The organism is Burkholderia ambifaria AMMD, from assembly GCF_000203915.1.
GTDB classification, from domain to species: Bacteria; Pseudomonadota; Gammaproteobacteria; order Burkholderiales; family Burkholderiaceae; genus Burkholderia; species Burkholderia ambifaria.
The window spans coordinates 343219-804591 of sequence record NC_008392.1; the positions used below are offsets into that span (position 1 = coordinate 343219).

The 461373-nt window shown below is 67.2% G+C and carries 356 protein-coding genes, 2 tRNA genes, 3 rRNA genes and 14 pseudogenes (2 of these 375 cut by a window edge); 180 read left to right on the forward strand and 195 right to left on the reverse strand.

All coding sequences use genetic code 11. The features are described 5' to 3' along the window. From BAMB_RS29235 to sctC, 4 genes are all read right to left on the reverse strand, one after another. A protein-coding gene (locus BAMB_RS29235) for a secretin N-terminal domain-containing protein (protein WP_011660760.1) crosses the window boundary here: on the reverse strand, positions 1-1340 show its 5' portion. 88 nt of this gene lie to the left of the window's left edge; only the first 1340 of its 1428 coding nucleotides appear in the window; the start codon lies at positions 1338-1340; its stop codon lies beyond the left edge, outside the window. Then, positions 1337-2122, reverse strand: a complete 786-nt coding sequence (locus tag BAMB_RS29240) for a response regulator transcription factor (RefSeq protein WP_011660761.1) — start codon at positions 2120-2122, stop codon at positions 1337-1339. Before BAMB_RS29240 ends, BAMB_RS29235 begins: the two co-directional genes overlap by 4 nt. Positions 2123-2210: 88 nt before the next feature. After that, complete coding sequence (locus tag BAMB_RS29245) at positions 2211-3419, reverse strand: sensor histidine kinase (RefSeq protein WP_041491766.1); 1209 nt, start codon at positions 3417-3419, stop codon at positions 2211-2213. Between the two features lie 40 nt (positions 3420-3459). After that, the gene (gene sctC, locus BAMB_RS29250) at positions 3460-5232 is read right to left on the reverse strand and encodes a type III secretion system outer membrane ring subunit SctC (RefSeq protein WP_041491767.1); all 1773 of its coding nucleotides are present in this window, start codon (positions 5230-5232) and stop codon (positions 3460-3462) included. Between the two features lie 109 nt (positions 5233-5341). Here sctC and BAMB_RS29255 point away from each other — a divergent pair, with 109 nt between their 5' ends. Beyond that, positions 5342-6442 carry a type IV pilus twitching motility protein PilT gene (locus BAMB_RS29255; RefSeq protein WP_006750710.1) on the forward strand — a complete coding sequence of 367 codons (1101 nt, stop codon included), beginning with the start codon at positions 5342-5344 and terminating at the stop codon, positions 6440-6442. Positions 6443-6548: 106 nt separating this feature from the next. On the opposite strand, the gene pilV is transcribed toward BAMB_RS29255, so the two are convergent. The 9 genes from pilV to BAMB_RS29300 all read right to left on the reverse strand — a co-directional run bounded on the left by pilV (position 6549) and on the right by BAMB_RS29300 (position 17194). After that, the gene (gene pilV, locus BAMB_RS29260) at positions 6549-8246 is read right to left on the reverse strand and encodes a shufflon system plasmid conjugative transfer pilus tip adhesin PilV (protein WP_011660764.1); all 1698 of its coding nucleotides are present in this window, start codon (positions 8244-8246) and stop codon (positions 6549-6551) included. Continuing rightward, a complete protein-coding gene (gene pilM, locus BAMB_RS29265) occupies positions 8239-8718 on the reverse strand; it encodes a type IV pilus biogenesis protein PilM (RefSeq protein ID WP_011660765.1) in 480 nt (159 codons plus the stop codon). The genes pilV and pilM overlap by 8 nt, the downstream gene beginning before the upstream one ends. 52 nt (positions 8719-8770) lie before the next feature. Beyond that, a complete protein-coding gene (locus BAMB_RS29270) occupies positions 8771-9325 on the reverse strand; it encodes a type 4 pilus major pilin (RefSeq protein ID WP_041491768.1) in 555 nt (184 codons plus the stop codon). A 114-nt stretch (positions 9326-9439) separates the two neighbouring features. Further along, positions 9440-10516, reverse strand: coding sequence for a type II secretion system F family protein (locus BAMB_RS29275; RefSeq protein WP_011660767.1), 1077 nt, complete (start codon positions 10514-10516; stop codon positions 9440-9442). After that, positions 10506-12299 carry a GspE/PulE family protein gene (locus BAMB_RS29280; RefSeq protein ID WP_041491769.1) on the reverse strand — a complete coding sequence of 598 codons (1794 nt, stop codon included), beginning with the start codon at positions 12297-12299 and terminating at the stop codon, positions 10506-10508. The genes BAMB_RS29275 and BAMB_RS29280 overlap by 11 nt, the downstream gene beginning before the upstream one ends. A 4-nt stretch (positions 12300-12303) precedes the next feature. Beyond that, positions 12304-12867 (reverse strand): type IV pilus biogenesis protein PilP, encoded by a 564-nt coding sequence (gene pilP / locus BAMB_RS29285; protein ID WP_227739271.1) that lies wholly within the window; start codon positions 12865-12867, stop codon positions 12304-12306. Between the two features lie 13 nt (positions 12868-12880). Beyond that, complete coding sequence (gene pilO2, locus BAMB_RS29290) at positions 12881-14197, reverse strand: type 4b pilus protein PilO2 (protein WP_011660770.1); 1317 nt, start codon at positions 14195-14197, stop codon at positions 12881-12883. 25 nt (positions 14198-14222) lie between these two features. Beyond that, on the reverse strand, positions 14223-15956 hold the full coding sequence (gene pilN / locus BAMB_RS29295) for a PilN family type IVB pilus formation outer membrane protein (protein ID WP_011660771.1): 1734 nt from the start codon (positions 15954-15956) through the stop codon (positions 14223-14225). After that, positions 15956-17194 carry a toxin co-regulated pilus biosynthesis Q family protein gene (locus BAMB_RS29300; RefSeq protein WP_011660772.1) on the reverse strand — a complete coding sequence of 413 codons (1239 nt, stop codon included), beginning with the start codon at positions 17192-17194 and terminating at the stop codon, positions 15956-15958. The genes pilN and BAMB_RS29300 overlap by 1 nt, the downstream gene beginning before the upstream one ends. 60 nt (positions 17195-17254) lie before the next feature. On the opposite strand from BAMB_RS29300, the gene BAMB_RS35655 reads away from it, so the two are divergent. The 3 genes from BAMB_RS35655 to BAMB_RS29310 all read left to right on the forward strand — a co-directional run bounded on the left by BAMB_RS35655 (position 17255) and on the right by BAMB_RS29310 (position 20067). Next, complete coding sequence (locus tag BAMB_RS35655; RefSeq protein ID WP_127456156.1) at positions 17255-17962, forward strand: hypothetical protein; 708 nt, start codon at positions 17255-17257, stop codon at positions 17960-17962. A gap of 29 nt (positions 17963-17991) precedes the next feature. Continuing rightward, a complete protein-coding gene (locus BAMB_RS29305; protein ID WP_011660773.1) occupies positions 17992-19425 on the forward strand; it encodes a helix-turn-helix transcriptional regulator in 1434 nt (477 codons plus the stop codon). A gap of 174 nt (positions 19426-19599) precedes the next feature. After that, on the forward strand, positions 19600-20067 hold the full coding sequence (locus BAMB_RS29310) for a lytic transglycosylase domain-containing protein (RefSeq protein ID WP_011660774.1): 468 nt from the start codon (positions 19600-19602) through the stop codon (positions 20065-20067). A gap of 208 nt (positions 20068-20275) precedes the next feature. On the opposite strand, the gene BAMB_RS29315 is transcribed toward BAMB_RS29310, so the two are convergent. Continuing rightward, on the reverse strand, positions 20276-20830 hold the full coding sequence (locus tag BAMB_RS29315) for a hypothetical protein (protein ID WP_227739270.1): 555 nt from the start codon (positions 20828-20830) through the stop codon (positions 20276-20278). Positions 20831-21272: 442 nt separating this feature from the next. On the opposite strand from BAMB_RS29315, the gene BAMB_RS29320 reads away from it, so the two are divergent. The 3 genes and pseudogenes from BAMB_RS29320 to BAMB_RS34625 form a co-directional block, all read left to right on the forward strand. Then, positions 21273-23585, forward strand: a complete 2313-nt coding sequence (locus BAMB_RS29320) for a hypothetical protein (RefSeq protein WP_011660776.1) — start codon at positions 21273-21275, stop codon at positions 23583-23585. 255 nt (positions 23586-23840) lie between these two features. Then, positions 23841-24659 carry a phage tail tip lysozyme gene (locus tag BAMB_RS29325; protein ID WP_011660777.1) on the forward strand — a complete coding sequence of 273 codons (819 nt, stop codon included), beginning with the start codon at positions 23841-23843 and terminating at the stop codon, positions 24657-24659. A 134-nt stretch (positions 24660-24793) separates the two neighbouring features. Next, positions 24794-25006 (forward strand): annotated as a pseudogene (locus BAMB_RS34625) (integrase core domain-containing protein); the annotation flags it as partial. Between the two features lie 77 nt (positions 25007-25083). Here the strand turns inward: BAMB_RS34625 and BAMB_RS29330 are convergent. Both BAMB_RS29330 and BAMB_RS29335 read right to left on the reverse strand, forming a co-directional pair. Next, entirely contained in the window at positions 25084-25443 is a 360-nt protein-coding gene (locus BAMB_RS29330) for an HrpB1 family type III secretion system apparatus protein (protein ID WP_011660779.1), read from the reverse strand. Between the two features lie 19 nt (positions 25444-25462). Further along, positions 25463-25768, reverse strand: coding sequence for a hypothetical protein (locus tag BAMB_RS29335; RefSeq protein ID WP_006750728.1), 306 nt, complete (start codon positions 25766-25768; stop codon positions 25463-25465). Between the two features lie 233 nt (positions 25769-26001). On the opposite strand from BAMB_RS29335, the gene BAMB_RS29340 reads away from it, so the two are divergent. Both BAMB_RS29340 and BAMB_RS29345 read left to right on the forward strand, forming a co-directional pair. Then, a complete protein-coding gene (locus tag BAMB_RS29340; protein WP_011660780.1) occupies positions 26002-27771 on the forward strand; it encodes a hypothetical protein in 1770 nt (589 codons plus the stop codon). A 168-nt stretch (positions 27772-27939) separates the two neighbouring features. After that, entirely contained in the window at positions 27940-28794 is an 855-nt protein-coding gene (locus BAMB_RS29345; RefSeq protein ID WP_011660781.1) for a methionyl-tRNA formyltransferase, read from the forward strand. Positions 28795-28960: 166 nt separating this feature from the next. On the opposite strand, the gene BAMB_RS29350 is transcribed toward BAMB_RS29345, so the two are convergent. Together BAMB_RS29350 and BAMB_RS29355 are read right to left on the reverse strand one after the other, a co-directional pair. Further along, positions 28961-30103, reverse strand: a complete 1143-nt coding sequence (locus BAMB_RS29350; RefSeq protein WP_011660782.1) for a hypothetical protein — start codon at positions 30101-30103, stop codon at positions 28961-28963. A gap of 152 nt (positions 30104-30255) precedes the next feature. Continuing rightward, complete coding sequence (locus BAMB_RS29355) at positions 30256-30744, reverse strand: HrpB1 family type III secretion system apparatus protein (RefSeq protein ID WP_041491770.1); 489 nt, start codon at positions 30742-30744, stop codon at positions 30256-30258. Positions 30745-30974: 230 nt separating this feature from the next. On the opposite strand from BAMB_RS29355, the pseudogene BAMB_RS34630 reads away from it, so the two are divergent. After that, positions 30975-31177, forward strand: a pseudogene (locus BAMB_RS34630) (DDE-type integrase/transposase/recombinase); the annotation flags it as partial. Positions 31178-31248: 71 nt separating this feature from the next. Next, positions 31249-31902: pseudogene (locus tag BAMB_RS34635) on the forward strand (IS5 family transposase); the annotation flags it as partial. Positions 31903-31939: 37 nt separating this feature from the next. Here BAMB_RS34635 and BAMB_RS29360 read toward each other — a convergent pair. Next, positions 31940-32974, reverse strand: a complete 1035-nt coding sequence (locus BAMB_RS29360) for a LysR family transcriptional regulator (protein WP_227739268.1) — start codon at positions 32972-32974, stop codon at positions 31940-31942. Here BAMB_RS29360 and BAMB_RS29365 point away from each other — a divergent pair. From BAMB_RS29365 to BAMB_RS36315, 4 genes and pseudogenes are all read left to right on the forward strand, one after another. Next, entirely contained in the window at positions 32973-34160 is a 1188-nt protein-coding gene (locus BAMB_RS29365) for a M20 aminoacylase family protein (protein ID WP_011660785.1), read from the forward strand. The two genes, BAMB_RS29360 and BAMB_RS29365, sit on opposite strands and share 2 nt — an antisense overlap. Before the next feature lie 60 nt (positions 34161-34220). After that, positions 34221-35393, forward strand: a complete 1173-nt coding sequence (locus BAMB_RS29370) for a porin (protein WP_011660786.1) — start codon at positions 34221-34223, stop codon at positions 35391-35393. 14 nt (positions 35394-35407) lie between these two features. Further along, complete coding sequence (locus tag BAMB_RS29375) at positions 35408-36709, forward strand: MFS transporter (protein ID WP_011660787.1); 1302 nt, start codon at positions 35408-35410, stop codon at positions 36707-36709. A gap of 302 nt (positions 36710-37011) precedes the next feature. After that, positions 37012-37086: pseudogene (locus BAMB_RS36315) on the forward strand (integrase core domain-containing protein); the annotation flags it as partial. A 167-nt stretch (positions 37087-37253) separates the two neighbouring features. On the opposite strand, the gene BAMB_RS29380 reads toward BAMB_RS36315, so the two are convergent. From BAMB_RS29380 to BAMB_RS29390, 3 genes are read right to left on the reverse strand one after another with little or no spacing between them, the layout of a single operon-like run. After that, positions 37254-38225, reverse strand: coding sequence for a PDR/VanB family oxidoreductase (locus tag BAMB_RS29380; protein WP_011660788.1), 972 nt, complete (start codon positions 38223-38225; stop codon positions 37254-37256). A gap of 22 nt (positions 38226-38247) precedes the next feature. Continuing rightward, positions 38248-39645: an SLC13 family permease gene (locus tag BAMB_RS29385; protein WP_011660789.1), complete on the reverse strand. Its 1398-nt coding sequence runs from the start codon at positions 39643-39645 to the stop codon at positions 38248-38250. Then, the gene (locus BAMB_RS29390; protein ID WP_011660790.1) at positions 39642-40868 is read right to left on the reverse strand and encodes an aromatic ring-hydroxylating dioxygenase subunit alpha; all 1227 of its coding nucleotides are present in this window, start codon (positions 40866-40868) and stop codon (positions 39642-39644) included. The genes BAMB_RS29385 and BAMB_RS29390 overlap by 4 nt, the downstream gene beginning before the upstream one ends. A gap of 274 nt (positions 40869-41142) precedes the next feature. Here BAMB_RS29390 and BAMB_RS29395 point away from each other — a divergent pair, with 274 nt between their 5' ends. Continuing rightward, positions 41143-41703 (forward strand): SLOG cluster 4 domain-containing protein, encoded by a 561-nt coding sequence (locus tag BAMB_RS29395; RefSeq protein ID WP_006754644.1) that lies wholly within the window; start codon positions 41143-41145, stop codon positions 41701-41703. 57 nt (positions 41704-41760) lie between these two features. Here the strand turns inward: BAMB_RS29395 and BAMB_RS29400 are convergent, their stop codons facing one another. From BAMB_RS29400 to BAMB_RS29425, 6 genes are all read right to left on the reverse strand, one after another. Beyond that, complete coding sequence (locus BAMB_RS29400) at positions 41761-43077, reverse strand: Zn-dependent hydrolase (RefSeq protein WP_011660791.1); 1317 nt, start codon at positions 43075-43077, stop codon at positions 41761-41763. Then, positions 43077-44054, reverse strand: coding sequence for a dihydroorotate dehydrogenase (locus tag BAMB_RS29405; protein WP_011660792.1), 978 nt, complete (start codon positions 44052-44054; stop codon positions 43077-43079). The genes BAMB_RS29400 and BAMB_RS29405 overlap by 1 nt, the downstream gene beginning before the upstream one ends. Then, positions 44047-44913 carry a dihydroorotate dehydrogenase electron transfer subunit gene (locus tag BAMB_RS29410; RefSeq protein ID WP_011660793.1) on the reverse strand — a complete coding sequence of 289 codons (867 nt, stop codon included), beginning with the start codon at positions 44911-44913 and terminating at the stop codon, positions 44047-44049. The genes BAMB_RS29405 and BAMB_RS29410 overlap by 8 nt, the downstream gene beginning before the upstream one ends. Before the next feature lie 39 nt (positions 44914-44952). Beyond that, positions 44953-46200, reverse strand: a complete 1248-nt coding sequence (locus BAMB_RS29415) for an MFS transporter (protein ID WP_011660794.1) — start codon at positions 46198-46200, stop codon at positions 44953-44955. Positions 46201-46350: 150 nt separating this feature from the next. Beyond that, the gene (locus tag BAMB_RS29420) at positions 46351-46674 is read right to left on the reverse strand and encodes a hypothetical protein (protein ID WP_011660795.1); all 324 of its coding nucleotides are present in this window, start codon (positions 46672-46674) and stop codon (positions 46351-46353) included. Positions 46675-46778: 104 nt separating this feature from the next. Beyond that, positions 46779-47852, reverse strand: a complete 1074-nt coding sequence (locus BAMB_RS29425) for a porin (protein WP_011660796.1) — start codon at positions 47850-47852, stop codon at positions 46779-46781. Positions 47853-48184: 332 nt separating this feature from the next. On the opposite strand from BAMB_RS29425, the gene BAMB_RS29430 reads away from it, so the two are divergent. Beyond that, on the forward strand, positions 48185-49099 hold the full coding sequence (locus BAMB_RS29430) for a helix-turn-helix domain-containing protein (protein ID WP_012372060.1): 915 nt from the start codon (positions 48185-48187) through the stop codon (positions 49097-49099). Between the two features lie 45 nt (positions 49100-49144). Next, positions 49145-49489, forward strand: a pseudogene (locus BAMB_RS29435) (DNA polymerase Y family protein); the annotation flags it as partial. A 157-nt stretch (positions 49490-49646) separates the two neighbouring features. On the opposite strand, the gene BAMB_RS35665 reads toward BAMB_RS29435, so the two are convergent. Further along, a complete protein-coding gene (locus BAMB_RS35665) occupies positions 49647-50006 on the reverse strand; it encodes a hypothetical protein (protein ID WP_127456152.1) in 360 nt (119 codons plus the stop codon). A 347-nt stretch (positions 50007-50353) separates the two neighbouring features. Here BAMB_RS35665 and BAMB_RS29440 point away from each other — a divergent pair, with 347 nt between their 5' ends. The 4 genes from BAMB_RS29440 (at position 50354) to BAMB_RS29455 (ending at position 53320) form a co-directional block, all read left to right on the forward strand. Then, entirely contained in the window at positions 50354-51055 is a 702-nt protein-coding gene (locus BAMB_RS29440) for an autoinducer binding domain-containing protein (RefSeq protein WP_085963182.1), read from the forward strand. Positions 51056-51091: 36 nt separating this feature from the next. After that, entirely contained in the window at positions 51092-51439 is a 348-nt protein-coding gene (locus BAMB_RS29445) for a GIY-YIG nuclease family protein (RefSeq protein ID WP_011660799.1), read from the forward strand. Between the two features lie 142 nt (positions 51440-51581). Further along, positions 51582-52409 carry a sugar phosphate isomerase/epimerase family protein gene (locus tag BAMB_RS29450; RefSeq protein ID WP_011660800.1) on the forward strand — a complete coding sequence of 276 codons (828 nt, stop codon included), beginning with the start codon at positions 51582-51584 and terminating at the stop codon, positions 52407-52409. Beyond that, positions 52406-53320, forward strand: coding sequence for a shikimate dehydrogenase (locus tag BAMB_RS29455; protein WP_011660801.1), 915 nt, complete (start codon positions 52406-52408; stop codon positions 53318-53320). The genes BAMB_RS29450 and BAMB_RS29455 overlap by 4 nt, the downstream gene beginning before the upstream one ends. Positions 53321-53367: 47 nt before the next feature. Here the strand turns inward: BAMB_RS29455 and BAMB_RS29460 are convergent, their stop codons facing one another. The 15 genes from BAMB_RS29460 to BAMB_RS29535 form a co-directional block, all read right to left on the reverse strand. Then, a complete protein-coding gene (locus BAMB_RS29460; protein ID WP_011660802.1) occupies positions 53368-54381 on the reverse strand; it encodes an NADPH:quinone oxidoreductase family protein in 1014 nt (337 codons plus the stop codon). Continuing rightward, positions 54378-55916: a condensation domain-containing protein gene (locus BAMB_RS29465; RefSeq protein ID WP_011660803.1), complete on the reverse strand. Its 1539-nt coding sequence runs from the start codon at positions 55914-55916 to the stop codon at positions 54378-54380. The genes BAMB_RS29460 and BAMB_RS29465 overlap by 4 nt, the downstream gene beginning before the upstream one ends. Before the next feature lie 14 nt (positions 55917-55930). Beyond that, on the reverse strand, positions 55931-57172 hold the full coding sequence (locus tag BAMB_RS29470; RefSeq protein WP_011660804.1) for a CaiB/BaiF CoA transferase family protein: 1242 nt from the start codon (positions 57170-57172) through the stop codon (positions 55931-55933). A 92-nt stretch (positions 57173-57264) separates the two neighbouring features. Continuing rightward, positions 57265-58143 carry a phosphopantetheine-binding protein gene (locus tag BAMB_RS29475; RefSeq protein ID WP_041491773.1) on the reverse strand — a complete coding sequence of 293 codons (879 nt, stop codon included), beginning with the start codon at positions 58141-58143 and terminating at the stop codon, positions 57265-57267. A gap of 62 nt (positions 58144-58205) precedes the next feature. Next, on the reverse strand, positions 58206-59264 hold the full coding sequence (locus BAMB_RS29480) for an NADH:flavin oxidoreductase/NADH oxidase (protein ID WP_011660806.1): 1059 nt from the start codon (positions 59262-59264) through the stop codon (positions 58206-58208). Between the two features lie 55 nt (positions 59265-59319). Next, on the reverse strand, positions 59320-66711 hold the full coding sequence (locus BAMB_RS33100; RefSeq protein ID WP_011660807.1) for a type I polyketide synthase: 7392 nt from the start codon (positions 66709-66711) through the stop codon (positions 59320-59322). Positions 66712-66736: 25 nt separating this feature from the next. Continuing rightward, a complete protein-coding gene (locus tag BAMB_RS29495; RefSeq protein ID WP_011660808.1) occupies positions 66737-75664 on the reverse strand; it encodes an SDR family NAD(P)-dependent oxidoreductase in 8928 nt (2975 codons plus the stop codon). Positions 75665-75674: 10 nt separating this feature from the next. Continuing rightward, positions 75675-84632 (reverse strand): type I polyketide synthase, encoded by an 8958-nt coding sequence (locus tag BAMB_RS33105; RefSeq protein WP_011660809.1) that lies wholly within the window; start codon positions 84630-84632, stop codon positions 75675-75677. Next, positions 84632-90697, reverse strand: coding sequence for a type I polyketide synthase (locus BAMB_RS33110; RefSeq protein ID WP_011660810.1), 6066 nt, complete (start codon positions 90695-90697; stop codon positions 84632-84634). The genes BAMB_RS33105 and BAMB_RS33110 overlap by 1 nt, the downstream gene beginning before the upstream one ends. Further along, positions 90697-95922: an SDR family NAD(P)-dependent oxidoreductase gene (locus tag BAMB_RS33115; RefSeq protein WP_050812323.1), complete on the reverse strand. Its 5226-nt coding sequence runs from the start codon at positions 95920-95922 to the stop codon at positions 90697-90699. Before BAMB_RS33115 ends, BAMB_RS33110 begins: the two co-directional genes overlap by 1 nt. 60 nt (positions 95923-95982) lie before the next feature. Further along, positions 95983-102588: an SDR family NAD(P)-dependent oxidoreductase gene (locus BAMB_RS33120; protein ID WP_011660812.1), complete on the reverse strand. Its 6606-nt coding sequence runs from the start codon at positions 102586-102588 to the stop codon at positions 95983-95985. Continuing rightward, on the reverse strand, positions 102581-110557 hold the full coding sequence (locus BAMB_RS29520) for a type I polyketide synthase (RefSeq protein ID WP_041491775.1): 7977 nt from the start codon (positions 110555-110557) through the stop codon (positions 102581-102583). Before BAMB_RS29520 ends, BAMB_RS33120 begins: the two co-directional genes overlap by 8 nt. Before the next feature lies 1 nt (position 110558). Beyond that, positions 110559-111359, reverse strand: a complete 801-nt coding sequence (locus BAMB_RS29525) for a thioesterase II family protein (protein WP_011660814.1) — start codon at positions 111357-111359, stop codon at positions 110559-110561. A gap of 95 nt (positions 111360-111454) precedes the next feature. Then, on the reverse strand, positions 111455-112390 hold the full coding sequence (locus BAMB_RS29530; protein ID WP_011660815.1) for an aspartyl/asparaginyl beta-hydroxylase domain-containing protein: 936 nt from the start codon (positions 112388-112390) through the stop codon (positions 111455-111457). Between the two features lie 11 nt (positions 112391-112401). Then, positions 112402-113949, reverse strand: a complete 1548-nt coding sequence (locus tag BAMB_RS29535; protein WP_011660816.1) for an NAD(P)/FAD-dependent oxidoreductase — start codon at positions 113947-113949, stop codon at positions 112402-112404. A 581-nt stretch (positions 113950-114530) separates the two neighbouring features. Between BAMB_RS29535 and BAMB_RS33125 the strand changes: the two genes are divergently transcribed. Then, on the forward strand, positions 114531-115124 hold the full coding sequence (locus tag BAMB_RS33125; RefSeq protein WP_050812324.1) for a hypothetical protein: 594 nt from the start codon (positions 114531-114533) through the stop codon (positions 115122-115124). Between the two features lie 53 nt (positions 115125-115177). Here BAMB_RS33125 and BAMB_RS29545 read toward each other — a convergent pair whose 3' ends face one another. The 4 genes from BAMB_RS29545 to BAMB_RS29560 all read right to left on the reverse strand — a co-directional run bounded on the left by BAMB_RS29545 (position 115178) and on the right by BAMB_RS29560 (position 121698). Then, positions 115178-116962 carry a carbamoyltransferase family protein gene (locus BAMB_RS29545; protein ID WP_011660818.1) on the reverse strand — a complete coding sequence of 595 codons (1785 nt, stop codon included), beginning with the start codon at positions 116960-116962 and terminating at the stop codon, positions 115178-115180. A 67-nt stretch (positions 116963-117029) separates the two neighbouring features. Next, a complete protein-coding gene (locus BAMB_RS29550; RefSeq protein WP_041491776.1) occupies positions 117030-118271 on the reverse strand; it encodes a cupin-like domain-containing protein in 1242 nt (413 codons plus the stop codon). Between the two features lie 22 nt (positions 118272-118293). Continuing rightward, positions 118294-120309: a pyrroloquinoline quinone-dependent dehydrogenase gene (locus BAMB_RS29555; RefSeq protein WP_011660820.1), complete on the reverse strand. Its 2016-nt coding sequence runs from the start codon at positions 120307-120309 to the stop codon at positions 118294-118296. Between the two features lie 75 nt (positions 120310-120384). Then, on the reverse strand, positions 120385-121698 hold the full coding sequence (locus BAMB_RS29560) for an MATE family efflux transporter (RefSeq protein ID WP_227739267.1): 1314 nt from the start codon (positions 121696-121698) through the stop codon (positions 120385-120387). A 493-nt stretch (positions 121699-122191) separates the two neighbouring features. On the opposite strand from BAMB_RS29560, the gene BAMB_RS29565 reads away from it, so the two are divergent. Further along, on the forward strand, positions 122192-122776 hold the full coding sequence (locus tag BAMB_RS29565; RefSeq protein WP_011660822.1) for a LysE family translocator: 585 nt from the start codon (positions 122192-122194) through the stop codon (positions 122774-122776). Positions 122777-122914: 138 nt separating this feature from the next. Then, positions 122915-123532 (forward strand): DUF2239 family protein, encoded by a 618-nt coding sequence (locus BAMB_RS29570; protein WP_011660823.1) that lies wholly within the window; start codon positions 122915-122917, stop codon positions 123530-123532. Positions 123533-123821: 289 nt separating this feature from the next. Here BAMB_RS29570 and BAMB_RS29575 read toward each other — a convergent pair whose 3' ends face one another. After that, positions 123822-124772: a serine hydrolase domain-containing protein gene (locus BAMB_RS29575; RefSeq protein ID WP_338084257.1), complete on the reverse strand. Its 951-nt coding sequence runs from the start codon at positions 124770-124772 to the stop codon at positions 123822-123824. On the opposite strand from BAMB_RS29575, the gene BAMB_RS36215 reads away from it, so the two are divergent. The 3 genes from BAMB_RS36215 (at position 124710) to BAMB_RS29585 (ending at position 126901) form a co-directional block, all read left to right on the forward strand. Next, positions 124710-125171 (forward strand): hypothetical protein, encoded by a 462-nt coding sequence (locus BAMB_RS36215; protein ID WP_338084369.1) that lies wholly within the window; start codon positions 124710-124712, stop codon positions 125169-125171. The genes BAMB_RS29575 and BAMB_RS36215 overlap by 63 nt on opposite strands. Before the next feature lie 249 nt (positions 125172-125420). After that, positions 125421-126482 (forward strand): porin, encoded by a 1062-nt coding sequence (locus BAMB_RS29580; RefSeq protein WP_011660825.1) that lies wholly within the window; start codon positions 125421-125423, stop codon positions 126480-126482. A 44-nt stretch (positions 126483-126526) separates the two neighbouring features. Beyond that, positions 126527-126901 carry a BON domain-containing protein gene (locus BAMB_RS29585; RefSeq protein ID WP_011660826.1) on the forward strand — a complete coding sequence of 125 codons (375 nt, stop codon included), beginning with the start codon at positions 126527-126529 and terminating at the stop codon, positions 126899-126901. Positions 126902-126941: 40 nt separating this feature from the next. Here the strand turns inward: BAMB_RS29585 and BAMB_RS29590 are convergent, their stop codons facing one another. The 4 genes from BAMB_RS29590 to BAMB_RS29605 form a co-directional block, all read right to left on the reverse strand. Further along, positions 126942-128873 carry an alkyl/aryl-sulfatase gene (locus tag BAMB_RS29590; protein ID WP_082089711.1) on the reverse strand — a complete coding sequence of 644 codons (1932 nt, stop codon included), beginning with the start codon at positions 128871-128873 and terminating at the stop codon, positions 126942-126944. A 73-nt stretch (positions 128874-128946) separates the two neighbouring features. Beyond that, positions 128947-130365, reverse strand: coding sequence for an MFS transporter (locus BAMB_RS29595; protein WP_227739291.1), 1419 nt, complete (start codon positions 130363-130365; stop codon positions 128947-128949). Next, positions 130331-131512 carry an acyl-CoA dehydrogenase family protein gene (locus BAMB_RS29600; protein WP_041491875.1) on the reverse strand — a complete coding sequence of 394 codons (1182 nt, stop codon included), beginning with the start codon at positions 131510-131512 and terminating at the stop codon, positions 130331-130333. The genes BAMB_RS29595 and BAMB_RS29600 overlap by 35 nt, the downstream gene beginning before the upstream one ends. A gap of 12 nt (positions 131513-131524) precedes the next feature. After that, positions 131525-133075, reverse strand: a complete 1551-nt coding sequence (locus BAMB_RS29605) for an AMP-binding protein (protein ID WP_011660830.1) — start codon at positions 133073-133075, stop codon at positions 131525-131527. A 93-nt stretch (positions 133076-133168) separates the two neighbouring features. Between BAMB_RS29605 and BAMB_RS29610 the strand changes: the two genes are divergently transcribed. Beyond that, positions 133169-134086, forward strand: coding sequence for a LysR family transcriptional regulator (locus BAMB_RS29610; RefSeq protein ID WP_011660831.1), 918 nt, complete (start codon positions 133169-133171; stop codon positions 134084-134086). A 296-nt stretch (positions 134087-134382) separates the two neighbouring features. On the opposite strand, the gene BAMB_RS29615 is transcribed toward BAMB_RS29610, so the two are convergent. Both BAMB_RS29615 and BAMB_RS34645 read right to left on the reverse strand, forming a co-directional pair. Then, complete coding sequence (locus tag BAMB_RS29615; protein ID WP_227739265.1) at positions 134383-136557, reverse strand: EAL domain-containing protein; 2175 nt, start codon at positions 136555-136557, stop codon at positions 134383-134385. Between the two features lie 29 nt (positions 136558-136586). Beyond that, positions 136587-136847: a LysR family transcriptional regulator gene (locus tag BAMB_RS34645; protein ID WP_082089721.1), complete on the reverse strand. Its 261-nt coding sequence runs from the start codon at positions 136845-136847 to the stop codon at positions 136587-136589. A gap of 152 nt (positions 136848-136999) precedes the next feature. Here BAMB_RS34645 and BAMB_RS29620 point away from each other — a divergent pair, with 152 nt between their 5' ends. The 4 genes from BAMB_RS29620 to BAMB_RS29635 all read left to right on the forward strand — a co-directional run bounded on the left by BAMB_RS29620 (position 137000) and on the right by BAMB_RS29635 (position 139294). Further along, positions 137000-137659, forward strand: coding sequence for a carbonic anhydrase (locus BAMB_RS29620; RefSeq protein WP_012372075.1), 660 nt, complete (start codon positions 137000-137002; stop codon positions 137657-137659). Between the two features lie 61 nt (positions 137660-137720). Beyond that, on the forward strand, positions 137721-138191 hold the full coding sequence (cynS, locus tag BAMB_RS29625; RefSeq protein ID WP_011660834.1) for a cyanase: 471 nt from the start codon (positions 137721-137723) through the stop codon (positions 138189-138191). A gap of 145 nt (positions 138192-138336) precedes the next feature. Beyond that, positions 138337-138816 carry a nuclear transport factor 2 family protein gene (locus BAMB_RS29630; RefSeq protein WP_010808884.1) on the forward strand — a complete coding sequence of 160 codons (480 nt, stop codon included), beginning with the start codon at positions 138337-138339 and terminating at the stop codon, positions 138814-138816. 220 nt (positions 138817-139036) lie between these two features. Further along, positions 139037-139294 (forward strand): DUF4148 domain-containing protein, encoded by a 258-nt coding sequence (locus tag BAMB_RS29635; RefSeq protein ID WP_011660836.1) that lies wholly within the window; start codon positions 139037-139039, stop codon positions 139292-139294. A gap of 232 nt (positions 139295-139526) precedes the next feature. Here the strand turns inward: BAMB_RS29635 and cynR are convergent, their stop codons facing one another. After that, positions 139527-140414: a transcriptional regulator CynR gene (gene cynR, locus BAMB_RS29640; RefSeq protein WP_011660837.1), complete on the reverse strand. Its 888-nt coding sequence runs from the start codon at positions 140412-140414 to the stop codon at positions 139527-139529. 17 nt (positions 140415-140431) lie between these two features. On the opposite strand from cynR, the gene BAMB_RS35670 reads away from it, so the two are divergent. Then, positions 140432-141109: a hypothetical protein gene (locus tag BAMB_RS35670; protein ID WP_127456148.1), complete on the forward strand. Its 678-nt coding sequence runs from the start codon at positions 140432-140434 to the stop codon at positions 141107-141109. A gap of 217 nt (positions 141110-141326) precedes the next feature. On the opposite strand, the gene BAMB_RS29645 is transcribed toward BAMB_RS35670, so the two are convergent. Together BAMB_RS29645 and BAMB_RS29650 are read right to left on the reverse strand one after the other, a co-directional pair. Continuing rightward, a complete protein-coding gene (locus BAMB_RS29645; RefSeq protein WP_011660839.1) occupies positions 141327-141806 on the reverse strand; it encodes a nuclear transport factor 2 family protein in 480 nt (159 codons plus the stop codon). Positions 141807-141932: 126 nt separating this feature from the next. Next, the gene (locus BAMB_RS29650) at positions 141933-142181 is read right to left on the reverse strand and encodes a hypothetical protein (protein WP_011660840.1); all 249 of its coding nucleotides are present in this window, start codon (positions 142179-142181) and stop codon (positions 141933-141935) included. Between the two features lie 164 nt (positions 142182-142345). Here BAMB_RS29650 and BAMB_RS29655 point away from each other — a divergent pair, with 164 nt between their 5' ends. After that, positions 142346-142933: a TetR/AcrR family transcriptional regulator gene (locus BAMB_RS29655; protein WP_011660841.1), complete on the forward strand. Its 588-nt coding sequence runs from the start codon at positions 142346-142348 to the stop codon at positions 142931-142933. 555 nt (positions 142934-143488) lie between these two features. Here the strand turns inward: BAMB_RS29655 and BAMB_RS29665 are convergent. From BAMB_RS29665 to BAMB_RS29685, 6 genes and pseudogenes are all read right to left on the reverse strand, one after another. Then, a complete protein-coding gene (locus BAMB_RS29665; protein ID WP_011660842.1) occupies positions 143489-144523 on the reverse strand; it encodes an alpha/beta hydrolase in 1035 nt (344 codons plus the stop codon). Positions 144524-144590: 67 nt separating this feature from the next. Further along, complete coding sequence (locus BAMB_RS29670; RefSeq protein WP_011660843.1) at positions 144591-145016, reverse strand: organic hydroperoxide resistance protein; 426 nt, start codon at positions 145014-145016, stop codon at positions 144591-144593. A gap of 225 nt (positions 145017-145241) precedes the next feature. After that, complete coding sequence (locus tag BAMB_RS29675; RefSeq protein WP_011660844.1) at positions 145242-145808, reverse strand: TetR/AcrR family transcriptional regulator; 567 nt, start codon at positions 145806-145808, stop codon at positions 145242-145244. Between the two features lie 419 nt (positions 145809-146227). Next, on the reverse strand, positions 146228-148276 hold the full coding sequence (locus BAMB_RS29680; protein ID WP_011660845.1) for a hypothetical protein: 2049 nt from the start codon (positions 148274-148276) through the stop codon (positions 146228-146230). Between the two features lie 252 nt (positions 148277-148528). Then, a pseudogene (locus BAMB_RS35070) lies at positions 148529-148675 on the reverse strand (IS3 family transposase); the annotation flags it as partial. After that, positions 148663-149339, reverse strand: a pseudogene (locus tag BAMB_RS29685) (PDDEXK nuclease domain-containing protein); the annotation flags it as partial. The pseudogenes BAMB_RS29685 and BAMB_RS35070, both read right to left, overlap by 13 nt. Positions 149340-149648: 309 nt before the next feature. On the opposite strand from BAMB_RS29685, the gene msrB reads away from it, so the two are divergent. The 4 genes from msrB to BAMB_RS29705 all read left to right on the forward strand — a co-directional run bounded on the left by msrB (position 149649) and on the right by BAMB_RS29705 (position 154210). Continuing rightward, the gene (gene msrB, locus BAMB_RS29690) at positions 149649-150164 is read left to right on the forward strand and encodes a peptide-methionine (R)-S-oxide reductase MsrB (protein ID WP_011660846.1); all 516 of its coding nucleotides are present in this window, start codon (positions 149649-149651) and stop codon (positions 150162-150164) included. A gap of 35 nt (positions 150165-150199) precedes the next feature. Next, the gene (locus tag BAMB_RS29695; RefSeq protein ID WP_011660847.1) at positions 150200-152077 is read left to right on the forward strand and encodes a cytochrome c biogenesis protein DipZ; all 1878 of its coding nucleotides are present in this window, start codon (positions 150200-150202) and stop codon (positions 152075-152077) included. Positions 152078-152129: 52 nt separating this feature from the next. Continuing rightward, positions 152130-152870, forward strand: a complete 741-nt coding sequence (gene msrA / locus BAMB_RS29700) for a peptide-methionine (S)-S-oxide reductase MsrA (RefSeq protein ID WP_011660848.1) — start codon at positions 152130-152132, stop codon at positions 152868-152870. A 218-nt stretch (positions 152871-153088) separates the two neighbouring features. Then, complete coding sequence (locus tag BAMB_RS29705) at positions 153089-154210, forward strand: aromatic ring-hydroxylating oxygenase subunit alpha (RefSeq protein WP_006753678.1); 1122 nt, start codon at positions 153089-153091, stop codon at positions 154208-154210. A 61-nt stretch (positions 154211-154271) separates the two neighbouring features. Here the strand turns inward: BAMB_RS29705 and hydA are convergent, their stop codons facing one another. The 5 genes from hydA to BAMB_RS29730 form a co-directional block, all read right to left on the reverse strand. Then, entirely contained in the window at positions 154272-155729 is a 1458-nt protein-coding gene (gene hydA, locus BAMB_RS29710; RefSeq protein ID WP_011660849.1) for a dihydropyrimidinase, read from the reverse strand. Between the two features lie 46 nt (positions 155730-155775). After that, the gene (locus BAMB_RS29715) at positions 155776-157284 is read right to left on the reverse strand and encodes an NCS1 family nucleobase:cation symporter-1 (protein WP_011660850.1); all 1509 of its coding nucleotides are present in this window, start codon (positions 157282-157284) and stop codon (positions 155776-155778) included. 99 nt (positions 157285-157383) lie between these two features. Then, the gene (gene preA / locus BAMB_RS29720) at positions 157384-158691 is read right to left on the reverse strand and encodes an NAD-dependent dihydropyrimidine dehydrogenase subunit PreA (RefSeq protein ID WP_011660851.1); all 1308 of its coding nucleotides are present in this window, start codon (positions 158689-158691) and stop codon (positions 157384-157386) included. Between the two features lie 72 nt (positions 158692-158763). Continuing rightward, on the reverse strand, positions 158764-160101 hold the full coding sequence (locus BAMB_RS29725; RefSeq protein ID WP_011660852.1) for an NAD(P)-dependent oxidoreductase: 1338 nt from the start codon (positions 160099-160101) through the stop codon (positions 158764-158766). Positions 160102-160230: 129 nt separating this feature from the next. Further along, positions 160231-161511 carry a Zn-dependent hydrolase gene (locus BAMB_RS29730; protein WP_011660853.1) on the reverse strand — a complete coding sequence of 427 codons (1281 nt, stop codon included), beginning with the start codon at positions 161509-161511 and terminating at the stop codon, positions 160231-160233. Positions 161512-161874: 363 nt separating this feature from the next. Between BAMB_RS29730 and BAMB_RS29735 the strand changes: the two genes are divergently transcribed. Then, positions 161875-162567 carry a TetR/AcrR family transcriptional regulator gene (locus tag BAMB_RS29735; protein ID WP_011660854.1) on the forward strand — a complete coding sequence of 231 codons (693 nt, stop codon included), beginning with the start codon at positions 161875-161877 and terminating at the stop codon, positions 162565-162567. Between the two features lie 115 nt (positions 162568-162682). Here the strand turns inward: BAMB_RS29735 and BAMB_RS29740 are convergent, their stop codons facing one another. The 3 genes from BAMB_RS29740 to BAMB_RS29750 are packed head-to-tail and all read right to left on the reverse strand — an operon-like array spanning position 162683 to position 166371. Then, the gene (locus tag BAMB_RS29740) at positions 162683-163873 is read right to left on the reverse strand and encodes an acetyl-CoA C-acetyltransferase (protein ID WP_011660855.1); all 1191 of its coding nucleotides are present in this window, start codon (positions 163871-163873) and stop codon (positions 162683-162685) included. A 36-nt stretch (positions 163874-163909) separates the two neighbouring features. After that, a complete protein-coding gene (locus BAMB_RS29745) occupies positions 163910-164677 on the reverse strand; it encodes a 3-hydroxyacyl-CoA dehydrogenase (protein WP_011660856.1) in 768 nt (255 codons plus the stop codon). Positions 164678-164697: 20 nt separating this feature from the next. Beyond that, positions 164698-166371 carry an acyl-CoA synthetase gene (locus BAMB_RS29750; RefSeq protein ID WP_011660857.1) on the reverse strand — a complete coding sequence of 558 codons (1674 nt, stop codon included), beginning with the start codon at positions 166369-166371 and terminating at the stop codon, positions 164698-164700. Between the two features lie 137 nt (positions 166372-166508). Here BAMB_RS29750 and BAMB_RS29755 point away from each other — a divergent pair, with 137 nt between their 5' ends. The 3 genes and pseudogenes from BAMB_RS29755 (at position 166509) to BAMB_RS29760 (ending at position 168366) form a co-directional block, all read left to right on the forward strand. Continuing rightward, positions 166509-167513, forward strand: a complete 1005-nt coding sequence (locus tag BAMB_RS29755; protein ID WP_011660858.1) for an AraC family transcriptional regulator — start codon at positions 166509-166511, stop codon at positions 167511-167513. 59 nt (positions 167514-167572) lie between these two features. Beyond that, a pseudogene (locus BAMB_RS36220) lies at positions 167573-167893 on the forward strand (hypothetical protein); the annotation flags it as partial. Positions 167894-167994: 101 nt separating this feature from the next. Beyond that, positions 167995-168366, forward strand: a complete 372-nt coding sequence (locus BAMB_RS29760; protein ID WP_011660860.1) for a nuclear transport factor 2 family protein — start codon at positions 167995-167997, stop codon at positions 168364-168366. A gap of 213 nt (positions 168367-168579) precedes the next feature. Here the strand turns inward: BAMB_RS29760 and rrf are convergent. The 5 genes from rrf to BAMB_RS29785 form a co-directional block, all read right to left on the reverse strand. Further along, positions 168580-168692 (reverse strand): 5S ribosomal RNA (gene rrf / locus BAMB_RS29765). 227 nt (positions 168693-168919) lie between these two features. After that, positions 168920-171801, reverse strand: a 23S ribosomal RNA gene (locus tag BAMB_RS29770). 289 nt (positions 171802-172090) lie between these two features. Continuing rightward, positions 172091-172166 (reverse strand) — tRNA-Ala (locus BAMB_RS29775). An 85-nt stretch (positions 172167-172251) separates the two neighbouring features. Then, positions 172252-172328 (reverse strand) — tRNA-Ile (locus BAMB_RS29780). Between the two features lie 62 nt (positions 172329-172390). Beyond that, positions 172391-173923 (reverse strand): 16S ribosomal RNA (locus BAMB_RS29785). The 16S, 23S and 5S rRNA genes sit together here with 2 tRNA genes alongside, the layout of an rRNA operon. A 630-nt stretch (positions 173924-174553) precedes the next feature. On the opposite strand from BAMB_RS29785, the gene BAMB_RS29790 reads away from it, so the two are divergent. Further along, entirely contained in the window at positions 174554-174991 is a 438-nt protein-coding gene (locus BAMB_RS29790) for a hypothetical protein (RefSeq protein WP_011660861.1), read from the forward strand. A gap of 166 nt (positions 174992-175157) precedes the next feature. On the opposite strand, the gene BAMB_RS29795 is transcribed toward BAMB_RS29790, so the two are convergent. The 9 genes from BAMB_RS29795 to BAMB_RS29835 all read right to left on the reverse strand — a co-directional run bounded on the left by BAMB_RS29795 (position 175158) and on the right by BAMB_RS29835 (position 185920). Then, a complete protein-coding gene (locus BAMB_RS29795) occupies positions 175158-175841 on the reverse strand; it encodes a DUF429 domain-containing protein (protein ID WP_011660862.1) in 684 nt (227 codons plus the stop codon). A gap of 9 nt (positions 175842-175850) precedes the next feature. Beyond that, positions 175851-176375 carry an HD domain-containing protein gene (locus BAMB_RS29800; RefSeq protein ID WP_011660863.1) on the reverse strand — a complete coding sequence of 175 codons (525 nt, stop codon included), beginning with the start codon at positions 176373-176375 and terminating at the stop codon, positions 175851-175853. Positions 176376-176496: 121 nt separating this feature from the next. Beyond that, positions 176497-179967: a YhaN family protein gene (locus tag BAMB_RS29805; protein ID WP_011660864.1), complete on the reverse strand. Its 3471-nt coding sequence runs from the start codon at positions 179965-179967 to the stop codon at positions 176497-176499. A gap of 3 nt (positions 179968-179970) precedes the next feature. Then, entirely contained in the window at positions 179971-181221 is a 1251-nt protein-coding gene (locus tag BAMB_RS29810; protein WP_011660865.1) for a metallophosphoesterase family protein, read from the reverse strand. 522 nt (positions 181222-181743) lie between these two features. After that, positions 181744-182301, reverse strand: coding sequence for a hypothetical protein (locus tag BAMB_RS29815; RefSeq protein WP_011660866.1), 558 nt, complete (start codon positions 182299-182301; stop codon positions 181744-181746). A 246-nt stretch (positions 182302-182547) separates the two neighbouring features. Continuing rightward, complete coding sequence (locus tag BAMB_RS29820) at positions 182548-182970, reverse strand: hypothetical protein (protein WP_011660867.1); 423 nt, start codon at positions 182968-182970, stop codon at positions 182548-182550. Between the two features lie 94 nt (positions 182971-183064). After that, on the reverse strand, positions 183065-185053 hold the full coding sequence (locus BAMB_RS29825) for a gamma-glutamyltransferase family protein (RefSeq protein WP_011660868.1): 1989 nt from the start codon (positions 185051-185053) through the stop codon (positions 183065-183067). A gap of 316 nt (positions 185054-185369) precedes the next feature. Further along, positions 185370-185642, reverse strand: a complete 273-nt coding sequence (locus BAMB_RS29830; protein WP_041491778.1) for a hypothetical protein — start codon at positions 185640-185642, stop codon at positions 185370-185372. Further along, positions 185639-185920, reverse strand: a complete 282-nt coding sequence (locus BAMB_RS29835) for a DUF4148 domain-containing protein (RefSeq protein ID WP_011660869.1) — start codon at positions 185918-185920, stop codon at positions 185639-185641. The genes BAMB_RS29830 and BAMB_RS29835 overlap by 4 nt, the downstream gene beginning before the upstream one ends. Before the next feature lie 268 nt (positions 185921-186188). Here BAMB_RS29835 and BAMB_RS29840 point away from each other — a divergent pair, with 268 nt between their 5' ends. The 3 genes from BAMB_RS29840 to BAMB_RS29850 are packed head-to-tail and all read left to right on the forward strand — an operon-like array spanning position 186189 to position 192360. Next, on the forward strand, positions 186189-189419 hold the full coding sequence (locus BAMB_RS29840) for an efflux RND transporter permease subunit (protein WP_011660870.1): 3231 nt from the start codon (positions 186189-186191) through the stop codon (positions 189417-189419). Between the two features lie 49 nt (positions 189420-189468). After that, positions 189469-190836 (forward strand): efflux RND transporter periplasmic adaptor subunit, encoded by a 1368-nt coding sequence (locus BAMB_RS29845; protein ID WP_011660871.1) that lies wholly within the window; start codon positions 189469-189471, stop codon positions 190834-190836. 30 nt (positions 190837-190866) lie between these two features. After that, the gene (locus BAMB_RS29850) at positions 190867-192360 is read left to right on the forward strand and encodes an efflux transporter outer membrane subunit (protein WP_011660872.1); all 1494 of its coding nucleotides are present in this window, start codon (positions 190867-190869) and stop codon (positions 192358-192360) included. Here the strand turns inward: BAMB_RS29850 and BAMB_RS29855 are convergent. Then, entirely contained in the window at positions 192341-193822 is a 1482-nt protein-coding gene (locus tag BAMB_RS29855; RefSeq protein ID WP_011660873.1) for a heavy metal sensor histidine kinase, read from the reverse strand. The two genes, BAMB_RS29850 and BAMB_RS29855, sit on opposite strands and share 20 nt — an antisense overlap. Next, the gene (locus tag BAMB_RS29860) at positions 193819-194496 is read right to left on the reverse strand and encodes a heavy metal response regulator transcription factor (protein ID WP_011660874.1); all 678 of its coding nucleotides are present in this window, start codon (positions 194494-194496) and stop codon (positions 193819-193821) included. The genes BAMB_RS29855 and BAMB_RS29860 overlap by 4 nt, the downstream gene beginning before the upstream one ends. A 240-nt stretch (positions 194497-194736) precedes the next feature. Between BAMB_RS29860 and BAMB_RS36045 the strand changes: the two are divergent. Beyond that, positions 194737-194844 (forward strand): annotated as a pseudogene (locus BAMB_RS36045) (tyrosine-type recombinase/integrase); the annotation flags it as partial. On the opposite strand, the gene BAMB_RS29865 reads toward BAMB_RS36045, so the two are convergent. The 3 genes from BAMB_RS29865 to BAMB_RS29875 form a co-directional block, all read right to left on the reverse strand. Next, positions 194842-195321: an RES family NAD+ phosphorylase gene (locus tag BAMB_RS29865; protein WP_011660875.1), complete on the reverse strand. Its 480-nt coding sequence runs from the start codon at positions 195319-195321 to the stop codon at positions 194842-194844. The pseudogene BAMB_RS36045 and the gene BAMB_RS29865 overlap by 3 nt on opposite strands. Next, positions 195318-195773, reverse strand: coding sequence for a type II RES/Xre toxin-antitoxin system antitoxin (gene parS, locus BAMB_RS29870; RefSeq protein WP_011660876.1), 456 nt, complete (start codon positions 195771-195773; stop codon positions 195318-195320). Before parS ends, BAMB_RS29865 begins: the two co-directional genes overlap by 4 nt. 305 nt (positions 195774-196078) lie before the next feature. Next, on the reverse strand, positions 196079-196720 hold the full coding sequence (locus tag BAMB_RS29875) for an HD domain-containing protein (RefSeq protein ID WP_011660877.1): 642 nt from the start codon (positions 196718-196720) through the stop codon (positions 196079-196081). 224 nt (positions 196721-196944) lie between these two features. On the opposite strand from BAMB_RS29875, the gene BAMB_RS29880 reads away from it, so the two are divergent. The 3 genes from BAMB_RS29880 to BAMB_RS29890 all read left to right on the forward strand — a co-directional run bounded on the left by BAMB_RS29880 (position 196945) and on the right by BAMB_RS29890 (position 199705). Then, positions 196945-197910: a GlxA family transcriptional regulator gene (locus tag BAMB_RS29880; RefSeq protein WP_041491779.1), complete on the forward strand. Its 966-nt coding sequence runs from the start codon at positions 196945-196947 to the stop codon at positions 197908-197910. A 458-nt stretch (positions 197911-198368) separates the two neighbouring features. Further along, complete coding sequence (locus BAMB_RS29885; RefSeq protein ID WP_011660879.1) at positions 198369-198680, forward strand: DUF4148 domain-containing protein; 312 nt, start codon at positions 198369-198371, stop codon at positions 198678-198680. Positions 198681-198991: 311 nt separating this feature from the next. Continuing rightward, positions 198992-199705, forward strand: a complete 714-nt coding sequence (locus tag BAMB_RS29890; RefSeq protein WP_011660880.1) for a dienelactone hydrolase family protein — start codon at positions 198992-198994, stop codon at positions 199703-199705. Between the two features lie 106 nt (positions 199706-199811). Here the strand turns inward: BAMB_RS29890 and BAMB_RS29895 are convergent, their stop codons facing one another. From BAMB_RS29895 to BAMB_RS29905, 3 genes are all read right to left on the reverse strand, one after another. Further along, complete coding sequence (locus BAMB_RS29895; protein WP_011660881.1) at positions 199812-200783, reverse strand: sulfonate ABC transporter substrate-binding protein; 972 nt, start codon at positions 200781-200783, stop codon at positions 199812-199814. Between the two features lie 272 nt (positions 200784-201055). After that, a complete protein-coding gene (locus BAMB_RS29900; protein ID WP_011660882.1) occupies positions 201056-201997 on the reverse strand; it encodes a LysR family transcriptional regulator in 942 nt (313 codons plus the stop codon). A 236-nt stretch (positions 201998-202233) separates the two neighbouring features. Further along, positions 202234-203523, reverse strand: a complete 1290-nt coding sequence (locus BAMB_RS29905) for an adenylosuccinate synthase (protein ID WP_011660883.1) — start codon at positions 203521-203523, stop codon at positions 202234-202236. Positions 203524-203664: 141 nt separating this feature from the next. On the opposite strand from BAMB_RS29905, the gene gcvA reads away from it, so the two are divergent. After that, positions 203665-204567, forward strand: coding sequence for a transcriptional regulator GcvA (gene gcvA / locus BAMB_RS29910; RefSeq protein ID WP_011660884.1), 903 nt, complete (start codon positions 203665-203667; stop codon positions 204565-204567). Positions 204568-204783: 216 nt separating this feature from the next. Here gcvA and BAMB_RS29915 read toward each other — a convergent pair whose 3' ends face one another. After that, positions 204784-205110 (reverse strand): hypothetical protein, encoded by a 327-nt coding sequence (locus BAMB_RS29915; protein ID WP_011660885.1) that lies wholly within the window; start codon positions 205108-205110, stop codon positions 204784-204786. A 2468-nt stretch (positions 205111-207578) separates the two neighbouring features. Between BAMB_RS29915 and BAMB_RS29920 the strand changes: the two genes are divergently transcribed. Further along, entirely contained in the window at positions 207579-208895 is a 1317-nt protein-coding gene (locus BAMB_RS29920; RefSeq protein ID WP_006759641.1) for a replication initiation protein, read from the forward strand. Between the two features lie 92 nt (positions 208896-208987). Here the strand turns inward: BAMB_RS29920 and BAMB_RS29925 are convergent, their stop codons facing one another. From BAMB_RS29925 to BAMB_RS29940, 4 genes are all read right to left on the reverse strand, one after another. Beyond that, complete coding sequence (locus tag BAMB_RS29925) at positions 208988-210019, reverse strand: ParB/RepB/Spo0J family partition protein (protein ID WP_011660886.1); 1032 nt, start codon at positions 210017-210019, stop codon at positions 208988-208990. Further along, a complete protein-coding gene (locus BAMB_RS29930; RefSeq protein ID WP_006759638.1) occupies positions 210012-210707 on the reverse strand; it encodes a ParA family protein in 696 nt (231 codons plus the stop codon). Before BAMB_RS29930 ends, BAMB_RS29925 begins: the two co-directional genes overlap by 8 nt. A 389-nt stretch (positions 210708-211096) precedes the next feature. Beyond that, entirely contained in the window at positions 211097-211333 is a 237-nt protein-coding gene (locus BAMB_RS35680) for a hypothetical protein (protein WP_041491780.1), read from the reverse strand. Positions 211334-212601: 1268 nt separating this feature from the next. Continuing rightward, positions 212602-213726, reverse strand: coding sequence for an MBL fold metallo-hydrolase (locus BAMB_RS29940; protein ID WP_011660888.1), 1125 nt, complete (start codon positions 213724-213726; stop codon positions 212602-212604). Positions 213727-213810: 84 nt separating this feature from the next. Between BAMB_RS29940 and BAMB_RS29945 the strand changes: the two genes are divergently transcribed. After that, positions 213811-214464, forward strand: coding sequence for a TetR/AcrR family transcriptional regulator (locus BAMB_RS29945; protein ID WP_041491781.1), 654 nt, complete (start codon positions 213811-213813; stop codon positions 214462-214464). A gap of 301 nt (positions 214465-214765) precedes the next feature. Continuing rightward, on the forward strand, positions 214766-215257 hold the full coding sequence (locus BAMB_RS29950; RefSeq protein WP_011660890.1) for a flavodoxin family protein: 492 nt from the start codon (positions 214766-214768) through the stop codon (positions 215255-215257). 177 nt (positions 215258-215434) lie between these two features. Here BAMB_RS29950 and BAMB_RS29955 read toward each other — a convergent pair whose 3' ends face one another. Continuing rightward, positions 215435-216019, reverse strand: a complete 585-nt coding sequence (locus tag BAMB_RS29955) for a DUF2889 domain-containing protein (RefSeq protein ID WP_011660891.1) — start codon at positions 216017-216019, stop codon at positions 215435-215437. A gap of 654 nt (positions 216020-216673) precedes the next feature. Between BAMB_RS29955 and BAMB_RS29960 the strand changes: the two are divergent. Continuing rightward, a pseudogene (locus BAMB_RS29960) lies at positions 216674-217315 on the forward strand (ProQ/FinO family protein); the annotation flags it as partial. 900 nt (positions 217316-218215) lie between these two features. Continuing rightward, on the forward strand, positions 218216-219277 hold the full coding sequence (locus tag BAMB_RS29965; protein WP_041491782.1) for a DMT family transporter: 1062 nt from the start codon (positions 218216-218218) through the stop codon (positions 219275-219277). 99 nt (positions 219278-219376) lie between these two features. Here BAMB_RS29965 and BAMB_RS29970 read toward each other — a convergent pair whose 3' ends face one another. From BAMB_RS29970 to BAMB_RS30000, 7 genes are all read right to left on the reverse strand, one after another. Beyond that, positions 219377-219742 (reverse strand): bleomycin resistance protein, encoded by a 366-nt coding sequence (locus tag BAMB_RS29970; protein ID WP_041491878.1) that lies wholly within the window; start codon positions 219740-219742, stop codon positions 219377-219379. Positions 219743-219887: 145 nt separating this feature from the next. Continuing rightward, entirely contained in the window at positions 219888-220313 is a 426-nt protein-coding gene (locus tag BAMB_RS29975; RefSeq protein ID WP_011660895.1) for a TOBE domain-containing protein, read from the reverse strand. A gap of 182 nt (positions 220314-220495) precedes the next feature. Beyond that, positions 220496-221995: an efflux transporter outer membrane subunit gene (locus BAMB_RS29980; RefSeq protein WP_011660896.1), complete on the reverse strand. Its 1500-nt coding sequence runs from the start codon at positions 221993-221995 to the stop codon at positions 220496-220498. Then, positions 221992-222987, reverse strand: a complete 996-nt coding sequence (locus BAMB_RS29985) for an efflux RND transporter periplasmic adaptor subunit (RefSeq protein ID WP_011660897.1) — start codon at positions 222985-222987, stop codon at positions 221992-221994. The genes BAMB_RS29980 and BAMB_RS29985 overlap by 4 nt, the downstream gene beginning before the upstream one ends. Positions 222988-222989: 2 nt before the next feature. Next, positions 222990-223202, reverse strand: a complete 213-nt coding sequence (locus BAMB_RS29990; RefSeq protein ID WP_006755496.1) for a DUF1656 domain-containing protein — start codon at positions 223200-223202, stop codon at positions 222990-222992. A gap of 34 nt (positions 223203-223236) precedes the next feature. Next, positions 223237-225378, reverse strand: coding sequence for an FUSC family protein (locus BAMB_RS29995; protein WP_011660898.1), 2142 nt, complete (start codon positions 225376-225378; stop codon positions 223237-223239). Continuing rightward, positions 225375-225854 carry a MarR family winged helix-turn-helix transcriptional regulator gene (locus BAMB_RS30000; protein WP_006755464.1) on the reverse strand — a complete coding sequence of 160 codons (480 nt, stop codon included), beginning with the start codon at positions 225852-225854 and terminating at the stop codon, positions 225375-225377. Before BAMB_RS30000 ends, BAMB_RS29995 begins: the two co-directional genes overlap by 4 nt. Before the next feature lie 409 nt (positions 225855-226263). On the opposite strand from BAMB_RS30000, the gene ehuR reads away from it, so the two are divergent. The 8 genes from ehuR (at position 226264) to BAMB_RS30040 (ending at position 235509) form a co-directional block, all read left to right on the forward strand. Next, positions 226264-227676, forward strand: a complete 1413-nt coding sequence (gene ehuR / locus BAMB_RS30005; RefSeq protein WP_011660899.1) for a MocR-like ectoine utilization transcription factor EhuR — start codon at positions 226264-226266, stop codon at positions 227674-227676. 105 nt (positions 227677-227781) lie between these two features. Beyond that, complete coding sequence (eutB, locus tag BAMB_RS30010; RefSeq protein ID WP_011660900.1) at positions 227782-228753, forward strand: hydroxyectoine utilization dehydratase EutB; 972 nt, start codon at positions 227782-227784, stop codon at positions 228751-228753. A gap of 1 nt (position 228754) precedes the next feature. After that, complete coding sequence (locus BAMB_RS30015; RefSeq protein ID WP_011660901.1) at positions 228755-229759, forward strand: cyclodeaminase; 1005 nt, start codon at positions 228755-228757, stop codon at positions 229757-229759. Positions 229760-229769: 10 nt separating this feature from the next. Beyond that, positions 229770-230978, forward strand: coding sequence for an ectoine hydrolase DoeA (gene doeA, locus BAMB_RS30020; RefSeq protein ID WP_011660902.1), 1209 nt, complete (start codon positions 229770-229772; stop codon positions 230976-230978). A gap of 4 nt (positions 230979-230982) precedes the next feature. Further along, positions 230983-232008: a N(2)-acetyl-L-2,4-diaminobutanoate deacetylase DoeB gene (doeB, locus tag BAMB_RS30025; protein WP_011660903.1), complete on the forward strand. Its 1026-nt coding sequence runs from the start codon at positions 230983-230985 to the stop codon at positions 232006-232008. A gap of 13 nt (positions 232009-232021) precedes the next feature. Beyond that, the gene (locus BAMB_RS30030) at positions 232022-232492 is read left to right on the forward strand and encodes an Lrp/AsnC family transcriptional regulator (RefSeq protein WP_041491879.1); all 471 of its coding nucleotides are present in this window, start codon (positions 232022-232024) and stop codon (positions 232490-232492) included. A gap of 123 nt (positions 232493-232615) precedes the next feature. After that, on the forward strand, positions 232616-234094 hold the full coding sequence (locus tag BAMB_RS30035; RefSeq protein WP_041491783.1) for an NAD-dependent succinate-semialdehyde dehydrogenase: 1479 nt from the start codon (positions 232616-232618) through the stop codon (positions 234092-234094). Positions 234095-234114: 20 nt separating this feature from the next. Continuing rightward, the gene (locus BAMB_RS30040) at positions 234115-235509 is read left to right on the forward strand and encodes an aspartate aminotransferase family protein (RefSeq protein WP_011660906.1); all 1395 of its coding nucleotides are present in this window, start codon (positions 234115-234117) and stop codon (positions 235507-235509) included. Positions 235510-235624: 115 nt separating this feature from the next. Here BAMB_RS30040 and BAMB_RS30045 read toward each other — a convergent pair whose 3' ends face one another. The 5 genes from BAMB_RS30045 to BAMB_RS30065 all read right to left on the reverse strand — a co-directional run bounded on the left by BAMB_RS30045 (position 235625) and on the right by BAMB_RS30065 (position 242520). Further along, positions 235625-236557 (reverse strand): MBL fold metallo-hydrolase, encoded by a 933-nt coding sequence (locus BAMB_RS30045; protein ID WP_011660907.1) that lies wholly within the window; start codon positions 236555-236557, stop codon positions 235625-235627. A 223-nt stretch (positions 236558-236780) separates the two neighbouring features. Continuing rightward, entirely contained in the window at positions 236781-238433 is a 1653-nt protein-coding gene (locus BAMB_RS30050) for an AMP-binding protein (protein WP_011660908.1), read from the reverse strand. A gap of 14 nt (positions 238434-238447) precedes the next feature. Then, entirely contained in the window at positions 238448-239212 is a 765-nt protein-coding gene (locus BAMB_RS30055; RefSeq protein ID WP_011660909.1) for a nitroreductase, read from the reverse strand. 79 nt (positions 239213-239291) lie between these two features. Continuing rightward, on the reverse strand, positions 239292-240650 hold the full coding sequence (locus BAMB_RS30060) for an MFS transporter (protein WP_011660910.1): 1359 nt from the start codon (positions 240648-240650) through the stop codon (positions 239292-239294). 388 nt (positions 240651-241038) lie between these two features. Further along, the gene (locus tag BAMB_RS30065; RefSeq protein WP_227739263.1) at positions 241039-242520 is read right to left on the reverse strand and encodes a tannase/feruloyl esterase family alpha/beta hydrolase; all 1482 of its coding nucleotides are present in this window, start codon (positions 242518-242520) and stop codon (positions 241039-241041) included. Positions 242521-242533: 13 nt separating this feature from the next. On the opposite strand from BAMB_RS30065, the gene BAMB_RS36050 reads away from it, so the two are divergent. Then, on the forward strand, positions 242534-242815 hold the full coding sequence (locus BAMB_RS36050) for a hypothetical protein (RefSeq protein WP_227739261.1): 282 nt from the start codon (positions 242534-242536) through the stop codon (positions 242813-242815). 389 nt (positions 242816-243204) lie between these two features. Here BAMB_RS36050 and BAMB_RS30070 read toward each other — a convergent pair whose 3' ends face one another. The 4 genes from BAMB_RS30070 to BAMB_RS30085 form a co-directional block, all read right to left on the reverse strand. Continuing rightward, positions 243205-244221, reverse strand: coding sequence for an AraC family transcriptional regulator (locus BAMB_RS30070; RefSeq protein WP_041491880.1), 1017 nt, complete (start codon positions 244219-244221; stop codon positions 243205-243207). A 274-nt stretch (positions 244222-244495) separates the two neighbouring features. Continuing rightward, entirely contained in the window at positions 244496-245881 is a 1386-nt protein-coding gene (locus BAMB_RS30075; RefSeq protein ID WP_011660913.1) for an MFS transporter, read from the reverse strand. Between the two features lie 181 nt (positions 245882-246062). Beyond that, positions 246063-247781: a dihydroxyacetone kinase family protein gene (locus BAMB_RS30080; protein WP_011660914.1), complete on the reverse strand. Its 1719-nt coding sequence runs from the start codon at positions 247779-247781 to the stop codon at positions 246063-246065. A gap of 423 nt (positions 247782-248204) precedes the next feature. Continuing rightward, a complete protein-coding gene (locus BAMB_RS30085) occupies positions 248205-249335 on the reverse strand; it encodes a sigma-54 interaction domain-containing protein (RefSeq protein ID WP_011660915.1) in 1131 nt (376 codons plus the stop codon). Between the two features lie 494 nt (positions 249336-249829). On the opposite strand from BAMB_RS30085, the gene msuE reads away from it, so the two are divergent. Both msuE and sfnG read left to right on the forward strand, forming a co-directional pair. Next, complete coding sequence (gene msuE / locus BAMB_RS30090; protein ID WP_011660916.1) at positions 249830-250390, forward strand: FMN reductase; 561 nt, start codon at positions 249830-249832, stop codon at positions 250388-250390. A gap of 29 nt (positions 250391-250419) precedes the next feature. Beyond that, the gene (gene sfnG / locus BAMB_RS30095) at positions 250420-251523 is read left to right on the forward strand and encodes a dimethylsulfone monooxygenase SfnG (RefSeq protein WP_011660917.1); all 1104 of its coding nucleotides are present in this window, start codon (positions 250420-250422) and stop codon (positions 251521-251523) included. 162 nt (positions 251524-251685) lie between these two features. On the opposite strand, the gene BAMB_RS30100 is transcribed toward sfnG, so the two are convergent. Further along, positions 251686-252333, reverse strand: coding sequence for a LysE family translocator (locus BAMB_RS30100; protein WP_041491882.1), 648 nt, complete (start codon positions 252331-252333; stop codon positions 251686-251688). A gap of 111 nt (positions 252334-252444) precedes the next feature. Between BAMB_RS30100 and BAMB_RS30105 the strand changes: the two genes are divergently transcribed. Next, the gene (locus BAMB_RS30105; RefSeq protein ID WP_011660919.1) at positions 252445-253296 is read left to right on the forward strand and encodes a LysR substrate-binding domain-containing protein; all 852 of its coding nucleotides are present in this window, start codon (positions 252445-252447) and stop codon (positions 253294-253296) included. 5 nt (positions 253297-253301) lie between these two features. Here the strand turns inward: BAMB_RS30105 and BAMB_RS30110 are convergent, their stop codons facing one another. Then, positions 253302-254192 (reverse strand): LysR substrate-binding domain-containing protein, encoded by an 891-nt coding sequence (locus tag BAMB_RS30110; protein ID WP_041491784.1) that lies wholly within the window; start codon positions 254190-254192, stop codon positions 253302-253304. Positions 254193-254345: 153 nt separating this feature from the next. Here BAMB_RS30110 and ydiJ point away from each other — a divergent pair, with 153 nt between their 5' ends. Further along, a complete protein-coding gene (ydiJ, locus tag BAMB_RS30115) occupies positions 254346-257399 on the forward strand; it encodes a D-2-hydroxyglutarate dehydrogenase YdiJ (RefSeq protein WP_011660921.1) in 3054 nt (1017 codons plus the stop codon). A gap of 193 nt (positions 257400-257592) precedes the next feature. On the opposite strand, the gene BAMB_RS30120 is transcribed toward ydiJ, so the two are convergent. Together BAMB_RS30120 and BAMB_RS30125 are read right to left on the reverse strand one after the other, a co-directional pair. Beyond that, entirely contained in the window at positions 257593-258279 is a 687-nt protein-coding gene (locus tag BAMB_RS30120; protein WP_011660922.1) for an autoinducer binding domain-containing protein, read from the reverse strand. A 591-nt stretch (positions 258280-258870) separates the two neighbouring features. Beyond that, entirely contained in the window at positions 258871-259470 is a 600-nt protein-coding gene (locus BAMB_RS30125; RefSeq protein WP_011660923.1) for a LysE family translocator, read from the reverse strand. A gap of 155 nt (positions 259471-259625) precedes the next feature. Here BAMB_RS30125 and BAMB_RS30130 point away from each other — a divergent pair, with 155 nt between their 5' ends. Beyond that, the gene (locus tag BAMB_RS30130) at positions 259626-260534 is read left to right on the forward strand and encodes a LysR family transcriptional regulator (RefSeq protein WP_011660924.1); all 909 of its coding nucleotides are present in this window, start codon (positions 259626-259628) and stop codon (positions 260532-260534) included. Between the two features lie 217 nt (positions 260535-260751). Beyond that, a complete protein-coding gene (locus tag BAMB_RS30135; protein ID WP_011660925.1) occupies positions 260752-261996 on the forward strand; it encodes a cation:proton antiporter in 1245 nt (414 codons plus the stop codon). 64 nt (positions 261997-262060) lie between these two features. On the opposite strand, the gene BAMB_RS30140 is transcribed toward BAMB_RS30135, so the two are convergent. From BAMB_RS30140 to BAMB_RS30190, 11 genes are all read right to left on the reverse strand, one after another. Beyond that, complete coding sequence (locus BAMB_RS30140; RefSeq protein ID WP_011660926.1) at positions 262061-263263, reverse strand: aminotransferase-like domain-containing protein; 1203 nt, start codon at positions 263261-263263, stop codon at positions 262061-262063. A gap of 131 nt (positions 263264-263394) precedes the next feature. Next, positions 263395-264216, reverse strand: a complete 822-nt coding sequence (locus BAMB_RS30145; protein WP_011660927.1) for a hypothetical protein — start codon at positions 264214-264216, stop codon at positions 263395-263397. A gap of 24 nt (positions 264217-264240) precedes the next feature. Then, positions 264241-265290 (reverse strand): succinylglutamate desuccinylase/aspartoacylase domain-containing protein, encoded by a 1050-nt coding sequence (locus tag BAMB_RS30150; protein ID WP_011660928.1) that lies wholly within the window; start codon positions 265288-265290, stop codon positions 264241-264243. Beyond that, entirely contained in the window at positions 265290-266111 is an 822-nt protein-coding gene (locus BAMB_RS30155) for a hypothetical protein (RefSeq protein WP_011660929.1), read from the reverse strand. The genes BAMB_RS30150 and BAMB_RS30155 overlap by 1 nt, the downstream gene beginning before the upstream one ends. Positions 266112-266158: 47 nt before the next feature. Further along, complete coding sequence (locus BAMB_RS30160; protein ID WP_006749752.1) at positions 266159-266425, reverse strand: phosphopantetheine-binding protein; 267 nt, start codon at positions 266423-266425, stop codon at positions 266159-266161. 72 nt (positions 266426-266497) lie between these two features. Further along, positions 266498-267424 (reverse strand): chlorinating enzyme, encoded by a 927-nt coding sequence (locus BAMB_RS30165; RefSeq protein WP_006749751.1) that lies wholly within the window; start codon positions 267422-267424, stop codon positions 266498-266500. Between the two features lie 78 nt (positions 267425-267502). Continuing rightward, the gene (locus BAMB_RS30170) at positions 267503-267751 is read right to left on the reverse strand and encodes an acyl carrier protein (RefSeq protein ID WP_011660930.1); all 249 of its coding nucleotides are present in this window, start codon (positions 267749-267751) and stop codon (positions 267503-267505) included. A 16-nt stretch (positions 267752-267767) separates the two neighbouring features. Next, on the reverse strand, positions 267768-269270 hold the full coding sequence (locus BAMB_RS30175) for an amino acid adenylation domain-containing protein (protein ID WP_011660931.1): 1503 nt from the start codon (positions 269268-269270) through the stop codon (positions 267768-267770). After that, positions 269267-270127: an alpha/beta fold hydrolase gene (locus BAMB_RS30180; protein ID WP_011660932.1), complete on the reverse strand. Its 861-nt coding sequence runs from the start codon at positions 270125-270127 to the stop codon at positions 269267-269269. Before BAMB_RS30180 ends, BAMB_RS30175 begins: the two co-directional genes overlap by 4 nt. A gap of 79 nt (positions 270128-270206) precedes the next feature. Further along, positions 270207-270812, reverse strand: coding sequence for an acyl-homoserine-lactone synthase (locus BAMB_RS30185; RefSeq protein ID WP_011660933.1), 606 nt, complete (start codon positions 270810-270812; stop codon positions 270207-270209). Positions 270813-270876: 64 nt separating this feature from the next. Then, the gene (locus BAMB_RS30190; protein WP_041491786.1) at positions 270877-271299 is read right to left on the reverse strand and encodes a DUF4902 domain-containing protein; all 423 of its coding nucleotides are present in this window, start codon (positions 271297-271299) and stop codon (positions 270877-270879) included. A 507-nt stretch (positions 271300-271806) separates the two neighbouring features. Between BAMB_RS30190 and BAMB_RS30195 the strand changes: the two genes are divergently transcribed. Together BAMB_RS30195 and BAMB_RS30200 are read left to right on the forward strand one after the other, a co-directional pair. Continuing rightward, positions 271807-272433, forward strand: a complete 627-nt coding sequence (locus tag BAMB_RS30195; protein WP_041491787.1) for a hypothetical protein — start codon at positions 271807-271809, stop codon at positions 272431-272433. Between the two features lie 16 nt (positions 272434-272449). Beyond that, positions 272450-273304, forward strand: coding sequence for a thioesterase II family protein (locus tag BAMB_RS30200; RefSeq protein WP_011660936.1), 855 nt, complete (start codon positions 272450-272452; stop codon positions 273302-273304). 88 nt (positions 273305-273392) lie between these two features. Here the strand turns inward: BAMB_RS30200 and BAMB_RS30205 are convergent, their stop codons facing one another. The 3 genes from BAMB_RS30205 to BAMB_RS30215 all read right to left on the reverse strand — a co-directional run bounded on the left by BAMB_RS30205 (position 273393) and on the right by BAMB_RS30215 (position 276433). Continuing rightward, positions 273393-273695, reverse strand: coding sequence for a hypothetical protein (locus BAMB_RS30205; protein ID WP_041491789.1), 303 nt, complete (start codon positions 273693-273695; stop codon positions 273393-273395). Positions 273696-273782: 87 nt separating this feature from the next. Then, positions 273783-274937, reverse strand: a complete 1155-nt coding sequence (locus BAMB_RS30210; protein WP_006756574.1) for a branched-chain amino acid ABC transporter substrate-binding protein — start codon at positions 274935-274937, stop codon at positions 273783-273785. 599 nt (positions 274938-275536) lie between these two features. Continuing rightward, positions 275537-276433 carry a DMT family transporter gene (locus tag BAMB_RS30215; protein WP_011660937.1) on the reverse strand — a complete coding sequence of 299 codons (897 nt, stop codon included), beginning with the start codon at positions 276431-276433 and terminating at the stop codon, positions 275537-275539. A gap of 57 nt (positions 276434-276490) precedes the next feature. Here BAMB_RS30215 and BAMB_RS30220 point away from each other — a divergent pair, with 57 nt between their 5' ends. The 4 genes from BAMB_RS30220 to BAMB_RS30235 all read left to right on the forward strand — a co-directional run bounded on the left by BAMB_RS30220 (position 276491) and on the right by BAMB_RS30235 (position 279433). Continuing rightward, a complete protein-coding gene (locus BAMB_RS30220; protein WP_011660938.1) occupies positions 276491-277510 on the forward strand; it encodes a LysR substrate-binding domain-containing protein in 1020 nt (339 codons plus the stop codon). A gap of 127 nt (positions 277511-277637) precedes the next feature. Then, complete coding sequence (locus tag BAMB_RS30225) at positions 277638-278297, forward strand: hypothetical protein (protein WP_006749736.1); 660 nt, start codon at positions 277638-277640, stop codon at positions 278295-278297. Positions 278298-278334: 37 nt separating this feature from the next. Beyond that, positions 278335-278802: a hypothetical protein gene (locus BAMB_RS30230; RefSeq protein WP_011660939.1), complete on the forward strand. Its 468-nt coding sequence runs from the start codon at positions 278335-278337 to the stop codon at positions 278800-278802. Between the two features lie 154 nt (positions 278803-278956). Beyond that, complete coding sequence (locus BAMB_RS30235; RefSeq protein ID WP_011660940.1) at positions 278957-279433, forward strand: hypothetical protein; 477 nt, start codon at positions 278957-278959, stop codon at positions 279431-279433. 76 nt (positions 279434-279509) lie between these two features. Here BAMB_RS30235 and BAMB_RS30240 read toward each other — a convergent pair whose 3' ends face one another. After that, positions 279510-280682: a porin gene (locus tag BAMB_RS30240; protein ID WP_011660941.1), complete on the reverse strand. Its 1173-nt coding sequence runs from the start codon at positions 280680-280682 to the stop codon at positions 279510-279512. A 161-nt stretch (positions 280683-280843) separates the two neighbouring features. After that, the gene (locus BAMB_RS30245; protein WP_011660942.1) at positions 280844-281677 is read right to left on the reverse strand and encodes a helix-turn-helix transcriptional regulator; all 834 of its coding nucleotides are present in this window, start codon (positions 281675-281677) and stop codon (positions 280844-280846) included. Between the two features lie 241 nt (positions 281678-281918). Between BAMB_RS30245 and BAMB_RS30250 the strand changes: the two genes are divergently transcribed. From BAMB_RS30250 to BAMB_RS30305, 12 genes are all read left to right on the forward strand, one after another. After that, positions 281919-283040 carry a polyamine ABC transporter substrate-binding protein gene (locus BAMB_RS30250; RefSeq protein WP_011660943.1) on the forward strand — a complete coding sequence of 374 codons (1122 nt, stop codon included), beginning with the start codon at positions 281919-281921 and terminating at the stop codon, positions 283038-283040. Positions 283041-283051: 11 nt separating this feature from the next. Further along, positions 283052-284197 carry an ABC transporter ATP-binding protein gene (locus tag BAMB_RS30255; protein WP_011660944.1) on the forward strand — a complete coding sequence of 382 codons (1146 nt, stop codon included), beginning with the start codon at positions 283052-283054 and terminating at the stop codon, positions 284195-284197. Positions 284198-284207: 10 nt separating this feature from the next. After that, entirely contained in the window at positions 284208-285176 is a 969-nt protein-coding gene (locus BAMB_RS30260; RefSeq protein ID WP_082089723.1) for an ABC transporter permease subunit, read from the forward strand. Next, complete coding sequence (locus tag BAMB_RS30265) at positions 285173-286105, forward strand: ABC transporter permease subunit (protein WP_011660946.1); 933 nt, start codon at positions 285173-285175, stop codon at positions 286103-286105. The genes BAMB_RS30260 and BAMB_RS30265 overlap by 4 nt, the downstream gene beginning before the upstream one ends. Positions 286106-286126: 21 nt before the next feature. After that, on the forward strand, positions 286127-287695 hold the full coding sequence (locus BAMB_RS30270; RefSeq protein ID WP_011660947.1) for a DUF3138 family protein: 1569 nt from the start codon (positions 286127-286129) through the stop codon (positions 287693-287695). A 26-nt stretch (positions 287696-287721) separates the two neighbouring features. Beyond that, a complete protein-coding gene (locus BAMB_RS30275) occupies positions 287722-289014 on the forward strand; it encodes an NAD(P)/FAD-dependent oxidoreductase (RefSeq protein ID WP_011660948.1) in 1293 nt (430 codons plus the stop codon). Positions 289015-289089: 75 nt separating this feature from the next. Beyond that, positions 289090-289470, forward strand: coding sequence for a cupin domain-containing protein (locus BAMB_RS30280; protein WP_011660949.1), 381 nt, complete (start codon positions 289090-289092; stop codon positions 289468-289470). Positions 289471-289516: 46 nt separating this feature from the next. Then, a complete protein-coding gene (locus BAMB_RS30285) occupies positions 289517-290932 on the forward strand; it encodes an amidase family protein (protein ID WP_011660950.1) in 1416 nt (471 codons plus the stop codon). Positions 290933-290962: 30 nt separating this feature from the next. After that, a complete protein-coding gene (locus BAMB_RS30290) occupies positions 290963-292453 on the forward strand; it encodes an aldehyde dehydrogenase (RefSeq protein WP_011660951.1) in 1491 nt (496 codons plus the stop codon). A gap of 287 nt (positions 292454-292740) precedes the next feature. Beyond that, the gene (locus BAMB_RS30295) at positions 292741-293112 is read left to right on the forward strand and encodes a CidA/LrgA family protein (protein ID WP_011660952.1); all 372 of its coding nucleotides are present in this window, start codon (positions 292741-292743) and stop codon (positions 293110-293112) included. Beyond that, positions 293109-293843, forward strand: coding sequence for an LrgB family protein (locus tag BAMB_RS30300; protein ID WP_011660953.1), 735 nt, complete (start codon positions 293109-293111; stop codon positions 293841-293843). The genes BAMB_RS30295 and BAMB_RS30300 overlap by 4 nt, the downstream gene beginning before the upstream one ends. Positions 293844-294076: 233 nt before the next feature. Then, on the forward strand, positions 294077-294400 hold the full coding sequence (locus BAMB_RS30305; RefSeq protein WP_011660954.1) for a hypothetical protein: 324 nt from the start codon (positions 294077-294079) through the stop codon (positions 294398-294400). Between the two features lie 133 nt (positions 294401-294533). On the opposite strand, the gene wrbA is transcribed toward BAMB_RS30305, so the two are convergent. Both wrbA and BAMB_RS30315 read right to left on the reverse strand, forming a co-directional pair. Continuing rightward, on the reverse strand, positions 294534-295136 hold the full coding sequence (wrbA, locus tag BAMB_RS30310) for an NAD(P)H:quinone oxidoreductase (RefSeq protein ID WP_011660955.1): 603 nt from the start codon (positions 295134-295136) through the stop codon (positions 294534-294536). Positions 295137-295202: 66 nt separating this feature from the next. Continuing rightward, the gene (locus BAMB_RS30315; protein WP_006750591.1) at positions 295203-295928 is read right to left on the reverse strand and encodes a pirin family protein; all 726 of its coding nucleotides are present in this window, start codon (positions 295926-295928) and stop codon (positions 295203-295205) included. 127 nt (positions 295929-296055) lie between these two features. Between BAMB_RS30315 and BAMB_RS30320 the strand changes: the two genes are divergently transcribed. The 13 genes and pseudogenes from BAMB_RS30320 to BAMB_RS30385 all read left to right on the forward strand — a co-directional run bounded on the left by BAMB_RS30320 (position 296056) and on the right by BAMB_RS30385 (position 307161). Further along, complete coding sequence (locus BAMB_RS30320) at positions 296056-296940, forward strand: LysR family transcriptional regulator (protein ID WP_011660956.1); 885 nt, start codon at positions 296056-296058, stop codon at positions 296938-296940. 202 nt (positions 296941-297142) lie between these two features. Next, the gene (locus tag BAMB_RS30325) at positions 297143-298168 is read left to right on the forward strand and encodes a lysozyme inhibitor LprI family protein (RefSeq protein ID WP_011660957.1); all 1026 of its coding nucleotides are present in this window, start codon (positions 297143-297145) and stop codon (positions 298166-298168) included. A gap of 241 nt (positions 298169-298409) precedes the next feature. Beyond that, on the forward strand, positions 298410-298868 hold the full coding sequence (locus BAMB_RS30330) for an MEKHLA domain-containing protein (protein ID WP_011660958.1): 459 nt from the start codon (positions 298410-298412) through the stop codon (positions 298866-298868). 268 nt (positions 298869-299136) lie between these two features. Continuing rightward, positions 299137-299619: a hypothetical protein gene (locus BAMB_RS30335; protein WP_011660959.1), complete on the forward strand. Its 483-nt coding sequence runs from the start codon at positions 299137-299139 to the stop codon at positions 299617-299619. A 319-nt stretch (positions 299620-299938) separates the two neighbouring features. Further along, a complete protein-coding gene (locus tag BAMB_RS30340; protein WP_011660960.1) occupies positions 299939-300184 on the forward strand; it encodes a type II toxin-antitoxin system ParD family antitoxin in 246 nt (81 codons plus the stop codon). Further along, positions 300174-300473: a type II toxin-antitoxin system RelE/ParE family toxin gene (locus BAMB_RS30345; RefSeq protein WP_011660961.1), complete on the forward strand. Its 300-nt coding sequence runs from the start codon at positions 300174-300176 to the stop codon at positions 300471-300473. Before BAMB_RS30340 ends, BAMB_RS30345 begins: the two co-directional genes overlap by 11 nt. 510 nt (positions 300474-300983) lie before the next feature. Continuing rightward, positions 300984-301397: a DoxX family protein gene (locus BAMB_RS30355; RefSeq protein WP_011660963.1), complete on the forward strand. Its 414-nt coding sequence runs from the start codon at positions 300984-300986 to the stop codon at positions 301395-301397. 161 nt (positions 301398-301558) lie between these two features. Beyond that, the gene (locus BAMB_RS30360; protein WP_041491790.1) at positions 301559-302503 is read left to right on the forward strand and encodes a dTDP-4-dehydrorhamnose reductase family protein; all 945 of its coding nucleotides are present in this window, start codon (positions 301559-301561) and stop codon (positions 302501-302503) included. A 440-nt stretch (positions 302504-302943) separates the two neighbouring features. After that, positions 302944-304293, forward strand: a complete 1350-nt coding sequence (locus tag BAMB_RS30365) for a reverse transcriptase family protein (protein ID WP_041491791.1) — start codon at positions 302944-302946, stop codon at positions 304291-304293. A 368-nt stretch (positions 304294-304661) separates the two neighbouring features. After that, positions 304662-304991, forward strand: a complete 330-nt coding sequence (locus BAMB_RS30370; protein WP_006750598.1) for an H-NS histone family protein — start codon at positions 304662-304664, stop codon at positions 304989-304991. Between the two features lie 192 nt (positions 304992-305183). Continuing rightward, positions 305184-305438 (forward strand): annotated as a pseudogene (locus tag BAMB_RS30375) (MFS transporter); the annotation flags it as partial. 114 nt (positions 305439-305552) lie between these two features. Beyond that, positions 305553-305876 (forward strand): annotated as a pseudogene (locus tag BAMB_RS30380) (acetoacetate decarboxylase); the annotation flags it as partial. A gap of 25 nt (positions 305877-305901) precedes the next feature. Continuing rightward, positions 305902-307161, forward strand: a complete 1260-nt coding sequence (locus BAMB_RS30385; RefSeq protein ID WP_011660968.1) for a saccharopine dehydrogenase family protein — start codon at positions 305902-305904, stop codon at positions 307159-307161. Between the two features lie 177 nt (positions 307162-307338). Here the strand turns inward: BAMB_RS30385 and BAMB_RS30390 are convergent, their stop codons facing one another. Continuing rightward, positions 307339-308508, reverse strand: coding sequence for an AraC family transcriptional regulator (locus tag BAMB_RS30390; RefSeq protein WP_041491792.1), 1170 nt, complete (start codon positions 308506-308508; stop codon positions 307339-307341). 41 nt (positions 308509-308549) lie between these two features. Between BAMB_RS30390 and BAMB_RS35685 the strand changes: the two genes are divergently transcribed. The 6 genes from BAMB_RS35685 to BAMB_RS30415 all read left to right on the forward strand — a co-directional run bounded on the left by BAMB_RS35685 (position 308550) and on the right by BAMB_RS30415 (position 315923). Continuing rightward, positions 308550-308762, forward strand: coding sequence for a hypothetical protein (locus BAMB_RS35685; RefSeq protein ID WP_127456144.1), 213 nt, complete (start codon positions 308550-308552; stop codon positions 308760-308762). Continuing rightward, positions 308759-310150, forward strand: coding sequence for an APC family permease (locus BAMB_RS30395; RefSeq protein WP_011660970.1), 1392 nt, complete (start codon positions 308759-308761; stop codon positions 310148-310150). Before BAMB_RS35685 ends, BAMB_RS30395 begins: the two co-directional genes overlap by 4 nt. A 58-nt stretch (positions 310151-310208) precedes the next feature. Continuing rightward, positions 310209-311606: an aspartate aminotransferase family protein gene (locus tag BAMB_RS30400; protein WP_011660971.1), complete on the forward strand. Its 1398-nt coding sequence runs from the start codon at positions 310209-310211 to the stop codon at positions 311604-311606. Between the two features lie 30 nt (positions 311607-311636). Then, positions 311637-313061 (forward strand): aldehyde dehydrogenase family protein, encoded by a 1425-nt coding sequence (locus BAMB_RS30405; protein ID WP_011660972.1) that lies wholly within the window; start codon positions 311637-311639, stop codon positions 313059-313061. A 53-nt stretch (positions 313062-313114) separates the two neighbouring features. Continuing rightward, the gene (locus tag BAMB_RS30410; RefSeq protein ID WP_011660973.1) at positions 313115-314617 is read left to right on the forward strand and encodes a M81 family metallopeptidase; all 1503 of its coding nucleotides are present in this window, start codon (positions 313115-313117) and stop codon (positions 314615-314617) included. A 118-nt stretch (positions 314618-314735) separates the two neighbouring features. Beyond that, complete coding sequence (locus BAMB_RS30415) at positions 314736-315923, forward strand: YncE family protein (protein WP_011660974.1); 1188 nt, start codon at positions 314736-314738, stop codon at positions 315921-315923. A 104-nt stretch (positions 315924-316027) separates the two neighbouring features. On the opposite strand, the gene BAMB_RS36140 is transcribed toward BAMB_RS30415, so the two are convergent. Further along, positions 316028-316162 (reverse strand): hypothetical protein, encoded by a 135-nt coding sequence (locus BAMB_RS36140; protein ID WP_006750603.1) that lies wholly within the window; start codon positions 316160-316162, stop codon positions 316028-316030. A 413-nt stretch (positions 316163-316575) separates the two neighbouring features. Between BAMB_RS36140 and BAMB_RS30425 the strand changes: the two genes are divergently transcribed. The 3 genes from BAMB_RS30425 to ampC all read left to right on the forward strand — a co-directional run bounded on the left by BAMB_RS30425 (position 316576) and on the right by ampC (position 319287). Further along, positions 316576-317031, forward strand: a complete 456-nt coding sequence (locus BAMB_RS30425) for a hypothetical protein (RefSeq protein ID WP_011660976.1) — start codon at positions 316576-316578, stop codon at positions 317029-317031. Between the two features lie 88 nt (positions 317032-317119). Continuing rightward, the gene (locus BAMB_RS30430) at positions 317120-317932 is read left to right on the forward strand and encodes an alpha/beta fold hydrolase (RefSeq protein ID WP_011660977.1); all 813 of its coding nucleotides are present in this window, start codon (positions 317120-317122) and stop codon (positions 317930-317932) included. Positions 317933-318117: 185 nt separating this feature from the next. Continuing rightward, entirely contained in the window at positions 318118-319287 is a 1170-nt protein-coding gene (gene ampC, locus BAMB_RS30435) for a class C beta-lactamase (RefSeq protein WP_011660978.1), read from the forward strand. Between the two features lie 36 nt (positions 319288-319323). On the opposite strand, the gene shc is transcribed toward ampC, so the two are convergent. Beyond that, a complete protein-coding gene (shc, locus tag BAMB_RS30440) occupies positions 319324-321372 on the reverse strand; it encodes a squalene--hopene cyclase (protein ID WP_011660979.1) in 2049 nt (682 codons plus the stop codon). A gap of 52 nt (positions 321373-321424) precedes the next feature. Here shc and BAMB_RS30445 point away from each other — a divergent pair, with 52 nt between their 5' ends. From BAMB_RS30445 to BAMB_RS35690, 3 genes are all read left to right on the forward strand, one after another. Then, a complete protein-coding gene (locus BAMB_RS30445; protein ID WP_041491793.1) occupies positions 321425-322135 on the forward strand; it encodes a TetR/AcrR family transcriptional regulator in 711 nt (236 codons plus the stop codon). A gap of 157 nt (positions 322136-322292) precedes the next feature. After that, positions 322293-322643 carry a hypothetical protein gene (locus BAMB_RS30450; RefSeq protein ID WP_227739259.1) on the forward strand — a complete coding sequence of 117 codons (351 nt, stop codon included), beginning with the start codon at positions 322293-322295 and terminating at the stop codon, positions 322641-322643. Positions 322644-322668: 25 nt separating this feature from the next. Continuing rightward, on the forward strand, positions 322669-322821 hold the full coding sequence (locus BAMB_RS35690; RefSeq protein ID WP_158380561.1) for a hypothetical protein: 153 nt from the start codon (positions 322669-322671) through the stop codon (positions 322819-322821). Positions 322822-322931: 110 nt separating this feature from the next. On the opposite strand, the gene BAMB_RS30455 is transcribed toward BAMB_RS35690, so the two are convergent. Continuing rightward, positions 322932-323873, reverse strand: a complete 942-nt coding sequence (locus BAMB_RS30455; protein WP_011660982.1) for a dihydrodipicolinate synthase family protein — start codon at positions 323871-323873, stop codon at positions 322932-322934. A gap of 591 nt (positions 323874-324464) precedes the next feature. Here BAMB_RS30455 and abaF point away from each other — a divergent pair. Further along, entirely contained in the window at positions 324465-325844 is a 1380-nt protein-coding gene (abaF, locus tag BAMB_RS30460) for a fosfomycin efflux MFS transporter AbaF (protein ID WP_011660983.1), read from the forward strand. 350 nt (positions 325845-326194) lie between these two features. On the opposite strand, the gene BAMB_RS30465 is transcribed toward abaF, so the two are convergent. Next, a complete protein-coding gene (locus BAMB_RS30465; RefSeq protein ID WP_227739257.1) occupies positions 326195-326776 on the reverse strand; it encodes a TetR/AcrR family transcriptional regulator in 582 nt (193 codons plus the stop codon). Between the two features lie 419 nt (positions 326777-327195). Here BAMB_RS30465 and BAMB_RS30470 point away from each other — a divergent pair, with 419 nt between their 5' ends. Beyond that, positions 327196-328326 carry an alpha/beta fold hydrolase gene (locus tag BAMB_RS30470; RefSeq protein WP_011660985.1) on the forward strand — a complete coding sequence of 377 codons (1131 nt, stop codon included), beginning with the start codon at positions 327196-327198 and terminating at the stop codon, positions 328324-328326. 563 nt (positions 328327-328889) lie between these two features. Here the strand turns inward: BAMB_RS30470 and BAMB_RS30475 are convergent. Beyond that, positions 328890-329822, reverse strand: coding sequence for a LysR family transcriptional regulator (locus tag BAMB_RS30475; RefSeq protein WP_011660986.1), 933 nt, complete (start codon positions 329820-329822; stop codon positions 328890-328892). Between the two features lie 224 nt (positions 329823-330046). On the opposite strand from BAMB_RS30475, the gene BAMB_RS30480 reads away from it, so the two are divergent. The 5 genes and pseudogenes from BAMB_RS30480 to BAMB_RS30495 all read left to right on the forward strand — a co-directional run bounded on the left by BAMB_RS30480 (position 330047) and on the right by BAMB_RS30495 (position 335193). Continuing rightward, complete coding sequence (locus tag BAMB_RS30480) at positions 330047-330913, forward strand: NmrA family NAD(P)-binding protein (protein ID WP_011660987.1); 867 nt, start codon at positions 330047-330049, stop codon at positions 330911-330913. A gap of 93 nt (positions 330914-331006) precedes the next feature. Beyond that, positions 331007-331810, forward strand: a complete 804-nt coding sequence (locus BAMB_RS30485; protein WP_011660988.1) for a hypothetical protein — start codon at positions 331007-331009, stop codon at positions 331808-331810. A 128-nt stretch (positions 331811-331938) separates the two neighbouring features. Further along, positions 331939-332538, forward strand: a complete 600-nt coding sequence (locus BAMB_RS35695; protein WP_127456142.1) for a hypothetical protein — start codon at positions 331939-331941, stop codon at positions 332536-332538. A 367-nt stretch (positions 332539-332905) separates the two neighbouring features. After that, positions 332906-333277: pseudogene (locus tag BAMB_RS30490) on the forward strand (glycoside hydrolase family 32 C-terminal domain-containing protein); the annotation flags it as partial. A 320-nt stretch (positions 333278-333597) separates the two neighbouring features. After that, the gene (locus BAMB_RS30495) at positions 333598-335193 is read left to right on the forward strand and encodes a glycoside hydrolase family 68 protein (RefSeq protein ID WP_011660991.1); all 1596 of its coding nucleotides are present in this window, start codon (positions 333598-333600) and stop codon (positions 335191-335193) included. Positions 335194-335574: 381 nt separating this feature from the next. On the opposite strand, the gene BAMB_RS34695 is transcribed toward BAMB_RS30495, so the two are convergent. Together BAMB_RS34695 and BAMB_RS30500 are read right to left on the reverse strand one after the other, a co-directional pair. After that, positions 335575-335901, reverse strand: a complete 327-nt coding sequence (locus tag BAMB_RS34695) for a hypothetical protein (protein ID WP_082089716.1) — start codon at positions 335899-335901, stop codon at positions 335575-335577. Between the two features lie 607 nt (positions 335902-336508). Further along, a complete protein-coding gene (locus BAMB_RS30500) occupies positions 336509-337336 on the reverse strand; it encodes an SDR family NAD(P)-dependent oxidoreductase (RefSeq protein ID WP_011660993.1) in 828 nt (275 codons plus the stop codon). A 99-nt stretch (positions 337337-337435) separates the two neighbouring features. Between BAMB_RS30500 and BAMB_RS30505 the strand changes: the two genes are divergently transcribed. Beyond that, positions 337436-337813 (forward strand): heavy metal-responsive transcriptional regulator, encoded by a 378-nt coding sequence (locus tag BAMB_RS30505; protein ID WP_011660994.1) that lies wholly within the window; start codon positions 337436-337438, stop codon positions 337811-337813. Positions 337814-338069: 256 nt separating this feature from the next. After that, positions 338070-338750 carry a GntR family transcriptional regulator gene (locus tag BAMB_RS30510; RefSeq protein WP_011660995.1) on the forward strand — a complete coding sequence of 227 codons (681 nt, stop codon included), beginning with the start codon at positions 338070-338072 and terminating at the stop codon, positions 338748-338750. A gap of 122 nt (positions 338751-338872) precedes the next feature. On the opposite strand, the gene BAMB_RS30515 is transcribed toward BAMB_RS30510, so the two are convergent. Further along, positions 338873-339067 carry a hypothetical protein gene (locus tag BAMB_RS30515; protein WP_006750620.1) on the reverse strand — a complete coding sequence of 65 codons (195 nt, stop codon included), beginning with the start codon at positions 339065-339067 and terminating at the stop codon, positions 338873-338875. A gap of 171 nt (positions 339068-339238) precedes the next feature. Next, a pseudogene (locus BAMB_RS30520) lies at positions 339239-339469 on the reverse strand (endopolygalacturonase); the annotation flags it as partial. Between the two features lie 519 nt (positions 339470-339988). On the opposite strand from BAMB_RS30520, the gene BAMB_RS30525 reads away from it, so the two are divergent. The 5 genes from BAMB_RS30525 (at position 339989) to BAMB_RS30545 (ending at position 345727) form a co-directional block, all read left to right on the forward strand. Next, the gene (locus tag BAMB_RS30525; RefSeq protein ID WP_011660998.1) at positions 339989-340975 is read left to right on the forward strand and encodes a TRAP transporter substrate-binding protein; all 987 of its coding nucleotides are present in this window, start codon (positions 339989-339991) and stop codon (positions 340973-340975) included. Continuing rightward, positions 340972-341550 carry a TRAP transporter small permease gene (locus tag BAMB_RS30530; protein WP_011660999.1) on the forward strand — a complete coding sequence of 193 codons (579 nt, stop codon included), beginning with the start codon at positions 340972-340974 and terminating at the stop codon, positions 341548-341550. The genes BAMB_RS30525 and BAMB_RS30530 overlap by 4 nt, the downstream gene beginning before the upstream one ends. Before the next feature lie 4 nt (positions 341551-341554). Then, on the forward strand, positions 341555-342907 hold the full coding sequence (locus BAMB_RS30535; RefSeq protein ID WP_011661000.1) for a TRAP transporter large permease: 1353 nt from the start codon (positions 341555-341557) through the stop codon (positions 342905-342907). Between the two features lie 84 nt (positions 342908-342991). Continuing rightward, positions 342992-344083: a lactonase family protein gene (locus tag BAMB_RS30540; RefSeq protein WP_011661001.1), complete on the forward strand. Its 1092-nt coding sequence runs from the start codon at positions 342992-342994 to the stop codon at positions 344081-344083. An 84-nt stretch (positions 344084-344167) separates the two neighbouring features. After that, positions 344168-345727 (forward strand): methyl-accepting chemotaxis protein, encoded by a 1560-nt coding sequence (locus tag BAMB_RS30545; protein ID WP_011661002.1) that lies wholly within the window; start codon positions 344168-344170, stop codon positions 345725-345727. Between the two features lie 126 nt (positions 345728-345853). Here the strand turns inward: BAMB_RS30545 and BAMB_RS30550 are convergent, their stop codons facing one another. Genes BAMB_RS30550 through BAMB_RS30660 form a run of 23 tightly spaced genes read right to left on the reverse strand, consistent with a single transcriptional unit; the run spans position 345854 to position 369654 of the window. After that, the gene (locus BAMB_RS30550) at positions 345854-346108 is read right to left on the reverse strand and encodes a hypothetical protein (RefSeq protein ID WP_011661003.1); all 255 of its coding nucleotides are present in this window, start codon (positions 346106-346108) and stop codon (positions 345854-345856) included. A 31-nt stretch (positions 346109-346139) separates the two neighbouring features. Next, positions 346140-347549 (reverse strand): FAD-binding oxidoreductase, encoded by a 1410-nt coding sequence (locus tag BAMB_RS30555; protein WP_011661004.1) that lies wholly within the window; start codon positions 347547-347549, stop codon positions 346140-346142. Positions 347550-347551: 2 nt separating this feature from the next. Beyond that, a complete protein-coding gene (locus tag BAMB_RS30560; protein ID WP_011661005.1) occupies positions 347552-348094 on the reverse strand; it encodes a hypothetical protein in 543 nt (180 codons plus the stop codon). Between the two features lie 54 nt (positions 348095-348148). Further along, positions 348149-349225: an ABC transporter permease gene (locus tag BAMB_RS30565; RefSeq protein WP_011661006.1), complete on the reverse strand. Its 1077-nt coding sequence runs from the start codon at positions 349223-349225 to the stop codon at positions 348149-348151. Then, the gene (locus tag BAMB_RS30570; protein WP_011661007.1) at positions 349218-350231 is read right to left on the reverse strand and encodes an ATP-binding cassette domain-containing protein; all 1014 of its coding nucleotides are present in this window, start codon (positions 350229-350231) and stop codon (positions 349218-349220) included. The genes BAMB_RS30565 and BAMB_RS30570 overlap by 8 nt, the downstream gene beginning before the upstream one ends. 13 nt (positions 350232-350244) lie before the next feature. Then, positions 350245-351318, reverse strand: coding sequence for a TauD/TfdA family dioxygenase (locus BAMB_RS30575; protein WP_011661008.1), 1074 nt, complete (start codon positions 351316-351318; stop codon positions 350245-350247). 3 nt (positions 351319-351321) lie between these two features. After that, a complete protein-coding gene (locus BAMB_RS30580) occupies positions 351322-351984 on the reverse strand; it encodes a class I SAM-dependent methyltransferase (RefSeq protein WP_011661009.1) in 663 nt (220 codons plus the stop codon). Positions 351985-352021: 37 nt separating this feature from the next. Further along, positions 352022-353272 (reverse strand): citrate/2-methylcitrate synthase, encoded by a 1251-nt coding sequence (locus BAMB_RS30585; RefSeq protein WP_011661010.1) that lies wholly within the window; start codon positions 353270-353272, stop codon positions 352022-352024. Between the two features lies 1 nt (position 353273). Then, entirely contained in the window at positions 353274-355121 is a 1848-nt protein-coding gene (locus BAMB_RS30590; RefSeq protein ID WP_011661011.1) for an acyl-CoA dehydrogenase, read from the reverse strand. Next, entirely contained in the window at positions 355121-356212 is a 1092-nt protein-coding gene (locus tag BAMB_RS30595; RefSeq protein ID WP_011661012.1) for a hypothetical protein, read from the reverse strand. Before BAMB_RS30595 ends, BAMB_RS30590 begins: the two co-directional genes overlap by 1 nt. After that, positions 356209-357783 carry an acyl-CoA ligase (AMP-forming), exosortase A system-associated gene (locus BAMB_RS30600; protein WP_011661013.1) on the reverse strand — a complete coding sequence of 525 codons (1575 nt, stop codon included), beginning with the start codon at positions 357781-357783 and terminating at the stop codon, positions 356209-356211. Before BAMB_RS30600 ends, BAMB_RS30595 begins: the two co-directional genes overlap by 4 nt. Before the next feature lie 19 nt (positions 357784-357802). After that, a complete protein-coding gene (locus BAMB_RS30605) occupies positions 357803-358978 on the reverse strand; it encodes a PLP-dependent decarboxylase (RefSeq protein ID WP_011661014.1) in 1176 nt (391 codons plus the stop codon). Then, on the reverse strand, positions 358968-359957 hold the full coding sequence (locus BAMB_RS30610) for a beta-ketoacyl-[acyl-carrier-protein] synthase family protein (protein WP_011661015.1): 990 nt from the start codon (positions 359955-359957) through the stop codon (positions 358968-358970). The genes BAMB_RS30605 and BAMB_RS30610 overlap by 11 nt, the downstream gene beginning before the upstream one ends. Before the next feature lies 1 nt (position 359958). Then, complete coding sequence (locus tag BAMB_RS30615) at positions 359959-360942, reverse strand: ferritin-like domain-containing protein (protein WP_011661016.1); 984 nt, start codon at positions 360940-360942, stop codon at positions 359959-359961. 1 nt (position 360943) lies between these two features. Next, a complete protein-coding gene (locus tag BAMB_RS30620) occupies positions 360944-361570 on the reverse strand; it encodes a hypothetical protein (RefSeq protein ID WP_011661017.1) in 627 nt (208 codons plus the stop codon). 1 nt (position 361571) lies between these two features. Further along, positions 361572-362450, reverse strand: a complete 879-nt coding sequence (locus BAMB_RS30625) for a hypothetical protein (RefSeq protein ID WP_011661018.1) — start codon at positions 362448-362450, stop codon at positions 361572-361574. Between the two features lie 7 nt (positions 362451-362457). After that, positions 362458-362712, reverse strand: coding sequence for an acyl carrier protein (locus tag BAMB_RS30630; RefSeq protein WP_011661019.1), 255 nt, complete (start codon positions 362710-362712; stop codon positions 362458-362460). 59 nt (positions 362713-362771) lie between these two features. Further along, entirely contained in the window at positions 362772-363866 is a 1095-nt protein-coding gene (locus tag BAMB_RS30635) for a hypothetical protein (RefSeq protein ID WP_011661020.1), read from the reverse strand. Positions 363867-363879: 13 nt separating this feature from the next. Continuing rightward, entirely contained in the window at positions 363880-365217 is a 1338-nt protein-coding gene (locus BAMB_RS30640; protein ID WP_011661021.1) for a hypothetical protein, read from the reverse strand. Continuing rightward, positions 365207-365968: an outer membrane lipoprotein-sorting protein gene (locus BAMB_RS30645; protein ID WP_011661022.1), complete on the reverse strand. Its 762-nt coding sequence runs from the start codon at positions 365966-365968 to the stop codon at positions 365207-365209. Before BAMB_RS30645 ends, BAMB_RS30640 begins: the two co-directional genes overlap by 11 nt. Next, positions 365965-367119, reverse strand: coding sequence for an ABC transporter permease (locus BAMB_RS30650; RefSeq protein ID WP_227739255.1), 1155 nt, complete (start codon positions 367117-367119; stop codon positions 365965-365967). The genes BAMB_RS30645 and BAMB_RS30650 overlap by 4 nt, the downstream gene beginning before the upstream one ends. A 34-nt stretch (positions 367120-367153) precedes the next feature. Further along, complete coding sequence (locus tag BAMB_RS30655; protein WP_011661024.1) at positions 367154-367873, reverse strand: ABC transporter ATP-binding protein; 720 nt, start codon at positions 367871-367873, stop codon at positions 367154-367156. Further along, a complete protein-coding gene (locus BAMB_RS30660; RefSeq protein WP_011661025.1) occupies positions 367870-369654 on the reverse strand; it encodes an AMP-binding protein in 1785 nt (594 codons plus the stop codon). The genes BAMB_RS30655 and BAMB_RS30660 overlap by 4 nt, the downstream gene beginning before the upstream one ends. 380 nt (positions 369655-370034) lie before the next feature. On the opposite strand from BAMB_RS30660, the gene BAMB_RS30665 reads away from it, so the two are divergent. The 4 genes from BAMB_RS30665 to BAMB_RS30680 all read left to right on the forward strand — a co-directional run bounded on the left by BAMB_RS30665 (position 370035) and on the right by BAMB_RS30680 (position 374543). Further along, complete coding sequence (locus BAMB_RS30665; protein WP_011661026.1) at positions 370035-370982, forward strand: fatty acid desaturase family protein; 948 nt, start codon at positions 370035-370037, stop codon at positions 370980-370982. Between the two features lie 60 nt (positions 370983-371042). Beyond that, positions 371043-371894, forward strand: a complete 852-nt coding sequence (locus tag BAMB_RS30670) for a ferritin family protein (protein ID WP_011661027.1) — start codon at positions 371043-371045, stop codon at positions 371892-371894. Between the two features lie 618 nt (positions 371895-372512). Then, a complete protein-coding gene (locus BAMB_RS30675) occupies positions 372513-373505 on the forward strand; it encodes a LysR substrate-binding domain-containing protein (protein ID WP_011661028.1) in 993 nt (330 codons plus the stop codon). Between the two features lie 213 nt (positions 373506-373718). Then, the gene (locus BAMB_RS30680) at positions 373719-374543 is read left to right on the forward strand and encodes an alpha/beta fold hydrolase (RefSeq protein WP_011661029.1); all 825 of its coding nucleotides are present in this window, start codon (positions 373719-373721) and stop codon (positions 374541-374543) included. Between the two features lie 93 nt (positions 374544-374636). Here the strand turns inward: BAMB_RS30680 and proP are convergent, their stop codons facing one another. Further along, on the reverse strand, positions 374637-376106 hold the full coding sequence (gene proP / locus BAMB_RS30685; protein ID WP_041491798.1) for a glycine betaine/L-proline transporter ProP: 1470 nt from the start codon (positions 376104-376106) through the stop codon (positions 374637-374639). Between the two features lie 375 nt (positions 376107-376481). On the opposite strand from proP, the gene BAMB_RS35700 reads away from it, so the two are divergent. Further along, on the forward strand, positions 376482-376973 hold the full coding sequence (locus BAMB_RS35700) for a hypothetical protein (RefSeq protein ID WP_050812327.1): 492 nt from the start codon (positions 376482-376484) through the stop codon (positions 376971-376973). Here BAMB_RS35700 and BAMB_RS30695 read toward each other — a convergent pair. From BAMB_RS30695 to BAMB_RS30725, 7 genes are all read right to left on the reverse strand, one after another. After that, positions 376916-377983 (reverse strand): porin, encoded by a 1068-nt coding sequence (locus tag BAMB_RS30695; protein WP_011661032.1) that lies wholly within the window; start codon positions 377981-377983, stop codon positions 376916-376918. The two genes, BAMB_RS35700 and BAMB_RS30695, sit on opposite strands and share 58 nt — an antisense overlap. Positions 377984-378210: 227 nt before the next feature. Further along, positions 378211-380205 carry an acetate--CoA ligase gene (gene acs / locus BAMB_RS30700; protein WP_011661033.1) on the reverse strand — a complete coding sequence of 665 codons (1995 nt, stop codon included), beginning with the start codon at positions 380203-380205 and terminating at the stop codon, positions 378211-378213. Between the two features lie 252 nt (positions 380206-380457). Further along, positions 380458-382311 (reverse strand): sigma-70 family RNA polymerase sigma factor, encoded by a 1854-nt coding sequence (locus BAMB_RS30705; protein WP_011661034.1) that lies wholly within the window; start codon positions 382309-382311, stop codon positions 380458-380460. Between the two features lie 16 nt (positions 382312-382327). After that, positions 382328-382645 carry a high-potential iron-sulfur protein gene (locus BAMB_RS30710; protein ID WP_011661035.1) on the reverse strand — a complete coding sequence of 106 codons (318 nt, stop codon included), beginning with the start codon at positions 382643-382645 and terminating at the stop codon, positions 382328-382330. A 75-nt stretch (positions 382646-382720) separates the two neighbouring features. Further along, positions 382721-383995: a c-type cytochrome gene (locus BAMB_RS30715; protein WP_011661036.1), complete on the reverse strand. Its 1275-nt coding sequence runs from the start codon at positions 383993-383995 to the stop codon at positions 382721-382723. A gap of 75 nt (positions 383996-384070) precedes the next feature. Next, positions 384071-385798 (reverse strand): methanol/ethanol family PQQ-dependent dehydrogenase, encoded by a 1728-nt coding sequence (locus BAMB_RS30720; RefSeq protein WP_011661037.1) that lies wholly within the window; start codon positions 385796-385798, stop codon positions 384071-384073. Positions 385799-386570: 772 nt separating this feature from the next. After that, positions 386571-387575, reverse strand: coding sequence for an alpha/beta fold hydrolase (locus BAMB_RS30725; protein WP_011661038.1), 1005 nt, complete (start codon positions 387573-387575; stop codon positions 386571-386573). Between the two features lie 447 nt (positions 387576-388022). On the opposite strand from BAMB_RS30725, the gene BAMB_RS30730 reads away from it, so the two are divergent. The 16 genes from BAMB_RS30730 to BAMB_RS30800 all read left to right on the forward strand — a co-directional run bounded on the left by BAMB_RS30730 (position 388023) and on the right by BAMB_RS30800 (position 406839). Continuing rightward, positions 388023-390023, forward strand: coding sequence for a sigma-54-dependent Fis family transcriptional regulator (locus tag BAMB_RS30730; protein WP_011661039.1), 2001 nt, complete (start codon positions 388023-388025; stop codon positions 390021-390023). 292 nt (positions 390024-390315) lie between these two features. Beyond that, complete coding sequence (gene pqqA, locus BAMB_RS34710) at positions 390316-390390, forward strand: pyrroloquinoline quinone precursor peptide PqqA (protein ID WP_006410019.1); 75 nt, start codon at positions 390316-390318, stop codon at positions 390388-390390. Positions 390391-390454: 64 nt separating this feature from the next. Further along, entirely contained in the window at positions 390455-391378 is a 924-nt protein-coding gene (gene pqqB, locus BAMB_RS30735) for a pyrroloquinoline quinone biosynthesis protein PqqB (RefSeq protein WP_011661040.1), read from the forward strand. 2 nt (positions 391379-391380) lie between these two features. Continuing rightward, positions 391381-392100: a pyrroloquinoline-quinone synthase PqqC gene (pqqC, locus tag BAMB_RS30740; RefSeq protein ID WP_011661041.1), complete on the forward strand. Its 720-nt coding sequence runs from the start codon at positions 391381-391383 to the stop codon at positions 392098-392100. Continuing rightward, positions 392097-392378: a pyrroloquinoline quinone biosynthesis peptide chaperone PqqD gene (gene pqqD, locus BAMB_RS30745; protein WP_012372245.1), complete on the forward strand. Its 282-nt coding sequence runs from the start codon at positions 392097-392099 to the stop codon at positions 392376-392378. The genes pqqC and pqqD overlap by 4 nt, the downstream gene beginning before the upstream one ends. Before the next feature lies 1 nt (position 392379). Further along, a complete protein-coding gene (gene pqqE / locus BAMB_RS30750) occupies positions 392380-393504 on the forward strand; it encodes a pyrroloquinoline quinone biosynthesis protein PqqE (protein WP_011661043.1) in 1125 nt (374 codons plus the stop codon). A 1077-nt stretch (positions 393505-394581) separates the two neighbouring features. Continuing rightward, positions 394582-395652 (forward strand): helix-turn-helix domain-containing protein, encoded by a 1071-nt coding sequence (locus tag BAMB_RS30755; RefSeq protein ID WP_011661045.1) that lies wholly within the window; start codon positions 394582-394584, stop codon positions 395650-395652. Positions 395653-396493: 841 nt separating this feature from the next. Further along, on the forward strand, positions 396494-397570 hold the full coding sequence (locus BAMB_RS30760) for a sugar transferase (RefSeq protein ID WP_011661047.1): 1077 nt from the start codon (positions 396494-396496) through the stop codon (positions 397568-397570). A gap of 187 nt (positions 397571-397757) precedes the next feature. Next, entirely contained in the window at positions 397758-398933 is a 1176-nt protein-coding gene (locus tag BAMB_RS30765) for a polysaccharide biosynthesis/export family protein (RefSeq protein ID WP_011661048.1), read from the forward strand. Then, positions 398930-399364 carry a low molecular weight protein-tyrosine-phosphatase gene (locus BAMB_RS30770; RefSeq protein ID WP_011661049.1) on the forward strand — a complete coding sequence of 145 codons (435 nt, stop codon included), beginning with the start codon at positions 398930-398932 and terminating at the stop codon, positions 399362-399364. The genes BAMB_RS30765 and BAMB_RS30770 overlap by 4 nt, the downstream gene beginning before the upstream one ends. A gap of 52 nt (positions 399365-399416) precedes the next feature. Further along, a complete protein-coding gene (locus BAMB_RS30775) occupies positions 399417-401654 on the forward strand; it encodes a polysaccharide biosynthesis tyrosine autokinase (protein ID WP_011661050.1) in 2238 nt (745 codons plus the stop codon). 66 nt (positions 401655-401720) lie between these two features. Further along, on the forward strand, positions 401721-402953 hold the full coding sequence (locus BAMB_RS30780; protein WP_011661051.1) for a lipopolysaccharide biosynthesis protein: 1233 nt from the start codon (positions 401721-401723) through the stop codon (positions 402951-402953). Between the two features lie 28 nt (positions 402954-402981). Beyond that, the gene (locus tag BAMB_RS30785; protein WP_011661052.1) at positions 402982-404181 is read left to right on the forward strand and encodes a capsular polysaccharide export protein, LipB/KpsS family; all 1200 of its coding nucleotides are present in this window, start codon (positions 402982-402984) and stop codon (positions 404179-404181) included. 1 nt (position 404182) lies between these two features. Further along, on the forward strand, positions 404183-404713 hold the full coding sequence (locus BAMB_RS30790) for a serine O-acetyltransferase (protein WP_011661053.1): 531 nt from the start codon (positions 404183-404185) through the stop codon (positions 404711-404713). Beyond that, positions 404710-405702: a glycosyltransferase gene (locus tag BAMB_RS30795; protein WP_011661054.1), complete on the forward strand. Its 993-nt coding sequence runs from the start codon at positions 404710-404712 to the stop codon at positions 405700-405702. Before BAMB_RS30790 ends, BAMB_RS30795 begins: the two co-directional genes overlap by 4 nt. Positions 405703-405756: 54 nt before the next feature. Beyond that, positions 405757-406839 (forward strand): glycosyltransferase, encoded by a 1083-nt coding sequence (locus BAMB_RS30800; RefSeq protein WP_011661055.1) that lies wholly within the window; start codon positions 405757-405759, stop codon positions 406837-406839. Positions 406840-406949: 110 nt separating this feature from the next. Here BAMB_RS30800 and BAMB_RS30805 read toward each other — a convergent pair whose 3' ends face one another. Next, positions 406950-408002, reverse strand: a complete 1053-nt coding sequence (locus BAMB_RS30805; protein ID WP_011661056.1) for an RNA-guided endonuclease InsQ/TnpB family protein — start codon at positions 408000-408002, stop codon at positions 406950-406952. Positions 408003-408121: 119 nt separating this feature from the next. On the opposite strand from BAMB_RS30805, the gene kdsA reads away from it, so the two are divergent. The 4 genes from kdsA to BAMB_RS30825 are packed head-to-tail and all read left to right on the forward strand — an operon-like array spanning position 408122 to position 411224. Then, positions 408122-408967: a 3-deoxy-8-phosphooctulonate synthase gene (kdsA, locus tag BAMB_RS30810; protein ID WP_011661057.1), complete on the forward strand. Its 846-nt coding sequence runs from the start codon at positions 408122-408124 to the stop codon at positions 408965-408967. 5 nt (positions 408968-408972) lie between these two features. Then, positions 408973-409524, forward strand: coding sequence for a KdsC family phosphatase (locus BAMB_RS30815; protein WP_041491889.1), 552 nt, complete (start codon positions 408973-408975; stop codon positions 409522-409524). After that, complete coding sequence (gene kdsB, locus BAMB_RS30820; RefSeq protein ID WP_011661059.1) at positions 409508-410311, forward strand: 3-deoxy-manno-octulosonate cytidylyltransferase; 804 nt, start codon at positions 409508-409510, stop codon at positions 410309-410311. Before BAMB_RS30815 ends, kdsB begins: the two co-directional genes overlap by 17 nt. Then, the gene (locus BAMB_RS30825) at positions 410292-411224 is read left to right on the forward strand and encodes a KpsF/GutQ family sugar-phosphate isomerase (RefSeq protein ID WP_012372261.1); all 933 of its coding nucleotides are present in this window, start codon (positions 410292-410294) and stop codon (positions 411222-411224) included. The genes kdsB and BAMB_RS30825 overlap by 20 nt, the downstream gene beginning before the upstream one ends. A 62-nt stretch (positions 411225-411286) precedes the next feature. Here the strand turns inward: BAMB_RS30825 and BAMB_RS30830 are convergent, their stop codons facing one another. From BAMB_RS30830 to galU, 4 genes are all read right to left on the reverse strand, one after another. Further along, on the reverse strand, positions 411287-412489 hold the full coding sequence (locus BAMB_RS30830; RefSeq protein WP_011661061.1) for a sialidase family protein: 1203 nt from the start codon (positions 412487-412489) through the stop codon (positions 411287-411289). Continuing rightward, the gene (locus BAMB_RS30835; RefSeq protein ID WP_045555000.1) at positions 412486-413679 is read right to left on the reverse strand and encodes a hypothetical protein; all 1194 of its coding nucleotides are present in this window, start codon (positions 413677-413679) and stop codon (positions 412486-412488) included. Before BAMB_RS30835 ends, BAMB_RS30830 begins: the two co-directional genes overlap by 4 nt. A gap of 255 nt (positions 413680-413934) precedes the next feature. Continuing rightward, the gene (locus tag BAMB_RS30840) at positions 413935-414522 is read right to left on the reverse strand and encodes a phosphatase PAP2 family protein (protein ID WP_011661063.1); all 588 of its coding nucleotides are present in this window, start codon (positions 414520-414522) and stop codon (positions 413935-413937) included. A 25-nt stretch (positions 414523-414547) separates the two neighbouring features. After that, entirely contained in the window at positions 414548-415432 is an 885-nt protein-coding gene (gene galU, locus BAMB_RS30845) for a UTP--glucose-1-phosphate uridylyltransferase GalU (protein WP_011661064.1), read from the reverse strand. A 358-nt stretch (positions 415433-415790) separates the two neighbouring features. Here galU and BAMB_RS30850 point away from each other — a divergent pair, with 358 nt between their 5' ends. Beyond that, complete coding sequence (locus BAMB_RS30850) at positions 415791-416024, forward strand: flagellar transcriptional regulator FlhD (RefSeq protein ID WP_011661065.1); 234 nt, start codon at positions 415791-415793, stop codon at positions 416022-416024. A 118-nt stretch (positions 416025-416142) separates the two neighbouring features. After that, on the forward strand, positions 416143-416451 hold the full coding sequence (locus tag BAMB_RS30855; protein ID WP_011661066.1) for an H-NS histone family protein: 309 nt from the start codon (positions 416143-416145) through the stop codon (positions 416449-416451). A gap of 21 nt (positions 416452-416472) precedes the next feature. Here BAMB_RS30855 and BAMB_RS30860 read toward each other — a convergent pair whose 3' ends face one another. Further along, positions 416473-417549: a DNA topoisomerase IB gene (locus BAMB_RS30860; RefSeq protein WP_011661067.1), complete on the reverse strand. Its 1077-nt coding sequence runs from the start codon at positions 417547-417549 to the stop codon at positions 416473-416475. Between the two features lie 488 nt (positions 417550-418037). Between BAMB_RS30860 and BAMB_RS30865 the strand changes: the two genes are divergently transcribed. The 4 genes from BAMB_RS30865 (at position 418038) to yjfF (ending at position 422705) form a co-directional block, all read left to right on the forward strand. Next, positions 418038-419000 (forward strand): ABC transporter substrate-binding protein, encoded by a 963-nt coding sequence (locus tag BAMB_RS30865; RefSeq protein WP_011661068.1) that lies wholly within the window; start codon positions 418038-418040, stop codon positions 418998-419000. Between the two features lie 68 nt (positions 419001-419068). Beyond that, positions 419069-420583, forward strand: coding sequence for a sugar ABC transporter ATP-binding protein (locus BAMB_RS30870; RefSeq protein WP_011661069.1), 1515 nt, complete (start codon positions 419069-419071; stop codon positions 420581-420583). Next, positions 420580-421620, forward strand: a complete 1041-nt coding sequence (locus BAMB_RS30875; RefSeq protein WP_011661070.1) for an ABC transporter permease — start codon at positions 420580-420582, stop codon at positions 421618-421620. Before BAMB_RS30870 ends, BAMB_RS30875 begins: the two co-directional genes overlap by 4 nt. After that, complete coding sequence (gene yjfF, locus BAMB_RS30880) at positions 421617-422705, forward strand: galactofuranose ABC transporter, permease protein YjfF (protein WP_011661071.1); 1089 nt, start codon at positions 421617-421619, stop codon at positions 422703-422705. Before BAMB_RS30875 ends, yjfF begins: the two co-directional genes overlap by 4 nt. A gap of 87 nt (positions 422706-422792) precedes the next feature. Here yjfF and BAMB_RS30885 read toward each other — a convergent pair whose 3' ends face one another. Together BAMB_RS30885 and BAMB_RS30890 are read right to left on the reverse strand one after the other, a co-directional pair. Next, positions 422793-425126 (reverse strand): sensor histidine kinase, encoded by a 2334-nt coding sequence (locus BAMB_RS30885; protein ID WP_041491890.1) that lies wholly within the window; start codon positions 425124-425126, stop codon positions 422793-422795. Beyond that, a complete protein-coding gene (locus BAMB_RS30890; RefSeq protein WP_011661073.1) occupies positions 425119-425952 on the reverse strand; it encodes a response regulator transcription factor in 834 nt (277 codons plus the stop codon). Before BAMB_RS30890 ends, BAMB_RS30885 begins: the two co-directional genes overlap by 8 nt. Positions 425953-427416: 1464 nt before the next feature. Between BAMB_RS30890 and BAMB_RS30900 the strand changes: the two genes are divergently transcribed. Together BAMB_RS30900 and BAMB_RS30905 are read left to right on the forward strand one after the other, a co-directional pair. Next, positions 427417-431478, forward strand: a complete 4062-nt coding sequence (locus tag BAMB_RS30900) for a YadA-like family protein (RefSeq protein WP_011661076.1) — start codon at positions 427417-427419, stop codon at positions 431476-431478. 124 nt (positions 431479-431602) lie between these two features. Further along, positions 431603-432265 carry an OmpA family protein gene (locus BAMB_RS30905; protein WP_041491891.1) on the forward strand — a complete coding sequence of 221 codons (663 nt, stop codon included), beginning with the start codon at positions 431603-431605 and terminating at the stop codon, positions 432263-432265. Positions 432266-432481: 216 nt separating this feature from the next. Here BAMB_RS30905 and BAMB_RS30910 read toward each other — a convergent pair whose 3' ends face one another. Next, positions 432482-432670 carry a hypothetical protein gene (locus BAMB_RS30910; protein WP_012372277.1) on the reverse strand — a complete coding sequence of 63 codons (189 nt, stop codon included), beginning with the start codon at positions 432668-432670 and terminating at the stop codon, positions 432482-432484. Between the two features lie 63 nt (positions 432671-432733). Between BAMB_RS30910 and BAMB_RS34715 the strand changes: the two genes are divergently transcribed. Continuing rightward, positions 432734-432976, forward strand: a complete 243-nt coding sequence (locus BAMB_RS34715) for a DUF3820 family protein (RefSeq protein ID WP_011661079.1) — start codon at positions 432734-432736, stop codon at positions 432974-432976. Positions 432977-433058: 82 nt separating this feature from the next. Here BAMB_RS34715 and BAMB_RS34975 read toward each other — a convergent pair. After that, positions 433059-434419 (reverse strand): IS3 family transposase gene (locus tag BAMB_RS34975; RefSeq protein WP_085963142.1). Its coding sequence is split into 2 segments (ribosomal slippage): positions 433059-433957 and positions 433957-434419, totalling 1362 coding nucleotides; the frame shifts between segments, so codons are not numbered across the junction. Between the two features lie 53 nt (positions 434420-434472). Here BAMB_RS34975 and BAMB_RS30925 point away from each other — a divergent pair. The 11 genes from BAMB_RS30925 (at position 434473) to cuyB (ending at position 444996) form a co-directional block, all read left to right on the forward strand. Then, the gene (locus tag BAMB_RS30925) at positions 434473-434982 is read left to right on the forward strand and encodes a hypothetical protein (RefSeq protein WP_011661081.1); all 510 of its coding nucleotides are present in this window, start codon (positions 434473-434475) and stop codon (positions 434980-434982) included. 266 nt (positions 434983-435248) lie between these two features. Further along, positions 435249-435764: a hypothetical protein gene (locus BAMB_RS30930; protein WP_011661082.1), complete on the forward strand. Its 516-nt coding sequence runs from the start codon at positions 435249-435251 to the stop codon at positions 435762-435764. Positions 435765-436100: 336 nt separating this feature from the next. Beyond that, the gene (locus BAMB_RS30935; RefSeq protein ID WP_011661083.1) at positions 436101-437249 is read left to right on the forward strand and encodes a cytochrome c oxidase subunit II; all 1149 of its coding nucleotides are present in this window, start codon (positions 436101-436103) and stop codon (positions 437247-437249) included. 13 nt (positions 437250-437262) lie between these two features. Further along, complete coding sequence (ctaD, locus tag BAMB_RS30940) at positions 437263-439023, forward strand: cytochrome c oxidase subunit I (RefSeq protein WP_011661084.1); 1761 nt, start codon at positions 437263-437265, stop codon at positions 439021-439023. Continuing rightward, a complete protein-coding gene (locus tag BAMB_RS30945; RefSeq protein ID WP_011661085.1) occupies positions 439020-439631 on the forward strand; it encodes a cytochrome c oxidase subunit 3 in 612 nt (203 codons plus the stop codon). Before ctaD ends, BAMB_RS30945 begins: the two co-directional genes overlap by 4 nt. Further along, positions 439628-440350 (forward strand): heme-copper oxidase subunit III family protein, encoded by a 723-nt coding sequence (locus tag BAMB_RS30950; protein ID WP_011661086.1) that lies wholly within the window; start codon positions 439628-439630, stop codon positions 440348-440350. The genes BAMB_RS30945 and BAMB_RS30950 overlap by 4 nt, the downstream gene beginning before the upstream one ends. Before the next feature lie 8 nt (positions 440351-440358). Beyond that, entirely contained in the window at positions 440359-440700 is a 342-nt protein-coding gene (locus BAMB_RS30955; protein ID WP_006756511.1) for a cytochrome C oxidase subunit IV family protein, read from the forward strand. A gap of 30 nt (positions 440701-440730) precedes the next feature. Next, positions 440731-441045: a high-potential iron-sulfur protein gene (locus tag BAMB_RS30960; protein WP_011661087.1), complete on the forward strand. Its 315-nt coding sequence runs from the start codon at positions 440731-440733 to the stop codon at positions 441043-441045. Positions 441046-441169: 124 nt separating this feature from the next. Next, a complete protein-coding gene (locus BAMB_RS30965) occupies positions 441170-442084 on the forward strand; it encodes a LysR substrate-binding domain-containing protein (RefSeq protein ID WP_041491892.1) in 915 nt (304 codons plus the stop codon). Between the two features lie 183 nt (positions 442085-442267). Further along, the gene (locus BAMB_RS30970) at positions 442268-443542 is read left to right on the forward strand and encodes a dicarboxylate/amino acid:cation symporter (RefSeq protein ID WP_011661089.1); all 1275 of its coding nucleotides are present in this window, start codon (positions 442268-442270) and stop codon (positions 443540-443542) included. Further along, positions 443542-444996: a cysteate racemase gene (cuyB, locus tag BAMB_RS30975; RefSeq protein ID WP_011661090.1), complete on the forward strand. Its 1455-nt coding sequence runs from the start codon at positions 443542-443544 to the stop codon at positions 444994-444996. Before BAMB_RS30970 ends, cuyB begins: the two co-directional genes overlap by 1 nt. 185 nt (positions 444997-445181) lie before the next feature. Here cuyB and BAMB_RS30980 read toward each other — a convergent pair whose 3' ends face one another. Together BAMB_RS30980 and BAMB_RS30985 are read right to left on the reverse strand one after the other, a co-directional pair. Continuing rightward, entirely contained in the window at positions 445182-445652 is a 471-nt protein-coding gene (locus BAMB_RS30980; RefSeq protein ID WP_041491801.1) for a MaoC family dehydratase, read from the reverse strand. 59 nt (positions 445653-445711) lie between these two features. After that, positions 445712-446767 carry a carboxymuconolactone decarboxylase family protein gene (locus tag BAMB_RS30985; RefSeq protein ID WP_127456140.1) on the reverse strand — a complete coding sequence of 352 codons (1056 nt, stop codon included), beginning with the start codon at positions 446765-446767 and terminating at the stop codon, positions 445712-445714. A gap of 252 nt (positions 446768-447019) precedes the next feature. On the opposite strand from BAMB_RS30985, the gene BAMB_RS30990 reads away from it, so the two are divergent. The 5 genes from BAMB_RS30990 to BAMB_RS31010 all read left to right on the forward strand — a co-directional run bounded on the left by BAMB_RS30990 (position 447020) and on the right by BAMB_RS31010 (position 454525). After that, on the forward strand, positions 447020-447778 hold the full coding sequence (locus BAMB_RS30990) for an SDR family NAD(P)-dependent oxidoreductase (RefSeq protein WP_011661093.1): 759 nt from the start codon (positions 447020-447022) through the stop codon (positions 447776-447778). 74 nt (positions 447779-447852) lie between these two features. Then, a complete protein-coding gene (gene ccrA / locus BAMB_RS30995; RefSeq protein WP_011661094.1) occupies positions 447853-449130 on the forward strand; it encodes a crotonyl-CoA carboxylase/reductase in 1278 nt (425 codons plus the stop codon). 32 nt (positions 449131-449162) lie between these two features. Further along, complete coding sequence (locus BAMB_RS31000) at positions 449163-453047, forward strand: type I polyketide synthase (protein ID WP_041491802.1); 3885 nt, start codon at positions 449163-449165, stop codon at positions 453045-453047. 86 nt (positions 453048-453133) lie between these two features. After that, positions 453134-453463, forward strand: a complete 330-nt coding sequence (locus BAMB_RS31005) for an acyl carrier protein (protein WP_011661096.1) — start codon at positions 453134-453136, stop codon at positions 453461-453463. Positions 453464-453532: 69 nt separating this feature from the next. Next, the gene (locus BAMB_RS31010) at positions 453533-454525 is read left to right on the forward strand and encodes a beta-ketoacyl-ACP synthase III (RefSeq protein WP_011661097.1); all 993 of its coding nucleotides are present in this window, start codon (positions 453533-453535) and stop codon (positions 454523-454525) included. 117 nt (positions 454526-454642) lie between these two features. On the opposite strand, the gene BAMB_RS31015 is transcribed toward BAMB_RS31010, so the two are convergent. From BAMB_RS31015 to BAMB_RS31030, 4 genes are all read right to left on the reverse strand, one after another. Then, a complete protein-coding gene (locus BAMB_RS31015) occupies positions 454643-455401 on the reverse strand; it encodes an SDR family NAD(P)-dependent oxidoreductase (protein ID WP_011661098.1) in 759 nt (252 codons plus the stop codon). A gap of 85 nt (positions 455402-455486) precedes the next feature. Further along, on the reverse strand, positions 455487-457259 hold the full coding sequence (locus BAMB_RS31020) for a pyruvate, phosphate dikinase (protein ID WP_011661099.1): 1773 nt from the start codon (positions 457257-457259) through the stop codon (positions 455487-455489). 9 nt (positions 457260-457268) lie between these two features. Then, positions 457269-459449: a hypothetical protein gene (locus tag BAMB_RS31025; protein WP_011661100.1), complete on the reverse strand. Its 2181-nt coding sequence runs from the start codon at positions 459447-459449 to the stop codon at positions 457269-457271. Then, positions 459446-460207: a PEP-utilizing enzyme gene (locus BAMB_RS31030; RefSeq protein WP_227739250.1), complete on the reverse strand. Its 762-nt coding sequence runs from the start codon at positions 460205-460207 to the stop codon at positions 459446-459448. The genes BAMB_RS31025 and BAMB_RS31030 overlap by 4 nt, the downstream gene beginning before the upstream one ends. Positions 460208-460551: 344 nt before the next feature. On the opposite strand from BAMB_RS31030, the gene BAMB_RS31035 reads away from it, so the two are divergent. Continuing rightward, on the forward strand, positions 460552-461373 hold the 5' portion of the coding sequence (locus BAMB_RS31035; RefSeq protein WP_011661103.1) for a DUF7065 domain-containing protein. Its footprint extends 141 nt past the window's final position; 822 of the gene's 963 nt are visible here — the first part of the coding sequence; the start codon lies at positions 460552-460554; the stop codon falls past the right edge of the window.

The following is a 461373-nucleotide window of genomic DNA, read 5'->3' on the forward strand; positions in this document are numbered from 1 at the left end:
CGCTCGACATCGCCCCTGTGCCGCGCCGGTCCCTCGATGACGAGGCACTCGCCCGGCGCCAGGCTTTCGTCGACGGCCCGATAGCCGCGCGCATCGCGGCGGCGCCCCAGTTCCACGCGCAAGCCGATACGCGGCATCGACGCGGCGCCTTCGACCGTCGGTGCAATCGAGAGCCAGAGATCGCGGGCGCCGTCATCGGGCCGGTCATCCTCATCGCGGCGTGCGAGACGTGCCTCGTGGCGGTCGATGACGGCCGGCGAGCGGTCGTGCGTCAGCGCCGTTTGCGACACCTGGATTTCGGCGCGGCCGCTCCTGGCCAATGCCTTGAGCTGCGCGAGCAGCGCGCGGCCGCCGTCGGGCGCGATACCTGCATCGCGGTGCTCGCGCGCGTCCGCCGTCGCCTGCGCCGCGCCTGCCCCGTCGGCCAGGGCCGGCGGCAGCGCGGGCCGCAACGCGTCGAGCGCGTCGCCGTCGACATCCACCACCCACGTTTGGACCGATACGAGCTGCGCACGCACGTCCAGGCTGGCGACGAGCGCGCCGTCGGCGTCGATGCGCTCGGCCCGATCGCGTATCAGGATGGAATTCGTGGTCGCATCCGCTTCGATCGCCGGCAACGCCGCATCGAACTCGACGATCCGCGGTGCATCGGAAACGGCGGTCCCGCTCGCCACGGCCGGGTGCTCGAAACGGCGCCGCAAGAGCGTGGCCACACCGGGCACGACGAGCGTGCGGCCATCGACCACGCGCGTTTCGTCGGCGGCATTCGCGGCACTCAGGCGAAACACCCGCACGGACAAACGCACGCGCTTTTGCGCGTCGCGCTCGAAGCGCTCGGCCGCGGCACGAATACGCTCCACGTAGGTCGCTGGCCCGCGCACGTCCACCGTTTGCGCGGCGGCATCCACCGCCAACGGGAAGTGCGTATCGGCAAGACCTGCCTGCTCGAGCGACGCACGCAGCCCTTTCGCAGAAAGAAAGTGAGGCCGGATGGCGACATGCGCCTGCTCGTTCGCGGGCGACACATGCAGGACCGCACCGTCGTAGTACCAGACGAATCCGTACGAACGGCTCATGACATCGAGAAAGCGCTGCGGCGGCATGGCGAAGCGGCCGCTCACGACACCCTCCACTTGACCGTCGATGCGCAGGGCAACGTGCTGCCCCGCTGCGAAGGCATTCAGGACCTCCGCGAGGCCCGCGCCGTTCGTCACGTAGACGAAGCGGGCGCCGGGGCCGCCGGCCCACTCCATGCTCGCCGCCTGCGCATGCACAGCGGCCGCGCAGGCGAAGGCAGCGACGGCGCCGCGCGCGAGCGCTCGCATGCGTGCCGCGCTCATGCGGCGCTTTCCGGCGACGCATCGGCGCCCGACGCACCGGCGCCCGACGCACCGGCGCCCGACTGATCCACATCCGGCTTGAGGGTCAGGCGGTAACCCGTCGCATAGACCGATTGCACGGTCCAGCCGACGCCGGCCGCCTTCAGGCTCGCACGCAGGCGGCTCACGTACATGTCGACGGAGCGGCTTTGCACGGCCGCATCCCAGCCCCAGACCACGCTCATCAGATCCTGCCTCAGCACGACGGCGCCCGTGTGCCGGGCGAGATGCCAGAGAATGTCGAACTCCTTGGTGCCGAGCTTGTGCGCGACGCCCGCCACCACGAGCGAGCGCGCCTGCTGATCGAGCGCGCATTCGTCGTCGACGAACATCTTGCGGCCCTGCACGTTCATCGGCGCGAAGCGCCGCAGCAGCGCGCGCATGCGCGCGAGCAGCACCTGCCTGTCGTAGGGCTTCACGAGATAGTCGTCGGCACCCGCATCGAGTATGCGCACGATGTCGGACTCCGCCGAGTGCACGGTCTGAAAAATCACGGGCATGATCGATTGCGAGCGGCTGCGGATCTTTTGCAGCAGCTTGTCGCCGGAAACGCCCGGGAGGTCCCAGTCGAGAATCGCGAGATCGGCCCACTGCTCCGAGAGAAATTGCTGCGCGTCGAGCCCGCTGTGAAAAGCGTCGATGTGGTAGCCCTCGCTCTTGAGCCAGGAATGGATGAGCGCGTGATGCGCGACGTCGTCCTCGACGAACAGAATGCGTACGGGTTTGCCTGCAAGCGATTTCATTGTGAACCTTTGGTTCTGACGGCCGCGCGGAGCCGGCGCCCGCTCCGCGCAACGCGTGCCAAACGAATACGGGCCGCGCTCTGACGCCTCACTCGCGACCCGCCGCGCGCAACGCGCGGTCGGCATCGACGAGCGATGTCGCGTGCGGCTTGGCGGCGACCGGATTCAGGCACGGCAGACGCAGCACGAACATGGTACCGCCTTGTCCGTTGAGCTCGGCGTAAAGTGCGCCGCCGTGCATGCCGACGATCTGCACGGCGAGCTTGAGCCCGAGACCGAAGCCCGCTGCCGTCCGCTTGCCGAGCTTCTCGAAGTCGGTCAGCCGATCGCCCTCGACGAGACCCGGCAGCCCGCCCGCGCGATCGTGGACGACCACCTCGGCGAAACCGTCGGCCTGCCGGACCGACACCGTCACCGCCTCGCCGCGCGGCGACGCGCGAACGGCATTGTCGATGACGTTCTGGACGGCGCGCGCCACGAAGTTGCGCATGCCGCTCACCCAGAGCGGCGCGCTGTCGGGCAGCCACAAGTGTAGCGCGACGCCGCAATAGACGGCGGTGACCTCCAGCTGCGAGATGATCTGGCGCAGCGTCGCGCGCAGATCGAACCGTTTGAAGTCGCGGGCCTGCAGATGCTCGGTCACCGACGAGAAGATGAACTGCTCGCCGAGCGACAGCACGTACTGCGCGAGCGAGGTGATCTGCTGCATGCCACCGCAGCGCTCGAACGCGTCGGGGTCGCTCGCATCGAGCTGCGTGAGCGCGCTGATCGAATTGAGCGGGGAGCGCAGATCGTGCAGCAAAAAGCGCAGCGACATGGCCCGCTCGTCGAGCGAGCGCGCGAACGGCGTCACGTCCGTCACGGCGATGACGGATTCGCCCGCCCCCGCACCGGCGCACGCACCGGCGGGGCCCGCCTGAATCCAGAAGGTCGAATCGTCCACGCGTACCTCGCGGCCCGCTTCGAGATCGCGCAGCCGCGGCACGTCCGTCATCTCGAAGCGCTCGCTCAGCGCCACGCTGAAATCGACGCCCGCGGGCAGCGTCATCGCCAGCATCTCGAGCGCGCGTTCGTTCGCGTGAACGACCGCGCCCGCGCGATCGAGCACGATCACCCCGCACGGCAGCCCGTGCAGCGTGCCGCGCAGGCGGCGCGCGTCGTCGTCGGACAGGCCGCGATCGGCGGCGCCCTCGCCGCATGCGTCGGCGGGCAAGCCCGATTGACTGGGCCGCGGCTCGGACTGCTGCCCGGGCTGCGCGCCGGGCAGCGAATGCGGCTGAGCATCGAATTCGTTCACATGGCCTCCTGCATTCCCCGGCGCGGGCGGTTGCGGTGAATCACGGCGAGATGACGCGCGGCGACAGCAGGAAGAGCCGCTCCATGTGGCTCTTCTGGCGGCTGTCGGTCCTGAAGAGCGCGCCGATCAACGGAATCTTCGAGAGCCCGGGCACCCCAGTCACGCCCATCGTCGCGCTGTCCGCGCGATAGCCGGCGATGAGCAGCGCCTGCCCCTCCTCGATGAACGCCTGCGTGTTGATCGTACTGTTCTGGATCACCGGCAGGTTGCTGACCGTCCGATCGGTGAGCTGGCCGTCCTGAATCGCCACGTCGAGCTTGATACGCGTGCGCCCATCCTCCTCCACGACCATCGGCAGCACACGCAGCGAGATGCCCGTCGACACGCTGTAGAGATCGCCCGACGTGTATCCCGACACCGGCACGAAAAACTGCGTCTGGTTGTCCATCACGGCCTCGATGTTGTTGAGCGTGACGACCTTCGGGCTCGCGTCGATCTTGGCGGCCTTCGTCTCCTGCAGCGCCGAGATGCGTGCCATCAGATAGCGGCCGGCGTCGCCGAGCACCGCGGCCACCGATGCGCCCACGGGCGTTGCCGCCGCGAGCACGTTGCCCGCCAGCGCGGTCTGGCCGAAGTTCTGCGAGAGCGTGCCGTTGTAGGTGTTCTGTCCGAGCGTGCCGGTACCGGTCTGCACGTCGATGTGGCTGTTGTGCGCGGTCCAGTCGACGCCGAGCTGACGCAGCGCGTCGTCGTCGATCTCGATGATGTGCGCCTCGATCTCGATCAGTTGCGGTTTGACGTCGAGGCGATCGATCAGTTTGCCGTACTGATCCATCCGGTCGGCCGTATCGCGAATCACGACGGAGTTCGTGCGCTGGTCCGCGACGATGACGGGCAGTTGATCGTCGCTCGCCGGCGCCGTGCTCGTGTTCTGCGGCGGCGGCGGCTCGCCCACCGCCGCCGCCACGGCCGGCGACGGCTGCCCGGTGAGCCCGGCGAACATGCCCTTGCCGGCCGCGCCCGACGGCACCGGCGGCGGAATGTACGGGCCGTTGTAGGCATTGCCGTTCACGTCGTTGATCGGCGTGTTGCGCTTCACGCCGCCCGCCGGGCGGCCGCCCTCGCCCTCGCCGCCGCGCTTGTCGGCGGCCTTGGCCATGTGCGGGTGGTAGATGCCGTTGAGTACGGCCACCACGCCCTGCAGCGTGACCTGCCGGCCGTCGATGGGCACCGTGCGGTCGTGTGCCCACGCGTGAAAGAGCGGAAAGACGCGTACCTGCGTGCCGCTTCGATGCGCCGCGTTGTTGTCGAGCCGCGAGGCCACGTTCGTCACCATCTGCACGTAGCGAGGCGGCCCGCTCACGAGCGCCGTGCCCTGCGCGCTGTCGTAGACGATCGGAAAGCGCTCGTCCGAGATGCGCAGGCGGTCGAGCGCATCGCGCAGCGCGCCCGTATCGGCCGAATCGAGCTTCACGAGCGTGCTCTGCAGTTCGGCGGCCGTCGTGATGTCGAGCACTTCGCCGTCGTAGTACCACACGAAGCCGAACGACGACGCGAGCGTATCGAGAAAGCGCCGCGGCGGCAGATGGAACTTGCCGCTCACGGTGCCGCTCACATCGGCGGCGATGCGCGTGGGGATGCCCTGGCTCGCGCCGAAGTCGCGCAGCACATCCTTGATGTCCTTGCCCTGCGCTTCGTAATCGACGATCGACGCCTTCCAGCGCACGGCCGCCGCCTCGGCGACGGGGGCCGTCGCCCCGAATGCGAGCGCGGCGGCGAGGGCCACGGTGCCCAGTCGGCGAGCCCAGTTCATGACGCGCCGCCTGCGATGAAACGTACGCGGCGCCGCCCGGTGCTTCTCCGACACATAGACAAAGTTTTCATGTAAGTTCCGACTATCTTTCATAGGAAGGGCATTGACGATGAACGTTCCGAGTCACGAACGTCGCGACCTGACGCGCGAGATTCTCGAATTGATCGACCTGCGGCAGACTTTCACCGACATCCATATCGAGCAGGACCGGCCGATCATGATCAAGGCGCCGCGCGGCTGGCTCGCCGTCGGCGAGGAGCCCGTGCTCCACGACGAAATGCTGCCCACGCTGGCCTCGATCGAACCGGACTGGGAGGCGCTGCTTCAGCACGGCGCGATCGATCGCCCGTTCGTGCTCACGCGCTGCCGCCTTCGCTGCAACATCTACCGCACCAATGGCGGCCGCAAGCTCGTCATCTCGATCCGGCGCCTGCCGCTGCAGCCGCTCGCGCTCGACAAGCTCGGCCTGCCCGCCTACGTGCGCTCGATGATCGACAGCGCCAAGGGGCTGATCCTCGTGACGGGCCCGACCGGCTCGGGAAAGACGACGACGATCGCGTCGCTGCTCGAGCACATCAACCGCACGCGCAACAGCCACATCGTCACGATCGAAGAGCCGATCGAATACGAACTCGAGGGCCGCACGTCGATCGTCTCGCAGCGGCAAGTGCCCACCGACACGCCGAGCTTCTCGGCCGGCCTGCGCGAGGCGCTGCGGCAAAAACCCGACGTCATCATGGTGGGCGAGGTGCGCGACCCCGAGACGGCGGAGACGGCGCTGCAGGCCGGCGAATCGGGCCACCTCGTGCTCGCGACGATGCACACGGGCAGCGCGATCGGCACGCTCACGCGGCTGCTGTCGTTTTTTCCGGCCGAGCAGCGCGAGCGCTATGCGGCCGCGCTCGCGAACTGCCTCATCGGCGTGATCTGCCAATGCCTCGTGCCGACGGAGGATGGCGAGAACTTCGTGCTCGCGAGCGAACTGCTCTTCAACAACAATCAGCAGATCAGCGGCCTGCTGACCGATCCGGGCAAGCTGCCGTACCTTGCCGAGTTCATGAAGCGCAAGGAAGACAACATGTCGCGCATGCTCAACGATCACCTCTTCAGCCTCGTATCGAAGCAGCAATGCCTGCCGCGCGACGTGCTGCGCGCGACCTACAACCGGCTCGAACTGCACGAAATGCTGCAGACGCTCGCGCCGCACTGAGCCCGCGCGAAGGCGGTGCCGGCGCAATGGCGTCGCTTGCGCCGGTCGCGCCGTGCGTGGCGGTGCTGCGAAGATGTGCGGTGTCGATGGGCTCACGGTCGGGCGCTCAGTAGTAGGAGTTGATCGTCCAGCCCGCCGCGACGGGCGTGTTCCAGACCGTCTGGCCGGACTCCCCGCAAAAGCTGCTGACCCACGGCGTCGTGATACCGGCGTACGTCGCCCAGTTCGTCGTCACGACGATCGTATAGGTGCCAGGCGTGCCCGCCTGGGACAGCGCGTTGTTGATCCCGCCCGAATCGTCCTGAAGCGTCGGCGTCTGGCTCTCCGTATGCCCGAGGTTGTGGTTGCCGCTGTCGGTGATGTCGATGCTCTGCGAGAGTTGCGCCCGGTTGCCGGTGGGGCCGTTGCACATGCCGTCGTTCAGGTGCGCCCAGGTGGACGCGACGATGATCCCCGGCTTGGTGAGGTTGACGGTCGTCCTGAACGTATACGAGTACGTACCGTTGCTGCCGTTGTACGAATAGGCGCCCGATTGGAAGTTCGTCGCCGGCTGGCCCGTGCAGGCCGAGTAATCGCCCGCGCCGTTCGGGTTGGCCATCACGAGCTGACAGCCTGTGAGCGAGGACGCCGGCTCGATTTCGCTTTGCGTTTGCCACTTGCCGCCGCGGCACGACAGCACGCGCCCGTTCGCATCGGTGGAGACGAGCGTCGTGCTCGCCGACGCGGGGGCGATGGCCGAATTCTGCGGCGCGGGCGGGCATGGGTCGCCGACGTTGTGCGCGTTGCCGAGCGCGAGATTGCCCGCTTCGTCCACCGCCAGCGCCTGCCATGTGGCGCCGTTGTACGCATAGGCCCGATTCGTCGCGGTGGTGAGCCGCACGTCGCCCTGATGCGCGGCAACGCCCCCGAGCGCCGCTTCGTCGGCCACCGGTTCGCGCCAGTGATAGGCCGCCTGCGGCACCCAGAGGTTCTGCGTTCCATCGCAATTCAGGACGTTGCCCGAAGAGTCGGCCGCGATGGCGCCGGGCTGCGTGCAGGCGGCATAGTCGATCTGCCGCGCGAGCACGATCGGCACTTGCATCGTGTTCGCCTGCGGATTGCCCGGCACGGCCACGCGGTACAGATAGTCGACGTTCTGCGCCTGCGTGCCGTCGTAGAAAATCAGGCTCGCCAGATGTCCCGTGCCCGTTTTCGTGCTTGTGCAGGATGTATTCGCCGGGTTGGGCGTATCGATCTTCCAGGTGCCGAAGGCGCCGATGGCCGCGCCGATCGCATTGTTCGCCGCCTGGATCGAACCGCCGCCCGGGCCGGCGTTCGCCGCGATGTAGCCGAGTTCGGGATCGGCAATGGTCCGGCCGCCCTCCGTGACGAGCAGCGCCTGCAACGCCACCGGGTTGGCGCCGCCCGGGGCCGCGTAGACGAGCAGGCACGGCACCTGACCATAGGGGTTCGTGCCGCTCAACGCATTCGACAGGTAAGTCGACAGCTGATACGTCGAGCCGGTCATTTTCGCGATCACCGGCGAGGTAGTCGTGGCCTGGGCCGCGAGCGCCGTGTAGTTCTGTTGAATGAGCCGCGTGGCAGCCGCCGTCAGCTGCGACTGATAAAGCGCGGCCTGCTGCGCGCGCGTATCGTCGAGCGACGAGTTCGTGAGCGTGACGACGCCCGCCATCATCAATGCGGCGAGCGCAAGCACGGCCAGCATCTCCACCATCGTGAAGCCGGACATGCGGCGAGCCGGCCGCACGCGGGGGCCGGGGCGCCGCATGCCGTTGCGGGCAAGGGTACGGGTGCGCTCAGTCATACGCTTGCGCCATCCATACCGGCATGCCGTTCGGGATCGTGTTCGCCAATGCGGCCGGCAGCGGCACGGCCGGGTTGCCGGGGGACACGAGATTGGCGCCGAGCGCCACGCCGGCCAGCGCCGAGCCCTGCGCAATCTGCTCGATGCCGTCGACCGCGGCCGCGGCCGACGCCGACGCCGCATAGACCACGACCAGGCTGCCCGCATAGCCGGTATTGGGCTGGACGTAGTTCCGCCACATCGGATTGGGAACGGTCGCCCCGAGGTAGGGCGCGAGGCTCGCCGCCTGCACGCTGCCGGCGAACGACGGGTTGGCGCGCGCGAAGGCCACCACGGCCTGCCGGTAGGCGCTCATGTTCGCCGCGAGCGCCATCGCCGACGGCGCGAGCGGCCCCGGCGCCGCCTCGGCGCCGAGCAGCGCGTAGGCACCGGTAAGCATCGCGAAGGCGGCGACGATCCAGATCAGGAACATGGCGGGCGGCTCGTGGCGTCAATCGGAGCGAAGGCCGATACTCGGGCCTCGATCAGGCGGAGGTCCAGATGATGTTCTTCGCACCGCCGGCACAAGCCGCCTGAGCGGCGGCGGGCGTTACCGGCACGGTTTGCACCGAACCGCCGATCGAGACGGCTGTCCAGGTTCCGCCGGCAGATGCCGCGTTGATGCATACGTCCGTCGGCACGGAATCGAATTCGATCGTGAATGTACCGGTGCCAGCGCCCGTAACGGTTACTGCGCCGCCCCACGCATCGGTGACGGTATTTGCCGCGGTGTCGATGACGAGCGTAGTCGGGATGATGCCGGCGCCAATGGCGACGGTGGTCGTCAACCCGGTGTAGCCGTTGGTCTGCCCCATATACAGCTTCTTGACGCCGGTCTGGATGGCCGTCACCTGCTCGGCCGTCTGATTCGACGAAGCACTGCCGAATGCGCCGCGCAGCAGCGCAATGGCACCGATGACGACGATTGCGGCGATCCCGAGATAGGCGATCGCCTCGAGCAGGGTGGCGCCACGCTGCATGCGCCGCGACCCACGGCTGCCCACCCTGGCGCGAATCGATGCGACGGTCTTGACATTCATGTTGCTCTCCTTGGTTTCCTCAATCGACACTCAAGAAAGACGTGCCATCTGCTTTCAACACCCGTTCGTCCGCACTGCGTCCGCACTGCGCTTGCACGTCATTACACGGCACGCTCAATGCAGACTCCGAGCCAAAGCCGCAATTTCCTGCTGAATTCCGAAGAAGCCGCTGATGAGCCACGACAGCACGAGCGCGAGCACGACGATCGCCGCGCCGTTGACCACGCGCATCTGCGCCTCGATCGTCTCCACGCCGTCGGTCATCCATTCGCTGGCGATCGCGTGCAGCGCCTCGGCGAAGCCCTTGTATTCGGCATACACACACAGATCGTCGACGATCTCCTCCGAAGGAAACCGGTAGCCGGCGTTCTTCATCGCCTCGCCGACGTTGAGCCCCGACTTCACGCCGAAGAGCATGTCGTCGATGCGCTGCCTGAGCCACGGCTTCGCATCGGTGGCCAGCCGCGCGAGCGAGCGTTCGACCGTGAAGCCCGCCGCCTGCAGCGACGAAAACGCGACGAGAAAACCGCAGCCCGTAATGAGCCGATAGATCGAGTAAGGCGGGTAGCGGTCGAGCCACACCCGCACGTTGCCGGACCAGCGCGGCATCGAGTAAAAGAGCGCCGCGACTAGGATGGCGAGCACCACGAGGCAGTAGATCATGCCGCCCTGCACGAACCGGGACAGCTCGTACAGCGACTTCGCCACGCCGTGCCAGCGCTCGGGGCTCACGATCGACGCGAAGCGCGGAATCACGAGCTTGCCGAAGAGGTACACGTAGCCGATCGTCATCGCCACTATCACGCACGGGTAGGTCAACCCGCCGACGATGGCCGTGCGGATCCGGCGGCTGTACTGCACGACGGTGCACACGTTCAGCAGCGCGGCCTCGAGGCGTCCCGACTGCTCGCCGGCCATGACGATCATCTGCTCGGTATGCGGCACCCACCACGCCATCGCCTCGGCCAGCATGCCGCCGTTTTGCACGACGCTGCGCCAGTCCGCGAGCGTCAATGCCAGCGGCTCGTTCGGCTTGCGGCCCTCGTGCGACGCACGCAACTCGAGCTCCTCGAGAATCTTGAGCAACGGCAAACCGTTCGCGAGCATTTTCGCGATCTTGCGATAGAGCCGCAGGCGCGCCTGCGTCGTGAATTGCAGGCGCGCCCAGCGTCGGTTGAGCTCAAGTGCCATAGCCGCTTCCGAGCGGCTGCGGCCGCCCCCCGCTGCCTTGCATGAACGGGCCGACCACGCGCTCCGCCATGCGCGGATCGATGAGGCCCGCCGCCACTTTTTCGAGCGCGTGCTGCGCGACCGTCTGCCCCGCGAGCTCGCTGAGCCAGTACGCCTGTGCATCGGGCTTGCGCCCGGCGCGCAGCAATTCGCAAAACGTCGCGTCGGTACGCACGACCTCGGCCACAACCGTCCGGCCGACCGTGCCGTTCTTGCAATGCGGGCAACCGGGCCCGGCCACGCGCACCGCGTCGAACCGCGCGCCGACGGCCCGCTTCACGCGCGCGACGAGCCCCATGTCGAGCTGCGCCATCGCCTCGGCCAGCGGGCGCGAGCAGTGCGGACACAGCAGCTTGGCGAGCCGCTGGCTGATGAGCCCCGTGACGAGCGATTCGTCCGTCACCATCGCGATCGGCAAGCCGAGATCGACGAGACGGTCCACGATCGCGAGCGCGCCGTTCGCATGCACCGTCGTCCAGACCTGATGGCCCGTCATCGCGGCGCGCAACGCGCTTTGCGCCGATGCGCGGTCGCGCACCTCGCCGATCATGATCGTATCGGGATCGAGCCGCATCGCATTCGCGATCGCGGCGGCGAACGCGAGCGAGCGCGCCTCTTCCGTCGGCGCGTTGACGACGGGCGTCTGCACGGCGCCCTCGATCGGGTACTCCACCGGGTCTTCCACGGTGATGACGTGGATCGAGCCGGCCATCTCGCGCAGTTGCTTCGTCAGCACGCGCTGCAACGTCGTGGATTTGCCCGAGCCGGTCGGGCCGCTGATGATGTTCATGCCGTGCGGCTGCTGCGCGAGCAGCTCGAACGCGTTCGCCTGCGCCACCGTGAAGCCGAGCTCGGTCAGGGCCGTCGCCTCGCCCGCATCGTTGTAGAGCAGCCGCAGCACCATGACGCTGCCGACGCTCGTGGGCGCCGTCGCGATCCGCACGCCGAACAGCCGGTCCGGCAGCTTGTCGCGATCGCCGATGGCCGCGTCCTGGCGTTCGTTCGGCTTGTAGGTGTTGTCCGATACGCTCGACATCGCCGCATACAGCGTGGCGAGCAGCCGCTCGCCGTACTCGCGCGTCTGCTCCGAAATGCGCACGAGTTCGTTGTGGATGCGAAAAAGAATCTCCGTGCTGAAGCGGTTCACACGGATATGGATATCCGACGCACGCTCGTCGCACGCCCGCGCGATCAGGTTCTTCGCGAGGACCTGCATCCGCGTGTGATCGATGCGCTCGGCACTGCCGTCGCGACGCGGGCCCTGATAGCTGCGTCTGATCGCATCGAGTGTCACGAGCCGCGTCGTGTAGTGGCAATTGAGCCGTTCGAGCCTCGCGCAATACGACAGCACGAACGGATTCATTTCGTGCCCTTCGGCAACGAGCAGCGTGCCGTCGTCGAGCAGACAGAGAAACTTGCGCTCCTCCTCGCTCGCGGCGAACTCGCCGCTGTCGGAAAGCGGGCGCGCCACTGCGGCGAGCGGCAGCGCCTGCCCCGGCGGCTGGCTTTGCGACGCTGTTTGCGCGGGCTGCACCGAAGCGGCCGCGGCAGCGGCCACGGCGCTCAGCACCGGCTCGCGTGGCCGCGCAACGGGCGCGAGAGCCGGCCCGGCCGGGGCCGCCGGCTGACCCTGCGTAACAGACGGATCAGACGGATCGGTTTCGACCGGCTTCACGGCGCGCGAGAGAATCAGCGGCGTCACGCTTGTGGGCGTCTTGCCCGGAGGTGTCGGAGACGAACTCATGGCGTCACCTCGCAGGCATCGGCAAGGCAGGCAGCGTCGGCACCGGCGGCACGCCGGGCGAGCCTGTCGACGCCACGTTGCGCGCGGGCTGCTGCCGCGCGCTCGCGGAGACGGTCAGCGTCGTGCGCCGTCCGTCTTGCGATGCGAGGACGATCGCACCCGGGCGAACGGCCGCCACGCGCATGCCGTTGGGCAGCGTATCGCCGGGCCCGACGTCGAACTCCGCGCCGTCGCTCGTCGCCACCGTAGCGCTGAGCTTCTTGCCGAGCCCTTGTGTCGCCACGAGCGACACGTCCGAATACGAGGAGACGGTACTGCCCATCCGGTGCAGCGCTTCTTGCCGCTCCGCCACCTGCGCCTGCGCATCGAGCTTTTTCAGCTGTGCCTTGAGGATCATCGTTTCCTCCTCTAGCCGCATCAGTTCGTTGGCTGCCTGCACGGCGGCCGGTGTCGGAACGACGTTCATGCGCGGCGCCGCTTCAGCGGGCGCGGCGGCCGTGGCAGCCGCGGCGCTGGCCGCGCCGGACGCGGCCAACGGCCACGCGCAGCAGCAGGCGAGCACCAGCACAGTCAATGCATCGTCATTTCTCATAGAGCACTCCGTCGAGCGTCCACTGCCCGGATTTGTATGAAAGCGTCTCGACGCGCACGCCCGGCTCGTCGAGATACCTGATGAGGCTGTCGGGCCGCACGCCGCCCAGTTGCGCCGACATGCGCCAGGTCTGCCAGCTCGGCGCCGGCGGCGGGCCGCCGCCCGGATGCAGCCGGTCCAGCGTTTGCGAAGCGACGCTGCGCTGCGGCGCGCTTGCCGGCTGCAGCGTGAACGTCAGGCCGATGCCCAGCAACTGGAAGGCGGAAAGCATGCGCAAGCGCACGCCGCGCACGCCATCGATCACTTCGTCTCCCCCCGCGGGCAATGCCAGCGGCTCCACGTAGCTCGCATGCTCGCCGTTGCCGTCGATCGTCGCGCGCGGCTCCGCCGCCATCAGCATCGCCACGTTCGATCCGTCCCGCGACCAGCTGTAGCTGACGTTCGACGCGCGGCAAACGTAGTCGTCGAGTTCCCAGCCGCCCGGCGCGATGTGCGTGAAGTGATCGACGCACGCGCGAACGAACGCATCGGGCCGCGGCTCGCCGGCCCACGGGTGCACGGCTTCGGGCGGTGCCGCGGGCTTGGGCGGATGCAGCGCGAGCTCCGCGCGCATCCGCTCGAACGCCTGCTGCCGCTCGACTTCCATACGGTGGCGCCGGTACGCGACGATGCCGGCCACAACCGCGGCCGCCACCACGATCGCGACGGCGGCCAGCAGCACCTCGCGCCGCGGTGCGCGCCGCGAGACACGCGACAGATTCAGCCAGCGCGGCAAATGCGGCTTGCCGCCCCGGCGCGGGATCATGTCCTCGATGCGCCGCGCGTAGAAGTTGTGGAACCCCTGCACTTCCAGCTGCGGATCGCCGATGACGACGTTCCAGCCGCCGAGGCTGTAATCGCTGTGCAGCCGCTCGAACACTTCTTCGCTGGAACCGATCCGATCGCCGTTCGGCAGGAATGCGCCGTCGCGCACGGCGAAGTAGGCCCAGCGCCCGTCGGGCAGATGGAACGCACCGAGCCAGTTGGGCGCCGGCTGCTGGCGTCCGTCGTAGAACGCGCCTTCGACCGCGATCGTCTTCGACACGAGCGCGCCGAGCGACGGCAAGCCCAGTTGCGCGCCCTCGCGCGTGCTCGCGAAACCCGCGCCCGCGAAGGTGCGGTCGATACGCAGCACCATCGCATCGAAATTCAGGCGCGCGGCGAGTTCCACGGCCTCCGCGCGCAGCGCGTGCCGGCGCGACAGCGATTGCCAGAAAAGGCCGCATATGAACCGCTGCCGGCCGATCTGGATGACTTGCGTCGCCATGACGGATCCTGTGCCCGAGCGCGCTTCAAGCGCCGTTGATCGCGATCGGCGAGAGCAGGATCACGATCACCTCGCGCGTGCCGGACGCGTTGAACCCGCCCATCGCGTAGTTCGACGGATGGCCGACGCCTTGCCGGTTATCCTGATCGGTGATGCCCTCGTAGCCGCTGATGACGAGCGTCTGCCCCGACTTCACGGCGATGCGCTGCAGGAAGTTGCGCGTATCGACGGTCGGCAGCTGGATCTGCTGGTTCGCCGGGCCGAACGGCACAAGGTTCACGAGCGACGAAATGTTGCTGTAGAACTGCATCATGATCGTGCCGTCGTCGAGGATGTGCGGCAGCACCGTGAGGTTGAAGCCGGTCGTGATCGTGCCCGGCGTGAGCGACGTCTGGCTGCCGATGTTGACGGTGTTGGTCGTCGAGATCTGCGCGAGATAGCCTTGCTGCTCGGCCACCTGCACGGGAACGGGCTGATCGTTGAGCGTCGTGATCGAGGCCGAGGTCTTGCGGTGCACCGTGCCCTGCGTCGAAAGCGCATCGATGACGGCCGTCGTGCTCGACGCGCGGCTCGACGGTGTGATGACTGAGGCCGAGAGCTCGCTCGGGTTCTGGATCATGCTCGTGAACGCGGTGGTGATGCCGAACTGCGTGCCGAGCGCCTGATAGACCGCGTGCCAGTTGATGCCGTAGCTGTCCGCCGCGGAAAGCGTGACCGAGAGCACCGTCACGTTGATGAGCACCTGCCGCGCGAGCACGCGGTTTTGCTGCTCCATGAACTCGCCCACGCGCTCGAGCACATCGGGCGTATCGGTGACCGCGATCGAGCCCGTGGCTGGCGACGTGATGACCGAGCCTGCCGGAGAGAGCATCGCCTTGATCGCCGTCTGCAAGCCGTTGTACACCGAGAGCTGCGCGTTCATCGTGATGTTCGCGGTGTTGTCCGACGACACGGAGGGCGAACCGGACGTCCCGCCGCCTCCGCCGCCGATGCCCGCGCCGCCGGCGCCCGATCCGCCCGCGGCCCCCGTGCCGTTGCTCGAGGCGCCGCCGCTGTTGCTCGCACCGCTCACGACGTTCGTATCCAGCTTCGAGTCGCCCGGAATGGCGACGACCTGATAGACGCGCGTGCCCGTGTAGAAGAAGACGATCGCGCCGTCCTCGTACTTCCAATAGACGCCGAAGCGAGCCGACGCCGTGTCGAGCAGCCCGCGCAGCGTGCCGCGCGAATACGCGATGCGCACGGGCGAGGATACGCTCGGCACGCGCGCGGCCACCGTCGCGGCGCTCGTGCTCGGCGCGGGCCCCTGCAGCAGGCCGGGGGGCAGCGGCGGCACGCCGGGATAGGCTCCGGCGCCTCCCGTATCGACCGCGGTCTGCGTCGCGCGCGCGGCCGCTTCGCTCGTGCCCGGCGCAACCTTGGCCGGCAGGTGCGCGAGGCGCGAAATGCGATCGGCGAACATGCGCAGCGAATCGACCGTGCCGTCGAAGCTCGCCGGCTCGTCGAAGAGCTTCGGCAGCGTCGATTTCGTCGCGATCTTGATCGTCTTGCCCGAAAGCCAGAGTTCGTCCTTGACGACGACGTCGTCACTGCCCGGCACCGCGCGGTTGTCGCCGTTCGAGAGCTTGCCGAGCAATTGCCCCGCACGCGCGGTATCGGATTGCGAGTTGCGCTCGATCTTGTCCAGGAGACCGGTGCACCCCGCGAGCAGCGACAGGCACGCGGCAAGGACGACGAAAGGACGACGGAGGACGCTCATCAACTTGCTCCTTTGGGAACGACGCGCATGACGTGGTTGCGCTGGTACAAGACCACCTGAATCGGCACCTGCGAGCCGGCGAGCGCATTGGTCACCTGACGCAGCGCTTCGGCGAGCGTGCCGTGTATCGTGGCCGTCGCGTCGACCTGAAAATCGGTCGGCACGTCCCAGATGAATTGCCAGCCGGCTTCGCTCGCCCAGCGCGCGAGCGCATTGCGCACGGAGCCGTCCGACAGGCGCATCTGCCACTCCGTGCGCTCGGGCGCCGCCGCGGGTACGAACGCCGGAGTCGCGGCTGGCGCCGACGATGGCGCCGGGGAGTCCGGGCCGGACGCCGGTTGCGTGGCGGCGAGCAACGGGGGCTCTATGGCGTCGCGCTTTGCGGGCGCGGGTACCTGCGCTCGCGGCGGTGCTGAAACAAGCGCCGGTACCGATGCCGGCTTGGCCGGCCCGGCTGCCGGTGCGGGCGACATCGCCGGAGCGGGCGCGGGTGCGGGCGACATCGCCAGAGCGGGCGCGGGCGCGGGCGCGGGTGCTGGTGCTGGTGCTGGTGCTGGTGCTGGTGCTGGTGCGGGTGCGGGTGCCGGCATGGCCGGCCCGGCCGCCGGTGCGGACGACATCACCGGAGCGGGCGCGGGCGCGGGTGCCGATGCCGGCACGGGCGGGACCGCCAGTGCTGCCGCCGGTGTGCGAGCCGATGCCGGTGTTGCGGGTATCCACGTCGAAACGCGCGCCTGCACCAGGGTCTGCGCCGGTGCAATGGCAGGTCCCGCCGCGGGAGCCATCGCCGCCGCGCCCGTGGGCAAGGTGGAAGACGCATTCGTGGCGGCACTGTTCATGCGCGACGACGCGCCGGCTGCCGGCGAGGAAGGCTGCGGCGCGTCAACGTTTGCGCGCCGCGCATGCGCGGTCACCGTGAGCAAACGCATATCCGTATCGACGCGCGCCTGCAGCGCAGGATCGACCGACAGCACCTCGCCGAGCGCGTGCACGACCGACGAGCCGGCGCGCCAGCTCACGGACGCGTCGGCCCATGCGCCCGCGTTCGGCACATTGATGCTGTAACTCGTCGGCATGATCTGCTCGAGCGCGCGCAGCAACGGAACGTCGTGGCCGCCCGTGCGCACGACGCCGCCCAGGCGCTGCCCGCCGTCGACGATTACTTGCTGATCGGAAGCGTGCGCGACCGTGAAGGCGAACCAGACGCCGCACAGCAGCGCCCGAATGGCCGGCGGCATCGCCGCTATCCGAACATTCGCCCGCGGCCCGCTCCGCCTGTTGTCGCTCACGCACCTCGGATGGACCGGGAGTTCTATTTTTTTTGTTGCCACGTTCTTTTCACTCTGCTTGAACCATTACACCTGCCGGAACAAACCGAGCAACGGCAAGCCGACCCCTCGCTTTGTTCCGGAAACGCCAATAATTGCCCTAAAAGAAGCAGTACCGAATGGCGTTCGGAATTCGAAAGCAAGTATGCAAGAAAACAATACCGACCTGTAAGGATAGCTACAGCCCAATGGGTAATTACGGCAAAGTACACCGCACCTTTAAGTAAAAAAATACCCCTGGAAAATCATCCTTTCTCGGCCAGCATGGATGATACAGGCACCGGCGCAAGAATGTCGCCTTCGCGTCACAAGCCCCGCCCAGCATGGCGCTGTGGCAGCCGCCACGTTTGTTTGGACGTTTCGGCGCGAATCGCGGAATGGTTGCCCGCAGAAATATGCCAGATACAAACATGTGCTATGGCGCCGTTCGCGAGCGAGCCGCCCATTGGATGCCGTGCACCGCGCCAAACAGCGCACGGCGGCGAAAAACGTAACAAAAAATCATCAAAAAAAGCGACGCAGGCCTCCCGCTCGTGCGTGAAAGTCCACCGCAGCGCCCCCTCTCCGGCAAATGCCGATGCCAAACCGAAGGTAACAAACCATCACAAACACGAGCCTAAATCGGCCCGCGATGAAAACATGCGCTCACTGCTTCACGAATCGTTTCACGCCGCTTAACGCATCGCTCATTGAATCAGGAGCACGACATGTTCTCGACGATCTACTTCGCCGCGGCCTCGGCCCTCGCTTTCGACGACACCCCTGCGGACGTCGCCTCGAAAATGCTCCAAGGCCAGTTTCTCGACGCTGTCCGCCACGCCGCACGCCATGCCGATACCGACACGGCGCAAGCTCAGCCCGGCTACGCACAACTGCAGGTCTGCGCCGACCTCGAGCTGATGCTCGGCCGCCATGAAGAAGCGGAGGAAACGTATCGCCGCGCGCAAAAAGCCATTCGCGCCCAACGCGACGGTCTGCGTATCGCGTCGTGCCGCAATACCGGCTGGCAAGCCTTCTTCCGCAATCAGTTCAACGTCGCGCTCAGTTGCTTCAAGCGCGCCGGCGAGGAAAAGGCGGCCACGCCGCACCAACGTCTCGACAGCCTCGTCGGTGCGACACTCGTTTCGTTTCATCTGGGCTTGATCCAGGCGGCGTGCCATCGCCTCGGCGAGCTGGCCGCGCTGGCGGCAACGCATGGCGATCGCCGCTGGAGCTACCTCGTGGAGGCGCTGCGGCGGGACCTCTTCGCGCAGCACGAACTGCACGGTGCCGAGCGACTCGCCGACCACATCTACTGGCGCTCGGCGATCGGGGAGTTCGAGCCGAGCGAGGCACCGGTACCGGGCTCGCAGCCCGCCGGGACCGTGCTGCCGCTGCTGGCCGAACGACTCTCGCACCTGAACCGGCTCGTTTCGCTGGCCGACGGCCGGACGAGCGCGGGCGAAACGCTCAAGCAATACGTGAGCTGGAGCCGCCAGGCCGGCCTCAACGATTATCACCGCAGCCTGTGCCTCGAAATCACGTTGGCCGCGATCGCGGGCCACGCGACGCCGTTGGCCGAAGCGATGCTCGATGCGTCCGGCGCGGCGAATTCGCAAGGCAGCCAGCATGCGCGCTGGTACCTCGACTACCTCTACTGCCGCGCGAAGATCATGCAGCAGCAGATGCGCACGCAGGAATTCGCACAGTTCTACGGCCGCTACGCGCTCGCGTCGATTCAGCACGTGCGCGCGGACATGTCGATGCCCGCCGCCGCGGCCGATCACATGCAGGCATCGCGCACGGCGCAGCGCTCCGACGATGTGAGCGCCCGCCTGCCGGCGAAATACCGCCGCGCCTATCGCTACCTGATGGACAACCTCGACCAAAAGGATCTTTCGGTGCGCGAAGTGGCATCGCATGTGGGCGTGACCGAGCGCGCGATGCAGGCAGCGTTCAAGAACCACCTCGGGCTGTCGCCGAGCGAGCTGATCCGGCGCCAGCGGATGGAGCGCATTCGCGACGACCTGCTCGACGACGGCGCACCGGCCACGCGCGTGCTCGACGTCGCGAACAAGTGGGGAGTGCGCCATCGTTCGACGCTGATCAACGGCTACCGGCGCGTGTTCCAGGAAGCGCCGTCGGAGACGATGGGCCGCTGAGGGCAGCGGTGTGCTGCGCCAAAGCGCCTGCACCACCGATCGGTAACACGGCCGGTCCGCGGCTTTTTTCCGCCAACGCCGTCCGACGAAACGCAAACGCGTGGGTCGGACGGCGTTTTCATTCACACGTCGGTGCGAAGCGATTCCCGCACCGCTTCTCTTACCGGATGATCCATGATGCGACTATTCACGCCCAAGCCGGCGCTCGCGCTGGCGCTTGCCGTTCTGTCCGTGCGGCCCGCCGAAGTGCGCGCGCAGACCGCCGACTGCTTTGCGGCGGCCGCCGCCTATCAACATGTGAGCCCCGTCGTGCTGCGCGCGATCGCGTGGCAAGAATCGCATGGCAACGCGAACGCGCTCCATCGCAACCGGAACGGTTCGACCGATTACGGCATGATGCAGATCAACTCGATTCACCTTCCGCTGCTGTCGCGCTATGGCGTCTCGGCCGACGACCTCATGAACCCATGCTTGAGCGTGTACGTGGCTGCGTGGCACCTGCACAAGATGATGGTCAAGTACGGGAATAACTGGGCGGCGATCGGTGCCTACCATTCGGAGACACCTGCCGAGCGCGACCGCTACGCGCGTTCGGTGCAAAGCATCGTCGAGCGCATGAAGCTCGCGGATGACGGGCAGTAGGACGAGCAGGGGCAGCCGGGGAGACCCGGCTGGCCGCGAACGTCATCAAGAGAGAAAGCGACGTTGCATGAGGAAGTCGTCCCGTATGGCGAGCGCCAAGGCAAGCGCGAAGCGGGGACGAAGCGGGAACAATGCAGGCAGGAAGCGTAGGCGATCAGACAGGGGCATTCGCGAGCCGCGGGCGAAACGCCGCGGCCCGCCGTAGCCGTTACTGCCCCTTGGCGGCGTTCGAAATGTTGCTGGCACCCTTGTTACCCACCGACGCCAGCGCCGATGTGAGCTCCTGCGACTGCTGGTTGACAGCGGCCGCCAACGTGTTCGCGTTGTTGAGCCGCGTCATCTCGCTTTGCTGCTGCATGAAGTCGTTTTGCATCGCAGCCATTTGCGTCACGGGATTCCCTGCACCGAGGGCCGATGGACGCATCATGTCACCCGCCGCATGCATTGCGGTGGACGCGACGCCGGGCGGCAGAAAGTGACTTCCGGCATGAAGCGCCGAACTCAGAAACTGTGCACCGACGTTCCCCGCGCGCCCCGGCAGGCTGGCAAAGTTGCGGGGCGCCGGAGGCGGAGGTGGCGGCGCGCCGTCGGCCCCCTTGAAGCTGGATAGCCCGTCCAGTTGGCCTTTGCTGCGCGTGGGCGCTTGCTTTTGTGCGCCGTCGGTCGCACCGTTCTTCGTCCCTTTCTCGAACTCCGCGATACGGGACTGGACGAGCCCCGGTCGAATTCCTATGTTGTTCATGGCGAACTCCTTGAGTGACATGACGATTTCCGTCGCCGGCAACATCGCTCGATGTCGGTGCGGCACGGTCCCCGCATCCCACTCACGCGGAGCGATATCGAGGAATGCAAGCACAAGCTTATGCGCCACGGCATTGCGCAACGCAAGCGACGCGACGCGGCGAGCGAAATTGCGAAGCGCGCATGCGGCAAGTGCGATGAAGTGCGCAAATGGATTCGCAGTCGCAGCACCGGCGCCGGCATCGACGTGCGTTTTTTTGCACGCGACTTCGGAATCGGCAGGCTGTCACCGTTATGTCGTTTTACCTTTCCAACACGAGAACCCACGTTCGCAAAGCGCGAAGACGGAATCGACGGGCGAACGCACGTCGACCGCCTGGACGCGATGAGGCAGCGCGTCAGTCCATCAAGGCCTTTGTCGCGAGGCGACGTCGAACGATCGAAATCAACCGAAAGGAAACGTCATGCCGATCAGCAACAGCACGCAAGTACGGTCATCATCGCTCGACCTCCCGCGCAACGACACGCAGCCCGCGCCGGCCCCGCGCCAACGAAGCGCATCGATGACCGGCCCGCGCCCCTCCGGCGGCGCATTGCTCGGCGCGCTGAGCAATGCACCCGCCTTTCCGGCGCACACCGGCACCCATGCACCGGCGCAGGCGGGCCCGCTTTCGACAACATCGCAACCGGCCGGGACGGCGCAGCCCCCATCGTCGCCGCTGCCGGCGCCAGTCAGGCGCAGCTCGCTGCCTGCGCGCGCGTCGTCGCCGTCAGGCTCCGCGATCGGCCGCCCAGGTGGAGGCTCACGGTCGTTGCCCGGTTCGGGCAAGCTGGGCGCTCAACGTGCAGCCCTGGATGACGAGGCGGTGCCGGTGCTCGACTTGTCGGGGGGCGGGCAGTCGAGCGAAGACTTGCCCGTACACGAGGAACCGCAGCCACACACGCCTGCCTCGCAGCACGAGAGTGCGGCGTCCGTTGGACATCAGGAGCCGGTGGAAACGAGAGCTGCCGGCAAGCAACCGGCCACGTCGCGTTCGGGCAGCCCGCTGCCGCACGAGAAGGAAGCCTCGGGGCTGACAGCCGCGACGACGAGCGAGGCCGAAACGGAACCCGAAACGTCCCGTTCGGCCGGCACGCTGCCGCACGCGAAAGAAACGCCCGTGCGCCCGGAAGCGGAAACGGCGAAAGCGACCGGAGAAAAACCCGAAACGTCCCGCGCGGCCAGCCCTGTGCCGCTCCCGAAAGAGTCGCCCGCGCCCGTGGAAGAGGCAAGGACGAGCGCTGCCGGCAAAATGCCCGAGACGTCCCGTTCGAGCAGCCCACTGCCGCTCGATAAGGAAACCCCTAAACCCGCGAAAACCGCCAAGAGCGACGTCGAGCAGAAAACCGTGATGACGCGCCCTCACCTCGTCGCGCACGACATCGATAGTCAGGAGCCCGAAAGCCCGCCCGAAGCAACCGTTTCGAGCTCGTCGTCCCGGGTAGCGCCGGAAACCCGCACGCTGGCCCCCGCCAGGACATCGGTGGTCGCGGAGACCGGGGACACACGTCCGGCATCGGCCGCGGCGGGCACATCGGCGGTCGCGGTAACCGAAGACATACGTCCGGCGTCGGCCGCCGCGATCAGCACCAACCTGTCGGCCGCGCTGTCCCGGCCGGGGCAGATCCGGTCGTTCATCTCGAACGTCGGCGACATGCTGACTCAGAACCCCTACGGCGCCGCGCAACCGCTCAAAGGGTGGACGGCCAACCTCGTCAACGCGTTCAGTCATGAATTCGTCGCAACCGGCGGCGCCACGCTCTTCCGGGAGTTGTGCTCGATGGCGACCGAAGCAGTCCTGGACAAGACCGGCGCCGGGCCCGAAACACGCGGCGCAATTACGGCCTCGCTGTTCACAGCGGCGGCGATGGGCAACCTGGCCGCGATGTTGCACAAGTATCACACCGGCGCCGCGGACAACAAGACCTACGCGGGCCACGGTGCGCAGATCATCGCGCTGATAGCGACGGTGGCCACCGCAGCCTATACCGGCAAGAACGACGCGGGCAATGGGCATCTTGGGCAGCTCGCCGGCATACTGCCTAGCGCGATCAAATCGTACGCATACCTGGCGCGCGACGTGATCAACGTGTTCCGCCCGCTCGAAGGCAATCACGACGCAGGCTACGAGCGCCCCGTCAGAGGCCAGATGCTCAACGACGTTCCGTATTTCGGAAACCAGCTCGCCGTGAACACCGCGCAGGGCAGCTCGCAATGGTCGGCCACGTCCTACGTCGACAGCCTCATTCACCATACGAAGACCAACGCAGCGATCAAAGGCCTGTTCGGCTATTCGGCAGCGAATGCCGCCGGCGAGGGGCTGGATGCGATCGGGGGACGCGTGGCCTCGGAAATCTCGACGCACGGCTTCACGGGCAAGGCGCTCGATGAACTGAAGACGCTGCGCGTGAGCTGGGGCAAGCTCGACACCTCCGAAACCAGCACCGCCAAGCAGCTCGGCAACAAGGCGGCCGGCGCGGGAATCGCGCGTCTCAGCCTGTTCCTCTCCCTTTATGCCGCCACCGCGGTGGTCAATCACGCCGTGGAGGGTAGAGGCGATTGGTCCGCCGGCACCAAGAGCTTCACGGAGAACGCGTTGGGCGCACTGCTCATCATCGCGGGATGCCTGCCGTTTGCCGCGAGCACGTCGAGCCCGTCGAACCGGTCGAACGAGGGGCGAACGATCGGCGCCGACAACGCGGCGGAACTGAGCGTGATGCGTCGCTCGACCCCCTGAGCACGCGGGCCGCGCCGAGCACGCGAAACGACGAAGGTTCGCGCAGGTGGCCGCATCGGCGGCGGCTCGCCTGCCGCAAGCCGCTTGCATCGGCATCGCGGCCGCCACCCGGTTCGGCAGTTCGGCAATCCGACAACGACTTCGCATCCGTCAACGCGCTGTAAGCGCCGGGCAATAAATTAGGTTTCGCAGGCGGCCGTTATCGGCCCTCCCCCAGCAACTGATGAATACCGTCATTCTCACGCGGAGAAAATCATGTCCACCACAGCAGTGCAAGGCTATAACGCCGGCTATCTGAACGGCATCGACGATGTCGGCGGCATCGGCGGCACGAACGAATCGCAGCTCGCACAACTGCTCGAGTTGCTCATCGAAGAAATCAAGCAGATTCTCGATCCCTCCAGCCAGAATTCAGGCGATGCCGGTGGTGTGGGCGGCATCGGCGGCGGTACGCCTTCGTACTCCGCGCCGCCCGCCTATGCCGGCGGTGGCGGCGCCGCACCCGCTGGCGTGAGTGGCGGCGGTGGCGGCCAGGGCGGTGGCGGCGCGTCGCCGGGAATAGGCGGCGGTGGAAGCGGTGGCGGTGGCGGTGGCGGCGGCAACACGCTGCCCAACGTATCGGGCGGCGACGCCGCGCACGCCATCGCACAGGACCTCAAATCGCGCTACGGCCTGACCGACGCGCAGGTAGCCGGCGTGCTCGGTAACCTGCAGCAGGAAAGCGGGCTGAAAGGCAACGTCAATCAAGGCGGAGCGACAGGCGCGCCCTCCGGCAACTTCGCGGACGACAACGCCAACGGTTGGGGGCTTGCGCAATGGGGCGGCACACGCAAACAAGGCGAAATCAACTATGCGAAGGAGCACGGGCTCGACCCGGGCAGCCTCGAAGCCAACATCGGCTTCATGAATCAGGAACTCGACACGACGTACAGCAAGACGATCACGGACATCAAGCAGACGACGACGGCGGAACAAGCGGCACTGGTCTGGGATAAGGACTACGAACAGGCCACCGATCCGCAAATGGAAAACCGCAACAAGTACGCCGAGCAATTCCTCGCGCAAGGTCTCTGAACGCGAACGCATCCGCCCCCCGGGCGTTTGAAGCTCGCACGATCCCGTCCGATGTCCGGGCGGGATTTTTTTGCCCGGCATTTTCCGCCGCGCGAAAACAGCGCTCGTCGGCAATACACGGACTACCCGGATGCATGAGCCGGCGCGGAAACTGTTGGGACAATGCAGTGGTCGAGCGCTTCTTCCGAAGCCTCAAAGGTGAATGGATCGGCGAGCCGTTGTACTTCGATCACCGCCATGCAGAGCAAGACATCACCGACTATTGAGTCGATTTCTACAACCATCGTCGCCTTCGCTCAGCTGCGAAGGGACTGCCGCCAGCGCGTGTCGAAGCGCTCGCAGCCTGACCCGGCGCTGTGTCCAAAGTGACTTGACCACTTCAGAAGGACTCGCCGCTCGGGGCCGAAGGCCCCGGGAGCGGCCATCAGTCTCTTTCGAGCAGGCGCCGCATGGCAAGGCGCACGTAGGGATCGGTACTGTCCTCGTGTGCCGTCGCATAGCCATGCCACGACGGATCGTCGAGGACTTTCAGGCAGATTGCCTTCAGTTCGGGCGCGCGATCGTCGGGCAATCCGTTCACGATCTGCCACGCTTCGTGCGGACGCCCGCGCACCAATGCGATCGTCACGGCAAACACGTGCACCTCGCGCGTTTCGGGGTAGACATCGTGCAGGCGCGCCAGCAGCGCCTCGGCCTCGTCCAGCTCGTTGGCCTCGATATGCTCGATGATCGCCTGCGCCATGGCCGGCGCATCGGCCGGCAGTTCGGTAAGAAGCTCCATCATGCTCGTCACCGTCCGTGCATCAGGCTGCGCCAGTGCCTGAGGTCAGCGTTCGCACCGCCTCCTTGCCGCCCGCCAATGCGAGCGCGGTAGCGGCGCCCTCCGGCGTCAGGTTTTCCGCGAGCGCCGTGCCGCCCTCGAGCGCCTCGAGCCCACCCGTCGCAATGGCCCCCGCCCCCGCAAGGGCTTCCTTCGGGTTGCCGCTCAGCAGCCCCTTGCCGAACGTCGCCGCGCCGTGCAGCGCGTTGCCGACACCATTGAGGACACCCCCGGCAGCCTTGGTGACATCCCCGACTACGCTTTTCACAATATTGCCGATGAAGCTCATTCGTTTTCTCCTTGATCGTGAACGAAGCGCGCGTTCGATGAAACGCGCGAAACCGAACCGCGTGAAGCCGGCCCTCGTTCCAATCTAATGAATGCGGATGCGAAAGCGTTCGCGCGCGCGAAGCCGCACCGCGAAAACCGAATGCGCGACACCCGCGAGACGGCTCGGCGGTATGCCGCCGCGAACCTGCTTCGCCAATCCGAACGAGGCTTCGCGCGGTTCACGGGAGTGTCATGACCGGCCCGCACAGTGCAGTCCATCTTGTCTCCCCGTCCGAGAACATCATGGCGCCCCCACCCAAGATCGAGTTCCGGTCGCATGCGATCGAATCCGCCTCTCTCACCCGCACGACGAGCGACCCCGGCCCCTCCACGGGCGCGAAACCCGCGCCGGTGCCGACGCGGCGCGCGAGTGCCGGTGCGCTCATCGAGGAACTCGGCAGCCTCGGCAAGCGCCCGTGCGCGGAAAGTCTGCCCGCCGCGGCCGCCGCGCCCGCTGCTCCCAGGCCCGCAGCGGCTATCGCGCCGCAGAAGCCCGGTGTGGACGACATCGGCGCATTCGTGCCGGGTGCCGGCGGCAAAGGCCGACGCTTCGCCGATTTCGCGCACGCGATGGGCGTCAACCGCAAAGGCATGACGTTGACGGCCTTCGCCGCCAAGCGGCCCGCGAAAGACGGCCTGAACGGCGTATCGACGGCGACGCACGGACAGTTCGGCTACGACGCGGCGCCCGCCACCGACCTCGTGAACGCGCTGGCCTCGGGCTCGAACGCCGCCGCCGCGCATTCGATCCATAGCCGCTACGAAAACAAGGTCAAGGCGATGCTCGCCGCCGACGTCGAACGCTTCGAGCACCCCGAAAAACGCCCTCCGGGCGCGCCGATGCCCAACCAGGTCGAGAATCTGCTGCTGACGAAAAACAGCAACGGAGAATGGCAATACGACAAAGGCAAGCTCTCGCGCATCGCGCGAGACGACGCGCATCCGCTCACGCAACATGCCCGCGATGTATTGACCGCCATGAGCATCGCGGAGAACAAGGGCAAGCAACGTAACGGCGCGCTCTACCAGTCGGTCACGTCCGCCATCGGTCTGACGGCAAGCGGGCTGCTCATAGGCGGCTCGCACGGCGCGCTGGCACCGCTCGCGGCATCCGGGCACGTGACCAACGCGGTCAAGGAAGCGCTCGATTTGAAGAAGCCGTTTGTGGAAGGACGGCAAAACCTGCGCAATGCGAAGGCCGCCACGATCCAACGCTACGTCGACACGGTATTGGCCCCGCACGACTACACCGGCCAGACGCAGGACGAGCGCCTGCGCGCGGCGCTGCAAACGAGCCGCGCGAAGATCGACGATCTGCGCGCCATGGAGGCGCGGCCAGGGGACGAAGGCCTGCCTGCGGACTTGCGCAGCCCGCACGCGCAGGCGGGTATCTATGCGTCGCTCTATGACGATGCACGCCGCTACGCCAACAGCACGACGTCGTTCGGCAAGCGCTTGATCTCGGGCATGCACGCTGAAGACAAGGCGAAGGTACACAAGGATGCCGAGCGCGACATCGTGGTCAAGCACATTCTGTCGATGGTGACCAAGAGCATCGGGCGCCTCGATCCGGCGTCGCTTGCGGCGCTCGCGGGTGCCGACATGGCAGTCGACGCATCAGGCTCGCAGCGCGCGAAGCAGGCGCTCGCGATCGTGGGCAACCATCCGCGCGCGAGCCGCAATCGGGATCTGATCGCCGCGCACACGCTACTGACAGACAGCGGCATTCCGAAGGGCGAAGCGGCACTGCTGCTTTCGCAGCTTGCACGCGCGCGGCGCGAAAAACCGCAAGAGGCGCCGGCGCCGCGCGATACATCGGCTTCCAGCCGGAGCGCCGCACCGCTGACCGAAAGCGAGCGGCTCAAACAGATCGCCAACATCATCGGGCAGCCCGGCCTCACGGCAACCGCCGCCAAGACGGCGGAGGACGCCATCAAGAAAAACCTCGGGCTGAGGTCCTGACGCGCGGCGCGCAGTCGGCGGTTTATTTGCCGGTTCGCGGCACTCGACGAAACTTCGGAATGCGCAGGCTGTCCTCTACCGTGCGCGCTTACCGTGAAGCGGGGTGGCCGTCGGCCGTCATCGCCGTCCATGCCGCCATGACCTTCATTGCGAAAGGGAGAACCGATCATGCGATTCGCGTTCGCCGGCTTCGATCGCTGGCGTGTCGTCTTCGACGCGTTCGTTGCCGCCGGCTGGGAGCCTGTGGCGCTCTACTCGATTCCGGTCGACAACCGGCTCGACTTCAATAGCGAACTCGTCGAGCGCGCGGACAAGCTGCGCATTCCGGTGCAGCTGTCACGCATCGACGAAGACGATCTGCGCTGGCTCGCCGAACGGCAATGCGACGCACTGATCGTGGCCGGCTACAACCGGAAGATTCCGGCGTGGCAGCCCTATCTGCGCCATGCGGCGAACTTCCATCCGTCACCGCTACCCGACGGGCGCGGCCCGTACCCGGCCATGCGCGCCATCCTCGAGGGGCGGCGCGAGTGGGGCGTCAGTTGCCATCAAATCGATGCCGATTTCGATACCGGGGAGATCGTCGATTCCGAATGCTTTCCGCTCGATACCGACGAATGGCACGAGACGCTGCAGCTGAAGCTGCAGATGGCCGCCCATCGCCTGGCCACGCGCGTGGCCCGCGACTTCGATCGGCTTTGGAACGAACGGCGTCCGCAAGGTGCGGGCAGCTACTGGCCGCGCCTAGCCGATGCCGAGCGCACGATCGATTTCGCGCAGCCCGTGGCCGAGGTGATGCGCGTCGTGCGGGCCTGCGGGAACGTCGAATCGATCGCGCCGCTGTTCGGCACGACCGTCCACGTGCGGCGTGCCACCGCCTGGCAGGAAGCACACACGTACGAGCCCGGGCAGATCGTGCATCAGTACCGGCGCTGGGTCGTGGTCGCCGCGCAGGACGGCTTCGTCGCGTTGCTCGAATGGAGCCCGCTGAACGCGTCCCTTCGTCAGCAGATGGAGGGCTGAATCGGGACATCGGTTGCGCCGGTAAACAACGAAGCGGCCGCGCTGCGGTGTTTCGCAGCGCGGCCGCCGATTGTCGCCGATTGTCGCCGCTTGTCGCTTCCTGCAGCCCCCGATCGGCGGCCGCTCGGGTCGCCGATCGGGATGATCGCCGGAACTGCCGACGACGTTACTTCGTGCTGACGCCGGCGATCGTACCCGTGTGAATGCCGGTGATGTTCTCGAAGGCAACCGCGGCACGCGTCTTGCCCGGCGTCAGCACGTTCGCACCGCCCAACGCATCCGAAAGCGCCTTGCTCGCGTCGTGGCTGATCTTGCCACCGCCATGCGCGTTCGCCGTCTGCTGGAGTTGTGCGCCGATCGCCGCCGCATCCGACTGGCTCAGCTTGCCCGACTTCACTGCGTTGGCGAGCGTCTTCGCCGCGGCATTGCCGTCGCCGTGCGACAACGCGCTTTCCATGGCCTGGAAGTCGGCACCATCCTGCGCGTTGAAGTTGGCCAGCGCCTTGCCTTCGTCGGCCATCTGCAGCGGCTTGCCGTCCTTCAGGAGGTCGCCCGTGCCGGGGGTGAAGCCTGCCGTCGCGCCCGTTGTCGGTAAGCCACCCGTCGTCGGCAGCGTACTGGTGTTCGCCGGAAAACCGCCCGTGCCCGGCAAGCCGCCGGTCGTCCCCGACTGCCCCGCCACGCCGCCCGCGCCACCCGTTGCGTTGCCCGCCGCGCCGAGTCCGCCTTGAGCCGCCCATTGGAAATTGCTGACCGCGGACTTGCCGTCGGTGCCCGCCACGTCGTGCGTCTCGATCTGCTGGTAGGCACCCGGGTTCGCGAGCATTGTCTGCGCCGCTTGCTGCACCGTGGGTGGCGTGGCGCCGTCGGCGTTCGTCGAGAGTTTGTACATCGTGTTCGGGTCCGACGCGCTGAGGCCATGCTGCCCCATGTACGAGGCCAGCACGCCCGCCGCGTTTTGCACCGTCATCCCCCCGGTGCCGCCCGGCATGGCGCCCGCGCCCCCCATGCCGCCGGGCGTCGCCCCCACACCGCCGGGCATTGCGCCCGCGCCGCCACCGGACATGCCACCGGGCGTGCCGCCGGGCATGCCACCGGGCATGCCGCCAGCACCGCCGGCGCCGCCCGGCATGCCGCCGGCCTGCCCGTTCTGCCCGGCCTGCATCTGCTTGAGCAACTGGCTGATGAGGCCGATGAGATCCTTGAGCACGTCCTGCGTCGAGCCTGTCGAGGCACCGTTGGTCAGCCGTTGCAGGTAGCTCGCCGGATCGGTGGGGTAGGTGTTCATACTCGGAACGTTCAGATTCATGATGTTTCCTTCCTGTCGGGTAAGTGGTTGCGTGACCGTGGGTACTACGAGGCAAAGTCAGTCTAGGTTGCTGTCGCTGCTACAAGCGCACCGATGCGAAGGCTGCGATTGAAATGCGAATCGCCCGGCGCGCGGAAAGTGAAAACGGATGCTCATGCGCGGACCCACGTCATCGACGCGGAGAATCCGCTGTGGTCGGCCGGCACGCCGTGCGTGCTCGCCGGTGCGTCGGTGGACGCAGGCGCTTGCACGCTGGCGTCGAGCTTTGCGGCACGCTCGAGCAGACGCGCGCCGATCGTCGCGCCCTCGATGCTTTCGCGCTGCTCGGCCGCGCTGAGCGCATAGCTGTGCCACAGCGGGTCTTCGAGGCCGAACAGACACACCGCCATCAGTGCGGCATGAAGCCCCGAGCGCTTCGCTTCGGTGTCGTCGTCTTCGAGCACGCGGCGCGCGTCGCCCCATGCCTGGCGCCGGACGTAGCGCCACGCGGCGACCGTCCCCGCGCCGGGCCACTTGGGCCGAAGCACGCGGATCGCTTCGAGGAGATCCTCGAAATCGGCTTCGTCGTCGAGCTGCGAAGCCGTCCACAGCACCTTGGTTAGGCCGCCGGCAATCTCATCCCTGCATCCTGTGTAAGTCACGATGTCCTCGTCTGCTGGAGTGCTGCAATCAAAAAGCGCACGGCGGCGCCGCGCACAGCCGTGCCGCGCTTGCTGCCGGCTCGTGCGTCGTGGGCGTCCCCTGGCGGTTAGTCTCTTGTATCGGGTCGGCTTTCGCCGACGCGATGCGAACGGAACGATCGGGATGCGAAGAGAGAACGGAGAAGAAAATCGACCGCGGCGATGGGATCGATCGGTGCGGGAGGCCGGATCGGGCATTGGACCGTGCAGCTCGCTTCCGTGGCTATACCAAGGCGGTGCGAACAGACCAGGGGCCCGAATTGACGAGCCGCGCGCTTGACCAGTGGGCGTATGCGAACGGCGTCACGCTGAAGTTGGTTCAGGCGGGCAAGCCGACGCAGCATGCGTACAGCGAATCGTTCAACGGCAAGTTCGCGACGAATGCCTTAGAGACGGTTTCAAAATGGCCCCTTGGGGCTGTTAACTTTCGCGGCGAGCTGTTAACCTCAGGCATCGGAACAACCGAATCTGCCCGCCGAGATAGGTTGCGGCTCGGGCGTGACATGTTGGCGACGGCTACGCGACTGGCAGGCTGCGGGCGTGTGGGACCGCTTGCACGAGTTGCTGCTCGCGAAGCTGCGAGCAGCAGACCAGATCGACTTCTCGCGAGCCGCTGTCGATTCATCATCGATTCGCGCCGTTGGGGGGGCCAAAAACTGGGCCAAACCCTACCGATCGTGCGCGCCCCGGTTCCAAGCACCACATCATCACCGACGCCAACGGCACGCCGCTTGCCGCGATCCTGACCGGCGCGAACGTCAACGACGTCACGCAATTGCTGCCGCTGATCGACGCGATCCCGCCGATTCGCGGATTGCGCGGCCACCCGCTGCACAGACCGCGTGTGGTCTACGCCGATCGCGGATACGACTCCAAGCGACATCGAAGAGCGTTGCGCAATCGCGGTATCGAGCGGTGATCGCCAAGCGCCGTACCGAACATGGCAGCGGCCTTGGCAAATATCGCTGGGTCGTGGAACGCACGCATGCCTGGCTGCATCACTTCCGTCGTCTCCGTATTGGTTTCGAGCGCCGTGCTGACCTTCACGGCACGTTCCTCAAACTCGGTTGCTGCCTGATCTGCTGGAATACCCTCCGGCGCGCCGAGCAGCCTTTATGAAACCGTCTCTTATGAATTGCTTCAATGCAGTTCGGCATTAGCGCTGCACGTCGCCGGTCAACTGGTTCGATGCAAACGCCGTTTCCACGTGTGCAAGAAAGTCGGACGCGGGCCGTGTCAGTTGCAGCCCGGGCGGCGTGAGCCGGTACAACTGAAGCGGTGGCGGCGACATCGGCAACGGAAGCGGCGTCAGCTTCTGGCCGAACACGGTTTCCGCGAGCGAGAGCCGGGTCCACGAGAAAATCGCGTCGTTGGTCATGAGCAGGCTGTAGAACAGCGCATACGACGTGCAGCGCGTGATGCAGCGCGGCGGGGGCAGGCCCGCATGGGCATGCAGGTCGCGGATATAGGTCGGGAAGCTGTCGCTCGCATCGGCGTGGATCCATTCCGCGTCGCGCAGCGCGTCGAGCGATGTCGCGCCCGCAAAGCGCCCGTTCTCGCGGGTGACGAACGCGGTGTCGAACGTGCGGATCGCCTTGATGTCGACGGACTCGGAAAGGGGGCCCGTGACGGCGACGAAGGCGAGATCGAGCGTGCGATTGCGTAACTGTTCCGTGAGCAGGTTGAACGTCAGTTCACGCAGTTCGCACTCGACGTTTGGCCAGTGGCGGCGGAAAGCGGCGTAGGCCTCCGCAAAACCCGTCACCGCGACGATCGGCGTGAAGCCGATCACGAGCCGCCCGTCTCGCAGCCCCTTCATGTGCGCCATGTCCTCGTTCGCCCGTTCGAGCTCGCGCACGACTGCCTGGGCGCGCCCAAGCAACGCGTCGCCCTCCGGCGTCGGCACGACTCCCCACGGCTTGCGCTCGAGGAGCGGCACGCCGAACTCGTTCTCGAGTTCCTGGATCGCCTTGCTGATAGCCGGCTGCGTGACGTGCATGGTTCTGGCAGCGGCCTTGATGCTGCCGGCCGTCGTGACCGCGACGAGTGCGCGCAATTGATGGATTTTCATGATGCGGAAGATATTACCAAAAGTTATCTGCATCAAAATTCGTGAGTTTTTTGACCCGAAGCGCGTCTCTATGCTTGGCCGAGACGGTCGCGAGGCGGCCGATTCCACGGAGCCATCCATGATGCAGAACCTTGCTCACGTACTCGCGGCGATTCGCGAGTCGGAGCCCCGATTCGTTGCGATCCGCCGCGACATCCACGCCCATCCCGAACTCGGTTTCGCCGAGACCCGCACCGCACAACTCGTCGCCGAGCAACTGGCCGCATGGGGTTACGACGTGACGACGGGCGTTGGCGGCACGGGCGTCGTCGGTCAATTGCGGCGCGGCGCGTCGGTGCGCACGCTCGGCCTGCGCGCCGACATGGACGCGCTGCCGATCGAGGAGGCGACGGGGCTGTCGTATGCGAGCACGGTTGCGCGCACGATGCACGCGTGCGGACACGACGGTCATACGGCGATCTTGCTGGCCGCCGCCCACTATCTCGCTGAACAGGGCCGTTTCGACGGCACGCTCAACGTGATCTTCCAGCCGGCCGAGGAAGGGCTCGGCGGAGCAAAGCGAATGATTGACGACGGCCTGTTCGAACGTTTCCCGTGCGAACGCGTGTATGCGCTGCACAACGCGCCGGGCGTGCCGGTCGGCCATTTCGCGTTGCGCTACGGGCCGATGATGGCATCGTCCGATTCGGTGACGATCACCGTGACGGGCAAAGGCGGGCACGGTGCGATGCCGCAACTCGCGAGCGACCCGATCGTCACGGGTGCGCATATCGTGACCGCGCTGCAATCGATCGTCTCCCGCAACGTCGATCCGCTGAAGCCGGCCGTCGTGACCGTCGGAACGTTCCATGCGGGCACCGCCCCTAACGTGATCCCGGAAACCGCGACGCTGCAGTTGTCCGTGCGCGCGCTCGACGCGGCCACGCGCGACGAAATCGAGGCGCGGATCCGCAGGATCGTCGACGCGCAGGCGCAGGCGTACGGAATGACCGCGCAGATCGAATACCAATCGATCTCGCGTGTCGTGGACAACGACCGTGCGGCCTCGGATCTCGCGGTCGAGACGATCGAGGCGCTGGCCGGCGAAGGTGCGCTCACGCTGTTGCCCGACGGCGTGATGGGCAGCGAGGATTTCTCGTGGATGACCGAATGCGTACCGGGATGCTACGTGCTGATCGGTAACGGCGTCGATTCCCGGGGCGGGTGTTCGGTGCACAACCCGCATTACGACTTCAATGACACTGCGCTGAGCTGGGGGGCGGCCTACTTCACCGGTATCGTCGAACGCTTCCTGAAGGCGGGCTGACGAAGGCGCAAAGGAGACGTGCCGACCTGACACGGATTTAATTTACGATAAGGATTGCGAATGAAGAAGCGATTTGCACTAGGCGCGGCCTGTCTCGCGCTCGGCGCCGGCAACGCGCGTGCCGTGCCCTATCAGGACGTGTTGCTTGCGGCGGTGCCCGAGTACAACGGTCGCCTGACCGAGGGGGTCGCGCTATACGGCTCGCTCGACATGGGGATCAACTACCAGACGGTCGGCGGCCATTCGCTGTGGCAGACGCAGAGCGGCGGCGAGTGGACCTCCAAATTCGGCTTCTTCGGCCGCGAGAACCTCGGTGGCGGCTGGCGCGCCGAGTTCAACCTCGAAAGCGGTTTTCTCGCGAACAACGGCGCGCAGCAGGACAAGCAGTCGACTTACAACCGGCAGTCGTGGGTCGGCCTGTCGTCGGACAGCTACGGGCGTCTGCGTCTCGGTAAGCAGATCGGCACGGCGCTGCCGTTGTTCGTCGACGTGTTCGGCACGGTGGGCACGAACTCGGTCTATACGTGGCTGGGCGCGGCGGTCGTGCAGACGAGCCGCGGCGTCAGCTACAACTCGGACCTCGGGCCAGGGGCGACGCAATTGCCTGCGCGCGTCGACAACGCCGTCACGTACCGTACACCGATCGTCGCGGGCACCACGTCGCTGATGCTAATGTATGCGCCGAGCAACGTTGCCGGGCGCGCGCCCGCGGCGTCCGCGCAAGGCGCGCTGCTGCAGTGGTACAACGGCACGACCTATCTGGCCGCGAGCTACAACCAGGTGTGGGGCGTCAACGGGGCGAGCACCGTGCGCAACGACCTGTACGGGCTCGGCGCCGTCTATGACACGGGGCGGATCGTGCTGTCCGCATCGTTTAACCAGTACGCGCCGAAGCTGGCCGGCGACGGCATCGCGCGTGTCTACACGGTCGGCGCGATCGTGCCGTTCGGCGTCAATGCGATTCGCGCGTCGGTCGTCTATCGCGATACGTCGGGCGTACGTGACGCGGCCGGCCAGCCGGCCAAGGACTCTGCGCTCGGTGCGATGCTCGGCTATGACTACCTGCTGTCGAAACGCACGGGCCTCTATGCGCGCGCGGGGTTCATCCGCAACTACGGCATCTCGACCGTGTTGCTGAACGGCAACCCGCTGCCGACCGAACCGGGCGGAACCGCACCGCGCACCGGGACGACACCCGTGACCGTGTCGCTCGGCATGTATCACAACTTCTGAACAGGAATTTTCCGATGCATACCCTGAATCGCACGGCCGCAGCGCCAGTCGATGCCGAGCCGCGCGTGACGCGCCGCACGGTCGTTGCGGCCGCACTCGGCAACGGACTCGAGTTCTTCGACTTCACCGTCTACAGTTTCTTCGCCGCCCTCATCGGCAAGCTGTTCTTTCCCGCGTCAAGCGACGTAGGCGCGCTGATGCTGTCGCTCGCGACGTTCGGTGTCGGGTTCGTCGCGCGGCCGCTCGGCAGCGTCGCGATCGGCGCCTATGCGGACCGTGCGGGACGCAAGCCCGCGCTCGTGCTGACTGTCGCATTGATGGCGCTCGGCACCGGCATCATCGGTTTCGCGCCGACCTATGCGCAGATCGGCATCGCCGCGCCGCTGCTGATCGTTATCGGGCGTCTGTTGCAGGGCTTTTCGGCCGGCGGCGAAGTCGGCGCCGCGACGACACTGCTGATGGAGTCGGGCGACGCCGGCAGGCGCGGCGAGCGGGTGAGCTGGCAGATGGCCAGCCAGGGCGGCGCGACGCTGGTCGGCGCGTTCGTCGCGCTGACGCTGTCGCGCGCGCTGCCGCCCGAAGCACTGCACGCGTGGGGGTGGCGCGTACCGTTCGTGCTCGGTCTGCTGATCGGCCCGGTCGGCTTTTACCTGCGGCGTCACCTCGACGATACGCTGCCGCACCCGGCGGCCGGCGCACCGCGCGAGCGTGCGCGCATTCCATGGCGGCAGGTCGCAGCCGGCACGCTGCTCGTGATCGGCGGCACGTCGACCACCTATACCATCGTGTTTTTCCTGCCATCGTTCCTGACGCTGACCGTCGGCATGCCGGCATCAGTGTCGCTGCTGTCGGGCTGCGCGGCCGGCGCCGTGCTGCTGATCGGTTCGCCTTTCGCGGGACGGCTCGCGGATCGCGTGCGTCATCGCAAGCGGCTGGTGAGCATGACGTGCGTCGCGTCGGCCGTGCTCGTGCTGCCGGCGTTTTACGCAATGAACAAGTGGCCGTCGGTTGTCACCGCGGTCGCAGTCGTGATCGTGCTGATCGGCTTGATGACGCTGTCGAGTCCCGCCGGCTTCGTGATGATCCTTGATGCGCTCCGGCCCGAAGTGCGTGCGATGTCGCTCGGGACGATCTATGCGCTCGGTGTGACGATTTTCGGCGGGTTCGCGCAATTGATCGTCGGCGCGATGTGGCGCGCGACCGGCAGTTTCTATGCGCCTGCCTGGTATGTGCTGGCATGCAGTGCAGCGAGTCTCGTCGGTTTGATCTTGTTTCGGGAGAGCAGGGGCGTGGATACCATGCCGCCGGCAAATTGACATGGCGGCCGGTCAACTCGCGCAGCTCGTCATCAAGCATCTGCTTGCGCGAGGTGTGGCTACCAGTCACATCGTGGCAGGTACCCGAAGCCCTGAGAAGCTGGCAGGCCTTGACGCGGCAGGCATCGAGGTGCGGCCTTGTTTAGAATGCCGCGCTCCTCGGTCACCCGCTTGAGTTCGGCCTCCGCCCGCGTTATTTCTTGCCGAGCGCGCAGTGGTTGCCATGACCTTGCCCGGTCGGCTTTCGAGAACGGCGCAGGGGGCTGACCCAGCATCGGGTGGTCTTCGGCGTCCGGAGGACACCGCTTCTTAACGAGCACTGGTTCACGACACTCGCGCACGCTCGGGCTGTCAGCGTGGCATGGCGTCAGGACTTCCGATACCCCAACACCTTCAGTCAACGCCAGTTTGACTGCTTCGTCGCGAAGCTCCTTCGTATAGACCGATCGTGGAATTCGATTCATCCATGCCTCCGTTTCTCGATTTTACGAAACGTCGGCTTCCATTTTTTCCGACCGGCCTCACACCGCCCCCCCGTGACGGCTCAGAGATCCAGCACCAGCCGTTCGCCACGGCATCGCGACACGCACGGCATCATGCAATCGTTGCGGGCCTTTTCCGCCGCACTCAGGAACGCGTCCCGATGATCGGGCGTGCCCTCGAGCACGGTCGTCCGGCATGCGCCGCACACGCCCGCCTCGCACGACGTGGCGACCGCGATGCCGTGCTCGTACAGCACATCGGTGATCGACTGCCCCGGCGGCACGAGCAGCGCGCGCTGCGAGCGCGCGAGCTCGATCCGGAACGCGTCGGCCTCGCCGTCGGCAGGCTGCGCGGCTGGCGCGGAAAAATACTCGTGATGAAGCCGCGCATCGCCGAGCGCCGGGCGCGCGATCGCGTCGACGGCCGCCATGAACGGCGCCGGTCCGCAGAAATACAGATGCGAGCGCGAATCCATCGCGCCGACGATCGTCGTGATCGCGTCGCGGGTCGCGTCGGGCGTCAGCCCCGTGTGCACCGTCGCGACGTCCGCGAGCCGCGACGCGAGCGTCGCCCCGTACGCGGCCGCGTCGGCCGAACGCACGAAGTAGTGGAACGCGAGCGACCGCCCCGCGTGCACCAGGCTATGCGCCATCGCGAGCAACGGCGTCACGCCGATCCCGGCGGCGAGCAGCACGGCCGGGCTGTCGTCCGGCGCGAGCGGGAAGTAATTCAGCGGCGCGCCGATCCGCAGCACGTCGCCTACCCGGATCGCATCGTGCACGTGCGCGGAGCCGCCGCTCGACGCCGGCTCGCGCTTGATCGCGATCTCGTACACGCCGCGCTCGACCGGATCGTTGCACAGCGAATACTTGCGCGTGAGCCCGTCGCGCAGATGCAGGTCGATATGCGCGCCGGCTTCGAACGCCGGCAGCGCGAGACCCGGCGCGTCGCTGACGAGCCGCAGCGAAATCACGTCGCACGCGACGCGCTCGCGCGCAATCACGCGCGCGGCAAGCAGATCGTTTTCGATCATAGGATTCACCGTTCAGGAAAACTCACAGCAGCCCGATCAGCCGCCACCACAACGCATTGACCGGGATCACGAACACCACGCCCAGCAGCGCCGTCGCGATGCAGTACCGGAGCACCGCACCCCGGTCCAGCTGCGCGAGCGCGTTGCCGAACACGATCGGCGGCGACTGGTACGGCAGGACCGTGGTCGCATAGCCCATCACCTGCGCGAGCAGGCCGGCCTTCAGGTGCAGCCCCTGCGCGAGCAGGCGCGACACGATCGGCACGTACAGCGCCGGTTCCGCATTCGACGTGACCGCGAAGCAGACGACGATCGACAGCGCGGTCAGCGCGAAGTACATGAGCATCGGGCTGTCGCGCAGCGCGTCGAGCGCGAGCGTGTCCGGCACGCGCACGTCGAGATGGTTGACGAGCGCGGTCAGCCCGATGATCGCCGCGATGAACCACAGCAGGTCCATCTTCAGCGTCGCGGTGAAGCGCTCGAGCTGCGCGGGCGGCGACGTGCCGAAGTAGACGAGCGCGAAGCCGAGCCCGACCCAGCCGGGCGCGATGCGATGCACGGCGTCGGTGAACCAGAACGCGAGCGTGATCGCCAGCAGCACGATCGCGTGCCATTCGCGGCGGCCGAGCGCGACGCGCGCCGCCGGTATCTCGACTTCGCCGACCGTATCCGCGAACAGCCACCAGGACGCGAGCACCAGCACCGCGCCCCGCACGATCACGCCGGCCGGAAAGAACAGCAGCAGATATTCGGAGAAGCGCAGATGCATCCCGTGCGACTGCTCGAGAATCCCCGCCATGATCACGTTCGGCAGGTTCGCGGGCAGCACCGCGGCAGCCAGCTCGTACGAGCCGACGATCACGAGCAGCAGGATGCCGCGCCGCCCGTTCGCGTGCGCGCCGAGCTTCACGACGTCGCAGTAGCCGATCGCGATCGGAACCAGGATCGCGATCCGCCCGAACGTCGACGGCATCACGAGCGACAGCAGGAAGCTCAGGATCGCGAATGCGAGCAGCGCCTTCAGATACGAGCCGCCGATCCGGCGCGCGAGCGCGATGCCGATCCGTTCGCTCAGGCCGCTCTCCTTCAGCGCGAAGCCGATCGCCGCGCCGCTGAACACGAGCCAGAACGCGCTCGACCCGAAGCCGGAGAAGATCTCGGCGGTGGGCACCGCCGTGCAGGTCGCCGCGAGGAAGAAAAACAGCAGCGACACCCACAGGCTCGCGACGGCGCCAGTCGCCCACAGCACGATGCAGGTGAACACAATCGCGACGATGCGTGCGTCGCCGGCCGACAGCGTGCCGCGCGCGCCGAGCGCGGCGACGCTCGCGAGCCCCGCCACGAGCAGCGCGGCCGTGACGCGGCCGCCCGTCAGCATGCCGGTGCCGCGGCCCGGCCCGCCGAGCGCACCGCCGCTCAAGCGCGCATCACCGGCGAGTTCGCCGGGATCTCGTATTCGACGTGCGACTCGTCGAAGATGTCGCCGAATTCGCGCTGCTGGCGGAACGTCGGGTCCGGCGCGCAGCTCATCGGCAGATAGCCGCCCATCCATGCGCGCAGGTCGGTCACGTCCGGCGCGCCGCCGTACACGTTCGCGACCGGCCGCTCGCCGCGCGCGACCGCGTCGATCTGCTCCTGCAGCATCTGGCGGAACATCACGATCCCGCGATCGGACGCGCCGAGGTTCTCGCGCGAACGATCGAAGATCGGGCCCTGCGTCTCGACCGCCATCGCATCCTGGCTCATGAACGTGTCCATCAGGTAGCGGCCCGCCGCGTCGGTGCGCGCCGGCTGCCGGACGATCTTCGGCGCCTCGTCCGCGGGCGGCTGCGCGCCGTCCGCGTTCGGCGTGAACGACACCCAGACGATCCGCGTCGTCGTATCGTCGACCGGCACGCGCCAGTGCATCTCGGTCATGATCCGCAGCATGTTCGGGAACACCATCAGGTTGCCCCAGCCACGGCCCTCGCCTTCGTATTCCCAGCTCTTCACGATGCCCCAGTCGAAGCGCTGGAAGCCGAACCGCTTGAACGGCTTGCCGAACCCGGACGCGTCGCGCATGCCGAGGTGCTCGAAGTATTTCGAGTGCGTATAGAAGGTGTGCGTGACGTCGACGGCGTTTTCCTGCACCTGGAACCAGTTGCACGCGAGATCGTCCTGCACCTCGAAATGGCGGACGCCGTCGTTGCGCACGAGGATGTCCCAGTTCGGAAACGCGGGCTTCTGCTCCGCCGGCCCCATGTATGCGAAGATCAGCCCGCCGCATTCGTGCGTCGCATAGCTGTCGATCAGCTTCTTGCAGACGCGGCTCGCCTTCGCCGATTCGAACGGCCGCTCCACGCATTCGCCGGCCGCGTTGTACTGCCAGCCGTGATACGCGCAGCGGATCGTGGCTTCCTCGACGAAGCCGTACAGCAGCGATGCACCGCGATGCGGGCAACGCTCCTGCACGAGCAGCACGCCGCCGTTGCCGGTGCGCGCGAGCACCAGATCCTCGCCGAGAATCCGCACGCGTTTCGTCTGGCCGGCTTCGGCCAGCTCCGACGAATAACCGACCGGATGCCAGTAGCGACGCAGCAACTCGCCGCACGGCGTGCCGGGCCCCACGCGGGTCAGCAATTCGTTGGTGGCGTGGTCAAGCATGAATACACCTCTCTCTCAGGTTATAGCGGGCTGTATCGCCCCGGAGACGTCTGCGTACCGGCGAACCCTCGAGTCGCGATACGTCCGTCGATAAATCTATTTTTTTAGACTAAATAAAGTGAAGGGAAAATGCAAGACGGGAAAGTCCACAATTTTCAGCCCATCATCGCCGTCGCATCGCCAGAAATCGGCCGATGTGTATAATTAAAAAGACGACCGGCACGCGCGATCGCTGAGATCGACGCGCCGCGCGTCGGCCAACCAGGAGGACAAGATGGCGATCATTGGCGTGATGGGCTCGGGCAAGAACGAATGGCCGGAGTTGGCGACGCCGCTCGGAACGTGGATCGCCGCGCAAGGATTCGACCTGCTGACCGGCGCCGGCCGCGGCGTGATGCTGTCGATCGCGCGCGCGTACGCGACGACGCCGGGGCGCCGCGGCCGCTCGATCGGCATCGTGCCGAGCGAAGCGCACCCGCTGTTCGGCTTCGTGCCGATCGCCGGCTATCCGAATCCGTTCATCGACCTGCCTATCGTCACGCCACTGCCGCGCAAGGAAGCGGACGCGCCGGACGACGCATTGAGCCGCAACTACGTGAACGTGCTGACGAGCGACGTCGTCGTCGCGCTGCCGGGGAGCAAGGGCACGCTCGACGAGATCCGCCTCGCGACGCGCTTCGCGAAGCCGTTGATCTGCACCGGCCCCGCGAGCGCGTTCGATGGCGTCGCGGCCGGCACGCGCATCGTGTCGGCGCTCGATGACGTCTATGCATTCGTGCTCGCGCACGTGAACCGCGCGGAAGGCGGCGCGGGCGCACACGTTCCGTCGGCGTGAACCGCACGCCTTCCGGATCCACGGCGCGTCGGCCGCCATCGCTTCCCGTGTCGCCGGTCACAGCCGCGCAATCGTGTCGGCGAGCACGCGCACGCCCAGCATGAAATCATCGATCGACATCGCCTCGCGCGGGTTGTGCGACCCGTGATCGTTGCGCACGAACAGCATCCCGCTTGGCACGCCCGCGTTCGCGAACAGCGCCGCGTCGTGGCCCGCGCCGCTCGGCAGCGTCGCATACGGCACGTCGAGCCGCGTGCACGCGTCGGCAAGCGCGGCGCGCAGGGTGGCATCCATCCGCGCCGGCGCGCTCGCCAACCGCCGGTCGAAATCGAATCGCACGCCACGCTCGCGCGCGATCGAATTGCATTCGGCGATCAGCAGCTCATGGAAGACGTCGAGCGTCTCCGTGCTCTCGCTGCGCGCCTCGAAGCTGAAATGCACCTGGCCGGGAATCCGCGAAATCGAATGCTCGTCCTGGTCGGTCGACACGATGCCGGTCGTCACGACGAGATCGATGTTGCGTTCGAGCAGCCGGCGCCAGTGCTCGTCGAGCCGCGTGATCAGCTCGGCGACCGCGAAGATCGCGTCGTGCCGCAGGTCGCGCGGCACCGCGCCGGAGTGGCCGGCCTCGCCGATGCAGCTGATGGAGTTGTGCCGCACGTTGCCGCGAATGCCGGACACGACCGCGACCGGCAGCCCGCGCGCGACCATCACGGGCCCCTGCTCGATGTGGAGCTCCAGATACGCATGCGCGCGCCGCACGTCGAACAGCGGCTTGCGCGCCCGCACCGCGTCGATGTCGACGCCCGCCGCCGCCATGCAGTCGGCCAGCGGGCGGCCGGTGCTGCGATGCTTCATCGCGAGATCGTCCGGCGTCAGCCGGCCGAACAGCGCGCTCGATCCCATGTAGGCCTTGCCGAACCAGGCGCTCTCTTCGCCGCGCAGCGCGATCACGTTCAACGGGTGCGGCGACGCGAGGCCGCTACGCCGTTGCGCGACGAGGCATAGCAGCCCCGCGACGATGCCCGCGAGCCCGTCGTAGTTGCCGCCATGCGGCACCGAGTCGAGATGCGAGCCGACCCAGATCGCACGCGCATGCGGGTCCGCGTCGGGCAGGCTGAAGATCAAGTTGGCCGCGCGGTCGGCGCGCACCGCGATGCCATCGCGTTCGGCGTGCGCCGCCAGCCGCTGCGCGGCCGCCGTTTCGCTGTCGCCGTAGCTCTCGCGCGTGACGCCCACGCCGTCGGCCGACAGCACGCGGATCTCGTCAAACCACTGCTCGGCGAGGGCCGTCAGTTCGGCAAGCGGCAGCGTCGCCGCGTCGTGCACGTCGATATCCGCCGGCGCGTCCGGCCTGTCGGTATGCGCGTTCATCACGCCCCCGCCGTCGTGCCGCCCGCGCGCGCCGGCGCCGCGCAAAAGCGCTGCCAGCGCTCGCTCAGCTCCGCGTCGAGCCTGACCTGCCCGGTCAGCGACGCGATCGCGCCGATGCCCTCGTCCGCGCAAAACTGCTCGAGCCCGTCGATGATCGTGCGCATCACGCCCGGATCGCGGAACGACGCAGTGCCCACCTGCACCGCGCTCGCGCCGGCGAGCAGGAACTCGATGGCGTCGGCGGCGCTCCGGATGCCGCCGCAGCCGATCACCGGAATCGACACGGCGCGGTAGCACTGGTGGACGAGCCGCAGCGCGATCGGCTTGATCGACGGCCCGGACAGGCCGCCCATCACGTTGCCGAGCGACGGCCGGCGCGTGCGCACGTCGATCGACATGCCGAGCACCGTGTTGCCCATCACGATCGCGTCGGCGCCCGCGTCCTGCGCCGCTTGCGCGATCTTCGCGATGTTGCCCGCGTTCGGCGTCAGCTTCACCCACAGCGGATGCCCGGTGCGCGTGCGGATCGCGTCGACGACCTGCCGGGTCATGCCCGCGTCCATCCCGAACGCCATGCCGTCCGCCTCGAGATTCGGGCACGAGATGTTCGCCTCGATCGCCGCGACGTCCGGCCGCGACAGCGCCTCGCACGCGCGCGCGAACGCGTCCGCCGTATCGGCGGACACCGACGCGACGACCGGCGTGCCGTGGCCCGTGTACGCGGGCAGCACGTGTTCGAGATAGTCGTCGATGCCGCGGCTCGGAATGCCGATCGAATTCAGCATGCCGTCACCCGCGTCGGCGACACGCGGCGTCGGGTTGCCCGGGCGGCTGACGGGCGACACGCTCTTGATCACGAGCGCGCCGAGCCCGGTCAGGTCGAGCGCATCGCGATACTCGATCGCGAAACAGCCGGATGCCGGCATCACGGGATTGCGCAGGCGCAGTTCGCCCACGCGTACGCTCAGGTCAGCCAACTTCCACCTCCACCTCCGTCACCACGTCGCGAATTGCGAACACCGGGCCCTCGCGGCACACGCGCCGGAATGCGCGGGTCGCGCCGTCGTCGAACATCCGCACGCACGACAGGCAGACGCCCATCCCGCATGCCATCCGCTGCTCGAGCGCGACCTCGCCGCGCATCGACGGATGGTCGGCGAGCACGCGCTGCAGCAGCGCGAGCAACCGTTGCGAGCCGCACGTGTAGACCGCGTCCGGCCGATCGCGCGCGATCGCGGCGCGCAGCAGCGCGTCCACGTTCGCGACCGCCGACGAGCCGTCGCTGTCGAACACCGCATGCACGTCGGCCGGCGCGCCGCGCACGAATTCCGCGGTCATCAGGTCGTCCGGCGTGCGCGCCGACATCACGACCGTCAGCGCGATGCCCGCCCCCGCCGCGCGCTGCACGAGCGGCGCCATCGTCGCGAGACCGACGCCGCGCGCGACGAGCAGCAGCCGTCGCGCACCGGCGTCGAGCGTGAAGGGGCGACCGAGCGGCCCGACGATCGACAGCCGCGCGCCGACGCCGAGTTGCGCGAGCGCACGCGTGCCTTCGCCGGTCACGTTGTACAGGAACTCGATTTCGCCGGCGCCGGGGCCGACGCCGTACACGCTCATCGGGCGCGGCAGGAATGGCCGGTGCAGATCGCTGACGGGGCAGACGAGCTGATAGAACTGGCCGGCCTGCGTGACGCTCGCGAGCGGCGCGTCGGCGCGCACCCGCAGATAGCGATAGCGCCGGTTCACCGCGCGATGCGCGACCACGTCGCACGCGTGCGTGGCGACCGTGGCCGCCCACGGCTGCGCGCAGGCGCGCGCCCCGTCGATCACGTCCATCGTTCTCTCCTCGTTACGGTTGGGCGGGAGGCACGCGCGTCAGTCGAGCGCGCGGTCCTTCAGTTCCGGAATCAGCGTGACCGTGACGATCATGTCGAGCACGTACAGCGCGGCCAGCATCGCGATCGCGATCTGAAACGAATAGCGCGCGGCGAGCGCGCCGACGACGAGCGGCCCGAGGCCGCCGATCGCACGGCCGACGTTCCACAGCACGTTCTGCGCGGTCGCCCGCACCGCGGTCGGGTACGCTTCGGACATCAGCGTGCCGTAGCCGCCGACCATGCCGTTCACGAACATGCCCATCAGCGCGCCGGCCCACAGCATCGTGGCCGGGTCCGTCAGCCGCGAATACGCGAATACCATCGCCACCGCGCCGAGCTGGTACAGCAGGAACGTCGGCTTGCGGCCGATCCGGTCGGCCAGGTGTCCGAACAGCCAGACGCCGGCCATCATCCCGAGCACCGTCACGGCGGTCCACAATCCGGATTTCGTCAGCGAGAAGCCGAGCTGCTTCGACAGGAACGTCGGCATCCAGATCATGATTCCGTAGTAGCCGAAGTTCTGCACCGCGCACAGCACGACGATGCCGATGCTCGTGCGGGTCGTGCGCGCATCGGCGAACAGCAGCCGGAAACGCGCGCCCGTGCGCGCCGGCTGCGGGCTCCGGACGAACACTTCCGGCTCGTGCAGCTTGTTGCGCAGCACCCAGGCGACGATCGCGGGCAGCACGCCGATCGCGAACATGCCGCGCCAGCCGACGCTCTGCAGCAGCAGCGGCGTCAGCAGCGACGCCGCGAGCACGCCGCTCTGCCAGCCGAGCGCCACGTACGACGACACGCGGGCGCGCTTGGCTGCAGGCCACGCTTCGGCCGCGAGCGCCATGCCGATGCCGAATTCGCCGCCGAGGCCGATGCCGGCGATGGTCCGGTACGCGAGCAGATCCCAGAAGCCCTGTGCGAACGCGCACAGCCCGGTGAACACCGCGAAAAGCAGGATCGTCCAGGTCAGCACGCGCACGCGGCCGTAGCGATCGCTGAGCGCGCCGAAAATCACGCCGCCCGCGACCGCGCCGATCAGCGTCCACGTGACGAGCGCCCCCGCCTGCTGCGCGCCGAGGTGCAGCGACGCCGCAATTGCCGGCAGCATGAAGCCGAGGATCAGCAGGTCGAAGCCGTCCATCGCATAGCCGATGGCCGAGCCGGCCAGCACTTTCCACGCGTAGCGCGACACCCGTTCGGGCGGTGCGTCGGCGGGCGCGGCAGCGGAGGATCGAAGGTTCGCTTCCATGATTGTCCGTATCGTGAGGAGGGATATCGATGCCGGCCGTCCGCCTCGCGGCCGTTTGTCGTTTTTTTTAGACAGACGGACCACAACCCGATCGTCGGCATCGCACAGCTTAAGGGCGTGGCCCGGGCGGATTCGCGCCGGCGTCGCGCATCAGACGACCAGTTCCTTCGACACCTGCGCGGCGAAGCCGTTGAGCGCCGCGAGCAGCGCGTCGTCCGAGCGCCCGCTTGCATCGCTCAGCCGCCGCGCGTGCTCGCGCAGTTCGGCGAGAAACGCCTGCACCGTCTCCGTGCAGACCGCCACGCCCTCCTGCCGTTCGGCGAACGTCGCGGCCGCCTGTGCGAGCAGCACCAGCGCCGCCGATTCCCGCCCGTGCGGCGCCGCCGCGTCCCGGCAGCGCGTCGCGAACCGGTGAATGTCGGAAAAGCCGACGACGTCCTGTGCCAGCCACTGCGTAGCGTCCATAAGGTTCATGCTTTCCTCCTCGTCTAAATATTTAGACTACCCGCATCAAAAACGGAATGCAAGCGTCCGATGTATCGGGGTAAACCGGGAAGCCTCGCATCGCGATGCCTGCGTCAGAAACGCGTGCGCAGGCCCGCGCCGTACGTGATGCCGGTCGACAGCCCGCCGACGTGATCGACCTTGATCGCCGAATAGAGGTCGGTGCGCTTCGACAGCAGATAGTCGTAGCCGAGCGCGCCGGTGCTGCGATGCGCGCCGTCGGCGAGCGCCCCGCTCGAATGCGTATACGCGTAGCTCGCCAGCAGCGAACCCACGCCTATTGGCACGCTGACGCCGGCCTGCACCGTATCGCCGTGGAAGTTGCCGCGCTGCGCGCGGTTCGCGACGTTCATGTACTGCGCGAACAGCTTCACGACACGCCAGTCGTACAACGCACTGACCTGCACCGTGCGCTGGCTCGACAGGCCCGGCGCCGCGGCGAGCGCGCCGTCGAGATCGCCAGGCGTCGCGCTGAAATTCACGTACTGGAAGACCACGGCGGCCGCGAACGCGCCGCGCGCGTAGTTCGCGTTGACGCTCCATTTCTTCGCGCCGTTCCGGCCGGCCGTATTGCCGAGTGCATACAGCAGCCCCGCATTGAATCCGCCGAACGTCGGGCTCGTATAGGCGAGCGCGTTGTTCCACGCCGAATCGCCGACCACGCCCTCGGCGCCCACGCCCTTGAACGTATGGAAGATCATCGGCGAGAACGTGTACGAATTGAACAGCGGGTTGAACTGGATCGTCGCGAGATACAGCGGCGTCGTGATCCGGCCAAGACGAAGCTGGCCGAACCGCGACTGCAATCCCGCGTACGCATTGCGCGAAAACAGGCTGTCCCCGGCGTAGCGGCCGTACGCGCCGCTTTGTGGTTGAAAGTAGCTTTCGAGCACGAAGAACGCCTTGTTGCCGTTGCCGAGATCCTCGCTGCCGCCGAGCCCCCAGAACGACGTCGTCATCCCGCCGCCCGACTGCACGAGCGCCGTGCGCCCGCCGGGTTGCTTCACCGAACCGACGAAAGCGTCGGCGACGCCGTACAGCGTCACGCTCGACTGCGCGTGCGCGAGCGGCGCGACGCCAATGGCGCCTGCCGCGCCGGCCATCAGGAATCCTGCCCGAAATCGGGCGCGCGGGGTACGCAACGTCATGCTTTTCTCCTCCCGGCGCAATGGGCCGGCACGTGTGAATGTCTGGAAGGGGTGATGCCTCTATCGCCGACAGCGTCTGCGCGCTCGCCGTTCGTCTAAATATTTAGACGATGTGCACGCGCACGGACACGGTCCGGGCGCAGGCCGTTACCGTGCACCAGACGAGCGCAAGCCGCGGATGTGCGAGCATCCGTTGTCGGCTACGTTAAAATACCCGATACAAAAAAATAGACAAACATCGATCTTCGCGATGCCCCCGGCAGGATGCCGGCGCGGCGCGGTCGCGCAACCCGGTGTCTGTCGATTTTTCACCCGCCACTCAGAGGTACTTCATGTCCACCGCCGGTTCCCGAAAAACGCGTCTGCGCGGCGCGCGCTTCGACTTCGACAGCATTGGCGAGCGCTTGCGCGCGTACCGGATGGCTGCCGAGTTGCGCAGCGAGGATGTCGCCGAGCGCCTGAACATCTCGCGCGCGGCGGTCTACAAGCTCGAACGTGGCGAGATTGTAAAGATCGATACGCTCGAGCGGCTCGCCGCGCTGTTCGGCGTGTCGCTCGCGAACCTGATGGGCGTCGAGGTCGAGTATCACGATTCGGCGATCAGCTATTTCGAGCGCATGCGGCAGATCGAGAGCCGCTCGCAGCGGATCTTCGCGCATTTCGATCCGTTCTCGTTCCTGCTGACCTCCGACGATTACGACGGCTGGCTGCGCCAGATGCTCGAGGAAAGCATCCCGCCGTCGCTGACCGATGCCGCGTGGCGGCAGACGCTGTCGAAAGTGATGGCGATCCTCGCGGACCGGAAAGCCGCGTTCCGGCGCGCACCGCTGAACGTGACGAGCCTGATCGGGCTGCGCCAGATCGAGCAGTTCCTGCACCACGGCCTGGTCGGCCGCCTCGGGCTGCCGCCGGGCGTGCAGCTCGAGCGCAAGCTCGCCGCGCGGCGGGAAGTGATGCGGATTGTCGGGATGCTCGAGGACGATGCGAAAGGCGTGCGTATCGGCATCGTCAGCGACAACCTGCCGAACGAGACCTTCCAGATCTTCGAGGACGACGACAGCGCGCATATCGCGGTATCGCCGTTCCGGCTCGGCGAGCTGCCGAACATTCGTACCGGCATCGCGACGATCACCACGTCGGCGGATGCCGTCGCGATGTACCGGAAGATGATCGACCGGCTGTGGACCGATTCCACGAAGGGGGCCGACGGGGCCAGGCTGCTCGTCGACCTGCTCGACCGGGCGTAGTGGGGCGGCGTGTCGATCATGCGCGATTCCGGTTGATGCGCATCGCGCGAGCTCGTGCTCGGCGTTGCCTATGCGCTCCTGCAGTTCACGCCGAGCGTCGTCGACGCCGAGGAAGCCGTGGTGGTGCTCGACGTGACGGCGAGCCTGCGCCTGTTCCACGGCATCCGCGCGCTGCGCCAACGCGTGCGCGACGTCGTCGCATCGTTGCTCGACTGGCTCGACCAAGCCGCCGGCGTCGCGCCGGCCGCCTACGACTGGCTAGAAATGCCGCCGTCGTTCGATACGCGCGTCGAACTGATGGACCGCGTCGAGCACGCCGAGGCGCTGCTATTCGTCGCGCGCCGGCTGATCCTGCGGCTGACCGGCTGGCTCACCGCGAAGCAGCTGGACGCTTGAGCCGATCGTTCTCCGATTCCAGTTATTCGCATCGCACAACCTCTCAGTTCCAATTCGTCGCCCGTCATCTCAATGACTTGATTTTGCAACGCAAGATTTAAATTACATCGATTTGAACACCACTCGCCGGTGGTCTTCGTGTCAACGTTCGTCAGAAATTATTCACTGGATTTAGCTTATTCAGCCGATTATTTACCAAGGCAGTGTCGCCGATGCCATGTGGAAACGAATGCAATGAAGGCAGTAAATACCGATCAGCCGAAGCACAAATTCGTATTGAACGAAGATTGACAATCTTTTTGATCCGGGTGAAAATCCGCCCATGCTGTTTTGAGTCAACGCTGACCGGTGTGATTTCTATTTGTAAAATCGGCCAGAACTCCGTGGCATCCGGATTTTCCATGTTTTTTTTGCAAACCGGATTGGCAAGGCATTGCCACTCTTTACGGATATTGTCCGAAATTCCCGTTTCATCTTGATGGCGTTTCCCCGGGCATCGCTGAACCGCCATTGAACGCTTATCGGCCCGAGCCACCCTGTTTCACGCGTGATTCGGAGTCGCATCGATGCATGCGGATGCTGTTCCGAGATGCACGAAGTATGTCACATTGATTTCACCGATCAACGGCATGTCCCGTCTTTCCGAAATTTGCAGATCGCATTACAAACCGGCGACGCGCGCTTACGGAAACCTTGACTTACCGGACGCCCCGCCTCATTCAATCCCGAGCAAGCACAATTTTCCGTAACAATATGAGCGAAGACACCGATCATTGGATTTATTTTCCAGTCGAATCGCCTCGCGCAAGCGATGGGCCTTCCGTTGAAAGGGAATCGGGCACAAATTTGGCGAACTGGATGGAACAAATCCTGTACGAAATCGAAGCGACTCATTCTGAGCACGAGGCTTTCGGAAAAATCGCGAGCGCCGTCAAGGAAATCGGATTCGAATACAGCGCCTATTGCCTCCAGACGCCCTGGCCCTTGTCGCGTCGCAAGGTGCTGGTCTTCAGCAATTTTCCGGAACCCTGGCAGCGCCGCTACCACGACGCGCGCTACATCGACGTCGATCCGCTGCTGCGGCGCGGGCGCCAGTCCTACGCGCCGGTCATCTGGAGCGATGCCGTCTTCGAGGGGACGCCCCAGCTCTGGGAAGAGGCGCAGGCACACGGCCTGCGATACGGCTACTCGCTGGCGGCGGTATCGAACTGCGGCGTGTCGGGCATGATGTCGATGGCCCGCAGCCACACGCCCCTCACCGTGCGCGAGCTGCAGCAGCAGGAACTCAAGATGCGCTGGCTGGTGAACGCGGCGCACCTGGCGATCACCCGCGCGGTGCTTCCCAAACTCTCGCCGGAAGGCGACATCGAGCTGACCGATCGCGAGGTCGAGGTGCTGAAGTGGGTCGCCGACGGCAAGACCGCTGCCGAGATCTCGATGATCATGCTGATCTCCGTCTACACCGTGAATTTCCACGTGAAAAACGCGGTCACCAAGCTCAATACCTCGAACGCGACCGCAGCGGTCGCGCGTGCCGCGATGCTCGGCCTGCTCATCTGAGCCGCCTCCGCCCTTCCAACCGCTCATCTGGACAACATGGACCGCAAGAGAGAACTGAAACAGCAGTACAAGGACACGCCGCGCCTGATGGGCGTCTACCGCGTCGTCAACAAGACCACCGGGCGCTCGCTGGTGGAGGTCGGCCGCGATGTCAATGCCCGCCTGAACCGGCACCTGACCGAACTGCGCTTCGGCAAGCACCCGAACCGGCAGTTGCAGGCCGACTGGAACCTGCTCGGCGCCGAGGCCTTCGACTTCGAGCTGATCGAGGCCCTCAAGCCGCTCGACAAGCCCGACTACGACCCAGAGGAGGACCTCGAACTGCTGCTCGCGATGACGCTCGAGCGCAGCGAGTTCGACAAGGAGCGTCTCTACAACCGCTGACCAGCGCTGGTCAGCGCCAACGCCCGCCGGCACTCGCCGTCCTACCCGGGATGCCGGGCCCGGACCACCGCGCCGGCTCGTTCCGCCGAAGGCCAGAGCCACAAGGCAGGACCTTCGCGCGCGCCAACCTACCAGGATGCCCATGGACTTCTTCCAGCCGGTTCCCCTCGCGCTCGCCCACCTGACGGCACTCGATCTGCCGCCGCCCGAGCTCGTCACCGCGGCGGCGGCGGCCGGTTACGCGGCGGTCGGCCTGCGGCTGTACCCGGCCTTCGCCGGTTCGCGCTTCTACTCGCTGCCGGCCGGCTCGGCTGCGATCGCCGAGGTACGGCATCGCCTCGACGCCACCGGCCTCACGGTCAACGACATCGAGTTCATCGGCATCGGCGCCGACTTCGACGCCGCCGCGCTCGACCCGCTGCTGGAGACGGCGGCCGAGCTCGGCGCGCGCTGCCTCAGCGTGTGCGGGGACGATCCCGAGCGCGCCCGGCTGAGCGCGAACTTCGCCCGCCTTTGCGAGCGGGCGGCCCCGTTCGGCCTGCGCGTCGAACTCGAATTCATGGCCTGGCGCGCGGTCGCCCGCTTCGGCGATGCCGCCGAGGTGGTGACGGCGGCGCGCCAGCCCAATGGCGGCATGCTGATCGACGCGCTGCATGTGTGGCGCACCGGCGGCTCCGAGCGCGACCTCGGCAGCGTGCCGGCCGCGATGATCCGCACCGCGCAGCTCTGCGACGCGCCGGCCGCGCCGCCGCCCACGTCCGAGGCGCTGCTCGAGGAGGCCCGCGCCGGTCGGCTCGCGCCGGGCCGGGGCGGGCTGCCCGTGGCCGCCCTGCTGGCCGCGCTGCCCGACGACACCGCGCTGTCGCTCGAAGTGCCCGGCGGCGGGCAGGTCCCGCTCGAACGCCATGTGCGCGAGGTGTTCGAGGCGACGCGGAACCTGATCGCCTCGCTCGCGACGGTGCGCTCATGACGCCCGCCTCGTTCGTTACGCCGCTCGCCCCCCCCGAACTCCCCGCGCACGACCCGGCTGATACCGCGCCGCTCCGGCTCGGCCTGATCGGTGCCGGCATCGCCCAGTCGCGCTCGCCGGCGCTGCACGAGGGCGAGGCCGCCGCGCGCGGCCTGCCCTGCCGCTATGCGCTGCTCGATCTCGACCGGCTCGGGATCGGCGTCGACGGGCTCGACGGCCTACTGCGCCGCCTCGAGGACGAAGGCTGGGTCGGCGTGAACATCACGCTGCCGTGCAAGCAGGCGGTGATCCCGCTGCTCGACGAAGTCGCGCCCGAGGCCGCCGCGATCGGCGCCGTCAACACGGTGCGCTTCGCGGCCGGCCGGCGCATCGGCTACAACACTGACGCCCATGGCTTCGGCCAGGGCTTTCGCAGCGGCCTGCCCGGGGCGCGGCGCGAGCGCGTGGTGCAGTTCGGCGCGGGCGGCGCCGGCGCGGCCACCGCCTTCGCGCTACTCGAACTCGGGGCAACGCGGCTGACGCTCGTCGACGAGGTGCCGGCGCGCGCCGCCGCGCTCGCCGCGCAGCTCGGCCGGCATTTTCCGGCCTGCCGCATCGACGCACCCGAGCACGCCGAGGCCGCGCTCGGCACGGCCGACGGCGTGGTCAACGCCACGCCGGTCGGCACCGCGCGCCATCCCGGCTCGGCCGTGCCGCTCGATGCGCTGCATGCGGGCCTGTGGGTCGCCGATGTGATCTACGCGCCCGCCGAAACGCTGCTGCTGCGCAGCGCGCGCGCCCTGGGCTGCCAGACGCTCGACGGCACGCACATGCTGGTGGTGCAGGCCGCGCGCGCCTTCGAGCTGTTCACCGGCTGCCGCGCCGATGTGGCGCGCATGCTCGAGCGCTTCCGCGCGGCATCCGCGCCCTGAATTGCGGCGCAGCCGGGAGCCGGGCACGCCCGGCCTCCCGCCCCACCTCAGACCAGCGCCTCGTCGCAGCGCACCACCACCTTGCCGAGCGCGCGGCGCTCGGCAAGTACGGCCAGCGCCTCGGGCGCCTGCGCCAGCGGAAACCGCGCCGAGATGAACGGCCGGATCAGCCCGCGCTCGTAGAACGCCACCAGCTCCTCCACGTTGCGCCGGTTCGCCTGCGCCTCGCCGCTCGCGAACGCGCCCCACAGCACGCCGATCATGCGGGCCGCCTTGAGCAGCACCAGGTTGAGCGGGATCCGCGGAATCCCGGCCGTGAAGCCGATCACCAGGTAGCGGCCCTGGAACGCCAGCGAACGCAGCGCGGCTTCCGCGTAATCGCCGCCCACCGGATCGCAGACCACGTCGGCGCCGCGCGGCCCGCAGGCCGCGCGCAGAGCGTCCTTGAAGGCCTTGGCGGCCTCCAGGTCGAGCGGCCCGGCCGGGCAGACCACACCGGCATCGGCGCCGCGGCTCAGCGCCAGGTCGACCTTCTCGCGCGACGAGGCCACCGCCACCACGCGCGCACCCATCGCCTTGCCCAGTTCCACGCTCGCCACGCCGATGCCGCCCGCCGCGCCGAGCACCAGTAGCGTCTCGCCCGCCGCGAGCCGCGCGGCGTCCTTGAGCGCGTGCATCATGGTCGCGTAGGTCAGCAGCAGGGCCGAGGCATCGTCGAACGACATCGCCGCCGGCAGCGCGAAGCAGCCGTCGGCGGGCAGCGTGATCTTCTCGGCCAGGCCGCCGCGATTACCGGTCGCGCCGAACACGCGATCGCCAACGCGGATCCCCGCCACGCCGTCGCCCACCGCATCCACCACGCCGGCCACTTCCGAGCCCGGCGCGAACGGCCGCTCGGGCCGGTCCTGGTAGCGGTCCTGGATCACCAGCAGGTCGGGATAGTTGAGCGCGCAGGCGGCGATGCGCACGCGCACCTGGCCGGCGCCCGGCATCGGCTCGGGCACCTCGTGCAGCGCGAGCGTCTCGGGGCCGCCCGCGACGGTGCTGAGTATGGCTTTCATAAAACCTCCGTGGTGAGGGGCGCCGCCGCCGGCGCGGCCTGCAGCAGGAAGCGGTCGAGCGCATCGAACAGCGCCTCGATCAGCGCGGCCTGCTCGGCGGCCGTCAGCAGCGTGTCGTTGAGTTCCAGCGAACCTTCCAGCGCGTGGCCGTAATCGATCAGCCGCAGGTAGATCGACGGCAAGGGAATCGGCCAGGGCTCGCCGGCCGAGCGCGTCAGCTGCGGCGGCCAGGGCGGATCGGCGCGCTCGTCGAGCGGCGCGCCGGCGCCGGGGATGCGCACCGAGAACATGTTGATGGTGGCCGCGATGCCGCGCGGATCCTCGATGCCGCTGCCGCCCCGGTGCAGCGGATGGCGCATCAGGGTCGGCACGCGCAGCATCATCGCGCTGTGCGATTCGATCTCGCTGGCCTTCAGGATCGACACGAAATCGGCCTTGGCCGGCGCGTGGATCTCGATCACGTCGCTGCAGACCAGGTAACCGACGAGGTTCGCCAGCTCGGGCGAGGTGCGCAGGTCGCCGACGCAGCGCACCGGCACCCGCTCGCTGCCGGACCAGCGCGCCAGCGCCACGCCGAAGGCGCTCAGCAGCGCGCTGAAGAGCGAGGTCTGCAGGCGCGTGGCGGCGGCCTGCATGCGGCGCAGCTGCGCGGCCGGAATCACGAAGCGATGGTCGACCTTGCTGCCCGGCTGCCAGGCCAGCGAGCGACCCGTGAGCGGGCCGACCAGCTCGGGCAGCGCGCGAAAGCGCCGCGCCCAGTAGTCGATCAACGGCTGACGCGCGGGATCGGCCATCCAGGCCCGCTCCCAGGCCGCGTAGTCGAGGAACTGCGCGGCGGCTGGCAGCGCGCGCGGCGGATCGGCCAGCCGCGCGTCGAGCTCGGCGAGGATCAGCAGCAGCGAGGCCGCGTCGACGATGATGTGATGGAACACGCACAGCAGCAGGCTCTGGTCGGGCGCCAGCGAGACGACGCGCGCGCGCAGCAGCCACTGCCCGTCGAGCGGCAGCTGGCGCGCGGCATACTCGGCCGCCTGCGCTTTCAGCGCGGGCTCCAGCTCCTCGCGCGGCAGCGTGCCGTCGGCCTCGACGAACTCGATCGGCAGCGCCGCGGCTTCGTTGAGCGTGACGGTCAGCCGGCCGTCCTCTTCATGGAACGAGGAGCGCAGCGTGTGGTGGCGGGCCACGATGGCGCGCAGCGCCTCGGCCACGCGCCCGGCCGTCACGCCCGGGAACAGCTTGACGAGCGGCAGGCGCTCCTGGTTCAGCTGGCGCGGCGGCAGGCCGTACCAGTGCCACCAGAGTTCCTGGAGCAGCGAGGGACGCAGCTCGGCCGAGGGCGTGATCGTCACCGGATCGGTGCGGCGCGCGGCCTTGGCGGCCAGGTAGGCAACGATCGCTTCGCGCCTCGCCGACAGCGTCGCGCGATCGGCCGGCGTCAACGCGCCCTTGGGCGCGCGGAACGACAGCTCGCCATCGGCCAGGGACAGCGTGATGCCGCGCGCCTGCAGCTCGGACAGCAAGGCGGGAATCGTCATGTCGGGCCGCGCGCTCACAGGCTTGCCGCTTCGGGCACGCGCGCCGGCGCGAACAGCACGCCGTCGCCCTCCATCCGGTCGATCTCGTGCTCCGCGTAACCGAGCTCGGCGGCGATCTCGCGATTGTGCTGGCCCAGCATGGGCGCCACGCGCATCTCGGGCGGCTCGAAGCCGGAGAAGCGGAACGGCACGTTCGGCAGCCGGATCGTGCCGAGCACCGGATGCTGCTGCTCGATCAGCATGCCGCGCGCCGCGACGTGCGGGTCTCCCAGCACCTGATCGATGCGCTGCACCGGCGCGGCCGGCACGCCGGCCGCCTCGAGCGCGGCCAGGCAGTCCTCGGCGCTGCGCGCGCGGCTCCAGGCCTGCACCAGCTCGACGGCCTCGCGCCCGTGCGCGTTGCGGCTGGCCGCATCGAGGAAGCGCGGATCCTCGGCCAGGTCCGCGCCGCCGATCAGGCGCGCCAGCCGCCGCCAGGCGTCGTCGACCTGCGCGGCGATCACCACGCTGCCGTCCTGGGTCGCGAACACGCCGTAGACGGTCGATTGCGGCAGGTAGTGACCGCTGCGCGTCATGCGCTCCTCGCCGCCGCTCAGCGTGTGGCACTGCACCGCGTAGTCGTGCATCGACACCATGCAGTCGTAGAGCGCGAGATCGATGTGCTGGCCGCGCCCCGAGGCCGCCCGGCCCAGCAGCGCCGCGCAGACCGCCGCCACACCGTGGCTGCCCGCGTACATGTCGGCCACCGGCATGCGGAACAGCGGCGGCGTCTCGTCGGGATTGCCGATCAGGTCCATCGCCCCGCTCATCGCCTCGGCGATCAGGCCGAAGCCGGCCTGCTGCGAGCGCGGCCCGGTCTGGCCATAGGCCGACACCGAGCAGTAGACCAGCCCCGGGTTCGTCTCGGCGCAGGCCTCGTAGCCGAGCCCGAGTTTGGCGAGCGCGCCGGGCCGGTAGTTCTCGACCAGTACGTCGGCCTCGCCGATCAGCCTCTTCATCAGCGCGAGCCCGCGCGGATCCTTCACGTCGACGCACAGGCCCTTCTTGCCCATGTTCTGCTGCAGGAAATAGCCGCTCTCGCCCTGGATGAAGTAGGGATGCGCGCGGCCCGCGTCGCCGCCGGCGGGCCGCTCCACCTTGATCACGTCGGCGCCGAGCGCGGCGAGACAACGCGAGACATAGGGGCCCGCCAGGAAGTGCGTGTAGTCGACCACGCGGATGCCCTTCAGGGGTTGCAACTGTGCTTGGCTTGACATGTCGATCTCCATCGTTGTCAGGATGTCGGCGGCACGCGGGATGCCGCCGTCGATTCAGTGGGGAAACCGTGGACGGAACCGCCGGGGCGGCCTCAGCGGATCACGCCTTCTTCGTACTCCGATGCATCGTCCTGGTCGCCCGAAGGCGCCGGCGCCGCGAGCCGCACGATCGTCTCGGCCAGGCGGGCGACGGTGGGCGCCTCGTAGAGGCAACGCAGCGGCAGGTCGACGCCGTGGCGCTCACGCAGCTGGGCCAGCATGCGCAGGCCCAGCTGCGAATCGCCGCCGAGCGCGAAGAAATCCTGGTGGCGGCCAACCGCCGGCAGGGCGAACAGCGCCTGCCAGATCGCCGTCAGGTCAGGCTCGATGCCGGCCGCCGAGACGCCCGCGGCGGCGCCCTCGAAGGCTTCCGGCGCCGGCCGCGCGCCGGCCTCGAGCGGCGCCTGGTCGGGCCAAGCGAGGCGCCGCGGCGGCGGTCCCTCGCGCAGCGCGTCCCAGTCGAGCTGGCCGCCGCGCACCCAGATCAGCGCGAGGTTCTCGAGGTCGCGCGCGGCCCACAGCGCGCGCGCCATGGTCGCGGCCGCCGCGCCCGTGAGCAGGCGCGCCGTGCCCGAATCGGCGGCCAGGTCGCCGCGCAGGATGGTCACCAGTTCGCCGTGGCGGCCGGGCGTCACGCTGCGCGGCACGCTCGCCTCGGCCTGCGCATGCGCGCGCAGGTAGTGCTCGAGGCCGGCCGCGAGGTCATCGAGCTGCCGCGTCACGAAGGCGACGCGGCAGCCGCCGGCCTCGGGGCGCGACTTCAGCGTGTAGGCGAGGTCAGCCAGCGTGAACGGCTCGGCCGCGGCGTCGCTCGCGAGCGCGCGCAGCTGGCCCAGCAGCTGCCAGACGGCGCCGCGCAGCGCGTCGACGCCGGGCGCCGACAGCACGATGATGTCCGCCGTCTCGGCGGCTTGCAGGGTAGCGAGGGTCATGGCGTCGTCAGCCTGGTTGGAAACGGTCGGGGAAGCAGGGAGCACAGCCTGGCGCGGTGCGCTCACCATGCGCGCAGGTACTGCTCGGGCACCGCGATCGGCACGCCGAGCTCGGCGGCCGCGCGGCGCGGGAAGTAGGGGTCGCGCAGCGCCTCGCGCGCGACCAGCACGAGGTCGGCATCGCCGCGCTCGATGATCTCGGCGCCGCGCCGGCCCGAGGTGATCATCCCGACGGCGCCCGTCGCGATGCCGGCCTCGCGGCGGATGCGCGCGGCGAACGGCACCTGGTAGCCCTGGCCCACCGGGATCTTCGCGCTCGCGACATTGCCGCCCGACGAGGTGTCGATCAGGTCGACGCCGTCCTCGCGCAGCCAGCGGCACAACGCGACGCATTCCTCGATGTCCCAGCCGCCCGGCATCCAGTCCGTCGCCGACAGGCGCACCACCAGCGGCCTCCGGCGCGGCCACTGCTCGCGCACCGCGGCCACCACCTGGCGCAGCAGGCGGGCGCGGTTCTCGAGCGCGCCGCCGTAACGATCGCCGCGCCGGTTCGAGAGCGGCGAGAGGAATTCGTGGAACAGGTAGCCGTGCGCGGCGTGGATCTCGATCACGTCGAAGCCGGCCTCGCGCGCGCGGCGCGCGGCCGCCGCGTAGTCGGCGATTACCTTGTCGATGCCGGCCGCATCGATCTCGGTCGGCACGCTGTAGCCGGCATCGAAGGCCAGCGGGCTGGGCCCGAGCGGCTGCCAGCCGAGCGTGCCGGCCGGCAGCGGCTTGCCGCCGAGCCAGGGCAAATCCATGCTGGCCTTGCGCCCCGCATGCGCGAGCTGGATGCCCACGGCGGCGCCGCGGGCCCGCACGAAGCCGGTGATGCGCGCCCAGGCATCGCGCTGCGTGTCGTTCCACATGCCCGTGCAGCCGAAGGTGATGCGCCCTTCGGGCGATACCGCGGTGGCCTCGGTGAACACCAGCCCCGCGCCGCCGATCGCGCGGCTGCCCAGGTGCACGAGGTGCCAGTCGTCGGGCACGCCCTCGCTGGCCGAGTAGACGCAGATCGGCGAGATCGCGATGCGATTGCGCAGGCTCACATTGCCGAGTTGGTACGGGGAGAACAGTGACATGATCGTGGTGCGATCGGCTCGCTGGAGGAAGTGAAGGTCAGGTGCGTCCATCGGATCAGGCCCGCCCATCGACGACACTGGGTTCGCTGGCCGCCTCGGCCGGCTCGGCAGGGACCTGCGGCTCGCCCGCGCCGCGGCCCGCGGCGTCGCTCGCGCCGGACAGCCAGTAGCGCTCGCGCTCGAACGGATAGGTCGGCAGCACCAGGCGGCGCGCCGGCCGGCCCTCGCGCAGGGCGGCCCAGGGCACGTTGCCGCCCTGGACCCAGTGCAGCATCAGCCCCTCCAGGTTGCGTTCGGCCACCAGGGTCTGCGCCATCGCGTCGCCGGCGGCGCCCGCCAGCAGGTTGCGCATCTCGAGCTGGTCCTGCACGTTGCCGTGGTAGATCGCGGGCTCGGCCGCGCCGGCCGATTCGCCGAGGAAACGCCGCAGGCCATCGCCAAGCGTGTCGAGGCTGTCGGCCAGCAGCGCGAGCCGGCAGTCCATCGCCTCGCGCCCGATCTGCAGCGTGTGCGCGAGATTCGCGAGCGAGCAGGCGCGGCCGCGCTCGGCCAGCGGCACCGCCGATTCCGCCCTGCCCGCCGCCTGCCGCGTGGCGAGCCAGGCCAGCAGGCGCCGCGCCACCTCGCGCAACTGAGCCGGCGTGCGCGCCGACAGCACCACGATCTCGGCCGGCGGCGCCGCTTGCGCGACGGCTGGCGCGGGCTCCGCCTCGACCGTCTCGAAGGCCTCGACGATCAGGTGCGCGTTCGCGCCGCTCGCGCCGAACGAGCTGACCGTGGCGCGCCGCGGCCGCGCCGGATCGGACGGCCAGGCCGCCTGCCGCGAGAGCAGGCGGAACGGCGTGTGGGCCAGGTCGAGGTTGGGGTTGACGGGCTCGGTCTTGATCGAGGGCACCAGCGTCTCGTGCTGCATCTGCAGGATCACCTTGGTCAGTTGCGCGATGCCCGAGGCCGCCTCGGGATGGCCGATGTTCGACTTCACAGTGCCGATCGGCACGCGCCGGCCGTCGCGCGCGGTGCCGTCGAACACGCGCGCCAGCGCGCGCAGCTCGACCGCGTCGCCGAGGCTGGTGCCGTTGGCGGCGGCCTCGATGTAGTCGATCGACTCGGGCGACACGCCGGCCTTGCGGAAGCTGGCCTCCATCAGGTCGACCTGGGCGTTCGCGTTCGGCGCGTAGTAGCCGGTCGCGCGGCCGCCGTGGTTGACCGAGGAGGCTTTGATCACCGCCAGGATCCGGTCGTCGTCGGCCAGCGCGCGGGCCAGCGGCTTGAGCAGCACGGCGCCCACGCCCTCGGCCGGCAGGTAGCCGTCGCCGTCGCTGAAGCTGCGGCTGTCGGCATGGCTGCCGACGATCTGCGCCTGGCTCAGCCCGACGTACTTGCGCGGATGCAGCGACAGGTTCACGCCGCCCGCGATGGCCAGCGCGCAGTCGCCGTCGAGCAGGCTGCGGCAGGCGTAGTGGACCGCCGTCAGCGACGACGAGCACATTGTGTCGAGCGCGATGCTCGGCCCGCGCAGGTTGAAGAAGTACGAGGTGCGATGCGCGATCGCGTTGTAGGAGGACAGCGCGGTGGCCACGCGCTCGCCCTCGTCGGCCGCGCAGGCGCCATAGAGCTGGTACATCGCGCCGACGAACACGCCCACCTGCGCGCCATAGGCCTGCTGCATGCGCTCGCGCGTCTCGCCCGCCTCCTCCAGCAGGTTCCAGACCGTCTCGAGGAACAGCCGCTCCTTCGGATCGAGGTAGGCCGACATCCGCGGCGAGATGCTGAAGAAGGCCGGGTCGAAGGCGTCGACGTCCTCGATGAAGCCGCCCCAGGCGCTGTAGCTCTTGCCGGGCACGTTGCGCTGCCGGTCGAAGTAGGCGTCGTGGTTCCAGCGCTCGGGCGGGATCGGGGTGATCGCGTCGTGGCCGTCGCGCAGGTTGTCCCAGAACGCGCCGAGGTCGGCCGCGCCGGGGTAGCGGCCCGATACGCCGATGATGGCGATGTCGTCGGGGCCGGCGCCGGGCGGCAGCGCCGCGCCGCCGGCACGACGCGGCTCGGCCGCGAACGTGGCGCGCGACGGGGCGCCGGCTGCCGCTGCAGCGGATGCAGCGGATGCAGCGGCCGACGCGGCCCCGGCCGGCACGGGCGAGGCCGACGATACGGCATGCGCAGCCGCGGCCCCAGTGGCGCCGGCAGGCGCGCCGGTGCCTGCACCGGCACCGCCCGCGGCCCCTGCGCGAACCGTCCCCGCCGGCGGCGCACCCACGCGTTCGGCCAGGAAGCCCGCCAGCGCCTCGATGGTCGGATGGTCGTGCAGCACCGTGGTCGAGAGGCTGCAGGCCAGGTCCTTCTCGAGCTGCATGCGCAGGTCGATACTGAGCAGCGAATCGAGACCGAGATCGAACATGCTGGCGCGATCGTCGAGCGTATCGGCGCGGTTGAGCAGCTTGCGGATCGCGGCCTCGAGATGGCGCTTCAGGCGCGCCGCGCGCGCCGCCGCATCGAGGCTCGCGAGGCCCGCCAGCAGTGCCGCGCCGGCCGTGCCGCCGGCGCGGCGCTCGACGCGCGGTGCTCCGCTCGCGCCCGTCGCGCCTGCCTCGGCCTCGACCAGCTCGGCCAGCAGCGCACGCAGCCAGGGCATGCGGTCCTGGCCGGCCAGCGCGGCGAGCCGCATCGGGATCAAGGCGAAATCGCCGTCGCGATGCGCGAACTGGCGGGCGATTACCTCGGCACCCTGCTCCGGCGGGATCAGGCCGATCGTGGCCTCGGCGCGCGCCTCGCCCCGGCCGGCGGCCATCCCCCCGCCCGCCCAGCCGGCCCAGCCGATCGCCAGCCCTGCCAGCCCGAGGCCGCGGCGATAGGCGGCGAAGCTGTCGAGGAAGGCATTGGCGGCCGCGTAGTTGGTCTGCCCCGGGTTGCCGAGCAGCGCGGCCGCCGACGAATAGAGCACGAAGAAATCGAGCGCATGCTTGCGCAGCGCGTGATGGAGATTGAGCGTGCCGGCCACCTTGGCGGCGAACACCGCGAGGTAGCGCCCCCAGTCCTGGTCGTCGAGCACGCCGTCGTCCAGGCTGCCCGCCGAATGGACCACGCCCTTGAGCGGCGGCAGCGTGCGCAGGCATTCGGCCAGGCGCGGCAGGAAGCTGGCGCGCTCGCCCACGTCGGCCGCCAGCGGCGTCAGTCGCACGCCCATCTCGCGCAGGCCGGCCAGCGCCGGGTCGCCCTCGGCGCGGGACGGATCGCGGCCCACCAGCACCAGGTGGCGCGCGCCCTGCCGCGCCAGCGCGGTGGCCGTCTCGATGCCGAGCTGGCCGTAACCGCCGGTGATCAGGTAGCTGGCCTCGGGATCGATCACCGGCGCTGGCGCCGCGAGCGGCGCGGCGCGCCGCAGCCGCGCCACCAGCAGGCGCGCCCCGCGCACCGCGTACTGCGTCTCCTCGCCGTCCGCGTGAAGCGCCTGCACCAGCAGCGCGGCATCCGCGCGGCCGTCGCGGCTGTCGGGGTCGAGATCGACCAGGCGCGCCGGGCGGCGCTGTTCGTTGACGAAGCTGCCCACCAGCCCCCAGGCCAGCGCGGCCAGCGGCGCCCGCACGCGCGAGCCGCCGGCCGGCTGGCTGCCGCGCGTGAGGAAATGCAGCGCCAGTTCGCGCCGGCCCGGCGCGAGCGCGGCCTGGCATAGCCACAGCGGCCCCTGCGCGCAGCGCGCCAGCGCCTCGTCCGACACGGCCTCGTGCCCCGGCCCGTGCGCCTCGGGATCGAAGCCGTCGAGCGACCAGCCGTGGATCACGCCGTCGAGGCCGCCATCGGCCGCCGCGCCATCGATCAACGCGCCGAAGCCGTCCGCGTCGGCCGGCGCGGCCTCGCGGCCGAGCACCGAGACGCGATCGCCGCGCGCGGCCAGCACCGTCGCGAGCGCCGCGCAGGCCGTGCCGCCGTCGCTGAGCAGCAGCCAGTGGCGCGCGGCACGCTCGGCCGACGACGACGAAGCCGCGCACGGCGCGGCCGGCACCCAGTGCCGGTCGTAGAGCCAGTGGGTCCAGTTCTCGGCAGCGGGCGCGACGGCGCCCGTGTAACGCGTGGTCTCGAAGCGGTCGATGCGCATCACCGGCTCGCCCTGCATGTCGACGATCGTCAGCTTGGCGTGCTGGGTGCCGCGCCCGCCGTCGTCGGCGAGGACCTCGACGCGGCACCAGATCAGTTCGGGCAGCGGCCTGAACAGGTGGATGCCGCGCATCGCGGCCGGGATCAGCAGCTCGCCGCCGGCATCGGGCGGCGAGGCTGCGGAAATCGCCTGCAGGCAGGCGTCGAGCAGGATCGGGTGGGTGCTGTAGCCGTCCAGCGACTGGTCGACGCCGGGCGGCAGCGCGATCTTGGCGAGCGCGCAGCCGGTGCCGCGCGACAGTTCGAAGATGCCCTGGAAGTCGGCCTCGTATTCGAGCCCGACCTGCGCGATCGCGTGATAGTGGCGGCGCACCGGCACCGGTTCGGCGCAGGCGGCGCGCCAGGCGGCCGGATCGACGGTGGCCGGCGCGTTGGCCGCGTGGGCCTCGTCCGGCGCGATGCGCGCCCGCGCGTGGAGCGTCCAGCCCGGCGCGCCGCGCGGCCGCCCATGCAGCTCGACGCGCCCGTCGGCGGGCCGCAGGTGGCAGTAGACTTCGAGCGGCTCGTCGCCGAGCACGCAGCGGTTCGGCAGCTGCAGCTCGTCGATCAGCAGCGGCTGGCCCGGCCAGCATGCGCGGCCCGCGGTGGCGATCAGGTCGAACTGCGCGCTGGCCGGCAGTACGATCTCGCCGAGGATGCGGTGCGCGGCCAGGTAGGGCAGCGCCGTGAGCGAAAGCTCGCCCGAGAAATTGCGTGCGCCCGACGGGCACGCGAACAGGCTGCGCAGCACCGGGTGATCGAGCGGCTCCGCGGCCAGCCCGGTGGCGAGCGCCGGCAGGCGCGGCGCCACGCCGCCGCCGGCGCGGCCGACGGTGGACGGCAGCGTCGCGTCGAACGAATACCCCCAGTCGGTCCACACGCGCTCGCGCTGGAACGGATAACCGGGCTGGCTCTGGCGGCGCGGCGCCTGCGCCTCGAACAGCGGCGCCCAGCGCACCGGCAGGCCCGCCATGTAGGCCTGCGCGAGGAAGGCCTCGAGCGGCCGGGCCGGGTCGCGATTGGTGCGGCCGTGGGTCCAGCGGAACAGGCGCTCGTCGGCCGCATCGCCGAGCCGCAGCGCGAGGCCCGCGCCCAGCTCGACCACGATGCCCTGCGCGTGCTCGGGCCAAGCCTCGTCGCCGAGCGGAGCCGCGTCGGCCGCCGCCGGGCCGCCGTCGCGCTGCCACGACTCGGGCAGCTCGCCCGTGCCGAAGCGGCTGGTGAATTCGCAGCGCGCGCGGCCCGCCTTGAAGCCGGCCGGCAGTGCCTCGCCGGCCGCGAGGCCGAGCGCCGTGTCCCAGTCGACCAGGCCCGCGACGGCCGCCGCCACATACTCGCCGGCGCCATGGCCGCTCACGCGGGCCGGCTGCAGGCCGAGGTGGACTAGCAGCTGCGCGAGCGCCCAGCGGTGCACCGTGTGCGGTAGCGTCGCGTCGGCCGGCAAGCCGGCATCGCCGCCCGCGCAGAGCCGCGCGAACGCGGCGGCGCCATCCGGCACGCGCGACGCGAGGCGCGCCCAGGCCTGCTGGACCCGCTCGCGATAGAAGCCGGGCTGCGCATGCAGCGCCCCGGCCACGCGCCAGTCGACATCGGCCGCGCCGCCGATCACCCACTCGGCCGCGCAGGATTTCGGCACCGGCTCGCTCGGGTCGCCGCCGGCCACGTCGAGGTATTCGCGCAGGCAGGCGCGCAGGTCATCGAGCGTCTCGAAGCTCAGCGCGATCCGGCAGCCGGCCTCGCCGCGGCCCACCGCGGCCGTGTAGCAGAGCGCGGCCGGATCGAGCCGGGCTTGCCGCGCGTGCGCGTCGTCGAGCCAGTCGAGGTAGCGGCGCGCGTAGTCGGCCAGCGCGGCGCCCGAATGCGCGGCAAGCCGGAATAGCTGCAGCGGTGCAGCCTCCGCGTTGGCGGCGTCTTCATGTGCCGAGCCGTCCACGCCCACTCGATCGTCCCGCGGCGCATAGGCCTCGACGATCACGTGCGCATTGGTGCCGCTGAAGCCGAACGAGCTGACGCCCGCCAGCGCGCGTTCCCGTTCCGGCATCGCCACCGCCTCGGCGGCGATGCGCAGCCGCTCGAGGTCGACGCGAATCTGCGGATTGAGGGTCTCGAAATGCAGGTTCCTCGGCACCCTGCGATGGCGCACCACCTGGATGGCCTTGTGCAGGCCACCGATACCGGCCGCCGATTCCATGTGGCCGAGATTGGACTTCAGCGCGCCGACCACCAGCGGCGCGCGCTCGCCCGCTTCGAGCACGTAGCTGGCCTCCAGCGCGCGCAGCTCGATCGGATCGCCCAGCGCGGTGCCGGTGCCGTGGCATTCGACGAAGCCGACCTCGGCGGCCGCCACGCCCGCGTCGGCCAGCGCCGCCGCGATCACGCGCCGCTGCGCCTGGCCGCTCGGCGCGGTCAGGCCCTGCGTGCGGCCGTCGTGGTTGACGGCCGAGCCGCGGACCAGCGCGAGGATCCGGTCGCCGTCGCGTTCGGCATCGGACAAGCGCTTGAGCAGCACCAGCCCGCAGCCCTCGGCGCGCACGTAGCCGTCTGCGCTGGCGTCGAAGGTGCGGCAGCGCCCGCTCGGCGAGAGCATCTGCGAGCGGCAGGCCACCACCGTGCCCTGCGGCGAAAGGATCAGGTTCACGCCACCGGCCAGCGCCGCGTCGCATTCGCCGCGCCGCAGCGCCTGCACGGCCAGGTGCACGCCCACCAGCGACGAGGAGCAGGCGGTGTCGAGCGCCAGCGTCGGCCCCTCCAGCCCGAAGGTGTAGGCCAGCCGCCCCGCCGCGCAGCTCTTGGCGATGCCCGAGCCGATGTAGAGGCTGGCCGCCTCCAGCGGCCCCTGCAGCTGGCCGTAGTCGTCGTTCATGATCCCGACGTAGACGCCGGTGCGGCTGCCCGAGAACGCGTCCACCGCGTAGCCGGCATCCTCGAAGGCCTCCCAGGCCACTTCCATCAGCAGCCGATGCTGCGGGTCGATGTGGATCGCCTCGTCGTGGCGCAGGCCGAAATGCGCGGCATCGAAACCGTCGATCGCCTCGAGCAGGCCCATCGCATCGCTGTAGATGCCGCCGGGCCGGTGGGGATCGTCGGTGAGGAAGCGCTGCATCGGCCAGCGCTCGCCGACCATCGTGCGGATGCCGTCGCGGCCCGCCTCGAGCGCGGTCCAGAGCTGGTCGAGCGAGCCGATCCCGCCCGGGTAGCGGCAGGCCGCGCCGACAATCGCGATCGGCTCGCGGCGGGCCTGCTCGAGCGCCTGGTTGGCCGCCTTCAGGCGCTTGATTTCGGTCAGGCTCTTCGCGAGGAGCTGCTGAATGTCTTGCATGTTCCGGATTTCCTGGAAGGTGCGGTTAGTCGTCGCCCATCTCTTGCCTGAGCAGCGCGGACAGTTCGTCGATCGGCAAGGCGGCATCGGCCGGCGCGGCCTGCCCGGCCGGGCCCGGCGGCGCCTGCCGCGCCTGTGCCGCCGCCAGCCGTTCGAGCAGGTAGGCGCTCAGGCTCGCGACGCTCGGGTAGTCGAAGATCGTGTCGACATGCAGGTCGAGCGCGAAGCAGGCGCCGAGCTCGTCGCTGAATTCGAGGGCCGACACCGAATCCATGCCGAGCTCGAAGAACGGCCGCTCGTCGGACACGGCGCCCGCGTCGATCTTCAGGAAGCGCACCAGCAGCTCGCGCACCAGCCGCGCGACCAGGTCCTGCTTCGCGTCGGGCATCAGCTGGGCGAACTCGTCGGGCAAGGCGATCGCCGGCTCGGCCGCCGCCGGCGCAGCCCGGGCGGCCTCGTCCTGCCCCGCCGCGGGCACGGCCTCGTCCTCGACTGCCAGCAGCGCGGCGCGGCGGAAACGCGCGTGCTCGATCAGCGCGAACACCCGCTCCTGCTCGTCGATCAGCGCGAGGTCGTAGACCAGTTCGCCGGCCGCGCCCGCCTCGGGCAGATGGCGCACCAGGCAGCGCATGCGCCGGCCAGCGGGCCAGCCGGCCAGCCAGACGCGCCGCAGCGCATAAGGCAGGTAGCTCGCGCCCGCCGGCTCGTCCGAGCCGGTGTCGATCGCGTTGACGGCCTGCAGGCAGGCGTCGAGCACGCGCGGATCGACCAGGAAGTCCGAATGGACGGTGGCGATCTCGGCCAGCGCGAGGCCGCCGTCGCAGACCAGCGCCTCGATGCGCCGGTAGCCCGCGCCGAGCCACAGCTGCGGCGGCAGGCGATCGCGATAGAAGGCCTCGCCGTCCTGACGCGCCGGCGCCTGCTCGCGCAGGGCACGCAGCGCGGCGAGCCAGGGTTCGGCCTGCGCCGGCGTCGGGCCGCCGCCCAGGCTCAGCTTCGCGACGGTCGCGAAAGCCCGCGCCGCCCGATCGGCAAGCGAGGCGGCCCGCTCATGCAGCGAGGCCTGGCCGTCGGCGCCGATCTCCAGCTGCACGTCGAGCCGCGCGCCGAAGCGCAGCGGCCGCAGGAAGCGCACCTCGTCGAGCGTGACGCCGCCCGCCAGCGCCTCGCGGCCCAGCGCATGCAGCACGAAGGCGAGCGAGCCGGCCGCGGGCAGCACGTTGTCGCGGCCGAGGCGATGTTCGTCGAGGAAGGGATGACGCTCGCGATCGAGTGCGAACTCGACATAGCGGCTGCCGTCGCGCGCGGAGGTCAGGTCGGCGACGACCAGGCCGCCCGCCGGGGTCGTCGAGGGCGCCGTCTGCGGCACCCAGTAGCGGCGCGCCGGGAAGTGGCTGGCCGGCAGCGCGATGCGGCGTGCCCGCGAGGGCTCGAAATAGGCATGCCAGTCGATGCGCTGGCCGCGCGCCGGCAGCGCGGCGACCAGCGCGGCCAGGCCGCCCAGCGGGCGCGCGTCGAGCGAAGCGGCCGGCAGGTCGATCACGGCCGGCATGCGCGTCGTCTTGCGCGCCGGCGCATGCGTGCGGCAGGCCAGCGCGGCCGCCTCGTTCAGCTCGACCTGCCAGGACGGCTGCGGCTCGAAGGCGAGCGAGACCTCGCTCTCGCGCTGGCCCAGCTGCGCCAGCGCGGCGCGCACGGCACGCGCATCCTCGGCCACGAGGCCGTCGAGCATGGTGTCGAGATCGAGCGCGCCGCCGAGCGCGGCGGCCACAAAGCAGAGCGGGCCGCGCGCGCGGATCCGCTCGGGCTGCACGCCCAGACGCTGCAGCAGCCGCCCGAAGGCATAGACCAGGATCGCCGCCTCGAACGCGGCGGCATCACCCTGGCACAGCGCGCGGCCCGTGACGGGGGCGCGGCCGCGGACGCGCAGCCCCTCGACGCAGGCGTCCACGGCATCGCGGAAGGCCGGGTAGAGATCGTAGAAATGCACCGCCTGCGCGGCCCAGACCGGTCGCGCGCCGTCGCCGAGCCGCCATTCGAGCGGCACGCTCGCGGCGGGCCGCTCGAAGCCCGAGACGGTGCCGGCCGCCAGCGCCAGCAGCGCGTCGCGCAGCTGCGCGACCGAGCCGGCCGGCAGCACCGCCTGCAACGCGTGGCCGGCGCGCGAGACGCTCAGCGTGTAGGCGAGATCGGCCAGCTCGGCGCCGTTGGCCAGCGCCGCCGCGTAACGCTCGGCGTCGGCGGCCAGCTGCGCGCGATCGACCTGCGAGAGCATCGCCAGCGGCACGAAGCCGGCCGGCATGTCGGGCAGCGTCACCGGCGCGACATACTGCTCGACCAGCAGATGCGCATTCGTGCCGCTCAGGCCGAACGAGCTGACGCCCGCCACCAGCGGCGCGGCCGCATGCCAGCCGCGGCGCTGGCCCACCACCTCGAGCGCGCCGCGCGTCCAGTCGAAATTGGGATTGGCGCGCCGGTAATGCAGGTGCGGCGGCAGGGTCTCGTGCCGCATCGCCAGCAGCACCTTGATCAGCCCGGCGATGCCGGCTGCCGCCTCGGCGTGGCCGATGTTGGTCTTGACTGAACCGAGCAGCAGCGGCGTGTCGCGCGGCGTGCGGCCATACACGGCCTGCAGCGCGTTCAGCTCGATCGGGTCGCCCAGATGGGTGCCGGTGCCGTGCGCCTCGACATAGGACACGCGCTCGCGCGCGATGCCCGCGTCGGCCAGCGCCTTCTCCAGCACGCGCTGCTGCGCCAGGCCGTTGGGCACCGTCAGGCCGCCGGCGCGGCCGTCGTGCGCGACCGCGCCGCCGCGGATCACGCCTACCACCGGATCGCCGGCCGCCACCGCGTCGGCCAGGCGCTTGAGTACCACCACGCCGCAACCCTCGCCGCGCACGAAGCCGTCGGCATCGGCGTCGAAGGTGCGGCAGCGCCCGGTCGGCGAGAGCATCCCGCCCGCGCATTCGAGCACCAGCGGCTCGGGCGTGAGCTGCAGGCTCACGCCGCCGGCCACCGCCATATCGCAGGCGCCCGAACGCAGCTGCTCGCAGGCCAGTTGCACGGTCACCAGCGAGGACGAGCAGGCGGTGTCGATGGTCATCGCCGGCCCCATCAGGCCGAAGGTGTGCGCGATACGGCCCGAGACGATGCTGTTGGCAGTGCCGGTGCCGACGTAGAAGGCGTGGTCGCGCACATGCTGGGTCAGCTGCAGGTAGTCCTGCGTCATCACGCCCATGAAGACGCCGGTCTCCGAGCCGCCGAGCGAGGCCGGATCCAGCCCCGCGCGCTCGAAGGCCTCGTAGCAGACGTCGAGCAGCATGCGCTGCTGCGGGTCCATCAGCTCGGCCTCGATGCCGGCGATGCCGAAGCGCTCGGGATAGAAGCGGTCCACCGAGTCGACGAAGCAGCCTTCCTTGACATAGGCCTTGCCCGGCTTGCCCTTCTCGCTGTCGTAGTAGCGCGAGTGGTCCCAGCGCTCGGGCGGGATCGGGCCGGCCGTGTCGACGCCGTTGGCCAGCAGCTCCCAGAACGCCTCGGGCGAATTCGCGCCGCCCGGGAAACGGCAGGCCATCGAGATCACCGCGATCGCGCCTTCGGCGAATGCGGGCTCGGCCGCGTCCGCCGCGTCGGCCTCGACAACGCGCGCCGGCGCCGCATGTGCCGTGGAGGAAGCAGGTGCCGCCGCGGCGCGCGGCACCTGCTCCGCCAGCGCGCCGAGCAGGAATTCCGTCAGCGCCGCCACGCTCGGATGATCGAACAGCAGCGTCGATTCGAAGCGCTGCTCGAAGCGTCGTTCGAGCGTGCCGCGCAGGTCGATCGCGAGCAGCGAGTCGAGCCCCTGGTCGAACAGGCTGGCCTGCCCGTCGATCGCGCCGGGCCGCCTGAGCAGGCTTCCCGCCGTCTGTTCGAGATACTCGCCGAGCTCGCGGCGGCGCTCGCGCGTGCTCACGCGCAGCAGGCGGTCGAGCCAGGCATCCCCGGCCTCGGCATCGGCCGCCGCGCCGCCGGTCACACCGCCCGCGCCGGTCGCCTGCGTCGCCCCGCCGGCCGGTGCCTCGGCCAGCAATTCGGCCAGCAGGCGCCGCACCTGCGGCTGGCGGCTCGCGTCGATTGGCTGGTTCAGCTTCAGGGGCAGCACCGCTAGCTGCGTATTGGCGCAGCCGAACTGGCGCGCCATCACGGCCGCGCCCTGCTCGGGCGCGATCACGCCGGCGATCGAGCCCTCGGCGCCGAGCCGCGCGCCCACGTCGCGCGCGGCGGCCGCGCCGATCTCGGACCAGGCGCCCCAGTCGAGCGCGACGGCCGGCACGCCCCGGCCGCGCAGATACCAGGCGAAGGCGTCGAGGAAGGCGCTCGCGGCGGCGTGATTGGCCTGGCCGGGATTGCCCATCAGCCCGGCCGCCGACGAATAGAGCACGAAGAAATCGAGCGGGCGCGGCGCGAGCAGCCGATGCAGCAGCAGCGCGCCGCCCAGCTTCGGATGCAGCACGCGCTGGTAGCGCGCCCAGCTCTGCTGGCCGATCACGCCGTCGTCGAGCACGCCGACCGAATGCACCACGCCGCGCAGCGGCGGCAGCTCGGCCGGCACGCCGGCCAGTGCCGCGCGCAGCGACGCCTCGTCGCCGACATCGGCCAGCAGCGTGTGCACGGCGACGCCCTGCTCGCGCAGGCCGGCGAGCGCGACTTCGGCCGACGGCGGCAGGCGGCGGCCGAGCAGCAGCAGATGCCGGGCGCCTTGCGCGGCCAGCGCGCGGGCGGTCTCGATGCCCAGCGCGCCGAAGCCGCCGGTGACCAGGTAGCTGGCCTCGGCCGACACCACCGGCGCGCCGGCCTCGACGAGGGCGGCGCGGCGCAGCCGCGGCACGAAGCCGGCCTCGCCGCGCACCGCGATCTGGCAATCCTCGCGCTGCGCGAGCGCGCCGAGCAGGGCCGCGCCGGCCGGCTCGTCGCGATCGACGTCGATGATCCGCGCGAAGCGCGCGTTCTCGTTGACGAAGGCGGGCAGGTGGCCCCACAGCAGGGCCTGCAGCGGCTCGGACACGCGACCCGCGACGGCCTGCGCGCCGGCCGTCAGGAAGCTGGCCTCGAGCTGGCGCCAGCGCGGCAGCAAGAGCGCCTGGCACAGCGCGAGCGGCTCGCGCAGATAGGGCTCCGCGGCGGTCTCGGGATCGACCGTATCGAGCGCGGCCGGACGTGCCGACCAGGCATAGACCAGTTCGTCGACGCCACCGTGCTCGGCCTCCAGCGCTTCCAGGCGCGCGGCGAAATCGTCGCGCTCGAGCGGCGCGCGTTCGGCACCCGCTTCGGCCTCCACCACCGACACGCGCCGCCCGCTGTCGCGCAGCGCCGCCACCAGCCCGGCCGACCAGGCATCCCGGTCGGCGAACACCACGCAGTGCCCGGCCGCGCTCGCGGCAGTCCTGCGCGCCACGATCACGCTCTCGGTGCGGCCCGCCTCGGCGGTGGCCAGCGCCGGCTCGAAACCCTGTTCGCGCAACACCTGCTCCCATTGCGCCGCGTCGAGCAGCGGGCCGTGCTCGCGCAGCGGCGCATCGGCGAAACCCCACCAGCCCGGCGTGAGCCCGAAGCTCAGGTCGAGCCAGGCCTGCGGCTCGGTCACCTCGCGCAGCACCAGCATCCCGCCCTCGGTCAGGCAGCTCGACAGATGCGCGAGCGAACGCGCGATATCGGCCGTGGCATGCACCACGTTGACGGCGATCACCACGTCGAATTCGCCGGCCTCGAAGCCCTGCTCGCCCGGCGGGCGCTCCAGGTCGAGCGTGCGATAGCTGAGGAAGGCATCGCCGGCGAACTTGTCCTGGGCGCGATGCAGGAAGTGCGCGGAGATGTCGGTGAACACGTACTCGGCCGCGCGGCCGCGCAGCACCGGCAGCAGGCGGCTGGTGGTGGCGCCGGTGCCGGCGCCGACTTCCAGCACGCGCAGCGGCCGCCCCTCGGGCCGCGACGTCGCGAGCCGCTCCAGCAGCGCCGCGATCCGGTCGTTGAGCGCGCGGCTGCCAGCGCTGTCCTGGTAGACCGCCTCCACGTCGGCCGTACGGGCCGGCTCGAACAGCAGCGTCAGCGCGCCGACCCGGCCGCGCAGCACGTCGGCGAGCACCTCGCCGCAGCGCACCAGCAGGTCCAGCTCGCGCGTCTCGCCGCCCAGGGCGCGGCGCAGCTCGGCCTCGATCTCGGGCGTGCTGCGCGACGGCGCGGGCAGCGTCTCGCGCAGCGCCAGCAGCCGGCGCACCAGCCGGTGATGCTCGGGCGCGATCCGGTATTGCGACTCGAGCTGCTGCGCCGACGGCACCCCCTCGCGCAGCCGGGCCGGCGTCAGCTCGAGCGCGTCGAGCGCGCGCGCGACGTAGCCGGCGGCGATCTCGTCGAAGCCGCGGCGCAGCGCGTCGCTCACCACGTAGGAAGCCGCGTTGGCATCGGCGCCGAGGTCGGCGACCAGCGCCGCCGCCGTCAGCGCGAAGCCCGTCGCGCGCGGCGCGCCGGCCGGCAGCCAGTGCCGCTCCAGCAGCCAGTCGCGCCATGCCTCGGCGGCTGCCCGCGGGCGATAGCGCGCCGCCTCGAAGCGCTCGATCGACAGCAGTTCGCGGCCCTGCTCGTCGCACACGCGCAGCTGCACCGAGAAGTTGTCGCGACCGCGCAGGTAGTCGTGCAGCGAGGCATCGTCGGCCCAGGGCGCGCCGGGCCCGTCGATGCGCGCGACACACCAGAGCGTGGCCGCGCGCGGGCCACCGTCCTGCACGCCGTCGCGCACGCCGTGCAGCGCGGCCGGCACGAACAGGCCGCGCGGGCCGTCCGCGCCGCCCTCGCCGGCCGCCGCCGCGCCGATCACCTGGAAGCAGGCGTCGAGCATCACCGGGTGCAGGCCCGGGCCGTTCCAGCCGGCGCCCAGCGCGGCCGGCCGTACGATGCGGCCCAGCGCGACGCCGGGCCCGCGCCACAGGCCCTCGATCGCGCGGAATGCCGGCCCGTAGGCCACCCCGGCCTCGCGCGCCTCGCGCCGCAGCGCCTCGGGCGAAACCGGCTCGGGGCAGGCGGCGCGATCGGCAGCCAGGTCGTGCTGCCGCGCGGCCGCGGCCGGCACCGCGCGCACGCTCGCGCGCACATGGTGCTGCCAGTCCTCGCGGCCGGCGCGGCGCGTCAGGATGTCGACGGCCAGCGTGTCGCCGCCGCGCGGGCCGACGCGGCAATAGAGGCCCAGCGGCGTCTCGCCGAGCACGCAGGGCTGCAAGAGGCTCATCTGTTCGATGCGCGCGGGCGCGCCGAGCGCGGCCGCGCAGGCATGCACCACCATATCGACGAAGCAGCTGGCCGGCAGCACCACCTCGCCGGCCACCACGTGGTCGCGCAGGAAGGGCTGACGCGCCAGCGACAGTTCGCCGGCCAGCAGGGAGCCGCCGTCGGGCTCGTTCATGCTGGTCGCGAAGAACGGATGGCGTACCGGCTCGAACAGCGCCGGCAGCGCGCCCGCGCGCGCCGTCATGTGGTCGGGCAGCCAGTAGCGGCGGCGCTCGAAGCGATGCGCGGGACGGGCCGCTTCGGCATCGGCGTCGAGCGCGTCGCCGGGCGAGAGCAGCAGGTGCGCATTGGTGCCGGTATAGCCGAACGAGCTTAGCGCGGCCACCGACGGGCGCCCTTGCGGCCACGCGGCGGCGGCGCCCTTCGGGAATAGCAGCTGGTCGCTGAGACCGTCGAAATGCGGATTCAGCGCATCGAGATGCGCGACCGGCGGCAGGCTGTCGTGCCGCAGCAGCTGCACCAGCTTGATCAGCCCGGCGATGCCGGCGGCCGATTCACCGTGGCCCATGTTGGCCTTCACGGCGCCCAGCGCGAGCGGCGAGCGGCGTCCCTCGGCGCGACCGTAGACGGTGTCGATCGCCTGCACCTCGACCGGATCGCCGAGCGGGGTGCCGGTGCCGTGCGTCTCCAGGTAGCCGACCTCGGCCGGGTCGAGCCGCGCGCGCGCCAGCGCATCGCGCATCACCTGCACCTGGGCCGGGCCGTTCGGGGCGCTCAGGCCGTGGCTGCGGCCGTCCTGGTTCACCGCCGAGCCGCGGATGACGGCCAGCACGGTGTCGCCGTCGGCGCGCGCGCGCGACAGCGTCTTGAGCAGCACCAGGCCGCAGCCCTCGGCGCGCACGTAGCCGTCCGCCTCGCCGCCGAAGGTATTGCAGCGCCCGCGCGCCGACAGCATGCGCGCGACGCAGGCGCCCACCGCCGTCTCGGGACTCAGCAGCAGGTTCACGCCGCCAGCCAGCGCCATCCCGCACTCGCCCAGGCGCAGGCTCTGGCTGGCCAAGTGCACGGCCACCAGCGAGGACGAGCAGGCCGTGTCGATCGTGATGCTCGGCCCCTTCAGGCCGAACACGTAGGACAGGCGGCCGGCCGCCGCGCTCGGCGCACTGCCGGCGCCCACGTAGGGATTGAGGTCCTCGGCGCGGCGGATCAGCCGCGCGTAGTCGTTGTTCATCTGGCCGACGAACACGCCGATGTCGCTGCCCTTCACCGTCTTCGCGTCGAGGCCCGCGTGCTCCAGGCAGAACCAGGCCTGTTCGAGCAGCAGCCGGTGCTGCGGATCGATGTAGGGCGCCTCCTCCTCGGAGATGCCGAAGGCGCCCGGCTCGAAGCCGTCGATGTCCTCCAGCAGGCCGAAGCGGCGCGTGTAGATGCGGCCGGCCTCGGCGGCCTCGGCCGAGGCCGCGTCGGTATGCCAGGCCTCCATTTCCCAGCGCTGGCCGGTCATGGTCGTCACCGTGTCGGCGCCGGCCTCGATCGCGCGCCAGAACGCTTCGGCGTCGGGTGCGCCGGGAAACCGGCACGACATGCCGATGATCGCCACCGGCTCGTCGACGCCGGACTCGAGTTCGCGGATGCGCCGATCCTGTTCCTGGATCTTGCGGATCGAGCTCTTGAGCAATGCCTTGTAGTCGTTCAACTCGGGCTCCTCACAGCAATTTGTCGAGAACGTCGGCCAGTTCGCCTTCGTCCAGTTGATCGAGCGCGTCGGCAGGCGCGGCACGCGGCGTCGGCGCTGAAGCCGAGGCCGGGGCCCGAGCCGCCTGCGCGGGCCCCGCCAGCCAGTGCGCGAGGCTGTCGATATCGGGGTAGTCGAACATCACGGTGGCAGGCACGCGGGCCGCGAAACCCTCCTGCAGCGCGCGCTTGAGCTCGATCGCCATCAGCGAATCGAGACCCAGCTCGTGGAAGGACTTGTTCTGAGCGAGCGGCCGGGCCGCGTCGAGCGCCATGATCCGGCGCACGATGCCCACCAGGTGACGCCGCGCGATCTCGAGTCGGGCGTCCACGTCCACCGCCGCGGCAAGCTCGCGGGCGGCCTCGGCGGGCACTGCGCCGGCGGCGGCAAGCGCCTGCCGCGGCGCCGCCTGCGGATGCGCGGCGAACCAGTCCTCCACCAGGGCCGGCACGGCCGCGGCCGACGCGCGCCAGTCGCGGCCGAACACCGACCAGTCGACATCGGCGATCCCCACCTGGGCCTGCCCGCCCGCCAGCGCCCGGCCCAGTTCGCCGAGGGCCCGCTCCGGCGCCAGCCGGCGCAGGCCGCTGCCGGGCTCGCCGCGGGCGTTACGCGCGGCCATTCCCACGCCGCCCCAGCCCGGCCAGTTCAGCGACAGCGCAGGCAGGCCGAGCGCGCGGCGCGAGCGCGCCAGTTGATCCATGAAGCCGTTGGCGGCCGCGTAGTTGGCCTGCCCGGCCGAGCCCAGCAAGGAGGCCAGCGACGAATACAGCACGAAGGCGTCGAGATCGAGCCCGCGCGAGAGCTGGTGCAGGTTCCAGCTGCCGAGCACCTTGGCGCGCGCCACGCGCTCGAAGGCGCCGTCGTCGAGCGTGGCGAAGGCGCCGTCGGCGAGCACGCCCGCGCAGTGGAAGATGCCGCGCAGCGGACCGTCCCGCGCGGCATCCGCGAACAGGGCCGCGAGCGCGTCGCGATCGGCGATGTCGCAGGCGCGGTAGTCGACGCGCAGGCCGGTCGCCTCGCGCAGCGCGTCGAGCTGGCGCTCGATCGCCGCGTCGGCTTCGCGACGGCCGGTCAGCCAGACATGACGCACGCCCTCGTCGGCGAGCCAGTGGCAGGTCTCGGCCGCCAGGTCGCCGAGGCCGCCCGTCAGCAAGTAGGGGCCGTCGGCGCGGGGCTGCCACGACGCGAGCGGCGGCGCGGCGAGTTCGGTAACGCGGCGCACATGGCGGCGGCCGCCGCGCCAGGCGATGCACTCGCCGCGCGGCGAGCGCCATTCGGCCGCGAGCGCGGCGGCATCCGCCGGCGAGCCCTCCCCATCCACGTCGAGCAGCGTGACGGCGCGTCCCGGCCATTCGAGGCTCAGCGACTTGGCGAGGCCGAGCGCGAAGCCATGGAGCGGCGAGCCGCCCTGCCCGTCGAGATCGGCCTGGGCCTCCGACAGCAGGCCGAAGCGCACCGTGGCACCCGCCGCCTCGAGCGCGTCGCCGAGCCTGTCGGCGCGGCGCACGGCGCCCACCAGGCCCAGGAGCGGCATGCGCCAGGATTCAGCCGCGAGGTCCTGGTCCGCCGCCGGAGCCGCCGGCAGGCCAGCCAGCAGCACCGCCGGCTCGCTGCCCAGGGCCGCGAGCACGGCGGCGTCGTCAAGCCCGCTCGCATCGATGACCTCGCCCGAGGCGGCCAGCCAGGATCGCGCGGTCGTGCGCGCCGCCTCGTCGAGCAGCACCAGGCGCGGCGCGATGGACGGCGCCGTTTCATGCTCGACCCGGCGTTCGACCCAGTGCTCGACCAGTTGCGGCAAGGGCTCGGCCGCGCGGCGCAATTGCGCCGCGGCGGCGCGTCGCGTCAGCAGGCCCTCGACACGCAGGAACGGCGGCCGGCCCGCCTCGGCCACCTCCAGGTCGTGCACGAAGCTCGCGCCGTCGGCGCTCTCGCTGACGAGCCGCGTATTGGCGATCACCGGCGCCGGCGTGGATGCCGCGCGCGGCAGCACCACCAGTCGATCGATCGCGAACGGAATGGTCGCGCCGTTCATGTGGCTGTGGCCCGGCTGGTCGGCCAGCGTGGCCAGCGCGATGGTCTGGAACAGCGAGTCGAGCACGCCCGGCACCAGCGGCTGCCCCGCAGCCGGCCAGGCCAGTTCCGCGCGCGCCTGGCCGACGTGCTGCTCGATCGACAGCACGCCGCGGAACGCGCCGGCCAGGCCGATCTCGGTCCCATAGAGGCGGTCGTAGAAGGTCGCGCCGTCGAAGCGGGCCAGCGCCGCGCCGGCCGGCGCAACCGCGACCACGGCGGCGCTCGGCTCAAGCGCTTGCGCCTCGCGCGGCAGCGCGCGGGCCTCGGCGCGCAGGTGGCAGCGCGTGCGGCCCTCGCCGTCGGACAGCACCGCGACGCGATAGGCCGCGCCGCCGTCGCCGGCATCGGGCTCGGCATCGAACACGTAGCGCACCGCCTCGCTGTCGGCGCCGACGACCAGCGCCGTCTCGCAGACCACGTCGGCGAGCGTCCAGCCGCGCTCGCCGCGCAGCTCGCCCAACATCCCGACGATCAGCGCCAGATGCGCGGCGGCCGGCACCACGCGCTCGCCATGCACGAGGTGCTCGTCGAGCCGGAACGGCGGCCGGCTCGCGTAGTCGAGCGCGTAGATCACCTGGCGCGCGTCCCTGGCCGTCAGGCGCAGGCCAAGCTGCGCTGCGGGCCCGGGCGCCTCCACCTGCGCCTCCACCTGCGCCTCGGCCGCGCGCGGCGCGAGCCAGAAGCGCTGCCGGTCGAACGGATAGACCGGCACCTCGGGGCCACCATCGCGCGGCAGATCGGCGCCGACGCGCGGGCCGGTTTCGCCGCACGCCCCGGCGCCGGCTTCGGGGCTCATCTCGGCGAGCGCGGCCTCGATCGCGGCCAGCGCCTCGGCCGCGTTCGCGGCGGCGAAGCTGCGCGTGCAGGCGAGCCGCGCCCGGCGCGCGGCACCCGCGAGCAGCGCGCCGTAGCGCTGCGGCGGCAGCGTGGCAAGACGGTGGCGATAGGCCAGCAGATAAGCGCGCAGCGCCGCCGGGCTGGCCGCCGAGATGCGCAGCTCCGCGCCCGGTACCGGTACCTGTTCCTGCCCCTGCTGCTCCCGTGCCTCGACGCCGGCCGCAGCGGGCGCCGCCTCCAGCACCACATGCACGTTGGTGCCGCTGAACCCGAACGAGCTGACCGCCGCGTAACGCCCGGCACCGCGCCAGGCGGCCGTCGCGCCCGGGATCCGCATTGCGGCTTCATCGAGTTCGATCTCGGGATTGAGCCGCGTGAAATGCAGGTGCGGGACGATCATCTCGTGGCGCAGGCACAGCACCGCCTTGATGAAGCCGGCGATGCCGGCGGCCGCCTCGGCATGGCCGAGATTGGTCTTGACCGAGCCGATCCAGAGCGGCGCCTCGCGCCCGGGCGCCTCGCCGTACACGGCACGCGCCGCGGCGAACTCGATCGGGTCGCCTAGCGGCGTGCCGGTGCCGTGCGCCTCCAGCAGCCCGACCCGCGCGGGATCGAGCGCCGCATCGGCCAGCGCGTTGCGCAGCACGCGCTGCTGCGCCTGCCCGTTCGGCGCGGTCAGCCCCTGGCTGTGGCCGTCCTGGTTGGCGGCCGAGCCGCGCACCACGGCCAGCACCTCGTCGCCGGCAGCCAGCGCGTCGCCCAGGCGCTTGAGCACCACCATCGCACAGCCCTCGCTGCGCACATAGCCGTCGGCGGCCGCGTCGAAGGTCTTGCAGCGGCCGTCGGGCGCGAGCATCCCGCCCTTCGACAGCAGCACCGAGGTTTCCGCCGAGAGCAGCAGGTTCACGCCGCCCGCCAGCGCGATCGAGCACTCGCCGCGACGCAGCGCCTGTACCGCCAGGTGCAGGGCCATCAGCGACGAGGAACAGGCGGTGTCGACCGCCAGCGCCGGCCCCTGCCAGTCGAGCACGAAGGCGAGCCGGCCGGCCGTCACGCTGAGTGCGTTGCCGGTACTGTGGTGATGCGAAAGCGCCTTGGCGTCGGTCGCGAAACGGCGCGCATAGTCGTTCGGGCCGGGGCCGATGAACACGCCGCCGGCGGTGCCGCCCGCGCCGAAATCGTAGCCGGCGCGCTCGAGCGCCTCCCAGCTGGTCTCCAGCAGCAGGCGCTGCTGCGGGTCCATGCACTGCGCCTCGCGCGGCGTGATGCCGAACAGCTCGCAATCGAAGCGCTCGACGCCGTCGAGCACGCCGGCGCGCGTGGTGGTCAGCGCCCCGGCGCGCTGCAGCGCGGGCGCGTCCCAGCGCAGCGCGTCGATCTCGCCGATCAGGTCGCGGCTCTCCCTGAGCGCGGCCCAGAACGTCTCCGGCGAATCGATGCCGCCGGGGAAGCGGCAGCCGATGCCGATCACGGCGATGTCCTCGCGGCCGGCCGCGGCGGCGGCGCCATGCGCGGCCGGAGCCGGCTGCGCGCGCGGCGCCTCGGGCTGGCCGAGCGCCAGGTAGCGGGCCAACTGGCCGACCTGCGGGAAATCGAACAGCAGCCGCGAGGGCAGCTCGCGGCCGAGCCGCCGCACCAGCTGGTCGCGCAACTCGACCAGCGTGATCGAGTCCATGCCGAGCGCATGCAGGGTGTCGTGGGCGCCGATCGCGCCCGGGTCGGGCAGGTCGAGCACCTCGGCGATCGATTCGCGAAGCAAGGCGCCGGTCTCGGCCGGCGTTGGCGCGCGAGCCTCGGCGACGACGCGTGCCGGCGCGGCCGCCGGCTTGGCCGCAGTAACCGCAGCCGCCGCGGGGAACGTCGCCACGAAGGCCTGCAGCAAGGGCCGCGCGGCGGATCGCGGATTGGCAGCCACGCGCGCCCAGTCGAAGGCCGCCACGATCGCTTGCGGTCCCGGCTGCGCGAACCAGCGCGCGGCGCTCGCGAGTAGCCGCGCCGGCTCGATCGCGCCCACGCCGGCACGCTGCAGGTGGCGCGCCGCGCGTGGGTCGGCCGCCATGCCCTCGCCGGCCACCGCGCCCAGGCACAGGCTCAGCGCGGGCCGCCCCTCGGCGTGGCGCCGGCGCGCGAGCGCGTCGAGCGCGGCGTTGGCGGCCGCGTAGTTGGCCTGCCCCGGCGCGCCGAGCACGCCCGAGATCGAGGACAGCATCAGGAAGAAATCGAGTTCGAGCTCGCGACAGGCCGCGTCGAGCCGCCACGCGCCCTCGACCTTGGCCTCGAACACGCGGCGGAACGCATCGGCATCGAGCCGCGCATGGGCCGCGTCGGCCACCTGGCCCGCCGCATGGACCAGGCCCGCCAGCGGTGCATGCTCGCGCGCCAGTTGCGCGAACAACCGTTCGACCGAGGCGGCATCGGCCAGGTCGGCGGCGATCACGCTCAGGCGCGCGCCATGCGCCTCGGCCAGCGCACGCAGGCCCGGCGGCTCGGCATCGGGGCCGCGGCGCGAACTGAGCACGACGTCGCGCGCGCCCGCCTCGATCAGCGCACGCGAGAACAGCGCACCGAGCGCGCCGGTGCCGCCCGTGACCAGATAGCTGCGATCGGCGCGCAGGCTCGGCGCGGCCACATTCGCCAGTGGCGTGGCGGCGACGAGCCGCGGCAGCCGCGTGCCCGCGGCGCTGACCCAGCGCTCGGACTCGACGCCGCGCGCGGCGGCCAGTTCGCCGGCCAGCGCGGCGGCACGGGCCTCGGCATCGAGCGCGGCATCGACGCCGATCATGCCCAGGCGCAGCTCGGGCGCCTCCTCGTGCAGCGAGCGGCACAGCGCCGCCAGCGCTGCGGCCAGCGGCCGATAAGCGCCGGCCTCCATCTCGCCGACGCAATGCAGCGCCGGGCGCCGCGCGGCGGGCATCGCCTCGATGGCCGCGACCAGCGCCAGCAGCGCGACCAGCGGCGCGGGCTCGGGCGCCTGCGTCGATGCCGGCTCGCCAGGCCATACCAGCACCGCGTCGAAACTCGACAGATCGCCGCCCAGCGCGGCGATGCCGACCGGCGTCAGCGACCGGCCGACCGTCACCGCCGCGCCGCCGCGAGTCAGGCAGGCATTGAGCGCATCGGCTTGCGCTACCTCGCCGGCGAACAAAAGCCAGCGGCCGGTCGGCGGCCCGGCCGGCGCCGCCACCGGCGCGTCGATCCAGTCGAGCGCGTAATCGAGCGCCGGTTCCCGATCCTCAGGGCTGCCAACCATGCCGGCAGCGCGCGCGGCACGCGGCGCGGCATCGGGCAGCCAGTAACGCTGCCTCTGGAACGGGTAACCCGGCAGGGCCGGGCGCGCATCGTCGCGCGCCATGCCGCGCGGCCAGCGCAGCGGCAGGCCGGCCAGGTAGACGGCGCGCAGGGTCTCGGCGAACGAACCCTGGTCGTCGCGCGGGCGCAGCAGGCCGCGCCACTGCGCGCCATCGGCGCCGGCCATCTGCCGCGCCATGCCGATCAGTTGCTCGTTGGGGCCGATCTCGATCGCCAGCCGCGCCGGCGCCTCACGCCAGCCCGGGTCGGCGCCCAGCGCGGCCACCGCGGCGTCGAAGCGCACCGCCTCGCGCACATGGGCGACCCAGTAGTCGGGATCGGTCAGCTCGCCGGCGGCGAGCCGGCCCAGCGCCGTCGAGACGAAGGCGATACGCGGCGGCGAGAAACGCGTCTGCCGCACCACCTCGGCGAACTCGGCGAGCATCGGCTCCATCATCGGCGAATGGAAGGCATGCGAGACCGCCAGCGGCACGCAGCGCACCTCCGCCTCGCGCGCGGCGTTCGCGAGGCGCTCGATGGCCTCGGCCGGCCCCGCGTAGACCAGGCTGGCCGGGCCGTTCGCCACCGCCAGCGTGGCGCCTCCGCCAGCGGCACGCGCCAGCGTGGCGGCGCGCGCCGGATCGGCCAGCAGCACCAGCATGCCGCCCGGTGCGCAGCGCTGCTCCATCAGTCGGCCGCGCTGGACGATCATGCGCGCGGCGTCGTCGAGTTTGAACACACCGGCCAGCACCGCCGCCGCGTACTCGCCGATGCTGTGGCCGAGCACGTAGCGCGGCGTCAGGCCGAAACCCAGCAGCGTGTGCGAGAGCGCGTACTGCAGCGCGAAGATCGCCGGCTGCGTGTAGCGCGTGCTGTTGAGCGCGCCGGCCTCGCCGCGGATCACCGGCAGCACCGATTCGCCGAGATGCGGCGCGAGCGCGCGATCGGCCGCGTCGAGGCAGGCGCGGAAGGCCGGCAGCGTGTCGTACAACAGGATGCCCATGCCGGCATATTGCGAGCCCTGCCCCGTGAACAGCCAGGCCATCGCGGCCGCGTCGGGCGCCGGCGCATCGGCCTCGAGCGCCGCCTCGGCGGCCGCCGCCGCGAGCTGCTCGAGCAGCGTCTCGCGATCGCGCGCGACGAAGCCGGCGCGATGCGCGTAATGCGCGCGCCCGGCATTGAGCGCCTCGCAGGCGGCGGCCCAGTCGGGCACCTCGCGGAAATAGGCGTGGCAGCGCGCCAGCAACTCGCGCAGCGCCGCCGGATCCTTCGCCGACAAGCCGACGAAACGCGCCACCGCCTGCGTTGCCGCGGCGCCCGCGGCTTCGGCCCGGGCCGGCACCGCGCTGACCGGGTCCTGCAGGATCAGGTGCGCATTGGTGCCGCTGAAGCCGAAGCTGCTGACACCGGCGTAGAACGGCGCGTCGGGGCCGTAGGCGATCGGCGTGGACTCGCTCACCACCGCGACGCCACCCGAGGACCAGTCGACATGCGGCGTCGGCGTGCCCAGGTTGATCTGCGCGGGCAGCAGCCGATGGCGCAGCGCGAGCACGGTCTTGATCACGCCGGCCACGCCGCTGGCGGCCTCGAGATGGCCGATATGGGCCTTCAGCGCGCCGATCAGCACCGGCCGCCCGGCCTCGCGGCCGGCGCCGAGCGCCTGCTGCAGCGCCTTGATCTCGATCGGGTCGCCGAGCGCGGTGCCGGTGCCGTGCGCCTCGACATAGCCGATCGCGCCGGGCGCGAGCCTGGCGCGCTTGAGCGCGGTGGCGATCAGTGCCTGCTGCGCATAGCCGTTCGGCACCGTTAGCCCGCTGCTCGCGCCATCCTGGTTCACGTGGCTGCCGCGGATCACGGCGAGGATCCGGCAGCCCTGCGCGAGCGCGTCGTCGAGCCGCTTGAGCACCAGCATTCCGCAGCCCTCGCCGCGCACCAGCCCGTCGGCCTCGGCGCTGAACGGGCTGCAGCGCCCGCTGGCGCTGAGCACCTTGTTCTGCGCCAGCGCGATCGAGGGCTCGGGCGTCAGCAGGCAGTTCACGCCGCCGGCCAGCGCGGTGTGGCATTCCTCGTTGAGCAGGCTGCGCACGGCCTGGTGGATCGCCACCAGCGAGGACGAGCAGGCCGTGTCGATCGCCAGTGCCGGCCCGTTGAAGCCGTAGTGATAGGCCAGCCGGCCGGCGGCCGAATTCATCGAGGTGCCTGTGATCGACCAGGCATCCTGGCTGTCGCTGCGCGCCTTGTCGAAGGTCATCACCGCGTATTCGCCCGAGCTGATGCCGACGAACACGCCCACCGGCTGCTCGCGCAGCGCCGTGACCGGCAGCTCGGCATCCTCCAGCGCGCGATGGCTGACCTCGAGCAGCAGCCGCTGCTGCGGATCCATGCGCTGCGCCTCGCGCGGCGAGATGCCGAAGAAGCGCGCGTCGAAGTGGTCGACCTCGTCGAGGTAGCCTGCGCGGCGCGCATAGGTCTTGTAGGGCGTGCCCGGCGTCGCGTCGTAATACGCGTCGAGATCCCAGCGCCCGGGCGGCACCTCGGCGAGCGCCTCGCGCCCATCGCGCAGCAGCTCCCAGAGCGCCTCGGGGGAATCGGCACCGGGCACGCGGCAGCCGATCCCGACGATCGCCACGGGCTGGTCCAGCCGCGCCGACAACGCCTGGATCTTCTGGATGCCCTGGCGGATGGCATCACGCTGCCTGGCCAGCAGCTCGCGGTCTTTCGAGTCCATCAACGGTCCTCCAGCAGCGCCTGCATCGTCTGCAGCTCGCGTTCGATTTCATCGGTCACGGCATCGCCGGCGGCGTCGCTCGCGGTGGGGGAGACAGTGGCGGCCAGCGGGCCGGCGGGCGGCGGCGCGTCGGTCGCGTCCGGATGCGTGGCATCGGCGGCACTGAAGGCGCTGGTGGCACCAGTAGCCCCAGCGTTACCGGTGCTGCCGGCAGCGGCCGGCGCGGCCGCGTAGAGCGCCTTCAGGCGCGCCGCGAGCCAGCCGCGCAAGCGCGCCGGATTCGCGTTGTCAAACACGTCGACCGAGGACACCGGCAAGCCGACGCGCGCGCCGAGCTTCTCGGCGAACGACAGGGTCAGCAGCGAATCCATGCCGAGATCGTGGAAGCCCGTGCCGGCGTAGGCCGCGAAGTTGCCCGACAGGCCCAGCACCTCGCGCAGCAGCGCGTGCAGCAGTTCGTCGAGCATCGACTCGCGGTAGCCGGCCGCCGCGTAGGCACGCCGGAACGCGGCCGCGCCATCGGCGGCCTTGGCACCGGCCGCACCGCCGTCGGCGGGCGTGCCGAGTTCGGCGAACAGCGCGTCGAGCCAGCCGTGGCGGTAGATCGGCCGGAAGCGGGCCCAGTCGATGTCGAGTAGCGCGATGCCGGCGCGCGGCAGCGGCGCGGCGAGCCAGCCGGCCAGCTCGCGCAGCGTGAAGCTGCGCACCCCGACGCGCGCCGCGGCGGCCTTGCCGGCCGCGTCGAGCATGCCGCCGTCGATCGGGCCCAGGTGCACGATCGAGGCCGGCAGCCCGCGCGCGCGGCGCCATTCGACGACGCGCTCGGCGAAGTGATTGGCCAGCGTGTAGTGGGCCTTCTCGCGCGCGCCCCACAGTGCGAGCATGGTCGAGAGCACGGTGAAGGACTTCAGCGACGGGCCGGCATGCCGGTGCAGATGCCAGGTGCCGGCCAGCTTCGCGTCGACCACCTCGCGCAGTTCCCCGCGCCCGCTCGCGGCCAGCGCCAGGCTGCCGCCCACCCCGGCCGCGTGGATCAGGTGCGAGACCGCCACGCCCTCGGCGACCAGCCGCGCGAACAGCGCCGCGACCTGCGCCTCGTCAGCGAGATCGGCGGCCAGCGCGATCACGCGCGCGCCGCGTTCGCGCAGCGCGGCGAGCTGCGCCTCGCGCTCGGGACCGCCGACCTGGCGCCCGACCAGCACCAGCGTCTCGACGCGCGCGGCCAGCGTGTCCGCCAGCGCCAGGCCGATGCCGCCGAAACCGCCCGTGATCAGCACCGTGCCGTCGAAGGCAGCGCCGCCGGCCAACGACGAAGCACCGAGCGCGCCGGCATCGAGCGGCCGCAGGCGCGGCACATGGGGCCGGCCGCCGCGCAGCGCGAAGCAGCGCAGCTCGCCCGGCTCGCGCCAATGCGCGATGAGCGAGGCGAAATCGGCCGGCTCGGCCTCCAGATCGACCAGGCCGGCGACGCGGCCCGGGAATTCCAGCGCGGCGCACTTGAGCACGCCGGCCGCCACCGACTGGCCGAGCCCGTCGACGCGGTCGGCATCGACGGCGCGCTCGGCCTGGCGCGTCACGCACCAGAGGCGCGCGCCGGGCGCGGCCTCGGGGCCGAGCCAGCGCCGGCACAGCGCGATCATGGCCTCGTACTGCGCGGTGGCCGCCGCGACGGGATCGGCGTTGTCGCGCTCGCCGGCATCGGCGAAGCAGACGATGTGCTGGTAGCTTTCGCGCGCCGGATCGGCCTCCAGCGCCTCGGCCCAGGACAGCTCGCGGCACGCGATCCGCTCGTGCGCGAGCTGCGCGACGCAGCCGACGCCCTGCCCGTCGTGCACCACCAGCCAGTGCTCCGCGCGATCGACGGCCGAGGCCTGCGCGACGATCAGCGCCTCGGCGCTGGCCTCGCTCGGCGGCAGGCCGAGCGTATGCTCGAAGCCGGCCAGGGCCAGTTGCCGCTCCCATTGCGCGACCGACAGCACCGGGTAGTCGGCGCGCAGCGCGTGGTCCTCGAAGCGCCACCAGCCCTCGGTCATCCCGAAGCTTAGGTCGGCGCTGAGGCGCTGCGCCGTGCACTCGCGCAGCAGCAGGTAGCCGCCCGGCGCCAGCAGCTCGCGCACCTGGCGCAGCGTGTCGGCGATCGAGCGCGTCGCATGCAGCACGTTGGCGGCGATCACCAGGTCGAACTCGCCGGCCGTGAAACCCTGGTCGGCGATCGGCTGCTCGATGTCGAGCAGGCGGTAGTCGATGAAGCCCTCCTCGCCGAAGCGCGGCCGCGCGCGTTCGAGGAACAGCGGCGAGACGTCGGTGTAGCAGTAGCGCGCCACCGGCAGGCCGCGCAGCGCGTCGAGCACGGTGCGCGAGGTGCCGCCCGTGCCGGCGCCGATCTCGACGATGCGCAGCGGCCGTTGCGCGGCGAGCCGCGCGGCCCATTGCGCGAGCTGGCCGTTCAGCACGCGCGCGATCGGCGAATCGACGTAGACGGCCTCGCTGCCGTCGAACGCGGAACCGCCGAACAGCACCTCGAGCGGATTGCGCCGGCCGCGCAGCACCTCGGGCAAGGCGGCGGCGCAGCGGCGCAGGAATTCGGTCTCGCCGTGGAACTGTGGGAACGCCGCGGCGACGCCGTCGAGCCGCGCGGCGCCCGCCGCGAGTGCAACGGCGTCGCCGCGCGCGCGCACCGCGAGCAGGTGCGCGAACAGCCGCTGCTGGGCCGGCGCGACGTCGGCGGCTTCCATGTCGGCGCCCTCGTGCCCGAGATCGGCTAGCGTGTCGGCCACGATGCCGGCGCAGGCCTGCTCGATCTGCCCGCGATAGGCGTCGTAGCTGTCGAGCCCGAAGCGCGCGGCCCAGGTGGCCGAAGCCTCGAGCCCATCCAGCGCGTCCGGGGCCGGCAGCGCCGCATGCATGGGCGCGGCGGCGCGCGCCGGCCACTCGACGGCTTCCCAGCCGGTCTCGTGGAACGGCGCGGCGCGCTGTGCCCCCTGCACGCGCCGGAACAGCACCTCGCGCAACCGGCCGACCGGCGCACCTTCGGCATCGGCCAGCATGATCGTGAAGCGATAGCCCTCGTCGCAAGCCTCGCGCACCAGCCGCACGCGCAGGCGCTCGGGCAAGGCCACGGCGGGCGGCAGCACCACCTCGCCCACCCCGGCCAGCAGGAACAGGCCGTCGTCGACCTCGCGCGTGGCGGCGCTGGCCTGCAGGCAGGCATCGATCAGCAGGGCGGCACGCTGCGTCGCGTCGTGGCTGGCGCCCCGCGGCGGGCCGACCTCGGCCTCGCTGCGCGCGCCCCGCACGCGCAAGGCGGCGAGGCAGCGGAAATCCTCGCCGAGCACGATGTCGCCGGCCTGGTGGCGCGCATAGAGTGCACCGACATCGAGTTCGTGCCAGCCCTCGGCGGGCCAGTCGCGGCCTTCGGCCTCGACCTCGGCCGGCGGCGCGTCCTGCGCATCCGTCGTCTCGGCGAGGCGGCAGGCGGCGCTCGCATGCTCGACCCAGGGCGCCGCCGCATCGTCGGCCGGCCGGCCCCACAGAGCGACGCGCGCGCCCTCGCCCGGCGCATCGACCTGGACCAGGTAATCGCAGGCGGCCGCGTCGAGATCGAAGGGGCGCCGGAAGCGCGCGTCGCTGAGCGTCACCGCCGCGCCGCGCGCATCGGCCGCCGCCGTGCGCATCAGTTCGAGCAGCAGCGAGGCCGGCAGCAGACGATGCCCCTGCACACGGTGGCCGTCGATGAAATCGAGCCAGGCCGTGGCCGTGCGCAGGCGGCAGCTCACGCGGCCGTCGGGCTGCGCCAGGCGATCGCGCACCAGCGGATGGATCGCGCTTTCGCTCTCGCGCGGCGCGTCGGCGCCGGCCAGTGCCGCGTCGATGCGAGGCGAGCGGAAGCTTCGGCGTGCGAAGGGCCGGCGCGGAAAGTCGCGGACCACGCGATGGCGTCGCGCATCGAGCGGCGTCCAGTCGATCTCGATGCCGGCCGTGAAGAGCGCGGCAAGCGTCGTGCGCAGTGCGGCCTCGTCGTCGAGGCGCAACCAGCGGGTCGACGACGAGGCCGGCAAGGCAAACGGCGGCGCGCCGAGCGCGAGCACCTCCGCGTCCTCGAACAGCTCGGCCGCTGCCGCCTCTGCGGCAATGACCTCGCCGGCGGCCGTCTCGCTGGTGGAAAAGCCGCGCAGCGCGTCGCCGGCCGTCTCGTCCAGGTAGGCGAGCCCGGTGGGCTCGGCATGCTGCCAGAGCCAGGCGCGCACGAAGGCGGGCGCGATGCCGCGCAGCACCACCCGATCGGGGAACAGGCCGAAGCCGGCGCAGCGCGCCAGCCAGCCGCGATGCAAGGCGGCCAGCGCGGCCGGGTCGGCCGTGCCGGCCGGCAGGTCGGCGCTCGACAGGTAGAGCACGATGCGGCCCGGCGCGCGCCGCGGCGCGCGCTCGGCCAGCGCGCGCCTTAGCCGCGCGGCCAGCTCGGCGCCGTCGCGCCCGGTCACGGCGATCCGCTCGCCGAGCGCGACGCGCCGGCAGGTCGAGGTTTGCGCGATCGCGGCCAGCTCGGCTGCGGGCTTGCCGGCCAGGTAGGCGGCCACTTCCTCGACATGACGACCCAGCGCCTCGGGCGTCTTCGCGCTCAGCGCGAGCACGTGCAGGCCGCCCGGCGGCTCGGCCGCCGGCTCGCCCTCCTCGGCCGCCAAGGGCGCCGCCGCGACGATCGCGTGCGCGTTGGTGCCGCTGAAGCCGAAGCTGCTGACGCCGGCCAGCCAGGGCCGCCCGTCGGCGGGCCGCAGCGGCGTGGGCTGCCGCACCACCTTGAACTTCGCGGTATCCCAGCCGATCGCGGGATTCAGCGTCTCGAAGCCGGGCTGCGGCGGCGCCTCGCCGTGGCGCACCACCAGCATCGCCTTGATCAACCCGGCCAGACCCGCCGCGGCCTCGAGATGGCCGAGGTTCGCCTTCACCGCGCCGATCACGAGCGGGCGGCCCGCCTCGCGCGCCTCGCCGTAGACGTCGGCGATCGCATGCGCCTCGATCGGATCGCCAAGCCGCGTGCCGGTGCCATGGGCCTCGGCGTAGTCGACCTCGGCGGGCGCCACGCCGGCGCGCCGCAGCGCCGCGCGGATCACCGCGCGCTGGGCCGAACCGTTGGGCACGGTCAGGCCGCTGCTGTGGCCGTCGTGGTTGATCGCCACGCCGCGGATCACGGCGTGGATGCGGTCGCCGTCAGCCTGCGCGTCGGCCAGGCGCTTGAGCACCAGCACCGCGCAGCCCTCGCCGCGCACGTACCCCTTGGCGCGCGCGTCGAAGGTATGGCAGTCGCGCTCGGTGCTCAGCATCCGTGCGCGCGAGAAGTTGATGCCCGCGTGCGGCGTCAGCATCGCGTTGACGCCGGCCGCCAGCGCCAGGCCGCATTCGCCCAGCTGCAGGCGCCGGCAGGCCTCGTGCACGGCCACCAGCGAGGACGAGCAGGCGGTGTCGATCGACAGCGAGGGGCCGCTGAAGTCGAAGAAGTAGGACAGCCGCCCGGCCGCCATGCTCAACGAGTTGCCGGAGGCCACGTAGGGATTCGCGTGGGCGGGATCGGCCAGCAGCGCCATGCCGTAATCCTGGCTGCCGATCCCCACCACCACGCCGGTATCGCTGCCGCGCAGCCGGCCGATGTCGTAGCCGGCATCCTCGAGCGCGAGCCAGCTCTGTTCGAGCAGCAGCCGCTGCTGCGGATCGAGGTTCTCGGCCTCGAGCGCGGACAGGCCGAAGAATTCGGCGTCGAAATCGTAGATGTGCTCCAGCAGTCCCGCATACGGCGTCACCAGCTTGCCGGCGGCGGCATAGTCGGGATCGACGAACTGGCGGTTGCTCCAGCGTTCGGGCTCGACCTCGATCACCCCGCTGCGGCCTTCTCGCAGCAGCGCCCAGTAGCTGTCGAGATCGGTCACGCCTCCGGGAAAGCGCAGCGACACGCCGACCACCGCCACCGCCACCGCCTCGTGATGGCCTTGCTCGGCCTGCGCGAGCCGCGTCTTCAGTTCGCGGATCGTCTGGATCGATTGCAGCAGCAGGTCCTTGTCCATGTCCGTCATCAAAGTGCTCCGCGTGATTCGAGACCGCCGAGCTCGTGCGCGAGGATCCGGGCGAGTTCGGCGGCACTGTGGTCCCCCAGCGATGCGTCGGCCGCGGCGTTCGCCAGCTGCGCCGGCGCGGCCACGATGGCCGGCGCGAACAGCTCGGCCAGCGCACCGCGCGCGAGGCAGTCGGCGACGGCGGCCACCGTGGGGTGATCGAAGGCGATGGTGGCCGGCAGCGCGGCGCCGAATTCGCGTTCGAGCTGCCGGTGCAGCACCGTGGCGTGCAGCGAATCGATGCCGATCTCGGCAAAGCCGTCGGTATCGGTGATCGCGGCGGCGTCGCGCCCGATGCAGGCGGCGACGATCTCGCGCAGCCGCGCGCGCAGGGCACGCCGGCGCCGCTCGGGCGGCACCTCGGCGAGCCGCTCGGCGAACGAGGGCGGCTCGGCCGGCGCGCCGCCATCGCCCAGCAGCCCGGCCCACAGCGGCGCCGGCGCGTAGGTGGCCGCATGGCGCCGCCAGTCGAGATCGAACACGCCGACGCAGGCTTCCTGGCCCGCGCCGGACGCGAGCCGCGCCGACAGCACGCGCAGATAGTCGTCGGCGCCGCGCGCGGCCAGGCCGATCGCGCGGTACTGGGCGGCCAGCGCCTCGCCGCCGCGCGCCGCCATGCCGACGCCGGCCCACGGCCCCCATTGGATCGCCAGCGCGGGCAGGCCGAGTGCGCGGCGCCGTTCGACCACGGCCTCGGCCAGCGCATTGGCCAGCGCGTAGGCGGCTTGCCCCGGCTGGCCGAGCAGCGCCGACAGCGAGGAGAACACCACGAAGTGATCGAGCGGCTGGCCCAGCGTGGCGCGGTGCAGATGCCAGGCGCCGGCGCCCTTGGGCCGCAGCACCTCCCGCGCCGCGTCCCAGGCCTGCGCCGCGAACGGCTGGTCGTCGAGCACGGCGGCGCAATGGAACACGCCGGCCAACGGCGTGCCGCCGAGCGTGGCCCGCAGCGCCTCGCGCAAGGCCTCGGGATCGTCGAGGCCGAGGTCCAGCGTGTCGATGCGCGCGGCGTGGCGTCGAGCCAGGCGCTCGAGCGCGGCTGCTTCGGCGGCATCGGGCGCGCGGCGGTTCAGGCTGACGACATGACGCGCGCCTTGTTCGAGCAGCCAGCCGAGCACGCGCGCGCCGACCCCGCCGAGCCCGCCGCTGACGAGATAGGCATGCGCGTCGCGCGCGCGGAACGCGGCGGCAGGCAGCGGCGCGGCGGCGGCCAGGCGCGGCACCACGAGGCCCGCGCGCGTGAGCCGGCAAGCCGGTTCGCGGATCGCGAGCAGCGCATCGAGATGGGCGTCGAGCAGGCTGTCGAGCCCGGCCTCGCCAAGGCCCGGTTCGCAGTCGAGCCAGGTGAGGGCCGGCCCCGCGCGCTCCTTGTCGACGCAGGCCAGCACCGCCGGCCAGCGCGGTTGCGCGGCGCCGCTCACGAGCACCGGCGGGGCCTCGGCCGGCAGGCTCGCGAGCGCGGACCAGCCGTGGCCGAGGCGCTCCAGCCAGGCCGTGTCGAGCGCCGCGTCGGGCCAGGCGGCGCCGTCGCCGAGACGCAGCACGATGCGCTCGAAGCGACCGTGCGCGGCTGTCTGCGCGGCCAGCACCGCCGCCAGGCCGAGGCCCGGGGCCGGCTCGCCGTCGGCCTCGATCACGCGGATGCCGCGCGCGCGCATCGCCTCGATCAGGCCGCGATCCAGCGCGTCGTACAGGGGATCACCGGCCGCGACCGGCATGCGCAGCACCAGCACCTGCCGCATCGCGACGGCGGCCGGGGCCGCGAACGGCGCCCAGCGCGTCACGTAGCTGGCCGGCGCGAGGCTCGCCGGCGCGGCACCGAAGGCCTGCGCGAGCCCGCTGCTGGCCGACAGCGGGCGCGCCGAGTACCAGCAGCGCACCCGCGCGAACGGCGCGCCGGGCAGGCGCCGCGAGGGCCGCTCCTCGCCGCGCTCGACGATCACGTGCGCATTGGTGCCGTTGAAGCCGAAAGCGCTGACGGCGCCCAGCACGCGCCCGTCACCGCCGAGCGCGCGCGCGCCACGCGGGATCTCGATCCGCTCGCTGGTCTCGATGAACGGGTTCGGCGTGACGTAGTGCCGCTGCGCGGGCGCGATGCGCGCACGCAGGCTCAGCACCAGCTTGAGCAGGCCGGCCAGCCCCGAGGCGGCCTCGGTATGGCCGATGAAAGACTTCAGCGCGCCGAGCACCAGCGGTGTGGCGCGCGGCGCATCGTCGGCGTAGACGGCGCGCAGCGCGTGGTATTCGATCGGGTCGCCGAGCGCGGTGCCGGTGCCGTGCGCCTCGACCAGCGCCACCTCGTGCGCGGCCACGCCGGCGTCGCGCAGCGCGGCGCGCATCACGCGCTCCTGGGCCGCGCCGCTCGGCGCGGTCAGTCCGCTGCTGCGGCCGTCGTGGTTGACCGCGCTGCCGCGGATCACGGCATGGATCGCGTCGCCGTCGGCGCGCGCGTCGGCCAGCCGCTTGAGCACCATCACCACGCAGCCCTCGGCGCGCACGTAGCCGTCGGCGCGTGCGTCGAACGCGGCGCAGCGGCCCTGCCGCGACAGCGCGCGCGCCTTACCGAGCAGCACGAAGGTGTCGGGCGAGACCAGCGCGTTGACGCCGCCGACCACGGCCAGCCGGTTGCGGCCGCCCCGCAGGTGCTGCACCGCTGCGTCGAGCGCGACCAGCGAGGACGAGCAGGCGGTGTCGTGGCAGATCGCCGGGCCGTCCAGACCGAACAGGTGGGCGACGCGCCCGGCGATGATGTTCATCGACTGGCCGGTCGACATCAGCCCGGCATCCTCGCCGTCGGCCACCGAGCGGCACAGCGGGCCGTATTCGTTCTGGCCGATGCCGAAGAACACGGCCGCGTCGAGCGCGTCGGCGGCGCTGCCGTCGAGCCGCGCAGCGGGATCGATGCCGACGTCCTCGAAGGCGCGCCAGGTGGTCTCCAGCGCGAGCCGCTGCTGCGGGTCCATGAAGCAGGCCTCGCGATGCGAAAGACGAAAGCGCGCGTGGTCGAACTGCTCCAAGTCGTCGAGGAAGCCGCCCGCGAGGCTGTAGGCCTTGCCCGGCGCATCCTCGTCGGACAGGTAGCGCGCGAGGTCAAAGCGCGCGGCGGGCCTCGACTCGACCGGGTCGAGCGCGACGGCCTCGGCCTGCATCAGTTGGGCCCACAGCGCGTCAGGGGAATCGGCGCCGGGCAGCCGGCAGGCCATGCCGACGATCGCGATCGCACCCTCGTCGGCATCGGCGGCACGGGCGCTGGCGGCGCCCACCCGCGCGAGCGCCACCGCCGGGCGCGGATTGGCGTGCGCCCAGGCCTGCGCCAGCGACTCGGCCAGCGCGCGCAGGTTGGCATGATCGAACACCACGGTCGGGCGGCAAGGCACGCCTAGGCGCTGGCGCAGCTTCTGGCTCAGCTCGATGCTCAGCAGCGAGGTCAGTCCGAGTTCCTGCATCGGCCGCGCCTCGCCGCGCTCGGGCAGCGCCGCGCCGGTCAGCTCGGCCACCAGTTCGCGCAGCAGGGCCAGCGTTGCCCCGGCCTGACCGAAATCCTCGGCGGCGGAAGGCACGGCGTCGAGCGGCGGCGCGGCACCGGATGCCGTCGCGCAAGCCGCCGACGCAGCGGCGCTCAGGGCAGCGAACGGACGCAGATGCTTGGCCACCGCGACCTGCTCGGCATAACACGGCCAATCGACATCCACGATCTGCCGCGTGGCGCCGGCGATGCCGGGCTGGCCGAGCGCCTGCGCCAGCGCGGCGAGCCCGAGCCCCGGCGCGAGCGCGCGCAGCCCGAGCGCGCCGAAGCCTTGCTGCCGCTGCCGGACCATCATGCCGACCTCGGCCCACGGCCCCCAGGCCAGGCTGCGCGTGCGGCGTCCCTCGGCCTCGCGGCGCTCGGCCAGCGCGTCGAGAAAGCGGTTCGCCATCGCGTAGGGTGCCATCTGCGCGGTGCCCCAGCGGCCGGCGACCGACGAAAAGTAGACCTGGAAATCGAGCGCGTCCTCGCGCGTCAGCTGATCGAGATGCAGCGCGCCGAAGGCCTTGGCGCCGACGATGCGCGCGATGTCGTCGCGCGTGAGGCGCGCCAGCGCGATCCGTTCGTTGCTGCCGGCCGCGTGGAAGATGCCGCGCAGCGGCGGGCCGCTGCGGCGGATATCGTCGAGCGCCGCGCCGAGCGCGGCCCGGTCGGCGGGATCGGCCGCGACCAGAATGACGCGTTCGTCCCGGCCGGCGGCGCGCCGTCGCGCGGCCAGCCATGCCGCCGCCTCGGGCGCGGCGGGGGCGCGCCGCCCGAGCACCACCACGCGCCCCGCGCCGCGCGCGAGCAGGTCGTCGACCAGCACGGTGCCGATGCCGCCCGTGCCGCCGGTAACCAGGTAGCTGGCCTCGGACGAGGGCACGAAGGGCGCGCGCGGCGCCTCGGACACGCGTTCGAGCACGGGCAGGTAGCGCTGGCCGGCGCGATAGGCGACTTCGTCGTCGCTGCCGCCCGGGTCGCGGGCGATCTCGTCGAAGGCACGTTCGAGCGAGGAGGGCGCCTCGTCGAGATCGAGGCAGCCGCCCCAGGCGGCCGGCAGTTCGAGCGAGAGCGTGCGGCCCAGCGCGGCCAGCGGCGCCAGCGCCGGGTCGGCCGGCAGGCGATCGTCGGGCAGGCACTGGGCGCCGCGCGTGACGAACCACAGGCGCGCCGGCGCCACTTGGCCGGCCACCGCGGCGGCCAGCGCCAACGCGGTGCCCCAGTGCGCGGCCAGCGTCACTGCATCCGGCTCGCCGCGGGCCGCCGCGCCATGGGCATCGCCGCCGACGGCAAGCACGATCGCGTCGAACGGCCCCGAGGCCTGCGCGAGCCGCATCAGTTGCGCGGCGAGTGCCTCGGGCGCCCAACCGGTGTCGGGATCGAGCGTCGCCCTCGCCGTCACGCAGGAGGCGATCGCGGCGCAGCCGGCCGGCGGCCAGGCGGCGTCGCGCCAATTCAGCAGCAGCACGCGCGGCGCGCCGGCTCGGCCCGGGTTCATCGCGGCGAGGGCCGGCGGCGCGATCTGCCAGCGCGTCTCGTAGGCCAGCCCTGAAATGTCTGCCGGCGCGGCATCCGCCCGCTCGTCGGGCCGCAGTTGCAGGATCTCGTCGCGCATCGCACGCGCGAGCGCCTGCAACTGCGGCTTCGACAGTTGTTCGATCCGATCGAGAAAATGTGCCACGGTCCTCCCCATGCCGGCTGCCTGCGTCAATGGCCGGGCGCGACGCGCCCGGTTGCCCGGTTATTCGGCCTGCAAATCCTCCAGCAGCAGCTCGAGCGAGCGCTCGCCGGCCGGCAGCCGCGCGGGCCGCGAACAGTCGCGGTGCTCGAACGGATAGGCCGGCAGCGCCACGCGCCGGTAGGCGGAGCCGGCGAAGCCGGCCAGCCAGTCCACCCGGCGCCCTCCTTCCCAGAGCGCGCCGAAGGCGCGTCGCCAGGCCTCGTCGTCGAGGCCGGCGGCGGCATCGAGATGGCGCGTCGCGCGGCCGCTCGCGTCGCGCAGCATGAGGAAGCCGCCCTCGCCTTCGTCGCCTTCGCACTGGTCGGCCGGCCGCAGCGCGATGCCGCCGAGCCGCTTGGGCGCGGGCGCGGGATCGGCGGCCAGGAAGCGGCGCGCGGCCTCGTCGAGCGAACCGGCCTGATGGATCGGCGCGGCCGCCAGCCAGAGCCGGCCGCGATAGTCGATCCGGTCCGGCTCGACACCGAACGCGGCCATGCAGTGGCTCAGCGCATGCAGCACGCAGAACCAGGCGGCGTCGAGCGAGGCCGGAGCGCCCTCGCCTGCCGGCTCGCCCGCCTGTGCCGCCGACAGCGCGTCGCGCGCCGCCGCGAGTGCGGCGGCGAAACGCGGCTCGTCGTGCCAGCCGGCCAGCGTCGCGGCGGGCAGCGCGGCACCGGCGACCAGGCGCAGCGCCAGTGTGTCGATCGCGGCGGGCGCGGCCGGTGCCGGTGCCTGCCGCAGCCGCGCCGCGCTCGCGCGCAGTTGCGCGATCAGCTCGGCATGGCTGTCCGGATAGAGGCAGAGGACGTGCTCGAAGCGGCGCCGGCCCAGCAGCGTGCTCGCACAGAGATCGGCGAGCGGCTCGGCCGTGCCGGCGCGCGCCAGATGCACGGCATGGCGCTCGCAGAGGCGCGCCAGCGCGGGCAGACTGCGCGCCGACACCGCGAACAGGCCGCGCCCACTCCGCGCGAGCGGCCGCGCCGGCTTGCCCGGCGGCGCGGCGACGATCAGGTGCGCATTGGTGCCGCTGAAGCCGAACGAGCTGACCGCGCAGCTCAGCGTGCCGTCCTCGCGCGCGAGCAACGGCTGCGGGGCGGTCGGGATGCGGATCGTGCGCGGGTCGATCTCGAGGTGGGGATTGAGCGTGTTCAGGTGCAGCGTGGGCGGGATCATCCGGTGCCGCATCATCAGCAGCACCTTGATCAACCCGGCCACGCCGGCTGCGCTCTCGGTATGCCCGATCGCCGACTTGACGGCGCCCACGTAGAGCGGATCGGCCGCGTCGCGATGCGCGCCGTAGGTGGCTTTCAATGCGGCCATCTCGATCGGATCCCCGAGCGGCGTGCCGGTGCCGTGCGCCTCGACGTAGCGGATCTCGGACGGCAGCGTGCCGGCGCGCGCCAGCGCCGCCTCGATCAGGCGCGCCTGCTGGCGGCTGCTCGGCGCGGTGAGCCCCTGGCCCCGGCCGTTGTGGTTGACGGCGCTGCCGCGGATCACGCCGAGGATCGCGTCGCCGTCGGCGAGCGCGTCGTCGAGGCGCTTGAGCAGCACCATCCCGCAGCCGTCGGAGCGCACGTAGCCGTCGGCCCCGACATCGAAGGTGCGGCAGCGGCCGGCCGGCGACAGCATGCCGGCCTTCGACAGCACGATGTTGTTGGCCGGCGAGAGGATCACGTTGACGCCGCCGGCCAGCGCGACGCGGCACTCGCGCTCGCGCAGGTGCTGGGCAGCCACGTGCACTGCCACCAGCGAGGACGAGCAGGCGGTGTCGATCGCCATGCAGGGCCCCTGCCAGTCGAACAGGTGCGCGATGCGTCCCGGTATCGCGCTGACGTGGTGGCCGGGGCCCATCAGCCCGACCAGCGCCCCGGCATGGCGCTGCGACAGGTCGGCGAAATCGGACGGGCCCGGGCCGATGAACACGCCGGCCCCGTCGGCCAGTTGCTCGGGCGTGTAGGCGGCCGATTCGAGGGTCTCCCAGGCCACCTCGAGCGCGATGCGCTGCTGCGGGTCCATGTACTCGGCTTCGCGATCGCCGATGCCGAAGAAGCGGTTGTCGAAGCCGTGCACGTCGGCGATCTGACCGCCGTCGTTGGCGACCATCTTGCCGTCCTCGGTCGAGCCAGGCGTGTAGAAGCGCGGTACATCCCAGCGCGTGCCGTCGAACGGTCGGACCATGTCGGTACCCGAGATCAGTTGATCCCAGAACGCGCCGACATCGTTCGCGCCGGCCGGCATCCGGCAGGCCATGCCGATCACGGCGATATCGCAGCGCGCCTCGTCGCGTCGCGGCGCGCCCGCTGCCATTTCGATTGCGGCGGCGCGCGGGGCGGCCGTGCCCTCTTTCGAGCGCAGCTCGTCGAGCAGGCGCCGCGACACGGCGGCCACGCTCGGGCAGTCGAACATCAGCGAGACCGGCAGCGACAGGCCCCATTGCGCGGCGAAGCGATTGCGCAGCTCAACCGACAGCAGCGAATCCATGCCGAGTTCGAGCAGCGAGCGCGCCGGGTCGATCGCATCGCCAGCGTCGATCGCCAGCACCTTGCGCACGATGGCCTCGGCGTGGGCCTGCATCTGCCGCGCCGCGGCCGCCTCGCCCTGCTGCAGCAGCTCGCGCACTGCATCGGCCAGCGCCTCGCCGCGCATCTCGACGCTCGCCCCCGCGGGCCGCGCCGGCGCGGTCGAGACCTGATCGAACAGCGGGCGCGCGCCGCGATCGGCCAGGTAATCGGCGATACGCGCCCAGTCGAAGCGCGCGATCACGGCCTCGGCCTCGTCGCGCGCGAGCACGGCCTGCAGCGCATCGAGCGCGGCCTCGGGCTCGATCAGCACGAAGCCGGCGCGCTCGATCTTCTGCCGCACCCGCTCCGGGCCGGCCATGCCTGCCTCGGCCCAGGGGCCCCAGTGGATCACCGTCGCGCCGAGGCCTTCGGCGCGACGCGCGCGGCCAAGCGCGGCCAGGAAGCCGTTCGCGCTCGCGTAGTTGGCCTGCCCCGCCGAGCCGACGACCGCGGCCACCGAGGAGAACAGCACGAAGCGCTCGACGCCGGCCTCCCGGGCGATGCGGTCAAGGTTCAGCGCGCCGGCCACCTTGGCATGCATCACGCGCGCGAAATGCGCGTCGGTCAGGTTCTGCAGTGGCGCGTCGTCGAGCACGCCGGCCGCATGGTAGATCCCGCCGAGCGGCAGGCGCACGGCGGCGAGACCGGCGCGCAGCGCCTCGGAGTCGCCGACGTCGGCGCGCACCCAGGTCAGCGGCACGCCGGCCGCGGCCAGCATGTCGTGCGCGGCGCGGGCCTCGGCATCCTCGGGGCCGCGCCGCGATACCAGCACCAGCTCGCCGGCGCCGTCGCGGGCCAGGCGGCGCGCGAGGGCCAGCCCGATGCCGCCCAGGCCACCGGTGATCAGGTAGGCGCGGTCGCCGCGCGCGGGTGCCTCGCGGGCGGCCTCGGTGGCGTTGTTGGATGCCTCGGCGGCGTTGGCTGCGTCGATAGCGTCGACGGTGTGGGTGTCGTCAGCGGCATCGGCCGTCGCGGCAGCCAGCCTTCGGACATGGCGTTGCCGGTCACGAATCGCGACATCGTTCTCGTCGTCGGCCGCATCGAGCGCCAGCACGATCTGCGCGGCGCCGTCAGCGCGCGCATCGAGATCGACGACCCAGGGACGCCATTGCGGCTGCTCGAAGCCGAGCGTCTTGACGAAGCCGGCAACCACGCCATCGCCGACGTTCGGGGCCTGCCGCGCATCGGCCTCGACTACCTGCTCGACGCCCTCGGTGGCGAAACCGATCCGCATTCCCGCCGACTCGCCGAGCGCGAGCAGCGCCTGGCCGATCACGCACAGGCCGCGCGTGGTGTCGGCGGCGCGGCGCGCGGCATCGTCGCGTTCGACGCGCGACGGCGACAGCCAGAACAGCAGGTCGAGCGCAGCGCCTGCGGCGCCAGGTTCGAGCGAGGCGAGCAGGCCGGCCAGCACCTGCGCGTCGCGCCAGCCCTCGGGCAGCGGCAGCCACTGCAGACCCGCTGGCAGCTCGGCCGCATCCGACCAGGCGCCGGGTTCAGCCAGCACGATGCGACGCCGCGCGGGAGCCGCGCCAGAAGCCGATATGTCGACCGGCGCGGCGGCGGGCTGCCAGACCAGCCGGAATTCGGCGCTCGCCTGGCGCGCAGGCGCCCGCAGCTGCTCGACCTTGGCGTTGCGCGGCCAGTAGCGCCGCCGCTGGAACGCGTAGGTCGGCAACACCAGCCGCGGCGGACGCGTCGTGCCGTACAGCGCCGACCAGTCGAGCGACAGGCCCGAGCGATAGAGCATGGCCCAGGCGGGGTCCCAGGAGCGCGAGGCGAACTCGCGCGGGAACAGGAACGGCGCGGCGGCCGGGCTCTTGCCCGCCGCCGCATTCAGGTCGCCGATCGCCAGCCAGCGGATCGCCTCGTCCCCGCCTTGGTGCGCCGCCGGCACGGGCTCGACCGGCTGCGCGAGCCAGGCGCGGCGGCGCGCGGCATCGCGCCAGGTATCGAGACGGCTCTCGCCGCTGCCGGCATCGACCAGCGCGATTTCCGGCGGCAGCGCCGGCCAATCGGCCAGTGCGACGTCGCGCGCGGCGGCATCGAGTGGCAACCAGGCGAGCACGGTATCGACGCTCACCAGGCCGGCAGCAGTTGCCGCCACCAGCCTGCCGAGCGGATCGGCACCGGCCAGCGCGTCGGCATGCAGGCCCGCGTCGTGCAGGGTCTCGACGATCGCGCAGCCGGTCAGGTAGGCGAGCACATCGTCGCGAGCCGCCAGCTCCGGCGCCGCGCGCGCCACCAGCGCGTCGAACCGCCGTGCAAAGGCGCCGCTGCTCCGCCGCAGTTGCGCGACCAACTCCGAGGGCGTCATGTCGAAGACGCCGAATACCCAGCCCGCGCGGGCGGTCGGCGGCCACTCGTCATGCGCCGTCGCGGCGGCCGCGGCACGGGCCGCGATGGCCGCATCGAGCGCCGCGCGCAGCCCGGCGATGTCGTCGGCCGTCAGCGCCACGCGTTCGCGGAAATGGTTGCGACCCACCTGGCTGGTATAGGCCAGCGCATCCCAGTCCGGCTCGGGCCGGCCCGGCGCCAGGTAATCGCGGTAGCGCAGCAGCAGCGCGTCGAGCGCGGCGGCGTTGGTGGCCGACACGGCCAGCACGCCCGGCCCGCGCAGCGAGGGCGCCACCGGCGCGGCGGGCGGCAGGTCGCGCACGATCAGGTGCGCGTTGGTGCCGCTGAACCCGAAGGAATTGACGGCGCCGTAGCGCGCGCCGGCCTCGCCGCCGAACGGCTCGTCGCGCAGCGCGAGCCGCACGCCATCGCGCAGCGTGATATGCGGGTTGAGCCGCTCGAAATTGCGCTGCGGCACCACGCGATCGTGCGCGACGCACAGCGCGAGCTTGATCAGGCCGGCCACGCCCGCGCAGGCCTCGGTGTGACCGATCTGGGTCTTGACCGAGCCGATCACGAGCGGTGACGCCTCGTCGCGCGCCTCGCCGTAGACGGCCTGGATCGAGTTCATCTCGATCGGGTCGCCCAGCGGCGTGCCGGTGCCGTGCGCCTCCACGTAGCGGATGCGCGCGGCATCGAGTTTCGCGCCGCGGAGGGCCTCGCGCATCAGCGCCATCTGCGCGGCCGTGTTCGGCGCGGTCAGCCCCTGGCTGCGGCCGTCGTGGTTGACGGCCGAGCCGGCGATCACGGCCAGCACCGGGTCGCCGTCGGCGAGCGCGCGCGACAGGCGCTTGAGCACCACCACGGCGCAGCCCTCGCCGCGCACGTACCCGTCGGCGCGATGATCGAAGCTCCAGCACTGCCCGGTGGGCGACAGCATCCGCGCGTTCGAGCTGACGATCGAGGCTTCCGGCGAGAGGATCAGCGAGGTGCCGCCGGCCAGCGCCAGCTCGCATTCGTCCTCGAGCAGGCTGCGGCAGGCGAGATGCACGGCCACCAGCGAGGACGAGCAGGCGGTGTCGATCGTCATGCAGGGCCCGTGCACGCCGAGGATGTAGGCCAGGCGTCCGGCCGCGATGCTGAAGGCCTCGCCGGAGGCGTAATAGGGCGAATGCCGTGCCGCCTCGCCGGTGATGTCCGGCGCGTTCAGGTGCAGGTAGTCCTTGTTCATCATGCCGACGAACACGCCCACCTGGCGCCCGTCGAGCGAGGCGCAGGCGTGGCCACTGCGCTCGATCGCCTCCCAGGCCACCTCCAGCAGCAGGCGCTGCTGCGGGTCCATCGACTCGGCCTCGCGCGGCGAGATCGAGAAGAAGTCGGCGTCGAAGCGGTCGACCTCGTCGACCAGGCCCAGCGAACGCGTATGAATGCGCCCGCCCGCCTCGGGATCGGCATCGAAGTAGGCGGCCATGTTCCAGCGCTGGTCCTGCATCTCGACGATGCCACTGCCGGCCGAGCGCAGCAGCGCCCAGTAGTCGTCCGGGCCGGCCACGCCGCCGGGCAGCCGGCAGCCGACGCCGACGATCGCGATCGGCTCGGCCGCGGGCCCCTGCTCGAGTTGCTGCTGCTTGAGCTTGAGCGCGAGCGCCATCAGCTGGTTCTTCGACAGCCGCGACAGCCGGCTCAGGTAGTCGTCCTTCCAGCCGTCGGACGAGGTGGGCTTATTCACGGATGAACTCCTTGCCGAGCAGCGCGGCCAGATCGTCGTCCTGCAATCCCTCGATTTCGCTGAGCTCGGTATCGAGCGGGGCCGCGGCGGGTTCCGTGGCTTCGACCGCCGGCGCAACGGACGCGGCCTCCGCCACGGCGGACCCGGCGGGCGCATTGGCCGCCAGCACGTGCAGGGCCAGCGCGTCGAGCGTCGGGTGGTCGAACAGCAGCGTGGCCGAGGCGGCGATGCCAAGGCAGTGGGCCAGCGCGTCGCTGAGCGCGACGCTCATCAGCGAATCCATGCCGAGTATGCTGAGCGGCGCGGCCGGCTCGATCGTCGCGGCGGCGATGCCGGTGACCAGCGCGATCTGCTCGGCCACCAGGCGCCGCGCCAGCGCGGCGCGTTCGGCTGGCAGCGCATCGGCGAGCCGCTGCCGGTAGGACGCGGGACCGGCCTGCCCGGCCGTGGCCGGTGTCGCCACCGATGTCGCGGCCGTCACCAGGTCGCGCAGCAGCGCGGGCAGGCCCGGCACGCGCGCCAGCGCATCGAGGCGCCAGTGCACCACGCAGAGCTGCGCGCCGTCGGTGGCGAGCAGCGCATCGAACCAGCGCGCCGCCTCGGCGGGCTCGAGCGGATCGGCATGCAGCCGCGCATAGGTGGCCTCGGGCCGCGCCACGCGCGCCAGCATCCCGGTATCGCGCCACGGCCCCCAGTTGATCGCGGTGGCCGGCACGCCGCGTGCGCGCAGCGTGTGGGCGTAGCCGTCGAGCGCGGCATTGGCGGCCGCGTAGTTGGCCTGGCCCGCGCCGCCGTGCAGCGCGGTGATCGACGAGAACAGCCAGACGAAATCGAGCGACGCGGCCAGCGATGCGCCAGCCAGCGCGTCCAGCAGATGGCGCGCGCCGTCGAGCTTGGGCGCCGCCACGCGCCGCAGGCGCGCCGCATCCTGGTCGATCAGGCGCGCATCGTCGAGCACCCCGGCCGCATGCACGATGCCGCGCAGCGGCAGCTCGCGCCCCAGCGTGCCCGGCACGCTCGCGACCCGCGCGGCATCGCTTAGATCGCAGGCCACCAGTTCGACAACGGCACGTTCCGCCTGCAACGCCGCGAGCCAGGCCGGCGGCTCGGCCGGCAGCGTGCGCCCGAGCACGACGATGCGGCCCGCGCCGCGTGCATGCAGGAATTCGACGACGCGACGGCCGAGGCCGCCCAGGCCGCCCGTCACCAGGTAGCTGCCGTCGCCGGAAATCGTCAGCGGACCGCGCGCGGTGGCCGGCGCGAGCACGCGCTGGTGCCAGCGGCCCGCGCGCAGCGCGAGATGATCGGGCCACGCGGGGGCGCGCGCGGCGCCGGCGTCGATGGCATCGGCGGCGTTGAGCACGGTCTCGATCCCGACCAGCGCGTCGAGGCCCGCCTCCAGATCGACCAGCGTGACCGCCTGCTGCGGCGCCTCGGCCTGCAGCGTGGCGCCGAGCCCCCAGAGCACGGTCGCCGACAGATCGGGCAACTCGCCCGCCACGGCCTGCGCGCCCTGCGTGACCAGCAGCGCGCGATGCAGGCAGCCGGCGGGCAGGCCGGCGAGGAAACGGACCACGGCGAGATCGACGGCGGCGTCCGCGTGCAGATGGATCAGGCCGAACGGCTCGGCCCGCGCCGCGGCGTAGTCGGCCAGGCTGCGCGCGAAGGCGGCCAGGCCGGCCGCGTCATGCGCGTCGCGCGGATCGAGCCGCTCGACGCGGGCACCGCGCGCGCCGAGCGCGGCGGCGAAGGCACCGCCCGACGCGCCGGCGGCGCTAACGACCAGCCAGGACCGGCCGGCCTCGTCGGCGGCGACGGAAGGCGGGTCGACGCGCCGCCAGCGCAGCGCGTGCAGCGGCGAGGCGGATCGCGACGGTGCGGACGCGGGCGACACCACCGAGGCAGCGCCGCCCGCGCCGGCCAGCCCGCGACGATCGACGCGCGCAAAGCGCAGGCCCTCCATCTCGCAACACGGCTTGCCCTGGGCGTCGGTGATACGCAGTTCGGCCTCGACGCCATCGTGATGCGCGCGCACGCGGCAGACCACGCGCGGCGCGGCCGGCAGCGGGCCGTGCCAGACCAGGCGCTCGACGCCGGTCGGCAGCAGTAGGTGCGCGCCATCGGCTTCCAGCGCCTCGAGCCTCGCGGCCAGCACGGTCTGCAGGCAATGGTCGAGGCGCCAGGGCGCGGCCGCGTAGCCGTCCGGCTCGGGCGTGCCGGCGGCCGATAGGTCGGCGCCGATGCTGTCGCCGGCGCGGCGCAGCCAGGTAATGCCGCGGAACGGCGCGGCATAGTCGTAGCCGAGCGCGGCCACGCGCCGGTAGAACGAGGCGCCGTCCATCGCGACCGCCTGCGTATCGGCGGGCGCCGCGAGCACGGACGCGGCGGTGCCGGCCGCCAGCGGCTCGGCCGTGGCGCGCGCATGCGTGGTCCAGGCCGCGCCGGTGCCGCCCGCGCTGCGCACCAGGATCGCCGCGCGGGCGGGATCGCCGCCCTCGCCCGGATCGCCCGGCCGGGCCGTCGCTTCGAGCCGGTAGGCGCCGTCCTCGGCCAGCCGCAGCATCTGCTCGACACGCAGCCCGCGCAGCACCACGCCGGCCGGGCGGTCGAGCCAGCGCAGCGCGGCCTCGATCGCCAAGCCGAGGTAGCCGCCAGCGGGGAACACGCTGTGCCGGCCGATCACGTGCGCCCACGGCGCGCGGTCCAGCGCCGGATCGATGCGCACCTCGGTACGCGCGGCCGCATCGACATTCGGCTCGACGCGCGAGCCGGCCTGCGACGGCGAATCCGGCAAGGCAGCGCCGGCTTCGCGCGCCGCGCCCGGTGCCGCGCCGCGCGCGCCGAGAGCCGGCAGCCAGTACGACTCGCGCTGGAAGCGATACAGCGGCAAATCGTCGAGCCGCGCGGTACTCTCGTGCGGATAGACGCGCCAGTTCACCGCCAGCCCCGCCTCGCTGGCCTTCGCGAAGATCGCGGCGAGGCCATGGCGCTCGGCATCGACCAGCGCCGGCAGCCACTGCAGTGTCGGCGCGGGCGCGACGGCCTGCGCCATGCGGGTGAGGACCGGCTTCGGGCCGATCTCGATCACCAGGTCGACCTCCTGCGCGAGCAGCGTGCGCACCGAGTGCTCGAAGCGCACCGGCTGGCGAATGTGATCGGTCCAGTAGCCGGCGTCGGGCGCGCCGCGGCAGACCTCGCCCGTCAGGTTCGAGATCAGCGTCGCGCGCGGCGCGGCATAGGCGAAGCGCTCGGCCAGCTCGCGGAAGCCCGGCAGGATCGGCGCCATCAGCGGCGAGTGGAAGGCGCGCTCGACCGGCAGCGGGAAGGCCGGGATCTGCCGTTCGCCGGCCAGCCGCACCAGCGCCTCGAGCTGCTGCGAATCGCCGGCCACCACCTGGTTGCGCGGGCCGTTGAGCGCGGCCACGGCCAGCCGGTCGAAGCCGCGCAGCAGCGCCTCGACCTCGGCGAGCGGCGCGAGCAGCGCGACCATCGCGCCGCGCGCGGTGCCCTCGTGCATCAGCTCGCCGCGACGGCTCAGCAGGCGGATCGTGGCGGCTTCTTCCATCACGCCGGCGTAGCAGGCCGCGCCGTATTCGCCGACGCTGTGGCCCAGCACCACGCTCGCCTCGATGCCGGCCTCGCGCAGCAGCAGCGCGAGGCTGTGCTCGACGCAGAACAGCGCGACCTGCGTGTAGCGCGTCTCGTCGATGCGCGCGCGCGGCTCGCCCCACATCAGGTCGAACAGGTCGAAACCGGCATGCTCACGCACCAGCGCCGCGCAGCGCTCCAGGTGCGCACGAAACACCGGGCTGGTGCCGGCCAGCCGCTGCGCCATGCCGTGATACTGAGCACCCTGCCCGGTGTACATGAAGGCGATGCGCAGGCCGGCGCGCGGTGCCGCGTCGTGATCGACGGCGGCCTGGGCCTGCGCGAGACGCTCGCGCAGCGCCTCCTTCGAATCGAAGCTGAAGGCCACGCGACGCGCGTGCTGGGCGCGCCCGGCCGTCAGCGCGCGAGAGAGCGCCGCCAGGTCGAGCGGCGCCGGGCTCGCTTCGAGATACTCGGCCAGCGCCGCGAGATTGGCGCGCAGCGCGGCCGGCGTCGCGGCCGAAACCACCGCAGGCAGCGGCGCCGCGACAGGCGCCGCGGGCATGGCTTCGGGCGCCACGAATTCCTCGACGATCAGGTGGGTGTTGCTGCCGCTGAAGCCGAACGAGCTGATGCCGGCGCGGCGCGGGCGGCCCGGCGTGGCCTGCCAGTCGCGAGCCTGCCGCGCGATCTCGATGTTGCGTTCGTCGAGCCGGAGCAGCGGGCTGGGCTGGTTCAGGTGCAGATGCGCGGGCACCCTGCGGTGCTGCATCGAGAGCACCACCTTGACCAGTCCGGCCATCCCCGAGACCGCCTCGGTATGACCGAGATTGGTCTTGACCGAGCCGACCGACAGCGGCGCGGCACGCTCGACGCCGGCGCAATAGGCCTCGTGCAGCGCCTGGATCTCGACCGGATCGCCGAGCCGCGTGCCGGTGCCGTGCGCCTCGACATAGTCGATGTCGGCCGGGTCGCAGCCGGCCTGGGCCAGCGCGCGGCGGATCACGTCCACCTGGGCCTGCCCGTTCGGCGCGGTCAGGCCGTTGGTGCGGCCGTCCTGCATCAGCGCGGCCGACTTGATCACGGCGTGGACGCGGTCGCCGTCGGCCAGCGCGTCGTCGAGGCGCTTGAGCAGCAGCACCACGCCACCCTCGCCGCGCACGTAGCCGTCCGCGCCGGCATCGAAGGTCTTGCAGAGGCCGTCGGGCGAGAGCATGCTCGCGCGGCCGTAGGCCACGCTCAGCGACGGCCCGATCATCAGGTTCACCGAGGCAGCCACCGCCAGCGAGGCGCTGCCATCGAGCAGGCTGCGGCAAGCCGAGAAGATCGCGCTGCTGGAGGATGAGCAGGCGGTGTCGATCGTCATCGTGGGGCCGCGGAAATCGAAGCAATAGGCAAGCCGCCCGGCCGCCGTGGACAGCGCGGTGCCCGAGCCGAACCAGGCGTCGATCTCGCCGAGCGCGCGCTCGCGCAGCGTCAGCGCCTCGTAGTCGTGCGTATAGGCGCCGAGGAACACGCCCACCTCGCGCCCGGCCTGCGTGTCGGCGTCGATGCCGGCCTGCTCGAAGGCCTCGTGGACCAGTTCGAGCAGCAGCCGCTGCTGCGGATCGAGCGCCTGCGCCTCGCGCGGCGTGATGCGGAAGAACGCGGCGTCGAAGCGGTCGACCTCGGCCAGGAAACCGCCGCGATGGATCTGCGGCAAGGCCGGCGCCAGCGCGGCCAGCTCCTCGCGATATTCGCGCCAGCGCGTGTCGGGGCGCTCGCCGATCACGCAGCGGCCCTCGTCGAGCATGCGCCAGTAGGCTTGCGGCGTGTCGATGCCGCCCGGGAAACGCAGCGCGATGCCGACGATCGCCACCTCGGTCTCGCGCGTGCCGGCGGCAGCGCCCGGGTTCGTCGAATCGGCCGAGGCATCCGCCCGCCGCGACGCGTCCGGCCGGGCCGGGAACGAGGCACGGCCCACCGAGGCCGAGGCGGCGGCATCGGCCGGCCGGCGCTGCGCGTCGATATGGCCGGCGATCGCGCGCGCGGTCGGATAGCTGAAGAACGCGGCCGGATCGAACTCGATCGAGAACGCGGCGCCGAGCAGCAGGCGCAGCTCCATCAGCCCCATCGAATCGAGGCCCAGCTCGCGCAGCGGGCAATCGGCCGCGAAGCTGTCGGGCACGCGCATGATGCGCCGGACCGATTCGGACACGACTTCGAGCGTGTCGCGCTCGCGACACTCATCGCCGGCCGCCGGCAGGGCCGCCGCACCCGCCGCGCGGAAGCGCGCCGAAAGCTCGTAGCGGATCAGCACGCCGTCGCCGCCGTTGTCGAGGTCCTCGGGGCGCGCGCCCGGTACCACGCGCTCGATGCTGGCGCCATGCAGGTGATGGAAGCGCAGCAGCGGATCGACGGGGTGACCGTGCGCGTCGCGCAGGCCGATATAGGCCTCCATCGTTTCGGATTGCGAAATAAAAGAGAGACAACGCGTGATGCCGTAGACCGTTTCGACGCCGGCCGTCAGCGCGGCCAGGTCGAGCGCGTGTTCGAGCAGCTGGTCGCCGAGCGCCAGCGACGGGAAATCGGGATGCGCGCTGATCGAGATCAGTTGCCAGTAGCGGCCGTTGGCGACGTGCGCTTCGGCGTAGTCGGCATGACGGCGCCCCAGCACGGCATCGAGATCGTCGATGCGCTGCGTGTAGAGAACGCCGACCACGCGCCCTTGGTATTCGACGACGAACTGCCCCTCGGGGAAACGGCGATGGCGCTGCTCGATCGCCTCGCGCGACAACCGCAGCGGCTCGGGCCAGCAGCGCGCGTCGATCTCGAGCAGGGCCGGGATGTCGTCCGACTGCAAGGTACGGATCGTGAACGGCTTGGGATGCACGCGCTGCAGCACGATCCGCGAGAACGGCGTGACGCTCGGGTAGCGGCGCAGCGATTCGCGATCCGGATAGAGCCCGGCGCTGGCCAGCGCCTGGTGGAAGGTGCCGGCGTCGACCAGCGCCTGGCGCGACAGCGCGTGATAGAAATCGAAGCTGAAGCTTTCGGTCTGGCTGAAATACTCGCGCGTGAGCCGCACCGGCAGCGCGAACACCTCGAGCACGATCAGGCCATGGCGGCCTATGATGCCGGCCCAGCGCGAAAGATGCTCGCGCAGGTCGCGCGCGACGCGCGCCGAGGACAGCCAGTTGCCGCGCGCGTCCACGTAGACGTGATCGTCGGCGGCAGGCTGCGCCGCATCGGCCGGCTCGGCCGTCAGGTCCAGCGGCCGGTCGTGGTCGAGGAACGAGCGCACGTGCAGGATCGCGTCGGGATCGTCGATGCCGTGCTCGCGCAGCGCGTCGAGCAGCGCCTGCGGCTTGCCGATGTCGGCATGCACCAGAAGGTGCGGCAGGCCCTCGAGCGTGCGGCCGGCGGCGTCGAGCGAGCGCTGGTTGTAGTCGGCGCCGATCAACAGCAGCGGGTACCCATCGAGGCAGCGGCCGCGCGCCGAGCGCGTCGCGATCGCCTTGTACAGATGGCGCAGCAGGGCGCCGTCGCCGCAACCCATGTCGACGATGTAGCGCGGCTGCGCGTCGAGCGGCTCGCGGTCGAACAGCTCGACCACCAGGTCGGCCATGTCGTTGAAATACTTGCCGTGCTGGAAGCCGCTGCCGATCACGTTGAGGGTGCGGTCCACATAGGTCTCGTGGCCGTCGGCGTCGCGCGTCAGCACCCGGCGCGGATCGCCGCCGATCAGCTCGGGCAGCGCCATCAGCATCGGCCGGTACGAGGCGGTCACGCCCATCGTCAACGCGCGCTCGCACAGGTGCCGGCCGCGCTCGTTGAGCCTGAGCCCGTCCGCCGGCGCGAGCCATTGGCGCGCCGCGAGCCAGTCGCGCAGCATCGCGTGCAGCGCCGGATGCACACGCGTGTCCAGTCGCGCGTCGTCATCTCCGTTGCCGCGCCCCACTCCGCGCCTGGCCAGCGCAAGCAGCAGCGGAACCGTCAATGCGCCGTCGAGCAGTTGCGCCCATTCGGTATCCTCGCTATCCCAGCCGCGCGCCGACAGCGCGAACCAGGGTTCCAGCCGCGTCGCCTGCGTGCCTTCGCCCAGGCAGGCGTCGAAGTCGATCCGGTACAGCGTGTCGATGCCTTCGGGCAGAGCGGCGCAGGCACGAAAGCGCGCGGTCGCCCCATAGGTCTCGTGATCGTCCGAGGCCACGCAGTCGAGCGCGTGCAGCGCGCGAAATGCCAGGCGCAGATAGCCGGGGTTCGCGCGCAGGTCCGCGCCGAGCCGCGTCAGGCCGACCGGGCCCGCTTGCAGCGCGGCGAGAATTCCGAGCTCGCGGCAGGCCGACAGCAACGGCACGGCGGCATAGCCGTGCAGGTAGGTGTTGATCAGTTCCAGCATGTCAGGCGCCTCTCGGCAGGGCCGCGTCGGACGGCACCACGCCATCCTCGGCGGCATCGACGATCAGCCTCACCAGCGCGGCGCGGCTCTCGTTGATGAAGAAGTGACCGCCCGGCAGCCATTCGCACGCGGCCTGGCGCGAGGTCTGGGTCGCCCACGCGCGGGCCGCGTCGCGGCCGACCAGGTGGTCCGAGGCGCCGTTCACGCACAGCAGGTCGCAGTCGAGCGGTGCGCCGGCGCGGTAGCGATAGCCGTCCATTGCCACGAAATCGGCACGGATCTGCGGCAGCAGCAGCGCGAGCAGGTCGGGGTTGTCGAGGATCACCGAGGGCATGCCGCCGTAGCCTTGCAGCAGTTGCACGAAGCGCGCGTCGTCGAGCGCTTCCACCGGCACCGGGCGTGGCACGCGCGGCAGCTGCGGCGCCTTGCAGCCCGACACCACCAGGCAGCGCGGGCCGGCCTCGGCGCCGAGCCGGCGCGCCACCTCGAAACCCACCAGGGCGCCCATGCTGTGCCCCCAGAACACCATCGGCAGGCCGCCCGCGGCCTCGGGCAGCGCCTCTGCCAGGTGCGCGGCGATATCGTCGAGATCGGTTAGCGGCGGGATCTGCCGGCTCGCCTCGCGGCCCGGCAGCCGCGCCACCAGCGGCCGCAGCTGCGGCGGCAGCGCGCGGCAGAAGGCGTGATAGGCCGAGGGGCCGCCGCCCGCGTAGGGGAAGCAGACCAGCGCGGCGCGCGGCCTCGCCTCGGGCGCCGCGTCGAGCGGCGCATGAAACCACGCATGGACATCCTGAACAGCCATCAGACGATCCTCCTGCGAGCCGCCGCGACGTGCGCGACGGCGGGCCCATCGAACCGTTCCGCGCGGTGCCGTGACGGCGCTGCGCGGGCCACGCCTCACGAGAACACCGGCACCGTGTTCCAGGTGCCCCAGTCGGTAATGCGCGGCGCCGTGATGGCGGCCCCGGCATCCCAGTAGCGCGCCAGCAGCGGATCGCGATCCTCCTCGGCGAAGCGCTGCGCGAGGAACGGCCGCATCGGCTCGGACATGCGGAATTCGCAGAGGATGTCGCGCACCTCGCGCTTGCGGAACATGGCCTGCAGCGCCTCTCGCTCGATCAGGGAGAGATCCGGGTGCCAGGCGTCGATGATGAACACCAGGCGGCTCTTCGGGCCGTTCCAGGCCTCGTGCTCGAAGCAGTCCTCGAACACGATCGATTCGCCGACCTGCCATTGCTTGCGGATCTCGCCAACGCGCAGCGTGCAGTCGGCATCGACGATGATCCCGACGCTGTAGCGCAGTCGCAGCGAGTCAACGCTGCAGTGCGCGCCCAGGTGCGTGTTCGGCTCCTGCCACGACAGCAGCGCCTCAGAGAACGGATGCGCGACGCCGCAGTGCGGCAGCTCGGCGGCGATGCGCTTGAGCTCGGGGCAGTGCATGGTCATGAACGGCAGCTGCGTGCCCATGTACCAGAGCGGGTAGATCAGCCAGGCGCCGTCGGTCACCACGCCTCCGGTGAAGGACAGCACGCGGTTGCGCAGGCGCAGCGCCTCGTTGCGGATCGCGGGCGTGGCCGCGCGCAAGTAGTCGGCCACCGGGTCGCCCTCGGGGCTGCGGATCGGCCGGTTGTCGAGGCCGGGGAAGATCGGCAGGAAGGTCGGGTGCTGCTTGGGCAGGCGCTCGCCGTGCTCGGGGCGCGCCATGCGCAGCAGGAATTCCTTCACGCGATCCAGTTCGGGGCCGCCGTCCATGATCCGCCGGTAGCACCCGCCCTGCTCCATCACGTCCAGCACGGCCCTGCGCAGGGCCAGGTTTTTCTCGAACGGCGACATGTCGGTTCCTCTCAGGCCGGTTCCGCCGCGCGCAGCGGCTGGAGGTTGCGCGAGATGTCGACGTTGTTGTGGATGCTCACGGCCAGCTCCTCGAGCAATCCGATGTTCTCGCGCAGCTTGGCGATCAGCGCATCGTCGTCGGGATGCTCGATCAGCAGCTCCTGGTTCAGGTTGCGGCCGAACAGGAAGGTCTTGGTCAGGTCGACGTACTCGCCGGCCAGCGACGCGTCGTGCAGGATCGGCTGGCGCTTGAAGTGGTCGGCCACCGAGCGCAGCAGGTCGTTGTAGCGCGCCAGCTCGTTGTCGATGCGGCCCAGGAAGGCCAGGTCGTGCCACTTGTGGTGGAAGTACAGCAGGCAGGTCACGCCGAGATAGATCACGCTGTCCCAGAGGATCTTCTGCGTCATCACGAAGCCGTTGCCGAACTTCGGATAGAGCCCCTCGTAGAGCATGAACACCACCTCCGCGAGCTGCAGGAACACGCGGTCGTAGGCGCGCGCGAGCGGCGCGATGTCCTCGCCGCGCAGGTCGCGCAGGATCAGGTCGCCGACGAACTCGTTGCTGTAGGCGATGAAGTCGCTGCCCGGCGAATAGAACGGGTCGATGAACACGCCGGCCTCGCCCGTGATGCACCAGCGATCGGCCGAATAGACCTGCTTGCAGCTGTAGGAATAGTCCTGGTAGCAGAGGAAGTCCTGCAGCGTGTCGCGATAGCGCTCGACCATGTCCGCGCATTGCGGCTCGTTCCTGCGCAGCCATTCCATCGACTTCTCGAACGAGTTCATCTCCTTCACGTTGTGCATGGTGTTGTCGAACACGATGCCCACGCTGGTCGAGCCCGAGCCGAGCGGAATGAACCAGACCCAGTAGCCGGGGCCCATGAAGTGATTGGTGCTGAAGCGCCGCGACGGGCCGGTGCGCGCGAGCCAGTCGGGATCGTCGCTCATCTCGGAGATGTCGACTTCGGCGCCGAGCCGGAACCATACCGCGCCGTTGCGCAGATTGCCGTCCTTCTCGAGGTCGAGCTTGCGCTTGAGGATCTTGCTGCGGCCGGCCGCGTCGACCACCCAGCGGCACGTGACGGTCTTGACCTCGTCGCCGTGCACGAAGCCGATCTCGTGCAACTCGCCGGGACGCAACTCGACACGCTGCACGCGGGCGCGGTCGAACACGGTCACGCCGTCGGCCAGCACCTGATCGTGGAGGAAGTTCTCGAAGCGGCCGCGGTCGAGCTGGTAGCTCGGCACGGTCGGGTAGTCGCTCGGCCCGATCTCGAGCCGCTGCGTGACGTCGCTGTTGTCGCCGTGCGGGAAGAAGAAGCGCAGGCCGAGCTTGGGCAACTGCGCCTCGTCGATGTGGGCCTTGAGCTTCAAGCGCTCGCCGTAATAATGCGCGGCCACCTCCACACTTGACTCGCCCACCTTGTAGCTGGCCTCCTGCGCCGGGCGCTTGCCGCGCTCGAGCACCACGATGCGGATGTCCGGCTTCTCGAGCCGCAACTGACGCGCCAGCGACAAGCCAGCCAACCCACCCCCCAAGATTGCGACATCAGCTTCCATCCACGCCTCCATCCTTGAATGATCGAAATCGATGATGAAAATGGCCCGTGGGGACCGGCCGCTCGCAAGCGCCGGGCCGCAGGCAGGTTGCCGGGGAAGGCAGTCATGCCTCGATCCGGATGCGATCGGGGCGCACGACCCTGAGACGCGGGCATGCACGCTGACGACATGACCCGCCGGAAGAATCGCGTTCGCGACGCGACGTGCGGTGACGATGACGAAAGCGGCTTCGTCATCGACGCCTGCTCGATTGATTCGCCTCGAACCCATCTTAACCAGCGAAGCGCGGATCGGAACACCTACTAAATTTCCGAGTGGCAGGCGGCCCGCGCAAATGGTTTCATCCGCAATCGCCCCGATCGGCGCGTGGGGATTGCGCACGCGCGACGCCCGGTTATCGATACCGGCGTATCCCGGCCGCGACGGGCGTGTCGCCAGCCGCGGTCCGCCGCGCGCGTCGAATTCCACGCGCGGCCTGGCCGAACATTTCGCGCGGCTGCCCGTCCAAGCGGAGATGGCCGCACCACCCGCATGTCCGCCCGCGGGCATCGCCGATGCAACCCGTTCTATCGGAAACCACCATGAAGACCATCAGCCCCATCGACAAATACCGGCTGCAGGCGGCACGCCTGCAGAAAACGGTCCGGCAGGCGCTCGACGACGAAGCCGGCGCACTCGCGCAGCATCCCGTGGTGCAGCGCCTGCGCGAGCGTCTCGGCCTGAGCGCCGACAGCGACGCGGTGCTGCGCAAGCGGCTGCAGGCGCTGCCGGTCGGCAAGTACCTGGACCTGCTGGCGCGCGAGTCGGGACATGAGGACTGGCCGGCCCTGAACCGGCACCTGCGTGCGCAGCAGGAAGGCTCGGACGATATCGCCGAGACCGAGCTCTACAAGTTCAACGCGAGCGAGTTCAACCTGAACGTCTGGTTCCCGAGCTACGAGGAGGCGCGCGAGTATCTCGACACACATCGCGGCTTCTACCTGCTGCAGTTCAAGGGCCACTGCTTCCTGGCGCAGGCGCCGCACATCATCGATATCGGCCTGGACCCGAAGGATCCGGACTGGGAGCGGATCGGCTGGGACTGGGTCAAGCCGAAGGACCCGGAAGCCAAGCAGCGCCTGCGCGACAGGCTGCGGCTCGCGCGCGAGCGGGATAATCAGCCGGCCGGCGCCTGAGGCGCGACGAGACGCGAGCGGCGGCCCCGCGGGCTCCGGATGCCGATTCCTGCCTAGTCGTCGAGCACCAGCGACGTATCCGCCCCGTGCGCCTCGTACTGCCGCGCGGCCGGCGTCTCGCGCCGCGCGCCGCCCTTGTGGACGATTACGTCGTCGAGCACCAGCACGTCGATGCCGCTGGTCGCGAAGATCGCGATCGCATCCTCGACCGAGTGCGCGATCGGCTTGCCCATCACGTTGAAGCTGGTATTGAGCAGGATCGGCACGCCGGTGATCGCGTGGAAGGCCTCGATCAGCGCGTGGTAGCGCGGGTTCAGCTCGCGCTTGACGGTCTGCAGGCGCCCGGTGCCGTCCACGTGCACCACGCCCGGCACGCGCGGGGCCATCTCGGGGCGGAAGCGCAGCGCGCGCTCCATGTAGGGCGTCTCGCAGGCATGCTCGAAATAGGCCCGCGCATGCTCGGCCAAGATCGACGGAGCAAACGGCCGGAATTCCTCGCGGAACTTCACCCTCGCATTGATCCGCTCCTTCACGTCGGCATCGCGCGGGTCGGCGAGGATCGAGCGGTTGCCGAGCGCACGCGGGCCGAACTCGGCGCGGCCCTGCACCCAGGCGACGATCTTGCCCTCGCTCAGCGAGGTCGCGACGCGCCGACACAGCTCGCCGGTGTCGGCGACACGCTCTGCGTCGAAGCCGCCGTATTCCAGCAGCTTGCCAAGCGCGTCGCTCGACAGGTGGCTGCCGACATAGGGCGACTGCACCTCGGCGCGCGGCTGCCAGACACCCGGGTGATCCTCGTGATAGGCCAGCCACGCGGCACCGACCGAATTGCCGTTGTCGGCCGGCGCGCAGAACACATGGCTGCGGCTGAACGGGCCGCGGCCCGCGAGGCTGCCGACATAGGCCGAATTCAGCGCGCAGCCGCCCGACAGCACCAGGTTGTCGGACAGGCCGCGCCGATGCGCGTTGGCCAGCAGCTCGTCGACGAATTCGCCGAACACGAGCTGCCCGGTATAGGCGAGGTCGGCGAACTCGATCGCCGGCTGGTCGCGCGTGCGGCGCAGCTTGACCAGCTCGCCGATCGCGGCCGCCGCGCCGCGCCCCTCGCGGATGCGCAGGTCGTCCACTTCCAGCAGGCCGCGCAGCAGGCCGTAGTAGCGCTCGTTGCGGCTGCCGTAGGGTGCCAGGCCCATCACCTTCCACTCCTCGCCGCCGATCGGGTCGAAGCCGCACAGCTCGCAGAGCAGACTGTAGTACTGGCCGAAGCTGCCCTGCGAGGGCTTGGTCGACAGCTCGCGATGCGCGCCGCGGTCGAAGTGGAACACCTTGCACGAGGTCGATTCACCAAGGCCGTCGATCACGATGCTGATCGCGTCGGAGAAGATGCTGCCGAAGCAGGCCGCCGCCGAGTGGGTCAGGTGATGCTCGTATTCGCGGTGGATCACGGGACGCCGGCCGAACACGCGCTGCAGGTGCGCCTCGGTGTTGATGCCGTGGCGCACGTTCGCGTAGCTGGCGATACAGCGCAGCATGTCGAAATTGTCGGCGCCGATCTTGCGCCGGATCATGCCCCTGAGCGGCCCGAAGGCGAAGAACTGCAAGCGCTTGAAGAACTTCCGGCGCCAGCTGCCGACGATCACGAATTCCGCGTCGGGCTCGCAGTACTGGCCGAGCAGCTTGCCGATGCGGATGAAATCGTCGGGCGGAGCATTCCAGGCGCGCTTGTTCTGCAGATAGCGTTCCGCGTCCTCGGCGAACACCAGCTGGCCCTGCGAATCGACGATCGCGAGCGACGGATCGTGCGGACTCGTGCCGAGTCCGATGTAGTTGCGCTTCATCGTGACACCCTCGTGAAAATTCGATGGCCGGCGGCCGGGCTCGGCCGCCAGCGGAGTCGGGGCCGCGTCAGTCGTGGCTGAACACGCCGCGGCTCAGGTCCGGCGGCTGCAGCCCGAAAGCGGCGGCGTTATAGGCGGAATCGAAGGCGCGGTAGCGGCGCCCATGCGAGACGCGCTCGTACCACGGGATCTTGCGCTTGGTGACGCTCTGCTGGATCTGCATCCACTGCACGTAGCTGTCGAGATCGACGCTTTGCGGGCACAGCGTGGAGGCGAAGTCGTAGAGCGGCGCGGGGCTCAGGAAGTCCTTGCCGGGCACGCCGAACCAGCGGTCGGCCACGGCCACGGTGCGCTTGGTCTGGTTCTTGACCGAGTGGAACCAGTAATACGGATTCCATAGCACGTCGCCGGGCTGCAGCACGGCCTCGTAGCGCGGGCAGAAGCGGAACAGCGGACAGCGCTCGTGATCCGATTCGTCCTGCCAGTGCAGGGCCGTGACGGCATCCCCGGGCAGCAGCAGCGGATACACCAGGTAGAGGAAGGCCGGATCGACCAGGCTCCAGACCTTCACGCCCTCGAGCTGGTAGAAGGTGTTCGCGATCTTGCCGAAATGCGAGGGGCTGCCCGCGCCGCCGTTCGAGATGAACAGCTGCGAGGAGATCCGCGTCATCTTCGTGTACGGCGCGAACGAGGACGAATACAGGTTCTCCTCGAGCTCGGAATGGTCGATGAACAGCCGGTCGCTGTTGGCCAGGTAGGACTTGCCCTCCAGCAGCTCGGCGAGCGGCCCTTCGTAGTTCTCGCCGGTGTCGATGCGCATCATCGGCACGACATCCTTGCCGTAGCGCTCGACCAGCGCGTCGAGGTGATAGGACGAGGCATCATGGCCGACGTTCTCGATTACCACCGGATGCGGGCGGCGCACGTAGTTCTCGTGGAACGCCTCCGGCGTGATGGTGCGGAAATCGACGCGGGGCAGCGGCACGGCCGAGGCGACCGGGTTCTCGGATGCGACGGCCGCGTAGATCTCCTCGCAGTCGGCGGCCATCGCCTCGCGCTCGTAGTGATGGTCCTGCAGGATGGTGCGCGCCAGCAGCCGCTGCTGGTAGCGATGCCGCGCGGCCTCGCACTTCTCGAGGCCGTGCACCACTTGGCGCGGCTCGTATTCGGACAGGTGCGGCTGGGCCAGGATCTGATTCATCCGCGCCGGATCGATGGCCTGGCGCGCCTGGGTCAGGCGCGAGCCCAGCGAGCGCAGCAGCAGCGACAGTTCGGGGCGAACGTGGGTACGTGTTGGAGCGGTCAGCACGAGCTTCTCCTTCGTAACGGGTTCAGGGCAAACCGTAGGCGACCAGCCGCGCGGGATTGCCGCCGCCGCCGACCGGCACCACGATGTACTGCCGGTTGTCGGTGACGTAGGTCATCGGCGAGCCCGAGGCGTTGCCGTACCGCATTGGCAGTTCGAGCAGCGTGCGGCCGGTGCGCGGATCGAGCGCCCACAGGTAGGCGTCGTCGTTCTTGATCAGGTTCAGCGTGGTGGTCTGACTCAGCTGCGTCGGGTTCGCGGTCACGATCCCCTCCTGCGTGCCGAACAGCAGGCCGTTGGTGGCGATGAAGAAGCTGCGGCGGTCCCAGCCCAGCGGGCCGAGCTTGAGCCCCGCCAGCGCCGGGTGATCGACCGGCCCGCGCCCCACCGGGCGCATCCAGGCGTGGTCGCCGGTGCGCATGTCGATCGCCGTCAGGCGCCCGTAGGGCGGCTTCGAGATCGGCAGGCCGTCGGGCATGGTCAGCATCTTCGGCACGCCCGCGTACGTCTCGGTCGAGAACGGGAACAGGCCGATCACCGACGGCTTGGTTACCGAGGGGACGTACAGGTACCCCGTCTCGGGGCTGTAGGCGGCGCCGGTCCAGCTGCTGCCGCCGACATTGCCGGGCATCATCAGCGTGCCCTGCGTGCCGCCCGTGGCGGTCTGGTCGAGCGAGGGCGGCGTGTAGAGCGGCCCGTGCACGTATTTCGCGGCGGTGGCGCGCGCCTCGGCGCGCAGCGCCGGCGTGAAGTCGATCAGGTCGTCGTCGGCCAGGCCCTGGCGATCGAACGGCAGCGGCTTGGTCGGGGTCGGCTGGGTGGGCGAGACCACCTCGCTGGGCAGCGTCGAGGGCGGCGCGGGCCGCTCCACGATCGGCCAGACCGGCTTGCCGTTGGTGCGGTCGAACACGTAGACGAAACCCTGCTTGGAGACCTGCGCGACCGCCTTCACGAGCCGGCCGTCGTGCCAGACGTCGAACAGCGTCGGCGCTGCGGGCGGATCGTAGTCCCACAGCCCGTGGTGGATCAGCTGGTAGTTCCAGACCAGCTTGCCGGTGCGCCCGCGCAGCGCCAGCAGGTTGTCGCCGAACCAGCCGTCGCCGACGCGCCGGCCGCCGTAGTAGTCGTTCGCGGGCGTGCTGACCGGCAGATAGGCGATGCCCGATTCGCTGTCGCAGCTCATCGGCGCCCAGACATTGGCGCCGCCGGTATTCACGTTGGCGTTGCCGACCCAGGTGGAGGCGCCCGTCTCGCCGTTCTCGGGCACGGTGTGGAAGGTCCACAGCAGCTGGCCGGTGCGCGGGTCGAAGCCGCGCACGTCTCCCGGCGCCATCGGCTGCGCGAGCGGGAAATCGAGGATGTTCGAGCCGATGATCACCGCGCCGCCGCACACGATCGGCGGCGAGCTCATGCCGTACAGCGTCTGCGATACGCTGCGGCGCAGGTCCTGCTTCAGGTCGATCACGCCGCCGCTGCCGAAGCCGCTGTCGGGCTTGCCGGTGCGCGCATCGAGCGAGATCAGCAGCGCGCTGCCGGTGGCGAAGAAGATCCGCTCCACGCCGTCATGCTTCCAGTACGACACGCCGCGCTGCACGAAGCCGATGTTCGGCGGATAGGCGAAGCTGGTGCCGTCCGCGGCCACGTAGCTCTTCGGATTGAAGACCCACAGCGTCTTGCCGGTGGCCGCGTCGATCGCCGCGATCTCGCTGAGCGAGGTGATCACGTAGAGGCGCCCGCCCGCCATCAGCGGGGTGGCCTCGTTCGCGTTCGGCCAGAGCTTCATGCCGCCGGCATTGGCCTGCGCCACGATCGCGTTGTCGGGCGAGTCCCACACCCACTTCTGGACCAGGTGACGGACATTGCCGGGATTGATCCGGTCGACCGGCAGGTATTTCGACGAGGCCTGGTCGGCCGCGTACTGCGGCCACTCGACCTCGCCGCCGCCGTAGCCAGGCGCGGCCTGCAGCGAGCCGCCAGCGAGGGCGACGCCGAACAGGGCAAGCCGTATCGCGACGCTCGCGAGCGTCGATGTCGTTGCCATTGCTGTCTCCTGTTGCGAGCCCCCCGGCCCGAACACGTCCCGGCGCCCGGCCGCGCAGGCGCGCGGCGCAGGCGATCAGGCCTGGCGAGGGAAACGGTTTCTCCAGCGCTGCCAGAGGATCAGCGCACCGACCGCCATGACGAGGTCGTGCGCGACGGTGATGCCGACGAGGCCCCAGCCAAGCGTGAATCCCATCACGTAGGCGAGCGGCACGCCCACCGGCCAGATCAGGATCATGCTGACCTTCATCGGGAACTTGGTGTCCTGCAGGCCGCGCAGCGCGCCCGTCAGGGTGTTGCGCGCCGCGTCGAAGATCTGCCCGACGGCGATCAGCACCAGGATGATCGACAGCGTGTGGTAGATGCCGGCGTTCTCCGGCGTGTCGGCCACAAATACACGCACGAACAGGCTCGGCACCAGCGCGAAGGCGGCCAGCACGATCAGCGAATAGATCACGCCCATGCGCGTGTAGGCGTCGCCGACCTCTTTCACGGCGCCGAGCCGGCCGCCGCCGAAGTGCCGGCTCGCCACCACGGTGGCCGCCTGCGACAGGCCGACGATCGGGATCACCAGCAACAGCAGGTAGCGCGTGGCGACCTGCTGCACGTTCAGCGCGGCGATGCCGAGCCAGCCCACCATCACCGTGGTCACGAAGAACGACAGGATCTCGTTGCCCATCTGCACCGAGATCGGCAGGCCGACCTTGACGATGCGCGTCACGCCCTGCTTGACTGCTTGTCCGTGCATCGCGAGCAGCCCGTAGGGACGGTGGCTGCCGTGGCTCAGCACGAAGCCGCCGAGCACCAGCGCCGCCGCCCAGGCCGTGATCGACTGCGCCCAGGCCAGGCCCTCGAGGCCGAGCATCGGGAAGCCGAACTTGCCGAAGATCAGCAGGTAGCCGAGCAGCGTCGTCAGCAACAGGCTGCAGAGGCTGTAGAGCAGCACCAGGGCCTGCTTCAGGATGCCCAACAGCAGCTGCACGCAGACCGAGATGATGCCGACGGCCGGCAGCGAATAAACATAGATGCGGAAGAAGCCGGTACAGGCGCCGACCAGCTCGGGCGGCTGGTGCAGGGCCGTGAGGATCGGGCCGATGAACAGCAGCACGACGATGGTCGGCACGCACAACAGCATCGCCACTGCCAGCGCCGCCGAGAACAGATGCCCGATCCGCTCGGGCTCGCGGCCCTCGCCCTTCACGTGGCCGATCAGCGGGCTCAGGGCGAACAACATGCCGAACACCACCGTCATCAGCAGCATTTGCACCGCGTTGATCAGCAGGCCGGCGGCGAAGGTGGTGGCGTCGACGCGCGACAGCAGCAAGTTGCTGACGAAGCCACCGATCATCACGACGAACTGCGAGATCATGATCGGCAGCGAGATCTTCAATGCCTCGCGTGTCGACGACGGTGGCAATGTGGCGGTTTTTTCCACAAACCCATTCATTATTTAGTTCCTCTACTCATATAAGCTGCGACAGGGAACGCCGGGATATTGAATGCCGCGCGCCGCGGACGCCGCCATGGCCATTACGCGCTTTCGGCCAGCGGTGCATGACGTCCGAGTGCAGCGATCCTAACTGAACGGGTAGGGCTTGTGTCGGACTTCCTACCTACTAAATTTCGCAGTTTGATCGCGCTCCGTGCTTCGCCCACACTAGGCCGTGCCCGGTCTCCCATGCCTGCACGCCCGCGCTGCCAGACGGCGGCGAGACTACGCCGCGGTACGCGGCATTCGAGCACCTTCTCGCGAAATCCAAGCCTCACATCTCCACGCGGCCGACCCCATATGCAGCGGCGCACGGGAGAACGTCCCCCGTGTCCGGGACACGGCGGTTCCGAATCCGACATGCCGAGGGAGCATCGTGCCTACGATAGATGCAATGCTGAAGATGTCGTTCTATGTCTCGCTGGTGCTGATCGTGCCGGGACCGACCAATACGCTGCTGCTCTCGGCCGGCCTGAAGGCCGGCATCCGGGACACGTGGCGGCTGGTGGGCGCCGAGGCGGCGGGCTACGTCGTCGCAATCTCGATATGGGGCTTCTTCCTGCTGAGCCTGGTTGCCGGCAACAGCTGGATGCTCAGCGCGATCAAGGTGCTCAGCGCCGGATTCATCTTCTTTCTCGCGCTGAAGATGTGGACCCAGGGCCCGAAGCTGCGCGAGCTCAGCTCCGGCCCGGTCAGCACGCGCGACCTGTTCCTGGCCACGCTGACCAATCCCAAGGCGCTGCTGTTCGCGAGTACGCTGTTCCCGCTCACCGCCTTCGGCTCCGCGAGCCAGTTCGCCTGCACCATCGGCGTGTTTCTCCTGGTCCTGCTGCCGATCGGCATCGGCTGGGCCTGCCTCGGCGGCCTGCTGACCTCGAATCGCGCCTGGGCGGATCGCGCCTCGACCCTGCTGCGCTGCGCCTCGCTGGTGCTGTTGATGTTCTCGGCAACCCTCTTTTATTCCGCCTTCAGGCGGTGAGCTCGCGCATCGCGTCGCCGTCGTCCCTGCCGGGACGGCGACGCCGCGTCCTCAATCCCGCCGCCGCGAACGCAGCCTCCCCACCCCGCATGATCAAGGACTGCGCTTGCACAACGGCCATCACACCATACAAACGGTTTGAAAGTTCGCCGATACCCGAAGTACACCGGCTTTCACGGCTCTCAGTGCTTCGCGTCCGGCTCGCTTCCGGTCGTCGTGACAGCCGCGCGTCACCTCATGGAATACGGGACGGCGGGAGCGCTCCTGGTCATCGACAACACGACCGGCTGCGCCATCGACATCGATATCTACCTGCCGACTGCCGACACCGGCCAGCCCACCCGTGCCGCCGACACGCCGGAAGCCGATGACGAGGCGCGCCCGCGCGGGCTGCACGGCCGCGGCCGGCCCCGGCTCGGGGTGGTGTCGCGCGAAGTGACGCTGCTGCCGCATCAATGGGCGTGGCTGGCCGCGCAATCCGGCAACCTGTCCGCCGCCCTGCGCAAGCTCATCGAGATGCAGATCCAGCGCCACCCGGCAAACGACCCCGGCTACGAAGCGCGGAAGCGGGCCTGTCGTTTCGTGTCGACCATGGCGGGCGAATTGGACGATACCGATCGCGCCGTCCAGGCGCTGCTGTCGGACGACCATGCGAGCCTGCTGAGCGCCGTCGAACACTGGCCGCCCGATGTGCGCGATCACGCGCTGCTGCTCGCGACGGAGGGCAGCGACTGGCGATCGGCCGGCGAATCCTAGGTGCCGGCCCCTCGGGACCTCGTCGCATGCACGCGCCAACGCTGCCACGCAGCCAGCCGCAACGACAAGCGCGAGAAGCATGGGCAGTGTTCAGCCGCGAGTGCCGCCCCTCCAACCTCTCTGGTTCGGTGACGCTGGTTTCCGCTCTGACGGCGGAAATGGCCGCTGCTAGGACGACTTTGTAGAAAGCATCGAATGCCCTCAAAATAACTCGATAGCCACCTACGCCCTTCTGACGAGTCGAGTGCGGATGCGCCAGTTGCGTGCGCAAATCGGGCTCCTATCGCACTCAGCGTCGCGCCGCCTTCGCGATGGCAATGACTGCACGATGCAAGGCGTCGGCCGTATCGAGCGGCGCGTGCTCGATCGCTCCGCCCGTTGCGCTCGTCGGGCGCGCTGCCTGATCGGGCGACGATGAGAACTTGACGACCGTGAGACGCGCACGCGGATCGACGACTATCGCCTGACCGAAGCGGCCGCTCGCCGCGAATGAACCATCGCCATCGTTCAATTGATACCAGTAGTCCCGATAACTGTAGCCAGGCCGGCCAGGCGCGAGATTGCCCTTTGCGAAAGCCGCGGCGTTCGAGGCCGGTTGCAGGGCGAGGCGTGTTGAGCTCGAGGGAAAGCGCGCGTTGTCGCCGGTCGCGCTCGTGCGCACGAGTTCGCCAAAGCGCGCCGCATCGCGCAACGTGGTGTTGAGGCCCGCACTTGCCATTTCCGTGCCGGTGTGATCTACGACGATATCGGCGTCGTCGTCGGCGAGCTTGCTCCAGATCTCGCGCGATGCGAGCGCACTCCACGACTCGCCCGTCACGCGCCGGATCGCCCATGCCACCGCTTCCGGCGAGCCGTTTTGGTAATACCAGAGTCCACCCGCGCGTGCATCGGGCGAAGGCAGCGCGGCTTTCAGGAAGCGATGGATGCTGTCGGGCGCGCCACTCCCGCGCGGTACGAAGCCGACTGCCGCAAAGAGCCCGAGGTCCGGTGGCAATGCCGCCGGATAGCGCACGGGCACTTCCATGTCGAGATTCTGCTGGAGTGTCGCGTCGCCAAACGGCGTGCCGGCGAGTTCAGGCACATACGTCGAGAGCGGCGCGTCGGGCGCGAGCTTGCCGGCGGTGATCAGTTGCGCGGCGAGCAGGCCCGTCACCGATTTCGTCATCGACGCCCACATATGCGTCTGATGCGGGCCGAAGCCGTCGAAATAGCGCTCGAGCACGACGTGCCCGTCGCGCACGACGATGAAACCATCGGTCTGCGTGCGGCGCAGGTAGTCGCTAAGTGTGAGCGTCGTGCCATCCACCGTGAAGGCAATCGAATCCGGATCGAGTTGCGGGCCGTCGGGCAGCGGGAGGGGCGTACGTGCGCGCTCGACGTTCGCGGTGGGGATGAACATGCGCGTGTTGCGCAGCTTCCAGCGCAGCGTGGTTTCCGGTCGCGCGCCGGTAGCGGCGGTGTTGTCGGCTTTCGCGACAGGTTCACGTGGGACGTCCGCACGCGTAGCAGGTGCGAAGACGCATGCCGCGCCCAACAAAAAGGCGAGCAGCGCGGGATTCGAACGATGGACGAGGCGATTCATGTCGATGCAGGCTCCAATGTGATGATGTTTTTACCGTCGCCCGAGAATGAAAGATGAGGAAATCGGCGTCAAGGCCGCATCAGGCATAGGGGGATAACCGTCAGACATGCCATTGGCACGTCCGCGCCGCCACTTCGCGTTACCACGGACATCTCCAGGAGGAATGGTTCTATTCCCGACGCTTGATGGCCGAGGGCGTTCTCCTGCTCCACACTATCCGAAGGTGGCGACGAATCTGTCGAGGCGAATCTGCCATCGCCCATCATTTCGCAGGTCTTATCGAATAACAATGAACGAAGGAGACAAATGAAAAAGATCGTCTTATCCGCGCTAATTGCCGGTCTGTCACCCTGTCTGTCTCATGCGCAATCCAGCGTCACGCTGTATGGCGACATCGGTGGGGGCGTGCGCTGGGTCAATGGTCAGAAGGGCGGTAGCGCAGTCATGTTCAACAACAACATCCTCACCGTGAATCGTTTCGGCCTTTACGGCAGGGAAGACCTCGGCAATGGCTTCGCTGCCATTTTCAAGCTCGAAAATGCCTTCAACAGCGGAACCGGCGCATTGAAGAGCGCCGGGGTACTCTTCTCGCAGGCAGCGTTCGTCGGTCTTTCAGGCAGCTTCGGGCGGCTCACCTTCGGCCGCCAGGTCAGCGCGAGCGAGTATTTCGCCACGCTCGTCGATCCCACCGGCGGTCAGGCACAGTCGCTCGCCATCCAGCCCAACGCGCTCTACTTCTTCAACTACTTCACCAACGAAACCCGTTTTAACAACACGATCAGCTACATCGGTCGTGCGGGCGGTTTCCGCTTTGGCGCCAGCTATTCGCCGGGCGGCGTCGCCGGCAATCTGCGCTCGGGCACCAATGTCTCCGGTACCGCCATGTACCAATGGGGCCCGGCGCTCGGCGGCTTCGGCTATCAGAAGACTTGGAACGCGACCGCGACGCAATGGGCCCAGACCTTTCACGCAGGCGGCTCGCTGCAACTCGGTCCCGCGCGCCTCTACATGAGCTACGCCGATTTCAGCGTGAGCGCGGCCACTGAACGCCAACCCACCCGGCGCGATCATATTCCGAGCATCGGCGTCATGGTCGTGGCCACCCCCGGGCTGCAATTCACGGCCGCCGCGTACTACGACAGCGCCCGTCATCTCGCCAATGCCAAAGACGGCAGCGGGCACAAGGTCACGACCTATGCCATCGCCGAGTACTACCTTTCGAAGCGCACCGAGCTTTACGCCGAAGTCGACTACAACGGCTTCTCCGGCGCCTATCGAACCGACGCCATGAACATCGCGGGGCTCGGCATGCGCAACGGCGCAAGCTCGACGACCGGCGTCACGCTCGGCCTCATGACGCGGTTCTAGGCAGTTTTGCCGCGTTCTTCCTCACTCAGCATTCACACGTCAACATGAAGATATCCACTCGCATCCCATGCATCGCCGTCGTGGTGATGCTCGCCGCGCTCAGCGACTGCGCGAGCGCCCAACCGGTTGCCGCAGAAGCGGCGCCCTCGTCCGCGACCGGTACGAAGGCAGCCGCAAGCGACGTCAAAGCCGCCAGGGCCGCGAACCGCAAGCTCGCGCACCGCGTGGAAAACGCACTGGCGCGCACGCGCGGCCTGAACTCCGCGCGCATCATCGTGACGGTACGCGGCGGACACGTCACGCTCTCCGGCGCCGTGAACTACAACAAGCAGATCACATTCGCGGTCGAGGCCGCGCGCAAGGTCGAAGGCGTCATCGACGTCGATAACCGCATTCGCGTATCGGGCGCATCGCTCTGACGTTCGCATCCGGCTGCGCGCCGGATGCGCCTGCACGACATCACGGCTCGACGACGTTAAAACGCCCGTCGGGCTTTTCCAGCGTCTTGAGGAACGCGCCGAACAGCGCCTTGGTACCTTCGAGCACGATCTCGCCTTCCGCCAGCGCGGCGCCGAACTGCGTCTCGCCGAGCAGGATGCGATTGAGCGTGGCACGCTTCATGGTGATATCCAGGTCGTGGCCTTCGCGATGCGGCGTAGCCGACCAGGTCAGCGCGCCATGCTTCAGATACAGCGCATAGCATGCATCGCGGTCGGTAAAGCGCCACGTCATGCGAATGTTGAGCGTCTGCGCCTTGGGGCCGTCGACCATCACGGCCAGGTAGTCGAAAAACGCGCCGTCGCTCAGCACGCGCACGAGGTCCTGGCTACGCATGGTCTGTCCGGCCCCCGCTCCCGCGCCTTCGCGCAGTTCACGCGCACCAAGCAGGTAGGCGTTGCGCCACGTCGCGGATTCCGCCTGAAAGCCCATTTGCTCAAGCGCCGCCGCGCCCAGTTCACGCGCCTCGCGCAGCGTCGGCTGTGCAAACACGAGGCGGTTCATCACCTCGGCGACCCAGCGATACTCGCCGCGCTCGAAATCGCGGCGCGCGCGTTCGAGCATCGCCTCGGCGCCTCCCATGTACTCCACGTAGCGCGGCGCGGAAAGCTCGTCCGGCAAGGCGTGCAGATGCGCCGGATTGCCGTCGTACCAGCTCAGGTAGCGCTGATAGATCGCCTTCACATTGTGCGACACAGTGCCATAATAGCCGCGCGTATGCCATTGCGCGGCAAGCGTATCGGGCAGCGTCATCCGTTCGGCGATTTCGGCGGCGGTTCCGCCACGATTCATCATGCGCAGCGTCTGGTCGTGCAGGTACTTGTAGAGATCGCGCTGCTGTTCGAGAAAACAAGTGAGGCGCGCGGTGCCCCACGTAGGCCAGTGATGCTGCGCGAACACGACGTCCGCGCCGCCCGCGTAGCGTTCGAGCGCCTGATGCAGATAGCGCGACCAGGCCTTCGCGTTGCGCACCTGCGCGCCACGCAGCGGACACAGGTTGTGCAGCGTGCGCGTGCCGTTCTCCGCCACGTTCAGCGCCCGCAATTGCGGAAAGAAGAAGTGCATTTCGGCGGGCGCTTCGCTATCGGGCGTCAACTGAAACACGATGTCGATGCCGTCGATCGTATGTGTTTCGCTTTCCTGATGAATCAGCTGGGTCGGCTCGATGAGCGTAACGGTGCCGTTCGGCATCGTCTTGCCGAGCCCCGCGTCGATCTGGCAGCAGGCATTGCGCGCGAGCGTCTGGCCGAACTGGAATTGCGAGCGCCGCTCCATGGCCGTGCCTGCCATCACGTTTTCCGCGACGGCCTCTTCCATGAAACCCGCGGGCGCGATCACGGCGACCTCGCCCGCGCGCACGCGTGCCTCGTCGACCACACCCTTCACGCCGCCGAAGTGATCGGTATGGCTATGGCTGTAGATCACGGCCAGAACAGGCCGGTGCGGCCGGTGCGCGTAGAAGAGTTCGAGCGCCGCCTGCGCCGTTTCGCGGCACGTGAGCGGATCGATGATGATGAGACCCGTATCGCCTTCGATCAGCGTCATGTTCGCGAGATCGAAGCCGCGTACCTGATAAATCCGCGGCATGACCTCGAACAGCCCATGCAGGCAATTGAGCCGCGCCTGACGCCATAGCGCGGGATGCGCCGTGGGCGGCGCGGTTTCTTCGTCGAGGAACGCATAGTCGGCCATGCTCCAGACAAGCCGACCATAGGCATCGCGAATCTCGGCGTCGGCAAGCGTGCCGATAAAGCCGCGTTGCGCTTCCTCCATGTCGAGATCGTCGTTCGCGGGCAGTGCCTGCAACGCGTGGTGGTTAGCTTGCCGAGTCGCCTCGGTCGCGCGCTGCACGGGCAGATCGGCAAGCGCCGATGAAATCGGAGTGTTTTGCATGGCGTGATGAAATGAGAGACGCGCAAGGTTCGCGGCCCTGCGCAGGGGAAGAGCGGCGAAAGCGCGGCCGCGCTCAGGACAAAACGGCTTCGGCATCGCGCACGGTTTGAATGGCGGCGCGCGAGCGCTGGGGGTCGAGCCAGCGCGCGCACAGCACGCCGCAGCCTATCAGCACGAAGCCGCACAGTACGCACGATTGTTCGAAGCCCTGTGCCGTGGCCGTCATGCCGTGCGCGTGCTGGATCAGCACGCCCGTGAGCACGGGCGCGGCGAGTCCGGCCAGCGAGCCAATCGCGTTGCTCAACGCGAGGACCGCGCCGCGCTGACCGTCCGGCGCAACTTCGCTGAGCATGGCGGGGCCGACCGAATACATCACGAGCGTGAGCCCGCTGCTCAGCGTAAGCATCAGCACCTTCACGAGCGGCCCGAGCGCGGGCAGATACACCGCGAAGCGCAAGACCCCGGCTGCCACGAGCGCAATGGCGATGAAGACACCACGCGACTTGCGCGACGGCATCCCCGCGCCCAGCAGGTGCTGCGAGAGCCACGCGAGCCCGAGGCCCATCGGCGTGGTGATCGCGACGAACAACGCGAAGAGCCGCCCGGAATTCTCCGCGCCGAAGCCCAGTCCGGCCTGGAGATAGTGCGGCATCCACGTGAGGCTGGTGGCGAGCACCCAGTTGGCCGCGAAATGCCCGCAGAAATTGCCGACGATGGTGCGGTCGGCCAGCAGCGTGCTCCAGGGTACGCGCCGTTCGTCGCGCAGGGCACGCGGCCGTTCCAGCGGACCCTCGGCGCCGAAGAAAAACCAGCACACGCACCACACGAAGCCGAGCGCGGCCAGCACAGCGAAGTTGGTGCGCCAGCCCCACCGCGCGGTGATGACCGGTATCGCGAGACCGGCGACGAACAAGCCGAGCGCGCTGCCCTGATAGAGCACGGCGGCGGGCAGGCCGCGCTTCTGGTCCGGAAACCACTTGTAGAGCGCGTGCAGCGAAACGGGCGATGCCGGACCTTCGCCGGCGCCGAGCAGCACGCGCGTGACGAGCGCGACCGTCATCGAACCCGCGAAGAGCATCGGCAATTGCAGCAGCGACCACGAAAGCGCCATCAGCAGCAGGATGGCGCGCGTGGCAACGCGGTCCGCCAGCACGCCGCCCACCACGGCCGCGATTGCGAAGAGCCAGTTGAGGCTGCCGCCGATCAGGCCGAACTGCGTGGGCGTAAGGCCGAGGTCGCGCATCATCGGCACGGAGATCATGCCGAACACCACCTTGTCGAGAAAGTTCACCGTCATCAGCAACGCGAGCATGATGGCGATCGACCACGCGCGCGCGGGCCGATAGTTAGGGTTGTCTCTGCCGTATGCGGACATCCTTGTCTCCAGTCTTTTTCTCTTGCTCGCCGCTAGGCGGCGGCGCGAACCCGACGGGTTCGCCCAACCTGCTCCGGACCGCTTACGAGGCCTGCGCGCCGGTATCGAGAATCGCACGCGCAATCGTGTTGCGCTGAATCTCGCTCGTCCCCGTGAAAATGCGGAACATCCGCAGCTTGCGGAACGCCTGCTCCACCGGATGATGGCGCGTCACGCCCACGTTGCCGTGAATCTGCACCGCCTTGTCGGCAATCTCGAAGCAGCGTTCGGAAACGAACACCTTGCACGCGGCCGCTTTCATGCGCAGGTCGCCGCCGGCATCCGCGAGCATGGCCGTCTGCGCAATCATGCTTTCGCAGGCCCACAACGCGGCCGCCATGTCGGCCAGCATGTGCTGGATCGCCTGAAACCTCGCAATCGGACCGCCGAACTGCCGCCGGCTGCGCGCGTAATCGAGCGATGCTTCGTACACCGAGGTCGCGAGCCCGAGCATGGTCGGGCAATGTAGCAGACGGTTCACGTTGATGCGCGACATGCCGAGCTTGAAGCCGTTGCCCGCGCCGCCGAACAGGTTGGTGCGCGGCACGCGCACGTTCTCGAAGCGGATGTCCGCGTCGATATGCTGGCCCGACATCGGCACGTACGCCTGCTCGACCGTCACGCCCGGCAGATCGAGATCGATGAGTACCGCGCTGATGGCGGGCGGCGTGGTTGTGGTGTCGGTCACGCACATCACGATCGCGAAGTCCGCGAACGGTGCCCCGCTGATGTAGTGCTTGTGGCCGTTCACGATCAGATCGTCGCCGTCCGCCACGGCGCTCGTCGCGATGCTCTGCACGTCCGAGCCCGAATGCGGCTCGGTCAACGCGAAGCAGGTCGACTTCTCGCCGCGGATCACCGGCATGAAGTAGCGCTGCAACTGATCCGCCGTCGCGTACTTGAGCATGTTGCCCACGCGCGGCGGCCCGCCCAGATCGCCGAGCACGTGCATGGCGAGCGAGCAGCCGCTCGCTGCGAGATCGGCTTTCAGCGCGCACTGCTGCAGAATCGAAAAGCCCTTGCCGCCCAGTTGCACCGGCAGGCACGCCGAGTAATAACCGAGTTCGGCGGAACGCCGCCACACGCGCCGCAACACGTCCTTCGGCCAGACGCTCTCCGAATCGAGACCGAGTTCGCGCTCCATCGGCTTGAGTTCATCGGCCACGAAACGGCGAATGCCCTCGCGCGTGGCGTCGAATACCGCATCGCCTACCTGTTCGAACATCATGGAGAATCCTCAGTTGATGCGCCGCTCCGCGCCTTGCCAGTACTGTTCGCGCACCATCTTGCGCGCGATCTTGCCGCTCGCGTTGCGCGGCAGTTCCGCGACGAAACTGATCGAGCGCGGCAGCTTGTAGTCGGCGAGCAGGCTGCGGCAATGCGCGACCAGCGCGTCCTGATTCGCCGTGCGTTGCGGCTTGAGCACCACCGCCGCTTTCACGCCCTCGCCCCAGCGCTCGTCGGGCACGCTGAACACACAGGCTTCGAGCACGTCGGGATGCTGATAGAGCACGGCCTCGACCTCGGTCGGATAGACGTTGAAGCCGCCCGAGACGATCATGTCCTTCTTGCGGTCGACCAGATACAGGTAGCCGTCTTCATCGGTGCGCGCGAGATCGCCCGTCATCAGCCAGCCGTTCACGAGCACTTCGGCCGTGAGTTCGGGCGCGCCCCAGTAGCCCTTGAAAACGTCCTCGCCGCGCACGGCAATTTCGCCGACTTCACCCGCCGCCAGCGGCCGCCCGTCTTCGCCGAGCACGCACACTTCGGTCTCGCCCATCGGCCGCCCGCACGAAGCGAGACGTTCCGGGCACTGCGCGATCGCATACGCGTGGTCCGCAATCGTGAGACGCGTGACGCCCGAGGTCGATTCGCTCGCGCCATAGCCTTGCGAGAGAATCGGCCCGAAGCGCGCCCACGCCTCCTGAATGCGCGCGGGGGCCATCGGCGCGGCGCCATACGAGAGCGACTTCAGCGCGCTCAGGTCGGTGTGCGCGAGCGCAGGCTCGTTGAGCAGCATGTTGATCATCGCGGGCACCATGAAGACGTGCGTGACGCGCAGGCGTTCGAGATCGGCGAGAAATTGCGCGGTCTCGAATGCGTCGAACAGCACGAGCGTGGCGCCGCAATAGAGAAACGGCTGCATGAGCATGCCCGACGCATGCGTAATCGGCCCGACGAGCGCGAGCCGGTCGCCGGGGCGCGGCTGCGTGTCCATGCCGATCAGCAGCTTGCGCAGCGACGCCATGCGGTTGCCGTAGCTTTGCATCGCGGCCTTGATCTTGCCGGTCGAGCCTGACGAGAAATGCAGCACGGCGAGATCGTCCGCGTGGCTGGCAAAATCCGGCGCGTGCGAAGCGGCCCGCCCCAGCAGCGCTTCGTAATCCACATAGCCTTCGGCGCCGCCGATGGCGATGAACGTCTCGACGCTCGCAAAACCCGGCGTGGCGCGCGTATAGCCCGTATAGCCGCGGCCCGCGATCAGCACGCGCGGCGTGCAGTTTTCCACCACGTCCGACGCTTCCGCCGTCGTAAAGCGTGGGTTGAGCGCCGCTTTCACGAGACCCGTCTTGTACAGCGCGCATTCGATCTCGACCAGTTCCGTGCAGTTGCGCGACTGCACCGCCACGCGGTCGCCGCGCCGCAGACCGAGGGCGATAAGCGCGTGCGCAAGCTGGTTCGAACGCGCCTCGAGTTGCCGGTAAGTGAGCGGGCGGTCGCGATGGATCACGGCGGGCACGTCACCCCAGAAGGCCGCCGCGCGCCGCAGGAAATACGGGAAGCTCATTCAGGTCTCCAATGAATGTCGAGCCAGTGTGTAAGATGTCGTTCATTCCCGCAATGAAGCGGTGGCTATAAACCCATAACCAAGGGGAATGGCATGGAGACACGCGATCTGGACTATCTGCTGGAAGTCCGTCGCTGCGGCAGCATTGGCAAGGCCGCAGAAGCGCTCGGCATGAGTCAGCCCGCATTGACCAAGGCGGTCAAGCGCATCGAGAGCGAAGTGGGCCAGGCGGTGTTTCACCGTGGCCCGAACGGCGTCGCGCTCACGCCTGGCGGCGCGGTGTTCGTCGAGCGTGCGCAGCGTATCGCGCTCGAATACCAGGATGCGCTCAAGGAACTGCGCGCGATCCAGATCGGCGAGCAAGGCATTCTGCGCGTGGGCTATTCGCCCACGGTGCCCGACTCGATCGTGCTGCGCGCCTGCCGGCAGTTGATGAACGAACGCCCGGCCGCGCGGCTGCGTCTGCGGCGGCGGCTCGCGAACGACCTGTTCATGCTGATGAAGGCCGGCGAACTGGACATGGCAGTCGCGCCCGAGCCGCCGGACATGAGCAAGGAGTTCGACACGCTGCCGCTCTTTCGCGATCGTCTGCATGTGATGGCCGACGAATCGCATCTGCTGCACCGCAAGACGCGGCTCAGGCTGCGCGATCTGGCGAATGAGGAATGGTTGCTGCCGGGCATGAACATCCCGCTGCGCCGTCAGGTGAACGACGCTTTTCGCCGCCAGGGATTGCCGGAACCGGCGTTGCGGGTCGAAACGGACTTCGCGATTCCCGCGCTGCTCGAACTGGTGCGCGGCTCGCGCATGCTCTGCATCGCGGGCAATGCGACGGCCAACTCGCAGCGCGGAATCCTGCCGTTGAACATCGACGCGACCGAGTTGAATCTCGCGCGCAACGTCGGCGCGGTGTTACGCGTGGGCGGCTATGTCTCGCCGCTTGCGCAGCGGCTCGTGGAGTTGCTGCAGCGCGCGCGTCCGCATGCCGGAAGCCTCGCGCCAGTGGATTGACCGGGTACTGTTCACATTGTCACCGGCGGCCCCCAAGAGCACATGACCGCGCCCGGCGGCCGCCAATCCCGCCATGTCGCGGCGCGCTGGCAGCATGCCGCGCGCTGTCACGCCTTCACGGGTGCTGGAACCGACTGTATTGCCGCTCCCGCGAGCGCGGTTGACTTGCGTCAAGCGTCCTCTTTCGTTGCAGGCTTGACGCGTATCAAGTCGGCACGCGCGCTGCTCGGCTGCAATGGAGTCCGTCATCTGCGGGATAGTCGCGCCGCCGCCGGAACGCCCGGGGCGCGATCGGCTCACTCTGCCAGCAATTCAGCGCCGCGGCGCGACGAGATGCCGACCAGCTGGTCGGCAGGCTGCGGCCGTGCGAACAGGAAGCCCTGGCCCTGGTGGCAACCGATCTCCTGCAGGAAGGCCAGCTGCTTTGCCGTCTCGACGCCCTCCATCACGACATCGAGCCCCAGCGCGCGCCCCATTGCAACGATCGCGCGCACGATCGCGTCGTCCGTACTGCCCGAGCCGCAGTCCGTGAGGAACGACTGATCGATCTTCAGCGTATCGACGGGCAGATCCTTCAGATACACCAGCGATGAATAACCCGTACCGAAATCGTCGATCGCGAGGCTGATCCCCCGCGTCGCCAGTTCGCGCAGCAGGATGCCGATTTCCTCGCGGGTGTTCATCGCCATGCTTTCGAGCAACTCGAGCTGCAGGTATTCGGCCGGCAACGCGGTTTCACTGAGAATGGTCGTCAGGTCGCTCAGAAAGTGGTCGGTAAAGCACTGCCGCGCCGACACGTTCACCGACACACGCCCGAACTCGAAGCCCTCGTCGAGCCAGCGGCGCGCCTGGCGGCAGGCTTCGTGCAGCACCCACCTGCCGATCGGGACGGTCAGCGCCGATCGCTCCGCGAGCCCGATGAAGTCGCGCGGCGGCACCAAACCCCTGCTCGGATGCAACCAGCGCAGCAGCGCCTCCACGCCGACGATCCGGCCGCTGGCCAGATCGTATTGCGGCTGGTAGAACAGGCGGAATTCATTCTGCTCGAGCGCGCGGTGCAACTCGCCGAGCGTCTCCAGCTGCTCGATCGCCGACGACGTCATCTTGCTCTCGAAGAACTGGAACACGTTCCTGCCGCGGCTCTTCGCACCGTACATCGCCTGGTCCGCGAGCAGGATCAAGTCCTCCGCCTCGGTGCCGTCGTCCGGATAGATGCTGATGCCGATGCTCGGCGTCACGAAGATCTGGCGATCGCCGATATCGATCGCCCGTCCCACTTCGTCCAGCAGCTTGCGCGCGACTCGCCCGACGTCGCGGACATCGTCGACCTCCTCGAGCACGAGCGCGAATTCGTCACCGCCCATGCGCGCCACCGTGTCGTTCGCGCGCACATTCGCGACGATGCGCTCCGCGACCATCTTCAGCACCTCGTCGCCTGCGTTGTGGCCGAGCGTATCGTTGACCAGCTTGAAGCGGTCGAGATCGAGGTACATCACCGCGACCTTGCGCCCGAACCGCTTCGCATGAACGATCGCGTGCGTGAGCCGCTCCTCGAACAGCATCCGGTTCGCGAGATTGGTGAGCACGTCGTGCGTGGCGAGATAGCCCAGCCGCTCCTCCGCCTGGCGCCGCTGCGTGATGTCGGAAAAAATCGCCGCGTAGTGGGAGATCTCGCTTTCGCTGTCGCGAATGCTGGTGATCGTCAGGTATTCGAGAAACAGCTCGCCGGCCTTGCGGCGATTCCAGATTTCGCCTTGCCAGTGGCCATCGGTTGTGAGCGAATGCCACAGCTGCTTGTAGAAATCGGGCGTCTGGCGCCCGGAACTCAGCAGGCCCGGGTTGCGCCCGACCACTTCGTCCTCGGTGTACCCGGTCAGGCGCGTGAAGGCCTGGTTGACACGCTCGATCTTCGCGTGCCGGTCGGTCACCATGATGCCTTCGAGCGCCGATTCGAACACCCGATCCGCCATGCGCAGGTTAAAGCGCGCGAGACCCAGCGCTTCGTCGCGCTCGCGCAACGCGCTGCGCAGCTGGTTCGCGTATTCGTGCTCGATGCTCTGCAGCACGTCCGCGAAACAGAGCAACCCGGTCAGCCGGCCATCCTCGTCCTCGATGCCAACATGCCGCACACTTTGCTCGGTCATGAAACGCTGCGCCGCATACAGGCTCTGTCTTGCGGTCAGCATCTGCAGCGGCTTGCTCGCGTAGGCCCCGACCGCGCCGTGGGCCCCTCCGTCTGCCAATAGCCGGACGATGTCCCGCTCGGTCAGGATGCCGTGCTCGCCATCGTCGTAGCCGACGAGGATCGCATCGAGCCGTTGCACACGCATCCGTGCGATGACTTCGTGCAGCGCGGTCTGCTCGGGCACCACAACAGGCGGCTGAACGCGGATCGATTCGATCGGCTTCAGGTGCAGGAAAAATTCCGCCTCGGCCGGACAGTGGCTCGCGGTATCGGTAGGAAAAATCATCGATTCGTCATCGCCAGTCTGCCGAGCCTTCAGTTCGCCAACGCGTGTATCGCCCGCCCGCATCCAGATCCCCGTAGTACTGATTTCGCATAGCGCATCCACGCCGCGCCGGCATCCAAGAATTGCACGTTCCGCCCCGAACGGTCTAGCCGCTGAGTGCGCAGCGTGTCTTCCAGTTGACGTATCCGCTGCGACAGCGTGGGCTGCGAAACGTGCAGTGCCTCGGCGGCGTACGTGAAATTGCGGTGTTCCGGGACGGCCAGGACGTAACAGACATCACACAACAGCACGGCGAATTTCCTCGTGCCCGACAACAATTGCTCTTGCCTATGGTTAGCATCACAAACCCGTCTTGGACACTATGACGCAACAGGTCCATTCTCTGTTCAACGCATCGCACTGACCGACGCGGCGACGAACGCCAGACTGAATGGAGCTGACCATGCAAGAGATCATCGACGGTTTTCTGAAATTTCAACGGGACATCATGCCCGCTCGCAGGGAGTTGTTCCGCAAGCTGGCCACCAGCCAGACGCCGCGCACTCTTTTCATTTCCTGTTCCGATAGCCGCATGGTTCCCGAACTGGTCACTCAGCGCGAACCGGGCGATCTGTTCGTAATCCGCAACGCCGGCAACATCGTGCCTTCGTTCGGTCCCGAGCCGGGCGGTGTGTCGGCAACGGTCGAATATGCAGTCGCCGCGCTCGGCGTGACGGATGTGGTGATCTGCGGCCACTCGGACTGCGGCGCGATGACGGCCGTCGCAACGTGCAAGTGCCTCGACCATATGCCCGCCGTCGCGAACTGGCTGCGCTACGCCGACTCGGCGAAGCTCGTCAACGAGGCGCGTGAACATGCAGGCGAGCGCGAGCGCGTCGACTCGATGGTGCGCGAGAACGTCATCGCACAGCTCGACAACCTCAAGACCCATCCCTCCGTTGCACTGGGACTCGCGCAAGGCCGCCTCAATTTGCACGGATGGGTCTACGACATCGAATCCGGCTCGATCGACGCGCTCGACGCCGCGACTCGCCAGTTCGTGCCGCTCGCCGCGCATCCCGATGTCACCGCGACGCCCGCCGAGTGCGTGGCTGCGCTCTGATTCCCGGCTCGTCACACCGACTGCCGATCTCACTAGGTTGATTCACTCAAGGAGCAACATCATGACCCAATCGCAAGTCACACCGAACGCGCGCGAAGCTCTGACGGAAACGATCGTCGACGCGAAGGTGCGCAAGAACCTCACGTTCGAAGCCATCAACGAAGGCACGGGCCTGAGCCTCGCATACACGACAGCCGCGCTGCTCGGTCAGCATGCGCTGCCGGAGAAGGCGGCGAAGCTTGTCGCCGAACGCCTCGGGCTCGACGACGACGCCGTGCGCCTGCTGCAAACCATTCCGGTGCGCGGCAGCATTCCGGGTGGCGTGCCGACCGATCCGACCGTCTACCGCTTCTACGAAATGGTGCAGGTGTACGGTTCGACGTTGAAGGCGCTGGTTCACGAGAAATTCGGCGACGGCATCATCAGCGCGATCAACTTCAAACTCGATATCCAGAAGGTTCCGGACCCGGAAGGCGGCGAGCGTGCCGTCATCACGCTCAACGGCAAGTATCTGCCAACCAAGCCGTTCTGAACCAATGATGCGAAGACGAAAATTCTTACTGAGCACCGGTGCCGCGCTTGCTTCGGGCGGCCTTGCACTCTCGGGTTGCACGATGACGGGGCCGCGCTCCACGTCGAGCACCAACAACGCGCTGTACCCCACAAGGAGATCCGAAGTGACTTCACCCGCAGCAATTCGCCCGCCGCTTCCGCCGTTCACGCTGGAGACGGCCATCGAGAAAGTCCGTCTCGCGGAAGACGGCTGGAATTCGCGCGACGCCGCCAAGGTCGCGCTCGCCTATTCGCTCGACACGAAATGGCGCAATCGCGCAGAGTTCGCGAACAATCGAGCGGAAGCGCAGGCGTTCCTCGAGCGCAAGTGGAAGAAGGAGCACGAGTATCGTCTGATCAAGGAACTGTGGGCGTTCGGCGGCAATCGCATTGCCGTACGCTACGCCTACGAATGGCACGACGACTCGGGCAACTGGTTCCGCTCCTACGGCAACGAGAACTGGGAGTTCGGCGAGGATGGCCTTATGCAGCGCCGCTATGCGTGCATCAACGACATGCCGATCAAGGAATCCGAGCGCAAGTATCACTGGCCCCTGGGCCGTCGGCCGGACGATCATCCGGGGCTGAGCGAGTTGGGGCTTTGAAGCCCGGATCGCTACAGCCGCGGTGAGCGATTAGCGCCCAACGATCTGGTTGCGAAGAACGACGGATTGTTGGGCGTGTATTGAAGTTCACTGGTACTGCTAGTTTTGTCGGGCGGTGCGCGAATCTCGTCCGGTGATTCGGCTAGCAGAAACTATGAACCGCAACATCATTACAGTTAGTACTACCTAATTTATATCGAAACAAGGAAAGGGAAACATCATGAACAAGAGCATCCGTCACATTTCTTACGTCCTGTCGGCACTCACGCTGGCTGCTTCCACCACGACCGCGTTTGCTGCCTCTTCCGCAGAAGCGGCTGCACCGGGTTACCACTCCGCTGCACCGTTGATCCAGCGGAACGCGGCGCCGGAAGCCCAGCGCGCACTGACCCGCCGCGACGTGATCAACGAGCTGATCCAGGCCGAGCAGGACGGTACGCTGCAACGCCTGAACGATACGGTTTTCCACGGCTCGTGACGCCAGACCAAGCGGCTGCGACGAAGCGAGTCGTACGCCGCCTCACAAAGGGCGAGTCGCCTCGATGTGTTTATGTCCGGCGGATCGTCAGTTGCAGCATCCAATGGTCAGCAAAAGCGGGCTTCCTGTCGATGATCTCGGCAAAACGCGCTGTTGCGGGCCAATCCCCTCGCGCGGCATCAGCTTCAAAGCAAGTTACTCAACTACGCAACGACGGCGATGTCGGTGGTGGTCACGTCGGCTTTCCAAACTGCTCAGTCAGCAGCTGTAAGAACGCCCTGCTTGCTGCAGTGCGATACGCACCCTTGCGCTCTAAGACGGCAGCCGTACGCGTTGGCAGAGGGGGATCGAGCGGCACGGGATGTAGGCCCTCTTGCACGCGTGCGATGTGATCAGGGAGAACCGTCGCCAGCTGCCCGCGACGCACGATCTCGACGATTGCACCGACCGTATCCACTTCGATTGCGACAAGCGGTCGAATAGCGTGACGCGCAAAATGCTCATCGATGAACCGGCGCGTCGCGAATGTGTCGTTCAGCAAGACCAGCGGCTCCTTGCCAAAGTCAGGCCCCGCGAGTGCCTTGCGGCGTGCGGCACGCGGGTGGTTGCGGCCTACCACCAGGCTCAGCGTTTCCGCGAAGAGGGGTTGGCTTTCGATGTCGACTGAAAAGGCCGGATGGAATGCGACACCGATATCAAGCCTGTCGTCTGCAAGCTGCGCCTCCATCTGATCCTGTGTGAGTTCGCGGATATCGATCCTGATGCCAGGATGCAGTTGGTGGAAGCCATCGACGACCGGCCCGACCAAGGAAGCCGTAAAGGTCGGCGTTACTGCGAAACGCAGGCTGCCCCGACTCAATTCCGCCACGTCGTGTATCGCCCTCACCCCTGCGTCAAGGTCCTGTAGCGCGAGCTTGGCATAACGCATCCACGCTTCGCCCGCGTCGGTCAGGTGAACGGTTCTGCCGGAACGGTCGAACAGCAGTGTTCCCAGGGTGTCCTCGAGCTGCCGGATCTGCTGCGACAAGGTGGGCTGCGATACATGAAGCGCCTCGGCAGCGCGCGTGAAGTTCTTCTGTTCTGCTACTGCAAGGAAGTAACGGATATGACGTAGCAGCACGGGAATTCCCTCACGTATTGGCTATCCCTATCGAATCTATCGCAAACCAGTCGTGGACGCTATTGAAATTGCATCCATCCTTCATCCATCGAATCAAGGCACGCATCCAAGCCGATCTTGAGGGAGGTGGTCGATGGGTTGCGGATACGCTGAACCGGGCCGTTAGTACGCTCGCGCTGAGGGAAATTATTTTGGTTCGTAGATCTTCGTTCGAGCGACCATCGTGTCCGCCTTTTCTGCTTGCCATCGACCTCCCGCTCTGTGTCGTGCGGTCGCGCGCACCTTCGACCGTTCGTTTGCTCGGCGGCGAAACGCCGGGCGATGCGTTGCCCGAGGCTTACAACAGTGTTGGTCAAAACCACAGTCGTATGCCTGCCCGTTATCGTAGGTGGGTGACCGTGTCCGGCGTTTCAGGAGGCTGCTCCACTTGGACCGAAGACCCGAAAGTTGGAGATGGCATCAATGGAGAACGGACCAGCTTTCAGCTGATTCCACTTCTTTCGAGTTTGCACCCACTGCGCGTGCTTAAATTGTGCAGCGTTTGCTGCATCGTGAAGCGCCGGATATCCAAAGTCGTCGGCATACTCGCGAAGGGCTGCCTGTCGCTCACGCCAATTGCCGGTACCTTGGTTAGCAAACGCGATATGTTCGAGGCACATGTGAAGGACCGTTGCCGCACAGCGTTCGCTCGATGAACGGTCTCTATATGACACAACACGATCAGCAAAGAGACGTGCGAAAAGCCCCGTTGGCCCTTTTGGGTCCACCCTTGGATTCGAGTGAGAGAGCGAGTGGGGTCTATGGATGCTCCGTCATACCAAACTTCGGGAGGCCGTCGTCGCAGAGACTGCCTCACCGTTGCCTTCGTTTCCCCGCGTACTTCCAATCGAAGCGATACGATCAGCCCAGCTATTAGAGGCCGAGCTCCGACAAGCCGGGATGATCGTCCGGCCGACGGCCCAGGGGCCAGTGATACTTGCGCTCGGATTCCTTGATCGGCATGTCGTTGATGCACGCATAGCGGCGCTGCATAAGGCCATCCTCGCCGAACTCCCAGTTCTCGTTGCCGTAGGAGCGGAACCAGTTGCCCGAGTCGTCGTGCCATTCGTAGGCGTAGCGTACGGCAATGCGATTGCCGCCGAACGCCCACAGTTCCTTGATCAGACGATACTCGTGCTCCTTCTTCCACTTGCGCTCGAGGAACGCCTGCGCTTCCGCTCGATTGTTCGCGAACTCTGCGCGATTGCGCCATTTCGTGTCGAGCGAATAGGCGAGCGCGACCTTGGCGGCGTCGCGCGAATTCCAGCCGTCTTCCGCGAGACGGACTTTCTCGATGGCGGATTCGCGTGTGAAAGGAGGAAGCGGCGGACGGAGTTCAGTGCTGGTCGACATGGTGTTACCTCAGTGGCTGGTGGATGAAGACCCGATACCGGGCCGAAGGGTGGATAAGAGCAGTGCTGCGTGTTCTCGATCGCTTAGTCTGGCGATTAGCCTGTGTGCAGGGCGGACTTCGCTCGCTTACACCGCGAAGGTGATGTAACCGCCCGAGTGCGTCATGATGTGCGCCCAACGCACGGCCGCGTACAGCCCCTCGGCGCATGCAAAGTCGCTGCCGTCAATCGCGACGACCCACTGGTCTTCTTTGAGGCGAAGCGCGAGTCGTTGGTTGTCGACCAGGTCGCTGTACCAGCGCCATGTGGCCGGATTCGACTTATCGGCCTGCAGAGCCTGATGAAGGGCAGTGACTTCGCAATCTGAGGGGCACATGACAGTCTCCTTGACGTACCGACCTTGAATGATTGAGACAGGTCTGTCTCAATATTGGTGTAGACAGGTCTGTCTGTCAAGAAATTTCTGTGTCTCTCGGCGCCTGTGCAGAGACAGGTCTGTCTGCCATAATGGAGGCATGATTTGGCAAACAAGGGGCCGAAATGTCACAACCCTCCGCACGCGACCGGATATTGGAAACCGCGGCGCGCCTGTTCTATCAGGACGGGTTCCGTGCCACGGGCATCGACAAGATCATCGCCGAGTCAGGCGTCGCAAAAATGTCGCTTTACCGGCACTTCGCCTCCAAGAGCGAACTTATTGCAGCGTTCCTGGACCGTCGTCATGAGTTCTGGATGCGCTGGTTTGTCGACGAGGTGGAGGCTCGTTTTGCTCAGCGTGCCGAGTTGTCCGTCGTCGCGGAAGCCCTAGGTGAATGGTTCGCGCAGGAAGACTTCCGTGGTTGCGCCTTTATCAATGTGGTCGCCGAAGCTGGATCGACGGGAGACCCAGGGCACCTTCAGCAGGCCGTATCCCATAAGCACGCGCTTGAGCAGTACATTTCTGAACTCGCTGGCCGCCTCGGGCTCCAGTCGCCTGCTACCGTCGCCGCAGACGCGATGATCTGCGTGGAAGGCATGATTGTGCGCTATCAGGTGACACATGATTCGACAGTGGTGGATTCGGGCAAGCGTGTACTGGCGAGAATCGAAGAAGGCGCGTCGACAAGGCGAAGGTCTAAAGCTGCCTGACGGGGCCATTTCTGCGTGGACGCCAATACCCATGTCGAGTTTCATGGACGCATAGGCCTCTCATCCAAGTAACAGCTCTTCCAGTTGTACAGAGGCACCCCGTCGTCGTCCAGCGTTCGCGCCACCCGCCTGTGCACTTGCTTCCCGTGTGCGCAATTCGGACGCCAATGAAGCAGGTCGGCCGACCCTCTCCATCGGCGTTCAATCGCTCGCACACAAAGCGAAGGCTTGGTACAGAGCAAGGCCGTCTGCGGTCGTAACGAGAGCCATCGGGACGTTGAATTTCAGCATCGACAATCCGGACTCCTGCCCTTTTGGCGCAGTCCAACCTTGAGGCGAGACGTAGTCCTCGGGATTCGCCATGCTCGTGAGGACTTGCACGTTGTATTCCGCAGCAGTGTCCTGATCGGTGGCGCTCGATCGAATCACGCTAACGGACAGATACGGTGTCGCATTTCGACGCACCTGTCGCCCCGCTCCCCATGCGGAAGCGGCGGACCCAAGCCCGCCGCTTCGCCGTTCGCATTCGAACCCGTTCGAATGCCGCCCGCAGCCCTACTTCAGCCGCGTCGCGATTTCGTTGGCCATCGCCTTCATCGCCGCCTTGGTCGGCGCGTCCTCGGCCAGTGCGTTCAGCAAACCGAAATCGTGAATCGTGCCGTCATATCGCGTGGTCGTCGCATCGACGCCGGCTGCGTCGAGCTTGCGGCCGTACGCTTCGCCTTCGTCGCGCAGCACGTCGAACTGCGCGACCTGGATCAGCGCGGGCGGCAATCCCTTCAACTGCGCGGTGCTCGCACGCAGCGGCGACGCGTAGATCTCGTTGCGTTGCGCTTCGTTCTTCGTATAGGCGTCCCAGAACCACTTCATCATCGGCCGGGTCAGGAAGTGCCCCTGCTGATACGCGTTGTACGAACCGGTATTGAAGTCGTGGTCCGTCACGGGCCACAACAGGCCCTGGAAGCGGATCGCCGGGCCGCCCTTGTCCTTCGCCATCAGCGCCACGACAGCCGCCATGTTCCCGCCGACGCTATTGCCGACCACCGCGAGGCGGCTGCCGTCGACACCGATTTCCGCGCCGTGCGCGGCGACCCACTTCGTCGCCGCATACGCCTGGTTGATCGCGACTGGGTAATGCGCTTCCGGCGACGGCGTGTAGTTCACGAACACCGCGACGGCGCCCGATTGCACCACCAGATCGCGCACCAGGCGCTCATGCGTCGGGAAGTCGCCGAGAATCCAGCCGCCCCCGTGGAAAAACATGAACACCGGCGGCGTGCCCGCCGTGCCCCGCGGGCGCACGATCGTGATCGGCACCGACAGGCCGTCCTGCTCGATCGTGCGGTTCGATACGTCGATGCCGGACAGGTCGACCTTCGCGCCGCGCTGGGCATCGACCAGCACCTGACGCGCCTTCGCGGAACTCAGCGTTTCGAGGCCCGGCCCCTTCTGGCCGTTCAGCACGGCGAGGAACCCGCTGGTCGCCGTATCGGGGCGGACGCCGTCGGTGCCGGCGGCAAAGGCGACGGGGGCGGTGAACACCGCGGCCGCAACGGCAGCGGCGATCAGCAGCGGCTTGACGATCTTCATGATGAGACTCCTTGGTTCAACCGGTGAATGCAATGAATGGCGATGGATTCGTTCGCAGTACGTGCGATCAGACGAGCGTCAGCGTGACGTCGATGTTGCCGCGCGTCGCGTTCGAGTACGGGCAGACGATGTGCGCGCGATCGATCAGCGTTTGCGCGGTTTCACGGTCGAGGCCCGGCAGCGAGATCTTCAGTTCGACTTCGATGCCGAAGCCGTTCGGGATCGCGCCGATGCCGACGCTGCCTTCGATCGCGGCATCCGCGGGGATCGCGATCTTGTCGCGGGCCGCGACGAACTTCATCGCACCGATGAAGCACGCGCTGTAGCCGGCCGCGAAAAGTTGTTCGGGGTTCGCGCCGACGCCGCCCGCGCCGCCGAGTTCGCGCGGCGTGGTCAACTTCAGGTCGAGACCGCTTTCGGGCACCGTGGCACGGCCGTCACGGCCGCCGGTGGCTTTTGCATGAGCGCGGTACAGAACTTTTTCGATCGACATGACAGACTCCTTTTCAATGATGAGTGAGTGAAACAGCCTTCCAACCGGGGATCGCGCGCCGACGGCTTGGCGGCCGGCATCGCGCTTGTTTATCTACCCATAGATAGACAGATGTCCCTAAAAAATGCGGATGATTGAATTCATCCGCCCGCCAATCTATTTACCACAAGATAGATAGCAAACCCCGCAAAAGGCGGCGAACCGCCTGACTACCCGCCCCGTGCGTCACGACCGGGCTTTCCAGACGCCCTCGACATCCTCGAGACGCGCCCGCGTATGAAACAGCCGGCTGGCCAGCACGCTCCCCTGAAACGCCGCATACAACGTGCGTGCCGCCGTTTCCGGCTTGCCGCTGAACTGCAGCGTGCGTTCCTTCGCGCCCTGCGCCAGCAACTCGGCGAGCCACTTCTCGTTGGCCTTGAAGAAGGCCTGAACCGCCTGCCGCACGCTTTCCGGCAACGATTCGATGTCCGCCGCGAGCATGCCGCACAGACAGATCTGGTTGCCATCGCCGAGCGTTCTGCCGAACAGCTTCGTGTAGAGGCTGAGCTTGACGTCGGCCGGCAACGCCGAATCGATCGCGCGCATCGCTGCAAGCACTTCGTCGCTATACGCCGCCACCGCTTCCAGCACGAGATCGTCTTTCGACGGGAAGTAGTAGTGGATGCTCGACGTCTTCACGCCTACCAGATCGGACAGGTCTCGATAGCTGAAGCCGTTGTAGCCGCGCAGCATCATCAGCGTGATCGCGTGGTCGAGAATCTGTTCGCGGACGGTCGATTTCGTTTCCATGGATCGAACTTTATCTACTCATAGATAGATAGTCAAGATCTTTTTTATTGGGGGCGATGAAAGGTGACCTCGCCCCCAAAAGTCGGACACTGATCCAGCCTTTGGGGTGTTTTTCATGAGTACGAGGAGCGGTTTCGCCTGCAGGTAGTTCAGGAGTATCTGGGAGGAGAGGCGAGCCCACGCATGCTCGCAGCTCGTCACGGGGGGTTGGACGCACGGTCATCCGGCGCTGGTGGCACAAGTGTGGTTGCAAATCCGGGGCGGACCATAGATGTGCTTCGCTCTACGCGTCCGCTGCCGGCCGTATCGAATGCTCAAAGGAGGATTGGCCGTGGCATCGCCGGGCGGCTTGGTTCATGCCGCCGGGCAGCCCGGCCATCGCGGCGTGCTCTCCTTTATGGAAGGCCGCGGTCAGGCCGTCAGGGCGTGCCTGCCTGGTAACACGATTGCGAGCCACTCGTCTGATAGATGAGCCGGTAGCCGCTCGTTGCCGTTGCGTTCGCGTTCTTCGAGGCCAACGTGAGCAAGCCTTTGTGGGCCGGCGACAGCGGCCGGATCACATAATCGGCGAGATTCGGATCGGTCAGTACCGCATCCGCGCCGATGATGCGCCGCACATGCGACAGGTGCTCGGCATACCAGCCGAGGAACGGCCGATAAGCGGGACCGGCATAGTGGCTGTCAATGATCATCCACGGATCGTGACCCGGCTGGCCGAGATTGGCCGCGCTGTCGCCCGGGCCGAGCAGCGCGAGAAAGTCGCCGCCGAGGCGCGAGTCCGGCCGGCCGATGCGGCTCAGGTCGTACTTCGCGCGATCCGGCCCCGCCTGAAGGTCGCTGAAACGCTTGCCGGTCCAAGTGATCACATGCGCGAGCTTGAAGTCCGCAGCGAAAGCGCCCGTGCCTACGATCTTTTTCTGCGTGATGTACAGCAGGTCGCCCGGCAACAGGTATTGCTCCGTCGACGAAAGATTGCCGCGATTGATGTCGAGCAGGACGCCGGTCAGCAGATCCGTGCCCGAGGACGTCGTGCTGCACGCCTGCACGCCGATGGCGCCCGACAGCTGATTGGTCGCGAGCCCCGCAAAGTTGTAGACCCAGGACGTGAAATTCGAGCAGTCCGCGCCGTTCCACATCAGCGCCGAGGTAATGACGGGCGGTGTTTGCTTCGAATCCGTCTGCACGCTTTGCGAGCCGTCGGCGCCGCGCTGCGCGGTGCAGGTCAGTTTCGGGGCGTTCGGATCGACTGGGCCGCCGTCCGTCGGGGCGGGCGGCGATTCGCGGTAGTTGGTTTTCCCGGTGTTCTCCGGCGGCGTCCAACCGGGAATGTGATGGTGGCAGTAGTTCAGGTTCTGATCGACCCAGTAGTTCTCGATTGCCATCACCAGTTCGCGCCGGAACGTGTCTTGATCGTGGCACGTCGATGGCGCGGAGATCGTGCCATAGATCGCCGCGTGCGGTCCCCACGTGCTGGTGGTCGGATATGTCGACCAGTTGGCGGCCGTCATGCCCGGTAAGAGCGACGCTTGCACACTGTTCTTGCGTCCCTCGAAAAGCGACCGGTTCTGCTCGAGCAGCGCAACGCGGTCTCCACATGCATTGGCCTCCGCGCTGGCCGTCTGGTGACCGGCCGCCTGTGTCGTGCCGAGCATAGCGAGCGCGGTGACGCCCGAGCGGTTCAGCGGATTCGTCGAGAAGCCGAGCGCGCCGGCGCTAACATCGCACGTGTCGTCGGCGGGCGCCGAGACCGTGCCGTCGGCTGTCACGTCGCCAGCGCCCGAGTGACACGCGGCTAGCGTATCGCCTTTCGCCGATTGCGCGACGATGTTCTGCACGCTCGTTGCCACGCTCGCGCCGATGTCGGTGCGGCTCTGCGATTCGGCACCCAGCGCGAACGCCATGCGGTTGCCGTCAGCAATGGTATTCAGGGTCGCGCCGACGGCGACGAAGGCGGGCACCGTCTGCTGAGGATCGACTCCGCCAAGGAACGCCGATACGCGCGTAGACGCGGCCGCGACGTTCGACGCGGTCAGGGCGCCCGCCGCCAGCGCGTCGGCGACGATTGCGCTCGAGTAGGGCGAAAGGACCATCGTCGACGGTGCGCTGAGATACACCGCCGACAGCGAGGTTTCGCCGGGCGCGCTAGTGGCGCCGGTGGCTTCCTCTGTGTAGCTGCCGCCGGTCGATTTTACGAGCAGCGGCCAACGCAGCGTGCCCGGCAGCACGAAGTGGCCGTCGGCATCGGTGACCGTAGTGGCGAGCGGCGTGGCCGCGATGTGTCCATCGGCGTCCACGGCATACGCCGCGACTTGCGCGCCGGAGACGGCGCCGAGATACACGTTGCCGTTGATCGGAGGTTGCTGATCGACCGCGCCGCCGCACCCGGCAACCGCGACACACAGCGCGGCGAGGACGGCGGAGTTCGCGATGCTCGTAGTCAATGCGTGTGGAACGCGCGGAAAGTGCATGACTGTCTCCGGGTTGGATGAATCTTTTAGGAATGTTAACGGCACATTACGAGACGGCTTGAGCCAATCGAGGAATCGAGACTCCCCCGATATCCCGCACTAACAATCGGCTAGATGAACCCCGGCATGTATCCAGGCTGGTTGCCCGCGCGCAGTCAGCCGTCCGTCCAGCTCACATGCAGCCGGCTCGGAAATCCGCCAAGCCATTCGACTGAACGCATGAAATTTGACGCCAGCAGCCACGAGTAATCCCTACTGTAGTGGGCAATTAATCTCGGACACTGCGTTAAGTTTTTCTTCCGCAACGGCCGGCACCAGTCCGTTATTGAACTGATGTGGCTGTATCCAGTGGTACCGGTGCATCAGGTAGTGGCTAATATCCCAGTGTGCTTCGCGAGCCAGCGCAAGTACAACTCCATCTGACTCTTGTACTCGGCCTTGCAGGAACCGAGCTTCAGTTCGATCGCGACAAGGCGTTTGAGCTTGCGGTTGTAGAACAGCAGATCAAGATAGAAGTCGTCGTCGTCGATCGGCAGCCGCTTCTGGCGCGCGACGAATGTAAAGCCGGCGCCGAGCTCCAAGAGAAACTGTTCCATCTCGCGCAGAATTGCTCTTTCAGCACGAGATCGGGTGTCATCTGCTGCGCGTCACACAGGTGCGCCATTTCGCGCCGGATCACTTCGTCGGGTTGGCGCGAGAGAGCGCTACGCTCGAACAACATCGACTGCATTCGCTCCTGCAACTGCCGCGACGACCAGCGCTCCAGGCGACAGAGTTCAATGTAGAAGTCGCGCTTGAGCGGGTCTTCTACGTACATCAACATCTTCAGATGGGTCCAGCTCAATTCTCTCCGCAGTGCGGAGAGAATCGACTCGTCCGAAAACACCTCGGCCGCGCGGAGGCAGTGGCGCAATTGCTGCTCGCTCCAACCCCGGCCGTATTCGACTCTCAGTTGCCGGGCGAGCGCGGGGAGGATCTGTTGTCCGTAGCCCGCGCGCTCACCGCGCAGCACATCATCCCGAATGCGACAACGAACCTGCCAATAAAGTAGGGTCAGCAATGCGCATCAGCGCTCGGTGTGATTCGCGACCGCAGTCAAACCACGCTCATGCCCCAGTCCGATTCGGATTCGCCACGCCACTCGACGAACACTAAAAAACACTAAAAATCGCGGCGCAAACTGGCGCTCGGTACATATCGGCGGCTCGCCCGCTCGGAGGCCCCTGCCAGTCGGCGCTTCGACGGATTCCACCGCCCCCCTCGCAAAACACCCCAACCATCACAAATCCTTTAACTTTCCGTGAGGACTTAGACACCGGCCGCTGCCTACTCTGTGCGCATGTTTTCAGGACCCTGCTTCAAGGAGCCCGTCATGCCAACCCGCAGACATCTGCTGTTCGCCGGCGTCACCGGCCTCGCCACGCTCGCGGCACTGTCGTCGGCTGGCCGCCGTGCGCTCGTCGGCCGCGCGTTCGCCGCGCCGCCCGCCGCCCCGTTCGAAATCACCCGCAGCGACGCCGAATGGCGCCGCCGCCTCACGCCCGCCCAATACACGGTGCTGCGCAATGCCGGCACCGAGCCGCCGTACAGCAGCCCGCTGAACGCCGAGCACCGCCGCGGCACGTTCGCGTGCGCCGGCTGCGACCTCGCGCTGTTCTCGTCCGACACCAAATTCGACAGCCACACCGGCTGGCCGAGCTTCTGGAAGCCGCTCGACCACGCGGTCGCGACCGAGACGGATCCGTCATACGGGATGGCGCGCACCGAAGTGCACTGCCGCCGCTGCGGCGGCCACCTCGGCCACGTGTTCGACGACGGCCCGCCGCCCACCGGCCTGCGCTACTGCATGAACGGGCTCGCGCTCGCCTTCCACCCGGCCGCCGCCTGACAGGCCGCCGCTTCTGAACGACCGGAGACTGCCCCATGCTGCTCATCGTCCTTGCCTATCTCGGCGGCGTCCTCACGATCCTGAGCCCGTGCATCCTGCCCGTGCTGCCGTTCGTGTTCGCGCGCGCCGACCAGCCGTTCGTCCGTACCGGCCTGCCGCTGCTGATCGGCATGGCGCTCACGTTCGCCGTCGTCGCGACGCTCGCCGCCGTCGGCGGCGGCTGGGTCGCGCAGGCCAACCAGGCCGGCCGCTGGCTCGCGATCGTGCTGCTCGCGGTGTTCGGCCTGACGCTGCTGCTGCCGCGCTTCGCCGAACACCTGACGCGCCCGCTCGTCGCGGCCGGCAACCGGCTCACCGGCTTCGCGCAGCGCGACGGCCGCCCGGCGGGCCCCTTGTCGTCGCTGCTGCTCGGCGTCGCGACCGGCCTGCTGTGGGCGCCGTGCGCGGGCCCGATCCTCGGGCTCGTGCTGACCGGTGCCGCGCTGCGCGGGGCGAGCGTCGGCACGACGGCGCTGCTGGTCGCGTATGCGGCCGGCGCGGCGACGTCGCTCGGCGTCGCGCTCGTGATCGGCGGCAAGGTGTTCGCCGCGATGAAGCGCTCGCTCGGCGCCGGCGAATGGATCCGGCGCGGGATCGGCGTGGCGCTGCTGGCTGGCGTCGGCGCGATCGCGCTGGGCCTCGATACGGGTGCGCTCGCGCAGTTGTCGACGGTCACGACGGGCAGCCTCGAGACGAAGCTCGTCGACCGGCTCGGCGGGCGCTCGAATGGTGCGCCGGCCGCCATGTCCTCGACGAGCAACATCGGCAGCGGCGACAACGCCGGCAGCGGCACGGCGAGCGGCGCGATGATGGCCGCGGCGACCGATGGCGCACCGGCGGCCGGCAGCGCGATGATGCGCACGGCCGGCACGACGCCCGCGATGCAAGCGGCCGCGCTGCCCGTCGAAGGCACGCTGCCGTCGCTCGACGGCGCCGTGCAGTGGCTGAATTCGCCGCCGCTGACGGCGGCCGGCCTGCGCGGCAAGGTCGTGCTCGTCGATTTCTGGACGTATTCGTGCATCAACTGCCTGCGCACGCTGCCGTACACGACCGCGTGGGCGCACAAGTACGCGCCGTACGGGCTCGTCGTGATCGGTGTGCACGCACCGGAGTTCGCGTTCGAGCGCGACATCGGCAACGTGAAGAAGGCCGTGCATGACCTCGGCATCGACTACCCGGTCGCGATCGACAACGGCTATGCGATCTGGCGCGCGTTCGGCAACGAATACTGGCCCGCGCACTACTTCGTCGACGCGCAGGGGCGGATCCGCCATCACCACTTCGGCGAAGGCGAATACGCGCAGTCGGAACGCGCGATCCAGTCGCTGCTCGCCGAAGCCGGCCACCCGGAAGCGCTGAACGTGCCGCTCGGTCTCACCGGCGCGCCCGCGAAAGGCGCGCTCGCGGCGGCCGACAGCGCGGACGTCCGCTCGCCCGAAACCTATGTCGGCTATGCGCGCGCGGAAGACTTCACGTCGCCGGGCGGCGTCGTGCGCGACGCGTCACACCGCTACGACGCGCCCGCTCACCCCGACCTGAACGACTGGGGCCTCGCCGGCACGTGGCAGGTCGGCGCCGAGCGCGCGACGCTCGCCGCGCCGGCCGGCCGGATCGTCTACCGCTTCCATGCGCGCGACCTGCACCTCGTGCTCGGCCCGGGTGCGAACGGCAAGCCCGTGCGCTTTCGCGTGACGCTCGACGGCGCGGCGCCCGGCGCGGCCCACGGCGCGGACGTCGACGCGCAGGGCTACGGCACCGTCACCGGCCAACGCCTGTATCAGTTGGTGCGGCAGCCGGGCACGATCGCCGACCGCACGTTCTCGATCGAGTTTCTCGATCCGGGCGTCGATGCGTATGCGTTCACGTTTGGTTGAGTGCCGCGGCCCGGACACCTTATTTCGTCCCTCGTTTTCGAAGGAGCAATTCATGATCCCGACATCCACTCGCCGTTCCGCACCGAAGCGGGCGGCCATGCTGCGCCGCATCGGCGCGATTGCCCTCGCGGCGGCCGCCGTGTTTGGCTATCAGCGTGTCGTCAGTTCCGCGGAACCGATGCGCACGGTGCCCGCGCCGACGCTCGACGAAACCCCGGGCACCTCCCACGAGGAAACCGCCGTGATCGCCGGCGGCTGCTTCTGGGGCGTGCAGGGCGTGTTCGAGCACGTGAAGGGCGTGAAGCAGGTGACGGCCGGCTATGCGGGCGGCGCATCCGAAACCGCGCACTACGCGCTGGTCGGCAGCGGGCTGACCGGGCATGCGGAATCGGTGCGCATCGTCTTCGACCCGACGCAGGTCACGTACGGTCGGCTGCTGCAGGTGTTCTTCTCGGTCGCGCACGATCCGACCGAACTGAACCGTCAGGGCCCCGACGAAGGCTCGCAATACCGGTCCGCGATCTTCCCGACCACCGCGCAGCAGCGGGCCGTCGCGACCGCGTACATCGCGCAGCTCGGCACCGCGCACACGTTCGCGTCGCCCGTCGTCACGCGCGTCGAGCCGTACAAGGGCTTCTATCCGGCCGAGGCGTATCACCAGAACTACCTCGAGCTGCATCCCGACGCGCCGTACATCGCATACAACGACATGCCGAAGGTTGCCGGGCTGAAGCAGCGCTTCCCGGCGCTGTATCGTCCCGATGCGGTGCTGTGGCGCGACGCCCATCTGTGACAGGCAACCGTCGGTGCGGCGGCCGGCCCGCGGCATGACGCGGCCGGCCCGCGCCGCCGGCCGCGTTTGAGCTGCATCAACGAAACGCATGCCGCGCCGACGGGGCAAACCCCGATCAGGTCAGCTGCACGGGCCAACTTCGCGTAGACTTCTCCAGATCAGTCCCCGCCGCATCACGCGGCGCCCGGAACTCACCAGATTGCCAGGAGGCGTCACGCATGCGCGCAGTGCCTTTGTCTGACAGCAGTACCCTCGAACAACCGTCCACCGGCGCAGTCGTGCGCGACCTGCGCCGCGTGCCCATCCATCCCGACCACTGGTATCCGCTCGCGTGGTCGCGCGAGCTCAAGCGCGGCAAGACGCTCGGCGTGCGCTTCGCCGGCGATCCGATCGTGCTCGTGCGCACCGAATCCGGCGCCGTGTATGCGCTCGAAGATCGTTGCGCGCACCGCCAGGTGCCGCTGCATGCGGGCGTCGTGTCCGGCGAAACGCTGCGCTGCTGCTACCACGGCTGGACCTATGCGTGCGACAGCGGCCGCTGCGTCGACGTGCCTTACCTCGGCCGCGACCGTTTGCCCAACGGCGTGCGCGCGTATCCGTGCCGCGAGGCGCACGGGTTGATCTTCGTGTTCCCCGGCGACGCGACGCTCGCCGACGAACGCCCGTTCCCCGCGCTCGAATCGGCGGACGACCGTGCATTCAAGACGCGCCGCTTCGGCCGCGAGGTCAAGTGCCACTACTCGTTCATGCACGAGAACCTGATGGACATGAACCATCAGTTCCTGCATCGCAAGCAGATGGGACAGATGCGCGCGCGCAGCGTCGGTCGCCGGCGCGGCGACGACTGGGTCGAGGTCGACTACACGTTCGCACGGATGGAAGGCAAGCAGCCGGTCGGCGAGGCGCTCGTGTTCGGCGCCAGCAAGAAGCCGGCCGACCAGTCCGACAAGAGCGTGATGACGGTGCGCACCCTCTACCCGTACCAGACGCTGCAGATCCGCTCGAGCGAGGGCACGCTCGTGATGGACCTGTGGATCGTCTACGTGCCGCTCGACGCGGAGCAGCGCACCAACCGCACGTTCGGCGTGCTGTCGATCCACAAGCCGGGCATTCCGTTCGCGCTCGATCTCGCGTGGCCGCTGCTCGTGTGGTTCACCGAGCGGATCTTCCGCGAGGATCGCTGGATCGTCGAGCGCGAGCAGGAAGCGCACGACCGACAGGGCGCCGACTGGAACCACGAGGTGTTCCCGGTCATCAACGAACTGCGCGACCTGCTGCGCCAGTGCGGCGCGCGCACCGTGATCCCGATCCGCGAAGCGAACGCGGGCGACGCGCGCTGACCGCCGCGGCGGGCGCGCGCGCCTTTGTCCGGTTCGCACGCTTTGCCCGCTTCGCCCTCGCTCAGCCCGCGCGCTCGACCGGATGCGGCTCGCGCAGCCGGTTCGCGATGCGGGCGGCTTCGTAGTAGCCGGCGGCCGGCGGCCGCTCCAGGTAGCGGCCCGCGCCGCGCACCGCGCGCAGCTCGCCGTCGGCCCACGCGAGCGCGCCGCGCGTGAGCGTGTGCGTCGCGACGCCCTGCACGGTCATCCCTTCGAACACGTTGAAGTCGACCTGCTGGTGATGGGTCTTCACCGAGATCGTCTTCGTCGCGGCCGGATCCCACACGACGAGGTCGGCATCGGCGCCAACCTGCACGGCCCCCTTGCGCGGATACAGGTTGAAGATCTGCGCGGCGTTCGTCGACGTGATCCGCACGAACTCGTTCGGCGTGATGCGGCCGTGATTCACGCCGTGATGCCACAGCACCGACATGCGGTCCTCGACGCCGCCGCAACCGTTCGGAATCTTCGTGAAGTCCTCGCGGCCCATCGCCTTCTGCGACGCGCAGAACACGCAGTGGTCGGTCGCCGTCGTATGCAGTTGGCCGGCCTGCAGCCCGCGCCACAGCGCCTCGCGATGCTCGGCCGAGCGAAACGGCGGGCTCATCACGTGCGCGGCCGCACGCGTCCAGTCCGGGTCGCGATAAACGGCCTCGTCGATCACCAGGTGGCCCGGCAGCACTTCACCGAACACGCGCAGCCCTTCGCTGCGCGCGCGCGTGATCGCATCGACCGCGTCCTTCGACGACACGTGCACGATATACACGGGCACGCCGAGCACCTGCGCGATGCGGATCGCGCGGTTCGCGGCCTCGCCCTCGACCTCGGGCGGACGCGACAGCGGATGCGCCTCCGGCCCGGTCATTCCACGCGCGAGCAGCGCCTGCTGCAGCCGGAACACGAGTTCGCCGTTCTCCGCGTGCACGGTCGGCAGCGCGCCGAGTTCGAGCGAACGCGAGAAGCTGTTCACGAGCACTTCGTCGTCCGCCATGATCGCGTTCTTGTACGCCATGAAGTGCTTGAAGCTCGACACGCCGTGCTCGCGCACGAGCGTGCCCATGTCGCGGTGCACCGATTCGTCCCACCATGTGACGGCCACGTGAAAACCGTAGTCGGCCGCCGCCTTCTCGGCCCAGCCGCGCCATTCGCGGAACGCGTCCATCAGCGGCTGCTTCGGGCTCGGGATCACGAAGTCGATGATGCTCGTCGTGCCGCCCGACAGCCCGGCGGCCGTCCCCGAATAGAAATCGTCGCTCGCCGTCGTGCCCATGAACGGCAGTTCCATGTGCGTATGCGGATCGATGCCGCCCGGCATCACGTACTGGTCGTGCGCGTCGACCACCGTCGCGCCGGCCGGCGCGTCGATCGTCTCGGCGATCTGCAGGATCGTGCCGCCGTCCTGCGGGTCGGCACACAGTACGTCCGCGCGATAGGTGCGGTCCGCATCGACCACGGTGCCGCCGCGAATCAGGATTGCCATGTCGTTGCCTCCTCGTTGATTGTCGGATGCCGCATGCCTGCGCGCATCACGCGCTCGCGATCTGCGCGCGCTGGGCGGCGCGCCACTTCATCCAGGTGCCGTACACGCCGGACGCCAGCACGAGGCCGACGAACCACGCGTACGTGTAGAGCGTGTTGAAGAAGGCCGGCACGTTGGGGAACGACGCCGGGAATGCGGTGTGCAGGAAGCCGGGCAGGTTCGGCAGCACGCCGATCGCGAGCGCGGCCAGCGCGGCCGGGTTCCAGCCGCGCGCATAGCTGAAGTCGCCGCGCTCGTCGAACAGCGCGTGCGTATCGAGCCGCGTGCCGCGAATCAGGAAGTAGTCGACCATCAGGATGCCCGCGACCGGGCCCAGCAGCGCCGAATAACCGACGAGCCAGGTGAAGATGTAGCCATCCGTCGTCGCGAGGATCTTCCACGGCATCATCACGATCGCGATCGTCGCGGTGATCATCCCGCCGGTGCGATACGAGATCGCCTTCGGCCACAGGCTCGAGAAATCGTAGGCGGGGCCGACGAGGTTCGCCGCGAGGTTGCAGCACATCGTGTCGAGCGTGAGGATCACCAGCGCGATGCCGACGCCGATGCCGGTCATCCGGCTCGTCAGGTCGATCGGATCCCAGATCGCGTTGCCGTAGATCACGACGGTCGCCGACGTCACGACGACCGACACCACCGACAGCAGCGCCATCGGCAGCGGCAGCCCGATCGACTGACCGATGATCTGGTCGCGCTGCGAATGCGCGAAGCGCGTGAAGTCGGGAATGTTCAGCGCGAGCGTCGCCCAGAAGCCGACCATCGCGGTCAGGCCCGGCCAGAACGTCGCCCAGAAGAGTCCCGCCTTCTTGCCGCCCGCGACGAACTGCGACGGCGCCGACAGCATCGAGCCGAAGCCGCCCGCCTGCGACGTCGCCCACCACACGAGCGCGACGCACATCACGACCTTGATCGGCGCGGACCAGCTCTCGAGCCAGCGGATCGAATCGGTGCCATGCAGGATGAAGTACAGCTGCAGCGCCCAAAACACCAGGAAGCACGCGAGCTGCCCGAACGAGATGCCGATGATCGGCAGCGCCGCGCCGTGCAGCGCATTGCCGGTCAGGATGTTCAGCAGCGTGTAGATTGCGCTGCCGCCGAGCCAGGTCTGGATGCCGTACCAGCCGCACGCGACGATCGCGCGCAGCAGCGCCGGCAGCTTCGCCCCCTGCGTGCCGAACGACGCGCGCACGAGCACCGCGTACGGAATCCCGTGCTTCGCGCCCGCATGGCCGACCAGCAGCATCGGCACGAGCACGATCAGATTGCCGAGCAACACGGTCAGCACAGCCTGCCACGGCGACATGCCTTCCTGGATCAGCCCGGCCGCGAGCATGTACGACGCGATGTTCATCACCATCCCGACCCATAGCGCCGCGAAGTGATACCACCGCCATGTGCGCTGCGCGGCCGTCGTCGGCGCGAGGTCGTCGTTGTACAGGCTGCCGGCCGGCGCCGCGGCGCTGTCGGCATCGGCGGGAATCGCTGCTGGTTTCATCGAAAGCGCTCCACGTAAACGTCGGCGCCGGCATCGCGCGATGCCGGCGAAACAGGACACAAGCGGCGGCGCGGCCCGTACCGCGCCGCCGGCCGCCGGTCAGGCCGCCTTCGCGTGCTTCGCGGGTTCCGCCGGGCCGGCACCCGCGTCGGCCCGCGCCGGATTGTTCGGATGCGTGGTCCAGTTCGCATAGTCGCCCGCGTCGACCCGCTCCATCGTGATGCATTGCTCGACCGGACACACATGCATGCAAAGATTGCACCCGACGCACTCCGCGTCCACCACTTCGAAATGCCGCACGCCGTCCTTCTCGGCGGTGATCGCCTGGTGCGACGTGTCCTCGCACGCGATATGGCACAGCCCGCACTGGATGCAGCGGTCCTGGTCGATGCGCGCCTTGATGTCGTATTTCAGGTTCAGGTATTTCCAGTCGGTGACGTTCGGCACCGCGCGGCCGCGGATGTCGTCGAGCGTCGCGTAGCCCTTCTCGTCCATCCAGTTCGACAGCCCGTCGGCGAGATCCGTCACGATCCGGAAGCCGTAGTGCATCGCGGCGGTGCACACCTGCACGCTGCCGGCGCCGAGCACCATGAATTCGGCCGCGTCGCGCCACGACGAAATCCCGCCGATGCCGGAAATCGGCAGGTTCGGCGTTTCCGGGTCGCGCGCGATCTCCGCGACCATGTTCAGCGCGATCGGCTTGACCGCGGGTCCGCAATAGCCGCCGTGCGTGCCCTTGCCGTCGACGGTCGGCATCGGCGCCATCTGGTCGAGGTCCACCGCGACGATCGAGTTGATCGTGTTGATCAGCGACACGCCGTCCGCGCCGCCCTTGTAGGCGGCGCGCGAGCCCATCCGGATGTCGCTGATGTTCGGCGTGAGCTTCACGAGGCACGGCAGCTTCGTGCCTTCCTTGACCCAGCGCGTGACCATCTCGACGTATTCCGGCACCTGTCCGACGGCCGCGCCCATTCCGCGCTCGCTCATCCCGTGCGGGCAGCCGAAGTTCAGTTCGACCGCGTCGGCGCCCGTGTCCTCGACGAGCGGCAGGATCCATTTCCAGTCGCGCTCGTTGCACGGCACCATCAGCGACACGATCAGCGCGCGGTCGGGCCAGTCGCGCTTCACCTGCGCGATCTCTCTGAGGTTCACGTCGAGCGGGCGGTCGGTGATCAGCTCGATGTTGTTCAGCCCGGCGATCCGCTGGCCGTTCCACTGCACCGCGCCGTAGCGCGAGCTGACGTTGACGACGTGCGGATCGAGCCCGAGCGTCTTCCAGACGACGCCGCCCCAGCCAGCCTCGAACGCGCGGTTGACGTTGTAGGCCTTGTCGGTCGGCGGCGCGGACGCGAGCCAGAAGGGATTCGGCGAAGTGATGCCTGCGATGGTGCAGCGAAGGTCGGCCATGTTCGGCTCCGTGAAAATGGGGCGTTTATCGTGATCCGCGCGGCATGCGCGATGCCGTTGCGTAGGCCGCGCTCACGCGGCCTTCGCGTCGCGCTGCGCGAGCGCCGCGTCGATCGCGGCCGCGGCGCGCTTGCCGTCCTTCACGGCCTGCACCGTGAGGTCGATGCCGCCCGTCGCCGCGCAATCGCCGCCGGCCCACACGTCGGGCAACGCGGTGCGTCCGTCCGCATCGACCGCGATGCGCGTACCGTCCGCCGTCAGCAACGCAGCCGCGATGCCGTCCGGCACCAGCGTCTGGCCGATTGCCTTCAGCACCATGTCCGCGTCGACGGTGAAGCGTTCGCCCGACGCGGCCTCGAATTCGACGCCCGTCACGTGTCCATCCCCGCCCACGATGCGCACCGGCTTCGCGTGCGTGACGAGCGTGACGCCGCTCTTTTGCGCGAACTCGCGTTCGGCCCACGTCGCGCTCATCGCGTCCACGCCGCGCCGGTACACCATCGTCACGCGCTCGGCGCCGAGCTTGCGGCTCTGCACGGACGCGTCGATCGCCGTGTTGCCGCCGCCGATCACGACCACACGCCGCCCGACCGGCACGTTCTCCAGCCCGTCGGCCTGTCGCACCTGCTCGATGAAGTCGACCGCGTTCATCACGCCGGTCAACTGCTCGCCGTCGATCGCGAGCGTGCGCACGCCGCCCAGCCCCATCGCGAGAAACACCGCGTCATGCCGCTCGCGCAATGCGTCGAGCGTCACGTCGCGGCCGAGCGCGACGCCCGTCTCCAGCGCGATACCGCCGACCGACAGCAACCATTCCACTTCGCGCTGCGCGAAATCGTCGACGGTCTTGTACGCGGCGATGCCGTATTCGTTCAAGCCGCCCGCCTTCGGCCGCGCGTCGAACAGCGTGACGCGATGGCCGGCCAGCGCGAGCCGGTGCGCGCAGGCAAGCCCAGCCGGCCCCGCGCCGACCACCGCGACATGCCGCCCCGTATCGGGCGCACGGGTGAAGCGCACCGCGCCGGTCGCCATCGCCCAGTCGGTCGCGTGCCGCTGCAGCGCGCCGATCGCGACCGGCTGCGCGTCCTGGTGATTGCGCACGCACGCGCCTTCGCACAGGATCTCGGTCGGACACACGCGTGCACACATCCCGCCGAGCGGATTGGCAGACAAGATGTCGGTCGCCGCGCCCTTCAGGTTGCCGTTGCCAATCTTGCGGATGAAGCTCGGGATATCGATCTGCGTCGGGCAAGCCTGCACGCACGGCGCGTCGTAGCAGTAGTGGCAGCGGCTGGCGGCCGCCGCGGCGGCGGTCGGATCGAGCAGCGGCGCGATATCGGCGAATTCGCACGAGAGTTGCGTGGACGTCAGGCGATGCGCGGCGATATCGCCGGTTGGCTTGGTGGTCATACGCGTTCCTTCGACTGAGTGGAGACAAAACCGTCCCCGCCGGCTGTGAACGCACAGTCGGGTCGGCTATATTTTGGAGTGCTACGGTCAGGCGATGAGCCGCCTGCCGGCCGCGCTAGATTCGATCCGTCATGAAGCCGGCTCGCACGCACGCGAGAGCATCGCGTGCAGCAGCACGTTCGCGCCTGCCTCGATCCACGCAGGCGTCGCGTCCTCGATCTCGTTGTGGCTGATGCCGTCGACGCAGGGCACGAACACCATCGACGTCGGCGCGACCTGCGCCAGATAGCACGCGTCGTGTCCCGCACCCGACACGATGTCGCGATGCGAGTAGCCGAAGCGGTCGGCCGCGTCGCGCACGGCCGCCACGCAGGCCGGATCGAACGCGACGGGCTTGTAGTAGAAAATCTGCTCGAGCGCGGTCTCGAGCCCGATCTCGCCCGCGATGCGTGCGACGCCGTCGCGCAGCGCTGCATCCATCTTCGCGAGCACGGCGTCGTCCGGATGACGGAAATCGACGGTGAAGAACACGCGGCCCGGAATCACGTTGCGCGAGTTCGGATGAACCTGCATCATCCCGACCGTCGCGCAACCGAACGGCGCGTGATCGAGGCCGATCCGGTTCACGAGATCGACGACGCGCGACGCGCCGAGCAGCGCGTCGCGGCGGCGCGGCATCGGCGTCGGCCCCGCATGTGCTTCCTGGCCGGTGAACGTGATCTCGTACCAGCGCTGCCCCTGCGCGTCGGTCACCACGCCGATCGTCTTGCACTCCGCTTCGAGAATCGGCCCCTGCTCGATATGCAGCTCGAACGCCGCATGCAGCTTGCGGCCGCCGCATGGCACGTCGCCGGCATAGCCGATGCGCGCCAGCTCCTCGCCGATCGTCTTGCCGTCGACGTCCTTGCGCGACAGCCCGTATTCGAGCGAAAACACCCCCGCGAACACGCCCGACGCGACCATCGCCGGGGCGAAGCGCGAGCCTTCCTCGTTGGTCCAGATCACGACCTCGATCGGATGCTCGGTCTCGATGCCGTAATCGTTCAGACTGCGAATCACCTCGAGGCCGCCCAGCACGCCGTAGATGCCATCGAAGCGGCCGCCCGTCGGCTGCGAATCCGCGTGCGAGCCGGTGACGACCGGCGCCGCGTCGGCCACGCGCCCCGCGCGACGCATGAATACGTTGCCCATCGTATCGACCGTCACCGTGCAGCCGGCCGCCTTCGCCCAACTGACGATCAGGTCGCGGCCGGCCTTGTCGAGATCGGTCAGCGCGAGGCGGCAGACGCCGCCCTTCGGCGTCGCGCCGATCTTCGCCACCTCCATCAGGCTGTCCCACAACCGTCTGCCGTCGATCTTGATCGACGTGTCGAATGCTGCCCGCTTCACTGTTTCCGATACCGTGTCCATTCGTATCGCTCCTGTGGGGTCGGTCATGTCGTGATCCGGTCGGTGCCGGTGCACGCATTGCTGCTGTCGGGGCAAACCCGCACCTGCGAGGTGCAGGTGCGCATCGTTCGTGCGATTCGTCCGATCGATCGGCGGGGGTGCTGGCACTGCGTTCCGCCGCTCGTCGAATCCTGTCCGATTGGACAGGTTTTAGACCATCAAAATGTCCAGCGCAACGTCTTTCTTGCGTGACGTGTTCCAGCGAGAACCGTGCCATCGCATCGCAGCATCGCGCCCGCACGAATGCATCGTGCAGGTGCGTTCGAAGCGGACCTGCGACTAGAATGAAGCCCAACGCGGCACCCATGCCGCGCGAGGGCAACGATGAGACATGATGAAGCGGCCGCCGCAGCCGGCGGCCACGACGAAACGGGCACGCCTTTGCGGCGACGCAAGGCGCACATCCGCGAGTCCAACGAAGCGCATTTGCTGGCCTGCGCGGAAGCCGTGTTCGCGGAGCGCGGGCTCAACGGTGCGAGCACCGCGATGATCGCCGAACGGGCGGGCCTGCCGAAGGCGAACCTGCATTACTACTTCCCGACGAAGCTGGCGTTGTACCGCCGTGTGCTCGACGACCTGTTCGAAGACTGGCATCACGCGGCCGGCTCGTTCGAGGCCGGCGACGATCCGGTCGAGGCGATCGGCAGCTACGTGCGCGCGAAGATGGATCTGTCGCGACGGCGCCCGCTCGGCTCGAAGGTGTGGGCCAACGAGATCATCCACGGCGCCGAGCACATGCAGGACATCCTGTCGGAACGTGTGAAGCCGTGGTTCGACACGCGCGTGCACGTGATCGAAGGCTGGATCGCGCGCGGGCTGCTCGCGCCGATCGACGCGCACGCATTGATGTACCTGATCTGGGCGACCACGCAGCACTATGCGGATTTCGATGCGCAGATCCGCGCGCTGAGCGGCAAGCGTGCGTTCACGCAGAAGGCCTTCGCCGCGAAGACCGAGCACGTCGTGCAGCTCGTGATCCGCGCGTGCGGTGCGGTGTCGCCGGGAGCGAGCGCATAGCGCGATCGCGCATTCCCGGGAAAACAAAACGGGCGACGGGCACCATGCCCGCCGCCCGCGTCGCGAGAGACGGCTTACGTGCCGTCCCCGCGGGTGATGCGTGAACGCGTTCGCGTTACGCGACGCGCTCGATCGCGATCGCCGTCGCCTCGCCGCCGCCGATGCACAGCGATGCGATGCCGCGCTTCAGGCCATACGATTCGAGCGCGGCCAGCAGCGTCACCATCACGCGTGCACCCGATGCGCCGATCGGATGGCCGAGCGCACACGCGCCGCCGTGCACGTTGACCTTGTCGTGCGACAGGTCGAGATCGCGCATCGCGGCCATCACGACCACCGCGAAGGCTTCGTTGATCTCGAACAGGTCGACGTCGCGCAGGTTCCAGCCGATTTTTTCGGACAGCTTGCGAATTGCGCCGATCGGTGCCGTCGCGAACAGGCCCGGCTTGTTCGCGTAGGTCGAATGCCCGACGATCACGGCCTTCGGCGTGAGGCCGAGCCGCTCCGCTTCCGAGCGGCGCATCATCACGAGCGCGGCCGCGCCGTCGGAAATCGATGACGAATTGGCCGCCGTCACCGTGCCGCCTTCGCGGAACGCCGGCTTGAGCGTCGGAATCTTGTCGAGCTTCGCCTTGCCCGGTTGCTCGTCGATCGAGACCACCGCTTCGGTCTTGCCGGCCTTCACGGTCACCGGCGCGACCTCCGACGTGAAGCGCCCTTCCGCGATCGCACGTTGCGCACGCGTCAGCGACGCGATCGCGAACGCATCCTGCTCCTCGCGCGTGAACTGGTAAGCCTGCGCGCAATCTTCCGCGAACGTGCCCATCAGCCGGCCCTTGTCGTATGCGTCCTCGAGCCCATCGAGGAACATGTGGTCGAGCACCTGGCCGTGACCCATGCGCATCCCCGCGCGCGCCTTCGGCAGCAGGTACGGCGCGTTCGTCATGCTCTCCATCCCGCCCGCGACCGCCACGTCCGCCGAGCCGGCCAGCAGCAGGTCGTGCGCGAACATCGCGGCCTTCATCCCGGAGCCGCACATCTTGTTGACCGTGGTCGCGCCCGCGGCCAGCGGCAATCCGGCCTTCAGCGCGGCCTGCCGTGCCGGCGCCTGACCCTGGCCGGCCGGCAGCACGCAGCCGAACACGATTTCATCGATGCGCTCGGCCGGCACGCGCGCGCGCTCGAGCGCCGCGCGGATCGCCGCCGCGCCGAGCTCGCTCGCGCTTGCCCCGGCGAGGTCGCCTTGAAAACCACCCATCGGCGTGCGTGCCGCGCCGACGATTACGATCGGATCCTGTGTCGTCATGATCGAGTTTCTCCAGTTCCAGTTCTAGTTCCAGTTTCAGCGCGGCGCCATGCGCAACGCGCCATCGAGACGGATGACTTCGCCGTTCAGCATCGTGTTCTCGGCGATGTGGCGCACCAGCGCCGCGAATTCGTCGGGGCGGCCGAGCCGCGGCGGGAACGGCACGCTCTTGCCGAGCGCGTCCTGCACGTCCTGCGGCATGCCGGCCATCATCGGCGTCGCGAAGATGCCCGGTGCGATCGTCACCACGCGAATGCCGAACCGCGCGAGTTCGCGCGCGATCGGCAGCGTCATGCCTACCACGCCGCTCTTCGATGCCGCATACGCGGCCTGCCCGATCTGTCCGTCGAACGCCGCGACCGACGCGGTGTTGACGATCACGCCGCGCTCGCCTTGCGCGTCGGCGTCCTGCTTCGACATTACTTCGGCCGCCAGGCGGATCATGTTGAACGTGCCGACCAGGTTGATCGACACCGCGCGCGCGAAGCGCTCGAGCGAATGCGGACCGTCGCGCCCGACGACTTTCTCACCCGGCGCGACGCCCGCGCAGTTCACGAGCACATCGATGCGGCCGAACGCGTCGCGCGCGGCGGCGACGGCAGCTTGCCCGTCGGCTTCGCTCGTCACGTCGGTCTTCACGAAGCATGCGGCCGCACCGAGTTCGTGCGCGAGGCTCGTGCCGGCATCCTCATTGACGTCCAGCAAAACCGCCTTGCTGCCTGCGGCCACCACCATGCGCGCCACCGCGGCGCCGAGGCCCGAACCGGCGCCCGTAATCAGAAAAACGCGATCCTCGATATTCATTCGCACTCCGTATTCAGTCTTCAGGATTGAGCGGTCTTCTCGGCTTCCATCTTGCGCAGAACGAAGCGCTGGATCTTGCCGCTCGGGGTTTTCGGCAGCGCGTCGACGAAGTCGATCGCGCGGGGATACGCGTGAGCCGACAGCCGCCGCTTCACGTGCTGGCTCAGTTCGTCGGCCAGCGCCGGCGTGCCTTCAAAGCCTTTCGACAGCACGACGAACGCCTTGACGATCTCCGTGCGCTCCGGGTCCGGCACGCCTATCACCGCGGCCTCGCTGACGGCCGGATGCTCGATCAGCGCGCTTTCCACGTCGAACGGGCCGATCCGGTAGCCGGACGACGTGATCACGTCGTCCGCGCGGCCGATGAAGCTCACGGTGCCGTCCGGCTCGAGCTCGACGTTGTCGCCGGTCCGGTAGTAGCCGCCCGCGATCGCCGGCGTATCCTGCTGCCAGTAGCCGGTGAACCACAGCAGCGGCGAGCGTGCGATGTCGATGGCGAGGTTGCCGGGCTCACCCGGGCCCAGCTCGCGACCGGCTTCGTCGAGTACCGCGACGCGATAGCCGGGCATCGCGAGACCGGCCGAACCGACATGGACGACGTGCGTGAGCCCGTGATGGTTGTTCACGACCATCCCGAGTTCGGTCTGGCCGTAGTGATCGTGGATCGGCGCGCCGAGCGCCGCGTGGAACCAGCGCACGACTTCCGGATTCAGCGGCTCGCCCGCGCTACTGACGACGCGCAGTTGCCCTTTCAGCCGCGCCGCCACTTCGGTGCCGGCCGCCATCAGCATCCGGTACGCCGTCGGAGAACCGGCGAGGCTCGTGATGCCGAGCCGTTCGATCACGTCGCAGGTGCTGTCGACGGTAAAGCTGCCTTCGTACAGCGTCGTCGCATGGCCGAGCAGCAGCGGGCCCGTGATCGCATAGTAGAGACCGTATGCCCAACCGGGGTCGGCGATGTTCCAGAAGCGGTCGCTGTCGCGCAGGTCCACCGCGTCGCGCATGTACGCGCCGAACGCAAGCAGGGCGCGCAGCGGCACCGGCACGCCCTTCGGCAAACCCGTCGTGCCCGACGTCGACATCATCATGAACAGGTCGGTCCCCTTGCGCAGCACCGGTTCGAACCTGCCCGACTGCGCGTCGAGCGCCGTACGGAAATCGATGTCGCGGGCCGGCAGCGTGTCGCCCGGCTCGCGCACCGTCGCCACCGGCGGGCAATCCACGATTTCGTCGAGCTTCGCGCGATTCGCGATGTTGGTGACGATCAGCCGCGCATCGCTCATGCGCAGCCGGTGCTCGATCGCCTTCGGTCCGAACGCTGTGAAAAGCGGCTGGTAGACGGCCCCCGCGCGCCACGTGCCGAGGATCGTCGCGACGAGTTCGGGTGTGCGCGGCAACAGGCCGGCTACCACATCACCCGGCTTCACACCCTGCTCGACCAGCAGGTTCGCGACGCGCGCCGACAGCGCCTGCATCTGCGCGAACGTGAAGCTGCGATGCCGGCCGCCAGCGTCGATCCAGTCGAGGGCGATCGCGTTCGGGTCCGCCGCCGCATGCCGGTCGCAGCATTCGACGCAGGCGTTCAGGCCCTGCTCCAGGTCGCCGTGCAGATATGCGGTGGCGGTCTCGATACGGAAGCCGGCCACGGCGTCGGCGTAGGCCGGCACCTCCCGGGCAGTTGCTCCATCACGCATGCGTGTCTCCTGTTCGTTATGACCGCCCGGTGAACCGAGGGTATATCGATGATGGTAGACAGCAGTCACATTGCAATCAATGACAAACAGAATCTAGAATCGTGATCGCTTTTGCCATGTCTGGAGGGCATGAAAACATGGGGCCGCAGATGATCTCGCCCGATTTCGTCGAAGATGCGCTCGAGAGCCTGCGCCGGCAACGGATTCCGGCCGGGCCGGTACTGCACGCGGCCGGCCTGCCGGCCGCCGTGCGCGGGCCGGTTACGCCGCAGCAGTATGGCCGGCTGTGGCTGGCAATCGCCAGCGCGATCGACGACGAATTTTTCGGGCTCGCGGCCCGGCCGATGCGGCGGGGCAGCTTCATGCTGCTGTGCCATGCCGTGCTGGATGCGGGCACGCTCGAGAACGCGCTGCGGCGTGCGCTGCAGTTCTTGCGCGTGGTGCTGGACGAGCCGCACGGCGAGCTCGTGGTCGCCGACGGACAGGCGCAGATCGTGCTCAAGCAGGCCGGCGCGCCCTATTCCGCGTTCGCTTACCGGACGTTCTGGCTGATCCTGCTCGGGGTCGCCTGCTGGCTGACCGGCCGGCGCATTCCACTGCAGCGCATCGATTTCGCGTGCCCGTGCCCCGATCACCGCAGCGATTATCACCAGTTCTTCGGGGTACCGGTCCATTTCGACCGGCCCGACAGCCGGCTCGCCTTCAACGCCGCGTATCTCGGGCTGCCGACGATCCGCTCCGCACAAGCATTGAAGACCTTCCTGCGCGGCGCGCCCGGCAATCTGCTGGTCCGCTACCGGCACGACACCGGCTGGGTGGCAAAAACGCGCGCGCACCTGAAGGCACTGCCGGCCGCCGAGTGGCCGGACTTCGACACGCTGGCCGTGCGCCTCGGCACGACGCCCGCGACGCTGCGGCGACGCCTGCGCAGCGAGGGACAGAGCTTCGCGTCGATCAAGGACGAGCTGCGCGGGGCACTGGCGCAGTCGCTGCTGCGCGCGCACAGGCTCAGCGTCGCGGAAATCGCGGCCGAACTCGGCTTCACCGAACCCAGCGCGTTTCATCGCGCGTTCCGGAAATGGACGGGCACGAGCCCGGGCGCGTTTCGGCGGGACGTCAATGTGGGGCAATCGGAGCATTGATGCGCGGCGGGGCCCGGGCGGGCGCGCTGCGGGATCGGTGCGACATGCCGTCGACGCGGGCGGCTACCGGCTTGCTGACTTTCGTCGTGAGCCTGTTTCGTGGGGAACGCGGCTGGTCGCATCGGCTGGTTTTTCGCGTGCGCGGCGCTATCGCGCGATACCGCTCTGGATGCGGACCGACGACCCGACGATGTCGATCTGCCTGGTCATGCTGATCGAGCTTGCCGGCCTCGGTGCGACCTACGCTGTGCGTGCTCAAGTACGTGCTGAGCACGTTGAATGTCGCGGTTGTGTTCTATCCGTCGGTCAACAGCTTCGCGAGGATCGGCATCTGCTGGCTGATGATGGTTCGGCGTCAGACGCTGTCGAAAGCGGAGTAGTCTCTGTCGAATAGCCGTGATGGCGGAATGCGAAGGCCACCGCGGGCCGCTTGGCGAGCACGCGTGGAATCGCGATCCTTCGAACTGATGCGAGGCCCGATATGGATGCAGTTCGTGCAGTCATCGAACCGTATGAAGCCGCACTTCGAGCGGCGATGCTCGCCAACGACGTCGACGCGCTCGACACGTTGCTCGATGACGACCTGATCTTCACGGTTCCGACCGGGCAGGTCATTGCAAAGCACGACGATCTGTCCGTGCATCGTGCGAAGCTGCTGCGCCTCGACGCACTCGATATCCAGGAGATGGGGACGAAGATGATCGGCGAGATGATTCTCACCACGACGAAGGCGATGCTTGCCGGTCGTTTCGACGGCGCCGTATTCCACGGCATGTTCGCCTATACGCGCCTGTGGCGCCGGTCGGGAAGCGACTGGCGTGTGGTTGCAGGACATGCATCGCAGATCGGTTGAACTGAGACATGCCGGCAATCGACGAACTGCGGGATCCAAAGGTGAATCGATGCCGCGAGTGTCGCGCACCGACATGCTCGGCGCGGTGGGAGCTGCGCCAATGAGGGGGAGAAGAGATGCGCCAACGCTGACTCCGCCCCGCGCTGCCATCGCGTTTCCGCCGCGCCAATGCAAAAACCCCCGCCTTTCGGGCGGGGGTTCTTGGCTTAGGGAGCCTGACGATTACCTACTTTCACACGGGAATCCGCACTATCATCGGCGTAGAGTCGTTTCACGGTCCTGTTCGGGATGGGAAGGGGTGGGACCGACTCGCTATGGTCATCAGGCAAAGAGGGTTGTCACGTTGCTTCGCAACGCGACCAATCTGGGAAGAAGCAGTAATTTAGGTTGTGTGTATCACACACGAGAATCCAACTTGTCTCGTCTTGCTACGCAGGTCGCCGGTACTTCAACCGGCGCGCCGCATCGATCAGCTTTGCTGCTCGATGCTCTGCGTGGGATGCTCGTAAGTGCTGAAGCACTAACGATCATCGACACAAGGCAGACTTGTTATAGGATCAAGCCTTACGGGCAATTAGTATCAGTTAGCTGAACGCATTACTGCGCTTACACACCTGACCTATCAACGTCCTGGTCTCGAACGACCCTTCAAGGGGATCTAGTCCCCAGGGATATCTCATCTTAAGGCGAGTTTCCCGCTTAGATGCTTTCAGCGGTTATCTCTTCCGAACATAGCTACCCGGCGATGCCACTGGCGTGACAACCGGTACACCAGAGGTTCGTCCACTCCGGTCCTCTCGTACTAGGAGCAGCCCCCTTCAAATATCCAACGCCCACGGCAGATAGGGACCAAACTGTCTCACGACGTTTTAAACCCAGCTCACGTACCTCTTTAAATGGCGAACAGCCATACCCTTGGGACCGGCTACAGCCCCAGGATGAGATGAGCCGACATCGAGGTGCCAAACACCGCCGTCGATATGAACTCTTGGGCGGTATCAGCCTGTTATCCCCAGAGTACCTTTTATCCGTTGAGCGATGGCCCTTCCATACAGAACCACCGGATCACTATGACCTGCTTTCGCACCTGCTCGACTTGTCGGTCTCGCAGTTAAGCACGCTTATGCCATTGCACTATCAGCACGATTTCCGACCGTACCTAGCGTACCTTCGTACTCCTCCGTTACGCTTTGGGAGGAGACCGCCCCAGTCAAACTGCCTACCATGCACTGTCCCCGACCCGGATCACGGGCCAAGGTTAGAACCTCAAACAAACCAGGGTGGTATTTCAAGGACGGCTCCACCGAAACTAGCGTTCCGGCTTCATAGCCTCCCACCTATCCTACACAGATCGGTTCAAAGTCCAATGCAAAGCTACAGTAAAGGTTCATGGGGTCTTTCCGTCTAGCCGCGGGTAGATTGCATCATCACAAACACTTCAACTTCGCTGAGTCTCGGGAGGAGACAGTGTGGCCATCGTTACGCCATTCGTGCAGGTCGGAACTTACCCGACAAGGAATTTCGCTACCTTAGGACCGTTATAGTTACGGCCGCCGTTTACCGGGACTTCAATCAAGAGCTTGCACCCCATCATTTAATCTTCCGGCACCGGGCAGGCGTCACACCCTATACGTCCACTTTCGTGTTTGCAGAGTGCTGTGTTTTTATTAAACAGTCGCAGCCACCAGTTTATTGCAACCCCTTCACCCTCTGCGCGCAGGCGCATCAAGCTACAAGGGCGTACCTTATCCCGAAGTTACGGTACCAATTTGCCGAGTTCCTTCTCCCGAGTTCTCTCAAGCGCCTTAGAATACTCATCTCGCCCACCTGTGTCGGTTTGCGGTACGGTCATCGTTAGACTGAAGCTTAGAGGCTTTTCTTGGAACCACTTCCAATTGCTTCGCTCCCGAGGGAGCTCGCGCCACACCCTTGAATTACGCACCCGGATTTGCCTAAGTGCCTTCTCCAATGCAGCGACCGGGACTTCCAACACCCGGACAACCTTCCGCGATCCGTCCCCCCATCGCATCTAACAATGGTGCAGGAATATTGACCTGCTTCCCATCAGCTACGCATTTCTGCCTCGCCTTAGGGGCCGACTCACCCTACGCCGATGAACGTTGCGTAGGAAACCTTGGGCTTACGGCGAGGGGGCCTTTCACCCCCTTTATCGCTACTCATGTCAGCATTCGCACTTCCGATACCTCCAGCACGCTTTTCAACGCACCTTCGCAGGCTTACGGAACGCTCTCCTACCATGCGAGCATAGCTCGCATCCGCAGCTTCGGTATATAGCTTAGCCCCGTTACATCTTCCGCGCAGGACGACTCGATCAGTGAGCTATTACGCTTTCTTTAAAGGGTGGCTGCTTCTAAGCCAACCTCCTGACTGTTTTAGCCTTCCCACTTCGTTTCCCACTTAGCTATATTTGGGGACCTTAGCTGGCGGTCTGGGTTGTTTCCCTCTTGACACCGGACGTTAGCACCCGATGTCTGTCTCCCGTGATTGCACTCTTCGGTATTCGGAGTTTGCTATGGCGGGGTAATCTGCAATAGACCCCCCAACCATGACAGTGCTCTACCCCCGAAGGTGAGACACGAGGCACTACCTAAATAGTTTTCGGAGAGAACCAGCTATTTCCAAGTTTGTTTAGCCTTTCACCCCTATCCACAGCTCATCCCCTAACTTTTCAACGTTAGTGGGTTCGGACCTCCAGTACGTGTTACCGCACCTTCATCCTGGCCATGGATAGATCACTTGGTTTCGGGTCTACGCCCAGCAACTGAACGCCCTATTCGGACTCGCTTTCGCTACGCCTGCCCTATACGGTTAAGCTTGCTACTGAACGTAAGTCGCTGACCCATTATACAAAAGGTACGCCGTCACCCCTTACGAGGCTCCGACTGTTTGTATGCATGCGGTTTCAGGATCTATTTCACTCCCCTCCCGGGGTTCTTTTCGCCTTTCCCTCACGGTACTGGTTCACTATCGGTCGATCACGAGTATTTAGCCTTGGAGGATGGTCCCCCCATCTTCAGACAGGATTTCACGTGTCCCGCCCTACTTGTCGTACACTTAGTTCTTTCATACTGTTTTCGCCTACAGGGCTATCACCTGCTATGGCCGCACTTTCCAGAGCGTTCGGCTAACAATACAAATAAAGAGTACAAGGCTCATCCCATTTCGCTCGCCACTACTTTGGGAATCTCGGTTGATTTCTTTTCCTGCGGTTACTTAGATGTTTCAGTTCACCGCGTTCGCTTCGCATGGCCTATGTATTCAGCCATGGATACTCCAAAAGGAGTGGGTTTCCCCATTCGGACATCTACGGATCAAAGCTCGTTTGCCAGCTCCCCGTAGCTTTTCGCAGGCTACCGCGTCCTTCATCGCCTGTGATCGCCAAGGCATCCACCACATGCACTTGTTCGCTTGACCCTATAACGAGTCTGTCTCATCGACAGTCGCTACAGGTTGAGTTCTCGCGTTGTGCCGTATTCCAATTGAGTCAAACATAGAGTTCGAATCATCTTGAGATACATCGATACAATCACAACCCGGATAGTTTCCACGTCCATCTCAAGACGCTTCCGCTATCCAAATTACTTACTTCTTCCAGATTGTTAAAGAACGACAGCCGATATCTGTTGATATCACTCTGACTGGCTCAATCGCCAATGCAAAATTCTCGGTTCAGTGTCTGAACCAAGCCCTTAGCGTTGGTGATTGGTGGAGGCAGACGGGATCGAACCGACGACCCCCTGCTTGCAAAGCAGGTGCTCTCCCAGCTGAGCTATGCCCCCATGTACAGATGACCTCAGGTTTCAGCCTAGCGGTAGAGGTACTCGTAAGCGCTGAAGCGCTAACGACCACCGACACGTCAGACAATGGTGGGTCTGGTTGGATTCGAACCAACGACCCCCGCCTTATCAAGACGGTGCTCTAACCGACTGAGCTACAGACCCCTGAGTCTGTCTTTAATTTACAGCCGATAAGCGTGAGCGCTCAATTTTGCGAGAAGCTCTGGAAAGGAGGTGATCCAGCCGCACCTTCCGATACGGCTACCTTGTTACGACTTCACCCCAGTCATGAATCCTACCGTGGTGACCGTCCTCCTTGCGGTTAGACTAGCCACTTCTGGTAAAACCCACTCCCATGGTGTGACGGGCGGTGTGTACAAGACCCGGGAACGTATTCACCGCGGCATGCTGATCCGCGATTACTAGCGATTCCAGCTTCATGCACTCGAGTTGCAGAGTGCAATCCGGACTACGATCGGTTTTCTGGGATTAGCTCCCCCTCGCGGGTTGGCAACCCTCTGTTCCGACCATTGTATGACGTGTGAAGCCCTACCCATAAGGGCCATGAGGACTTGACGTCATCCCCACCTTCCTCCGGTTTGTCACCGGCAGTCTCCTTAGAGTGCTCTTGCGTAGCAACTAAGGACAAGGGTTGCGCTCGTTGCGGGACTTAACCCAACATCTCACGACACGAGCTGACGACAGCCATGCAGCACCTGTGCGCCGGTTCTCTTTCGAGCACTCCCACCTCTCAGCAGGATTCCGACCATGTCAAGGGTAGGTAAGGTTTTTCGCGTTGCATCGAATTAATCCACATCATCCACCGCTTGTGCGGGTCCCCGTCAATTCCTTTGAGTTTTAATCTTGCGACCGTACTCCCCAGGCGGTCAACTTCACGCGTTAGCTACGTTACTAAGGAAATGAATCCCCAACAACTAGTTGACATCGTTTAGGGCGTGGACTACCAGGGTATCTAATCCTGTTTGCTCCCCACGCTTTCGTGCATGAGCGTCAGTATTGGCCCAGGGGGCTGCCTTCGCCATCGGTATTCCTCCACATCTCTACGCATTTCACTGCTACACGTGGAATTCTACCCCCCTCTGCCATACTCTAGCTTGCCAGTCACCAATGCAGTTCCCAGGTTGAGCCCGGGGATTTCACATCGGTCTTAACAAACCGCCTGCGCACGCTTTACGCCCAGTAATTCCGATTAACGCTCGCACCCTACGTATTACCGCGGCTGCTGGCACGTAGTTAGCCGGTGCTTATTCTTCCGGTACCGTCATCCCCCGGCTATATTAGAACCAAGGATTTCTTTCCGGACAAAAGTGCTTTACAACCCGAAGGCCTTCTTCACACACGCGGCATTGCTGGATCAGGCTTTCGCCCATTGTCCAAAATTCCCCACTGCTGCCTCCCGTAGGAGTCTGGGCCGTGTCTCAGTCCCAGTGTGGCTGGTCGTCCTCTCAGACCAGCTACTGATCGTCGCCTTGGTAGGCCTTTACCCCACCAACTAGCTAATCAGCCATCGGCCAACCCTATAGCGCGAGGCCCGAAGGTCCCCCGCTTTCATCCGTAGATCGTATGCGGTATTAATCCGGCTTTCGCCGGGCTATCCCCCACTACAGGACATGTTCCGATGTATTACTCACCCGTTCGCCACTCGCCACCAGGTGCAAGCACCCGTGCTGCCGTTCGACTTGCATGTGTAAGGCATGCCGCCAGCGTTCAATCTGAGCCAGGATCAAACTCTTCAGTTTAAACCTGTTACTGTTTTCGGTTCGGTTAAGAACCGGTCGCTCACTCAAAGCTGACAGGAATATGAATCACTTCATAAACCTGACTTACTTTAGTGTGAGACTCTTGATACTTTCGCTATCTGATCCGAAGATCAGCTCGCTTCCATCAAGCGCCCACACTTATCGGCTGTTAATTTTTAAAGAGCATTTCTGCGAGAAACCTTCTGTTTCCCAGCAGCGCTGCGTTTTCAGCAGCAGAGAAGCGAGATTATGAACCGTCTTTCTTCGCTCGTCAACAACTTTCTGAACTGCTTCGTTGCGACGGCGGGGGTTCAACTTCGTGTGCGCCAGGGCTTCTACAACCTTCCCCGTCAGCACCGCTTCCCTTCCCTCCCGCGCCGCGTTTCCGTTAGCGCGAAAGAGGCGTGATTCTAAGCACCCGCCCCTGCCGACGCAACCCCTTTTGTGAAAATATTTTGAAAAAGCCGCCCGCGCAGCCTCCAGGGCGCGCGCCCTTCTTTCCTCTTATATAAGGAGGCCGACAGCATCCCGATCGTACGCACCCGTGCCAGTCACCATGCCGCGGAACAAACAAAGGGGTACGCGCGGTCGAGTATCATCCCGCGATCGAACAACGCACTCATACCGACGATGGACAGCACCACTCAATCCGGCGACGCCGATCTTCGCGACGAATATGCCGCGCTTCGCGAGCGCGCCGTCATGCTGGAAGAACAGGCCCCGCCGCTCCTGCAACGCATCTCGGATGTGCTGCCGCGCATCAGCGGCGAGTCCGAACTGGCGGACGAGCATCGCGAACGGCTCGTCGGCGCACGCAACGCCGCGATGGTCTCGATCGAAAACTATCAGCAGGCGATTCCGTTCCTGCAGACGGCCGACTCGATCATCGAGCAGCTCGACAAGACGCCCGAGCGCGACGAGGACATCGAGTGGCGCGAATCGCTGCTGCAGCGGCTCGACGAACTGATCGACGTCGCGGTCGTGATGATCGACGATGCGCAAGCCTATTTCGAGCAAGCGGATGCTTGCGATCTCTCCAGCGTGCCGAAGTCCATTCTCGAAGACTGAGCATCACGGCCCGGACACGCACTGCGCATCGACTGAACATGATGTTGCGCATGCCGATCGGCTGTCACTGCTCGACACCTTGACGTCGACGATCAGATACGTCCCGCAAAAGCTCACCTTGCCGTCACGGGTTTACGGGTACCCGCCAACCGTGGCCCGTGAGTGACTAGAGCGTATCGAGCACGATCGTCTCGCTGACGATCGGCACACGGATGTACCCGCCCACCGCATCGCCATACGCGTGCGCATTTCCATCGATTACGTATTGCGCGGTCAATGCGCACAGCGTCGCGTCCCGCGCGTCGACCGAGCGCAGAGTCGACACGTCGATCCCGACTTGCGCGAGCAATTGCCGGCGCTGGTTGCGTTTCTGCTTCGCCGACGCAATCGCCTTGCCGAGCATCGCGCAGGTAATCGCGTACGGATAGGTCTCGAAGCTCACGTTCCCGCCGGCGTACCGTGCATCGGTGAGCAGCGGATAGGCCTGCGCCAGCGCGCGGTACACGCGCTCGCCCATGAACATCCAGTCGAAGAAGCCCGACGCACTGGTCACGGCCTGTTCGCGCGACGGCGTCGGAAAGCACGAGATCCGCTCGCGCGCGAGCGCCTGCTCGGCCGCGCGGCGTCCGCTTCCCGTCCACCACAGGCTCGGCGCATCGACGCCGACGGCCACCACGCCATGCTCGATGCACAGCGCGGGCAGCGCTTCGGGTGCGATCCGAGCCTCGCGGCAGACGATCGTCGAGCCGCGCAGGATCACGAGATCGCATTGCTTCTTGTCGCCGCCGACATCGACGCCCGCCACCGCAGGCACCGACCACGCGACGGATCGGGATCGGGCCGCCCGCATGGCTGCGCGTCAGTCCGCCGGCCGCGCGTCGTACGCGGCATCGAAGATCCCTTCCAGGCCGGGATGCACGCCGCGCATCCGGTCGACGACCGACTTCGCCCAGTCGAAGTACGCCTGCTTTCGCTCGAGCGGCCAGTCCGCGGGCGGATGCCGCGTGATGTCGCGCAGGTTGCAGATCTTGTCGGCCAGCTTCACGAGCTTCGCGCGCCGGCTGATGCTCGCCGCATGCTCGACCTGAAGGCGCTTGCGCTCTTCCTTCGGCAACGACTTGTCGTCGGTGACTTCCATCACGATGTCCGCGACGTCCTTGCCGAACAGCCGCAGCAGTTCCTGCTCGGTCGTCTCCGTATCCTCGATCGTGTCGTGCAACACGGCCGCGACGATCACGCGCTCGTCCTCGATGCCGGCTTCGTTGGCCAGCACATCGGCCAGCGCGATCGGATGGTTGATGTACGGCGATGCCTCGTCGTCCTTGCGCCGCTGATTGCGATGCTTGTCCGCCGCGAATGCGATGGCAGCTACCAGCTTGTTCATATTGACCCCTCGTGTGGCCGGACTACGGCCGGCAGAACCGGTCGCGTCCGTTTCGGAACCGCACATACTACCTGTACGCGATGATCATTCCCACGTATCGGGAACATCGAGCCGCCCGGCGTCATGCGCCGGCCGTCTCGCGCTGCAGCCCGACCACGTTGACCTGCGCGCCGAACACGTCCCGCACGAGCGGCAGCAGGTGATCGTGGTGCGTCAGGAACAGCACCTGGGTTCGCGTCGACAGATCGCGCAGCGCCTCGAGCCCCGCCTTCGCACGCGCATCGTCGAAGTTGATGAACAGATCGTCGGCAACGAACGGCAGCGCGGTCCGGCTGGCGAGCTGCAGTTCGAGCGCCGCGATCCGCAGCGCGAGGAACAGCTGGTCGCGCGTGCCTTCGCTCAGGCCGGCGACCTCGACCGACGCGCCCTTGGTGCGCCGCGCGTATAGCGCGGGCGGCGTCCGTTCGGTGTCGACGGTCAGCCGCGCGAATTCGCCGAGCGTGAGCCCCGCGAAAATCTCGCCCGCCCGGCGCAGCATCGGCCCCTGCTTCTGGTCGCGATAGCGATCGGTCGCCCACTTCAGCAGACGGCTCGCGGTCGCCGCTTCCAGATACTGTTCGGCCGCGTCGCCCATCGCGGCCAGCGCTTCCTGCCGCTTCGCCTCGGCGACGGCCGCGCTCGCCTGGCCGTCGATCGCGCCGAATGCCTGCTGCGCGACGACCTGCTGCTGCGCGAGTGCGTTCAGGCGCTGGCCGACGTCGCCGAGCGCCTGCTTCACTGCTTCGAGATGCGCGGGCACGTCGGCGATGTCCTGTTCCGCGACCTCCGCCTCGACGACCGCCTGGGACAACCCGTCGCCATCGCGCACCAGCGCCTCCTTCGCGGCATCGACGGCCTGCCGAAGCTGGCGCTGCCGATCCGATCGCTCGGCCAGCGGCAGCGCCGCGTCGATCGACGCGACGCCGGCCAGTTGCAGCAACGGCTGAATGCGCGCATCCGCACCGGCCACCGCGGCGGCCGCATCGGCGACCTTGCCGTCGGCCTGCCGCACCGCCTCGTCGGCACGATCGATCGCGCGCGCGGTTTCCCGTGCGGCCGCCACGCGCATCGTCAACCGGCGCGCAACGTCCAGCCAGTCGCCGCTCGCCAGCCATGCGGGCTCGAGCGCTTCAGCGAGCCGCCGTGCGCCTGCCTCGAGCGCCGCCAGCTCCGCGCGGATCGCGGCCATCCGGTTGCGCGGCGCATCGACCGCGGCCAGCTCGGCCGTCACCGTATTCGCAAGCCCGAGCGCCCCTTCCGCCGCAGCCAGCGTCACAGCATTCGCTGACAGCTTCGCGTCGGCGAGCGCATCGCGCCATTGTGCTTGCCACGCATCGTAGGCCGCCTGGGCCTGGCCCGCGCGTGAACGGGCCGTCGCGCATCCGCGTTCGGCTTCGCGCGCGCGGTCCTCCAGGCTGTCCTTCTGCGCGAGCGTCTTCTCGGCCGATTGCACGAACGTCTCGGCGATCGCGATGAGCGCAGCCAGCCCGTCGGCGTCACTGCCGCGCGATACCAGACGCAGCGCCGTACGCAACGCAGCTTCCGCGCCGGCCCGCGCTTCGCGGATCGTCTCGAAGTCACGGCGCTGACGGTCAAGCTCGAGTTGCGCGGCAAACACCACGTCGCGCTTCGCGAGCCAGTCGCCCATCGCCGCCAGCGGCATGCCAGGCACGCCGGCCGTCGCCGCGAGGTCGGACCATGCGTCGCGATGCGCGGCCAGCTCGCGCTCACGCTCGTCGACGGCCGCCTGTCGGCGCGTCAATACGGCGCGGGCGGACTCGACCTGCTGACGCAGCGATTGCAACGTCGCCGCCGCTTGCGTGGCACCGAGCTGCGCGTCGACGAGTTCGTCGGCGAGGCGAATCGCATCGTCGACGGCCGGCGCACCCGTTGCGAGATCGACCGCGCCGCTGCGGATGTCGCCCCACGCACCGTCGCGACGTGCGCGCGCCGCCAGCACCTCGGCGGTCGTGACGACCTTGTGAGTCTCGGCGAAATGCTTCTCTTGCAGTTCGAGCCGCTCGAGTTCCTCCTGCGCGGCGTCGCGCGCATCGCGTGCGGCGGCCGCCGCGCTCGCGCGCTCGCTTGCTTCGTTGAGCAGCACGCCGAGCCGCGCCGCAGACGGCACATCGAGCACCCGCAGCGCGTCGACCGGCTTGCGCCACTGGCCCAGCGCATCGAGCGCATCGGCGAGCGCGCGCTCCGCGGCGGCGATGTCGCGTTCGAGCGCCTGTTCGCGCTGGCCGCTGCTGCGAAAGCCCTGCGCGTCGGCAAGCGCCGCGCGAAGCACTTCCGGCACATCGACCGTGGACACACGCGCCAGTTGTTCCTGCGCGTGCGCGAGTTCCTGCGTGCGCTCGTCGAGCGATTCGCGCGCGCCGGCCAGCGCCTGATGCAGCGCGCCGTGATCGCGCAACAGGTTCGCGACCGTCTTCAGCGACAGCGCGCTCGGCAGCGCCGCACGCAGCGACGCCTCGTCGGTCGGCCAGCCGAGCTGAGCCGCGGCGGAAGCGGCGGCGGACAGATGCCGCTCGACGTCCGCGCCGAGCAACAGCAGATCCTGTGCGTGATTCATGCAGGCGCCGCGCAACTGGTCGAGTGCTTCGATGTCGCGTTCGAGCGCGATCGCGTCGGCATCCGGATCGATCGCATCGCGCGCCTGCCGTTTCGCGAGCAGATCCGCACGGCGCTCCTCGAGCACCTTCTGTTCGGCCGCGAGATCGCCTTGCGCTTTCAGCAGGTCTGCGTACGCGGTCGGCGGCAATTCGACGACGGCGCCCAGTTCGGCAAGCGCCGCTTCCTTGATCGTCAATTCCTTCAGGTACGGCGCCAGCCGGCGCACGCGCTCGAGCTTCGAGCGCAGCGCTTCAAGGCGGCGCTGCTCCGTGCGCGCCTGCTCGATCTCCTGTTCGACCGCATCGCGCGCTTCCTTGCGATCGACCCAGTCGCGCGTGCGCACCTGGACCGCCTTCAGTTCGCCGACCGCCTCGTTGAACGACGTCTCCGCCTGCGCGAATGCGCTGCCGCTGCGCCGCGGCGCCCACAGCTCGCCCGCGCGCGCGTCGAGTTCCTCGCGCACGGGCCCGAGCGTGCCGACGCCCGCCGCCGATTCGAACAGCACCTGGCCGAGTTTGTCGGACGCGTCGAGTATGCTGCGGCCGCCATCGACGAGCCGACCGTGGTCGAGCCCGAACATCTGCTCGAAGAATTCGCGCGTCGCGCCGTCGAGGATGGCGTTCAGATAGTCGTCCGGCAGCTTGTCGTCGGCGGGGGTGCGCAGCGGGCTGCGCCCGCGGGCGCGATGAAATGCGAGCGCGCCGGTGCCGCTCTCCAGCACGCCGCCGATCCGCAGTTCGGGCGTCGCATGCAGGAAGTCGAGCGGCGTCTGCAGCTTCATCCCGAACAGGAGCTCCGACACGGCCGTCCGGATCGTCGACTTGCCGGCCTCGTTCGGCCCCACGATCACGTGGAAATCCTGGTCGGCCGACGGAAAGCGCAGCGTCTCGTCGGTGAACTTGCCGTACTTGATCAGATCGAGCTGGCTGATGCGCATCGCTTATTCCCCCCTCGCCAGCCGCGCGAGCAACGCGGGGCCCACCTGCTCGACCAGCGCCGTGAGTTCGCCGGCGCGGGCCATCGTCAGCAGCGGCACCTCCTCCTTCACGTCGCTGCGCACCTTGCCGATGAACGGCTTCAGGTCGCGCTCCAGCAGCGCGAGAAAATCCGGATCGTGCGCGGCGTCGGCCAGGATCTGCTTGAGATCCTCCAGCGCCTCGAGTTGCTCGCTCTCTCCTTGCGGCTGCTCGGGCGCGGACGTCGCGAGCCGGACCTTCTCCAGCCACAACCGTTCGTTGCCGATGATGCCGATCTGGTTCAGCACCTCCGCGCGCAGTTGCGGCGCGCGCCCGAAAAAGAGGCCGTGCGCGGGCGTACGCCCCGTGACCGTCACGCGCACCGCGCGCGGCACGTGGCCATCGACGTTCAGCAGCGCCTCCAGCGACTGGCCGATCTTTCTCGACAGGTCGGCGACCGTGAAGCAGTCGGACGCGTCGACCGACACGGCTTCCCAGCGCAACACGTCGAGGTACAGACGTTCGAGGTGCGTGCGCCCCTGCTCGATCGTCACGAGCACTGCGCCGCGGCGGCCCGTCTCGCGGATATGGCGGCCCTGCAGGTTGCCGGGAAACACGACGGTCGACGGCCCCGACCATTGCTGGAACTCGTGCACGTGGCCGAGCGCCCAGTAGTCGTAGCCTTTCGCGTGCAGCTCCGCCAGCGTGCACGGCGCATAGTTCGCATGCGCCGCATAGCCTTCGAGCGCGGTGTGCAGCACGCCGATGTTGTAGTAACCCGGCACCGGGTCCGGATAGCCGATCGCGAGATTGTCGACGACGGCCTTGTCCTTGAAGCTCTGCCCGTGCAGCGCCACGTCGAATTCCGGCAGTCGGTGGGTTTCCGGCTTGCGGTGGCCGAACACGGTGACGTTGTCGGGCAACGTGAGCTTCTTCGTCATCTCGCTTTCGGCATCGTGATTGCCGCCGAGAACGAATGCGCGAATGCCGGCCTTGCGCAGGCGGCCCATTTGCTGGCCGAAGAAAATGCCGGTGTTGTGGTCCTTCCAGTCGCCGTCGTACAGGTCGCCGGCGATCACGAGGAACGCAACCTCCTCTTCGATCGCACGATCCACGAGTTGCCGCAGCGCCTCGCGCGACGCGTTGCGCAACTGCGCGGCCGGCGCGTCGGGATACGCGCTCAGGCCGTGCAACGGACTGTCAAGGTGAATGTCTGCCGCGTGGATGAACTTCACGAAGATTCCTCTGTTTCATGACGAAGGGGCGATGTCGACCGGCATCGTGCGCGATCGAACGCCGGGCGCGGCCGCCCGTCGCCAGCGGTCGGGATGGTACCTGAAAGCGGGTGCCGGCCAGGCACGCCCGACGACGGCGATGTTCGTCGCGCCGCGTCACTCGCCGCGCGGGCACACGGGCGGCAGTGCAAAGCCATTGCGTTGCCCGGGAACGGATTCGCGTGGCGACGCAGCTTCCTTGTCGCCTTCCTTCCGCGCGAACAATGCGATGCCGATCACACCGACGTTCGCCGTCTCGCCGTACTTCGAATTCGTGATGCCTCGGCATGTTACCCGACCACGCCGGGAGGGCCGGCGACCGGGAGCCCTGCTATTTAAGCATGGCGTGCGGGCAACGGGCAGAGCGTACACGGACCGCCGGGTCGGTCCGCGGCACACACTTCCTGTCACGATGCGCGGCGCATCAATAAAAAAGCCCGGCCCGCATCGAAGCGGGCCGGGCTTGTGCGGGAAGCAGGTCGCTTACAGCGCGCCGCCTTGTGCCGACGCCGAACCCTTCACGCCGACCGATGCGCCGCCTTGCACCGAGTTCGTTGCGCCCTCGAGCGCTTCGCCGGCCTTCGCCTTCGCGCCGCCGGCGACATCGCCCGCCGTCGACACCGCGCCTTGCGCATGGCTCTTCGCCGAACTCGCGACGTGCTTCACGTGCGACTTCGTCGCGTGCGTGGCCGATACCGCCGCATCCTTCGCCGAACCGGCCGCCGAGCCGACTGCCTGCGTCGCGCCACCGACCGCACCACCGACCGTGTTGCCGGCCGCCGAGCCAACGCTACCGACCGTCTTGCCCACGCCGTTCAGCGCACCGCCGACGACGTTGCCTGCGCCCGCACCCGAGCCCGAGCCCGCGGCATTCGCGCCCGCGCCAGCCTGCACGCCCACGCCGCCGCCGAGCAGCGGCGTCTGGACTTGCGCGCCGACGCCGGCGGAACCCTCAGCGCCCGTCTGGGCCGTTTGTGCGAAAGCCGCCGATGCGATTGCCGTCAGCGCGGCGCCAAGCAGAATCGTGCGAATCTTGTTCATGGTCATTCTCCCCAAAGACGTTGTTGCTGCGGGCCGCGTTCCGCGGCTGGTCGCATGCCTCACCGCGACGTGCGGCAGGTGGAGCTAATGTAGCGGCGCCAACGTCCAAAACCGTCGAATTGCGGGGACTGTTACTTCAGTTGCAAATGCTGACGATTGACTCACACTGTTTGACAAACATCGAAATCGGCCCGTGATTGGCGCCGTCCGATGGCATGCATCGGTGCGCCGGGCACAACGCGCCGGTTAGCAGGGAAAGCGGCCATTCCTGTAGGCGTCCCAAAGAATCTCGGTGGGCCAGCCGTCGGTGCGGCCCGATGAACGGCTCCGCGCGATCAGCTCGATGTCGTCGGATACGCACGCCGCGATGTCGGCATTCCCCGATGCGCGGAACGCCAGCCTGAACGCCTTTTCCCTGAGCGCGTCCACCGCCTGCTTGTCGAGCGGGGCACCCGGTTCGCCGTCGACTTCGTCGAACGCCGTCATCCAGCACGCGTCGAACGGCTCCGCGTCGCGGCTGGCCAGCGCGCGATCGCAATCGATGTCGCCGAGGAAATCGAAAAATCCCGGGGCCGACAGGACGGCGTCCATTTCAAGCAGATGCGCGTTCGTCACGGCGGCCCCTTGCCACGATGCGTGGTTGTTCTGTTCATCGATCGTTGCCGCCATGCGCCGCTTTCACGTTCGGCATCGGCGACGCGCAGCCCCGTATCCACCGCGACCGGCAGACGGGAGCCGCACGCCATGCTCCGCTACCGCCGGCTTACGGCTTGAACGTGTCGCCGAGCACGACGCCTTCGCGACGCGGATCGGTACCGCCCTGCAGCGCGGGCGACTGTCCGACCGTCACGCGCATCACGGTGTTGACGCCGCTCGCCTGCGCGGATGTCGATACCTTGTGCCCGAGCGCGACGAGGCCCGCGATCAGCGGATCGTTCGCGCCATTGTTCGCCGCATTGACGTTCGGATGCTCGCCGCCGATGTTGGTCGTCGGGCTGTTGCTCGCGCCGAAGTCGACGAGGCCCGCGGACTGCTGCGCATCGAGCCCCCAGTCGAGCGCGCCGACGAGCGTCTTCACCACGTATTGCGGAATCGTGCCGCCGCCCGGCGAACCGGTAGCCATCACGAAATCGCCGCGCGAGCCGTCCGCGGCCGTGCCGAACACGATCGTCGGCGCCATCGAGCTGCGCGGCCGCTTACCCGGCTGCACGCGGTTCGCCACCGGATTGCCGGCACTGTCGAGCGGGTTCGCCGAGAAATCGGTCAGCTGGTTGTTCAGCAGGAAGCCGTTAGTCATGTGGAACGAGCCCATGCTCGACTCGACGGTCGTCGTCGCGCTCAGCACGCTGCCGTCCGCGTCGACGATCGTGAAATGGTTCGTGCCGTGTTCGATCAGCGTCGTGTCGACGCCGAGCGGCACCGCGCCGAAATTGCCGGGCTGCGCGGTGCCCATGCTGTGGTTCGTGTCGATCAATGCGGCGCGCGACTTCAGGTACGGCTTGTTCAGCAGCGTGTCCCACGTGCCGCCCGGCAGCGGCACGAAATCGGTATCGGCCACGTACTTGTCGCGATCGGCATACGCGAGCCGCTCGGCTTCGGTGATCAGATGCACGCCGGCGACGGTCGGCTTGCCGCCTTCGAGATCGATCGCCGTCGGCTTCAGCGACTTCAGGTCGAAATTCTCGAGAATGCCGAGCGCCGACGCGACCGCGATACCGCCCGACGACGGCGGCGGCATCCCGCATACCCAGTAGCTGCGATAGGTCGTGCATACGGGGTCGCGACGCTTCGCCTGGTACGCGGCCAGATCGGCGACGGTCGTCTTGCCGGGCGTGATCGTCGAGCCGTCGGCGCCCTGCGTCGTCGCGATCTTCGCGACGATGTCCTGCGCGATCTGTCCCGTGTACAGCGCATTCGCGCCGGACTGCGCCATCAGCGTCAGCGTGTGCGCGTAAGCCGGGTTCTTCAGCACGGTGCCGAGCGTTTTCGGCGTGCCGTCCGCCTTCAGGAAATACGCGGCGGCCTCGGGATCGCGCTTCAGGTTCGCGGCGTTCAACGCGATCGCATCGGCCAGCCGGCCGCCGATCGGGAAGCCGTTGTTCGCGAGCGTGATCGCGTCGCCGAACAGCCCCTGCCACGGCAGCTTGCCGTGATCCTGCTGCAACGCCTCGATGAGCCTCGGTACGCCGATCGTGCCGATCGAACGGCCGCTTGCACGCGCGTTCGGTTGCGGCGCCGACCGGTCGTTCTGGTCGTCGACGTAGCGCAGGTAGTTCTCCGTAGCCGCCGCCGGCGCCGTTTCACGTCCGTCGTATGCCTGCAGCGTCTTGGCGCGCGCATCGTAGTAGAGCAGCACGCCGCCCGAGCCGAGGCCGGTCGCCTCGGGCACCGTCAGGCCGAGCACGGCCTGCACGGCGACCGCCGCATCGGCGGCCGTGCCGCCCCGCTTCAGCACCGCGCAACCGGCCGCGCTCGCATACGCGTTCGAGGTGGCCACGAGGTACCGCTTCGCGTAGACGGGCTTCATGCCGGTGCGGTAGCCCGACGAGGCTTCCGGCAGCGACGGATCGCCGGGCTGGTTCGAGCCCACGACGACCGTCGAACCGCTGCTGTCGATCGCGAGGCAGCTCGTGTCGGGCGCCGGCGGCGACGTGGCGCCCGCGTTGCTTTCGATTTCGTCACTGCCGCACGCCGTCATCAGGACGGCGGCGACCAGTGCGGACACGTACGGGAAAAGCGCGGTTCTGTTCATGGTCTCTCGGGATTCTCGTAGGTCGTTGCGCGTTCGTCACGCTGACGGCGCCGCCCCTCGGCGGGCGGACAACGCGTTCGATAGTCCCATGACCGGATTTTTTTCCGCAATAAGGAATTGATGCGAGGTGAGCGGCGCAGCAAGCACGGGCTTGCTAGACGGCGCCGGCGGTTATGCCGCCGGTCTGCCGTGCCAATCCGCACGACATCTTTTTGACCGGGTGATAGCCGACGCGCGACAGGGCTACACCGCCGCGGCTCACTGTCGCGCGACTTCGACGTACGGGCGTGAAAGGGTGTCGAACTCAAACCCCGGATCACCCCTGTGCGCTCGACGAGGCTCGGACCCGCCAGGTCGCGGCATTCCTGTCAGCGTTGCCGCCGCCCTTCGAGGAGGAAGCGGATGCCGTGCGCGACCGCGCGTCATCCGACACCCGCGTCGGGTCGAGCTCGCGCAGCACACTCGCGCGGCCGCCGTCGTCGCTCGGCAATTCCGGCTGCCCGCGCGCAAAGGCCGGTATGGCCGTCGCCGCGAGCAGCGCGGCGACCACCATCCGGGAACGGAGCTTCGTCACGTTCCCCCGCTTCATTGCGCGCTCGCGGTCGATACGGTCGCTGCCGCGCCGGCCATGGCGGTGCGCTGGTCACCGTGCGCGATCGCGTAGAGCTCGCGGTTGCGTGCGACCGTCGCCGCGCTCGGCGGATAGTCGGAGTTCGAAGTGGGCACGATGCCGTCGCGTTCTGCCTGAACGAGATCGGCGATCACTTCGGCACGGGTCACGCCGGACGACGAAGTTTGTGCGAAGGCGGCAACCGGCGTTCCGACGACGACGGCGAGCAGTGCGGCTGCGATCAGTTTGCGATTCATGATGAAACTCCCGAGAACGGTTCAATGAAGACGCATCGTCGATGCGCCGCCGGCGTGACCGCAATCGCGATTCGCCGCCTGACACGTCCATTCTGGCGATCGACCCGTACCCCACGCTGACCGGCAGATGACAACTTTGAAATCCGTCGCCCGCGCCCGGATAACAGTTTCGTAATGTTCAGGTCAGCATCGGGTCAACGCCGCGCCAGCAGACTGCATGCTCACCGCATCGAATGCGGCACCCATGCCCTGCTTCGAGGAAAAAATCATGTGGATCGTCCGGCTGGCGCTGCGCAGGCCCTATACCTTCGTCGTACTCGCATTGCTGATCTTCATCGCGGGACCGCTCGCGATCCTGCGCATGCCGACCGACATCTTCCCGAACATCGACATTCCGGTCGTCAGCATCGTGTGGTCGTACAACGGCTTTTCCGCCGAGGACATGGCCAAGCGCATCACGTCCAACTACGAGCGCGCGCTGACGTCGGACGTCGACGACATCGAGCACATCGAATCGCAGTCGCTGAACGGCGTGTCGGTCGTGAAGATCTTCTTCCACCCCGGCGCGGACATCAATCGCGCGATCGCGGAAGCCGCGAGCAATTCCGCGTCGATCCTGCGGATCCTGCCGCCGGGCACGCTGCCGCCGAACATCATCACGTACAACGCGTCGACGGTGCCGATCCTGCAGCTCGGACTGTCGAGCAACACGCTTGCCGAACAGCAACTGTACGACCTCGGCAACAGCTTCATCCGCACGCAGCTCGCGACCGTTCAGGGCGCTGCGGTACCGCTGCCGTTCGGCGGCAAGATTCGCCAGATCGTCGTCGACCTCGACACGCGCGCGCTGCAGGCGAAGGGGCTCGCGCCGATCGACGTGGTGAACGCGATCAACGCGCAGAACCTGATCCTGCCGGGCGGCACCGCGAAGATTGGCACGCGCGAGTACAACGTGCAGATGAACGGCAGCACGCAGACGGTCGCCGCGCTGAACAACCTGCCCGTCAAGACGATCGACGGCAACGTGGTCTATGTGCACGACGTCGCGCACGTTCGCGACGGCTACGCTCCGCAGACGAACATCGTGCGCGTCGACGGCAAGCGCGCGGCGCTGCTGACCGTCGAGAAGACCGGCAGCGCGTCGACACTGACGATCATCGACCAGGTCAAGGCGATGCTGCCGAAGATCGCGGCCGGCTTGCCGAAAGCGCTGCACATCTCCGCGCTCGGCGACCAGTCGGTGTTCGTGAAGGCGGCGGTCCAGGGCGTCGTGCGCGAAGCGCTGATCGCCGCCTGCCTGACCGCGCTGATGATCCTGTTGTTCCTCGGCAGCTGGCGCGCGACGTTGATCATCGCCGTATCGATTCCGCTGGCGGTGCTCACGTCGCTGCTCGCGCTGGGCGCGCTCGGCCAGACCATCAACATCATGACGCTCGGTGGGCTCGCGCTCGCGGTCGGGATACTCGTCGACGACGCGACCGTCGCGATCGAGAACATCACGCATCATCTCGAACGCGGCGCGCCGCTGGAAGACGCGATTCTGACCGGCTCGGGCGAAATCGCCGTGCCGACCTTCGTGTCGACGCTGTCGATCTGCATCGTGTTCGTGCCGATGTTCATGCTCACGGGCGTCGCGCGCTACCTGTTCGTGCCGTTGGCCGAAGCGGTGATCTTCGCGATGGTCGCGTCGTATTTCTTCTCGCGCACGCTGGTGCCGACGCTCGCCATGGTCCTGATGCGCGCGAAGGGGCAAGGCCGCCCGCCGCGTGGCGTGTTCGCGCGCATCGCACGATTCCAGGCCGCGTTCGAACGTCGCTTCGAGGCGGTCCGGCTGCGCTATCGCGCGCTGCTGTCGGCAGCGATCTCGAATCGTCGCCGTTTCGCGGCCGCGTTCCTTCTCGCGTGCGCCGCGTCGACCGGCCTGTTCGCATTCGCCGGCCAGGATTTCTTCCCGTCGGTCGACACGGGCGAGATCCGTCTGCATCTGCGCGCCCCGACCGGTACGCGGATCGAGGAAACCGCGCGCCTCACCGACGAAGTGGAAGCGCGCATCCGGACCGTGATTCCGGCGAACCAGTTGGCCGGCATGCTCGACAACATCGGCGTGCCGGTGAGCGGGATCAACCTCACGTACGACTCGTCCGACCCGATCGGCACCGAGGATGCGGACGTGAACATCACGCTGAAGCCGAACCACGCGCCGACGGCAGCGTATGTCGCGAAGCTGCGCAACCTGCTCGCCCAATCATTCCCGGGCGTCACGTTCGCGTTCCTGCCGGCCGACATCGTCAGCCAGATTCTCAATTTCGGACTGCCTGCGCCGGTCGACATCCAGATCGTCGGTAACAAGCTGGACCAGAACCGCGCGGTGGCGAATGCGCTGCTTGCCAAGCTGCGCGGCGTGCGCGGCCTCGTCGATACGCGCATCCAGCAGCCCGGCGACGAGCCGGCGATCAACGTCGACGTGGACCGCACGAAGGCGATTCAGGCCGGCCTCGAACAACGCGACGTCGCGCAGAACCTGCTGATCGCGCTGTCGGGCAGTTCGCAGACGACGCCGAACTTCTGGCTCGATCCGCGCAACGGCGTCAGCTATCCATTGATCGTGCAGGCCCCGCAGTATTCGGTCGACTCACTGCAGTCGCTGGCGAACATACCGCTGCCGACGGGTGCCGCACGCCCGCCGCAGACGCCCGCCGGCGGTCCGGCCGCAGGCGCGCCCGCCCAGAACCTGCTCGGCGCATTGGGCGCGTTCTCGCGCGCGACGCAGCAGGCCGTGGTGTCGCATTACAACGTGCAGCCCGTGCTCGACATCTTCGCGTCGGTGCAAGGGCGCGATCTGGGTGGCGTCACGGCCGACGTGACGAAGCTCGTCGACGATGCGCGCGCGCAACTTCCGCCCGGTTCGTCGATCGTGCTGCGCGGGCAGGTACAGGCGATGCACGAGTCGTTTGCCGGGCTGCTCGGCGGGCTCGCGATCGCGATCGCGCTCGTCTACTTGCTGATGGTCGTCAACTTCCAGTCGTGGCTGGACCCGCTCGTGATCGTCGGCGGCCTGCCCGCGTCGCTCGCCGGCATCGCGTGGATGCTGTTCGTCACGCGCACCACGCTGTCGGTGCCCGCGCTGACCGGCACGATCCTGTGCATCGGCATCGCGACCGCGAACAGCATCCTCGTCGTCAACGCGGCGCGCGAGCTGATCGCGAGCGGCGCATCACCGTGGCAGGCCGCGCTCGAGGCCGGATTCAGCCGCTTTCGTCCGGTCGTGATGACCGCGCTCGCGATGCTGATCGGCATGCTGCCGATGGCGCTCGGCCTCGGCGACGGCGGCGAACAAAATGCCCCGCTCGGCCGTGCCGTGATCGGCGGGCTGGCGTTCGGCACGCTGTCGACACTGCTGTTCGTACCTGTGCTGTTCGGCTTCATCCACGCGTGGCTCGACCGACGCCGCGAAGCGGCCGACGTCCGCCCCGCGCAGGACATGCCGGTGGTGCGCTGATCAAGCACGCATCCCGATTCCCTACGACTCGCCCGACATCGAGCTCATCATGAACGACACGACCGAACCTCTCGCCCCGCCGCCGGCTCCCGAACCGGAAACGATGCCATCTGCCGCGCGCGGCGCAGCGCCGGAAACACCGCCGCCCCGGCGCGGCCGCAAGCTTGCCGTCCCGCTTGCCGCGATTGCCGTCGCCGCCGCGCTGCTCGCGATCGGCATCGTGCCGCGCATCGACGCGCGCGCCGCGCAGCGCCACCAGGTGGCGGCACAGCAGGCGCTGCCGGTGACCGTGCTCCAGCCCGGCGCCGCACCGGCCGACCAGACGCTCACGCTGCCGGGTGCCGTGACGCCGTATGCGGAGGCGTCGATCTACGCGCGCACGAGCGGCTACATCGCCCACTGGAGCGCGGACATCGGCACGCATGTGAAGGCCGGACAAACGCTCGCGCAGATCACGGCGCCCGACCTCGACGCGCAGTTGCGCCAGGCGCGCGCGGACGCGGCGACCGCGCAAGCGAACTACGACTATGCGAAATCGACCGCGCAGCGCTGGCAGGACATGCTGAAGACGCAATCGGTGTCGCAGCAGGATACCGACACGAAGGTGGCCGACATGAACGCGAAGCGCGCGATGCTCTCATCCGCGCAGGCCAATACCGCCCATCTGAACGAACTCGTGTCGTTCGAATCCGTGACCGCGCCGTTCGACGGCGTGATTACCGCGCGCAACGTCGACGTCGGCACGCTCGTCACGGCGGGCGGCACGCCGGGCAGCCCCGGGCTGTCGGGCGAGCTGTTCCATCTGGAGCAGACCGACACGCTGCGCGTGTTCGTCGACGTGCCGCAGGACAGCGCGACCGGCGTCTCCACCGGCACGGCCGTCTACCTGACCACGCAGCAGTATCCGGGGCGGCGCTTCGCCGCGCACGTCGCCCGCAGCGCGGGCGCGATCGACCCGGTCACGCGCACGCTGCGCGTCGAGATCGACGTCGACAATCGCGATGGCGCGTTGCTGCCCGGCGCGTATGCGCAGGCGCACCTGCTCGTGCCGAGCGCGGCGCCCGCGTTCGAGCTGCCGGTCAGTGCACTGCTGTACCGGCCGAACGGCGTGACGGTTGCAACGGTCGACGCGAATGGACGCACGGCGCTGAAGACCGTGCAGATCGGGCGCGATTTCGGCACGCACGTCGAGATCGTCGCGGGGCTCGGCGCGACCGATCGCGTGATCGACAACCCGGGCGATTCGATCGCAAACGGCGAAACCGTGAAGATCGTGTCGGTCGAGCACGGCGCGGTGCCGGCCGCTGCGCCGGCAGCGCAATCGGCCACGGCAGGCGGTGCGCCGTCAGCGCCACGCGCGGCGACGTCCATGCCCGCCTCCGCGCCCGTTGCGCCTGCCTCGAACGCCCGCACCTGACCCGCCATGCCTACCTGTGAGATTCCCGCCATGCGCCTTCCTCACCCGCTCCCGTTCGCCCGCCGCGTCGTCGCGCTCGGCGTTGTCACCGCGTTGGCCGCTTGCTCGACGCTGCCGCCCTATTCGCCGCCGACCGTCGCGGTGCCCACGCACTATGCGGGCGCACCGGCCGCGCAACCGGGCTGGCAAGTCGCGGCGCCGGCCGATGCCGCGTCGCGCGGCGCGTGGTGGACCGTGTTCAACGATGCGGATCTGAACGCGCTCGAAGCGCGCGTCGACGTGTCGAACCAGACCGTGAAGAAAGCCGTTGCCGACCTCGAGCAAGCGCGCGCGACGGTCGACTACCAGCATGCGGGCTTTCTGCCGACCGTGACGGCGGGCGTGGCGCAAAGCCGTTCACGCATATCGCAGAACAAGCTGGGTTCGTCACTCGCCGGCAAGACGACACCCGACCATCAGCTCGGCGTCGCGGCAAGCTGGGAACCCGACGTGTTCGGCCGCGTGCGCGATGCAGTCGCAGGTGCGCAGGCGAACGCGGACGCGAGCGCGGCCGATCTGCAAGCCGTCAAGCTGTCGGTCACGGCGGAACTCGCGACCGACTATTTCGCGCTGCGCTCGCTCGACACGCAAAAGCAGCTGCTCGACGACACGGTGCGGGCCTATGCGGATGCGCTGAAGCTGTTGCAACAGCAGCTCGCGGCCGGCGCGATCGATGCGTCCGCCGTCGCACAAGCCGAAACTCAACTGGAAGCGACGCGCACGCAGGACACCGACATCGACGCGTCGCGGGCACAGCTCCAGCATGCGATCGCGACGCTCGTCGGCGAGAACGCGTCGACGTTCGCGTTGCCGCCGCGCGTTCAAGCGTTCGACGTGCCGGCCATTCCGGCCGGCGTGCCGTCGCAACTGCTCGAACGACGGCCTGACATCGCCGCTGCCGAGCGTCGCGTCGCGGCCGCGAACGCACAGATCGGCGAAGCGCGCGCCGCGTTCTTCCCCGACCTCGTGCTGTCGGCGAGCGCGGGGCTCGAAAGCGGGTTCTTCATGCCGTGGCTGACAGCGCCAAGCCTGTTCTGGTCGCTCGGCCCGCAACTCGTCGGCACGCTGTTCGACGGCGGCCGACGCAGCGCGACGTTGCGCGGCGCGCACGCGCAGTACGATGGCGAGGTCGCCGACTATCGGCAGACCGTGCTGGGCGCATTCCAGCAGGTGGAGGATCAACTGTCCGCGCTCGATGCGCTCGCGTCCGAAGCCGCCAGTCAACAGCGTGCGACCGACGCGGCCGACCTGTCGCTGCGGCTGACGACGAATCGCTTCAACGCTGGCGCCGTCAGCTATCTGGACGTGGTGACCGCGCAAACGATCGCGCTGACCAATCGGCGCCTGGCCGACCAGATCGCCGCGCGCCGGATGGAAGCTGCGGTCGGATTGCTGAAGGCGCTGGGCGGCGGCTGGCACGCGGGCGCGGATCTCGCCGCTTCCACCGCCGGATCGGGCACGGCGATCAAGACGCAGCGTTCCTGACGAAGATGAGGATGAACCGCGTGCCCGCCGCGTCGCTTTCGACGCGCGCGGTGCCGCCGTGCAGCTCCATCACCGAACGCACGATCGCAAGCCCGAGCCCGGCCGTGCCGCCCGGCACGCCGCCGCTGCGCGCGGGGTCGCCGCGCACGAACCGGTCGAAGATGCGCGGCAGCAGCGCGGGATCGATCGGCTCGCCCGGATTCTCGACGACGACGCGTACCGCGTCCGCCGTTTCGTCGACGCTCAGCGCGATGACACCGCCCGCAGGCGTGTAGCGAAGCGCATTCGCGAGCAGGTTGCCGACCGCGCGGCGAAACAGTTCGACATCGGCAGTCAGCTGGCCGTGCCCTTCCACACGCAGCGTCGAACCCGCTTCATCGGCGAGCCCTTCGAAGTATTCGGCGATGCGCGTCAGCTCGTCATGCACGTCAAACGCGCGCTGCCGTGTCACGAAGGTCGGGTGTTCGGCGCGCGCGAGAAACAGCACGTTCTCGATCATTCGCGCGAGACGGTCGTATTCCTCGAGATTCGATTCGAGCAGCGCCTGATATTCGCCGGGCGAACGCGGCCGCGCAAGCGCCACCTCGGTCGCGCCGCGCATGTTGTTCAGCGGCGTGCGCAGGTCGTGCGCGAGATCGGCGCTGAATTGCGACAGATGTCCGAACGCTTGCTGCAGCCGGCCGAGCATCGCGTTCTGCGCATCGACGAGCGCGCGCAGTTCGCGCGGCGCGCGCGCGGCGTCGAGCCGCGCGTCGAGCTTGTCGACGGTGATCCGGCCGGTGTTCGCGACGATCTCGCGCAGCGGTGCGAGCGCCGTGCGGATCAGCCAGTAGCTGAGCAGCATCGCGCACAGGGCGCCGAGCCCGCCGGCGAGCTTCAGCTTGTCGCGATAGCCGTCGAGCAGTTCGGCGCGATCGCTCATGTCGCGCGCGATCGCGATGCGGATCTGCGTACCGTCGCGCAGCATCGCGCCGGCCACGACACCGCGCACGGACGTGCCGCCGTCGGCGCGCCATGTCGCGATCCGGTCGACCGTGATCCGTTCGGCCGCCGGCACCGGCGTCGCGTGGGGCGGAAACAGCTCGGCATCGGGCAGCGCAGGCGGTGCGGGCGACGCCGTGCCAGACGCAGCCGGCGGCAGATCCTCGCGTTCGTTCCGCTTGACGTTGTGCCGCGCGAGCACGTTGCCCCGCTCGTCGACCACGGCCATCGACAATGCCGTGTTGCCGAGCACCTGGCTCGTCAGCCGGTCCGCGTGCGCGCGCACGGCGTCGAGCGAATCGAGTTCGCCCGCGAGCCGGCGCGTGTGTCGTGCGGCAAGCACGATGTCCAGATCGTCCTGCGTCCTCACCTGCCGCTCGAGGCCGGTATACACGTACGTGCCGACGAGCGCGAAGACCGCGAGCATCGTCGCCCCGAACGCGAGCGCGAGCGTCGCGCCAAGCGATCGACCGAGCGTCATGCACCGTCCTTCGGTTCGAGCACGTAACCTACGCCGCGCACCGTATGGATCAGCTTGACCGAAAACGCATCGTCGATCTTCGCGCGCAGTCGCCGGATGGCGACTTCGACGACGTTGGTGTCGCTGTCGAAGTTCATGTCCCACACATACGACGCGATCTGCGTGCGGCTCAACACCTCGCCTTGCCGACGCGCGAGCAGCTGCAGCAGCGAGAACTCGCGTGGCGTCAGGTCGATCCGCACCGTGCCGCGCTTCACGCGGCGGCGCACGACATCGATTTCCAGGTCGCCGATCACGATGCGCTCCGTCTCGCGTGGTGGCCCGCGGCGCGCAAGCGTGCGGATGCGAGCGAGCAGTTCGACGAACGCGAACGGCTTCACGAGGTAATCATCGGCGCCCAGTTCGAGACCGTGCACGCGGTCCTGCACATCGTCGCGCGCGGTCAGGAACAGCACGGGCGTGGTATGGGTGTCGCGCAGGCGCTTGAGCACGCCCCACCCGTCGAGCACGGGCAGCATCACGTCGAGCACGATCACGTCGTAGTTCTCTTCCTGCGCGAGCATCAGCCCTTCCGCGCCGTCCTTTGCGAGATCGATGCTGAAGCCGGATTCCTCGAGGCCCTTCTTCAAGTACGCGGCCGTCTTCGGTTCGTCTTCGACTATCAGGATGCGCATGCTCGGCTCCATCGCATTCGGTTGGAATATGCGGCGATGTTACCGGTAAACCGGCGGGCGAAAGGCTTCGCCGACCAGCGGCGCGGCTCGATTACGAAAATGTAATCGGAGGGTCAGCGTGGTGACTGTCGCGGCATTGCGCACGTCGTGACGACGCGTCGGCGATTTGCCATGCCGCGGTGTGGCAGTGATGAGCCGCACGTTCGCTTTCAGCGGCTGCTCGTCGGATGGCGGTCGATCTCGGTGGATGCCCCCGCATCGGCACTGCCGTTTCCCGCACCACGCGGCGGCGGCGCAATGAACGACCTGTTCCTGCTGCTCGTCGTGCGCGGTGCGCGACGCGCCCTATTCGCTCTTGTTCGACTGGACCAGCCGCAGAATCCGGCTGTCGTACGGCGACTGCATGACTTCCGCGATGCGGACGTCGGATGCGGCCGGGTGCAGCGGATTCAACAGGAAGTTGTGCGCGTGCGGCACGACGACGCTCGGTACGCGCAGCAGTGCGCTCGGCTGCGTGTGCAGCCACTCGGTGCCGGCGCTACGGGTCCAGTCGACGTTCTCCCGCCAGTCGGCCGGCGCATCGCCTTCCGCGATCTCCGCAATGTCCACCGATTCAGACACCTCGACGCGCAGCAACTGGTATCCGCTCGGCAATTGCGCAACGGTGGCCATTTCGAAGTGGACGAGCGTCTCGAGCAGCGCGAGCGCCGGATGCTCGGCGAGATAGACGACGGGCTGCCCGGCAAAATGCCAGCGCCCGCCGGCCCGCAAACCGCCGATGCCTTTCAGATCGACGTAATTGCTGATCCGCCACAGCGTCGTCAAGCGAAATACCCTTCGTCGATCTGCGTGAGCGCCTCTTCGACGAGTCGCGCGCCGTGCTCGGTGCTCGACATGTCGAGCGACGTGCGGCCGCCGAAGCGCTGGAGCCCGTTGCGCAGCCACGCCATCGCCTTGTCCTGGTCGCCGAACGTGGCCGTCGCCTGCGCGACGATGCGCGCCAGCCGGATCGCCTTGTCGGACTCCTCCGGCGACAGGCGCTCGTGCGCCTGGCGGCGATGACTCAACGTGCGCCGCGGGATGATGAAGGCGAGTTCGTCCGACTTCAGGCCGCGCTCCAACAGCCGATCGATCACCGCGACGTCGACGCGCGCGCTGGCCAGCTCGGCGAGATCGGCGCCCGAGCGCACGCGAATCGCGAGCAGTTGCTCGAGTATCGTGAATTCGGCCTGGCGCGGGTGCGCGACGCCCGAAGGGTGAAACGCGATCGTGCTCATGACTCTTCTCCGGCAATTTGCCCAATCATTATAGGCGTTTTGCCGAAGGCGGGCAGATTCTTGTCGTTGGCGGTTCGATCGCGCTTCGTCGCGAGCGGCCCGTTTCGGCCCCATCACACGTTGTCGCGGGCGCGCAATCGCCGGTTCGCGCGAGAACGGAGGCCGTGAAATTCAGGATACGACGGCCTGTACCGACGTCATGTGGTTGTCACGTAACAACTTTTCTAAGAAATAACGATCGGCAGGCGCGACGTGCGCCGCCCAGACCGCCCTTCCTCTCACGGCCTGCCCGGCGCCGATACCGATCAGCCAACCCACGCCGACGATCGGATCACGCTGCAGAAATTGCCTGCATGGAAATGCGGATCCTTGTCGGCCAGCACATCGGCCTTCACGTTGCCGAACGTCGTGTCCGGCTTGTGCCGGATGCCGTCGTAGAACGCCTGGATGATGTCTTCCTTGAAATGCGGCGTGCGCGGATGCGCGCGGACGACGGCGTCTCGTTCGACGTCGCTGTACTCCGGATACGCGAGGCCCAGCACGTCCATCTCGACCCCTGCGGTGACGAGCGCAACGACCGGATGCATATGCTTCGGAATGCCGGGTGTGGTGTGCAGCGCGATCGCTGTCCACACGATGTCGATGTCCTGCTGCGAAATGCCCTTGCTCTTCAGAAAATCGCGGGCGGCATTGGCGCCGTCCACTTCGAATCGTTCGCACGCGCTGCTGTGCCGATGTGTGAGCCCCATGTCATGAAACATGCAGCCGCAATAGAGCAGTTCGGGATCGTAGCGGAGCCCGCGGCGCTGCCCCGCGAGCGCGGCGAAGTAGTAGACGCGGCTGGAATGATGAAACAGCAACTCGGACTCGGTGTCCCGTACGAGTTCGGTGATCTCGCGAGCGAGTTGGCTATCGGGAACGGTGATGCCGGCGACGTTCACAGTCATGATCGACCTCCATTGAAGACAGCACCCATTTTCGGGAGGGCCGGGTTTGGCATCAATCGTCGTATTACGCCAAATCCTGCCATTTCACTCGATCGACAGCCATCGCCGCTGGAACCCTCGAATCGTGCGCGCGAAGTGCGCCGATGCCCCACTCGCCGCCTCGCATTGCGCGTCTATACTGCTACGCGTCACGTTCGACACATCGATACAACACGCAACCGAACATGCCGAAGGTCGTGGGAATTTTCGCGGTACCGGGCGTACAACTGCTCGACGTCTCCGCGCCGCTCGACGTATTCGCCCAGGCCAACGTCGAGTGCGGCAAGCCGTTCTATACGCTGCGGATCATCGCGAGCGAGTCGGGGCCGCTCCGCACGTCATCGGGCGCGCAATTGCTGGCCGACTGGATCGCTCCCGACATTCCCGATCGCCTCGACACGTTGCTCGTCGCCGGTGCGCCGCATGCCGCCGGGGTCGCGCTGCGAACCGACGTTCTCGCATGGCTGCGCTCGGCCGCCGTGCAAAGCAAGCGGTATGGCTCGATCTGCACCGGCGCCTTCATCCTCGCGGCGACCGGCCTGCTGAAAGGACGACGTCTGACGACGCACTGGGCCGCCGCCGACGCGCTCGCCGATGCGTATCCGTCGCTCACGGTCGAAGCGGACGCGCTGTACGTACGCGACGGCAAGCTGCGCACCGGAGCAGGCGTCACGGCCGGGCTCGATCTCGCGCTCGCGCTGGTCGAGGAGGATCTCGGCCGGGAAATCGCGCGGCGCGTCGCCGCGCAACTGGTCATGTTCTTCAAGCGCCCGGGCGGGCAGCTTCAGTTCAGCCGCAGCGGCGAGGCACGGCCGGCCGGGCGCTCCGTGCTGCAGGAAGTCCAGCGCTGGATCGCCAGCCATCCTGAACTCGAACACTCGGTGGCGGCACTCGCGCAGCATGCGGGCATGAGCCCGCGCCACTTCGCGCGGCTCTTTCGCGCGGAGGTCGGCCTAACGCCGGCCGCGTGGGTTGAAGCGACCCGCATCTCCGCGGCCCGGCAACTGCTCGAAAACGGACATGACACGCCGAAGCAGGTCGCCGCGAAATGCGGCTTCGCGAATGTCGATACGCTCAGACGGGCGTTCGCGAAGCATGTCGGGATCACGCCTGCCGAATACCGGAAACGACAGTCGGTCATCGACGAGTGAGTGACGCGGTATGCGCGACGATGCGGCGTTGATACTCGCGTCGGTGCGTGAGAAGGCCGGGTCCGTCCGAATTCCACAGCGATGGGGCGAACACACTTTCGTGCCCACGACAAATGCTTCGCAATCCGATTTAATCGATCTCTCGACCGACCGAGGTCGGCGCGCGGTTGCAATACACCTCTGTCCCGGATCGCGCCAGTTCGTGGTTCAGCGTTGGCATGGCACGCGAATCCCCCAACGCCCCCTACGACCGTGCACTGCCAATCGCACCCCGCGAATGCGCTCCGACACGCCAACAATCATCAGACAAAACCCGGCTTTCCCCGCCAATCGTTTACCCAGTTGCAATAATTATTCGCTGGAACGCCTATTTCCGACCGGTATCGCGATCGTTACGATGCAATCAACCGCTGAACGCAACAAGCGAAGCGCGAAATCTACGAAAACCGGAGGTCACCATGAAGTCGTTCATCTACGCAGTCGCTGCTGCCACCGCCCTTACCGCATCCGTTGGCGCATTCGCCCAGTCGAACCCGTCGGGCGAACTGACGCGCGCCCAGGTCCGCGCGGAACTCGTGCAGCTCGAGCAAGCCGGTTACAAGCCGGAAGCGTCCGACGCCCACTATCCGAATGCGCTGCAAACCGCGCAGGCACGCGTGACGAACAGCGACGCAACGGGTTACGGCGCACAAGCCGCCGCCGGCGTGCGCACCGGCCGCGCGATCGCAGTCAAGCAAACCGCTCGCGACTCGGTCTATTTCGGTCAGTAAGACCGATGCACGCGGCGCGTACCTCGATACGCGCGCTGCCGACACAACACCCCGCTCCCGTTCATCGGGGCGGGGTGTTTCGTTTTCGGTGACTCCGACATGCGCACTCCACGACGCACGATCGATGCGCGAGCGCGGCGCGGCCGCTGCCCCGAACCATTCACGCAGACGGCCGGCGTTTGCGCATAGAATGGCCGCGTGGTCGGCGCCGGCCGAAGCGAACGCGAGCGAAACCTCGAGTCACCGGGCAACCGCACTCGCTGGCCGACCCGATGCCGCACTCATCGCATTTTTCGAAAAGGAGCGGTTTCATGTCTCAAACATCCGGTTCCATGATCACGTTTCGCCGCCCCGACGGCAAGGAACTGCAGGGCTACCTCGCGACGCCGGAAAAGACCGAAGGTGCACCTGCGGTCGTCGTCATCCAGGAGTGGTGGGGGCTGAATGACCAGATCCGCGGCGTCGCCGACCGCCTCGCGCGCTGCGGCTACTTCGCGCTCGTGCCCGACCTGTATCGCGGCAAGTCGACGGTCGAGGAGGAAGAAGCGCACCACCTGATGACCGGCCTCGATTTCGGCGACGCCGCGTCGCAGGACATTCCGGGCGCAGTGCAATATCTGAAGACGCGCGCGTCGCGCGTGGCGGTCACCGGCTTCTGCATGGGCGGCGCACTCACGCTGCTGTCGCTGCAGTTCGCCGATGTCGATGCCGGCGTCACGTGGTACGGCTTCCCTCCGCTCGACTACCTCGATCCGTCGAAGCTCAAGGTGCCGCTGATGGGTCACTGGGGTACCCAGGATGCGTTCTTCGCGATCGATCAGGTCGATGCGCTGGAGAAGAAGCTGACCGATGCGAAGGTCGACATCGAATTCCACCGCTATCTCGCGCATCACGCGTTCGCAAACGAAACGGCCGTCGGCCCCGGCCGCATCGGCGGCACGCAGTTCGATCCGGTGTGGTCGCAGATCGCGTGGGATCGCACGCTGACGTTCTTCGGGCGCACGCTCTGGGGCCAGCAGCAGTAATACCGCAGCAGACAGCAGGCACCCGCCGACACCGTGCGGCGATACACGCAATGCGAAACGCCACGGATCTGCATCCGTGGCGTTGTCGTTTGCGGCTACGAATTCGTCACGCGAGCGTGGGCGGCGCCGCCTGGCTGACGTCCACGCGTTTCGGCAGGATGCCTGCCTGATAGAACACGTCCGCGATGTGCTGCTGGTACGCGAGCGTCTCGCGCGTCACCGGTTCGACACCGAAGCGCGCACGGCGAAACGCGAGCGCCACGGCCGGCTCCGGAATGCCCCACAGTTTCGAGAACTCGGCCGCACCCTGCGCGCGATTCGCATCGAGCCATCGCTGGACCGTCGTGAGCTCGGACACGGCCACACCCAGCACGTCGGCATTGCGCTGCGCATAGGTGCGCGACGCGAAGTAGTAGCTGCGGTTCTCGACGAGCCCCGTGCCATCCGCGACGATGCGCGCGCCCAACGTCTGCTGGACGACGGCGAGAAACGGATCCCAGATGATCCACGCGTCGACCGAGCGGTTCTCGAACGCGGCGCGCGCATCGGACGGAGACAACCAGACCGGCTTGACGTCCGCAAAGTCGAGCTTCGCGGCCTGCAGCAAGCGGACCAGCAGGAAGTGCGTGTTGGATCCCTTCACCAGCGCGATGCGCTTGCCGCGCAAATCCGCGAAGGTCCTGACCGGCGAATCCTTCGCGACGACCACGGCCTCGGTCGAGGGCCCTGCCGGCGTTTGCGCGTAGTAGACGAGCGGCGCACCCGCCGCGAGCGCAAAAATCGGCGGCGCCTCGCCGACATCGCCGAAGTCGATCGACCCGGCGTTGAGCGCCTCGAGCTGCGGCGGCCCCGACGGGAACTCGGTCCAGGTCACGTTCACACCGAGCGTCGCGAGCTTGTCCTGCAGCGTGCCTCTCGCCTTCAGCAGGCTGAGCGGCCCTTTCTGATAGCCGATGCGCAACGTGCGTGCGCCGGCCGCGGCAGCGAGCGCGAAGCGCGGCTGGGCGGCAGCGCCGGCCGCGAGCGCCAGACCGGCCTGGATGAGCCGGCGGCGGGATCTGGATAGTCGATCTGCCATGATGTCCTGGGTTCGATGGGAAGGCGCGCAAGCGCGAGTCGAGTCGATTCTAGGGGTTCGACGCTTCGCACCGAACCAACGAAGTCCGATATCGAAAGCACGCGCTTTCATAAAGACGTGCATCGCGCGATGCAATCGATCGGAGACGTTGCGCCTATTCGTCTTCACCATCAATTTCGGTCTGCGAATTATCTGGCACGGGCCAACGTCGATCTATGGACTACGTAACGTGTGCCGCGTCAATCAACCGGGCACACGCTGCCCACTTTCGCTCAGGACACGCAGGAACCGCGCAGCGCGGCCTCATCGGCGGCCAGCAATTCGGGCACGCATTCCCGCAGGAAATCGACGAAGGTCCGGATCTTCGCGTCGAGGTACTGGCGCGACGCGTACAGCGTATAGACCGTCAGCTTCTGCAGCCGGTACTCGGGCAACACGCGAACCAGCGCGCCACTGGCCAGGGCCGGCACCGCGCTCGACATCGGCAACGAGCCGATCCCGAGGCCCGCGCGCAGCGCGGCGCCGAGCGCGTCGGCGATGTTCACCTGGAAGTCCGGCAGCGGCAACTCGAATGTCTCGCGACCGTCGGGGCCGTCGAGATGCCAGCGGTCGCGCGGAAAGATCGGCGTGACGATCTGCAGGCATGAATGCGCTTCCAGATCGCGCACGGAGCGCGGCGTGCCGCGCTCCTTCAGGTAAGCGGGCGACGCGCACAGCACGCTGTGCACATCGCCGAGCCGCTGCGACACCAGGCCCGAGTCGGGCAGCTCCGCCGAGCTCAGCTGCAGCGACACGTCGTAACCTTCGTCGATGATGTCGGGCACGTGTTGCGACAGCGTAAGTTCGACCGCGACCGACGGATAGCGCTGCCGGTATCGCACGACCGCCGGCACCACGTAGGCCTGGCCGAAACTTGTGGTCGCATGCACATGCAGGCGCCCCGACGGCTTCGCCTGCGCGTCCGCCGCCTCGGCTTCCGCTTCGTCGATATAGCCGAGAATGCGCTGACACCGGTCGAGATAGCGCTGCCCGGCATCGGTCAATGCGATGCGGCGCGTGCTCCGGTTGAGCAGGCGCGTGCGCAGATGCGTTTCGAGTTGCGCGACCGAACGCGACGCATAGGCGGTGGTGATGTCCAGGCGCTGGGCCGCGCTCGTGAAGCTGCCCTCCTCCGCCACCCGGACGAAAATGCGCATCATCTGTAACGTGTCCATCGACAGGTCCCCGGGATTGAAATCGCTTCGCGGCGGCGCCCGCCCCGGCACAGCCCGGTCTGGCGCGAATTGTGCGGAACAGTACCGCAGCGGTGCAGGCGTGTCCAGTTTGCCGTGCACCGTTGCTACGGGCCCTCGCTCACGCGACAACCGCTGTCGAAGGACGACCGGCATCGGATCGATGCAGGCCGCACGGTGGCAGCCTGCCGCGCACGCATTGCACGTGCGCGTTGCGCTCAGGCCTGCTCGAAGGGGTTGCTCAGTACGATCGTGTCGTCGCGCTCGGCGCCGGTCGTGATCATCGACACGGGCACGCCCGCGACCGCCTCGACGCGCGCGATGAAATCCTGCGCGGCACGCGGCAACGCCGCACGCTCGCGCACGCCCTTCACGGTGCCGTCCCACCCGGTGAACGTTTCGTAGACGGGCATTGCACGCGCCTGCGCGTCGAGACTCGCGGGCAGATGGTCGACCCGTGCGCCATCGAGCTCGTAGCCGACGCACAGCTCGATCGACGCAAAGCCATCGAGCACGTCGAGCTTGGTGAGCGCAAGCGAATCGATCCCCGAGATCCGGACGGCCTGCCGCAACTGCGCGGCATCGAGCCATCCGCAGCGACGCGGCCGGCCGGTATTGACGCCGAACTCCTGCCCGCGCGCGCGCAGCGTTTCGCCGGTGGCGTCGGTCAGTTCGGTGAGGAACGGGCCGCCGCCGACGCGCGTCGCGTACGCCTTGGTCACGCCCAGCACGTGGCCGAGTTTCGACGCGCCGAGCCCCGTGCCGGCCGCCGCGGCCGATGCAACGGTGCCCGACGACGTCACGAACGGATACGTGCCCCAGTCGATGTCGAGCATCACGGCCTGTGAGCCTTCGAACAGGATGCGCTCGCCGCGGTCGTTCGCGTCGTTGAGGTCGGCCCACACGGGACGCACGAACGGCAGGATCTTCGGCGCGATGTCGACCAGCGTTGCCAGCATCGCGTCGCGCGAGCACGGTTCGAGCCCCAGGCCGCGAAACCATGCATTGTGATAATCGACCAGCACGTCGAGCTTGTCGGCAAGCCGGCCCGGTTCCGCCAGATCGGCGACCCGCAATCCGCGGCGCCCGACCTTGTCCTCATAGGCCGGCCCGATCCCGCGCAGCGTGGTGCCGATCGGTTCGCGACGCAGACGCTCCTGCGCCTGGTCGATCGCGCGGTGAATCGGTAGGACCAGCGTGGCGTTTTCCGCGATCGACAGATTGTCGGGCGTCACCGACAGCCCGAGCTCGGCCATCCGCCCGATCTCGGCCAGCAGCGCCTCGGGATCGAGCGCCACGCCGTTGCCGATCACGCCGCGCTTGCCGCGCACGATCCCGCTCGGCAGCAGCGCCAGCTTGTACGTCTTGTCGCCGACGACCAGCGTATGGCCCGCGTTGTGGCCGCCGTTGTAGCGGGCGACGAGATCGGCCTGTGCCGCCAGCCAGTCCACGACGCGCCCCTTGCCTTCGTCACCCCATTGGGCGCCCACCACCACCACGTTCGGCATGCTCCATACTCCATGTGAGAAATCCAGACACGTACTGCGGCCACATCGGCCGTTTGTGTGCCATATTGGCGGAGCAGGATCGCCCGATCAAACGATTAAATCTGAGCATTCATGTGAGTAAAACTCACGCGCAACGATGAAATGGCCCGACGACTCCCTCCGTTGAATTCGCTGCGCGCGTTCGAAGCCGCGGCCCGGCTCGGCAGTTTCACGCTTGCCGCCGATGAGCTGTGCGTCACGCATGGCGCGATCAGCCGGCATGTCCAGCAGCTGGAGGCATGGCTCGGCCGGCCGCTGTTCGAACGGCACAACCGGCGGGTCGAGCTCACCGATGCCGGTCGCGCGTATCTCGCCGAAGTTGGCGCATCGTTCGACCGGATCGCACTCGCCACCGCGCAGCATTTCGGCCAGGGGCAGCAACGCGTGCTGCGCGTCAGCGCGCCCGCGACGTTTTCGCTGCGCTGGCTCGTGCCGAAGCTGTCGTCGTTCCAGGTTGCTCATCCGGCCATCGAGGTGCGGCTGTCGACGTCGAACGAGCCGATCGAGAAGTTGCGCGACAAGGTCGACCTCATCGTCCGCGGCGGCCCGCAGGCGATCGACGGATACGTCGCCGAGGAATTCCTGTCGGAAGTGCGGTTGCCCGTCTGCGCGCCGAAGCTGCTCGAGGGCCGGCCGTTGCGTACACCGGCCGATCTCGCCGGCTTCACGCTGCTGCATGCGGCGACCTATCCCGGCATGTGGCCTGAATGGCTCGCGGCGGCCGGGCACGCGAATCTGGTGCCGCGGCACTCGCTCACGCTCGAGCATTTCTACCTGACGCTGCAAGGCGCGCTCGACGGCCTCGGCGTCGCGATGGGGCCGATCGCGCTCGTCGCGGACGACATTGCCGAAGGGCGGCTGGTGCAACCGTTCAGCGAACCGGCACTGCCGCCGTGGCGCTACTTCACCTACGTGGCGGCTGCGCGCGCGGATGACGAAGCGGTGCGGGCATTCAAGGACTGGTTGAAAACGACGGGGAACGCGGCGGCGAACGCGCGGCACTGACTATGCCGGCTGTGGGTGGTCAAGCCGTTGCGGCGGCCCGGATATGAACATGCTGGAAGTCGCGCTCGGATATCGACTCGCTCAACCAAGATACAGAGGATACCGAATCAATTGATACGGATATGCTATCCGCTTGGTAGCCACGACGCGCCGCGTATTTGCGCGGCACAAACAAGAAACCCCGGCTCGAGCCGGGGTCTTTTCCGCGAAGCGCGCTTATTGGCTGGCGGCAGCGGCTTCGCCTGCCTTCTTCTCGGCCTTCTGCAGGTTCTGCGGATAGTTCGGATCGTTGGCCGCCGGCTTGTAACCGGCGTCTTCGAGTTTCTTCAGTTCGGCGGTGTTCTTCGCGCGCGCAGCCTTGTGTTCGGCTTTGCGTTGTGCCCGTGCTGCCTTGCGCGCCTCACGCTTCGCGGCCTTCGCATCCGAGGCCGAGGCGGCCGGTGCGCTGCTGGCGTCGGTCTGCGCGAACACCGGAGCGGCGGAGCCGAAGAGGAAGGCTGCTGCCGTAGCAGCCAGCGTGAATTTTCTGATCTGGATTCGCATCGCTGAGCTCTCTATTCTGATTGATCACGGAGTGAAAATGCATCGAGATACCGCCCCTGCCCCCGGTCGGTTTTCATGCTGCGACCAGGGCCTTTGCATCATAACCGCGTTGCAAAAAATGTGGCGCCATCGTGTGCACAATGTTGGGGATACACGTATGGGAGAGATCGTGTCGCTGGGCCGCAGCGCTGCATCGGGCGCGACGATCATGAGCGCAGCAACCGTGTGACGAACCGGATTATTCCGTCGATACGATGCAGATGGCCTATGCGGATGCGATCCGTTTCCGCATGTCGTGCACTCGTATGAGGCTGACTGTTTCACCTGCGGAATTTGCCGATCGCGCAACGTGAGCGTCGCTTCATGAACGGGATCACCTATCGACTTGCAAGTCTGTGTGCCTGGCTGTGATTCGTGGTCGCATGCGCGGCGGTTCATCCCATAAACGGGCACGCTTCGTTCGGTGCCGAGTTCGACGCGATCCCCTGCATGTACAGACGATGCAAAGCGAACGATCGGGTAGCCGCTCGCTGAATGCATGGTTACCTGTTCGGGGCGCTTCGTTACCAGTTGTGGGAGTGACGTTGGCGAACGAGAGACGTCGTCGCCGCACAGGGTGAATGCTTGGATTGACCTTCGTTCACGGTTGCGCGAAGAGCTTGCATCGTGCGTTTGCATGTGCGAATGCGAAGGCTTCGTCACCGCCCGGCGTCGCAATGAGTCTTGAGTCTGTGGGACGAGGATGCCGGCACGTGCTGCGCTGCGCGTCTGCGTCACAGCGTTTCCATTGGGCGGGCGCATCTGGCGCGGTGGCGTCGCGCACCCGATTTGCCCATCCGAGGAACACCTTATCGGTGAGCTTTTACAGGACGTGGCATTTTCCGACGGTGAGGATATTCGGGATTCGAGCGCGGATCCGATGGAGGTGAACTTGGTTGATGCCGGCCGCCTCACGTTCGGACATCCAGCTGCCTGCGGTTGCTGTCTCCCCGATCACGAAGCCGTACCGGTTCCGGTTCCGTCCAAAGGTAGAAAACTATGAGGCCGGGTGCCCGCGGAGACGCCGACCCATTTCGTCAGTACACAGGCCAGCGATTGGAAAAGTGCCGATTGGCCAGGCTGGCGATAGCCGAAGACTTATCCACGGAAGCCCCAGCCCAGACGACAAAAAATTCACTTGCGCGTCGATTTCGGCGATTTCTCACTGCCGGGAGGGAAACCGAGGGCGCTCCCCTGTGGAGCGCAGGCTTCAGTTACTGCGGGTAATCCCGGATGCGAGATAGAGCGGGACGGCCATTCTTGGGTCCCATACGCGGGTACCTATGTCCCGCAAACGGCGATTTCCTCCCATAAGTTTCTACGTTTGAGTGCTTGTGAGTGGGTACTCACCTCCTTGGAAAGCCTTGTTGGGCCTGGGAGCCTTGCAGAGTGAGTCCAGATATCGAGGATTGCACAGGCAGAAAAGCCGGTTTCCTGTGCGTGCGGAGCGCTGCAGACTGGCTTTGGTAGCGGTTTATGGGGGTTGTGTTTCTGCAGAGGCACACGTGTGTTTACATCTTTTGTAAACAACGTTTACTTCTTTAACTACTTTTAGGCGGCTCAGAGCCTTGTCTGGCAAGGGTTTGACAGGTGTTCGGTACCCATTTATGGGGGCACAGGCGGAAGAGTATGGGGCTTCAGGTCTGTGGATTTGGGGAATGGGGTACCGAGTTGTGGGAAATGGGGGTTGTGGATATGGGGTACGCATAGCCTGTTATGGGATTTCGGCCCGGAAATGCTTCAGGTAGCCCTCTATGGGGGAATCCGTTGGTAGCCATTTATGGTGCCTTTTTCCCGATCCGTCGGCGGCCTGCGGCACAGCATTTTATGTGAGGTTGCCGGTTATGGGATGGACTTTAGGTAGCCGGTTATGGGCGCCTCCACGGACCGAGTGATCTCGTTTTGCTTGGCCCTCGGGATGTAGAGTCCCATAGACAGGATCAGGGAAACGGAAAGGTTACCTTCTATGGGGAATTCGGAAGGTAGTCATCCATGGGAGTTATTTTCGCCCGCTGGACACGATTGAAGGCAAAACGGCCAACCGGTGGTTCTCGTCAGGTACCCATTCATGGGAAGCATTAAAGGTAGTCTGTTATGGGAGCGCGCGGAGCGTGTTGCAGGGCACCACGAATCCGGTTTGCAAATCCCGTTCCGGTGAATTGTTTCCCATGAATGGGTACCTTCGATTGGGCAAGTCTCGTGCCGGATCCTGATGGCGAACTGCACAGGTAGCAGGATTTGGGAGCTATTTTTGGCGGAAAGGTATATGGATATGGGGCTTCGCGCACATCTAAAAAAAGCCAATTTCACTTTAATTACAATAAGTTAGGCGCTGTATTGAAAGTGATACTGGAGAAAGAGACGTTGCTCACCGGCTGGAAAAGGTATAAAGTCCGCCATCAACACGGTCACCTTCTCCGGACATCACGATGCCGCGTAAGCCCGCAATCAAAGGCTCCGACAAGCAGGTTTCGCTATTTCAGACGCCCGAGCCTCCCGATCTGCTGCGCAAGGCGGTCCAGGCCATTCATATCGCTCCGAAGTCCGGAAAGATCGGTCTCCAGCAGCGCAAGATGTTCAGCTCGCTGATCAAGAACGCCCTTCGTCAGGAAGCGTTCGAGCCCGGCCGGACGAGCTTCTCGATCTCGATCGCGGCGCTCTCGCACGAGAGCGGGTTGAACAGCAACAACACGAAGTACGTGAAGGACACGGTCAACTCGCTGATCAGTACCGTCGTCAACTGGGACTACCTTGCCGCGGACCGCTCGACGGTGTGGAAGGCGTCGGGCCTGCTCGCCGGCGCCGAGCTCGAGCAATCGGTGCTGAAGTACAGCTTCTCCGACCAGATTCGCAGCGAGTTGCTCAATCCGGAGATCTACGCGCTCATCGATATGCGGATCGCGCGCGAGTTTCGGCGCTCGCACTCGCTCGCGCTGTGGGAGAACACGGTGCGCTACGAAGGGATCGGCATCACGGCGAAGATTCCGCTGCCGAAATTCCGCGATCTCATTCTCGGTCAGGACAAGGCATCGCAGTCCTACAAGGAGTACAAGCTCTTCAAGAGCAAGGTCCTGGTGCCGTGCATTCAGGAGGTGAACGAAGTTTCCGACCATACGCTCGAGCTGATCGAACACAAGTCAGGTCGCAGCGTGGAGGCCGTGCAGTTCAAGGTGACGCGCAAGCAGAGCGCGGATACGGTCGAGGAAGGCGACGTCAAGAACGAAGCGCTCGTCGACGAAGTCGCCAAGTTCGGCATCCCGCGTTCGGAAGCGCGCCGGTTGATCACGCAGTACGGCGTGCAGCGCATCAAGGCGGCGATCGCCTATACGCTCAATCGGACTACGAAGAAGAACGCGGCGCCCATCGACAACGTGGCCGCGTATTTCCGCAAGGCGCTGACGCACGGCTATACGCTGGCTGACGGGCAGGGGACCGAAACGGCCGCCCCGGCGAAGGAATCCGCGCAGAGCAAGCAGGAACAGATTCGCGACAAATACCTGGCCGCGAAGGTCGACGAAGCCGGTGCGTATTTCCGCGAGCTGGAGATCGACGACCAGACCAAGCTGATCGAGCGCTACAACGAGACGGTGGCCGGTTCGAAGGATCTCACGCTATCGCCGAAGAAGAAGGCGAGCAAGCTGGCGCAAACCAGTTTCTTCCGGTGGCTGGCGCTCGATACCTGGGGCGAACCGACCTCGGACGACTTGCTCGAATTCCTGCTGAAAAGCAGCCTCGCGACCAACTGATTGTTCGAGGCCTCGCGCCTGGCATGCATCGCGCGCCGGACTGCGTCCGGCTACGCGGAGCCGTGCAGGTGCGAGGCCCTTGCCTGCGGCGCTTACTTTTGCGCCGCTACAGCCAGTTCGGCGACATATGCGTCGATCACGGTCTTGAGCCGGTCGGCGAGCGATTCCTGGTGGGACGCATCGACGCCCTTCAGTTGCAGATCCAGGCGTCCGTCCGGATAGGTCTTCAGTTGACCGATCGCGCGCGATTCGAGCGCGAAATCGTGGCGAACGCTGTAGCGCGTGCGCCCCGTCTTCTTGTTGCCGTCGCTCTGCGCGCGCAGGAAATTCTCGAGGTCGCGTACCGACTTTTTCCGGTCGATCACCGCCGTGAGCAGACGGTCGGCAGCCGGTTCGCCCAGGCGCTCGAAGATCAGCTTGAGGAAGTACGCCGCCTGCAGGCCGACCACGTCGTTCGCGCTGGCCATCCGTTCGAGCAGCGTGTTCGGTAGCGCGTTCAGCGACAGCGTCTTGCTGATCGATGCCTTGTCCTTGCCGATCTTCTCCGCGAGCGTGTTCTGGTCGGGGAAGACCTTTTCGTCGAGAAGCCGCTTCCACGCGACCGCGTCGTCGAAGATCGTCTGGCGTTCGTGGTCGTGGTTGGCGCGATACGCGATCGTATAGAGCTGCTCGGGCGTATGGTCCGTACGGAACGTCGCGTTGATCGTCTCGTCGCCGTTGATGCTCGTCGCACGCAAACGGCGTTGCCCGTCGATCACGACGAGCTTGCCGGGAAATTCCGGAAGCCGCGTGACCTTGATCGGTTCGATCTGCCCTTCCCGCTTCAGCGTCAGCGCGAGCTCGTGCAGGCTCGACTCCGAATAAAACACACGCGGGTTGAACGGGTTCGGGATGCAGTCCTTGACTGCGACTCTCTGCGGCGCGCCGAGATCGTGCGCGTCCGCGGGCGTGGCGGCAGTCGGGGCCGCGGGGGTTGCGGCTTCGGCGGTGGGGTTCGATGCCGGCGGCGGCTCAGGCAGGCGCGTTTCCAGCGCCGCGTTTTCCTGCGCGAGCCCGCGCAGCAGGCCGGCAGCGAGATGCAGGTTGCCGGTCGGCTTCTTGTCCTTCGATGTTTCCTTAGCCATGTGCGGCTCCCGTAGCGCGCGTCGACGCGATGTATTGGGCCATTTCGGTGACCAGTCTCTCGATTTCCGCGCGGGCTTCCTTCAGCCCCTTCAGGTATCGATTGTGGTGATGGATCGTGGTGCCGAGGGCGAACGTCTGACGGTAAACCTCGCGCTGCGCGATCTGGCTGTCCAGCAGATGCTCCCCTATTTCTTCTGCCCTTAGAATTTTTAAAATTTCTTCACGCATTTTAGTTTTTCCATTGACGCTATTCAGCATCAGCGCGGAAGACAAATTCGGGTTACGAACCGCACGCATCGATTCGATCATGCGAATCATCGCGACAGTGCTGTACAGGTCGGCTGGCGACGGCGACAGCGGCACGAGGCAGAAATCCGCCACTTCAAGCACGGATGCGATGCGCGGATCCTCAAGGTTGCCCGGGCAGTCGACGACGATCACATCGAAATTCGCATCCTGCTTCTTGATTTCGCCGCCGATCCCGCGCCCGGCGGGGGCCAGCGACAGCACCGTCATCGGGAGCGTATTTTCGCCGCTCGTCACCCATCTGACGGACGTGCCTTGAGGGTCGGCATCTATCAAGGCGACCTTGTTGCCGCCGGCCTCGAAGGCTGCCGCGATATTGACGGAGATGGTCGTCTTTCCAGTACCACCTTTCTGATTGCTCACGGCGATCTTGAAAGCCATTAAATTCCTCCAAGGAGTTTTGCGTAATATATGCAGTTATTGCGGAAAAGTCCAGAAAAGTGGTAGATAAAAAGATGAGCTTTGCGGAGTGATGTGGTTGTTACGTGACAAGCCGGCCAAGTGGCTAGGAAGTTCTTCGAGGAGTTGCGGGCGAATCGAAAATAAAAACTGATGAAAAATTTCGTTCGAGATGAAATTAGCTAAGAGACGCTAATGAAAATACTGGGGGCTTTAGCGTCGAGGGGGCGAGAAATCGGAGTAGTTCGTAAGCGCCCGGTTTCGTTCTTGTGCGGCAAGTGCTGATGCTGTTTTGCTAACGACTCGCGAGCCTAAACTGTGCCGGAATCCGCAGTTGTCACGTGACAAGTCGATTCAGCTGATCGCGGCATTCAAATATGGATCATCGGGCGGCACGCGGATTCGATGTGCCGCGATGATTCCGGAAAATCCACTTTTCCCTCGATGCAATCCGCGCTCGGATATGGCTGCTGGTGCTGGTGCTGGTGCTGGTGCTCGTGCTCGTGCTCGTGCTCGTGCTCGTGCGACTGCGACTGCGACTGCGACTGCGACTGCGACTGCGACTGCGACTGCGACTGCGACTGCGACGGGCGGTTGTTACGTGACAACCTCGCCACAGGCGATTGAGGACGGACGTCTTCTACCCCAGCGCGGCCACGGTAGAGATTGCTACCCTGAAGGAATCCGAGGAGGGACACGAAGCGATGTTGGTCCGTTGTGGCCGGTCGCTGGTCGGCGTTCGATGTAGGCGCACCGGTTGTCACGTGACAACCGGTGCGGTTCGATCCGGGAATGACCAGCGTGATAGCGGTGTGGCGCGCATGCGGTCTTCGAGGAAGCGCGCTATGCGAGCCGGGGGCGTGCGCGTCGATATTCCGTTCCGCTACTCAGGTCAGCTGGCGCCTCTCCTGGCACCGTTCAACGGCGTGGGCTCTTGTGAGTGCGTGCCGGCCTGTATTCTAGGGTCAATGATATGACCCCAATAAATTCGCCAGTTCAGCGTCCACAAAGCAAACAACCCGGGGCAGGGGAGGGGCAGGTATTCCTGAGCTTGTTGTATCAGCGAGTGGTCTGATGGAGGCCCGACATCGGCATCCTGTCACGTAGCCTCGCGTGACGATTCCTCTTTTGAAGGTAAATTCATATGTCCGGCGACACGAGGCGACGTGGGTCCGCAGGGTCGTGAAACATTTCTGAAAAACAGGGTGTCTTCGTAAACCCTTGTCTGGCAATGGGTTGCGCCACTTTCTTCATGTTGTTTCACGCAAAATGCGCATGATCTGCCGGCAAAATGGGGGCGCATGAATTCCGCACGGGAGATTGGCTGCGAGCAAGGATCGTCGGTGCGAAATCGTATCGTACGATACGTGTTTCGTGGTGAAAAACACGCATCGCAGACAAATGCAACCCGATCGACATACCGGCGACCCGATGCAGCGCGCCGAACAGTCGGGGAAGAATTCAGTCGATGCAGTTTCCTCTCGATCGCCAGTTGTCACGTGACAACGAGGGTGCAGGATCGCGAACTGACGGGATGTCGGGAGAAGCCAAAGCTCGGGGCTGGCTATATTGACTCTACAGTGCGCCCCAAGGCGGGTCGAGCGATATGTGATTCTGTAGACAACCTGAGATGATCGGCGTGTCTATCGTGGCGCGGCGGGCGAATCCGGAATCTAGAGAGTCTGCATCAGGGAGGCGAAGCGCGTCGGCATCGTCGGCCGACCGAATAGCTCTCGGCCGACGCCGAACGTCTGCTTTTCCGGCCGACCATCGTCACCGACACGCAATTGAAGAGTCCGCCGCCACGGCTCACGCCGTAACAAAAAACCCCAACGCAGCGCAACACTTCTGGCGAGAAGCGCCCCGGCCATCAAACCTACTTCGTCGTCTCCGATGCGCACAGCTGCCACCGGCGCGGCTTGGCTGCTTGCGCTTTTTCTGCGTCATCGACGGTTCGCCACCACCGTTCCCCGCGATGCGGCTCGGTCAGATCGAGCCGCTCGCCCATCCTGGGCGTTGACAGCTCGACGCCGCGCACCATTGCCAACGCCGTGACGCGCTCGAACGGCTCCTGCCAACGATGCATCGCGAGATCGAACGTGCCGTTGTGAATCGGTATCAGCGTGCGTCCGCGCAGGTCGATGTGCGCCTGCACGGTTTCTTCCGGCTGCATGTGCACGTAGGGCCATTGCGGGTCGTATGCGCCGGTCTCGATCAACGTCACATCGAAAGGCCCAAGACGTTCGCCGATTGTCCGGAAACCGTCGAAGTAACCGGTGTCGCCGCTGAAGAACACGCGTAGATCGTCGGCGACGATGACCCAGGACGCCCACAGCGTGCTGTTGCCGTCAAACAGGCTGCGCCCGGAGAAGTGCTGCGCCGGTGTTGCGGTCAGCGTCAGGCCGTCGATGTCGATGCTTTGCCACCAATCGAGCTGGCGCACCTTCTTCGCGTCGATACCCCACTCGATCAGGCGGTCGCCGACACCCAGCGTCGTGACGAACACGCCAGTCGTGGCCGCAAGCGCGAGCACCGTGTCACGGTCGAGGTGATCGTAGTGATCGTGCGACAGGATCACGCCGCGCAACGGCGGGAGATCCTCGAGCGCAATCGGCGGCGCATGGAAGCGCTTGGGGCCGACGCGCCGAAACGGCGATGCACGTTCGGCAAATACCGGATCGGTCAGCCAGAACTCACCGCGCAGCTTCAACAGCAGCGTCGAATGCCCGAGCCGATACAGGCTGCGGTCAGGGGCCGCGTCGAGTTGCTCGCGAGTCAGCGAATCGACCGGCAGGGCACCGGTCGGAACCGTGTTGCGTGGCTTGTTGACCAGCATGTTCCATGCAATGCCGAGCGTCTTGCCGAAGCCTTCGACCGGTCGCGGCGCGACGTTGCGGAAGCGTTCGCCATTGTGCTGCGGCGACTCGCCGGACAGCGTGCGGCCACGCCTGACGGCGGCGAAACCCAGTACACGATGAAGAAAAACGAGAGGCGAAGCCATTGTCGATCCGTCCGGAAATAAAAGTACACTGAGCAGTGTAGTTTATCCCTGGGAAAAGTAAACTCAGCGGTGTAAAATTTTTGCATGGATACGAGCACTTCCCCCCAGCGCATGACCGACCGAAAGCGCGCGGCAATTCTCGCTGCGGCGATCGAGGAATTTCGCGCGGCGGGCTACGACGCGACCAGCATGGATCGCATCGCCGCGCGCGCGGACGTGTCGAAGCGCACCGTCTACAACCACTTCCCCGGCAAGGAAGCATTGTTCGCAGCGATCCTGCACCAGCTGTGGGACGCGACGCTGACCGCCGGCGCGCCGACCTATTGCGCCGACGTGCCGCTGCGTGATCAATTGCTCGCACTGCTGGAGCGCAAATTGCGGTTATTGAACGACGAAGCGTTTCTCGCGCTCGCTCGCGTCGCGATCGGCGCGGCCATCCACTCGCCGGAACGCGCGCGCGACATGGTCGAACGCATGGGCGAGCGCGAAGAGGACGTGACGGTATGGATTCGTGCGGCCGCGGCGGCTGGCCGGCTGGCGGCGACCGATCCCGTATTCGCCGCACATCAGCTGCACGGGATCGTGAAAGCGTTCGCATTCTGGCCGCAGGTGACGATGGGCCAGCCGCCGCTGGGCGCGCAGGAACAGCAGAAGGTCGCGGAAATGGCCGCCGACATGTTTCTTGCGTACTACGCGTGTCCGGATCACGGCGGGGAGTCAGGTGCAGGGCAGGGCTGAGGGCGCACTATGCGACGCGCGAAGCGCAACAGGCGCGTCGTTTTACTCGATGCGCGGTCCATCCGCCGCCTGGAAGAAATCGCCACGCAACGACGGGCGAGTGCAGGATCGGGCATACCCGTGGAGATTGCCCGCTTGAGCCGATTAAGCCTTTTGCGCCGCATGAGCCGCATGAGCCGCATGAGCCGCATGAGCCGCATGAGCCGTATGAGCCGTATGAGCCGTATGAGCCGTATGAGCCGTATGAGCCGCACCGACGCGTGTAGCCGGCGCATATGAACCCCAACCCGAGCGAACACCGATGAAGACGCTGTTGATCGTCTATCACACGATGACCGGCGGCACGCAGCAGATGGCCGAAGCGGCCGCGGGTGCAGCGCGCGAGCAGCCCGGTGTCGACGTGAGGTTGCAGCGTGCGGATGCGACGAGTGCGGACGATGTGCTCGCCGCCGACGCCTATCTGTTCGCGACGCCGGAAAATCTCGCCGCGATGTCCGGGCTGATGAAGGATTTCTTCGATCGCTGCTACTACGCGGCGCTCGATCGCGTGAATGGTCGCCCGTATGCGGCGATGATCTGCGCGGGCAGCGACGGACAAAACGCGCTGCGCCAGATCGACCGGATCGCGACCGGATGGCGGCTCAGGAACGTGGCGCCGGGCCTGATCGTTTGCACCCATGCGCAGACGCCGGAGCGGATCCTCGCGCCGAAGACGATCGGCGCCGAGGATCTCGCGCGCTGCGCGGAGATCGGTGCGGGTCTTGCTGCGGGGCTCGCGCTCGGCGTGTTCTGATGATCGGCGATCAATCGGACCGAAGCGGTGCCGCAGCGGCACGCAAGCGCCGCAGCGCGACGCCTGCCGTTATATCTCCAATCGCATCGAGTTCAAGCGAAGTGCACTGTTCGCGCGACGTGGCGGCTGCGACTCGCATCGCCGTTCGCCGCAGCGGCCCTGTCGAGTATCGATGCCCTAGTCACCCTGGGTCGACACGGTCGGCTGATGGTATTCGGGCCACAGGCGCTTCACGAGATCCCGCGAAGCGCCATACGCATAGCAGCTGTCGATCTTGAGCGGCTTTCCGTTGTCGTCCCGGTAATTCAGCGACGACGGCCGCACGCCGACCATCGTCTGATAAGCCGCGGTCGCGACCGGTCCGAGAATTTCCTTCAGATGCGTGCACGTGTCGCAGGACGGCAGGCGCTTGCGGACCTCGCTGTTCCAGCCCGCGCCGATGCGCAATCCGACGAGCGCCTGCAACGTATCGCCGCCGCCCGGACACTGTGCATAAGGATGCGATCGGATGAACGTGGATACCGCGCGCACGATCATGTCGACGTCGAACACCAGCGTCACGCCGAGGTCGTGAATCGGGGCCAGCGCCGCGACTGTGCGCGTGCCGCCGGGAGGGGTGAAATCGCGCGTCTTGCGGTCCGCGAGACAGGCCGTGACTTCGAACAGGCCGTCGCTGCGGCGATAGCCGCGCATGTCGATCTGCCGATGGTGAATCTCTTCGCGCGTAATGCCGTCGTGCGGGAGGTCGTGTCGGGGATTCATGTAACCGCTCCGTTTCGTACAACCGGGTCTCTTTGCATTCGACAACGATGTCGTTGGCCGATCGGTGCGTCGCGAAACCACCACAGGCCGCCGACGATGTCGATCCGGTCATACTACGCATTTTCTGGTGCCGCCGTACGATCGACGATCGATGCGTACGCAACTAATTGAATATCCGCAGCGAGCGACGCGAACGCCGCCACGCCGCGCGGGTCGTACGCGAAAGCCAGGTCTTCGAACCGCGTGAATCCGCTGGCGACGGGGTATTTGGACCTCCGTGCCATCTTTCGGCATTCCGTAGTGTGGAATGGTCGACTAAAACCGAAAGTACCGAAATGGCACTACGTAACGCGCGTCTCGCTACTGATGCAAAACGCCGCGATAATGCGCAACGTAGCCACGTGGACGCATTCCGCACCCTTCGGATCCGTCAAATGCGAACCGGTGAGTCAGCCGACAGCCGCGCGTACCGGTATACTTCCACTCCTGCCTTTTGTCCGGCATCGTGGCCGGGTGCCTGAAAACAGCGGTTGTGGCGATGCGGCCCCGCAATGTTCCGCATCGGTGGCAGACAAGCCGCACGCAATGCGGCAAAACGCCGATGTGCGGAATGGCAGCACGAACCACACCTTATATTCCTGGTGGATTGAATTTATGGGTTTTGAACAACTTGCCGAATTGCGGGCGCAGCTCGCAGCCAAGGCCAAGCAGGAGCGCAATGCGAAGCGACCGGCTGCGCAACCGGACGCCGGCGCGAAGCCGAAGTCCGGCGACCGGCCCGCTCGTGGGGCCAAATCGGGTGCCGCGGCCAAAGCGCCGTCCGGTGCCAAGCCCGCTTCGGCGAAGCCGTCGACCCCGGTCGATCCGGTCATTGTCGCGATCGGCAAACTGCAGCGCCGGTTCCCGCGCGCGTTTCCGAAGAATCCGGCTCCGAAGGTGCCGCTGAAGGTCGGCATCTGGGACGATCTCGCCCGCGAGGCGCAGGCCGTCGGCCTGACTGAAGCCGAACTGCGCGAGGCGATGTCCACGTGGTGCCGCGGCAATCGTTACTGGTCGTGCCTCGTCGAAGACGCGGTGCGGGTCGATCTGCAAGGTAACGAAGCCGGGCGCGTGACGCACGACGACGCGGCGCGTGCGCGCCGGCTGAAGTCGCGTCGTCCGGGCAACAAGGGCAGCGCGCAAGCGGCAAAGGGCGCACCGCAGCAGCCGAAGGCGGACGCGCAGGCCGACGCCGCCGCGGCGCAGCCGGCGATCGACGAAGCACCGGCCGACGCAGCACCGGCAAATGCAGCACCGGCAAATGCAGCACCGGCAAATGCAGCACCGGCAAATGCAGCACCGGCAAATGCAGCACCGGCAAATGCAGCACCGGCAAATGCAGCACCGGCAAATGCAGCACCGGCGAATGCAGCACCGGCGAATGCAGCACCGGCGAATGCAGCACCGGCCAATGCAGCACCGGCCAATGCAGCACCGCAGGCCGAGCAGCAAACGGCTGCGAGCGAGTAACGCGCCATGCGTCGCCGCGCGATCGCGCGGTGACGGCCCGCCTGCACTGCGCGTGCAGCGCATCGCATCACGGACCGGCCTGTCCCTGCTCGGGGCAGGTCGGGACTGCCTCCGCTGGCGACACCACCAATCAGCTAGCCTCCAACCCATCAGCATCGAATAGCCAATCGAACCCGCGATGAAAGCGCGTCGGCGAACGCAGCTTGCGCAATGCATCACTCGTGTTGAACGAGCATGGCGACCGGATATCGAAACAAGGACGATGTGCATCGCGAATCCGCTTACGTCGTGCCGCAATAGTTCGTTTTCCTAAAGTAACGGCAGCGCAGATGAAGTGCCCGATTCGCACTCACGCCCGTATGTCTCGCGTCAGCAATTACCCGGCGCGAAATGCAATCGTAGTCGCGTGACCGACGCGCGATGTCCGGACGCGCGACCACTGCAGCGGCCGCCAGCCCATCCGTTGGCGACCCGCGACACAAACGCCGATAATCTCAGCAACCGGGAACGCAGGGCCGATACACATTGCCGACCACACATGACGCACAAGTGCCTGAAAAGCCGACGCAAGCTGCCCCGCAATCCCCGAAATTGAACGGCACCGGCAAACCGTCCGCGCTGCGGCATCAAATGAAGCCTGCCAACGCCCAACACCTTACGCCCAACGCCTTACGCAAAGACCGCCTCATGAACCCGAGACATTCCGCGATTCTCGTCGCGCTCACCGCCGCAGCGCTGTTCGGCGCCGCGACGCCGCTCGCGAAGGCACTACTCGGCGCGATGTCGCCGTTCATGGTCGCGGGCCTGTTCTATCTCGGTAGCGGGATCGGTCTCGCCATCGGGATCCTGCTTCGCGGGTTGCGCAGCCGCCACGCGCCGGCCGGGAATGCCGCGCCGCTGCAACGCGCGGACCTGCCGTGGCTCGCCGGCGCGATCGCGGCCGGCGGCGTCGCGGGCCCGTCGCTGCTGATGCTCGGGCTGTCGAGCACGCCGGCCGCGACGAGTGCGCTGCTGCTCAATCTCGAAGGTGTACTGACGGCCGTCATCGCGTGGGTCGTGTTTCGCGAGAACGTGGATCTCCAGGTGTTTCTCGGCATGGTCGCAATCGTCGCCGGCGGCACGCTGCTGTCGTGGGTGCCGGGGCGCGCGGGCGTGCCGGTCGGTGCGCTGCTGATTGCCGCCGCGTGCCTGTGCTGGGCGATCGACAACAACCTGACCCGCAAGGTCGCCGCGAACGATGCAATGGTCATCGCGTGCGTGAAAGGCCTGGTCGCCGGGCCCGTGAATATCGGCATCGCGCTCGCAGCCGGCGCGGCGCTGCCCGCCGTTCCGGCCACGGCCGCCGCGATGCTGACCGGCCTCGGCGGCTACGGGATCAGTCTCGTGTTGTTCGTCGTCGCGCTGCGTCATCTCGGCAGTGCACGCACGGGCGCGTATTTTTCCGTGGCGCCGCTGTTCGGCGTCGTGCTGTCGCTGCTGATCTGGCCGGCGCTACCGTCCGTCATGTTCTGGATCGCGGCCGCGTTGATGGCGCTCGGCATCTGGCTGCATGTGCGCGAACGGCACGAACACGAACATGCGCACGAGCGGCTCGACCATACGCACCGGCATCGGCATGACGAACATCATCAGCACACGCACGACTTTCCGTACGATGGCAATGAACCGCACACGCACCCGCACGTGCATCTGCCGATCACGCACAGTCACGCGCATTTCCCGGACATTCACCATCGCCATCGACATTGACCGCGCGGCCCTCGGGCAAAGACGCGCAACGTGTTTCGCAAGGTAACCGTTTATGGGGCGTCGTTTCGTGTCCGCCGCGCGCCTTCGACGCCCAACGATTCAGTCGTCCGTCTGAATCAGCCGAATCAATGAACCGTCCAGGTCGATTAGCGCGCCGCGGGTACCGCCCCATGGCTCGCGTTTCGGCCGATGCGCACGCGGCCAGCCGGTCGTCTGCTCCGGAATGCCGGCCGCGAGCAGCTCATCGAAGAACGCGGCGACGTCGGCGAGCCGGAAACAGCAGCTGAACCAACTGGTGGCCGGATCGAGGTCGGGATGCGGAAAGAATTCCAGCAGCACGTCGCCGCGCCTCAGGATCATCCAGGTGTCGTCGCGCCAGGTTTCGACGAAGCCGAGATTCGCGTAGAACTGCGATGTGGCTTCGAAATCTCGCGACGGCAGATTGGGAGTGGCCAAGTCGGTCAGGGTTGTTCCTCCGGTGGGCGTTGAGATCGAACGATCGTGCATGCTCGGTCAAGCGCCGCGTATCGGCAACCGACGCAGGGCACCGTCGTGACGCAGGTGCGGCGAACGACGGGTCGTCATCGCAATCGGTCAGACGATCAGCCGATCACTCGACCCCGACGATCACGCTCGACGCCTTGAAGATCGCCGACGCTGGCTTGCCGCTCGCGAGGCCGAGACGATCGACGCTGTCGTTGGTGACGATCGCGACGATTTCTGCGCCACCCGCCGCCTGGATCACGACTTCCGAATTGACCGCGCCCTTCGCGATCGACGACACGGTGCCCGCGATGCAGTTGCGCGCCGACACCTTGCTGCTGTCGACGTCGACCATCACGATCACCGACGATGCCTTGACGAGCGCGAACGCTTTCGTGCCGGCCGCGAGACCGAGCGACGCGACGCTGCCGTGCGTGATCACCGCGACGATGTCGAGGCCGTCCTGCGTACGCAGCGTGACTTCGTCGTTGACGGCACCGGGCTTGACGACGCTGATCTGGCCGGCGAACTGATTACGGGCACTGCTTCGCATGATGACCCTCCGGAACAAGGGCCGCCCGGCGTCGGGCGGCGAGCGAATGATGGAAACCGCGGACGAGTTTACCGGCAATGCCGGTGACGCGCGCCGTCGGCATCGACATACCGGACATGCGAGACCACGCAGGGTGATGCGCGACGGCGCGTGTCACGCACGCCGTCCCGCACAGTGCGCGATTACCTGGCCGGGGCCGACGCAGCAGCCGGCGCACTGGCCGCCGACGTCTGCTGCGACACAGCGGGCGCCGCGTCGCCTTCCCATCCGCCGCCGAGCGCGAGGAACAGCTTCACCTGGTCGGCGGCGACTTGCCCTTCGGCCGCGGCGACCTGCGCGCGCACGCTCGTCAACGTCCGCGTCGCGTCGAGATCGGAGATGAACGATTCGCGGCCGGCCACAAAGAGCCGGTGCGTTTCGTCAGCGGAGTTGCGCGCCGATTCGTACGCCGTGCGCAGCGCATCGGTGCGCTGCACGTCGGCCGCGTAGGTCGCGAGACTCGACTGCGTTTCGCGCAGCGCGTTCAGCACGACGCCGTCGAAGTGCGCGAGTGCGCCGCCGGTCGCGGCTTCGGCTTCGCGCACGCGCGCGCGCTGGCCGTTGACCGGGAACGACCAGCTGATCAGTGGTCCGAACGACCAGCGATTCGTGGTGGGCGAGAACAGGTCGGCGGCGACGCCGACCGAGCCGGCCGACGCGCCGATGCTGATCGACGGATACAGCGCGGCGGTCGCGACGCCGATCCGTGCGGTTGCGGCGGCGAGCTGGCGCTCGGCTTCGCGAACGTCGGGGCGGCGGCGAAGCAGCGCGGCGCCGTCGCCGATCGGAATCGGCTGGCGCAGCTTCGGCAGGCGCTCGCATTCGGCGACCGCCTTCGGCAGGTCGGCCGGCGAGCGCGCGAGCAGCGCGGCGAGCTGGTATTGCGCGATCTTGCGGCGACCTTCGAAACGCGGGATGTCGGCGGACAGCGTGCGCACCTGCGTGACGCCACGCGTCACGTCGGTCTGGTTGCCGCGCCCCGCATCGCGCAGCCGCTGCGACAGCTTCACGCGCTGCTGCTGCAGCGCGAGCGACTGCTTCGCGATCGCGAGTTCGTCGCCGGCGGAGCACGATTCGACGTACGCACGCACGACGTCCGCGACGACCGTGATGCGCGCGAGGTCGGCGGCCGCCTGCACGGCTTCGCTGTCCGCGCGCGCGGCCTCGACGCCGCGCCGCAACTTGCCGAACAGATCGAGTTCATACGACACGTTGATGCCGACCGTGCCTTCGTTGACGACCGGCAGCTTGTTTTCAAGCAAATACTGCTCGGCCGATTCCTGCGCGCGCTGCACGGCTGCTTCCGCGCTGCCGGAGAAGCCGCCCTGTTCGTTCGCGACTTCCAGCGCTGCACGCGAACGCGCGAGGTTGGCCGCGGCGACGCGCAGATCGGTGTTCGATTTCAGCGCGCTGCGCACGAGCGCGTCGAGCACGGGATCGTCGTACAGCTGCCACCAGTTGCCGGGCACGGCGTTGCGCGAGACGAGCGCGCCGTTCGCGTCGTCGAGCGCATGGTTCGCGAGCGGCGCATTCACGTACGCCTGCTGCGGCAGCGTGTAATCGGGGCCGACGGACTTGCACGCGCCGAGTGCGAGCGCGAGCGGCGCGAGTGCCGCCGCGAGGCGCAGGCCGTGCCGCTTCATTGCGATGCTCCCGTCGCGCTGACGGCCGCCGGCGCGGATGCCGCGGGCGCCGAAGTGGGCGACGAAGCGGATGGCACGGCTGCCGCGGAAGCGCCGGCAGCCGGCTTCGTCTTGTCGTCGTGGCGCGTATCGGTGCGCACCGCGACGGTCGCGGTGCGGCCGGCGATCATCCGGAAGTCGTCGGGCACCTCGTCGAGCACGACGCGCACCGGCACGCGCTGCGCAAGCCGCACCCAGCTGAATGCCGGGTTCACGTTCGGCAGCAGATTTGCGCCCTGCGTGCGGTCGCGATCCTCGATCGCGGCGACGATGCTCTGCACGTGGCCGCGCAGCGGATGCGGCTCGCCCATCACGACGATGTCGACCGGCTGGCCGATGTGGATGCCGCGCAGCTTGGTTTCCTCGAAGTAGCCGTCGACGCGGAACGAATTGCGGTCGACGACCGACAGCACCGCGCGGCCGGCCGGCACGTATTCGCCGACGCGCGGCGCACGGTCGTTCAGGTAGCCGTCGACGGGGCTCACGATCGTCGTGCGCTGCAGGTTCAGCTTCGCGGTGTCGAGCGATACCTGCGCATCGGCGACGGCGGCTTCGCCCTGCTCGACGCGCGTGCGGCTTTCCTCGACCTGTTCGCTGGCGACCAGGTTGCCGAGCTGCAGGTTGCGCGTGTATTCGCGCTTCGCCTGGGCGAGCGTCGCGCGGCGCTGCGCGAGCGTCGCTTCGGCCAGCCGTTCCGCGAGCGCGTAGCGCGCCTGGTCGATCACGAACAGCACCTGGCCGCGCTTGACCTCCTGGTTGTCGGCGACCTGCACGGCGGTGATGAGCCCCGCTACGTCGGGCGCGACCTGGATCACGTCGGCGCGCACGTGCCCGTCGCGTGTCCACGGCGAGAACATGTAGTAGTTGATGATCCGCCACAGCACGAGGGCGGCCACGACGACGACGATCAGGGTGAGCAGGATCTGCCCTGCCGAGAGCCAGGTTTTTTTCACGGTTAGCTAGCCACGAGATGGTGAGACACGATGACGACGGCGGCAAACACGAACACGTAGATGCCGAGGTCGAAGATCGAACGGTGCCAGACGAGGCGGTAAAAGCCGACGCGCTCGAGCAGCGCGCGCACGACGATGTTGATCAGGTAGGCGATCAGCATCAGCACGAGCGGAGCCGGCACGAATACGCCGAAGATGTCGATTTCGCCGATCATGGTCGTGGTCGGAAAGACAGGTTGGAAAGCGGGATCATGCGCGTGCTCCGTCCGGGGCCGCTTGCGGCGGCTGCGCGGACGCGCTCGGGTACAGCGACAGCCGCAGGCCGACGAGCGCATGCAGCGTGTCGCGCAGCCGGCGGTGCGTGGCGGGGGCCGCTGGCGCCGCGGGCGTCGTGCCGTCGTCCGCCGGTGCGGCCGCCGCGCCCGGCAGGTTGCGGCCGGCCACGCGCTGCAACGCATCGTCGATCGACGCGAGCAGTGCCGGCGGCGCCGGCTGGCGCGCGTTCGCGGCCGCGCAGCGCGTGTAGTAATCGGTGACGCCGGCCAGCACGCGGTCGATCGCGTCCGGCACGTCGCCCGACAGCTTGCGGCGCGAGCGGCGCAGGTCGAGCGCGTTCAGCGCGATGCGCAGGTCGCGGAAGCTCTCGATCGACGGATGGCGGTGGTCGTCGGACGCGCCGAGGCGCGGCAGCAGTTGCGTGACGCGATCGAGCATGCGCGACGCATGGTTGCGCTGGTCGTCGAGCGGCTGCGTCGACGCGGAGCGTGCGACGTCCTCCCACCCCGAGCGCAGCAATCGCCGCACCGCGAGTTCCGCGCCGAACGGCCGCGTCGCCCGCGTCCATACGTACGCGAACAGCAGCCCGGCGACGCCCGCGAGATTGCTGTTCAGGAACACGAAGAAATCGGCCTCGTATGCGCTCTGGATGCTGATGAAGGTCGCGGTGTTCACCGCGACGAGCATCGTCACCATGTTGAACTGCGGGCGCGGCAGCAGCGTGCCGATCAGGATGAACGGGCCGGCGAACATCAGCACTAGCATCGCGAAGTCGTGCACGTGCGGCAGCACGGCGAACAGGTACAGGCCCGCGAACACGACGCTCGCGGTGGTGGCCAGGAAGAACTTGAATACGAGCGGCGCGGGTTCGTCGAGCGCCGCGAAGAAGCTGCATGCGACGGCGACCAGCGTGACGGCACCGGCGCCGTCGTGCCAGCCGGACTGGATCCACAGCCAGCACGCGAACACGATCGCCCCGGCCACGGTCAGCGTCGAGAACAGCATCATCCCGCGATCGAAGAAGCGCTCGGTGCCGCCGAGCCGCCAGTGCCGGTAACGCGGCTGCCAGACGCCCGACTCGTTCGCGATCAGCGCGCGCAGCGAGCGGCAGTCCTGCCAGATGTCGATGACCTGGCGCAGCCGCCACAGCGCGTTCGACAGCAGCGCGCCGTCCCAGCTCGTCAGCGCGCTGTCGGGCGGCTGCAGCGCCGCGACGCGCGCGCGCAAGTCGTCCGCGACCGGGTCGTCGGCCATCGCGCCGTCGGTGCCGTCCTTCAAGGCCGGCAGCGGCGCGTCGAACCACTTCGCGGCGTCGGCGAGCAGCGCGTCGAGCGCGGGAGGGCGCACGTGCAGGTCGCGCATCAGCGCGATCAGCGGATCGGCGAGCGACGACATCAGCGGCAGGAACAACTGCATCCGGCCCGCGAGCGCCTGCGTGCGGGCGAGCACGTGCGGGTGCGCGTGGTCGTAGCTCAGCTGGCTCAGCAGGAATTCGAGGCCGGTGATGGTCGCCGCGAGGCGCTGCCGGCACGCGGACAGCGCCTTGCCGGCGAGGTGCCCGGACAGCGTCTCGCGGCCGTAGAACGCGGCGTCCTTGAACCACGCGTCGGTGCGCTCGATCAGCGTGGGCGCGAGCCGGTTCGGGAACACGGCGCTGCCGACCACGCTCGCGCACACGATGCCGAGCACGATTTCCTCGGTGCGCGCGATCGCGACGTCGAAGACCGTCGACGGATCGGTCACGGTGGGCAGCGCGACCAGCGGCATCGTATAACCGGCAAGCATGAACACGTAGCTGCGCGCGGTGCGGTCGGAGATCGCGAGGTAGAGCAGCGTGCCGCACCACGTCGCGACGATGACGCTGAACAGGAGCGGCGTCTCGACGAACGGCGGCACGAACAGGATCGCGGCGGCCGCGCCGAGCGCGGTGCCGAGCGCGCGATACAGCGCCTTCGAGCGCGTCGCGCCGACGAACGGGTTCGACACGATGTAGACGCTCGCCATCGCCCAGTACGGACGCGGCAACTGGAAATACAGGCCGAGGTACAGCGCCAGCATCGACGCGGCGAACGTCTTACCCGAGAACAGCCAGTCGCGAAGGCTCGGATAGGTCATGACGCGGAATCGGCGGGATGGGACGGACGTGACGCCGGGTGCTGCGCATCGGCCGCGCCGAATGCGTTCAGGACGCGCAGCGTCGCTTCGAGATCGGCGCGCGTGACGCCCTTGAGCACCTGCGCGCGCAGCACGCGAAGGTCTTCTTCCATCTTCGCGGTGACCGCGCGGCCGGCGGCCGTCAGCGAAATCGTCTTCGCGCGGCGGTCGTGCGGATCCTCGTCGCGGCGCGCGAGGCCGGCCGCGCACAGCTGATCGAGCAGGCGCACGAGCGACGGCCCTTCGATGCCGACGTGCTCGGCGAGCGTGCCCTGGCGCACGCCTTCGCCGAGACGGCCCGCGATCAGCAGCGGCGTCGCGCAGGCTTCGGACACGTTGTACGCGGTCAGCACGGCGTCGCTCGTGCGGCGCCACTTGCGCGCGGTGAGCACCAGCAGGCTGCTGACGGCGAGGCGTAGATCGTGCAGATTGGTCATGCGCGAAATGATAGAGGCAAAAACATTCGATAGCAAACTATCGGTTTTGTCACCGGAGTGTCATTGCCGAACGCGCGCGGCGCCAGCGCGCAGCGAGTAATTTAGGCAGCGGAGCCGAGGCTGGTCGCGCTGTAAACCTGTGAATTCGCGGTGGATCGAATCAGACCATGCCGGCCGACTGAAGCGATCGAGATCGCCGCCGGCGGGGCCGCACGATCCGGAAGGAGTGTCGGCGCGTTGTCAGCCAGACGCGACGCGCCACCTGGACAGCCCCACACCAGTTCCGCCCAATGAATGTAGCGCATCATGCGTTCCTGACCGTCCTGCTTGCACGCGCGATTGCACTAGGACAATAATTTTCGGGTGTCTTTCTGAGCGACCATGCGAAAGCAACGACGGAGACATCGAGATGGGACGGACCGAGGTATCGGCGCGCTGGCACGACGCGATCGGCGCGGTGCACGGCATCGAGTCGAAATACAAGCGGCTCGTGAAGGCGATCGCCACCGACATCGAAAGCGGCGCGCTCGCACCGGGCGCGCGGCTCGCGCCGCAGCGCGACGTGGCGTCGAGCCTCGGCGTCAGCGTGCAGACCGTCACCAATGCCTACAAGGAACTCGAAAGGCAGGGGCTGATCCGCTGCGAAGTCGGGCGCGGCAGCTTCGTGGCCGCCCGCGTGACCGAATCGATGTCGAACTACATCCTCGATACGGCCGAGCGCGAGCTGGTCGACTTCTCGATCGCGCGCATCGTGCATACGCCGGAGCACGATGCCGCGTGGCGGGGCGTCTGCGCGGCGATGGCCGACACCGACGACCAGCCGTGGATCCGCTCGTTCCGGCCGATCGCGGGCCTCGACGCGCATCGCGAGGCCGGCGCCGCGTGGCTCGGGTCGCTGAACCTGCCGGTCCATCCCGAATCGCTGCTGATCACGAACGGCGCGGCGCACGGCATCTTTCTCGCGCTCGCGTCGATCGTCGGGCCGGGCGACACCGTGCTGTGCGAGAGCCTGACCGACCACGGCGTGATCGGCTCGGCGAACGTGCTCGGGTTTACGCTGAAAGGGCTCGAGATGGACGAACATGGGATCCGTCCCGAACATTTCGAAGAAATGTGCGACGGCGAGCGGATCAGTGCGCTCGTCTGCACGCCGACCCTCAATAACCCGACGGTGTCGATGATGTCCGATTCGCGCCGCAAGTCGATCGCGCGCATCGCGTCGCGCTACGGCGTGTACGTGATCGAGGACGACGTGTACGGCCCGCTCCCTGCGAAGACGGCGACTCCGATCGCGAGCCTGATTCCGGAGCTGGGCTTCTACTGCACGAGCATGACGAAATCCGTGCTCACCGGATTGCGCACCGGTTATCTCGCGATGCCGAGGCGGCTCGCGTTGCGCGTCGAGAGCGTGCTGCGCGTGAGCAGCTGGATGGCGACGTCGCCGATCGCGGAGATCGCGACGCGCTGGATCGCCGACGGCACAGCGCGCAGGCTCGTCGAACTGCAGCGGCAGCGGCTCGCGGCGCGTCAGGAGATGGTGAAGGCCGCGCTTGGGCCCTATGTGCTGGGTGCGCATCCGAATGCATTGTCGGCGTGGCTGCGCGTGCCCGACTACTGGCAGGCCGACCGGCTCGTGCGCGAATTGCGTACCCGCAAGATCGCGGTGACGTCGCCCGACCCGTTCCTCGTCGGCGGCACGGAGCGGCCGAACGCGGTGCGCGTGTGTATCGGCGCGGAGACGACGGATGCCGCATGCAACGCCGCGCTCCAGACCATCGCGGGCGTGTTCGAGCAGTATCCGCACGTGCACGATTTTCACTGAAGCGCGGCACGCGTCGTGCCAGCGACGCACAATGTACCAGGACATTCGAAAGCGCAATTTGGAACATTAGACTGGATCGCACCACATCAATGAGGCACGCGATCCATGTCCTTCCTGTCGCTGTCCGACGTCTACCGCGCGCGCCGACGCATCGCCGGGCATGCGTGCGTCACGCCGCTCGTCACGTCCACCGCGCTGTCCGCGCGGGCCGGCGCACCCGTCCATCTGAAACTCGAAACGTTGCAGCCGACCGGCAGTTTCAAGCTGCGCGGCGCGGTCAACGCGCTCGCTGAACTCGCATCGCAGGGTGTGACGCGCGTCGTCACCGCATCGACCGGCAATCACGGCCGTGCGGTTGCGCATGCAGCGCGCGTATTCGGCATCGAGGCCGCGGTCTGCATGTCGTCGCTCGTGCCGGCCAACAAGGTGGACGCGGTCGCCGCGCTTGGCGCGCGGGTCGTGATCGCGGGCGACAGCCAGGACGACGCGCAGGCCGACGCGCGGCGTCTCGTGCGCGACGAAGGCTATGCGTACGTGCCGCCGTTCGACGATCCGCGAATCATCGCCGGGCAGGCGACGATCGGCGTCGAGATTCTCGAAGCGTTGCCCGAGGCGGCAACGCTCGTCGTGCCGCTGTCCGGCGGCGGGCTGTTCAGCGGTGTCGCACTCGCCGCGAAGGCGATCCGGCCGGCGATCGAGGTGATCGGCGTGTCGATGACGCGCGGCGCCGCGATGCATGCGAGCCTCGAGGCCGGACGCCCGGTCGACGTCGACGAACGGCCGACGCTCGCCGATTCGCTCGGCGGCGGCATCGGCCTCGACAACCGCTACACGTTCGACATGACGCGCGCGCTGGCCGACGGCGTCGTGCTGCTCGACGAGCCGGCGATTGCGCGCGGCATCGCGCATGCGTATCGCGAAGAGCGTCTCGTCGTGGAAGGCGCGGGCGCGGTCGGCATCGCCGCGTTGCTGGACGAACGGATCGCGCGCCGTGATCGCGGCGGACCGATCGTCGTGATCGTCAGCGGTGCGAACATCGAGATGGCCGTGCATCGCCGGCTCGTTTCGGAGAACTGACATGATCCATCCCGTCACGCTGCTCGGGCAAGCGCAATTGCGCGCGCTGGTTCCGCTCGATCTGGCCGCGATCGACCAGGTCGAGGCCGCGTTCGCGTCGCTCGCCACCGAAGCGGTCGCGATGCCCCCGATCCTCAATCTCGCGTTGCCGGCGCGGCACGGCGAAGTCGACGTGAAGACCGCCTACCTGCCGCGCTTCGACAGCTTCGCGATCAAGGTCAGCCCCGGCTTCTTCGACAACCCGTCGCTCGGGCTGCCGAGCCTGAACGGGCTGATGCTCGTGCTGTCCGCGCGCACCGGCCTGACCGAGGCCGTGCTGCTCGACAACGGCTATCTGACGGCCGTGCGCACCGCGGCGGCCGGCGCGGTGGCCGCGCGCCGGCTCGCGCGTGCCGATGCGCGCCGCGCGGCGATCGTCGGCGCGGGCGAACAGGCGCGACTGCAACTCGACGCGCTGATGCTCGTGCGCGACATCACGCACGTGACGGTCTGGGCGCGCGACGCCGGGCGTGCCGCACGGTTCGCGGCCGACGTGCGCGCCGCGCACGGGATTGATGCGATCGTCGCGCGATCGGTGCATGCGGCGCTCGCCGACGCGGACATCGCGGTGACGACGACGCCGAGTCGCGAGCCGCTCGTGCACGCGGAGGATCTGCATCCGGGGCTGCACGTGACCGCGATGGGTTCCGACGCCGACTACAAGACCGAGCTCGCGCCGTCGGTGTTCGGCGCGGCGCGCTACTTCTGCGACCGGCTGCAGCAGACCCGCGTGGCCGGCGAACTCGCGCACGCGATCGCCGCCGGCGCGGTCGCGGCCGACGCGGTGTTTCCCGAACTCGGCGCAGTGATCGCCGGGCAGCGCGACGGCCGCACGCATCGCGACGACATCACGATCTGCGACCTGACCGGCACCGGCGCGCAGGACACCGCCATCGCCGTGCTCGCGCTGCAGCGCGCCCGCGCGGCGGAGGTGGGCACGATTTTCCACAACGACCTCACGACCTGAGAGGAGACAGATGTCCGCAGTCATCGAAACCCACCAAGCCGTGCCGCGCCTCGCGTTCGAGCGCAGCGAATACGCTGCGCGCATCGCGAAGACGCGCACGGCGATGCAGCGGGCCGGCATCGACCTGTTGATCGTCACCGACCCGACCAACATGGGCTGGCTCACCGGCTATGACGGATGGTCGTTCTACGTACACCAGTGCGTGCTGCTGCCGATGGACGGCGAGCCGGTCTGGTACGGCCGCGGCCAGGACGCGAACGGCGCGAAGCGCACCGTGTTCATGGCGCACGAGAACATCGTCGGCTACCCGGATCACTATGTGCAGTCGACGGCCCGTCATCCGATGGACTACCTGTCGACCGACGTGATTGCCGCACGCGGCTGGAGCACGCTGCGCATCGGCGTCGAGCTCGACAACTATTACTTCAGCGCGGCCGCGTATGCGTCGCTGCAGAAGCATCTGCCGGCCGCGCGCTGGGTCGACGCGACGGCGCTCGTGAACTGGCAGCGCGCGGTGAAGTCGCCGCGCGAGATCGAGTACATGCGCGTTGCCGCACGGATCGTCGAGCGCATGCATGCGCACATCGTCGACACGATCGAGCCCGGCATGAAGAAGAGCGATCTCGTCGCGCAGATCTATGCGACCGGGATCGGCGGCGCGGACGGCTTCGGCGGCGACTATCCGGCGATCGTCCCGCTGCTGCCGACCGGCGCCGATGCGGCCGCGCCGCACCTGACGTGGGACGACACGACGTTCGCGCGCGGCGCGGGCACGTTCTTCGAGATCGCGGGCTGCTACCGCCGCTATCACTGCCCGCTGTCGCGCACCGTCTATCTCGGCAAGCCGCCCGCGCACTTCATCGAAGGCGAGCGCGCGGTGGTCGAAGGCATCGAGGCGGGGCTCGCGGCCGCGAAGCCCGGCAACGTGTGCGAGGACATCGCGAACGCGTTCTTCGCGGTGCTGCGCCGCGCTGGCATCGAGAAGGACAGCCGCTGCGGCTACCCGATCGGCGCGAGCTATCCGCCGGACTGGGGCGAGCGCACGATGAGCCTGCGCCCGGGCGACCGCACGGTGCTCGAACCCGGCATGACGTTCCATTTCATGCCGGGGCTGTGGCTCGACGACTGGGGTCTGGAGATCACCGAAAGCATCCTGATCACCGATACCGGCGTCGAGACGTTCTGCAACACGCCGCGCAAGCTGTTCGTGAAGGAGTAGGGCGATGCGGGCTTCTCCGATCACGCCGACCGTCGACTTCGACGCGGACGGCGAACAACATGGCTTTCTGAAGCTGCCTTACTCGCGCGACGATTCCGCGTGGGGGGCGATCATGATTCCGGTGACCGTCGTGAAGCGCGGCGACGGGCCGACGGTGTTGCTGACCGGTGGCAATCACGGCGACGAATACGAAGGGCCGGTCGCGCTGTCGAAGCTCGCCGGTTCGCTGAAGGCGGCCGACGTGACCGGCCGCGTGATCGTCGTGCCGTTCATGAACTACCCGGCATTCCGCGCCGGTTGCCGTACGTCGCCGATCGATTCGGGCAACCTGAACCGCAGTTTTCCGGGGCGGCCGGACGGCACCGTCACCGAGAAGATCGCCGATTACTTCCAGCGTCATCTGCTGCCGCTCGCGACGCACGTGCTCGACATCCATGCGGGCGGCCGCACGCTCGACTTCGTGCCGTTCGCGGCGATCCACGTGCTGGACGATCGCGATCAGCAGGCACGCTGCGATCGCGCGATGCGCGCATTCGGCGCACCGTACTCGATGCGGATGCTGGAGCTCGACAGCGTGGGACTCTTCGACAGCGCGGCCGAGGCGGCCGGCAAGGTGTTCGTGTCGACCGAGCTGGGCGGCGGCGGGTCGTCGACGGCCGCGAGCGTCGCGATCGCCGAGCGCGGCGTGCGCGGATTTCTCGCGCATGCGGGCGTGATCGCGAAGGGCGACGGCGCACGCGCCGCACCGCGCACGACCACGCTGCTCGACATGCCGGACGGCTCGTGCTTCACGACCAGCGAGCACCGCGGGCTGCTGGAGATGTGCCGCGACCTCGGCAGCGAGGTCGATGCGGGCGACGTGCTCGCACGCGTGCACGACATCGACCGCACGGGCGTCGCGCCGGTCGAATACGTCGCGCGCCGGCGCGGCCTGCTCGCCGCCCGGCATTTCCCGGGCATCGTGCAGGCCGGCGACACGATCGCGGTGGTCGCCGACATCGTCGAGCGCAACATTCCGGTGGCCGCATAAGGGTGTGCACGACGTGATCAAGCTCGACCGATACGACCTGGCGATCCTGCGCATTCTCGAACGCGACGGACGCATCACGAAGTCGAAGCTCGCGGAGGCCGTGAACCTGTCGATCTCGCCGGCGTGGGAGCGCGTGCGCAAGCTCGAGGAAAGCGGCGTGATCCGCGGCTATCGCGCGGACGTCGACTGGATCGGTACGTTCTCGGGCAGTCGCATCGTCGTCGAGGTGACGCTGTCGCGGCATACCGCGCCCGACATGCGGCGCTTCGAGGATCGCGTGAGCGCGGCGCCCGAGGTCGCGCAGTGTTTCGCGACGGGCGGCGGCGTCGACTACGTGCTGCACGTGGTCGCGCGCGACATCGACCACTACCAGCGCTTCATCGATGCGTTGCTGATGGAGGACATCGGCATCGAACGCTACTTCACGTACATCGTGACGAAGGTCGTGAAGTGCGAGTCCGGCGGCGCACCGGACTGGCACTGAAACTTCGCGCGAACGCGCGGCAATACGGAAAAAACCGCAAGAACCGGGCGCCGAAACCGAAATTTCCGCACCCGGCGGCACGCCAGAATGAAGCTCGTGCCCACCCAAACGAGGAGACGCAGCATGCTGCCCGGACACCCCGTTCTGTTCAAGTCGACGTGCTATGTCGACGGTCGCTGGATCCACAGCGACAGTGCCGCGACGGTCGCCGTCGTGAACCCCGCCGACCAGGCCGTGATCGGCCATGTGCCGATGCTCGAGCGCGCGCAGATCGTCGCCGCCGTCGACGCCGCGCAGCGCGCGTTCGACACGTGGCGCTGGACGCCGCAAGCGGTGCGCAGCGCGGCGCTGCTGCGCTGGCATGCACTGATCCTGCGGCATCTCGACGATCTCGCCGCGCTGCTGTCGCTCGAACAGGGCAAGCCGCTTGCCGAGTCGCGCGGCGAGATCCGCTATGCGGCGAGCTTCGTCGAATGGTTCGCGAACGAGGCGAAACGCGTCGCGGGCCGCACGATACCGACGCATATCGACGGTGCGCATCTCGGCACGGTGATGGAGCCGGTCGGTGTCGCGGCGCTGATCACGCCGTGGAATTTCCCGGCCGCGATGATCACGCGCAAGGCTGCCGCCGCGATCGCGGCCGGCTGTGCGGTGGTGGTGAAGCCCGCGCACGAGACGCCGTTTTCGGCGCTCGCGCTCGCGCAGCTCGCCGACGAGGCCGGCTTTCCGGCCGGCGTGTTCAACGTCGTGCTCGGCGAACCGCAGATGGCGATGGAAACGCTCGTCGGCGATGCGCGCGTGCGCGCGGTGAGCTTCACCGGATCGACGCGCGTCGGGCGGCTCGTGACCGAAACCGCCGCGAAGGCCGGCATTCGCAAGATCGCGCTCGAACTGGGCGGCAACGCGCCGTTCATCGTGACCGAGGATGCGGACCTCGACCAGGCGGTGCGGATCGCCATCGGCGCGAAGTTCCAGACCTCCGGGCAGGACTGCTGCGCGGCGAACCGGATCTTCGTCGCACGGCCGCTGTACGAAGCATTCGTCAGCCGTTACGCGAACGCGGTGCGGGAACTGAAGACCGGCCCCGCATTCGAGCCGGGCGTCGACGTCGGCCCGCTGATGCACCAGGCCGCGTTCGATGCGACGGCGGCGCGCGTCGACGACGCCCGTGCGCGTGGTGCGCGCATCGTCGCGGGCGGCCGGCCGCATGCGCTCGGCGGCTGGTTCTACGAACCGACCGTGATCGCGGATGCCGCACCGGGCATGCGCGTGGTCGACGAAGAAAACTTCGCGCCGATCTCGGCGGTGTGCGCGTTCGACACGCTCGACGAAGTGGTCGAAAAAGCCAACGACACCGAGTACGGCCTCGCCGCCTACGTGTGCGCGACGCGCATCGACACGATCTTCCAGCTCGTGCGGCGGCTCGACTTCGCGATGGTGTCGGTCAACGGCGTGAAATTCACCGGCGCGCCGATCCCGTTCGGCGGGATGAAGGCGTCGGGCCTCGGGCGAGAAGGCGGCGCCGAAGGCTTCGAACCGTTCACCGAAACCAAGTACTTCTGCCTCGGCAATCTCGGCCTGCCTGTTACGGCGACGGCCTGACTCATTCAAAGGAACCCATCATGAAACAATCGATCGACGCACTGCTGCGCGAGGACCGCGCCCACTTCATGCACCCGTCGACGCACGCGTACGACCACGAGACCGGCGCGCTGCCCGGCAAGATCGTGCGCGGCGCCGAAGGCATCCGCATCGAGGATCACCAGGGCAAGCGCTATATCGACGCGTTCGCCGGCCTCTACTGCGTGAATATCGGCTACGGCCGCACCGAGGTCGCCGAGGCGATGTACGAACAGGCGAAGCAGCTCGCGTACTACCACACGTATGTCGGTCACTCGTCGGACGCGATCATCGAGCTGTCGTCGCGCATCATCGACTGGGCGCCGGCCGGGATGAAGAAGGTCTACTACGGGATGTCGGGATCCGACGCGAACGAGACGCAGGTCAAGATCGTCTGGTACTACAACAACGTGCTCGGGCGTCCGAACAAGAAGAAGATCATCTCGCGCGAGCGCGGCTATCACGGCTCGGGCATCGTGACGGGGAGCCTCACGGGCCTGCCGACTTTCCACCAGCACTTCGACCTGCCGATCGATCGCGTGAAGCATACGGTGTGTCCGCACTGGTATCGCAAGGCGCCCGTCGGCATGAGCGAAACGCAGTTCGTCGCGTACTGCGTCGATGAGCTCGAGAAGCTGATCGCGCGCGAAGGCGCCGACACGATCGCGGCGTTCATCGCCGAACCGGTGATGGGCACGGGCGGCATCATCGAGCCCCCGCGCGGCTACTGGCCGGCGATCCAGGCCGTGCTGCGCAAGCACGACATCCTGCTGATCTCGGATGAAGTCGTCTGCGGGTTCGGGCGCCTCGGCTCGAAGATGGGCGCGCAGCACTTCGGGATCGAGCCCGACCTGATCACCGTCGCGAAGGGGCTGACGAGCGCGTATGCGCCGTTGTCGGGCGTGATCGTCGGCGAGAAGGTGTGGGACGTGATCGCGCGCGGCTCGCAGGAGCACGGGCCGATGGGGCACGGCTGGACCTACTCGGGGCACCCGGTATGCGCGGCCGCGGCACTCGCGAACCTCGCGATTCTCGAGCGCGAGAACCTGGTCGGCAATGCCGCCGAGGTGGGCGCGTATTTCGGCGCGAAGCTACGTGACGTGTTCGGCGCGCATCCGCTCGTCGGCGAGGTGCGCAGCGTCGGGATGCTGGCCGCGCTCGAATTCATGGCCGACAAGGACGCGCGCACGCCGTTCGATCCCGCGCTGAAGATCGGCGCGCAGGTGTCGGCCGCGGCGCTGCAGCGCGGCGTGATCGCGCGCGCGATGCCGCATGGGGACATTCTCGGGTTTGCGCCGCCGCTCGTGATGACGCGCGACGAAGCGGACGAGATCGTCGGCATCGTGAAGGGCGCCGTGGACGAGGTCGCGGAGCGGAATATTTCGACCGTCGCGTGACGGTCATGCGGTCCTGATGTGCGCGAGAAGACGCCGTCGCACGGAAGTGCGGCGGCGTCTTTCTATCGACCGGTGCCGATTCGGGAAACGTCGGCTGTCGTCACCCGAGCATCACTCAGTAGTCCCACGTTACCGGAACGAAGCGGAAACCGTCGCCGTTCTTTGCGACATGCCCGATCGACGGAAACGCCACATGCGCCGCGGCCAGCATCGCGCCGGTTTCGGCGGCTTCGTTGAACAGCGCGATACGCACGTCGACCGCCCCTTCGGGATCGTGTTCGAAGCCGTTTTGCCAGTCGGGATTGTCGAAGTTGACTTCGAAGACGGCATCGCCGACGAACGTCAGCTTTTCACCCTTCGACGCGATGTCCACCACGCAGTGTCCCGGCGTGTGCCCGCCCGTCACGCGCGCCGACACGCCCGGCGCGACTTCCACGGTGCGGTCGAACTGCACGATGTTTTCGCCGTAGAGCTCGACGAACTTGGCCGCCGCCTTGCGCAGCGCGGGCGGAACGGTTTCCGGCATCACCGTCTTGCTGAAATCCGGATTCTTCCAGAACGCGACTTCCGCGGCCGCTACGTGAATGCGCACGTCCGGGCTCAGCCGTGCCTTGACGCCATCGGTGTTCAGCCCGCCGACGTGATCCATGTGCATGTGCGTGATCACGATATCGGTGATCGCGGCCAGGTCGATGCCGGCCGATTCCAGACGCATGACGGACCGGCCGGCGCGCGTGAAGTATTCGAAACCGTCGCCCACGCCCGAGTCGATCAGGATCAGGCGCTCGCCGCTGCGCACGAGCGCGATATTCAGCGCCCAGTCGAACATGTCGCGTTGCAGGAAACGGCCGTCGAACCATTCGTTACGGTCCGCTTCGCTCACGTTGGTCGACATGGTGGAGGTCGGCAGCGGCAGAACGCCGTCGCTGATCAGCACGACATCGACGTCGCCGATGCGCACCGCATAGCGGGAAGAGACGAGTTCGCCCGCCTCTTCGTTGCCGAGGGGGGCGGTAACCGGCTGTACATTGCGGATGGATTTGTTCATGGTCGATCGTCCTGTTGATCATGTGGGGTAAGCCGCACTGCGCAGCGCGGTTCGCGAGCACGACCGTGCAGGTCGCGTCCTTCGCTTCGCTCGCATGTCGATCGAGCGTGTGAACGATTGTAGGAAAGAGCGGCGGATGCCAGTAGCACCGCGTGTGCGCACATGATGTTGTCCGGGCGACAACAATCGGGCGCCCGTCAGGGCGCCGAGCGGACCAACAGCGCTATCCCGCCAACCTCGTGATCGCGGCCTGGCTGCCCGCTTGCTCCCGAAGGCGGAACTTCTGGATCTTGCCCGTGGCGGTCTTGGGCAACTCGCCGAAAATCACACGACGCGGGCATTTGAAATGCGCCAGTCGCTCGCGGCAGAACAGGATGACGTCCTGCTCGGTGATGGGGGAGGCATCCGGTTTCAGTTCGATGAACGCACAAGGCGTCTCGCCCCATTTGTCGTCCGGCTGAGCGACCACGGCCGCGTTGAGCACGCCTGCCATGCGATAAATGACCTCCTCCACTTCCACGGACGAAATGTTTTCTCCACCCGAGATGATGACGTCCTTGGAGCGGTCGGTGATCTGGATATAGCCGTCGGGATGCACGACCGCAAGATCGCCGGTGTGGAACCAGCCGCCGGCGAACGCTTTTGCCGTTGCGTCGGCATTCTTGAAGTATCCCATCATGACCGTATTCCCGCGGACCAGCACTTCGCCGCAAGACGTGCTATCGGCGGGGACGGGTTCGAGCGTCGCGAGATCGGCGACCGACATGTTCTCGAACGCCGCCGCGCGTACACCTTGTCGCGCTTTCATTTTCCCTTGCTGGTCCGACGGCAACGTATCCCACTCGTCGTGCCACGCACAGCTGATCGGCGTGCCGGCGATTTCGGTAATGCCATAGACGTGGTCGACGTCGAAACCCACCGCGCCGACGGCCTCGAGCACCGCTGCCGGCGCTGGCGAGCCGGCGGTTAGAACCCGCACACGACGAGGCAACGGCTGCAGCTCAGACGGCGGCACGCTCGCGATGCCTGCGAGAACAATCGGCGCCGCACAAAAATGATCGACGCCGTGCTTGGCGATGGCAGAGAGAATATTCGCGGCATTCACCTTGCGCAAACAGACATGCGTGCCCGCCGCTGACGTAATCGCCCATGTGAAGCACCAGCCGTTCGCGTGGAACATGGGAAGCGTCCACAGGTAGATCGGCGCACGCGGGAGCGGCCAGTTCGTCATTTGCAACAGGCTCATCACATAGGTGCTGCGATGGCTCGGAACGACGCCTTTCGGATCCCCGGTGGTGCCCGACGTGTAGTTCAACGCGATCGGCGTCCACTCGTCGGCCGGGCGGCGGCCGGCAAATTCCGGATCGCCGCTCGCCAGCAGCGACTCATAATCGGTTTCGCCAATGGCCGGGCCGTCGGGTGCTTCGTGATCGTTGATGTCGATCACGCGTGGCGGATGGGGAACCGACTGCAACGCTTTCGCGACCAGGGGAGCCAGTTCGCGATCCACGAGCAGCAGCTTGCATTCGCCGTGGCGCAGAATGAATGCGATGCCGTCGGCGTCGAGGCGGCAATTGATCGCATTGAGAACGGCGCCCGACAGCGGGACGCCGAAGTGGGCTTCGAGCATGGCCGGGGTGTTCGGCGCGATGATCGACACCGTGTCGCCCGGCTCGATCCCCAACCGAACGAGCGCCGACGCGAAGCGATAGCAGCGCTCGCGCGTTTTCGCCCACGTCTGCCGGAAGTCGCCATGAATGATCGCGGTTCGATTCGGAAAGACGTCGGCGGTTCGATCGAGAAAGGTCAGGGGCGTCAATGGAACGTGGTTTGCCGCGTTCTTCTCGAGCCCACGAGAATAGGCCGTTGCACTCATGACGTTGTCTCCATTCATTCATTATAAAAAGTGGTGAAATCGCGTACCGGACTGCGCTCCGTCACCAGCGTGTTCTCGATGCAGCCGTGATCCGCATAACCGAGGCTCATGCCGCACACCAACATCTGGTTGTCGGGAATGGACAGTTCGTTGGCGATGACGCGGTGGAACTTGTTGAAGGCCGCCTGCGGGCAGGTGTCGAGGCCGCGCGCCCGGGCGGCGATCATCACGCTTTGCAGGAACATCCCCGTGTCGAGCAGACTGCCTTCACGCATAACCCGGTCAACCGTGAAGAACAGGCCCACCGGTGCGTCGAAGAAGTTGTAGTTGCGACCGTGCTGGACGTGCATGCGCTCCTTGTCACCCTTCTCGATGCCCAGCAAGCCATACAGGTTCCAGCCAACCGCGCGCCGGCGATCCACATACGGTGCGATCCATTCGCGCGGGTAGTAGTCGTAGGGCTCGTCCAGGTCGGAGCTGCGGTCAGGATCGTCATTGATCTCGTTGATGGCGGCAGACAGGCGGGACTTCGTCGCGCCGGTCACGACATGCACATGCCACGGCTGGATGTTGACGCCGGTTGCGCTGAAGCGCGCCACGTCGAGGATGGCCTCGATGTGCTCGCGAGGAACCGGCGTGGGCAGGAAAGCACGGACGCTGCGCCGCGTGACGAGCGCCCAATCGACGGCGTGGGCCACGTCGGCGAACGTGTTCAACGGAGGAGGAGAAAGGCGGTCCATTTCGATACCGGCATTGAAAGGTGCGTTGCACTGAGCCATGTGGTGTTTGCTGAGGTAGAGCTCATACGAGCCGTGTTGTTCGCAAGCATGTCGGCGATCGAGTTGCGATGCAGAAGCGTCAGCTGCCGGCGCTACCCTGAACCGCGACAACAGGCGCACTGTTCGAGCGATGCGAGTCGGCACGTGTCTGGTTGATCAGCGTCACCGCCGCCGCGCCGACGAGGCCCGCCAGGCCGATGGCCATGAAATTCTGCTCGAGCGGCAGCTTCAAGGACACGAGCCAACCGATGAGCACCGGCGCCACGATCGCGCCGATCCGGCCCACGCCGGAAGCAAAGCCGACACCCGTAGACCGGATCGCATGGGGATAGAAGTCACCGGCATACGCGTACGCAAGCAATTGCGTACCGAGCGTCGATGCGCCGACCACGAATACGACGACAAACAACGATACGGTCGACTTCGTGTAGCCCATCAGTGACAGCGCAACCGCCCCGACGACGTAAAACGCAATCAGCACGCGCTTGATGTTGACCTTGTCGCTGAGCCAGCCGCCGAAGATCGCACCGGCGATGGCGCCGACGTTGAACACAATCACGAAGTTCAACGCCGAGCCGAGGCTATATCCGGCCATGGCCATCAGCTTGGTCAACCACGAACTGAGCGCGTAGACCATGAAGAGGCCCGTCATGAACGCAACCCAGATCATCGAGGTACTGAAGCCGCGCCCGTCCTGGAAGAGGCGTCGCACCGAGGCGTCCTGGGCTTTGTCTGACGAACCTCCCGCAAACTGCTCTTGACCGCTCGACGAATAGTCGGGCACCAACCGCTTCAGCACCGCGCGCAGTTTGTCGTGCCGGCCGCGTTTGATCAGAAAGACCATTGAATGGGGCATTGTCTTGATGATGAACGGGATCAGCAGGACGGGCAGGCCCGCGGCGAAAAAGACCGATTGCCAGCCGTAGCTGCCGATCAGCTGCTTCGCGGTCAGCGCCACCAGAATTCCGCCAATCGAATATCCGGCGAACACCAGCGTGACCAAGCGGGTTCGCAACGCATTGGGCGAAAACTCCGCCATCTGCGCGGTGACGATCGGCAACACGCCGCCAATGCCCAGGCCGGCGACGAAGCGCGTGACGCTGAAACTGACGGGATCGCTCGTCAACCCGGCGGCCGCGGTGAACAGACTGAACAGCGCCACGCAAACGCACATCATAGTTGGTCGTCCGAAACGGTCAGCTAGCGTGCCGAGGAAAATGGCCCCGAGCATGACGCCAAACAGCGTCGAGCCAGCCATGATGCCCGCGCTGGTCGCGTCGATGTGCATGTCCTTCATGATCGACGGCAGCGCCGCGCCGACGACGGCAAGATCGTAGCCGTCGAGTATCAACATCAGGACACACCAGAACAGCACAAGGGCATGAAAGCCATTGAATCTGGCCCGACCGGCGAGTGAGTACACGTCTATCTGGTTCATGTCGTCTCCTTGGATTTAATGTCGTGCATTGAAATGCGCGCGCGTTGCAGCCAGTGTCAGACGGGCGCGATTCGCAGTCCATGTCCGTGAACTTCAACCTGAATGAGGTCGCCGGACACCGACGTTTGCGGTGTTACGGCACCGGCGGCAGCGAGTTGGAGAAATCGCTTCTCTTGACGATGGATTGCCACAGTCCCGCGGACAAACCGTGCCCCGTGCGACGGTCCGCATCGCACGGCGCTATTCATCTATTCGTTTGAGTACGGGCGTAACGCGGGTAGTGATTTGAATCGGGCTGGAACGTGCGGACCCGGTTGCGTCAGCGCGGATCACTCCGGGCGGAAGCCAACCGCCCGGCACAGCCGATTGCCGCGCACTGCGAACCGCACTAGTTCGAGCACGAGAAGCTCGCCGCCAGATTCTGGTCGCCCCCGATGTATTTCGGCCACTGCGGGTATTCGCACAGCGGGCGGGTACGTCCGGCTGTTGCCGGAGTCAGGTCGGTAATGGTGAGATCTTTGGGCGCGATTCCTTTCGTCACCCAGTTGTCCAATGCCGTCAGGCCGTCATATGAACCATTGAATTGTCCGCCGAAGCTGTGGGCTGCACCCGGAACCAGGTAGAACTTCAGAAATTGACTGAGCGGCCCCTGCCCGAATCGGGATACCAGCCTGTTGTAGTAATCGATCGACAATTGCGCCGGGATGAACTGATCGGATTGTCCGTGCTGGAGAATGATCTTGCCGCCACGGCTCTGAAATTGACTCAAGTCGGTGCCGGTGCTGTCCATGAGCGCGCTGACTGCCTGGACGCGCGAGGTCAATGAGCCCGGGTTCGCAGGATTGAAATTCAGAATGCTGGCGGCAGCGTCGCGAGCGACCGCGAACCGGAGCATGTCATTGGGAAACGCGTAAAAGAATGCGGTCTTGCCGACGACCCCGGGCTCGACCGTCGCATCGGCGGCGGAACTACCCCAGGCCAGCGGAGTCGACCAAAAGTCCGCACCGGAGAACGCGTTATATGCCGGAAAGGTGTGAATTCCGTTTGCCAGATCGAAGCTGAAGTCGAGCGGTGTGCCGGCGGTGTTCAGCGTATTGATTTGCGCGTCCGACAAGCAACTGTCGCCGGTGTCGCCGCCGCCCGAGCAGCGAATCGCTGCCGGATCGAACACGCACGCAGCCGGGTTGCTGATAATGCCGTCGGTCACACCGTCCAGCGCGTCGCATTGCTTGATGACCGCTGCGAGCACGACCTTGCCTTTGGCGGGCGTGATGTATCCGCCGGGCGCCAGCAGAGATCGCGAGATCCTGCCCATCTGCAACCACAGCCCAGTAATTCCCGACGCGGGATAGGTGGAAATGATGCCGTCGTAGTCGTGCGGGAAGCGTTGCGCGGCGATCAAGCCTTGTCGTCCGCCGCTCGAGCCGCCGATGAAATAACTATGCACGAAGTCCGACCCATATCGTGCCTTAGCGAGGAAGGCTGCGAAATCATGCGTCTTCTTGATGTGGTCGCCTGCGTAGTTGGCAAGTGCCTCGTCGTTCGCCGCAAACGAACCGTCCAGCGCGTTTCCCTCATGCCCGCTGTCGCTCCCCATCGTTACGTAGCCCCTGCGCAACGGCGTACTGACACCAGCGGGCTCTGCCCCCGCCAGGAATCCGTCGGCGGGCGAACCCTCGGTATCGGCAATGGTGCCGTCAAATCCGCCGCCGCCAAAGTGGACCGCTTTTCCGTTGAAGTTGGTCGGAAGATCCACTTCCGCCCGAATATCGGGTGCATTGAAATCGACCGGGTGAATGGTGCCAAGCACTTTGCAGTACTCACCATTGCGGTTACCAGAAGCGGTATCGGCGACGAGCGTCGCGGACACGACAGTCGCACCGGTGGTCGGCAACCCGATCGAGCTGGCAGGAACGGTCGTGCCAGCCAACGCACTGCACTTCGCGGCTGCCGTCACGGCCGTGGCGTTTGCCGGTGCGGCGTCGTCGCCGCCGCAGCCCGATACGGTAACGGCTGATGCTGCGAATAGCGCACTCAAAATAGCCGAGCTTCGGCGGGTGCTGAACCGGGTTCTCATTCTCGTCTCCATATATTTTTGCTACCGCAATGCGCTGCTCGTCGAGGGCAATTCTTCTCTTCTCGCCGCTGATTGGGCAGCGGGTTGAAAGGAAAACTGCGGCCCGAGTAAGCGAGTGCTTGTCTTGCGGCGTTTATCAAGCGCGGGGCTTTCGCGGAGCCAACTCCGGTTACGCCGCGCAACCGGGCGCGAGGCTTGTTCTGGTTTGCCGAACGCGGTTGCAGTGTCAGCCTGGGTGGCACACCAATCCATGCCCGCCGACCTCAGTTTGCGTGAGGTCTGTGGACACGGCGGGTTTTCACGGTGCTACGTGCGTTGGCTGCCCAGGGAACCTGAGCGGAATGCGGCATCGGCGCTGCCCGTCCGCGCGCGATTCACCGGTTGCACGGCTTGGCCTGCGTTGCCTCGGCAGCCATGCTCTTGCGCAATGCTCGTTTGGAAACGAGGCTCGAGGCTTTCGGCCGCTCGGACCTACGATCAAGCGTTCGTCTTACCGTGGCGGTACATTCCCGGGCTGGCCCCCGTCCACTTCCTGAAGGCCCTGTGAAAAGCGCTGGCTTCCTGAAATCCAGTCCTTGCCGCGACTTCGGCGACCGTCAGGGAAGTGCTGGAGAACAACTCGATTGCGATGTCACGGCGCAATTCGTCTTTCAGTTGCCGGTAGTTCGTGCCTTCGGCTAGCAGGCGGCGTTGCAGCGTGGCCGCGGATAGATTCAGCAACCGCGAGAGCGCGTCGAGGTCCGGCCAGTCGTCGGGGGCCTGGTTTCTGAGTCGGCGCCTCACCTGGGCCGTCGTGCTCGATTCATTGCGATACTTGACCAGGATATTGGCCGGTGCATTCTCCAGGAATGCACGCAGGCTCTCTTCCGTGCCGGACAGCTTGAGGTCGAGGAAACTGCGATCGAACCGGATCAGGGTCTCGTCCGCGGAGAACGTCACGTCCTCGCAGAAGCGCATGCGGTAGTCGCTGTCATCGCTTGGCGCCGACGCGCGAAACCTCATCTCGATCAGCGGAATCCGTCTGCGCGCGAGCCAGCATGCAAAACCGTGCACGAGGATGAACCACGTGCCGTAGGCAAAGAGCCGGCGTGTGCGTCCATCGTCATGCAGGACGATCACCGCATGCTCGCCTTCGCAGCGCAACTCGCCGTGAATGTCGTCGAGCACGGCACGCAGGAACTTCAGCATGCGACGCAGCGCGTGCTCCAGATTGTCCGAATGCAGCACCGCGTGACACATCAGCGCGTAACTGCCCCGGCGCAGTGGGTGGCTGTCGAGACCAAAGAACTCGTCGTCCATCAAGTCGGCCAGCGCCGCCCACAGGCGCGAAAAGGCCAGCGCAGGCACGCGGGCTCTCGGCGCATTCAACAATTCCGCTGCGATTCCAGCGTGCTGCAGGACGGCCGACACATCGAGATTCCGCTGTGTCGCCACGAGAATGGCCTCACGTACCAGGCTGATGGAGGTTGTGCCCTTGTCTTGAGCATCGTTCATGGTCAGGCTCATCCACGGAAAGTGCAGTGATGTTAATCGCTGCCGGGCGCAAGCGAAACCTGCTCCCCGTGATGGCCGTGCGCGTGGTGCTGATAGAGGGCATCGGCGTGCTGCGCGATGCGGGACTCGAGTGGCCGTCTCCGTGGATCACGCGAAACGACCTCACGCCGCGCAGCAAGTGGATGTACTGCTGGAATGAGCATCGCCCGCCGTCCGTTGCCGGAAGGCGGGCGATGCGAAGGATGCCGTTTATGGGAAGCCGATCAGCCGCGTATCAGCCCGCTCGCCCCGGCACCGTGTCCCCGCGCAGCGAACACCCGCGCGTCTCGATCACGCCCGCCAGCGCAACCAGCCCGACCGCACAGGCCGCCATCATGTAGTACGCGGGAATCATCGTATTGCCGGTCTTGCCGATCAGCCAGTCGTTGACGATCGGCGCGGTGCCGCCGAACAGCGACGTCGACACGTTGTATGCGATCGCCATGCCCGCATACCGCACGTGGGTCGGGAACATCGCCGGGAACATCGCGGAAATGGTCGCGAGCTGCGGTACGTACAGCAGGCCGAGCACCGCGAAGCCGATGAATGCGCCGAGCACGCCGTGCGTCATCAGCGTGAACATCGGCACGGCCGCGACGAACAGCCCGACGAGCGAGATCCACCACATCGTCTTGCGGCCGACGCGATCCGACAGCCAGCCGGCGAACGGCAGCAGCACCATCATCGCGAGCATGCCGATCAGCGGAATCAGCAGCGACATGTTCTCGCTGACACCGAGTTCCTTGTGCATGTAGGTCGGCATGTACGCGAGCAGTACGTAGTTGACGACGTTCAACGCGACGACGAGCCCGCCGAGCAGCAGCAGCGGCCGCGCATAGCGCACCAGCAGCTGGCCGACCGGCAGCGCGGTGGCGGCGGTGCTCTGCTCGCGCCGCTGCGCCTGCTCCTCGAGCTCGCGGAACACCGGCGTTTCCTCGAGGCGCGAACGCAGGTAGAAGCCGATCAGCCCGAGCGGGGCCGCGACGAGGAATGGCAGGCGCCAGCCCCATGCGTGCATCGACGAGTCGCCGAGCAGCAGCGCGAAGCCGAGCATCAGCAGCGCGCCGAGCGAGAACCCGGCAATCGTCGCGAATTCGAGGAAGCTGCCGCACAGGCCGCGGCGCGAATCCGGTGCGTATTCGGCAATGAAGGTCGCCGCGCCGCCGTATTCGCCGCCGGTCGAGAAGCCCTGCACCATGCGCAGCACGATGAGTGCCGCCGGCGCGAGCCAGCCGGCCGTCGCGTAGGTCGGCAGCAAGCCGACCAGCAGGGTTGCACCCGACATCGTGAGCACGGTCAGCGCGAGCACCCGCTTGCGGCCGAGGCGGTCGCCGAGCGGGCCCCAGAACAGGCCGCCGAGCGGGCGGATCAGGAACGAGATGGCGAAGGTGCCGAGCGCGAACAACGTCGCACTGGCCGTGTTGCCGGGAAACAGCGCCGCGGAGATGTAGGCGAGCCCGTACGCGTAAATGCCGTAATCGAACCATTCGGTCGCGTTGCCGAGGGCGGCGGCCGCGATCGCGACCCGCGGCAGGCAGTGCGGCTCGTCGCCGCGGGAAGCCGTCTCGTCCGGGACGGACGCGGCGGGGGAAACGGAAGTCCACGATGGCACGTATCGCATGAGGGATCCTCGTTATCAGCATGCGCCCGGGCGGGCGCCGACGAGGATCAAAGTAATCCCGCCAATTAGCGAGGCCGGATGTCATAGGACGATATTGGGGATTGGGGTTTTCCCCCGTGCCGTGGACGAGGATGCGGCGATGCGGTGGCCCGGCAGGCCGGCGCATCGCCCGGATCGGTGCCTAGCGAATATGCGGCAGCAACGCGCGCAACCAGCACGCGACCGCCACCGCGCCGCCATCCGGCGTGCCGATCGCGCGTTCGCCGAGATAGCTCGCCCGCCCGGCGCGCGGCGTCATGCCGGCCGTTTGCTGCGCACCGTGTTCCGCGGCTTCCACTGCGGCCGCCCATGCGCTCGCGGGATCGCGATCATGGTCGAGGGCGCGGTCGAACGCAGCGGCGGCCGGCACCAGCGCGTCGAGCATCGTCCGATCGCCGGCGCGCGCGCCGCCGAGTTCGCCGATCGCATCCACCGCGCTACGGAACGCCGCGGCCCAGTCGCGCGCCGACGGCTCGGCGGTCGCGTCGGCATCGTCGGTGGCGGCGAGGCGTCGCGACGCGCGCACCAGCGCGGTCGCATAAAACGGTCCCGAACTGCCGGCGATCGCACGGCGCAACGCGGCGCCCAGCGCCGCGAGCGTACCGGCCGGCGTGCCGAACGCGGCTTCCGGCAACGCAAGGATCGCCTGCGCGGCGCGATGCATGCTTGCGCCGAGATCGCCGTCGCCCGCGGCCGTGTCGAGTTCCGTCAGTGTCGCTTCGTTGTCGATCAACGCCTGCGCGACCGCATGCAGCGCCGGCTGCAGCCGCGCGGCCCACGCGCGACCGGCCGCATCGAGCGGCGGCAGCGGCTCGTCGTGCGCGGCCGCCGCGGCCAGATGAATCTGCGGATTGACCGCGCCGCCGCCGGGCCACGCGCGCGCCTGCGTCGGCGCGTCGAGCAGCGCGGCGCGTTCGTCGTTCAAGCGCAGCAGCGAAATCGAGCAGCCGGGCATGTTCAGCGCGGACAGGAACGTGCCGGCCCATGCGCGCGCGACCGTGATGCCGCGCCGGCTCAGGTTGTCGTACGCGGCGCGCAGCACGATCGCCAGCTCCATGTCCGGCGTCGCGCCGAGACCGTTGACGAACAGCGCGACGCGTTCGCCGCGATCGAGCACGAGATCGGCGACGATGCTCGACAGCAGCGTGTCGACGAGCGCGTCGGCCGGCAGCGGCGCGGTGCGTTCGACGCCTTTCTCGCCGTGGATGCCGAGGCCGAGCTCGATCTCGTGATCGGCGAGACTGAACCCCGATTTCCCGGCGCCGGGGATCGTGCAGCCGTCGAGCGCGACGCCCATCGTGCCGAGGTCGACCGCCGCGTCGCGCGCGATTGCCGCGACGCGGGCAAGCGGCAGCCCGCGCGCGGCGGCCGCGCCGGCCAGCTTGTGGATCAGCACGGTGCCCGCGATTCCACGCCGCTGCCCGCGCGCGACGCGACCGCGCAGCGACACGTCGTCGGCGACGATCACTGTCTCCACCGGAATGCCTTCCGCGCGGGCGAGCTCGGCGGCCAGCCCGAAATTGAGGCGGTCGCCGGTGTAGTTCTTCACGACGAGCAGCGCGCCGTTCGGGCCGGCGCTCGCGCGGATCGCGGCGAGCACGGCGTCGGTCGACGGCGACGTGAACACTTCACCGCAGACGGCCGCGCTCAGCATCCCTTCGCCGACATAGCCGCCGTGTGCGGGCTCGTGGCCGCTGCCGCCGCCGGACAGGATCGCGACGGGGCGCTGCGACGGCTCGGGCAGCGGCTGGCGGACGAGCACGTGCTCGTCGCCGAGGATCGCGAGATGCGGCGACTGCCGCGCGATGCCTTCGAGCATTTCGCGCACGACATCGGACGGGTGGTTCACGAGTTTTTTCATGGCGACGGTTTCCTGACGATGGGACGGAGGCCGGCCGGGCGGCGTGCTGTAAACGATAGGCGACGCGCACAGCAGAGTCGGCGTTACGGGTGATGCATTCGTAGCACGAATGTAACGATAACAGCGTCGCGCCGATTCCCGGGCTCGTCATGAGCTTGGTCGGCGGCGCTTCGGTCACGGCCGTGCGGAACGGGGCGGCAAATGGCGGGTCGAGCGGTTCGGGCGGGGTGGGGCTGCAACGCGGCTTGTTGTCGGGACTTGGCCTGATGCCGCTCGGTTCGCTGACCGTCGCTCGCCGCGGCGGCGTCGCGTGTGCCGCCTCGCTCGCGTCGGTCGACGCCGCAGCAGGGATCGTGGCAGGCTCGGCGCGAGCGTTATCCGCATCGCGAAAGCGCGGCACTGCGTGTCGCCGCGCGCTTCCTCTTACTTGACGGCCGCGATCACCTTCGCGCGAATCAGCCGCGCGCGCAGCACATTGCGGCTGATGCCGAGCAGTCGCGCGGCCTGGATCTGGTTGCGGTGGCTGAAGTCGAACGCTACGCGCATCACGGTGTCCTCGATACGCTCGAACAGGTTCTCGTGCGCGTCGTCGAACAGCGCGCACAGCGCCAGTTCGAGCGCCTCCTGAGCGGGCGCGTGGCTCGCCGCTTCCCGCGCGCCCGTGACCGGTGCGCATGCCGACGACAGGTTCAGGTCGGTGTCCTGCAACGCATCGTGGCGGCTCACGAGCACCGCATGATGCATCACGTTCTCCAGTTCGCGGATGTTGCCGGGCCACGGATGCGCTTCGAGCCGGCGCGCCGCGCGCGGATCGATGCTGCGCGGCCCGTGGCCGAGGCGGCCGCGGTATGTGTCCAGGAAGTGGCGCGCGAGCGGCAGGATGTCGCCGGGACGTTCGCGCAACGTCGGCACGTCGAGCCGCACGACATTGAGCCGGTAGAACAGGTCGCCGCGAAACCGTCCGGCCGCCACCGCCTGCTCCAGGTCGACGTTGGTCGCGGCCACCACGCGCACGTCGATCGGGATGCTCGCGCGCGAGCCGAGCCGTACGACCTCGCGCTCCTGCAGTACGCGCAGCAGCTTGACCTGCATCGGCAGCGGCAGGTCGCCGATCTCGTCGAGAAACAGCGTGCCGCCGTTCGCGGCTTCGAACCAGCCGGGCTTCGCGCCGACCGCGCCCGTGAATGCGCCTTTCTCGTGACCGAACAGTTCGCTGTCGACGAGCGTGTCGGACAGCGCGCCGCAGTTCACGGCAACGAACGGTCCGTCGCCGCGATGGCTGACGTCGTGCACGCGGCGCGCGATCAATTCCTTGCCCGTGCCGGTCTCGCCGGCGATCAGCACGTTCGCGTCGCTCGGCGCGACGCGCCGCACGCGTTCAAGCAGCGCGAGCGAACGCGGATCGACGAACACGTGTGCACGGGTGCGATCCGTCGCTTGATGCGCCGAGCCAGTGAGAATGGGCGCGCCGCGCGAGCGTGTGCGCGATTCGTCCGGCTGAGCGGTGACGATGCGAAGATTGACCGGACGCGGCGTTGCAAACAGGGAGGTCATGGCGATGAAGGCGTGAGTCGTTCGAACGGGCGGACCCGCGCCGATGGGCGCCGCGGTCCGGTTGCCGCCTGGTCAGCAGAGTGTTCCGTGTTTTGCGTCGCGCGGGAAGCATCGATTTCTGATAACGAAAGCGGCATTGCTGCGCAGGATGCAGCGACGCGCGAGCGCGTTGCGGCGACAGCGGATTCGACGTCATCGTGTTCGCTGCGATTGGACGCGCGCGGCGCGCCAAACTGCTGATTGAGCAGCAGCGCATCAGCAACGCTGTTTCCGCCGGTTCATCTCGCTGGGGAATATCGATGTGAGGCGTTTCCTGGAACGCTTGCCACGGCTGCTCAATTGGCCGCGTACCCCATACCTGGCGGGCGATCGAGGAAAACTTCGTGATGCAGATGATCGGACGGTCGTGCCACCGTCGACAATGGCACGCTCCTTGCGACCCTCGCACCGTATCGGCGCGACAGCGCGCCGCTCGACCACGGGGAACGCATGGCATGAGCAACACCCTCAACGTAGTCGCCCTGTCGGGCGGGCTGCAACGACCGTCACGCACGCTGGCGCTGACGAACGCGATCGTTGCCGCGCTCGATGACGCGTTGCCGATCGACACGCGGCTGATCGAACTCGGCGAGATCGGCAACCGGCTGGCCGGCGCGCTGAAGCGCGCGCAGGTACCACCCGATCTCGAAGCGCTGATCCGCGCGATCGAGACGGCCGATGCGCTGATCGTCGCGAGCCCCGTGTATCGCGCGTCGTACACCGGCCTCTTCAAGCACCTGTTCGACCTCGCGCATCACGAGTCGCTCGTCGATGTGCCGGTGCTGCTCGCGGCCACCGGCGGCAGCGAGCGCCACGCGCTCGTGATCGATCACCAGCTGCGGCCGCTGTTCAGCTTCTTCCAGGCGCGCACGCTGCCGATCGGCGTGTACGCGGCCGAAAGCGATTTCGACGGCTATGAGATCGCGAACCCCGCGCTGCGCGCCCGCATCGCGCTCGCGGTGGACCGTGCGGTGCCGCAACTGCGGCCGCGCGCACTCGCCGCCGTGGCTGCGTAACCCGTTTTCCCCTTCGATCAGGACCTTTCATGAGCATTCACGAACCTTCGGCCGATGGCGTCAAATTCGCGTACTGGGTGCCGAACGTCAGCGGCGGCCTCGTCGTCAGCACGATCGAGCAGCGTACCGACTGGAGTCTCGAATACAACCAGAAGCTCGCGCGCACGGCCGAGGCGGCCGGCTTCGACTACGCGCTGAGCCAGATCCGCTTCACGGCCGGCTACGGCGCCGAATACCAGCACGAATCGGTCTCGTTCAGCCAGGCGCTGCTGCACGCGACGACGAAGCTCAAGGTGCTCGCCGCGATCCTGCCGGGGCCGTGGCATCCGGCCGTGGTCGCGAAGCAGCTCGCGACGATCGACCATATTTCGAATGGACGCATCGCGATCAACGTCGTCAGCGGCTGGTTCAAGGGCGAATTCACCGCGATCGGCGAGCCGTGGCTCGAGCATGACGAACGCTATCGGCGCTCGAAGGAGTTCATCCAGGCGCTGAAGGGTATCTGGACGCAGGACAACTTTACGTTCAAGGGCGACTTCTACCGCTTCAACGATTACACGCTGAGCCCGAAACCCGTGCAGAAGCCGCATCCGGAGATCTTCCAGGGCGGCAGCTCGCGCGCGGCGCGCGACAACGCGGCGAGCGTGTCGGACTGGTACTTCACGAACGGCAATACGCCGGAGAACCTGAAGGCGCAGATCGACGACATCCGCGCGAAGGCCGCCGCGAACAACCATCGCGTGCGGATCGGCGTCAATGCGTTCGTGATCGCGCGCGACACCGAGGAAGAGGCGCGGGCCGTGCTCGACGACATCATCCGGCACGCGCACGTCGAGGCCGTGCATGCGTTCGGCGACGCAGTGAAACAGGCCGGCAGCGCATCGCCGGAAGGCGAGGGCAACTGGGCGAAGTCGACGTTCGAGGATCTCGTGCAGTACAACGACGGCTTCCGCACGAACCTGATCGGCACGCCGCAACAGATCGCCGAGCGGATCGTCGCGCTGCAGGCGATCGGCGTCGATCTCGTGCTCGCCGGGTTCCTGCATTTCATCGAGGAAGTCGAGTATTTCGGCCAGCGCGTGCTGCCGCTCGTGCGCGAGCTCGAAGCGCGGCGGCAGGCGGTTGCCGTGTGATGCGGGCGGCTGTGCGGCGGCCGGTTGCGATCGCCCGGGACTGCCCGAGCGTGTGAATGCGATGGCCGGCGATACGTGTCGCCGGCCATCGACGAGCGCTGCCGCACGACGGGCGGCGCGTGCGGGCCGGCGCTTCGGCCGATCCGCGACCCGCCGAGCGCGTTACGCGACATCCGCCATTCTCGACGCCTCGACGAGCATCTGCACGCCGAGACCGCCGAGGATGACGCCCATCGCCCAGCGCTGCGCGAGCAGCAGCGCCGGACGTCCGCGCAGGAACGTCGCGATGCTGCTCGAGCAGATCGCGACCAGCCCGTTCGCGGAAGCGAACACCGCGATCAACAACGAACCGAGAAACAGCGACTGGCCGAACACGCTGCCCTGCCGGTAATCGATGAACTGCGGCAGCAGCGACACGAACAGCATCGCGAGTTTCGGATTCAGCACGCTGGTGGTCGCGCCCATCGCGAGCAGCCGCAGCGGCTGCTCGTTCGGCAGCGTCCGCACCTCGAACGGCGAACGGCCGCCGGGCCGCACGGCCTGCCATGCGAGGTAGAGCAGATAGGCGGCGCCCACCACGCCGAGCACGGTGCCCGCATAGGGCACGCTCATGAACAGCGTCGTGATGCCGAACGCCGCGCCGAACATGTAGAACAGGTAGCCGATCATCACGCCGGCGAGCGAAATGAGCCCGGCCGCACGCCCCTGCGCGATCGAGCGCGACATCACGTAGAGCATGTTCGGCCCCGGCGTGACCGCGAGCATGCCGCCGATGACGAGAAACCCGTAGAGCGATCCGGACGTATGCATGTTGTTCGCTTCCTGCATCGAATGAGTGCTGACGGGGTTCATTGTCCGATCATGGAGGTAGGCAGTAAAACGGGATAAACTGAATCGATTAATCAGTTTTTCTGAATTGCCATGAAAAAGCTCGACCTCGATGTACTCGCGATGGTGGTGGCCGTCGCGGAATCCGGATCGTTCGCGCAGGGCGCGCAGGCCGTGCACCGGTCGCCGTCCGCGGTGAGCATGCAAATCAAGGCGCTGGAGGATGCGCTCGGCAAGCCGCTGTTCATCCGCGACACGCGCAACGTCACGGCCACCGACGACGGCCGCATGCTCGCCGAATACGGCCGCCGGATGCTGGCGATGCGCGACGAGGCGTGGGCGTCGGTCGTGCGGCCGGAGATCCGCGGTCGCGTGACGATCGGCGTGCCGGACGACTACATCTCGTCGCTGCTGCCGCAGGTGCTCGGCAAGTTCGCGGCGATGCATCCGCGCGTCGAAGTGCGCGTGATCGGCCAGCCGAGCAGCGCGCTCGTGCCGATGCTGAAGGACAACACCGTCGACCTCGCGTGCCTCACGCGCATCAAGGGCGTGACCGGCGAGCTGATCCGGATGGAGCCGCTCGTCTGGGTCGGCTCACCCAAGCGCAACGTGTGGGAGGAGCGGCCGCTGCCGGTGGCGTTTTTCACGCACGGCGGCAGCATGGCGCGCGATCACGCGGTCAAGGCGCTGAACCGGCGGAAGATCCCGTACCGGATGTCGTACGAAAGCCCGAGCCACCTCGGGCTGCTGAGCATGGTGGAGGCCGGGCTCGCGGTCGCGCCGCTCGCGCGCTGCTGCATTCCCGATCATCTCGTGCAGCTGTCGGAAAGCCACGGGCTGCCGTCGCTCGGCGAACTCGAGGTCGTGCTGGCGCGCAGCGCCAAGTCCGCGCGGCCGCCGTGCGACTACCTGGCCGAGCAGATTCTGGATGAATGGCGTACGTGATCGCGTCAGCACGATTTCAGCAGCCATTCCCGAAACGCCACCAGCGACGGCAGCGTGTCGTTTTCCGGCGGGTACACGAGGTAGTAGCTGCGCTGGCTGGTGATCGCGTCGCCGATCGACACGAGCTCGTTGCGGCTCAGTTCGTCTTCCACCAGCACCTTCGGCACGAGGCCGATTCCCATGCCGGCCCGCACAGCCTGGATCAGGTGCGACGTCAGCTCGAAGCTCGGGCCGATCCGCATCTCGCGATGATCGAGGCCGAAGTGCGAGAACCATTCCGCCCATGCGTGCTGATTGCTCGTCACGCCCAGCAGCGTCTGCCCGACCGCCCATGCCGGCGCGCGCGGGCCGGCCTTGCGGCGCCCGGCCGCATCGGGGCTCGCGATCGCGATCAGGAACTCGTTGTACAGCCGGTGCGCGTGCAGGCCGGGCCAGTCGCCCGAGCCGACGGTGATGGCCGCGTCGAGATCGTCGGTATGGAAGTCGATGCCGCCGATCCGCGAATGCAGGTGCACGGTCACGCCCGGATGCGCGGCATAGAAGTCGTGCAGGTGCGGCAGCAGCCATTTCGAGCCGAAGGTCGGCAGCGTCGCGAGCCGCAGCGTGCCGGCGCCGGCCTGGTGCGACATCGCCTGCAGCGTCGCGCCGCGAATGCGCCCGAGCGCGCCGCTCAGCTCGACGAAGTAGCGCCGCCCGACTTCCGTCAGCTTCACGGAGCGGCCCTCACGCCGGAACAGCGACACGCCGAGCTGATCCTCGAGCGTTTGCACCTGCCGGCTGATCGCGCTCTGGCTCAGCGACAGCTCGTCGGCCGCGCGCGTGTAGCTTTCGTGGCGCGCGGCGGCCTCGAACACCAGCAACAGCGACATGGACGGGGTCAGGCGACGGTAATTCATGAGTTTTATGCAAGTTTTGCCGGGAGAGAATTCGTTTGTTTCTCGCGCTGATTCGCAAGATACTGGATTTCCGCGTGGCGTGGAATCTTGCTCAAAACTCATGTTTCTGATCGAGACCGCGCAGCGCCTCCGTCCATCTCGCGCTTTCATCCCATGTCGATCGCTCCGTTGCCCCGTCCCGTCAGCCCGCCCGAGGGCCATTACCGCGACTTTCTCGCCGCCCTCCAGGCCGCCGGATTCGCCGGCGAAATCCGCGCGGACCATGCGAACCGGACCGTGCAGGCGACCGACAACTCGATCTACCAGCGTCTGCCGCAGGCGGTGATCTGTCCCGCGCATGCCGAGGACGTGCGGCTCGTCGCGCGGCTGCTGGCCGACCCCGCGCACCGCGACGTCGCGGTGGCGGCGCGCGGCGGCGGCACCGGCACCAACGGGCAGTCGCTGACCGACGGCGTGGTCGTGGACCTGTCGCGCAACATGAACCGGATCCTCGAAATCAACGCCGACGAGCGTTGGGTGCGCGTGCAGGCAGGCGTCGTCAAGGATCAGCTCAACGCCGCGCTGAAGCCGCATGGCCTCTTTTTCGCGCCGGAGCTGTCGACGTCGAACCGCGCGACGGTCGGCGGGATGATCAACACCGATGCGAGCGGGCAGGGCAGCTGCACGTACGGCAAGACGCGCGACCACGTGCTCGCGCTCGACTTCGTGCTGATGGGCGGCGAGCAGCTGCACAGCGATGCGCTCGCGGACGACGAGCTGGAACGCCGCTGCGCGCGGCAGGACCGGGTCGGCAAGGTCTATCGCACCGCGCGCCGCATCAGCGACGAAAAAGCCGCGCTGATCGACGCGAAGTTTCCGAAGCTCAATCGCTGCCTGACCGGCTACGATCTCGCGCACCTGCGCGAACCGGACGGTCGCTTCAACCTGAACAGCGTGCTGTGCGGCGCCGAAGGCTCGCTCGGCTTCGTCGTCGAGGCGAAGCTGAACGTGCTGCCGATCCCGAAGGTGTCGGTGCTGGTGAACGTGCGCTACGCCGGCTTCATGGACGCGCTGCGCGATGCGCGCGCGCTGCTCGCGCTCGAGCCGCTGTCGATCGAGACGGTCGACTCGAAGGTGCTGATGCTCGCGATGAAGGATTTCGTGTGGAGCAGCGTGGCCGAGTATTTCCCGCAGGACGAAGCGCGTCCGACGCTCGGCATCAACCTGATCGAATTCAGCGGCGATGATGCTGAGGAGGTCGATGCGCGCGTGCGTGCGTTCGTCGAGCATCTGCGCACCGATACGAGCGTCGAGCGCCTGGGCCATACGCTCGCGACCGGTGACGAGGCGGTCAAGCGCGTGTACGCGATGCGCAAGCGCGCGGTCGGCCTGCTCGGCAACGTGCAGGGCGAGGCGCGCCCGCAGCCGTTCGTCGAGGACACCGCGGTGCCGCCCGAGAACCTGGCCGCGTACATCGCCGAATTCCGCGCGCTGCTCGACGGCCACGGGCTGCAGTACGGGATGTTCGGCCACGTCGACGCGGGCGTGCTGCACGTGCGTCCGGCGCTCGACATGAAGGACCCGAAGCAGGCCGCACTGGTGCGGCCGGTGTCGGACGCGGTGGCCGAACTCACGCAGCGGCATGGTGGCCTGTTATGGGGAGAGCATGGCAAGGGCGTGCGCTCCGAATATGCGCCGGCGTTCTTCGGCGAGCTGTATCCGTCGCTGCAGCAGCTGAAGGCCGCATTCGATCCGCACAACCAGTTCAACCCGGGCAAGATCGCGACGCCGCCGGACCATACGCTGCGGCTGCTGAAGATCGACGAGGTGCCCACGCGCGGCGAACACGACCGGCAGATCGACGAGCGCGTGTGGCAGAGCTACGGCACGGCGATGCACTGCAACGGCAACGGTGCGTGCTACAACTTCGATCCGGACGATGCGATGTGCCCGTCATGGAAGGCGACGCGCGAACGGGTGCAGTCGCCGAAGGGGCGCGCGTCGCTGATGCGCGAATGGTTGCGCCTGCAAGGACAGGCCGGCATCGACGTCGTCGCGGCGGCGCGTGCGCGGCAGCCGTTCCTGCGCGGTCTCGCGGCCCGCTGGCGCAACAGCCGCGCCGCGCGCAACGGGGAAGCCGACTTCTCGCACGAGGTGTATGACGCGATGGCCGGCTGCCTCGCGTGCAAATCGTGCGCGGGGCAGTGCCCGGTCAAGGTCAACGTGCCCGAATTCCGCTCGCGCTTTCTCGAGCTGTATCACCAGCGCTACCTGCGGCCGGTGCGCGACTACCTGATTGGCTCGCTCGAATTCACGATGCCGTGGATGGCGCGCGTGCCGGCGCTGTACAACGGGCTGATGCGTGCCGGCTGGGTGCGCACGCTGCTCGAGCGGCACGTCGGCATGGTCGACAGCCCGCTCCTGAGCCGCTTCGATCTCGCGGCCGTGATCCGGCGGTGGAACGTTCGGCCGGCCGATCCGCACGCGCTCGCCGCGCTGAGCGACGCGCAGCGCATGCGCAGCGTCGTCATCGTGCAGGACACGTTCACGCGCTATTTCGACACCGAGCAACTGGCGACGCTGATCGAGCTGGCCGCGCGCATCGGCTTCCAGGTGTGGCTCGCGCCACTCGCGCCGAACGGCAAGGCGCTGCATGTGCAGGGCTTTCTCCGCGCGTTCGAGAAGGCGGCGATTCGCAACGCGACGCAACTGGCGGCGCTCGCGCGCTCGGGTGTCGCGCTCGTCGGCCTCGATCCGGCGATGACGCTCACCTATCGGCAGGAATACCTGAAGGTGACGGGGCTGGCCGACGTGCCGAAGGTCGCGCTGCCGCAGGAGTGGCTGCTGCACGCGCTGCCGGAAGCCGGCGCGGGCGCCGCCGACCCTTCGGCAGCGTACCGGCTGCTGCCGCATTGCACGGAGAAGACCAACGCGCCGGACAGCGGCAAGCACTGGGCGCAGGTGTTCGCGCGCCGCGGGTTGCGGCTGACGGTTCAGGCGACCGGATGCTGCGGAATGTCGGGGACCTACGGGCACGAGGCGCGCAACCTGCAGACATCGAAGACGATCTATGCACAATCGTGGGCCGCGCATGTCGATGCGCCGCAAGCGCAGGGCGAAGCGCTGGCGACCGGCTATTCGTGTCGGAGCCAGGTGAAGCGCATGTCCGCGCGGCAGGTGCGTCATCCGCTGCAGGCGCTGCTCGATCACGTGCGTAATGGACTGTGACGGCTGGTCGAATCGTCGATGCGGAGCACGGCGCGCAAGCGTTCACCATAGCCGGCGCCGGCATGATGCCGGACACCGGAGCGGCGGACGGGTTCCGCATGCGGCTATACCTGCAGCGTGCATGCACGCGCTTCAGACACGCATGCCGTTGTGACGGCAACCGGTACGGGAGACCGAATCGCGCCGTTTGTGATTAGTAGATGATGCCGAGCAACACGGCCTTGACGATCGCTTGTGTCTTATTGACCGAGTTGAGTTTCTCCATGATGTTCTGCATGTGGAAGGTGATGGTTCGCTCCGAGATGGAAAGAATGGAAGCGATTTCCAGCGCGGTCTTCCCGTCAGCGGCCCATTTCAGCACTTCCTTTTCGCGCGTGGTGAACGGGCCCATTTGCATCGCGGCTGCAGGCGCGTCGACCAGGCGCGAATTCACCGCGTGAGCGGCGTGCGCCAGATAGATCAGCCGGCTTTCCGTGGCGGCAAGTTCGAGATCCGAAATCGGGTCCGCGCTGCGCGCGACGCTCCACATCGCGATGCGCCCGTGCTTGTCGCGGATGGGCTGCGACCAGCCGTGCGCAACCCCATGCGCCTTCGCTTCCTCCCAGAATGATTCATCGGCGCACGCATCGACAGGCCATACAAGCGGTGACGTATAGATCAGCCCGTAACGGACGACGGGGTCGCGTGCGAAATAGTTTCCCTCGATATAGCGCTGTTGCCAGGATTCCGGGTAGGTATTGCGTGTACGGAACGTGGGCCGCGTCACGGGTAACGGGTCGCGTGCGCCATAGGCGCACATTTCAAAATCGAGCGCGCGTGCCTGTGCGGCAACGATTTCGAATACATCGTCGAAGCTCAGCGCGCGCGACAACGTCGTCATGACGTCTTCTCTCCATGCATCCACAACAATCTCCAAATAGCGTGTAGTGTCAAACGCACGCGGTCGATGACCAGGCCGCGTGCGCGGGCGACATGTTCGCTGCGCATGGAGCCGGGAAGCTCGAGCCCTCGCGCAACACAGTGATTCAGGAGGTTTCTGCGGCGTGTCGATATCGACTGGCTGAATCAGTCGGGGAAGAAGCGTGAAGCCCTTCGAGTGCCACCGACGTGATGCACCCGGTTCCGACCGGATGCTGTTGTGTGTTTTGTTCTGGAAAGCGCGCTGACCCCCGGCGCCTGAAGTGCTGCACGAATGCTTTCGCCGGGTGCATGCACGGATGCTTCGCACGTGCGTGATGCAGAGCCGGTTGTGTCGTCGATGCACGGTGACGAACCCGCCAGCGTCCGGCCGGCAGACGGACCGTCAAGCGTCGAGTCGAATCTGAATCTTCAGCGAAGCGCTCGATCGGGATGTAGTCGAGCGTTGTCGACGGCGTGGTACGGCGAACCGCCGTTTGTTCTTGTCGGCTACGCGCATCTCGTGTGCTGCGCGCACGTTGCCTCTTTCATGCGGTACGGCATGCCCGCACGATCAGTCGAGCCAGATCGGCACGATCGACAGCGCGAGCAGGAGCCCCAGCGTAACGTTTGCGATGCGCCAATGACGGTCGGTCCGCAGCGTGCGGCCGAGCAGCACGCCGGCCGTACACCACAGCACGAGGGAAAAGATCGCTGCGATGCCGAATGCAATACCGAGTATCACGGCGAGGTGCATCGGGTCGGGCGTCAGCGCCGCGAACGACGCGGCCGCGCCGAGCGCCATCGTCCATCCTTTCGGATTGAGCCACAGCAGCAGCGCGCCGCCGAGGAAGCTGGTCGGCGTTTGCGATGCATTCACGTGACTCTTGGGCGCGCCGCTCGACGCGATTTTCCACGCGAGCCACAGAAGGTAGGCGGAGCCCAGCACTTTCATGATCAGTTGCAGCGCCGGCACCGCGTGCAGCAGCCCGGCGAGCCCGGCCGCCGAGATTGCCGCGAGCGATGCGAGGCCGAGCGCGATGCCGCCGAGCAGCGGCACGCTGCGCCTGAACCCGAACTGCGTGCCCGACGCCGTCGCGAGCGTGGTCGCGCCGCCCGGCGTGATGGTGGCGACGATGACGAACACGATCAGTGAGAACAGCGTCTGGGACATGGTTGGACAACCTCGTATGAAGAGCGGGCGGCTTTGGAATCCGTCTTGGCGCGAATGGGATCGGGTGCCTGACAAACTCTAAAAGTCTTTCGCAAGCTAGGGTATGGAATGTTTATAATGAGCCTATTAGCGTTGCTAATACTCTATTTTTCCCCATGCCCCGCAATCTCGATACGAGTCTGTTGCGCACCTTTGTCACCGTTTCGCGTCGCTCGACCATGACGGCGGCGGCGCACGCGCTGCATCTGACCCAGGGCGCGATCAGCCAGCAGATCAAGCGGCTCGAGGAGTGCTTTGGCCAGCGGCTGTTCGATCGCTCGCAGGGGCGCCTGAAACTCACTGCCGCGGGTGAACGTCTGCTCGAGCGGGCGGAGCAGCTCGTGCGGCTCAACGACCGCATCTGGGACGACATGAGCGAGCCGGTATTTGCCGGCGTGTTGCGCGTCGGCGCGCCGTCCGATCTGGTCGGTACCTATCTCGCCGGCGTTTTCAAGGCGTTTGCTCAGCACTATCCGCACGTCGAGATCGTGCTCGTCAATCTTGCGTCGGTCGAACTGTCGGCCGCGCTGCTCGATGGAAGAGTCGATATCGCGGTGATCGAGCAGCCGGCGAGCGAGCCGGGCGGGGAGCGCCTGCGCACCGAGCCGCTCGCGTGGGTCGGTGCGGTCGGCGGCAACGCGCACCTGAAGCGGCCGCTGGCGGTGTCGATCGTCAGCGACGCGTGCGTGTTTCGCCCCGCGTTGTTCGACGCGTTGACGCAGCACGAGATCGCATGGCGGACGGTGTTCGAAAACGGTGACATCGAAGCGACGAAGGCGACCGTCCGAATGGACATGGCGGTGACCGCGTGGCTCGCGTCGACGGTCCCCTCTGATCTGCAAATGCTGCGACCGGCGCAGGGCTTGCCCACGTTGCCGGATTTCGCCGTGACCTTGCATCTGCCGCCATCCGGAACGACGCCGCTGGTCGAGGAAATGGCGAACTTCATTCGCAACGGCTTTCTCCACGCGCCGTCCGGTGGCGACGGCAGGTTGTTGTCCGGTGCGGCCGATCGCGCGGCTTGAGCGCGTGCTTCACATCTGGCCGTCGCCGGGCGCCGCCCGCCTGTAGGTCCTTCCAGTATCGCCACGCTTAGCCGCGCTATAGGATCGATGCCGAGATTCGGTTGACGGCATCGCGAAGTGTGCGTACGTACTGCACGCGTTGCGATGCGCGTTCGACCACACTTCGGCTTTGCGCCGCTTCCCCGTTTCCGCCAGTCGATTTTTCCCGAGGCATTCCATGACTATCTGGTTGCTGCAACTCATGCTCGTGATCGCGTGTTGCAACGTCTGCGGCCGTCTTGCCGAGCGGCTCGGCCAATGTGCGGTCGTCGGCGAAATCGCGGCCGGACTCTTGCTCGGCCCTTCGCTGTTCGGTACGATCGCACCGGATTTCTACGATGTGCTGTTCGGCCCGCGCGCGCCGTCGGCGATGGCGCAGGTCGGGGAGATCGGCCTGGTGTTGCTGATGTTCCAGCTCGGGCTGCACATGGAATTCGGCGTCACGTTGCGCGGCGGCCGGTGGCGCGTGCCCGTCGCCGTCGCGATCGGCGGCTTGTGCATACCGGCCGCGATCGGCATGGTCATCGCGGTCGTGTCGAAGGACACGCTTGCGATCGACGCACCGTGGCTGCCGTACGTGCTCTTCTGCGGTGTCGCGCTCGCGGTGTCGGCCGTGCCGGTCATGGCGCGCATCGTCGACGATCTGAGGCTCGGCGCGATGAGCGGCGCGCGGCACGCGATGTCTGCGGCGATGCTGACGGATGCGCTCGGCTGGATGTTGCTGGCGACGATCGCGTCGCTGTCGAACGGTCCTGGTTGGGCCTTCGCGCGCATGCTCGCCAGCTTGCTCGTGTTTCTGGCGATCAGTGCGTTGCTGGCGCGCTTCGTCGTGCGCCCGCTGCTCATGCGGTTGGCACAAACGGCGCACGCGACGCGCGACCGGCTGGCGGTGTTGTTCTGCTTCGTGCTGGCGTCGGCGGTCGCAACGTCGCTGATCGGTTTCCATAGCGCGTTCGGCGCGCTGTCGGCGGCGCTGTTCGTGCGTCGCGTGCCGGGGCTGGACGTCGAGTGGCGCGAGAATGTCGAGGGCTTCGTGAAGCTCGTGCTGATGCCGGTGTTCTTCGCGTACGCCGGGTTGCACGCGTCGATCGGGATGATCGACGATGCGTCGTCATGGATGTGGTTCGGCGTGTTTCTCGCCGGCGGGTTCGCGGGCAAGTTCGGCGGCAGCTACGTCGGTGCGCGCGTGACGGGGCTTGCGCCGCGCGATGCGATGCTGGTCGGCTCGTTGATGAATACGCGCGGCTTGATGGAACTGATCGTGCTGTCGATCGGGCTGCAGATGCAGATTCTTCCGACCCGCGTCTATACGATCCTCGTCATATTCGCGCTGGTGACGACGGCGCTGACCGCGCCGCTCGTGCGACTCACGCTGCGCGCGCATTCGCGCTCGGCCCCTGCGATGCAGATCGTCGGCGAGTGACGGGGGCGGCGCGCACGGGGAAGCGTATCCGGATGCGCGCCACGTCACGACAGCGTCGACTGCGTCAATCGCGCACGACGGCGTCCCACGCACGCTTCAACCGGCGAGCGGCCTCTTCGGCACTCTGTTCTCCCAGCATCGAATACGACACGCGCAGCGTGTCGCGTTCCGGATCGGATGCATAGAAGGCGTTTCCGGGCACGAACACGACCTTTTCGCGGATGGCCGCTTCGAGCACCTTTTCCGCCGGAACTTGCCGCGCGAAGCGGCACCACAGGAACATCCCGCCTTCGGGTTCGTTGAACGACAGGTCGTTGCCGAAGGCGTCGCGCAATGCCTTCGTCAGCGCATCGCGGCGCGTGCGGTAAGCGGTGCGCAGCACGTCGATGCGGGACGTCAGGCGGCCCGACGCGAGATAACGCGCAACGATGTTCTGCGTCAGCGTCGACGTGTGCAGGTCGAATGCCTGCTTCGCGACGGCCATTGGCGGACGCAGCGCCGCGGGCGGCACGATCCATCCGACGCGCACGCCGGGAGAGAAGACCTTCGACAAGGTGGACAGGTAGCACACGGTGCGGTTGCCGCCCGGCTGCTGCGAAGCGATCGACAGCAGGCTCGGGATCGCCGCGCCGCTGAAGCGCAACTGGCCGTACGGATCGTCCTCGATGATCGCGCAGCCATGACGCTGCGCGAGTTCGACCAGGCGGATACGCTGCGCGAGCGGCATCGTATAGCCGGTCGGATTCGCGAAATTCGGCGTCAGGTAGATCGCCTTGACGCCGCCGCGCTTCAGTTCGCGTTCGACCTGGTCGAGATCGAGCCCGTCCGGGCCGCCGTTGATGCCGTCTATCCGGGCGCCGATGAACTGGAATACCTGCAGCGCGGCGACATAGGTCGGCCGCTCGACGAGTACGCGATCGCCCTGATCGAACAGCACGCGCGCAACGAGATCGAGCCCCTGCTGCGATCCGGACGTGATCAGTATCGATTCCGGCGAAGCCGGTATGCCGAGCGTGCCGGCCCAGTTGCCGATCTGTTGGCGCAAGCCCGCTTCGCCTTCGGTGAGGCCATACTGGAACAGGTCGCGGTGCTCGTCGCGCAGGATGGCGCCCAGTGTGTCGTCGATGCCGTCCATGTCGAACAGGTCGGAAGCGGGGATGCCGCCGGCCAGCGAGATCACGTCCGGATTCTTGCTGAACTCCAGCAGCTCGCGCACTGCGGAGGACTTGATGCCACGCGCGCGCATGGCCAGCACGATGTCGTTCATGGAGGTGCCTGTTGTCGGAAATGCCGGCGCCCACGGACGCCGGAAGTGAAAAAGGCCGGCAGGTTCGTCGAACCGGCCGGCGGATGGGAAGCGTGTCGAGCGAATCGAGCGCGAAGCACGATCGCCGTCGCTCAATCGAACATGCGCCAGCCGTCTTCCGTGTGGATCAGGAACAGGCCCATCGTGCGTCGCGTCGACGTACAGCGCTCGATCGCATGCAGGTTCTTGCTCTGGAACAGCGTCAATTGACCGGGCTGCGGCTTCAGCATGATCTTCGCGGCCCTTTCGAGCGCGGCGATCGCACCGGTTTCACGATATTCGGCGTGCATCTCGTCGAGTGCGGCGCGGGATTCCGGTCGGTTGTCCCACATCACCATGCCCGCGTCGTTGTCGGCGCCCTGAATGGTCAGAAACCCGCCGAGCTGCCGTGGAAACGATCGCTTTAGCGGCCAGTTCACGGTGTCGCGCCCGTAGCTCACGTCGTCGCAGTGCGGCGCGAAGTTGAACGGCGCCTCGAACGGTTCGTACACGCGTCGCGTCGCCAGCAGGAACTCGACTTCGTAGTCGTGTCCGATCGTCAGCGGCTTCGCGTCCAGCGCGTCCGAAAACAGCCGAACGAAGCGGGTCGTACGCAGGCCGTCGTTGACGCGACAGGCGATCCCGAAGTACTCCGCCGCCTTCGAAACGAGCTTGTCCCCCTGTTCACGCTGGAGCTGGCCGAGCGTGACCGACGTGGCGACGATGCCCGCGTGGTGGGCGTTTTTCGTAAACGGCGAGCTCGAGAAGCCCTCGTCGTCCCACCACGCGTCGCGCTCGCCGTCGGGCACGATGTCCATGACGATGGCGTCGGCTTCGTCCGCATCGAGCGCGTGAATCGCCGCGGCGATGGTCATGTGCTCGGCGCGCGCCGCGGTGCCGAAGCGCATCAGTTGAGCTGGGTAGGTATGCTGCATGATGCCTCCACGTGTGCGGAATGATTAGGATTGCGGCATAAGGCAGTCGCCCTTGCCCAGTTCGGACAATGCCGGTTGCCTCAATAGACGGTAAAGCTCCGCGGGCTTCGGCTCGGATTCGGATCGCCGGTACTTCGGAAACAGCAGCAGACCGCTCGTGCCGGCGACGAGCGGCGCGCCGTCCCGCGTGCCGAGACGATCGCCGGCCCGGATCGGCTGGAAATTCCGCAAGCCTGCGTCGAGCCTGACCTCGCCGTCCGGATAGGGGACGATGTGCGCCCACGTATAGATCGGATTCACGCACGCGTCGACGGGCGGCAGCGAAGCGCCGTGGACGACCGCGCTGACGGTGGTGATCGCGTCCAGGCACACGCGCACGCCCGCCGCGATCTGATAGAGGCCGAAGCCCTTCTGGCCCAGCTCGATGCTCAGCGCAACGCCGTCGCCCTGCTGGATGAATTCGTCCGACGTGCAGCCGCCGGCGGACGCGGTGGAAAACGGCCTGCCCCAATGCGTGACGACGGGCGTGTCCGGTGCGATCGCGTGCGCCAGTTGCAGGCTCGTCGGGTGGTAGTTGAAGACGAAGAACGGCGCTTCCGACGGCTCGATCGTCTGATGCAGGTCGACGCAGAAGCGCGCGCGCCTCATCACCGGCTCCATCTCGCGAGCGCGCCGGTCGTCGGCCGTGTCGCGCCCGGCGCGACCGAACGTGCGGTTCAAGTCGCGTTCGACGAAGCGCGTGCCGCGCCGCGCGGCGTCGACGTTGCCGAGCAGAAAGCCGATCGACACCGACGGCGCCAGCACGCCGGCCTCCACGTAGCGGCAAAGCGCATTGAGCACGGGGAGTCCCGCGTATTCGTTGCCGTGCGTCAGCGCGATGAACAACAGGTCGAATCGCGGCTCGTGCGCCGCGTTCGCGTGGGGCGGATGGATCACGAAGCCGAAGCGCTCGACCCGCTCGACGCGCGCGCGACCGATCGTGCTCGACTCGGCGAACCGTTCGAACGCCGCGATCTCGGCCTCGAGCCGACTGCGCGCGGGGTCGTTCCCCTCCGTTAAAGCGATGGCCGTCATCAGTGAAACATCCGCCATTGACCGTCGTGCCAGACGAGGAACGATCCGAGCGTGCGGCGCACGGTCGTGCATTGCTCGACCGCGTGCATGACGCGCGTGTTGAGAATGTTCAGCTGTCCGGGCCGCCCGTTGATGGTGACGCTGCGCACACGGTCGAGCCGGTCGATGCGGCGGGTTTGCGCGAATTCGCTCATCAGTTCGTCGAGCTCGGCGCGCGTCGCGGGCCGGTAGTCCCACATGACGAGGCCGGCGCTGTTTTCCGCATCCTGAATCGACAGGAAGAGCGAGATCTGATCGTAGCCTTCGTCGTAACCGTCCTTGATCGGCCAGTTCAGCGGTTCGCGGCCGAAGTGGATCGCGTCGCAATGCGGCGGGACGCTGTAGAGCCCGTTGGGCACCGGCTGGTATTCCCGTTTGGACACGAGCGGGAGTTCGCCCCAGTCGCCGACCCGGACCGAACCGGCGCCGAGTTCGCGGACACACAGTTTGACGAATTCCGTGTCGCGCAGCGCCGCATTCGTGCGGCCTGCATAGGAGAAGTAGTCGATCAGACCGGGGATCAACTGCTCTTTCACCAGCCGCTGGGTCGGCCCGATCGCGAGCCCCGACTTGCCGGCGCCGGCGAAGCTCTGGTGCTGCGTGACCGGCGGGAAGGCCGGATCGTCCCACCATCGGTCGAGCGCGCTCGGATCGACCAAATCGACAAGGACCGCGGCGGCCTTGCGATCGCGAATCAGCAATGCGGCATCGGCGAGCGTGAGATCCGCGCGCTCGACCTGCTTGTCGAAATCGTAGATTTCGGCGCGATAGTGCTTGTTCAAAGCGAATTCCTCCGAGGAGAAGGCGATTCAGGACAGTGATCTCGGAACTACCGTGCGGCCACGCTCATGGATTCGAGCAGTTTTTCGCTGAAGACGCGAAGGCACGGATATTCGAACAGCAGGCGCACCGGCACGTCGTGGCCGAGCTGCCGCTCGAGCTGGGTGCTCACCAGCGCGGCGGAAATCGACGAGCCGCCGATCGTGAAGAAGTCGTCGTCGGGCGTCACGGCGTCGCGGCCGAGGACGCTCGCCACGACGGACGCGACGACGTGGTCGACGCGCCGGACATGAGGTATCTCGATAGGCTGGATCATGGGTTGGCACCGGTCGAATGACGAACGGCGCGCCGCGCCGTTCGCCGGTTTCATGGCCGCGGGTGCGGTCGGTCAGGCGTAGGACGGTTGCTGCGCGAAGCTGACGCCGCGCGCGTTGCGCTCGACGCGGCGGTTATGCCCGAATCGATCCTCGCCGGAGACGAGCACGACGCCGAACTTGTCGAGCGAGATCTTGCTGCCGTATTCGTCGACGGTGTCGGTGTCCGGATAGACCTTGACCGCGGCCGGCACGTAGCGGCTCGCGTAGCCGAGCCGGGTCTGGTCGACCGTCGAGTTCGGAAACGACGAGTGCATCAGCGTCGACCAGAAGATCACGAACTGGCCGGGCTTCATCACGATCGACACGGCCTTGCTCTCGTCCGGCTTCCAGTCCGGATCCTTCTGCAGGCTGCGATAGTCGTAGCCGAAGAAGCCGCGCTTGATGCCGTCCTTCTCGAGGGCATTGATGTTGGACGGATCGAACTGCATCTTCCGCGACTCGTCGTAGAACATCTCTTCATGCGTGCCCGGCACGAAGCGCAGACAGCCGTTTTGCTCGGTCGCGTCGGTCAGCGCCGTCCATACCGTGATCGCGCCGCCGAAACGCTGATCGCCCGGCCACACGATCTGCGGCTGGCCCGACGCATGCGCGAACGTATCGGCCTGGTGCCAGTCGGTCCCTTCGTCACCCGGATACTTCGGGAACATCTCCGAACGCCAGCAGATGACGTCGGGCCCGAGAATCGAGTTCAGCCGCTGGACGATTTCCTGCCGGCCGATATGCTCGCTCAGCAGATTGACGTCGAGGTGGCGATCGTAATTGGCGATCGGGCTCGTCGGCGGCAGGTCGTACACCGCGTATTCACGATCGAACAGCTGCGCGCGGATCGTCCTGTAGCGCTCGCGCGCTTCCTCGGGCGAATACAGCGTGAACGGGCCGATGTAGCCTTGCGCGCGAAAAGTGGCGATTTCCTCGGGCGTCAGTCGAAAGTTCTGCATGGAGGTGCTCCTGGTCGAATCGATTAAATGCATCCGCTTCGAACGGACGAAGCGGTGTTCGGGAAATGACGCACGCGCTTACGCGAGTTCGGCGGCCGCTGCTTCGTAGATGCCGGCCCAGCCGTCGATCGTGGGCGCAGCCATCAGCTTGCTGGTCGGCACCCGCACCTGCAGCCGGTTTTCGATCTGAATCTGCAGTTCGACGATCGTCAGCGAGCTGGCGCCCCGGTCGAAGAAATCCTCGTCGCCGCGCAGGTCGGCGAAGCCGAGCGTGTCCCGGCAGGTCGAGGCGATCATGTCGGGGATGGCAACAGTTTTTTCAGTCATTACGTTCTCCGGATTTTCAGATGGGACTTGCGAGTCGAACCCGATCGACCTTGCCGTTCGCGTTGACCGGTAGTTCGGCGCACACGGCGATGGCGTCGGGAATCATGAAACCAGGCACCAGCTTGCGCAGTTCGCCGCGAATGAACGCAGGCATGTTGTCGCGCTGTTCGTTGGTCTGAACCGTGGCGACCAGCAACTTTTCGCCGTTCGGATCTTCGCGAACCTGGACGACGCATTCCTCCACGCACGGCAAGCGCGCGACGATTTGCTGCACCTCGTCGAGGCTCACGCGGTAGCCGCGGATCTTCGTGAGCCGGTCGCGACGACCGACGAATTCGAGCGTGCCGTCCGCGCGGCGCCGGACGATGTCGCCGGTGCGGTACAGCCGGCCGGGCCCGGCCGGATCCGGCACGAAGGCCGCGCGGGTCGCGTCGGGTTGGTTCAGATAGCCGAGCGCGACGCCGTCGCCGCCGGCGTAGAGCTCGCCTTCCTGCCCGTCCGGAACCGACGCGAGATCGCCGTCGCCGCGCACGACATGCACCGACGTGCCGGTCACGGGCGTGCCGATCGGTACGACGCCGTCGGGCCGGTTGTCGCGCGTCATCACGTGGCAGCACGTAAACGTCGTGTTTTCGGTCGGGCCGTATCCGTTGACGACGGTGATGCCCGGGAACGCATCGAGCGCGGCATTGACCGCGTCCGGATGCAGCACGTCGCCGCCCGCCAGCAGCACACGCACGCCGGTCAGCATGGCCGGATAGCGGCGCACGACGAGATGAAACAGCGCGGCGGTCAGCCACATCACGCTCACGCGCTGTTCGCGAATCAGCTGCGAAACGGCATTGGGATCGAAGATGGCGCCGTCGTACACCACGAGGCGCGCGCCGTTCAGCAACGCGCCCCAGATCTCGAACGTCGACGCGTCGAAGGTGATCGGGGACAGCAGCAGGAAGGCATCGTCCGGCTGGATCGCGATGTAGTTCGGCCGGTCGACGAGCCGCACGACACCGCGATGCGGCACCACGACGCCTTTCGGCTTGCCGGTGCTTCCCGACGTAAACATCACGTAGGCCGGCGCGTCGGCTCCGTGCGACGCGGCGGGCGGCGGAGCGTCGGCCGATCTGTCGTTCGCGAGATCGGCGATGTGGATCACCGACAGTCCCGACTCGCGCAGCGTGTCGTCGCCTGCGGCCGCGATCGCGTGCCGCGCCGCACTGTCACGTGCATACGCGTGCTTGACCGCAGCGGGGTAGTTCGGATCGAGCGGGACGAAGATCGCGCCGAGCTTGACGATCGCCAGCATCGCGATCACGGCGTTCGAGCAGCGCGGCAGCATCAGCAGCACGGGCGCGCCCTGCGTGACGCCGTGCCGCGCAAGCACCGCGGCAAGCCGGTTCGCGCAGCGGTCGAGTTCGCGGTAGGTGAGCGGCGGCACGTGCGCCGTTCCCTCCAGTGCGATGCGCTCCGGCGTGCGGCGCACCTGCTCGGCGAAGCGGCCGTCGATGGTCGAATGGTTCATTGAACAGGTTCCGATCGGTTGGCTTGCGTTCCGAAGAATTGCAGCAGCGTGTCGGTCATGGCCGGCTGCGCGCGGCACAGCTCGTAGTGGTCGCCGTCGAATTCGTACACGCCGCTCGCGTCCGGCAGATGCGCCACGATGATGCGTGCGCTTTCCGGGAGCACCTGTCGATCGCTTCGCGTCGCGATCACGAGCGTCGGCTGCGTGACGGTGGCGGCTTCGTCGAGGAAGTCGGTGCGCCGGTACGCGATGTAGTTCAGTCCGTAGCGGTGCAGGTGCGCCGCGCTCGAGAACGGCACCGAGATGAACGAATGAAATTCGGATTGGGGCGCGCTGCGGCCGGACGAGATCTTGTCGAACAGCATGCCGGCCATTTCCTTGCTCGTCGCCGCGACCGGAAGGAGCACGTCCACTTCGCGCTGGAAGCTGCTCGGCGGACAGACCGACGGCTTCAGCATGAATTCGCCGCACACCAGTGCGAGCCGGCGGACGCTGTCGGGGTAGCGCGCGGCGGCCAGCAGGCCGACGCCGGCGCCGGAGCAATAGCCGATCACATCGATCGGGCCGTCGTGCCCGACGCGGTCGTTCGCATGCGCGGCAACCGTCACGAGATCGCGCACGTGGTATTCGACGTCGAATGCGTCGTCGGTCGCATCATCCTGCAGGTCGAGCACGAACCGTGATTCCCACGTGATCACGTTGAAGTGCGGCTCGAGCGCGTTGCACAGTCGTTCGACCATCGCATGACGCACGCCGAACGGCAAAACGAGCATCAGGTTGCGTCGGCCGGTCGAGCGTTCCGTATGAAACACTCGCAGGGGCCGACCGTCGAAGGCCGGAATGGTCTCTCGCTGCATGGGGCGAATATCGTAGGGAAGGAAGGGCGTCGCCGCGTCGCGCGGGACGGCATGCGTTGGGACCGCAGCCGGCCCAATTTCAGCTCGGAGTCGGCGTGCGCGGACAGTCGATGCCGAGCGACGCGCACGTGATTTCATCGATCTCGATCCAGCACGCGAACACCGGCTTTCCGTCGATGATCTGCGGCGGCGCGGCACGGTGCGCATGAACGTTCAGACGCATCAGCAGCCGTTCGACGCCGAGCGGCGACACCGTGATGAGCCGTCGAACGCCGTTCGAGCGCGCGAATTCCACGATGTCCGCCAGCAATCTGCGCGTGTTCGCATGCGCGCGCTTGAGGCCGCCGGAATCGGCGCCGAGGATGTAGGACGAAAAGCGCGAGAGTTCCCAGATATCCGGCGCATTCGGCACCGGTGCCGCGCCCATCAGCCCGGGAAAAATCTCGCTCAGCAGGTACGGCCGGGTCGTCGGCAGCAGTCGGGCGCACGAGCAGATCGCGCCGCTATCCTCGCGACCGAAGATATGGATCGTGTCCGGTCGATCGAATTGATCGAACTCCTGCTGATTGACTACCGGAAGCTGCCAGCCCAGCTTCTCGATGAAGATTGCGTGTCGATACGACGCGAGTGCCGCGAGGTTCGATGCGGACAGTTGCGACGCGTTTCCGATAGTGGTTTGGTGCATGTGCGAACTCCAATGGACGTACGCATTAAATGCGAAATGGAGGACGCGTCGAAACTGCAACTTTTTACAGGACCGGCAGTGCGAGATGCGCACGGACACTAACGGTCCACGGCAGCGTATTGATCCAGTCCGCGAGCAGCGATCGGGTGTGGTCGGGCCCGACGTCGTAGCCTCGTGCGCAGACGATCATCACGTTGGAGGTCACGCTGTTCGGAAACATTCGGCAAGTGCGATCGCGATCCGTCAACCAGGCCCAGCCGAAGGTCATCGGCGGGCGCCAGTTGGTATCGATCCATTCGCAATGGCCGGCGTGGCACGCGGGAAGGCCGAGATCCCATGCGTCGCTCAGTACGCGTTCGTCGCACGCTGCATAAAGCAGGGCGAGCGTGATCGATGCGAGCTGCGTAGCGGACACGCGGACGTATCCGTCGTGCGAACACGTGTCGAAGTAAGCCGGCATCGCATGTCCGTCCGGTTTCAGATCCAAGAGCAACCTCCTTGTTTGGCGTGTGTCCCGGCCGCTGCGCATCGCGCGCGAATGACGACCGTTACCTTCAAACATGGGCGGACGACTGGCCGCGGCGTCGCCACGGCAGGCCGGAAGCGGAACAACATCGATGCGGAACGGATCGGATCGCGCGGCGGGAAGTAGCCGTTGGCGCGACGATGTGCGGTGTGATGCCGGAGGTGATCCGGCTGAATCGCGGTGATCCGGACGGGATTGGTTCGGATACCAAAAAGGCCATGAAGCCACGCCATCCGCCGTGATTCGAAGTGCGGACTCGATGCCATGAATGGCTGGATTTCGAAAACATTCTGCGACTAACCGTGGCGACGCGCAATTCCTTTGATCCTGCAAAAAACTACAGCTGACGGTCGGTGCCGGATGTCTGCATCATCGCGACAGACGGATTGGCCGGCCGCTTCACGGCATGGCCCGACGCGGGCACGCAAGGCCCGGTCGACCGCAGTGAAGCGACAAAGGGAGCGTGGCGTGATCGACGTAGCGGATATTGAGGTACGGGATTTTGACAGCGCCGACATCGACGGCTTCATCGCGTACTGGTACGACAGCGGCGACAGCCATCTGATCGAGATGGGCGTCGACCCGGCGCGGCTGCCCGGCCGCCGCCAGATGCGCGACATGCTCGCGCTCAACATCGAGCGGGACACGCGCGCCGACACGCCACGCAACGCGATCCTGAGCGTCGCGCTGAAAGGACAGACCGTGGGCGTGCACGAACTCACGCATCTCGAGCCGCGTGCCGGGGCGGCGCCGGGGCAGTATGTGAGCGGCGTCATGCACGCGCATATCTGGAGCCCGGAACATCGGCGGCTCGGCATCGGCATCGTGTCGTACGTGAAGGCGATGGCGGCATTCTTCGCGCGCTTCTCGCTCGATTCGATCCGGTTCGAGTCGCCGGCCGACAACGTGGGCGCCAATCGGGTCAAGACGCGGCTCGGCATCGATGCGCAAGGAGAGGGCGTGTTCGATCTGCCGATCCTGCGCACGCCGCTGCGTACGGTCAGGTATTGCGTGGCGCGGGATCAGCTGCCGGCCATTACCGCGCGCATGGAAGCGCTGTGGGAAGCGAGGCGGCATACCGGCTCGCCTGCCTGACGTACGCGTCCGGCGCGTGGCCGGCGCTTGCTCGACCGATGAACCCGACCTCCCGACCACGACACTCATGACCCCCACCGCAGCGTTGAAAGTCTTCATGCCGGTCCGCGCGCCGCGTATCCGGCTCGTGTGCTGCTCGTACGCCGGCGGCAACGCTTCCGCGTACGCCCATTGGCATGCCGGGTTGCCGGACGACGTCGAAGTGTGCGCGGTCGAACTACCCGGGCGCGGCGCGCGGTTCCGCGAGCCGCCGTTGCGCACGATGGGCGCGCTCGCCGACCATGTCATGGCAAGCCTGCTGCCACTCGCCGACGCGGGCATCGTGCTGTTCGGACACAGCATGGGCGGCGCGCTGGCGCTCGAGCTGGCGAGCCGGCTCGTCGACGTCGGCATGCCGCCGTCGGCGCTGGCCGTGTCCGGATGCGCGGCGCCGCATCTGCCGTCGCGACGTCGGCGCCGGCTGCACGATCTGCCCCGCGACGAACTGGTGCAGGAACTGAATCTGCTGGAAGGGCTGCCCGCGGGGATGCTGGATGCGGATGCCTTCATCGATCTGTTCCTGCCGACGATCCGTGCGGACCTCGAGTGCCGGGAAACCTGGCGTGCGGCGATTCGCGCGGTGCCGGTGCCGGTCCATGTGCTCGCCGGTGCCGACGATGCGCTGGTCGCACTCGACGATCTGGGCGAATGGCAACGGTATTCGTCGTTGCCGATCCGAGTGCGGGTGTTCGGCGGCGAGCATTTCTTTATTGACTCGCATCGCGCCGAGGTGCTTGCGCATCTGCGCGAAATCCTCGGCGAGCCGCCGGCGCCGGCCGGCGGTGGTGCGGTGAAGCGGGCATCTGCATCAACCGCCGAACGGATTGCCTAGAAGACAAAAATGGCGCGCCGTTCACTTGCCGCAAGCCGCGCCGGATGTCGCGGCGTCGATCGAGCGCGCCGCTGTCAGGCCCGGCCGATCACGACGCGCCGCGATTCTTTTTCCCGGACTGGGCGCTACCCGCCGCCGGAAACGCGCCGACGCCGCGCGGGCGTTTCGGTTCGATCGCCGTGTTGCCGATCACGTGCCGGAAATCGATCTCGTGCGCGGCGAGCGCGCCGATGAGGGTCGCGATGACCGCAAGGTGGGACGGGACGGTGCCCTTGCTCGAATAGTTCGTGATGGAGCTTTCGTTCATCCGGATCAGACGGGCGAATTCCCGCGCCGTCAACTGCGCTTTCTTCAACTCCTGTTGAAATTCCGTATACGCCATTGCACACATGTCGCTTCATCTCCGCAAAACGCGAATCGACCCGGGCGGCGCCGGCGCCGACGGGTGGCGTGCCCGTCGTGCCGGCGTCGCGGCGGGTTACATCTTCACCTGGTCGAGGAAGGTCTTCTTGCCGCTCTTGTAGCCGTAGATCGAGATGATCCCGTGCGTCAGGTCGCCCTTCGCATCGAACGTCGTCGTGCCGATCACGCCTTCGTACTTCGTCGACGGCATCGCGGCGAGCACCTTCGCCGGGTCGGTCGAGTTCGCGCGCTTCATCGCGTCGACCGCGATGTAGACCGCGTCGTACGCGAACGGCGCATCGAACTTGATGCCCTGGTTGAAGCGCTTCTGATACTTCGCGAGGAATGCCGCGCCGCCCGGCATCTTCTCGAGCGCGGCGCCCGCCTGCGAGCACAGCACGTTGTCGGCCGCCGGGCCGGCCAGTTCGGCCAGCGAGTCGGTGCACACGCCGTCGCCGGACAGGATCTTCGCGCGCAGGCCGAGCTGCCTTGCCTGCTTCGCGAGCGGGCCGCCGGTGGCGTCCATGCCGCCGTACATGATCGCGTCCGGGTTCTCGCCCTTGACCTTCGTGAGAATCGCGCGGAAGTCGACGGCCTTGTCGTTGGTCGCGTCGTGCGACAGCACCTTCAGGCCGAGCGCCTTCGCCTTCTTCTCGAATTCGTTCGCGAGGCCCTGGCCGTACGCGGTCGAATCGTCGATCACCGCGACGCTCTTCACGCCCTTCGACTGCGCGTAGCTCGCGAGCGCCGGACCTTGCTGCGCGTCGGTCGCGACCACGCGGTAGGTCGTCTTGAAGCCCTGCTGCGTATAGGTCGGATTCGTGGCCGACGGCGAGATCTGCACGATGCCCGCGTCGCTGTAGATCTTCGAGGCCGGGATCGACGTGCCCGAGTTCAGGTGGCCGATGACGGCGACGACCTTGTCGTCGACGAGCTTCTGCGCGACCTGCGTGGCCTGGCGCGGGTCGGCCGCGTCATCCTGCGCGTCGAGCTGCAGCGTGATCTTCTTGCCGCCGATCGTCAGGCCCTTCGCATTGATTTCCTCGACCGCGAGGCGCGCACCGTTCTCGTTGTCCTTGCCCAGGTGCGAAATGCCGCCCGTCGTTGGTTCGACGCTGCCGATCTTCACGACCTGATCGGCCATCGCGCCCGACGCGGCCGCGAATGCGGCGGCTGCGAGTGCGACGGTGATCAGGGGTTTGCAGCGCATGCCGACAGTGCTTCGTTCCATCTGCCATCTCCGTTGATTGATATTTCTAGTGCCGTCCGGCCGCTTGCGCGCCCTTGTGAGGCGATCGGCGTGCCGGACGAATCTCCATGACCCGTGAGGGGGCCGGCTTGCATGCCGCCGGCTCTCGACGTCGACGGAAAATGCCGGCGCCGAGCGGTTCCCCGAGCGAACGGGATGCTTTCGTCAGGCGACACGCAATTGGTATGAATATATCCGAACGCGTATGTGCCCGCTTCGCCGAATTGCGTAGCCTTGCGCAAATGTGAGGCGATTCGCGTGATTGTTGCGCCGGCCCGTCGTGCAGGTTGGTGGCCGTTTCGCGCTGCTGTCGATTGCTTCGATTATTCGACCGGGCCGATGCCGATGGCCATGGACAGTGCGATGCAATCAATCGCGAACTGTTCGGTCGGTTTGTCTGCACACTTTCATCGCCTTCTCTTTGATGCAACTAACGGTCGAGCCCGGCCGCGTCAGCGAATTGGTGCGGGTCGATATGAGCGGCGTATGCGTTCGGCTTTGCAGATAACCGGGCCCGGCATGACCGGACCGCTGTCAGATCGTTCGTCGGATCGTTCTTGCCGTTCGACGAAATCGCGATCCTACGTCCGCCCACGCAACGCGACGACTATCACGCCCGCAATCGCCAGCAACCCGCCGCACACCGTCTCGATGCCGGGCCGCTCGCCGGTCAGCATCATCGACAATGCGGTCGCGACCGCCGGCGTCAGGTAGAGAAAATTGGCGGCGCGCGCCGCGCCGAAGTGGCCGAGCGCGACAGTCCAGGTTGCGTAACCTAGCGCGGCGGGAAAGACGCCGAGCACCAGCACGGCCAGCGTCGTGTCGTGCGACGCGCCGCCGAGCGACGCGACCGCGCCGGGCAACCATGGCGTGAGCAGGAGCGCGCCGGCCAGCAGCGTATACGCTGCGCAGGGCAGCGCGCCGTACACGGGAATCAGCCGCCGCTGCAGCACGAAATAGCTGGCCGAACACAGCGCCGCGCCGAGGATCAGCGTGCTCCCCGAGCCGAGCACGAGCCCGCCGGGCTGTCCATGCGCGATCACCGCGATGCCGGCCAGGCTGATCAGCGAACCGGCCCACCCCCAGCGATTGAAGCGTTCGTGCAGAAACACCGCGGCCAGCAGCGCCGTGAAGATCGGCAGCGTGTTCACGATGAAGCTCGCCGCGCCGGCCGACACGGTTTGCTCGCCGGTATTGAGCAGCGCGTTGTAGAGCGCGATGCCGAGAAACCCGCAGACGAGAAAGCGCAACGCGTCGCGTGTCGACGGCTTCGCGGGCCGCCGCCACGCCAGCCATGCGATCACGAGCACGGCCGCGGTCGCGAAGCGTGCGGCCGCGAGTTGCAGCGGCGCCAGCCCGTGCAGGCCGATCCGGATGAACGGGAAAGCGGAGGCCCACGAGACGATCGTGAACGCCACCGCGCCGGCCGCGACGAGCGGCTGTCGCGCGCTGCGCGACGAGGAGGAAAGGGTGTTCATGCGACAATGGTGCGGTGGGGCGAGATGTTAAGCTAGCGCACAGATCAACATCCGAATATGAATATGGCTCACAGCTCGGTGCGGCGCCGGGCCGACGGCTCGGCACGCACGCCTCGGCGTGTGGCGGACGCGCTGTCGGCCATCACGCCGGCATCTGGCTCGCGGCCGCCGCTGGCGAGCCTGGAGACTGTCTGCATGGTGGCGCGCCACGGTTCGTTTCTGGCGGCCGCCGACGTGTCCGGCGTCACGCACGGCGCGATCAGCCGGCGCGTGGCCGCCGTCGAGAACTGGCTGGGCATGGCGTTGTTCGAACGCCATGCGCGCGGCGTGCGCCTCACGCCGGACGGCCAGCGCTTCGTCGGCCGGATCGAACAGGCGTTCACGATCATCGACGGCGCGGCCGACCAGTGGCGCTCGCCGCGTACGCCGCGCCTCGTCAAGCTGAGTGTGGTGCCGGCATTCGCGCAGCTCTGGCTGTTCGAGCGGCAGCATGCACTCGAGAGCGAAGCGCCCGCGTTGCGCATCGAGCTCGGCATCGAAGTGCGCAACGTGGATATCGCCGCCGGCGAGGCGGATCTGTCGATCCGCTACGGGCGCGGCAACTGGCGTCAGCTCGAAACCCGCGAGTTCATGCCGGAGACGCTCCATCCGGTCGCGCATCCGCGGCTCGCCGCACAGCTGGCCGCGCTGCGCCGTCGAAGCGGCGACGCCGCGCTGCTCGAGATGCCGCTGCTGCACGATTCCGACGTGACCGGCTGGCGTACCTGGTTCGACGCGCTCGGCATTGCGTTCAAGCCGCGCGCGCAGGATCGCCGCTTCGAGGATTACAACCTGGTGCTCGCGGCGGCGGAAGCAGGGCTCGGCGTGGCGCTGGCGCGGGTGCCGCTCGCGGATGCGTATCTCGAGCGCAGCGCGCTCGTCCGCGTGAGCCGGCACGAGGTGGAGTCGCCGCTCAGGTATCACTTCGTGCATGCGAAGGGCGAGAATCGTCCCGAGGTGCTCGCGCTGATGGAGCGGATGCGGGCGGCGCTGGGGCAGGCGGTGCAGCCGCCGGCGCGTGCGTCGAAGGGCGCCTGACGTCGCCGCGGCTCGACCCGGGATGCCGGATGATTGACAATGCGATCGCGGAAAACCGCGAGATCCGATAATGAATGAGAATCGACAGTGTCTGCAGACGTACGGATGCAGAGGGAGAGAGTGAGTAATGAATAGACCAGACAAGTCGTCGAAAGCGCGTGCGGCGCTCGACCAGCTGTTTTCGGGCATGGCGCCCGCGGACGCGCAGCAGCGCGCGTCGCGTCCGGGCAACCCGTTCGAAGCGGCAGGCGACCCCGCCGGCCCCGACGGCCGGGTCGAAGTCACGTTGTCGACGCGGATCCAGTTGCGCGGCTATCCGGGCGCGGATGCGTTCATGAAGCGCATGGCCGAAGCCTGGGGCCTCACGTGGGGCGCGTACGACGCGGTTCGCGCGACGGCGACGCTGCCGGCCGGCTGGCGCTCGCGCCGGCTTCCGGACGTCACGCAGATCGTCGACGAGCGCGACGTGCTGCGCGCGGAAAGCAGCCTGCAGGGCGGCGAGATGTCGTATCTGAAAGTGCATCCGCGCTACTACATCGATGCGCGCAAGGGGTTCGGCTGGGGCAAGTCGTCGAAGGCGTCCGACGATCCGGATGGCGATGGCCCGGACTGGAACTGCTATGTGATGGATCGGGAAAAGTCCGTCGAAGTGCACGAGCTGACGACGTCGTCATCGAAGGCCGACATGGACAACGCGCGTGCGACGTTGCTGAAGTGGCTCGACGAGCACTATCCGAAGCATCGCGATCCGTTCGCGTACTGGACGGACTGCGAACGTCCGTTGTAGGCCCCGCCTTGCGGCGGGCGGCCATCGCGGAGGGCGCTTGAAACGGAACGGTCCGGTGCCGATTCTGTGGGCTGCGTTCGGCGCGGCGGTCGGCTCGACCGTCATCGAGCTGATGGTCTGGCCGATCGCCGGCGAGGATGCGATTCACAACCTGCTCCGCGATGCGCGCCTGACGGCCGCCATCGTGATGGGGCGAGCCGTGCTCGGCGCGTCCTCGGGGTTCGATCCGCTGATCATGGGCGTCGCGACGCTGGTGCACGCCGCGCTGTCGCTGGCCTATGCGGCCGTGCTGGCGAAGCTGGTCCGCAACCTGTCGCCCGGCGCCGCGCTGCTCGCGGGCGGCGTGTTCGGACTCGTTCTCTACGGCGTCAACCTGCACGCGTTCACCGCGATCTTTCCGTGGTTCGTTCCCGTGCGCGGCGCGATCACGCTGGTCGCCCATCTGGCCTTCGGCGTGACCGCCGCGGGCGTCTACTGCATCGTGCGGCGCTCGCCGCGCGCCTGATCGACGGCGGTTGCCGCGTCGCGCTTTCGCATCACGACCCCTGGAATAATCCGCCGTGCCCGGTCGTTCAATCGTCGGGTGACCCTATACGAAGCCGGCGCCGTGCGTGACGCCAAGGGTCGAATGGTCGGGGGCAACAATGCAGGAGCCGATCATGTGCAATTTGTTTCGGTTCGGGATGGGCGTGGTCTGTCTCGGGTGTTCGGTGTGCGTCCTTGCGCAAACGTACGGCGACGATTCGCCGGACGAAGGCGCCCGTTGTCGTGCGGTCGTCGCGCAGGCGGAAATCGACGGCACGGAGCAGCAGATCGTCGGGCGTGCGTGTCGGCAAAGCGACGGCACCTGGCAGATGGTGCAAAGCCCGGACGGCAGCATCGTGTGGTATCCGGATACCGCCTATCCGTACACCGACCCGTGGTACTGGGGGCCGGCGGTTTTCGTCGGCACGGGCGTGAGTTTCGTCTTCATCGACCGCTTCCATCATCGCCATCACTTCGACCACTTCGGTCACTTCGGTCACTTCGACGGAGTCGGGCGCGGCCGCGTCGGCGTTCCGATGGGCGCGGGCTTTCACCATGGCCCGGCCTTCGTCGGCGGCGGCCACGGATTCGGCGGGATGCGACGGCATTAGAACTGGGCGACACGGCGCGCGGCGGACGCACATCGCAACGTGCGTCCGCCGGGTCGGCGCGAGGCGACGTGCGCCGTCAGAACTTGTGACGGATGCCGACGATCGCGAGTTCCTGTGTATCGGTTCCGGAGTTCACGCCATACGAGCCGACCGATGCCGCGGCCTTCACGATCGCGCCGCTCGCATTCAACGTATTGCCGCTCGCCTTCTGATAGCCGAACAGCGCATACAGGTCGGTGCGCTTCGACAGCGCGTAGTCCGCGCCGAGGTTCACCTGGTTGTAGTGCGCGGCGGTCGGGCCCGTCAGCGACGTGTAGTTGTAGCCGACGCCCGCGCGCAGCGCCGGCGAGAACTGCCAGTTGAAGAACGCGGAGCCGTTGTTGAACTTCGCATTCTGCGTGAAGGCCGACAGCGTGTCCGCGCCGTACTGCGTGTTCGAATACGCGAGGCCGAAGGTCGCCGGCCCGGCCACGTACTGGCCGGCCACGCGCACGATCTGGATCGACTTCGCGCTCGAGAAGCCCTGGTTGATCACGGTGTTGAACAGCGTGTCCGAACTGCTCGACCACGTGCGCACGCCGCTCGCGACCGTCGAGCCGCCGTTCGCGAAGAAGTAGCCGGCGCCGAGCGACAGCGGGCCGTTCGCATAGCTCAGGCCGAAGCTGTAGGTGCGGCCGCTGCCGGTCGCGCCCGCGACGCCGCCGAAGCCGTACAGCGCGGCGAACTGGAAGCCGGAGATCAACGGGCTCGTGTATTTCACCGAGTTGCTGACGCGCAGGCTGTTGTCGTAGTTGTCGAGGTCGCCTGGCGTTGCGAATACGCCGCCGAAGTAGTTGTCCTCGGTGAGGCCCTGCACGAGATCGACGACCGGATCGTACTGGCGGCCGAGCGTCACGGTGCCGTAGGTGTTGCTCGCGAGGCCGACGACGGCCTTGCGGCCGAATTCGCGCCCGCCCTGGCCGAGCGCGCCGGTGCCGAGGTTGAAGCCGTTCTCGAGCTGGAACAGCGCGGACAGCCCGCCGCCGAGATCCTCGATGCCGCGCAGCCCCCAGCGGCTGCCGGACAGGTTGCCGCTGCTGAACCTGACGAGGTTCGACGCATTGCTGCCGTTCGCGTTGCGCACGTTGTGCACGTACGCGATGCCCGCATCGGCGATGCCGTACAGCGTCACACTGCTTTGCGCGTGCGCGCCGGCGGCATGGAGCGAGGCCGGCAGGGCGAGCAGCGCGAATGTCCGGATTCGTTTCATGGTTGGATTCCCCCGTTGGTCGATAGGTCTGACGAGTCGGTGAACGATACGGACGGCGCATCGTCAAGGGAACCAATAAATTGTCGGATCGTTATGAGGCTCGGCGGCGTATCGCCGTATCGTTGCGTGCGCAACCGGACGACGGCGCGCTTGCCGGGCCCTCACGCATCGTGTCGACGCGATGCATTCCTGAGCACGAGCGCCATCAGCTGCCGCCGCGAATCGACGCCGAGCTTCGCGAACGCGCGCTTCGCATAGGTATCGACGGTGGACGTCTTGAGCCCCATCGACTGCGCGATCGCCGCCGACGTCATGCCCTGGATGAACGATGCGCACACATGCATCTCGCGCGCGGTCAGGCGTTCCTGCAGTTCCGGCAGCCATTGCGCGACGCGGTCGAGATCGAGTTCGTCGCGCGGCCCTTCGTCCGCGCAGACAGCGCCAAGCAGCCGCTTGTGCGCGGACGCCATCGGCAGCACGACCTGCGACAACTGCTTCAGCAGACTCAGTTCCTTCAGCGAAAACGGCGGCAGCCGTCGCGACCGCGCGATCGAAATCGAGTAGCGCGTGCCGCCCGTCACGCCCGCGATCACGCATTCGTCGTGAATGTCGCCAGCGTCGAAGAACAGGTGCCGCAGCTCGCTCGCGACCCGCTGCGACGACACCTGCAGCAACTGCGTGTCGCTTTCGCTGTCGATGGCCGCATACGTGAGGTCCTCGCTCGCATAGCTTCGGTAGTAGTGGCGCATCACCTGCGCGACGAGCTCCGGCTCGCGGCCGAAGCTGCCGATCCAGCCGACGCTGCGCCGGCCCGACGCCGCGCTTCGTTCGTAGTCGAGATGCACCGCGTCGAAATCGACGTAGCGCACGAGCGTGTCGTACACGGCGCGCATGAACTGCGGCGTCCCGATCGCTTGCGCGATATCGCCGAGCGTATCCGTCACGAATGCGACGTGACTCAGCGGGAGATCGGGGATGGAAAGCGCAGCGCTCATGGCGTCGGATGTCGAAGAAGTCAGGTGGCGCTACAGGTATCACGAATATTTTCGACTGCCTACGCGGGAATCTACCCAAACCACCGCGAACGGCGATGACGTTTGTCCCGGTTTTCACGACTGACGGTACGGGCCGCGATCTCTACATTGACCCTTGTGCTGAACACCGCTTGACGGCGTTGACGCGAGTCCGGACCCGGACATGGCGCCAGGGCCGATACCCATCACAAGGAGAATCCCCATGCGTATCCGTTCCCGTCGTCGCGCGGCCCTGTGCGCCGCGCTCGTCACGTCCGCGGGGTTGGCCCTCGCGACCAGCCGGTCCGCCCATGCGGGCGACGCCAACCTGAACGTCTACAACTGGTCCCAGTACATCGCGAACGACACGGTGCCCAACTTCGAGAAGCAGACGGGCATCAAGGTGCGCTACGACAGCTACGACAGCGACGACACGTTGCAGACCAAACTGCTCGCAGGCAGCTCGGGCTACGACATCGTCGTGCCGACGTCGAACTATCTCGCCCAGCAGATCCAGGCCGGCGTGTACCAGAAGCTCGACAAGTCGAAGCTGCCGAATCTCGCGAATCTCGATCCGGTGCTGATGAAGATGATCGCGAAGGCCGATCCGGGCAATCAGTACGGCGTGCCGTGGGCCTGGGGCACGACGGGCCTCGGCTACAACGTTGACGCAGTGAAAAAGCGGCTCGGCGAGAGCGCGCCCACCGACAGCTGGGCACTGCTGTTCGATCCCGCGAACGCGGCGAAGCTCAAAGGCTGTGGCATCTCGCTGCTCGATGCGCCGGACGCCGCGTTCGCGGCCGCGCTGCAGTACCTGGGCAAGGATCCGGAGAGCAAGAATCCGGCCGACTACCAGGCCGCCTACGACGTGCTGAAGAAGATCCGCCCGTACGTGACGCAGTTCAGCTCGGCCGGCTATGCGGACGATCTCGCGAACAACGACGTGTGCGTCGTGCTCGGCTGGTCCGGCGACGTCAGCGTCGCGCGGCGGCGCACGCTCGACGCGAAGCGTCCGTACGAAATCCGCTACGTGAATCCGAAGGAAGGCGGCCTGCTGTGGTTCGACGTGATGGCGATTCCGAAGGACGCACCGCACCCGGAAGCGGCGCTGAAGTGGATCAACTACATCGAGGAGCCGAAGACCAACGCGGCGATCACGAACGAGATCTTCTATCCGAGCGCGAACAAGGCCGCGAAATCGTTCGTGACGCCGGCGATCGCGCAGGATTCGGGCATCTACCTGCCGGACGGCACGCTCGCGAAGACGTCGCTCGCGATGCCGCGCAGCGCCGACATCGCGCGGATGCAGAACCGGTTGTGGCTGCAACTGAAGTCGGGCGGTTGAGGGCGACGATCATGGACTCCATCGCATACGCCCGGCCGGCCGCCGCCGGCCATCGCAGCCGGCCCGCGCACGACGCGTTCGTGCGCATCGAAAATGTCGTGAAGAGGTTCGGCGACAGCACCGCCGTCGACAACGTGAACCTGACGATCGCGAAGAACGAGCTGTTCGCGCTGCTCGGCAGCTCGGGCTGCGGCAAGTCGACGCTGTTGCGCATGCTCGCCGGGCTGGAGACGGCCACCTCCGGCAAGATTCTCGTCGACGGCGAAGACCTCGCGTCGCTGCCGCCGTACCGCCGCCCGGTGAACATGATGTTCCAGTCGTACGCGCTGTTCCCGCACATGTCGGTCGAGTCGAACGTCGCGTTCGGGCTGAAGCAGGAAGGCACGCCGAAGAACGAGATCAAGGAACGCGTGGCCGACGCGCTCGCGCTCGTGCAGATGAGCAAGTACGCGAAGCGCAAGCCGCACCAGTTGTCCGGCGGCCAGCAGCAGCGCGTCGCGCTGGCTCGCTCGCTGGTCAAGCGCCCGAAGCTGCTGCTGCTCGACGAACCGATGTCCGCGCTCGACAAGAAGATCCGCCAGAAGACCCAGCTCGAACTCGTGAACATCATCGAGAAGGTCGACGTGACCTGCGTGATGGTCACGCACGACCAGGAAGAGGCGATGACGATGGCGAGCCGCCTCGCGGTGATGAGCGAAGGCAAGATCGTGCAGATCGGCACGCCCGGCGAAGTGTACGAATACCCGAACAGCCGCTTCTCGGCCGAGTTCATCGGCTCGACGAACCTGTTCGAAGGGCGCGTGGTCGAGGACGAGCCCGATCACATCTTCGTCGAGAGCGACGACCTCGAGGCGCGCATGTACGTGAGCCACGGCGTGACCGGCCCGCTGGGGATGCCCGTCGGCATCTCGGTGCGGCCCGAACGCGTGCACGTGTCGCGCGACAAGCCCGGCTCCCATCACAACTGGGCGCGCGGCGTCGTGACCGACATCGCGTACATGGGCAGCTACTCGCTGTATCACGTGCGGCTGCCGAGCGGCAAGACGGTCGTGTCGAACCTGTCGAGCTCGCACCTGCTGCACGACGGCGCGCCATCGTGGAACGACGACGTGTTCGTGTCGTGGTCGCCGGCCAGCGGCGTCGTGCTGACGCAGTGAGGACGACATGATCAGAACTTCCGCTTCCACTCCGTCCGCGCCGGTGTCGACCGGTGCGGCAAGCGCCAGAGCCGGCCGCTTCGCCGCGCTGTCGCGCTTCCTGCCGTCGGGCCGCAACGTCGCGATCGGCGTGCCGTTCCTGTGGCTCACGATCTTCTTCGCGCTCCCGTTCGTGCTGGTGCTGAAGATCAGCTTCGCCGACCAGGTGCTCGGCATTCCGCCGTATACCGCGCTCGCACGGCTGGAATCCGGCACGGTCCAGCTCGTGTTGTCGCTGAAGCATTACGCGTTGCTGCTGCAGGACGACCTGTATCTGAAAACCTACGTCAGTTCACTGAAGATGGCCGCCGCGTCGACGCTGATGTGCGTGCTCGCCGGCTATCCGATCGCGTACTGCATCGCCCGCGCGGCGCCGGCACGCCGCAACCTGCTGATGATGGCCGTGATGCTGCCGTTCTGGACGTCGTTCCTGATTCGCGTCTATGCATGGGTCGGGATCATGAAGGACGACGGCCTGCTGAATCGCGCGCTGGCGGCGCTCGGCGTGATCGCGACGCCGCTGCGCCTCTATCACACGGACGCGGGCGTCTACATCGGGATGGTCTATTCGTACCTGCCGTTCATGGTGATGCCGCTCTATGCGCACCTCGTGAAGATGGACCTCACGCTGCTCGAGGCCGCGCACGATCTCGGCGCGACGCCGTGGTCCGCGTTCTGGCGCATCACGCTGCCGCTGTCGCGCAACGGAATCGTCGCGGGCAGCCTGCTCGTGTTCATCCCGGCCGTCGGCGAATACGTGATCCCGGAACTGCTCGGCGGCGCGAACACGCTGATGCTCGGCCGCGTGATGTGGGACGAGTTCTTCAACAACATGGACTGGCCGATGGCGTCCGCGGTGACGGTGACGATGGTGGCGCTGCTGCTCGTGCCGATGGCGCTGCTCCATTACAGCCAGGCCGAAGCGGAGGGGCGCTCATGACCCGCGCGAATCGCCTGTTGTCCGCCTGTGTGCTGGGCGTGGGCTTCCTGTTCCTGTACGTGCCGATCGCGAGCCTCGTCGTCTATTCGTTCAACGCGTCGAAGCTCGTGACGGTGTGGTCCGGCTTCTCGTTTCGCTGGTACGGCGTGCTACTGCACGACGGCGAACTGCTGACGGCCGCGTGGCTGTCGCTGAAGATCGCGGTGCTGACGGCGACCGCGTCGGTCGCGATCGGCACCTGGGCCGGCTTCGTGCTGGCCCGCATGGGGCGCTTTCGCGGCTTCACGCTCTATGCGGCAATGATCAACGCGCCACTGGTGATTCCCGAAGTGATCCAGGGCATCTCGCTGCTGCTGCTGTTCGTCGCGATGCAGCAGACCTTCGGCTGGCCTGCCGGGCGCGGCTGGCTGACGATCTGGATCGGCCACGTGATGCTGTGCCTGTCGTTCGTCGCGGTGATCGTGCAGTCGCGCGTGAAGGAGCTCGATCGCTCGATCGAGGAAGCCGCGCTCGACCTCGGTGCCCGGCCGTTGAAGGTGTTCTTCGTGATCACGCTGCCGCTGATCGCGCAGGCGCTGGTGTCCGGCTGGCTGCTCGCGTTCACCGTGTCGATCGACGACGTCATTCTTTCTGCCTTCCTGTCGGGCCCCGGTTCGACGACGCTGCCGCTCGTCGTGTTCTCGCGCGTGCGGCTCGGCTTGAACCCGGAGATGAACGCGCTCGCGACGGTGTTCATCACGGTCGTGACGATCGGCGTCGTCGTCGTGAACCGCTCGATGCTGGCCCGCGAGCGACGGCAAGCCCGCGACGCCCGTGCGTGGCACGCGGCCTGCGCGCCGGACGCACCGTCTGCACCGACGGTCTCGCCGCCCGCTCGCGCGTCGGCCGTGCACGCGCGCCGCGACCCCGCACCGCATCCCGTGAAGTGAAGAACGACAAGGAGACGTTGGATGAAAAAGAAGATGCTGTGCGCGCTGATCGCCGGTGCGTTGCCGGGGTTGGCCGTCGCGAGTTCGAGCGCCGAGCAGATCAGGGCGCTGCAACAGCAGCTCGCCGTGCTGCAGCGGCAGATGAGCGCGCTGCAATCGCAACTCGCCGCGAAACCGGTGGCCGCGCAGGCTTCGTCGGCCGCGGCGACGAGTACGCCCGCGGCCGACCCATCGGCGTCCGGCTACGGGCACGCGCCTGCGGTGCTGACCAACGACGACGTGACCGAGATCCGTCAGCAGGTCGCGAACCAGCGGCTGAAGGTCGACTCGCTCACCGACGCCGCGCGCACCGGCCCGATCGCCGGGTTGTCGGTGACCGGCTACCTCGATCCGACCTACGTGTACAACCGGGGCGCCGGCACGTCGTCGTTCCAGTTCGCGAATCACGAGAGCGCGTACACCTACTACAACAGCACGTTTGGCGACGTATTCCTCGACATCAAGAAGACGTTCGGCGTCGGGCCGAGCGCGCCGTCCGCCGAAATCACGCTGATGCCGAACCGCGGCGCCGGCCTGTCGATGATGACGGGCAGCGGCGCGAGCGGTCTCGACATCGTGAACACTGCCGTCGTCACGGTGCCGCTGTCGGGCACGACCGCGTTCATCGGCGGGCTGGTGCTCGGCTTCGGCGGCTACGAGTACCAGCAGTCGAACCAGATGCTCACGCTCACGCACAACCTGCTGTACGACTTCTCGGATCCGGGTTCGTCGATCGGCGCGGGCGGCATCAACTACCTGAGTCCGAGCGGGCAGTGGGCGTGGAAGTTCTTCGTCGGCAACGAGCAGTTCCGCAGCGCGGGCGCGGTCACGCAGACCGGCGTGAACGCACTCGGCGATCCGATCACGACGAGCAACAAGGTGCCCACCTTCACCGCGCGCGTCGACTACATGCGCGGCAGCGCGCTGGATATCGGCGGGTCGATCAACATCGGCCGCCAGACGCTGCCGAGCGCGATCGACCCGGCCACCGGCAACGTGCACTACGGCGTGGGCGGCAATGCGCCCGGCGCATACGGTGCGTTTTTCTTCGCGGAAGCCGACGCGACCTACACGCTCGCCGACGCGCAGTACAACGCGGAGTTCGACTACGGCCAGCAGCAGCACGGCGCGTTCAACGGCGGGCTTGCGCAGTGGTTCGGGTTGTCGTTGCTCGCGCATCGCAAGTTCAACGTGCCGGTGGTCGGCCGCATGGGCGCGACGTTGCGCTACGACCTGCTCGTCAACCGCAAGAATGGCGGCGGCGGATCGTCGATCGGCCTGAACGGCAACGGGATGGATCCGTACAACGGCTTCGGCATCGACGCGGACTGCCTCGCGATGTCGAAGGCGAACGGCGGCGTCGGCTTCGAGTGCAAGGGCGCGACGCGGCAGGCGGCTGCATTCGACCTGCTGTTCTATCCGACCCAGCAAGTGACGGTCAAGGTCGAGTATCGGCACGACTGGGCGAGCAACAAGGTATTCCTGCGTCACGACGGGTCGTATGCAAAGTCGAACGACCTGCTCGCGACCCAACTCATCTACGCGTTCTGACGCGACGCCGTTAGCGATTGTCACTCATGCTCAAGTTCGAAAATCAGCAACATATTCAGTCGTACTATGCAGATACCGCCAACGACCGAACCCGCCATCCATCGCTTGATGGAGCCGTGTCGGCCGACGTGTGCGTGATCGGCGGCGGGCTCACCGGCCTCACCGCGGCGCTCGATCTCGCCGAGCGCGGCCATTCGGTCGTGCTCGTCGAGGCATCACGGATCGGCTGGGGCGCCAGCGGTCGCAATGGCGGCCAGTTGATCGCCGGATACTCGTGCGACATCGATACGTTCTCGGCTTATCTTCCGGACGACGACGTGCGGCAGATATGGGCGATGGGGCTCGAATCGGTCGATCTCGTCCGGCAGCGGGTCGAGCGCTACGGCATCGATTGCGACCTGACCCTCGGTTATCTGACGGCCGCGAACAAGAAGCGCCACATCGACGCGCTGCGCAAATGGCGCGACACCGCGGCGAGCCGCTTCGGCTATCGCGGCTACGAAATCGTCGAACGTGCCGACATGCGGCGCTTCGTCGCTTCGGACCGCTACGTCGGCGGCCTGCGTCATGAAGGCAGCGGCCATCTGCATCCGCTGAACTACACGCTCGGCCTCGCACGCGCGGCGCGCGCGGCCGGCGTGACGATCCACGAGGACACGCCGGCGCTCGCGCTCGAGCGCGCCGCGCCGTACCACCGCGTCAGGTGTGCGCGCGGCCACGTGGACGCCCGCTACGTCGTGCTGGCCGGCAATGCGTACCTCGGGCAGCTGGCGCCGGCGCTCGCACGCAAGATCATCCCGGTGGCGACCTACGTGATCGCGACGGAGCCGCTCGGCGCCGCACGCGCGGCCGAAACGATGCCGGCCGACGCGGCAATCAGCGACTGCAATTCGGCGCTCGACTATTTCCGGCTGACGCGCGATCGCCGGTTGCTGTGGGGCGGCAAGGCGAGCAGCTCGACGCGCACCCCGCGCGATCTCGCGCAGGCGATGCGGCACGACATGCTGAAGACGTTCCCGCAGCTCGCCGACGTACGGATCGACTACGCGTGGGGCGGCCTGATCGACGCGACGATGAATCGCGCGCCGCATTTCGGGCGGCTCGAGCCGACCGTGTATTTCGCGCAGGGCTTCTCCGGGCACGGCGTGAACGTGACCGGTCTCGCGGGGCGGCTGATCGCGGAAGCGATCGACGCGCAGGCTGCGCGTTTCGACCTGTTCGGCCGCATTCGCCATCGCGACTTTCCGGGCGGCCGCGCGCTGCGCACGCCGATGCTGGCGCTCGCTATGGCATGGCACCGGACGATGGATCTGCTTTGACCCGTGCGGCGCGGCTTGCTCGACCGCGCGGCAACGAATCGTTTTGAACCATTCACTCATGCGCTGGAGGCATTCATGACCCACGTCACCCATCTCGTCGACCTGATGCAGGCGCCGGCCCGGCTCACGCAAAGCCGCGTGCCGGCCGGGCTGCTGCTCGACGGCAATCCGATGCAGACACTGTCGCATCACTACATCAGCCCGTGCGGGCAGTTCAGTTGCGGGATCTGGGAATGCACGCCCGGACGCTGGACGATCGACTACGACGAGTCGGAGTACTGCGAGATGCTGAGCGGCGTCGCGATCGTGCGCGGTGCGCACGGCGGCGAGCGCGTGCTGCGCGCCGGCGACCGCTTCGTGATTCCGCCGGGTTTTCGCGGCACGTGGGAGGTTGTCGAGACGTGCCGGAAGATCTACGCGTCGCATGCGCCGCAGGCCGAGCCGTCGCGCGCGTAGCGCGAGGCCAAATCCATTCGATCGAAACATCAACGAGGAGCATCCCATGACCCAGGAATTGTGGCGTCTGAGCGCGGCCGAGATGGCCGCGTACGTCGCGCGGCGCGACGTGTCGTCGACGGAACTCGTGCACAGCTGCCTGCGGCGGCTCGAGCAGGTGAACCCCGTCATCAACGCGATCGTCGACGTGCTGGCCGACAGCGCGTTGCAGGCGGCTTCCGAAGCCGATGCCGCGATCGCGCGCGGCGCGCCGGTCGGCCCGCTGCACGGCGTGCCGGTGACGGTGAAGATCAACGTCGACACGGCCGGCCGCGCGACGACGAACGGGGTGCGCGCATTTGCCGGCCTGCTCGCGCAGGAAGACAGCCCGGTGACCGCGAACCTGCGCAACGCCGGCGCGATCGTGATCGGGCGCAGCAATGCGCCGGCGTTTTCGTATCGGTGGTTCACCGACAACGAGCTGCACGGCCGCACGTCGAATCCGTGGAATCCGTCGCTGACGCCGGGCGGCTCCAGCGGCGGCGCGGCCGCCGCGGTCGCCGCCGGCATCGGCGCGATCGCGCACGGCAACGACCTCGGCGGTTCGATCCGCTACCCGGCCTACGCATGCGGCGTCGCGGGGTTGCGGCCGAGCACCGGCCGCGTGCCGGCCTACAACGCGACGCAATCGAAGGACCGTACGCTCGCCGTGCAGCTCGCGTCCGTGCAAGGGCCGCTCGCGCGCACAGTCGGCGACCTGCGCGTCGCGCTCGATGCGATGGCGGTGGGCGACGCGCGCGACGCGTGGTGGATGCCGGTCGCGCCGGTCGCTCGCGACGCGACGTTCCCGGTACGGGTTGCCGTGTGTCCGGCGCTACCCGGCGTGCCGTCGGACCCGGTGGTCGTCGAAGCGGTCCGGCAGGCCGCGCGCTGGCTGGAAGAGGCGGGCTGCGTCGTCGAGGAAGCGCAACCGCCGCGGATCGCCGAAGCGTGCACGCTGTGGCTCGACCTCGTGACGAACGAAGCGCGCAGCGGGCTCGGCGACGTGATCATGCAGCACGGCGACGCGGCGATCCGCACCGCGTTCGCGAGCCAGCGCAGGCTCGCGTCGCCGCTCGACCTCGCCGGCTACATGAACGGCCTGGCGCGGCGGACTGCTCTTCTGCGCGACTGGCAGCAGTTCTTCACGCGTTACCCGCTGCTGCTGATGCCGGTGTCGTGTGCGCAGCCGTTCGCGATCGATGCCGACCAGCACGGCGATGACGCGATGCGCGACATCGTCGCCATGCAGGGGCCGTTGCTGGCGACGGCGCTGCTCGGGCTGCCGGGGCTGTCGGTGCCGACCGGCGTGCGCGACGGCGTGCCGACGGGCGTGCAACTCGTCGCCGGGCGCTTCCAGGAGGCGCTGTGCCTCGCCGCCGGCGAGGCGATCGAGGCGCGCGCCGGCACGTTCACGCCGATCGATCCGGTGACCGGATCGTGATGACCGACTTTTGACCGGAAGGGAACACCCATGAATCCATCCACATTCGAAGACTGGCAGGCCCGCGCGGCCGTGCTGCGGATCGAAGCGCGCGCGTTTATCGACGGCGACCTGTGCCACGCGCACACCGGGGCGACGTTCGCGTGCGTGAGTCCGATCGACGGCCGCGTGCTCGCGCACGTGGCCGACTGCGGCGCCGACGACGTCGATGCGGCCGTGGCGGCCGCGCGCCGCGCGTTCGACGCGCAGGCGTGGGCCGGCATGAATCCGCGTGCCCGCAAGGCCGTGCTGCAGCGCTGGGCGGCGCTGATGCGCGAGCATCGCGACGAACTTGCGCTGCTCGAGACGCTCGACACCGGAAAGCCGATTGCCGACACCACGGCCATCGACGTGCCGGCCGCCGCGCATTGCGTCGACTGGTACGCCGAAGCGATCGACAAGGTCGGCGGCGAGGTCGTGCCGGCCGACCGTCATCTCGTCGGGCTCGTCACGCGCGAGCCGATCGGCGTCGTCGCGGCGGTCGTGCCGTGGAATTTTCCGCTGTTGATGGCCGCGTGGAAATTCGCGCCGGCGCTCGCGGCCGGCAACAGCGTCGTGCTCAAGCCGTCCGAGAAGTCGCCGCTGACCGCGATTCGCGTCGCGCAGCTCGCCTGCGACGCCGGTGTGCCGCCCGGCGTGTTCAGCGTCGTGCCCGGCGGCGCCGAGCCGGGACGGCTGCTGGCGCTGCATCGCGACGTCGACTGCATCGCGTTCACCGGCTCGGCGCGCACCGGGCAGCAGATCATGGCGTGCGCCGCGCAATCGAACCTGAAGCGCGTATGGCTCGAACTGGGCGGCAAGTCGCCGAACATCGTGCTGCCCGATTGCCCGGACCTCGATCGCGCCGCGCAGGCGGCGGCCGATGCGATCTTCTTCAACATGGGGGAAGTGTGCACGGCGGGCTCGCGCCTGCTCGTGCATCGCGACATCAAGGAGGCGTTCGTCGACCGGCTGGTCGCTGCGTCGCGACGCTTCGCACCGGGGCATCCGCTCGATCCCGCGGTGGCGATGGGCGCGATCGTCGATCGTGCGCAGCTCGAGCGCGTGATGCGCTACATCGGCATCGGACGGGAGGAAGGGCGCCTCGTGACGGGCGGAGCGCGCGTGCGCGAGGACACGGGCGGGTTCTATGTCGAGCCGACCGTGTTCGAGGTCGACGCGCACGCGACGATCGCGCGCGAGGAGATCTTCGGGCCGGTGCTGTCGGTGATCGCGTTCGACGACGTCGACACGGCCGTACGCATCGCCAACGATACCGAGTACGGGCTCGCGGCGGCCGTGTGGTCGGCCGACCTCGCGACGGCACACACGGTCGCGCGGCGCCTGCGTGCCGGCACGGTGTGGGTCAACTGCTACGGCGACGGCGGCGACGACATGAACTTCCCGTTCGGCGGCTACAAGCAGTCGGGCAACGGTCGCGACAAGTCGCTGCACGCGCTCGACAAATACACCGAGCTCAAATCGACGATCGTGCGGTTGTGACGCGGGCGGGGCGGTCGGTCGCATGTCCCGCACGCATCGGCTGCGTCGTGCATCTCGCGTTCGGTCGCGTCGGGGCGGGCGGTGGCGCGCGGCTTGGCGCATGGCGACGGGATCAATCAATCCTGACCACCTTGCGCACCAGCCCGATGACGTCCCGCCGTCCGTCCGGCATTCAATGTTGGTACGATCGCGCGTATCGTCCACGCCGGCGTCGCTCGCCGCCGGTTCATCGGCCGCGCGGCTACCCGGTACCGCAGTAGCGCGGCCACGTTCGGGAGAAGCGGTTCATGCTGCAGGCGTTCGCGGTCTTGCTGACCTTCCAGTGTCTCGGGGAAGGCGTGTCCTATCTGTTCGGCCTGCCGGTGCCGGGCCCCGTGATCGGCATGCTGCTGCTGTTCGGCTTCGTGATGCTGCGCCCGCAGGCGGCCGACGCGATCGAACCGACCGCGCTCGAACTGCTGCGCCATCTGTCGCTGCTGTTCGTGCCGGCCGGCGTCGGCATCATGGTGTCGGCCGACCGCGTGCGCGGCGATGCGCTCGCGGTCGTCGTCGCGCTGGCGGTCAGCACGTCGCTCGCGATCGCCGTGACGGCGCTCGTCACGCGCGCGTTGCTGCGCCGCCAGCGGCGCGGGCACGGCGCGGCGGAGGGCACGCCGTGACGGCCTTCCCGAAACTCGGCGCGATCTGGGTCTACCTCGCCGCAACCCCGCTGCTCGGCCTGACGATCACGCTGATCGCCTACCTGATTGCACAGGCCGTCTATGCACGCGCACGCTTCAACCCGCTCGCGAACCCGGTGCTGATCGCGGTCGCGCTGATCGTCGTGCTGCTGACGATCACGCACACGCCGTATCCGACGTATTTCGAGGGCGCGCAGTTCGTCCACTTCCTGCTCGGCCCGGCGACCGTCGCGCTGGCGCTGCCGCTGTACCGCCAGTGGTCGAAGCTGCGGCGCGCCGCGGTGCCGCTGCTCGTCGGGCTGCTGGCGGGCTCGCTGACCGCGATCGTGTCGGCGGTCGGCATCGCCGCGCTGTTCGGCGCGTCGCACCAGACGATCGCGTCGCTCGCGCCGAAATCCGCGACCACGCCGATCGCGATGGCCGTCGCGCAGGCGATCGGCGGGATTCCGTCGCTGACCGCGGTGCTGGTGATCTCGACGGGGATTTTCGGCGCCGTGTGCGCACGCGGGATCCTGAACGCGCTGCGTATCGAGGAGCCGGCCGTGCGCGGTTTCGCGCTCGGCGTCGCATCGCACGGGATCGGCACCGCGCGCGCGTTCCAGGTCAGCGAGGAGGCCGGCGCGTTCGCCGGGCTCGGGATGGGGCTGAACGGCGTGCTGACCGCGTTCATCGTGCCGATCCTGCTGCCGGTGCTGTCGCGCTGGATCTGAGCGGCGGCGCGCGTGAGGCCTATCGGTTTCCCTGATGACGGCGGGCGCCGCGCCGGCCGGCCGGGCGCCCGCCGCGCACGTATCGCTACCGTTATCAGGAGAATTCAGGAACCGGCACGGACATTCGTGCGACGATCGGCTAACGTTGCATCGGCGCCGTCGTCGCACGCCGACACCCGTCGCGTGCGTGCCGGCGTTGACCCACATCCAACAATCGACAAGGAGAACCGGCGATGACGAAGTTTCGCGTGGTTTCGGTGGCAGTGGCAGTAACGGCGTCGTTCGGTCTGCTGTTGACCGCGGCGCCGGCGGCATACGCGCAGGATCCGGCGTCCGCGCCGACGCAGAAGCAGCTCGACAAGGCGCAGAAGAAGGCCGCCCGCAAGGCCGCCCGCGCGCGCCATGCGAAGGACCTGAACGCGATCGGCACGGGCAGCGGCTACCGGCTGACCAACGACCAGAGCAACTACCCGCAGAACGCGGTGGAAAAGGCGCCCGCGACGAAGGCGGCGCCGGCTCCCGCCCCGGCTCCTGCAGCGCCCGCATCGGGCCAGTAACGGCCGGCGTTCGCGGCCGGTGTTCGCGCAATGACAAACGGCGCCGGTTCGACCGGCGCCGTTCGTTCGTGTGCGTGCCGCGCAGGCGGAACGCGCCGCGGTCCCGGGCTTGCCGGGGCCGGCGGCACCCGCGTTACGACGCGAGCTTCACGGCCAGTTCCGCGACGTGCTTGCCCTGGTAGCGCGCGATGTCGAGTTCGTTCGCACTCGGCTGACGGCTGCCGTCCGCGCCCGCGAGCGTGGTCGCGCCGTACGGCGTGCCGCCCGTGATCTCGCTCATGTTGACGAGCCCGCTGCATGCGTAGGGCACGCCCACGATCACCATCCCCTGGTGCAGTAGCGTCGTGTGGAACGACGTGATGGTCGTTTCCTGGCCGCCGTGCTGCGTGCCGGTCGACGCGAACACGCTGCCGATCTTGCCGACGAGCGCGCCCTTCATCCACAGGCCGCCGGTCTGGTCGAGGAACGTGCGCATCTGGCCGGCCATGTTGCCGAAGCGGGTCGGCGTGCCGAAGATGATCGCGTCGTAGTTCGGGAGCTCGTCCACGGTGGCGACGGGCGCGGCCTGGTCGACCTTCACGCCGATGGCCTTTGCCTGGTCGGCGGGGATGGTTTCCGGCACGCGCTTGAGCGTGACCTCGACGCCGGGCACCGATTTCGCGCCTTCCGCGATGTGCTGCGCCATCGTTTCGACGTGCCCGTAGGACGAGTAGTAAAGAACGAGTACCTTGGCCATGATGCGAATCTCCGATTGATAAGGTAAGGCCCCGCGGTCAGCGGGGCCTGGTTTTCCGAACGGGCGTCACGCCCACTCGGCCGTCACTTCGACCGGGCGCAGGTCGAATACCAGCACCTCGGCATCCTTGCCGTCGGCGAACGTCAGCGCCTGTTCGTCGCGGATGCGTGCGCCGTCACCTTCGCCGAGCGTCACGCCGTTGACCGTCACGCTGCCGCGTGCGACATGCACGTAGGCGAAGCGGCCCGGTGCCAGTTCGAGCGTGGCGCGCTCGTCGCCGTCGAACAGGCCGGCGTAGATCCGCGTGTCCTGGCGGATCTTCAGCGAACCGCCGTTACCGTCGGGCGACACGATCGGCGTGAGCCTGCCGCGCTTGTCGGCCTCCGCGACATTCGTCTGCTGATAGCGCGGCTCGGCACCCTTCTCGGACGGTCCGACCCAGATCTGCAGGAAGTGGACGGGCGTTTCGTGCGAGTGGTTGAACTCGCTGTGACGCACGCCGGTACCCGCGCTCATCAACTGGACGTCGCCCGGCACGATCACCGACCCGGTGCCCATCGAATCCTTGTGCTCCAGCGCACCGTCGAGCACGTACGACAGGATTTCCATGTCGCGGTGCGGGTGCGTGCCGAAGCCGCGGCCCGGGGCGACGCGGTCGTCGTTGATCACCAGCAGATCGGAGAAGCCGACTTGCTTCGGGTCGTAGTAGTTCGCGAACGAAAACGTGTGACGGGAGCTGAGCCAGCCATGCTCGGCGTGGCCACGTTGGTTTGCTGCACGAGTCTCGATCATGATTTTGTCCTGGAAGTCGCCGGACCTCGAAAGTGGGCCCGGCCGTTCGTTGAGATGAATCTTAGGTCAATCGATTTGACAAATAAATGGTTGTAGAGATAATGACTGTCACTTTCAGGTGGACAATATGGAACTCAACGACCTCAGGATCTTCGTGTCGACCGTCGATGCGGGCAGCTTCACGGCGGCGGCCGATCAACTGATGCTGTCCAAGCAATTCGTGAGCCGGCGCACGATGGCGTTGGAGGCGTCGCTCGGCGTGCGCCTCCTGCATCGCAATACGCGCAATCTCGCGGTCACGGAATCGGGGCAGGAGTTCTATGCGCGCGCGCAGCGGATCCTCGCCGAGGTCGCCGACGCCGAGCAGGCGATGTCGGTGCGCAGCACCGAACTGCATGGCTCGCTGAAGATCAGCGCGCCGCTGTCGTTCGGGATCACGCACGTGTCGCCGCTGATCGCCGAATTCCTGGCCGCGCATCCGGCCGTGCGGCTGAACCTCGACCTGACCGACCGGCGCGTCGATCTCATCGGCGAGGGCTTCGACCTCGTGCTGCGGATCGGCGCGCTCGAGGATTCGACGCTGATCGCGCGTCCGCTCGGTGCGTGGAAGATGATCGCGTGCGCGAGCCCCGCTTACCTGAAGCGGCAGGGCACGCCCGACACGCCAGCCGATCTCGCCGCGCACACGTGCCTGCTGTACGGCCGCGAGCGGCGCGTCGGCTGGGAATTCCGGATCGACGGCGCGGCGCGCACGTTCGACGTGCAGGGGCCGCTCGTCGCGAACAACGGTGAAGTCGTGCGCGACGCGGCGATCGCGGGGCTCGGCATCGCGCTGCTGCCGCATTTCATCGTCGGCGCGGCGCTCGACAGCGGCGCGCTCGTGCCGGTGCTCGACGCGTACGCGCCGTCGCCGATCACGCTGAACGCGGTGTTTCCGCAGCATCGGGAAGGGTTCGTCACGCTGCGCACCTTCATCGGATTTCTGGCGGAGCGGCTGGGTATGCGGAGGTAGAGGGCAGGGGGTGCGATTGATCGGCGGCGCGCATTCGCGTTAGGCTTCAACGGGGCCGACGGTCCGCAGTGCATGCCGGGCCGGGCGTTTTTACCTCACATCGCATCGAGCACGTAGCTTCTACTCACTGCGATCCACGACGAGTCCAATGACAATGAAAAACCGATCGAATGCTCGCGCCGGCGAGCGAGGGCAAACCGTGATGCACGGCCGGCATGCGCGGCGCGCGAACCTGCGATCCGCGATGATATTGGCAGTACTGACGATAGCGCCGATGGCCGCGCACGCGGCCGGTTTCGACTGCGCGAAAGCCGCTTCGCCGACCGAGAAGGCGATCTGCGCAGATCCCGCGCTGTCATCGCTCGACGGCCAGCTGGCCGGGGCATGGAAGAAGGCGCTCGCGAAAGGCGGCGATACGGCCGCGCTGAAGGCCGCGCAGTTGCAATGGCTGAAGCAACGCGACCGCTGCGGCGCCGGCGTGTTGTGCGTCGGCGATCGCTATCGCGAGCGGCTCGCGAGCCTGAACGGTGCGCCGCTTGCAGCCGACCGGTGGCAGCAGACGTGGTATCGCGACAGCGACACCCCGTCGTTCGGCGGCGTGCTGACGTTCACCGGCACGGCGCCGCGCCTGCACTTCGAACTGAGCGGCAACAACGGTGGGAATACGGGCGGGCTCAGCGGCGATATCGAACTGCACGGCGACCGCGGCACGTTTCGCCAGGATCAATGCCGGCTCGATTTCAGCCGCAACGGTGGACGCATGCAGGTCGCACAGCAGGGCAGCGATGTCGATTGCGGCGCCGGTTCGGGCGTCACGTATTCGGGCGATTACGTGACGGCATCGAAGGCGCAGGCGCGTCCGCCGGCGGATCTCGTGACCCTGAAGGTGCTGACCGACGCGCGGCAGAACGCGGTCGCGCACAAGCTGCTCGGCGCCGACTATCAGACGCTCGTCGACATGATCAACGTCAGCGCGGACGAGAAGGATCTCGACGGCCTGAACGCCAACGTGACGTCGTACTGGGTGCGTGGCATCGCGACGACGAACGCCGCGATCGTGATGCAACGGGGTACCGATCTGTGGATCGGGCTACTCGTGTTCGACGCGCATGACAAGGTGCGGATGCGCTACTACTCGAACGTGCCGGCGTGGAAAAAGACGGTGCCGAAGACCATTCGTGCGTGGCACGACAAGCTCGACAAGACGCTGCCGATCGACCTCATGTGATTCGGCGGGACGGCGGCCCGATACACGTGTTGGCTGACTGTTGGTAAATCGAGCTTTTTATGGCTTTTCTTGCCCGTTCGGTTTTTCCGAGTGGCAATTGAATTTGTCCCGCGCAACATGTCGCCGGCACCGGCAGAGGGCATCCTGATCGGACGACGGCGGATGGTGGGCGGCAATATGACGGTGCGTCCGAAATCGTCATACTATTGCGCTCGAAAATCTTCTCCGGAGCTTTCTGCAAATGTCATCGCCCATCGACGTTCACTTCTTCCGCGTCCTTGCGGACAGCTATCAGCGACTGCTCCACAAGTCGCTCGTTCCTGCCGGGATGGGCACGTCCGAAGCCGCGACATGGCTGTACGAGGAAGCGCCTTTCGGGATTCTCGCGCACGACGTAGCGGCAGATCCCGTGTTCGTCTACGGCAACAAGCGCGCGCAGGCCATTTTCGGATATGACTGGGATGAACTGACCGCCCTGCCTTCACGCTTCTCCGCGGAGCCGATGGAGCGAAGCGAACGCCAGTCGTTTCTCGAGAAAGTCGCGCGAGACGGCTTCGTTTCGGGATATCGCGGGATACGCATCACCAAGTCCGGCACACGTTTCTGGATCGATCACGCGACGGTGTGGCAACTCACCGATCCGGCCGGGAATCACTGCGGTCAGGCAGCGATGATTCCGGAGGTGCGCGCCATTGGGTAGTTTTCGCGACGCTGACGCGAGTGCCGAACCTGGGCCAGTGTGGTGCTTTGATCGACATCGTGGGTTACCACGTGGGACACGGCCTTGCGCATTAACGTGACCAAGCAAGCTGAAGACGGTGTTTTCGTCATATGAATTCGCGCCGAATCATCTATATTGAGCGTTCGGCAATCGAGGGCCGAGTCTTCTCCGCGCTCGCGTTGGAAAAGAGCCCACGTCCGCGGCGGAGCGTGTTGCCGATCACTGATCATTACAAGGAGTGGCAAGCATGGGATCGTCTCTGCAGGGCATTGCGTTCAGGTCGGTGTACAACAAAAAGTGGATATCGCTGGTTACTAGCTTCTACGGTCGAGATTGTTACGTGGCGTGCAAGGACACACCGGATGCGTTCTGCATGTTCACCATGAATCCGACGATGGGGGTATTTAGCGATGTGCAGGGCAACTGGATCATGCAAAGCCTAGACGATCCGACGAAATTGATCCCATATTCAGCCGTTGAGCCGCCGGATGACAATACCCTCAATCACGCGCGCTTCTCGTTTACCAAGACCGCGCTCGGCCAGGGCACGCAGGTATCGATTGTTGCGCTGGATAAGGCCAGGACCTGGGTGGTCGACGACAACGGCACCGACCAAGGCGTGCTGAGCCTGGCCACCGCTTATACGTTGGATTACGTCGGTGACGAAGTCGCCGGCAAACTGACGTTCGAGTACTGGGACAGCGTGCTTTCGCCGTGGCCGCCCGCCTGAGGGCGATCGGGCCGCCAGACTGCCGCTCGCCCACGCTGCCGGAGTGACGCAGATCGCGGCGCGCGGAGCCGACCGGCTAGCGGCCAGCACCGTAGTGCTCGCGTCGCGAAGCCGTGCTGCGAAATAGCCTGTTCCACCTACGGTCACGTATCTCACAACCCGGCTTCCGCCGGGTTTTTTCATGGTCGACGCCGGCTGGCACTCAGGGGGCCAGAAATACTGCATCTGATAACGCCCTTGGCAGATCCATCGATGCCGTGGGACCCGGGGCCGATACCAAAATTTGGTATATGATGGTGCCATCATGAGGAGGTGCACGATGGCACGGAACACTTCAATCTCGCTGGGAGACCACCTCGCTCAGTTTGTCGACACGCAGGTCGCATCCGGTCGCTATGGCTCGGCCAGCGACGTGGTGCGGGCGGGGCTGCGCCTGCTCGAAACGCAGGAAACCGAGTTGCGGGCCCTGCAGGAGGCCTTGAAGGCCGGCGAGGCCTCGGGCGAGCCGACTGCCTTTGACAGCCAGGCGTTCTTGGAGCGGATGCGGAAAAAGCATGCCGATTGAGGCGCGTCTGGTGCGGCTGACGCCGCTGGCCGAGGCCGATCTCGAGGACATCTGGACCTACACCTTCGAACGCTGGTCGCTTGAGCAGGCCGAGCACTATGTGGGCGAGCTCGCCTCGGCGTTCGAGCGTCTCGCGCGGCGCGAGTGGAGAGGGCGACCGAGTCGTGCGGGCAACGGCTATTGGCGCTACATGGTCGGTTCCCACGTGGTGTTCTATCGGGAAACGGCCGACAGCCTTGACGTGATTCGGGTATTGCATCAACGCATGGACGTGGACCGGCACCTGTAGAGGACGCCGACCTGCCACGGGCCGTGTCTTTTCAGCAAAACTCCCGTGCAGTCGTCGGCAGCGCCCCGAGGAGTTCGGTCCGGTCGACGAGCTTGCTAGCAATCAGATGCCGCACTTTACCTTCGGCCTGCCATACGCCATAGACGGCGAGCAGCGCAGCGCCGAGCGCTTCCTTCCGAAACTTCTCCAGTAGGTGCCGCGCAGCAGATTTGCCATGCCCCCTCGGCCGCATGTGACGCGTTTGTTACGTGACAATTGTCCACTCAATCGAGACAACGAATCTTGTTTCGGCGGATTGATGATTTTCGGTGAGACAGTAGACTGCACCCGTGCTTCGCCAGAACCGATTCGCAGCGTGCCACGACGGCGCGACCGGACGGGTTCTTCGGCAGCGGGCCGACCGGCCCGCGGTTCGATCGTGCGAGGCGGGTTCGTTGTCGATCTTTGGGTTCGCCGTTGCGGCGGACGTCGGCACCGAATGCGTCAAACCATCCATTCAAGGTGATTGCTATGCGTTACGTTTCGCTGGATTCGAAGAAGGACGAGCTGCTGCTGGCGGGTCGCGTGCTGATGATGATCCTGTTCGTGCTGTTCGGCTGGCAGAAGCTGAACGGCTTCTCGGGCACGGTCGCGTACATGGCGTCGACGGGGGCGCCGTCGCCCGAGCTGTCGGCGGTAATCGCGGTGGCGGTCGAGCTGGTCGGCGGCGCGCTGATCGCGGTCGGCTTCTACACGCGTCCGCTCGCGCTGGTGTTCGCGGTCTATACGCTCGCAACCGCGTTGATCGGGCATCGCTACTGGGCACTGCAGGGCATGGACCAGTACCTCGCGATGATCAACTTCTACAAGAACATCAGCATCATCGGCGGCCTGCTGTTGCTCGCGGTCACCGGGCCGGGGCGGTATTCGTTCGACCGGAAGTAAGCGAGCGCGAGGCTTCGCGCCGCACGACGGGCCCGGTGCGCGCAATTGCGCACCGGGCCGTGTTTCATCATGCGCACGTCGTCGACGTGCGACCGAAATCGACATCGGTGCCGGTTCTCGTATAGATTGGGGGCCCTCTTTCCCTTTCGTCGTTGGCTACCGTGTCGCATCCGACCATCCTTCTCATCGGCGCGTCCGGCCTGCTCGGCCGTGCGGTTGCCGCTTCGCTGTCCCGCGAATCGTCGCTGACGCAGGTCGCCACCATCCGGAACCCGGACACCGCGGGCGCACGCCGCCTCGCGTTGCCGCCGGACAACGTCGCGCGGCTCGACGTCCTCGATCAGCCGGCGCTCGAACAGCTGTTCGACACCCGGCGACCGGCCGCCGTGATCATCTGCGCCGCCGAGCGGCGCCCGGACGTCTGCGAACGCGACCCCGCGGCCGCACGCGCGATCAACGTCGATGCGCCGGCCCGTATCGGCGCACTCGCCGCGCGCTACGGCGCGTGGACGCTCGGCATTTCCACCGACTACGTATTCGACGGCAAGGACGCGCCGTACCGCGAAGACGCCGCGCCAAACCCGCTGAACATCTACGGCCGCACCAAGCTGGAAGGCGAGGCCGCGTTGCTCGCCGCGTCGCCGCTTGCCTGCGTGCTGCGCCTGCCGTTGCTCTACGGCCCGATCGTCGACTGGCGCGAGTCGGCCGTCACGAGCCTCGTGCCGGCGATCGTCGCGTCCGCACGACCGGGCGCGGACGCGGTCGGCATGGACGCGTGGGCGATCCGCTATCCGACCTACACGCCCGACGTCGCCGAGGTCATCCGCGACCTGACGCTGCGCCATCTCGCGGGTTCGACCGTCACCGGCATCCGGCATTGGTCGGCCGAGGAACCGATGACGAAGTACGACATCGCGCAGCGGATCGCGGCCGCGCTCGGCATCGACGCCGCGCTCGCGCGGATCGACACGCCGGCCGATGCGACGCCGCGTCCGTACGATTGCCATCTGGATGCGGCGCGCGTGCGTGCACTCGGGATCGCGCATGCGACGCCGTTCGCGACCGGGCTGCAAGCCGTGTTGCGGGACGCGCCGCCGCTGCCGTAAGTCCGAAACGCCCGGTTCGCCGACGCGCTGACGCATTCGAACAACGCACGAGAGCAAGAGAGCGAGACCGGGCCCATGCCGACACGTCTTCGTACCGACGTACCGGACTCGATCGCGCACGCGACCTCCGCGACGATGTTGAGCGGCATGGCAGGCGTCCGCGTGTCGCCGATACCGTTCGGCGAGTTTTTCGCGCGACGGGCATGAGCATCGCGCGACCCGCCATTTGACACCCCGCGCGCGCGGCCATTAAAGTCGCGTCGCGGGGCGGTGGGTCAAGCACACCCCCGGAACAGGCAGCCGATGTTCCAGGACCACGGGGCTACCCCGTGGATGAGACCGACACTCCGATGCGTCGCAAGAGCGCAGGTTGCGCGTTGCGCAACGACTGCTCTCGCAGCACCTGTCACGTTGACTCATCGTCCCGCCCATTCCTTGCCATGCACGCATCCCGGTTCGATACAGCCCGCATGATTGCCGAAGCGATGCTGGCCGGCCCGCCCGAACGTGGCGGCATGCTCGAGCGCATCAAGACCGTGCTCGGCGCCGCACCGTCGTGGTCGCATGAGCTCGTGGATCACGCGATCGCGCACTTCGGCACGCACTGGGCCGACGTCGATACCGACCTGCTCGCCAGCGCGCTGGCCGATACGTCGGCGTTCATGATCGCGTGGTACGGCCGCGATCGGCCGGTCGTGATGCGCATCGTGCGCCGGCCGCCGGTGCAGCGGCTCTTGCCGGCGCGGCTCGCCGGCGCCGACGTGCCGCAATGGCCGACGTGCGGCGACCTGGCACGCTGGCTTGGCGTGAGTGCGCCCGAGCTCGACTGGCTGTCCGAGCGCTGGCGCGTCGACGCGCGCGGCAGCGGCTCGCCGCTGCATCACTACACGTACACCGGCTACGACAAGCGTCGCGGCGGCTGCCGCCTGATCGAGATCCCGAAGGGCCGGCTACGCGAAGCGCAGCGCCGCATCCTGCACGGTCTGCTCGATCGCATCCCGCCGCACGACGCGGCGCACGGCTTTCGCAAGGGACGCGGGATCGTGTCGTTCGCGGCCCCGCATGCGGATCGCGACGTCGTCGTCCGCTTCGATCTCGCGGATTTCTTCGTGTCGGTGCGCGCGGCGCGGGTTCATGCGTTGTTCGTGACGCTCGGCTATCCGGCGGAAGTCGCGCGCACGCTGACCGCGCTGTGCACCAACCGCGTGCCGTCGGCGCGGCTGCTCGAGGCCGACCTGCGCGACCGGTTCGACTGGACCGGCCGCCAGCGCTACCGCAACCGTCATCTGCCGCAGGGCGCGCCGACCTCGCCGGCGCTGGCCAACCTGTGCGCGTTCCGCCTCGACATGCGGCTCGCCGCGCTCGCGCGTTCGCTCGACGCGACCTACACGCGCTACGCGGACGATCTCGCGTTCTCGGGCGGCGGCGCCCTTGCGCGCGAGGCCGGGCGGCTGCAGGTGCGGGTCGCCGCGATCGCGCTCGAGGAAGGCTTCGCGCTGCAGCTGCGCAAGACGCGCGTGATGCGGCGCGGCGTGCGGCAGCAACTGGCCGGCGTGGTCGTCAATCGCCATCCGAATCTGGCGCGCGACGAGTTCGATGTCCTGAAGGCCATCCTGACCAACTGCATCCGCCACGGACCGGCGTCGCAGAATCGTGCCGCGCACCCGGATTTCCGCGCATACCTGGCCGGACGCGTCGCCCATGCGCGCGCGCTGAACGCCGCGCGCGGCGCGAAGCTGCATGCGCTGTTCGCCCGGATCGCGTGGGACGGGTGCAGCTTCGGCGCGTAAATCGCCGCGCAGGCGTCGACGCGCGAGGTCCGGCGAAGCCCGGGCTGCGCCGGACCGCAAAAGTCCTCAAACACGAGGGATGGGCACTGCTATCATTCGCGCCATGCTGCCGCGCCCGCACAAGGGGGCGGCGCCCGGTGGCGAGGAGGTCGCCACCAAGGCGGCGCGCCGCGCGTTCGAGCGCGACGCGCCCCGTGTTGCGTGCCGATGCCATGCGGCTTTCGACGATGGCGTTGCCTGCGGCATACTGCGAAAGCCTTGCAGGTCCGGGCGAATTCACACATCGCAACACAGATTGGCGGAACTTCGTGATAGGTTCGGCCATCGGAGGTTTTTTGAATAAAAACATACCCAAAGAGGATGAATACATGACCCAGGCCCTGCAGGAACTCGAAGCACAACTTCGGGACCTGAACATCAAGTTGTCGGATGCCAAGCAGAAGGAGAAGCAAGCCGCACTCGCGGCATTCAAGGAGCAGGTCGAGTTGTTGGGCATCACGCAGCAGGAAGTGCTGAGCGCCCTCGGCTACATCGTCCAGCGAAAACGCAAGGCGCCTGCCAAGTATTACGATCCGACGACCGGCCGCTCATGGTCCGGCCGCGGCCCGCGACCCAAATGGCTCGAAGGCAAGGATCTCGACACGCTGCTCGTCGACCGCGAGGCCCGAACCTGGTGGCCCGGGGACGACCAGGGCTGATGCCGCACCGGCACCGCCGCGGTGCCGTTCGACCCGCGCCGGCGGCGACGCCGGCCGCGCCACACCCGCTTCTTCCCGTTCTTCGGTGTCCCGCCTGATGGCGGGATCGCCGGCTCCGCTACCTTTCAAATTCATTACCGCCGCCCGTTCCGTTCCCGGAAGCGGGCGCGCGCGGCGCTTTGTGCGTGCGCAATGTTCGTCAACGGGATGGTCGGCGGCTACGGGACGCTGATGTCCGACGGCAATCCGACCGCCGCGCGCGCGACCGCGCAGAACGTGCTGGGGAATATCGGACGCGCGGTCGGCGGCTTCGGGCGGTGGCGGTCGGCGCTGGCCGCGCGCTACTCGTTCCAGACGGGGATCGCGCTGCTCGCCGGCCTCTACATGCTCGACATGGTCGCGACGCTGTTCGTGATCCCCGAGCTCAAGGGCGTCGAACTCGAATGACGATGCGGGGCCGGGTGCGCGGGCATCGTTACGCGCTCCGGCTCTTGGGATTCCCGATCATTCTCGCGGCCGGGTCATACGCATCGGATAGAGGCATGTGCATCCGCTCGAGCGGACGGTCGGCCCGACCTGACGCTGAACGCCTCGACGCCCGCGCTGACCGATGTACCTTCCCAGTCGCGCATGGGCACGAATATCATGATCAATCTCGTCGACGGCGTATGGCACCAGAGTTCGGTGCAGACCAATACGCTGTCGTTCGCGCAGCGCGTGTTGCCGCGCGGCGTCGAGCTGGTGCGGCACGGCGGCCCGCTGAGGCAACTGCTCGATGCGCTGGGCGTGTCCACCATCGTGCGGTTCGACGTGGTCCAGGATGCGCAGCTCGTGCTGAACCTGCCGACGCCATTGAAGGCGTTCGATGAGCGCGGCTGCCGTTAGCCAACCCCTTTCAGAGGAAGCGTCGATGACCCAGCCGACCCATGATCTCGATCTCGTCGTATTCGGCGCCACCAGCTTCGTCGGGCAGATCCTGACGCGCTACCTGTCCGAATACCTGTCGGGCAGCGGCGAAACGCTGCGCTGGGCAATTGCCGGCCGCTCCGACGCGAAGCTCCGGCACGTCAGGGAGGCACTCGGCGCCGCTTGGCAGACGCTGCCGATCATCGTCGCCGATGCGGCCGACGACACGCAATTGCAGGCGTGGTGCGCACGCACGCGTGTCGTCGTGTCGACCGTCGGGCCGTACGCGCTGTATGGCGAACCGCTGGTCCGGATCTGGGCGCAAACCGGTACGGACTACTGCGATCTCACCGGCGAGACACAGTGGATCAAGCGGATGATCGAACGGTACGAGCCGACAGCCCGGCAATCGGGTGCGCGCATCGTGCATTGCTGCGGTTTCGATTCGGTGCCGTCGGATATCGGCGTGCTGTTCCTGCAGCAGCACGCACGGCGGCAGTGGGGCGTGCCGGCCACGCAGGTGAAGATGCGCGTGAAGACATTGAAGGGCGGCGCGTCGGGCGGAACGGTCGCGAGCGTGATCAACGTCGTGCGCGAAGCCGCGGCCGATCCCGCGTTGCGCCGCGAACTGCTCGATCCGTATGCGCTGTGTCCGGCGGATCATCGCTTCACGGTGCGGCAGCACGCGGTCCGGTCGGCGGAATTCGATCGCGACAGCGGCACGTCGATCGCGCCGTTCGTGATGGCGGCCGTCAACGAGCGCGTCGTGCATCGCTCGAACGCGCTCGCCGGCGACGCATACGGCAGCCGGTTCGCCTATGACGAGGCCGTCATCACGGGCACGGGCCTGAAGGGCCGTCTCGCCGCGCTGACGATGGTGGCCGGCCTCGGCGCGTTCATGGCGGGCGTGCTCATCCCGCCGGTGCGCGGCCTGATGGAGCGCTTCCTGCTGCCGAAGCCGGGCGAGGGGCCGAGTGTCGCGGCGCAGCTGGCCGGCCGCTACGATCTGCGCTTCTTCGGGCGCGCCGACGACGGGCGGACGCTGCGCGTGAAAGTCACCGGCGATCGCGATCCCGGATACGGCTCGACGGGCAAGATGCTCGGGCAGGCCGCGCTCAGCCTCGCGCTGGATTGCAGCCGAGACGGCGCGAAGATCGGGCGCGGCGGCGGGTTCTGGACGCCCGCGACGATGTTCGACACGCGCTTCGTCGAACGTCTCGAGCGCCATGCCGGATTGCGTTTCGAAGTGCTGCCGGATGCGTGAGCCGAGCGCGTGTCGGACTCGCGGCGTGTGCAGTGCGATCGTTCGCGCGCGCCGTGCAGAATGCATCCGCGCCCGGAGTGGATTGGCCGCGCATTTCGAACGCGCGAGCCGCGACGACTACCCACGGCACCGCACGATGATGCCGCACGACCGATTCGACACGCCGCGCAGCGATCTTCACTCCGTGCGGCATCTACGCCCGCTTGAATCGGGCGTGTGCACGGCCACGCCACTGCACGCGTCGCCGTCCGAACCTGCGCCCGCGCGCGGCGTCTTGCCGGTCCAGCGCCGATACGCATGGCGGAAGCTGCGCGGTTCGCTGTAGCCGAGCCGCTCCGCGATCGCGGCCACGCTCAGCGTCGGCTCGTCGAGCAGCCGCACCGCCTCCTGACGGCGCACGTCGTCCAATAGCGATTGAAACGTGATGCCGTCCTTCTCGAGCCGGCGTCGCAACGTGCGCTCGGTCAGATGCAGCGCGTTCGCGAGCGACGTCATCGACTTGAAGCGCATGAGGTCGCGCGCCATCAATTCCTTCGCGCGGTCGGCGAAGCGCGTGCCGATCGACGCCGCCCACTGTCGCTCGAGCGCTTCGCACTGACCGTGCAGCGCATTGAAGCTGACTTCGTTCGCGAGCCGCGGCACCTCGGTGCCGTTCACGCTCGTGAACACGAGCCGGTTCTCGCCGGCATTGAACGCCACCGGGCAGCCGAAGTGATGCGCGTAGTCCGCGCCATTGCGCGGCGCGCGGCGCGCGAGATGCAACCGGGCGGGCCACACCGGCTTGCCGACCAGGTCGGACACGATCAGGCGCAGGCTCGCCAGGCACATGTCGGTCTGGAACACCTCGATGTCGGGTTCGCCGTTGTACCGGTCGATCGTCACGCTCATGCCTTGCGCATGCGCATGCGCATGCGCGTGCACGCGCACGTCGAAATACAAGCCCATGAACAACGGAAACTGGCTCATGCACCGGAACGCCTGCATCACGGAGCCGCTGATCAGCATCGCGTAGCCGGCCAGGCCGAGCGTCGACACATGGAGCCGCGCGCCGATCGACAGGCCGATCGACGGCAAGCCGGTGCAGCGCAGCAGATTGCGGAAGCAGCGCTGCTCCTGGCCGCGATTCACGTGCAGGCTCGGCGACGCGACTTCGGCCGCGCCGAGGCCCGTGCCTTCGAGCAGCGCGGCGCCATCGATATGCCGGACGCGGCACTCGTCGAGCGCGGCCGCGATCGCGTGCACGGTGGCGGGAATGTCCTCCTGGCGTCCGGCGGGACGCGCGAGGCCGAGTGCCGAACGCAGGCTGCGTTCGGCGCGGCTTTGAGGTCGATGGGACTTGCTGTCCATGGTGCGAGGGCGACGACGGGTTCGCATAGAACATAGCGGGAATGCCCGCGAAACGCCAGCGGGCCTTCCCCGCTCGCGACACGCCGCCGGTCGCACGTCCGCAAATATCCCCTGATTACGTCCGCTTTTCTCATTCGTCGTCGATTTTTTGGCGCACCACACTCGTTTCCGAATCGCGCAATGCCTGCGATGCCCGCATTGCCGACGACACGAGTGTTGACGTCATGAACGACATCCACGCGAGGACAGCATGAAAGACACGAGGCCGGAGCAGTGCGCGCCCAGCGCCGCGACAGACGTTGTGCAGGCGCATGCGAACGGGCACGCCGACCCGGGACCAGGCAGTGCGCATTCGCTCGGGCTGTTTACGCTGGTGATCTTCGGCCTCGCGTACATGCTGCCGATGACGGTGTTCACGACCTACGGGATCGTCACGCGCGAGACCAACGGCCATCTGACGATCGCGTATGCGGTCACGCTGGTCGCGATGCTGCTGACCGCACACAGCTACGGCCACATGGCGCGGCTGATGCCGAGCGCCGGTTCCGCTTATACGTTCGCGAGCCGCAGCTTCGGCACGTCGGCCGGTTTCATGGTCGGCTGGGCGCTGCTGATGGACTACCTGTTCATCCCGATGATCAGCTACCTCGCGATCGGAATCTACATGAAGCAGCTGTTTCCGGCGGTGCCGGCGAGCGTGTGGATCGTCGCGAGCATTGCGCTGATCACCGGGCTGAACATCGTCGGCATCCGGCTCGTCAATCGCGTGAACTTGATCCTGATCGCGAGCCAGCTGGTGTTCATCGCGGTGTTCGTCGCGGCGGCCGCGCACGTCGCGGCCGGCGAGGGGCTGACGACGACGCTCGCGCTGCCGTCGTCGGGCGACGCGCGCGCGATCCTCGCCGGGTCCGCGATCCTGTGCCTGTCGTTCCTCGGCTTCGACGCGGTGTCGACGCTGTCGGAGGAAACGCACGAGCCGCGCCGTACGGTGCCGCGCGCGATCCTGCTCTGCACGCTCGCGAGCGGCCTGCTGTTCATGCTGATCGCGTATGCGGGGCAGGTGGTGTTTCCGGACTGGCATGCATTCAAGGATCTCGATTCGGCGAGCCTCGAACTGATGCGACGCATCGGCGGCGGCACGCTGTCGGCGTTCTTCGTCGCGGTCTACGTGGCCGGCTGCTTCGCGAGCGCGATGGCCGGCCAGGCGAGCGTGACGCGCGTGCTGTTCGCGATGGGCCGCGACCAGGTGCTGCCCGAGCGCGTGTTCGGCCACCTGCATGCGCGGCTGCGCACGCCGGTGCGCGCGACGCTCGCGGTCGGCGCCGTGTCGTTGTCCGCGCTGTTCATCACGCTCGATCTCGCGTCGACCATGATCAGCTTCGGCGCGCTCGTCGCGTTCGCGGTCGTGAACCTGTGCGTGATGCGCAGCTACCTCGGCCGCCCGGAACACCGCCGCTTCGCGTGCTGGATCAAGTTCGGCGTGGTGCCCGCGCTCGGCTTCGCGATGAACGTATGGCTGTGGTCGGGGCTCTCGCGCCAGACCTTCTACGTCGGCCTCGGCTGGCTCGCGCTCGGGCTTTGCCAGCTGCTGTGGCTCACGCGCGGTTTCACGCGGCCGGCGCCGACGCTGTCGATGAACTGAATGACCGGCCGGCGGCGTCCGGTCGCCGGTGTCGCAACACAAAAAGGAGGAGTGACCCATGAACGGTGTTGACGTCAATCTCGATGCGGACCTGCAGGCGCTCGGCAAGCGCCACCTGCTGATGCACTTCACGCACGCCGATGCCTATCGCGAGCAGGCGCTGACGGTGTTCGACCGCGGTGAAGGCTGCTGGCTCGTCGACCGCAACGGCAAGCGCTACTTCGACGCGCTGGCCGGGCTGTACTGCGTGCAGGTCGGCTACAGCCACGGCGCGGAGATCGGCGACGCGATCCGCGAGCAGATGGTGCGGCTGCCGTTCGCGACCAACTGGGGCTACGGTCACGAACCGGCGATTCGTCTCGCGCACAAGCTCGCGGCGCTCGCGCCAGACGGCCTGAACCGCGTGTTCTTCACGTCGAGCGGCTCGGAGTCGAACGAGTCGGCGATCAAGCTGGTGCGCCAGTACCATCAGGCGCGCGGCGAGCCGCAGCGGCGCAAGTTCATCGCGCGGCGCGTCGCGTATCACGGCACGTCGTTCGGCGCACTCGCGCTGAACGGGATGACCAACTTCCGCAAGCATTTCGAGCCGCTGATGGCGGGCGTGCGGCACGTGAGCAACACGAAGCGCTACGGGCGGCCGGAAGGCGAGACGGAAGCGCAGTTCACGCGCCATCTGCTCGACGAGATCGAATCGCTGATCGTCCAGGAAGGGCCGGACACCGTCGCCGCGATCGTCGTCGAGCCGCTGCAGAACGCGGGCGGCAGCCTGACGCCGCCAGCCGGTTATGCGGCCGGGCTGCGCGACATCTGCGACCGGCACGGCGTGCTGCTCGTCGCGGACGAGGTGATCTGCGGGTTCGGCCGGCTCGGCGAATATTTTGGCTCCGCGCGCTACGGGCTCAAGCCGGACATCATCACGTTCGCGAAAGGCATCGCGTCGGGCTACGTGCCGCTCGGCGGCGTGATCGCGAGCGACACGGTGGTCGATACGGTGCTCGCGGGCCCGCAGCAGATGTTCCTGCACGGCGCGACCTACGGCGGTCATCCGGTCGCCTGCACGGCCGCGCTCGCGAACCTGGCGATCATGGAGCGCGAAGGCGTGCTCGCGAACGTGCGCAGCAACGAAGCGGTGTTCCGCCAGACGCTCGACGGCTTGCTCGAGCTGCCGTGCGTCGGCGACGTGCGCGGCGACGGCTATCACTACTCGCTCGAACTCGTGACCGACAAGGCCGCGCGCCGCTGGGCAGCGGGCATCGGCGCGCAGGCCTTCGTGTCGACGCTGCTCGCGCCCGCGATCTTCGACGCGGGGCTGCTGTGCCGCGCGGGCGTTGATCACGAAGGCACGCCGATCGTGCAGTTCTCGCCGCCGCTCGTGATGTCGCGCGACGAGATCGTGTGGTTCGTCGCGCAGATCCGCGACATCCTCGTCGATACCTTTGCGCGTGCGACGCGTTGAGCGCGGCGTCCTTCATTTCAGGAGCATTCGATGCGAACGTCACAACAGTCCTATATCGACGGCCAGTGGCTCGATCCGGCCGATGCGAAGTCGATCGACGTGATCGACCCGAGCACGGCGCGGCCGTATGCGCAGCTCAGGATCGGCGGGCCGGCCGACGTCGACCGGGCGGTCAGCGCGGCGAAGCAGGCCTTCGATACGTACTCGCGCTGGACGGTCGACGAGCGTGTCGCGCTGCTGCGGCGCGTGCTCGAGATCTACCAGCGCCGCTACGACGAAGTCGCGCACACGATCAGCCAGGAGATGGGTGCGCCGATCGCGTTCGCACGCGCGATGCAGGCCGCGGTCGGCACCGCGCATCTCGAACAGACGATCCGTGCGCTGCAGGCGTTCCGGTTCAGCACGCAGACCGATTCGCTGCTCGTGTCGCACGAGCCGATCGGCGTGTGCGCACTGATCACGCCGTGGAACTGGCCGATCAACCAGATCGTGTGCAAGGTCGCGCCGGCGCTCGCGGCCGGCTGCACGATGGTGCTCAAGCCGAGCGAGATCGCACCGTTCAGCGCGGTCCTGTTCGCGGAGATCCTGCACGAAGCCGGCGTGCCGCCCGGCGTGTTCAACCTCGTGCATGGCTACGGGCATGAAGTCGGCGACGCGCTGTCGCGGCATCCGGACGTCGACATGGTGTCGTTCACCGGGTCGACGCGTGCGGGCGTCGAGGTCGCGAAGGCGGCCGCCGACACGGTGAAGCGCGTGCACCAGGAGCTCGGCAGCAAGAGCCCGAACCTGATCCTGCCCGACGCCGACATCGAGGATGCGGTCGCGCGCGGCGTGCGCAGCTGCTTCAGCAATAGCGGGCAGTCGTGCAACGCGCCGACGCGGATGTTCGTGCATGTCGACCAGCTGGCCGCGGCCGAGGCAGCGGCGCGTGCCGAGGCGGCGCGCACGGTCGTCGGCGATCCGCGTTCGCCGGAAACGGACATCGGACCGGTCGTCAGCCGCACGCAGTTCGACCGCATCCAGCAGCTGATCCAGCGCGGCATCGCCGAGGGCGCGACGCTCGTCGCGGGCGGGCCCGGCCGGCCCGACGGGCTGTGCGACGGCTTCTATGTGCGGCCGACGGTGTTCTCGAACGTCACGCCGGACATGACGATCGCGCGCGAGGAAATCTTCGGGCCGGTGCTGTCGATCATGACCTACCACACCGAGGACGAGGCGATCGCGCTCGCGAACGACTCGGTCTACGGGCTCGCGGCCTATGTGCAGTCGAAGGATCTCGATCGCGCACGCAGGGTAGCGGCGCGGCTGCGGGTCGGCAATGTCCACATCAACTACCCGCCGTGGAACCCGGCCGCCCCGTTCGGCGGCTACAAGCGCTCGGGCAACGGCCGCGAGTATGCGGAGTTCGGCCTCGTCGAATACCTGGAGACGAAGGGGACGACGGGGTACGCTTGAATGATCGAGAGGAGTTCGACGATGCGGGTCCTGCAGACAACGACGGAGGCACGATGAAAATCCTGATCGCCCGGATGAATCACGAGACGAACACGTTCTCGCCGGTGCCGACGCCGCTCGCCGCGTTCGGTCGCAACGGCCCCGACTGGGGCGACGACGCGTATCGCGCGAATCACGGGATGCGCACCGCGATGGCCGCGTTCCTCGACGCGGCCGAGCGTGAAGGCGCCGAGATCGTGACGCCCGTATCGGCGGCCGCCAACCCGAGCGGCCCGGTCGCGGCCGATGCATATGCGGCGATCTGCGATGCGATCGTCGCGGCCACGCCAGGCTGCGACGCGGTGATGCTCGATCTGCACGGCGCGATGGTCGCCGAGCAATCCGCGGACGGCGAGGGCGACCTGCTCGCGCGCGTGCGCGCCGCGCTGCCCGATGCGCCGATCGCGGTGGCGCTCGACCTGCACGCGAACGTCACGCAGAAGATGATCGACCACGCGGACGTGATCGTCAGTTTCAAGACCTATCCGCACGTCGACATGTACGAGACGGGTGAGCATGCGGCACGCGTGCTGCTCGAGCGGCTGCACGGCCGCGCGCGGCCCGTGCTCGCATGGCGGCAGCCGCCGCTGATGACGTCGACGCTGCGCAGCGCGAGCGCCGAAGGCGCGATGCGGCGCGCGGTGGAGGCCGCGCGCGCGGCCGAGGCGGAGGGGATGCTCGCGGTGTCGGTGCTGCCCGGCTTCTCGCTCGCGGATATTCCCGCGCCGTGTATCAGCGTCGTGGTGGTCGCCGACGGCGACCGTGCGGCAGCCGATGCGGTGGCCGAGCGCATCGCCCGGCAGATCTGGGACGCGCGTGACGCGTTCGTGTACCGCAGCGCGCCGCTCGCGGAATCGGTCGCGCAGGCCGCGGCGCTGGCGCGCGGCGCGGACCGTCCGGTGCTGATGCTCGATCACGGCGACAACTGCATGTCGGGCGGCCCATGCGACACGATGGACCTGCTCGAGGCCGCGCTCGCGCAGGGGCTCGACGGGATCGTCAGCGGGCCGTTGTGCGATCCCGAAGCCGTCGCGGCGCTGATCGACGCGGGCGTGGGCGCGACCGTCACGGTGCCGGTCGGCAACCGGATGCCGTCGCATGGCGGCGCGCGGCGCGCACCGTTTCGCGCGACGGGCATCGTGCGCGCCATCACCGACGGCGAATACGTGATTACCGGGCCGACCTACACGGGCCAACGCGCATACATGGGCCGCGCGGCGGTGCTCGATATCGGCGTGGCGACGCTGGTCGTCACCGAGCGCACGCAGGAACCGTGGGATCTCGGCGTGTTCGAGAGCGTCGGCGTCGATCCACGCCGCGCACGATTCCTGCTGCTGAAGTCGCGCATGTATTGCCGGCCCGTGTTCGTGCCGATCGCGGCCGCACTCGTCGAGTGCGACAGCCGCGGCGTGACCGGGTCGGACTTCGGGCTGTTCCGCTACGAGCGGCTCGCGCGGCCCGTGTATCCGCTCGACGACGTTCGCCAGTGGGACGGCGCGGGGCCGCGCACTCGCTGAGCGGCGGCCTCGCGACACCGGTTTCGCGCTTTAGTGCATGATGCGATGGCATCGACCCGTCGAGCAGCAGGGTCGTGCGATTCCTTGCGTCCGCAACCGATCCGGAGAACCGTCCGTCATGCATTCGAATCCTTTTCGCCTTCGTCGCGCCCGTCTGCTCGCCGCGCTGACGCTTGCCACCACCGCCGTCGCCGCGCACGCGGCCGACTGGATCGTGTCCGGCAACGACGGCAAGTACCAGCGCGTCGAAGGCCGCGACACCTTTCTCGCATCGCCGCCTGCCGACACGCTGACGCTGCTCGATGCCAGCGTGTTCCCGCCGAAGATCGCGCTGCAGGTCGACGTCGAGAACGGCATCCAGGGGCCGCCGCAGGCCGTCGCGATCACGCCCGACGCGAAACTCGCGCTGGTCGGCGCGCCGACGCGTTACGACACGAGCGCGAAGCAACTCGTGTACGACACGTTCCTGCAGGTCGTGAATCTCGAGGCGTCGCCGGCGGCGATCACGCGCATCGAACTCGGCACGCACCCGCAGGGGATCGCGATCGACCGGTCCGGTCGCGTCGCGCTGGTGGCGAACGTCGACGGCAGCGTGTCGATCCTGGGGATCGACGGCACGCAGGTGACGCTCGACGGCAACCTGAAGATCGGCAAGAAGCGGCTCGCCGGGATCAGCTTCACGCACGACGGCAAGCATGCGCTCGTGTCGCTGCGCGACGAGCAGGGTGTCGCGGTGCTGAACGTCGACGACGGCAAGGTGACCGACAGCGGCGCGCGGCTGAGCACGGGCGTTGCGCCTTACACGATCGACGTGTCGAGCGACAACCGCTGGGCCGTCGTCAGCAACGTCGGGCTCGCGGGGCTGCCGGGCTATACGGGCACGCTCGCGGGCGATGCCGATTCGGTCGCGCTGATCGACGTGTCGCGCACGCCGTTCCGCACGGTCCAGTACCTGAACGTGCCGTCGCTGCCGGAAGGCGTCGCGATCTCGCCGAACGGGAAGTGGATCGCCGTGCAGGCGATGGACGGCTCGAACCTCACGGCCAACAACCCGGGCCGCCACAAGCTCGGCAAGGTCGTGCTGTTCGAGATCCGCAACGGCCGCGCGGTGCAGACGAGTGAAGTGCCGGGCGGCGAAGCCGCGCAGGGCATCGTATTCACCGCTGACAGCCGGCACGTGATCGTGCAGTTCAACGTCGAGCGGCAGCTTGCGCTGTATGCGGTGGAAGGTGGCCAGCTGCGCGATACGGGCAAGCGGATCGCGCTGTCGGGCGGGCCGTCGTCGCTGCGGACGTTGCCTCGCTGACGTGTGGCGCGGGTGGGTCGGCTGCGGGTTCGCTGTTGGCGATGCGGATGGGGCTGACGTGCGACGAGGGGCGGGGGCCGCGCCTGCGATGAACCGGCGCTCCGTTACGGACGCAGCAGATCGAACCCGCCGAACACGACCACGCCGCTGAGCGCAATCATCGCGACCGAATGCTGGCCGAAATAGAGAATCGCGGCCGCGAGCCACGTGGTCAGGCAGAAGGCGCCGATGCGGGCCATCGTGAATTCCTCAAAGTGCGTGATGAAGGGGATGCGCGCCGAAGCCGTCGCGTCGTCGTGTCGCTGCGGGCGCGGGGCTCGCGCGGCGACGGCGCCGGACGGCGTCGCGTGTCGCGCCCGATCGGGCGGGCGCCGGTGCGGGGGTAGCCCGCAAGGCTTGTCGAAAGCAGCCGGTGTGCTGCAGCGGCAGGCCAGCCGGCGATTTTACCAGCGCGGATGGCCGGTCATTCTGGCCCCTTCGCAGCAATCCGCAGCCTGCGCATGACAATGGCGCGCGGTGCCGGCTGCGCGGCCGCGCCGGCGCGCCGCAGAAAGCGAGACTAAAGTTTCGTCGGACAAATACCGTAAACCGGTTGCAAGGTTTTCCCTGTTCAACCGACGCGAGTCGCACACACTCATTACGGACCGACACGATGCAGATCGATCTCTCTTCCGCCACGCAGACCCCGCTCGCCACCACCAACGCGGCCGCCAACCCGTCCGGCACAGGCGCCGCGCCGACCGCCACCGCGGCTGCGTCGTCGCCCACGGGCAGTGCAACGAAGACGTCAGCGAGCGGCGCCGCGCCGTCCGGCGGCGCGGGCGAGACGCTGGGCGCGTCGGGATCTTCGGCCGACGATCCAGCGGTCGCGCAACTGAAACAGCTCATCGAGCGCTTGCAGAAGCAACTCGCGCAACTGCAGCAGCAAATGGCGGCCGCCGCGCAGCGCGCGAAGGATGACCCGGCCGCGGCGGTCGAGCAGCAGACGCTGAGCGCGGAAGCGAGCACGATCTCGGGTGCGCTGTCGACGGCGATCGCGCAGCTCGCGCAGGCCCTCCAGAAGTCGGGCGGCTCGACGTCCGGCGGGTTCGTATCGACTCAGGCCTGACGGCACGGCACGGCCGCCGCATAGCAGCAGCACGCCACGCCGGGCATTACAATCGCAAGCTCGTCTCCCTCGAAAGGACGGCAGAACGATGACTGCGGAATTCGCCGACGACGACCTCGTCCGCTTCGACGCGCAAGGCGGCACGCCGCTGCCCGCGGCCGATGCCGAAGGATGGCTGGACCACGACGGCGCGCGCATCTGGCACGCGTCGTTCGGCCACGGCCCGCCGGTCGTGCTGCTGCACGGCGGCCTCGGCCACGGCGGCAACTGGGGCAATCAGGTGCCGGCGCTGCTCGCGGCCGGCTACCGCGCGATCGTGATCGACAGCCGCGGCCACGGCCGCAGCACGCGCGACGATCGCCCCTATTCGTACGACCGCATGGCCTCGGACGTGCTCGCGGTACTCGATGCGCTGCACATCGGGCGCGCGCGCTTCGTCGGCTGGAGCGACGGCGCGTGCGTGTCGCTCGTGCTGGCCGCCCGCGCGCCGCAGCGCGCGGCGGGCGTGTTCTTCTTCGCGTGCAACATGGATCCCGGCGGCACGAAGGAGATGGTGCCGAGCCCGCTGATCGACCGCTGCTTCGCGCGACACCGCAAGGACTACGCGCGACTGTCCGCGACGCCCGACCAGTTCGACGCGTTCGTCGCCGCCGTCAGCGAAATGATGCGCACGCAACCAAATTACAGCGCGGCCGACCTCGCGGCGATCGCGGTGCCGGTCGGGATCGTGCAGGGCGAGCACGACGAGTTCATCCGCCCCGAGCATGCGGCCTATCTCGCGCGCACGATTCCGGGCGCGACGCTGACGATCCTGCCCGGCGTGAGCCACTTCGCGCCGCTGCAGCGGCCGGCGCGCTTCAACGCCGCGATGCTGGCCTTTCTCGACCGGTTGCCTGACTGACATCGGCATGGCCGGTGCATGCGTTGCATAAGATTTTCTTTAGGCTTGCGCAAAATATCCTCGATTGTTGAACGGCGGCCGGCGGCGGATAGTCCTGCTTCGACCGGCCGGCTGCAGCAGTCTCCGCGCGGCGCGGCCGGACCTGTTGTCCACACAACCATCAGAAAATCGAAGGAACCGCAACCATGCGATTCAACGCGATACGCATCGCCGCGACCCTGTTCGTCGCCGCGTGCGCCGCCGTCACGGCCGGCCGCGCGGCCGCCGCCACGCCCGACGAGATCCACGACACCGTGACCCGCAACGTCGCGCCGCTGATGAAGCAGTTCGCCATTCCCGGCATGGCGATCGGCATCGTCGCCGACGGCAAGCCCTACGTGTTCGACTACGGCGTGATGTCGACGCAAACCGGCAAGCCGGTGACCGGCGACACGCTGTTCGAGATCGGCTCCGTCAGCAAGACGCTGACCGCGACGCTCGCGTCCGACGCGCAGGAGGGCGGCGAGCTGTCGCTGTCGGATCCGGCGGCCAAGTACCTGCCCGCAATGCAGGGCAAGCCGTTCGGTGGCGTGACGCTGCTCGAGCTCGGCACGCACACGCCGGGCGGGATGCCGCTGCAGGTGCCGGACAGCATCCGCGACGACGCGGACCTGATGCGCTATCTCGATGCGTGGCGGCCCGCGTACGCGCCGGGCACGCGCCGCACGTATTCGAATGTCGCGATCGGGATGCTCGGGCAACTCACCGCGAAGGCGATGAACCGCGACTTCGCGGCGTTGATGGAACAGCGGCTATTCCCCGCGCTCGGGATGACGCATACCTATATCAACGTGCCCGCCGCGCGCCGGGGCGACTATGCGCAGGGCTATACGCAGGACGGCAAGCCGATCCGGATGACGGGCGGCATGCTGTGGCAGCCGGCGTATGGCGTCCGGACCACGGCGGCCGACCTGCTGCGCTTCGTGCAGGCGAACATGGGGCTCGTCGAAACGGCGCCGCGTATGCAGCGCGCGCTCGAGCGCACGCACACCGGCTATTTCCGTGCGGGGCCGTTCACGCAGGACCTGATCTGGGAACAGTATCCGTATCCGGTCGCGCTGCCGACGCTGCTCGAAGGCAACGGGCCGGCGATGCTCCACGACGCGACGCCCGCGACCGAACTCAAGCCGCCGCTCGCGCCGCGCCCGGACACGTGGATCAACAAGACCGGCTCGACCAACGGCTTCAGCACCTATGTCGCGTTCGTCCCGGCGAAGCGGATCGCGATCGTGATGCTCGCGAACCGCAGCTTTCCGATCGAGGATCGCGTGAAAGCCGCGTACCGGATCGTCGAGTCGCTGAACGGCAAGCCGTAACGTGCGTCGTGCGCGTGCCCGTGCCCGTGCCCGTGCTCAGGCGAGCGCGGCGTCCGCGCCCGTGGACGCCGGCACCGCGTGCGCGCCCGCTGCCGACACGCCGCCAGCCAACCGCCGATAGCGCGCGAGCGCCCACAGCGGGAAGTACGCCGTGTAGCCGTGATACTTCAGGTAGAAGATGCGCGGAAAGCCCGGCGCGTTGTGCGACCGGTGCCACCAGAAGCCGTCGTCCTGCTGCACGGATTGCAGATACGCGATGCCGCGCCTGACCGATTCCGATTCGCCGTCGCCGAACGCCATCTGCGCGAGCAGCGCCCACGCGGTGCAGTTCGACGTGCTTTCGCCCGCATTGGTGCCGGCGAGCGCCGGGTCGATGTAGCTGTCGTTCGTCTCGCCCCAGCCGCCGTCCGCGTGCTGACGGGCGCGCAGCCACGCGAGCGCGCGGGCGATGTACGGCTGCGACGGGTCCTCGCCCGCGAGCGCGAGCCCGGCCAGCACGCTCCACGTGCCGTACAGGTAGTTCGTGCCCCAGCGGCCCCACCAGCTGCCGTCGGGCTGCTGCGTGCGCTTCACGTAGTCGATCGCGCGCGCGAGCGACGCGCGGTCGTCCGCGCGCTTCGTGACGCCGAAGCACAGCAGCACGCGGCCCGACACGTCCTCGGTCGGCGGATCGAGCAGCGCGCCGTGATCGGCGAACGGAATCGCGTTCAGGTACAGGCGGTCGCAGTCGGCGTCGAAGGCCGCGAAGCCGCCGTTGCGCGATTGCAGCCCGCGCATCCAGTCGAGCGCGCGCGCGACGCGCGCCGCATACGGATGCGAGCCGTCCGCGTTGCGATGCGTGCGGCCGCGGCGGTCGAGCATCGCGGTGACGACCGCGCTGTCGTCGATGTCGGGGTAGTACGGGTTCGCGTACTGGAACGCCCAGCCGCCCGGTTGCGTGTCGGCGGGCGCGTTCTCGATCCAGTCGCCGCGCAGGTCGTTCACCTGGCGCTCGGCCAGCCAGTCGTACGCGCGGGCGATGCGTGCGTCGAGTTCGTCCAGTGCGCTCGCGGGCGCGCCGGCTTCCGGCACGGCCACGCCGCGCGCCTGCTCGAGCGCCATCGTGCTCCACGCGGTGTCCCACACCGGCGACAGGCACGGCTGGCAGTACATGCTGCCGTCGGGCCGCGTGACCAGCAGCTTCTCCAGCGCGTTCTCGCAGTCGCGGCGCAGCGGATGATCGTCCGGGTAGCCGAGCACGTCCATCATCTGATAGCTGTACACGATCGGCGGAAAGATCCCGCCGAGGCCGTCCTCGCCGTTCATGCGCTCCGCGCACCATGCTTGCGCATGCCGGATCGCGCGCTGCCGCAGGCGTTTCGGCAGCAGCGGCTCGACATGGCGCACCACGCGGTCGAGCGCGAGGAATGCGCGGCGCATCCCGCGCGCGGGCGGGAAGTACTGGCGTTCCTGGTCGGGCGGCGTGACGAACAGCTCGGGAATCGCGATGTTGCGCGGGTTGCGCGCACGCGCTTTCAGCGAGCACAGCACGAGCAGCGGCACCATCGTCGTGCGGGCCCAGTACGCGACCTTGTACATCGAGATCGGCACCCACTTCGGAAACAGCACGAATTCGATCGGCATGAACGGCGTCGCGCGCCACGGCACCTGGCCGAACGTCGCGAGCAGGATGCGCGTGAACACGTTCGAGCGTGCCGCGCCGCCGAGCTCGAGGATCGCGTCGCGCGCGCGAACCATGTGCGGCGCATGCTCGCTGTCGCCGGCGGCCTTCAGCGCGAAGTACGCCTTCACGCTGCACGACACGTCCGGGTCGCCGTCGACATACAGGTCCCACCCGCCGTGCGTGTCGAGCCGCTGGATCGCGCGCAGGTAGCGCGCCATCTTCTCCTGGCGCGCGTCGTCGATCTTGTCCATGAAATGCATCATCAGGATGTATTCCGCGGTGATCGTCGCGTCGGATTCGAGTTCGAAACACCAGCTGCCGTCAGGCTGCTGAAGGCGCATCAGCGCGTCGCGTCCGCGGGCGATCGCGGCGTCGAGCGCGGACCAAGGGGAGGGGCCGGATTTGTTCATGCGGCGGATCATACCATCCGGCCGGAATGTTTATATCGAGACCGCGGGTGCTAACATCGCCCCCATGAAAAAACGCCTCGAACCCGCTTCGCGCGATACCGCCGCGCCTGTCGACACGGCCGGACCGGCCGCCGCACGGAGCGCGCCCGCGCCCACGCCCGCTGCAGGCGTGCGGCGGAAAAAGGCCCCGGAGCAGGTGCGCGCGCAACTGCTGGAAGCCGCGTCGGACATCGCGACCGGTCACGGCGTGGCCGCGCTGACGCTCGACGCGGTCGCCGAGCGCGCGGGCGTGACCAAAGGCGCGCTGCAGTATCACTTCGCGAACAAGCAGGGCCTGCTCGATGCGCTGTTCGGGCAGGCGACCGAACGCTTCGCGACGCAGATGGCCGCGCGCCGGGCGGCCGATTCACATGGCGACGGCGCGGCGGCGCGTGCGTATCTGCATGCGGTGCTCGACACCGCGCAGCCGGCCGCGAGCACCGACGTGCTGCGCGTGCTGGTCGCATCGATGATCACCGAGCAGGAGACGCGCGCGCGCTGGTCGGTGCCGATGCGCGAGTGGACGCGGCCGGACCCGGTGCCGCTCGAGCGGGCGGCGACGCTGATGATCTGCCGGCTGGCCGCCGACGGGCTGTGGATCTCGGAGCTCCTCGACAGCGTGGAGATTTCGGCCGAGCTACGCGCGGAGATTGTCCGGCAACTGGACCGGATGAGCGCGGGCGAGCCGCCGGCGGGCACGGGGAAGCGCGCGAGCGCGCGCGGCCGACGCGGCTGAGCGCGTTCAGCCGCTCAACTTCCCGACGAACTCGGCGATCCCGCCTGACGGTCGTCGCCATGGACGTGGCACCGGCTGCGCAGCGCGACATAGATCCGACGATACGAACAGAACCCTCGCGCGTGCCGGCGATTTCCTGACACACGACGCGCGTACCGTGACGGGAAACGACGGCGTGTCGAGCGAAAAAGCCCATGCGGCGACCCGCCGACGACGCCAGGCCGATGCCGTGTTGCGGGGGAGTGTCAATCACATGCTGACAAGAGACTATGTGGAGCGCGAGCTCTCTCATATCGAGAGAATGGTCGCGCTGCTGGAAAGCGATGCGGATACCGGCGCGGCGGCGATGCCGTACGCGATGCGCGTGAGTCGTCCGGGTTACTGGCGCGCGCGGATCGAGGTGCTGCTCGCGATTCCGGGCATGCCGCGCAACGTGATGAAACTCGGCAACGTGCTGCTCGCGAAAATCGACGTGATCGAGTCGCGGCGGGGGACGGTGAATCCCTGACTGTGCGGCGCGCGCAGCGCATGTCGTGTTGGGGCTCGGCTGGCGCTTCGGCGATGTGTTCAGCCTGATTGCGGTGCCGGCGCTCGCCGCGGCCGGTACGTTGTATGCGATCGGCCTTGGCCGCACGAAGATCACGGAACACCAGCGCGCGAGCGGGGCGGCCGTGCAGCGACACTGATTCGGCAGGCGCCTGTCGAGTGTGCGCGGATAAAGGAAAAGCCACGGATCGCTCCGTGGCTTTTGCCTTTCTCATGCAGGCGGCCGTGTCACGGCCGCGTATCGCACGACTTACGCGATGGTCTTCGACCAGTTCGCGTACCAGTTGCGGAACAGCTTGTATTGCGCTTCCGCGTAGTTGCGTTGCGCGTCGCTCAGTGCATCGGTTTCGTTGAAGTGCAGCGTGTATTCCTTGTCGCCGTTCAGCACCATCAGGTGCTTGTAGAACAGCACGAGGTCGCAGCCTTCGTCGAACGACGACAGCACGGCCAGCGCCGCTTCCAGTTCCTTCGCACGCACGCGCGCCACGGCATCGCCTTGCGCGGCCTTCTTGCACAGGTCGACCAGTTGCAGCACTTCGCGCGGCAGCGCGTTGCCGATGCCGGTGATCGCGCCTGCCGCGCCGCAATTCACGAAGCCGTGGAACACCTGCGTGTCGACGCCGGCCATCAGCGTCACGCTGTCGTCCTGCGACGTGATGTTCTCGGCTGCATAGCGCATGTCGGCCGCGCCGCCGAATTCCTTGAAGCCGATCAGGTTCGGGTGTTGACGACGCAGTTCGAAGAACAGGTCGGCGCGGGTCGCGAAGCCGTAGTACGGGCTGTTGTAGATCACCGCCGGCAGCTTCGGCGCTGCGTTCAGGATCGCGGCGAAGTGGGCCTTCTGTGCGGCCGGCGACGCGCCGCGCGACAGCACGCGCGGGATCACCATCAGGCCGTGCGCGCCGACCTTCGCGGCATGCGCGGCGTGCGACACCGCTTCCTTCGAGTTCACCGCGCCGGTGCCGACGATCGTCGGCACGCCGGCTTCGACCAGGCGCGCGACGCCTTCCTGGCGCTGCGCTTCGGTCAGCAGCGGCCAGTCGCCCATCGAGCCGCAGTACACCACCGCGCGCATGCCGAGTGCCACCAGCTCCTTGCCCTTCTTTACCAGCGCGTCGAAATCCGGCTGACGATCAGCGGTGCACGGAGTCATCAAGGCCGGAATGGTGCCGGTAAAAATGTTGTCGCTCATCTCGTTTCCTCACATTCAGATAGGGTCAATTGCCAGTGCTGGCAACCTGGGCCGTACGCGCGCTCGCCGTCTCGTCGGTGCTTCACGTCACCCGGACGGCGGCTGGCCGCCTCTTGTTTGCCTCGGTGCCGAAACGTTGCCTCCGGTTTCGACCGAGAGTCAGCCATCGACGAGTGCATTCTAGCCAGTCCGGATATTTTATACAATATAAAATAAAAAGGGCGTGACGCAGGTCGTCGTTTCGAGGTGCCGCGGAGGGTAGAGAGCCGCGTCGCGGCGGCCTTCGGCGGGGAGGGCGGGCGCACTCGACAAAGCTGGTCGACGCCGCGTTCCGGCTCCGCATGATGGCCTTGTTAGCCCGACTGGCGCCCCGCAAGCTTATCCCCGCCGCACTTTCCTCCGACCAAAAACATCCGTCTCGCAGGCTTCCATCCCGGTCGGCGTACCACGCGCCCGGCATGTCGCATTTCTGCCGAAAGCATTTTTGAGATTGCGTGGATTGTGTATTGGATATTGTATAAAATATTTCGGCGCGCTTACTCGCGAACCGCCCCGTCACGGGAAATGGAAGACAACGAGAGGAGATACGGAATGACAAGTCAGGTCGGCGAGGCAGTCTCGCCTGGTAGTGCAGCAGCCGTGCAGGACACGGCGTCGAAACGGGAATTGAAGCGGGTCGTCGCGGCGTCGATGGTGGGCTCGGTGGCGGAGTGGTACGAGTTCTTCCTGTATGGAACGGCGTCGGCGCTGGTGTTCGGCACGCACTTCTTCAAGAAGACGGGCAATCCGATCGACGGCCTGCTCGCCGCGTTCGCGCTGTATGCGGTGGGGTTCGCCGCGCGCCCGATCGGCGGGCTGGTGTTCGGCTACTACGGCGACAAGTTTGGCCGCAAGTACCTGCTGCAGGTCAGCCTGATCGTGGTCGGCATCACGACCTTCCTGATGGGCTGCCTGCCGACCTTCGATGCGATCGGCTACTGGGCGCCGGTGCTGCTGGTGTCGCTGCGGCTGATTCAGGGCTTCGCGTTCGGCGGCGAGTGGGGCGGCGCGATCCTGCTGGTCAGTGAACACGCCCCCGACAACCGCCGCGGCTACTGGGCCAGCTGGCCGCAAGCCGGCGTGCCGGCCGGCAACCTCGTCGCGACCATCATCCTGCTGGTGCTGTCGAGTTCGCTGTCCGAGGCCGACTTCCTGTCGTGGGGCTGGCGCGCGGCGTTCTGGTTCTCGGCGGTGGTCGTGCTGATCGGCTTCTGGATTCGTCGCAAGGTCGACGATGCGCCGATCTTCAAGGAAGCGCAGGCGCGCCGCGCGCAGAAGCAGGAAAAGCAGCTTGGCGTGGTGCACGTGCTGAAGTATCACTGGCGGCAGGTGCTGATCGGCATCGGCGCGCGATTCGCCGAGAACATCCTGTACTACATGGTCGTCACGTTCTCGCTGACCTACCTGAAGCTGGTGGTCGGGGCCGACACAACGCGGATCCTGAAGCTGATGTTCGCGGCCAACGCGATCCACTTCTTCTTCATTCCGCTGATGGGGCTGCTATCGGACTTCGTCGGCCGCAAGCCCGTGTACCTGACGGGCGCGGTGCTGACCGCCGGCTGGGGCTTCGTCGCGTTCCCGATGATGGATACCGGCAACGACTGGATCATCATGGCCGCGATCGTGCTCGGTCTGTTTATCGAATCGATGACGTACTCGCCGTATTCGGCGCTGATGACCGAGATGTTCCCGACCAACGTGCGCTATACCGCGCTGTCGCTGTGCTACCAGGTCGCGCCGCTGATGGCCGGCTCGCTCGCACCGCTGATCGGGCTGTCGCTGCTCGAGCGCTATCACTCGTCGACGCCGATCGCGCTGTACCTGGTCGCCGCGGCCGTGATCTCGATTGTGTGCGTGGGCGTCGCGAAGGAAACGCGCGGCAAGTCGCTGCGCGATGTCGATGCGGAGGCGAGTCGGCGTACGCATGTCTGACGCGGTGGTGATCGCCGGCGTGATCGCTGATGGGAAGCCACCCGGGAGGGTGGCTTTTTTGTGGGGTATCGCTGGTTGGGGCGCGGGGAGGAATGGCGGCGTTCGTCATTCATTCATTCATTCATTCACCGTCACCCTCCGCTGGTTCGGCCGACCGAACCGGTTCGCGATGTACGGGTTGCCCTCACGCAAGAACCTCACCCGTTGCGGCAACAATGCAGGGCGAGGGTGTACTTCATCGGGACATTGATCCGGCGGCTGCGCGTCTGCGAACGGACATTCGCGAAAGACCGACGCTCTTCATAGGATGCTCGGCGCTCATTTCGTCGAACCGGGAACCCTGGACCGGATTACCTTTCGGGATCAGCGCACCTTTGGACACTCACCAGCGCCAGCGCCTCGAATATAGCGGGCGTGCGTTCCAGGCGGGCAATCGTCCGCGCGCCTTCGAGCGCGGCTACCAATGCAGCGGCGGTGGAGGAAGCGCGCGAGGGAGCGAAACCGCACGCTCTAAAGTGCTCCGCAATAATTTCGGTGGACTCAACAAATCCGCGCGCTACCCGTTGGGTGAGCTCGGCGTCGAGCGCGGGCAGCTCATTCGCCAGATTCTGCATCAGACATCCATACTGGAAATCAGAGGCGACCATTTCAGCCGCGAATGTCCTGAAAATCTGATGAACAAAATTCAGGGCGTCACCCGTCGTACTCGCCGAGATGTCTCGTAATACAGCGATTCGATCCGCAATGTAACTATCGATTGCTTCTTCTGCGAGTTGTGCCTTGCCGCGCGGAAAGTGGAAGTAGAACGATCCTTTAGGCGCACCGCTTTCTTCAAGGATCTGGGTCAATCCCGTCGCAGTGTAGCCCTGGATGCGAAACAGTCGTTGGGCCGTGGCAATCGCGCGAGCGCGGGCGTCAGTCTTACGTGGCATGCCGAGAACATAGCACGTTTCGCTTGATGGTTCTATGGCGATTGACATACTATGGTGATCACCATATACGGAGCCCCGGCGATGCCTCCCGACCCAATCGCAAGTCAAGAAGGTTCGCTCAGTTGTGCGCAGCCTGCCGAGATCACGGCACGAATAACCGAAACCCGCCGGCCGAATCGTTCGTCGCGTGCGTCTTCGCTGACGATGGAGGCAGCGCTCGCACGGGGACGGGGCGTTCCATCATGAGCCGTCCACTTCGCTTCCGGCCATCGGCGTCCAGACGAGCCTTCCTGGCGATGGGCGCGGCCAGCCTGTTTGTCCCCTTGATTCGACCCGTCCACACAACCCCCGTAGGAGGAGTTGACTTGTCCACATCAACATATGGCAATGGAACGCTTCCGAAGAGGGTCCGCTCGCGCATGATCCACGGGGTCAACGGCCTCGATGTCCATATTCTCGAGGCCGGTTACGAGAACCCCGGCCGGCCGCTCGCCCTGCTTCTGCACGGTTTTCCCGACTTGGCTTACGGATGGCGACACCTGATCCCGATTCTCGCCGACGCCGGCTACCACGTCGTGGCGCCCGACCAGCGGGGTTTTGGCCGCACCACCGGTTGGCTGAACGACTATGACGCACCGCTGGCACCCTTCAGCCTTTTGAATATGACGCGTGACGCTCTCGGATTGGTTTTGGCGTTGGGGTATCGGCGTACGGCAATGCTCGTCGGGCACGACCTCGGCTCGCCCGTCGCGGCCTATTGTGCGCTAGCCCGACCTGACGTCTTTCCGTCGGTGGTGCTGATGAGCGCACCGTTCCCCGGTCCGCCGACGCTTCCGTTCAACATTGCGGAAAGCGAGATATCGTCGGTTCAACCGAACACTGGCAATCAAAAGTTGGCGGCCGCGCTGGCGGCGCTCGACCCGCCGAGAAAGTATTACCAGCAATACCTGAGCACACGTGAGGCGAACCATGACATGTGGCAACCCCCACAAGGCTTACACGCGTTTCTTCGTGCATTTTTCTACGTCAAGAGCGCCGACTGGCCGGGCAACAAGCCGCATCCGTTGAAGGCGCCAACCGCCGCCGAACTTGCGCAAATGCCCACCTATTACGTCATGGAACTCGGCAAGACGATGCCCGAGACCGTCGCTCCATTCCAACCTTCCTCCGCCGAGGTCCTGGCCGGCAAATGGCTCACCGAGCCGGAACTTGGGGTGTACACGGAAGAGTACGGCCGCACGGGGTTTCAAGGCGCCCTGCAGGCTTATCGTGTCCTTTCCGATCCTGGCCTGAACGCCGAGTTGCGCCTGTTTTCGGGCAAGACGATCGATGTCCCGTCGCTCTTCATTGGCGGCAAGAGCGATTGGGGCACGTATTCGGCGCCGGGCGCGCTCGAACTGATGAGGACGAAGGCGACGACGAGAATGGCGGGAATTGAGCTGATCGACGGCGCTGGTCACTGGATCCAACAGGAGCAGCCGGGTCGGCTCGGCGAACTCCTGCTCGCCTTCGCCAAGGAGATGGGTGGGGCGGATCACACTCGCAGTTAAGTCGAGGAATGGCTATCGTTGCTCTTGAAAATATCGCCTGGCTTCCAGACCACCGTCCCGTCCGTCCCGTCCGTCACGCTTTAGTGAAGCGTCTCGGGTTGGATGGTTCGAGGTCTATCATTAGCCTCTGGCTCCTCCGCCCTCGATCGGGGAGTAACGCTTGCTCCTCGACGTTGAACGACGTCTCGGTGCTGGATGCACTTAACGACTGAAAGACGTCCCTACGCCGGACACCTACTTCGCGTCGGCCCCGAAGGACCGCATCGGGTCGATAACTGCCGGTCCAGAAAACCGTAAGCGTGGGGCGGCATGGACCTGGAAGCCGTGGCCGCTCAGGTAGGCTGCATCGACGGGGCGACGTTGGGTGCGCTCCTCCGCCAGAGGACCGGGCGCGGTGTGCGCGACCTTCGTGCCGATCTGCGCTGATGGTTTGGGTTCGCCAAAAGATCGGTGCAGCTTTACCCCACCAAACCGGCGTTCGTTGATGCCTGCGACCTGACCGGTGTGGCGCTATGTGTGTCGCTGCTGCTTTGGGATGCGACTGACGACGAGATCGCGTGTGCTTAGCGCGTGCCGACGCGCTCGTTCTTGCTCATCAGCTCAACAACGAAGTCGAGAAACGCGCGCGTCTTTGCCGGCAGGTGATGCCGGGACGGGTAGTACGCGTATAAGGGAAATCGCTCGTCTGCCCATTCGGGAAACAGATTGATCAATTGGCCGTTCGCGATCAGTGGCTCGGCACCGAGCAGCAACATCTGCGCAATTCCGGAACCGGCGAGGCATGCGTTGAGCAGGGCGCCCGGATCGTTGACCGTGAGGCGCCCCCGGGTGTCGACCACAATGCGTTTTCGCCGGCGATGGAATTCCCACGCGAACGGCTTGCCCGTCTCAGGGTTGCGAAATTCAATGCATCGATGGCTTCGGCTTTCAAGGTCCTCGGGTTTTGCCGGCCGTCCCCAGCGAGCGATATACGCGGGCGACGCGACCGTAACAATGCCGGTATCGAGCAACTTTCTCGCGATCAGCGTAGAGGCTCGGGGCTCGCCGAATCGCACGGCGATGTCGAAGCCATCCATGACGAGGTCGCCAAGACTGTCTCGCGCGATGAGCTCGATTTCGAGCTCGGGGTGCGCGTCCATGAACGCATCGAGTTGCGGCCCAAGAATGGTCCGGTAGACGACAGGATCCAGATTGACTCTCAGCTTTCCACGCACAGCGGAGGCGCTACCTGCCGCGGCCGCGGCTGCTTCCTCCAGCCCGGCGAGATGGGGCATGACCTGCTCGTAAAAGCGGCGCCCCTCTTCAGTCAGCGAGACGGAGCGTGTCGTTCGGTTGAAGAGCCGGATGTTCAGCTTTTTTTCCAGCCGCGCAATCGCGCGACTGACGCCCGGCGGCGTCATTCCGATGACTTCCGATGCGGCCGCGAACGTCCCCATGTCCACCACGGCGGCGAACACGCTAATGCTGCCGGACAGCTTCTCGCTACTGGATCTCATGATTGCTCGACTGAATGCGGGTGGTGAATCGCGACCGACCAACCCGAAGGCCAACGCGCCAAAACTGCGCCGTGCAGCAGCGCAGGATAACTCCGTGGATCATGCCGAATTGATGACTGGTTGTCACTGATCTGATGCCATCCATGTCATTTTGTTTCGGTCGGCGTTTGTCCAGAATGCGTGTCACCGAGACACCCGATGTATCCACACATGGAGAACGAGCAATGTATGCAATAACAGGAATCACCGGCCAGGTCGGCGGCGCACTGGCCCGCGAGCTGTTGGCCACGGGGCAGCCGGTGCGCGCGGTCGTGCGCGATGCGACGCGGGCGGCGTCGTGGGCAGAGCGAGGTTGCGAGATCGCGACGGCGTTCATGGAAGACGCTTCGTCGCTCGCCGCCGCGTTCGAGGGCGCCACCGGCGTTTTCATCCTGCCGCCATCGGAGTTCGATCCGGCGCCCGGGTTTCCCGAAGCGCGGAAGGTGAGCGAGGCTGTATCCGCAGCGCTCCTGAAGGCGCGGCCCGAAAAAGTCGTTTGCCTGTCGACGATCGGCGCACAGGCCGACGAGGTCAATCTGCTCACGCAACGCACGCTGATGGAGCAGGCACTGCGCGAGATGCCGATGCCCGTGACATTCCTGCGGCCTGCCTGGTTCATGGAAAACGCCGCATGGGATGTCGCGTCCGCGCGCGACGAAGGCGTCATTGCCAGTTACCTGCAGCCGCTCGACAAGCCCGTGCCGATGGTCGCCACCGCGGACGTAGGCCGCGTTGCGGCCGAACTGCTCCAGCAGACGTGGCGCGGTGTGCGTGTGGTCGAGCTCGAGGGCCCGCGCCGGGTGAGCCCCAATGATCTCGCATTGGCCTTCGCTCGCGTGCTGGGTGCGCAGGTACGCGCGGAAGTTGTCGACAGGCAGACGTGGGAAGTGCTGTTCCGCGGCCAGGGCATGAAGCATCCTCTGCCCCGGATGCGCATGCTGGACGGCTTCAACGAAGGCTGGATCGATTTCGAAAGTAATCCTGAAGAAACCGTGCGTGGTCACGTCGAACTGGAGACGGTTCTGCGCGAGCTTGTGTCGCGGGCAGTCTGACCGGCGCCTCGATCCGTCGGATTGACCGATCGCCAGGTCCTGCACGGGGCAATCGGCAACTTGGAACTATACTGGGGCAACCTGGAGGGTTCCATGACTGATCACGACAGACTGCATCCGCTACGTCCGTTCCTGAAAAATTGGGTTTGGGAGCATGGCCGAATCGGGACTCGCTATGTGGACTGCGTCGACTGCGAAATCAAGTTTGATGAAGGCAAGAAGTCGCATTTCGCAGCGGAAAAATATATCTACGTGCCCCTTGGCAATGGCGCTGACGACGATGCGTCTGTGGAGGGGCCCGCAATTCAGGAGGCCGGCCTTGCCCGGTTTTTGCGGGCTGCGCAGTTGGGTAAGCCGGAAGAAGCCGGTTCCGTAGCGGAGGTGCAGCGCGCCGTGCAGGACTGCGTCGAGATTGGCCTGTTCAGTGCGTATCAAGGGGAGGCTCGCAACGCATTTGCCCGATACGCGCAGGAACCCATGTTCGACGACGAGATCCGCGCGGCGGTTGTCGACGACATCCGGCGCGTTTATGTCGGCATGCGCGAGCAACTTGGGCTGTACGATTTTAGTGTGCTCTACGGCTTGCCCCAGCCATTGCTTATCGGCGACGCGCCCTTCATTGACTGGCGCGTATCCGCGAGTCCGGCACTTCCGTTCGTGTCGCTTCCGCTGGGACCTTACTGTCTGCTGGTCGGCGCGCCATCGGGCAGGAAAAGCCGCATCGGCCCGGTGGTCTGGAAGGCCGCTGCCACGATGGGCCCGTTGAAAGACCACAACCGCCGGATCGAGGAGCAGGCGCGTCTGTGGCTGGTGGCGACTACGGATGATCAACTCGTTGCTGTGCAAAGTCGCATGGTTGCGGCTAGAGGGGCCAGAGAAGGGGAAGGGAAGCCCTGAGTGATGTCGACGGGAGGCAGGGCGTCGGCGGGGGCTGAATGCTGAGCGGTAGTTCGTTGACGTGTTTGGGTAAGCGATCGCGACAGCCCTTGTTCCAACTAAATGGTCGTTGTCCGAAGGGGCATACCATGGCTGAACATCTGAATATAGTCACCGTGCTTGAGAAAGCGATCTCGCCGGCTGAACGCCTCGGGATGGTTTTCGATCTCGCAAAGTCCTACGCCCCGTTCTTTGACAACCTTCACGAGATATGTCGGAACAACTACAAGACCGGCGTTGCGCAATGTGAACCGTGGCCTGAAGGCGAGTCCCTATTGGCAGCCGGTGCAGGAAATGACGAACTGCTTTTCATATACGGTGATCAATCTATCGGAGCCGGCGGCGCTCGAAGCAGCATCGGTATTGAAGAAAATGGTGTGAGGGTACAGTTCGTCGTCTCCCTTCCTTTGCCGCGCAATTTTCATCTCGACGAGTTGCGGCAGTTTCTTATGGAGACGGCAAACGTCGCCAGACGCATCTCGAACACCTTTGTTGTCGCGGCAGGACGGGAGCTTGAAAGCGATATCGACAGAAAGGTCGACGATGGATTGCCAAAGGTCCTTGCAGAGGATTGGACGTGCGAGCGGATTGTTGTCCCAAGGCATCTAATTTCGGTGCCTCTCAGATGTTTCGCAACGTTGGTCGAGTCGGATCAAGCCATTCTGCTTAAGCGAACGTCAATGCCATGAATCGATGGGGGACTTCGCTGTCAGTTCATTCAAAAACTGTTTACTTTTTCTTGAAATGAGAAAGCGACTTCCATCGATTGACGCGTCAGTTCAGAGTCACAACGGGAACAAGACGCGAGCACCTGATCGAAACCAAATGGAATCGGCGCGTCCGTTATCCGAGGATTTGATTGTCTCGTACGAGCGGCTTACCTCCATATGGCTATAGCCCTGGTCGAGCACCAGACTGGCTGCTTGCTGTTTGAACTCCGGGGGAAAACGGACGTCGGTGCTTGCTCGTCAGACACCGCTTCATGGCGACCATTCTCGCCAAAATCAGTGTCCGAATTCATTCGGCCACTACACATCTGATAAATCCATCTACGATTCGGCCCAGCGGGCCGGCCTTATTGTGCGAGGCTCGGCGAATGGTGATGTCGGCACCTGGATCTTCTACGACACCGCTAGCCAGACCCTCACGCTCGACCGCTCTAGGTCCGGCAACATCCGATTCTCGAACGCGTTCAGCAAGCAGCACATTGTCAATATGCCGTTGGAGAACGGGAAGTTGCGCCTTACCGTACTGGTCGACCGGAATTCAGTGGAAGTGTTTATGGGCGACGGCCGTACTGTCATCACCGACCTCATCTTTCCGGCACCCGACGACAATCGCGTTTCGGTCTTCGCCGACAACGGCGAGGCGACGTTCAGCGATATGACGATTACCCCTCTCGCTGATCCACGCGGTGCAAAGCAATAGTGCCATGCGTTGGCTCGAAAGCTGGGCTCCGCCAGAACGCATCGCATCTACAGCAAGGACTTGCCTGGTTCTCCCGGACGTGCCGCGTTGAGAACGCCAAGTGTATCGCTGCCGTCAAGGCATGCAGGATGGTCCGTCACGCCGAACGGCGCGCGACTTTGAACTATGTATGTAGTTCCACGGATGCTGGCTGTAGGGCCAACCCCATCGGGCATCGGCCTGACACAATCAAGCGGTTGACACCTTCAATTGCGTGCTCTTGACTAGACTCGCATTTCGTAAAAATTACGGTGTGCTACCAGTTATTACTCAGGAGAGAAATGATGATGAGTAGCTGTTTTCCGCAGAGCCGGCTGCTCCGCCCCCACCTGCTCGCGAGCGCAGTTTCTGCCGTCGTGATGATGATCGCCACGACACCAGCTCAGGCACAATTCCCAGCCCCGACACCTCACTCCCAACAGGCATTCGATCCGGCTGCCAGCTTTACCTCCCGATGGACAAGGGCGGATGCCCGGCAGATCAAGGCCATGTCCCTTCCCACTACAGTCGGCGGGAACTCGCTGCCCCCGGCCCTCACCATGCCGAACATCCGCGCGGACTTCCCTGACACCAATGCCGACTTCTGGGTATGGGACACCTGGCCGCTCGCGGACCTGCACGCAGTGCAACTCAGCTACAAGGGCTGGGACGTGATTTTCTCGCTGACCGCCGATCGCCACGGCGGCTATTCGTTCGATGACCGGCACGTGCATGCGCGCATTGGATTCTTTTATCGCAAGACGGGCATTCCCGCGTCACAGCGGCCCGCGAACGGCGGATGGATCTTCGGCGGCCATCTGTTCCCGGATGGTTCGAGCATCAGGGTTTTCAGCCCCACCGTGCCGATCACGCAAAACGCTGAATGGTCCGGCTCCGCCAGGCTCACCAGCGGCGCCAACGTGAGTCTCTACTACACGGCGCTGGCGTTCAACAAAACGTCCCCGAACGGCCCGGACATCACCCCGCCGGTCGCGATCATTGCGCGCGCGGACGGCCATATCCACGCGGACGCCACGCATGTGTGGTTCGACGGCTTCAATGATCACCAGGCGCTGCTGCAACCCGACGGTGTCCTGTATCAGAATGGTGCGCAGAATAATTTCTACAACTTCCGTGACCCGTACGTGTTCCTCGATCCGGCTCATCCGGGCGACACGTACATGGTGTTCGAGGGCAACACCGCCGGCCCGCGTGGGGCGCCCACGTGCACTGCCGACGACCTCGGCTATGTATCCGGCGACCCGTTCGCCGAGACTGTCGCAGCTGTGAATGCTTCCAGTGCGGTACTGCAGAAAGCGAACGTCGGCCTCGCGATCGCGACGAATCCTCAGCTCACTGCATGGAAGTTTCTTCCACCGATTCTTTCCGCGAACTGCGTGGACGACCAGACCGAGCGGCCGCAGATCTATCTGAGCAACGGCAAATACTATCTGTTCACGATCACCCACCGCTCGACCTATGCGACTGGCGTCGACGGGCCGGATGGCGTGATGGGTTTCGTCGGCAACGGGATCCGCAGCGATTTCCTGCCGATGAACAAGGGCAGCGGCCTGGTGCTCGGCAACCCGACCGACCTCACTCAACCTGTCGGCTTTCCGTTTGCGCTGGATCCAAACCAGAATCCACGCACATTCCAATCGTATTCGCACTATGTGATGCCGGGCGGCTTGGTCGAATCCTTTATCGACGCAATCGGGCCTCGGCGCGGCGGGTCGCTCGCGCCGACCGTGAAGATCAACATTGGCCTCACGACGTCGGCGGTTGATCTGACCTATGGGACTGGCGGTCTGGGCGGCTACGGTGATATCTCTGCCAACCAACCGGCTCTCGGCCGGGGCGGTGCGAACAATGGAAAGGGAGGCGGCAACGCGCCGTAAGCTGCGCCTGATTGTTACAGGGTAAGTTTCGCGGAGAGCGGCATACCCGCATGCTACCCATCTTGATCCGGGTGCGGCCACGAGGCCGCACCTGACTTGCTTTGCGGTTGCAAATGCCGGTGCGCATCGCGCGAAAAGTCCGGGTGTGCCGGCCATCTGCAGTACGAGCATTCCTGCATGATCAATCCGGCGGTCATTTTCCAACGCCGGGCAGTTACGATCAGACCGTCTTCAAACTCGAACTGTTGCGTCGCGTGTTCACAAACAGCGGGTGCCGGTAAGGTCCAGTCGTTGATATTGCCTATCGGCGTGTCAAAGTGCGGGCCGAAGGGCAAACAGCCCCGGCGTGAAACACACATGAAACCGGGGCTGTCGGGTACGTCAATGCAGTTGTCGCTTTAGATCGGAAAGTTCCGAATGCATCGTGCTTACTGCATTCATGATCTTGGCATCAAGACTGCCGGCCTGTTGGCAAGCACGCTCTGCACGATCACCGATTCGTTCGAGATCGTCGACGCATTGCCGAATACGATCTTCATCGTTGGACGCCATGAGCTTCTTCGCCGATTTGCATTCCTTGTCCAACTCATCCACCCAGTTGATCAGGTCCTTTGGAATCGTCCTGTCGGCGTGACAGGTACGTGATGCCTCGCTCACGGTTTGCTGCAGATGGGTAAAGCGCTTTTGGATTTCACTGGTTTGCAACATGATGAACTCCTCCTTGAACGTCGGTTCCAGATGAGCTCAGGCAGCAGATAACTCCGGCGTCGCCCGTGGTATCGCCAGTCGCTCGCTTCAATCGGCCGGCGGCAACACTGCATTGCACCGAAGCTGCAACTGCAACCGAGCCCGCGGAACGTGTAAGTTCTAGTGTAGGCCACTACCGCAGGGAGTAGTAATCCGGGCAGGCCGCCAGGATGCGACATCGACGGATACTCCGTGCACCGCCGACGGCGCAGGCTGATTGCTCGAGGCAATATCTCCAGTGCGCTCGCGCCCTGTGAGCTGCAAGGAGCTGCAAAGGCCCCTTACCCCGAATACGCATGGCCTTGGATGCCGGACTGGTCGTCCCATCGGTAAGCGATCGATAAAAGACAGAAACCAGCCAATTTCAGCCGTTCGACACGGACGCCCGGATCGTTGACAATCGATGGCCAACCCCGCCGGCAGGCCTACCAACCGCACGTGGCGACCATCCGCGTCGGCCATTTCGTTCTCTGACATCACGCTCCGCCGCCCAATACGGCCGCCGGAAGCCGCTCACATTCAAACCGGAACGGCTGGAGCGCAATGTGGGGCGGATAGTGGCCGCACCCTACGCGTTGGTCTCTCCCGTCACCAGGTCCTGAACGTCTCTCGGCCGAAGGATTTTCTCAACCATGCGTGCCGACATCTCGCGGCTCAATAGTCTCTGCAAATTGGCAAGCAGCCGGTTCCGGGTTCCAACAATCCGATGGCTCCGATTGCGATCCAGCGCCCACAAGGCATCCTGCACCACACTCGCGACAGGCATCGGCGTGCCGACGGCCGCCTCCTGCGCGCCAACGACATCGAAAAAGGCGGTTTGTGTCGCCCCGGGACATAAGGCGACGACCCGGATGCCGCGATGCCGGTTCTCAGCCCAAACGGCTTCTGAAAATGACAACAGAAAGGCCTTGGTTGCGCCGTAGACGGCCATATAAGGATCGGGCTGGAATGCGGCTGTCGACGCGACGTTGATGACCACGCCGGCGGAACGCGCCTGCATCCCCGGCAGCAGAAGATGAGTCAGCTCGATTGCGGCCATGCAGTTCACCAGCACTTCGTCGCGTTGGCGCGCCCACGGAATCGTTTCGAAGCGCCCGTAAGCCGCAAAGCCCGCATTATTGACGAGTACATCGATGACTTTGCCGGTCACCTTCAGGTGGCAATCGATCGTGTGTACGGCATCAGTTGTGCTCAGGTCGGCCGTCAGGAAATCGGCGTCGCACGCATAGTCGCGTCGCAGTTCCGCGGCCAGATCGCGCAGCTTGTCGCGAGAGCGTGCGACCAGCAGAAGTCTCGCACCACGTTTGGCCAATGCATAGGCAAACGCGCGCCCGATACCCGACGATGCACCCGTGACAAGTGCTGTTTTTCCGTGAAAATCGAAACGATTTCTCATAGCCCGCGGATGGAGTGGAAGGTGACTTGGACTGTAAACCGTTGACTACAGGCAACGGTCAAGCCTTAATGACGGTCCACAACATTGAATGGAGGCAGCATGCGCATCGGCGAACTATGCAAGCGGGCGGGCGTTTCGCACGATACCGTGCGCTACTACGAGCGAATGGGGCTGCTGGACAAAGCAACACAACCTCACGCGACAAATACGTACAAGCACTACTCCGAACGCTCGTTACAGCGGATACAGCTGATTATCCATGCGAAGGCATTAGGCTTCACGCTCACGGAAATTGGCGACGTCATTCATGTATGGGACAGTCCGACATTCGGTGTTGCGAAAAAGGTCGCTTGTCTGCAAGCAAAGCTCACAGAAATCGACGAAAAGAGCCGCGCGCTGACCCTGCTGCGCGCAGGGCTGGTGAATGCGCTGGCCAAAGTTGGCAGCGATTGTGTCGAAGGACACATCGCGTGGTGAGGCGCTGTTGGTGAAAGCGACAAACCGACTCAAGCAAGAGTGTCAATGGCCGCTTCGGTTTCAGGCGAGCGTCCGCTCCGGGTCGGCAAGCGACATCCGCGCAGAACCCTTCTGTTGTCTCAGCGAGCGGCACGGCGGCGTGACCATAGGCATCCGCCGCCCCCCAAGACCCGTCTGCTAATATTGTAGAAAATATGCAATATCCGCCGCCGCACCGGCGCTTGCCTGTCCGCCTTCCCCCAGTCCGAATCGCAACATGAACGAGAAACGCCCTGCTCTTGTCTACGCCACGCGCGCCGAAGCCGCAGCGAACGAATTGCGCCGCCGTATCCTGACAGGGGAGTATGTCGACGGTTACCAGCTTCGCCAGGATGCACTCGCGACCGAACTCGGGATCAGCCGCATCCCGCTCCGCGAAGCGCTCGTGCAGCTCGAGAGCGAAGGGCTCGTGAAGATCCTGCCTCACAAGGGCGCGATTGTCTCGGAGCTGTCCCCGGAGGACATCACCGAACTCTTCGAATTGCGCGCGCTGCTGGAACCCGTGCTCCTGAAAAAATCGATTCCGAAGCTCACCGCCGACGATTTCGCGCGGCTCGATGCGATCCTCGCGGAATACAGTGAAGTGCTGCATGCGAGCCAGTCCGGACGCTGGGGCGAACTGAACACCGAACTGCATCAGCTGCTGCTGTCGCGCGCCGACCAGCCGAAAACCACCGCGATCGTCGCGTCGCTGCTGCAACAGACCGACCGTTACACGCGTGTGCAACTGTCACTATCCGAGGCCGCGCGCGACGTGGCCGAATCCGAACATGCCGAACTCGTCGCGTTGTGCCGCACGGGCGATGCGCGGGCGGCGGCGTCCCTGCTCAAGCGGCACATCGAGCATGCGGGCGGTGAGTTGAATGCGTTCCTGCGTAATCGGCGGCTGGGGCGTTGAGGTCATCCGGGCGCCAAGGCTGACATGCAGCACTAGCCTCCGGCGCAGTGAAGCGGGGTCGCATGCGATGCGCAGGCTGTCCGTGCATCGCCGGTTCCGCTTGCATCCATCATCACGCTCTCTTACCCGCCGCCGATTCCCTGCAACACCTTGCCGGTTCCGCCGCATACCGCGCATTTCTGCCCTTCGACCATGCCGGTGCCGCGGCATACTCCACACAGATCCTCGCCGACGCCCGGCGCATCGGGCGGCCCTTCGTCGCCCGGATTCAACGGCGGGTCTTGATTCTGCCCCGCCGGCGTTCTGGTCGTCTGCATCACACACCTCCGTTCGCGTTTCCGACGTCGCTGCGAGCACGCATCACCCGTGCCCGCTACGACGACACGTGCACCATGTCCGGCCCGCGTGCCCGAAGCGCATGACAAGCGCACCGCCCGATGACGCGACGCCCCGCTCACTATCGGAGAATCGACGTCATCGCGTCGTCGTTACAACGACGGCGCCCATGTCGAGCCGAACGGGTTCGACTGGTCGATGCCGGGGAAGTCGACGAACGCGTTGCTGCAGTCGAGCCCGTTGCCGGGACGCGCGTTGCGGGTGGCCTCGCCGTTCACGACGACGCGGTTCGCGCTCGACGCGAACACGGGCAAATTCACGTTGTGCAGCGTGAGGTTCGCGTCGGGTGCGATTGTCGAGATCCCGTCGGGCGTGTCGGCGGTCGAGACGTGCGTCGCGAACAGCGCGAGCACGCGCGGGCGTGCGCTCGACCCGGAAAGTCGGGATGTCATGACGGATGTCTTCTGGTGAGGCAGCGTGCGCGGACGCTGCCGGGTTGGTATCGGGTCAGTCGAGCGGGGCCCGGGCTCGTGGCGGCGCGAGCCGTGGCTGCATTGTGATCAGTCATCCTATGACGAGGGGAAGGGAAACGAAAGACGGCGTTCGGCATCGGGAAAACGACCCAACCTCGCGCCGATTCAAATAGAAGGCCGTTTCCGGAAAACGTTTCGCCGACATCGGGCTAAACAGAGAACGCTTTTCCCTCTATCCGTCCGTCAACCCGCTACAGAGGCGCTTATAGGGGTATGCACCAAGTGAGTTAAACGGTTAACCGACGTACATTCGCTCCGACACGTCATACAACGTATGACTGCGATTCAGCGAAGGCCCAAGCCCGACCTATGCGCAAGCCACCCGAATCGCCGCCAAATAGCGAGCTACAACCAACAAGGAGACTGACGATGACGCACCGATTCCCCCGCTCCCGTACCGCACTGGCCGTCGCGCTGATGGCCGGCTTCGCGATGTCCGCGCAGGCCCGCGTATTCCGCTCGGCGGACGTGCACGGCGACAGCTTCCCGACCAACATGGCGGTCAAGTTCATGGGCGACGAGCTGTCGAAGCTGACGGGCGGCAAGGACTCGATCAAGGTGTTCGGCAACAGCGCGCTCGGCTCCGAGAAGGACACGGTCGACCAGGTGCGGATCGGCGCGATCGACATGGCGCGCGTGAACGGCGCGTCGTTCAACGAGATCGTGCCGGAGTCGCTGATCCCGTCGTTCCCGTTCCTGTTCCGCGACGTCGACCATTTCCGCAAGGCGATGTACGGTCCGGCCGGCCAGAAGATCCTCGACGCATTCGCGGCGAAGGGGATGATCGCGCTGACGTTCTACGAGAGCGGCGCGCGCTCGATCTATGCGAAGCGTCCGGTGCGCACGCCGGCGGACATGAAGGGGCTGAAGGTGCGCGTGCAACCATCGGACCTGATGGTCGACGAGATCCGGGCGATGGGCGGCACGCCGACGCCGATGCCGTTCGCCGAGGTGTACACGGGCCTGAAGACGGGCCTCGTCGACGCGGCGGAAAACAACCTGCCGTCGTACGAGGAAACCAAGCACTTCGAGGTGGCGCCCGACTACTCGGAGACGCAGCATGCGATGACGCCGGAAGTGCTGGTGTTCTCGAAGAAGATCTGGGACACGCTGTCGCCGCAGGAGCAGGCCGCGATCCGGAAGGCCGCGGCCGACTCGGTGCCGTACTACCAGAAGCTGTGGACCGCGCGTGAGGCATCGGCGCAGCAGGCGGTGACGAAGGGCGGCGCGAATATCCTGCCGGCCGCGCAGGTCGACCGCGCGGCCTTCGTGAAGGCGATGCAGCCGCTGTGGACGAAGTACGAGAAGACGCCGCAGATGAAGCAGATCGTCGACGAGATCGAGGCAACCAAGTGACCCGTCGCACTTCCCTGACCGGCGCGGCGGTCGTGGGCTCGCCGGACGCGGCCGCCGCGGACGGTGCGGCGCCGGGCCGGCCGCGCGCGGCCGCGCCGCTATTGCACTGCGCGAACGACCTGCTGTTCCGCGCGCTGGCCGTGATTGCGTCACTGTGTCTCGCGGCGCTCACGCTGCTGGTTTTCTACGCGGTCGTGATGCGCTACGTGTTCGAGAATGCGCCCGATTTCGTCGAGCCGATCGCGCTGCTGCTGGTGATCGTGATCGCGATGTTCGGCGCGGCGATGAAGGTGCGCGACGGCGGCCATATCGGCCTCGACTCGTTCGTGCGGCGCCTGTCGCCGGGCCCGCGCACCGTGGTGATCGCGATCCAGCACCTGAGCCTGATCGCGTTCGCGATCGCGATCATGGTCGGCTGCGGCAGCATGGCCGCCGAGACGATGGCCGACCGCATCCCGATCATCGGGCTGCCCGAAGGCGTGCGCTACCTGATCACGATTCCCGCGGCGATCGCGATCGTCCTCTTCTCGCTCGAGCACCTGCTCGCGCTTCGTCGTTCTTCGTCGGGACAATAACGCCATGGAACTCGCGATCCTGTCCGTCAGTTTTCTGATTTTCCTCGTGCTCGGCGTGCCCGTTTCGTTCGCGCTCGGCATTTCCTGCGTGCTGACCTACCTGGTCGAAGGGCTGCCGATCGCGACCGCGATGCAGTCGATGATCTCGGGGATGAACGCGTTCTCGTTTCTCGCGGTGCCGTTCTTCATCTTCTCCGGCGAGCTGATGCTGCATGGCGGCATCGCGGACCGGATCCTGCGCTTCGCGCAGGCGACGGTCGGCCATTTCCGCGGCGGCCTCGGGATGGCCAATGTGGTCGCCTGCACGCTGTTCGGCGGCGTGTCGGGCTCGCCGACCGCCGATACGTCGGCGATGGGCGGCGTGGTGATTCCGCTGATGAAGCGCGAAGGCTACAGCGCGGCTTACGCGGTCAACGTGACGACCCACGCGTCGCTCGCCGGCGCGCTGATGCCGACCTCGACCAACATGATCATCTACGCGTTCGCCGCGCAGGGGATCACGGGGATGCTGCACGGCCAGCAGGTAAGCGGCGTGTCGATCGGCGACCTGCTGTTCTCCGGGCTGCTGCCGGTGTTGTGGGTGATGGGCTTCGTGCTCGTCGCCGCGTACTGGCAAGCCGTGCGTCACGGTTATCCGCGCCGTGAAGACGGTTCGTCCGCGCTGCCGTCATTCCCGGGCTGGTATGCGGTGCTGCGCAGCTTCGTCGGCGCGGTGCCGGGCCTGATGGTGATCGCGATTATCCTCGTGTGCGTCGCGAAGGGGATTGCGACCGCGACGGAAGCGGCCGCGATCGCCGTCGTGTATTCGCTCGTGCTGACCGCGATCGTGTACCGCACGCTGACCGTCGCGAAGCTGCGCCGTGCGCTGTCGCATGCGGCGCGCACGACGGGCGTCGTGCTGCTGCTGATCGCCGTGTCGAACATGCTGCGCTTCCAGATGTCGTACCTGGAGATTCCGGATGCGATCGAAGGGCTGCTGAAGCAGTCGACCGCCGCGCCGTGGCTGATGCTGCTGTACATCAACATCATCCAGGTGTTCCTCGGCACGTTCGTCGACATGGCCGCGCACATCCTGATCACGACGCCGCTGTTCCTGCCGATCGCGATGGCGTGCGGCGTCGGGCCGGTGCAGTTCGGGATCATGCTGCTGCTGAACTGCTCGCTCGGCCTCGTGCACCCGCCGATCGGCTCGGTGCAGTTCGTCGGCTGCGCGATCGGCAACGTATCGATCGGCGAGACGACGAAGATGGCGTGGCCGTACTACCTCGCGATCTTCAGTGCGATCAACATCGTCACGTACATGCCGTTCTTCTCGACCTGGCTGCCGAGCCTGATCAGCGGCCACGCGGTGTTCTGACCGCCTGCCTTGCATATCGCGGCGCCGGACGACCCTCCGGCGCCGTCATCACGTCAACGGTTTCTTTCACGTATCGCGTATCCCATGAACCACAACACAGCATGGCGCGCCGTCGCGGCCGCCGCATTCGCGCTGGCCGCATCGCTCGCGCATGCCGCGACGTATGCGTACGTATCGAACGGCGACAGCCGCGACATCTCGGTGTTCGGCGTCGACACGTCGAGCGGCGCGCTGCGCGCGATCGAAACCGTGCCGGTCGACGGCACCGTGATGCCGATGACGTTGTCGCCCGATCATCACCGGCTGTACGCGGCGCTGCGCTCGACGCCGTATCGCGTCGTCAGCTTCGCGATCAATCCGCTCGACGGGCGGCTGATCGAGCTGGGCCGCGCGCCGCTCGCGGACAGCATGGCGTATGTGTCGACCGATGCGTCGGGCCGCTACCTGTTCTCCGCGTCGTACGGCGGCAACCTGCTCGCGGTCAACCGGATCGGCGAGAACGGTGTGGCCGGCGACGTGCAGCAGACGATTAAGACCGGCCCGATGGCGCATGCGATCCGCCAGTCGCCGGACGGCCGCTACGCATTCGCGTCGGTGCTCGGCGCCGATGCATGGCTGCGTCTGCCGTTCGATGTGTCGACCGGCAAGCTGACCGACACGGCCGAGCCCGCGTACCGGCTGCCGGAGAAGTCGGGGCCGCGCCATTTCGTGTTTTCGTCGAACGGGCGGTTCGCATACCTGATTGACGAGCTCGACGGCAAGCTGCACGTGCTGGCGCTGTCGCATGGCGGCGCCGAGGCGCGGCCGATTCAGACGGTGTCGATCCTGCCGCCGGATTTTCATGGCGACAAGCCGTGGGGCGCGGACCTGCACCTGACGCCGGACGGCAAGTTCCTCTACGCGTCGGAGCGCACGTCGAGCACGCTCGCGGCGTACCGGGTCGACGCGGTATCGGGCAAGCTCGCGCGAGTCGGCACGTTCGCGACCGAGCGGCAGCCGCGCGGCTTCGCGATCGATCCGTCGGGCACGTATCTGCTCGCGGCCGGGCAACTGTCGCCGACGCTCGCGGTGTATCGCATCGACCGGCACACCGGCCACCTCGACGCGATCGGCAAGTATCCGGTCGGCAAGGGGGCGAACTGGGTCGAGATCGTCACGTACGACGGGACGAACTGATCCGCGCGACGAAGCGCAATCGACTCAAGTTGAACCAGCCGCTGTCGTTAACCGACTAGGGATAACTTCGAGAGTCGATTCACCATGCGCGATCTGAAGGTAAAAAACAGTTTGCTCGCCGTGCTGGCCACGTTTGCAGCGATGATCATCGTCGGCGGCATCGTCGGGGTCGTTGCGCTCGGCAGTGCGAACACGAACGCGAAGCGCCTGCACGCAATCGCAACGCAGACGTCGCTCGTCAATGACGCGTACAAGGACAGCACACGTACCCGCTCGGCGCTCGTGCGTGCGTATTCGGCACTGAAGGAACACAACGACCCGGCGCAGCGCGACTCGGCCTTGCAAAGCGCGCAGCGCACGTTCGATCTGTCGGCGAAGGAAACGCAGGCGTTCAAGGACACCGCGCCGATCGGCAGCCTTGGTGCCGACCTGAAGCAGGCGCTGGTCGAATCGTCGACGCATCTCGCGGGCGTCCTCGCCCGCGCGAGTGACGCGCTGCGCAACGGCGATACCGCCGCGTATGCCGAGATCAACGACAAGGAAATTACGCTAGCCGGCCAGGTGTATTCGGCGAACGTCGAGAAATTCCAGCGCACGGCCAACAAGCTGGCGGAAGACACGATCGACGACGGCAACGCCGCGTACACGCGCATCGTCGCGCTGGTCGGCATCGGTGTCGCGCTGGCGCTCGCGCTGATCGCCGCGACGCACTTCGCGTTGCGCGCGATCGTGTCGCGGCCGCTCGCGAACGCGGCCGCGCTGCTCGACCGGATCGCGTCGAACGACCTGACCGTGAACGTGCCCGATGCCGGCCGCAACGAAATCGGCCAGTTGTTCGCGGCGATGAAGCGGATGCAGGCAGGCCTCGCGACGACCGTCACCGGCATGCGCGACAGCAGCGACGCGATCCACACGGCCGCGCGCGAGATCGCCGCGGGCAACCTCGACCTGTCGAGCCGCACCGAACAGCAGTCGGCGTCGCTCGAGGAAACGGCCGCGAGCATGGAGCAGCTGACGTCGACGGTACGTCAGAACGCCGACAACGCGCAGCAGGCGAGCACGCTCGCCGCGAGCGCGGCGGATCTCGCGCAGCAGGGCGGCGAACTGGTCGGCCGCGCCGTCGACATGATGGGCGTGATCAACACGAGCTCGCAGAAGATCGCGGAGATCACCGCGATGATCGACGGCATCGCGTTCCAGACCAATATTCTCGCGCTCAACGCGGCGGTCGAATCGGCGCGCGCGGGCGAGCATGGGCGCGGCTTCGCGGTCGTCGCGGGCGAGGTGCGCACGCTGGCCCAGCGCAGCGCGGGCGCCGCGCGCGAGATCCGGCAGCTGATCGGCGCGTCGATCGACGACGTGCGCGACGGCAATGCGCTCGTGTCGCAGGCCGGGCGCGCGATGGACGAGATCGTGTCGTCGGTGCGGCGCGTGGCGACGATCATGACCGAGATCACGACGGCCACCGTCGAGCAGAGTGCGGGTATCGACCAGGTCGGCCAGGCGGTCACGCAGATGGACCAGATGACGCAGCAGAACGCGGCGCTCGTCGAACAGGCGAGTGCCGCCGCGAGCGCGCTCGAGCAGCAGGCCGGGTCGATGCAGGCCGCGATGTCGGTGTTTCGGATTGCGCGGGGGCGGTGAGTGGCTGACTGGAGCGGGTGTGTGCGGATCGCCGCGTGAAGCGGCCCTGCTGCATGCCGCCCACCGCGCACCGCGCACCGAACACCGAACACCGAACACCGCCCGCACGTGCCCCGGCATGAACGCTCAATCCTGACGAGCATCCACCGCGGCGTCGCCGTCCGACCTGTCATCGGCCGGCCGATCGTCGCGCCAATGCGCAAGCTCGCGCCACAGCGCCGCGCGCGCATGGTCGCGCGGCGGCAGCTCGATCACGTACGCGACGCCGCGCACGTTGACCACCGCGCCGGAGTCGGGCAGCGCGGCCGGCATACCGGGGAACGACGGATCGTCGTCCGGTTCGGCGGCGAGGCCCGGGCAGGGCGGGTGGGGGGATTTCATGCAATTCTCCGTGGCGTAGCGAATCGGCGCATCAGTAACGGACTCGCCCGATCAAGCCGAGCGGATCGATCGCGTGCTGGACGGCGCCGGCGAGTTGCCGTTGCGCGGCCGGCACGTGCTTGCGGTAGTACGCGACGTTGACCGGGCCGATGCCGTGTTCCGCGCTGAAGCAGCCGCCGGCCCGCACGACGCGCTCGTACAGCGCGCCGCGCAGCGCGACCTGCTGCAACGGCCCGTAGCGCTGCGCTTGGTCATGCGGAATCGACACGACGAGGTGACAGCCGCCGTCGCCGAAATGCCCGAACGCGTGGCAGCGCAGCGACGGATGCGCGTCGGCGAGCCACTGCTCGGCGCCGGTGACGAACGCCGCCAGCGCGCCGCGCGGAAACGACACGTCGAACGACAGCGGGATCCCTTCCTGCGCGACCGCGACCGGCAGCGCGTCGCGAATCCGCCAGAAGCGTTCGGCCGCCCCGCAGGCCGCATCGAGCACCACACGCTCACCGGCCAGCGCCTCGAGCGTTTCCAGCGCGCGCGCTTCGAGCAACGCATCGAGCCCCGGCATGCCGGTCGCGATCTCGACGAGCGCATGGCACGCGGCGGCGTCCGTCGAGCCCGGAATGCGCAGGTCCGGACAGGCGGCCGCGACGCATCGCACGGCCGTGGCCGACATGAATTCGAACGCCGACAGCAGCTCGCCGAACGCGCGTTCGAACGCGAGCAAGCCGGCGAGCGCCGCGTCGTACGACGCGAATGCGACGAATACCGCGCACGACGAGCGCTCGATCGCGGCGAGCGCGAACGACACGGCCGTCACGAGCCCATTCGCACCGTTCGCGCCGATGAAGCAGTGTGCGACGTCGAAGCCGGCGTTGCGCTTGCGCAGCGGCGCGAGTGCATCGATCACGGTGCCGGCCGCATCGGCGAGCACGATCTCCAAGCCGAGCACGTTGCGGCGCACGTCGCCGTACTTGATCAGGCGGCTGCCGCCCGCGTTCGCGCCGACGAGGCCGCCGGCCGCCGGATCGCTGCCGAGATCGATCGGCAGGCAGAGGCCGGCTTCCCCCGCCGTGCGGTTGATCTCGGACAGGCGCACGCCGGCCTCGACCGTGATGCTGCGGTTCGCCGCGTCGAACGCGCGGATCGCGCGCATCCGGTCGAACGACACCACGCATTGCGTGCCGCTGCGATCGGGTATCGCGGCGCCGACGAGCCCGCTGCGCGCACCCTGCGCGACCAGCGCGATCCGGTGTGCGGCCGCGACCCGCGCAAGCATGCTCGTTTTGGCGGTCGACGCCGGGCGCGCGACGCCGAGCGCGGTGCCGCCGTACCGCGCGGCATCGGTCGCATACGGCTCGCACGCGTCGCCGTCGAGCCAACCGTCGCCGAGCGCGGCGGCGAGCGCGTGCCGTTGCGCGGCGCGTTCGGGCAGTGCGCTCATCGTCAGTGCGTGTGCGCGAGTTGCCGGCGCAGGCGGCCGCGCACGATAACGAGCGCGATCAGCGGCACGACGCCGCCCCACAGCGGGCTGTGCCGCATCGTGATCGACACCGCGAGCGCGACCGCCGTGACCGCGAGCATCACGAACGACAGCGAGCGGACGCGCGCCTGATCGGCGGCCGTGCCGTCGACGAAACCGCCGGCCGACCACGCGGTGTGCACGATGCCGACCACCAGCACGCAGACGAGCATCGCGGCCGGGCCGAGTTCCTCGCCCCACAACCGGCTACCTGCCGGCGACACGATCGCGAGCACCGCGCCGATCACGAGGAACAGATCGACGCCGAGCGCGATGCTGTTGCGTTGCGCGCGCCGCATCAGCCATGCGCCATGCACGAGCGCGAGCACGCCGCCGATCAGGAACGCATGCGTCCAGCGTTCGCCCGGCTCGCCGGGGCCGAGCCGCCCGTAGAACAGGAACACGATCGCCGGCAGGAAGTTGCTCGCATGCAGCAGGTAGTCGGTTATGGGATTGTTCGCTTTCATCCGGTTTTCTCCATCGTCGAAACAGTCAAAGCAGTCGAAACAGCGGCCGACGCGTCATGCGTCATGCCAGCGGAACAGCCGCGCGGCGGCAAACAGGAACAGCGCCGTGCTCGCGGCCATCCCGAGCAGTTGCGGCGCGAGTTGCACGTACGATGCGCCGTCGAGCAGCGTGCCGCGCAGCGCGACGGCGAACTGGTTGGTCGGCAGGAACGCGAGCGCGGTTTTCAGCCAGGCCGGTGCGTCGTGCATCGGAATCGTCAGGTCGCTGAAGAACAGCAGCGGATAGTAGGTGACGTTGCACGCGAGTTCGGCGGCCGCAAGCGAGCGCGTGCGGCTCGCGAGCAGCACGCCGATGCTGAGCAGCATCGCCGCGCCGAGCAGCACGATCGGCAATGCGCGCAGCCCGTCCGGGCCCGCGATCGGCAGCGCGATGCCGAACGCGACGCGCGCGACGGTCAGCAGCACGAGCGCGGACAGCGCCATCATCACCATCCGCGCGACGATCAGCGCGGCCAGAAACACGCCGCGCGACACCGGGAAGCACACGTAGAGCTTGAACGTATTGCGTTCACGCAGCGCGGCGATCGCGGTCGTCGTCGAGTTCAGCCCGATCGCCATGAACGCCATCACCAGCAGGCCGGTCGCGAAGAACGCGCCATAGTCGAACGGCCGGCGCGCCGGGGCGCTGTTCTCGAAGCGCGCCTGCGCGGCCGGCACGCCGAGCCGCTGCGCGGCGCAGCGCGCGAGCGCGATCTCGACGACCCGCGATGCGGCCTTCACCGCGAGCGAGCCGTTGAAGTCGTAGCGGATCGTCGCCGGCGTGCGTTCGTCGGCGCCCAGCACGACGGTCACGCGATCGGCGGCCGTGCCGCGGCCGAACGTCGCTTTCACCGTGTCGCTGTGCGACAGGCTGTCGACGATCTGCGCTTCGCATGCGCGGCTATAGGCGCTCGGGCCGCCCGGCACGTCGAACGCGATGTCGGCCGTGCCGAGCGAGCCCGAGCCGCCGAACGCGAACAGCATCACGCTCAGCAGGAACACCGGGAACACCAGCGTCCAGAACAGCGACGAGCGGCTGCGCAGATAGCCGAGCAGCTCGTTGCGCACGAGGATCAGAAATACCTTAGTCACGGGCCGGGCCCTCGGTGCACAGACGCAGCAGGTCGCCCGGCGTGCTGGGCGCGAGCGCGAGATGCTGGATGCCCCGTTCGCCGACGATCCGGTGCACGTTCGGATGCAGCGTCGCGTCGCCGAACACTTCGACGACATGCGAAGGCGATACGCGCACGCCGGTCACGCCGGGCAGCGCGGCAAGCCGCTTGCGCAATGCGCGCGCATCGGCTTCGTCGCGGCAATGCAGCTCCGCGCGCGCGTCGCCGACGAGTTCGGCGCGCAGCGTGTCCTTGTCCCCCTGGTAGCGTATGCCGCCGTCGCGCACCCACACGAGATCGTCGGCGGCGGCCAACTCTTCTTCGGAATGGCAGATCATCGCGACGCTGGTGCCGCGCGCGCGGTCGCCGAGCAGGTCGATCACGACGCCCGCATAGCGGCGGTCGAGCCCGGTGAATGGTTCGTCGAGCACGGCCAGCTCGGGCCGGTGCGCGAGCGCGACGTACAGGTCCACGCGTTGGCGCTGCCCCTTCGACAGCGCGCGGCACGGCTTGTCGAGCAGCTCGGCGATGCCGAGCGCGGTGGTGATCGCGGGGTCCGCCTGCACGTACATCGCGCGGTGCAGCGCGACGATCTCGGACACGCGCAGGTGGTCCGGATACTCGACCTTCTGCAATTGCGCGCCGAGCCGCCGCAGCGAACGCGTGTCGCGCATGAAGCGCGCGGCCGGCTCGTCCAGCACGCGCACGTCGGTCGCGCCGCGCCGGAAGCCGAGCAGCGCTTCGAGCAGCGTGGTCTTGCCGGACCCGTTCGGCCCGATGATCGCGGTGATCGCGCCGAGCCGGAACCGCACGTGCTGCGCGCGGAAGCGGAAATCGCCGGCCGTGACGTCGAGAGCACGCGCGCCGAGCGCCGCAGCGGGCACCTGCGCGTCGGGAAACGGCTGCGCGCCCGAACGCTGCGGCCTGTCGAACGCGGGCGGCGGGCCGAACAGCGCGCGCACGGAGGCGAGTAGCGAATCGCTCATCGTCGGCATCCTGTCAGTCGAACAGCATGACCTGCGTGTCGCGCGCGCCCCGGTACGGGTTGCGGCCGTGCGCGACCAGCATGTTGTCGACGACGAGCACGTCGCCGGCCTGCCACGGGAACGACAGCTCCTCGTCGTCGAACGCGTCGTAGACGGCCACCAGATCGTCGAACGGCATCGGCGAGCCGTCGCCATAGCGGATTTCATACGGGAACGCCGCGCGCGTGCCGTACACGCGCTGCAGGTAGCGATAGCTGAGTTCGCCCATCGAGCGCGGGTTCGGGTGCTGGGCGCTCGCCTGGTTGAACCACACCGTCTCGCCGGTGCGCGGATGCGCGCGCAGCGCGCTGCCGACGTGCGAGACAGTCACGCTGCCGTCGTCGAGCCAGCGACAGCCGACGCCGCGCGCCGCGCACAGCCGCTCGACCTCGTCACGCTCGGTCGTGCCGAACGCGTCGTCCCACGGCCGGTGGTATTCGGCGAACGGCAGGTTCGGATTGGCGGCGAGGCCGTGCGCGCGATCGCCGGGCGCCGCGAAATTGCGCAGGTACATCACGCCGCGCGCGGCGAACCGCTCACGCAGCGCGGGCGGCACACGCGCCGTCACGCGCCGCATGTCGCAGATCGGCGTTTCGCCGCCCGCGTCGGCCGGCTGCCGGCAATAGAACGCGACGAGGCGCGGGAACGCGGGCATATAGGCCATTTCCTGATGCAGACCGATCTTGAACGGCGGCGGCATGCGCGTCGACTCGTACACCTGGCCGTCGAGCTGCCTGCGCGGCGCGGCGCCCGCCGTGTAGCCGTGCGCGTGTGCCGGATACAGCGCGCCGAGGCGGCCGAACGCGGCGGTGTCGGGCACCGCGAAGCCGCGCCACAACAGCGCGCCGCACGCGTCGAGCAGCGTGTCGATCGTATCGAGCCGCGAGCGGTACCACGCGACGAACATCTCCGGCGACGTCGCGAGTTCCGCGCTGCGCGGCGTCACGCACAGCGGCAGCGTCGCGCCGGGCGCGACCGCCGCGCAGTGGACGTCGTCGGCGCCGAGCCGCATCGCGGCGTGCGCGGCGAGGAAGGCGAGATCGGTCATCGCTCAGGCCAGCGCCGGTTTCTTCAGCAGGATTTCGAAGCCGAGCGCGCCGAGCCCCGCGCTCGGGCTGTAGATCGACGCGACGTCCGCGAGGCCGGCCGCGGCGACGAGCGCATGCGCTTCGTCGAGCGTGATCTTTTCCTCGACGTGCGTCGGCGGATAGTCGGCCGCCGCGCGCATCTCGGTGAAACGGTCGAGCAGATGCTGCGGCGCGTCGCGGCGCATGTCGTGCACGAGCACGATGCCGCCCGGCGCCAGCACGCGGTACATCTCGGTCAGGCTCAGCGCCTTGTCCGGCAGGTGGTGCAGCGTCGCGCGGCCGACCGCCATCGTCAGCGTGCCGTCGTCGAACGGCAGCGCGAGCGCGTCGCCCACGCGCATCTGGATCGTGTCGTCGAGGCCGAGTTCGTGGATGCGCGGGCGGCCTTCGTCGAGCATCGCCGGGTCGAGGTCGATGCCGACGTAGCGCCAGCCGCGCATCGCCGGATCGGTCGCGAGGCGCACCGGCACGACGCCGGTGGCCGTGCCGATGTCGGCGATCACGCCGGGCGTCATCGCGCGTGCGAGCTGGCGGATCCGGCTGATGAACAGCAGGTCCCACGGTTCGAGCGTTTCGGTGGCGAAGCGATCGTAGTCGTTCGCCGGGCGCAGGTTCTTGAGCAGCATGACGTTCCTTTGGCTGAAGGGTGCTGAAGGTGGAGGATCACAGCCAGCCGACCGGCACGGCGGCCAGCAGCCGTCGCGCGGTCGCGCTGTTGACGCCGAATGCGGGACGGCGCCGGCGCTCGACCGCATGCGCGGCCATCGCGGCGATGCGCGCGCCGAGCCCGATGCCGACGCCCCACGACGGCGCCGTAACGCCGAGGTCGAGCAGCGTGGCCGCCGTCAGGAAATCGATGTTCGGTCGCAGGGCGCGGCGCGCATCGGCCTGCGCGCAGCACGCGTCGAACAGCGTCAGGTACGCGCCGTCGAAACCGCGTTCGGCGAACTGCCGGCGCATGTGCGGCGGACGCGGATCGGCGACGAACAGCGGATGGCCGAAGCCGTACAGCGTGAGTTTCGCGTCGAGCGCCGCATCGATCGCCGTGCGGCCGGCGGCGTCGAGCGCCGCGTGCGGCGCGGTGGTGCCGCCCGGCACCGACCGCGCGAGCGCGCCGAGCCAGTGCATCGCCTCGAGCGCGGCGCCGACGTGCGACGGGCCGCTCGCGAGGAAGCCGGCCGCGATCGCCTGCGTCAGCGTGACGCCGGTGCCGATCGCGACGCGCGGCGCGAGCACGGTCGGCGTGATGTAGCCGAAACCGGCGTGCCAGGCGACCAGCAGCATGTTCATCGCGGCTTGCGCCGGCGCGTCGTCGCGGGTCGCGCCGGTCAGCGCGAGCATGCGCTGCGCGTGGGTCGATGCGTGGTCGAGCGACGTGGCGGCGTTGTCGTGGCGGGCGGCGAACGGGCGGCCTTCGATCGCGGCATGCAACAGGAACGGCGCGGCGGCCACGCACAGCAGCATCGCATCAAGGTCGGCGTCGTCCGGGGCGTGGCCGTCCACACGTGCGAGCACGTCGTCGAAGCCGCGCAGCAGGCCGGACGCGGCGGCGAACACCGGCGCGACGCCGGCCGCGCCGAGATCCGCGGCGACGCACTGCGCGGCCGAGCCGGGCGCGAGCGCGGCGGCGAACGCGGCCAGCCGCGCGCCGAGCGCCGCTTGATGCGCGCGGTGCGCGTCGCTGCCCGGCGCGACGTCGAACCACAGATGCGCGAGCGCGCCTTCGAACGTCGTCGCGCCGATCAGCGTGTTCAGGTCGAGATCGCGCACGCGCAGCGCTTCGGGCTCGAGCGTCGCGCCGTCGATGTCGGTGCCGCGATGGCGGCTGGCCGGGCGGCCGAGCAGGTTGCGCGGCGCATCGCCGGTCGCAGCGGTTGCGGTCGGGTTTGCAGCAGAGGCGAGCGTCGTATCCATGTCATTCCGCCTGGACGAGTTCGTCGCTGCTCACGCTGATCGCCGCATGCGCCATCGCGGCCAGCACCGCCGCATGCTGGTCGACCACCGGCAGCACGTTCGCGAAGTAGTAGCGCGCGCTTTTCAGCTTGCCGCGATAGAACGCGAGTTCGGCCGGCGCGTCGGCCGTGTCGGGCGCATCGAGGCGGCGCGCGGCGATCGTGGCCGATTCGAGCAGCACCCAGGCCGACGTGACGACGCCGAACATCTCCAGAAAACGCGTGTAGAACTGGCTGCTGCGGTGCGTATGGCCGTCCTGGACGTCACGCGCGATGTCGTCGAGCGCGGCGGCAATCCGGTCGGCGCCCGCGCGCAGCGCGTCGAACAGCGGGCGCAGTTCCGCGTGGGTGCTGCCGTGATGCTGGTGCGCGAGAAACGCGTCGAGCTCGTCGCGGTAGTACTGGATCAGCCGCGAATGGCGGCCGAAGCCGAGCTTGTCGCGCACGAGGTCCTGCGCCTGGATGTAGTTCGTGCCTTCCCAGATCGACAGGATTTTCACGTCGCGCGCATTCTGCTCGACCGGGCTCGCGTCGGTGTAGCCGAGCCCGCCGTGCACTTGGATCGCGGTTTCGCAGATCCGCCATGCCTGGTCGGAGATGAACGCCTTGCAGATCGGCGTGAGCAGCAGTTGCAGCTTGCGATGGCGCTCGATTTCGGCCGGATCGGCGTCGGGTGTCGCCTCGAGCATCGCCGCGCGCGTCGCGGTCGCGGCGAGCTTGCCGAGCAGGCCGCGGCAGCCGTCGACGCGGCTCTTCATGTCGACCAGCATCCGCTGCACGTCCGCATGCTCGACGATCGCGACGCGCGCCGCATTCGTGTTCGACGCGCGCTCGATCGGCCGGCCCTGCAGCCGGCGGCTCGCGTATTCGACCGCATGCAGGTACGCGCTCGACGCGACGCCGACCCCGAACATCCCGGTGCTCATCCGCGCCTGGTTCATCAGCGGCATCAGTTGCAGCAATCCGACGTTGCGGCGGCCGCCGAGCAGCCAGCCGCGGGTCGTGCCGTTCGCACCGAACACGAGGTGCGTGTTCGCGCAGCCCTTGAGCCCCATCTTGCGCGGCAGGCCGATGCAGTCGACATGGTTCGGCTGCAGTTCGCCGGTTTCCTCGTCCGGCCAGAAGCGCGGCACGACGAGGCACGACAGCGAGAACGAATCCGGCGATGCGCTGTCGATACGGCCCAGCACGAAGTACAGCGTGTTTTCCGTCAGCTCGTGCATGCCGGCCGAGATGTAGACCTTCTCGCCGTCGACCGCATAGATGTCGCGTTCGAGCGGTGTCGCGCGCAGCGCGACCGCGGTGAGGTCGGTGCCGGCCTGCGGTTCGGTCGCGCAGAAGCACGCGTCCCAGCGATACGCCTCGAGCGGCGCGATCAGCGATTTCTGGTGCGGCGTGCCATGCATCTGCAGCAGCTTGACCGCGGGACGCGTGAAGCCGCCATACGTCATGAACGACGGATTGGCGCCCATGAACATCTCGTAGATCATCTGCGTGACGATCGGCGGCAGCCCGTGCGCGGTGCCGAACAGCGTGTTCGACCATTCGTCGCGAAAGCGCGCCCACAGCGCGTGGAAATGCGACGGGATGCGCACCTGACCGTCGTCGAGCAGCGTGCAGCCTTCGACGTCGGCCTGCTGGTAGCTGCGCCCGAGGTCGAGCGCGAAGTCGCGCGCGCGTTCGAGCAGGGCGTCGATCGACGCGCGATCGTGCGCGCTGTAGGGCCCGTGTTCGAGAAAGTGCCGATCGGCCTCGAACAGTTCCCACAGAAAGAAGCGCAGTTCGCGCAGGCTCACCTTGTACGTGCTCATCACGCTTCTCCCTCGATATCGAGCGCGGCGTCGAAGCCGCCGGTCAGGTCGACCACGGCCGCGCCCGCCGCGCCATGCAGCGCCGCATCCCACACGAGCACCGTGCGGCGCTCGCCTTCGTCGAGCGCGCCGGCAAGCCGGATCAGCGCCGCCGCCGATTCGGCCGACGACAGGTGGCCCGATGCCTCGTGCTGGACTCGTGCGGCGAGCGGGATCGATGCGGCGTCGGCCACGCGCGCCGCGAAGCCCGGATCGAAACCGGGCGGCACGCACCAGTCGATGTCCGTGGTGCGCAGGCCGGCCATGTCGAGCGCGCGGCGAATCGCGCGGGCGGCGACCGGGGCGAGCGTGTCGCGCAGCGCGCCCGGCGCATCGGCCCACGGATCGGCGATCGACGGCCCGAACTCGACCGCGACCGCGCGCACGCCGCCCCATGCCGCCGGCTCGGGCGCCGGGCCCGCGCACGACACGAGCAGCGCGGCGGCCGCGTCGCCGTAGCCGACGAGGTCGCCGAACTGGCGGAAGAACGGATACAGCCACTTGTCGCTGAGGATCACGAGCGCCTGGTCGCCTTCGTTCAGCAGTCCTTCGAGCAGCGTCAGCGCCGAGTACCAGCCGAGTGTGCCGTTCTGGCCGAGCGCGAACGGCGTCACGCGCTGCAGCCCCAGCTCGTACTGCATGCGGCCGACGACCGAATCGCCGATGCCTTCGTTGAGCGCGCAGCTCGCGACGATCACATGCGTCGTGCGGGCGAGCTGCGCGGAACCGAGCTGGTCGCGCAGGTCGAGCGCCGCGTCGGCGGCGAGATCGGCGAGGCTGCGCCCGGGCGGCGCGACGCGCAGCACCGGACGGCCGCCGGGCGCGAGGCGCACGCCTTCGTCGGGCGTCAGCGCACCGAGCCCGCGCGGCCGCGCGAAGCGCGCCTGCGGCAGCAGCAGGTGCCGGTAGCCGGGATGGCGCTCCTGCGCCTGGATCGCGCTGAATACGACGGCGGGCGGCAGCACCACGACGCCGCCGGACAGCGCGAGCGTGCCGGGTGCGGCAACACGGCGCGCGCCCACGCGGGTTTCGTCGAGCGTCGACGGGGTCATGCGGCGGTCTCCTCGAGGTTGGGGCTCGCGAACGTCTCGCGATAGCGGGCTTTGAGCGCCGGGCGATCGATCTTGCCGTTCGGATTGCGCGGCAGCGCGGGCAGCGGCTCGACGACGAGCGGGCTCATGTAGGTCGGCAGCGCTTCGCGGCATGCGCGTGCGATGTCGGCGCGGCACGCATCCGCGTCGAGCGTTGACACGACGCAGGCGGCGATCGCCTCGCCGAGCGCCGGGTGCGGCACGCCGAACACCGCCGCTTCGGCGATATGCGGCAGCGCGAACAGCACGTCCTCGACTTCGGTCGGGCTCACGCGATAGCCGGACGTCTTGATCATGTCGTCGCCGCGCGCGACGAAGTACAGGTAGCCGTCCGCGTCGCGCCGCACGATGTCGCCGGACCACACGGCGACGTCGTGACGCGGAATCTCACCATGCCGGCGCGGCAGCGCGCGAAAGCGCTGCGCGGTCAGCTCGGGCCGGTTCCAGTAGCCGAGCGTGACGAACGCGCCGCGATGCACGAGTTCGCCGGGCTCGTCGGCCGCGCATTCGCTGCCGTCGGCGCGCAGCACGAGGATCTCCGCGTTCGGCACGGCCTTGCCGATCGACGTCGGGCGCAACGCCGCATCCGCGGGCGGCAGGTAGGTCGAGCGGAACGCTTCGGTCAGCCCGTACATCAGGTACGGGTCGGCGTGCGTGAACAGCGCCTGCAGGCGCTGCAGCAGCGGCGTCGCGAGATGGCCGCCGGTGTTCGCGAAGCGGCGGATCCGCGCGCGTGCGGTGTCGCTCCAGCCGGCGGACGCGAGCTGCATCCACAGCGGCGGCACGCCGGTGATCGACGTGACGCCGAACGCGTCGCAGTGGCGCGGCACCTCGGCCGGCTGCAGGAAGTCGAGCGGCGCATAGCAGGCGCCGGACGCCAGCGCGGTCGTGAGCTGGCTCAGGCCCGCGTCGAAGCTGAGCGGCAGCACGCCGAGCACGACGTCGTCGTCGGCCAGTTGCTGGTAGGCGGCGACGCTGAACGCGCCCGACACGAGATTGCGGTGCGAGACGACCACGCCCTTCGGCTTGCCGGTCGAGCCGGACGTATAGAGCAGCGCGGCCGGATCGTCGTCGACGGGCCGGCCGGCCGCGTGCGATGCGTCGCCGGCGTCCGACGCGAAGATCGCGTCGGTCAGCTCCTCGATCAGGAGCGCACGCGTGCCGACGAGCGGCGCGAGCGCCGGCAGCCGCTTCAGGCGCTGCGCGCCGGTGACGAACAGCGCCGCGCCGCTGTCGGTGACGATGTGCTCGATCTGCGCTTCCTTCAATTGCGGATTGACCGGCACGAAGATCGCGCCGAGCGCGTTGGCCGCGAGCATTGCGACCACGGTTTCGATTCGCTTGGGCGCGTAGATCGCGATGCGCTCGCCGGGCCGGACGCCGCGTGCGGTGAGCACGGTGGCGGCGCGCCGCACCGCATGCGCGAGCTGTTCGTAGGTCATCCGGCCACCGCCGTCGGCATAGGCGACATGGTGCGGCCAGCGCTGCGCGCCGCGCTCGAGCAGGTCGGCGATGCTGATCAGTGCGTTCATGATCGGCTCCTTGGGAGGTCTAGGCGGGCCGCACGTAAACGTGCGCGGCTTCGTGGGACAGGAAATGCGCCATCGCGTACGTGCGGTGATACGCGCCGCACCGGGCGAACACGGCGATGTCGCCGACCTGCGGCGGTGCGCCCGTGTCGTCGCGGCCGATCACGTCCGCGCGGCTGCAGGTGCTGCCGACGTAGAGCGTCGGCACGGCGCGCGACGGTGGCGCGGCGCCGCGGCGCACGAGCGACGGCGCGGCGAGCCGGCGCATCACTGATTCGGTCTGCGCGAGCAGGAACGCATGCGACAGGCCGCCGTCGCACACCGCGATCGTGCGGTCCTGCCACGGCTTGACCGCGACGACCCGCGTCGCGAACACACCGGCGTCCGCGAAGATCGCGCGGCCGGCTTCGTGCGCGAGCGTGTAGTCGCCGGCCAGCGGCGCGAGCGCGGCCGCATAGCGCTCGAATGCGGCGTCGCCCGGATGATCGTCGGCAAAGCCGCCGCCGAGGCTCAGCGCACTGAGCGGCGCGCCGTTGGCGGGCGCGAGATCGCGGGCGAGCGCGGCGAGGCGCTCGGGCAGCACGAGCGTATCGGGCTGCGCCGCGTCCTGGCGGATGAACGAGTGCGGGCCCGAGAACACGTGCAGCCCGGCCGCGGGCAAGCCGGCGGCCGCGAGCGTGCGCACCGCGTCGTGCGCTTCGTTCGGCGTCATCCCGAAGTGGTCGTGCCACAGCGCCCGCGCGTGCTCGCCGGCGAGCGCGCCCGCGTTCATGCGCAGCAGCACGGCGCCCGGCGTGGCGCCGCCGGTCGCCGCTTCGCGTGCAAGCGGCACGAAGCGCGCGACCGCGTCCGGGTTGTCGAGTACGAAATGACAGCGCGATGCGAGCCCCGCGCGCATGAACATCTCGTCCATCGACGGGTTGTTCAGGTAGCGCGGCGTGCGGATCCGGCCGATCACCGCGTCGAGTTCGCCGCGGCTCGCGAGTTCGACGCCGTCCTCGTACGCATGCGCGCAGCGCGCGAGCATGTCCTGGTTCGGGTTCGCCTTCAGCGACACGATCAGCTTCGTGCCGAGCCGCGCCTTCAGCGACCGGTAGCGCGCGATCGCGACTTCCGGCTCGTACACGTAGCACGGCGTGCGCAGGTCGGCGAGCCAGCCGTAGTCGGCGGCGGGCGGAAGCGGGCGCTCAGGCGTCATGGCGGCCCACCGGATGAAGCGTGGCGGCCGCATAGGCGCCGCAGTTCGACTGCATCACGCCCAGCACGCGCTTGCCGTGCGCGACCGCGTCGAGCCCGACGTCCGCCACGTTGATCGGGAAATCCGAACAGCACGCATGGCCGCGCGCATGGATGTTCTGTGCATACAACCGCTCGGCTGGCACGCGCATCGCGCGGCATAGCGCGTTCCAGCCGGGCAGGTCCGCGTTGTGCGGCAGCACGAGCTCGTACGCGTCGAGCGCGTGCGGCTCCAGCGCGACCGCGGCGTCGATCGCCTTGCGCGTGTATGGCCACTCCATCATGATCAGGTCGGCCTCGTTCGCGGCGACGGTGTCCGAGCCGCGATGCCATTTCGCATGCGTCTCGATCGCGATCCCGCCGAGCCGGTTCTTCGTGCTGTTGCGCGCGATCAGCATCGCGGCCGCGCCGTCGCATTGCACGCCCGTCATCTGCCGCATCCGGAAATCCTCGCCGTACACGCGGTCGGACGACACGAGCAGCGCGGCGTCGAGCTGCGGGTGACGGCGCATCAGCGCGCGGATCGTCTCGATGCCGGCTGCAACCGACACGCAGTTCAACTGCGCGACGGAGCCGAGCCACAGCGGCTCGATCCCGAAGCGCGCGGCGAGTTCGTGCGGCAGGCTGCGCGGCGCGGGCGGCACGCTGAACTGCTGCGTGTGCACGTGCACGATCGCGCCGATGTCGGACGGCTGCACGCGGGCCGAGTCGAGCAGGCTGTCGGCCGCCGCGATCGCGAGGTCGGTTTCGCTCGTGTCGAGCGCCATGTGGAAATAGCGGCTGCCCGACTGCGCGATCGCGGCCGCGCGCTGGGCCGGATAGTCGCGTTCGGCGGCCCAGGCCTCGATGTCGACGGGCGGGCCCGGCAGCTCGTAGGCCACCGCGTCGATGCCGATCCAGAAGCCGGGGTCGCGGGATGCTGGGGAGGAGGCCATCGTCATGTCAGTTGAGCGGCATCGCCGCGTAGTCGAGGACGTCGAGTTTTTCGAAGGTCGCCTGCACCGTCGGCGTGAGCAGGCCCATTTCGCGGATCGTCGGCACGAGCCGCCGGAAGATCGAGCGGCGGATCGAGCTCGACACCGGAGATTCGCGGACCATCGCGCTGCATTCGCGCTTCGACAGCCCCATCGGTTCCCAGATGTCGTCCGCGCACAGGTGCTCGTACAGCACGGCCGCGCCTTCGCACACGAATTGCTCGCGCTCGCGCAGCTCGTGCGCGCTCATCTCCGCATACACCCGGCACAGCGTGATCCGGCCGACCGCGAAGTGGCGCGACTCGTCGCGCTGGATCCGCATGAACAGATCCTTGATGAACGGGTCCGTGCTGTACGCGACGACGCTCTGGAAGATCGACAGCGCGATGCCCTCGACGAGCACCTGCATCCCGAGGTTCGTCATGTCGAGCGCGCTGCTCGTGATCGTGTCGTGCAACAGCCCCTTCAGCGAACGGCTCATCGGGTAGCTGACGTCGAGCTTCTCGTTGACGAGCTTCGCGTACGCCTCGACGTGGCGCGCTTCGTCCATCATCTGCGCGGCCGCGCACAGCCGCGCGCTCAGCCCATCCTCGGCCGACGCGAGCTTCGACGCGCAGATCAGCGCCGCCTGCTCGCCGTGCAGGATCTGCGACAGCAGCCAGCCCTGCGCGTGATGGCGCACCTCGCGCTTGTCCGCGTCGGACAGCTTGCCCCACAGCTCGGTGCCGTAGATCAGCAGTGTCGGGTCGGGCATCCCGAGCGGGTTGGCCGGATCGAGTTCGTGGCTCCAGTCGACGTCGGTCGCGACGTCCCACTGCGCGGCCTTCGCCTTCTCGTACAACCGGTTCAGCGCCTCTTCGCGCAGCGCATAGTCGTTCGACATCAGCGCGTCGACGGGCATCGACCAGCGAATGTCGGCCGTGTCCTGCATAACGGTGAGCGTGTCAGTCATGTCATGGTCTCCCCGGCAGCGCGGCGGCGCCGGAATGATGGGCGGAATCGGATAACGCGGAAAAGGCGGGATGCGCGGAAAGCGACGCGTGCGGCTCGACGCGGATCGCATACGCGGGCCACGGGCCGCGCAGCTGCGCGTCGAACGCATCGGCGAGCCGCGCGGGCCAGATCGCGCAATGCACGCGGTTGTCGCCGGCGAACTCCGCGTCGCGCAGGATGCGGTCGCCGATCCACACGACCGGCGTGCCGCGCGTCGCATCGCGCAGCGCTTCGCCGTACAGGTTCACGCCGAGCAACACGTGCGGCGCGAGCAGCTCGGCCGGCAGCGCGCCGAAGTACGGCGCGCAGACTTCGATGAACAGGCGCGCATCCGCATGCACGGCGGCGCGCACGCGCCGCGTGACGTCCGCGAGGAACGCGAAATACTGGACATGGTCGAGCAGCACGCGGCGTTCGCCGTCGGGCATGAGGTGTGCAACGTGGGCGTCGCCCGCGGCATCCGCGAGGGCCGCGCGCGCATAGTCGGCCGGCGTGTCGAGCGGCATCCGGTATGCGCTCGCGGCCACAGTGACCGGCTGCCGCGCATCGCGCTCGATCCGGTAGGTGAAGTGAACGGGGCGCACCATGTCAGGCCTCGCTGTCGAGAGAGAGCAGCGCGTCCGGCGCGAACGCGACGTCGGCGATCGCGTAATAGCCGTTCAACGCGAGCGAGCAGACGGCCGCGCGGCGGGGCGTGTCGCCGTCGCGGTGCGCGAGCAGCACCGACAGCCACGGATCGCTGCCGAACGCATGACCGAACAACCCGTGGCCGTCGGGCAGCAACGGGGTCTTGCCGACCGACGCGAGCAGCGCGCGGCGCGACGTGGCCGGAAAGAACGGCAGCGCCGCGCGCACGCCGGGCCGCGCCGCGCAGAATCCGCGGATGTCGCGGCCGAGCCGCACGACCGCGCTCGCGGGCGGCGCGGCATCCGCGAGCACCGACGGCGTCGCCTCGCGGCCGACGTCGACGAGCAGCGTGCACACGCCGAAACCCGAGCGGCCCCACGCGGGGTTGCCGTGCCAGTACGTATAGCCGTGCACGTCGATATCGACGATCTGCAGCAGCAGCGTGCGCGGCCCCGTCTCGGCGGCCGTCGCGAGCGTGCGGCGCAGCACGTAGCCCCAGCCGGCGCACTCGTACGAGCACGTCATCCAGTCGGGCCCGTAGTCGTTCGCGCCGGCCAGCGCACGCGCGAACACGCGATGCTGCGGCGAGTCGTTCATCAGCAGCATCGACAGGATCGTCGAGCTGAGCACGTAGTCGTCCGCGCCGATCGCGCCGCACACCCGCTCGCGCTCGGCGCAGGCGAGTGCGCCGATCGCCCGCGCCGTGTCGTCGAGCGGCACGGCGTGGCCGTCGCGCGACGGCGCGACGCGCCGGTACGCGAGCGCCTGCACCGTCAACGCGGTGGCCGGGGCCGGCAGCGCGGCGTCGTGCGCCGCCGCGGTGGCAAGGGGCGCGAGCATCGCCAGATCAGGCCGCGTGCTGCTGGCGACGCAGTTGCGCGTCGAGCTGCTGCAGCGTCGTGTACTGCGTGATGTTCAGCGCTTCCGGATCGATCGAACCGTACAGCTGTTCGCAGAACACGATCAGCTCGACGATGTTCAGCGAATCGATGCCGAGCTCGCCGATGCCGGCGTCCGTATCGACGGTTTCGACGTTGAGGATCTTCGCGACTTCGCGGGACAGGATGTCGAGCGCGTCGGCCGGAACGGTCTGGGTCGTCATGAGAGGAGCTCCTTGGGTCTTGAGTTGGGTTGATCGGGATCGATCGGCCTGTCGCGGGGTCAACTGCCGGCTTCGCAGCGCAGGCTCTTGCGAAGCTCGTGATAACAACGGTACGAACTGCCTTCCATTTTCGAAAACGCGAGCAGGTCGCGCTGATCGTCGAACGTCGCGACCTTGCCGTCGCGCACGAGCGCCGTCAGGAACTCGTTCGACAGCAGCTTGATCGCGAGCACGCGCTGCACCTTGCCGAAGCTGTAGTTCGCGTCGTCGGTCTGCGCGTGCGCGGCCGCGGCGATGAAGCGGTGCACGGCGCGCGCGTCCGCGTCCAGCTCGACGCGGCCGGTCGCCTCCAGCCAGCCGACATGCGCCATCAGCGCACGCACGAAATACGGCCGCACGACGGTCAGGTACTTGTTGAATACGGTCGGGCCGCCGATCCGCAGGCGGTCCTCGGCGTGCACGCGCACCTGGCCGGCGACGTTCGCGAGCTGCAGGTTGCCGGCGAGGAACGGCGCGCCGCACGTCACGCGCGCGAGCTTGCGGTATTCGTCGGGCCACACGAGATACGCGGCCGGGAACATCACGCCCGGCAGGCGGGCGGCGACGATGGCCATGCAGTCGCGGTGTGCCTCGATGCCCCACACCTTGTCGACCGTGAGCGCGAGGCCCTGGTCGTCGCTGCGTATCGCGGTGCGCCACGCGGCGAGGGTCGGGCCGCCGCCGTCGCTCATCAGGAACGCGAAGTTGTGGCCGGCATCGATGCAGTCGCACGCGCGGCGGTTCTGGTCGTCAGAGAAGAACAGCCCGAACATGATGCGGATGAACGCGCGCATGAACGGCTTGAACAGATGGTGGAAGCCTTCGCGGCCGATCTGCTCGAGCAGCGCCTCGGTGAGCGGCGCTTCGTCGTGGCGCAGCGGCGTCGCGGCCGACGAGTCGGGCAGCACGTCCGGCGTCGCGGCCCGCAGCGCGATCACCATCTCGCTGTCGAGGAGCCGCACGGCGGCGGCTTCGACGAGCCGGGCGGCCGCGCGCGGCGGCGTCGCGATCAGGTCGAGGTGGCGCAGCACCGGATACGCGGCCTGCTCGGCCACGCGCGGCGACAGCAGCGCGGCGGACGAAGCGGACGAGGCGGGAACGGAAAGCGTGGACATGGCGGAGTTCCTGTCAGAAGCGCACGCGCACGGCGGCGTCGATTCGGGTGGCGAGACCGACCATCCGGTACTCGGAGTGGCTGTCGGAGAACGCGTGCGACACGGCGACGTCGACGCTCACGCGCTTGTTCACGTCGGCGACGACCTGCGCGATCGCGAGCAGGCCCTTGTCCTGCGGCGAATAGACGCCGCGCAGCGAATACTCGACGCGGCCGATCTTCTTGCCGAGTCGCGCGAACAGGTAGTCGCGCAGGTTGCCGTCGACGCTGACGAAGTTCGCGGTGCCGCCGAGGCCGGCGAGCGCCGCGCCGGGCGCCGCGGGCAGCAGCGCGTTGTTCGCGCGCACCGCGCCGACCATCCGGCGCCATTGGCTCGCGTCGAAGCGCGCTTCGTCGTGCGACCACTCGACGATCAGCGACAGGTTGCCGGGCAGCGCGCTCTGCATCCCGAGCGCGCTGCGCCACATGTACTGGCGGTCGTTGCGGCGGTCGACGGCGTCGTACGCGGCCGGCGCATCGAGCGGCGTGCCGTTCGCGATGAACGCGGGCAGCGGCCGCGTCGTGCCGCGCTCGACCCACGCGCTCGCATAGACGGTGTTCGAACTCGCGACGTCGAACGACAGCGTCGCGCCGGCGCCGCCACGGCCCGCATGGCGGCCGACGAGCAACGCGGCGGAGCCGCCCGACCCGTTATATGCGCCGCGCACGAGCTGCGTCGCGCCCTCGACGTCGCGGTTGTCGACATCGTTGCGCAGCGTGCGGTTCTGGCCGGCGATGAACTGCAGCGTGGTCTGCTCGCCGGCCCATTTCGCCTCGACGAGCGGCGTGCCTTCGACGTCGCCGTAGCGGTCGTAGATGTCGGCTGTCGCCGCGCGCTTCTGGAAGAAACCGAGCGGGAAGAACGCCTGCGACGTATCGAGCGTGTCGATCCGCTTGCCGGCCGTCAGCGTGATCCCGTTGTCGAACGCGTAGCGCACGCCGACCTCGTTGAAGCGGGTGGCCTGTGCGCCGAGCGAGTGGTTGCTCGCGACGACGCGCGCATTCATGAACAGGTTCTCGCCGTCGATGCGCGCGAGCACGCCGGCTTCCTGCTGGTTGCGCGGCTCGTCGCCGATCAGGCTGCCGAGCAGCGCGTGGCCGTCCATGCTGTCGACCGAGCGCGCGTACGCGATGCCGTTCAGGGTGCTGAGCTGTTCCATCAGCGAGGCTCCGTGCGCGAATGAGCAGCCGAGCGCGAGCGGCACGGCAAGCGCGGCACCGTGCCAGTTGCGGCCGGTGCGGCCGGCGCGATGGCGCGAGCGGCGAGGGCGGTCACGATGAACGTCGGCATCGGCGTCGTACTCACTGACCATCGGCGAGCGTGTCGGGATTGAACCAGCCCGACGGAATCCGGTGCGGCCCGCCGTCGAGAATGTCGACGACGCTCGCGCGCTGCTTCTCGATCTCGTTGCGATACGTGATCTTGCGGATCACCTTGCGGCCGTTCGCATCGACCGGCGCCGAGAAATCGGCGCTGCGGAACAGCAGGCCGCTCGCGAGGAAGAACTGCGCGCGCACCGGCACGTCGGTGTCCGGCACGACCCACAGCTTGATGGTCGGATAGACGTTGTCCGGGTCGGTCGCGGTGAGGTCGAGCTCGGTGGCCGGCTTGCCGGCGATCGTCGTCGTGCCGGGCGCGGTGCTCGCGCGATAGCTGTCGGCCCAGTGCGTGCGCGTGATGTCGCTGATCACGACTTCGCCCTGCAGCCGCTGCATCCCGTTGATGCGCACCGCGCTGCGCGTGTTCGGCACGTAGAACCAGTGGCCGCGCGTCGTCGCCAGATACTTCTGGCCGTCGTTCTCGCCGCTGCGGGTCAGCGCGAGCGTGTCGCCGTTGCCGCGCGTGTAGACGAGGTAGCGCGTCGCGTCGCCGGACTGGCCGCCGACGACGTTCGTGATCTCGATGTTGGTCTGCGTATCGGCGGCCGTGCTGCGATAGGCATCGGCGCGGGCGAGCATGGTTTGTGCAGCGGTGGGCGCGTCCGACGCGCGGGCGGCCGGTGTGCACGCAACCATCGTGGCGAGCGCAGCGAGCGTCGCGCGAATGAGGCGAATGCGGGTCATGGGGCGAGTCCTTCGAGGATGTTGCGTTTGGCGAGCCCGAGCGTCGCGAGCACGGCGGCCGCGACGCCGAGCACGACGAACGCGCATTCGACGGCGGCGATGGCGGCCGGCGACACCGCGAATTCGAGCAGGATCGGCTTCACGCGGCCCGGCGGCGCGGGCAGGTGGATCTGCGCGTGGTTGAGCGCGACCATCGCGAGCAGCGCGACGGCGATGCCGGCGGCGGCGCCGAGCAGGCCGAGCAGCGCGGTCTCGCGGATCAGCACGCCGCGCACCGTCGACGCCGGCACGCCGAGCGCGCGCAGCGTGGAGATTTCGCGGCGGCGCTCGACGATGCTCATCAGGATCCAGTTGCTCATCGACAGCAAAATCGTCACGCACAGAATCGCGCCGAACACCGAGAACTGGTTCCTGTACAGCGCGACGACCTGGTGATAGAGCGACACGAGCTGGTCCCAGGTCCGCACGTCGAGTTGCGGCAGCGCGGCGCGCAGTGCCGCGGCGGCGGTCGGCGTGTTCGCGGTGTCCGACAGGAACACCGCGATGCGCGACGCGCGGTCGGTGCGCAGCAGCGCCTGCGCCGCGCCGAACGTGACGTCGACGATCCGCTCGTCGACATCCTTGTTGCCGGTGCTCATCACGCCCACGATCTGCGCGTCGGTCGCGTTGATCCCGCCGTGCGCGGTCGACGCCATCAGCTGCACGACCGAGCCGACATGCACGCCGAGCTTGCGCGCGAGCTCCGCGCCGACCACCACTTCGGTGCCGGCATTCGTTGCGGACAAATAGCGGCCCGACAACACCGTGTGATAGTCGAAGAAGCCGGGCGGCTCGCGGTTCGGCTCGACGCCTTCGCCGACGAAGCCGTAGCTGAGGTCGCCGTTCGAGACGAGCCCGTCGAAGTCGATCCCGCGCGCGGTGGTCGCGACGCCCGGCAGTTTCGCGATGGCCTGCGCGGCGGCGGCCTGTTCGTCGGCGGAGAGCCCGTATTGCAGCGGACGCTCGCCGATCAGGTCGAGGTAGCCGTGGTGCAGCACCTGCACGTGGCCGACGCCGCTGTCGATCGACCCTTCGCGCACCGCGTCGAAGGTCGCGATCACATAGCCGAGCGCGACGCTCGACGCGAACGCGGCGACGCCGATCATCGCCATCGTGAGCAGGGTCCGGCGCCGGTTTCGCCAGAGGTTACGCCACGCAAACGTCGACCAGTTCACGGTTCACTCCCGGTACGCCGTCGCGCATCTCGATGCGGCGAGGCAGGCGCGCGCACAGACGATCGTCGTGCGACGCAATCAGAAAGGCGGTGCCCAGCGTGCGGTTGGTGTCGAGGATCAGCTCCGCGACGGCCCGCGCGTTGGTGCTGTCGAGACTCGCGGTCGGCTCGTCCGCGATCACGATCGCGGGTTCCTTCGCCAGCGCGCGGGCCAGCGCGACGCGCTGCTGCTCGCCGCCGGACAGCTCGCCGGGGCGATGGCGTTCGCGCGCGGCCAGGCCGACCGCGTCGAGCATCGCGCGGGCGCGCTCGCGGCGCGTGCGTGGCGTGCCCCATGCGAAGCAGCCGAGCTCGACGTTTTCGAGCGCCGACATCACTGGAATCAGGTTGAACTGCTGGAACACGAAGCCGATGCGCTCGCGGCGAATCCTTTCGAGCGTGTCGGGCGCATTGTCGACGCGGCGGCCTTCGAGCCAGCGTTCGCCGCTCGTCGGCACATCGAGGAAGCCGGCGAGGTTGAGCAGCGTGCTCTTGCCGCTGCCCGACGGGCCGACCAGCGCGACGACGTCGCGCGGGCCGATCGACAGCGTCGCGCCGCGCACCGCGACGACGTGCCCGGCGCCTTCGTACACGCGCGTGACGTCGCGCAGCTCGAGCACCGGCGGCAGCGCGGCGGTCTGAACGGCCGTCATGCGTACGCTCCTTGCCGGGCGTCGGCGCCGGCGGCCGCCGTCTCGCCCGGCGCGGCGATCACGGGCAGCGCGCCGGTCGCATACAGATCGCGACACTTCAGCCGCTGGAGCTTGCCGCTCGTCGTGCGCGGCAGCGAGCCGGGTTCGACGAAGCACAGATCCTGTGCGGCGAAGCCGATCCGCGATGCGAGCAGCTGCTGGCATTCGGTGCGCGTCTGCGGCGTGGCGTCGGCCGGCCGTGCCTCGATCGCGACGACCAGGCGTTCGGTGCCCGTCTGCGGATCGGGCAGCCCGAAGGCGATGCAGGTGCTCTTGCGCAGTGCCCGATGCGCGGCCAGCGCTTCCTCGATCTCGTGCGGGAAGTAGTTGCTGCCGCGAATGATGATGACTTCCTTCTTGCGCCCGAGAATATGCAGCTGACCGTCGGCGACGTAACCGATGTCGCCGGTGCGGAACCAGCCGTCGGCGGTCAGCGGCGCGGCGATCGCGCCGTCGTCCGGGTTCAGGTAGCCGAGCATCACCGATGTGCCGCGAATCGCGACTTCGCCGACCGTGCGTGCCGCGAGCGGATGGTCGCCGTCGTCGAGGATACAGAACGCCATGCCTTCGATCGGCGTGCCCATCGCGAGCACGGTTTCAGTTTCCGCGTGCGGGTCGCGGTTGTCGTCATGCGTAACTGGTTGAGCCGCGCGTTGCTCGATCAGCGCGCGCCGGCCGATCGTGTCGGCGATCACGTACGGCGCACCGTCGACCGCGCCTTCATGCCACGCGCGGTGCATCGATACCGCGAGCGTCGATTCGGCCATCCCGTAGCACGGCTGCAGCGCCGATGCGGCGAGGCCATAAGGCGCGAACGTCGCGGCGAAATCGCGCAGCGTGGCTTCGTCCACGCGTTCGCCGCCGATGAAGATGTTGCGGCACGCGGACAGGTCGACGCCGTCCATCGCGGCCGCGTTGAAGCGGCGCACGCAGTAGCGCAGCGCGAAGGTCGGCACCGACGTCGTGGTCGCGCGCGCCGACGCGATGCGCTTGAGCCAGCCGAGCGGGTTCCGGATGAAGCTGTTCGGCTGCATCATCAATAGCGGCGCGCGGTAGTGCAGGTTCGACAGCAGCGTCAGCAGCCCCATGTCGTGATAGAGCGGCAGCCACGACGCGGTGCCGTCGCCGGCCGCGATGTCGAAGCGCACCGACCCGCCGATTCCGAGCACGTTCGCGATCACGTTCTCGTGGCTGAGCACGGCCGCTTTCGGATGCGACGTCGAGCCGGACGTCAACTGAATATGATGCGGATCGCGGCCATGCTTCGCGCTGATCAGCGCGCGTGCGCCGCTGTCCGCGGCCATCGACAGCGTCGCGAAATCGACCACGCGCGTCGACGCGGCCGGAAACGCAGCGTCGTGCCACGCGGCGGCCTGTGCATCCGCGGCGACGACGACGCGCGGACGATATCGCTCGCACGCGACGTCGACCACCTGACGCCCGGCCGTGGCGCGTCGGGCGGGAACCGGCACGGTGCACGGCAATGCGCCGATCATCACGCAGGCCATCATCGCGACCGCATGCTCGACGGACGCCGGCAGCGCGAGCATCACCATGTCGTTCTCGTGCACGCCGAGTTCGCGCAGTGCGCCGGCCTCGCGGAACACCGCTTCCGCGAAACGCCGGTACGTGATGCCGGCTTCGTTGCCCGCATCGTCGACGAACGCCATGCGGTGCGTCGCACCGTCGACGTCCTCGAGCGACTCGATCAGGCGATGAATGGTGGATGCGCACTTCGTCACGAGGATTCTCCCGTTGCGGAACACGGCCGCTCGCGCCACGGTGCCGGCGGCGCCGTTCGTCGAGTGAGGAGGATTCTTGCCGCATCGGCGCGACGCGACAAACGGAATCTATGCAGGCAATGCATGCACGGCACGCATCCACGAGGTGAACGGTCGGTACGCATTCGACCGGTCGTCTAATTCACGATGTGGTGCGCTCATGCGCGGGCGTCATGCAATGCGTTCGGAAAATTCGTTTGTCCGCGGCATCGACTCACAGAAGAATTGCATCCCGGCGCGCGCCAGCGTTGCCGTGTCATGGTGCCGGGCAGGGTCCGGCCAAGGAGAGCGCTTTGTCCGTCACCTCATCGCTTGTCGCCCGTCAGAAATCGGCTACAGACATGAAGAGCCGCCCGAGCGGCGTGGTCTTCTCGCTGAAGCTGGCGGTCTACGTCGCGCTTCTTGCGCACGGCATGCTGTTCGCGCTGTCTGCGTTCGTCGTCCTGAAGATCGTCGGCGTGCTGCTGATCGGCGCGACCTATGCGCACGGCGTCGAGTTGCAGCATCAGGCGCTGCATTACCAGGGGTTCCGCAGCAAGCGGCTCAATACGGTGTTCGGCGTGCTGGTCGGCATGCCGATGCTGGTGTCGTTCCATGCTTACCAGGACAGCCACCTGCGTCATCACCGGCTGCTCGGCACGCCCGAGAACAAGGAATTCTTCGACTATGGCGACCAGTATGGCGCCAGCCCGGTCGTGAGCGCCGGGCTGTGGGCGTGGCGGCTGTCGATGGCCGCGCACTATCTGCAGTTCGCGAAAAACGTCGCGAAGCTCGTCGTGCCGGGCGCGCGCTTCGGCGACAACCCGCTCGTGTCGCGGGCGATTCGCCGCGATCATCTGCTGATGGTCGCGACGATCGCGCTGCTGGCCGGCGTGTCGGTCGTGCTGCACTCGTGGTTCGTCGTGTGGGTGTGGGTCGTGCCGCTCGTGCTCGTCGCGGCGCCCGTGCATGCGCTGATCGAGATGCCCGAGCATTACCGCTGCGAGCTGACGAGCACCGATCCGTTTCGCAACACGCGCACGATCGAGAGCAATGCATTCATGACGTGGTTCACCAACGGCAACAACTATCACGTCGAGCACCACATGATGCCGAACCTGCCAATCGAGCGGCTGCACGATCTGCACGGCGTGATCGCGCCACGTATCCGTTATTACCACCGCACCTATCGCCAGTTCTACTATGCGTTGCTGCGCGGCCGGCTGGCGCCGCGCTCGGTGGACGACGACGCGGACGAGCGCGAAGCCGATGCCGACGCGGCCGCGCCGGCATCCACGCAGTCGGCATGAGCGCATGAGTGCCGCGCGGCCGGTCACGAACCCGAACGCTTCCCGACGACGGTGACGATGATGCTCTATCCGGAACTTTTCAGATCGCTCGAGGCCGTGCGCTGGGACATGGAGAAGGACATTCCATGGGACAGCTTTGACGCGTCGCGGCTCACCGACGAGCACGCGAAGACGATCAAGATGAACGCGATCACCGAATGGTCGGCGCTGCCCGCAACGGAAATGTTCCTGCGCGACAACCAGCACGACAGCGACTTTTCCGCGTTCATGAGCGTGTGGTTCTTCGAGGAGCAGAAGCATTCGCTCGTGCTGATGGAATACCTGCGCCGCTTCCGGCCGGACATGGTGCCGACCGAGGAAGAGCTGCACGCGGTGCGCTTCCCGTTCGATCCGGCGCCGCCGCTCGAGACGCTGATGCTGCACTTCTGCGGCGAGATCCGCCTGAACCACTGGTATCGCTGCGCGGCCGACTGGCACACCGAGCCGGTCATCAAGCACATCTACGAAACGATCTCGCGCGATGAAGCGCGCCATGGCGGCGCCTACCTGCGCTACATGAAGAAGGCGCTGAACAACTGCGGCGACGTCGCGCGCGCGGCGTTCGCGAAGATCGGCGTGCTGATGGCGTCGGCGCGCCGCACCGAGAAACCGCTGCACCCGACCAACCTGCACGTGAACCAGGCGCTGTTCCCGCGCGACACCGTGCAGTCGCGCCTGCCCGATCCGGAATGGCTCGAGCGCTGGCTCGACGAGCAGATCCGCTTCGACGGCGAGTGGGAAAAGAAGGTCGTCGACCGGATCCTGCACAACCTGTCGATCCTGTTCGAGCGCACGTTCGCGACCGCGCAGGAGTTGAACCGCTATCGTCGCGAGGTCACGGCGCGCGTGAACGACCCGGCAGGCTGCGTGTAGCCGGTCGCGCGGGCTGCCGCGCGGTGGGCGGAACGAGGCCACGGAACGAGGCCATGAAGCGCCGGGCGGCGATGCCGTCCGGCGAGCCTGGCCATTGGCGCGCGTAATCGTCCAGATCATTTTTTAAAATGGTGTGACAAACCGCCGCATATTTTCGTGTTTAGCTGGTTTTAATAAACGATCGATTGCGGGTTTTCAGATGGAGTGGAACCGGATCCAGTGTTTATGAAATTCCCATAATCCGGGAAATTGATTATAAAGACAGGTAATTGAAATTGTATTGTAGGCGCATATTTTTCTGTCCGGCGAAGCCTTGGAATCGACGAATGAACGCCGAATTTCATACTGAATCCCTTGTGTGGCGGGCTTTTATGGCGCAATTTCCCACGCTGGTAAATTGAAATGGCTGATTTACAAAATCACTATTTCATAATGCTAATGTAAGAATAAGATGCAAATCGACGTTGATATATAAATATGAATGTCACGGTTGAAAACAAGAATGATAATCGTCTATGCTTCGCTATAAAATCGTTTCCGGTTTCAAATGGAAATAAAACGATCTCAGGGAGACGAAAGGCGACTTGTCCGTTGGTAATGTCATTTTGAGGTGGCGGTATGGCGAATGTGAGATTGGCAAAACGGTTGCGAGGGATGCCTTCGCTTGATTTCCTGAGGGGCTTCGAATGCGCGGCGCGCCATTTGAGCTTCACGCGGGCAGGGCAGGAGTTGAACGTCACGCAATCCGCCGTGAGTCGCCAGGTCAAGGCGCTCGAGGAGCAGCTGCGGATCGAGCTGTTTCACCGGCACATCCGTTCGCTGACATTGACCGACAAGGGGCGCGAGCTGTACGACGCAATCTCGATCGCGTTGTCCGACCTGGAGTCGGTCGTGGGCAAGCTGTCGTCGAGTGTCGGCCAGCGCTCGATCTCGCTGTCGACCACCGTGTCGTTCGCGGCGCTCTGGCTGATTCCGCGTCTCGGGTCGTTCCGCGCGAGCTATCCGGACATCGATGTGCGCGTGTCCGCGACGAGCGAAATCGAGGATCTTAAACGCAAACGTTTGCACTTGGCGGTCCGCTATGCGGGCCCGTGCACGCCGCTCGACGACACGCAGGTGCTGTTTCGCGAACGCGTCGTCGCGGTGTGCAGCCCCGCACTCGCGACGGCCGTCGGCGGCCGTCCGTCGATGACGCCGGACGATCTCGACAAGCACGTGCTGCTGCATCTCGACGATCCGCGCGGCGAATGGCCGTGGTATGCGTGGAGCAATCTGCTGAAGGCGCTCGGCGTGCCGCGGCTGCGGCCGGTCGGTGCGCTGCACTTCAGTCAGTATGACCAGCTCGTGCAGGCCGCCGTCGACGGGCACGGCATCGCGATCGGCAGGCGGCCGCTGATCGACGGTCTGCTGAAGCAGGGCCGGCTCGTCGAGCTGTTTCCCCACTGCACCGTTGCATCCGGCAGCTACGCGGTCGTGCAGAACCCCGACGCGTGCAACGAATTCGACATCGCGGTGCTCACCAACTGGCTGCTCGACGAAGCCAGCGTTCCGCCCCAGGCGCCCCCGGACAACGCGGGCAGCAACGTGCTGCCGCTGTATCGCGTCGGCTAGCGCCCGCGCGCCGCGTGGATGGCCGCTCCGCGCTCGCGTCGCGCTGCGCGTCGTTGCCGCCGCACGCGTCACGCGTCACTCGTCATCCGCAAACGCCGCTACCTGTGCGATGATTCGCGGCTTCGCGTGCGTCGCAATACGCCGCTGACCCAGGCGCCCGGTTGCGGGCCGCCGTCGATCGATCGTCCATACGTACATGAACCCGGAGGCGCGATGCCCACACTGACCATCCAGCACAGCACACTGCATTACCAGGATCACGGCACCGGCTTTCCGGTGCTGCTCGGGCATAGCTATCTGTGGGACGCGGCGATGTGGGCGCCGCAGATCGATGCGTTGTCCAGCCGTTATCGCGTGATCGTGCCGGACCTGTGGGGGCATGGCGCGTCGGGTCCGTTGCCCGCCGGAACGCAGACGCTCGACGATCTCGCCGCACACGCGAGCGCGTTGCTCGATGCGCTGGAGATCGAGCAATGCGCGGTCGTCGGCCTCAGCGTCGGCGGGATGTGGGGTGCGCGGCTCGCGTTGCGCGAACCGCGGCGCGTGCGCTCGCTCGTACTGATGGATGCGTCGCTGGAGGCCGAGCCCGACGCGACGCGCCTGCGCTACTTCGCGATGCTCGATGCGATCGAGGCCGCCGGCAGCGTCGTGCCGCCGCTGCTCGATGCGATCGTGCCGCTGTTCTTCCGGCCGGACGTGAACCTGGCCGACCCGGTGCCGAGCGCGTTTCGCGCGGCGCTCGCGAAGCTGCCGGCCGACCGGCTGCGGGAATCGATCGCCCCGCTCGGCCGGTTGATCTTCGGGCGACCGGATACGCTGGCCGCGCTCGCCGACCTGGACGGCGAACGCACGCTGCTGATGTGCGGCGCGGGCGACATGGCGCGCCCGCCGTCCGAGACGGTGAAGATGGCGAGCGTGATCGGCTGCCGCCACGCGCTGGTGCCAGACGCCGGCCATATCTCGAACCTGGAGAATCCGGCGTTCGTCACGCGGATGCTGCTCGACTGGTTCGACGAGCAGCAGCTCGCGGCGGGCTGACCGTCATGCGCGCGACGCCGGTGGCGGATGCCGCGCGGCGTCGTGTGATGCGGGCCTGCGTGATGCGGCCCGGCGTGATGCGCGTAACGCGTGTTACGCGCGTTCGCCGATCGGCGTGAACTTGCGGTCGCGCACGCGGCCTTCGTCGGCGCCGCGGCGAATCAGGTCCTGCGCTTCCGCGCGGCTCGCGACGCACGGCGCGGAGCCGGGCAGCGGCCGCCGCGCGGTTTCGCGCACCGCGAGCACCGACACGATGCCGATGAACGACGCACCCATCAGGTAGTAGGCCGGCATCATCAGGTCGCCGGTGCGATCGACGAGCCATGCGGTGACGAGCGGCGTCGTGCCGCCGAACAGCGACACCGACACGTTGAAGCCGATCGCGAGCGCGCCGTAGCGGATCCGCGTCGGGAACAGCGCGGGCAGCGCGGACGGCATCACGCCGGTGAAGGTCGACAGCAGCGTGCCGTAGATCAGCATCCCGCCGAACACGGGCAGCATCCCGCCCGTACGGATCAGCAGCAGCGCCGGCACCGACAGCACGAGCAGGCCGACGCAGCCGGCCATCATCACCGGCTTGCGGCCGACGCGGTCGGACAGATGGCCCGCGTAGAGCGTCATCGGCATCATCAGCACCATCACGATCAGCACCATGAAGAGGCCGTGCGTCTCGTTGAAGTGCAGCGTCGCCGACAGGTAGTTCGGCAGGTACGACAGCGCCATGTAGTCGGTCACGTTGAAGATCAGCACGAGGCCGACGCACTGCAGCAGCGGCCTCCACTGTTCGACGAGCAGCGTGCCGAACGACTGCCTCGGACGCCCTCGTTCGTCCGCTTCGCGCGATTCGGCTTCCTTCTTGAACGCGGGCGTTTCCTCGAGCTTGAGCCGCACGTAGAGGCCGACGAGGCCGAGCGGCCCGGCGATGAAGAACGGCACGCGCCAGCCCCACGACAACAGTGCTTCCTGCGACAGCGTGGCCGTCAGCACCGCGACGGTGGCCGCGCCGAGCGTGTAGCCGATCAGCGTGCCGAACTCGAGGAAGCTGCCCATGAAGCCGCGGCGCCGGTCGGTCGCGAACTCCGCGATGAAGGTGGCGGCGCCGCCGTATTCGCCGCCGGTCGAGAAGCCCTGCACGAGGCGGGCGACGAGCAGCAGCACGGGCGCCATGATGCCGATCGATGCATAGCTGGGAATCAGGCCGATCGCGAAGGTGCCGACGGCCATCATGATCATCGTGGCGGCGAGCACGCGCTGGCGGCCGATGCGGTCGCCGAGCGGGCCGAACACCATGCCGCCGAGCGGGCGCACGAGGAACGCGGCCGCGAACGTGCCGAAGGTCGCGAGCAGCTGAGCGGACGGGCTGCTCGATGGGAAGAACACCTTGCCGAGCGTGACGGCGATATAGCTGTAGACGCCGAAGTCGAACCATTCCATCGCGTTGCCGAACGCCATGGCCCCGACCGCGCGTTTCAGGACGGCCGGGTCGACGATCGTGATGTCGTCCAGCTTCAGGGCCTTGCGCGAAGACCGGGCTTTCGCGGGGTGCGCTTGCGATGAACTCAAGGAACGCTCCTGGAAGGAGCCTTCGCGGCCGGCCGAGCGGGCGCACGGGGGGCGGGCGCGGAACCGTCGGGGACGAAGGCGGTTGTCTCTGGATCGCCGTGATGTCGAGGGCGCGGCGCGCGCCACGCGACACCCGGCAAGGGTGTGTTGGTGTAAAGCAGTGTAGAGAAACGGGGAAAGCGGACTATCGGTCATGCGCCCGGAAACCGGTCGTAAACGACACGGATGGCGCAGGCGGGCAACTGGTCGTGCGGCGCCCGGCGAGGGTTCGGCGGTCCGGGCAGCGTTGATGGCGGTCTATACCGGATCTGCGATGCGCGGGGCGCGGCGCGTCGCGCGATCGTGCGGGCATGATGGAAGCTGCGTCGAATCCGGATGTGCGGATGCGCGGATGCACCATCGCCCGACGACCGCGACGACCGCGACGACCGCGACGACCGCGACGACCGCGACGACCGCGACGACCGCGACGACCGCGACGACCGCGACGACCGCGACGACCGCGACGACCGCGACGACCGCGACGACCGCGACGACCGCGACGACCGCGACGACCGCGACGACCGCGACGACCGCGACGACCGCGACGACCGCGACGACCGCGACGACCGCGACGACCGCGACGACCGCGACGACCGCGACGACCGCGACGACCGCGACGACCGCGACGACCGCGACGACCGCGACGACCGCGACGACCGCGACGACCGCGACGACCGCGACGACCGCGACGACCGCGACGCAAGATGCTTCGGACTACGAATTCAGCAAGGCGGCGGTTCGACGAAGGCAACCGCCGCCCGCGCACATCAGAACAGGTGGCGAATCCCGAGGTTCGCGCCGATGGTCGTTCCGGTGACCGCGTAAAGCGCGTTGTTGATCCCGAGCCCGGTGTTCATCGCGCCGTGGTTGTTGACCATCGCGACCTGCGCGTACAGCGCGGTGGCCTTCGACAGGCTGTAGGTCGTGCCGACAGCCGCGAGCAGCGAGTGATTGGCCGTGTCGTTGCGGTCGCTGGTGAACCAGACGCCGCCGTTCAGGTCGACGGCCGGCGTCGCCTGGTAGTCGAGGCCGCCGCCGTATACGTTGTTGCTGAACGATCCGCCGACCTTGTAGCTCGCGAACGACGCCTTCGCGGTGACCGGGCCGAACCGGTACGCGGCGCCGATCGTGCGGCCGACGAACGCGACGGTGCTCGGCGTCGGCGTCGGGTTGGTGCCGTCGTTGCCGTCGTAGAACGCGGCGTTGATCATGAAGCCGTCGTGCTCGTATTTGACGCTCGCCGAATACTGGCGTCCGGCCTGGAAGTCGCCGGCCTTGCCGCCGAACGCGAACATCGCGCTGCCGGTGAGGCCGGCGATCGTCGGGCTCGTATACGACACGGCGTTCGGATTGAACAGGCCCGTCACGAGCACGTTGTCGACGTAGTTGATCAGCCCGCTGCCGAAGTGCGAGAAGTTGCGCGGATCCGAATCGAAGATCGCGAGCAGGAACGGCGAGTACTGCACGCCAGCCTTGATCGTGCCGAAGCCGCCGTCGAGCCCGACCCACGCCTGGCGACCGAAGAAGTTGCCGTTCGAATGGGCGAACGCGCCGTTGGTGACGGCAAAGCCGCTTTCGAGCTGGAATTTCGCCTTCAGGCCGCCGCCGAGATCCTCGGTGCCGGTCATCCCGAAGGTCGTCGGCGTCATGCCGGTGTCGGTCATCGCGAACTGATGGCCGGCGTTCGCGCCGGTGGCGGCGTCGAGCGTCTTGCTCGTGTACAGCAATGCGGCGTCGAGGTTGCCGTACAGCGTCACGCTGCTTTGCGCGAAGGCGCCGGTGCTGGCTATCGCGCCCGCCAGCGCGGCGCAACCGATCACGATTCTGTTTTTCATTGGGATGTCTCCAGTGTTGTTGTACGTCCATGCATCGAACAGGGATGTGACGGACGCCGCGCATGGCGGGGGCCGTCGTGCAGGCCGCGCACGCTGGGTGGGGCGCGGCGGGACGCACGTGCGCCGCCGGGTGTCGGCCGCGCGCGACGCGTTCATGGCCCGGATGGGCGCCGGAACGCGCGTGCGTCGAGGAAGTCGGGCAGGGCGGCCGGTGCCGCCCTCGTGATTCAGAGCGACTGGCCGAGCTGATCGAGGATCGCCGGGTTCTCGAGCGTGGACGTGTCCTGCGTGATCGCCTCGCCCTTCGCGAGCGAGCGCAGCAGGCGTCGCATGATCTTGCCCGAGCGCGTCTTCGGCAGGTTGTCGCCGAAGCGGATGTCCTTCGGCTTCGCGATCGGCCCGATCTGCTTGCCGACCCAGTCGCGCAAAGTCTTCGCGAGCGCCGCCGCTTCCTCGCCTTCCGGGCGCGAACGCTTCAGCACCACGAACGCGACCACCGCCTCGCCCGTCGTGTCGTCCGGACGGCCGACCACCGCCGCTTCTGCCACCAGCTCGTGCGAGACCAGCGCCGACTCGATCTCCATCGTGCCGAGCCGGTGGCCCGACACGTTCAGCACGTCGTCGATGCGGCCCATGATCGTGAAGTAGCCGGTGTCCTTGTCGCGCACCGTGCCGTCGCCGGCGAGATACAGCCGGCCGCCGAGTTCCTCCGGGTAGTAGCTTTTCTTGAACCGCTCCGGGTCGCCCCAGATCGTGCGGATCATCGCCGGCCACGGCCGCTTGACGACCAGGATCCCGCCTTGCCCGTTCGGCACGTCCTGGCCGGTCTCGTCGACCACCGCGGCCATGATCCCCGGCAGCGGCAGCGTGCACGAACCCGGCACCGTCGGCGTCGCGCCCGGCAGCGGCGTGATCATGTGGCCGCCGGTTTCGGTCTGCCACCACGTGTCGACGATCGGGCAGCGCTCCTGGCCGACGTGCTTGTGGTACCACATCCACGCTTCCGGATTGATCGGCTCGCCGACCGTGCCGATGATGCGCAGGCTCGACAGGTCGTAGCTCTTCGGGTGGACCTTGTCGTCGGCTTCGGCGGCCTTGATCAGCGAGCGGATCGCGGTCGGCGCGGTGTAGAACACGGTGACCTTGTGATCGCCGATCATCTTCCAGAAGCGCCCGGCGTCCGGATAGGTCGGCACGCCCTCGAACACGACCTGCGTGCCGCCGCACGCAAGCGGGCCGTACGTGATGTACGTATGGCCCGTGACCCAGCCGATGTCGGCCGTGCACCAGAACACGTCGGTGGGCTTCCAGTCGAAGGTCCACTTCATCGTCTGCGCGGCCCACAGCAGGTAGCCGCCGGTGCTGTGCTGCACGCCTTTCGGCTTGCCGGTCGAGCCCGATGTATACAGGATGAACAGCGGATGCTCGGCGCCGACCCATTCCGGCGCGCACGTGTCGGACTCGGCGTGGGCGAGTTCGTGCATCCACAGGTCGCGCCCGGCGTGCCAGTCGACCTTGCCGCCGGTGCGGCGATAGACGATCACGCTCTTCACCGCTTCGCAGCCGCCCATCGCGATCGCTTCATCGGCGATGCTCTTGAGCGGCAGCGTCTTGCCGCCGCGCGCCTGCTCGTCGGCGGTGATCAGCGCGACCGCGCCGACGTCGACGAGCCGCTCGTTCAGCGATTTCGCGGAGAAGCCGCCGAACACGACCGAGTGCGTCGCCCCGATGCGCGCACAGGCCTGCATCGCGACGATGCCCTCGATCGACATCGGCATGTAGATGACGACGCGATCGCCCTTCGCGATCCCGCGTTTCTTCAGCGCATTCGCGAAGCGCGACACGCGTGCGAGGAGATCGGCGTAGGTGACGCGCGTGACGGTGCCGTCGTCGGCCTCGAAGATCACCGCGACGCGCTCGCCGTTGCCGGCTTCGACGTGACGGTCGAGGCAGTTGTACGACGCGTTGAGTTCGCCGTCGTCGAACCACTTGTAGAACGGTGCGTCGCTCTCGTCGAGCACCTTCGTGAACGGCTTGTGCCACGACAGGCCTTCGCGGGCGAGCCGCGCCCAGAAGCTCTCGTAATCGCGCTCGGCTTCGGCGGCGAGCGCCTGGTAGGCCGGCATGCCGGAAATGGTCGCGCGCTCGCGCGTGTCGGCCGTCGGTTCGAAGATCCGGCGTTCCTGAAGGATCGATACGATGGCGGTCAAGGTGTTCTCCATGGAAATCGTAGTGTGTGGCCTGCCGGTTGAAACGCAACTTGCATGCCAATCGCGCGGATATTCGGCCGGAATGGCGTGTGTGCGCGGTGCCATGCTGTTTCACTAATCAGTCTGCAGTGCAGAGCAATGAGACAGATGATGTGGTCGGTGTACCTGCCGGCTTTCCGCTTGCGTCGAAATGCAGCAGACGTGTTGCAGGCGTCAACACGGCGTGCGATTAGCGACGAGTGCCGCCCGCGATGCCGCCGAGTACTACGCGACGAACGACCGGAGCAGGCCGAGCGTGTCGGACGCTCGAAGGCGGGCGAGCGCCGACGCCTCGATCTGCCGCACGCGTTCCGCGGACAGGTTCAGCTGGCGGCCGATGTCGCGCAGCGAGCAGCCTTCGTCCGTGTGCAGCCCATAGCGCAGCTTGAGGACCATCGCCTCGCGCGGCGGCAGCCGGTCGATCACGGCAGCGATCGTGCGGCGCAACTGCGTGGCGCCGGCCGCGTCTTCGGGAGAGGGCGTCGTCGTGTCCGGCGCGACGTCGGCGAACGTCATGTCGCCTTCCGGCGAGACCGGCACGTCGGCCGACACCGGTTCCTTCACGATGGCCATCAGCTCGCGCACCTTGTCGACCGGCTCGCCCATGTGGACGGCCAGTTCGGCCGGCGTCGCCGCCGTGCCCGCGCGCTGCCGGTGCTCGCGCGCGAGCCGCGACAGCTTGTTCAGCGCGTCGACCGTATGCGTCGGCACGCGGATCGTGCGGCCGAGGTCGGCGAGTGCATGCGTGATCGCCTGCCGGATCCACCAGGTCGCGTAAGTCGAGAACCGGAAACCGCGCCGGTGGTCGTAGCGCTCGATCGCCTTCAACAGTCCGATGTTGCCTTCCTGGATCAGGTCCGCGAACGGCAGGCCGCGATCCGGATATCGCTTCGCGATCGACACGACGAGCCGCAGGTTCGCATCGAACAAACCCGCCTTCGCCGGCTGCATCGCGCGTTCGATCGCGCCGAGCCGTGCATCGAGCGACGCGGTCGCGCCGGGCGGCAGTTCCGATGCGGGGGCCGCGCGCAGGATCGCGTCGCGTGCATCGACGAACTCGGCCGCGCGTCTCGTCAGCGTCGACGCGCAGGCCGGGTGTGCGGCGATGCATGACGCGAGCCAGCCGGCGTGATCGTCGTCGGCCGCGTGTGCGAACGACGGCGGGATGCCGACGTCGGCCAGCATCCGCTCCAGTCGGCCGCGCAACGCGCGGTGCCGGCGTGCGCGGCCGCGCAGCGGCTCGCTCATCCGTTCGAGCGCGCGGGCGGACAAGCCCAAGGTGCGGAGCAGTGCCGCGGCGTCGCGTACGTCCGAGCGATACGCGGCGCAAGCGCTGCCACCGGACGCCAGTGCCGCGCGCATGCCGTGCGCAAGTGCATCGATGCGTGCGAGCCGCGCCACCACCGCGTCGCGCCAGGCCGAATCTTCCGTCTGCGTATCGTCGTCGCGCGCGGGTTCGCCGGTGGCGGTGGCCGACGTGCCCGCCTCGGCGTGATCGGCCGATGTGTCGTCGCGCGGGCCGTCGTCGAGAAAGATCACATAGGTCGACGCGGCGGTCCGGCATTGCGCGATCTCGACGCGAATCGACACGAGCGCGTCGAGCGCATCTGGATCGCCGCACAGCACCGCGGCCGACGCGGCGCGGCCACGCTCGATCCGTCGCGCATACGCGAACTCCTCGTCGCGCGTGAGGAGCGGCGTCGTGCCCATCTCGCGCAGATACAGCCGGACCGGATCGGTCGTGCGCGGCGCGAGCAGGTCGGCCGCGGCGAGCGCGCCGGCGCCGTCGGCCCATGCGCGCGCGGGCGGCGCGGGCCGGAAGTAGCGCTCGAGGGTCCAGCCGCTCGCGGTATCGGCGCTGTCGGACACCGCGATGCCGAGTTCGCCGAGCACCGCCGCAACCGCATCGACGCCGCTGTCATTCGCATCATCGTCGGGTAGCCCGTCGATGATGTCGCCGCGCGTGACGAAGCCGCGCGACAGGCCGGTCGCGATCAGTGCGTGGAGGTGCGCGACGGCGTGCGGCGCTGCGCCGTCGTCGCGGCCGGCCGTGGGCACCACCGCGTGCCGCGCCGGCATCCCGTCGCGCGCCGCGTCACGCGCGCTTCGCATACACGTTGCACCAGCCGTCCGCTGCGACCGACTTGCCGCCGAACATCGGGCACGTGCCGCTCGCATCGGCCGCTTCGCCCTTGTAGAAGCGGCAGTTCGAGCAGCGCTGGCCGGCCTGGTATTTCGGGAACTGCGCGGGGTCGACGCTGGACGCATGCGCGCGATAGCCGAGCGTCTTCGCGGTGGGGTCGTTCTCGTCGACGAGCGGCGGCGCCGCATAGGCGGTGCGCCCGGCGGCGAGCGCGGCGCACAGGCCGATGGTGTTGACGATGAAAGTTCTGCGGGAGGTGGAGTGCGTCACGGTCGTGTCCTGGTCGAGATGAAATCGTGGGGAAGGGCGCGGCCCGCATCGCGTGGCGAAGCCGCTTGCCCGGTGTTACTGGCTTGCGTTCGCGTCCTTGTGTGCAGCCGGGCCGGCGATGAGCGGCGCGGTCGACGCGCGTGCGGCATCGGCCGTCAGCTTGTTCTTGCTGGCGATATAGCCGTTCGACGCGAGCAGGAAGGCCATCAGGTCCGCGTAGTCCTCATCCTTGAGCTTGCCGGGCTGGTCGGCCGGCATGTTGGTCGCCATGTAGCCGAACACGCCGCCGATCGTCAGGTGCGAATGCGACAGCGGTGCGAACGACGTGCCGCTCAACGCGGGCGCGGTGTTGCCTTCGAGGTCGGCGCCGTGGCACTTCGCACATGCGTTGCCGTAGAGTTCCTTGCCGTGCGCGGCCTGTGCGGCGTCGAACGCGGGTGCGGGGTCGCCGCCGCCCGCGGCGACGCGGATGAAGCCGCCGCCGGCAGTTGCGTTGCGCGCCCGCAGGAGGCCGCCCGATTGACGGCCGCCGGCGGCCGTCGCGCCGTCGAGGAAGCGCGCCGGCGTGCGCGATTCATGCGACTCGTGCGCTTCGAGCGCGCTGCCGGGCAGCGCCCACTTGCGGGTCAGCGCGGCGAGCCGGCCGTTGTTCTTCATCTGCGTGAGGGCCGCGTCGATGCGCTGCTGCAGCGCGGCCGAGCGCGGTGCGAACGCGAACGTGAGTTGCCACTCGGCATACGGCGACGACGTCGCACCGATGCGGAACGCCTGCTTCGGATGCGCGGCCTGATACGCGACGACCGCCGGATACCAGACGATCGCGCGATGCGCGCGGCCGCGGGCGACCGCGTCGACGGTTTGCTCGGACGTGTTCTCGAGATCGAAGCGCGCGTCCTTCTGCTGGACCGCGATCAGCTGCGCGGGGCTCGCGTAGGTGGCCGCGACGATTTCGCGGCCGGCCGTCGGCGTGCCGGCGTCGCGGCGCGTGACGCTCACGTAGCCCGAGCGCAGGTAGCCCTGCGAGAACAGCAGCTTCGTATCGGATGCATCGGCGATCGCCGAGCGCGGGAAGCCGGCGAGCACGTCGCAATCACGTTCGAGCATGCCGGCGAGTTCGTGCGCGGACACGCCGTCGTCGTCGCTGCCGCCCGCGTCGTGCGCGGAGAAGGTGGCGGCGATGCCGGCCGCGCGGAACACGTCACGGGCGATGGCCTTGTCGAGCGCGGCCGTCGGCGTGCCGGGCAGCGAGCAGACGCGCACCGGCGTCGCGGCCGTGGACGGCACCGGGAGCAGCGCCGTGCCTGCCGCGAGCGCACAGGCCACGGCGAGACGGGAAAGTGGAAGGTTCATGATCGTCGCTCGGTTGGAAACGGGGGAGGCACCCGCGCCGTCGGCGCGGGCGCAATACGGTTGGCCGGGTGGAGATCAGCCGCGGTCGAGGGCGAACACGTACAGCGTGCCGCCGCGCGGCACGTCGTCCGCCGCCTTGGCCATCGGGCCGCCCCAGATCGGGTTCGCGCCGCCGTAGCCGGCCAGTACCGCTACGTACTCCTTGCCATCGACTTCAAACACCGACGGCTGCGCGATGATCCCGCTCGCCAGCTTCGGGCTTTCCCACAGCACCTTGCCGGTCGACACGTCGAATGCGTACAGGTGGCCGTCGAGCGAGCCGCTGAACGCGAGGCCGCTTGCGGTCGTCGCGACGCCGCCGTTCCACGGCAGCTTGCTCCAGTGGCTCCATACCTTCTTGCCGGTGTTCACGTCGATCGCCTGGAGTTCGCCGTAGCCTTCGCTGCCCGGCTCGGGCTTGATCTCGAAGCCTTCGCCGAGATACGGCAGCCCTTCCATATAGTTGACCGACTTGCCCGACAGGCTCATGCACGCATGCAGTGACGGCACGATCGCGAGATGGCGTTGCGGGTCGTACGACACCGACCACCAGTTCTTGCCGCCGAGGAAGCTCGGGCACGTGTCGATCGTCGTGCCGACCTTCGGATACTTCGCGGGATCCTGGATCGGCGCGCCGTCTTCCGTGTAGCCGGTGACCGACGTCGCCTTCACGAACGGTTCCGCGTAGATCAGCTTGCCGGTGTCGCGATCGATCGCGTGGAAGTAGCCGTTGCGGTCCGCGTGGATGATCGCGTCGTGTTCCTTGCCCTTGTACTTGATCGTCGCGAGCACCGGCGTGTTGACGCCGTCGTAGTCCCAGGTGTCGTGCTTCGTGTACTGGTAGTGCCACTTGAGGTCGCCGTTCTTCGGGTCCAGCGCGAGCAGCGAATCGGAGTACAGGTTGTCGCCCGGGCGCAGGTCCGCGAGCCACGGCCCCGGGTTGCCGACGCCCCAGTACAGCGTGCGCGTCGCCGCGTCGTAGGTGCCGGTCAGCCAGGCCGGTGCGCCGCCGTGCGCCTGCATGCCGTCGGGCCAGGTATCGGCGTGCTTCTCGCCTTGGCCGGGGATCGTGTAGCGCTTCCACAGCAGCGCGCCGTCGTTCGGGCTCAACGCGGCGATGAAGCCGCGCGCGCCGTACTCGCCGCCCGAGCTGCCGACCACGATTGCACCGTCGATCGCGAGCGGCGCGAGCGAGAACGAGTAGCCGAGGCCCGGCTCGAACATCTGCTTCTTCCACACGAGCGCGCCGGTCTGCGCATCGAGCGCGGCCACTTCGCCGCTCAGCATCGCGACGTAGACGTTCTTGCCGTACAGCGCGACGCCGCGGTTCACCACGTCGCAGCAGGCCGTCTTGAACGATTCCGCGCCGAGCTTCGGTTCGTATTTCCACAGCTGCGCGCCGGTGGCCGCGTCGAACGCGTATACGTTGTCCTTCGGCGTCGTCACGAACAGGTAGCGGCCGTTGACGATCGGCGTGGCTTCGAAACCCTGCTTCAACTGGGCCGGAAACTTGTAGCTCCACGCCTGCGTGAGCTGCTTCACGTTCGACGGATCGATCTGCTTGAGCGGCGAATGCGACTGGCCGTTGTACGTGCGGTAGTAGGTGAGCCAGCCGGGATCGCGTTGCGCGTCCGTGAGGCGCTGGTACGTGACGGCCGGATAATCGGCGGCGGCGTCCACGAGGCCGGGATTCAAGGCGATGGCGACGGCTGCCGCGATTCCGATCGTTGCCAGTCGGCGCGTCGAAGCCGAGAGTTTTTTCATGGTTGTCTCCTGAGTCATTGTGGTCGCACCGCGGCCAACTCATGGCCGGGCCGGCAAGGGTGGGGATCCGGGTCCAGTGCGCAGCCAGTCACGCAAATCGCATGCCATTGCGGCGGAAGCGTTGCCACGCAAGGCGTAGCGGCCGATTGGGCGCGTGGTCGCGACGCATGCGGCGCAGCGCGGGCGATCCGCGAGTGTTGCGTTCGGGGACAGTCGCGGGCGGAGTGTTGCGAAACATGACAGTGGGTTGATGGGGGTGCGGGTGCATCGCGTGCGGTGGAGCGTGTTCGTTTGGTGAGGTCTTTGGAAGCGTGAATGCGCGGCGCAAAGCTCGCGATCGCCATGGACGGAGCGCAGGGTTCGCGCATGGTGTTGTGCCGGCGACGATGCGCACGCTACCGGCAGCTCTGGGCCGTGCACGCGAGGCGTGCGTGGCGATCGGGTTGCCGCGTCACTGATCCAGATCGACACAGGTGCGACTGCGGTGACACGGACAGCAAGAGGCGCGCGATGCTGCCTGGCAGCGGCCGCATGGCGCTGGCCGGGCAGTGCGGTCGGCCGCATGCTTGTTGCCGCTGGCGAACTCAAATGATCGCGCGCGGTGACACAGTGCGATGACCGTTCCGCTGCCGCCCACAGCTCCAGCCGATCAAAGCAGCATCGATTGCCGTCCATGAGTCGTTACGGATAACGACATAAATAAGTGGCGAGAGGCGACATGGAGATGAAGGAGACCGATGCGTCGGAGCGCCGCTTCGTCGTCCGGCGCGCGCTATGCATGGGACTGAGCGGGCGATCCGGCATGCGGTGGTGCGTCCGCGGCGGCGGTTAGCATTTCACGCACAGCGCGCGCGACGCCATGCGCGAGCGCAGCGTCGCTCGCTAAATGCCCGGCCTGCACGCGTTCGACGATGGCGGCCGGCACGGCGCGCCCGAGACGGTCGACGTTGTCGACCGGGCATACGCGGTCGCGCGTGCCGTGCACCGCATGCAACGGCACGCCGGCGTCTGCGGCCTCTCGCGCCAGCGCGAGCAGCCGGCGCTCGCCGAGCCAGCACGCACGTTGCAGGTAATGCGCCTGGATCCGGTATTTGTCGATCAGCCGGTCGACGGAGCGTTGGTTCCGGCGCGCCCCGCGTACCGGGCGCCCGGTCAGGATCGCGTCTTCATACGCGCTCCACGCGAGCGCGACCGCGCGTTGCCGCGCCGCGCCGGCGCCCGGCTGCAGACGCCGCGCGCAGCAGCCGATCAGGCGATCGGCCCGCGTCGTGCCGGCGGCAGCGGTCAGGCGCTGCCATTCCCGAGGTGCCAGCGCGCGTGCACCGATGAACAGGCCGCGCACTTCGCGCGTCGACGTGAGGAACAACCCACGCAGCACGACGCCGGTCACGCGCGATGGATGCCGTCCCGCATACGCGAGCGCGAGCGCCGCGCCCCACGATCCGCCGACGACACCCCAGCGCGCGATGCCGAGCTGCGCGCGCAGCGCGTCGAGGTCGCTGATCAGCCGCATCGTGTTGTTGTGACGCAGGCCGCCGCGCGGCGTCGACGCGCCCGCGCCGCGCTGGTCGACCAGCACGACGCGCGTCCGCGTCAGATCGAACAAATGCAGCACCGCTGCCGGTCGACTGCCGCTGCCGGGGCCGCCGTGCAGCACGACGACGGGCTGGCCGAGCGGATTGCCGGCTTCGGTCCACGCGATCCGGCATGCGTCGCGAGACAGCGCGGGCGGGGAGGCGGAAGTAGCGCGGCGCGGTCGGTGTGATCGGTGCGTCATGTCGTCAGAGCGTCGGGGCGTCGGTGCGTCATGTCGTCATTGCGTCGGGGCGTCGGGGCGTCGGGGTGTCGGCGCGTCATGTCATCAGAGCGTCAGGGCGTCGGTGCGTCATGCCGTCGAGGCGTCGGGGGTGTCGGAATCAGGGTAATGACCGATGCGGCACGGAGCCCAAACCGGCCGTGGCTTGACCGACATCAAAGCCAGAATCGCGCCAGCGACGACGATCGGAATCATTCGGTAACGGCGACGGGTGCATTCGCATTAGCAATGCCTCTCACGTCGGCAGTCGTCGCGAGCGCCGGGCGCTTGCTTGCATCTTGCTTTCATTGCGCATCGAAGCAGCGATATACGACGCTCGGTTGAAGCAGCATAGCCACCGTGGCCCGAAGTTTGCTTGATTCAGGACAAACAGTCCGGCACCGACCGGAAGGATCCCCGGAGGAGACAATGCGCGATGACGTTCATCCGACGGCCAACGCACGGGCCACGCATGCGCCCGGCTGGCCGACGCCGACGATCCAGAAGTCCCATGAGCGGTCCGAGACGTTCGGCCTGCAGGCGTCGGCACGTCCCGACTACGACCTGCTGTCCGGCGCCGCGCTGTCGCTCAAGCGCGAGCAGAACCGCGTGCTGTGCGTGCATGCGATGCCCGTGATGGAGACGCTGCACGAGCAGATCGTCAATACCCAAAGCATGATCGTGCTGACCGATGCGGAAGGGTTGATCCTGCATTCGATCGGCGACGACGATTTCCTGCGGCGCGCGGAACGCGTCGCGCTGCGCCCCGGCGCGAACTGGGCGGAGAACCGGCAAGGCACCAACGCGATCGGCACCGCGCTCGCGGAGCTGTGTCCGATGGTCGTGCACGGCGACCAGCACTTCCTCGCCGCGAATCATTTCCTGACCTGTTCGAGCGTGCCGATCCTCGATCCGTACGGCGACGCGATCGGCGTGCTCGACGTGACGGGCGACCACCGCAGCTATCACCAGCACACGATGGCGCTCGCGAAGATGTCGGTGCAGATGATCGAGAACCACCTGTTCACGACGACCTTCCAGGAGACGCTGCAGGTGTCGTTTCACGGCCGCCCCGAATTCCTCGGCACCTTGATGGAAGGGATCGTCGCGTTTACCGCGGACGGCCGTTTCCTGTCGGCCAACCGCAGTGCGCAGTTCCAGCTCGGGATGCCGCTCGCCGCGCTGCGCGCGCATACGCTCGCGTCGCTGTTCGACGTGACGAGCGCGCAACTGATCGACCGGATGCGCGCAAGCACCGAGCCGCACGTGTCGCTGAATCTCGGCAACGGCGCGGTGGTCTGCGCGCGCGTGCAGTTCCGCCGCGCGATGCGGGCCGAGGGCAGCCGGCCCGCCGAAGTGCACGACGGCGCCGCGCCGGCCGCGCGGCCGCCCGCTGCACAAGGCGCGGCGAACCTGTCGCGGCTCAGCTATCTCGACACCGGCGATCCGCAGGTGGCGGCGGTGATCGCGAAGGTCCGCAAGGTGATCGGCAAGGACATTCCCGTGCTGATCACCGGCGAGACCGGCACCGGCAAGGAGCTGCTCGCACAGGCGATCCACAACGACTCGCCGCGCCGCGATGGGCCGTTCGTCGCCGTCAACTGCGCATCGATTCCGGAGACGCTGATCGAATCCGAGCTGTTCGGCTACGAGGAAGGGGCGTTCACCGGCGCACGCCGCAAAGGCGCGACCGGCAAGCTGCTGCAGGCGAACGGCGGCACGCTGTTTCTCGACGAAATCGGCGACATGCCGTACCCGCTGCAGGTGCGGCTGCTGCGCGTGCTGCAGGAGCGCATCGTCAACCCGCTCGGCTCGACGAAGGCGATCGGCGTCGACATCGCGATCATCTGCGCGACGCACCGCGACCTGCGCGACATGATCGCGCAGAACCGCTTTCGCGAGGACCTGTATTACCGGCTCAACGGCCTCGTCGTGCGTCTGCCGCCGCTGCGCGACCGCACGGATCTCGCGGTGGTCGTCCAGAAGATGCTGCAACGGGAAACGCTGTCGGGGCCCGGGCGCCGGCCGTTGAGCGTCGCGCCCGACGTGATGGCGCTGTTCGAGCGCTGCGCGTGGCCGGGCAATTTCCGGCAGCTCGCGAATCTGTTGCGTACGGCGGCCGCGATGGTCGACGATGACGGCGAGATCCGCTGCGAGCATTTGCCGGACGACTTCTTCGACGACGTGCGGCGCGACGACGGGCCGGCGGCACAAGGTGCCTGCGCGCCGCCGCCGCCGCTCGCCGCGCCCGCGTTCGCGGCCTGCGATGCGCGGTTGCAGGACGTAGCCGCGTCGGCGATTGCGGCCGCGCTCGCGCGCCATGGCGGCAACGTGTCGGCCGCCGCACGCGCGCTTGGCGTGTCGCGCAACACGATCTACCGCAAGATGCCGGCCGCCGGGCCCGATGCACTGGAGCCCGACGAGCGCTGACGGCGGCGCGAGTGTCACAGGGGTGTGTCAGGTTGCAACACCCGGTGTTCAAGGATTCAACACCTGCTCAATCGGACACACATGCAGCACACCGTCCGAGAAAGGTTGATGAAATTTCGATGTATGGAAATAGAAAGAATGTCGGTGGCGTGACCACCCGGCGGCTGCCGCATGTCCTCGCGCGCCGCCGCGCGACGCAAATCGCGCCCCGGCATGCTCCTTGCTGAATAGGTATCGGCCGCTCGATCGATGCGGTTGTTATCGACTCACCAACTCAACAAGGAGACACATCATGCAGTGGACCACGCCGGCTTATACCGACCTGCGTTTCGGCTTCGAAATCACGATGTACATCGCCAACCGCTGATCGACGCGCGCAGTGCCGCCCGCATCGACGGACACGATGCGGGCGGCACCGGGAGCATACGCAGATGAAGATCAAGATACTCGGCTCGGGCGCCGGCGGCGGATTGCCGCAATGGAACTGCAATTGCGGCAACTGCCGTCGCGCGCGTGCCGGCACCGACGGCATCGTGCCACGCACCCAATCGTCGATCGCGGTCAGCGGCGACGGCGTCGACTGGGTGCTGGTGAACGCGTCGCCGGACATCCTCGCGCAACTGCGTGCCGATCCCGACCTGCAGCCGGCCCGCGCGATCCGCGACAGTGCGATCGTCGCCGTCGTGCTGTGCGACGCGCAGATCGATCACGTGACGGGCTTGCTGATGCTGCGCGAGCGCACGTCGCCGTTGCCGCTGTACGCGAGCGCGCCCGTGCTCGACGATTTGTCGACGGGGCTGCCGCTCGTGCCGCTGCTCGGCCACTACTGCGGCGTCGACGTCCACCCGATCGCGCCGGGCGAACCGTTCGCGATTCCCGGCGCCGGCGGCATCCGCTTCACCGCCGTGCCGGTCGACAGCAAGCCGCCGCCTTATTCGCCGCGGCGTGCGGCGGCCGTTCCCGGCGATAACATCGCACTCCTGATCGAAGATACGGCCACCGGCCGCCAGGCATTCTACGCACCGGGGCTCGCCGACGTCGACGACGACGTGCGCGCCGCGATGCGCGACGCCGATCTCGTGCTGGTGGACGGCACGTTCTGGACCGGCACGGAAATGATCGACCTCGGCCTGTCGTCGAAGCACGCGGCCGAGATGGGCCATCTCGCGCAGTGTGGCGACGCGGCGCAGCCGGGGATGATCGATCGGCTGCGGCCGTTGCCCGCGCATACGCGCAAGGTGCTCACGCACATCAACAACACGAATCCGATTCTCGACCCCGGTTCCGCGCAGCGTGCGCAGTTGCGCGAGCACGGGATCGAGGTCGCCCACGACGGCATGCAAATCGAGATCTGACGATGAACGCACCGATTCCCGCCGCGGCGCTGCACGCGACGCCCTGGAGTGCGCAGGAGTTCGAGGCGCGTCTGCGCGCGCTCGAATCGCGCTACCACATCCATCACCCGTTCAACCGGCGCCTGAATATCGGCGCGTGCTCGCCCGAGCAGATCCGCGGCTGGGTCGCGAACCGCTTCTACTACCAGATCAGCATTCCGCTGAAGGACGCGGCGATCCTGTCCAATTGCCCGGACCGCGAGACGCGCCGGCTGTGGGTCGAGCGGATCCTCGATCACGATGGTCACGGCGGCCAGGAAGGCGGGATCGAGGCATGGGCGCGGCTCGGCGAAGCGGTCGGCATCGAGCGCGCGGAACTGTGGTCGCTCGTGCACGTGCTGCCCGGCGTGCGGTTCGCGGTCGACGCGTACGTCAATTTCGCGCGGCGTGCGCCATGGCAGGAAGCCGTGTGCTCGTCGCTGACGGAGATGTTCGCACCGCAGATCCATCTCGACCGGCTCGCGGGCTGGCCGTCCCACTATCCGTGGATCGAGGCGGACGGGCTGCAGTATTTCCGCAGCCGCGTGCCGCTCGCGCAGCGCGACGTCGAGCACGGGCTCGCGGTCACGCTGAACCATTTCACGACACCGGACGCGCAACGGCGCGCGCTCGACATCCTGTCGTTCAAGCTGGATGTGCTGTGGTCGATTCTCGACGCGATTGAAAAGGCCTACCCCGCATGAACTCCAACGACGTCGTCAGCGGCGTGCCGCTGCGCCCCTCGCTGAGGGGCATGTACCGCCTGCAGTGGGAGGCGGCCCAGGATGCGTACGTGCTCCTGTATCCGGAAGGCATGGTCCGGCTCAATCCGAGCGCGGGCGAGATCCTCGCGCGCTGCGACGGCACGCGCGAGCTCGACGACATCATCGACGAACTCGAGCGGCTGTTCAGCACGTCGGACCTCGCGTCGGACGTCTACCGCTTCCTCGATCATGCGCGACTGCGCGGCTGGCTCGACTGACATGGACACGACACCCGCACCGACCCCGCCGTCCACGCCGCTGTGGCTGCTGGCCGAACTCACGTACCGCTGTCCGCTGCACTGCGCGTTCTGCTACAACCCGGTCGATTTCGCGACGCACGGCGCCGAGCTCGATACCGACGCATGGCGCACGGTGATCAGCGACGCGCGCGCGCTCGGCGCCGCGCAGATCGGCTTTTCCGGCGGCGAGCCGCTGCAGCGCGACGACCTGGAAGTGCTGGTCCAGCATGCGCGGTCGCTCGGTTTCTATACCAACCTGATTACGTCGGGCGTCGGCCTGAACGCGACGCGCATCGACCGGCTCAAGGCGGCCGGGCTCGATCATATCCAGCTGTCGCTGCAGGATTCGACGCGCGAGCTGAACGATTTCCTGACCAGCACGCGCACCTTCGACCTCAAGCGCGACGTCGGACGGCTGATCAAGGCGCACGGCTATCCGATGGTGCTGAACTGCGTGCTGCACCGGTACAACCTGCCGCACGTCGGCCAGATTATCGAGATGGCGCTCGACCTCGGCGCGGATTTTCTCGAGCTCGCGAATACGCAGTACTACGGCTGGGCGATGCTGAATCGCGACCAGCTGATGCCGACCGCCGAACAGCTGCTCGAAGCGGAGGAAACGGTCAACCGCTACCGCAAGCTCGTCGGCGAACGATGCAAGATCCTGTTCGTCGTGCCCGACTACTTCGAGCAGCGGCCGAAGGCCTGCATGAACGGCTGGGGCTCGGTATTCCTCGGCGTCGCACCGGACGGCACCGCGCTGCCGTGCCACGCCGCGCGCGGATTGCCCGGCCTCGTGTTGCCGAACGTGCGCGACCGGTCGTTGAAGGAAATCTGGTACGACAGCGACGCGTTCAACGCGTTTCGCGGCGACGGCTGGATGCGGGACCCGTGCCGCACCTGCGACGAGCGCCATACGGATCATGGCGGGTGCCGGTGCCAGGCGTACCTGCTGGCGGGCGATCCGGCGGAGGCTGATCCGGTGTGCGCGAAGTCTGCGCATCACGGCCGGGTCGAGCAGGTGGTGCAATTCGCGCGGCGGGCGGGGCGGCAGGATGAGCGTCCGCTGATCTTTCGTAGTGTGGCTAATTCGGTCGGGCGCTGAGCGCTTCTTTTCGTCGGGTCGACGCAAGTCATTCAGACGCGCATTTGATATGGGCGCGGCGCATCCGTGTGCCGCGCCGCGCGTGCCTCCCGAGACCGATTTCCCCATTCGACCGCCGCACGGCGGTCATGAAAACGATTCGATCCGGATGCGATTCCGCTCGAGTCCGTGCAGGAAGAAATCTCATGCGACGAATGTGTGCCGCCAATCCTCTAAATGGCAGCGATTCGCATGGGCACTCGAGTCTCGAGTAATCCAGAGTAAATCCGCGTAATTACATGTATTGGTTCACGGGTAAATCTTTTTCGGCGAAAACGTTTGCGCGGTACTATCCAGGAAGATTTGACGATGACACCGGTATTTCATTGTCGAAACGACGCGACACATTCACGGAATGTCCATTCGCATTCGATGAAAATTTCCGCCTTGGACACTTGTCGAAATTGAAGCGTGTACGATGTAAGCGCGGCATCGCCAATCCGCATTCAGCGATTCCCCCGACCGAACTCGTTCAATTCCGTCGACTGCCGCCCGTGTGACGTTTAAAGCTGGTACATCCGGCTTCGATGTCAATATTCCTTGCAATACACGATCGATTGGAGTGGTAGCCCGGATCCGGCCTCGGCGACACGCCAGCGCGTGTGGTCGCGTACTCCATTTGCCGGCCGGCTTCACTCAACACCTTGAGCGGTACCCGACCATGCACGATTGAAACGGGTCCTGGCAGTGGACGCGCATTGACGTCGCGATACTGTCCCTTGTCCATTTCGGCAGTGCCAGCCGGAATGGATGATGCATTCCACCGATATCGGCTTCTCCTTCTTCATCTGGAGACAGGCCGGATCCCTTATCCCGATTCAAATCGCGGAGGGTTGACGCACGTCAATTGTTCGCGAATCTCCATGAAGATATTTATCCCGGGCGTGATGAAACTCAATAAATAGTGCCACACCATAGGCTTGATTGATTCCGACAACAACACGGCGAAAACAGACACTGGGAAATCGGCGGGTGAGGGTCGCCCCTATGATGCGGCGCAGAAAACAAGAAAATGTAAGCAATTGTTAAAGGGCCGAAATGATGCACACAGTGTCGAATCATTCATCGACGGGGTTAAGCGTGAATCGTGGTAGAGGCGCCGGCAACGGGCATCAACGAGCAAGCGTAATCGTACTGTTGCTCGAAGGTTTCTCGATCATGCAGATGGGCAAGCTGGCCGCCGTTTTCGAACTCGCGAATCAACTTGGACGCGCCGAAGGCGCTTTCACCGACCGTTACGAGTTGCGCTTGTATTCCGTGCATGGCGGGCCGGTTCGTTCGTCGTCGGGCGTGGGCATCTGGACGGAAGCGGCGCGCACGCTGGGAGCCAGCACGGTCCATGCGATGTTCGTGTTGAGCGGTCAAGACGGGATCGACGCGCTCGACGAGCAGTTGATCGCGTGGCTCAGGCATGCGCACCAACGCGCGCGCGTCGTTCGTGGCAGCCACGGCGGCCGCAAGTTGCTCACGCAGATTCATCTGTCGCAGAAAGAGGTCGAGAAGGCCGGGCCGGCCGCGGACGGCAGCGGCGCGTCGTCTGCCGGACGCGATGACGATGAACCGGCCGGTGACGAAGACGACGGGCCGTTCTCCGATGCGTTGTCGATCGTCCGCGTGGACATGGGCTACGAGATCGCGCAGGAAATCGTGATGTGCATGGTGTCCGGCGCGAACCGCAAGCTGACCGACGTGCTGTTCGGCGCACGGGTCGCGCGCGCGAGCACGTTGATCCGGATGGCAGCGCATCACCTGCGCGTGAACAGCGAGAACCGGATCTCCATCGCCGATGCCGCGCAGGCCGCCGCGATGAGCGAGCGCAATTTCCTGCGGCGCTTCAAGAACGAAATCGGCGTCACGCCCACCGAGTTCGTGCTGAGGATCCGCCTCGAAAAGGCGTGCCGCATGCTGATCGAAACCGATCTTCCGGCGGACAAGGTCGCGCGACGCACGGGCCTCGGCAGCGGCGACCGGATGGCGAAGCTGTTTCGCCAGCACTTGCAGACTTCGCCAACCGAATATCGGGCGGCCGCCCGAAAAGGCGGCGACGCGTCGACCGACATGCTGTACGCATCGGACCTCGGCGACTGGATGAACGGCGCACCATCCTAGACGAACGATTGCAATTCGCCGTGCGCTGTCATTCGGTGGAATGGCATTAAGCGAATTCAATTCGATATTCGAATATTGATGTTTCGTCAGAATGACGGTGACGTTATTCGGGCGTGGAAAATGACGGATATAAGTCCGAATCCATGCGACGACGGCGGATTCGGCCACAATCGTGGCGCGGTCCGACACGGGGCGATCAAAACCATTTTCCGCTGATTAAATTATCGACTGGCCTTTCGAGGAGGCGGCACCCCGGCACTCCTCGGAATTTTGCCTGCCGTGTTGCCGTGAGCGCACTGTGCAGGCCTTTTTATTCGTTGAGCGAGCATCCGGCCGATCGATCCGGCCGGTGCTCGCTTGCAGGTCGCGGCAGTGCCAGATTATGCATGCGCTGTTCGCCGCGCCGGCAATGGCGGACGCAATGAACTGCAAATCGACATGTAAAGACGTGTCGTCCTTGTGATCTGAATTCGAGCATGAATCGTTGTGCGCGCACGTTATTCGTGCGCAGCGGATGCATTACCTGATTGGGGAAATGCATCGAATAATTCGCGCGCGGAATTGCCCTTGATTTGTTCCGCCATCAACAAGGCGGATTCGGACGCAAGCGATAAAAGCGCGAGTCGCCACGAATATGATGCACTGCGGAAACGTCGAGGCGACGGATTGCAACGAGCGCCGCGGGGAATATGCATCGCAACCAGCCAGATCGTGATGCGTCGGAGTCGCGGCAGGCCGCCGCGGCGAGATCGAGGGGACGCTTGGCGCGACACGCGTGGCAGACGTGACATGCCGCTGCACCGCGAACGGATGTTGGATCCTGAATTAGGAGTTCATATCAATGAATTCGTTGATCAATCGAGCGACCGATATCGGACTGATCGTGCTGGGCGCGTTCATTCCCGCGTTGATCGGTGCCACCGGCGGTGCGCGCGGCACCCTGTTCGACGGTGCGCTTGTCGCCTTTGCTGCCGCGCTGGCGTTGTCGGTATTTCCCGCCTGCGGCATCTACGAGGCGGCGCGCAGGCGCTCGGCGCTGCACGTGCTGGGCCGCACGGTGCTGGCCTGGATCGTCGTGCAGGGCATGAGCACCGCGCTGCTGTACGTGCTCCATCGTGCGCACGTGCTGTCGAGCGAGTGGTTCGTGTACTGGACGCTCGCGAGCGGGCTTGGCCTGATCGCATTCCGCGCGCTGACGCTCGCGATCTTCGGGATGATCGAGCGAGCGGGCGACCAGGTGCGTGCGGCGGCCATCGCGCATGCGGACCTGCGCGGCCAACGCGAGATCGGCCACCGGACGGTCGGGCGCATCAAGCGGATGGTCAAGCGCAGCTTCGACCTGGTCGGCGCGTCGATGCTGCTCGTCGTGCTCGCGCCGGTGTTGCTCGGCATCGCATGGACCGTGCGGCGCGACGGCGGCCCGGCGATCTTCGGGCACGAGCGCGTCGGCCGCAACGGCCGGCGGTTCAAGTGCCTGAAATTCCGCTCGATGGTGACGAACGCCGATGCGGTGCTCAAGGCTCTGCTGGAGCGCGACGCCGACGCCCGCGCGGAATGGGATCGCGAATTCAAGCTGAAGAACGATGTCCGCATCACGCCGATCGGCCGCTTGCTGCGCAAGACGAGTCTCGACGAACTGCCGCAGTTGCTGAACGTGCTGAAGGGCGACATGAGTCTCGTCGGGCCGCGCCCGATCGTCGAGGCCGAGCTCGAACGCTACGGCGCCGACGTGCGCTACTACCTGATGGCGAAACCCGGCATGACCGGCCTGTGGCAGGTCAGCGGCCGCAACGACACCGACTATTCGACGCGCGTGTCGCTCGACGTGTCCTATGTGCGCGAGTGGTCGCTGCGCCGTGACATCGGCATCCTGTTCCGGACGATCAACGTGGTGGTGCGCGGTTCGGGTGCGTATTAGCCGCTGCCACGCGCACGGATGCCGCGAAGGATGCGCGGCGGCGGCGCGTGACGACGGCAGGCATGGCGGTATCCAGCAGCAAGCAGTGGCAGCAAGCATGTCCGGTCTCGACAGGGGTGCTGTACTCGCGGTCCACACGACGCGGGGCGACCGGCGCAATTTCAAATTAAAAAAGTGCGAGGTTGTAATGCAGAGGTTGCGTCAAATGGAGTCGGCGCGTGCGTGCGCGCCGCGCCGAGCGTCGCGTGTCGGTCCGCTCGTGATGATCCTGCCGCTGTGCGCATTGCTGGGCGCGTGCGGCATCGCGCCGGGCATGCGCATGCAGCAGCCGGCGTCGATTCCGCTGCAAAGCGGCGCCACACCGGCCGACAGTGCCGCGTTGCCGGTTCCGGTCACGAACATCGACCTCACGCTGATCCGGCGCATGCGCGATACCGAGCGCGGTTCGCGCGGCGAAGCCCGCGATGTCGTCGCGTCGCCGGACGCGTACACCATCGGCCGCGGCGATGTGCTGCAGATCACCGTATGGGACCACCCCGAGCTCGCGGCGGCGCTCGGTGCGCCGGCGCAGGCCGCGCCACGCGCGGCGGATGCACCGCCGGGTTTCGTCGTCGACCAGGACGGCACGCTGCAGTTTCCCTATGCGGGCCGGCTGACGGTCGCCGGACTGACGGCCGAGCAGGTGCAGACGCAGCTCACGCGCCGTCTCGACAAGACGTTCAGGAATCCGCAGGTCACCGTGCGTATCGCGTCGTTCCGCGCGAAGCAGGTGTATATCGAGGGCGAGGTGCATACGCCGGGCTCGCAAGCCGTGAATGACATCCCGATGACGCTGTATGACGCGATCGGGCGGGCCGGTGGCTTTTCGGCGGCGGCCGATCAAAGCCGCATCGTGCTGGTGCGCGACGGCGTCGAGCGCCGGATCGACCTGACCGAGATGGCCGAGCAGGGCCGCAATCCGTCGAAGATGGTGCTGCGCAACGGCGACCTCGTGCGGGTGCTGCCGCGCGACGAAAGCGGCGTGTTCGTGATGGGCGAGGTCAACAAGCCCGTGACGGCGTTGCCGATGCGCAATGGCCGGCTGACGCTGAGCGAGGCGATCGCGCAGGCCGGCAGCCTGAACGCGAACACGGCCGATGCCGCGCAACTCTACGTGGTGCGCGGGATGCAGGACGAGCAGCCACAGGTCTATCACCTCGATGCGCGCTCGCCGGTCGCGATGGTGCTGGCGAATCAGTTCCAGCTGAAGCCGAAGGACATCGTCTATGTCGACGGCAACGGGCTCGTCCGCTTCAGCCGCGTGCTCAGCCTGTTGCTGCCGGCCATCAACGCCGGCTTGACCGCGGCGATTGCGACCAAATGATGGAATCCATCCTGATCGTTTGCGAGGGCAACATCTGCCGCAGCCCGATGGCCGAAGCGATGCTGCGTCAGGCCATGCCCGGGCGGCGCGTGGCATCCGCCGGACTGAACGCGCTGGTCGGCATGCCGGCCGCGCCGTACGCGCAGGAGGTGATGCGCATGCGCGGGTTCGACGTGTCGACGCATCGCGCGCAGCAGATCGGCCGCTCCCTGTGCACCGACGCCGATCTGATCCTCGTGATGGACCGTCGCCAGCGCACGTCGCTCGAGAACCAGTTCCCGTTCGTGCGGGGGCGCGTGTTCCGCCTCGGCGAGTACACGGATTTCGACGTGCACGACCCTCACCGCCAGCCCAGATTCGTGTTCGAACGCTGCGCGCGCCTGATCGAACTCGGTGTGTCCGAGTGGTCGAAGCGCCTGCGTATCGTCTGAAGCGCCGTCGGTCGATGCCCCACTGGAACCCAATACGCCTCATATCGTTGCCATGACCCAACCCTCCGCCCCGCCGCAGCAAACCGCCGAAGACGGCAGCGAGACCGATTTCGTCGCGGTGCTCGACATCCTGCTGGAAAGCCGCTGGCTGATCGCGGCCATCACGTGCGTGGTGCTGGCCGCCGGCCTCGCATACGCGATTCTCGGCAAGCCCGTGTTCGAAGCCAACATCATGGTCCAGGTCGAGGACAGCCCCGACACGTCGGCCGCCAAGTCGTTGCTGGGCGATGTGTCGTCGCTGTTCGACGTGAAGTCGTCGGCCGCCGCCGAACAGCAGATCCTCGCGTCGCGACTGGTCGTCGAACGCGCGGTCGACAGGCTCAACCTGTTCATCGACGCGTCGCCGAAGCGCTTTCCGGTGATCGGCGACTGGATCGCGCGCCACCGCGACGGCCTGTCCGACCCCGGCCTGGCCGGCTTCGGCGGCTACGCCTGGGGCCGCGAGCGCATCGACGTGCCGCGGTTCGACGTACCGCGCAAGAACGAAGGCGACGCGTTCACGCTGACGAGCCTCGGCGGCAAGCGCTATCGGCTCGAAGGCGGCGATCTCGACGACGCAGTCGAGGGCACGGTCGGCATGCTCGAAACGTTCCGCTCGCCGCGCGGCCCGATCACGCTTCAGGTCGCGTCGATTGCCGCAAAGCCCGGCGCCGCGTTCGTGCTGGTGCGCAACTCGCGGCTGAAGACGATCGAGGACATCCGCGACCGCCTCAACGTGCAGGAGCGCGTGAAGCAATCGGACGTCGTCGTCGCCAGCCTTCAGGATACCGATCCGAAATGGGTCAGCGACACGATGAACGAGATCGGTCGCCAGTACGTGCGGCAGAACATCGAGCGGAAATCGGCGGAGGCCGCACAGTCGCTCGAATTCCTGACCGCACAGCTGCCGCAGCTTAAGCAGCAGTTGACCGATTCCGAAGCGCGCCTGACGAAGCTGCGCAACGAGCACGGCACGGTCGACCTTACCGAGGAAGCAAAACTCGCGCTGGCGCAGACCGCCGACGCGAAGACGCGCCTGCTCGAGCTGCAGCAGAAGCGGCAGGAGCTGATGTCGCGCTTCACCGAACGGCACCCGAGCGTGGCCGTGATCGACGAGCAGATCGCCGCGCTGAACGGTTATCGCAGCACCGCCGAGCAGCAGATCCGGCGTCTGCCGGACCTGCAGCAGGAAACCGTGCGGATGATGCTCGACGTGAAGGTCAACACGGACCTCTACACGGCGCTGCTGAACAACATGCAGCAGCTGCAGCTCGTGCAGGCCGGCAAGGTCGGCAACGTGCGCCTCGTCGATACGGCGGCGGTGCCGGAAGTGGCGGTGCGGCCGAAGAAGGTGCTCGTCGCGCTGGCGTCGCTGCTGCTCGGGCTGCTCGCCGGATGCGGCACCGCGATCGTCCGCTCGATGCTGTTCCACGGGATCTCCGATCACAACGAGATCGAGCGCCGTCTCGGCCTAGCGGTGTACGCGACGGTCCCGATCAGCGACCATCAGCGCGACCTGGCCGAGGAGGCCGCGCGCAAGAGCGGCCACAGGTCGATCCTGTCGATCGACTTCCCGAACGAGCCGGCCGTCGAGTGCCTGCGCAGCCTGCGCACCGCATTGCAGTTCGCGATGCTCGAGGCGAAGAACAACGTCGTGCTGATCGCGGGTCCGGCGCCGGGTGTCGGCAAGACCTTCCTCTCGTCGAACCTCGCCGTCGTGATGGCGAGCGCCGGCAAGCGCGTGCTGCTGATCGACGGCGACATTCGCAAGGGCCGGTTGCACGACTATCTCGGCTTTCCGCGCGGCCGCGGCTTCACCGAGCTGATCGCCGGCAGCGCGCGCGTGGAGGACGTGATTCACCGCGAGGTGGTCGACGGTCTCGACTTCATCTCGACCGGCACGATGCCGAAGAATCCCGCGGAACTGCTGCTGAACCGCAATCTCGCGACGCTGGTCGGCGATCTGTCGTCGCGCTATGACATCGTCGTGATCGACTCGGCGCCGGTGCTCGCGGTGCCCGATACCGGCATTCTCGGCGCGGTCGCCGGCACCGCGCTGCTCGTCACGATGGCAGGCAAGACGAAGCTCGGCGAGATCGGCGAATCCGCGAAGCGCTTCGCGCAGAACGGCATCCGCCTGAACGGCGTGATCTTCAACGGTGTCAATCCGCGGCTCGGACAGTACGGGTACGGGTCGAAATATGGCGGTTACCGCTATGTCGCCTACGAATACGGGGCGCAAGATGCGTGATGCGCGCCGCGCCACCGCCGGCGGCCCGGCCCGCGCATCCGCTCGCGCGCGGCGCACGGAGGCGAGATGATCAATCCGCGGGATTCGATCGTGTCGCTCGCCGGCGTCGTGGTCGGCCAGATCGCGCTGTTCGTCTGCATCTTCGTGATCGGACGGCGCTTCGGGCCGGCGTCGCTCGGCCACTTCAACTACCTGCTCGCGCTGGCGACCTTCGCCGGCACGCTGCTCGCGTTCCGCTACGAACTCGCGTGCGTCGATGACGCGCCGGGCGAGTCGTTCAATGCGTTCGTCAACGTGACGGCGCTGAGCCTGGTCGTCGTCGCGGTGTTCGCCATCGTGATCGCCGTCGCCGGCCGCACGGATCTTTATCTGGTCGCCGTCTATGCGCTGGCATCGTTCGTGCAACTGGCCGCCGGATCGTATCTGAACAGTCTCAGGCGCTACGGATGGATTGCGCTGTCGCGCGTGGTGGTCAACGGCGCGTTTCTCGCCGGCCTCGTGCTGTCGCTCGCATGCGCTGCGTGCGGCCAGGTCGACGTGTTCGCGCTGTACGCATGGGTGAGCGCCGCGGTCTCGATCGTGATGGCCGCGGCGATCCTGTTTTCCGGCTATCGGGCCGGGTATTCGTTCATGCTGTCCCGCCGATTCTTCGTCAGGAATCGCCGTTTCGCGCTGTATATCCTGCCGTCGACGCTGTGCGCGTCGGTGCTGACCTACGCGCTGTCGATCGCGATTCCGCACTGGTTCGACGCGCAGAGCGCCGGCTACTTCGCCGCGGCTTACCGGCTCGGGTTCTTTCCGGTTTCGCTGATCGCGCAGAGCGTCGGCGGCGTGTTTCGCCGCGATGCGATCGGCGCGATGGCGCGACCGGATGCGGGCACGACGGTGCGGCGCGTGTACCGGACCTACGCGCGCGCACTCGCGGGCCTTGCTGCCGTGTACATGGCCGGTGGGCTGCTGCTGTTCGCGCCGCTCGTCAACCTGTTCTTCGGGGAAAGCTGGCGCGGCTCGGTCGGGTTCTATCACAGCCTGATGCCGCTGTTCGCGCTGCAGCTGCTCTATGTGCCGCTGTCGCAGATCTTCCTCGCGACCCGCGCGCAGCGCATCGATTTCCTGTTTCAGCTGACCTGTGGCGTCTGTCTTGCCGGTGCGCTGGGCATCGCGCGACTAATGAACCTGTCGGCCCCGACGAGCGTGCAGATCTTTTCGCTGACCGGCGCGGCGCTGATGGCGGCCGGCATCGCGCTGACGTACCGGGTCCTCGAAACGAATCTGTCCCGATCCCGGGCGCTGGCGTGAGAACGCCGATACGACGAACGAGCACACCATGATCCTGATAGTCATCGATTCCCTCGAGCGCTACTACTTCGCCACCCGCCTGGTGAACGCGATCCGGCACGAGTACGAGTTCGCATTCCTGACGAGCGAGCCGGTTGCGCATCTCGGCCTGTTGCTGAGCGGCTACCGGTCGGTGTACCTGAACTGGCTGACGCCGATCGACGTGTCCGACGGCCAGCCGGTCGACCGCACGCCGTACCAGCTGTCGATCGAAGTGCTGAACGGGCAGATGACCGAGGCCCGTGCGAAACGCGAGTCGGCGGCGATCTTCCAGATCGCGTCGGAAGCCCTGCGCGGCCTGCGGGTCGAGCAGTGCGTGATGTGGAACGGGCAGCAGCTGGTGTGCCGCGCGGTGCGTCAGGCCTGCGCGGTGAACGGCGTGGCGACCCGCTTCATCGAGATCTCGAACCTGCCGGGCAAGCTGTTCGTCGATTCGCTCGGCGTCAATGCGCTGTCGACGATCAGCCGCCATCCCGAGGTCATCGATCGGCTGCCGCTTCCCGACGAAGACACGCATGCGCGCTGGCTGTCGGCCTACGAACGCTACAAGCAGATGCCGCTGCCGCAGGCCAGGACGTCGTTCGCGCGCAAGGCGACGTCCGCGACCAACTACCTGCTGAAGGCGGTCAGCGGCGGCGTCGGCCGCCGGCGCCTGGCGAGCGTGCGCGCGCGCAACGGGATGCCCGCGCCACGACAGGCCACCTATATGTCGGCCGACACGCTGGCGACCTGCCGCTATGTGTTCCTGCCGCTGCAAGTATCCGGCGACACGCAGATCAAGCTGCATTCGGACATCGGCAATCTCGACGCGATCCGCCATGCGTTCGAGTTCGCTGCGAACGAGAGCGCCGACCTGTTCGTGAAGCTGCATCCGGCCGAGACCGATGCGGCCGAGATCGACGCGATCGTGCGCCTGCAGGAGACCTATCACTTCGAGCTCATCACGTCGCCGACCACGGAGCTGCTCCGGCACGCGTATGCGGTCGTCACGATCAATTCGACGGTCGGGCTCGAGGCGATGCTGTACGGCAAGCGCGTGGTGTCGCTCGGCCGCTGCTTCTACAAGGAATTCGACCGCGAGCGGCTGTTGAAGTACATCCATTCGTTCCTGGTCGACGGCATCGACTACTTTGGCGCCGCGCGCATTCCCGCCGATGCGGCCCGGCGTGTGTTCGCGAGGCGTCACTGACATGACCGTCACGTTGCGACAGACCGCCGAGGCGATCGCCGAAGACTGCCGCCGCAATGCGTTCATGAAGACGCGCGGCGTGGTGATCTTCTATCGCGTCGTGCATTACCTCGCCTGCCGGAGCCGGTTCACGCTGCTGGCCGGCGCGCCGCTCATCGTGCTCTACATCGTGCTGTGCGACTGGTTGATGGGCATCGAGATTCCGGTGAAGACGAAGATCGGCAAGGGGCTCGCGATTTATCACGGCACGGGCCTCGTGATCAACGGCTACGCGGTGATCGGCGATTACTGCACGCTGCGGCACGGTGTGACCATCGGCAACACCATCCGGAAGGACGGCACGATCGGCGGCGTGCCGACGATCGGCGACCACGTCGAGTTCGGCGTGCACAGCGTCGTGCTCGGCGCGGTTCGCATCGGCGACCGCGCACGCATCGGCGCCGGGGCGGTGGTGTTGCGCGACGTACCCGACGGCCGCGTGGCCGTCGGCATTCCGGCGCGCATTCTCGACAACGGACAGGAGCCGACATGAAAGTGTTCATTCTGCATCCCGGCAAGGCGAACTATCCGGAGATCGCCGCCTACGGCCGCCGGCTGAGAACGCACGGGTTCGAGGTGTTCGACGGCGATCTCGATGCGTATGCGCGGTTTCCCGATCGGGACGCCTGCATCCTGTGGTGCATCATGGGTTTCTATCACGCACTGCCGCCCGCGCGGTTCGTGATTCATGACTATCGATCGCTGTCGGTGGGCCGGCTCGCGGCCGTGAAGGACCGCGTGAAGCGCGTGCTGAATGTGCGGCCCGACTTGCGGATCTTCCAGAACGAGCGGATGCGCGACGCGATGGCGTTCCGCGACGGCGTGCGCGCGTTGCTGCTGCCGATGGGCGTGCCGGACTGGATCTTCGAGGCGGCCGACGCGCACGCCGATGGCGCCGCACGGGGCGGCGTCCATGCCGGCGCGAACGCCGGTGCAGCGCAGACGCCGTCCGGACGATTCTGCTATATCGGCGAGATGAGCCGCGAACGCGGCTTTCACAAGGTGCTGGCCGCCTACCGCGACGCGCGGCGCGACGAAGCGGACACGCTCGTGCTCGTCGGCAATCCGGAGCCCGAGATTCGCGCGGCGTTCGCCGATACGCCGGGCATCCGCTTCGTCGGCCGCGTGCCGCAGCCCGACGCGCTGCGGATCGTCCGCGACAGCGAATACGCGGTGTGCTTCTTCCCGTATCACCGGCCGCATTGCTTCCAGACGCCGACGAAGCTGCTCGAATACGCGTCGCTCGGCAAGAAGATCGTGTGCAACGACGCGCCGTCGAACGTGCGCACCGCGCACGAACTCGGCATCCAGTGCCACGTCACCGGTGCGGCGATCTTCGACGAACTGTTTCCGCTGTCGCGGATTCGCGCGACGCATCCCGACCCGGCGGCGATGAAGTCCCTCGAATGGGGGCGCGTGATCGAGCGCTCGGGTGTGCTCGCGTATATCGATGCTGTCGCGGGGCGCGGGCCCCGTGTCTGACGACGTCATTCGCCGTCGGTGCGCGACGGCTCATTCCTCCTGGAGCGGATCCCGATGAAGATCATCCACATAGTTGAATCCAGCGCGACGGGCACATTGTCGATGGTGTGCCTGATCGCGAACCGCCTGGCGCGCGAAGGGCACGACGTTCACGTCATCTACTCGGTGCGTCCGGATACGCCGCCCGCTCTTGCCGCGATGTTCGACACGCGCGTGTCGCTGCGCCACGTCCAGATGAAAGGCGCGGGCCTGTTGCGAATAGCGGGCCGGTTGCGCGCGACGCTCAACGAAATTGGCCCGGACGTCGTGCACCTGCATTCGTCGTTCGCCGGCTTTCTCGGGCGGTTGTCGACGCTGTTCGCGTTGCCGAAGGCGGCGTTTTTCTATAGCCCGCACTGCATTTCGTTCATGCGTCGCGATATCTCGGGTGTGAAGCGCATGGCGTTCATCGGCCTCGAGTGGATCGCGTGCGTCCGGAAATGCCTTTACGTCGCATGCTCGGAAAGCGAAGGCCACGCGATTCGCGCATGGCTTCGCCAGCCGGTGGTGGTGGTCGAGAATGCGGTGAGCGATACCCGGTCGCCCCAGCGTTCGGGCGACGCCGAACGGCTGGCGGACGGTCCGCCATGCGTGGTGACCGTCGGTGGTATCCGCGCGCAAAAGAATCCCGAGCTGTTCGCGCGGATCGCGCATGGCATGCGCGCGCGCGGCACCCGCTTCGTGTGGATCGGCGATGGCGACGCCGCAGAAAAGGCGCGGCTGGCCGAGGCCGGTGTCGAGGTCACCGGCTGGCTGCCGCGCGACGAGGTCGTGCGGCGGCTCGAGCGCGCGGACGTGTACCTGTCGACGTCGTCGTGGGAAGGCATGCCGGTGTCGGTCATCGAGGCGATGCTGGCCGGCCGGCCCGTGATCGTGTCCGACTGCGCCGGCAACGTGGACGTCGTTCGCCATCTGCAGACCGGCCTGATCTATACGACGGCGTCAGACGCGATCGCGTGGCTCGAGCGCCTTGCAGGCGACGACGCACTGCGCCGGGAACTGGCCCGGCGGGCGAGCCGCGAGGCGCGGCAGCGCTTCGGCGAGGAGCGCTTGTTCGGAGAGCTCGCGCCGCTCTATGCTGCATCGGTAGCCCGCTGACGACAGCATCCGGCTGCGACCGACCGGCGCGATCGCGCGGCATTTGCCGCGGCGCATCGCGCGCATTGCCGCCCCAATTTGGAGGAGAACCGTTTGACGTCCTCACCCGCCTAAAGGCAGGTGATTCCCACACCTGGCGATGCACGTCCGCATCGGAGAATGTTCAGCGCAGCGTTGATATCACGATCATGCACGACACCACAGCCACTGCAGGCCCACTCTCTTACTCGCAGCCCCGCGATACCTTTCGGCCGCGTCGTGCTGTCTTTCGATCCGCACGCCGAACAGGACTGGGTAGAACCGCTTTCGTCGACTTCCTCGAACGTGGCCCCGTGCGCCATCGCCTTGTAACGGAGCTTGTTTCGGAAGGACGACCAGGATGCGTCGTAGACGCTTTTCGCCATCCTGGTTCTGGCGAGCTTCGCGGCCGACACGTTGCCGACCGCGAGGTAATCGAAGCGCCGCACCAGATCGAGGGCGAGCTTGTGCTGGAAATCGGCACGGGCATTCGCGACCTTGGCGTGCAACTTCGCGATATGCCGCTTGTGCTTTCGCGCCCGTTGCGCTTTCGCCAGTTTCTCCGCCGCGCGTCGGCCGAATCGGTCATTGGGCAGCTTCTCGCCCGTCGAAAGTGTGGCGAAGTCTTTCAGGCCGAGATCGATGCCAACACCGGAACGGACCGGGCGGGCCTGCACATCGGGCATCTCGATCACGATGTTCAGAAACCAGTTGCCACGTGCATCCTGCGCAAAGTTGGTCCCATCCTTGATCTTGCCTTCGGGAAGCGGGCGGCTATTGAATACGCGAAAGGTATTGCCGGCAAAGCGAAACGCATCGCCTTCGCGCTTCAGATCGCGCCCCTTCAGCGGCACCCAGCCCAGCGATTTCCTGCCGCGATAGCGCAGGTAGGGCCGACGGTGCTGACTGCGCGACTTCGCATATTGCTCGCACGTCGCGTTGATCGTGCCGGAGTGAATGCCCAATTCCTTGCTGCTCCCCGTCGTCAACACGTTCAGGTCGAAACCCGTCGGCCACTTCTTGCTCCACTTGAGCGCGTGCTTCTGCGTGTCATTGCAGAAGTTCCAGACGTAGTTCACCGCACGGCTCTGCTTGTTGAGCAGTCCGTTGAGCGACTTCACGCGGTAGCGGTAGACAAGAATCATGCCGGTGATCCTAACCCGTGGAAGAAGCTGCCTGTCAACAGCACTCCTTTCCTTCCCGCCGTCCGCCCCGAAGGAAGTCCCCTTGGGGGAAATGGCGGGGTTTCTCGGAGCAAATTCTGATGAATGTAACCATCGCGCCGGACGTCACCGTCGGCAACGACTCGCCGTTCGTCCTGTTCGGCGGCCTCAACGTGCTCGAGGGTCTCGACTTCACGCTCGACGTCTGCAACACGTTCGTCGAGGTCACGCGCCGTCTCGGCATTCCGCTGGTGTTCAAGGCCTCGTTCGACAAGGCCAATCGTTCGTCGATCCACTCGTATCGCGGCGTGGGATTCGACGAAGGGCTTCGGATCTTCGACGAGGTCAAACGCCGGTTCGGCGTGCCCGTGATCACCGACGTGCATGAAGTGTGGCAGGCGGAGCCGGTTTCGCAGGTCGTCGACGTGCTGCAGGTGCCGGCGTTCCTGGCGCGCCAGACGGATCTCGTGGTCGCGATCGCGCAGACCGGCAACGCGGTCAACATCAAGAAGCCGCAGTTCATGAGCCCGACGCAGATCGAGCACGTCGTATCGAAGTGCCGCGAGGCCGGCAACGACAAGGTGATCCTGTGCGAGCGCGGCTCGTCGTTCGGCTATGACAATCTCGTCGTCGACATGCTGGGCTTTCGCCAGATGCGCGACGCGACGGGCGACTGCCCGGTGATCTTCGACGTCACGCACAGCCTGCAGATGCGCGATCCGCACGGCGCCGCGTCCGGCGGCCGGCGGCGCCAGGTGCTCGATCTCGCGCGTGCCGGGATGGCGGTCGGGCTGGCCGGGCTGTTCCTCGAAGCGCACCCGGATCCCGACCGCGCGCGCTGCGATGGCCCGAGCGCACTGCCGCTGGCCCTGCTCGACCCGTTCCTGCAGCAGGTGAAGGCGGTGGACGACCTCGTCAAGCGGCTCGATCCGCTCGATATCCGGTGAGCGCGGTGAGCGGTGCGATGTATCGCGGCCCCGTGCGGCTGGTGCTGTTCGACGTCGACGGCGTGCTGACCGACGGCTTACTGCATGTGACCGCGGAAGGCGAGTTCATGAAGAGCTTTCATGCGCACGACGGCGTCGCGATCGCGCTGCTGCGCGCGCATGGCATCCGCGCCGGCATCCTGTCGGGCAAGCACAGCGGCGCGCTCGCGTGGCGGGCGAAGCAGCTCGGCATCGACGTGCTCGTGACCGGCTGCGACGACAAGGGCGCCGGCTATGCGGACATCAAGGCGCGACAACAGGTCGACGATCACGAGATCGCGTATGTCGGCGACGACGTGAACGATCTGCCCGTCATCGAACGCGTCGGCGTGTCGTATGCGCCGGCCGATGCGCATCGGCTCGTCCGTGCGCGCGTCGACCATGTCGCGCGCACGGCCGGCGGCCGCGGCGTCGCGCGCGAGGTGGCCGAGCATCTGCTGACCGAGGCCGGGCTGTCGCTCGACGACGCGTACCGGCCGTTGCTCGAACGATGGAGCGGTCATGACATCGTTCAATGACGGGCGGACGGTGCGCGTCGTGATTCCGGCCCGGTACGGGTCGACCCGACTGCCGGGCAAGCCGCTCGTCGATCTGGACGGTGAACCGATGATCGTCCGCGTGCATGCGCGCGTGCGCCGCGCGCTGCCCGATGCCGACATCGTCGTCGCGATCGACGATGCGCGCATTGCCGAGGTACTCGACGCGCGCGGGATCCGCTTCGCGATGACCGATACCGGTCATGCGTCCGGCACCGATCGCGCGGCGGAAGTCGCGCGCGTGTCCGGCTGGCCCGACACCGATGCGGTGCTCAACGTGCAGGGCGACGAACCGCTCGTGCCGACGGCGCTGCTGCAGGCATTCGCCGGCTTTTGCGGCGCGGCGCCGGACCTCGGTGTAGCGACGGTCGCCTGTCCGATCGACGAAGTCGCGCTGCTCGACGAGCCGGCCATCGTCAAGGTCGTCGTCGATCACCGTGGACGTGCGCTGTACTTCTCGCGCGCGGCGATTCCGTTCTGCCGCGACGGGCGGCCGGCGGACTCAGCCGGTTCGCACGGCCTGTTCCTGCGGCACATCGGCCTCTACGGCTACGCGAACGCGACCTTGCAGGCGCTGGCAAGCGCGGCGCCGTGCGAACTCGAGCAGCTGGAGAAGCTCGAGCAGTTGCGCGCGCTCTGGCTCGGCATGCCGATCGACGTGATGCGCTGGCCCGATGCGCCGCCTGCCGGCATCGATACGCCGGACGACGTCGCCCGTGTCGTCTCCCTTCTCAAACGACAAACTCACGATGCGACAGAACCATATTGAATCCGCCCGGCAGGTCTTCGAGATCGAGTCGCGGGCATTGGCCGGCGTGGCCGCACGGCTCGACGCGAATTTCGAGGAAGCGGTGGAGATCGTCCTCGCGTCGAACGGCCGCGTCGTCGTGTGCGGCATGGGCAAGTCCGGCATCGTCGGCAGGAAGATCGCCGCGACTTTGTCGAGCACGGGCACGCCCGCCTTCTTCATGCATCCGGGCGAGGCCTATCACGGCGATCTCGGCATGGTGACGCCGGACGACGCGTTTCTCGCGATTTCGAATTCCGGAGAAACGGACGAGGTGATCAAGCTGATTCCGTTCCTGCGCAGCAACGGCAACGACCTGATCGCGCTGACCGGCAATCCTGCATCGACGCTCGCGCACGCCGCGAGGGTTCATCTCGACATCGGCGTCGAACGCGAGGCGTGCCCGCTGCAGCTCGCGCCGACCGCGTCGACGACGGCGACGCTCGCGATGGGCGATGCGCTGGCGGTCACACTGATGCGGGCGCGCGGCTTCCAGCCGGAACACTTCGCGCGCTTTCATCCGGGCGGCTCGCTCGGCCGCCGGCTGCTGTCCACGGTCGACGACGAAATGGCGCGCCGGAACCTGCCGTTCGTGACGGAGGACACGTCGACGCTCGACGTGCTCGACGCGATGACGCGCGGGCGGCTCGGGCTCGCGATCGTGAAGCGCCACGCCGGCTGGGGCATCGTGACCGACGGCGACATTCGCCGCGCGATCGAGCGGCATGGCGACGGCGTATTGCGGCGCACAGCGGCCGACATGATGTCGATCGAGCCGTCGACGGTGCGGCCCGGCACCCGGGTCGAGGATGCGTTGCTGCTGATGCAGCAGCAGCGGATCGGCGCGTTGCTGGTGGTCGACGGCGGTGACGTCGTCGGTGTGTTCAAGAAGTAACGCGTCTGCCGCTCCCGCCGCGTCGCTCCACACGCGGCAGGCGCGGCCGATACCGGCGCGCGCTATTGCAGGCTTTGCGTCAGTGCACTGGACGAGGCGTCCTGGCGGAACCGGCGCACGCGCAGGAACGTGATGAAATTAGAGTCGTGCTGGCTTGCCGCCCCGCCTTCCGGGTCATCGAACGCGACGCGCAGCACCGCGACGAGGTCGTTGCCGTCGAATTGCCAATCGACGTACTGGAAGCCGTGCCGTTTCGTGTCGGCGTGTTGCAGCAGGACGCGCCGCGCGACCCACTGCCGCAGATCCGGCGATGACAGCAGCACCAGCGTATTGCGCACGCGCTCGAGGTTCATCCGCCCGATGCCTTTCGGCACCGCGTTGGTGATGGTCCAGTATTGATTCGACTGCGGGTCGAGGCGAATCGTGAACTTCTTGCCGGCGCCGGGCAGGTCGACGAAATCGCGCGCCGGGTCGAACGACAGCGTGCGGCCGTCGTCGCTCGTCGTCACCAGCGCCGCTTTCTCGGGGCCGTTCGCCGCGTTCACGCGGAGCATGACGGCGGGCTCTGCGCCTGGTTTGGCGACCACGTTGCCTTCTTCCCAGGACTGGAAGTTGCCGTCGAGCCAGCGCTTGTCTGACGGCAGATGCGTGGATACGCGCCAGTTGCGTGCGTCGAGCAGGTCGCGATCGACGGGCGCGGACATCACCAGCGCGCGCAGGTCGTCGCCCTCGACGTTTTCATATGCGCGCCACACGCGTCCGCGATCGACGAGGACCGGCACCGGCCCGGTGATGAAGCGCCCCGGATAGGGTAACTGCCCGGTGGCCGCATCGACCGGCGTGGTCCACGACGCGCCGCCGTCGTCGGACCGGCGAATCGACGGCGTGCCCATCGAGCGGTTGGTGCCCATCAGGTAGAGCGCGCCGTTCAGCACGAACAGCGACGACCAGTATTGGTCCTGCACGTCGCCGAGCCTGGACCAGGTCGCGCCCTTGTCGTGCGACGTGAACACTAACACCCGGTTCTGCGCCGACGCGGCGCCGAACGTATCGAAGGTCGCGACGTAGTCGCCGTTCGGCAGCACGGCGAGCGACGGCGAGCCGAGGTACACGCGCGTGGCGGCCGGGCTGTGCGCAATCACTGCGCCGGGCGGCGCGGGGACGGCTTCCGCGTGGGCGGCCATCGACGCGCAGCCGATGCATAGCGCTGCGATGAGCGACCGTTTCAGCGCGCGCAACGTCGGCGCATGTCGGTGTGAGGTCATGTCAGGTGCGCGAGCGGCTTGCCGCCGCCCGTGTTGGGGAGGGGACGGGCGACCGTGCGCCGGTACGGCGCGTCCTGGTCGGCCAGCACGACGAACAGCAGGATGGTGAGCCAGAGCATGCCATAGAGCACGTGATACTTGAACAGCAGGATCGGCAGCAGATAGAGCAGATACTTGCGCCGGCCCTTGCGGCGGAACAGCATGGCGAGCGTACCGAAAAACACGACGAAACCGGCCACGCCCGCGGCGAACACGAGATAGATGTAGAACGAGCTGTCCCGCACCTGATAGCCGCGCAGGTGCGTTTTCCCGACGTTGTTGCGCTCGTCCCAGAACAGCCCGCCACCGAACACGCCGGCGACGACGTCGCGTTCGGACAACTCCGTCAGCACGAGCGTGCGGCTGCCGACCGCATCGTAGTCGACCGACTGGTTCACGCGCTGGTCGTACACGCTGTAGAGCCACGGCAGGCAGGCGAGCGCGACGACGATGACGGCGATGCGGGTCCGCAGCCGCCCGCGCCCGGTGAGCACGTGCAGCCCGCACAGAGCCGCGCACACCGCCATCGATGCGACCGAGAAACTGAGCAGCGCGGTGGCGAACCCGACGACGGGCGCGAGCGTGATGCGCCGCTGCGACAGCAGCAGGACCACGGCGCTCGGGACGACCGTCATCGCATAGAACGACGGCTCGGAATACAGGCCCAGCGCGCGGATCGAGATCAGGCTGTCGGACAGCGCCTTGGTCGCGTACAGCGCTTCGGAGTCGGCTTCGCGCACGTAGCTGTCGAAGTCGACGAAGGTGCCGGTCCCGAGGTAGTAGACAAGCTGGAACGTGAAGAACGCGGCGTGGACGTAGATGAGCGTCTTGCACGCGGTGTCGAGCGAGTCGCGTGTGAGCACGCCGCCGGCAAACATCCAGTAGCACAGCGCGATATACGTCTGGATCAGCACGAACTTGATGAAGAAGTTCACGTAGAAATCGCCGAACGCGGACAGGATGAATGCGAGGCAGGTGCTGATCAGCCAGTACGTGCACACCGGAAACAGGTGCCGCTGCCGGTTCATCAGCGTCGGCGCGCGCAGAAAGGCGAGCGCGCAGAGCAGGAAGTACGCGGCGAAGGTCGCACGCACGCTGAACGCGTTGAGCGAGAAGAACAGTACGCTGGCTGAAAAGAGCAAGGTCGACATGCGTGCGCCTGATCGGAGATTCCGGATTCGCCGCGTGACGGCCATTCCGGCGTCGCGCGGCGAGATGCCGTGCGACGCGGGGCAAGCCGCCTGTCGGGCAGGACCGGCTTGCGCGGCGGTTCGCACGCGGAACACGCGGCCGTCATGCGGGACGGATGCGATTCCGGCGATCAAGCATAGAGGGTTGGGCGGCCGGGCGAGCAGGGTTGTCCGATTGGCGCGGGGTTCTGTCTTTTTTCGACGGGGTCGGCGCAGTCACGGCTGCAGCGCGAACCGCCCGCACAAAAACGGCGAATACATCTCGATTGCCGCCTGAATCGGCGCATGACGGCCATACGCCACTGCCGACACGGCCAGGAGCGAGCCTGCGACGAGCGCACGATACCGCGCGTCGACGCGCGGCGCGCCATGCCGCCACACGAACGCCAGCGCGACCGCCGAGCCGACGAGCCAGCCGATGACGACTTCCGACGGCGTGTGCGCGTCGTCGAACACGCGTGCGACGCCGATCAGCGCGCCGAGCGCGAGCCCGACCGACAGCGACGTGCGCGCCCGCAACTGCACGCCGCAGCCCAGCGCAAGCACGCATGCCATCGGCCAGACCGCCGACGCGAGCATCGTGTGCCCGCTGATCACGCGGAAATCGATCGCACGGATCTGGATCCCGCAGCCGGCATACAGCATCTTGGTGGCGCCGACGAGCGCCATGCCGGCCGCGAGCATCAGCGCCCATGACGTCGCGAGATGCCGGCCGGCCGTCGAGCGCGTGAGCCAGACGATGCACACGACGGCTAGCGGCAACGTCAGCGCCGCGTCGCCGAGGTCGCTGACGGCGGTCCACATGGTCGGGTTCGTGACGGCCGCCCGGTCAGGCGACCAGCAGCGCCGACATGCGCGTGGCCAGATAGCTTTCGAAATCCGCGGCCACTTCCGGATGCCGCAGCGCGAATTCGACCGTCGCCTTCAAATACCCGAGCTTGCTGCCGCAATCGAAGCGCGTGCCTTCGTAGCGATGGGCGAGCACCTGCTCGTCCGCGAGCAGCGATTGGATCGCGTCCGTCAACTGCAACTCGCCGCCGGCGCCGGGCCGCAGCGCGCGCAGATGCTCGAACACCTTCGGCTTCAGCACGTAACGGCCCACCACGCCGAAATTCGACGGCGCCTTCGCCGGCTCCGGCTTCTCGACGATTCCCGACAGCTTGAACAGGTTGTCCTCCCAGCGCTTGCCGGCGATCACACCGTACGACTTCGATGCGTCGGGCGCGATTTCCTCCACGCCGATCACCGACGCGTGATAGTGATCGAACACGTCGATCATCTGGCGCAGCACGGGCGTCGGACCGTCGAGCAGGTCGTCGGCGAGGATCACGGCGAACGGCTGGTTGCCGACCAGCTTCTCCGCGCACAGCACGGCATGGCCGAGCCCCAGTGCTTCGGCCTGGCGCACGTAGAAGCAGTCGACATGGCTCGGCTTGATGCCGCGAACCAGCGACAGCAGCTTCTCCTTGCCGCGCGCTTCGAGCTCCGCTTCGATCTCGTAGGATTTGTCGAAGTGATCCTCGATCGCGCGCTTGCTGCGGCCGGTCACGAAAATCATTTCGGTGATGCCGGCGTCGATGGCCTCCTCGACCGCATATTGAATCAGCGGCTTGTCCACGACCGGCAGCATTTCCTTGGGGCTGGCTTTGGTCGCGGGCAGAAATCGTGTGCCGAGACCGGCAACCGGAAATACGGCTTTCGTCACTTTCAACATGGCTGTGGGATTCCATCCGTTCAGGATCTGGCATCAACGATGCCGAGGAAAGGCGGCGACGCGTACATGCAATCCTCGTTCGCCGGTGCCGTATCGTTCGCGCAAACGCATTCGCGCGCCGTCCGAAAATCGTATGGGCGTTCCGGTATCGGGGGGTGACCGAATCTAGGCTGAATCCGACAGCGACGAATCGCGAATCGCGAATTGCACGCGCCGATTTCAAGAATGTCGGATGCCATCTAGGAATTGTCGGCATGACGCCGATCGCATGACATAGATTCAGGCATCCATTACTGGACGGCCGGTCACGGCGCCGCACGCGCGGCACGCACCAACCGCCGTCGGCTCGGGAGCGGTCATGACGGAACAGGGCGATATCTTCGATGCAATCGCGGAATTCAATCGCGCGTATCTCGTGCTGGCGCAGCGCATGCTGCGTATCGACTACGAGCAGGGCAAGCGGCAATTGGGCATTTCGGATGAAGTTGCCGCATCGATCGACGCGTTGACGCTGGATCAGATCGATGAACTCGCGCCCGGCGGCGAACTGGTGTGTGAATTCCGCCCCGAAAACGCGCCGGGCCGCGCGTGATCCGTCTTTACGGTTTTCCCGAATGGGCGTTCGTCTCACGGCCTTCAAGCGGATTGCCTCGCGGCAATCCCGCGCTCATTCGGTCTTTTATAACGTCATATCAATATAGAGGAATCGCATGTCCGGTTATCGCGAATTGAAGGCGCAAGCCGATGAATTGATGAGGCGCGTCGAGGAAGCGCGGCTCGCCGAACTCGACGCCGTCATCGAGGAGATTCGCAGTCGGGTCGCCGAATACGGCCTGACCGCCGGACAGATCTTCGGCCGCCACGGCGGCACCGCGAAAGCGACGCCGCGCACGAGCGGATCGGCGCCCCGGTATCGCGATCCGAAAACTGGCGCAACTTGGAGCGGACGTGGCCGCGAGCCGCGCTGGATCAAAGGCGGCCGTCGCGAGCGGTTCCTGATCGAGCGCAATGCCGGTTGATGTGAGCGGGTAACGGCTTGCTCATCGACTCGTACGTCGTCGATCGCGGCGCGCAGCCTGCTCGAGCAACGCCGCGAACGCCGCCTCATCCGCACGCAGCCCTCTCGGCGTGCGACGCACTTCCAGCGTCGCGAGCAACCCGGCCTCGAACGTATCGAGCACCACCGGATGGATGTAGCAGCGCCGGCACACGGCCGGCGTGTTGCGCAATACGTCGGCGACGGTCCGCACCGTTTCGACGATCTGCTTGCGGGCATGCGTGACGCCCTGATGCGGGATGCGCCTCAACAGCGCAAGCGCCTGCACGCTGCCCGCCCACGTCCGGTAGTCCTTCGCGGTGAACTCCGCGCCCGCGGCGTCGCGCAGATAGTCGTTCACGTCGGACGAGCCGACGGAATGGCGCACGCCGTCGTCGTCCAGATACTGGAACAGCTCGTGCCCCGGCAGCTCCGCGCAGCGCCGCACGATCCGGCCGATGCGCGGGTCCTCGACGGTCACGTCGTGCTCGATGCCGCTCTTGCCCGTGAAGCGCAGGCGCACCTGTCCCGGCCGGATCGTCACGTGGCGCTTGCGCAGCGTCGTCAGCCCGTACGACGCGTTCTCGCGCGCATATTCGGCGTTGCCGATCCGCGCGAGCGTCGTGTCGAGCAGCCGCACGATCGTCGCGACGATCTTGTCGCGCGGCATCCCCGGTAGCGCGAGATCGCGGTCGACACGCGCGCGGATGCGCGGCAGCGCGCGGGCGAAGGCCGCCATCCGCGCGTACTTGTTCGCGTCGCGCGTCTCGCGCCACAGCGGGTGATAGCGATATTGCTTGCGTCCCCGCGCATCGCGGCCGGTCGCCTGCAAATGGCCGTTGGGGTCCGTGCAGATCCACACGTCGGTGTATGCGGGCGGAATCGCGAGCGCTTTGATGCGGGCGATTTCGTCGGCGTCGCGGATCCGTTCACCGTCCTTCGTGTAGTACGCAAAACCGTTGCGCAGCCGCCGGCGCGTGTAGCCGGGGCGGCGGTCGTCGACGTGACGGAGCCGCACGCTCGAACTCGCGACGGCTGCTGCAAGGGCTTCGGCGGCACCGCGGGGCGTAGGCTTCTTCATGCTGCAATGCGGCAATCAAACGGAACGTCCACGCGCAGCGTGCTGCGTTCATGCATGGCGGGCATTGTTGTTCTCCTTGTTGCAGGCGGGCCGCCGCGAAGCGCGAGCGGGCCTGCCAGCGCGGCAGCAAGATTCGTGCGCCGTGGGCGGATTGGCCGGCGAGCCGCCTTCGCGCGTCCCGCGCTGCCTGCACGATGCGACCGCCCACACGCGGGCTGACGCCATTCCCGCACAACCCCGCCAGCAGCCCACCAACCGCTTAGGTGTTTATACGTATGCCGATACCGATATCGCTTCAATCCAAGATTTCATTGGAAGGTTATCGGACTTGTTCCTAGACTGATCCGGGGCATGCATACCGGGTTGGCGCGCAAGCGCAGACCGGGCGAGCCCGCACCGCATCCGCGCCACGCAGAATCAGAACAGCGCAGCACAGCACCGCGCAACGCCGGCGCAGCGGCATACAACGACACCATCGGAGACGGACCATGACATTCATCAGGAAGCTGGCGGTCGGCGCAATCGTCGCCGCGGCGACGGTGCTGGCCACCGGCGCGCACGCGCAGCAAAAGCCGATCACGCTCGGGTTCTCGCAGGTCGGCGCGGAGAGCGCGTGGCGCACGGCGAACACCGTGTCGGTGAAGAGCGCGGCGAAGGACGCCGGCATCAACCTGAAATTCTCGGACGCGCAGCAGAAGCAGGAGAACCAGATCCGCGCGATCCGCTCGTTCATCGCGCAGAAGGTCGACGTGATCGCGTTCTCGCCGGTCGTCGAGTCGGGTTGGGAGCCGGTGCTGACCGAAGCGAAGGCCGCGCATATCCCGGTGATCCTGACCGATCGCGGCGTCGACGTGAAGGATCCTTCGCTGTACGTGACGATGATCGGCTCCGACTTCCTCGAGGAAGGGCGGCGCGCCGGCCACTGGATGGAAGAGCGCTACAAGAACGACGCGGGCCCGATCAACATCGTCGAGTTGCAGGGCACGGTCGGCTCCGCGCCGGCCAACGATCGCCGCGCGGGCCTGCTGGAAGTGATCAAGAGCAATCCTAAATTCAAGGTGATCGCGTCGCAAAGCGGCGACTTCACGCTCGCCGGCGGCAAGCAGGTGATGGAAGCGTTCGCGAAGACCTACGGCAAGCAGATCAACGTCGTCTACGCGCACAACGACGACATGGCGCTCGGCGCGATCCAGGCGATGGAAGAAGCCGGCATCAAGCCCGGCAAGGACGTGAGCGTCGTGTCGTTCGATGCGACAAAGGGCGGCTTCCAGGCGATGGTCGCGGGCAAGATCAACGTCGACGTCGAATGCAGCCCGCTGCTCGGCCCGCAGCTGATGACGGCGGTGAAGGACGTGGTGGCCGGCAAGCAGCTGCCGAAGCGCATCGTCACGAACGAGACGGTGTTCCCGATGAACGTCGCGGCGCAGGTGCTGCCGACCCGCAAGTACTGATTCTTGACGGACGCGGGCGGCGGCGCGGCTGCCGCCGTCCGGCAACCGCTTCGAAGCGAGGGCGTTCCATGACGAATCCGCCGGTGGTCGAGATGATCGGCATCGACAAGGCGTTTCCAGGTGTGCATGCGCTACAGCGCGTTAATTTCCGGCTGTTTCCGGGCGAGATCCATGCGCTGATGGGCCAGAACGGCGCGGGCAAGTCGACGCTGATCAACGTGCTGACCGGCGTGCATGCGCACGACGCGGGCGAGATTCACGTCGGCGGCGCGCCGGTGCGCTTCGCCGCGCCGCGCGAGGCCGAGGCGGCCGGGATCCAGACGCTGTACCAGGAAGTGAACCTGTGCGCGAACCTGTCGGTCGCCGAGAACATCTTCGCGGGCCGGCAGCCGATGCGGCGCGGCGCGATCGACTGGAAGACGATCCATGCGCGTGCGCGCGCGGCGCTCGCCGAGCTCGACCTGTCGCTCGACGTCACGCGCTCGCTCGACGCGTATCCGATCGCGGTGCAGCAGATGGTCGCGATCGCGCGGGCCGTGTCGGTGGACGCGCGCGTGCTGATTCTCGACGAGCCGACGTCGAGCCTCGACGACGGCGAGGTCGCGCGGCTCTTCGACGTACTGCGCCGGCTGAAGGCGTCGGGCATCGCGATCCTGTTCGTCACGCATTTTCTTGAACAAACCTATGCGGTGTCCGACCGGATCACGGTGATGCGCAACGGCGAGCGTGAAGGCGAGTATCTCGCGCGCGACCTGCCGGTCGACAGCCTGGTCGCGAAGATGACCGGCCGCGCGCCGATGTCCGGCACGCTGCAGGCGGGCGCGGCGGCCGTGCAGCGCGATGCCGGCGCGGCCGCGCCGTTCCTGTCGATGCAGCAGGTCGGTCGGCGCGGAATGATGAGCCCGCTCGATCTCGACGTGCGGCCCGGCGAAATCGTCGGGCTGGCCGGGCTGCTCGGCTCGGGGCGCACGGAAACCGCGCAGCTGGCATTTGCCGCGGAACGCACCGACACCGGTGCGATCGAGATCGACGGCGCGCGCACGCGGCTCGCGTCGCCGCACGACGCGGTGCGCCACGGCATCGCGTATTGCCCGGAGGATCGCAAGAAGGAGGGGATCGTCGCCGCGCTGTCGATCCGCGAGAACATCGTGCTCGCGCTGCAGGCGCGGCGCGGCTGGTGGCGGCTGATCAGCCGCGCGCGCCAGCGCGAGCTCGCCGATACCTACATCGCGCGGCTCGGCATCAAGGCGCGCGACGCGGAGCAGCCGATCGGGCTGCTGTCGGGCGGCAACCAGCAGAAGGTGCTGCTCGCGCGCTGGCTCGCGACGGAACCGAAGCTGCTGATTCTCGACGAGCCGACCCGCGGCATCGACGTCGCCGCGAAATTCGACATCATGGAGCGCGTGCTCGCGCTGTGCGCGCAGGGGCTCGCCATCCTGTTCATCTCGTCGGAGATCAGCGAAGTCGTGCGCGTGAGCCACCGGATCGCGGTGCTGCGCGACCGGCGCAAGGTCGCCGAACTGAGCGGCGCCGACGCATCCGAGGAACACGTGTACCAACTGATCGCGGGAGGCCGGTCATGATGCGGCTACGCACGTTGCTTCGCCATCCGCTCGTATGGCCGCTGTTGACGCTCGCGCTGCTGCTGGCGCTCGACGTCGCGCATCGGCCGGGCTTCCTGTCGATCTCGCTGCTCGACGGCCACCTGTTCGGCGCGCCGATCGACATCCTCAACCGCGCGGCGCCGCTCGTGATCGTGTCGCTCGGGATGACGCTCGTGATCGCGACGCGCGGGATCGACATCTCGGTCGGCGCGATCGTCGCGATCGCCGGCGCGGCCGCGGCGATCGTGCTCGACGGCGACCCGTCGCGGCTCGGTATGGCGCTGGCCGCCGCGCTCGGCGTCGGTGTGCTCGCAGGTGCGTGGAACGGCGTGCTCGTCGCGTTCGTCGGGATGCAGCCGATCATCGCGACGCTGATCCTGATGGTCGCCGGACGCGGCATCGCGCAGTTGCTGACCGGCGGGCAGATCATCCCGATCGGCGCGCCCGGCTACCTGGAGATCGGCGGCGGCTATCTCGCGGCCGTGCCGTGCTCGGTGTGGATCGCGATCGCGACGATCGCGGCGACCGCGCTGCTGGTGAACCGCACGGCGCTCGGCCTGTTCATCCGCGCGATCGGCGTGAATCCGGTCGCGACGCGGCTCGTGGGGCTGCGCGCCGGCGCGGTCGTGTTCGGCGTGTATTTGTGTTCCGGCGTGATGTCGGCGCTCGCGGGCATCCTCGCCAGCTCGAACGTGCGCAGCGCCGACGGCAACAACGCGGGGCTGCTGCTCGAGCTCGACGCGATCCTCGCGGTGACGCTGGGCGGCACGTCGCTGCTCGGCGGCCGTTTCAGCCTCGCCGGCTCGGTGCTCGGCGCGCTGATCATCCAGACGCTCACCTACACGACCTATTCGATCGGCGTGCCGCCGGAGGCGACGCTCGTCGTGAAGGCGATCGTCGTGATCGTCGTGACGCTGATCCAGTCGGACGCGGCGCGCGCGCTGGTGCTGCGGCACGCGTCGCGGCTGCTGCCTTCCGCGCGTTCGCGCGCCACCACCGGAGCCACGCACCGATGAACCGATTCCTCACCCGGCTCGCCGACCCGCGCACGCTGCCGATCGTCGTGACGATCGTGCTGTTCGCCGCGCTATTCGGCTTCGGATCCGTGATGTACACCGGCTTCTTCTCGATGCAGGTATTGACCGGACTGCTCGTCGACAACGCGTTCCTGCTGATCGTCGCGATCGGGATGACGTTCGTGATCGTGTCGGGCGGCATCGACCTGTCGGTCGGCTCGGTCGTTGCGCTGACAACGATCTTCTGCGCGGTCGGCGCCGAGCGGCTGCACTGGCCCGTATGGGCGATCGTGCCGCTCGTGCTCCTGTTCGGCGCGCTGTACGGCGCGGCGATGGGCGCGCTGATCCATTATTTCCGGCTGCAGCCGTTCATCGTCACGCTGGCCGGGATGTTTCTCGCGCGCGGCGCGTGCTTCCTGATCACGACGCAGTCGATCACGATCAACGAGCCGACGTTCCATGCGCTCGCGGGCATCAGCGTGCCGATCGGCGGCGGGACGCTGAGCGCGGGCGCGCTGATCGCGCTCGCGACGCTGACCGCGGCGATCTACGTCGCGCATTTCACGCGCTTCGGCCGCAACGTCTACGCGATCGGCGGCAACGAGCGCTCGGCGCTGCTGATGGGGCTGCCGGTCGCGCGCACGAAGGTCGGCGTGTATGCGCTGAGCGGCTTCTGTTCGGCGCTCGGCGGCGTGGTGTTCACGCTGTACGTGCTGTCCGGCTACGGGCTGCAGGCGCAGGGGATGGAGCTTGACGCGATCGCCGCGACGGTGATCGGCGGCACGCTGCTCACCGGCGGCGTGGGCTACGTGATCGGGTCGGTGTTCGGTGTCGGCATTCTCGGCACGATCCAGGTGCTGATCACGTTCGACGGCACGCTGAGCTCGTGGTGGACGCGGATCGTGATCGGTGCGCTGCTGTGCGTGTTCTGCCTGCTGCAGCGAGTGATCGAGCGGCATGCGGCGCGGCGGCGTACCGGCGGCACCGGGCTCGATCCGAAACGCCGCAAGCGCGAGGCCGCGCAGGTCAGGCCGGCCGCGGCGGGCGACGACGCGGCGCTGGTGTCGACGATGCGGCGGTTGTAACGACCGTCGCGTCAGGTGCGATCGTCGGCACGCACCTGCGCGGGAGTGCGCGGCCCGCTGTCACTGGCTTCATGAGCGGCGCGGCGATCACGCCGACCTTGCCATGTCCGGCTCCGCATCGAACGACGCATCGGCGATACCCATCCGTTTCAGCGACTCGGCCAGCCGCTCGATCGCGTGCAGATCGAGCGCGTCGAGACGCTCGCGCATCGCCTGCACGAACGCGGCATGGCGCGGCGCATGCGCATGCTGGCCGAGCCATTCCTCGATATCGGTGAGGCGGCCTTCGCTGGCGAGCACGGCCAGCTCGTCGAGCGCATCCGGCGACGGGCAGCGCATCGCATGCGCGTCGCTCAGCGATTCGTCGGGTTCGACCGGCTCGGCCGGCCGCATCAGCGCCGACGCCGGGATCAGCGCATGCCCGATCGCCGGTGCGACGATCTGGAACGTGAACGACGTGCCGACGCCCGGCTGGCTCGTCACGGAGAGCTCGCCGTTCATCGCGCCGACGATCCGCTGCGCGATGAACAGCCCGAGCCCGGTTCCGCCATTCACCGCCTGAACCTGCTGGTACGCGCGGAAGATGTCGCTCGTCTTGCCGATGTCGATCCCGATCCCGGTATCGGCGACCTCGAACACGATGCGCCACGCATCCCCCTGCGGATACGCGCCGACCGACAGCGTGACCGTGCCGTCGCGCGTGAACTTCGACGCATTCGACAGCAGGTTGAGCAGCACCTGCTGCAGCCGGATGCCGTCGATCGACAGCTTGCGCGGCAGCGGCGTCAGTGGCCGGTAGTCGAACCGGTTGTCCTGCTGCTGGCACAGCGCGAGCGCATAGTCGCCGATGTCGGTCAGCAGGCCGGGCAGGTCGGTCGCGTCCGGAGAGATGCCGAGCGGCTGCAGCTCGGACTTCGTGTACTGCAGCAACTCGTCGATCAGCGTGAGCTGGTAGCGGATGCTGCGGTCGATCGAGCGGATCAGCCGCGCCTGGCTGCGGGTCGCGCTTTGCAGCAGCAGCTTCGCGTAGCCATTGATCGTCGACAGCGGCGCGCGCAGGTCGTGGCTCACGTAGCCGAGCGTCTCGATCTTCTGCTGCATGTGCGTCCTCACCTGCTGCAGCGCATCGTTGAGCGCGACCGTGCGTTTCGCGACCTCGTCGCGCAGGCGATCCTGTTCGGTGAGCTGCCATTGCTCGAGCCGCTTGCGCGCCTCGGTGCGTTGCCGGCCGACGTGGTGGATCCACGCGGCCAGCACCAGCAGGTGCGTGGCGAGCCCGATGATCGCGACCACGGGATTCGGATGGATGTCGGATTTCAGCCAGAGCAGCCACGTCGGTATCGCATCGCGTCCGTCGAGCACGCGCACCAGCATGTTGAAGCTCGCGAACCCGACGGCGATCAACATCACGCGGGCGCTCGGCGTGCGCCGGATCGCGAAGGTCAGCGCGAGGCCGATGTTCACGACCGCCATCACGGTGTTCAACCGCAGGCAGAACCACGTGAAGGTGAGCAGGTCGCCGTACGCCGCGCCGGCCATGCCGATGCATTCGAGCGCGAAGAACGCGATGTAGACGGCACGCATCGGCATGCTGGCCTTCTCGCGGTGCGCGACCATCAGGATGAATGCGATGAAGCAGGCGACCGACAGATAGACGAAGATCACCTCGCCGCGTGCCGACCATTCGTACGCGCCGGGCCACAGATACATCACGGTATAGCCGCGGTACGTCGCTTCGAACAGCGTCGTGCTCAGCGCCAGCACGGCCAGCACGACGAACATGCCGCTGCGCGAAAAGAATCCGATCAGCAGCGCACACCAGACAAGTGCGAGCAGGCCGCCGAAGAAGCCGAAGTTCCACATCGCGGCGCGCAGTTCGTACGCGTGCCATGCGTTGGGCGTGAACACGGACGGCGCGAGCCGCATTTCCTTGCGCGACGTGATGCGGATCAGCACGGGCAACCGCTCGCCCGGGCGCAGTGTCGTGTCGAGCGTCGGATATCGGGAAGCAGGATGGTCCGCGTCGCCGCGGTCGGCCGGAAAGCGCGCGGCGAGCGTCCACGCGCCGCCGCGCTCGACATAAAAGTCTGCATGGTCGAGACGTGCGTCGCGAATCGCCAGCACCAGCGGGCGCTCGACGCTGTCGTGATTGACCAGCGTCGCGGCGACCCACCATGCCGAGCGGGAAAACTCGATGTTGAACGACGGGCGTGCAGCGGACGCGGACGTGCCGGTTGGCGCAGCCGCGAGTCGCGCGGCGGCCTGATCGACGGACATCGTCGCGCCCCGATCCTCGACGATCGACACCGCGTCCAGTTGTGCAGCGTTTTCCGTCGCTTCGGCGCGGTGGGTCGCGCACGCGATCAGCGCCACCGCGAGCAGCAGAAGGGTGTACCAGCCCGACGCGCGGCGCCTAGGCATCGCGCGGGTGATCATGCGTCGCGGGCAGTGCGTCGACCGCCGGACGCTGGCGCCGCCAGTCGGACGGCGTGATGCCGAACCGTTCGCGAAACGCCGTCGCGAAATTGCCTGGCGTCGAGAAGCCGATTTCCTCGGCGATGTCGCCTATCCCCATCGACGTCTCCGCGAGAAAGTGCTTCGCGGCGCGCAGCCGTGTGTCGCGCAGGTATTCGAACACGGTCTGGCCGAGATGATCGCGGAACACGCGCGACAGTCGCTTTTCGTGCGTGCCGACCTGTCGCGCGAGTTCCTCGAGCGTCGGCGGATTGCGCAATTCGCGCAGCAGCACGTCGCTCGCCGCGCGCACCAGCGCGGCGTCCGGATGGTCGGGCAGCTCGGGCAGGTGCGCGAACGGCTGGCTGCGCCGCGCGCGCTTCAGATGATTGCGGATCCGCGCAATGACCTCGACCGGCTCGAACGGCTTCACGATGTAGTCGAGCGCACCGGTTTCGAGCCCCGCGATGCGATCGTCGAGATCGGCGGCGGCGGTCAGGATGATGATGGGTATGTTCTGCGTCGACGGCGTCGACGCCAGCAGGCGGCACGCGGCGAAGCCGTCCATGCGCGGCATCCGGACATCCATCAGGATCAGGTCGGGCGCGACGGCCTGCGCGCGGTGATAGGCCTGCAGCCCGTCGAACGCGACACTGATCCGGCATCGCGCCGAACGCAGGATCTCCGTCAGGAGCCGCAGGTCGTTCGGTCGGTCGTCTACAACGAGAATGTGTGCGCCAACGAGATCCGGCGTGGCGCGCGGCGACGCCGGACTGGACGAGCGGGATGACATGGTTGCGAACGCGTTGGGGAGGTAGGCCGGGGTCGGACTCGATGCATCTATGCGCACGATTGTTGCAAAAAATTATATGACGACAATAGCGCCAGCGGTGGGGTTTCCGTGCGCCGCGTGTGGGCATGTTTGACAGTGCGCGCAACCTTCCTGGCGGCGCGTCCGCACCGCGAAAACGGGCTGGGAAAAAGTGCCGGGCCGGAAATTAAATACCGGTCGTTATTGCCGATTTGAATCGGCGTAAATGGAATTGGCCCGAATGATGAATCGAGTTGAAATGTGTCGCGCAGGCAGCCTGTTTCGACGCGGATCGCGGTCATCAATTTCGTGTCCCCGTGATTAAGTTTTTATGGATCGCTGGTTAAAAATGCTTTCGCGTTTAAGTCGATCGGGATGCCGGAATGTATGAATGTAAATATCGTCCGGCCGGGAAAACAGTTTGTCCGCTCGGGAAAAGGTTCGAGCGCCGGAGTCCCGGCACACTAGGCCGAGGTGGCGGGATCGGTTGTTCGGCAGAACGGCGTTCCATGCGAATTTCATTTGTCGCGGCGGCATGTTTGAGTGCGCAATATTCAATGTGACATTGAGTGCTGACAATCTCAAATTCCGGGATTCCGGTGCTGCGACGAGAGTCGGCACGAGGGCAATGCAGGCTTCCCACCCTTCGAATTGGGTTGATATAAGAGATGAAGGGAATGGCGTAGAAGCTGATGAGAGTGTGACATACCAGGCAACAAGAAATAGTCAAAGAAAGTCAGTCGATTAATTCGATGCAGGGGTCGTCCGGCCTATCGTCGTTTTTTCCGGAAATCCGGAATCTCCGGCGCGCGCCTGGACGGAAAAGGGGTGAGTGGGTTCGCGTCGGCCGCCGGGCAGTTCGATCTTTCAGGCGGCGGTCGCGCGGGCGCGCTCTCGAATCAGGCGGCACAAAAACATGAATATGAAAGGCACGGCAGTTCACGGCACCGGTTCGCCCGAACCGGCGGCGGCTGTCAGCGTCCGCGGTCCGGCGGCGCATGCTTCATTCCCCGGGGCCGCACGACGTCATCCTCCTCCTGAATGACCCAGGACGGGCCGCCCGGTGCATTCGGCGCGGCTTTCGTCCACCGACGCTTCCTCATGAAATTCGAGTTCGCCGCCCATGGGCCGGCGCGACGGCGTGCGCACGCGTTTTTCCGCGCTGCGTCGCCCGGCATGCCGCCGCCTGATCGGCGAGCTCGACTTCCATGATTCGATAACCCGCGATCGTCGCCGTGCATCGTGTCGTCCGACACGGACGGCGTGCGGTCGTGTGATCGCGACGTGTGTCGCGCGTGTCGTGCAGAGCCGTTGAGCAGTTCAGTTAGATATCCGAATCAAGTAGCGGGGCGTCGCGAGACGGGAGACAAAGAAGGTGGAGACGGTCAGCTCCCGGCCGCGTTCGCTGTTGCGTCATCCAGCACATGTGAACCGAGGGAAAACAAGATGAACAAGTCGTTCAAGTCGATCTGGAACGAAGCACTGGGGGCGTGGGTTGCGGCGTCCGAGCTCGATCGCGCGCGCGGCAAGCGCGTGGCGTCGTCGAGGAGCGCGGGCGAGCACGCTGCCCACGAAGGCGCCGCCGCGAGCATGGCAACGCCGCCTGGGCTGTCGCCCCGGCGACTGGTCATGATGATGGCCGCCGCGTACCTCGGACTGTTTCAGACGGGCGCCCACGCGCAGTATTCGGCCGGTGGCGGCTCCGCGACGGGCGGTGCCAGTTCGATCGCGGTCGGCAACGGTTCGCTTGCGACGCAGACGAATTCGACCGCGTTCGGCAATCTGTCGACGGCGGCGGGGGTGTCGTCTACGGCGATCGGCCCGGGTGCGCATGCGATGGCGGATGGCGGGACGGCCGTCGGTATCAACTCGCAGGCGACCGGCGTCAACAGTGTGGCGATGGGCGTGCAGGCGATCGGTTCAGGCGCTTTCGCGGTCGCGGTCGGCAACCTGTCGACCGCGACGCAAACCGGTTCGGTGGCGCTCGGTAGCGGTGCGGCGGCGACCGGCGTGTCCGCGATCGGGCTCGGCAACAATGCGTTCGCGTCGGGCCAGTACGCGGCGGCACTCGGGCTCGGGGCGAGCGCGGCAGGGGCGCAAAGCATCGCGCTCGGCTATGCGTCGCATGCCGACCTGACGGGCTCGGTCGCCCTCGGCAACCAGTCGACGGGTTCGGGGGCGGCCGCCGTTGCCGTGGGCAGCGGCGCGCTGGCTTCAGGCAATTCGGGCGTGGCAATGGGGGTGAACAGTGGCGCGAAGGGCACGTCGTCGATCGCCATCGGCTGGGGCGGCACCGCAGGCGTACCCGGCTCGGGCACGCAGTCGCTCGGCACCAGTTCGATCGCGCTGGGATCGAATACGACGGCCGGCGCCAACAACGCGGCCGCATTCGGCCTGAACGCGAATGCATCGGGCCTCAGTTCGATCGCGATGGGCGTGCAGTCGACCGCGACGCAGCAGTATGGCGTTGCGCTCGGCAACCTCGCGCTCGCGACCGGTATCTCGGCAAGTGCGCTGGGGCCGGGCGCGACGGCGTCGGCATTGAATTCGACGGCGGTCGGCATCAACAGCGTGGCGGCGGCGACCTCGACCGTCGCGATCGGCGACAGCAACTCGGTCGCCGCGGGCGCAGGCGCCGGCTCGATCGCCGGCGGCAACTTGTCGAAGGTCCTGGGCGGCACCGGCGCCGTCGCGCTCGGCTTTGGCCAGACCGTCAGCGGCAACGGCGCGGTCGCGATCGGCGACCCGAGCACCGCGATCGGCACCGGCGCGGTCACGGCCGGTTCGAACAACACCGCGAACGGCGACGGCGCCGTGGCGATCGGCAACTCGAACATTGCGCAAGGCATCGGCTCCGTCGCGCTCGGCAATACGTCGACGGCGGCAGCGGCGGGCGCCGTGGCGTTCGGCGCGTCGGCCGTCGCGAACAATGCAAACGACGTCGCGCTCGGCTCCGGTTCGGTGACCGCCGCGCCGCATCCGACCGCCACGGGCACCATCGGCGGCGTCACGTATACGTTCAACGGCGTCAATCCGGTGAGCGTCGTCAGCGTCGGCGGAGTGGGAACCGAGCGCCAGATCACCAACGTCGCGGCCGGGCGGATCAGCCCGACGAGTACCGATGCGATCAACGGCTCGCAGCTCGATGCGACGAACCAGGCGGTGACTTCGCTGTCGACGTCGACGTTGTCGAGCATCACGTCGTTGTCGACTTCGACGTCGACCGGGATCGGTTCGTTGTCCACGGGCCTGAGCTCGACCAACAGTTCGGTGACGTCGCTGTCCACGGGCCTGAGCTCGACCAACAGCGCGGTGACGTCGCTGTCGACTTCGACGTCCACGGGCATCAGCTCGTTGTCGACCGGCTTGAGTTCGACGAACAGCGCGGTGACGTCGCTGTCCACTTCGACGTCGACCGGCATCGGTTCGCTGTCCACCGGCTTGAGCTCGACCAACAGCGCGATCACGTCGTTGTCGACGTCGACCTCGACGGGCCTCAGCTCGTTGTCCACCGGCCTGAGTTCGACCAACAGCACGGTCACGTCGCTGTCCACGTCGACCTCAACGGGCCTCAGCTCGTTGTCCACCGGCCTGAGTTCGACCAACAGCACGGTCACGTCGCTGTCCACGTCGACCTCAACGGGCATCGGCTCGCTGTCCACTGGCCTGAGCGCGACGAACAGCAACCTCACGTCGCTGTCGACCGCCACGTCGACGGGCATCGGTTCGCTGTCGACGAGCCTCAGCTCGATCGTGAACAACAACACCAATCTCGGCAACAGCACGGCAGGCGCGATCGGCGGCGGCTCGACCTACAACCCGACGACCGGCACGATTTCGGCGCCGTCGTATGTGACGTACAACAGCGACGGCTCGACCTCGATCAACAACAACGTCGGCTCCGTGGTCGACAACATCAACGCGCACGGCATCAAGTATTTCCATGCGAACTCGACCGCGCCGGACAGCCAGGCGCTGGGCGTCGACAGCGTGGCGATCGGGCCGAACGCGATCTCGCGCGTGGACGGCAGCATCGCGCTCGGTGCGGGCTCGGTGGCCGATCGCGCGACGACGCCGTCGTCGGGCATCATCCGCAACGGCACCGCGGCGATCCCGTTCAACACGACGGACCAGACGTTGCTCGGCGCGGTGTCGGTGGGCGACACGACGAACCGCACGTATCGCCAGATCACCAACGTCGCGGACGGCACGGGGCAGCAGGACGCGGTGACGGTACGGCAGCTGACCGGCGCGTTGCAGTCGTTCGCGGTCACGGGCCAGAAGTACTTCCACGCGAATTCGACGGCCGGCGACTCCCTCGCGGTCGGCGCGGAATCGGTCGCGGTCGGGCCGACGACGGTCGTGAACGGCGACAACGGCGTGGGCATCGGCAACGGCGCGATCGTCGACCAGACCGCACCCGGCGGCGTCGCGATCGGGCAGGCCGCGAGTTCCGCGCAGGCCGATGCGATCGCGCTCGGCAGCGGCGCGTCGGCCCTCGGCGCGCAGTCGGTCGCACAGGGTGCCAATGCGTCGGCGGTCAGCGTGGGCAGCGTCGCGCTCGGCTCGGGTGCGCACAGCACCGCGACCGATGCGCTCGCGCTCGGCGCCGGTGCGTCGGCGACGCTCGCGAACAGCGTCGCGCTGGGCGCCGGTTCGCTGACCACGGTCGGCGCGCTGACGAACTACGTCGCGTACGGCCTGAGCAGCCCGCAGTCGTCGGCCGGTGAAATCAATATCGGCAACCGGCAGATCACGGGCCTCGCCGCGGGCAAGAACGGCACGGACGCGGTGAACGTATCGCAGCTCGACTCGGTCGCGAACCAGTTGACGACGCTGATCGATCAACGTACGACCAATCTCGGCGGGCAGTACACGACGAACCCGCCGGGCGGCAACGTGCCGCCGGGGGCGAGCGGTTCGAATTCGTCGGCGGGCGGCTCGGGGGCGGTCGCGTCGGGTTCGAACAGCACGGCGGTCGGCAACAGTTCGACGGCGTCCGGCAACGGCTCGACCGCGATCGGCGTCGGCTCGATCGCATCGGGCAACAACTCGACGGCGGTCGGCGCGGGCAGCAACGACGGCGGCCGCTCGAACGTCGTCGCGGTCGGCTCGGCGGATTCGCCGCGCCAGGTCGTCAACGTCGCGGCGGGTACGCAGGGCACCGATGCGGTGAACGTGAACCAGTTGAATGCGGTGTCGAACCAGTTCACGCAGTCGCTGAACACGGTCAACAACCAGATCTCGCAGATGCAGCAGCAGATCCAGCAGACCGATTCGATGGCGCGTGAGGGGATCGCCGCGACGGCCGCGTTGGCGTCGATTCCGCACATGGACCGCGACTCGAACTTCGCGATGGGCGTCGGTACGGCGTCGTTCCAGGGTCAGAAGGCCATGGCCGTCGGTGTGCAGGCGCGCCTCACGGAGAACCTGAAGGCGACGCTGAACGGCGGCTTCGCCGGCAGCCAGCGCGTCGTCGGCGCGGGCGTGCTGTATCAGTGGAAGTAATCGCGCGCGGCGGTCCGTTCCGGCACGCGCTGCCGGAGCGGACCACGTCGAACGCAACCGCACGCGGATGCGGCGCGCCATCGCGCCGCACGCGCTGCGCCCATCGCATTTTCGGAGTAACCAAGTGAAAAACATCCAACTTGCCCTGCTGGCGTCCGTCGTTTCCCTCGCTGCCTGTTCGAGCGCGTCGGGGCCGACTTACAACGCATACGAATTGCAGTCCCGTGACGGCATCCGCACCTTCCGCGTCGACTGTCACGGCATCCTGTCGAGCGCGAAGACCTGCATGAAAGTCGCGACGCGCATGTGCGGCAACGACGCCGTGCGCGTGGTCGATGCCACGACGCCGTATCGCGACGGCGCCGATCCGCACTCGATGGTGTTCCAGTGCGGCGCGGCCCCCGTGCCGGTCGCCGCGGCTGTCGCGCCGGCGCCCGCCGCGGTCGAGAAGGTGAGCCTCACCGGCGATGCCTATTTCGCGACCGACTCGGCCGTGCTGACGTCGGCGGCCACCGCCGCGCTCGATAAGCTGCTGAACCAGCAAGGCGACCGGCATTTCGCGCGCGTGGACGTGGACGGCTATACCGACGCGACCGGCTCGGCTGCGCACAATCAAGCGCTGTCGAAACGTCGGGCTGATGCCGTTGCGGCGTATCTGCGCGAACACGGACTGAAGGCGGATGCGTTTGCCGCGACCGGGCATGGAGAAGCCAATCCGGCGGCATCGAACGATACCGCCGAAGGGCGCGCGCGCAATCGCCGGGTGGAAATCTCGCTGCAGAAGTAAGACGTGGCGACCGGGTCGCCGCACGCGTGGCCGTCGTAGGCGGACGGTTCGCGCGCGGCGGCGATGCCGTGCGCCGTGCCGCCGGATGCGCGACGTCGACGAAGGCAATGCGTCACGCGGCGCGTGCGCGGAGTCAGCGTTGTCGCATGGACGACGCTGCCGCACGGCGACTTGCGCGTCCGGCACGCAAGTCATTCGTCCGCGCAGAGCAGCCGATCAGTGCCGGATCACGCACACGGCCACGATTTCATATCCGGGGTCGGCATGCGTATTTGCAGCTTTTTCGGCTTCCTCATACGAACCGAAGGACGTCGCATCTTCAATCGCCGGGGCCATGCCGATATCGCCGTCCTCGGCAGTGCAGAGGAATTGCTCGCCGGTCTTCACGACGTACACGGACATCATGATTCCCTCCAGGGTTTGCAGGGGGAAATACCAGTCTAGCAGCCGGACGTGCACAATACCGGCATGCGAACCCCCGACCTTGAATGTCTTGTCACCGTTACCATGCCCTTCGGAAAATACAAGGGCCGACTCCTGGCCGATCTGCCCGGCCCTTACCTCAACTGGCTGGCGCGCGAAGGATTCCCGCGCGGCGAACTCGGCCGCCAGCTCGCGCTGATGCACGAGATCGACCATAACGGTCTGAGGGAACTGCTGGCGCCCCTGCGCAAACCCGGCTATCCACCCGCCGATGCTGACATAAAATAACAAAAGGCTCTGTCGCGGATAAACCGCTGGCAAAAGAGGGGTGCCAACATGAACTGACCCCGCAAAGTTGGACAGTTGAAGGCTAGGCGCTCAAGGGCTGAGTTCTGTATTGCACGGGACTCAGCCCTTTCAATTTGAGCTTGATGCGTTCGTGGTTGTAGTAGTGGATGTAGTGATTGAGCGTGTCGCGCAAATGCTCCACGCAAGTGAAGCGATGTCCCTTGTAGCACTCGGACTTGAGCGTGCCGAAGAAGCTTTCCATCGCAGCATTATCGAGGCAGTTCCCCTTGCGGGACATGCTTTGAGTCAGTTTGCGCCGCTTCAGTTGCCGGCGAAACGCCGGCATTCGGTATTGCCAGCCTTGGTCCGAATGCAATAGCGGTCTGTCCGTGCGTTTGAGTTTGGTCAGCGCCTTCTTGAGCATGCCGCTGACCAACTCGAAGCTTGGGCGTCGATCCATCTGGTAAGCCACGATCTCGCCGTTGTACAGATCCATCACCGGCGACAGGTACAGCTTCTGACCGCCGACGTTGAATTCCGTCACATCCGTCACCCACTTCTGATTGGCCTGTGCGGCACTAAACTGACGTTGCAGCAGGTTGGGTGCGGCTTTGCCGACTTCGCCTCGCCAGGAGCGGTATTTCTTCGGGCGCAGCAGGGATTTCAACTGCAATTGCTGCATCAGCCTCTGCACGGCCTTGTGGTTGACGAGATGCCCGGTTTGCCGAATCGCAGCCGTGACGCGTCGATAGCCGTAGCGGCCCTTGTGATGGTCGAACACCGCCCGGATCTTCGCCTTGAGATCGGCACGGCGATCGTCGACGCTCAGCGTCCCAAGCTGGTAATAGAACGTGCTACGCGCCAAGCCGGCCGCCTTCAGAAGTGCCGCTACCGGATGGTGCTGCCTAAGCTCGTGCACTATTTGCGCTTTTTCTTTTGCGCTGCCTGCTTCTTCGCCAGCAGCGCATCGAGCTTTTTTAGGTAGGCCACCTCCGCACGCAAATACTCGTTTTCCTTGAGCAATTCTTCGCGCGAGCGTTCATCCGGTGTGCCGGGTTCGGTGGGTTTGGGCGGAAGTGAAGTGGCCATCTTTCGGGGGCGCCCTCGTCGGCGAGGGGACAGTGCATCGATACCGCCCTCATGATACAGGCGCTCCCAGCCGGCTACGCAGCCCGCGCCGCGAATATCGAACAAGGCCGATACCTGGCCGTATGACAACTCGTCTCGCCACATGCGCTGCAGTACCGATAGCTTGAACTCAGCGTCGTAGCAAACGTGTTTCTTGCGTAACCCCGCGCTGCCATGCTCCCGATAGCTCGCCACCCAGCGCCCCACGACCGAGCGGCCCACTCTGTACCGATGCGCCAGCGATTCGATGCCGATTCCGCCGGCCAGATACTCGTCAACGATGCGTTGCTTGAACTGCTCGTTGTACTTCGTCATGAAAAACACCCCAAAGGTTGGACGGGTGTCCAACTTTTGGGGTGCAGTTCAACATGAGACGCCTTTATTTTCTCGTACCCGATACGCAGATGGCGAAGGCGATCGTCGATGACTTGCTGCGCGCCCGCATCATCTGGCGCCATATCCATGTTCTCGCCGATCATAGCGTCACGCTTGATGAGTTGCCCGAAGCATCGCTGCTGCAAAGCAGCGATGTCGTGCACGCGCTCGAGCGGGGCGTCGCACTCGGCGGCGCGACAGGCGCGCTCATCGGTCTCGTCGCGCTCGTATTCCCTCCCGCGCAGCTCGTGATCGCGGGCGGTGCCGTCGTCGGATTGACGGTGGCGGGCGCGGGCTTCGGCGCGTGGACGGCCGCGATGATCGGCATTGCCGAGCCGAATGGGCGACTCGCGCGCTTTCGCGAGGCCATTCGGGAAGGCCAGATCCTGATCATGGCCGACGTGCCGCCGCTGCGAGAGGAGGAAATCTCGCAGATGGTCGCGCAGCATTTTCCCCAGGCGGACATGGAAGGCGGCGAGCCCACGACGCCGATCTTCCCCTGACACGCCAAAACCGGCACACGCGAACACCCGCGCTCATCGACGCGATTCGTCGGACGCATGTTCGCGTTGCCGCGACCGTGGGCGGCATTGCGTTGCGTTTCGACGCGGCTGCCCGTGGCGTTGCCGAATCGCGGGGCGAACGTGTTGCGATGCGCTGTGCCGGCTCGCGCCCGGCGATTTCGAATCGCACACGGCACATACTTTTTGACGCGAACGGCGCGTTCTGAACCTGAGTGCTGAAGCTGAACCATCAGCAAGGAGGTCATATGGAACTGCACATGCAATCGCACCATTGGGAACGGCGCACGCCGGACTGGGTCTCCGCCGCCGTGGCCGGCCTGGCGGGCGGTGCACTGGTGATCGCGCTGGAATTCTTCTGGTCGACGCTGGTGCTCCATGAAAGCCCGTGGCGACCGACCCACAAGATCGCCGCGATGGTGATGGGCCGCGGTGCGCTCAGCCAGTTGTCGCAATTCAACCTCGAAATCGTCGCGATGGCGTTGCTGCTGCACTACGTGCTCGGCGCGCTGATGGGGATGATGCTCGCCGCGATCATGGCGCCTTTCCGGTTCGATTCGAGCGTGGGCATGGAGGCGGTGATCGGGCTGGCGTTCGGGCTCGTCGCGTACCTGTGGAACTTTTATGTGATGACGGCCGTGTTCCCGTGGTTCATCTCGGAGCGCGGTTCCGGCCCCTTGCTGGCGAACCTGCTGTTCGGCGTGGTGGCCGCCGTCGCTTATGGCCAGCTGGAGCGATGGCGCAGGCCGAGCAGGATTGAGTGACGCGCCGGCGCTGAACCTCCGTCGGCCCCGCTAGACGGCCGCGTCGGCAATCCGTGCCGGCGGCGGCCGTTTTTGCATCGCATCGCCGCATGCGACACCGCGGTTCGCGCGTTTCGTGCGCGACATCCGCGGTGTGCGTCTGCGCGTTTCGCCGTCTTGCACGATGCAGGGCAGAGGACTACCTTTTCTTAAGAGCCGTCCAGCGCGTCGCGAAGCGGCGCCGGCACAGGTGCCGGCGCGGACGATACGACGAACGCGAAATGCGCCGACGCGGCGCGACGACGCCAGCAGCGTCGTGCCGACGGCTCGGGTGCGTGACACGCAGCGAGGCGGCCTATGGCCCTTGCGATTGCTCTGGTCCTGATCATCGCAGTGGCGGTGGGGTTTCACTTTGCCAGCCCGTGGTGGATCACGCCGATCGCGTCGAACTGGGTGCGCATGGACGACATGCTGACGATCACGCTCGTCATCACCGGCGCGTTCTTCATCGCGATCAACCTGTTCATCGTGCTCGCACTGCTGCGCTACCGCCATCGCAGCGGCCGTCGCGCGGCCTACGAGCCGCACAACAGGCGGCTCGAATGGTGGCTGATCGGCCTGACCTCGGTCGGCGTGGCCGCATTGCTGGCACCGGGGCTCTTCGTTTATGCGGACTACGTACGACCGCCGTCCAAGGTGCTGCAGATGGAAGTGCTCGGCCAGCAATGGCAATGGCGCTTCCGCTTCGCCGGACCCGCCGGCAAGCTGGGCACGACGGACGTGCGCTACATCAGCGACGCCAACCCGTTCGGCCTGAACCCCGGCGACCCCAACGGCCGCGACAACTATCTGATCGATTCATCCGAAGTGCACTTGCCGCTCAACCGGCCGGTGCAGGTGCTGGCACGGTCGCGCGACGTGCTGCACGACTTCTACGTGCCGCCGTTCCGCGCGCGGATGAACATGGTGCCCGGCATGGTGACCACCTTCTGGTTCACGCCGACCAAGGCCGGGCGTTACGACATCCTGTGCGCGCAGCTCTGCGGCATCGGGCATTCGAACATGCGCGGCGTGGTGGTGGTGGAAGACGAAGCGTCATTCTCGCGCTGGCTTGCGCGCCAGCCGACGTTCGCGCAGCGGCAGCAGGCGAACGTGCAGGCCGCGCCGGCCGCCGCGGGCGGCAGCGCCCAGGCGCTGGCCGACCAGGGCAAGGCGCTCGCGGCGGCCAAGGGCTGCATCGCGTGCCATACCGTGGACGGCACGCCGCGCGTGGGCCCCACGTGGAAGGGCCTGTACGGCAAGACCGAAACGATGGCCGACGGCAGCACCGCGAAGGTGGACGACGCGTATCTGCGCGCGTTCATCACCAACCCGACGGCACGCGTCGTGAAGGGCTTCTCGCCGATCATGCCGCACTTCGACCTGAGCGATCAGGAACTGGCCGCACTGGTGGCCTATATCAAAGCGCAAGGCGGGCCGGACGCCAGCAGCGCGGCGCAGCGCTAGCGGAGCACACCCCATGACTTACGCGCATTCCGATCACGCCCCGCAGAGCTTCTGGACCCGCTACGTGTGGAGCCAGGACCACAAGGTCATCGCCGTGCAGTACGCGCTGACGGCCATCGCCATCGGCCTCGTCGGCCTGGTGCTGTCGAACCTGATGCGGCTGCAGCTCGGCTTCCCGGGCAAGTTCGCGTTCATCGACGCGAACCACTACTACCAGTTCGTCACGATGCACGGGATGATCATGGTGATCTACCTGCTGACGGCGGTGTTCCTCGGCGGCTTCGGTAACTACCTGATCCCGCTGATGCTGGGCGCGCGCGACATGGTGTTCCCGTTCCTCAACATGCTGAGCTACTGGGTCTATCTGCTCGCCGTGCTGGTGCTGACCGCGAGCTTCTTCGTGCCGGGCGGACCGACCGGCGCGGGCTGGACGCTGTATCCGCCGCAGGCGATCCTGCCGGGCACGCCGGGCGTCGAATGGGGCATCGTGCTGATGCTGGTGTCGCTCGCGATCTTCATCGTCGCGGCGACGATGGGCGGCCTGAACTACGTGACCACCACGCTGCAGGCGCGCACGCGCGGCATGACGCTGATGCGCATGCCGCTCACGGTGTGGGGCATCTTCACCGCGACCATCATGGCGCTGCTGGCGTTTCCGGCGCTGTTCGTGTCGGCGGTGATGATGCTGTTCGACAAGACGCTCGGCACCAGCTTCTTCGTGCCCGCCGTGGTGTCGATGGGGCAGACGCTCAACCATGCCGGCGGCAGCCCGCTGCTGTTCCAGCACCTGTTCTGGTTCTTCGGGCATCCGGAGGTCTACATCGTCGCGCTGCCGGCGTTCGGCATCGCGTCGGACCTCATCAGCACGCATGCGCGCAAGAGCATCTTCGGCTACCGGATGATGGTGTGGGCGATCGTCATGATCGGCGCGCTGAGCTTCGTGGTCTGGGCCCACCACATGTTCATCGCCGGCATGAATCCGTACTTCGGCTTCTTCTTCGCCACCACGACGCTGATCATCGCAGTGCCAACGGCGCTGAAGGTCTACAACTGGGTGCTGACGCTGTGGCGCGGCGATATCCACCTGACCGTGCCGATGCTGTTCGCGATCGGCTTCATCAGCACCTTCGTGCTCGGCGGGTTGACCGGGCTGTTCCTCGGCAACGTGAGCGTGGACATTCCGCTGTCGAACACGTACTTCGTGGTCGCGCACTTCCATATGGTGATGGCCGTGTCGCCGATCCTGGTGGTATTCGGCGGCCTCTACCACTGGTATCCGCTGGTGACGGGCCGCATGCTGAACGACACGCTCGGGCGCCTGCACTTCTGGTTCACGTTCGTCGGCACCTATGCGATCTACTTCCCGATGCACTATCTCGGCGTGCTCGGCATGCCACGACGCTATTACGCGTATGAAGGCTACAGCTTCATTCCGCATTCGGCGCAGACGCTCAACGCGTTCATCACCGTCGTGGCGCTGATCGTCGGCGTGGCGCAGTTGCTGTTCCTGTTCAACCTCGCATGGAGCCTCGTGCACGGCAAGCGTGCCGACGGCAACCCGTGGCGGGCCACCACGCTGGAATGGCAGACGCCGCAATCACCGCCCGCGCACGGCAACTGGGGCGCGGCGCTGCCGGTCGTCTATCGCTGGGCATACGAATACAGTCCGGCGGGGCAGGAGGAAGACTTCGTCCCGCAGAACCGGCCGCCCGCGACGGCGCCCGAGACCGCGCCGGCCCGGCCGACGCTTCACTCCGACGAGGCACACGAATGACCACGCTGCCGCGCCCCTTCGGTCCCGACGCGCAATCGGTCTTGCCGAATGCGGGTCGCACGGGCCTGATCGTTTTCATGGCGGTGGCCACGACGTTGTTTTCCTTGCTGCTGCTCGCCTATGGGATGCGCATGCGCGAGCCCGACTGGCAGCCGATTCCGCATCCGGTGCTGCTGTGGTGGAACACCGGTGCGCTGGTGCTGGCCAGCATCGCGATGCAGCGCGCCCGGCGGATGACTTTGCACCGCGCGGCGTGGCTGGTATCCGGCGGCGTGCTGGCGGCGCTGTTCGTGATCGGGCAACTGACCGCGTGGCGCGTGCTGGCCGCCGCCGGGCAGACCGTCAACGTCAATCCTTCGAACAGCTTCCTGTACCTGCTCACCGGCCTGCACGGACTGCATGTGCTGGGCGGGCTGGTGGCCTGGGTCGTCACGATCGCGCTTGTGCGGCGCGCGGACCCATTCCGGGCCCAGCGCGCCATTGCGCTGTGTGCGACTTACTGGCATTTCCTGCTGGCTGTCTGGCTCGTGCTGCTGGCGGCGATGTGGTGGATGACCCCCGCGATCGTCGCCGCCATCTGCGGGCCGCTGTATGGAGCCGCGCCATGACCGTGCCCACGCTCCCCACCGAATCGTCTGTCGGCGAATCGGCCGACATCGCCCCCACCGACGTCGGGCCCGACGGCTGGCGCGGTATCGTCACCGACTGGGCGGGCGACCGCGAAGCCTTCAAGGTGCCGTGGGGCAAGGCGATGATGTGGATCTTCCTGCTGTCGGACACCTTCGTCTTCAGCAGCTTCCTGATCGGCTACATGTCGGTGCGCATCTCGACCACCGCGCCGTGGCCCGATACGTCCAAGGTATTCGGGCTCACGGTGGGCGGCGTGGACGTGCCGTTGCTGCTGATCGCGATCATGACGTTCATCCTGATCAGCAGCAGCGGCACGATGGCGATGGCCGTCAACTTCGGCTACCGGCGCAACGCCAAACGCGCCGCCGTGCTGTTGCTGGCGACCGCGCTGCTGGGCGCGGCCTTCGTGTCGATGCAGGCGCTGGAATGGACGAAGCTGATCGTCCATGAAGGTATCCGCCCGTGGGGCAACCCGCTGGGCGCGGCGCAGTTCGGCGCGTGCTTCTTCACGATCACCGGGTTCCACGGCTTTCACGTGACCTGCGGCGTGATCTACCTGCTGCTGATCGCACGCAAGGTGCTGCAACCGGGGTTCACCGAGCACGGCAACTTCCAGATCGTCGAGATTGCAGGCCTGTACTGGCACTTCGTCGACCTGGTGTGGGTGTTCATCTTCGCGCTGTTCTACTTGTGGTGAGGCAGGCCATGGACCACACCGATTCCGCCGATCGACCCGACGCCGCGCACGGCCAGCAGCATCCGATCGGCGTCTACCTGAAGATCTGGGGCCTGCTGTTCGTTCTGAGCACGTTGTCGTATCTGGTGGACTACTTCCACGTGCAGGGCGTGCTGCGCTGGGTGCTGATCGTCGTGCTGATGATCGCGAAGGCCGGGCTGATCGTGTCGATCTTCATGCACATGATGTGGGAGCGGCTGGCGCTCGTGTACGCGATCCTGGTACCACCGCTATGCCTGCTGGTGCTCATGGTGCTGATGGCCGCCGAAGCGCATCACACGTTCGGCATGCGGGCACTCTTCTTTCACTGATTCCCGGGCATCCGTTCGAGGGAGACTCTCATGAAATTTTCACGCCGACGTTTCATTACAGCCACCACCGTGCTGGCTTCCGCGCTGGCCGTGGGCCGTCGCGCGGCGGCGGCGGATGCCGTTGTCGTGCAGGAATCCGATGCAAACGCGCAGGCGCTCGGCTACAAGACGGACGCGAGCCGGGTCGACCGTAAGAAATTCCCGAAATTTCAGCCGGGCGAGGCCTGTGCGAATTGCCAGTTCTACCAGGGCAAGGCCGATGCCGCGATGGCGCCGTGCGCCATTTTCGGCGGCAAGCAGGTCAATGCGAAAGGCTGGTGCAGCGCCTATGCAAAAAAGGCGTAGCGAGCAGGGATGCCCGCGCGGCGCACCGGAGCGAGCACATACAATGTGAGCGTTCGTCGGCCTGCGCTTCGCCATGACCTGGGTGACGCGCGGGCCGCTCCGCCCGCGACCCGCCAAGGCCATCATGGAAATCAAATGGATCGAGGACTTCCTCGCGCTCGCTCAATATCAAAGCTTTTCCCGTGCGGCTGAATTTCGCAACGTCACGCAGTCGGGCTTCAGCCGTCGTATCCAGTCGCTCGAGCAGTGGATCGGCGCGGAGCTGATCGACCGCAGCAGCTTTCCGCCGGTGCTGACGCCGGCGGGCCGGCTGTTTCGCGAGACGGCCGAGGACGTGCTCAGCCGCCTGTTCGACACGCGGGCCATCATCCGCACCGAGCAACGGATTGCCGGCAAGAGCCTGCAGATCGCCGCGGGCCACACGATCGCGCTGAGTTTCCTGCCGGGCTGGCTCAAGGCGCTCGCCCCGCATTTTGGCGAAGTGCGGGCGCGCGTGATTCCGACCAACGTCCATGACTCGATCCTGATGCTCGTCAACGGCAACTGCGAGCTGATGTTTGCCTATCACCATCCCGAGCTGCCGCTCCATCTCGACCCGGCGAAGTACGCGCACCTGACGGTCGGCCTCGACACGTTGATGCCGGCATGCCGGCCGAACCGGCGCTCGGCCCCCGCGTTTCGCCTGCCCGGAACGAAGCAGACCCCGCTGCCGCTGATCTCCTATACGGAAACCAGCTACTTCGGCCGGTGTCTCGCGCTGCTGCTCGGTCGCGCCCCCGATACGCCCGCGCTGCAACTGCATTACGAGTCGGACATGGCCGAGGTGCTGAAGAAACTCGTGATGGAAGGTGAGGGCATCGCGTGGCTGCCCCGCAGCGCCATCGCCGCCGAGCTGGCGGCCGGCGAACTCGTCCCGGCCGGGCCCGCGGCGTGGAATCTCGAAGTCGAGCTGCGCGTGTATCGCGACGTGTCCAATCGCAGTGAATTCCTCGACACGCTGTGGCAGCACCTGCGCGAGGCGCCTTCCCGGCTCGGCTGAGTCGGGGTTTTCCCGCCTTATGCGGCGCTCGCATACCGCCATGTTGCACCGGCATCACGGTTTTATCGACCGTCCCTACCATTCGTTCCAACGGCAATCGTGACGCGTGACCGGCGTCGCGCGGCCTTCTTCGCAGCGCTCGTTCGCCTTCGGCGGCAGGGCGCCACCCAAGGACGAATGGACATGAAAAATCGCCTTACCTTCAGCATTGCAGTCGGCATGATCCTCGGTGTCGTCGCCGGTTATGCGTGCCACACCCACATCACGGATCCGGCCACGCTCAAAACCGTCGCCGGCTATTTCTCGATCGTCACCGACATCTTCCTGCGCCTGATCAAGATGATCATCGCGCCGCTGGTGTTCGTCACGCTCGTGTCCGGCCTGGCCGGCATGGACAGCGGCGAGGACGTCGGCCGCATCGGCCTGCGCTCGATCGGATGGTTCGTCTGCGCGTCGCTGATTTCGTTGAGCCTCGGCCTCGTCATGGCCAATGCGCTGCAGCCGGGCGCCGGCCTGAACCTCGTGGCATCCGCCGGCGAGGTCGGCACCGGCCTGAATACCGCCGCGCTGAACGCGCGGGACGTGATCACGCATGCATTCCCGACCAGCCTGCTCGACGCGATGGCGCGCAACGACATCCTGCAGATCCTGGTGTTCTCGGTCTTTCTCGGCATCGGGCTGAGCGCGCTGAAGCACGACAAGCGGGTCGGCGTCGTGATCCAGTCGATCGACGGCATGGTGCCGGTGATGCTGCGCCTGACCAACTACGTGATGCGCGCGGCGCCGCTCGGCGTATTCGGTGCGATCGCCGCGTCGGTCACGCTGCGCGGGCTCGACGTGATCTATACGTACGGCAAGCTGATCGGCGCGTTCTACCTCGGCTTGCTCGTCCTCTGGACGTTGCTGATCGGCGCCGGCTACGTGTTTCTCGGGCGACGCGTCGGCAGCCTGCTGAAGGCCGTGCGCGAACCCGCGCTGATCGCCTTCTCGACCGCGAGCAGCGAGGCCGCCTATCCGCGCCTGACCGAGCAGCTCGAGCGGTTCGGCGTGGACAAGAAGGTGGTGGGCTTCACGCTGCCGCTCGGTTACGCGTTCAATCTGGACGGTTCGATGATGTATCAGGCGTTTGCCGCGATCTTCATCGCGCAGGCGTTCGGCGTGCACATGCCGGTGTCGGAGCAGGTGTTCATGTTGCTGGTGCTGATGTTGAGCAGCAAGGGGATGGCGAGCGTGCCGCGCGGCTCGGTGGTCGTGGTCGCGGCGGTCGCGCCGATGTTCCATCTGCCGGTGGCCGGCGTCGCGATGATTCTCGCGATCGACCAGATTCTCGACATGGGCCGCACGATGACGAACGTGATCGGCAACAGCGTGGCGACGGCGGTGATCGCGAAGTGGGAGAGCCGGCGCGCGGCGAAGTCGCAAGCCGCCGCCGTATTCGATCAGCCGGAGAGTGCGTGATGCTTACGGATCGCGTGACTGCGCGGCGCAAGTTCGGCGTGGTCGGCGGCCTCGGGCCGCTGGGCAGTGCCGACGTGTTCTTCAAGATGGTGAAGGCGACGCCTGCGTCGTCCGACGACGAGCACGTCGACATGATTTTCGAGCAATACCCGTTCAAGGGCGCGGGGTCGGGAAGTGCGGCGACCATCGAACGCAAGCTGTACGTGTTCGACCTGATCCGCGCGTTCGAGAAGCGGGGTGTGACGACGGTCGTGCTGCCGTGCTTTCTGAGCCACACGTTCATCGACGAGCTGAAGGCGAACACGCGCCTGCCGATCGTGGATATCGTCGAAGCGGTGCGCAGCCATGTGCGGCGCAAGTATCCCGACGCGACGCGCATCGGTGTGCTGGCGTCCGACTACGTGCGCGGCAAGCGACTCTTCGAAGCGTATTTCCCGACGCCGCAGTTCGAAGTCGTCCATCCGCGGCCGTGCGACGGGATCGATCTCGTGACGGAGGCCATCTACGGCGCCGACGGCATCAAGCGCGGCAATCTTCGTGGCCGTCCGGTCGAGCTGTTGCGTCGTGCGTGCGAGGACCTTGCCGATCAGGGCGTGCAGGTGATCGTTCCCGGCCTGACCGAGATCGCGCTGGTCGCCGATGAAATCGGGCCGCAGCGCGTGCCGCTCGTGGATTCGAATCTCGCGTATGCGCAGTACGCGGTGACCGGGCAATCTGGTTGGCGCGCGGCAACGTTCAAGATCGGCGTGGTCGGCGGCGTCGGCCCGGCGGCGACCGTCGATTTTCTGGACAAGATCGTGCGCAACACGCCGGCGTCGCGCGATCAGGACCATATCAAGCTATTGGTCGAACAGAATCCGCAGATTCCCGATCGAACCGAGAACCTGGTGGGCGCCGGCGCGGATCCGACGATCTCCTTGTACGCGACCTGCAAGAAACTCGAGGACGGCGATGCCGACATCATCGCGATTCCGTGCAACACCGCGCATGCGTTCGTCGAGCGGATTCAGCCTTGGCTCCGCATTCCGATCGTCAATATGCTGAGCGTCACGGTCGCCCACCTACGCGACACCTATCCTGCGCTGCAGGAGGTCGGCGTGCTGGCCACGTCCGGCACGATCGAAAGCGGGGTCTACCGGAAGGCGCTGGAATCGCAGGGACTCCGGCAAGTCGCGCCGGCGCCGGCGTTGCAGGCGCGCGTGATGGAAGCGATCTACGGCGCGCAGGGTGTCAAGGCCGGCTTCACGACCGGACAGTGCGAGGAAGATATCGGCGCGGCGATCGACGCGTTGATGGACGAAGGCGTGAGCGTGATCGTGCTCGGCTGTACCGAACTGCCGATCCTGCTGCCGGGCGACGAATATGTCGGGCGGAACGGGCGCCGCGCGACGCTCGTCGATCCGACCGACGTGCTTGCGCGCACGTGCATTGCGCATGCAATGGCGGCGAGGTAGCACGCGCAGGTCCGTTCCAATGCGCGGCAACGCGTTCCGACGAACCGGATCGCGCAGAACCCGACCACCCCGCAGTCGCAGGTCGGCGAAGTGAGCGTCGCTACCAGATCACCGGCTCCAACCCGAGCACCCGTTACGATGTTCCTCACAAGCCGGACGGCGGACGACCGACTGGCGCGCGATAGTCAAACCGCCTGACCTTGCAGGTGTTCCGCTTCCTTGCTGCGCGCCGCCGCGGTCGTGGGCATGACGACCGCGGTACCTTCCACCACGATCAGCCCATTCACTTCGCATCGGGTTTCCAGCACGACGCGCCGCCGGTTCGCGACGACCTCCTTGACGGTCACGGTCGCACAAACCGTTTCACCGAGCTTCACCGGGCGCCGGAATTGCAGATCCTGCGACAGATAGATCGAGCCGGGGCCGGGCAGGCGCATGGCAATGGCGGCCGATATCACGGACGCCGACAACATGCCGTGCGCGATGCGGCCGCCGAATCGTGTGCGACTGGCGTAGGCGTCATCGAGATGCACGGGATTCCGATCGCCGGAGGCGCTCGCGAACAGGAAGATGTCGCGCTCGGATAGCGTCTTCGTGAAGCTTGCGCTCATGCCGGGTATCAAGTCTTCGAGGTCGTATCCACCTTCGTCGTTCATCGTCTGCTCCTGTGTCGTTCGTACTGCGTGGCGTTGACGGCATCGCGCGCCGTCATCTGTCATGCCGCCGCGTTCTCGTGCGTTGCAGCAGCGTGCAAATCCGTCGATGCGAACAACCGGTTTGCCTCTGCCAGTGCGGATTGCGTGGCGAGCACGCCCGCGTAGGGCAGTGCGCCGGTGATTGTGTTCACGATCTCGTGCCGAGATGCACCCAGCAAGCGCGCGTCGCGTATATGCATGACGAGCGCTTCGGTATCCGCATTTCGAGCGAGGCAGGTCAGGCAGGCGATGGCCGTCAGGTGCCGTGCCTTCGCGTGTTCGACTGAATCGACGCTCGACGTCGACGCACCCGGCTGGTCGAGGTGCCGCGCGAGTTCGGGCGGAATGTCGGCGGCGTGCACCGGCGCTGCGTGCGCATATCGATCACGTTCCGTCCGGGCTTGTGTCGGGGCGACGTGGGCCTGCTCCGCGGCAGCGAATACGTCGAGCGCGATGCGCGACATGGAAAGTACGAGCGGCCAGCCGATATAGCCGGTGAGCTGAATCAGTACTTCGGTCAGCTCATGACGCGTCCAGCCGACATGCAGGCAAGCATTCAAGTGCTGCCGTACGGCCGCGTGCTGATTTTCGAGCGCGATGACGATGCCAAGCGTGGCGAGTTCGCGCTCCTTGGGTGTCAGTGCTTCGAGATGGTGTTGCCGCAGCTCACGCGTGCATGCGACCGCGGATGAGTAGGGCTCGAACGGATTCGCTGCCTGACCGATAGTGATGCCACGCGCGCGCAGCACCGTCACGACGTGTCGTACGCCGGCCATGGCCACCGGCACGCCCGCGTACTCGAGCGTCTGCAGGACCGTGGCGAGCACGGCCTCCGGCGCCCAGCCCGTATTCAACATGCCGGCCGCATGGTACTTGAGCGGGGAATCGGCATTGCCCATCGTGGTCAGGACCGCGACGGTCACGAGCTCGCGATGCTTCAGCGACAGATTGGGCCGGGCGATGATATCCGCATAAGCGCCCTCGATCAGCAATCGCTTGAAGTCGGGGTCGAGCGAATCAAGCGCTGCGCTGAGGTCCGAGAAACCCTCACTGCCGATTGCATGAATGACGGACATGCCAATCTTGTGCCGGGATATCGTTTTTGCGTGCATGGTGCACCAGCCTGGCAATTGCCGAAAATATCGATGGTGCCGATAATATTCGCCCGCCCGGGAAGTAATTCTGAACTTTTATGAACTGTCATGGATGGACGTTTTTTGACGTTTAGAATCCAGACCAATACGAGAACGCGAACGTTTTCATCCGAGCCGAATGAATCGTTCGATGGCGGCAGCGATCGGCCATATCAACGTAACCGGGAGAGCGCAGTGCTGAAGCTTCAAGACAAGGTGGCCCTCGTCACGGGCGGGAATTCGGGCATCGGCCGGACCACGGCGCTGTTGTTTGCACGGGAAGGCGTGCGCGTCGCGATCGCATCGCGCCGCATCGACGAAGGCCTGGCCGTCGTCGAGGAAATTCGCAGCGCTGGCGGCGACGCGACGTTCGTGAAAACCGATGTTTCCAGGGCCGAGGATTGCGCGAATGCGGTCGCGCAGGCCGTAAAACAATTCGGCAGGCTGGATATTGCTTTCAATAACGCAGGCGTTGAAGCGTTCGGCAATGCCGTGGCCGATACCGACGAGGCGACCTGGGATTTTGTCGTGGACATCAATCTGAAAGGGGTGTTCCTTGCGATGAAATATGAAATTCCGGAATTGCTGAAAACCGGGGGCGGATCGATCATCAATATGTCATCGACCTATGGCCTGGTGGCATCGGCATTCGGCGGCTGCGCATATCACGCGTCGAAGGCAGGCATTCTCGGATTGACGAAAGCGGCCGCGCTCGAATACGCGAAGCAGAAAATCCGCGTCAATGCGATTTGTCCGGCATTCGTCGCCACGGCGATGGTCGAAAAATTCCTAGACGAAACCCATATGACCGACCAGATCAAGAGCTTTCATCCGGTCGGCCGCCTGGGTACCGAAGAGGAGATCGCGCAGGCCGTCGTGTTCCTCGCGAGCGATGCGTCGTCGTTCATGACGGGCACCGCGCTTTCCGTGGACGGCGGCATGACCGCGGCTTGACGCGCACGTCGTCTTCACGCATGTCGTAGCGCGAGCGCTACGGTCGATCAATCCGATTTCGTACGGATATAAATATGGATTCCGAACTGATGGAAGTGGTGGAGAAAACGGAGAACGGGCAACCGGAGCTGTTCGACATCGGTTGTGCCATCCCGTTGGGCGTCGTGCCGAGAACGATGCATGCGTGGACGATTCGCCGGGAGAACCACGGGGAGCCGCAGCATGCATTCACGAAGGAAATCGTCGACGTGCCGACGCTCGGCCCGAACGACGTGCTGATTCTCGTCATGGCGGCCGGCGTCAACTACAACGGCGTGTGGGCCGCCCTCGGCCAGCCGTTTTCCGTGCTCGACCTGCATGACGATCCCTATCACATCACGGGTTCGGACGCGTCCGGCATCGTCTGGGCCGTCGGCGCGAACGTGAAGAAATGGAAGGTGGGCGACGAGGTGGTCGCGCATTGCTCGCAGGTCGATGGCGACGACGAGGAATGCAACGGCGGCGATCCGATGCTGTCGCCGTCACAGCGCATCTGGGGCTACGAAACCACCCACGGTTCGTTCGCGCAATTCGCATGCGTACAGGCCACGCAGCTGATGCCGCGCCCGAAGCACCTCACGTGGGCCGCAAGCGCGTGCTACACGCTCACGCTCGCCACCGCGTACCGGATGCTGTTCGGCCACAAGCCGCATGTGCTTTCGCCGGGGCAATCGGTGCTCGTGTGGGGCGCGGCGGGCGGCTTGGGAACGATGGCGATTCAGCTTGCGGCGCTGGCAGGCGCGCGGCCGGTCGCCGTGGTCTCCGACGATTCGAAAGCTGAATTCGTCAAGCGCCTTGGCGCGGTGGGCGTGATCAACCGTTCGAATTTTTCATGCTGGGGCGCGCCGCCACCCGTCGATGCAACGAACGAATACGCGGCCTATGTCGACGCCGTGAAGAAGTTCGGTAAGGCGATCTGGGACGCGCTCGGCGAAAGGCGCGACGTCGACATGGTGTTCGAACACCCGGGCCGCAATACCTTCGCGCCGTCCTGTTACGTCGTGAAGCGCGGCGGCATGGTCGTCTTCTGCGCCGCCACGAGCGGCTACGACCTGACCTGCGATGCGCGCTACGTGTGGATGCGGCAAAAGCGGATCCAGGGCAGCCACTTCGCGAGTCTCAAGGAAGCCGCGCAGGCAAACCGGCTCGTGATGAGCGGCAAGATCGACCCGTGCCTGTCGGAAGTGTTTCCGTGGAACCGCCTGCCGGATGCGCACGCGAAGATTCGCGCGAATCAGCATCTGCCCGGCAACATGGCCGTGCTGGTGCAGGCCAGCAGTCGCGACGATCTCGACGCGGCGCGTCGCCACTAGCCATGAAGCATTCTTCTTGCAGCGAGAACGGTATGGACAGGTCAACTACACACGCGGAACGGATCGCCATCATCGGCATGTCGTGCCGCTTTCCGGGTGGCGCGTCCTGTGCGTCGAGCTATTGGACGCTTCTGAATTCCGGCCGTACGGCGATTCGGGAAACCCCGCGCGAGCGGTTCGATATCGACGCGTTCTACTCGCCGGATCCCGCTGAACCCGGCACCACCTATTCGCGCGTGGCCGGCTACGTCGACGATCCGTTCTGCTTCGACCGCGGGCTGTTCCGCACGTCGGCGGCCGAGGCGATCGAGATGGATCCGCAGCAGCGCTGGATGCTGGAACTGGCCTGGGAAGCGCTCGAGAACGCAGGGTTTGCGCCCGGTCAATTGCGCGGCAAGAATGTCGGCGTGTTCATGACGACCGGCGAAGCCGATTATGGCCGGCGTACCGTGTGGTCCGGCGATCCCGGAAAAATCACCACGTATTCGAAGCTCGGCAACCTGCGCGCAATGGCGCCCGGGCGCGTCGCGCACATCCTGGGCTTGAGCGGGCCCGCGATCTTCGTCGACACCACCTGCTCGTCGTCGCTCGTCGCGATCCATCTTGCCGCGCAGAGCCTTCAGGCCGGCGAGTGCGACGTGGCGATCGCGGGCGGTGTGAACCTGATCCTCGGGCCGGAGGAAACGATCGGCGTCGCGCGACTTCAGGCGATGTCCGTGTCCGGTCAGTGTCGCCCGTTCGACGCGAACGCCGACGGCTACATTCGCGGCGAAGGCGGTGGCGCGCTCGTCATGAAGCGGCTGGGCGACGCACGCACGCACGGTGATCGTATCGACGCGGTGCTGGTCGGTTCCGCCGTCAACAGCGACGGCGCGAGCAATGGCCTCACCGCGCCCAACGGCGCGGCGCAGGAAGCCGTGATTCGTCGCGCGATGGCGCGTGCGGGCGTGCGCCCGGAAGCGGTCGCCTACGTGGAAGCGCATGGCACGGGTACGGCACTGGGAGACCCGATCGAGCTTTCCGCGCTGCGCAACGTGTATGCGCGCGCCGTCACGCGCGACAAGCCGATTCTCGTGGGCTCCGTGAAGTCGCAACTCGGACATCTGGAAGGTGCGGCGGGCATGGCGGGTTTCATCAAGGCGATGCTGATTCTGCGTCATCGCCAGGTGCCCGCACAGGTGAATTTCGCGACGCCGAATCCGCGCTTTCACTGGGAAGGCGCGCAACTCGAGATTCCGCGTGACGGCATGCCGCTGGGCGACGGCAATGCGTTCGTCGGCGTGAGTGGCTTCGGCATCACCGGCACCAACGTCCATATGATTCTCGCCGAGCCGGACGCGGCGCCGGATACCGCCGCGCAGGTCGCTCGCGAACGCGTGCTGACGCTGTCGGGACGCTCGCCGCAAGCGCGCCGGCGTGCCGCATCCGCGTGGCGCGCATGGCTCGCTGACACCCCCGCGCCGATGCGCGATGCGTGCCACACGGCGAGCGTGCGGCGCGATCATTTCGATCATCGCGTCGCGCTGGTCGGGACGACGAAAGCGGATTTCGTTGCCGCACTCGATGCCTTTCTCGCCGAGGACCCGACGGGACACTGGCATGCCGGCGAGCAACCGCGCAAGCCGCGTCTCGCGTTTCTCATCCCCGGTCAAGGGGCATGGCAACCCGGTATCGGGCGCAATCTCTGCGAAGACAACGTCCTGTTCCGCAAACACGCGGATGCGTGTCTGGGCCAGCTCGACGCCGATACGGCACGCGAGGTGCTCGATGCGATCGTCGGCCGGACCGCCGAAGCGGTGCGCCATCATCCCGGGCAACTCGCGCATTTCGTCGTGTGCTATGCGCTGGCGCGTACCTGGATGGATCTCGGCGTGCAGCCCGATCTGCTGATCGGGCATTCGTTGGGTGAGCATGTAGCCGCCGTGATCGGCGGCGTGATGTCGGTCGCCGAGGGCCTGAAGGCGGTCGAAGCGCGCGGCCGCCTGTTCGATACGGCGACGCCGGCAGGCGCGATGCTCGCTGTCGCCGCGAGCGTGGATGAACTCGCCGCGCGCTTCGCGTTCGGCACGGACTTGTTCGTGGCAGGCATCAACGGGCCGGAGCAAACCGTCGTGAGCGGCACGCAGGCGGCGATCACGCGGGTTCAGGACGCGATGGTCGCGGCCGGCAAGCGTGTGTCGTTGCTCAAGACCTACGGCACGCCGGGCCATTCGCCGATGCTGCGTTCGATGCGCGAAGCGTTCCGGCAGGCACTCGAACCGCTGACGCTGGCGGCGCCCGCGATCCCGATCGTCTCCACACTCACCGGCGCGCTCGCGACAGACGCGATCGCGAGTGTCGAGCATTGGCTGGATCTCGTGGAGCAGCCGGTGCGCTTTCATGAAGCGTTGCTCGCGGCGTCCGACGGCAAGACGATCTTCGTCGAAGTGGGGCCCGGCGCGGCGCTGTCGAAGCTCGCGCGCGCGGCCGCGGGCGGCGACTGGCAATGTGCGGTCTCTTCGCTTGCCGATGGGCCGGACGGCGATGAAGAAACGGAGTCGACCGGCTTCGCGCATGCGTGCGCACGCCTCTACAGCATCGGGCAGAAGATTGCGTGGCGCAAACTCTACGGCAACGCGCCGCGGCCTGCCGAAGCGCCGGGCTATCCGTTCGAGCGCGATCGCTTCGAATTGCCGTTCCCGGAGCATGTGCTTGCGGCTTCCGCGCAAGGCGGTACGCAGCATCGGCGCGACATCGCGTCGGGCGAGGTGCCGCTGCAACACGCTTCGCACGTGGCGGAGATTGGCACTGACATCGCGAGCGTTGACGTTGAGCAACTGCTCGCGACACTCCGCACCATCGCGGCGGCCGTCACGCCGGATAGCGTGACGCTGGCCGACGATCTTTCACTCGTCAGTCAGGGCCTCGATTCGTTGGCGTTGACGGAATTGCGCGTGCGCCTGCATCAGCACTTCGGCAGGATGCCGCCGATTTCCATGCTCGCACGCGGTGCATCGCTATCGACGCTGGCTCGGTGGTTCGGCGCATCGTCGGGCACTACACCGATTCAGGAACCCGTATCGAGCGACACGCAGAAAGCGGCCGATGCACCGGGCGACCACGGATTGCTCGTCACGCTGCGCAATGGCGCGGGGCCGCTCGTCGCACTGGTGCATCCGGTGGGCGGCAACGTGCTCTGTTATCAGGATCTGGCCAACGGCTGGCCGGGCGATCCGACCATCGTCGCGATTCGCCATCCGTATGCGGACCAGGACCGCCCGCCTGCGTATCTGTCGATCGCGCAATTGGCGTCGCGTTATCGCGCGGCGTTGCTTGCCGCACATGGCACGCTGCCCGATGTGCTCGGCGGCTGGTCGTTCGGCGGCATTGTCGCGCACGAAATGGCGGCGCAGTGGGAAGCGGAGGGCAGGACCGCGCCGCCGCTGGTGATCGTCGATACCCCGCTCCATGAAGGCGAATTCGCGACGCGGCTGCGCGCGCTTGCCGGCGATTTCGTCAATGAGGACGCCACGCAGGTCGTCGAAGCGTGGCTCGCCGATCCACGCTTCGACACGATGCTCGATCGCGACTTCTACCTGGCTGACGTGCGGCGCCGCGCGCATCCCGCCACGTTCGCCCACATCTCGCGGCTGCATGCCGTGAGCGCGGTGGCGCTCGCGCGTCACCGGCCCCACCAGGTGCGCACGCGAATCGACTACGCGCTCGCCAATCGCAACGCGGGCGGCATGTCCGGTACGCAGGTGACGCAGTATCTGCGGCGGCTCACGGGCGGCAGCGTCGCGGTGAGCGTGTTCGACGACGATCACAACTCGATCGTGCGTGAGCCCTCCGCGCGCCGCGTCGCGGCTTTCCTCGATGGCAGTCCGGACGCCACGCGTGTCGGGTTCGAGCCGCTTGCGCAGGAGACGCCCGCATAGGCTCGCGTGTTTCGATTCAACCGTACGACGCACGACGCATCGTGCCGTGCCTTTCTTCGTCAATCCGACTTCAGGAAATCAATGCCATGAGCGACCAACTTCAAGCCGCAACGTTGAACGGTTCCGCGGTGACCGCCCAGACCATTCTCGGCTGGATCCAGGAATGGGCCGAGGCCAACAATCTGCAGGTGCCGACCGATCTCGAACAGACCTTCGCCGACGCCGGCTTCGATTCCATGCATTCCGTGGAACTCGCGTTCTTTTTGGAGGAGCGGCTCAAGATCAAGATCGACGATACGGTGCTCTACGATTACCCGACGTTCATCGCGTTGGCCGAGCATCTCGTGTCGCTCACGCCCACGGGCACAGCCGCGGACACGGAAGCGGGCGAAGGAGCAAGCGCCGGAAACTGGTAACTCGCGTGCGCCGGTTCAGCGCCTGTCGCGCGCCGGCGCGCCTCATCGATCTTCACCGGAGTACGGAAGATGGCGGAAATCACCGGCGCGGGGAGCTGGACCTCGCGCGTCGTCGGCTGCGGCTCGGCACTGCCCGAGCGGCGCGTGACGAATCATGACATCGCCCGCATGGTCGATACCACGGACGAATGGATCACGCAGCGCACCGGCATCAAGGAGCGCCGTATCGCGGCGGACGGCGAGCACACGTCCGATCTCGCGATCGGCGCGGCTACCGCCGCGCTGAAGCAGGCCGGCATCAGCGGCGCCGATGTCGATCTGATCGTGCTTGCCACCTGCACGCCCGATCGCACGATGCCCGCGACGGCCGTGCGCGTGCAGGAGGCGATCGGCATGCAGGGCGGCGTGGCGTTCGACGTGCAGGCCGTGTGCTCGGGCTTCGTATTCGCGCTGTCGGTCGCGGACAACATGATCCGGCTGGGTCAGGCCCGCACCGCGATCGTGATCGGCGCGGAAACGATGTCGCGCATCGTGGACTGGCAGGATCGCAATACCTGCGTGCTGTTCGGCGACGGTGCCGGCGCGGTGGTGCTGCGCGGTGAGCGATCCGACGGCGACAAGCCGCGCGGCGTCCTCTCCACACACCTGCATTCCGACGGCCGGCATCACGACAAGATTCATACGGACGGCGGCGTCTCGTCGACGCAAAGCGCGGGGAAGATGCATCTGGAAGGGCGCGAGGTATTCCTGCATGCGGTGGTCAATCTCGCCGAGGCGTCGCAGGAAGCGCTCGCGGCACACGGCCTGACCCGGGACGATCTCGACTGGGTCGTGCCGCATCAGGCGAACCAGCGCATCGTGCAGACGCTCGGCATGAAGTTGAACCTGCCGATGGAAAAGGTCGTGCTCACCGTCGGCAAACACGGCAACACGTCGGCGGCGTCGATTCCGCTCGCGCTCAGCGAGGCGGTGTCCGATGGACGCATCAAGGAGAACGACCTCGTTCTGATGCCGGCGATGGGATCGGGCTTTACGTGGGGGGCGGCGTTGATTCGCTGGTAGGGATTCACACGAAAAGCCGTCGATAGGTAAGGGATGGGCCGCTGGGCGACCTCCGACGCGACGACGAACCGCCGCCGGCGCGTGACCGGACGGCGGCTCCGACGTTCGGATTCGCTTTCAGCCGGCGCCCATTCCGCCATCGATCGACAGCGTGGTGCCGGTGATGAAGGTCGACGCATCGCTTGCGAGAAAGACGACCGCTTCAGCCGTTTCCGCAAGCGTGCCCATCCTGCCGACCGGATGCAGTGCTGCCAGTTGGGCCGCCTGCTCCGGTTGTTCGAGAAACGCGCCGATCATGTCGGTTGCCACGAACGCGGGGCAGATCGCATTGACCCGCAGCTTTTCCTTTGCGTACTCGAGTGCCGCTGCCCGCGTAAGGCCGATGACCCCGTGCTTCGACGCATGATAGGAGCAGGCGCCGAATGCGGATCCCGCCAGGCCGTATGCGGACGACATGTTGATGATGGAGCCGCCGCCCGCCTTCAATATCTCGGGGATTTCGTATTTCATCGACAGGAACGTCCCCGTTAGGTTGACGTCGATAACGGTGCTCCACGCCTGTTCGTCGGTATCGGCTACCGGCCTCCCGAAGCTCGTGATGCCGGCATTGTTGAACGCGATATCGAGCTTGCCGAACGACGCGACCGTGCGCGCGACCGCGGCAGCGCAATCCTCGGCTTGAGCGACGTCCGTCCGGACGAATATGGCTTCGCCACCGTGGTCGAGGATTTCCCGGACGACCTGCCGTCCTTCCTCTTCCCGCCGTGCCGCGATGGCGACCTTGGCGCCTTCCCTCGCGAACAGCATTGCGGTCGCCTTGCCGATTCCGGACGTTGCGCCCGTCACCAGCGCCACTTTATCGAATAGTCTCTCCACGAAGGATTCCTCACTATGTGTTCGGTTTTCAGTTTCCGGACCGTCGCTGTTGCCGCCGACGATGCCGGTGAAACGGACTACGATGTCACTCGCATGCCGCAAGCGGCTTCGCGCGACCGTAACGGATGGATGCGAGCAGCGCGGGCAAGCGCGGCCGCGTGATGATGCCCGCCACGCCTGCGTCGATGGCCGCCTCCACAGCCGGATCGTCGTCGGCAAAGATCGGGCCGCTGACCGTCGCGCCGGCGCGCAGCGCCGCGAGCGCGCGACGGAGTGCGCCGAGATCGGATAGGCCGGAGAAGTCCGCGTCGGCCGACGCGCCGGCGCCATCCTGACTCGCGTGAACGGCGACGGGCGCATGGGCCTCGGCGACGCGGCACAGGCGCTGCAGGACCGGATCGCTGTCCTCATCGGGAGCGACGACCGCCAGTTCGCCGTCGTAGACGAGGCCCGCGGCGCCGTCGACGGTGACGACGCGCCCGGCAAGCGCGGCCACGGCGCCTGCGCCACATCCCACCACACACGGACGCCCCAGGGCCCGGCCGACCACCGCGGCATGCGAAGTCGATCCGCCATTTTCGGTGACGACGGCGCGCGCGGCGATCATCCCGTGCAGATCGTCAGGGCTCGTGGCTGCGCGTACCAGTACGACGTCTTCGCCGAGCCTTGCGCGGCGTTCCGCTTCGTCCGGGTCCGTCACCACCACGCCGCGTCCGATGCCCGGTGACGCGCCTTCGCCATGCCGCAACGCGTGGCCGCGCGCGGCGGCACCATCGGCGAGGCGGGGGCGCAGACACGACCGGATCTGGTCGGGCGAAACACGGGAGAGCGCGATTGCGGGCGACACCAGACCCTCGTCGAGCATGTCGACCGCCATGCGAGCGGCGGCTTCGGGCGAGCGCTTTCCCGTTCGTGCCTGGAGGAGGAACAATTCCCCGCTTTCGATCGTGAACTCGATGTCCTGCATGTCGCCGTGCGCATGCTCGAGCAATCTCGCGGCGGCAAGCAGCTTGTCGTATGCATCGGGCAACGTGTCGCGCATCGTATCGAGCGGATGCGGCGTTACCGTGCCGGAGACGATGTCCTCGCCCTGCGCGCGGGGCAGGAACTCGCCATAAGGGACCGGCTCGCCCGTCAACGGGTTGCGGCTGAACAGCACGCCGGTCCCGGACCGGTCGTCGCGATTGCCGAATACCATCGCCTGTACCAGTACTGCCGTGCCGGCATCGTCCGGGATGCCGTGATGAGCACGATATCGTCGCGCACGCGGCGAGTTCCACGAGCGAAATACCGCGTGCACGGCCATCTCGAGCTGCGCGGAGGCGTCGTCCGGCACCGCGGCCCCGGCCGTGGCAAGCGCGTCGCGCCACGCCGCGGGATCGTCGCGTGCGGACGGTTCCAGCGGCGGCGCGTCGAGCACGACGCGACTGAACGAGTCAAGGAAGCGGCAATGGGTATCGCGCGCGAAGCGCTGGCTGCCGCATAACCGCGCAAGCAGGGGCTCCGTCGCGCTCGTGATACCGACATTCAGCACCGTATCCATCATGCCGGGCATCGAGACCGCCGCGCCGGAGCGCACCGATATCAGCAGCGGAGCGGGACCGCCGCCGAAGGCTCGGCCCGTGCGTGCTTCCAGCCACGCGATGCCTGCCGCGATTTCTTGGTCAATGCCGCGTGGCGCGGCTTCATCGGACAGGTATGCATGGCACGCGCGAGTGGTCACGACGAACGCCGGCGGCACGTTCAGCCCCACGGCGGACATGTGCGCGATCGACCAGCCTTTCCCGCCAATCTGCTCTCTCGGCGGAAAATCGCCGCCGTCGAAACCCAGGACCCATGTTCCGAATGAGATGGCCATGTGCGTGTCCTATTCGGTGCGTTGGCGGCCGACGATCCTGAGCAGATCCTCGTGCAACTGGAACCACACGGTGTGATAGCTATCGATGTTCGCGTCGCTTACCCACTGGATCGCGCCTGCGTCGATCTTCTCCAGCGCCTCTTGCAAGCGCGACCGGTAATTGTCGATGCGCGGCACCGCCTGCGCCAGACGCACCAGGATGTCGTCGACGCGATCGTGCAACCCGCATAGCCTGTCGATCAGCGCAAAGTCGTGCTCGTGGTCCTGATGATCGTTGGCGATGCGCTGTCCGCCGAGCTCCACGGTTTGCCAATCGGTGATCAACGCCTTCAACCGGCTGTTGATCCGCTCGAACGCTTCGTAGTGCGCGACGAACGTTTCGTCTGCGCATGCGTCTGCGTATTCGTTTGCATAGTGCGCGTCGAGCGCGATGCGTGCGAGCGGGCTCAGCACGAATCTGCCGTCGATCTCGATCGCGCGTCCGCCGACCGTGGCGGTGTTCAGCACGGCAAGCGTCTGCTCCGCGCCCAAGCCGGACAGTGCCTCGATGTCGGCGGGGAGCGCATTCGGCTTCAATGCCAGGCAACGGAGTACCGAATACAAGGCATTCGTGAGTGCGGCGCGCCGATCGAGCGAATGGGTGGCGGCGCGCTCGTGCAGGTGCCGCGAATGACGCCGTTCGTGCCGGTACAGCGCATCGGCCTGCGGCGTGTCGCGATGGTATGCGACCCAGGTCTCGCACAGATAGCGAAAGCGCGCGGAGCTGGCTGCAGGCTCGTGCGTGCGAGCCGCTGCGTTGTAATCCGCCACGCTGAGTATGCCTCGTGTCGTCAGGTAGCGGTCGGTCTTCGCGGCGAGATGCGATGTACCGCGTCGAAGTCCGCCTGTCGACGCGGCGAAGTCGCGGTTTTCGACAACGGAGCAGGGCAGCGGTGTCATCATCCGTGCCGGGCGATCGGCATGCTGCATCATCACGAACGGCGACGCCTGCTGGCTCGGCATGGACATCGCGCCCACCAGTTCGCCGAGCACGCATTCGGCGAATTCGTCATTGAGTAGCGGCCGGAAGCGTTCGGCGCGCGGATCGATCGTAAACCAGTCGTCGGACTCGAAGACGCCGGCAACATGCGCGAGATTTCTCATCGCCGAGTTGTAGACGAGCGCGCCGGCGTCGAGCAGCTGGTCGCGCGACCAGCCGGCAATGCGCGTCCAGAGCTTCGTCATTGCGTCGCGGATCCGGTCCGTGAGATCACGGAAAATCGACGTCAGTTCGTCGGCCGATGCCATGCCCACCGGTATGAAGCCATCCGACAGCGGATCGGACGTGTAGAGCCCGACGCCGGTGATCATGTCGGACGTGAATTCGGGGGTGCTTTCGAAACTGCCCCAATCATCGACGATGTCGAAATGGCAGCCTCGCGTCGCGAGCGTCACGGTCAGATTGTTGTACGGCATGTTGGCGGCAACACCATCGAGCCACGGCAGCCCACCTTCGCCGAGGTCCATGAAATCGCGCACCAGCATCTGCTGCGCATCGTCGATGCGGTACGGCCCCGAGTTGTGCAGGTTGATCCGGCTTTCGCACGCCGCGACGAAACAGTACTGCGAGGCCGTCGCCATGAAGTTGTGAGCCGCGTCGTGAAGCGCATCGCCGGGTCGGCACGGGTAGAGATCGGCCGCGAACACCTCGAGCGTGCGGTCCGGAAGAATCTGAGAACGGTGCCCGTATTCTCGGCTGCTCAAGCGGTTGTCGTTGCGGCGCCATGCGAGCTGGAAACGCCGCCAGAAGTCGAGAAGATAGACGACGTCCTGCGCGGCGTCCTGTGGCCGCAGCATGCCCATCGACAGCAGCCATTCACGGCCGAGCAGGTAATGCGTGGGCAGCAGCCAGCCCATCTGCGCACTCTGGAGCTTGATGCCGAGATTGCGCGCACGGTCGGCGATGTCTTCGGCCTTCATGCTCGTCTCGATCTTGCGCAGCAGCGCAGGCATTTTGTAGAAGGCGTTCAGTAATGCAAACAGGCTGCACGCGGAGAGCGGAAACAGCGACGAGCGCTGCACGGTACGCGTGACCGCCAGCCAGTGCGTTTCGTCGCCCCACTGCTGGATCGCATGGTTGGCCTCGAGTATTTGCAGATAGGTCAGGTCGGAACCGACGTTGACATGGGAGTGGTCGTGGGGGGCGTTCATCGCGCGAATCTCCAGATGCGGGCCGTGCTTTCTCGTCCTGCCTGATAGTCCTGCGCGGTTTTCGCGGCCGCGCTCGCTTCGATTTCGATCCGGTCGCCGTCGCGAATGCCGCTGATGCGCGCATTCATCAGGCAGGGGATGCCGTACTCGCGGGCCAGGATGCCCAGATGCGAGCGAACGGTGCCGCTCGCGCAAATGATGCCCTTGAACCGGTCGATGATGGGTGCTGTGAGCGTGCAGCCGCTGTCGTCGATGATCGCGATCGTGTCGGGCGGCACACCGTTCTGCATGTACCGGATCACCTGATCGCTGGTGCGGACGTAGCGTGCAACCCCGTCGACATCTGCCGCATGCCGGACGACGTTGTCGCCGGTGCCGCGCTGCTCGCGGCCATTCGCGTCGATCGATCCCGTGATGGCGTCGTGGTGCTCGAAACTGAACGCGGATACGTCCACGCCCAGGCCCGTGGCATCCTTGTAGGCATCGGGTCGTTCGCGCAGCGAGACCAGCGAGGTCGACGTAAACCGATAGCCCGTTGCAAGCGCCTGCTGTTCGATGCGCTCGATATCCTGTCGGGTAATCAACGCATCGGCGCTTCCAAATACGAACGACGTCCAGTCTTCGCCGCTCTGCGCGAACTGACGGCGCACCAGCGCACGGACCATGCCGTTGACCGCTTCGGCGAGAAGCGATGCAGGCGTCCCTCCGTACCAATTCTTCGCGGGAAATTTTTTCATTATCAGTCTCGACTTTTCCAATGCACGATCGCGTTAAGAAAAAGGAGCCGTCGTTTGGTCAACTACGACGAATTACGGGCGTATTGGACGAGTATTTTCGAACTCGCTCATGGATTGCCGCAGCGTAGACGCATGTCGCGTGAAAATCTTTGAACGATTGTGAAGCGATGCCGACGCGATGCCATTCAGATCGAATCGGTCACAAATGTTGACTTTCGGGATGCAGGTGGCCGTCCTATGCTGAACGCTCCCGATCAACACGTGCCGGGAATCCACCACGTCGGTCGAGGACTGGCCGCGCGGTTTTGGCAGGCATTCCACCGTTTCCCCGCTTCACCTGAACGTCATGCTCTTTTGGAGATTCGATGATATTGCCGGAGGACGTAAGGTTTCATACACCCGTCGACGTTTCGTACGACTGGGCGGAGACGAATTTTTTCTCGGTCTATGTGCCGGAGGCCAACATTACGGCCTGGGTGTACACGATAGCGAGGCCGGGCATAGGCGCCTTCGTGGCCGACGTGTCGATGATCGACAGCCTGGGAAGGACGTCGCTCGAGGCGCTGTATGTCGATTTTCAGCAGCATCTGCCGATGCCGGAACGCCTTGAGCACTACGAGCTGCCCAATGGCCTCAGCGTTCGAACGATGAACGAGCCGCGCGATTACCAGGTCGACTACGTCGGCGTGGACGGCACCGAGCTGCATTGGACCGTGCGGGGCCTGATGGAGCCGTACGACATTCACGACAAGTCGATGGATCCGCTGGCTTGCGCGGATGTCGACACGACCGGCTTCGGCGCCGCGTACGCGAATCATTTCGACATGACGGTGCACGTCACAGGCACGCTGAAAGTACGCGGACGTATTCATGAAGTGGATTGCGTATCGACCATGGACCACAGCTGGGGGCCGCGTAACGAGCGCGGGTTGCGCCCGATGGGCTGGGTGAATGCCAGCTTCTCCCGATCGCTCGCGTTCCAGACGATCTGGACCTTCGAGCCGTTCGCGGACGGTTGGCATCAATTCAAGCTCGCTCACGGCTACGCATTCGTCGACGGGAAAGTGCGCGGGCTCGTATCCGGACGCCAGCGGGCGGTTCGGCGCGGCGCGTTTCCGTTCAGTTACGAGCAGGTGCTCGTCGATGTCGACGAGGTCGAACACCATTTGCTCGGCGTCCCGGTTGCA

Excerpts from the sequence above, each read along its gene's own strand:
- BAMB_RS30720 (WP_011661037.1), bottom strand. The coding sequence starts at position 385,798 with ATGAAAAAACTCTCGGCTTCGACGCGCCGACTGGCAACGATCGGAATC.
- BAMB_RS30620 (WP_011661017.1), bottom strand. The coding sequence starts at position 361,570 with ATGGTGCGCCCCGTTCACTTCACCTACCGGATCGAGCGCGATGCGCGG.
- BAMB_RS30295 (WP_011660952.1), top strand. The coding sequence starts at position 292,741 with ATGCTGCAGGCGTTCGCGGTCTTGCTGACCTTCCAGTGTCTCGGGGAA.
- BAMB_RS29430 (WP_012372060.1), top strand. The coding sequence starts at position 48,185 with ATGTCCACCGCCGGTTCCCGAAAAACGCGTCTGCGCGGCGCGCGCTTC.
- BAMB_RS29890 (WP_011660880.1), top strand. The coding sequence starts at position 198,992 with ATGTCTCAAACATCCGGTTCCATGATCACGTTTCGCCGCCCCGACGGC.
- BAMB_RS29585 (WP_011660826.1), top strand. The coding sequence starts at position 126,527 with ATGAAGATATCCACTCGCATCCCATGCATCGCCGTCGTGGTGATGCTC.
- BAMB_RS30825 (WP_012372261.1), top strand. The coding sequence starts at position 410,292 with ATGCGACAGAACCATATTGAATCCGCCCGGCAGGTCTTCGAGATCGAG.
- shc (WP_011660979.1), bottom strand. The coding sequence starts at position 321,372 with ATGATCCGCCGCATGAACAAATCCGGCCCCTCCCCTTGGTCCGCGCTC.
- BAMB_RS29900 (WP_011660882.1), bottom strand. The coding sequence starts at position 201,997 with ATGGACACGTTACAGATGATGCGCATTTTCGTCCGGGTGGCGGAGGAG.
- BAMB_RS30840 (WP_011661063.1), bottom strand. The coding sequence starts at position 414,522 with ATGTGGACCGCCGTCAGCGACCTCGGCGACGCGGCGCTGACGTTGCCG.
- BAMB_RS29835 (WP_011660869.1), bottom strand. The coding sequence starts at position 185,920 with ATGAATCGCAAACTGATCGCAGCCGCACTGCTCGCCGTCGTCGTCGGA.
- BAMB_RS30595 (WP_011661012.1), bottom strand. The coding sequence starts at position 356,212 with ATGACCCCGTCGACGCTCGACGAAACCCGCGTGGGCGCGCGCCGTGTT.
- BAMB_RS29475 (WP_041491773.1), bottom strand. The coding sequence starts at position 58,143 with ATGACCCTCGCTACCCTGCAAGCCGCCGAGACGGCGGACATCATCGTG.
- BAMB_RS30120 (WP_011660922.1), bottom strand. The coding sequence starts at position 258,279 with ATGACGACGTTGTCGCGCGCGCTGAGCTTCGACGATGTATTCGAAATC.
- pilO2 (WP_011660770.1), bottom strand. The coding sequence starts at position 14,197 with ATGGCGACGCAAGTCATCCAGATCGGCCGGCAGCGGTTCATATGCGGC.
- BAMB_RS30650 (WP_227739255.1), bottom strand. The coding sequence starts at position 367,119 with ATGGCGATGATCGGCGTCGCCGCGTTCGCGTCGAGCGTCGCGCTCGGC.
- BAMB_RS29375 (WP_011660787.1), top strand. The coding sequence starts at position 35,408 with ATGCATACCCTGAATCGCACGGCCGCAGCGCCAGTCGATGCCGAGCCG.
- BAMB_RS30210 (WP_006756574.1), bottom strand. The coding sequence starts at position 274,937 with ATGGAACGAAGCACTGTCGGCATGCGCTGCAAACCCCTGATCACCGTC.
- BAMB_RS30875 (WP_011661070.1), top strand. The coding sequence starts at position 420,580 with ATGATGCGGCTACGCACGTTGCTTCGCCATCCGCTCGTATGGCCGCTG.
- BAMB_RS30955 (WP_006756511.1), top strand. The coding sequence starts at position 440,359 with ATGGACCACACCGATTCCGCCGATCGACCCGACGCCGCGCACGGCCAG.
- BAMB_RS30495 (WP_011660991.1), top strand. The coding sequence starts at position 333,598 with ATGATGATGAGTAGCTGTTTTCCGCAGAGCCGGCTGCTCCGCCCCCAC.
- BAMB_RS29975 (WP_011660895.1), bottom strand. The coding sequence starts at position 220,313 with ATGCGAAGCAGTGCCCGTAATCAGTTCGCCGGCCAGATCAGCGTCGTC.
- BAMB_RS30755 (WP_011661045.1), top strand. The coding sequence starts at position 394,582 with ATGATGCACACAGTGTCGAATCATTCATCGACGGGGTTAAGCGTGAAT.
- BAMB_RS30015 (WP_011660901.1), top strand. The coding sequence starts at position 228,755 with ATGATCCATCCCGTCACGCTGCTCGGGCAAGCGCAATTGCGCGCGCTG.
- BAMB_RS30835 (WP_045555000.1), bottom strand. The coding sequence starts at position 413,679 with ATGTCGACCTTGCTCTTTTCAGCCAGCGTACTGTTCTTCTCGCTCAAC.
- BAMB_RS29800 (WP_011660863.1), bottom strand. The coding sequence starts at position 176,375 with ATGAACAAGCTGGTAGCTGCCATCGCATTCGCGGCGGACAAGCATCGC.
- BAMB_RS30035 (WP_041491783.1), top strand. The coding sequence starts at position 232,616 with ATGCTGCCCGGACACCCCGTTCTGTTCAAGTCGACGTGCTATGTCGAC.
- msrA (WP_011660848.1), top strand. The coding sequence starts at position 152,130 with ATGATCCCGACATCCACTCGCCGTTCCGCACCGAAGCGGGCGGCCATG.
- BAMB_RS29715 (WP_011660850.1), bottom strand. The coding sequence starts at position 157,284 with ATGAAACCAGCAGCGATTCCCGCCGATGCCGACAGCGCCGCGGCGCCG.
- ydiJ (WP_011660921.1), top strand. The coding sequence starts at position 254,346 with ATGTCGATCGCTCCGTTGCCCCGTCCCGTCAGCCCGCCCGAGGGCCAT.
- BAMB_RS29725 (WP_011660852.1), bottom strand. The coding sequence starts at position 160,101 with ATGACCACCAAGCCAACCGGCGATATCGCCGCGCATCGCCTGACGTCC.
- BAMB_RS30455 (WP_011660982.1), bottom strand. The coding sequence starts at position 323,873 with ATGAGCGACAACATTTTTACCGGCACCATTCCGGCCTTGATGACTCCG.
- BAMB_RS29745 (WP_011660856.1), bottom strand. The coding sequence starts at position 164,677 with ATGAATATCGAGGATCGCGTTTTTCTGATTACGGGCGCCGGTTCGGGC.
- BAMB_RS30980 (WP_041491801.1), bottom strand. The coding sequence starts at position 445,652 with ATGAACGACGAAGGTGGATACGACCTCGAAGACTTGATACCCGGCATG.
- BAMB_RS29390 (WP_011660790.1), bottom strand. The coding sequence starts at position 40,868 with ATGCTTGACCACGCCACCAACGAATTGCTGACCCGCGTGGGGCCCGGC.
- BAMB_RS29450 (WP_011660800.1), top strand. The coding sequence starts at position 51,582 with ATGGACTTCTTCCAGCCGGTTCCCCTCGCGCTCGCCCACCTGACGGCA.
- BAMB_RS30180 (WP_011660932.1), bottom strand. The coding sequence starts at position 270,127 with ATGCAGCGAGAGACCATTCCGGCCTTCGACGGTCGGCCCCTGCGAGTG.
- BAMB_RS30965 (WP_041491892.1), top strand. The coding sequence starts at position 441,170 with ATGGAAATCAAATGGATCGAGGACTTCCTCGCGCTCGCTCAATATCAA.
- hydA (WP_011660849.1), bottom strand. The coding sequence starts at position 155,729 with ATGGCAATCCTGATTCGCGGCGGCACCGTGGTCGATGCGGACCGCACC.
- BAMB_RS30605 (WP_011661014.1), bottom strand. The coding sequence starts at position 358,978 with ATGACGCCTGAGCGCCCGCTTCCGCCCGCCGCCGACTACGGCTGGCTC.
- BAMB_RS29645 (WP_011660839.1), bottom strand. The coding sequence starts at position 141,806 with ATGTCGACCAGCACTGAACTCCGTCCGCCGCTTCCTCCTTTCACACGC.
- ampC (WP_011660978.1), top strand. The coding sequence starts at position 318,118 with ATGCGATTCAACGCGATACGCATCGCCGCGACCCTGTTCGTCGCCGCG.
- BAMB_RS29335 (WP_006750728.1), bottom strand. The coding sequence starts at position 25,768 with ATGAGCTTCATCGGCAATATTGTGAAAAGCGTAGTCGGGGATGTCACC.
- BAMB_RS30885 (WP_041491890.1), bottom strand. The coding sequence starts at position 425,126 with ATGCCTAGGCGCCGCGCGTCGGGCTGGTACACCCTTCTGCTGCTCGCG.
- BAMB_RS29905 (WP_011660883.1), bottom strand. The coding sequence starts at position 203,523 with ATGCCGAACGTGGTGGTGGTGGGCGCCCAATGGGGTGACGAAGGCAAG.
- BAMB_RS29830 (WP_041491778.1), bottom strand. The coding sequence starts at position 185,642 with ATGAAGCGGGGGAACGTGACGAAGCTCCGTTCCCGGATGGTGGTCGCC.
- BAMB_RS29600 (WP_041491875.1), bottom strand. The coding sequence starts at position 131,512 with ATGTTCGAACAGGTAGGCGATGCGGTATTCGACGCCACGCGCGAGGGC.
- BAMB_RS29360 (WP_227739268.1), bottom strand. The coding sequence starts at position 32,974 with ATGGATGGCTCCGTGGAATCGGCCGCCTCGCGACCGTCTCGGCCAAGC.
- BAMB_RS29875 (WP_011660877.1), bottom strand. The coding sequence starts at position 196,720 with ATGACTGTGAACGTCGCCGGCATCACCGTTCCCGATAGCCAACTCGCT.
- BAMB_RS30790 (WP_011661053.1), top strand. The coding sequence starts at position 404,183 with ATGACCGTCACGTTGCGACAGACCGCCGAGGCGATCGCCGAAGACTGC.
- BAMB_RS29470 (WP_011660804.1), bottom strand. The coding sequence starts at position 57,172 with ATGTCAAGCCAAGCACAGTTGCAACCCCTGAAGGGCATCCGCGTGGTC.
- BAMB_RS31025 (WP_011661100.1), bottom strand. The coding sequence starts at position 459,449 with ATGAACGCCCCCCACGACCACTCCCATGTCAACGTCGGTTCCGACCTG.
- BAMB_RS35700 (WP_050812327.1), top strand. The coding sequence starts at position 376,482 with ATGTGCGGATGCGCGGATGCACCATCGCCCGACGACCGCGACGACCGC.
- msrB (WP_011660846.1), top strand. The coding sequence starts at position 149,649 with ATGCCAACCCGCAGACATCTGCTGTTCGCCGGCGTCACCGGCCTCGCC.
- BAMB_RS30285 (WP_011660950.1), top strand. The coding sequence starts at position 289,517 with ATGACCCAGGAATTGTGGCGTCTGAGCGCGGCCGAGATGGCCGCGTAC.
- cynS (WP_011660834.1), top strand. The coding sequence starts at position 137,721 with ATGACCCAATCGCAAGTCACACCGAACGCGCGCGAAGCTCTGACGGAA.
- BAMB_RS29955 (WP_011660891.1), bottom strand. The coding sequence starts at position 216,019 with ATGAATCCCCGACACGACCTCCCGCACGACGGCATTACGCGCGAAGAG.
- BAMB_RS29320 (WP_011660776.1), top strand. The coding sequence starts at position 21,273 with ATGCCGATCAGCAACAGCACGCAAGTACGGTCATCATCGCTCGACCTC.
- BAMB_RS30945 (WP_011661085.1), top strand. The coding sequence starts at position 439,020 with ATGACCACGCTGCCGCGCCCCTTCGGTCCCGACGCGCAATCGGTCTTG.
- BAMB_RS30395 (WP_011660970.1), top strand. The coding sequence starts at position 308,759 with ATGAAAGACACGAGGCCGGAGCAGTGCGCGCCCAGCGCCGCGACAGAC.
- BAMB_RS30930 (WP_011661082.1), top strand. The coding sequence starts at position 435,249 with ATGGAACTGCACATGCAATCGCACCATTGGGAACGGCGCACGCCGGAC.
- BAMB_RS30770 (WP_011661049.1), top strand. The coding sequence starts at position 398,930 with ATGATGGAATCCATCCTGATCGTTTGCGAGGGCAACATCTGCCGCAGC.
- BAMB_RS29655 (WP_011660841.1), top strand. The coding sequence starts at position 142,346 with ATGTCACAACCCTCCGCACGCGACCGGATATTGGAAACCGCGGCGCGC.
- BAMB_RS30515 (WP_006750620.1), bottom strand. The coding sequence starts at position 339,067 with ATGCAGACGACCAGAACGCCGGCGGGGCAGAATCAAGACCCGCCGTTG.
- BAMB_RS30580 (WP_011661009.1), bottom strand. The coding sequence starts at position 351,984 with ATGCTGCTCAAGAACCTGCGCCCGGCGAACGACTACGATCGCTTCGCC.
- BAMB_RS29845 (WP_011660871.1), top strand. The coding sequence starts at position 189,469 with ATGAACGACACGACCGAACCTCTCGCCCCGCCGCCGGCTCCCGAACCG.
- BAMB_RS29400 (WP_011660791.1), bottom strand. The coding sequence starts at position 43,077 with ATGAACGCGCATACCGACAGGCCGGACGCGCCGGCGGATATCGACGTG.
- BAMB_RS30185 (WP_011660933.1), bottom strand. The coding sequence starts at position 270,812 with ATGCACCAAACCACTATCGGAAACGCGTCGCAACTGTCCGCATCGAAC.
- doeA (WP_011660902.1), top strand. The coding sequence starts at position 229,770 with ATGTCCGCAGTCATCGAAACCCACCAAGCCGTGCCGCGCCTCGCGTTC.
- BAMB_RS30080 (WP_011660914.1), bottom strand. The coding sequence starts at position 247,781 with ATGAAAAAACTCGTGAACCACCCGTCCGATGTCGTGCGCGAAATGCTC.
- BAMB_RS30470 (WP_011660985.1), top strand. The coding sequence starts at position 327,196 with ATGATCCACGGGGTCAACGGCCTCGATGTCCATATTCTCGAGGCCGGT.
- BAMB_RS29795 (WP_011660862.1), bottom strand. The coding sequence starts at position 175,841 with ATGCGGGCGGCCCGATCCCGATCCGTCGCGTGGTCGGTGCCTGCGGTG.
- BAMB_RS30110 (WP_041491784.1), bottom strand. The coding sequence starts at position 254,192 with ATGAATTACCGTCGCCTGACCCCGTCCATGTCGCTGTTGCTGGTGTTC.
- BAMB_RS30085 (WP_011660915.1), bottom strand. The coding sequence starts at position 249,335 with ATGACCTCCCTGTTTGCAACGCCGCGTCCGGTCAATCTTCGCATCGTC.
- BAMB_RS29920 (WP_006759641.1), top strand. The coding sequence starts at position 207,579 with ATGCCGCGTAAGCCCGCAATCAAAGGCTCCGACAAGCAGGTTTCGCTA.
- BAMB_RS30540 (WP_011661001.1), top strand. The coding sequence starts at position 342,992 with ATGAACCACAACACAGCATGGCGCGCCGTCGCGGCCGCCGCATTCGCG.
- BAMB_RS29790 (WP_011660861.1), top strand. The coding sequence starts at position 174,554 with ATGGACAGCACCACTCAATCCGGCGACGCCGATCTTCGCGACGAATAT.
- BAMB_RS30385 (WP_011660968.1), top strand. The coding sequence starts at position 305,902 with ATGACCCAGCCGACCCATGATCTCGATCTCGTCGTATTCGGCGCCACC.
- BAMB_RS30040 (WP_011660906.1), top strand. The coding sequence starts at position 234,115 with ATGAAACAATCGATCGACGCACTGCTGCGCGAGGACCGCGCCCACTTC.
- BAMB_RS29460 (WP_011660802.1), bottom strand. The coding sequence starts at position 54,381 with ATGAAAGCCATACTCAGCACCGTCGCGGGCGGCCCCGAGACGCTCGCG.
- BAMB_RS30625 (WP_011661018.1), bottom strand. The coding sequence starts at position 362,450 with ATGCTCGCGCCCCTTGCCACCGCGGCGGCGCACGACGCCGCGCTGCCG.
- BAMB_RS30585 (WP_011661010.1), bottom strand. The coding sequence starts at position 353,272 with ATGGATACGACGCTCGCCTCTGCTGCAAACCCGACCGCAACCGCTGCG.
- BAMB_RS29760 (WP_011660860.1), top strand. The coding sequence starts at position 167,995 with ATGGATGCAGTTCGTGCAGTCATCGAACCGTATGAAGCCGCACTTCGA.
- kdsB (WP_011661059.1), top strand. The coding sequence starts at position 409,508 with ATGACATCGTTCAATGACGGGCGGACGGTGCGCGTCGTGATTCCGGCC.
- BAMB_RS34695 (WP_082089716.1), bottom strand. The coding sequence starts at position 335,901 with ATGTTGCAAACCAGTGAAATCCAAAAGCGCTTTACCCATCTGCAGCAA.
- BAMB_RS30730 (WP_011661039.1), top strand. The coding sequence starts at position 388,023 with ATGCGCGATGACGTTCATCCGACGGCCAACGCACGGGCCACGCATGCG.
- BAMB_RS30000 (WP_006755464.1), bottom strand. The coding sequence starts at position 225,854 with ATGACCAATCTGCACGATCTACGCCTCGCCGTCAGCAGCCTGCTGGTG.
- BAMB_RS29925 (WP_011660886.1), bottom strand. The coding sequence starts at position 210,019 with ATGGCTAAGGAAACATCGAAGGACAAGAAGCCGACCGGCAACCTGCAT.
- BAMB_RS29805 (WP_011660864.1), bottom strand. The coding sequence starts at position 179,967 with ATGCGCATCAGCCAGCTCGATCTGATCAAGTACGGCAAGTTCACCGAC.
- BAMB_RS30635 (WP_011661020.1), bottom strand. The coding sequence starts at position 363,866 with ATGTCCACGCTTTCCGTTCCCGCCTCGTCCGCTTCGTCCGCCGCGCTG.
- BAMB_RS29945 (WP_041491781.1), top strand. The coding sequence starts at position 213,811 with ATGGATACGAGCACTTCCCCCCAGCGCATGACCGACCGAAAGCGCGCG.
- BAMB_RS30175 (WP_011660931.1), bottom strand. The coding sequence starts at position 269,270 with ATGAACCATTCGACCATCGACGGCCGCTTCGCCGAGCAGGTGCGCCGC.
- BAMB_RS30665 (WP_011661026.1), top strand. The coding sequence starts at position 370,035 with ATGAAGAGCCGCCCGAGCGGCGTGGTCTTCTCGCTGAAGCTGGCGGTC.
- BAMB_RS30545 (WP_011661002.1), top strand. The coding sequence starts at position 344,168 with ATGCGCGATCTGAAGGTAAAAAACAGTTTGCTCGCCGTGCTGGCCACG.
- BAMB_RS36215 (WP_338084369.1), top strand. The coding sequence starts at position 124,710 with ATGCGTCTGATGCGGGCCGAAGCCGTCGAAATAGCGCTCGAGCACGAC.
- sctC (WP_041491767.1), bottom strand. The coding sequence starts at position 5,232 with ATGAACTGGGCTCGCCGACTGGGCACCGTGGCCCTCGCCGCCGCGCTC.
- pilN (WP_011660771.1), bottom strand. The coding sequence starts at position 15,956 with ATGAGCGTCCTCCGTCGTCCTTTCGTCGTCCTTGCCGCGTGCCTGTCG.
- BAMB_RS29520 (WP_041491775.1), bottom strand. The coding sequence starts at position 110,557 with ATGCTGGAACTGATCAACACCTACCTGCACGGCTATGCCGCCGTGCCG.
- BAMB_RS30865 (WP_011661068.1), top strand. The coding sequence starts at position 418,038 with ATGACATTCATCAGGAAGCTGGCGGTCGGCGCAATCGTCGCCGCGGCG.
- BAMB_RS30570 (WP_011661007.1), bottom strand. The coding sequence starts at position 350,231 with ATGAGCGATTCGCTACTCGCCTCCGTGCGCGCGCTGTTCGGCCCGCCG.
- BAMB_RS30900 (WP_011661076.1), top strand. The coding sequence starts at position 427,417 with ATGAACAAGTCGTTCAAGTCGATCTGGAACGAAGCACTGGGGGCGTGG.
- BAMB_RS29555 (WP_011660820.1), bottom strand. The coding sequence starts at position 120,309 with ATGGCAACGACATCGACGCTCGCGAGCGTCGCGATACGGCTTGCCCTG.
- BAMB_RS30220 (WP_011660938.1), top strand. The coding sequence starts at position 276,491 with ATGAATATGGCTCACAGCTCGGTGCGGCGCCGGGCCGACGGCTCGGCA.
- ccrA (WP_011661094.1), top strand. The coding sequence starts at position 447,853 with ATGGATTCCGAACTGATGGAAGTGGTGGAGAAAACGGAGAACGGGCAA.
- BAMB_RS29850 (WP_011660872.1), top strand. The coding sequence starts at position 190,867 with ATGCGCCTTCCTCACCCGCTCCCGTTCGCCCGCCGCGTCGTCGCGCTC.
- BAMB_RS30485 (WP_011660988.1), top strand. The coding sequence starts at position 331,007 with ATGACTGATCACGACAGACTGCATCCGCTACGTCCGTTCCTGAAAAAT.
- cuyB (WP_011661090.1), top strand. The coding sequence starts at position 443,542 with ATGCTTACGGATCGCGTGACTGCGCGGCGCAAGTTCGGCGTGGTCGGC.
- BAMB_RS30340 (WP_011660960.1), top strand. The coding sequence starts at position 299,939 with ATGGCACGGAACACTTCAATCTCGCTGGGAGACCACCTCGCTCAGTTT.
- BAMB_RS29605 (WP_011660830.1), bottom strand. The coding sequence starts at position 133,075 with ATGAGCTTCCCGTATTTCCTGCGGCGCGCGGCGGCCTTCTGGGGTGAC.
- BAMB_RS30505 (WP_011660994.1), top strand. The coding sequence starts at position 337,436 with ATGCGCATCGGCGAACTATGCAAGCGGGCGGGCGTTTCGCACGATACC.
- BAMB_RS29370 (WP_011660786.1), top strand. The coding sequence starts at position 34,221 with ATGAAGAAGCGATTTGCACTAGGCGCGGCCTGTCTCGCGCTCGGCGCC.
- preA (WP_011660851.1), bottom strand. The coding sequence starts at position 158,691 with ATGGCCGACCTTCGCTGCACCATCGCAGGCATCACTTCGCCGAATCCC.
- BAMB_RS35655 (WP_127456156.1), top strand. The coding sequence starts at position 17,255 with ATGGACCGGGAGTTCTATTTTTTTTGTTGCCACGTTCTTTTCACTCTG.
- BAMB_RS30860 (WP_011661067.1), bottom strand. The coding sequence starts at position 417,549 with ATGAAGAAGCCTACGCCCCGCGGTGCCGCCGAAGCCCTTGCAGCAGCC.
- BAMB_RS30760 (WP_011661047.1), top strand. The coding sequence starts at position 396,494 with ATGAATTCGTTGATCAATCGAGCGACCGATATCGGACTGATCGTGCTG.
- BAMB_RS31010 (WP_011661097.1), top strand. The coding sequence starts at position 453,533 with ATGGCGGAAATCACCGGCGCGGGGAGCTGGACCTCGCGCGTCGTCGGC.
- BAMB_RS29675 (WP_011660844.1), bottom strand. The coding sequence starts at position 145,808 with ATGGAAACGAAATCGACCGTCCGCGAACAGATTCTCGACCACGCGATC.
- BAMB_RS30870 (WP_011661069.1), top strand. The coding sequence starts at position 419,069 with ATGACGAATCCGCCGGTGGTCGAGATGATCGGCATCGACAAGGCGTTT.
- BAMB_RS29980 (WP_011660896.1), bottom strand. The coding sequence starts at position 221,995 with ATGAAGCGGCACGGCCTGCGCCTCGCGGCGGCACTCGCGCCGCTCGCG.
- BAMB_RS33105 (WP_011660809.1), bottom strand. The coding sequence starts at position 84,632 with ATGGACTCGAAAGACCGCGAGCTGCTGGCCAGGCAGCGTGATGCCATC.
- BAMB_RS30550 (WP_011661003.1), bottom strand. The coding sequence starts at position 346,108 with ATGAAATCCCCCCACCCGCCCTGCCCGGGCCTCGCCGCCGAACCGGAC.
- BAMB_RS29695 (WP_011660847.1), top strand. The coding sequence starts at position 150,200 with ATGCTGCTCATCGTCCTTGCCTATCTCGGCGGCGTCCTCACGATCCTG.
- BAMB_RS30615 (WP_011661016.1), bottom strand. The coding sequence starts at position 360,942 with ATGACTGACACGCTCACCGTTATGCAGGACACGGCCGACATTCGCTGG.
- BAMB_RS29580 (WP_011660825.1), top strand. The coding sequence starts at position 125,421 with ATGAAAAAGATCGTCTTATCCGCGCTAATTGCCGGTCTGTCACCCTGT.
- BAMB_RS30215 (WP_011660937.1), bottom strand. The coding sequence starts at position 276,433 with ATGAACACCCTTTCCTCCTCGTCGCGCAGCGCGCGACAGCCGCTCGTC.
- BAMB_RS29325 (WP_011660777.1), top strand. The coding sequence starts at position 23,841 with ATGTCCACCACAGCAGTGCAAGGCTATAACGCCGGCTATCTGAACGGC.
- BAMB_RS30425 (WP_011660976.1), top strand. The coding sequence starts at position 316,576 with ATGCAGATCGATCTCTCTTCCGCCACGCAGACCCCGCTCGCCACCACC.
- ctaD (WP_011661084.1), top strand. The coding sequence starts at position 437,263 with ATGACTTACGCGCATTCCGATCACGCCCCGCAGAGCTTCTGGACCCGC.
- abaF (WP_011660983.1), top strand. The coding sequence starts at position 324,465 with ATGACAAGTCAGGTCGGCGAGGCAGTCTCGCCTGGTAGTGCAGCAGCC.
- BAMB_RS33100 (WP_011660807.1), bottom strand. The coding sequence starts at position 66,711 with ATGCAAGACATTCAGCAGCTCCTCGCGAAGAGCCTGACCGAAATCAAG.
- BAMB_RS30130 (WP_011660924.1), top strand. The coding sequence starts at position 259,626 with ATGCCCCGCAATCTCGATACGAGTCTGTTGCGCACCTTTGTCACCGTT.
- BAMB_RS30785 (WP_011661052.1), top strand. The coding sequence starts at position 402,982 with ATGATCCTGATAGTCATCGATTCCCTCGAGCGCTACTACTTCGCCACC.
- BAMB_RS30060 (WP_011660910.1), bottom strand. The coding sequence starts at position 240,650 with ATGAACCAGATAGACGTGTACTCACTCGCCGGTCGGGCCAGATTCAAT.
- BAMB_RS29275 (WP_011660767.1), bottom strand. The coding sequence starts at position 10,516 with ATGGCACTTGAGCTCAACCGACGCTGGGCGCGCCTGCAATTCACGACG.
- BAMB_RS30775 (WP_011661050.1), top strand. The coding sequence starts at position 399,417 with ATGACCCAACCCTCCGCCCCGCCGCAGCAAACCGCCGAAGACGGCAGC.
- BAMB_RS30255 (WP_011660944.1), top strand. The coding sequence starts at position 283,052 with ATGGACTCCATCGCATACGCCCGGCCGGCCGCCGCCGGCCATCGCAGC.
- BAMB_RS29735 (WP_011660854.1), top strand. The coding sequence starts at position 161,875 with ATGAGACATGATGAAGCGGCCGCCGCAGCCGGCGGCCACGACGAAACG.
- BAMB_RS29670 (WP_011660843.1), bottom strand. The coding sequence starts at position 145,016 with ATGTCGATCGAAAAAGTTCTGTACCGCGCTCATGCAAAAGCCACCGGC.
- BAMB_RS30855 (WP_011661066.1), top strand. The coding sequence starts at position 416,143 with ATGTCCGGTTATCGCGAATTGAAGGCGCAAGCCGATGAATTGATGAGG.
- BAMB_RS30960 (WP_011661087.1), top strand. The coding sequence starts at position 440,731 with ATGAAATTTTCACGCCGACGTTTCATTACAGCCACCACCGTGCTGGCT.
- BAMB_RS30075 (WP_011660913.1), bottom strand. The coding sequence starts at position 245,881 with ATGCGATACGTGCCATCGTGGACTTCCGTTTCCCCCGCCGCGTCCGTC.
- BAMB_RS30170 (WP_011660930.1), bottom strand. The coding sequence starts at position 267,751 with ATGACTGAAAAAACTGTTGCCATCCCCGACATGATCGCCTCGACCTGC.
- BAMB_RS34715 (WP_011661079.1), top strand. The coding sequence starts at position 432,734 with ATGCGAACCCCCGACCTTGAATGTCTTGTCACCGTTACCATGCCCTTC.
- BAMB_RS30830 (WP_011661061.1), bottom strand. The coding sequence starts at position 412,489 with ATGACCTCACACCGACATGCGCCGACGTTGCGCGCGCTGAAACGGTCG.
- pqqD (WP_012372245.1), top strand. The coding sequence starts at position 392,097 with ATGAACTCCAACGACGTCGTCAGCGGCGTGCCGCTGCGCCCCTCGCTG.
- BAMB_RS29445 (WP_011660799.1), top strand. The coding sequence starts at position 51,092 with ATGGACCGCAAGAGAGAACTGAAACAGCAGTACAAGGACACGCCGCGC.
- BAMB_RS30305 (WP_011660954.1), top strand. The coding sequence starts at position 294,077 with ATGACGAAGTTTCGCGTGGTTTCGGTGGCAGTGGCAGTAACGGCGTCG.
- acs (WP_011661033.1), bottom strand. The coding sequence starts at position 380,205 with ATGGAGAACACCTTGACCGCCATCGTATCGATCCTTCAGGAACGCCGG.
- BAMB_RS29930 (WP_006759638.1), bottom strand. The coding sequence starts at position 210,707 with ATGGCTTTCAAGATCGCCGTGAGCAATCAGAAAGGTGGTACTGGAAAG.
- BAMB_RS29365 (WP_011660785.1), top strand. The coding sequence starts at position 32,973 with ATGATGCAGAACCTTGCTCACGTACTCGCGGCGATTCGCGAGTCGGAG.
- BAMB_RS30100 (WP_041491882.1), bottom strand. The coding sequence starts at position 252,333 with ATGCATACGTCCGGATCGCTCTACGGGTTTCTCGTCATCGGCGGCATG.
- BAMB_RS29860 (WP_011660874.1), bottom strand. The coding sequence starts at position 194,496 with ATGCGCATCCTGATAGTCGAAGACGAACCGAAGACGGCCGCGTACTTG.
- BAMB_RS29895 (WP_011660881.1), bottom strand. The coding sequence starts at position 200,783 with ATGGCAGATCGACTATCCAGATCCCGCCGCCGGCTCATCCAGGCCGGT.
- BAMB_RS29380 (WP_011660788.1), bottom strand. The coding sequence starts at position 38,225 with ATGATCGAAAACGATCTGCTTGCCGCGCGCGTGATTGCGCGCGAGCGC.
- BAMB_RS29855 (WP_011660873.1), bottom strand. The coding sequence starts at position 193,822 with ATGACGCTCGGTCGATCGCTTGGCGCGACGCTCGCGCTCGCGTTCGGG.
- BAMB_RS30445 (WP_041491793.1), top strand. The coding sequence starts at position 321,425 with ATGAAAAAACGCCTCGAACCCGCTTCGCGCGATACCGCCGCGCCTGTC.
- BAMB_RS29820 (WP_011660867.1), bottom strand. The coding sequence starts at position 182,970 with ATGGCGGCAACGATCGATGAACAGAACAACCACGCATCGTGGCAAGGG.
- BAMB_RS30415 (WP_011660974.1), top strand. The coding sequence starts at position 314,736 with ATGCATTCGAATCCTTTTCGCCTTCGTCGCGCCCGTCTGCTCGCCGCG.
- BAMB_RS29440 (WP_085963182.1), top strand. The coding sequence starts at position 50,354 with ATGGAACAAATCCTGTACGAAATCGAAGCGACTCATTCTGAGCACGAG.
- BAMB_RS29730 (WP_011660853.1), bottom strand. The coding sequence starts at position 161,511 with ATGGACACGGTATCGGAAACAGTGAAGCGGGCAGCATTCGACACGTCG.
- BAMB_RS29650 (WP_011660840.1), bottom strand. The coding sequence starts at position 142,181 with ATGTGCCCCTCAGATTGCGAAGTCACTGCCCTTCATCAGGCTCTGCAG.
- BAMB_RS30225 (WP_006749736.1), top strand. The coding sequence starts at position 277,638 with ATGAATAGACCAGACAAGTCGTCGAAAGCGCGTGCGGCGCTCGACCAG.
- BAMB_RS30500 (WP_011660993.1), bottom strand. The coding sequence starts at position 337,336 with ATGAGAAATCGTTTCGATTTTCACGGAAAAACAGCACTTGTCACGGGT.
- BAMB_RS35665 (WP_127456152.1), bottom strand. The coding sequence starts at position 50,006 with ATGGCGGTTCAGCGATGCCCGGGGAAACGCCATCAAGATGAAACGGGA.
- BAMB_RS29545 (WP_011660818.1), bottom strand. The coding sequence starts at position 116,962 with ATGAAGCGCAACTACATCGGACTCGGCACGAGTCCGCACGATCCGTCG.
- BAMB_RS30555 (WP_011661004.1), bottom strand. The coding sequence starts at position 347,549 with ATGAGCGCACTGCCCGAACGCGCCGCGCAACGGCACGCGCTCGCCGCC.
- BAMB_RS29740 (WP_011660855.1), bottom strand. The coding sequence starts at position 163,873 with ATGACGACACAGGATCCGATCGTAATCGTCGGCGCGGCACGCACGCCG.
- BAMB_RS30365 (WP_041491791.1), top strand. The coding sequence starts at position 302,944 with ATGCACGCATCCCGGTTCGATACAGCCCGCATGATTGCCGAAGCGATG.
- BAMB_RS30795 (WP_011661054.1), top strand. The coding sequence starts at position 404,710 with ATGAAAGTGTTCATTCTGCATCCCGGCAAGGCGAACTATCCGGAGATC.
- BAMB_RS30070 (WP_041491880.1), bottom strand. The coding sequence starts at position 244,221 with ATGAACGATGCTCAAGACAAGGGCACAACCTCCATCAGCCTGGTACGT.
- BAMB_RS30430 (WP_011660977.1), top strand. The coding sequence starts at position 317,120 with ATGACTGCGGAATTCGCCGACGACGACCTCGTCCGCTTCGACGCGCAA.
- BAMB_RS29940 (WP_011660888.1), bottom strand. The coding sequence starts at position 213,726 with ATGGCTTCGCCTCTCGTTTTTCTTCATCGTGTACTGGGTTTCGCCGCC.
- BAMB_RS36140 (WP_006750603.1), bottom strand. The coding sequence starts at position 316,162 with ATGGCCCGCATCGGCGCCTTCTGCCTGACCACGTGGCTCGCGGCCGCG.
- BAMB_RS30205 (WP_041491789.1), bottom strand. The coding sequence starts at position 273,695 with ATGTGTGCAATGGCGTATACGGAATTTCAACAGGAGTTGAAGAAAGCG.
- BAMB_RS30805 (WP_011661056.1), bottom strand. The coding sequence starts at position 408,002 with ATGATTCTTGTCTACCGCTACCGCGTGAAGTCGCTCAACGGACTGCTC.
- BAMB_RS30345 (WP_011660961.1), top strand. The coding sequence starts at position 300,174 with ATGCCGATTGAGGCGCGTCTGGTGCGGCTGACGCCGCTGGCCGAGGCC.
- BAMB_RS30405 (WP_011660972.1), top strand. The coding sequence starts at position 311,637 with ATGCGAACGTCACAACAGTCCTATATCGACGGCCAGTGGCTCGATCCG.
- BAMB_RS29885 (WP_011660879.1), top strand. The coding sequence starts at position 198,369 with ATGAAGTCGTTCATCTACGCAGTCGCTGCTGCCACCGCCCTTACCGCA.
- BAMB_RS30645 (WP_011661022.1), bottom strand. The coding sequence starts at position 365,968 with ATGACCCGCATTCGCCTCATTCGCGCGACGCTCGCTGCGCTCGCCACG.
- msuE (WP_011660916.1), top strand. The coding sequence starts at position 249,830 with ATGAGCAACACCCTCAACGTAGTCGCCCTGTCGGGCGGGCTGCAACGA.
- BAMB_RS29825 (WP_011660868.1), bottom strand. The coding sequence starts at position 185,053 with ATGAACAGAACCGCGCTTTTCCCGTACGTGTCCGCACTGGTCGCCGCC.
- BAMB_RS30410 (WP_011660973.1), top strand. The coding sequence starts at position 313,115 with ATGAAAATCCTGATCGCCCGGATGAATCACGAGACGAACACGTTCTCG.
- BAMB_RS30290 (WP_011660951.1), top strand. The coding sequence starts at position 290,963 with ATGAATCCATCCACATTCGAAGACTGGCAGGCCCGCGCGGCCGTGCTG.
- BAMB_RS30370 (WP_006750598.1), top strand. The coding sequence starts at position 304,662 with ATGACCCAGGCCCTGCAGGAACTCGAAGCACAACTTCGGGACCTGAAC.
- BAMB_RS30510 (WP_011660995.1), top strand. The coding sequence starts at position 338,070 with ATGAACGAGAAACGCCCTGCTCTTGTCTACGCCACGCGCGCCGAAGCC.
- BAMB_RS29255 (WP_006750710.1), top strand. The coding sequence starts at position 5,342 with ATGAACGTTCCGAGTCACGAACGTCGCGACCTGACGCGCGAGATTCTC.
- BAMB_RS30950 (WP_011661086.1), top strand. The coding sequence starts at position 439,628 with ATGACCGTGCCCACGCTCCCCACCGAATCGTCTGTCGGCGAATCGGCC.
- eutB (WP_011660900.1), top strand. The coding sequence starts at position 227,782 with ATGTCCTTCCTGTCGCTGTCCGACGTCTACCGCGCGCGCCGACGCATC.
- BAMB_RS29300 (WP_011660772.1), bottom strand. The coding sequence starts at position 17,194 with ATGCCGCCGGCCATTCGGGCGCTGCTGTGCGGCGTCTGGTTCGCCTTC.
- BAMB_RS29310 (WP_011660774.1), top strand. The coding sequence starts at position 19,600 with ATGATGCGACTATTCACGCCCAAGCCGGCGCTCGCGCTGGCGCTTGCC.
- BAMB_RS29965 (WP_041491782.1), top strand. The coding sequence starts at position 218,216 with ATGAACCCGAGACATTCCGCGATTCTCGTCGCGCTCACCGCCGCAGCG.
- BAMB_RS29915 (WP_011660885.1), bottom strand. The coding sequence starts at position 205,110 with ATGCGAATCCAGATCAGAAAATTCACGCTGGCTGCTACGGCAGCAGCC.
- pilV (WP_011660764.1), bottom strand. The coding sequence starts at position 8,246 with ATGACTGAGCGCACCCGTACCCTTGCCCGCAACGGCATGCGGCGCCCC.
- BAMB_RS30475 (WP_011660986.1), bottom strand. The coding sequence starts at position 329,822 with ATGAGATCCAGTAGCGAGAAGCTGTCCGGCAGCATTAGCGTGTTCGCC.
- BAMB_RS33110 (WP_011660810.1), bottom strand. The coding sequence starts at position 90,697 with ATGACGGACATGGACAAGGACCTGCTGCTGCAATCGATCCAGACGATC.
- BAMB_RS29565 (WP_011660822.1), top strand. The coding sequence starts at position 122,192 with ATGCTGAAGATGTCGTTCTATGTCTCGCTGGTGCTGATCGTGCCGGGA.
- pqqC (WP_011661041.1), top strand. The coding sequence starts at position 391,381 with ATGAACGCACCGATTCCCGCCGCGGCGCTGCACGCGACGCCCTGGAGT.
- BAMB_RS30125 (WP_011660923.1), bottom strand. The coding sequence starts at position 259,470 with ATGTCCCAGACGCTGTTCTCACTGATCGTGTTCGTCATCGTCGCCACC.
- BAMB_RS30765 (WP_011661048.1), top strand. The coding sequence starts at position 397,758 with ATGCAGAGGTTGCGTCAAATGGAGTCGGCGCGTGCGTGCGCGCCGCGC.
- BAMB_RS30235 (WP_011660940.1), top strand. The coding sequence starts at position 278,957 with ATGTGCAATTTGTTTCGGTTCGGGATGGGCGTGGTCTGTCTCGGGTGT.
- BAMB_RS30335 (WP_011660959.1), top strand. The coding sequence starts at position 299,137 with ATGGGATCGTCTCTGCAGGGCATTGCGTTCAGGTCGGTGTACAACAAA.
- BAMB_RS30970 (WP_011661089.1), top strand. The coding sequence starts at position 442,268 with ATGAAAAATCGCCTTACCTTCAGCATTGCAGTCGGCATGATCCTCGGT.
- BAMB_RS30890 (WP_011661073.1), bottom strand. The coding sequence starts at position 425,952 with ATGTCATCCCGCTCGTCCAGTCCGGCGTCGCCGCGCGCCACGCCGGAT.
- doeB (WP_011660903.1), top strand. The coding sequence starts at position 230,983 with ATGCGGGCTTCTCCGATCACGCCGACCGTCGACTTCGACGCGGACGGC.
- BAMB_RS29270 (WP_041491768.1), bottom strand. The coding sequence starts at position 9,325 with ATGAATGTCAAGACCGTCGCATCGATTCGCGCCAGGGTGGGCAGCCGT.
- pqqE (WP_011661043.1), top strand. The coding sequence starts at position 392,380 with ATGGACACGACACCCGCACCGACCCCGCCGTCCACGCCGCTGTGGCTG.
- BAMB_RS29755 (WP_011660858.1), top strand. The coding sequence starts at position 166,509 with ATGGGGCCGCAGATGATCTCGCCCGATTTCGTCGAAGATGCGCTCGAG.
- BAMB_RS29995 (WP_011660898.1), bottom strand. The coding sequence starts at position 225,378 with ATGACCTATCCGAGCCTTCGCGACTGGCTGTTCTCGGGTAAGACGTTC.
- BAMB_RS30150 (WP_011660928.1), bottom strand. The coding sequence starts at position 265,290 with ATGACGGCCATCGCTTTAACGGAGGGGAACGACCCCGCGCGCAGTCGG.
- BAMB_RS29425 (WP_011660796.1), bottom strand. The coding sequence starts at position 47,852 with ATGACGTTGCGTACCCCGCGCGCCCGATTTCGGGCAGGATTCCTGATG.
- BAMB_RS30715 (WP_011661036.1), bottom strand. The coding sequence starts at position 383,995 with ATGAACCTTCCACTTTCCCGTCTCGCCGTGGCCTGTGCGCTCGCGGCA.
- BAMB_RS29525 (WP_011660814.1), bottom strand. The coding sequence starts at position 111,359 with ATGGCTGTTCAGGATGTCCATGCGTGGTTTCATGCGCCGCTCGACGCG.
- BAMB_RS30680 (WP_011661029.1), top strand. The coding sequence starts at position 373,719 with ATGCCCACACTGACCATCCAGCACAGCACACTGCATTACCAGGATCAC.
- BAMB_RS29345 (WP_011660781.1), top strand. The coding sequence starts at position 27,940 with ATGCGATTCGCGTTCGCCGGCTTCGATCGCTGGCGTGTCGTCTTCGAC.
- BAMB_RS30140 (WP_011660926.1), bottom strand. The coding sequence starts at position 263,263 with ATGAACGACATCGTGCTGGCCATGCGCGCGCGTGGCATCAAGTCCTCC.
- BAMB_RS29395 (WP_006754644.1), top strand. The coding sequence starts at position 41,143 with ATGGCGATCATTGGCGTGATGGGCTCGGGCAAGAACGAATGGCCGGAG.
- BAMB_RS29465 (WP_011660803.1), bottom strand. The coding sequence starts at position 55,916 with ATGACGATTCCCGCCTTGCTGTCCGAGCTGCAGGCGCGCGGCATCACG.
- BAMB_RS29415 (WP_011660794.1), bottom strand. The coding sequence starts at position 46,200 with ATGGAAGCGAACCTTCGATCCTCCGCTGCCGCGCCCGCCGACGCACCG.
- BAMB_RS29620 (WP_012372075.1), top strand. The coding sequence starts at position 137,000 with ATGCAAGAGATCATCGACGGTTTTCTGAAATTTCAACGGGACATCATG.
- parS (WP_011660876.1), bottom strand. The coding sequence starts at position 195,773 with ATGAGCACGATCGCGTTTCACCCTTCGGGCGTCGCGCACCCGCGCCAG.
- BAMB_RS30160 (WP_006749752.1), bottom strand. The coding sequence starts at position 266,425 with ATGATCCAGCCTATCGAGATACCTCATGTCCGGCGCGTCGACCACGTC.
- BAMB_RS30670 (WP_011661027.1), top strand. The coding sequence starts at position 371,043 with ATGCTCTATCCGGAACTTTTCAGATCGCTCGAGGCCGTGCGCTGGGAC.
- BAMB_RS30315 (WP_006750591.1), bottom strand. The coding sequence starts at position 295,928 with ATGATCGAGACTCGTGCAGCAAACCAACGTGGCCACGCCGAGCATGGC.
- BAMB_RS30695 (WP_011661032.1), bottom strand. The coding sequence starts at position 377,983 with ATGAAAAACAGAATCGTGATCGGTTGCGCCGCGCTGGCGGGCGCGATA.
- BAMB_RS30985 (WP_127456140.1), bottom strand. The coding sequence starts at position 446,767 with ATGTCCGTCATTCATGCAATCGGCAGTGAGGGTTTCTCGGACCTCAGC.
- BAMB_RS30800 (WP_011661055.1), top strand. The coding sequence starts at position 405,757 with ATGAAGATCATCCACATAGTTGAATCCAGCGCGACGGGCACATTGTCG.
- BAMB_RS29330 (WP_011660779.1), bottom strand. The coding sequence starts at position 25,443 with ATGATGGAGCTTCTTACCGAACTGCCGGCCGATGCGCCGGCCATGGCG.
- BAMB_RS30590 (WP_011661011.1), bottom strand. The coding sequence starts at position 355,121 with ATGAGCACGTACAAGGTGAGCCTGCGCGAACTGCGCTTCTTTCTGTGG.
- BAMB_RS30910 (WP_012372277.1), bottom strand. The coding sequence starts at position 432,670 with ATGATGTCCGTGTACGTCGTGAAGACCGGCGAGCAATTCCTCTGCACT.
- BAMB_RS29950 (WP_011660890.1), top strand. The coding sequence starts at position 214,766 with ATGAAGACGCTGTTGATCGTCTATCACACGATGACCGGCGGCACGCAG.
- BAMB_RS30525 (WP_011660998.1), top strand. The coding sequence starts at position 339,989 with ATGACGCACCGATTCCCCCGCTCCCGTACCGCACTGGCCGTCGCGCTG.
- BAMB_RS30240 (WP_011660941.1), bottom strand. The coding sequence starts at position 280,682 with ATGAAACGAATCCGGACATTCGCGCTGCTCGCCCTGCCGGCCTCGCTC.
- BAMB_RS30320 (WP_011660956.1), top strand. The coding sequence starts at position 296,056 with ATGGAACTCAACGACCTCAGGATCTTCGTGTCGACCGTCGATGCGGGC.
- BAMB_RS30165 (WP_006749751.1), bottom strand. The coding sequence starts at position 267,424 with ATGCAGAACTTTCGACTGACGCCCGAGGAAATCGCCACTTTTCGCGCG.
- BAMB_RS30610 (WP_011661015.1), bottom strand. The coding sequence starts at position 359,957 with ATGACGATGGCCTCCTCCCCAGCATCCCGCGACCCCGGCTTCTGGATC.
- BAMB_RS31005 (WP_011661096.1), top strand. The coding sequence starts at position 453,134 with ATGAGCGACCAACTTCAAGCCGCAACGTTGAACGGTTCCGCGGTGACC.
- BAMB_RS29530 (WP_011660815.1), bottom strand. The coding sequence starts at position 112,390 with ATGTCGCCGTTCGAGAAAAACCTGGCCCTGCGCAGGGCCGTGCTGGAC.
- BAMB_RS30655 (WP_011661024.1), bottom strand. The coding sequence starts at position 367,873 with ATGACGGCCGTTCAGACCGCCGCGCTGCCGCCGGTGCTCGAGCTGCGC.
- BAMB_RS29280 (WP_041491769.1), bottom strand. The coding sequence starts at position 12,299 with ATGAGTTCGTCTCCGACACCTCCGGGCAAGACGCCCACAAGCGTGACG.
- BAMB_RS30250 (WP_011660943.1), top strand. The coding sequence starts at position 281,919 with ATGCGTATCCGTTCCCGTCGTCGCGCGGCCCTGTGCGCCGCGCTCGTC.
- galU (WP_011661064.1), bottom strand. The coding sequence starts at position 415,432 with ATGTTGAAAGTGACGAAAGCCGTATTTCCGGTTGCCGGTCTCGGCACA.
- kdsA (WP_011661057.1), top strand. The coding sequence starts at position 408,122 with ATGAATGTAACCATCGCGCCGGACGTCACCGTCGGCAACGACTCGCCG.
- BAMB_RS30135 (WP_011660925.1), top strand. The coding sequence starts at position 260,752 with ATGACTATCTGGTTGCTGCAACTCATGCTCGTGATCGCGTGTTGCAAC.
- BAMB_RS30560 (WP_011661005.1), bottom strand. The coding sequence starts at position 348,094 with ATGAAAGCGAACAATCCCATAACCGACTACCTGCTGCATGCGAGCAAC.
- BAMB_RS29880 (WP_041491779.1), top strand. The coding sequence starts at position 196,945 with ATGCCGAAGGTCGTGGGAATTTTCGCGGTACCGGGCGTACAACTGCTC.
- BAMB_RS29240 (WP_011660761.1), bottom strand. The coding sequence starts at position 2,122 with ATGAAATCGCTTGCAGGCAAACCCGTACGCATTCTGTTCGTCGAGGAC.
- BAMB_RS29750 (WP_011660857.1), bottom strand. The coding sequence starts at position 166,371 with ATGCGTGATGGAGCAACTGCCCGGGAGGTGCCGGCCTACGCCGACGCC.
- BAMB_RS29535 (WP_011660816.1), bottom strand. The coding sequence starts at position 113,949 with ATGGAAGCTGATGTCGCAATCTTGGGGGGTGGGTTGGCTGGCTTGTCG.
- BAMB_RS30355 (WP_011660963.1), top strand. The coding sequence starts at position 300,984 with ATGCGTTACGTTTCGCTGGATTCGAAGAAGGACGAGCTGCTGCTGGCG.
- BAMB_RS31000 (WP_041491802.1), top strand. The coding sequence starts at position 449,163 with ATGGACAGGTCAACTACACACGCGGAACGGATCGCCATCATCGGCATG.
- BAMB_RS29680 (WP_011660845.1), bottom strand. The coding sequence starts at position 148,276 with ATGCACTTTCCGCGCGTTCCACACGCATTGACTACGAGCATCGCGAAC.
- BAMB_RS29305 (WP_011660773.1), top strand. The coding sequence starts at position 17,992 with ATGTTCTCGACGATCTACTTCGCCGCGGCCTCGGCCCTCGCTTTCGAC.
- BAMB_RS29315 (WP_227739270.1), bottom strand. The coding sequence starts at position 20,830 with ATGTCACTCAAGGAGTTCGCCATGAACAACATAGGAATTCGACCGGGG.
- BAMB_RS29615 (WP_227739265.1), bottom strand. The coding sequence starts at position 136,557 with ATGATTTTTCCTACCGATACCGCGAGCCACTGTCCGGCCGAGGCGGAA.
- BAMB_RS29455 (WP_011660801.1), top strand. The coding sequence starts at position 52,406 with ATGACGCCCGCCTCGTTCGTTACGCCGCTCGCCCCCCCCGAACTCCCC.
- wrbA (WP_011660955.1), bottom strand. The coding sequence starts at position 295,136 with ATGGCCAAGGTACTCGTTCTTTACTACTCGTCCTACGGGCACGTCGAA.
- BAMB_RS30640 (WP_011661021.1), bottom strand. The coding sequence starts at position 365,217 with ATGGTCAGTGAGTACGACGCCGATGCCGACGTTCATCGTGACCGCCCT.
- BAMB_RS35685 (WP_127456144.1), top strand. The coding sequence starts at position 308,550 with ATGCCCGCGAAACGCCAGCGGGCCTTCCCCGCTCGCGACACGCCGCCG.
- BAMB_RS30265 (WP_011660946.1), top strand. The coding sequence starts at position 285,173 with ATGACCCGCGCGAATCGCCTGTTGTCCGCCTGTGTGCTGGGCGTGGGC.
- BAMB_RS30390 (WP_041491792.1), bottom strand. The coding sequence starts at position 308,508 with ATGGACAGCAAGTCCCATCGACCTCAAAGCCGCGCCGAACGCAGCCTG.
- BAMB_RS29350 (WP_011660782.1), bottom strand. The coding sequence starts at position 30,103 with ATGAATCTGAACGTTCCGAGTATGAACACCTACCCCACCGATCCGGCG.
- BAMB_RS29665 (WP_011660842.1), bottom strand. The coding sequence starts at position 144,523 with ATGAAGATCGTCAAGCCGCTGCTGATCGCCGCTGCCGTTGCGGCCGCG.
- BAMB_RS30325 (WP_011660957.1), top strand. The coding sequence starts at position 297,143 with ATGCACGGCCGGCATGCGCGGCGCGCGAACCTGCGATCCGCGATGATA.
- BAMB_RS30780 (WP_011661051.1), top strand. The coding sequence starts at position 401,721 with ATGATCAATCCGCGGGATTCGATCGTGTCGCTCGCCGGCGTCGTGGTC.
- BAMB_RS29990 (WP_006755496.1), bottom strand. The coding sequence starts at position 223,202 with ATGATCGGCGAAATCGACATCTTCGGCGTATTCGTGCCGGCTCCGCTC.
- BAMB_RS30330 (WP_011660958.1), top strand. The coding sequence starts at position 298,410 with ATGTCATCGCCCATCGACGTTCACTTCTTCCGCGTCCTTGCGGACAGC.
- ehuR (WP_011660899.1), top strand. The coding sequence starts at position 226,264 with ATGGGACGGACCGAGGTATCGGCGCGCTGGCACGACGCGATCGGCGCG.
- BAMB_RS30465 (WP_227739257.1), bottom strand. The coding sequence starts at position 326,776 with ATGCCACGTAAGACTGACGCCCGCGCTCGCGCGATTGCCACGGCCCAA.
- BAMB_RS30245 (WP_011660942.1), bottom strand. The coding sequence starts at position 281,677 with ATGAGCGCTGCGCTTTCCATCCCCGATCTCCCGCTGAGTCACGTCGCA.
- BAMB_RS30535 (WP_011661000.1), top strand. The coding sequence starts at position 341,555 with ATGGAACTCGCGATCCTGTCCGTCAGTTTTCTGATTTTCCTCGTGCTC.
- BAMB_RS30630 (WP_011661019.1), bottom strand. The coding sequence starts at position 362,712 with ATGACGACCCAGACCGTTCCGGCCGACGCGCTCGACATCCTGTCCCGC.
- BAMB_RS30105 (WP_011660919.1), top strand. The coding sequence starts at position 252,445 with ATGAAAAAGCTCGACCTCGATGTACTCGCGATGGTGGTGGCCGTCGCG.
- BAMB_RS30705 (WP_011661034.1), bottom strand. The coding sequence starts at position 382,311 with ATGCCGGCGCGGCACGCGGTGGTGCCCACGGCCGGCCGCGACGACGGC.
- BAMB_RS30925 (WP_011661081.1), top strand. The coding sequence starts at position 434,473 with ATGAGACGCCTTTATTTTCTCGTACCCGATACGCAGATGGCGAAGGCG.
- BAMB_RS30935 (WP_011661083.1), top strand. The coding sequence starts at position 436,101 with ATGGCCCTTGCGATTGCTCTGGTCCTGATCATCGCAGTGGCGGTGGGG.
- BAMB_RS30055 (WP_011660909.1), bottom strand. The coding sequence starts at position 239,212 with ATGGCTCAGTGCAACGCACCTTTCAATGCCGGTATCGAAATGGACCGC.
- BAMB_RS30600 (WP_011661013.1), bottom strand. The coding sequence starts at position 357,783 with ATGAACGCACTGATCAGCATCGCCGACCTGCTCGAGCGCGGCGCGCAG.
- BAMB_RS29610 (WP_011660831.1), top strand. The coding sequence starts at position 133,169 with ATGGAGACACGCGATCTGGACTATCTGCTGGAAGTCCGTCGCTGCGGC.
- BAMB_RS30480 (WP_011660987.1), top strand. The coding sequence starts at position 330,047 with ATGTATGCAATAACAGGAATCACCGGCCAGGTCGGCGGCGCACTGGCC.
- BAMB_RS30050 (WP_011660908.1), bottom strand. The coding sequence starts at position 238,433 with ATGAGTGCAACGGCCTATTCTCGTGGGCTCGAGAAGAACGCGGCAAAC.
- BAMB_RS29815 (WP_011660866.1), bottom strand. The coding sequence starts at position 182,301 with ATGAACAAGATTCGCACGATTCTGCTTGGCGCCGCGCTGACGGCAATC.
- BAMB_RS29705 (WP_006753678.1), top strand. The coding sequence starts at position 153,089 with ATGCGCGCAGTGCCTTTGTCTGACAGCAGTACCCTCGAACAACCGTCC.
- BAMB_RS30850 (WP_011661065.1), top strand. The coding sequence starts at position 415,791 with ATGACGGAACAGGGCGATATCTTCGATGCAATCGCGGAATTCAATCGC.
- BAMB_RS29420 (WP_011660795.1), bottom strand. The coding sequence starts at position 46,674 with ATGAACCTTATGGACGCTACGCAGTGGCTGGCACAGGACGTCGTCGGC.
- gcvA (WP_011660884.1), top strand. The coding sequence starts at position 203,665 with ATGGCCCGACGACTCCCTCCGTTGAATTCGCTGCGCGCGTTCGAAGCC.
- BAMB_RS30400 (WP_011660971.1), top strand. The coding sequence starts at position 310,209 with ATGAACGGTGTTGACGTCAATCTCGATGCGGACCTGCAGGCGCTCGGC.
- BAMB_RS30045 (WP_011660907.1), bottom strand. The coding sequence starts at position 236,557 with ATGAACAAATCCATCCGCAATGTACAGCCGGTTACCGCCCCCCTCGGC.
- BAMB_RS29840 (WP_011660870.1), top strand. The coding sequence starts at position 186,189 with ATGTGGATCGTCCGGCTGGCGCTGCGCAGGCCCTATACCTTCGTCGTA.
- pqqB (WP_011661040.1), top strand. The coding sequence starts at position 390,455 with ATGAAGATCAAGATACTCGGCTCGGGCGCCGGCGGCGGATTGCCGCAA.
- BAMB_RS29590 (WP_082089711.1), bottom strand. The coding sequence starts at position 128,873 with ATGCAAAACACTCCGATTTCATCGGCGCTTGCCGATCTGCCCGTGCAG.
- sfnG (WP_011660917.1), top strand. The coding sequence starts at position 250,420 with ATGAGCATTCACGAACCTTCGGCCGATGGCGTCAAATTCGCGTACTGG.
- BAMB_RS31020 (WP_011661099.1), bottom strand. The coding sequence starts at position 457,259 with ATGGCCATCTCATTCGGAACATGGGTCCTGGGTTTCGACGGCGGCGAT.
- BAMB_RS29340 (WP_011660780.1), top strand. The coding sequence starts at position 26,002 with ATGACCGGCCCGCACAGTGCAGTCCATCTTGTCTCCCCGTCCGAGAAC.
- BAMB_RS30280 (WP_011660949.1), top strand. The coding sequence starts at position 289,090 with ATGACCCACGTCACCCATCTCGTCGACCTGATGCAGGCGCCGGCCCGG.
- yjfF (WP_011661071.1), top strand. The coding sequence starts at position 421,617 with ATGAACCGATTCCTCACCCGGCTCGCCGACCCGCGCACGCTGCCGATC.
- BAMB_RS30675 (WP_011661028.1), top strand. The coding sequence starts at position 372,513 with ATGGCGAATGTGAGATTGGCAAAACGGTTGCGAGGGATGCCTTCGCTT.
- pilM (WP_011660765.1), bottom strand. The coding sequence starts at position 8,718 with ATGTTCCTGATCTGGATCGTCGCCGCCTTCGCGATGCTTACCGGTGCC.
- BAMB_RS30725 (WP_011661038.1), bottom strand. The coding sequence starts at position 387,575 with ATGACGCACCGATCACACCGACCGCGCCGCGCTACTTCCGCCTCCCCG.
- BAMB_RS29480 (WP_011660806.1), bottom strand. The coding sequence starts at position 59,264 with ATGTCACTGTTCTCCCCGTACCAACTCGGCAATGTGAGCCTGCGCAAT.
- BAMB_RS30145 (WP_011660927.1), bottom strand. The coding sequence starts at position 264,216 with ATGCAGCATACCTACCCAGCTCAACTGATGCGCTTCGGCACCGCGGCG.
- BAMB_RS29635 (WP_011660836.1), top strand. The coding sequence starts at position 139,037 with ATGAACAAGAGCATCCGTCACATTTCTTACGTCCTGTCGGCACTCACG.
- BAMB_RS35695 (WP_127456142.1), top strand. The coding sequence starts at position 331,939 with ATGGCTGAACATCTGAATATAGTCACCGTGCTTGAGAAAGCGATCTCG.
- BAMB_RS30275 (WP_011660948.1), top strand. The coding sequence starts at position 287,722 with ATGCTCAAGTTCGAAAATCAGCAACATATTCAGTCGTACTATGCAGAT.
- BAMB_RS30270 (WP_011660947.1), top strand. The coding sequence starts at position 286,127 with ATGAAAAAGAAGATGCTGTGCGCGCTGATCGCCGGTGCGTTGCCGGGG.
- BAMB_RS29410 (WP_011660793.1), bottom strand. The coding sequence starts at position 44,913 with ATGGACGTGATCGACGGGGCGCGCGCCTGCGCGCAGCCGTGGGCGGCC.
- BAMB_RS33125 (WP_050812324.1), top strand. The coding sequence starts at position 114,531 with ATGAAGACCATCAGCCCCATCGACAAATACCGGCTGCAGGCGGCACGC.
- BAMB_RS30575 (WP_011661008.1), bottom strand. The coding sequence starts at position 351,318 with ATGACCGATCTCGCCTTCCTCGCCGCGCACGCCGCGATGCGGCTCGGC.